Consider the following 461,373-nt stretch of genomic DNA (forward strand, 5'->3'; position numbering starts at 1 on the left):
CCGGCACCCATCATTGACAACCACGAGCCCGCACGACTGTGTTCTGTCGGGGACACTGGACGACAACAACGTTTGACGAGACGAGGAGTCCTAGGTGCCCCAGGGAACTGTCCGATGGTTCGACGCCGATCGAGGGTTCGGCTTCATCGACGTCGGGAACGAGGCCGAGGACCTGTTCGTGCATGCGTCCGAGATCGTCGGCGACGACGGAGCGAGACAGCTCCGCGAGGGGCAGGCCGTCGAGTTCGAGGTGGGAGAGGGCGACCGCGGTCCGCAGGCGCGCCGCGTCAGGGTCACGGGCGACCGCGCCGCCGACGCACCGCTGGGCGTGCTCGGCACCGTCACCTGGTATGAGCCGGCCAAGGGCTACGGCTTCGCCCAGCCCGACGACGGTGGCGCCGAGATCTTCGTCCACAGCTCGGCCATCGTGGGAGGCGGCGTCATCTCGCAGGGGCAGCGGTTGGCGTTCCTCGTAGTCGACGGCGCAAGGGGTCCCCAGGCAGACCATGTGCTGCCGCTCGGGGCTACGGTCGCGCGGCCGGTGTCCGACGGCGCGGACGGCACCGTGTCGTGGTACGACGACGTCAAAGGCTTCGGGTTCATCGCCCCCGACGCGGGCGGCGACGACGTCTTCGTCCACGTCAACGCGCTCGATCGAGGGCTGACCGAACTGTCCGACGGCGATCGAGTGACGTACGACGTCGTCGACGGAGACCGTGGCCCGAACGCCCGCAACGTACAGCTCGTCGGCAGCTCCGGAGGTACCCGCCCGGGCACGGATCGCGGCCGGTCCGGCCGTCCTGCGGCGTCCGGTGGGCCCGTGCGCGGAGGCGAAGGCACCGTCGCGCGCTATGACGCCGAGCGCGGGTTCGGCTTCATCACGCCCGATGCCGGGGGCGCAGACCTCTTCGTGCACGTGTCGGTCCTGCAGGGCGTCGAGGTCCTGGAACAGGGCGATCGGGTCCGGTTCAAGGTGAGGCAGAGTGACCGGGGACCACAGGCCGACAACGTCGAACTGGTGTGAGCGAGCGGGCGGCACCAGCGAGGGGATGAGCGGTCTTCGGTGATGCAGGCGCGAGGGCCACGGTGCAGCCGAGGTCCTCGCGTCGCGGGTACACCGAGCCGTACCGGCGCAACCACGACGCTCCACGCCTCTCGTGGACAGGGTGTTCGAACCGATCGATATGCGATGAACCTGCGCTGTTGACGGCGCCTGAAACTGGCCCGCGGCACCACGCCGTTGGCCCCCAGATGCCAGCTCTTGCGGTTCGTCGTCCGCATCCATGTCGGCGGCATCGCTCCGCCAGTGCCGGCTCGAGCAGGCATCTCCGGTCGAGCCGGCGCTGGCAGGGCTGATCGCGGCTACCCGGCGACCATGCCGCCGTCCACGGGGAGGTTCACCCCGGTCACGAACGACGAGTCGTCGGAGGCGAGGAACAGCGCGGCGGAGGCGATCTCCTCGGCCCTTCCGAACCGCCCCAGTGCCGAAGCGCCGGCATAGTCCGGCACCTTGCTGGACCCGTCGGCGGCAGCACCGGCTAGGCCGGTGAAGATCATGCCGGGGCAGATGGAGTTGACCCGGATGTTGTCCTCCGCCAGATCCAGCGCAGCGCCATAGGTGAGGGCGACGACGCCGCCCTTCATCGCCCCGTAGGCGGCCAGGCCCTTACGCCCCTTGAGCCCCATCGCGGAGGCGGTGTTGATGACGACGCCGCCTCCGTTCGCCCGGAGGTGTGGGATCACATACTTGATGCCGAGGTACACGCCGCGGAGGTTGACCCCGTACAGGGTGTCGAGGAAAGCGTCGTCAACGGCGTCCAGCGGCTGGTGGGGGCCGCTGAAGCCCGCGTTGTTGAACAGGATGTCGACCTTGCCGAACGTTGTGACGGCGGCGTCGAGCATCGCCTGAACGTCGTCGGCCTTCGAGACGTCGACGTGCACGGCGATCGCCGCGTCGCCGAACTCATCCGCCGCTGCCTTGGCGTTGTCGTCGTTGATGTCGGCGATGACGACCTTGGCGCCCTCGGCGACGAACAGTCGGGCGGTGGCCCGCCCCATGCCGCTGCCGGCGCCGGTAATGACGGCGACCTTGTCTTCGAGCCTTCTCACGGGCTGTCTCCTTCGCATCTGCGGGTCGTCAGTCAAAGACGACGGTGACCTTGTCGGCGGCGCCCGGGGTCTTCGCGAGATCGAGTGCTTCAAGCGCGCGGTCGAACGGGAGCCGGTCGCTGATGATCAGCGCGTACTTGTTCCAGTTGCCGACGATGTCGTCGGTGACCTGGAATATCTCGGTCGGGTAGCCCATCGACATGCGGATGGTGATCTCGGTGGTGAGGATCTGGCCGAGGTCGATCTCGACTGGGTGCTTGTGCACCGCGACGATCGTCAACCGCGCCTCGCGCTTGGCCGCCGCCAGCACTGTGTGGATGACGGCAGGCGCCCCAGCGGCGTCGTAGTAGACGTCGGTGTCCGGGCGGGCGCCGGGAGTGACGCTCGCCGGCGCCTGGCCGTGCAGCTCGACGAGCCGGGTGGCGACGTCCTCCTCGGCGGAGTTGATCACGGCGTCGGCGCCCACCCGCAGGGCCTTGTCCAGGCGGGTCGGCAGGATGTCCACGACGACGACGTGTGCGACGCCCTTGGACTTGAAGCCGAGCAGTGCGCCCAGGCCGATGGGACCAGCGCCGAAGATGACGACCTTGTCGCCCGGCTTGGGCTCGGACCGGTTGACTCCATGCATCGCGACCGCCATGGGCTCGTTGAGCGCGGCGACGTCCCACGGCACCTCGGGCGGGATGACCTTGAGCTGCTTGCCCGGCTGGAAGCCCTTCACGACAACGAGGGGCGCCATCGCACCCTGTGCTCCGCCGCTGCCGAGCAGCCCGTCAGCGAAGGCCATGGTGTCGACGACGACGTGGTCGCCGACCGCGATGCCGGTGACGTCGACGCCGACCTCGACGACCTCTGCGGCCGGCTCGTGGCCCAGGATCGTGGCGCCCTGATGCGGCGGGATGCCGCCCACGGCGGTGTACATCGCGTCCGACCCGCAGATTCCGCATGCCTTGATCGCCAGCAGCACGTCGCCCGGCCCGCAGGTCGGTTCGGGGACCTCGACCCACTCGGCCACGTCGGGCCCGGTGACCTGGACCGTCCTCACCCGTCCTCACCCCACACCGCGACCAGTCGCCCGGTGACCTTGCCGGCCGCGAGCCGCTCGAGGCCCGCGCCGATCTCCTCGAACCCGATCTGGGTCACGTACGGGGTCAGCTCGCCGCGGACCATGAGGTCGTACAGCTCCTCGATGTCCTGGACCGTCCCGCCCAGGGACCCGACCAGGTCGCGGCCGAGCAGCTGATGCACCGCGACGTCGAGCCTGCCCGTGCCCAGGCCCACCTGGACCACCTTGCCGGGCTCGCCGCGTCCGCCGAACTTCTGCTTGACCGCGGCGAGCGCCTTGTCGGTGGTGCCGTACCCGGCGAAGTCCACGACTAGGTCGAAGCCCTGCTTGGCCCACTCGGCGGCGTCCGCGACGACGCCGACGGCGCCCGCCTCGCGCGCCAGGTCCCAGACCTCGGTCTTGGGCTCGCACACGTGCACCTCGGCGCCGGCCAGCACCGCGGCGCGGGTGGCGATCTGCCCGAGCCCGCCGTACCCGATCACACCGACCTTCTTCCCGGCGGACGCCCCACCGCGCTTAATGATCGCGTGGTAGGACGTCATGCCCGCGTCGGTCGCCGCGGCGGCCAGCGCCCAGCTCAGCCCGTCCGGAACCCGGGCGAGGTCGGCTGCGGGGCACACGTGCTGGTCGGCGAACCCGCCGTGCCGGAACACCCCTGCCGGGGCCGCGACACCCGACGGGCACACCCCGACCCGGTCCCCCACGCTCCACCCAGTGACCCCGGGACCGATCTTCGCGATCACCCCGGCGATCTCGTGCCCCTCGGTCATCGGCAAGAACGGCATCGCCGCAGGGTTCTTCATGTACGTCAGGTCCGAGTGGCACAGACCCGACCCGCGCACGGCGACGACCACCTCCCCCTCACCCGGCTCCGGCTCGGGAACCTCGTTCAGCACCAGACCCTTCTCCAGGCCCTCGAACTGCCATGCCCTCATGCGCGCGCTCCTTCGGTGACTTCGCTGTGCATGCGACCCCGGTGACCGTAGTCACTATATCCATTTAGCGATAGAGTCCCAGGTCATGCCACGAGGCCGATACCGCGAGCGGGTCAAAACCCCACGCGTGACGATCAAGGACGTCGCGGCCGCGGCGGGCGTCTCGCCTGCCACCGTCAGCTTCGTGCTCAACCGCACCCCCGGCCAGACCATCCCCGCGCCGACCCAGGCTCGGGTCCGCGCGGCGGCACACGATCTGGGGTACACGCCGCACGCCGTGGCGCGCGCCCTGCGCGAGGGTCGTTCGCGGATCGTGCTGCTCCACGTCGGCGCGATCACCGGCGGCAACAGCCTCGAGTCCCTCGTCGACGGCATGCGAGCCGAGCTGACCGCACACGGGCACACGCTGCTCGTCCAGACCGGCGCCGGCGCCATCCCGCCCGAGGTGCTCGACGTCGTCGCACCCCGCGCGGTCATCGACCTGACCCGGCTGACCACCGACGACGGAGGAGACATCGTCGGCACCGCCGGTGGACTCGTTGCGGGTCTTGCCCTGCACACCCGCACCCAACTGCACTACCTCGCCCAGCGCGGCCACCAGCGGATCGCGATGGCCCTACCGCCCGGAGACGACCGGCTCATCGCCGCGAGGCTCGAGTACGCCATGACTGCAGCCGCCGAGCTCGGCCTGGACCCACCAGTCCCAGTGACCATCGACCTCGGCGAGCCGCCCGAGCCGCGACGCACGGCCGTCGCACGGCTCGTCTCCGAAAGCGCCGTGACCGCAGTCGCTGGCTACGACGACGTGGTCGCGGTCGCCGTCCTGGCGTCGCTGACGCACCTCGGACTCCGCGCGCCCGACGACCTTGCCGTGATCGGCTTCGACGAAGGCGCCCACGGACGCCTCTGGTCACCGTCGCTGACAACCGTGCGGATCGACGCCGCCGCCTATGGCCGGCGCGCCGCGCGCGTCGCGATCGGCGTCGACCCCGGACCCTGGGACCACACACCCTCACAGGTGATCGTGCGCGAGAGCGCCTGACCGGCGACAGAACACAGCGAGTCCAGCAGCACCCCGCCGCGGACAGCGGTGCACGCCGCAGCGTGGGTACCCGCGCGCCGGTTACTCACGGGCGTCGAGAACCTGGTCGACCTCGTCCTCACTGATCAGCCCGTCCTCGCACAGCTCTTCCAGGTCGGCCTGGGAGTCGCCGGGCAGGACGCCGTCGACCGGGTCGACCACGCACGGAACCCACGACTCGATCAAGGCCAGTCGGTCGAGCATCTGCGCGGTGCAGACCCTTCCGATCGGCGCTCAAGTTGGTCCCGTCGGTCGACCCCAAGGACTGGACTCCGCGCGAGTTGCGGCACTCGTTCGTCTCGCTCATGTCTGCTGGGGGCGCCGCCGTCGAACACATCGCCCACGTCGTCGGGCACTCCGACACGTCGACGACCGAGCGCATCTACCGTCACGAACTGCGGCCCCTCATCCGAGAAGGTGCGACGTTCATGAATCAGTTCGCCAGCGTCGAAGACGTCGGTCCCGACTGGCACATGGACCCACTCTTCAAACTCCCGGGTGACGGGAACCGTTCAGGGGATCCACCTCCGCCGGAGCGCGGCTGATCGCCGCACCAGCGACGAGCCCGGTCGTCCCGCACAGGATGGCCGGGCGATGTCGTGCTCGGCCGAGCACAGAGCCAGCAGCGGAGCCAGCAACACCGCCGGCCGCGCCGGCATGTCCGCTGCCGTGCGTCCAAGGCCGCGCACGGTCGTATCGGTAAGCCAGCAGTAGCGCCAGCAGAAGCGTCCTTGGGCCTCCTGAGGCAAAGCAAAAGGCCCTCCGCACTCAGCGTTTTCGCTGGTCAGAGGGCCTTTCGAGAGGGTGGGCGATACTGGGTTCGAACCAGTGACCTCTTCGGTGTGAACGAAGCGCGCTACCACTGCGCCAATCGCCCGATTGCGTGGATGACAGTAGCAAGGATCCCGCCGAGCCTCCAAACCCGCGTGCGCGCCGCGCAGGTCAGGGGTCGGTCCGCTCGCGCATCCGCCGCTCGAACAGCGCTCGCGCCGCCATCGTGAGCGGCCCCGCCTCGACGGCGACGCCGTCGAGCGATGTCACCGGCTGCACGTTGCGCCCGGACGACGTCAGCGCGAGGTGTGCGCGCCCGGCCGTGACGTCGTCGAGCACGGAGAACGGCAGCTCGCCGGGCTCGGCCTCGCGCACGGGCAGACCGTCCTCGGCGCCCCACTCGAGCAGCAGCTCGCGGGTGATGCCGGCCAGGCAGCCGGTCTCCAGCGCGGGCGTCAGCAGTTGGCCCGCACGCTCGACGACGACGTTCGATCCGGTCCCCTCGCACAGCGCCCCGACGGTGTTGGCCAGGAGCGCCTCGTCGCCGCCGCGCGCCACGGCGTCCGCGAGCGCCACGACGTTCTCGGCGTATGACGTCGTCTTGAGCCCCGCGACGGCTGACCGCTCGTTGCGCACCCACGGTGAGCGCACCGACCATGACTGCGGCCTCATGGTCGAGGCGGCGGCCGCGACGACGACGGTCTCGCGCGCCTGCCCCCGCCCCGAGCCGAGCGGCCCGATCCCGGAGGTCACGGTCAGGCGCAGGCGTCCGTCGATGTCGCCGGCGCGCGCGAGCACCGCCTCGATGCCCTGCCGCACGCGCGCCTCAAGGTCGGTCGCGGGTGTGAGGCCCAGACCGCGCAGCGACCGGTCGAGGCGGCGCAGGTGGCGTGTGAGGGCGAACACCGTGCCGCCCACGAGCGTGCACGTCTCGAAGGCGCCGTCGCCGACGGTGACCCCGTGGTCCACCGCGCTCAGCGCCCGCTGCGACTGTCCGACCAACTCGCCGTCGACCCACACCACCGTGCTCATGCCCGCAGTCTGCCCGACGCCGCGCGCCGTGTGCCGCCTCGCGCGCGTCCCGCGCCCCTCCGATGTTCCCCCGGCGTCGCGGGGCGCCCGATGGCGTCACGCGGGCCGGTCGGTGGGCGGCCGGCTCGCGAGCCCGACGAGCCGCTCGGCCTTGAGCTGGGTCTCGCGCCACTCGGCCTCGGGGTCGCTGCCCCACGTGATGCCCGCTCCGGTGCCGAACCGCAGCGTCCCGGTCCCCGCGGCGCCACGCTCCCACCAGAAGGTCCTGATCCCGACGGCGAGCTCGGCCCGTCCGGCGTCGCCGTCGACCCAACCGACAGCACCGCAGTAGGGCCCGCGCGGCGTCGGCTCGAGCTCCGCGATGAGCCGCAGCGCCGACGACTTGGGCGCCCCGGACACCGAGCCGGGCGGGAACGTCGCCGCGAGCACGCGCCACCACAGGTCGGGCGCGGCGGCGACGTCGTCGGTGAGCAAGCCGCGCACGCGGGAGACCAGGTGTGCGAGCCCTGGGTGGCGTTCGACGGCGAGCAGGTCGCTGACCTCGACGCTGCCCGCCCGGCACACGCGCTGCAGGTCGTTGCGGACCAGGTCGGTGATCATGACGTTCTCGGCGCGGTCCTTGTCGCTGAGCCCGCCGGGCGTACGCGCGGTGCCCTTGATCGGCCCCGAGACCAGCGTGTCGTGGTCGAGCGCCAGGTACAGCTCGGGCGAGGCGGAGACCACCCAGACCGGGTCGACGACGCCTCCCGCGGGCACGTGGATCGCCGCCGCATGCGGTGCGGGGTTGCCCGCCGCCAGCAACGCCGCGAGCGCGGCCGCGTCGGGCTCGGCGCCGTCGTCGGCGACGGGCAGCGGTGCGGCGAGCACGCGGCACACGTTGGCCTGATAGACGTCCCCCTCGCGCACCCGCTCGCGCACCCGGGCGACGGCCTCCTGGTAGGCGCCGCGACCGAGTGACGTCCGCCAGGCGTCCGACGGCGGCCCGACCCACCGTGCGCCGTCACCGCCCGCGCCGGTCCCGTCGCGGCGCGCGCCCTCGCGTGGCGCGGCGCCGCGCGCCGCGTCGTCGGCGACGTGCGCGAACCGCCAGGCGCGCGCCCGCCCGGGCCGCCCCGTGGTCCCGCCGCCCAGGTCGGCCTCGAAGTCGGCGACGACGAACCACAGCCCGGCGCGCAGCCGCTCGGGCGAGACGGCGAGGTCGACGCACTCGACGGCTCCCGTGGCGAGGCGGCCGGAGAAGCGGGCCCAGGATGAGGGCTCTGGCGCGAGGTCTGGCACGAGACGAACGGTACTGACCGCGAGGCGCTCACCGGCGATTGGACGTGCTCGCGATGAGTCAACTAGTGTTTGGGACGCGCCGGACGCCGGGGGTCACCCCTGAACGCACCGGCCGCGCGGATGTGGCTCAGTTGGTAGAGCATCACCTTGCCAAGGTGAGGGTCGCGGGTTCGAGTCCCGTCATCCGCTCGGAGGCCCACTCTCTGCACGCCAGGGAGAGCACGTCTCAAGGTGGGTTGGCCGAGAGGCGAGGCAGCGGCCTGCAAAGCCGTATACACGGGTTCGAATCCCGTACCCACCTCGCGTCCTGAGCGATCAGGCACGGGCGATTGGCGCAGCGGTAGCGCGCTTCCCTGACACGGAAGAGGTCACTGGTTCGATCCCAGTATCGCCCACCATCCCAGAAGCCCCGGTTCCTCGAACCGGGGCTTCTCCCGTGGTGGGGCGCCTTGGCTGCCGGGCGCTCAGGCCCGCAACCGCTCCCCCGCCGCGAACGCCTCCAACTCGCCGCCGGTGAGCCGGTAGGTCACCCACTCCTCCTGCGGCCGCCCGCCCACCGCCTGATAGAGCGCGATCGACGGCGCGTTCCACCGCAGCACCGACCACTCGAGCCGGCGGTACCCACGCTCGCGCGCCACGCCCACCAGCGTGCGCAGCAGCCCCAGTCCGTACCCCTTGCCGCGATGCTCGGGGACCACGAACAGGTCCTCAAGCCACACGCCGTGCCGCCCGGTCCAGGTCGAGAACGTGAGGAACCACACGGCGATCCCCACGATCTGCCCGTCGACCTCGACGACGTGCGCGAACGCCGCGGGTGCGGGGCCGAACAGCGCGCGGGTCAGGTCCTCGGGCGTGGTCTCGACGGCGTCGGGCGCGCGCTCGTAGACGGCGAGCGCCTGGACGCAGGCGAGGATGCCGGGCTCGTCTCCCGGCCGGGCGGGGCGCAGCACGGCGCCGTCGTCGAAGGTGGTCACCGCGTGATCGTAGAGCGGGCGGGCATGGGCCCGGTGATTGGACCTCGGGGCGTCCGGTCGTCTACAGTTCCGGAGGCGCTGAACGCGGAGGGAAACCTCAGACGTTCTGGCTATGCGGATGTGGCTCAGTTGGTAGAGCATCACCTTGCCAAGGTGAGGGTCGCGGGTTCGAGTCCCGTCATCCGCTCTCGGTTCGCCTTCGAATCGGTCCTCGGACCGTAGCCGGCAGGCCTCCGGGCGATTGGCGCAGCGGTAGCGCGCTTCCCTGACACGGAAGAGGTCACTGGTTCGATCCCAGTATCGCCCACCACGAAAACCCTCGGCTCACGCCGAGGGTTTTGTCGTCTCCCGGGCGCTGGGACCGGCGTAGCGTCGAGGGCATGTGCCGGAACATCACCACGCTGCGCGGCCTCGAGCCACCCGCGACCGACGCGGAGGTGCGGGCCGCCGCCGAGCAGTTCGTCCGCAAGGTCACGGGTGTGCAGGCCGGCGCGGCGGCCTCCACGCGCGAGCCGTGCGAGCGCGCCGCGGCGCAGATCGCCGCCGTCGTCGACGCGCTCCTGGCCGAGCTCCCGCCGCGCAAGGTCCCACCCCGGACGGTCCCGCCCCTGCGGCGAGCCGACGTCCAGGCGCGCGTCGCCGCCCGGATGCGCGAGCGCGAGGAGCATGAGCGCCTGCACGCGCTCGGCGTCGCGCACACCCACGGAGCGGGGCGTTAGGCTCGGCGACCGTGAGTCCCCACGAGCCGGCCGTCTCGGCGACCATGCACCGCGCCAAGGCGGCGGCCCGCGCGTCCCATGTGACCGTCGGCGACCTGCGTCGACGGCCCGACGGCGGTGTGGAGATCGACTGCTCGTGCGGCATGGTGCTGACCAACGGCCCCGAGTGGTCGCTCGACGAGCACATCCGCCTGCACCGCGCCGAAGCGCGCTACCTCGCCGTCAGCGAGGTGGCCCCGCCGGGAATGCCGCGCCTGATCCCGGTCGCCGCGGACCGGCGCCCGCGTTAGCGCGCCAAGGACAACGAACACCACGCGCGCCGGGACGGGCGCCGCGACTGTCCGTCGTGGTGTCACAGCTCGTCGGGGTCGTCCCAGGACTTCCCGCTGGAGTCGCCCTCGATCGGGTGCAGCTCGACGGCGGACAGGGACGTCGGCGCCTTGCTCGCGTCACCACCGGCCCGGGGGTCGGCGTCGGGCGCGGGCGCGGGCTGCTTGAGGGCGATGCGGCCGGCGGAGGCCAGCGACTCCTGCAGGAGGCGACGGGCGTGCGGCTGCGCCTCGTCGGCCGCGGGCGCGGGGGAAGGCTGGGTGCTCATGGCGCCATTGTGGTCTACCGCACGCCGCGCCCGCGCGTCCCTGGCGTGTCGCCGATCCCACCGCGCCACGCCCTCGGCGGTCTGTGAGGATCGTGGGCATGCAGACGTGGCCAGGACGCCCGTACCCGCTCGGCGCGACCTTCGACGGCACCGGGACCAACTTCGCGCTCTTCTCCTCGGTCGCCGAGCGCGTCGAACTGTGTTTGCTCGACGACGACGGCTCGCAGCGGCGCGTCGACCTGCACGAGGTCGACGCGCACGTCTTCCACGTGTTCCTGCCGGGCGTCGGCCCAGGCCAGCGGTACGGCTACCGCGTGCACGGGCCGTGGGACCCGGCCTCCGGGCACCGGTGCGACCCCACCAAACTGCTGCTGGACCCGTATGCGCGCGCGATCGACGGGCAGGCGGACGGCGACCAGTCGCTGTTCTCCTACCCGTTCGACGACGCGGACGTCGCCGTCACGGGCGCGGCGCCGTCGGGCACGGACTCGGCTCCGCACACGCTCACCTCCGTCGTCGTGAACCCGTTCTTCGACTGGGGCCACGACCGCCCGCCGCAGATCGACTACCACGACACGGTGCTGTACGAGGCGCACGTCAAGGGCATGTCGATGCGCCACCCCGACGTGCCGCCCGAGCTGCGCGGCACCTACGCGGGCATGGCGCACCCCGCCGTCGTCGAGCACCTCGCGCGCCTCGGCGTCACCGCCGTCGAGCTCATGCCGGTGCACCAGTTCGTGCAGGACTCGACGCTGCAGTCCAAGGGGCTCGCCAACTACTGGGGCTACAACACCATCGGGTTCTTCGCCCCGCACAATGGCTACGCCGCCTACGGCACGCGCGGCCAGCAGGTGCTCGAGTTCAAGACCATGGTCAAGGCGCTGCACGAGGCCGGCATCGAGGTGATCCTCGACGTCGTCTACAACCACACCGCCGAGGGCAACCACCTGGGCCCGACGCTGAGCTTCAAGGGCATCGACAACGCCGCCTACTACCGTCTGGTCGACGGCGACGAGGCGCACTACTTCGACACGACCGGCACCGGGAACTCGCTGCTCATGCGCTCACCCGCCGTGCTGCAGCTCATCATGGACTCGTTGCGCTACTGGACGACCGAGATGCACGTCGACGGGTTCCGCTTCGACCTGGCCGCGACGCTCGCCCGGCAGTTCCACGAGGTCGACCGGCTCAGCGCCTTCTTCGACATCGTGCACCAGGACCCGGTGATCTCTCAGGTCAAGCTCATCGCCGAACCGTGGGACCTGGGCGACGGCGGCTATCAGGTGGGCGGGTTCCCGCCCCTGTGGACCGAGTGGAACGGCCGTTACCGCGACACGGTGCGCGACTTCTGGCGCGGCGAGCCCGCCACCCTGCCCGAGTTCGCCAGCCGTCTGACCGGCAGCAGCGACCTGTACGAGCACAGCGGCCGCAAGCCGATCGCGAGCATCAACTTCGTCGTCGCGCATGACGGGTTCACCCTGACCGACCTGGTGTCGTACAACGAGAAGCACAACGACGCCAACGGCGAGGGCGGCCAGGACGGCGAGAGCCACAACCGGTCATGGAACTGCGGCGTCGAGGGGCCGACCGACGACCCGGCCATCCGCACGCTGCGCGCGCGTCAGCGCCGCAACCTCCTGGCGACCCTGCTGCTGAGCCAGGGCGTGCCGATGCTGGCGCACGGCGATGAACTGGGCCGCACGCAGGGCGGCAACAACAACGCCTACGCGCAGGACAACGAGACGGCGTGGATGGACTGGGACCTCGGCCCCGACGAGGCCGGCCTGCTGGAGTTCACACGCCGGCTCGTGCGGCTGCGCCGCGACCACCCTGTGCTGCACCGCCGCGCGTTCTTCGCGGGCGCGGGACTCGGCGCCACATCACCCGCGCTCGACGGATCGGGCGACCTGCCCGAGATCGACTGGCTCGACCTGACCGGGCAGCGCATGGACGGCACGGACTGGACCAATGGCTACGCCCGGTCGCTCATGGTGTTCCTCAACGGCGACGCCATGCGCGAGACCGACCGCCGCGGCTCTCCGCTCGTCGACGACGCGTTCCTCCTGCTGTTCAACGCGCACTCCGACCCGCTCGACTTCGTGCTGCCCCCCGCCGCCTACGGCGCGCGGTGGACGACCGTGCTCGACACCGACGGCGCGCTCTCCCGCCGCAAGTCGCACCCGGCGGGCACGGCGGTGACCGTCGAGAGCCGCACTGTGGTCGTCCTCACACGCCCTTCGGCGCGACGCACGACACGCACTCGCCTGCGGGCGGGCGATGGGCGCCTAGCCTGACCGCCGTGAGCACAGGGTCCCGTCCCCCGCAGCCGGGTCCGACGGTCTCATGGCCCGGCCCCCGGCCCATCGTCTGGGCGCCGCGCGCACGCACCGTCGACGTCGTCGTCCCGGGTCCCGATGGCGCCCAGGCGCACCCGCTACGGCTGGTCGGCGCGCACAAACCCGGCTATTGGGGCGCCGACCGCGAGCTCGACGCCGGGACCCGGTTCGGGTATTCCATCGACGGCCGTCCGGCGCTGGCCGACCCCACCGGAACCGCGTTCCCCGAGGGCGTCCACGGGCTCTCGCGCGTGCCGACGCCGCTGTCGGGGTGGAGCGACGACGCCTGGCGGCCGCCCGACATCACGGGGGGCGTCCTGCTCCACCTCGACGTGGCCACGGCCACGCGCGCCGGAACCCTCGACGCCGCCGCCTCGCTCCTGCCGGACATCGCGGCCCTGGGGATCCACGGCGTCGAGCTGGCGCCGCTCGCGGCCTACGACCCGGACGTCGGGCCGACCGGCGGCGTTCGCCTCTTCGCTGTGCACGAGCCGCTGGGCGGCGTCCTGGCCCTGGCCCGCTTCGTCGACGCCGCGCACGCCCACGGCCTGGCCGTCGTCCTGACGCCGCCGCACCGCTGGGCGGTCTGCGAGGGCTTGGGCCTTGAGACGTTCGGCCCCTATGCCGTGGACGGGCGGCTCAACCTCTCGGGCTCGGGGAGCCGCGGAGTGCGCGACTTCCTGCTGTCCGACGCCGAACGGTGGTTCGCCGACCTGCATGTGGACGGCCTGTCGCTCGACGTCGAGGCATTGGCCGACGGCTCGCCGGTGCCGTGGATCGCCGAGCTCGCCGAGGCGACCGTCACCGTCGCACAGGAGGTCGGCCGCGGGCTGACGCTGTTCGTCGACGGGCCGGGCCGCTCCGATCGGCTGACGGGGGCGCTCAGCCGCGTCCTGGAGCAGACCGCGCCGCCCAACCCGGCGACCCTCGACCAACTGCGCCGGTTGGCCAAGACGCTCACGCCCACCGCGCGGCTGCCGCTGCGCGCGGACCGCCTGGTGCGCCGCCGCCACCCCACCACGGCGCATGCGGCGTCCATCGTGGTCGGAGACCTCACCCGGCTACCCGGAGCACGCCGCACCATGCCGTGGGCGCCGCCCGGCGCCCCGCACGCGCCGGCAGACCCCGACACCCGTGCGACCACGCTCGCCTTCGCCATGCTCGCGGGCACGCCGCTCGTCCTGGACACCGACCACGCGCCCGTCGGCCAGGACTCGCCCGCGTCCGCGAGGCTGCTGGCGTGGTGCGCGCGCCTCGCCGCGCTGCGCGCCGACGCGGCCGGGGAGCTCGCGCTCGACGTCGACCTGCGCAGCGGCGCGACGACGCTCGCCGTCCGCCGCGGGCGCCTCGCCGTCGTCCTCGGCTGGGACGGCGAGACGATGCGCGCTCCCCTCGAGGAGGTGGCGCCGGGTCCCGCCGCGAGGTGGGAGCTGGCGGCGGCCTGGTCACCCGACTCGTCGCTCGACGAGCGTGGCCTGCTCGTGCCGCCCGGCGCCACCGTGGTCCTTCGCGCGCGAGCCTGACGACCTGGGGTTACGCTCGCGCACCAGGTGACACCGGCGCAGGAGGAGCGGCGAGTTCTCGATGAGCGGACGGCACAGCAAACAGGATCTGGAGCGCACCCCAGACGACGACATCTTGCGCAAGCTCGAAGGGCACTGGGACAAGTCCCCCACCCGGGCCTTGCGGTGGCGCAAGAAGGTGGACGTGCGCGAGCTCGACTGCAACGGCACGCCCGGCTGGGACGGCGACCGCGACGACGCCGAGCGGCTGGTCGCCGCGCACGCGTTCGAGTTGGCGCAGTTGCAGGAGCGGCTGTTCGCACACGGCCGCTCGGGCGGCTCGCGCTCGGTGCTGCTCGTGCTCCAGGGGCTCGACACGGCGGGCAAGGGCGGCATCGTCCGGCACGTGGTCGGCCTGGTCGACCCCCAGGGCGTGCAGCACCGCGCGTTCGGCGTGCCCACGGCCGAGGAGGCGTCGCACGGGTATCTGTGGCGCATCCGCAACGCGCTGCCGAGACCGGGGTACATCGGCGTGTTCGACCGCTCGCACTACGAGCAGGTCCTCGTGGTGCGCGTCGACGGCCTGGAGCCCGAGGAGACGTGGCGCGCGCACTACGAGGAGATCAACGCGTTCGAGGCCGAGGTGGCCGCCGCCGGGACGGTCATCGTCAAGGTCGCGCTCCTCGTCTCCCGCGACGAGCAGAAGGCTCGGCTGCGCGAGCGGCTCGACCGGCCCGAGAAGCACTGGAAGTACAACCCGGGCGACCTCGCCGCGCGCGCACGGTTCGGCGACTATCTCGACGCCTACCAGGAGATGCTTGAGCAGACCTCGACCGACGTCGCCGCCTGGCACGTGGTGCCGGCCGACCGGAAGTGGTTCGCCCGACTCGCGGTGACCGAACTGCTGCTCGACGCCCTGCGGTCACTCGACCTGGGCTGGCCGCCGGCGGACTTCGACGTCGCCGAGCAGCGGCGCCTGCTTGACGAGACCTGAGGCCCGCCATCCCGGTGGTTGAGCCTGTCGAAACCACCCGCTGGTTTTGACGGGCTCAACCACCCGAGGTCGCCAGCGCGCGCCCGTCCTCGGCGAGCGCGCCCAGGCGTGACAGCGCCCGGTAGTACTTCTTGCGATACCCCCCGCGCAGCATCTCCTCGGTGAACAGCCCGCGTGTGTCGACCGCTCCGTGCCCGGACAGCAGCACCGGCACGTCGCGGTCGTAGAGCCGGTCCACGAGCACCACCAGCCGCAGCGCGACGTCCTGCCGGGCCACCGGCCGTACGCCGGTCAGCGCGACCACTCCGACGCCGTCCAGCAACGCGCCGTACCGACTCGGGTGCACCGTGGCCAGGTGGTCGAGCAGATCGTCGAACTGGTCGAGGGTCGCGTCGGGGCGGGCGGCGGCGAACGACTCGGCGACCTCGGCGGGCAGCGGCTCGGCGTCCGTCACGACGGCGCGGTGGCGGTAGTCGTCGCCGTCGACGCGCAGCACCTCGAAGCGTGCGGCCAGCGCCTGGATCTCGCGCAGGAAGTCCTCGGCGGCGAACCGCCCCTCGCCCAGGGCCCCAGGCAGCGTGTTGCTGGTGGCGGCCAGGGCGACCCCGCGGTCGGTCAGCTCGCGCAGCAGCCGGCTCATGAGCGTGGTGTCCCCCGCGTCGTCGAGCTCGAACTCGTCGACGCACACGAGCCGCTTGGCCGCCAGGGCCTCGACCGTGGGCAGGAACCCGAGCGCGCCGACCAGGTTGGTGTACTCGACGAACGTCCCATACGCCGTGTGCTCGACCCCGACGGCGTGCGCGAGCGCGGCCAGCAGGTGCGTCTTGCCGACGCCGAAGCCGCCGTCGAGGTAGACGGCCGGCGCCGTGGCCCGGCGGCGGGCGGCGAACAGTCCGCGCGGGCGCGCGGGCGCCGTGATCTGCCGCGCCACGTCCTCAAGGCGGGCGACCGTGGCGGCCTGGCTGGGGAACGAGGGGTTCGCGCGGTAGGTCTCGAACCGCGCCCCGGCGAAGTGGCGGGGCGGCACGAGGTCCGCGAGCAGCCGTTGCCGGGAGGCCACGGGCCGCACCGAGGTGAGCGAGCCGACATGCGGCGCGTCGACGACGGGGCGGGGGGCATCGGTCGTGGCGCTCGTCACGGTGGTCAAGGTTACGCGTCGTCAGCACCGGCCTGGTGTGAGGTACGCCACGCCGCGCGAGTGCGAGACTGCCTGCATGGCCGGCCCCGCGCTCACCCTCCTGGCGCCCCAGACGCGCCCGCTGCCCGACGACGACGGCGAGGCCGCTCTCGCCGCGCTGTATCGCCACGAGCCCGCAGTGGTCCGCGCCAATATGGTCGCCTCGGTCGACGGCGCGGCATGGGGCGGCTCGCACCGTTCGGGCGACCTCAACGACGACGCCGACCTGCGCGTGTTCCGCGTGCTGCGCGCGCTGGCCGACGTCGTCGTCGTCGGCGCCGGCACCGCGCGCGAGGAGGGGTACGACCAGATCGAGCGGCCCGCGGACCTGGCGCACCTGGCCGAGGGCGCCGCCCCCCTGCGGCTCGCGCTGGTCTCGCGCAGCGGACTCGTGCCGCCGTCGACGCTGGCGGGTGACCGCCCACCGCTGGTGATCACCGGCGAGGCGGGCGCCACTGCCGCGCGCGGCGCCGTGGGCGGCGAGAACGTGCTGGTCCACGGCGCGCAGGAGCCCGATCTGCGCGCGGGGCTGGCCGACCTGGCCGCGCGCGGGCTCACGCGCGTGCTCACCGAGGGCGGCCCCCACCTCCTGGGGTCACTCCATGCGGCCGGGCTGGTCGACGAGCTGTGCCTGACGACGTCCGCCGTCGTGGAGGGGCCGGCCCCCGGCCGCATCCTCGCGGGAGCCCAGGCGCCGCGAGGGCGCGGACCGCGCCGTTCCCGGCTGGCCCACCTGCTGCACGATCCTGCGGCCGGAACCCTCCTGGCCCGGTGGCTGGTGCCATCGGACGCGCCCACCGCCGACGGCCTGGCAGGATTCGGTACATGACGACCGCACCTTCGCCCGACTCCTCGGACGTCGTCCTCGTGCTGACCGAGGCCGCGCTCACCGCCGCCGACGTCGAGCACCTGCTCGACCTGTACCGCGACCGCGACGGCGACGGCGTCCCCGACCCGTTGGCGTTCCGCGTGCTCGTGCCCGCGGACACCGAGCGCAACGTGCTGGTCGCGCTGCTCGCGCACCTCGGCTCAGGCGACCTGCGCCAGGCGTGGGACGACCTGCGCTCGGGCCCCTCGGGCGCCATCGAGGCCGAGGCGAAGGCCGCCGACGCCCTGCGGGCCTCGCTCGCGGCCATCACAGCGACCGGCGTCACCGCGACAGGCGCGATCACCGGCGACGACCCGCTGCCCGCGCTCACGACCGCGGTCGCCGACGGCGCCCGGGAGGTCGTCGTGGTCACCTACCCGCACGCGCTGGCCGACACCTTCCACGCGGACTGGGCCTCGCGGGCGCGCGAGCGGCTGACGGTGCCGGTGCTGCACCTGTACGCGGGCACGAGCGAGCTCGGCTGAGGATGCCCGCCCCCGGCGATCACCCCCCGCGCCACGCACGCCCGCACGGAGCCGACCCCCGCCCGGCGCGCCGCGTCGGCTACCCCCGCGACACCACCCCCGCACCACCGACCGAGCTGATCCCCGCCGTCGGCTCGCGGCCCACCCCACCGCCGCGCGTCCCGGTCGCCGACCGGACCGGCCGTCCGCAGCCCGCGGCCACGGCGACTGCGGCGGGCGCCACGGCCAGCCCGAGTGCGGCTGAGCGGACCGCCGGCCCGGCCGCCGGCTCCGACGCGACTACCGCGCGCGCAGCCGTACCCACGACGGCGAACCTCGGGCGCAACTCGCTGATCCTGACCATCGGGACGTTCGCCTCGCGCCTGTCCGGCCAGGTGCGCAACATCATGCTCATCTGGGCGATCGGCGCCACAGGGCTGGTCGCCAACGCGTTCGACATCGCCAACAACGTGCCGAACATGCTGTTCGCGCTGCTGACCGCAGGCGTGCTCCAGGCCGTGCTGATGCCGCAGATCATGCACGCCATCAAGTCCGACAACACCCAGGAGCGCCTCGACAAGCTCCTGACGGCCGCCACGAGCGCGCTCGTGGTCGGCACCGCGGCGCTGGTCGCGGCCTCTCCCCTGCTCGTGCGGCTGTTCACGCTCTCCGGCGAGTGGCCGCCGGCGGCGCGTGCGCTCGCCGTCTCGTTCGCGTTCTGGTGCATCCCGCAGGTGCTGTTCTACGGGCTGTTCTCGGTGCTGAGCGAGGTGCTCAACGCGCGCGGCCAGTTCGCCGCGACCGGGCTGGCGCCCATGGCCAACAACGTGGTCTCGGTCATCGGGTTCGGCGCGTTCATCGCGATCTGGGGACGCGCCGGCGGCGAGCTCAACGACCTCGCCGCGTGGACGACGGCGCAGACGGTTGTGCTCAGCGCGACCGCGACGCTCGGCATCGCGGCGCAGACGGCCGTGCTGCTGGTCGCACTGCGACGCGGCGGGTTCCACTGGCGCCTACGGTTCGGGGTGCGCGGCATCGGGCTGCGCTCGGCCGGCAAGGTCGTGGGGTGGACCATCGCGGCCGTCGGGCTGGAGCAGGCCGGGCTCGTGGTGCTCAAGAACATCACCTCGGCCGCCGGCGCCGCGGCCGCCCCGGGCGAGATCGTGGCGGGCAACGCCATGTTCACTCAGGCCCTGACCATCTACCTGCTGCCCCACTCCCTCGTGGTCGTCTCGATCATCACCGCACTGTTCCCACGCATGAGCCTCGCCGCGGCGGAGCGGGACCTCGACGGCGTGCGCTCGGCCATGTCGACGGGCCTGCGGACCGCGGGCATCTTCTCGGTGATCTCGACCGCGGTGATGATGACGGTGCCCGGGCCGTTGCTCAAGACGCTGCTGCCCACGATCGCCCCCTCCCAGGTGGCCGCCGGCGCCCCCGTGCTGCGCTGGCTCGCCGCGGGGCTCGTGGCGCTCGGGGCGACCGTGATGGTCAAGCGCATGTACTTCGCGTTCGAGGACGGGCGCAGCATCTTCGTCATCCAGATCTTCGCGACCGGCGCCATGGTCGTCACGCTGCTGATCGGCGCGCAGTCGCTCGACCCGCGGTACTGGACCGTGGCCGCCGCCGGGGCCTACGCGCTGTCGACCTGGGTGTCGGTGCTGCTGCGCGTCGCCGGGATGCGCCGCCTGCTGCACGGCGTCGACGGCGCCCGCGTGCTGCGCCTGTACGTGCGCGCGGGGCTCGCCGCGGGCGTGGCCGCCGCCGTCGGCTGGGCCACCGCCCGGGCGCTGGGCGGCGATGGCACGCTCACCTGGGCGCACGCCTTCGGCGTCACCGCGGCGGTGGGCACGCTCATGCTGCTGGTCTACGCCGCCGGGCTCAAGGCCCTGCGTGTGCGCGAGTTCGACGACGCCCTACGGCCGCTGAGGCGCCGCCTCGGCCGCTGAGGCACCGTCAGCGGCCGCGTAGGCGCCGCACCACCTTCTTGGCGGTCGGCAGACCCCGCTCCCACGCCGTGTGGAGCGCGGCGTTGAGCGGCACGTCCCAGGTGCCCGCGAGCTGGTCCTCGTGTTTGGCGAAGCTCCGCTTGAACTCACCGATGCCGTCGTTGAGCAGACCGTTGAGGTCGTAGGCGCCCACGCCCAGCTCGCGCGCGTCGGTGATCGACGCCCAGTACACGGGGGCGGTCGCGCGCAGGCGCCGCCCGGCGTCGTTCGCCCCTCCGTACAGCAGGAACGCGGTGCTGGACGACGTCGCGGCCCACGCGAAGCAGCACGGCTGGCCGTCCTCGTCGAACGCCGCCACCAGGCGTGAGGCCTCGCCCAGCTCACGGTGCACGGCGAGGTAGTACTCGTCGTCGTGCAGGGCGAACCCCGCGCGCCGGGCGGTCTCGTGGTAGACCCCGAGCACGGCGCGCACCTCGTCCTCACCGGTCACGCGACGCACCACCAGGCCCTCGCGCTGGGCCTTGCGGATCTCGTAGCGCGTCGACTTGCGCATGTCCGCGAGCAGCGCGTCGGGCTCACGTTCCAGGTCCAGGATGAGCGTCGAGGGGTACAGGATCGTGTTGCGCGCCCGGCGCGCGCCGGCCACCCCGAGGGCCACGCCCTCGGCCCACGCCGGCTCGAAGCTCACGCCGACACCGCCGAGGTGTGCGCGGCACCATTCCACGACCGCCTCGGCGACCTCGCGGCGCGCCACGTCCGCGCCCGTTCCGTCGGGCGCGACGACCGGCCCGCGCGGCACGTAGCTCAACGCTTTGAACGGCGCCGGCAGGCGCCGCACGAGCACCTGGGCCAGGCCGAGCGGCGCGCCGTCCTGCGAGGTCACGCGCAGGCGTCGCGGCGTCCACTCCCCCATGCCCTTGACCTCGCCCCAACCCCACAGTTGTAGCGGGTGGCCGCCCAGGGCGTTCACCTCGCCGTCCCAGGCGGCCCGGTCCAGGACCTCGTTCACCCTCGTCACGTCGTGCCTCTCAGTCCGTCTTGGCCGCGGGATAGTGCTGGGCGTACTTGCGGCGGTAGTTCTGCGTGATCGCCTCGACCACCACACGCCGCAGCGGGCGCGCGTCGGCGTCGTACTTGAGCGGGTTGGCCAGCCCCCCGCGCCGCACGACGCGCTCGAGACGCGCGCGCAGGTCAGGGTCGAGGATGTACCGCTTGAGCAGCCCGAACGGCACCACCGTGTACAGCACCTCGTCCACAGCACGTCGCGGCTGCGCCCGGTGGCCCAGCACGACGTCCTCGACGAGCGCCTCGGCGACGTTCGCCCCCGCGGCCGTCACGTAGTGGTTGTTGCGGCCGATGCGCGGGTTGACCTCGAAGAACACGTGACGCCCGTCGCGGCGGTCGCGCTTGAAGTCGAAGTTGGCGAACCCGACGTAGCCGACGTCGTCGAGGAACCGCCGGGCGGCGTCCATGGCGTCGTCATACGGCTCGACAAGGATCGCCGCCGGGATGCCGAGCGTGCCGGGCGTGTGCTCCTCGAGCAGCACGCGGCCGGTGGCCAGCAGCGTCACCTCGCCGTGGCTGTCGCGGTAGGCGGTCAGCGAGCGCTGCTGCGTCTCGTCCCCCGGGATGTACTCCTGGACCAGGAGCGTGCCGGGGTACCGGGCGTCCGCGAGGTGGCCGAGCAGCGCGACCAGGTCGGCGCGCGCGTCGAGCGTGTGCACCTTCTGCTTGCCGGGGAACGAGACGGCGAACCACTGCGAGGAGTCCGACGGCTTGGCGATGACCGGGTAGGTCAGCGCGTCGACCGCGTCGGCGGCCGCGGCGAGCGCGTCGGGACCTTGCGCGGTGAGCCGCGCGATGTCGACCGGAACGGTGCGCGGCGTCGGGATGCCCAGGCGCTCGCACACCTGCGCGAAGCCCTCCTTGGTCGCCACGCGTGCGAGCACGTCCTTGCTCGGGTACTGGACGAGGTACCCCGCCGCCTCGATCCGGGCCCGGTGCTCGACGATCGTGTGCACGTGCCAGTCCGAGTTGGTCAGGAGCACCAGGGTGCGCCCCGCCAGGCGCCGCGCCTGGTCCTCCAGCGCGGCCAGCAGCGTCTCGACGTCGCCCAAGCCCGGCACCACCACGTTCTCGACGAACGAGGAGCGTTGCAGTGCGCGGGTCGCGACGGTGGACAGGACGACAGCGGGCGCGCCGTACCGCTCGTGGAACGCGCGGCACAGCGCGTACATCCCGATGTCGCCGCCGATGCCGACGACCGTCAGATCGCGTGTGGGGTCGGCCATCCTCATGCGTTCGACTCGGTGCGGTCGCCGGACCAGTCGGTGTGGTAGGCGCCGTCTTTGTCGGTGCGGTGGTAGGTGTGGGCGCCGAAGTAGTCGCGTTGGGCTTGGATGAGCGCGGCGGGTAGGCGCGGTGCGCGCACGGCGTCGTAGTAGGCCAGGGCGGAGGAGAACGCGGGGGTGGGCACGCCGTGGGTGGCGGCGGCGGCGACCACGCGCCGCCAGGCGGCCAGGCCCGAGGCGACGGCGTCGGTGAAGTAGGGGTCGGCCAGCAGCAGCGGCAGGTCCGTGTCGCGCTCATAGGCCTGGGTGATGCGGTCCAGGAACCGGGCGCGGATGATGCACCCGCCGCGCCAGATGCGGGCCATCGCGCCGCGGTCGATGCCCCACCCGTGCTCGGCCGAGGCCGCGGCGATCTGGTCGAAGCCCTGGGAGTAGGCCACGACCTTCGAGGCGTACAGGGCCTGGCGCACGTCCTCGACGAACGCGTCGCGGTCGGCGACCTGCCATGCGGGGGCGTGGGCGGGCAGCGCGGCGCGCGCGGCCTGGCGCCCGGCCGTCGCGCCCGACAGGGCGCGGGCGAACGTGGCCTCGGCGATCGCGGTGATCGGCACCCCCAGGTCCAGGCCGCTGTGCACCGTCCAACGCCCGGTGCCCTTCTGCTCGGCCTGGTCGGCCACCACGTCGACGAACGCGGCCCCGGTCTCGGCGTCCACATGCGAGAGCACGTCGGCGGTGATCTCGATCAGGAACGACTCCAGGTCCCCGGTGTTCCACCGGGCGAAGACCTCCCCGATCTCGCCCGCGGAGGCGCCCAACCCCTGACGCAGCAGGTCATACGCCTCACCGATCAGCTGCATGTCGGCGTACTCGATGCCGTTGTGCACCATCTTGACGAAGTGCCCCGCCCCGTCCGGGCCCACATACGCGCAACACGGGACCCCGTCGACCTTCGCGGCGATGTCCTCCAAGATCGGGCCCAACACCTCATACGCCTCACATGTCCCACCGGGCATGATCGACGGGCCGTGCAACGCGCCCTCCTCACCGCCCGAGACCCCCGCCCCCACAAACCGCAGACCCAGCTCCCGCAGCGCCGCCTCCCGACGCACCGTGTCCGGGTAGTGGGCGTTGCCCGCGTCGACCACGATGTCGCCCTCCTCCAACAACGGCGTCAGCTCATCGATCACCGCGTCCGTGGGCGCCCCGGCCTTGACCATCACCACGACCTTGCGCGGACGCTCCAACGACGCCACAAACTGCGCCAACGACTCACACGGCACGAACACCCCCTCATCGCCCGCCTGCGCGACCAACGACCGCGTCCTGGCCACACTGCGGTTATGCACCGCCACCGTGTACCCATGCCGCGCCAAATTCCGCGCCAAATTCCGACCCATCACCGCAAGACCGGTCACACCGATCTGCGCTGTGCCGGCCTGGGCGCCAAGCCCGGTGGACTGCGTCATCGTGTCTCGCTCCTCGTGCGTCGTTGTGCGTCCCGCGCTGCGCCCTCGTCGGGGCGCGCGCAACCGGAGCAAGCCTAGTCGGGCGGCCGCAGCGGGCTGGGACGCAGGTCACGATCCGGGATCGACCAGGCGGCGCGTGCGGCGAGGCTGTCCCTCACGCGCCCCCACTCGGCCTACCGTGGGCACGTGACGCCCGATCAACGGGAGATTCCCTCCCGGTTCGCCGCCGCGCTGACGTCGCTGCGCCGACCTCGGCTGCGCCCCGAGGTGACCTTGCACGAGGTGCCCGGTCCCGGACGGATCGCGCCGTGGAGCGCGGCGCTCGAGGCCGAGGTCTCGGTCGGGGGCCTGGAGCTCGCCACCGGACGGTTCGTCGTCCTGCACGATCCTGCCGGGCAGGAGACCTGGCGCGGCGACTTCCGCGTCGTCACGTTGGTCCGGGCCTCGCTCGAGCCCGAGATGGTGGACGACCCGATGCTCGCCGAGGTCGCCTGGAGCTGGGTCACCGAGACCGTCGAACAGGCGGGCGTCGACGTGGTCGCGTTGGGCGGCACCGTCACGCGTGTGCTGTCGAACAGCTTCGGCGCGCTCGACGGCACGCCTGACGCCGTCGACCTCGAACTGCGCGCCTCCTGGACGCCGACCGACACGGCGCTCGGCACGCACCTGCACATGTGGGCCGACCTCATGGCCACTGCCGGGGGCCTTCCGCCCCTGCCGGAGGGCGTCACTGCGCTGGGACCGCGCAGGTCCGGATTACGGTAGGTGCGTGACACAGCCGCCTGAGCAGACCGCAGTCCCCGCCAGGCCGATCGTCCCGCTCACCGAGCCGGCCGACGGCGTCGGTGACGTCGTCGACACCGCGGCGGGCCTCGCCAGGGTCGTCGCGGCGTTCGCCGAGGGGTCGGGCCCGGTCGCCGCCGACGCCGAGCGCGCGTCGGGATACCGGTACGGGCAGTCGACCTTCCTCGTGCAACTGCGCCGCGCCGGCGCGGGGACCGCACTGCTCGACCCGGTCGCCCTGCCGGACCTGTCGGTGATCGCCGAGGCGGTCGACGGGACCGAGTGGGTGCTGCACGCGGCGTCGCAGGATCTTCCCGGGCTCGGCGAGCACGGGCTGCGCCCCGCGCGCGTCTTCGACACCGAGCTCGCCGCGCGCCTGCTCGGCATGGAGCGGGTCGGGTTGGCCGCCGTCGTCGCCGAGTTGCTCGGGTGGGGCCTGGCCAAGGAGCACTCGGCCGTCGACTGGTCCACGCGCCCGCTCCCGATGGACTGGCTGCGCTACGCAGCGCTCGACGTCGAGGTGCTCGTCGAGTTGCGCGACGCGCTCGCCGCACGCCTGGACGAGGCCGGCAAGGCGGAGTGGGCCGCGCAGGAGTTCGAGGCGGTGCGCACCGCTGCCCCGCCCGCGCCGCGCCCGGACCCCTGGCGGCGCGTGTCGGGCACGCACACGCTGCGCGACCGACGCAAGCTGGCGATCGTCCGCTCCCTGTGGCTCGCGCGCGACGCCTCGGCGCGCGTGCGAGACATCGCTCCGGGCCGCGTGCTGCCCGATCGCGCGATCGTGGCCGCGGCGCAGGCGATGCCGCGCACCGCGGGCCAGCTCGTCCAGATCGGCGAGTTCGCGGGCAAGGGCCAGCGTCGGCGCGCGGCCACGTGGCAGCGCGCCATCGACCAGGCGATGGCGCTGGCCGAGTCGGAGCTGCCCAGCCAGCGGGGCCCGAGCAGCGACGGCCCCCCGCAAGCGCGCCTGTGGCCCGAGCGCAACCCCGAGGCGACGCGGCGGCTGGCCGCCGCGCGCGACCTGGTCGCCCGCCTCTCGAACGAGTTGAGCGTGCCGGTCGAGAACCTGCTTCAGCCCGACGCGTTGCGCCGTCTGTGCTGGGCGCCGCCGCGCCCGGCGACGGGAGACTCGGTCGCCGACTTCCTGCGCGGCCGCGGCGCGCGCGAATGGCAGATCGGCCTGCTCGCGGACCGGTTGGCCCAGGCCTTCGCCGAGAACGGCTGAGCCGGCGCCGCACAGCCCCCACTGAGACTGCGTCTCAATGGGGGCTAGGTATTTCCTCATACTCGCGGTAGCGTGCACTCACGTGTCCCGGGTCACACCACGACGTCCCGGGTCGCCGCGGCGTCGCTGAGGACGCCGTCGTCCCGACCATCCCTCGCAGATGGAGCTGACATGACCACCACCGCCCGGCGTCCGCTGCTTCGCGACGTCGTCTTCGTCGACGGCGTGCGCACGCCGTTCGGCAAGGCCCGCCCCGACGGCCTCTACGCCGAGACCCGCGCCGACGACCTCATCGTCAAGGCCGTGCGCGAACTGCTGCGCCGCCACCCCGAACTGCCCGCCGACCGCGTCGACGAGGTCGCGATCGCCGCCACCACCCAACAGGGCGATCAGGGCATCACACTCGGCCGCACCGTCGCCGTCCTGGCGGGACTGCCGCGCTCCGTGCCCGGCTACGCCATCGACCGCATGTGCGCGGGCGGCATGACCGCCGTCACGACCACCGCCGCCGGCATCGCCGCGGGCCAACAGGACGTCGTGATCGCGGGCGGCGTCGAGCACATGGGCCACCACCCCATGGGCTTCGACGCCGACCCCAACCCGCGCTTCGTCGCCGAGCGCCTCGTCGACGCCGAGGCGCTCAACATGGGCGTCACGGCCGAGAACATCCACGACCGCATGCCACACCTGACCAAGGAGCGCGCCGACGCCTACGCGGTGGCGAGCCAGGCCAAGTACGCCAAGGCGCTGGCCAACGGCGACGTCGGCCCGGAGATCGTGCCCGTGGCGACACGCTCGGCCACGCTCGGCTGGGGCCTCGCGACCGCCGACGAGCTACCGCGCCCCGGCACCACCCTCGACGCCATCCGTGACCTGAAGACGCCATTCCGTCCCGGCGGACGGGTCACCGCGGGCAACGCCTCCCCGCTGACCGACGGCGCGACGGCGTCGCTGCTCGCCGCGGGCGACGTCGCCGACGAGCTCGGGCTGCCCGCGCGCATGCGCCTGGTCTCCTCCGCGTTCGCGGGGGTCGACCCCGCTGTGATGGGTCTGGGCCCGATCCCGTCGACCGAGCGGGCGCTGGCCCGCGCCGGCCTGACCATCGACGACATCGGCCTGTTCGAGATCAACGAGGCGTTCGCCGTCCAGGTGCTCGCCTTCCTCGACCACTTCGGCCTCGCCGACGACGACGAGCGCGTCAACCCCTACGGCGGCGCGATCGCCGTCGGCCATCCGCTCGCGTCGTCGGGCGTGCGGCTGATGACGCAGCTCGCGCGGCAGTTCGAGCAGAGCCCGCACGTGCGCTACGGCCTGACCACCATGTGCGTGGGACTGGGCCAAGGCGGCACCGTCATCTGGGAGAACCCGCACCACGCCGACTACAGCGGCCACACGATCACGCCTGAGGAGGCCTGACGATGTCGGACACCACCATCCCGGTGCGCGCCGAGCGCGTCACCCACGCGCTCGTGCGCGACGTCACCCTGCCCGGCGGCGCGGGCACGCTCGCGCTTGTCACGCTCGACAACGGCCTCGACCACACCAAGCCGAGCACGCTCGGGCCGCTCGCCATGGCCGAACTCGCCGAGCGCCTCGGCGAGCTGCGCGAACGGGCCGCGAGCGGCGAGATCGCCGCCATCGCCGTGACCGGCAAGCCGTACTTCCTCGCCGCCGGCGCCGACCTGCTCGGCATCGGCGCGGTCACCACGCGCGAGCAGGCGCTCGAGCTGGGCCGCATCGGCCACGCCGCCTACGAGCTGCTGCACGACGCCGGGGTCCCGACGTTCGCGTTCGTCAACGGCCTCGCCCTGGGCGGCGGCCTTGAGGTCGCGCTCAACTGTGACTACCGCACGGTCGCCTCCCAGGCGCCCGCGCTCGGACTGCCGGAGACCGGGCTCGGCCTCGTGCCCGGCTGGGGTGGCGCCTACCTGGTGCCGCGCCTGGTCGGCGTGGAGCGGGCCGTCGAGGTCATCCTCACGCGTCCAGCGCAGAACAAGCCGTTCAAGCCCGCCGAGGCGCTCGCCATCGGGCTCGTCGACGTCCAGTTCGACGCCGCCGACTTCCTCGAGCAGTCGATCGCGTGGGCCGCGCGCGTCGTGCGCGGCGAGGTCATCGTCGAGCGTCGGCCCCTGGACCCGCAGCCGGTGTGGGACGCCGTCGTCGCGGGCGCGCGAGCCCACCTCGACGCCGTCGTGCAGGGGTCGCGAGCGGCGCCCTACCGTGCGCTCGACCTCATCGCCGCGGCCCGCACGGCCACCCGCCAGGAGGCGTTCGCCGCCGAGGACCAGGCGCTGGCTGACCTGGTGATGAGCGACGAGATGCGCGCGAGCGTCTACGCGTTCTCGCTCGTCTCGGGCGGCAAGCGGCCGGCCGGCGCCCCGGACAAGGCGCTGGCCCGGCCTGTGACCCGGGTCGGCATCGTGGGCGCCGGCCTCATGGCCGCCCAGATCGCGCTCCTGGTCTCCCAACGCCTCGGCGTGCCCGTCGTCATGCGCGACCTGGACGCCGAGCGCGTCGCCAAGGGCCTCGGGTTCGTGCGCTCGACGGTCGACAAGCTCGTCGCGCGCGGGCGCATGGGCGCGGACGCCGCCGCGCGCGTCATCGCCTCGGTGCACGGGACGACCGACCTGCGGCAGTTCGCGGACTGCGACGTCGTCATCGAGGCGGTGACCGAGATCCTGTCGCTCAAGAAGCGCGTGTTCGCCGAGCTTGAGGACGTGGTCTCCCCCGAGACGGTCCTCGCGACCAACACCTCGGCGTTGTCGGTGACCGAGATGGCCGCCGACCTGCGCCACCCCGAGCGCGTCGTGGGGGTGCACTTCTTCAACCCGGTCGCCCAGATGCCGCTGGTCGAGGTGGTTCAGGCCGAGCGCACCTCGCCCGAGGCGCTGGCGACGGCCTTCGCCATCACGGCCGCGCTGCGCAAGACGGCGGTGCTGGTCAAGGACCGGCCAGGGTTCGTCGTCAACCGCCTGCTGGTGCTCGTCATGGGCAAGGTCGTCGAGGCGATCGAGAACGGCACCGCGGTCGAGGTCGCCGACACCGCGCTCGCCCCGCTCGGGCTCCCGATGCCGACGTTCGAGCTCTTCGACCTGGTCGGCCCCGCCGTCGGACTGCACGTGCTGACCTCGCTGCGCGAGGACCTGGGCGAGCGGTTCCCGGTCTCCCCCGGCCTGGAGAAGCTCGTCGCCGAGGGCACGCGCGTCGTGCTCGACGCCCCGCGACCCGGCCTGCACAAGCCCGTCGACCCCGCGATCCAGGCGACGTTCGGGCCGGCGCTGGAGCCCGGGGCGACCGGGCGCGCGGGGACCGCGGTGCTCGACGCCGGCGGCGTGCTCGACTCGGTCCTGACGGCGCTGAGTGTCGAGGTCGGCCACATGCTCGACGAGGGTGTGGTGGCCGGGCCACCGCAGATCGACCTGTGCATGATCCTCGGCGCGGGGTGGGGCTTCCACACGGGCGGCATCACGCCGTACCTCGACCGCACGGGCTACAGCGAGCGGGTGCTCGGGCGGCGGCTGCTGCCCGCCGGCGTGGCAAGCGTCCCGCAGCCCTGACCCCCGACCCCCTCCCGGTGGTTGAGCCTGTCGAAACCACCGGGCGGGCGCCAGGAGTTCAGCCGGGCTCACCGCGGTCACGGATGGCGCCCCGGGCAAGCACAGGACAGACTTCGACGATGGCGACGTTGCCCTGGCTGGCCCACCTCTCCCGCCGCGAGCTCGAACTGCTCGTCACCGAGCTGGCTCGCGACCTCGCGGAGCGCCCGCGGTCGATCCAGCGTTTTCGCGCCGAGGCCGACCTGGGCTGCTGGCGGGCGGTCGCCGAGGCGTACGGCAGCGTCGGCGAGCACGGCACGCATGACGACGGCGCGGCCGACGACTCCTAGAGTCGCCGGCCGCGCCGGTGGAAACGAGGCGGAGGAGCCTCAGAAGGTTGCGAGCCCCCGCGAGCGGAACTGCTCCCGCACGCGTTCGGTGAGCTCGACGCTCGGCGGCTGCGTGTCGCCGAGAGAGTAGTCCCGCCCCAGAGCGGTCCACTTGTCGCGGCCCATCTGGTGGAAGGGCAGCACCTCGACCCGGGAGACGGTTCCCGGGCGGATCTCGTTGAGCGAGGCGGTGTAGTCGGCCACCAGGTCGACGTTGCGCTCGTCGTCGGTCAGACCCGGCACCAGCACGAACCGCACCCACACCTCGACGGGGCGCGATGCGGTGGCACCGCCCGGCAGCCCGGACTGCGCAAGCCGGCGCCCGAAGTCGAGCGTGGGCGCGAGCGCCCGCTTGGTGACCTTGAGGTAGGTCTCGGGGTCGCCCGACTTGACGTCGAGCAGCACCAGGTCGGTGTCGGCGAGCATCTCGTCGCTCATCGCCGCGCCGAGGAACCCGGAGGTGTCGACGGCGGTGTGCACGCCCATCTCCTTGGCGCCGCGCAGAACGCGCGCCGCGAAGGCGGGCTGCTGCAGCACCTCGCCACCCGAGAGCGTGATGCCGCCCTTGGTGGCGCGGAACACGGGCACGTACCGCTTGACGCGTGCGAGCAGCTCACGGGCCGTGACCGGCTCCCCGTCGCGCATGTTGAGCGTGTCGGGGTTGTGGCAGTACAGGCAGCGCAGCGGGCAGCCGTTGAGGAAGACGGTCAGGCGGGTGCCCGGTCCGTCCACGGCGGTGACGAGCTCCCACGAGTGGACCGAGCCGAGCTCGCCCGTGCGCATCATCGCCAGCTTGGAAGTGCGGTCGAGGTCGTCGGCGATCGACAGCCCATCGAGCCCGGCGCCGGTCCGGCGCCGCGCCGCGGTGGGCGCGTCGAGGTCGGCGGGGATCGAGTCCCCGTAGAGCTCGGCCACGCCGAAGACCTCAGGCACTCCGATGACGGACGGGGCGCCGAGGAAGACGCCGCGGCCGGCGCCACCGCCGAGGGGTGGGGTGGCGGCGCCGGTCGCGGGGTTCATGGTGGTCATGACGACCAGGATCTCCCGATCCGCGTCACACCGCGCCGTGGAACGTCCGGCTCAGCACGTCGAGCTGCTGCTCGCGGGTGAGGCGGACGAAGTTCACGGCGTAGCCCGACACGCGGATCGTGAGCTGCGGGTAGTTCTCCGGGTGCTCCATGGCGTCCTCGAGGGTCTCGCGGACCAGCACGTTGACGTTCATGTGGTACCCGCTGGCGCCGACCGAGGCGTCGAGCAGGCCGGCCAGGTTGGCGATCTGCTCCTCCTTGGTGCGGCCCAGGCCCGTCGGCACGACGGTGTTGGTCAGCGAGATGCCGTCCTGCGCCTCGTCGTAGGGGAGCTTCGCGACTGACAGAGCGGAGGCGAGCATGCCGTGCGTGTCGCGGCCGTTCATCGGGTTGGCGCCCGGGGAGAACGGCTCGCCGGCGCGGCGCCCGTCGGGCGTGTTGCCCGTGGCCTTGCCGTACACGACGTTCGAGGTGATGGTCAGCACCGACTGGGTCGGCAGCGCGTCGCGGTACATCTTGTGCGAGCGGATCTTGGCCATGAAGGACTCGACCAGCTCGACGGCGATGTCGTCGGCGCGGTCGTCGTCGTTGCCGTAGGTCGGGAACTCACCCTCGGTCTGGTAGTCGACCACGATGCCGCGCTCGTCGAAGACGGGCATGACCTTCGCGTACTTGATGGCCGACAGCGAGTCGGCGGCCACGGCGAGGCCGGCGATGCCGCAGGCCATGGTCCGCAGCACCTCCTTGTCGTGCAGCGCCATCTCGATGCGCTCGTAGGCGTACTTGTCGTGCATGTAGTGGATGACGTTGAGCGCCTCGACGTAGGTGGCGGCCAGCCAGTCCATCGTCTTGTCGAAGCGGGCGCGCACGTCGTCGAAGTCGAGGGCGACGCCGGGCTCGACCGGCGCGAAGGCCGGGGAGACCTGCTTGCCCGAGACCTCGTCCTTGCCGCCGTTGATCGCGTACAGCAGCGTCTTGGCGAGGTTGACGCGGGCGCCGAAGAACTGCATCTGCTTGCCGACGGCCATCGGCGAGACGCAGCAGGCGATCGCGGCGTCGTCGCCCCAGTGCGAGCGGATGGTGTCGTCCGACTCGTACTGCACGGCCGAGGTGTCGATCGAGACCTTGGCGCAGAAGTCCTTGAAGCCCTGGGGCAGCGCGGCGCTCCACAGCACGGTCATGTTGGGCTCGGGGGCCGGGCCCAGGTTGTAGAGCGTCTGCAGCATGCGGAACGAGTTCTTGGTCACCAGCGGTCGCCCGTCCTGGCCCATGCCGGCGATCGACTCGGTGACCCACGTCGGGTCGCCCGAGAACAGCGCGTCGTACTCCGGGGTGCGCAGGAAGCGCACGATCCGCAGCTTGATCACGAAGTCGTCCATGACCTCCTGCGCCTGCTCCTCGGTGAGCACACCGGAGGCGAGGTCACGCTCGAAGTAGACGTCGAGGAAGGTCGACACGCGGCCCAGCGACATGGCCGCGCCGTTCTGCTCCTTGACCGCGGCGAGGTAGCCGAAGTACAGCCACTGCACGGCCTCCGTGGCCGTGGTGGCGGGGCGGGAGATGTCGTAGCCGTAGGAGGCGGCCATCTCCTTGAGCTCGCCCAGGGCGCGGATCTGCTCGGCGTGCTCCTCGCGCTCGCGCACGATCTTCTCGGAGAAGACCTCGGAGTCGAGCTCGAGCTTGTCGACCTTCTTGGCCTCGATGAGCTGGTCGACGCCGTACAGGGCGACGCGGCGGTAGTCGCCGATGATGCGGCCGCGGCCGTAGGCGTCCGGAAGGCCGGTGATGATGTGCGACGAGCGCGCTGCGCGCACGGCCGGCGAGTACCCGTCGAAGACGCCCTGGTTGTGGGTCTTGCGGTACTTGGTGAAGACCTCGTGCAGCGTGGGGTCGACGTCGTAGCCGTAGGTCTTGAGCGACGTCTCGACCATGCGCCAGCCACCGAACGGCATCATCGCGCGCTTGAGCGGGGCGTCGGTCTGCAGGCCGACGATGACCTCGTCGTCCTTGGAGATGTAGCCCGGCGCGTGGGCGGTGATCCCGGCGGGGATCTTGTTGTCGACGTCGTAGACGCCCTTCTCACGCTCGGCCGGGAACATGGCCGCGAGCGTCTCCCACACCTTCGTCGTGCGGGCGGTCGGGCCGGCGAGGAAGGTGTCGTCACCCTCGTACGGCGTGTAGTTCCTCTGGATGAAGTCGCGGACGTCGATCTTGTCCTGCCAGGGGCCGTTGGTGAAGCCGGCCCAGGCGGTCGTGATCGTGTCGGCGGCGGACGCTGTCGTCGTCATTGCTGACCTTCTCTCCTCCGGGAGGGATCGTCCTCCCCCTGTTTCCAAGGACGACGTTACGCCCGTGGACAGACCACAGCCACACCAAACGGCCCCGGAAGCCTGTCACCTTGCTCACACTGTGGTCTGACCACAGCGTCTGCGCAGGTCACCCCGTGTAACCGGGCGGGCTGCCGCGCCACACGACGGCGCGCGGCGCGCCGCGTTCACCCAGGTCGGAGCCCTGCCGGGCGGCGCCCGCGCCGTTCGCGGGCGCCTAGAGCAGCGCGAGCGCCGCGAGCGCGTCGCGCGTCGCGTCCTCGGGAGTCAGGCGCGACGCGGTCGTCACCTGGTCGATGCTCGCGTGGTCGAGGAACCGCAGCGGGATGCCCAGGTGCGCCTGCGGGGTGATGACCCCCTGCTCGGACGCGCGCTGGGCCAACGCCGACCCCACACCGCCGTCGACGACGCCGTCCTCGATCGTCACGACGAGGTCGTGCTCGCCCGCGAGCTTGACCAGGGCGGCCGGGACCGGCAGCACCCACGTTGGTGAGACGACGGTGACCTCGACGCCGTGCACCGCGAGCGCCTGACCGGTCTCCAGGGCGCATCCGGCCATCGAGCCGATGCCCACGAGCAGGACGCGGCGCGCGGCGGCCCCGCCTGCGGGCGCCGCCTCGTAGCGGGCGACGACGTCGACACCGTCGAGCTCCGAGACCGCCGGGATGGACTCGACGAGCGCGCTCTTGGGGTAGCGCACCACCGTGGGGGCGTCGTCGACGTCGACGGCGGCGCGCAGCGCGGCGCGCAGCGTGACCTCGTCGCGCGGCGCGGCCAGGCGCAGGCCGGGGACGGCGCGCAGCATCGCCATGTCCCACATGCCGTTGTGGCTCGCGCCGTCGTCACCCGTGATGCCGGCGCGGTCGAGCACGAACGTCACGCCCGCCTTGTGCAGCGCGATGTCCATGAGCACCTGGTCGAACGCGCGGTTCAGGAAGGTCGCGTACACCGCGACCACCGGGTGCAGGCCGGCGAAGGCCATGCCGGCGGCCGAGGTCGCCGCGTGCTGCTCGGCGATGCCGACGTCGAAGGTGCGCTCGGGGAACTCCTTGGCGAACGGCGCCAGGCCCACGGGGGCGAGCATCGCGGCCGTGATGGCCACCACGTCGGGGCGCCGACGCCCGATCTTGACGATCTCGTCGGCGAACACCGAGGTCCACCCGAAGCGCGAGGGCGCCACCGGCAGTCCGGTCTCGGGGTGGATCTGCCCGACGGCGTGGAACCGGTCGGCGACGTCCTGCTCGGCGGGCGTGTAGCCGCGCCCCTTCTCGGTGATGGCGTGCACAATCACGGGAGAGCCGTACCCCTGGGCGAGCGTGAGGGCGCGCTCCATCGCCGCCTCGTCGTGCCCGTCGATGGGCCCGATGTACTTGATGCCGAGGTCCTCGAACATCCCCTGCGGCGCCACGACGTCCTTGAGGCCCTTCTTCAGACCGTGCAGCCAGTCGTAGGCGAACCGTCCGGGTGGGCCTGAGCGGAACAGGGTGCGCTTGCCCCAGCCGAGGAACTGCTCGTAGCCGCGCGTGGTGCGCAGCGTGTCGAGGTGGTGGGCCAGGCCGCCGATGGTCGGCGAGTACGAGCGCCCGTTGTCGTTGACGACGATGACCACCCGCCGATCCTCCGACTCGGCGATGTTGTTGAGCGCCTCCCAGGCCATGCCTCCGGTCAGGGCGCCGTCGCCGATGACGGCCACCACGTGCCGGTCCTCGAGGCCGCGCACCTGGTTGGCCTTGGCGATGCCGTCGGCCCAGCTCAGCGCCGTCGACGCGTGGGAGTTCTCGACGACGTCGTGCTCCGACTCCGCGCGCGAGGGGTAGCCCGACATGCCGCCCTGCTTGCGCAGCGCCGAGAAGTCCTGACGGCCCGTCAAGAGCTTGTGCACGTAGGTCTGGTGGCCCGTGTCGAACACGATGGTGTCGCGCGGCGAGTCGAAGACGCGGTGCAGCGCGATGGTCAGCTCGACGACGCCGAGGTTGGGGCCCAGGTGGCCACCGGTCCGCGAGACGTTGTGGACCAGGAACCGCCGGATCTCCGCGGCGAGCGCAGGCAGCTGATCGGGCGACAGCCTCCGCAGGTCGGCGGGCGACGTGATGCCGGCCAACAAGCCCATGTGCACTTCCTTCCGAGCGACCAGCCGCGCCACCGGACGCGGACCGATCAAGCCTAGGCGCTCCGACAGACTGCGCAGGACGGGCTCGCGGCGCGCCTCAGGAGCGTGCACCCGATCTGCACGCCGCCCCCACGGCCCCATGGCCGCGCGTAGGCTCGACGACGCCGGCGCAACGCCTTCGCCGGAACGCGAGCGCGCCGCCCGTGCGCGCCCTGTTTGGAGGAGCCATGCGCTTTCTCGACGGGCAGCAGCCCACCACCGACCTGACCTACGGCGACGTGTTCTTGGTGCCGTCCCGCTCGGACGTCGCGAGCCGCTTCGACGTCGACCTGTCGACCGACGACGGCACGGGCACCACGATCCCGATCGTCGTCGCCAACATGACCGCCGTCGCCGGCCGGCGCATGGCCGAGACCGTGGCCCGCCGCGGCGGCCTCGCGATCATCCCGCAGGACATCCCGGTCGACGTGGTCGCGGACGTCGTCGCCGGCGTCAAGTCCAAGGACCCGGTGGTCGAGACGCCCGTGACGGTCGGCGCGCACGACACGGTCTCCACGGTGCTGACGCTGCTGGGCAAGCGCGCGCACGGCGCCGCGGTCGTCGTCGAGGACGGGCGACCCGTCGGCGTCGTCACCGAGGCCGAGTGCCTGGGCACCGACCGCTTCACGCAGGCGGGCCGCGTCATGTCGAGCGACGTCGCGCGGTTCGACGCCGACGAGCTCGCGGCGCTGGGGCTTGAGGCGGCGTTCGAGCGCCTGCACGCGGCCAAGACGGACCTGGCCGTCGTCGTGCGCCCCGACTCCGCAGGCCCGCAGGCCGGGGCGCTCGTGGGCGTGCTGACGCGCAAGGGCGCCGTGCGCTCGACGGTCTACTCCCCCGCGCTCGACGCCGCTGGGCGCCTGCGGGTCGGCGCCGCGGTCGGCATCAACGGCGACGTCGCCGCCAAGGCCAAGGAGCTGCTCGCCGCGGGCGTCGACGTGCTCGTCGTCGACACCGCGCACGGGCACCAGACGCGCATGCTCCAGGCGCTCGACGCCGTGCGCACGGTCGCGCCCGACGTGCCGGTCGTGGCGGGCAACGTCGTGACGGCCGCCGGTGTGCGCGACCTGGTCGCCGCCGGCGCCGACATCCTCAAGGTGGGCGTGGGTCCCGGCGCCATGTGCACGACGCGCATGATGACCGCCGTCGGGCGCCCGCAGTTCTCCGCGGTGCTCGAGTGCGCCGCCGCGGCGCGCGAGCTCGGCACGCAGGTGTGGGCCGACGGCGGGGTGCGGCACCCGCGCGACGTCGCGCTCGCGCTCGCGGCCGGCGCGTCCCAGGTCATGGTCGGCTCGTGGTTCGCGGGCACCTACGAGTCCCCGGGCGACCTGCACGACGACGGCGCCGGGCGTTTCTACAAGGACTCGTTCGGCATGGCCTCCGCGCGCGCGGTGGCCGCCCGCACGGCCGGCGAGGGCACGGCGTTCGCCCGCGCCCGCAAGGGCCTGTTCGAGGAGGGCATCTCGAGCGGCAAGATGTACCTCGACCCGGTCCGCGCGGGCGTCGAGGACCTGCTCGACGAGATCACCTCGGGCCTGCGCTCGGCGCTCACCTACGCGGGGGCGCGCACGCTCGCGCAGTTCGCCGAGCGCGCCGTGGTCGGCATCCAGTCGGCGGCCGGGTACCAGGAGGGCATGCCGGTCCCCACGTCGTGGTGACGGCGCACGCCGCGGTCGCGCATGGTGACGGCGGTAGCCTCGAGGCGTGACCGACACACCGCGCAGCGCGCGGGACCAGCTCGCCGCGCTCGCCGCCGACCCCGCCTTCCCGGGCCCGTGGCCGCACGCGCGCGGGGCCCTCGACGACCGCGCGGCCCGCGCCGCGGCCGTCCTGGTCCTGTTCGGGGTGCTCGACCAGCTGCCCGCGGACCACGAGGCGCAGCACGAGGCCGTCTCACACGACCTCGACGTGCTGCTGCTGCGCCGAGCCGCGACCCTGCGCTCGCACGCCGGGCAGGTCGCGTTCCCTGGCGGGCGGGTCGAGTCGGACGAGGACGTGGTCGCCGCGGCGCTGCGCGAGGCGCGCGAGGAGACCGGGCTCGACGTCGCGGGCGTCGACGTGCTCGGCACCCTGGCGACGCTGCCGATGCCCGTCAGCAACCACCTCGTGACGCCCGTGGTCGGCTGGTGGTCGACGCCGTCGCCCGTGGGCGTGGTCGACGCCGGTGAGTCGGCGTACGTCTTCCGCACGCCCGTCGCCGACCTGCTCGACCCCGCGCACCGCTACACCACGGTGCTGCGGCGGGGCAGGGCCACGTGGCGGGGCCCCGCGTGGCTCCTGTCCGTCGACGGCGTCGAGCACCTCGTGTGGGGCTTCACCGCCGGGGTGCTCGACGCGATGTTCACCCACCTCGGCTGGACCGAGGACTGGGACCGCGGGCGCGAGCTCGAACTGCCGTGACGGCGTGAGGGCCGAGCTCGACGTCACCGTGGCGCTCGCACGGGCGCTGCTGCGCGAACAGCACCCGGACCTCGCGGCCCTGCCGCTGCGCGTCGCGGCGAACGGGTGGGACAACGTCATGGTCCGGGCGGGCGAGCGCCTGGTGCTGCGGCTGCCGCGACGCGCGGCCGCCGCCCCGCTCGTCGAGCACGAGCGGGCCGCGCTGCCGCTGCTCGCGCCGACCCTGAGGCGTGCGGTCCCCGACGTCGTCGTGCCCGTGCCGCTCCGGGCGGGCGCTCCGAGCGCGGCGCTCGGCTACCCGTGGCCTTGGAGCGTGGCGCCGTGGGCCGACGGCGTCGCCGCGGCCGCCACGCCCGTGCCCGCCCGGCGCGCGTGGGCGCCCACGCTCGGCCGACTGCTCGCCGCGCTGCACCGCCCGCCCGGCGGCGGCGTCCTCGCCCCGCACAACCCGTTCCGCGGCGTGCCGCTGCGCCAGCGCGCGCGTCCCGCGCTGGCCGAGACGGAACCCGGCGCCCGGCTGTGGGACGCCGCGCTCGCCGCCGCCCCCTACGACGGGCCGCCCGTGTGGCTGCACGGCGACCCGCACCCCGCCAACCTCGTCGTGGCTCCCGCCTCCCACCACGGGGCGCGGGACCGCCTCGCCGCCGTCGTCGACTTCGGCGACGTGACGGCGGGCGACCCCGCGAGCGACCTGGGATCCTTGTGGCTGACCTTCGACGCCGCGGGGCGGGCCGCGTGCCGCGACGCGCTGACGACGGCGGGCGCCGGCCCGGGCGGAGCCGGCTGGGACGAGGCCACCTGGACGCGGGCACGCGGCTGGGCGCTGGTGTACGCCTCGGCGATGCTGGCCCATCCCGACCTGCACCCGGGCCTGGCGCCCATCGGCGAGCACGCCATCGGCGAGCTGTTCGCCGGGCGTTGAGGCTCAGCGCCGCGCGCGGCCGCGGCGCACCGCCCACACCGCCACGAGCGCGAACACCACGGCCCACACGACCACGTTGGCCACGCTCCACCACAGCGGGTCCTGCGAGGCGCCGCCGCCCACGTCGATGACCTGCCCGCGCAGCTGGGGGTAGCGCACGAGGCTCGCGTACCCGTACATCGGGGTGAATCTCGCGACCTGCAGGATCGTCCCCGACAGCGGCACGAACAGGTTGCCGAAGAACGCCAGCAGCACCAGACCCGCCGCGGCCACGCTCACCGCGCTCTCGGAGCGGAAGGTCTGCGCGATCGCGAGCCCGTAGAGCGCAAAGAGCGAGGCTCCCAGCCACGCGATGACGAACGTCGCCACCCAGATCCAGGCGGCGTCGGCGCGCGCCCCCGTGAGCGCGCCCACGACGAACACCGCCGTCACGCCCCCGGCGGCGATGATCAGCGCGACCGCCACCTTGGTCGCCACGTAGCCGGCCGGGCGCATGGGCGTCAGCCCGATCTGGCGGCCCCAGCCCTGCATGAGCTCGATGGCGGCCATGCCCGCCACTGCCGTCGTGGCGACCGACGCCCCATACACGGCCATCGACGCCATGACGTAGAACCGCACGGTGGCGTGCCCGGCGCTCTCGTCGCCCGCTCCGAAGGTCGTGCCGAAGATCAGGTACATCGCCACGGGCAGGCCGATGACGAACGCGATGTTGGCGACGTCGCGCAGTTGGCGCTGCAGGTCGATGCGCAGGTACGTGAGGTTCACCGATTGCTCCCCTGGGCCGCGGCGTCTTCGGTCAGGGCGAAGAACGCCGACTCGAGCGAGGGCGCGGTGACCTCCAGGTCGTGCCCACCGAGCGTCGTCAGGAGCGCCAGCGCGGCGGCGTCGGAGCCGGGGCCGACGGCGATCACGCGATCGCCCTCGGCGCGCGCCTCGCGCACGCCGTCCACCGCTCGCAACGCCGCGAGCGCGCCCTCGACCGTCGCCGACGGGACCGTCGCGGCGACCATGCGGTCGCCGACGAGGCTGCGCAGCTCGTCGGTGGGCCGGTCGGCCCGGATGCGGCCGTGGTCGATGAGCACGGTGCGCGGCGCGAAGGCCTGCGCCTCCTCCAGGTAGTGCGTCGCGAACACGACCGTGCGCCCCGCGTGGGTCTCGGCCCGCATCGTCTCCCAGAAGTCGCGCCGCGCGCCGGCGTCCATGCCCGCCGTGGGCTCGTCGAGCACCAGGATCTGCGGGTCGGGCAGCAACGCGAGCGCGAACCGGAGCCGCTGCTGCTCGCCGCCTGAGCACTGGCTCACCTTGCGGCGTGCGAGGTCGGCGATCCCGGCGCGCCGCATGACCTCGGGGACGCGGGCGTCGGCGCCGTGCAGCGCGGCGATCGACCGGACCGTCTCCTCCACGCGCAGGTCACGCAACAGCCCGCCGGTCTGCAGCACCGCGGACACCTTCCCCGCGGTGACGGCCTGGCGTGGGGCGAGGCCCAGCACCTCGACCGCGCCCGACGTCGGCGGGACCAGGCCCAGCACGATGTCGAGCGTCGTCGTCTTGCCCGCGCCGTTGGGGCCCAGGAACGCGACGATCTCCCCCGGCGCGACCTCGACGTCGATCCCGTCGACGGCGACGACCGGCCCGGCCCCGTCGCGGCTCGGGTACTCCTTGCGCAGGCCACGGACGCGCAATGCCGGTGCGGTCATGGCCCCATGCTCGCCCATGCGGGCGGCGCCGTCGAGGGCGCCGCGCACGCACGACGGCGCCCCGACCCTGCGTGGAGGGTCGGGGCGCCGTCGTCTCGGTCAGGCAACCAGCGAGCGCAGCACGTACTGCAGGATTCCGCCGTTGCGGTAGTAGTCGGCCTCTCCGGGGGTGTCGATGCGCACGACCGCGTCGAACGCGACGGCGGAGCCGTCCGCCTTGGTGGCCGTCACGGCGACCGTCGAGGGCGTCGTGCCCTCGTTGAGCGCGGTGACGCCGACGATGTCGAACGTCTCGGTCCCGTCGAGGCCGAGCGACGCGGCGCTCTCGCCGGCCGGGAACTGCAGCGGCAGCACACCCATGCCGATGAGGTTCGAGCGGTGGATGCGCTCGAACGACTCGGTGATGACGGCCTTGACGCCCAGCAGCGCGGTGCCCTTGGCGGCCCAGTCGCGTGACGAGCCCGAGCCGTACTCCTTGCCGCCGAGCACCACGAGGGGGATGCTGGCCGCGGCGTAGTCCTGCGCGGCGTCGTAGATCGTGTCCTGGGCGCCCTTGACGAAGTTGTGCGTGAAGCCGCCCTCGACGCCGTCCAGGAGCTGGTTCTTGAGGCGGATGTTCGCGAACGTGCCGCGGATCATGACCTCGTGGTTGCCGCGGCGCGAGCCGTAGCTGTTGAAGTCGCGGCGCTCGACGCCGTGCTCGGCCAGGTACCGGCCGGCCGGGCTGTCGGGCTTGATCGACCCGGCGGGCGAGATGTGGTCGGTGGTGACCGAGTCGCCGAGCTTGGCCAGCACGCGCGCGCCGGTGATGTCGGTGACGGGGGCCGGGGACGCCTGCATGCCGTCGAAGTACGGGGGCTTGCGCACGTAGGTCGAGGTGGGGTCCCACGCGAACGTCGCGCCCGTGGGCACCTCGAGGGCGCGCCAGCGCTCGTCGCCCTTAAAGACGTCGGCGTAGTCGGCCTCGAACATCTCCCGGTCGATGGACCCCGCGATCGTCCGCTCGACCTCGTCCGGCGTCGGCCAGATGTCGCGCAGGAACACCGGGATGCCCTCGTCGTCGACGCCCAGCGGCTGGGTGTCGAAGTCGAAGTCCATCGTTCCGGCCAGGGCGTAGGCGATGACCAGCGGCGGCGAGGCCAGGTAGTTCATCTTGACGTCGGGGTTGATGCGGCCCTCGAAGTTGCGGTTGCCGGACAGCACCGAGACGACCGACAGGTCGTGCTCGTTGACCACGGCCGAGACCTCCTCGGGCAGCGGGCCCGAGTTGCCGATGCAGGTCGCGCAGCCGTAGCCCACCAGGTGGAAGCCGAGCTTCTCGAGGTACGGCCACAGGCCGGCCTTCTCGTAGTAGCCCGTGACGACCTGCGATCCGGGCGCCATCGAGGTCTTGACCCAGGGCTTGGACGACAGGCCCTTCTCGACCGCCTTCTTGGCCAGCAGCGCGGCGGCGAGCATGACCGACGGGTTCGAGGTGTTGGTGCAGCTCGTGATCGACGCGATCACGACGTGCCCGTGGTCGAGCTCGGTCGCCGTGCCGTCCGCCAGCGTCACCGGGGTGACCTTGTGCGGGCGGTGCGCGACGTCGCCGTGGCCGGCGGCCACGGGCGCGTCGCTCGCGTCGGAATGGCCGAGAGCGACGGAGTCGGAGGCCGGGAACGACTCGGCCGAGGCCTCGTCGAGGCCCGTGAGCGAGTCGTCACGGAACGGCGCCGCCTCGCTCGCGTCGACGTAGTCGAGGATCGAGGAGGCGAAGGACTCCTTGGCGCCCGACAGCTCGATGCGGTCCTGCGGACGCTTGGGGCCGGCGATCGACGGCACGACCGTCGACAGGTCGAGCTCGAGGTACTCGGAGAACACCGGCTCGAGCGACGGGTCCAGCCACAGACCCTGCTCCTTGGCGTAGGCCTCCACGAGGGCGAGCTGCTCGTCGCTGCGGCCGGTCAGTCGCAAGTAGTCGATGGTGACGGAGTCGATCGGGAAGATCGCCGCCGTCGAGCCGAACTCCGGCGACATGTTGCCGATGGTCGCGCGGTTGGCGAGCGGCACCTGCGCGACGCCCTGGCCGTAGAACTCGACGAACTTGCCCACCACGCCGTGCGCGCGCAGCATCTGCGTGATCGTCAGCACGACGTCGGTCGCGGTCACGCCTGCGGGGATCGAGCCAGAGAGCTTGAAGCCCACCACGCGCGGGATGAGCATCGAGACGGGCTGGCCCAGCATGGCCGCCTCGGCCTCGATGCCGCCGACGCCCCAGCCCAGCACGCCCAGGCCGTTGACCATGGTGGTGTGCGAGTCGGTGCCCACGCACGTGTCGGGGTAGGCGCGCAGCACGCCGTCGACCTCGCGCGTCATGACGGTGCGGGCCAGGTACTCGATGTTGACCTGGTGCACGATGCCGGTGCCCGGCGGCACGACCTTGAAGTCGTCGAACGCCGTCTGGCCCCAGCGCAGGAACTGGTAGCGCTCGTGGTTGCGCTGGTACTCCAGCTCGACGTTGCGGGCGAACGCGTCGGCGCGCCCGGCCACGTCGATCTGCACCGAGTGGTCGATGACCATCTCGGCCGGGGCGAGCGGGTTGATGCGGTCGGGGTCGCCGCCGAGCGCGGCGACGGCCTCACGCATGGTCGCGAGGTCGACGACGCACGGCACACCGGTGAAGTCCTGCATGATCACGCGCGCGGGCGTGAACTGGATCTCGGTGTCAGGCTCGGCCTGCGGGTCCCACGCGGCCAGCGCGCGGACGTGGTCCGCGGTGATGTTCGCCCCGTCCTCGGTGCGAAGCAGGTTCTCGGCGAGGATCTTCAGCGCGTACGGCAGGCGCTCGACGCCCTCCACCGCGGACAGCCGGAAGATCTCGTAGGCCTTGCCTGCGACCTCCAGCGTCCCCTTCGATCCGAATGTGTCCACGCTGCTCACTACGGCTCCTCCACAGGGATTCCGCGCCACACGCGTGGGCGCGCGGCGCTGCGTTTCGCGGGCTTGGCCCGGCGTGCCGGACCCCGTCCCCAGCATAGCCCAGATATCTTGACGTCAAGATACTTAGCCTCGCCTCACCTCGGCGGCCTGATCAGCGCGTCAGCAGTGCGACCGCCTCGACGTGGTGCGTCATCGGGAACAGGTCGAAGGCCCGCAACCCGGTCAGCTCGTACCCCAGGTCCGCGAGGTAGGCCACGTCGCGGGCCAGCGCCGCCGGGTCGCACGCGACGTACACGACACGCGATGGGCCGCGCCGCGCGATCGACTCGACCACGGCCCGTCCTGCCCCGGCGCGCGGCGGGTCGAGCACGACGACGTCCGCTGCGCCCACGTCCGCTCCCCCGGCGTCGCCCTCGGCGAGCACCCGGTCGACCGCGCCGAGGCGCAGCTCGACCTGGGGCAGGTGATGGGCGTTGCGCCGCGCGTCCTTGACGGCGCGCGTGTCACCCTCGACGGCGATCACCCGACCGGCCTCGCCCACCACGGCGGCCAACGGCAGCGTGAACAGGCCCGCGCCCGAGTACAGGTCGAGCACGCGCGCGCCGGCGACGTCACCCGCGGAGTCGAGCACGGCCCCTGCCAGGACGGCGGGCGCCTCGCGGTGCACCTGCCAGAACCCGTCGGCGGCCACGCGGTAGCGGAACGCGGCGGGCTCACCCACGGGCGCGGCGGCGCGCAGCGGCGTGACGACCTCGGCCACGGCGCGGCGGGCGTTGGGCCGCCGGTCGACCCGGCCCCCGCGCCACAGCTCGCCGTCGACCAACAGCACCGGCTCCGACCCGTCGGCGGGCGCCACGAGCTCAAGGCGGGCGCCGGGCGTCCACCGCCGGGTGAACACCTCCTCGCGCTCGGCGAGCGCCGCAACGTGCCCCGTGGCGAGCGGCATGTCGTCGAGCGCGAGGACGTCGTGCGACCGGAACCGGCGCATGCCCGCACGCCCGGCGCCGTCGGCGACCAGGTCCACGCGCGTGCGGTACCCGAGCCCACCGCGCTCGTCGTCGCCGGGCGCCGGCTCGACCACGACGTCGCGCTCGATCCCCGCCAACCGCCGCAACTGCTCGACGACGACGGCGGCCTTCCACCGACGTTGCCCGTCGAGCGAGACGTGCGCGAGCTCACCGCCGCCGACGCCGCCGGGGCCCGCGGCGGGCCAGGCGGACGGGACGCGGTCCGGCGAGGCGTCGGCGAGCACCTCGACGGCGTCGGCACGCCAGAACTTGGGGCCGCCCTCGGTCACGACGGCGCGCACGCGCTCGCCGGGCAGCGCGTGCCGCACGAACACGACGCGGCCGTCGAGGCGGGCGACGGCGTGCCCGCCGTGCGCGACGGGGCCGACGACGAGCTCGACCTCGCGTCCGGCGTCGGTGTCGACCTCGGCCGGGCGGGGCCGCGGACGGCGGTGGGCGGGACGGGAGACGCGCGGGGAGTGGGGCACCTGGCCATTCTCCCAGCACGCGCGACCGGGGCGAACCTCAGAACCGCGGAACGCGGCCCTGCACGTAGGTGGTGTCCTCCAGACCCGTGTGCCCCTGCGAGGACGAGAGCTGCCACGGCACCGACGCGACCACCACGCCGGGGGTGAACAGCAGCCGGCCCTTGAGGCGCAGCGCCGACTGGTTGTGCAGCAGCTGCTCCCACCAGTGCCCGACGACGTACTCGGGGATGTAGACCACCACGAGGTCGCGCGGCGACTCGCGCCGGATCGAGCGCACGTACTTGAGGATCGGTCGGCTGATCTCGCGGAACGGCGAGTCGAGCACCCGCAGGGGCACCGGCAGGTCGAGCGACTCCCAGCGTGCGGTCAGCTCGGCGATGTCGTCCGCGTCGACGCCGACGGTGACGGCCTCGAGCACCGAGGGGCGCGAGGCGCGCGCGTAGGCCAGCGCCCGCATGGTCGGCTTGTGGATCTTGGAGACCAGCACCAGCGCGTGCACGCGGCTGGGCAGCGCGCGCGCCGCCGCGACGTCGTCGAGCTCGAGCTCGTCGCGCACGCGGCCGTAGTGCCGGTGGATCGCCAGCATGAGCACGTAGAGGGCCGCCATCGCCAGGATGGCGATGTACGCGCCGTGGGTGAATTTGGTCAGCAGCACGATGATGAGCACGAACCCCGTGCAGCCGAAGCCCACGACGTTGATGACCCGCGAGCGCAGCATGCGCTTGCGCTCGACCGGGTCGGGCTGACGGCGCAGCTCGCGCGTCCAGTGCCGGACCATGCCGAGCTGGGACAGGGTGAACGACACAAAGACGCCCACGATGTACAGCTGGATCAGGCGCGTGACCTGGGCGTCGAACGCGAGGATCAGCACGACCGCCGCGACCGCGAGGGTGAGGATGCCGTTCGAGAAGGCGAGCCGGTCGCCGCGCGTGTGCAGCTGCCGCGGCAGATAGCCGTCCTTGGCGAGGATCGAGCCGAGCACCGGGAACCCGTTGAACGCGGTGTTGGCGGCGAGCACCAGGATCAGGCCCGTGATGGCGGAGATCGCGTAGAACGCGGGCGAGAAACCCTGGAACACCGCGGCCGCGAGCTGGCCGATCGTCGGGTGCTGCGCGTACGTCTGCGGCGGCGGCGCGCCGTTGAGCGTGAGCTGTGTGGCCGGGTCCTCGACGTACTTGACGCCGGTCGCCTGCGCGAGCAGGAGGATCGCGACCACCATCGACGCCGAGATCGAGCCGAGCAGGGCGAGCGTCGTGGCCGCGTTGCGGGACTTGGGCTTGCGGAAGGCGGGGACGCCGTTCGAGATCGCCTCCACACCGGTCAGCGCGGCGCAGCCGGAGGCGAACGCGCGCGCGAACAGGAAGGCCCCCGCCAGGCCCATGAGGCCCTGGTCGAACCCGGCGCTCGGCGCCACCTCGAAGTCGTGGCTCTCGGCCATCGGCAGCTCGCCCGCGAAGTACCGGACCGCGCCCACCGCCGCCATGAGGCCGATGAGCGCCATGAAGCAGTAGGTCGGGATCGCGAACAAGGTGCCCGACTCGCGCACCCCGCGCAGGTTCACCAGCGCGAGGACGACGACGGCGACGACGGCGGCCGTGGCCTCGTGGCCGCGCAGCGCCGGGATCGCCGAGGCGGCGTACTGCGAGGCCGAGCTGATCGACACCGCCACGGTCAGCACGTAGTCGACCAGCAGCGCCGAGGCGACCGACAGGCCCGCGGGCGCGCCCAGGTTGGTGGTCGCGACCTCGTAGTCGCCACCGCCCGAGGGGTAGGCGTGCACGTTCTGTCGGTAGGACAGGACGACCACGATGAGCACGAAGACGACGCCCAGGCCCGCCCACAGCGACACCGTTGAGGCGGCGACCCCGGCGATCGCGAGGGTCAGCAGGATCTCGTCGGGGGCGTAGGCGACCGACGAGAGCGCGTCCGAGGCGAAGACGGGCAGCGCGATGCGCTTCGGCAGCAACGTGTTCCCCAGGTGCTCGCTGCGCATGGGGCGACCGAGCAGAATGCGTTTAGCGGCGTCCGCGATGTCCGACACGGCGCCCACTGTAGGCGCGCCGAGCACCGAGCGCGTGTGTCGGCCGCGCCGTGGCGCCGCGTGTAGCGTTCGTGACGTGCACTTCGTGATCATGGGCTGTGGCCGCGTCGGCGCCTCGCTCGCACAGGAGATCGAGTCGCGCGGCCACTCGGTCGCGGTGATCGACCAGAACCCCGACTCGTTCCGGCGGCTCGCAGGCGACTTCGGCGGTCAGAAGGTGACGGGCATCGGCTTCGACCGCGACACGCTCATCCAGGCCGGCATCGAGGACACCTACGCGTTCGCCGCCGTGTCCGACGGCGACAACTCCAACGTGCTCGCCGCGCGTGTCGCGCGCGAGACGTTCGGCGTCGCCAACGTCGTGGCCCGCATCTACGACCCCAAGCGCGCCGAGATCTACCAGCGGCTCGGCATCCCGACCGTCGCGACGGTGCGGTGGACCGCCGACCAGGTGCTGCGCCGCATGCTGCCCTTGGGCGCCACCGACGAGTACCGCGATCCGTCCGGCGAGGTCCGGCTCGTGCAGATCGACTACCACGCCGGATGGACGGGCCGGTCGGTGCGCCGCATCGAGGAGGCGACGGGTGCGCGCGTGGCGTTCCTGTCCCGCTACACCGACGGCGTCATGGTCACCGGCGACACGGTGCTGCAGGAGAACGACGTGCTGCACGTGCTGCTGCGGTCCGACGACGCGGACCTGGTCGAGCGGACGCTGACCCACGCCCCCGAGAAGGAGGACTGACCGATGCGCGTCGTCATCGCCGGGGCCGGCTCGGTCGGGCGCTCGATCGCCCGCGAGCTGCTCAGCCACGACCACGAGGTTGTGCTCATCGACAAGAGCCCGGCGGCCATGCGCGTGGCCCAGGTGCCCGACGCCGACTGGCTGCTGGCCGACGCGTGCGAGTTGCCGACCCTGGAGAACGCCCAGGTCGCGCAGGCCGACGTCGTCGTGGGCGCCACGGGCGACGACAAGGTCAACCTGGTCTTCTCGCTGCTGTGCAAGACGGAGTTCGGCGTCCCGCGCACGGTCGCGCGCGTCAACAACCCGCGCAACGAGTGGATGTTCGACCAGTCGTGGGGTGTGGACGTCGCGGTCTCGACGCCGCGCATCATGACGGCCATGGTCGAGGAGGCCGTCGCGGTGGGCGACGTGGTGAAGATCTTCACCTTCCACCAGTCGGGCGCCGACATCCTCGAGCTCACGCTGCCGCCGGACTCTCCGCTGGTCGGCACGCGCGTGGGCGCGATCGACTGGCCCGCCGACACGGTGCTGGCTGCCATCGTGCGCGGCCCGCTGCCGATCGCGCCGTCGGTCGACGACACGCTGGAGGCGGGCGACGAGCTGCTGCTGGTGACCGGTCGCGACGTCGACACCGACACGCTGCAGACCCTGCTGGTGGGCGGCTCCGCACAGTCGCACTCAGCGCGCTCGGACTCAGCCCAGGCGGACGCCGCGCAGATCTAGCGCGCCTCTGCCGGCTGCTCAGGGGCCAAGGCGTGCGGGTGGGCGCCGCGCACCACCGCCCATGTCAGCCACAGCACGAGCCCCCACAGCGGCACGCCGAGCACGAGCCGCGCGGTGCCGAGCCACCCGACGGAGTCGTCGAGGTAGAGCGGCACCTGGACGGCGAGCCGCAGCGCGAACATGCCCACCCACAGCCAGGTGGCGACCGTGTAGCGGCGCACCAGGGCGCGGTCTGCGCGCCACGCGGTCATGCCCGCGAACGGGTTGGCGCCCTCAGCGCTCTGCTCGCGCGCCCGCTCCGCGGTCAACCCGGCGCGCAGCGCCTCGACGACGAGCCCGACCGCGGGCCAGCGCGCGAGGATCGAGGCGAGCACGAGCACGAGGTAGGCGGCGTTGGTCCATAGCCCGATGGCGAAGAAGTTGCCCGCCTCGCCCGAACGCCACGCCCAGATCACGCCCACGGCGATGCCGGCGAGCCCGCCGAGCGCCTGCGTCACCGGGGTGCGCTGGGCCAGCCGGACTGCGACGGCGACGAGCCCCGACACGGCGGCGGCGGCCAGCGACCAGCCCAGGTCGCGTGACGCGACGTAGACGACGACGAACAGCGTCCCAGGCAGCACCGTCTCGACGACGCCGCGCACGCCGCCGACGGCGTCGGCGAACGAGAACGTCTCGCCCGTCACGGCCTGCAGGCCGCGGCGCGCCGGCGGCGTGGCCGGCTGCTCGCGGGCGCTCACTCGCCGGCCTTCGGACGCAGCTCGTAGCGCGGGTTGAACATGGTGCGCCGACCCTCGGCCTCACACACCATGCCCTCGACGCAGATGCGCCGGCCCGGCTCGACCCCGGCGATGGTCCGTCGGCCCAGCCACACCAGGTCGAGCGCCCCCGAGCCGTCAAACAGCTCGGCTTCGACCGACGGCACGCCGTCGCGCGGACGCAGCACGACCGAGCGCAGCACCCCGGCCGCCTTGCCGCGCTGGCGCGGGGTCAGCGTAGAGACGGCGACGCAGCCTTGGGTCTTGGCGGCCTCGGCCCGCTCTTCGCCCGCGGCGACGGAGTCTGCGGAGGCGAACACCTGCCGGACGGCGGTGCGCAGCGACATCGTGAGCCCCTGACCTCAGCGGATCTCGGTGATCTCCGGCCCGCGCGTGAGCGGGTCGAAGGCGGGCGTCTTGGCCTGGGGCTCTGCGGCCTCAGCGGGGGCCTGCGCGCCGCCGCTGTTGGGCAGCGTGAGCGTGAGCAGGTCGCGCGGCGGGCGCGGGCTGTCGTCGCGCACGACGACGACGTTGGCGAACACCGACTCCAGCGCGCGGGCCGCCTCGGGGTCGACCGCCGCGGCGCCCGTCAGCACGCCGCGCAGGAACCACCGGGGACCGTCCACGCCCACGAAGCGGGCCGGGCGCACGCCCTGGCGCCCGTCGGCGCCCTGCGCCGGGATGCGCGCGATGAGCTCGCGCCCGAACGGGCCGGGGACGTCGTCGACCGTGCCGCCCTGGGCGGTCACCGACGTGCTGATCTCCTCACGCACCTCGTCCCAGATGCCCCACGTGCGCGGCGCGGCGAAAGCCTGGACCTGCAGCCCCGAGCCCGCGAGCGTCGCCGAGACTCCGGTGACCTTCTTCGTGCGCTTGTCGATCTCCATGCGCAGCTCAAGGCCGGGCATGACGGGCAGCCAGATCGCGCCCAGGTCCACACGCGGTCCCATGGTCGCGACCTCGGCCGCGTCGAACGGGCCCTTGCGCGCGGGCTCTGCGGCGTCCGCGCCGTCCTGCTGCGCGGCCTCGACGACGTCGTGCGTCGCGGCCGCCTCGGGCTCGGCGGCCTCACTCTTCGACGCGTTGCGCCGGAACAGACCCACGCGGGGCTCCTTCACTCGATCGCAGGCGCGCCGCATCGCGGCCGCGCCGTTCTTTCGTCTCCACACTAGCCCGGTTGGGCCCCGCGGCCGTCACCTCGGCCACCGCGTCACCCCTGCGCCGACGCCCAGCCGCCGCTCGACCCGAAGCCGCCCTCGCCGCGGTGTGATCCGGGCAGCGTCTGCGCGCGCACGAACCGCGCCCTCTCGACGCGCTGGATCACCAGTTGCGCGACGCGGTCGCCGCGCCGCAGCCGGACCGTCTCGGCGGCGTCGGTGTTGAGCAGCGTGACGCGCAACTCGCCGCGGTACCCGGCGTCGACGGTGCCCGGCGCGTTCACGATGGTCAGGCCGTGCTTCGCCGCGAGGCCCGAGCGCGGGTGCACGAACGCCGCGTACCCGTCGGGCAGCGCGATCGCCACACCCGTCGGCACGGTCACGCGCCCCTGTGGCGCAATCTCGACGTCGACTGTCGTCACCAAGTCCGCGCCCGCGTCGCCCGGGTGGGCGTAGGAGGGCACGGGGACCGCGTCGTCGAGCAGACGGATGAGGACGTCGACGGTCGTGTCACGGGGCTGCGGGTGCTCGGTCACGGGCCGAAGCGTACGCGGCCACCGCCGCGCACGGGGCAGGATGGGGCCATGCGCAGCGTCTCCCCCACCCCCGACTACCGCGAGCGCCTGGTCCCCGGCCCGGGCTTGCTGGCCGCGGCGGCCTGCGCCGGGCTGCTGATCCTGGTCGTGCTGCTGCCCGTGGCGCCGGTCGCGGCGATCGTCGCGGGCGTGGTGGTCGCCGTCGCGGGCGTGGCCTGGATGGTGCTGGCCGCGCCGGTCGTCGAGGTGGTCGGCGCGCAGTGGCGCGCGGGGCGCGCGCACGTGCCGGTCTCGCTGCTGGGCGACCCGGTCGTGGTGGCGGACCGCGCGCATCGCGACCGCGAGCTGGGCGCGCGCCTCGACGCGCGCGCCCACGTGGTGCTGGTCTCCTCGATCGCGACCGGGGTGCGCGTCGCGCTCGACGACCCGCAGGACCCCACGCCGTACTGGCTGGTCTCGACTCGGCGTCCGCAGCAGCTCGCGGCAGCGCTGCGCGCCGCCGGGGCGCGTACGGATCAGGCCGGTCCGGACGAGCCAAGGGCCGTCACGCCCGAGGCGTGACGGCCCAGCACTCCCCGGCGCCCGGCGGGCGCGTCGGGTCTGCGGACGCGTGTCCGCGGCGTCGCGCGACGCTCAGGCCGCGCACTCCGAGCAGACCATCTGGCCGTTCCTCTCATACGCCAGCTGGCTGCGGTGGTGGACGAGGAAGCAGGACGTGCAGGTGAACTCGTCGGCCTGGCGGGGAAGCACGCGCACGGCGAGCTCCTCACCGGAGAGGTCGGCGCCCGGAAGCTCGAAGCCCTCCGCCGCCTCCGTCTCGTCCTCGTCGACAACACCCGACGTCTTGTCGGAACGGCGCGCCTGGAGCTCCTGGATCGAGTCCTGCTCCACGTCCTCGTCGTTCTTGCGGGGGGCGTCGTAGTCGGTTGCCATCGCTGTGGTCACGCTCCGTGATCTCGGTGTCGGTACGCGCAAGTAATGCTCGGGCTCCGGGATTTGTTCCCGATCAGCCACCGGATTGTGCCCTATGTGGACAGTCCCCGCGAGGCGATCCGCGCCACGCGTCGAAGAACCCCCCACGACCTGCACAAATGGCGGCGCGTGACGCACGTGGTCGCGACACCGGCAGCCGGCGCGCTGAGTCTCAGACGCCGTCGGGCGCGTCCGCCGCCGCGGCCTCGAGCAGGCCGACGAGCTGGTCCAGGCCGGCCCCGCGGCCCGCGACGGTCATGGTCGGCCCGGGCGCGCCGCCGCGCAGCCCGACGACGCGCGCGCCCGCCTCGGTCGCCACGAGCGCGCCGGCCGCCATGTCCCACGGGTTGAGTCCCCGCTCGTAGTACAGGTCGAGCGATCCCTGCGCCAGGAGGCACAGGTCGATGGCGGCGGACCCGAGGCGGCGGATGTCGCGCACCTGGGGCAGCACGTGAGCCAACACCTGCGCCTGGTGCGCGCGGCGTGAGGCCGCGTACCCGAAGCCGGTCCCGACCAGGCTCAGGCCGAGCGGGGCCGGCTCGACCGGGCGCAGCGGGACGCCGTCGAGCGTGGCGCCCTGGCCCAACCCCGCGCTCCAGGTGCGCGCGCCCACGACGTCGTGCACGCAGCCGGCCAGGATGGTCCAGGCGGACGGGTCGGGGGGCCCGGCGACCACGGCCACGGACACCGAGAACGCGCTGACGCCGTACAGGTAGTTGACCGTGCCGTCGATCGGGTCGACGACCCACGTCAGCCCGCTCGTGCCCGGCACGTCGTCGCCCTCCTCACCGAGGATCGCGTCGGTCGGCCGCTCGGTCGCCAGGCGCGCGACGAGGTGCTCCTCGACGGCCCGGTCCATCGCGGTCACGGGGTCGACGTCGGACGACTTGGTGGCGGCGACCGTCACGCGCTCGGGGCGACGGGCGCGCACGACGGCGCCGGCCTCGGTCGCGAGGGACTCGGCGAGCGCGCGCAGGGCGGGGACGGTGACGCCTTCGGGCAGGACGGGTGCTGTACTGGTCACCGGCCCATCCTGCCCCGGGTGCCCCACCTTCCGCTCCAGCCCGCTCCGGGGGCGGGCAAGACCCAGCCGCGCCGCAGCGAGACCAGACGGATGCCGCTGACGAGCAGCACCACGAGCGCCTGCGACCACAGCGCGAGCCACCCCTGCCACCACAGCAGCACGGTGACGATCGCGCCCAGGAACGCCGGAATCGCGTACAGCTGGCGGTCGGCGAGCACGAGGGGCACCTCGTCGACCAGGATGTCGCGCAGGATGCCGCCGCCGATGCCCGTCAGCACACCGACCATGATCGCCGCGAGCGGTCCGGCGCCCAGGGCCAGGCCCTTGGTGGTGCCGAGCAGGACGAAGAACGCAAGCGCCCACGCGTCGAGCACGATGACGGTGCGCCGCATGCGCTCGACGCTGGGGTGCAGGAAGAAGATCACGATCCCGGCGACCAGCGCGGTCGACACGAACCTCCAGTTCGCGATGCCGACGGGCGGCGTCGCGCCGATCAGCACGTCGCGGATCACACCGCCGCCCAATCCGGTCGCCCAGGCCAGCACCAGCACCCCGAAGGCGTCGAAGCTCTTGCGCACACCCGCCAGTCCGCCCGACAGCGCGGCGAAGAACACGCCGGCCAACTCCAGCGCCGTGTCGACGTGCAGCTCGGCGAGCCAGTCCAAGAACGCGGTCACGGGAGACATCCTGCCGTCAGTCGGCGTGCCCGGATCGGCGGCACACCGGCGCGGTTGCAGGCCGCACACGGCGCACGGTGGCACGCTCGATCCGTCAGTACGTCGGCGCGGGGGCGCGTCATGGCCCCGCCGAGGAGGAAGCATGGCCGAGCTCGAGCTCGTGAGGGTGCACACGGACGGTGGCCACCTCGTCCTGCGCTCTGCCGACGGCACGGAGCACTCCCTGCCCGTGACCGACGCGCTGCGCGCCGCGCTGCGTGACGCCGCGCGGTCGGGCGCCACGCCTGACGCCGGCCTGGCGCCCGCCGCCACGCGGGAGCAGTCCCCTGCCGCCGGCCTGCGCCCGCGCGAGCTGCAGGCGCGCCTGCGCGCCGGCGCCACGGCCGAGGAGCTCGCCGCCGAGTCGGGGCTGCCCGTCGAGCATGTCCGGCGCTACGAGTGGCCCGTCCTGACCGAGCGCGAGCACGTCATCGGCATGGTGCGCGGCCACCAGGTCGTCGGCGTCGCGGCCACCAGCGAGCTCGGCGAGATCGCCGACTCGCGCCTGGCGGCCCGCGGGGTGCGCGCCGCCGACGCCGTCTGGTCCGCGCGACGCGAGGGCGCCGCGCCCTGGGTCGTCGAGGTGAGGTTCGCCGCCGGTGACCGCGAGCGCAGCGCGCGCTGGACGTTCGACCTGCGCGGGCGCGTGGTCACACCGCTCGACGACGAGGCGCGTTGGCTCGGTCAGCCGGACGACCCGGTGACCCCCGAGGTGCGCGGCGTTCCCTCGCTCTCGGCGCGGCGCGGCCCACGAGGCGACGCCGCGCGCGGATCGGCGGACCGCGGCGCCTCGTGGGCCGTCGACGACGAGACCGACGTGCTGCTCGACGACCTCGCCGGACGGCGTGGACACCGGCCGCCCCCACGCGGGCGACGGCCGGGGACGACGTCGATCCCGGCGGTCCCCGCGGCCGCCCAGAACGACGGCCACGACGACGGCCACGACGACGGCGTCGACGCCCGCGTCGAGGGGCCTCGGCCCGACGCACCGGTGCGCGAGCGCGGGCCCGCGCCCACCCCGGAGCCCGTCGCCGAGGCGGGTGGAACCGGTGCGAGCGTCGTCGACCTCGGGCGCTGGAACCCGCGCCGCGGCCGCGATCGCTCGGTGTCGCCCGGCGCCGGACCGGGCGCGACACAGCCCGCGCTCCTGCCGTTGCCCGATTCGACCGCGCCGAACGGTGACGAGGCGAAGGGCGCGGGTTCGGCGCCCCAGGCCGAGCCGCAGTCGGCCGCCGATCGCGGCGGCGCCGGCGACCACAGCGGCGCGCACGGTGAGCCCGCCGGGCGCGAGCCGGGTCCCGGAGCCGATGACGCGCCCGACGCCGACCACGTCGCCACCGCCTCCACCCCGGCGGCCAGTGGCGCGCCCGCGACCCCCGGCCGCGGCGTCCCCGCTGCGCGGCGTTCGGGCCGCAAGGGCCGGGCCCAGGTCCCCAGCTGGGACGAGATCGTCTTCGGGGCCCGCCCCGACGCGTGAGCGACGCCTCAGCGGCCGCGGTGGGGCGTCACGGCAGATCGAGCCGCGACTCGTGCGCAGACGCGCGCTGCCGGGCCGAGGCCGCCGTCATCCGCCGCATGTGGTGGCGGCGGCACAGCACCTCATAGGCCACGATCGCCTCGGCGGTGGTGTCGCCGACCACGACCTGCTCGCCCTCGACCACCATGACGCCGCCCACGGTGCGCGCGTTGTGCGTGGCGCGCCGCCCACACCAGCACAGGGCCTGGACCTGCAGGATCTCGGTGCGGTCGGCGAGCTCGATGAGGCGGGCCGATCCGGGGAAGAGCCGGGTGCGGAAGTCCGAGGTGATGCCGAACGCGAACACGTCGATCTCGACCTCGTCGACCAGCCGCGCCAACTGCTCAACCTGCGCGGGTGAGTAGAACTGCGCCTCGTCGCACACGATGTAGTCGACCAGGCGCCCACGCTGGCGCTCCTGCTCGACCACCCACCAGAAGTCGGTCGAGTCGTCGACCTCGCGCGCCCCTGTCTCCAGTCCCAGGCGCGAGGAGATGCGGGCCGCCCCGGCCCGGTCGTGGCGGGTGAAGACCAGTCCGGTGCGTCCGCGCGCGGCGTAGTTGTAGTCGGTCTGCAGCGCGAGGGTCGACTTGCCGGAGTCCATGGTGCCGCTGAAGAAGACGAGCTCGGCCATGTGGGGATCCTCGCAGATCAGGCGGTCGCGGCCAGGAGCGGGACGGTCATCTCCTCGGGCGTGAGCGAGCCGTGCACGCCCGCCAGCCCGAGCGACGCCGGGGTCTGCGTGCGCGAGTCGACGATCGTCAGGCGCCCGCACGGCGCGACGACGACGTCGCCCACCCACGCCAGTACGTGCTCGGCCACCGGGCCGAACCACCCCGCCGCGACCGCGTCGGCGCGCTCGACCACCACGGCGCGCTCGGCCAACACCTCGCGCCACCGGCCGGCGACGCCCGCCGCCGCGGCCGGGTCGCCGCCCGTGTACAGGTGCACGGCGCGTGGCTCGCCGCCGACGAGGTCGACGCCCTGGGCCAGGGCGGGTGTGGTCGCGACGTCGAGGCGGTCATCAGGGTCGACCTCGATCTGACCGTGGTCGGCCGTCACGAGCACCAGCGTCCCGGCGGGCAGGGACCGCACGAGCCGCGCGAGCTCACGGTCGAACGCCTCCAGCTCGTCACCCCACTGCCATGACTGCCAGCCGTGGTGGTGGCCCGTCTTGTCGACGTCCCCCCAGTACAGGTAGGCGAGGCCGGGGGCGCGCAGCGCCCGCACGACGCCGTCGACCCGCTGGGCCAGCGACTCGGCGGCCACGTACTGCGCGCCGCGCAGCGCGGCCAGCGTCATGCCCGACCCGGCGAACCGCGACGGCCCGACCGAGGTCACCGCGACATCGGCCGCCACGAGGCGCTCGAACACCGTGGGCTCGCGCTGCAGCGTCGGGGCGGGCACCGGCAGCACCCCGGCGAGCGTCTGACCGCCCGGGCGCGAGACCCGCGAGGGGTCCGACTGCTCGGTCCACGACACCATGTTGGCCAGCCCGCCCGTGGCGGGATTGCGCTGCGTGTAGCCGAGCATGCCGGTCAGTCCGGGCGCGGCGCCCGTGCCGAACGCGCTGATCGCCGCGGCCGTGGTCGAGGGGAACGTGGTGCGCAGCGCGCGCGTCTCGGCCAGGCGCCCGCGCAGGAACGGCGCGTGTCCCGCCCGCTCGGCGAGGTTGAGCAGGCCCAGGCCGTCGCACAGCACGACGACGACGCGCTGCGCCGCAGGCAGCCCGAGCGCGGCCGCGCACGACGCCGAGCGCAGCCCGGTCGACGTCGTCACCTCGACGCCCAGCGCCCCGGCTGCGGCGGGCAGCACCGCCGCCAGCGAGTCCAGGCCGTAGGTGGGGGCGAGCATCCCGGCGGGCAGGACGGGGGCGGCCACCTCAGGCCCGCCGCGCGGTCGCCGCGGACAGCTGGCGCGCGAAGGCGACCGCGCGGCGCACCGCGTCGGGGCCCTCGGCCGCACTGGACACCCGCACGACCACGTCGTCAGGCATGAGCTGGCCGGTCAGGCCGTGGTCGGCCTCGCACTGCGGGTCACCGCACGTGGCGGGCTCAAGCTCCAACCGGGAGACCGCGCCCCAGCCGATCACGAGGCTCAGCTCCGAGGTGTGCGCGCCGCCACGCCCCGACCGGTAGGCGGCCGGCTCGGCGACCATGTGCGTGAGCGAGACCGACCGGATCTCACCCAGGGCCACGGTCTCCGTGGTCGCCGCGGCGGACGACGGGTGGGCGTGGTCGCCCTCGTGGTCGTCGACGTGCGCGGTCACCAGACGCGAGGCCGTCAGCACGAGCACCGTCAGGTGACGGCGCACCTCGGAGTCGAAGGTCGTCTCGGCCTGCACCAGGTGACCCATGACCGGCTCACCCGCGAGCGCCACGTCGAGCACGTCGACGACGAGCTGCGGGTAGTAGCCGGCGCGCACGATCTCGGCGTGCAGGTCCGCGGGCAGGGTCAGGTCGGTGGCAGAGCGCTCGGGGTGGGGCACCGGCCCATTGTTCCACCACGGCTGTGCGCGCCGTCGGCGGCGATCGCCTCGCCGTCGTCGCGACGGCGCGCGCGGATCGCCGACGGCGCGCCGCGGACCGCGCGGCTCAGGCGGCTCAGGCGGGCAGCGCGCGGCGCAAGGGGTCACGCCGCTCCTGTGCGTGGCGCACCCGCACGGCGGCGTGCAGGATCGAGGCGCCGTGCTCGCCCGCCACGACGGGGTACAGCTCCACCGAGGCGAGCTCGGGCAGGTCGTCGGCCATGACCGAGACGCGCGCGACGACGTCCTCGACCGCAGCGACGTCGGCGAGCGGGGCGCCCTGGTACCCGAACAGGCGCGGCGCGGCGCGCACGGCCCGCACGAGCTCACGCACGTCGACGTCGGTCAGCGGCGCGACGCCTGAGGCGACGTCGCCCAGCAGGTCGACCGCGTCGCCCGCGAGCCCGAACGAGACCACCGGGCCGAACAGCGGGTCCTCGACCGAGCGCACCACGACGGCGGCTCCGGCGGGCGCCATCGACTGCACCTCGAGCACCGGCTCGACGCCCGCGGCGCGCGCGACGGCGGTCATGCGCTCGACCGCGTCTCGCAGCTCGTCGCCGTCGCCGAGGTCGAGGCGCACGCCGCCAAGGTCGGTGCGGTGCCGCAGCGCGGGACTGGCCGTCTTGAGCGCGACGGGCCACCCGAGCGCCCCGGCTGCGGCGACCGCCTCCTCGGCCGAGCGCACCTGGGCCACACGCCAGGGGCGCAGGCCATAGCAGTCGAGCAGCTCGGCGGTGCGGGCGTCGTCGAGCAGGAGGCCGTCGTCGCACTCGTCGGGGTTCGGTCCCTCGCGCAGCGCCGCCTCGACCACGCGCCGGGCGCGCGGGCGGTCAACGCCCGGGGGCCGCACGGGCGCGCCGTGGTCCTGCTCGCGCCAGCGCGCGTAGGCGACCACCTTGCCGAGCGCGGCGACGGCGTCCTCGGGCGTCGAGTAGGCGGGAACGCGCACCGTGACGCCGTCGGGGGCCGTTGCGGCCAGCTCGTCCGGCATCCCGTGCAGGCCCACGACCGACACGACGGTGGTGCGCCCCGAGCGGGCGGCCGCCTCGGCGACCGTCCGGGCGACGACGTCGCCGCGGGGCATCACCACGGGCACGTCGACCACGACGACGGCGTCGCACGCGTCGTCGGCGTAGAGCGCCTCGACGCTGCGTCGCACGTCATCGGCCGAGCGCTCGGGCGCCAGGAAGTCGCTCGACGCCGCGACCACGAGTCCGTGCGCCGCGGCGGCCTCGGCGACCAGCGCGGCCAGCGCGGCCGAGCTGGCGAGGATGCCCACGCGGCCGCCGCGTGGCAGCGGCTGGTGGGCCAGCACCTGGGCGATGTCGATGAGCTGGTGGGTGTTCTCGGCACGGATCACCCCCGACTGCCGCAGCATCTCGTCGAGCATCGCGCGTGGGGTGTGCGTGGCCCGCACCGCGTGCCCGGGCGGGACCACCTGCCCGGAGCGGCCCGCGACCACGGCCACGACGGGCTTGTCGGCCGCCAGCCGCCGCGCCACGCGCGTGAACTTGCGCGGGTTGCCGATCGACTCCAGGTACAGGCACGCGACCTGTGTGGCGGGGTCGGTGAGCCAGTACTGCATGAGGTCGTTGCCCGAGACGTCGGCGCGGTGGCCCGCCGAGACGAGCGCCGAGACGCCGAGCCCGCGCCGCTCGAGCGTCGCGGTGAGCGTGACCGCCGCGGGCGCCGACTGGCAGAAGATCCCCACGACGCCGGGCGCGGGCGGGCGCTCGGCGAGGCTCGCGCGCAGCCGCGCGCCGGGCACGGTCGAGACGATGCCGTACGAGGCCGGCCCGACGACGCGCATACCCAGGCCGTGCGCGGCGCGCAGCAGCTCGCGCTGACGCTCAAGGCCCGCCGGCCCCGTCTCGGCGAATCCGGCCGAGAGCACGACGACGCCGCGCACCCCCTTGCCGGCCAGTCGTCGCACCGCGCCGAGCGCGCGCTCGGCGGGCAGCGACAGCAGCACGAGGTCGACCTCGGGCACCTCGTCCCACGACTCCAGCCCGCGCACGGACGGCGTCGGCGGGAGCGGTCCGGGAGCGTCGAGCGCCAACAGCTCGGTGTCACCGGGATCGGCCGCGACCGCGTCGAGCACGCGCTGGGCCAGCAGGGCGGCCGACTGCCAGCCGGGCACGGCGCCGTCGGGCCGCTCCGGCCCCGGGCCCACCAGCAGCACACGCCGGGCCGACAGCAGCGCCTGCATGCTGCGCGCCTCGGCGCGGTGCTCACGGTCGGCCATGACCTGCCGCGAGCGCTCGGTCGGGTCGAGGTCGACCGACACGGTCACCACACCGTCGTCGATCTGCTGGCGCAGCCCGTAGCCCGCGTCGCGGAACACGGCGAGCATGCTGCCGTTCTGCGGCAGCACGTCGGCCGTGAACCTCCGCAGCCCGCGCTCGCGCGCGGCCGCGGCCAGGTGCTCCAGGAGGACCGAGCCGACGCCGCGTCCCTGCAACGAGTCGGCCACGTTGAAGGCGACCTCGGCCAGCCCGGGCTCGACGACGTCGTAGCGCGCGACGCCGATGATGTCCTCGACGCTCGCGTCGTCGGCCCCCGGGCGCACCGCGACGAGCGCGACGCGGTCGGTGTGGTCGACGTGCGTGAACAGCTCAAGCTCGCGGTCGCTCAGGCTGCGCACCGGGGCGAAGAAGCGGAAGTAGGAGGAGCGCTCGGACTGGTGGGTCTGGAAGCGCTGGAGCGCGTCGGCGTCGTCAGGGCGGATGGGCCGCAGGTGCGTGGTGGTGCCGTCGCGCAGCACGACGTCGGCCTCCCACGCGACGGGGTACGGCGGCGCCTGGCTCATTCACCCAGGCTAGCGGGACGCGGCCGCGCGCATTGGTCATGACGTGTCTCCCCCGCCGCGGTTACGCTCCGGATGCCCACAGCGGCGCCGCCCGGGAGCCCGGGCCGACCGCCGGGCGAGGAGACCACATGACCAAGCGAGGGGCCGTGCTCTTCGGAGCGCTCGGACTCATCTGGGGCATCCCCTACCTGCTCATCCGGATCGCGGTCGCGGACCTGTCACCGGCCGTGATCGTGCTCGGCCGATGCGTCATCGGCGCGCTGGTGCTGGCGCCGTTCGCGGTGCGCTCGGGCGACCTGCGCGCCGTGCTGCGCCGCTGGCCCGCGGTGCTCGCCTACGCGAGCGTGGAGATCGCGACGGCGTGGTGGCTGCTGACCGACGCCGAGCGGCACATCACCTCGTCACTGGCCGGCCTGCTCGTGGCGGCCGTGCCGATCTTCGCCACCGCGCTCGCCCTCATGCTGCGCGTCGAGCGGCGCCTGTCGGCACTGCGCGTCGTCGGCCTGCTCGTCGGGCTCGCGGGCGTCGCCGCGCTCGCCGGCGTCGACGCCGCGCAGGGCGCGGCCCTGCGCCCCGTGCTGCAGGTGCTGGTGACCGCGCTGTGCTACGCCGTCGGGCCGATGATCGTGGCGCGGTCGCTCGGCGGGGTGTCCCCCGTGACGGTCAACGCCGTCGCGCTGACCTTCTGCGCGATCGTGTACACGCCGTTCGCGCTCGCCACCTGGCCGACGGCGGCGCCGTCGGGCGGCGCGCTCGCCTCGGTCGTCGCGCTCGGGCTGGTGCCGACAGCGCTCGCGTTCGTGCTGCTGTTCGAACTCATCGCCGAGGTGGGCCCCGCGCCCGCGACCGTCATCACCTACCTCAACCAGGCGGTCGCGCTCGTCGCCGGCGTGACATTCCTGGGAGAGCCGATCACCACGGGCATCCTCGTCGGCTTCCCGCTCGTGCTCGCGGGCGCGTTCCTCGCGACGTGGCGGCCACGCCGGGCACGGCTCGCGGGCGCCGTGGCCCACACCGGCTAGCATTCGCTCGAACGCCCGTCCGAACCGGTGGTCACGCACGCCCACCCCGACGCCCCGCAGGAGCCGCACCCCGATGGCGCGCAAGCCCGCCGCACCCCCCGTCGAGAGCTTCGACGAGAAGATCGTCGACATCGACGTCGCGTCGGAGATGGAGACGTCGTTCCTCGAGTACGCGTACTCGGTCATCTACGCCCGCGCGCTGCCCGACGCGCGCGACGGCCTCAAGCCCGTCCAGCGCCGCATCCTGTACATGATGGCCGACATGGGCCTGCGGCCCGACCGCCCACACGTGAAGTCCTCGCGCGTGGTCGGCGAGGTCATGGGCAAGCTCCACCCGCACGGCGACGCCGCGATCTACGACGCGTTGGTGCGCCTCGCGCAGGACTTCTCGCTGCGCCTGCCCTTGGTCGACGGGCACGGCAACTTCGGCTCGCTCGACGACGGCCCCGCGGCGGCGCGGTACACCGAGGCGCGCCTGGCGCCGCCGTCGACGTCCATGACCGCCGGACTCGACGAGGACGTCGTCGACTTCATCCCGAACTACGACAACAAGCTCACCCAGCCCGAGGTGCTGCCGAGCGCGATCCCCAACCTGCTGGTCAACGGGGCGAGCGGCATCGCCGTCGGCATGGCCACCAACATGGCCCCGCACAACCTCGTCGAGGTCGTCGCGGCCGGCCGTCACCTGCTCGCGCACCCGGACGCCACGCTTGAGGACGTCATGCGGTTCGTGCCCGGACCCGACCTGCCCACCGGCGGCAAGATCGTCGGCCTCGACGGCGTGCGCGACGCCTACCGCACCGGGCGCGGCACGTTCCGCACCCGCGCGACGGCCCGCGTCGAGAGCATCACCCCGCGCCGCCGCGGCATCGTCATCACCGAGCTGCCCTACCTGGTCGGCCCCGAGAAGGTCGTCGAGAAGATCGCCGACGGGGTCAAGTCCAAGAAGATCCAGGGTGTCGCCAACGTCCAAGACCTCACCGACCGCAACCACGGCCTGCGCCTCGTGGTCGAGGTCAAAACGGGCTTCGACCCCGACGCGGTGCTCGAGCAGCTCTACCGGACCACGCCGCTGGAGGACTCCTTCGGCATCAACAACGTCGCGCTGGTCGGCGGCCAGCCCCAGACGCTCGGCCTGCTCGACCTGCTGCGGGTGTGGGTCAACCACCGGCTCGACGTCGTGCGCCGCCGCACGGCCTACCGCCTGGCCCGACGCCAGGAGCGCCTGCACCTGGTCGAGGGCCTGCTGCTGGCCATCGTCGACATCGACGAGGTCATCCAGGTCATCCGATCCTCCGACGACGCGGCCATCGCGCGCGCGCGCCTCATGGACGTGTTCGACCTGTCGGAGCCGCAGGCGACCTACATCCTCGACCTACAACTGCGCCGTCTGACCAAGTTCAGCCGCATCGAACTCGAGAAGGAGCAGTCGGAGCTGCAGCGCGAGATCGCCTCGCTCGAGGAGATCCTCGGCTCGGACGAGGTGCTGCGCCGCGTCGTCTCGGGTGAGATGGCCGACGTCGCCACGGCCTACGGCACCCCGCGCCGCACGGTGCTGCTCGACTCGGCGGGCGCGACGGCGACGTCGTCCGCGGCGCCCGCCCCGGCCCGCGGACGCGGACGCGCTCCCGCGATCTCGCTCGAGATCGCCGACTCCCCCACACGCGTGCTGCTGTCCGCGACGGGTCTGCTGGCCCGCACGTCGGGCGAGTCCGCACACGCCCCCGTGACCCGCTCCGGGCGCCGGCACGCGCATGACGCCCTGCGGGGCGACGTGGCGACGACGACACGCTCCGACGTCGGGATCGTGACGTCGGCGGGCCGCGTGCTGCGCGTCTCGACGCTGGAGCTGCCGGCCATCCCGCCGACCGAGGGCGCGCCCTCGCTCTCGGGAGGCATCCCGGTGGGCGAGCTCGCCACCCTGGGCCCGGGCGAGGAGGCGCTCGCAGTGGTCTCACTCGCCGCCGACGCGCCCACGCTCGCGCTCGGCACCGCGGGCGGGATCGTCAAGCGGGTCGCGGCGGGCGACGTGCCGGGCAACAAGGACGAGTGGGAGGTCATCGCGCTCAGGGACGGCGACGCCGTCGTGGGCGCCGCCCCCACGGGCGACGACGACGAACTCGTGTTCGTCGCCTCGGACGCGAGCCTGCTGCACTTCGACGCCTCCGCGGTGCGGCCGCAGGGCCGCGCGGCCGGCGGCATGGCCGGCATCAAGCTCGCGCCGGGCCAGAGCGTCGTGTTCTTCGGCGTCGCACGCGCCGCGGTGCGTCCCGAGCTCGCGGTCGTGACGGTCGCCGGCTCGGGCGACGAGCTGCCCGGTGTGGGCGGCGGGTCCGTCAAGGTCACGCCGTACGAGCTCTACCCCGGCAAGGGGCGCGCGACCGGCGGCGTCCGCTCGCACCGCTTCCTCAAGGGCGAGGACCGACTCGTCCTGGCCTGGGTGGGCGAGAGCCCTGTGCGCGCGGTCGGCGGCGGCGGACAGCCCGTCGAGCTGCCGGCGCCGGACCACCGCCGCGACGGCTCGGGCACCCCGCTGCCGGGCCCGGTCGCCGCGTTGGGCTGAGTCCCCGCGGGCGGGTCGCCGTGACGCGCGCCGCGTGGCGCGGCGCCGCTCAGTCGCGGTCGACCGCCGCGAGGATGGCCGCGGCGAGCGGTGCGGGCTTGGTGAGCATGGGCCAGTGCCCCGTCGGCAGGTCGATGATCTCGTAGTCGTCCAGCGACCCGAGCTCGCGCACGTACGGGTGGTCCTGCGCGATCAGCGCGCGCAGTTGGTCGGCCGGGAACTCGCACGCGATCACGGTCGCCGGGATCGCCCGGCGCAGGGCCGGGTCGCCCGGGTGGTGGTGCCCCTCGCGCACGGTGTGCGCCGGCTGCGGGATGGCCCGCGAGCGCATCGCCGCCCGCAGGTCCTGCGTGAGGTCGACCAGGTCCTCGGGCTCGAACTGGTCCCAGGCGGGCAGGTCGTGGTCGATCACCGCGGGGTCCAGCCCGGAGTCGATCGCCTGCCCCTCGCCCATCGGCCCACTGTCGACGTAGACGACTCGGGCGACGCGATCGGCCCGACGACCGGCCGCGTTGTACGCGAGCCCACCGCCGGCGGAGTGTCCGACCAGGGCGACCTTGCGCTCGCCCGGCACGTCGTCGATGGCGTCGACCACCGCGCCGATGTGGTCCTCCAAGTGCACGCGTGAGCGGTCGGCGCCGGGCGCCAGCCCCGGCAGGGTCAACGGGTGGACGTCGTGGCCGGCCGCCACGAGCGGCGGCGCGACGTCGTCCCACGCCGAGGCGTCGAGCCAGAATCCGGGGATCAGCACGATGTCCATACCGCTGACCCTACGTGTGACCCCCGACACTTCGCCGCCGCACCCCGGCCGCGATGAGCGTCTGCGCCGCCAGGTAGGTGAGCATCACGGCGAACCCGAACACGCCGCGGGGCAGCGCGCCGATCACCTGCGGCGCCACCTGGCCGACACCGAGCAGCCCGTCCGAGACGAGGAACAGCGCGCCGCCGACGCCCGCGAGCCGGTCGACGCCCGTCGCGAGCACCGCCATCGTGACCAGCAGCGCGCCGTACACCGCGAGCCCAGCCACAAACGCCGCCGCGGCCCACGTCGGCGACGCGCCCCACCTCAACGTCGAGACGAGCCCTGCGACGACGACGGCCGCGTACACGGTCAGGTAGACCACGACGACCCCGCGCCGACGCCGCAGCACACTGGCCTCGCGGAACGGCGCGAACGCGCGCACATACACCGCCTGGGCGCACGCGAACAACCCCATGAGCACCAGGAACGACACCGCGTCGGGGGCGAACGCCGGCACCGTGTCGCCCGCCCACGAGCACAGCAGCGCGAGCACGCTCAGCACGGCCAGACGCGGGCGCGGCGCGGCGATCGCGCACCACAGGGACGCCGCGAGCAGCGGCACGAGCAGCCACTGTGTCACGCCCGCCACGCGCACAGGACCGACAAAGTGCGCGCCCAGGTGCACGACGACGAGCGCGGCGAACGCGCCGAACCACGCGCGGGCGGCGCGCGTCGGCAGCCACGGCTCAATCCGGCGGCGCAGCGGGTCGAAGAAGGTCGCGGGCAGCGCCCCACCGGGGTCGGGAACGGGCTCGGGGTCGAACCCCGGTCCGGTCGCGGCCGCGTCGTCGGAGCCGGTCGTGTGGACGTCATCGTGCACGGGCCACAGCGTAGGGCCGCAGCCCTCGCCGCAACACCCCCCACCGCCGCGCCGCAGGCGATGTGAGCCACCCGCCCGTGCGGGCGCCCGCGCGCCGTACGCTTCCCCCCGTGAGAAGCCTGGACGCCACCCCCACCGCACCCACGAGCGCCGACGCCCGCGCCGCAGCGCTGCTGGAGGCGGTGCGCACGCGCGTCGTCGTCGCGGACGGCGCCATGGGCACGATGATCCAGGCCGCGGACCCGACCCTCGACGACTTCGAGGGCCACGAGGGCTGCAACGAGGTGCTCAACGTCTCGCGCCCCGACATCATCGCGGGCGTCCACGACGCCTACCTCGCCGTCGGCGTCGACGCCATCGAGACCAACACGTTCGGCGCGAACTGGTCCAACCTCGGCGACTACGGCATCGACGACCGCATCCACGAGCTCGCCCGCGCCGGCGCCGCGATCGCCCGCGAGCGCGCCGACGCCGCGGCGACGCCGGACCGCCCGCGCTGGGTGCTCGGCGCGATGGGCCCCGGCACCAAGCTGCCGTCGCTGGGCCACACCACCTACGCGCACCTGCGCGAGACGTTCGCCCAGCAGGCGGCGGGGCTGCTGGAGGGCGGCGCCGACGCGCTGCTGATCGAGACCTCACAAGACCTGCTCCAGGCCAAGGCCGCGGTCACCGCCGCGCACGACGCGATGTCCGCCGTCGGGCGCGATGTGCCCGTGATGGTCTCGGTGACGGTCGAGACCACGGGCACGATGCTCATGGGCTCGGAGATCGGCGCGGCGCTGACCGCGCTGCAGTCGCTCGGCGTCGACACCATCGGCCTCAACTGCGCGACCGGGCCGGACAAGATGAGCGAGCACCTGCGCTACCTGTCGCAGCACAGCGAGCTGCCTGTCACCTGCATGCCCAACGCCGGCCTGCCCGAGCTCGGCCCGCACGGCGCCACCTACCCGCTCACGCCCGCCGAGCTCGCGGCCGCGCACACCCAGTTCGTCGGCGAGTTCGGCCTGGGCCTGGTGGGCGGGTGTTGCGGCACGACGCCGGAGCACCTGCGCCAGGTGGTCGAGGCCGTGCGCGGCCGGGCGCTGCCCGAGCGGACCGTGCGGCGCGAGAACGCCGTCGCCTCGCTGTACTCCCCCACCGACCTCACGCAGGAGCTCAGCTACCTGGCGATCGGCGAGCGCACCAACGCCAACGGCTCCAAGGCGTTCCGCGAGGCCATGCTGGAGGGCCGCTGGGACGACATCGTGGACCTGGCGCGCGCGCAGACGCGCGAGGGGGCGCACCTGCTCGACGTATGCGTCGACTACGTGGGGCGCGACGGCGTCGCCGACGTGCGCGAGGTGGTCTCCCGGCTGGCCAGCGCCAGCACGCTGCCGCTGGTGATCGACTCGACCGAGCCCGCGGTGCTGCGGGCCGGGCTTGAGCTCGTCGGCGGGCGCGCCGTCGTGAACTCGGTGAACTTCGAGGACGGCGAGGGCCCGGGCTCGCGGTTCGACCGCATCATGTGGCTGGTCAAGGAGCACGGCGCCGCCGTCGTCGCCCTGACCATCGACGAGCAGGGCCAGGCGCGCACCACGCAGACCAAGGTCGCGATCGCCTCGCGGCTCATCGACACGCTGGTCGGGCGGTGGGGCATGCGCGTCGACGACATCATCGTCGACGCCCTGACCTTCCCCATCGCGACGGGGCAGGAGGAGACGCGGCGCGACGCCATCGAGACCATCGAGGCGATCCGGCAGATCACCGCGAAGTACCCCGGCGTGCACACCACGCTCGGCGTGTCGAACGTGTCGTTCGGGCTCAACCCGGCCGCGCGCACAGTGCTCAACTCGGTGTTCCTGCACGAGGCCGTCGCGGCGGGCCTCGACTCCGCCATCGTGCACGCGGCCAAGATCCTGCCGCGCACCGCCATCCCCGACGAGCAGTGGGAGGCGGCGCTCGACCTGGTGTGGGACCGGCGGCGGTACGACGACGCGGGCGAGCTGGCGCACGACCCCCTGGCCCACCTGCTCTCGCTGTTCGAGGGCGTCGACGCCGCGGCGCTGCGCGACGCGCGCGCCGCCGAGCTCGCCGCGCTGCCCGTCGGCGAGCGGCTGGCCCGGCGCGTCGTCGACGGCAACAAGAAGGGCCTCGAGGACGACATCGACCTGGCCCTCGCCGACGGAATGCGGGCGCTCGACATCGTCAACGAGCACCTGCTCGGCGGCATGCAGGTGGTCGGCGAGCTGTTCGGCTCGGGGCAGATGCAATTGCCGTTCGTGCTCCAGAGCGCCGAGGTCATGAAGTCGGCGGTCGCGCTGCTCGAGCCGCACATGGAGCGGGTCGAGGGCGACTCGGGCTCCAAGGGCACCATCGTGCTGGCGACCGTGCGCGGCGACGTGCACGACATCGGCAAGAACCTCGTCGACATCATCCTGACGAACAACGGCTACACGGTCGTCAACATCGGCATCAAGCAGCCCGTCAGCGCCATGATCGAGGCCGCGCAGGAGCACGACGCCGACGTCATCGGCATGAGCGGCCTCCTGGTCAAGTCCACGGTGGTGATGAAGGAGAACCTGGCCGAGCTCGCCGCGCGCGGGCTCGCGGGGCGCTGGCCCGTGCTGCTCGGCGGCGCCGCGCTCACGCGCACCTTCGTCGAGGACGACCTCGCCTCGGCGTTCCCCGGCGTCGTCCGCTACGCTCGCGACGCCTTCGAGGGCCTGCGCCTCATGGAGCCGCTCGTGCGCGTCGCGCGCGGCGCCTCGCCCGACGACGTCGGCCTGCCCGCGCTGCGCAAGCGCCGCCACGCGGCGGTGTCGCTCGTCGAGACGGCGCCCCAGGACATGCCCGCACGCTCCGACGTCGCCACCGACAACCCGGTGCCCACGCCGCCGTTCTGGGGCACGCGCGTGGTCAAGGGCATGCCGCTCGCGGACTACGCCGCGTTCCTCGACGAGCGGGCCGTGTTCCTGGGCCAGTGGGGCCTCAAGCCCGGGCGCGGCGACGACGGCGCCTCCTACGAGGAGCTGCGCCAGCGCGAGGGCCTGCCCCGCCTGGCGATGTGGCTCGAGCGCATCCGCACCGAGCGGATCCTCGACCCGTCGGTCGTCTACGGCTACTTCCCCGCGTGGTCCGAGGGCGACGACGTCGTCATCGCACACCACGAGGGACCGGACGGCGGCTCGGGCGGCCCCGCGGGGACCGAGCGGCTCCGGTTCCGGTTCCCGCGGCAGCGGCGCGACCGGCACCTGTGCCTCGCGGACTTCATCCGGCCCCGCTCCTACGCCGAGGAGACCGGGCAGTTCGACGTGCTGCCCGTGCAACTGGTGACCGTCGGGTCGACCGTGGCCGACCACACCGCCGCGATGTTCGCGGCCAACGCCTACCGCGACTACATGGAGCTGCACGGATTGTCGGTGCAGCTCACCGAGGCGCTGGCCGAGTACTGGCACGCGCGCGTGCGCGCCGAGCTCGGCTTCGCCGACGAGGAGCCGCCCGACGTGGCCGGGCTGTTCAAGCTCGAGTACCGCGGGGCGCGCATGTCGCTCGGGTACCCGGCCTGCCCGAACATGGAGGACCGGCACAAGGTCGTGGAGCTGCTGCGCCCCGAGCGGGTGGGGGTCACGCTGTCCGAGGAGCTGCAGCTGCACCCCGAGGCGAGCACCGACGCGTTCGTGTTCCACCACCCGGACGCCAAGTACTTTTCTGTGTGAGGCGCAGGCACGCTGGTCGGCGCCGCTCAAGGTGAGCCCGATCTTGGCCGACGAGATGGTGAGCGGATCGCGCTCGAACCGATCCGATCCGCTACTCTCGCCGGTTTGATTGCTGGGTGACCCGTGCAGCGCAGAGGCTGTGACCGGAAAGATTGTGAGCGGACATGGCCTGGTTCAGGCGCAAGAGGAACGTGCGACCGTCAGATCCCGTCGTCGTGCAGGTCGAGTACCTACCTCGCGGCGCTGCGGTCCCCGACCATGCTGACGACCTGCCCGAGTGGGCCAAGCGGCTCGACCCCACCAGCGACCTGCGGGCCTACGCCTACGAGTGGCGTGTCGAGGGATTGCCCTCGATCGGAGACTTCGCCATCGACGACAACGGCCGAGTTGTGGTCGTCGTAGGCCGGGGACTTCACGGATTCGACGGCTCCCTCGCCCAGATCGTCGACCGCCTGCACCTCAACGCGATCGAACTGACGGCGCGCGGCGGCTACGCCTCCGACGACCCCACCCAGACGCCCGTAACACACATCGACCTGACGGACGAGTTCGAGTCCGCACTGGAGATCCTCCGGTCCGGCGGGTCGATGTTCCTCACCGGCAAGGCGGGCACGGGCAAGTCGACGCTCATCCGTCACTATATGGAGTCGACGAGGCGCAACGTCGTCGTCGCGGCGCCAACGGGCATCGCCGCGCTCAACGTGGACGGCTTGACGATCCACCGCCTGTTCTCCTTCCGGGCAAGCACGTCGCTCCACGACGTCGAGTCCGGCGGCTACCGGCCTGGCCGCTTCGCGCGTGAGATTCGGGGCATGGACACCCTGATCATCGACGAGGCGTCGATGGTGCGAGCCGACCTGCTCGACCAGATCGAGACCGCATTGCGCCGGTTCGGCCCCCGTCGCGGCGAGCCGTTCGGCGGCGTCCAGGTCGTCCTCGTCGGGGACCTGTTCCAACTGCCACCCGTCGTACCTGAGGCCGAGAGGGCGTGGCTGGAGTCGCGTTATGAGACGGAGTACTTCTTCTCCGCCCGTGCGTTCTCACGAGACCGTTTCCCGACGGTGGCGCTGACCAAGGTGTTCCGCCAACTCGGCGACGACCACCTGACCGGCGTCCTCAACGCAGTGCGCGAAGGCCTGCTCGCAGACGAGATGCGCGCCTCGCTCAACACCCGTGCCGACGCGGATTTCACCCCGCCACAGGACGAGTTCTGGCTGACCGTCGCGCCGACAAATCACATCGTGACGGCCCGCAACCGCACTGCCCTGGAACGGCTTGCGGGCGAGACGTTCCACCACACCGCCACGTCGTGGGGTGACCTGACGCACTTCGACAGCCCCGTCGAGCCGGTGGTGACGTACAAGGTCGGCGCGCAGGTCATGCTGCTCAACAACGACACGGCTGGCCGCTGGGTCAACGGGACCATCGGGCGTGTCGAGGCCGTCGACGGCGACACGGTCACCGTCCAACTGAACGGCGGCGGCGCCGTCGAGGTCGCACCCCACACGTGGGACGTGACCGAGCCACGCTTCGTCGACGGCACGATGTCGCGCGAGGTGGTCGGCGGGTACACACAACTGCCATTCAAACTCGCCTGGGCGGTGACGATCCACAAATGCCAGGGCCTCACGCTCGACCGCCTCGTAGTCGACCTGTCGGGCGGAACCTTCACGTTCGGGCAGGCGTATGTCGCGTTGAGCCGCTGCACGACGATGGACGGGTTGGTGCTCCACCGGCCCCTCGAGCCGCGCCACCTCCAGACTGACCGGCGTGTCGCCCGGTTCCTGGCGCAGAGCTCGGGTCCTGCCGAACGTGGCCCTGTGGCGATCGCGACGCTGAACGTTGGAGCGCATGACGTGCGCTCCAAACCGCGCCCGGTCGAGATCGCCTGCGTATTCGTCGACGGCACGGAGTTCTCCACGCTCGTCAACCCCGAGCGCGACCTCACCGGCGCGCGGGAGGGGTTCGGCATCGGCGTCGACGACATCACGCTGGCCCCGAACCTCGCCCAGGCGTGGACCGTGCTCGCACACGTCCTCGACGGGGCGACGCCAGTCGGTGTCGACCTTGACCAGACCCTCGGCTACCTCGACTGGGAGCTCAAGCGCCTGGGTGTCGTGCACCAACTCCCACCCGGCGTCGAGGTCGACCCCCGCCGCGCCAAGGGCGACGAGGAAGCGGAGCTCACCGCGCCGTCAGCGATCCGCCGCGCTCGGGCGGCACTCGCGATCCACCTGCGGGAGCCAGGCGCCTACGGGGCAGCGTTCGACACACCCGAGACGCGGGAGCAGCCGACCTACATCCTCACGCGCGACCGACTTCACGTGCCCGGAGCCGGCCCCGCGCTCAGGGCGCTTGTCCAGGCGAGCCAAGCCATCAGCGAGGCCGTGCTCCACGGTGTCGCGGCCGGGTCCGAGACGGCCATCGGCAGTGGGCCGTTGCGCGAGGTCGTCACCGCACGCCTCGCATCCGTGGCCGCGAAGTCGGCGGGCCTGTCACCGTCACTTGTGGACCGTCTGGCCTTGCTGACCCCGGTGCTCGGGACGGACCTCGCCGCGGATCTCGCGGCTCGCTTCGCGGCGGACACTGCCTCAACCGTCTTCCGCGGGGCACGGGTCTGCTTCACCGGCGACGCCACCGACCTCACCGGGGCGCCCATGGCCCGGGCGGACCTCAAGGCGCACGCCGAGCGGATGGGGCTCGTGCCTGTGGACAGCGTCACCAAGACTCGATGCGACCTCCTCGTCGTCGCGGAACTCGGCACGCAGTCCGGCAAGGCACGCAAGGCGGCGGAGTACGGAAAGCCCGTGATCTCCGTGGCAGAGTTCCTGGTCGCCGTCCCCAGCGAGCCGCCGACGGCGCCAGCTGCGCCCACTGCGCGCGCGAGCCGCCCTGCCACGGCGAAACGCCAGCGACCCGTCCCTGCTCAAGGGTGCGAGACCGGTGACCGGGTGACCAGGGACAGCGCCCAGCTCCCCCGCGTCGCCGAAGCAGCCGAGGCGCTCGCACTCCAGCGCGAGGGTAGAACCATGGACGAGGTCGCGGCCCTGCTCGGCAAGTCTCCGCACACGGTCAAAGACCTGCTCGCTGACGCACGGTTCTACGATGATCCCGAAGCGCAGCCAGAACGACTCGCACTGGCGCAGCGGGCCGCGGAACTCCTCCGGACGACCGAGATGAAGAAGACGGAGATCATCGCGACGCTCGGCCTGGGCTCCAAAGCCGCGGGACGCGTGTTCCGCGACGCCACATTCATGGAGACTCGGTAGAGCGGGACTCGGGCAGGCGTCCGACAGGATGGTCTCGTGGACCCTCTCTCCGCGCGAGCGTTGATCGGCGTCGTGACCTTGACGGCCCTGACCACCGGGGCGCTCGCACTTGTCCGGGCGCCCCGGCTCGCCGCGCCGGCGTGGGCGGTGCTGCGCGGCGGACTCCAGCTCGCGGCGATCAGCGCGATCCTGCGCGGGGTGATCTCGGATCCGGCGTGGGTGGCGGTCGCGATCGGGGTGATGTTCACAGTCGCCACGGTGACGGTCACCCGCAGGCTCGGGTTCACCCCCGCTCTGCTCGCCACGGTCGCGTCCGCGGTGGCCGCGGGCGTGGGAGCGGCGCTGGCCATCGTGTTCGGGACCGGCGCCCTGGACATGAGCACGCGCAACGCCTTGGCGGTCGGCGGCATCGTCATCGGGGGCGCCATGACCACGGCGACGCTCGCCGGCCGACGGCTCGTCGCGACGGTCCGCGACCGGTGGGACGAGGTCGAGGCATGGCTCGCGCTCGGCGCGACCCACAGGCAGTCGACGGCGGCGATGGCGCGGGACGCGGTGGCGGAGGCGCTCGTGCCCGCCACGGACCAGACCCGCACGACGGGTCTGGTCACCCTGCCTGGCGCGTTCGTCGGGGCGATCTTCGGCGGACTCTCGCCCCTGGACGCGGGCAGGTTCCAGATCGTCGTGCTGGCCGCCATCCTCGCGGCGGGCACGCTGACCGCCGCGCTCCTGGTGCGGGCCGTCGCACCCGTGTCGCACCGACCTGGGGCGCTGTAGGGCACGCCGCGTGGCACACGCGCAGCGCAGCCCTCAGCGCGTGACCCACGACGCCCCGTCCTCGACGAGCACCTGGATCTGGCGGTCGGTCACCACGGCGACGCTCAGGTGCGCCCCGCCGAGCGGAACGTCGGCCAGCGCGATCGCGAGGCCTGGGCGCGGCCCGTACCGGACGACGGCGGCCGGCTCGTGCGGCGCGCTGACCCGCACGTCGCTCAGCGGAACCGTCAGGCCAACCCCGGTCGCCTTGACCACCGCCTCCTTGCGGACCCAGGTGCGCAGCAGCCCGGCGTCGTCGGACGGCGGCTCGTGCGGGCCGAGCAGCACTCCGGCCACGGATCCCACACCGACCCGGCCGACGGGCTCGACGTCGACACCGACCGGCAGGTCGCACGCGGCGACGACGGCGAACCCGTCACCGTGGCTCACCGACAGCAGCGGGGCGCCGTCGACGAACGGGGCGCCGTGCGGGCCTCCACAGGCGGGACAGCGGCGGGTCACGGTCACCGACTCGGGGCGAGCGCCGAGCGCCTGTCCCGCGATCACGCGGACGAGGGCCGACGCCGTGGCGCTGAGCCTGCGGTCCTCGGGCCGCCGATGGGCGCGTGCCCGGACGCGTTCGGCCTCGCTGAGCACGCCCTCGGCGAGTCCGTCGGACAGGGCGCCCGCCCGCACCACCACCACGCGGACCTGGACGGGCCGCACGTCTGCGTGATCGGCGCGGGTCACAGGCCCGGCCTGGGCGACGCCGGGCGCCGCGTGCGATCGCCTCATGGTCGTCCCTCCGTCGCGCTTGTCGCCCTCACCGTAGGACGACGGGCCCGTGGGCCACGAGTGTTCGATTGCGTGACCAGGCCGTTCACTTGGCCGATCACGCCTTGACGGGCGACGCCACCCCGGCGACGGTCGTCATGCGCAGGCGATCACGCGTGCGCGACCCGCCCCGGCGGGCTCCCCGCAGACGCCCCCGGGCGTCCACCAGATGAGGAACCGATCGTGACGTCGCCGCAGCAGCCGCAGCCCCACTACGCCTCCGCCGCTCCTCCCAGCGCCGGACCTTCGGCTCCAGCCACCTCCGTGCCGGGGCGCGGCCTAGGCATCGCCGGGTTCGTCACGGCGTTCTTGGTCTCCCCGGTGGGGCTGGTCCTCTCGATCATCGCGCTGGTGCAGTCACGCAAGGCCGGGCACAAGAACGGCCTTGCCCTGGCCGGCGTGATCGTGAGCGTGCTCGTCACGATCGGCTGGGTCGTCGTCATCATCGTGACCGTCTCCTTGGCTGCGGAGCTCCTCGAGACCTGTCGCGACCTCGGTCCGGGCACGCACGTCGTCGGAGGCGCCACGTACACCTGCTCGTGATCGGCTCAGACCGAGGCGGCTCACCTGGCGGGTGAGGCGCCACCCGGACAGCGAGACGCCCCCGCGATGTGGAATTCGCGGGGGCGTCTCGATCCGCTGTCTCATTCGGATCCCGCCGACGCTCTCGCGCCGGAAGTCTGCCTCCATCCTACCGTCCGGCCCCGCGTCGCCCGACCCCCGCGTGCGGGCTCACCGATCGACGGCGTCCCGCACGGAGTCATAGCTGGCCCGCAGGATTTCGGCGGAGCGGGCGTACTGGGCGAGCTCGTCGTCGTCGAGGTAGAGGTGCACGAGCTCTCGCACGCCCGCGCGGCCGACCACCACGGGGACGCCGATGTACAGGTCGCGGATCTGGTAGGCGTCCTCGACGTGCGCGGACACCGGGAGGATGACGTTCTCGTCGCGCAGGATCGCGGTGGTGACGCGCGCCAGCCCGCCCGCGACCCCATAGCTCGTGTTGCCCTTGCCGCGGAAGATGTCGAACCCGATCTCGCGCACCCGGCGATCGAGCTCGTCGAACGGCGCGATGCCGTACGCGCCGGCGTTGTGGCGCATCCACTCGCGGATCGGCAGCGACCCGATCGACACGTTCGACCACGCGGTGAACGCCGACTCGCCATGCTCGCCGAGCACGTAGCCGTGCACGTTCGCGGGATGCAGGTCCAGGTAGTCGGCCAGGATCGTGCGCATCCGGCTCGTCTCGACGAGCGTGCCGGTGCCGATGACGCGCGACGGCGGCAGGCCCGACGCCGCGGCGACCACCCGGGTGAGCACGTCCACGGGGTTGGACACGACGAGGAAGATCCCGTCGAAGCCCGACTCCATGACCGAGCGCGTGATCGACGTCATGACCGAGACGTTCTTGCCCAGCAGCCGCAGGCGGTCGAAGTCGCCGTCGAGCACGGCGGCCGGCGCGTTCGCGGTGATCGCGACGATGTCGGCGTCGGCGCAGTCGGCGTAGTCGGCCGCGTAGATCTTCTTCGCGGCGACGGGCGCGTAGGGGACGGCGTGGCGCAGGTCGAGGGCGTCCGCGTGGGCCTTGGCCCGGTCCAGGTCGATGATGCCGATCTCGTCGGCGATGTCGAGCGTGATGAGCGAGTGCGCATACGCGGACCCGACAGCGCCGTCGCCGACGATCATGACCTTCTTGGTGCGTGAGGGGGCGGCGATCATGACGTCACGGTACCCACGCCGCCGCCCGCGCACCCGCGTCAAGGCCGACGCCAGGCCTCCGAGTCCTCGTCGTACTCCCACACGTGCGCCCGGTCGCCGCCCGCACCGGCCGACGCGCCCGACGCGCCCGACGCGCCCGTGAGCCAGAACGTGGCGTCCGGGTCCCATCCGGCCAGCACCGAGGCGACGCCGTCGGCGACCGGGACGGCGCGGCCCGCCGTCGTCAGGTAGCCGGCCACGCTCAGGTGCACGCCGTCGCACTCGCGGGCGAGCGCGGCCCAGTCCGGCTGAACCCACTCCCCCTGCCCGCGCCCGGTGGTGCGGTACCAGTCGTGGCGGCGCGAGGCGGTCACCTCCAAGGGGTGGCGGCGGCACAGGTCGGCCCACGCGGCCGGGCCGTCGACCTCGAGCACACGCGCACCCGGGTCGACCGCGACCGCGCGCACCTCGGCCCGTCGCCAGCCGGCTGAGTCCTCGACGAGCCACAGGCCCACCGGCCCGCGCGCGCCCAGGTCGCGCGTCGTGCGCGGGGTCAACCAGGGCGGTGTCGACCACCATGCGCCGGAGAGGTTCGCCGTCGGGTCCGTCGGGCGGTCGCGACGTGCCGCGGCCTCGCCCGCGACGACGTCGGCGCGCCAGGCGTCGAGCTCGGCGACGCCGCCGTCGCGCGCGCTGCGCGGGCCATCGGCGTCGTGCCAGACGACGGACCGCTGCGTCGACCGGTCGACCGGCTCCGACCACCAGGCGATGTGGGGCGAGGTGGCGATGAGCTCGGCGACCGGCGTGAGCGCGTCGCGGACGCGGGGCGTCGCGGCCAGCACATCCTCGCCGTCGGGCTCCTGCCAGTACCGGGCGCTCGCCATCGCGTGATCGAACGCGCCCATCAGGTCGGGCTCTCGCAACGCGGGCCAGCGCGCCGTCGCGAGCGCCGTGGCGACGTCGTCCGCCGACGCCGTCGGCGGGTCGCCGCCGCCAGGCGCGAGGGAGAACATCACGCGCGAGGCGCCCGCGCCGGGGTCGAGCGCGTAGGAGGCGTAGAACGCGGCCGCGCGCACGTCGGGGTTGAGCGCTGTGGCGACCTCCAGGCACAGGCGGCGCCCGCGCGGCCCGGCCAGGAGCGAGGTCGCGCCGAGGGCGCCGGCCGCGGTCATGGTCCGCAGGCTACCGCCAGGACTGGGCGGCCGAGGCCGAGACGCCACGGCTCATGGACGGCCCACGGGGTAGTCTGCGCGGTCGTGACCAGCACGTGGACCTTCGAGGAGATCGCCGACGACGACGTGGCGCAGGTCGTGGCCCTGTGGCACGCCTGCGACCTGACGCGTCCGTGGAACGACCCGCATCTCGATATCGCGGACGCGCGCGCGAATCCGGCCTCGACGGTCCTGGTCGCACGCGACGCGAGCGGCGTCGTCGCGTCCGTGATGGCCGCCTATGACGGGCACCGCGGTTGGCTGTACTACGTCGCCGTCTCCCCCGACCTGCGGGGCGCCGGGCTCGGCCGCGCCGCGGTCGAGGCCGGCGAGGCATGGCTGCGCGCGGCGGGGGCGCGCAAGACGCAGCTCATGGTCCGCACCACCAACGACCAGGCGGTCGGGTTCTACGAGCGTCTGGGCTACGCGGACCAGTCGACCACCGTGCTCGGCCGCTGGCTCTGACCGGGCGGCGCAAGGTCACGACGGGTCGGCCCGCGGGCCCGTCAGCAGTGGCAGCACGACCTCGTCGAGGATCTCCGCGATGGTCTCGTCGGGCACGGGCCTGAGGGTCAGGAGCGCCTCGCCGCGGAACAGGTCGAAAGCGGCCGACTTGACCCGAGGGGTCAGCCGCGCCGGGTCAACCTCGCCGCGCGCGACGGCCCTGCGGTAGATCTCCTCCGAGCGCGGCTCGCGACCTGCGATGAACGCCTCGCGCAGATCGCCCATGGCAGTCCCTGTCTCCGCGAAGTAGCCGACCAGCCGCGCGGCGATGATGACGCCAACGCGCACGCGGTTCTGGTTCGTCCAGCGCAGCAGCTCGACGAGGTCGCCGCGCAGCGTGCCCGTGTCGATCGGGTCGAAGGTCTCGCCGGCGCCGCCGTGGCGGACCGCCGCGCGGGTCAGCTCGGGCTTGGACGGCCAGCGGCGGTAGACGACGGCGCGGCTCGTGGCCGCGCGCTCGGCCACGCCCTCGTAGGTCATCGCGTCGTAGCCCTTGTCGACGAGCTCGCCCCAGGCGGCGTCGAGCAGCGCCCGCTCGAGCTCGGCGCCGCGTCGCCGGCGGGCGGGGGCGGCGTCGGGCGCCGTCGGCGACACCTCGTTAAGAGACATTGCGTTTCCTATCGGTCGAGGCTTACTCTCCGTAAGAGTCACACTGTATCCAACGGGAGTCACCAATGGTTGAGAACTCTGGCCCGCCGCCCGAGGTCAAGCGCATCACCTGGACCGTCCTGGTCGGCGGCATGGCGGTGCTGTTCGACTCGACGATCGTCGCCGTCGGCATCCACACGCTCGCGACCGACCTCGACGTCAGCCTCGCCACCATCCAGTGGGTCTCCACCGCCTACCTGCTCGCGCTCGGCGTCGCCGTGCCGCTGGTCGGCTGGGCCCAGCGCGCCCTCGGGTCCAAACGGCTCTGGATGGCCGCGCTCGCGCTGTTCCTGCTCGGCTCGGTGCTGTGCAGCCTGGCGTGGGACGCCACGAGCCTCATCGCGTTCCGCGCCGTCCAGGGTCTGGCCGGCGGGATGCTCATGCCGCTCATGACGACGATGGTCATGCAGGCCGCGCGCGGCCAGAACCTCGGCAAGCTCGCCGTGACGATCGGACTGCCCGTCGCGCTCGGCCCGATCGTCGGCCCCGTGCTCGGCGGCCTCATCCTGCAGTACCTGCACTGGTCGTGGATGTTCTGGGTCAACGTCCCGTTCTGCGTGGCCGGGCTGATCCTGGCCTGGCGCGTGCTGCCGCGCGACCCCGCGCCGACCCGCGCCCGGCTCGACGTCGTCGGCCTGGCCCTGCTCACCCCCGGGCTGGTGAGCCTCCTGTACGGCCTGAGCAACGTCTCGCACGACGGCGGGCTCGCGCGCGCCGACGCGTGGGCGCCGGCCGGCGCCGGCGTCGCGCTCGTCGCGGCGTTCTGCCTCTGGGCGGTCCCGCGCGGCCACCGCGCGCTGGTCGACGTCGCGCTCCTGCGGCACCGGCCGCTGTGGACCAGCTCGGCGCTGATGTTCCTGTCCGGGTTCGGGCTGTTCGGCGCGATGTTCCTGCTGCCGCTGTACTTCCAGACGGTGCGGGGCCACGACGTGCTCCAGGCGGGCCTGCTGCTCATCCCCCAGGGCGTCGGGGCGCTGCTCAGCCGCGTCGCGCTCGGCAAGGTCGTCGAGCGGGTCGGCCCGCGCTGGATCACGCTGACCGCGTTCCTCGTGACGGCGGTGGCGACCGTCCCGTTCGCGTTCGCCGGCGCGATGACCAACCAGTGGTGGCTCATGGGCGTGCTGCTGGTGCGCGGGCTGGGCCTGGGCTCGGCGCTCATCCCCCTCATGGCCCACGCCTTCACGGGCCTCGCGCACGACGACGTCCCCGACGCCTCGATCGTCTCGCGGCTGCTGCAACAGCTCGGCGGGTCGTTCGGCACCGCAGTGCTGGCCACCGTGCTGGCCGGACAGGCGGCGCACGCGCACGACCTCGTCGGCGCCGCGCACGCCTTCGACCACGCCTTCTGGTGGGCCGTCGCGTTCACCCTGGTCGCCGTCGCGCTGTCCTTCCTCCTCCCCGGGCAGCCTCCCGGGCGGGCGCCACGGGCGGAGCAGGACCGCCCCGGTCAGCCGGCGCGGACGGAGCGCGCGGTCGCGCGCGCCTGAGACGTTTTCGCTCAGAGCGAAACGGGTCGAACCGGCGGATGCGTGAGGGCCGTCACCGGGTTGTGACAGTCACGACCCCGAGGAAGGCGCTCCCGATGGCTGCGTGGAACCCCGACCTGACCCTCCCCCGCTGGCTGTCGTTCGTCCAGCCGGCCCTGCAGTGGTATCAGCTGCGCCGCGACCTCACCGCGCTCACCGCCGAGGTCGACGAGCAGCGCGAGGCCGCGAGCCCGGACGCCTGCCCGGCCTCCTGAGCCTCGCGGGGCGGGCGGGTCCCGCCCCACACAACGCACCACGGGCGAGAGCGGCGCGCGACGTATCGCGCGCCGCTCTCGCCCCTCCCTTCCTCTCGGGCGTCCCTCTCGGGCGTCCCCACGACCCATGAGGGGCCGGGCAACTCCCGGCGGAGAGGAACCAGGATGACGATCGTCATGCCACCACAGGCGCGCGCGGCGCTCACCGCGGCCTGCGCCGTGCACCTGCCCGGCGACCCGGGCTACGACGCGGCCCGGACCCCGTGGAATCTGACCGTCGACCAGCGCCCGGCCGCCGTGGCCGAGCCCGCCGACGCCGCCGAGGTCGCCGCCGTCGTGCGGGCCGCTCGCGCGGTCGGGCTGCGGGTGGCGCCCCAGAGCACCGGGCACAACGCGACGCCGCTGGCCGCGCGCGGCCTCGACGACGCCGTCCTGGTGCGCCTGGGGCGGCTACGCGGCGTCGAGGTCGACCCCGTGCGGCGGGTCGCGCGCGTGCTGGGCGGCACACCCGCCATCGACGTCGTCGAGGCGGCCGCCAGGCACGGCCTCGCCGTGCTGCACGGCTCGTCACCCGACGTCGGCTTCGCGGGCCTCGCCCTCGGCGGCGGCGCGTTCCTGTACTCGCGGGCGCTGGGCCTGACGGCCAACTCCCTCGCCGCCGTCGACCTGGTGACCCCCGACGGCGATCTGCGGCGCGTCAGCGCGACCGAGCACCCGGACCTGTTCTGGGCGGTGCGCGGCGGCGGCGGAAGCTTCGGCGTCGCCACCGCGGTCGAGGCGCGACTGTTCCCGCTTGCCGACGTGCACGCTGGGCTGATGGTCTGGGACGTCTCGCGCGCCCGCGAGGTGCTGCGCGCCTGGGCACGATGGGCGCCCGGCGCCCCCGACGAGGTCACCACCACCGTGCGCCTGCTGCGCGTCCCGCCCCTGCCCGACGTGCCCGAGATGCTGCGCGGGCGCCACGTCGTCGTCCTCGACGGGGCCGTCCTGGACACCGACGAGCGCGCGGGCGACCTGCTCGCGCCCCTGCGCGCGCTCGATCCCGAGGTCGACACGTTCGCGCGCGTGCCCGCGGCCGCGGTCGCGCGCCTGCACATGGACCCCGAGGGCCCGTCGCCGTCGGTGTCCGCGTCCGCGACGCTCTCCGCGCTGCCCGACGAGGCCGTCGACGCCCTGCTGGCGGCGGTGGACCGCACACCGGGGCTCATGATGGTCGAGTTGCGCCAGCTCGGCGGCGCGCTGAGCCGGGCGGCCGACGGCGCTGGCGCCCTGGCCACCCTGCCCGGCCAATTCCTGCTGTTCGCCGTCGCGATCGCCCCCACACCACAGGACGCGACACGTGGACGGGGCGAGGCGGCCTGCGTCGTGACGGCGCTCGCGCCCTGGGAGACGGGACGGCACTACCTCGCCTTCGCCGAGAGCGCCGTCGACCCGCGCACGGGCTTCGACGCGCACGCGTGGGAGCGGTTGCTGGCGGTCCGCGCCGCGGTGGACGCCGAGCGGCGGCTGGCGGCCAACCACCCGATCGCCTGAGCAGAGCCCGCGTGCCTCAGCGCCGCCGCGCCGTCGTCGCGATCACGGCGCGGTCGACCGCCCACGCCCCGACGAGTGTGACCCCGAGCCACGGGTGACCGTGCCCCCACAGCCACGCGCCGACGACGCCGAACAACAGCGCCTCGATCCCGAACCGCACCGGCTCGGCCGGCCGGCGCCGCGCGCGCGGTGAGAGCCACGCCGCCCACGCCACGCCGATCACGATCGGCGCCATGACCGTCGCGGGCCACCGCCACCAGGCGCCGTCGGCCGCCGTCCAGGCGCTCCACGCCGCGCCCACAAGCAGCGCCACCTCGAGCGCGAGCCGCACGAGCAACGCGAGCCCGCGCACCGCGGGGCCTTCGACCTCGGACGTCGCCGGCAGGTCGGGATCAGGCTGCCCCGTCGCAGACATGCGGCGACAGTACCGCGCGGCGTCCGCAGCCGTCAGGCCTCGCCGGCGCCGCCGTGTCGGGGCGGACCTGTACGTTCTCCCCTGGCCTGCTGCGCAGGCCACAGCGCATGTCGTCGAACGGGAGGGCCGAACGAGCATGATGGGTGGGCACCACGCGGCGTCCGGGGCGGCGGCCTGGGTCGCCGTCACCGCGACGACGCCGATCGCGTTCGGCTGGTATCCGGTCTCGGACATCGGGGTCATCACGGGGGCGCTCGTGTGCGCGGGGGCCGCGCTGCTGCCCGACGCCGACCACCACGCGGGCACCATCGCCCGCTCGTTGCCGCCCGTCTCGCAGGGTGTCGCGCGCGCCATCGCCGCGGTCTCGGGCGGGCACCGCGGCGGCACCCACTCGCTCCTGGGCGTCGCCGCGTTCACGGCGATCGCCTGGGCTGTGGGCCACCTGACCCTGCGCACCGAGGCGTTCGGGGACGTCCTGGTGGGCCCGGGGATCGTGGCCGTCCTGCTCATCGCGTTCGCGCTGCGCGCGCTGCGCCTGACCGGCGAGGGGCGCTGGTGGGCGTGGCTGGCGTCGGGGTCGCTCGCGGCGCTCGTGGCCGCATACGCGCCCGAGGAGTGGTTCTGGCTGCCGTTCTGCGTCGGCCTCGGCTGCCTCGTTCACCTGATCGGCGACCTGCTCACCACTCGGGGCGTGCCCCTGCTGTGGCCGATCCGCTTCCGCTCGCCGCGCTGGGTGCGCCGCCACCGCGCCCTGCCGTTCGACGACGTCTGGCGCGCGGGCGGCAACATCGCCCTGCCCCTGCTGGGCGACGCGGGCTCGTGGCGCGAATGGCTCGTGATGACCCCGGTCAGCGTCTATGCGGTGCTCGGTGTGGGGTGGGCGACGCTCGACCTGGCGGGCGTGGACACGGCCTCGGCCTGGGACGCCGCGGCGTCGTGGGTGACGACGACGGCGGGCGGGCTGCTGGGCGTCTGAGGCCGGCGGCCGCGGGCCGGGCGTGGACGACGGGAATTCCGTCGACACCGGCCCGTGGCGCGTGCCAGCATCAGCGCACACGCGCCGCACACACATCCTTGGAGGGAGGCCGCGATGACCGCACTCGTCTACGCCTGCCTCCCGCACGCTCAGCGCTAGCCGCCGACGCTGCCGGGAAGGTCGGGCCCCGTCGCCCCACCCCTTCCTCCCGAGGAGACCCACCCATGTCCGTTCCGGACACCTTCGACACGCCCGCGCCCGGCGCCCGCTGGTCCACCTGGACCACCGTCGCCAAGGGGCAGCGCGGCCCCCGACCGCACCCCGACTGGGTCGTCACGGCGGCCGCCGCCATCGACACCGAGCTCGGCGTCCTCAAGACGGGCAAGGAGGCCGACGTCCACCTGGTCGAACGCGCCGTGCCCGGCGACCCCGACCGATGGAGCCTGCTCGCCGCCAAGCGCTACCGTGCGCGCGAGCGCCGCCAGTTCGACAGAGACTCCTCCTACACCGAGGGCCGCAGGACGCGCCGCTCCCGCGACCAGCGCGCGGCCGAGGACCGCACGTCCGCGTGGGGACGCTCGGTGCGCGCCGGCCAGTGGGCCCTGGCCGAGTTCTCGGCGCTGTGCGCTCTGTGGGAGGCGGGGGCGCCCGTGCCCTACCCCGTGCAGCTCGACGGCGTCGAGGTGCTGCTGGAGTTCATCGGCTCCCAGGACGACGACGGGGCGTGGGTCGCCGCGCCGCGGCTCGCACAGGCGCGGCCCGCGCCCGACGTCGTCGCCGGGTACTTCGAGCAGTTGCGCGATGCGATGGGCGTGTTCGCCCGGCTCGGCTGGGCGCACGGCGACCTGTCGCCGTACAACGTGCTGGCGGACGGCGACCGCCTGGTGGTCATCGACGTGCCGCAGGTGGTGGACCTCGCGGCGAGCCCGTTCGCCGTCGAGTACCTGCATCGCGACTGCGTGAACATGTGCGCGTGGTTCGGCGCGCGGGGGCTCGACGCGGACCCTGACGAGCTGTTCGCGGACGTGTACGCCCAGGCGTGGTGACGGCGGCCGGGCGCGGGTCCGCTCAGTGGAAGTCGCGCGAGCGTGTGGGCACCGGCAGGCGCAGCGGCGCCAGGTGCTCCGCGACGAGGTTGGCGGCGCCGTCGGCCTTCTCCAGTCGGCCGCGCACCACCATGGCCGGGGCGCCGCGCGCCACGGCGCGGAACCTGTGCCACAGGCCCGGGGAGCACACGACGTTGAGCAGTCCCGTCTCGTCCTCGAGCGACAGGAACGTCACTCCGCCCGCGGTGCCCGGGCGCTGCCGGTGCGTGACCACACCTCCCGCGGCCAGGCGGCGGCCGTGCTCGGCGCCGATCACCTCGGCCACCGTGACCACACCGGCCCGGCGCAGATCCTCGCGCACCAGTTCGACGGGCGAGACTCCGGGCGTGACTCCCGTGGCCCACGCGTCGGCGACCACGGTCTCGACCATGGTCATGCCCGGAAGCGTGGGCGCGACCACCCCCACCGAGACGCCCTCCAGCGTGCCCGGCCCCTCCTGGCCGAGCGCGCCCGCGGCCCACAGCGCCTCGCGCCTGCTCACCCCCAGGCAGTCGGTGGCCCCCGCGGTGGCCAGGGCCTCCAGCTGCGCCGTCGTCAGGTCCACGCGGCGCACCAGGTCGCGCAGGTCGCGGAACGGGCCGCGCGCGTCGCGCTCGGCGACGATCGCCTCGGCCACGTCCTGACCGACGCCGCGCACCTGGGCCAGGCCTTGGCGGACGGCGAGCGAGAGGTCGGGGTCGGGGCCGAACTCGGGCGATGGGGAGCGCGGCAGCGGCGTCACGACGGTCTCGACAGGCTCGACCGGCGCGGCGGGCTCGACCGGCGCGGCGGACTCGACCGGCGCGGCGGGCAGGCGCTCGACGCCCGCGAGCGCCCGCGACGCGTTGAGGTCGGGGCGCAGCACCGCGATCCCGTGGCGGCTGGCGTCGGCCGCGAGCGTCTGCGGGGAGTAGAAGCCCATGGGCTGCGCGGCCAGCAGTCCCGCGTAGAACGCGGCCGGGTGGTGCACCTTGAGCCAGCTCGACGCGTAGACCAGATAGGCGAACGAGTAGGCGTGCGACTCGGGGAAGCCGAAGTCGGCGAACGCCTTGAGCTTGTCGTAGATCTGCTCCTGGACGTCGGGCGGGACGCCGTTGCGCGTCATCCCCTCCATCAGCCGCCCGCGCAGCGCCTCCATCCTCTCGACCGAGCGTTTGGAGCCCATCGCGCGCCGCAGCCGGTCGGACTCGGCGGGCGTGAACCCGGCGACGTCGATCGCCATCTGCATGAGCTGCTCCTGGAACAGGGGGACGCCGAGCGTGCGATGGAGCGACCTCTCCAGCAGCCGATGCGGGTAGGTGACCTTCTGGCGCCCGTTGCGACGCTCGATGAAGGGGTGGACGCTGCCGCCCTGGATCGGGCCGGGCCGGATGAGCGCGACCTCGACGACGATGTCGTAGAAGGTGCGCGGCCGCAGGCGCGGCAGCGTGGCCATCTGGGCGCGCGACTCGACCTGGAACACTCCGACGGTGTCGGCGGCGCACAGCAGCTCGTAGACCGCGGGGTCCTCGTCGGGCAGGTGGTGCAGGCTCAGGCTCGGCCCGCCGTCGTCCGCACCGCCGCCGTCCGCACCGCCGCCGCCCGCTCGCTGCGCCTCGACGCTCTCGAACGCGAATCTGATCGCGGTGAGCATGCCCAGGCCCAGCAGGTCGAACTTCACCAGCCCGGCGTCGGCGCAGTCCTCCTTGTCCCACTGCAGCACCGTGCGGCTCTCCATGCGGGCCCACTCGACCGGGCACACCTCGATGACGGGGCGGTCGCACATGACCATGCCGCCCGAGTGGATGCCCAGGTGCCGAGGCAGGCGCAGGAACCGCTCGGCGAGGTCGATGACGTGCTCGGGGATGTCGCCGGTCTCGGCCGACGACGGCGGCTGGTGGGCGGGCACGACGTCGTGGGCGTCGTCGGCGCGGCGGGTGTCGGCCGCGAGCGGGTCGCGCACGGCCCCGAGGCTCGGGGTCCACTCGCGCGGGCGCCACAGGGCGGCGCCCCGGGCCTCCTTGGCGGCGGCCCGCGTCTCGACCGTGGGGGCGACCTTCGGGCGGTCGCGCAGCGAGCCCCACCGCTCGATCGACTTGGACCACGCGTCCTGCTGCCCCACGTCGTACCCGAGCGCGCGGGCGGCGTCACGGACCGCCGAGCGCGGGCGGTAGGAGATGACGTTGGCGACCTGCGCGGCGTGCGTGCGCCCGAACCGGGCGTACACGTGCTGGATGACCTCCTCGCGGCGCACCGACTCGATGTCGACGTCGATGTCGGGCGGGCCGTCGCGCTCGGGCGCCAGGAACCGCTCGAACAGCAGCCCGTGCTTGACGGCGTCGACCGCGGTGATGCCCAGCGCGTAGCAGACCGCGGAGTTGGCGGCGCTCCCCCGGCCCTGCGCCAGGATCCCGTTGACGCGGCAGAACTCGACCAGGTCGTAGACCACGAGGAAGTAGCCCGGAAAGCGCAGGTCCTCGATGACCCGCAGCTCGTGGTCGATCTGGGCCCACGCGCCCGGCACGCGCTCGGCCTCGCGCGGGCCGTAGCGCTCGATCGCCCCGCGGCGCACGAGCTCGCGCAGCCAGGTGGCCTCGTCGTGGCCGTCCGGGACGGGGTACGGCGGCAGGCGGGGGGCCACGAGGCCCAGGTCGAACGCGCACTCGGCGCCGAGGTCCGCGGCCGTGGGCACCGCGCGGGGATGGCGGTGGTGCAGGCGCGCCATCTCCTCGGGCGAGCGCAGGTGGGCCGTGGGCGCGCCGGGCAGCCAGCCGTCCATCGCCTCCAGCGAGCGGGTGGCGCGCACGGCCGCGAGCGCCGCGGCCAGCGTCGCGTCGCGCGGACGCGCGTAGTGGGCGTTGGCGGTGGCGACCAGCGGCAGGCGGGCGTCGTGGGCGAGGTCGGCCAGGGCGTCGTGCAGGTCGGCGTCGCGGGGGTCGCCCGTGGCCGTGATCTCGACGGCGACGTTGTCGCGGCCGAAGACCGCGGTGAGGCGGTCGAGCTCGCGGCGGGCCGCCGCGGGTCCGGCCGCGGCGAGCGCACGGCGGACGGCGCCCTTGCGACAGCCGGTGAGCGCCAGCCACTCGCCATGGGCCTGCTCGCCCAGCCGCTCCAGGTGGTAGGCCGCCTTGCCCTTGACGCCCGCCTCCAGGTGCGCGGTGGCGATCGCGCTCGACAGCCGCCCGTAGCCGTCCGAGCCGCGCGCGAGCACCAGCAGGTGGTCGGCGCGCGGGTCGGGCGTCCCGGTGGGCGGGTCGAGCACGTGCCCGGTCGGCAGGCGCAGCTCGGCGCCGAACACGGTCGCGAGCCCCACACTGGCCGCGGCCTGCGAGTGCCGCACGACGCCGTACAGCCCGTCGTGGTCGGTGATCGCGAGCGCGCTCAACCCCAGACGCGCGGCCTCGGCGGCGAGCTCCTCGGGGTGCGAGGCGCCGTCGAGGAAGCTGAACGCCGAGTGCGCGTGCAGCTCGGCGTATCGGGGGGCTGGATCAGTCATAGACGGCCTCCACCGCCCACCCCTCGCCGCCGGTGGCGAGCAGCAGCCCGCGCCCGTCGCCGAGCGCCACCTGCAGCAGCACGCGCCGCGTGCCGCCGTCCGGCTCCCACCACCGCTCCATGAGCGGCCAGGGCCCGGCCCACCCCACCACCCGCTCCCCGCGGGCGGAAGGGCTCTGCGGCGCGCGGGCGCTGCCATCGCCCTCGCGGGGAGAGATCTCCACCTCCGCGGGCGGGGCGGACAGGCGCAGGCGGGGGGCGAGCCGCACCTCGTGGCCCTCGGCATCCAGGACGCGGGCGCGCGCCGGACGTTCGAGCACGGTGGCCGGCGCCGGAGGCGGGAGGGCGCCCGGCCACGGGAGCGCCGCGTCGCGGGGCGGCACCGCCTGCTCGCCGAACGGGGTCAGGTGCACGCGGTCGCGCGGGTCGCGGCCGCCCTGCACCGCGACCGTGAGCACCGCGTCACCGCCCAGCAGACCCTGCACGCGCCCCAGCGCGCGACGGGCGCGCACGTCGCCGCCGGCGTCGGCGCCCCACAGGCCCGGCTGGTGCGTCCCCGCCGGCACGACCTCCTCCGCCGCGAGCGCCAGGCGCACGATCGGCGCGGGCGGCGCGTCGCCCCCGCCCCGCGAGCGCCCGCCCCGAGCGGACGCGCGCGTCAGCCACCCCTCGAGCTGCCAGCGCACCCGGTCGGTGATGCGCGCGGCGCTCAGCCCGCCGGTCGCCGTGTCGTCCGTGCGCCACACCCGTTCCAGCTCGGCCTCCTCGGTGCGCGCCGTGATGCGCAGGCGCCCGCACGCCAGCCCACGCCGCGACAGCAGCTCGTACAGCTCCTCGGCCAGGCGCCGGGCGGCGAACGCCGCGACGTCGACGCGCAGCGCCGGCGGGTCCAGGTCCGCCCCGACGGCGAGGTCCTCCTCGGGCCGGCGGCGCGCGGGCGGGCGCAGGTCCTCGCCGCGCGCCAGCCGCTGCGCCCAGGCGCCCAGCGCTCCGAACCGTCCGCTCACGCTCGCCGGGGCCAGCGCCGCCAGGTCGCCCAGGGTGCGCACGCCGAGCCGCCACCACAGGTCGACGGCGTCGCGCACCGCCGTGATCCCCCCGGGGTCGGTCACGGCGTGCAGCAGGTCCGCGGTGGGTCGTGGCGCGAGGAACGCCCGCGACTGCCCCGGCGGCACGACGACGTCGCCGCGCGCCGCGAGCACCGCGGCGAGGACGCCGTCGCCCACCCCGACCTGCGCCTCGAACCCGGCCGCGCCCACCGCCTCGACCAACGCGCGCGCCAGCTCCCCCTCCGTGCCGTGGTAGCGCGCCGGGCCGTCGGAGGGCAGGAGCAGGAGTCCTGGCCGCGCCACCTCGACGCCCGCGACCACCGTCTCGGCCGCCACCGCGACCGGCTCGAACTCGCGCACGTCGCGCGCGTCGTCGGCGTCGAGCAGCACCAGCTCCGGGCAGCGCTCGCGCGCGACCCGGCGGCGCATCCCGCGACGCACCCCCGCCGAGCGCGCCACGGCCGACGTCGCCACGACGCCCTGGTGGGCGAGCACCGCGGCGGGCAGGTGCGCGTCGACGCCGGCGGCGCCCATCGCCGCGACGACGGGCCAGTCGGGGACCCACAGCGCGGCGGTGCGGACCGGGCCCGCCGCCGGGCGGCGGCCTCGCGGGGCCGGGGCGGGCGCCGGGGGCGGCTCGGCGGTCATGCGACCACCCGTAGCGTGCCCGCGGGCGGGAGCGCCGACGGCTCCCCGGGGCGCGGGGGCGTGGCGGGCTCTGCCGACTCGGGCGTCGAAGGCCCGGGGCTGGTGGCCTCGGCGGGCCTGGCCGACGGTCGAGGGTCGGCCCGCGGTGGCGGTGTCGCCCCCGTGACGGGAACCTCCACATCCAGGCCGACCGGGCGCGCCGCGGCCCCACGCCCGGTGCGCAGCACGCTCAGGGTCCGCCGCCGCAGCCAGCCCGCGCCGTCGTCGGCCCCCCACCACGCCCCGCCCCGCGCGTCGAGGGTCACGTGCGCGCCGGGCCACGGCGTCGTCGAGGCGAGCAGTGACCCGCGCTCCCGGGCGCGCGCGGCCAGGCGGCGCCTGTCGGCGTCGAGCAGCGTGACGCGCGGCCCCACCACCACGACGTCTACGCCGTCGAGCAGCGCCGCGACCACCGTGGGGGCGTCCGGGCCGGGATCGGGGACCAGGGCGACCCGTTCGAGCGCCAGCCCCGCGTCCGCCGCGGCGAGCATCCCCACCGCCGGCGCTCCGACGAACGCGACCCACGCGCCGTCGCGCGAGGCCGCCGCGAGCAGCCCGAGCAGCAGCGACGTCGACCCCTGGACGGCGAGCGCGCCGCCCGCGGGCAGCGTCCCACCCGGCAGGAGCGCGGCCAACGCTGGCTGCACTGGCCGACCCTTCAGGGTCGGCGCGGGCGAGGTCTTCCCGCGCCGCACAGCCGCGGACCGGGCAGCCGCAGACCGCGCAGCCGCGGACCGGGCCGCCACCGGGTCCACCGCCGATGCGCCCGCCACACGATCCGCACCCGCAGGCGAGACCACCGCAGGCGAGACCACCGCAGGCGAAGGCGCCAGCGGCGACGCCGGTGTCGCGGCGCGCCCGTGCGGCACATGCGACCGGCGCACCCCGGTGCGCTGCTCCGCCGCGGCGAGCGTGGCGAACGCGTGCGCCAGACGGCTCGCGCCGCCCGCGGCTTCCCCGGAGAGGTCATGACCATCGGTGACGACGACGCCCATGGAACCCTCCCCCGCGGGCGGCGCCGGCTCGTTCGAACCGGCCGAACACCCGTTCGAACACATGTTCTAGTCAACGCCTCGGGGGCCCTGCTGTCAACCGCCGCGTCACCGGACGCCGGTCGCCGGTCGCCCACACACACCCACACACCCGGGCCACGCCTTCGCCGTCCTCGCGGCGCGGCCGTCGCCCTCGGGGCGGTCAGCGTCGGCGCCGCGACCAGTCCCCCGCGGTCTTTGCGCCTACAGCACTCCGACCAGCAGGATCACGAGCGCCGGGATGACGACGTAGCACGCGGCGACGTACACGCCGATGACCCAGGTTCGCGCGGAGGCGACCCGCGCCAGCGCCTCGGCGCAGCGCAGGGGCACCGGACGCAGGAGCGGGATCACGTAGATCACGAGCAGCGACAGGAGGTTGAACAGCAGGTGCACGAAGGCCGCCTGCAGGCCGATCCGCGCGTCCTGGCCGATGACCGCGAACGCCGCGAGCACCGTGGTGAAGGTCGTGCCGATATTCGCCCCGACGGTGATCGGGTAGAGCTGCTTGGAGGTGAGGAAGCCGCCCGCGGCGAACGGGATGAGGATCGAGGTGGTGACCGTCGAGGACTGCGTCACAAAGGTCACCCCCGTGCCCGTCACCACGCCGACGGTCGAGTTGCGCCCCGCGGCGCGGGTGAGCAGGTCGCGCGCGCGGCCGACCATGAGCCGCTTGAGCAGCTTGCCGAGGAGCTTGACCGCCGCGAAGATCATGCTCGCGCCGATGACGATCGCCACCAGTGGGCCGAGGAGGGCGTCGAGGTTCGCCGTCGCGCCCGTGATCACGTTGACGACCGGCCGCGTGATGGTCCGCACCAGGTTGAAGCCCGCCGGATCGGGCATCAGCGACGTGCCGTACAGCACGTCGGCCAGCGCGCCGCTGAGCCGCTGCAGCGGCTGGAACGCGAGCTCGATCGGGAAGAACACCAGCAGCGCGAGCCAGTTGTAGAAGTCGTGGATCGAGGAGGCCTCCAGCGCCCTGCGGTACTCGCGGCGGTTGCCGATGTACCCGAGCGCGATCAGCGTGCTCGTCAGCGTGGTGCCGACGTTGGCGCCGAACAGGATGGGCACGGCCGAGGCCAGTGGCAGCGCGCCGGCGCCGACGGCCGTGACCGTGATCGCCGTCGTCGTCGTCGACGACTGGATCAGGACGGTGCTGAGCACGCCGACGAACAGCCCCACCCACGGGTTGGCGGCGAACGCGAACAGGCTCTGCGCGGCGTCGCCGCTCAGCCCCGAGAAGCCGCGTCCGATGACGCTGACGGCGGTGATCAGCAGGTAGATCAGCGCGATGACCCCGACCCAGCCGAGCGCGCGCACCCAGGGCGGGGTGTCCAGGGTCGCCAGACGGACCGCGCCGAGCGCGGCTTGATCCAGTCCGGGTTTGTCCTCGTCCGCAGGCTCGGCCAAGTCCGCGGCCCTCGCTGGCCCCCTGCCCGGCACGACGACGGCTGCCGCATCCACCATGGCTTGAACCTAAGGTTCGCCGTTGCGCGGCGCTGACGCGAGGCGGGCTCGATAGCCGTGCGCTGTCGCAAACGCATGCGCCGCGCGGGCCGGCGCGAGGCTGCGGGGGTGGCGGACGGCGTGCGCCGGGGGGCAGGATGACCGCATGTCACTTGAGCGCCCGTATCCCCCGGACCCGTACTCCCTCCTGCCTCAGGCGCCCACGTTCACTCTGACCAGCCCCGACATCACCGACGGGCAGCGTCTCGACGCGACGTTCTCAGCCGACGGCGAGAACGTCTCACCCGCGCTCGCGTGGTCGGGCTTCCCCGAGGGCACGCAGTCCTTTGTGGTCAACGTCTTCGACCCGGACGCCCCGACGCCGTCGGGCTACTGGCACTGGAGCGTGGTCGATCTGCCCGTGACGACGACGTCGCTGCCGCGCGGCGCCGGCGCCGTCGGCGGCGCGGGGCTGCCCGCCGGCGCCTTCCACGTGCGCAACGACGGCGGCGAGCACGGCTTCATCGGCGCCGCCCCGCCGCCCGGCGACCACGAGCACCGGTACTACTTCGCGGTGCACGCGGTCGACGTCCCCAAGCTCGGGGTGGGGCCAGACGCGTCGAACGCGACGGTCGCGTTCCACCTCGCGTTCCACACGCTGGCGCGCGCCGTCATCGTCGCCTCCTACCAGCGGTGACGCTGCCGAGGCTGGGCGACCTGGCCTGGGCGCCCGCGCTCGACCACCCCGACCTGCTCGCGCCGAACGCCCTGGCCGCACTGCGGTCGTGGGCGGCGCGCGAGGCGGGCGTGGCGGACCAGGTCGCCGTCGCCCCGATCGACCCCGACCACGCGGACACCACGACGCTCAACGACGTCCACGGCCTGCCGCCTGAGGCGAGCGCCAACTGCGTGCTGGTGGCGGGGCGGCGCGGCGACGTCGAGCGCGTTGCCGCGTGCGTCGTGCCCGCCACGACGTTCGCCGACGTCAACGCCCGGGTGCGCAAGTTGCTCGACGTGCGCAAGGCGTCGTTCATGGCGCGCGAGCGCGCGGTGGCCGAGTCGGGGCAGGAGTACGGCGGCATCGGGCCGCTGGGCCTGCCCGCGGGGTGGCGGGTGCTCATCGACGCGCGGTTCGCGCGCCCGGGCGCGCTCGCGTTGCAGGGCTCGGGCGTGCGGCGGTCCAAGGTGCTCATGACCGGCGCGCTGCTGTGCGCGCTGCCGGGCGTCGAGGTGGTCGAGGACCTCGGGATCGAGCGCTGAGGGCGGTCAGATCTCGGCTTTGCCGCGCCGCCAGTAGCCCATGAACGCGACGGCCTGACGGTCGACGCCGCGCTCGGCCACCAGGTGGCGGCGCAGCGCCTTGATGACGCCCGCCTCGCCCGCCAGCCACGCGTACAGGACGGCGTCCTGGGTCAGTGCGTGCCCGTCGTCGTCGATCGGCACCTCCCACAGCACGTCGCGGTCGACGTCGACGTCCTCGAGCGACGTCGACGGCTCCGCCGTCGCGACGGGCCCCGGCGCGCTCGACGGGCGCACCCCCATCGCAAGCAGTCGGTCGGCGGCGGCCTCGACGGCGGGGACCAGCAACCGCCCGTGCTCGGCGCCGTCGCGCCCGAGCCAGCGCACGCGCACCCCGGCGGGCGCCACGAGCGTCCAGCGGTCCTCGGGATGGGGCACCTCGAGGATCACCTCGCCGACGGCGTCGTCGGGCAGCGACTCGCAGATCGCCGCGATGGCGGGCACGGCCGTCTCGTCTCCGGCGATCAGCAGCGCGTGCGAGCGCTCGGGCGGGGCGAAGCCGACCCCGCCGTGCGGGCCGTCGTAGCGCGCGTCGGGGGCGATGATGACCAGCGGCGTGCCGGGACGGGCGCCGTGGGCCCAGCGTGAGGCCGGGCCGGTGTCGCCGTGCAGCACGACGTCGACGTCGACCTCGCCCCGGTCCTGGCGCACCGCGCGCACGGTGTAGGTGCGCAGCGGGTTGCGGCGCTCCTCGGGCAGTTGCCGCCACGAGGTGAACCAGTCGGGGCTCTGCCGGTCGAGGTACTCCCAGCCGCCGCACGGGGCGGGCAGCAACAGCTTGATGCGCTGGTCGCGCCCGTTGTCGGCGACCAGGTGCAGGTCGGGTCCGGTGAACGTGATGCGCACGAAGGAGGGGCACAGGCGCACCACCCGTACGACCTCGACGTCGAACATGCGCCACGGCCGCACCTGGGGCTCGACCACCGTGGGAGTGAGAGTCTCGGTCACGAAGGTCAGCCTAACCTCACCCAGAGGCATCCTCGGGTGTGACGTCCGCCTCGCGGACACCCGCAGCGTCGGTCGCCACCTCCCGCTGCGCGATGCGCCGCAGGGTCGCGAGCACGGGGTCGGTCAGCAGCGTGCCGACGACGACCTGCCGCACGGCGCCCTCCTCGTCGCCCGGCACCGAGGCGAGGTCGGCCAGCGCCACGTCGCGGCTCGCGCGCGCCCAGGCCGTCCACCCGTCCTCCAGGCCCGCGACGCCGGCGCGCTGAGCGTCGCGCAACTGCGCGGCGAGCCGCGCCGCCAACGTCGGGTCGCAGTCCCACCCCAGTTCGGCGAGGCCAGCCGCGACCCGCGCGGGCCACGGGTCCTCGCCGCCGGGGCCCGACGCCGTCGCCTCGGCGCCGAGCATGGCCTCCTGCGCCGCGCCGAGCAGCGCGAGCCGGTCGGCGGGCGGGTTGTCGAGCACGCCGAGCACCCGGCGCACGTCGGCGAGGGCGAGTCCGGCTGTCTGGGTCAGCGCGCGCACGAGTCGCACCCGTTCGACGTGTCCCGCGTCGTAGGCGGCCTGCGTCGCGGCGGTCGGACGCCCGGGTGGCACGAGCCCCTCGCGCAGGTAGTACTTGAGCGTGGCGACGGGCACACCCGTCCGCTCCGACAGGGCCGAGATCCGCACGGACCACCACTCTCCCTCCGACCTCTTGACATTGGAGAGTAGCACTCTCCAATAATGGGGAGCGTCACTATCCAAGATGTTCAGCAGCCTTCGGGGGACGACATGCCGGCACTCACCACACACCAGCACGACGGCGCGCTCGCCGTCTTCCTCATCGGGGCGCGCGTCAACAAGCTCTGGCGCCCCGACGCCTGGATCCCGGCGTTCGCCGCGATGGGTCCCATGCTCCGCGAGCTGTACCGCGACCCCGACTCGGGGTTCCTGGGCGCGCGCACCCTGATCGGCGGCCGCGGCGTCACCGTGGTGCAGTACTGGCGCAGCGTCGAGCACGTGTACCGCTACGCCAACGACGACGCGCGCCGGCACCGCCCCGCATGGCTTGCCTTCTACCGGCGGGCCAAGCGCGTGCCGGGCGCCGTCGGCGTCTGGCACGAGACCTTTCACGTGCCCGACGGCGGCCACGAGACGCTGTACGTCGACATGCCGCCGTTCGGGCTCGCGCGCGCCACGGGCGCCGTGCCCGCCGCACGCCGCGGCCGCACGGCGCGCGAGCGGCTCCAAGGCCGCGCGCGCTGACCGCGACCGCCAAGGCGGGCGGCGAGCCGCGGTCGGCGCCCTCAGACCCGCGTGGCCCAGAACGCGACCGCGGAGGCGGCCGCCACGTTGAGCGAGTCCACGCCCGGCGCCATCGGGATCGTGACGAGGACGTCGGCCGCCGCGATCGCCGCCTCGGTCATGCCGTGCCCCTCGGTGCCCAGCACGAGCGCGAGCCGCTCGGGCGGGTCGGCCGCCAGGGCGTCGAGCGGGACGGCGTCGTCGCTCAGGGCGAGCGCCGCGACGGTGAACCCTGCCTCCTGCAGCTCGCGCAGCCCGCCCGGCCACGTCTCGAACCGGGTCCACGGCACCTGGAACACCGTGCCCATCGACACGCGCACCGAGCGCCGGTACAGCGGGTCGGCGCAACGCGGGGTCACCAGGACGGCGTCGACGCCCAAGGCGGCGGCCGAGCGGAACGCCGCGCCCACGTTGGTGTGGTCGACGACGTCCTCGAGCACCGCCACCCGGCGCGCGCCGGCGCCGCCCCGAGCCGCGGCGAGCAAGTCGTGCACGCTCGCCAGCGCGGGCCGGCGCATCGCAGCGAGCGCGCCGCGGTGCAGGTGGAACCCCGTGATCCTCAGCAGCACGTCCTGGGCGGCGACGAACACGGGCACACCCGGCCAGTCGGCCAACACGTCGCCCATCGAGTCGAGCCACCGCTCGGCCATGAGGAACGAGCGCGGGCGGTGCCCGGCCGCGAGCGCCCGCCGGATCACGGTCGAGGACTCGGCCATGTAGAGCCCCTCGGCGGGCTCGCGCGCGGCGCGGAGCTTGACGTCCTTGAGGTCGGTGTAGTCGGTCAGGCGCGGGTCGGCGGGGTCGTCGATCCGGACGACGTCGGGGGTGCTCACCCGCCGATTCTCCCAGGCCCGCTCAGCGCCCCGGCCCGCTCAACACCGCAGTCCGCTCAACGCTGCGGCGTCAGCGTGACGTCGACCTGCCCGTGCGCGGCGTCGAGCGTGAGGGCGCCCGCGCCGCCTTGCGCGCTGACGCGGTACGCGCCCCGGAACCCGCCGACCTCCACGCGGCCGGCGGCGTCGGTGCGCAGCGTCGTCGGCGCCGTCCACCACTCACCCCTGATGAGCGAGCGCAGGCGCTCGTACGACGGCTTGGGCGCGCCGTCCTCGCGCAGCAGGCCGCCCGGGGCGCCGAGCCACATGCCGCGGTCGCCCAAGCCCCAGTAGGTGATGGCCTCGACCTGCGGGTGGGACACGAGCGTTCGGTACCACTCCTCAAGCTCGTCGGCCTGACGCTCCTCACCCTCGGGCGTGCTGGGCCACGCCGGGACCTGCCAGTCGTTGAGGTCGTCGATGTGCTTGGGCATGGGCTCGCCCGACAGCACCGTGGTCTCGGTCATGTGGATCGGGATGTTGTAGCGCGAGAACCGCTCCAGGATCCGCAGCGTCTTCTCCCGGCCCCAATAGCCCTGGTGCTGGTGCGACTGCAGGCCGAGCCGGTCGATGCGGATGCCCGCCTCGAGCACGGCCTCGATGAGGCACTCGTACGCCGTCGACATGTCGAAGTCGTTGAGCAGCAGGGTCGCGTTCGGGTTGACGGCGCGCGCCTCCTCAAAGGCCATGCGGATCATCTCGACGCGGCCCTTGACGCGGGCCAGCGGCGTGATGCCGTTGGCCTCCGCGTCGAAGACCGGCATGATGACGACCTCGTTGATGGCGTCCCACAGGTCGATGACGCCGGCGAAGTCGGCCGTGTCGCGGCGGATGCGCGCGCGCTGCAGCCGCTCGACCTCATCGACGCCCTTGCCGAGCAGCCACTCCGGCTGCACGGTGTGCCACACGAGCGGGTGGCCCTTGACGACGGCGCCGCGGTCGGCGAACCACCGCGCCGCCGTGAGCAGCTCCTGCGTGCGCGGCTGGCCCTCGACCGGCTCGAAGCGACCCCAGTAGAACGGCAGCGTCACCTGGTTGAACAGGCCGAACCAGTGCTCGGCGAAGGACTCGTCGTACGAGTCGGTGGCCTCACCCGCCGCGAGGCGGTTGGCGTGGTCGACCAGCTCGAAGCCGATGTTGCCGAACAGCAGCTCGTGGTCGGTCTGCTCGACGACGACGTCGGCGTCCGCGAGCGGCGCCCCGTCGGCGCCGCGCACGGTCACGGTGGCGGCCGCGCGGCGGTGGGCCAGGCCCGGGTCGACGGCGTAGCGGACGGGCGGCGTGAAGAGGGACGTCGTTGCGCTCACGAGACGCAGCCTGCCATGGACCGACGGGGCGCGCGAATCGATTCGACGCGATTCGCGCGCCCCGCGGGCTCAGACCCGTCGTGCGGCGGCCGCCGCCTCCTGCCCATCCACGTCAGGCGACGCGAACTGCGACTGGTACAGCCGCGCGTACGCCCCACCGGCCGCCAGCAGCGTCTCGTGGTCACCCGTCTCGACGATCCTGCCGTGCTCCATCACGACGATGACGTCGGCGTCGCGGATGGTCGAGAGCCGGTGGGCGATGACGAACGACGTGCGGCCACTGCGCAGCGCGTTCATCGCGTGCTGCACCAGCACCTCGGTGCGTGTGTCGACCGAGCTGGTCGCCTCGTCGAGCACGAGGATCTCCGGGTCGGCCAGGAACGCCCGCGCGATCGTCAGCAACTGCCGCTCGCCGGCCGAGAGCGACGAGCCCTCGTCGTCGAGCACCGTGGCGTACCCGTCGGGCAGCGTGCGCACGAACGGGTCGACGTGCGTGGCGCGCGTGGCGGCCAGGAACTCCTCCTCGCCCACCTCACGGCGCGTGCCGTAACGCAGGTTCTCCTCGATCGTGCCCTTGAACAGCCACGTGTCCTGCAGCACCATGCCGACGCTCGAGCGCAGCGCGTCACGCGTGAGCTCGCGGGTGTCGACGCCGTCGAGCGTGATGCGCCCGCCGTCCACCTCGTAGAACCGCATGAGGAGGTTGACCAGCGTGGTCTTGCCGGCGCCCGTGGGCCCGACGATCGCCACCGTCTGCCCCGGCTCGGCGACCAGGTTCAGGTGGGCGATGAGCGGCTCGCCGTCCTCGGGCACGGGCGCATAGGAGAACGAGACGTCCTCGAACGCGACGCGACCGCGCACCCGGTCGAGCACGATCGGCGCCGCCGGGTCCGCCGTCTGCTCGGGCGCGTCGAGCAGCTCGTAGACGCGCTCGGCCGACGCGACGCCCGACTGCAGCAGGTTCATCATCGAGGCGACCTGCGTCAGCGGCTGGGTGAACTGCCGCGAGTACTGTATGAACGCCTGCACGTCGCCCAGGCTCAGCGTGCCCGAGGCGACCCGCAGGCCGCCGACCACGGCGACCACGACGTAGTTCAGGTTCGCCAGGAACCCCATGGAAGGCATGATCGTGCCGCTGATCGCCTGCGCCTCGCGCGAGGCCCGGTACAGCGCCTCGTTCTCCGTGGCGAACCTCTGCGCGGACGCCTCCTGCTGGCCGTAGACCTTGACCAGCGAGTGCCCGGTGAACATCTCCTCGACGTGCGCGTTGAGCCGGCCGGTCGAGGCCCACTGGGCGATGAACCGCGGCTGGCTGCGCCGCGCGATCCGCGTCGTCACGATGACCGAGAGCGGCACCGTCACCAGCGCGACCAGCGCGAGCACCCACGAGATCGAGAACATCATCGCCAGCACGCCGAAGACGGTCAGCACCGAGGTGATGAGCTGGGCGAGCGTCTGCGTCGTCGTCTGGGCGACGTTGTCGATGTCGTTGGTGACGCGCGAGAGGATCTCGCCCTTCTGCTGCTGGTCGATGTGACTGAGCGGCACGCGGTGCAGCTTGGCCTCGACCTCGTCGCGCAGGCGCCGCATGGTGTTCTGGACCGCGATGGTCATGATGTACGTCTGCAGCCACCCGAACAGGAACGCGCCGACGTAGATCGCCAGGACCCCCAGGAGCACCTGGCCGAGCCGGTCGAAGTCGATGCCCTGGCCGGGCACGACGTTGGTCATCCCCGCGAGCATGTCGGCGAGGCGGCCCTCGCCCGACTGGCGCAGTGCGTCCACGGCCTGCGCCGTCGTGGCGCCCGCGGGCAGGCGCGCGCCGAGCATCATGCCGACGACACCCTCGAAGATGATGTTGGTCGCATGCCCCAGGATGCGCGGCCCGATGACGGACAGCGTGACCGAGGCCAGGCCGCTCAGCGTGAGCGCGACGACCTTGCCCCGCTCGGGCCGCATCGAGCGCGCGAAGCGCAGCAGCGACCCCTTGAAGTCCATCGCCTTCTCGCCCGGCATGCCCATGCCGCCCGGTCCGCCTGCGGGACCGAACCCGCGGCGCGGCGGGCGAGTGGGCTTGGTGTCCGCCGCGGTGGCTCCCTGCTCGCTCATGCTGCCTCCTCCAGAGACATCTGGGAGGTGACGATCTCCTGGTACGTGTCGTTGCCGGCGAGCAGCTCGGCGTGCGTGCCGCGCCCGACGATCCGCCCGTGCTCGAGCACGAGGATCTGGTCGGCGTCGCGGATGGTGGCCACGCGTTGGGCGACGATCAGCACGGTCGCGTCCTGCGTGCGTGGGGCCAGGGCGGCGCGCAGCCGCGCGTCGGTCGTGTAGTCGAGGGCCGAGAACGAGTCGTCGAAGAGGTACACCCGTGGGCGGCGGATCACCGCCCGGGCGATCGCCAGCCGCTGACGCTGTCCGCCAGAGAACGTGGCCCCGCCCTGCGCGACCGGCGCGTCGAGCCCCTCGGGCAGCTCGGCGACGAAGTCGCGCGCTTGCGCGACTTCGAGCGCCTCCCACATCTCCTCCTCGGTGGCGTCGGGCTTGCCGTAGCGCAGGTTGGAGGCGATCGTCCCGCTGAACAGGAACGCCTTCTGCGGCACCAGCCCGAGAAGCGAGCCCAGGTCCCCCGTCGCGAGCGAGCGCACATCGACCCCGTCGATCCGCACGGCGCCGCCCGTGGCGTCGAACAGGCGCGGGATCAGGTTGAGCAGGGTCGTCTTTCCGGCGCCGGTCGAGCCGATAACGGCGGTCACGGTGCCCGGCTCGGCGGTGAACGACAGGTGCGCCAACACCGGGTCCGCGGCGCCCGGGTAGCGGAACTCGACGTCGTCGAGCTCAACACGCCCGCGCGGGCCGCCTCCGCCTCCGAGGTCCGCGAGCGCGACCGGCGCCTGCGGCTCGACGACCGACGTCTCGGTGGCCAGCACGGCGCCGATGCGCTCGGCGGCCACCGCGGCGCGCGGCACCATCATGGCCATCATCGTCGACATCATCACGGCCATGAGGATGTACATGAGGTAGCTGAGGAACGCCGTCAGCGACCCCACCTGCATCGAGCCCGCGTCGATCTGCCCGGCGCCGAACCACAGCACCGCCACCGACGACAGGTTCATGATGAGCATGACCGCGGGGAACGCGATGGCCATGAGCTTGCCCGCCCCCAACGACGTCTCGTAGAGGGCCTGGTTGGCCTGGCCGAACCGCTCGACCTCACGCCCCTCACGCACGAACGCGCGCACCACGCGCAGGCCCGAGATCTGCTCACGCAGGACGCCGTTGATGACGTCGATCCGGCCCTGCATCGCCCGGAAGTACGGCACCATGCGCCACAGCAGCAAACCCATGACAATGCCCAGCACGGGCACGATGACCAGCAGCAGCCCCGACAGCGCGACGTCCTGCCGCAGCGCCATGATGACGCCGCCGATCGCCATGATCGGGGCCATGACCATGATCGTGAAGGTCATCAGCAGCACCATCTGGACCTGCTGGACGTCGTTGGTGGTCCGGGTGATGAGCGAGGGCGCCCCGAACTTGCCGACCTCGCGCGCGCTGAAGCCCTGGACCGAGTCGAACAGGTCGCGGCGCAGGTCGCGGCCGAACGCGGTGGCGGCGCGGGCGCCGAGGAACACCGCCGCGATGGCGCAGACCATCTGGCCGAGGCTGACGGCGAGCATCCAGCCTCCGGTGCGCCAGATGTAGCCCACGTCGCCCACCACGACGCCGTTGTCGATGATGTCGGCGTTGAGCGAGGGCAGATAGAGGTTCGCCAGCGTCTGCAGCAACTGCAGCGCGAGCAGGCCGCCGACGGCGGCGGCGTAGGGCCGCAGGTATCTGCGGGCCAAGGTCAGGAGCATGGGGGGTCCTTGGTGGTGGGTGTCTCGTTCGTGGGTTGCTCGTGGGACGGTCCGGGGCGCTCAGCCCGACGGGCCGACGAGGCCGTGCACGACGGCGTCGGCCAGGACGCGGGCAGGCAGGGGCCGCACGAGGCTCCCGGGGCCGGCGCGCCCGTGCAGCACTGACGCTTCGATGAGCGCGACCGCGACGTCGACGGGCACGCGCAGCCGCGCCCGGTCGGGGGCGAGCGCGGACCGCAGCCCGTCCGCGATGACGGCGCGGTGCGCATCGTGTTGGTCGACGAGGCGCTGGCGCAACTCACCTAGGCGTCGCCCGTCCTCCGGACTGCGCGGTGCGGCCTCCCCCACACGGGCGTGCAGCGCGCGCAGGATCAGCATCCAGCGCGTGGCCTCCCCCATGCGCTCGTGGCCGAGCTCGATGATGCGCGTGACGCGCTCCACGAGCGGCAGCTCGCGGTCGACCGTGTCGAGGTCGGCGCGCGTGACCGAGGGCTCGGTGGCGCGCAGCAGGCCGGTGACCGCCACCTCGCCCACCAGGGTGTTCTTGTCCGGGAAGGCGCGAAAGAGCGTGCCCTCGGCCACGCCAGCGGCGGCCGCGAGCTCCCTGGTCGTCACGTCGAGTCCCTGCTCGGCGACCAGCGGCAGCGCCGCCTCGACGATGGCCGCGCGGCGCTCGTCCGGCGCGAGCGGCGCGGCGCGGCGGCGTCCGGCCTCGCGCCCGTCCACCCGCGTCGTGTTCACCAGGCAACCGTAAGTGAGTGAGTGCTCACTCCGCAAGGAGGGGCCGAGGCTGGCGCGCGCAGCGCGCGCCGGCACGACAACGGGCCTGCGGCCCCGCTCCGGCGTTCGGGAGCGGGGCCGCAGGCCCGTCAGTGATGCGGACTCAGCCCGCCGGCGGAGCCGGGGGCACGGGCGGGATCGGGGGAAGCGTCGGCTCCCCCGGGTGCTGCCCGGCCTCGTGCGACGGGTCGAACGGCATGCCCGACCGCGTGCCGGACGCCGTGGCGTCCGCCGTCGCGGCCTCGGACTGGCGCTGCGCCTCACGCAGCGCCTCGGCCGGGTCGGCGAGCGCGCCGGTGCCCAGTGCCTCCATGCGCTCCTTGCGCAGCGCCCTGGCGGCCGCCGACTCCTCCTCGTTCGACGTCACGGGGGCGCCGTCCGCCGGCACGCCCGGGATGCCGGACCCGCCGAAGCCCTTGGAGATCGAGCCCAGCGCGGCCGTGAACTCGGTGGGCACGACCCACAGCTTCGAGGCTGTGCCGTTGGCGATCTGCGGCAGCATCTGCAGGTACTGATAGGCCAGCAGCTTGGGGTCGGCGTCGCCCGTGTGGATGGCGTCGAAGACCTGGAGGATCGCGCGCGCCTCACCCTCGGCCCGCAGCACGCGCGACTGCGCGTCACCCTCGGCCCGCAGGATCGCCGACTGCTTCTCACCCTCGGCCGTGAGGATCTGCGACTGCTTGACGCCCTCGGCCGTGAGGATCGCCGCACGGCGGTCACGCTCGGCGCGCATCTGCTGCTCCATCGAGCCCTGCACCGAGGCGGGCGGGTCGATCGAGCGCAGCTCGACGCGGTTGATGCGCACGCCCCAGCGACCGGTCGCCTCGTCCAGGACGCCGCGCAGCTGACCGTTGATCTGGTCACGGCTGGTCAGCGTCTGCTCCAGGTCCATGGACCCGACGACGTTACGCAGCGTGGTGACCGTGAGCTGCTCGATCGCGGTGATGTAGTTCGCGATCTCATAGACCGCGGACTTGGGGTTGGTCACCTGGAAGTAGATGACCGTGTCGATCGAGACGACGAGGTTGTCGGAGGTGATGACCGGTTGCGGTGGGAACGAGACGACCTGCTCACGCAGGTCGACGCCCGCGCGCACCTTGTCGATGAACGGCACCAGCAGGTGCAGGCCTGGCTCCAGGGTCTTGTGGTAGCGGCCGAGCCGCTCGACGATCAGCGAGACCGCCTGCGGGACGATCCGCACCGCCCGCACCAGCGCCGTGACGAAGAAGATCAGCACGACGAGCAGGACCAGATACAGCACGAGCGTGGCGGGGTTCAGACTTCCGTCTTCGAACAAAACGAGTCTCCTTCGCTGGAGGTGACTCCGCCGCGGCAACGGCGAAGGACGTGCTCAGGCCGTGCTGGTGGCGCCCACGGGCGCCACGACGGCGGTCGCGCCGTCGATCCGCACAACCTCGACCTCGGACCCGACTGCCAGCACCGGCGAGCCGGGCCGTCCGTCGTCCTCAAGCCGGGCTGTCCAGACCTCGCCGGTCAACTTGACCCGGCCGCCGGTCTCACTCACCTCGGCGACGACGATCGCGCGCCGCCCGACCTGCGCCGCGGCGTTGGTCTCGGTCAGCGGCACACGCCGCTTGAGTTGGCGCAACACCCAGGGTCGCAGCGTCACGACGAGCAGCGCGGAGGTCACGCACGCGACGACCACCTGCAGCCACACGGGGGCGCCCAGAGCGGCCGCGAGCGCACCAGCCAGCGCGCCGCCGATGAGCATCAGGACGACGACGTCCAAAACGATGATCTCCACGATGCCGAGCGCGAACGCCGCGCCGACCCACCACAGCCAGTCCATCGTGGTCCTTTCGACGAAACCCAGGCAACCTCGGTCTTTTACCTGGAATTTACCCTCGCAAGCGGCCGTGGGCTAGCCATTCGGCAGAGTCGATCGCTCCTGGTGTCGCTCCTGGTGCCGTCCCTGTGTCGCCGCGGGCGTGGCCGCGCGCGCGAGCCACCGCCCACCGCCGTGGGCCACGAGCAGGTCGAGCCCGAACGCGGCCGACAGGTTCTGCGACGTGAGCACCTCCTCGAGCGGTCCGGCGGCCTGCACCGCTCCGTGCGGGCCGAGCAGCAGCATGTGGGTGAAGCCGGGCGGGATCTCCTCGACGTGGTGCGTCACCAACAGCAGCACAGGCGAGTGCGGGTCGCGCGCGAGCTCGGCGAGCGCGCTCACCAGCTCCTCACGGCCCCCGAGGTCGAGGCCCGCGCCAGGCTCGTCGAGGATGAGCAGCTCGGGATCCGTCATCAGGGCACGCGCGATCTGCACGCGCTTGCGCTCGCCCTCCGAGAGGGTTCCGTAGGTGCGGTTCGCCAGCGCGTCCACATCGAACGCGCGCAGCAGCTCGGTGGCGCGCTCGGTGTCGAGCTCCTCGTACTGCTCGCGCCAGCGCCCGGTGACGCCGTAGGCGGCGGTGACGACGACGTCGCGCACGAGCTCGTCGCCCGGGATCTGCTCGGCGAGCGCCGCCGAGGCCAGGCCGATGCGCGGGCGCAGCTCGAACACGTCGACCCTGCCGAGGGTCTCACCGAGCAGCGTCGCCGTCCCCGAGGTCGGATGCATCCGCGCCGAGGCGATCTGCATGAGCGTGGTCTTGCCCGCGCCGTTGGGGCCGAGCACGATCCAGCGCTCGCCGTCGGCAACCTGCCAGTCCAGCGCGTCGAGGATCGTGGTGGCGCCGCGTCGGACGGTGACGCCGTGGAGGTCGAGAACCCAGCTCATCGCGCGGCCCGCACCGCAGCGGAGGCGACGTGAGCGATCGGGTGAGGTGCACTCATGGTGCCCGACCCTATCGGTAGTCTGACGCCGTGCCCGCGAACCCCACCGCGCTCCCCCGCAGCGTCGTGCTCGCACTGTGGCTGCAGGCCGCACAGGCCGCGCCCGGCGTCGTCGTGCGGTGCGTTCAGGGCGACGACGAGCCCCACACCGTGACAGGACTGCCCGGCGCCGAGGCGCGCGACGCGGGCCTCAAACAGCTCGTCGAAGCGTGGTCGACAGGCCCGCGCGAGGTCGTCGCGCTCCAGCCCTCCCCGGGCGACCCCGCCGGTGTGCCGGCCGCGGCGACCCAAGCCGCGACCGACGCCGGAGAGTGCCTCGCCGTCGCCACCCCGCACGGGTCATGGGTCGTCGTGCCCCAGGTGACGACGTTCGGCAGCGCCCTCGAACCGGGCCACCTGGTCCAGTGGCGCGTGCTCGACGTGCCGCCGTGGTCGACGGCGGTGGCCGGCGCGCTCGGGTCGCTCGCCGAGGCCGAGCGCGAGCTGCGCACCGCGCTCATCACGGCGACCGACGCGCTCGACCAGCTCGACGTCGCGCGCTGGCGTGACGACGCGGCCGACGCGATCGAGGCCGTGCGGCGCACGTCGACCGACGCATGGCCCGTCCCCCCGCTCGACGGACGGCGCGCGCGCGTGCTGCAGCTCGCGACGCGGCTGCTCGCGATCGTGACCGTCGCGACCGCTGACGACGGTGGCGCCGTCAACCTGTGGCAGGTCGACCAGCGCTCGACGGCGCTGCGCGAGGTCGAGCGCACGGCCCGCCACGCGCTGGCCGCGGCGACCTACGCCCGCGCCACCGCCTGAGCCCCGCCCCGGCGGTAGAGCGCCACCCGGCGGTCGAGCCTGTCGAGACCCCCGCACACCCGGCGGTCGAGCCTGTCGAGACCCCAGTGCGTCGGGATGGTTTCGACAGGCTCAACCATCGGGGGCGCGGTTTCGACAGGCTCAACCATCGGAGCGGGCGCGTCAGCCCTCCAGGACGGCGCGGTAGACCTGCATGGTCCGCTCGGCGATGGCCGTCCACGAGAAGTGCTCCTCGGCCCGGCGCCGCCCGGCGGCCCCCATGTCGGCGGCCGACTGCGGGTCGGCGAGCACGCGCAGCAGCGCGTCGCTCAGGTCGCGCACGTACGTCGGCGGGTCGAGCGGTGTGCCCGTGCCGTCGTCGACCTGCTCGATGGGCACCAGCACGCCCGTGACGCCGTCGTCGACCACCTCGGGGATGCCGCCGGTCGCGGACCCGACCACCGGCAGGCCGACGGCCATGGCCTCAAGGTTGACGATGCCCAGCGGCTCGTAGACCGACGGGCACACGAACACCGTGCCCGCGGCGAGCACCGCGATCAGATCGGGTCGCGGCAGCATCTCCTCGATCCAGATGACGCCGGCGTCCTCGCCCGGGCCCGCGCCGCGCCGCTCGCGCAGGTTGGCGACGAGCGACTTGACCTCGGCGAGGATCTCGGGGGTGTCCGGCGCGCCGGCGCACAGCACGAGCTGGACCTCGGGAGGCAGCGCCTCGGCCGCGCGCAGCAGGTACGGCAGGCCCTTCTGGCGGGTGATCCGCCCGACGAACACGACCGACTGGCGCAGGGGGTCGATGCCCAGGCGCCGCGCGGTCGCCTGCGCGGCCTCAGCCTCGGCGCCGGTGTCGGCGGGGCGCGTCCAGCCCGACAGGTCGATGCCGTTGTGCACCACGTGCACCTTGGCCGGGTCGAGCTCGGGGTAGCAGCGCAGGATGTCGGCGCGCATACCGCCCGAGACCGCGATGATGCCCGCGGCGCCGAGGTAGGCGGTGCGCTCGGCCCAGCTCGACACCGCGTAGCCGCCGCCGAGCTGCTCCGACTTCCACGGGCGCAGCGGCTCGAGCGAGTGCGCGGAGATCACATGCGGGATGCCGTGCAGGAGGCCGCCGAGGTGGCCGGCCATGTTGGCGTACCACGTGTGGGAGTGGACCAGGTCGGCGCCGGCGAGGTCGTTCGCCATCGCGAGGTCGACGCCGAGCGTCGCCAGCGCGGGGTTGGCGCTGGCGAGCGTGTCGGGTATCTCATACCCGAAGACGCCCTCCGCCTCGGCCTGCGGCCCGCGCGGACCGTCGAACGCGCGAACACGCACGTCAGCGTGGGGTCGCAGCACCTGCGACAGCTCGGCGACGTGGACGCCGGCGCCGCCGTAGACGTGCGGCGGGAACTCGCGCGTCAGGAGGTCGACCCTGAGGCGCGCGGATGAGGGGGCGAGGCCGGTCGGTGGAGTCACGCGCACACCGTAGCGAGCACAACGACGCCACGCTATGAACTCGACGCGTCCTGGCAGCGCGACGCGGCGCGCGCGGCAATAGGGTCAAGCCATGGCGTCCACCCCCCATGTGCTCGCGATCGTTCTCGCGGGCGGCGAAGGCAAGAGGCTGATGCCGCTGACCGCTCACCGCGCCAAGCCCGCGGTGCCGTTCGGCGGCATCTACCGTCTGATCGACTTCGCGCTCTCGAACATCATCAACTCCCACTACCTGCGGGTCGTCGTGCTGACGCAGTACAAGTCGCACTCGCTGGACCGGCACATCTCCAAGACGTGGCGCATGTCACCGCTCTTGGGCAACTTCGTCTCGTCGGTGCCGGCGCAGCAGCGCGTCGGCAAGCACTGGTATCTCGGCAGCGCGGACGCGATCTACCAGTGCCTCAACATCATCGAGGACGAGCGGCCCGACATCGTGGTCGTCGTGGGCGCCGACCACGTCTACCGCATGGACTTCTCGCAGATGGTCGCGGCGCACATCGAGTCGGGCGCCCGCGCCACCGTCGCGGCGATCCGCCAGCCCATCGCGCTCGCCGACCAGTTCGGCGTGATCGACGTCGACCCCGCCCAGCCGGACCGCATCCGCGAGTTCCTGGAGAAGCCGACCAACCCCGTGGGCCTGCCCGACGCGCCGCATGAGGTGCTCGCGTCGATGGGCAACTATGTGTTCGACGTCGACGCGCTGGTCGAGGCCGTCACCAAGGACGCGGCCGACCCGAGCTCGCGCCACGACATGGGCGGCGACATCATTCCGGCGTTCGTCGAGCAGGGCACCGCGGGCGTCTACGACTTCATCCGCAACGACGTGCCGGGATCGACCGACCGCGACCGCGACTACTGGCGCGACGTGGGCACCATGGACGCCTACTTCGAGGCCAACAAGGACCTCATCGCCGTCCAGCCGGTCTTCAACCTCTACAACGGCGAGTGGCCGCTGTACACCGGGTACATCGGCCTGCCGCCGGCCAAGTTCGTGCATGCGGGCCCCGGTCGCCTCGGCCACGCGGCGGACTCGATCGTCTCCCCGGGCGTGCTCGTCTCGGGCGCGACGGTCGCCGGCTCGATCCTGTCGCCCGGCGTGCACCTGCACTCGTGGGCCACGGTCACCAACGCCGTCCTCATGGACGACGTCCAGGTGCACCGCCATGCGCAGGTCCACCGCGCGGTCATCGACAAGAACGTCGTGGTGGGCGAGCGCGCCCGCATCGGCGTCGACCACGAGGAGGACCGCGCGCGCGGCTTCACCGTGACCGAGTCGGGCATCACGGTTGTCCCCAAGGGCACAATCGTCACGTGAACCATGCGCTGCCGCACGTGACGGCCCCGCGACGCCTCGTCGTGACCGACGTCGACTCCACCTTCATCCAGCAGGAGGTCATCGAGCTCCTCGCCGAGCACGCGGGCACGCGCGCCCAGGTCGCCGAGGTGACCGAGCGCGCGATGCGCGGCGAGCTCGATTTCGCCCAGTCGCTGCGTGAGCGTGTCGCGACCCTCGCGGGGGTGCGCGTCGAGGCGCTCGACGCCGTGCGGAAGGCCGTCGTGCTCTCCCCCGGCGCGGCCGAGCTGGTGGCCGAGTGCCACCGGCGCGGCTGGGCGTTCGGGCTCGTCTCAGGGGGCTTCGAGGAGGTCGTCGGTCCGCTCGCGGCGTCGCTCGGCGTGACACGTGTGCGGGCCAACCGGCTGGAGGTCGCCGACGGCGTGCTGACCGGCCGCACGCTCGGGACGGTCGTGGATCGAGCCGTCAAGGCGCAGACGCTGCGCGAGTGGGCGGGCGCGGAGGGCGTCGCGATGGCCGACACCGTCGCCGTCGGCGACGGCGCGAACGACCTCGACATGATCGCCGCGGCCGGCGTGGGCGTCGCCTACCGGGCCAAGCCCGTGGTGCGCGCCCAGGCGCCGCACGCCCTCGACGGTCGTCTGGACGAGGTCCTCGACCTGGTGGACGGGCTCGCGCGCGTCCCCTGAGGCCCACGCTGACGGGCCGCGCCGACGGCGTCCTCAGGGGCGGGCGACGGTCAGCAGGCGCGCGCGCGACCTGCCCCACACGGCCCAGTCGTCCTCGGACTCCAGGATCGAGTAGGTCGCCGTGGGCACGCCCACGCGCACCTGGGCGAGCGCGGCGTCGTCGGACCCGGGGCCGGCCAGGTGCGCGGCGGTCGCCGCGATGGTCGGCTCGTGCCCGACGACGAGCACGGTGGCGACGCCGCCCGCAGACCGCACCAGGTCGAGCACGTCGGCCACCGAGGCCTCATAGAGCTCGGGGCGCAGACGCACGTCGGTCGCGGCGCCGTCGAGCTGGCGCGAGAGCAGCTCCCAGGTCTGGCGCGTGCGCAGCGCCGTCGAGACCAGGGCGAGGTCGGGGGCGAGACCCGCGGCGGCGAACGCCTTGCCGACGCCGCCCGCCTGCTTGCGTCCGTTGGTCGCCAGGGGTCGCATCTCGTCGGGCACGCGGTCGCGGCCCGGCTCGGCCTTGGCGTGTCGCAGGAGCACCAGCCGTCGTACGGTCATCGTCTCTCTCAGGTCGTCGGGGGGCAGGCCTACTGCCCCATCGCGTGTACACCGCCGTCGACGTGAACGATCTCACCGGTCGTCGCCGGGAACCAATCAGACAGCAGGGCGACGACGGCGCGCGCGGCGGGCTCGGCCGTCGTCTGGTCCCAGCCGAGGGGCGCGCGGCTCGGCCACGCGTCCTCCATGGTCGCGAACCCGGGGATCGACTTCGCTGCGGTGGTGCGGATCGGCCCGGCCGAGACGAGGTTGGCGCGGATGCCGTCCGGGCCCAGGTCACGCGCCAGGTAGCGGTTGGCCGACTCGAGGCCGGCCTTGGCGACACCCATCCAGTCGTAGACGGGCCAGGCGAACTGCGCGTCGAACGTCAGGCCGACGACGGCGCCGCCCGCGGTCATCAGCGGCTTGGCCGCCACGGCGAGCGACTTGTACGAGAACGTCGACACGTGCAGCGCGGTGGCGACGTCCTCCCACGCACCGCTCAGGAAGTTGCCGCCCATCACGGACTGGGGTGCGAAGCCGATCGAGTGCACCACACCGTCGAGACGGTCGAGGCCTGCGGCGCGCACGGCGTCGGCGAGGCCGTCGAGGTCCTCTTGGCTCGTCACGTCGAGCGGCACCACGGGCGCCTCGACGGGCAGGCGGCGGGCGAACGCCTGCGTGAGCTTCATCTGGCGGCCGAACGAGGAGAGCACGACCTGCGCACCCTCCTCCTGCGCGAGGCGTGCGGCGTGAAACGCGATCGAGCTGTCGGTCAGCACCCCGGTGACGAGGAGCTTCTTGCCGTCGAGCAGACCCATGATGACCTTTCGGGAGCTGGTGCTGGGGGGAGACTAACGAAGCGGGCCGTCAGTGGCCCATGCCGAGGCCACCGTCGACCGGGATGACCGCTCCCGAGACGTAGGCCGCGGCGTCGGAGGCGAGGAACCGCACGACGCCCGCAACCTCGTCGACGGTGGCGAACCGGCCCGCGGGGATCGCCGACTTGTACTGCCGCTGGGTGTCCTCGGGCAGCACAGCGGTCATCGCCGTCTCGACGAAGCCCGGAGCGACGACGTTCGCGGTGATGCCGCGGCCGCCGAGCTCACGCGTGATCGACCGGGCCATGCCGACCAGCGCCGCCTTGGACGCGGCGTAGTTGACCTGGCCCGCGCCGCCGTACAGGCCCACGACCGAGCCGATCATGACGATCCGGCCGCGCCGCAGGCGGATCATGCCCTTCGAGGCGCGGCGCACCACGCGGAACGTGCCCGCGAGGTTGGTGTCCAGGACGGCGTCGAAGTCCTCGTCGCTCATGCGCAGGAGCAGTCCGTCACGCGTGACGCCGGCGTTGGCCACGAGCACCTCGACCGGGCCGAGGTCCGCCTCGATCGCGGTGAACGCCGCGTCGACCGCGGCGGAGTCGGTCACGTCGGCGACGTAGCCGTGGGCGCCGTCGGGCACGTCGCCGCCGCGATGCAGCGCGGCGACGGTGTCACCGGCGGCGACGAACGCCTCGGCGATGGCGCGGCCGATGCCGCGCGAGGCTCCGGTCACGACCACGACACGGGCGGGCGCGCTCATCGCGCTCATGGGAGGGTTCCTTTCGTCGGGAGGGGCCGAGTGTGAACGTACCGCGACGCCGCGCCTGACCACGCGCACGCCGCGGACCGCTTCACAGCCCGGACTTGCCGGATTCCTACAACGCCCCAGGTCCGCCCGCGGGCAGTCACGGACCCCTTGGGGGGTGTGCCCTGACGCGACCGACCGCTCGTAGACTGGCGGTGTGAGCACCACGCGGACCAGCGCGTCGGCCGCCGGGTCCGGCCGTCGGCAGGACGGAGCGGTGCCGTCGATCACCGACGCGCCCGAGTCCCTCACCGACGACCAGGCGCGCCGCCAGCGCCGGTACCTGCTGCAGATGGGGCTGCGCGTGGTGTGCTTCGTCGGCGCCTACTTCGCCGACGGCTGGCTGCGGTGGACGCTGATCGCCGGCGCCGTCGTCATCCCCTATCTCGCGGTGATCCTGGTCAACGCGGGCCGCGACCGGGTCCAGTACGCCACCTCGGCGCTCGAGCCCGCCGCGCCCCAGCAGTTGCCGCCGGCGCCCGAGGGGGCGACCGTCGTCGAGAACGATCCCGAGGAGAGCTGAATGGACCTGCTGGGCGCCGCGGACCCGGTCGCCGCGGGCGACCTCGTCTGCTCGGCCAAGGGCTGCCGGGCGCCCGCCGCCTGGGGTCTGCTGTGGAACAACCCCAAGCTGCACACGCCCGAGCGGCGCAAGGTGTGGCTCGCGTGCGACGACCATCGCCCGACGCTGGAGCAGTTCCTCGGCCGCCGCGAGTTCTGGAGGCGGACCGTGCCCGTCGCCGACCTCGAACGGCTCGACCCGGACCCGCGCTCGTGACGCTCGCCACGGCGCCGGCGCCTGCGGCCACAGCGTCGCGCACCCGTCGTCAGTGGGTGACGCTCGGCCTCGGGGCTGTGGTGGTCGCCGCGCTGTGTGTGCTCGCCGCCGTGTGGCAGTGGCACCGCTACACGGCGCGTGAGGCGCAGATCCACCTGATCGAGTCCAACTACGGCGCGGCGCCCGTCGCCGTCGGCGAACTGCTGCCCGCGCCCGGCGCGGCGCTGGCCGACGACGAGGTCTGGCGCCCCGTCACGCTGACCGGGCGCTACCGTCCCCAGGACACGGTGCTGCTGCGCAACCGGCCCGTCGACTCGACGGCGGGCTTCCACGTGCTCGTCCCGTTCGAGGCCGACGACGGGCTCGTGCTGGTGGTCGACCGCGGGTTCGTGCCGCTCGGTGAGGACTCCAGCAAGCCCGACGCGTTCCCCGCTCCCCCGGACGGCGAGGTCACGGCGACCGTGACGCTGCGCGCCGACGAGCCGGCGTCCTCGCGCGGCGCCCCCGGCGGGCAGGTGCAGGCGATATCGACGGCGCAGGTGCTGGGCGCGGGGCCGTCGGGCGCGTCATGGGCGCAAGGCCGGACCGTGGCGGCCTACGGGCAACTGCGCACCGAGCAGACCGCCTCCGACGCGGAGCCTGTGCCCACCGCGCTCATCCCGCTCCCCGCGCCCGACCTCGACCCGGGCTCACACCTGTCGTACACCTTCCAGTGGTGCGTCTTCGCGGCCGGCGCGCTCGGCGGGTACCTCGTGCTGTGGCGGCGCGAGACCCGCGGCGCCCAGCCGACGGCGGGCGATCTGCTGCTGGCCACAGGCGAGGCGAGCACGCGCGCCCCGCGGCCGCCGCGACGTCGTCGGCCGACGGACGAGGAGATCGAGGACGCGGCGCTCGGCGACGAGTGAGCGGTCGGCGCGACGAGTGACCGCGTGAGGTCACAGCCGCGCCGCGTGCAGCGCGTCGCACGTCTGGAGTGTTCCGCCGTTGTAGCCGGCCGTGAACCAGCGCACGCGCTGCTGCGAGGTGCCGTGCGTGAACGCCTCGGGGTTGACGCGGCCCGTGGCCTGCTGCTGGATGCGGTCGTCGCCGACGGCCGAGGCCGCCGACAGCGCGTCGCGCACATCGGCCTCGGTGAGCGGGTTCAGGAACGGGATTCCGGTGTCGGGGTCGAGGGTCGTGGCGGCGTGCGCGGCCCACATGCCGGCGAGGCAGTCGGCCATGAGCTCGATGCGCACCGAGTCGGAGGCCGCGCCCGTCCCACCCCGGTTCGCCTCGTCCATCGCGCCGATGAGGTTCTCGATGTGGTGTCCCATCTCGTGCGCGACGACGTACTTGCGCGCCAGCGGCCCGCCGGAGGACCCGAAGCGCGAGGTCAGCTCGTCGTAGAAGCTGACGTCGACGTAGATCGTCTGGTCGGGTGGGCAGTAGAAGGGCCCCGTGTCGGCGGTCGCCGGGCCGCACGCGGTGTCGACGGCCTGCGTGAAGCTGTACACCCCGGGCTGGGTGTACTGCACCCCGGCCTGCTCGGGCAGGACGTCCTGCCAGTACGCGTCGAGCGCCTGCGCCGTGGCCGACAGCTCGCAGTCCAGGTCGGTGTTGGCCTGCAGCGCGGTGCAGTCGGCAACGAACTGATCCTCGCCGGTGGCCTGCTGCTGGGCGCCGTCGGCGCCGGTGAGCGCGTCGGTGAGTCCGGCGATGTCGCCGCCGTTGCCGAAGAACATCGCCAGCAGCGCGACGATGACCGCGCCGAGGCCGCCGCCTGCGATAGCCCCGGTGCGGCGGGTGCCGCCGCCCTTGCGCACGCGCCCGCCCTCGAACTTGCCCCCCTCGCTGAACGTCATGTGCACACGGTAAGTCGCGCGCTCGCGGCGCGCGGCCCCAGTCGGGGCCGCGTCCCCTGCGCCGCCGCGGCGGCCTGGCGCCCCGGTAGACTCGGGTGGCCGCCGCCGCCGTCGGCGCCCCCGCACGGGCCTCTTGGGGCTGCGCGCGCCGGGGTTCCCGACCTTCCCGACAGACACCGAGGCACACCTGTGATCACCGCCCACGGCGTCGAGCTCCGCATCGGCGCCCGCGTCCTGCTGCACGAGGCGACCTTCCGCATCGCCTCAGGCGACCGCATCGGCCTCGTCGGCCGCAACGGCGCCGGCAAGACGACGCTCACCAAGACCCTCGCGGGCGAGACGCAGCCGACATCGGGCCAGATCGTGCGGTCGTCCGACGTCGGCTACCTGCCGCAGGACCCGCGCACCGGTGACCTCGACGTCATCGCGATGGACCGCGTGCTCTCGGCGCGGGGGCTCGACTACCTGGTCACGGCCATGCGTGAGACCGAGGCCCGCATGGCCTCGCCCGACCCCGACGTCATGGCCGCCGCGCTCGAGCGCTACCCCAAGCTCGAGACGCGGTTCCTGGCGGCGGGCGGGTACGCCGCCGAGTCCGAGGCGCACCGCATCACGCACAACCTCGGGCTCGACGACCGCATCCTGGGCCAGCCGCTGCGCACCCTGTCGGGCGGGCAGCGCCGTCGCGTCGAACTGGCCCGCATCCTGTTCTCGGGTGTCGGCACACTGCTGCTCGACGAGCCGACCAACCACCTCGACGCGGACTCGATCCTGTGGCTGCGCGACTACCTGCGCTCCTACCCGGGCGGGTTCATCGTCATCAGCCACGACGTCGACCTGTTGCGCGACACCGTCAACAAGGTGTTCCACCTCGACGCCAACCGGGGCGAGCTCGACCAGTACAACCTGGGCTGGGACAAGTATCTGGAGCAGCGCGAGCAGGACGAGAAGCGCCGCCGTCGTGAGCGCGCCAACGCCGAGAAGAAGGCCGGCGCGCTGCTGGCCCAGGCCGAGAAGATGCGCGCGAAGGCGACCAAGGCGGTGGCGGCGCAGAACATGATCCGCCGCGCCGAGACCATGCTGGGCGGGTTGGAGGGCGAGCGGCAGGCCGACAAGGTGGCGCGGCTGCGCTTCCCCAAGCCCGCGCCGTCGGGCCGCACGCCGCTCACGGCCAAGGACCTGTCGAAGTCCTACGGCTCGCTCGAGGTGTTCACCGGGGTGGACCTGGCGATCGACCGCGGGTCGCGCGTGGTCATCCTCGGACTCAACGGCGCGGGCAAGACGACGATGCTGCGCATCCTGGCCGGCGTCGAGAAGCCCGACACGGGCGAGGTCGTACCTGGGCACGGGCTCAAGCTGGGCTACTACGCGCAGGAGCACGACACGCTCGACATGGACGTGACGGTCGTGGAGAATCTGCGCCACGCGGCGCCCGACCTCACCGACACCGAGGTGCGCAGCGTGCTCGGCTCGTTCCTGTTCTCGGGCGACGACGCCGACAAGCCGACGCACGTGCTGTCGGGCGGCGAGAAGACGCGCCTGGCCCTGGCGACCCTCGTGGTCTCCAGCGCCAACGTGCTGCTGCTCGACGAGCCGACCAACAACCTCGACCCGGCCTCGCGCGCGGAGATCCTGGGCGCGCTCAAGACGTACGAGGGCGCCGTCGTCATGGTCACGCACGACGACGGAGCGGTCGACGCCCTGGAGCCCGAGCGCGTCCTGCTCCTGCCCGACGGCGACGAGGACCTCTGGAGCGACACCTACCGCGACCTCGTCTCCCTCGCCTAACCACCCCGCCGAGATACCGGTCCTCGGTCATTCCGGGTGTTCTCGGTGACCGGACTCCGGTATCTCGACGCGGGACCGGTATCTCGTGGGAGGGTGCGGGGGTGAGAGAGGGGTTGCTCGCGTACCGGGTCCGGGCGCAGATGGTCACTGCGGGGACGGCCCGGGGCGACGGGGCGTTCGTGGTCGGGCGGCTGGGCGGCGTGCAGGCGCAACTGCACGACATGTCGCTGTGGGCGCTGTCGCGGCGCAGCGGACGCACACGCGCGCAACTCGCCGCGGAGTTCGACGCCGGAGCCTTCGTGCGCACGCACGTGCTGCGCCCAACGTGGCACCACGTGCTGGCCGCCGACCTGCCCGACCTGCTCGCGCTGACCGCAGACCGTGTGCGCCGCACCCTGGACACCGCGGCGCGGACCGCCGGCCTGCCGCCCGCCACGCGCCACGCCGCCGCCGACGTCGTCGCCGAGGCCGTGCGCGCCCACGGCCCGCTGACCCGCGCCGAGGTCGCCGCACACCTGACCGCGGCCGGACTCGACGGGCCGGGCGGCCGGTGGGCGACGCAGCCGCTCGCGCATGTGCTCATCGAGGCGGAACTGCGCGGAGCGGTCGGGTCCGGTCCCATGCGCGGCAAGCAGCACACCTACCGCGCGCTCGACCTGCCGCCGTCGCGCCGCGCCGACGACGAGCGCCTCGCGTGGCTCGCGCGCCGCTACGTGTGCGGCCACGGCCCTGCGCGTCCCGAGGACCTCGCCTGGTGGGCGTCGCTGCCGGTCACGGCGGCGCGCCGCGCGTTCGCCCTCGCGGCCCTGCGCCCCGTCACGCTCGCGGGCGTCGAGCTGTTCGTCGACGACGACGCCGCACCGGATGCGTCGCCCGTGCCCGCGGCGATGCTGCTGTCCAACTACGACGAGCTCATCTCCTACCGTCGCGACCCGGGCGACTGGGGCCCGTACGCGACCGACGCGGTGCTGCGCGCGCAGGGGCTGGTGCTGGTCGACGGCGCGCTCGTCGGCCTGTGGACGCGCGCGGAGACGACGCGCGGCGTCGTCGTCACGGTCTCGACGCCCGTGAGCCTTTCCGCGCGAGCGCGCGCCGGCCTTGAGGCCGAGGCCGAGCGCTACGGCCGGTTCGCCGGCCTGCCCGCGACGCTCACCATCGCCTGAGCCGGGCCCGCCGCTCCCCCGCTCCCCCACTCACACGAACGCGAAGACGGGCGGGAACACGAGCACCACCACCGCCGCCCAGGCGGCGTACACCGGCAGGTAGCGCGTCTGCCAACGCTCGACGGCGCCGAACCCGCCCGCCCCGCGCAGGAACCGCCACACCAGCCACCCGGTCCCGACCAGGTGGACCAGCAGCACCAGGTTGAGGCCGAGCGCCGCCGTCTTGTTGGCCGTCCACCCAAACTCGGCGGTGCGCGAGACCATCGCCGACAGGGCGACGGCGTTGACCGCGACGGCGACCACGACGAGCACGAGCTGGAGCCCGTCGAACCAGGTGCGCGGCGCGAGCGGGTCGCGCGCCGAGATCGAGTAGAGCAGCAGCGCGAGCACCAGCACCAGCACGGCGTCCATGAGGATCAACAGCTCGCGGTCCACCGAAACGAGCGACCCGTGGGCGAGCAGCACCACGAGCGTCGCCGCCAGCATGACCACGGTCAGCGGGGTGAAGACGCGCGTGAGCACAGGCGCCATGTTCTCCACGACGCTCTTCTTCGCCTCGACGAGCCAGGCCGCGACGAAGAGCGCTCCTGGGCCGGCGAACGGCATGAGCCAGTCCTCGACGAAGGGCTCGAGGCTGACGTTGACGACGCCGAACATGGCCACGGTCAGGCCCAGCAGCATGCTGCCGCCGATCGCGATGAGCGTGAGGTAGATGAGCAGCTCACCCGTGAACCGGACGAAGTCCATCCGACGGGCGTGAGAACGCCAGCGGCCGGTGTAGGCGACGCCCAGCAGCAGCCAGAGCACGACCGGCAGATGGGTCGCGGCCAGCACGAATGTCATCCCGGGGCCGTCGTTCGCCGGGCTGGCGAACGGGTAGAGGTTGACCGCGAGCGCCGGCGCCGCGGCGAGCGCCACCAGTGCGACGACGACGCGCGCGGGCAGCCGCCGCGACCATGCGAAGTAGGCGGCGAGGAACGGCAGGACGGCGACGGCGGCGTTGGCGAGCAGCAGGGTGTCGTCACGGGCGCCGAGCAGCGCCTTGACGACGAGTCCGCAGGCCCCGGCCAGCGCGATCAGCACGCCGAGGTCGCGTAGGCGTGTCGTCGTCGCGGCGGGCTCGTCGGGCACCAGGACGAGCTGGCGCCACAGCCGCTCGGAGTGCTCGCGCGCGAACTCACGCGAGACGGCGTCGAGGCCGCCCATGCGCTTGACCGCGACGAGGAAGGCCTCGTCGTCGTCGAGGCCGCCGGCGCGCAGGTCGTCGACCCGGCCGCGCAGGTTGTCCTCCAACTCCTCGGCGTCGTCCGGGGTGATGGCATGGCGCCGCAGCACCCAGGAGCGCCACAGGTCGATCTGCTCCTCCAGCGTCCCGCGCTCGTCGAGACCGGCCGGGGTGGGAGCCTGACCCGGCTCGTCCGGCCCGCCGCTCACGCCCATGCCTCCGCGGTCGCGGGGCCGGCCTCACGCCGGTCCCACACCTGGCGCAGCGCGTCGGCGACGACACCCCACTGCGCCTGTCGCTCGCCCAGGGCTTGGCGTCCGGCGGGGGTCAGCGCGTAGTGCTTGCGCTTGCGCCCCGCCTCGGACACGCCCCACCGGGCGGTGACCCAGCCGTTGCGCTCAAGCCGGTGCAGCAGCGGGTAGAGCATGCCGTCGGTCCACTGCATGCGGCCCCCGGACAGCTCGCCGACGCGTTTGAGGATGGCGTACCCGTGCAGGTCGCCGCCCGCGAGGATGCCCAGGACGAGCGGTGTCGCGCTGGCCGCGACCAGGTCCTTGTCGATGTGCACGAGCACGCTCCTATACCTAGCGGTGCAAGGGATTGAACCCTAGCACCACAAGGTATCGGGGCGCAGGACGCGCCGACTCACCCGGCGCCGCCCGACGATCCGCGGGGCGCCGCTTGCCCGAGCCCGCGCGCCTGCGCCAAGATCGCCGCCATGCCGCGCATCGCCACCCACTCCCGCACCCTGGGGACCTGTCCCTAGGGCGGCGTCCGCGCGCCCCCACGATCCGCTCCGCGCGATCGTGTCAGGTGGATCCAGGCCGGCCGTCGCCCTCGCGCGCGGTCGGCCTTTCGTGTGCCCGGTCGCGCCCTCTTCCTCCGACCCGCCACCCGCCGAGGATCCTCCGTGACCCAGCTCGTCAAGACCCTCCCCCTCCGACTCCTCGCCGCCATCGCGCTCGGCGCCGTCGTCGGCCTGCTCGCGAACGAGACCGCCATCAGCGTCGTGCAGAGCGTGCGCCACCTGACCGGCCAGCTCGTCCTGTTCGCCGTCCCGCTGATCGTCCTGGGCTTCGTCGCCCCGTCGATCGCCCGTATGGGCGCGGGCGCCTCGCGCCTGCTGGGCGTCTCGCTCACCCTCGGCTACACCTCGGCCGTGCTCGCCTCGCTGCTCGCGGCCGCCGCCGGCTACCTGATCGTCCCCGCGCTCTCCATCCCCGCCGAGGTCGAGGGTCTGCGCCCGCTGCCCGACATGCTGTTCGAGCTCGACGTCCCACCCGTCATGCCGACCATGAGCGCGCTCGCCCTCGCCCTGCTGCTCGGCCTCGCGGTCGCGTGGACGCGCGCCGAACGCTGGGGCGGCGCGCTCGAGGAGTTGCACGCCATCGTGCTGCGCGTCGTGGCCAAGGTCGTCATCCCCGTCCTGCCCCTGTTCATCGCCTCGGTGTTCGCCCTGCTGGCCTATCAAGGCCGCCTCACCCGCCAGGCGCCCGTCTTCCTCCAGGCGCTCGGCGCCGTCGTCGCCGTGCACCTGGTGTGGGTCACGGTCCTGTACATCGCGGCGACGGCGTACTCGCGCCGCAACCCGTTCGAGGTCGTGCGCCACTACGGCGCCGCGTACCTCACGGCGATCGGCACGATGTCCTCGGCGGCCACGCTCGGCGTCGCGCTCAAGGGGGCCTCGGCCTCCTCGGTCCTCGACCGGCGGATGGTCGACTTCGGCGTGCCGCTGTTCACCCACGTCCACATGCCCGGCTCGGTCATGAGCATCACGTTCCTGGCCCTGACCACCTCGCAGGTGCTCTACGGCGAGCTTCCTGGCCTGCGCACGATCCTGCTGTTCGTGGTGCTGCTGGGCGTCTTCGCGGTCGCGGCGCCCGGCGTCCCTGGCGGCACGCTCATGGCCTCGCTCGGCCTGGTCACCTCGGTGCTGGGCTTCGACGAGGCGGGAGTCGGCCTCATGCTCGCGATCTTCGCGCTCCAGGACTCGTTCGGGACGTCCACCAACATCGTCAGCGACGGTCCGATGCTCATGGTCCTGTCCCGCTACGCGCAGCGGGGCCGCGCCGACGACGCCGACGACGCCGCCCCCACCCGCGAGCTGGTCGGCGCGGGCGCCGGCGGCGCCTGAGCCTGGGTCGCGGGGGCGAGCGGCTTCCTGGGGCGAGCGCGTCCGGGGCGGGATACCGTCGAAACGCGGGACCTGGCGGGAGACCGACGGCGGAGGCGCGGGTGGACGGACACGATGGGGGCGCACGCGACGCGGGCGCGCCGGTCGCCGCAGGCCGGGGCGCGCACAAGCGCGCGGGCTCGCCGCGCCTGACCTGGCGGCGCGCCGCGACGACGGCCGCGCTCGTGACCGCCGCCCTCCTGCTGGCCGCGTGCGCCGCAGGCGCCAACCCGCAGCTCGACACCCCCGCACCCGGCGGCGCCGACCCCGCAGGGCTCTGGCTCGGGCTGTGGCACGGGCTGATCCTGCCGATCACGTTCGTCGTGTCGTTGTTCACCGACACCGTCTCGGTCTACGAGGTCCACAACACGGGCAACTGGTACGACGTTGGGTTCGTGATCGGGATCGCGTGCTCGTTCGGCGGCGGCGTGTTCGGCACGCGGGGGCGCAAGGGCTGACCGGAGGGCGCTATGGGCATCATCCAGATCGAGCTGTTCGCAACCCTCGACCTCGTCGCGCAGGCGCCGGGCGGCCCGGACGAGGACCCCGACGACTTCGCCTACGGCGGCTGGCAGGCGCCTGTGCTCGACGACGTCGCCGGCGCGCAGGTCGCCGCGGCGTACGAGGGCGCGGACGCGCTGCTGCTCGGGCGGCGCACCTACGACATCTTCGCGGCGTACTGGCCGCGCTACGAGGGCGACGAGGACTTCGAGATCGCCCGGCTGTTCAACTCGATCCCCAAGTACGTCGCCTCACGCGGGCGACCGCGCCTCGACTGGGCGGGCTCGACGCTGCTCGGCCCGGATCTGGCCCGCGCGGTGCGCGAGGTCCGCGACCGCCACGAGCAGGTGCGCGTGGTCGGCAGCCTCAACCTGGTCCAGACCCTGCTGCGCGAGCGCCTGTTCGACCGGCTCGACCTGTGGGTGCACCCGATCGTGCTCGGCGGCGGCAAGAGGGTGTTCGCGGACGGGGCGGTCCCCGCGAGCCTCACGCTGTTGGAGCCTCCCGTCGCGGGCCCCTCAGGCACGGTGTTCCTGCGCTACGCGCTCGCCGATGGCGCGCCGGGCGTCGGGGACATGGGCGCGCCCGACCGCGGCCGGTGACGGAGGCCGCGCGCGGGGGCCTGGCAGGCGGTGTCACGGGTGATGTGACGCGCGCCGAATCCCGCCGAAACCCGCGCCGTGCGACGCCCCGCCCGCTAGGTTCAGGGGATGGAACTCGACGCGGAGTCACCTGTCGGCAGACACATCATGGCGGCGCTCGTCGGCAGCGCCGGATCAGGCATGACCACACTGGTCGAGGCCGTACTCCACCGAGCCGGAGCGATCGCCCGCCCGGGCACCATCGCCGCCGGGACGACGGTCGGTGACTACCAGCCGGAGGAGGTCGCGCGCGGCACCACGCTGACCACCGGCCTCACATTCCTGGAGTGGGACTCCGACGACGGCGAGCACTATGAGCTGACGTTGGCCGACACGCCCGGGCACCCCGACTTCGTCGGCGGCGTCGACGCCGCACTGTCGGCCTGCGACCTCGCGATCGTCGTCGTCTCGGCGGTCGCGGGCGTCACCGCGGGGACGCACGCGGCATGGGCCGCGGCCGACGCCGCGGGTGTGCCCCGCATCGTCATGGTCACGTGCGCGGACCGCCCACAGGCGGACTTCCACCGCGTGCTCGACGAGTTGCGTGAGGCGTTCGGCTCCCGGCTGTGGCCCATCGAGCTGCCCATCGGCACGGAGGAGGAGTTCCGGGCCGTGGTCGACGTGCTCGGCGAGCGCGCCCTCGTCCAGGGCCCGGCCGGCAAGCGGTCCGTGGAGCCGCTGCCCACCGACCTCGCCGCCGAGAGCCACTCGCTGCACGACGACGTCACCGAGGAGGTCGTCTCGCACGACGACACCCTGCTGGAGGCCTACCTCGACGGGAACGAGCCCTCGCTCGACGACCTGCAGCGCCGGTTCGCGCAGGAGATCGCCGCGGGCGAGGCCGTGCCCGTCGTCGTCGCCTCGGGCGTCACCGAGACGGGCGTCGACCGGTTCATCGACGTGCTGTGCCTGCTCGCGCCGGCGCTGGCCACCAGGGACGCGGCCATCGTCACGGACGACGGCACCGAGGTCGCGGTGGCCCGCGACCGGCACGGCGAGGCGCTGGTGCACGCCTTCGACGTCGTCGCCGACCAGTTCCTCGGCCAGATCACGATGCTGAGGGTGCTGTCGGGGACCATCCGCCCCGGCGACCGGCTGCACAACGCCACGACCGGCGCCGAGGAGCGGTTCGGCGGGCTGTTCCGCCTGCGCGGCGCGCAGCGCCTGCCCTGCGACGAGCTGCGCGCGGGCGACGTGGGCGGCGCCGCGAAGCTCGTGGGCACCCCCGCCGGGTCGCTGTTGTGGTCGCGTCCGTCGGGCCACGCGCGCCCGCGCCCGCTGCCGCACCACCCGCCGGTGTACTCGGTGGCGCTCGACCCGGTCACACAGTCCGACACCGAGAAGCTCTCGACGGCGCTGGCCCGGGCCGTCGCGGAGGACCACACGCTGTCGGTCGAGCACACCGGCGGGCGCACCATCGCCCGCGGCCTCGGCGAGACGCACATCGAGATCCTCGTCGACCGGCTCAAGCGCGTCTTCGGGGTCAACGTCACCACGGCTCCCGCGCCCGTCGCCTTCCGCGAGACCATCAAACGCGAGGCCAAGGCCGAGGGACGCCTCAAGAAGCAGTCGGGCGGCCATGGGCAGTTCGCCGTCGTCCAACTCATCGTCTCGCCCCTCGGCCCCGGCGGAGGCTTCGAGTTCGTGGACTCGGTGGTCGGCGGCGCCGTGCCACGGCAGTACATCCCGGCGGTCGAGAAGGGCGTGCGCGACGCGCTCGAACGCGGCGGCCCGAGCGGGCACCCGGTCGTGGACGTGCGCGTCGAGCTCGTCGACGGCAAGTCGCACTCCGTCGACTCGTCCGACATGGCGTTCCGCACCGCGGGGTCGATGGCGGTCCACGAGGCCCTGGCCGCGGCGGGAACCGTCGTGCTCGAGCCGGTCTCGGCGGTCACCGTCACGGTCCCGCAGGCCTACCAGGGCGCGGTCATGAACGACCTGTCGGGGCGGCGCGGCCGCGTGCACGACACCCGGATGACCGACTCCGGCGACGCCGTCGTGGTCGCGACAGCGCCCGAGGTCGAGCTCCAGCGCTACGCGCTCGACCTGCGCTCGCTCACCCAGGGCTACGGACAGGTGACGATCACACCGGACCATTACGAGGTCGCACCCACCCCCACGCACGCCTGAGGCCCAAAGGCACACGGGCGGTCGCCGGCGGCGGCCGCCCGTCGGCGCGTTCGCCTGCCGTTCGCATCGCGTTCACCCAGGTCAGGCAGGGTGACGCCACGTGAGACGACACCTGCTCACCGCGGCGCTCGCCGCGGTCGCCGCGATCCCCCTGTTCGCCGCCCCCGCCGCAGCGCACGGCTTCTCCTCGACCGTCTACGCCGACGTCACCACGCCGTCGGACGGCACGGTGCGCACGCAGCTCGGCCTGGAGTACGACCTGCTGGTCGTCTCGGTCGCCGAGCACGCGCAGGACCCGGCGCTGTTCGACGACGGCATGGCGGTGTGGCAGACGGGCGAGGAGCCCACCGCCCTCGCCGACCACGCCGCGTCCGTCCTGCGATACGTCGAGGCGCGCTACCGCGTGAGCGTCGACGGTGAGCGGTGCGTCGCGTCCCAGGTGGGGGCGTTCGGCGTCACCGAGCGTGACGGCGTCCCCTACGCCCTGCTGACGCTGGACCACACATGCGCCCCGTCCGACGGCGACGGCCCGCGGCACACCGAGATCACCAGCACCCTGTTCGGCGACGACGAGGGCTATGTGACCGGGACGACGACCATCCTCGACTACGACCTGGCTGGGGCGGCGGGCAGCGCCGCGCTCACGGGCCAGCACCCCACCTTCGAGTCCGGGCAGCCCTGGTACGACCGCATGGGCGAGTTCTTCGTCCTGGGGGCCGAGCACCTGCTGACGGGCATCGACCACATCCTGTTCCTGCTCGCGCTCATCGTCGGCTCGCGGCGCCTGCGCGACGTCGTCCTGGCCGCCACGAGCTTCACGCTCGCGCACTCCGTGACATTCCTGCTGGCCGCGCTGGGCCTGGTCGACGCCCCTGCCGCGCTGGTCGAGCCGGTCATCGCGGCGTCGATCGCCATCGTCGCGCTCTGGCACCTGTGGGCCCTGCGGCGGCGAGGCGACGCGCTCGGGCGCGGCGCCGTCCACCGCCCCACGAGCGCCTCGCTTGCGGCCCGGCTGGAGCTCGACCGTGCCGACTGGCTCCGACTCGCCGTGGTGTTCGCGTTCGGGCTCATCCACGGCCTGGGGTTCGCCGGGGCGCTCGGCATCGACGAGGCCTTCTCCTGGACGCTGCTGTGGTCGCTGCTGGTGTTCAACGTGGGCATCGAGGTGGTCCAGCTGTCGATCATCGCCGTGGTGTTCCCGCTGCTGACGCTGCTGCGGAGGCGGGCGCCGCGCACCGGCCGCTGGGTGGGCGCCGTCGTCGCCGCGGGCGTCGCAGTCATGGGCGTCATCTGGTTCGTCCAGCGCATCGGCGTCGGCTGACCAGACCCACCGAGCGTGCAAGCGCTGTTCAGCCCATGCTCATGCTTCTGTCAACGAACGTTCACCGAAGGCCGAGACGGTGGACGGTGGTGCCGTCCGGCACCACCATCCCTGGAGGATTGATGCACACGAACACTCACGCCCCGACGCCGCGCCGGCGTCGGGCCCGTGCGGCCGTCGCGGGCGCGGGCTTGATCAGCCTCGTCGCCGCCGGCCTCGCGTTCGCCGCGTCGTCGGCGAGCGCCGCCGACCTGCCGGCGAGCTTCCTCGGCACCGGCTCACAGTGGCGCTACTCGGACGACAACACCGACCCGGCGGCGGGCGGAGCCGACCGCCTGGTGTGGACCGGCGCCGGCTTCGACGACGCCGCGTGGAAGACGGGCGTCAGCCCGTTCGGCGCCAAGAACGGCAAGCCGACCGGGCTCGGCTCCGGCTTCCCCGTCACGACGCCGCTCAACCAGTACATCGACCCGACGGCGTCGCCCCAGGTCGACGTCCCCACGTTCCACCTGCGCTCGTCGTTCAACCTCACCGCCGCCCAGCTCGGCGAGCTGACGGGGCTGACGGGCACGGTCGTCTACGACGACGCCCTGCAGGTCTTCGTCAACGGCGTCAAGGTCGCAGGGCTCCTCGACGACCGGGTCGAGGCCGCCGCCGAGGCCCAGCGCAACCTCACCTACGCAGGCGTCTCCAACGGCGACCCCGTGACCTCGACCTTCACCATCCCGGCCGAGGTGCTGCAGGCGGGGACCAACACCATCGCCGTCGGGCTGTACAACGACCGCGAGAACAGCTCGGACGTGTACCTCGACCTCAAGTCACTGGTCCCGGTCGTCGAGGAGCCCGAGCCGGGCGCCGCCACGATCTCCGACCTGGTGCTCGGCGTCGGCGCGAGCGAGGCCGAGCGCAACCTCGCCTGGTACTCCGACCTCGACACCGAGCAGGTCGCGCAGATCGCGCCCGCCGGCGAGGTCGTGGACGGCCGGTTCCCGGCCGACGCCGTGTCGGTCGCGGCGACCGGTGGGGCGACGTCGAGCGGGGAGTACAACCGCTTCGCGACGCTCACGGGCCTGGAGCCCAACACCGCCTACTCCTACCGCGTGGGCGCCGAGGGCGCCTGGTCGGGCGTGTCCACGTTCCGCACGCAGTCCTTCGACGGCGGCTTCGACTTCCTGTTCTTCGGCGACCCGCAGTTGGGCTCCTCGGGCAACCTCGCCTCGGACACCCAGGGCTGGATCGACACGCTCGACGTCGCGACCACCGCCTACCCGAGCGCCGAGATGCTGTTCTCGGGCGGCGACCAGGTCGAGCACGCCAACAACGAGACCGAGTACGGCTCGTTCCTGTCGACCGACTACCTGCGCCAGATCCCGTTCGTGGCCACCAACGGCAACCACGACGTCGGCGACAAGGCCTACAACCAGCACTTCAACGTGCCGAACCTCGACGCCGCGGCCGGCCCCGGCACGTCGACGTCCTCAGGCGGCGACTACTGGTTCGTCTACAAGGACGTGCTGTTCCTCAACCTCAACTCCAACTCGCGCGACTACGCGTCGCACGAGCGGTTCGTGCGCGAGACCATCGCGGCGCACGGGGACGAGGCGAAGTGGAAGGTCGTGGCCTTCCACCACTCGATCTACTCGACCGGCCCGCACGCGACCGACGCCGACGTCATCGACCGCCGCAACACGTGGCCCACGCTCTTCAGCGAGCTCGGCGTGGACCTGGTGCTGCAGGGCCACGACCACAGCTACGCGCGCTCCTACCTCATCCGCAACGGTGAGAAGGCCGACCCGAACGAGCAGGCGGGCGCCGACATCCTGACCCCGGGCCCAGGCGGCGTGCTGTACGTGACGGCGAACTCCGCGTCGGGCTCGAAGTACTACGCGGCGTCCAACTCCTCGTCGTGGTGGCTGTCGGCCTCCAACCAGGAGAACGTGCGCAACTACACGGCCGTCGAGGTGAGCGACGACGCGATCAGCGTCAAGACCATCCGCTCGCAGGCCAAGGACGCCGCCCGTCCGGTGAACTCGGTCGTCGACCAGGTCACGATCGCCAAGCCGGTCGCGCCCGACACCCAGAAGCTCCAGGTCGTCGTGCCCGAGGGCGCGCCGGGCGAGCTCGTGTGGGCCATCGACGGCGCCAACCCCCTCGTGGACCTGGGCACCGCCACCCCGGCCGGCGACCACTTCGCCGCGACCGGCACGCTCAACCCGGTGCGCGTCACCGACACCCGCCGTGGCGGGCCGACGTGGTCCATCTCAGCGCAGGTCGGCGACTTCACCGGCAGCAAGGGCGCGTTCTCGGGCAAGTACCTCGGCTGGACGCCGCAGGTGCTGACCGCCGGCGGCGGCGCCACCGCGGGCGCCCCGGTCGCCTCCGGGTTCGGCGGCGGTGACGGCCTGGCCTCCTCCTCGGTGCTCGGCGCGGCCGGCGTCGGCCACCCGACCGGCTCGGCGACCCTGGGCGCCGGGCTCGACCTCAAGATCCCCGTCGACGTCACCGACGGGACCTACCGGGCCACGCTCACGCTGACCGCGCTGAGCTGAGTCTCCACCCCCGCGGCTCGGTGGGGGGCGGCATTCGCCTCCCCCCACCGAGCCTCCCCCACCTGAGCCGCAAGGACCCCTGATGCCTGTCACCCTCCGCACCGCGCGCGCCGCCCTGGCGTGCGTCCTGGCCGCGACCGGCCTGCTCCTGGCCGCGCCGGGCCCCGCCGTCGCCGACGACTCGACCACCTGGGGCGTGCGCACCGGATCAGGCGACCAGGGCGGTGACCGGGAGAACTTCTCCTACACCCTCGACCCCGGCGAACGCCTCGACGACGTGCTCGTCGTCGCCAACCACGGCGACGCGCCGCTCGACCTGGACGTGTACGCCGCCGACGGCTACACGACCGACGCCGGGCAGCTCGACGTGCGCACGCGCGACGAGGCCTCGGAGGAGGTCGGGGCATGGCTCACGCCCGGCGCCGCGAGCGTGCGCGTCGAGCCCGGCGCCTCGGCCGACGTCCCCTTCTCGATCACCGTCCCTGACAACGCGACGCCCGGCGACTATGCGGGCGCGATCGTCACCTCGCGCACGCAGGCCGAGCAGTCCGCCGACGTCGAGACCCGCCTCGGCGTGCGCGTGTTCGCGCGCGTGGCGGGCGACCTGGCGCCGAGCCTCACCGTCACCGGCGCTCACCTCGACTACCACGACTCGCCTAATCCGTTCGCGGCCGGTGACGCGACGCTCACCTACACCGTGCGCAACACCGGCAACGTGCGCTTGGCCGCAGGCCAGCAGGTCCACGTGGCCGGACCGTTCGGCTGGTTCGGCCACGATGCGCAGGCCGCCGACGTGCCTGAGCTGCTGCCCGGGGAGACGTGGCAGGTCAGCGTGCCCGTCGACGGCGTGGCGCCCGCCTTCCGCGCGGCCGCGCACGTGGTGCTCACCGCGCAGTTGCCCGCGGTCGCGGGTCAGACTCCCGGGGTGGCCCCCGTCGAGTCGAGCGCGACGGCGGTGGCCGTCCCGTGGGCGCTGCTCGCCCTGATCCTCGCGCTCGCCGCCGCCGTCTGGGTCGCCCTCGGACGCCGTCGGGCCCGCGCCCGTCGTGAGGCGGCGCGCGTCAGCGCGGCCGTGGCGCAGGCGCTGCGCGAGCGCGACGAGGCCACCGACGGCACGCGGGTGACCGCGTGAGGCGGCGCGCCCGCGCGACCGCCGTCGTCGCGACCGCCGTCACCGCCGTCCTCGCGCTCACCGGCTGCGACGGGACGACGCCGACCGGCGCCCCGAGCCCGTCGGCCTCCTCTACGGGCGCCCCGCTGACCGGGTTCGCCGCCGCGTTCCTCGGCGCCACGACGACGCCGGCGCCCGAGGCGACCGTGACCCCCACCCCGGGAACGTGGGACGACGTGACCCCACCCGCCGGATACACGATGGCGCTCATCACCGCCGGCGACGACCCGGCGAGCGCCACCCTGTCCGACGCGGTGCGCGGCTTCGCCGTCGAGCACGGCGTCGCGCTCACCGTCCTGCCCACCGCGGACGACGACCAGGTCGAGGCCGCGGTCAACCGGGCCGTCGGGGCCCACCCCGACCTCGTCGTCGGCGCCGGAGACGGCGTCGTCGACGTGTTCGCGCTGCTGACGGCACAGCACCTTGACACCCAGTTCCTGCTGGTCGGCTCGCAGCTTCCCGAGCCCACCGACAACGTCACCGCCGTCGTCTGGGAGGGCGCCGGATTCCGCGGCTCAGGCCTGGGCAGCGGCCACGCAAACCCGGCAGCCGTCACCCGGGCGCAGTCGCTCGAGGCGACGCGCGTCGGGGTGACCGCGGTGCTGTACGACCTGACGGGCATCGTGCTCGACCTGCGGTAGCGGCGGGCCGGACGCCCGGCGGGGCATATGTGGGACGATCCGGGCATGGCGCTCGCCGACCGAGTCTCCTTCGGCCTGTCGCTGCCGCACCGGATGGCCGAGGCGGAGCCCGCGGGGATCGTGGGGCGTGTCGCCCGACGGGCCGAGGCGCTCGGCTTCGACGACGTGTGGGTCAGCGACGGCGGTCTCGGCCTGTCCGGGACGCTCGAACCGTTCGCCGTCCTCAACCACGCCGCCGCGCTCACCACACGGGTGCGTCTGGGGGTCGCGGTGCTCGTGCTGCCCACCCACCACCCGGTGCGCGTGGCGCACGCCGTCACATCGCTCGACCGGCTCAGCGGCGGACGCGCGGTGCTCGGCGTCGGCCTTGGAGGCCGACGGCACGACGACGTCTACCAGGTGCCGCCCGAGCGTCGAGTCACGCGCTTCAGCGAGCAGATCCGCCTCGTGCGCGCGCTGCTCGCGGGTGGTCGGGTGAGCCTCGACAGCGACTTCTACTCCGGTGTGGTCGACGCCGCCGCACCCACCGCCCCGCAGGCGGTCCCTCCCTTGTGGATCGGTGGGACACATCCGGACGCCGTCCGACGGGCGGCGCGGCTTGCTGACGGGTGGATCGGCGCGGGCAGCTCGAGCAGCGCGACGTTCACGGCACTCGTGCCGCGGCTGCGTGACGCGCTTGAGGAGTGCGGTAAGGATCCCGCCGCGTTCCCCATCTCCAAGCGCGTGTACGTCTCGGTGTCCGATGACAGGCGGTCCGCGCGCGCCGAGGCCGACTCACTGCTCGGCCCGACCTACGGCGACCCGCAGATGGCCGAGCGTGTCGCCGTCTGCGGCACGTCCGACGACGTCGCCGAGCACCTTGAGTCCCTGGCCGACGCCGGCGCGACCCACCTCTTGCTGCACCCCACGGCGAGGCTCGAGGAGCACGCCGACACGCTCGCGCGGATCGTCGGGCTCGCCTGAGCCCGCGTTCAGCCTCCGCTCGGGTCCGCGTCCGTGACGTCGGCCACCTGGGCGCCGAGCGCGCCCAGCAACGCGTCGGCGTCGACAGTCGCGGCGACGCCATGGGCGCCTGCGCCGATCGACACGTCGCCCGCGCCCACCACGCGCGCGTCCGCGACCACGGGCCACGCGTGCAGCGAGCCGAAGGGCGTGATGGTTCCGCGCTCATACCCGGTCACGTCTCGGGCGACGTCCTTGTCGGGCAGCGACAGCCGTGAGACGCCCAGCACGCGGCGCAGCCGAGGCCAGGAGATCTGGCGGCCACCGGGCACCAGGACGAACAGGAAGTCGCCCTCGGCGCGACGCACCACGATCGTCTTGAGGATCTGCGCCGGGTCCAGGCCGCGCGCCGCCGCGGCCTCGGCGAGCGAGCCGACCGGGCCGTGCTCGGTGATCGTGTGCGTGAGGCCCGACGCCGCGAGCGCCCGCTGGGCGCGGCCGCGAGCGTCGTCGGACGGTTGAGGCATCTGCCCAGCGTAGGCGCGGGGCGTGGATCAGGCCCCGGAGCCGGGCCGCTTCAGGCTGAACCCGAAGATCGTCGTCTCCGGCACGGGCAGCTCGTCGTATCCCGCCGCCACCTCGGGGAAGCCGGCCGGCGGGCGCGGGCCGACCCAGACCCGCCAGAGGGCGCCGTCGGGGTAGACGTAGCCGTCGGCGCGGACCGTGGCCCTCCCCGCGGCCGCAATCTGCGCGGCGAGCGCGTCACGGTGCGCGGCGGGGACGAACCCGACATATCGGTTGCGCCACAGCACGGCGACGCGACCGCCCGCGCCCTCTTCGAGCGCCAACTCGGCGGGGATGGGCGACGGCTTGCCCTCCGCGGGCGCGAAGGCCTCACGGATCGGCACCTGGAGCGCCGGAGCCTCGGTCGCGACGAAGCCGTCACCCACCTCGGCGACGATCACGGGACGACGCGCACGCAGACTCACCCCGCGATCCTGGCACAGCCACGGCCCTCGGCGCCGCGTGGGCGCCCGCGCCGCTCCCGGACCCGGCGCGCGGCCGACGTGGGTCAGTCGAGCAGGTGGCGCAGGTATCGCCGCGGTGAGTCGAGGAACGACCGCCAATGCCCCACCAACTCCAGGTCCTCCCACGCGGTCTGCCGCAGGCCCCACGGGCCGACCTCCAGGATGGTCGCGCAGGTGCAGCGCCGCGGCGACCGCGCCGACCCGCAGGAGGGTCCGATCTCGGACGGCCACAGTGGCATTTCGGTTGGGTCTGTCGGTCTTCGGTGTATCTCCTGACCTGGAGGTACATGGAATGAGCACGCAGGTTGAGGCGGTCGCTGACGCGACCGCAGCAGAGGAACTGGACCCGATGACGACGACACCGGTGGCGCCGCAGCTGGACAAAACGATGATCGCCGCACTTGTCAGGGAAGCACAGGCCAACGGGATGGGCATCAACGGGGAGAACGGGCTGCTGGCGCAGCTGACGAAGCTGGTCCTGGAGTCCGCGCTCGAGGGTGAGATCACCGCTCACTTGGGGAACGAGACGCACGAGAAGGGCGCCTCGGCGGACGGCAACGCCCGCAACGGCATCCGTGCCAAGACGGTGCTGACCAAGGGCGGCCCGGTGCAGATCGAGGTCCCAAGAGACCGGGCGGGCACATTCGAGCCGGCGGTGGTCAAGAAGCTTCAGCGGCGGCTGGGCACAATCGAGGACATCGTGCTCTCACTATCCGCCCGAGGGATGACGCACGGAGACATCAGCGCGCACCTCGCCGACGTCTACGGCTCCGAGGTGTCGAAGACGACGATCTTCACGATCACGGACAAAATCCTCGACGGCATGGCCGAATGGCAGAACCGGCCCCTCGACCCGGGCGCCTGTGAAGAATGCTGGGCGACCGTGTTGACGCTCCTATAGTTGTCAACTCACCAAGGTTGCGGAAGCCGAGGGCGGAGCCGCGCAGGTGCTCGAGCCGGCCGTTGATCGCCTCTGTCGGGCCGTTGCTGGAGCCGGGGCGGTCGAAGTAGGCCAGCACGTCCGCTGCCCGCTTCTTCAGCGTTCGTCCGAGCGAGGTCAGCTCCTTCAGCCCGGCGGGCACGCTGCTGGAGACCGAGGCGATGACCGCGGCCATCTTGGCTTTTCCGGCGGCGCGGTCTTCGCACCGGTAGGCGGCGACCATGCGCTGGTAGATGCCCCAGGTGGCCTCGACGGGCACGTGCTCCTCGATCGCGAACAGTGCCTCGATCCGGGTCTTCTGCTTGTCGGTGAGCAGGTCGGCGCCGGAGTGCAGGGTGCGTCTGGCCTTGTAGAGCGGATCGTCGTTGCGGCCTCGGCGTCCGTGCAGCTCTTGCTGGACCCGGCGACGGACCTCGTCCAGCGCGTCCCCGGCCAGGCGCACCACGTGGACGGGGTCCATCACGGTGGCGACCTGTTCGCCCAGGGCCTCCTCGGCAGCGGTCTTGAACCCGGTGAAACCGTCCATCGCCACGATCTCGATCCCGTTCTTCCAGTCCTCGGGGCGAGCTTCGAGCCACGCCTTGAACACGGGCTTGGAGCGGCCTTCGACCATGTCGAGCAGCCGTGCCGGGCCGGTCCCGTCGCGCACCGGGGTCAGGTCGATGATCACCGTGACGTACTTGTCCCCGCGCCGGGTGTGCCGCCACACGTGCTCATCGACACCAATGACGGCGACGTCGTCGAAGCGGCGCGGGTCGTCGATCAGGACCCGGTGCCTCTCAGCCAGCACGGCGTCGTTCGCGGTCGTCCAGGACACCGCCAGCGACTCTGCGATGCGGGCGACGGTCAGGTGCTGGACCACCAGGCCTTCCAGTGCCCACCGCAGCCCGCCACGGGACACCTTGGCCCGCGGCTCGGCGGCCCGGCTGGTGTCCTGCCGCCACACCCGCTTGCACACGGCGCAGGCGTAGCGGCGGATGCGGACCAGCAGCGTGGTCGGGCGCCAGCCCACCGGCGGGTGCGCCAGCCGGCGCGTGACCGTGTCCCGTGCCGAGCCCTGGGCACCGCACCGGCGGCAGAACTCGTCACCCGCTGTGGGCTCGATGCGGCGCTTCAGCACCGCCCGGTCGGGCTCGAGGCGTTGCCCGGTCACCACGAGGCCGAGCTCGTCCAGGCAGCAGAACGTCGTCAGGTCAGGAGAGTAGAAGGTAGCGTCAGGCACGTCGGGGTCTTCCGGATGGACGGCGTAGGAACCTCCATCATCGGGGGACCTCGACCCCTACCCCGACACCGACGACGACGTCGGCGCTATGTGAAGTCTCAGGACATCGTGGACGGTTCTGTCTCATGACATCGTGCACAGTCGGTCTCAGGACATCGTGGGCACTTGGCCTGCGTGTTCGTCTCGGGCATGGACTTCAACCACGTGCCCGCAGACGTTCGGTGGGCGATCGCGAACTGGCCCGAGGACGCCGAGCGGGGAGCCGTGTCGCGCTTCTGCGAGCGGCACGAGATCAGCCGGTCGGTGTTCTACAAGATCCGGCGGTTGGCCCCTGAGGTAGGGCCGGTCGGGGCGACAGAGCCGGGCTCACGGCGACCGCACGCGAGCCCGTCCCGCACCGAGGAGTCGGTGATCGAGCACGCGATCGCGGTGCGCGCCTGGCTCGTCGAGCAGGGCCTGGACGCCGGCCCGTTGTCGGTCCACGCCCGGATGACCCGGCAGGGCCTGAACCCGCCGTCACGCGCCACGCTGGCTCGCGCGTTCGCTGCCGCCGGGCTCTCGAAGCCTGAGCCGCGCAAGCGGCCACGGGCAGCGAACCGCAGGTTCGTCTACCCGGCCCCGAACTGCTGCTGGCAGATCGACGCGTTCACCTGGTCCCTCGCCGACGGCACCACGGTCGCGATCCACCAGGTCATCGACGACCACTCCCGCATGGCTGTGGGAACCCTCGTCGCGGACGGGGAGACGGCGAAGGCCGCCGTGCAGGCCGTCGCGGCCGCGATCCGCCGCTGGGGCGTCCCGCAACGCCTACTCTCGGACAACGGGCTGGCGTTCAACCCCACCCGGCGCGGGTTCACCGGCAAGCTCGTCGACTACCTGATCGATCTCGGGGTCAAGCCGATCACCGGGAAGCCGGACAAGCCCACGACCCAGGGCAAGAACGAACGCTTCCACCAGACCCTGCAAAAGTGGCTCAACGCCCGCCCACCTGCCAAGACGATCGCCGACCTGCAAGCGTCAGTTGACCAGTTCGACCAGTACTACAACCACGAGCGCGTCCACCAAGCCCTCGACGGGAAGACTCCGGCCGAGGCGTGGGCCGCCACCGCCCCAGCACCAGAACCGACACCCGAGCCGCGCATGCCACAGATCCCGCCGTCCCTGCGAACCCTCACACCAGTAACCCCGGCCACGCCCGCGACCGGCGCGACCACCGCCACGGCCGCTGACGAGGCTGCGGCCCCGCCGGCCTCGAGGCGGACCAGGACGCCGCTCGCACTGCACGCCGCGACGGGCAACGTGACGTTGAACGTCAAGCAGAACGGACAGGTCAAGGTCCTCAGCTGCTTGTTCTACGTCGCGACCAGCAGGGCCGGACAGCCAGTCCACGCCATCTGGGACGAGAACAACGTGGAGATCTTCACCCACGACGGCGAGCACCTCGTCACCTACCCGCGCCCCGTGACCACCGGCATGTACTACCGCGCACCGCCCGCGGTGGCACCCCGATGAAGACGACCAGCCAGAACCCCTCAGCCGGAGTCACCGGAACGGCGCTGCGCACCGTCTCGAAAGGCGGCTACGTCGGCGTCCTCGGCAGCAAGTTCTACGCCGGCTACAAGCGTGCCGGTCAGCACGTCACGATCACCTGGGACGCCACGACGGTCACCATCACCGACCCGACCAGCACGCCGATCGCGAGCTACGACAAGCCGACCCGGCCGCGCGGCTGGCACGGCCCGACGGAGAACCGAATGACCACGAAGTCCTGAGACATGCCTGTGTCCACGAAGTCCTGAGACATTTCCGTGCACGATGTCCTGAGACATCACAACGACGTCGGCGCTACACCCTCAACCGCGAAGAGCCGCATCACCCCAGGTCACACGCCCGCCAACCACTCACGCCCCGCGCCTTGTCGTAAGTCGGGCCATCGAGACGGGCGCGATGCCGGCGAGTTTCCCGAGTGCGGCCTCGGACTTGATGCGCTCGGGGTTGTCGCGGGCCACGACGAGGATCTCGGCGGCGGTGTCTACGCCGACCCCGAACGACGCGAGCAGTTGGGGCGCGGCACAACGGACCACCTCACCGATCTGCATGGTCAGGTCCGAGGCCTCCGTGGTGAGGTGCTGCTGTCGCTTGGCCAGTTTGCACAGCACGTGCCGGCACCGCCATCACGCCGCACGGCAGACCGATGAAAGATCGAGGTTAGGACAGGCGCTTCTTCACTGCGCTGGCGAGGGCCTTCGTTACTTGGCCGCGGATGAGTTCAGCTGCGTACTCGTAGCCGATCGGGATCGTGCCGTCGTCGGTAAGCTGGATGAACTGCCGGAGGACATCGTCGTAGAGGGACCCGACGGCATCGACCGTGCGGTCATCCCATATGGGGGCCGCATCGAACCCCTCGCCGACGTGTGCGACTAGAGCGTTGCAGACACGTCGCTTGTTCGCCTCGTTGCTGAGGTCGAAGAGGGTCTGCTCGATAGCTTGCACCTTGAGGCGGAGCGTCTCATCGCCATCTGTGAGCGCGGCCACAGCCTCGCTGTAGCCACTCTCGGTGTAAGCCTTGATATCGCGCATTAGCTTGCCGCCACCCGAGGAGCCGGCTCGAGTGCGGCCGCTCGTCGCCACGACCTCGCGCTCCCGGCGACGGAACGTGGTGGCATGCGCCCTCTTGAGGGCCTCCTCGGCACGGGCGTCAGGGTTAGCGAGACCGGCTGCTCGTGCAACAGCGACGCTGAGTGTCCGCCAGGATGCCTTCGCCGCTGCAGTCATCTCATACACCTTGGAGAACTTGAGTTTCCGGAACTCGCGGTAGGCTTCCAGAACGGACTTCTTCTCGCTGACCGGAACCTTTGACCAGTCAAGGACGCGCCACTCGCCGAGGTTGTTCGTCGAGACCCAGCGAGCGCCTTCGCAGCCGACCTCGTTGCTGCGGTACAACGCGGCGAGATTGCCGTACACGCTCGCGAGGCTGGCCGCGACGAGCTCCTGATCAGTAGTTGCAACGCTGTTCGGGAGCGTGATCGCCTGGAAATTGTCAGTGGCGACAAACTCCTCGTCGCTCCACCAGACCTGGGGCTGGAAGTATGGGTGCGCGCCGACGGCGATCCGCGAGAGTTTCCAGTCGACCGACCACCAACTCACGCCCTTGGCCTTCACGCTTGGTTTGTCAGCGGCACCAGCGCGTTTCACTGCGCGGACGTATGACTCCAACCCACCGCCGCCCGGCAGCTTGGCAGGCGCGGCGAGGATCCACCAGTTGACATACGAGGGATCGAACTGCCCCGTAGCCTCGTCCTTCGGTGAACGGAAGAGCGGCTTGAGGTACTTCTTGTGGAAGGTGGCCTGGATGTCGAATCCAACGAGAGAGCGAAGCACCCCTGAGTTCTTGGGGTCCCGGTCTTTCAGTCGGAAGAATGCGTGACCGAGCTTGTTACCACGATAAATCGAGACTCCTGACACCGCGCCGAGGCGAATGACGTTTGGCGCCGCCTCAAACGCAGTTAATTCAGCAGGTCGCGTGCCCGCAATGAGGGCATCCTCGGACGGCTCAATCGCACTGAGATCGCGAGTATCGTGGGCCTCAACGGGTCGCGGGAAGCCGTTGAGGACCTCAATATCTCCGCTGACCGGAGCGAGCACGTTTACGAACTCGAACCGACCATACGAGCCATTCTGATCATCCCGCTCTTTGAGGAATAGCGCTATTGGCGCGACCCGTGCATCAGAGAACCACACGTCTGACTCGGTGTGCCAGACCGAGACGTCGAACTTTGAGCGCATCCAGCTCATGAGCGTCGCGTGCTTCTCGTTCTGAAGGATCGCGGCGGGGAGCACGAGGGCAATCCGGCCACCAGGCTTAAGCCACGCTGCCGCTAGAAGAACGAACCAGGCCGCGAGGTTGACATTGTCCGGCATGCCCTGCGGAAGCATGGCGAGGCCGCCGTTACCGGCGATCTGGGCGAGATCGTTTCGGTACACGCCGGGCCGGTCCGACTTCTCGTCGTAGGGCGGGTTGCCGAGCACAACCTCGAAACCATCGGGGTAATTGATCTGGTAAGGAGTGCCGACGAATGGTGTCACGTCGACTGCGGCGTCGCCGGGGCGGATCGCTAGACCGTCTTGGTTGGACACTGCGGGGAAGTTGTGACCCTTATAGACGTCACGCGTCGCGAGGTTGACCGTCGCGAGGTGCACGGCGAACGAGTCGAGGTCGTTCCCAAAGACTTGCTCGAGGACGGCCTCATGCGACTTCGACTCGCGCAACTTCGAGTAGGCCTCGACGAGGAAGGTGCCGCCGCCCGCACAGAAGTCCACAACCCGGTCGTCGGGCCCCTGCACCGCCCAAGCGGTCATCGCTCGGGCAAGACGGGATTGCGTGTAGTGCTGACCCATCTCTTGTCGCTGGTCGGACGAGATCAACCGCTCGAAGATGACGCCGATGATCTCCGAGTTGACCTCGTCGAACCGGACTCCGTCGAGTGCCGCGAACAACTCGAGCCACAGCCAGCGGAGCGTCTGACTCTCGATGCCAAGCAAGTACTGCGCGCCCGCGGAGAGCCCAAAGATCGTCTCGTAATCGCCCGTAACCCTCGTTGCCTCGGCGAGGTTCCTGAGCAGTACCTGGCGCATGTGATCGGACGTAGCCGGCGTCGTGCCGGATAGGATCGCTTTCAGCGAGAACGTAGGCCGAACCGTCTCGTAGAAGAGCCCCGAGGTGAGCACCTCGCCGATCGCCTGCGCGACGAAGTGGCGCACGACGTCGGACTTAGCCATGTCGAAGCCGCGTTGCCCTGCCGCCGCGGAGACTTCGGCAGGAAGTGTCAGCGTCGAGATCGCATTGAGAACCGACGGGAGCGCTTCCGCGAGCAACGCATCCGCCGAAGCCTTGAAGATTGCGAAATAGACCTCGTCCTTGCCCGCCTTCGGGACAGTCTTGTCTTGCAGGAGGAGCGCGCGCAACTGGCGGAAGAAGTCCTCGAGTCCGGGCCGCACGAGCGCCGTTCGACGCTCAGGGGTGAGCACCGACCACCAGTCGGCAACGCCTGTCTCCTTCTCTTCGATGACCTTAATTTCATCGCCGACCATTGCTTCGAGATAACTCGCGTCGGTGTTGTAGGCACGAGAGTCGAACATTGCGGCGGAAAGGAAGTTGGTTGTGAAGGCGTAGCGAACCCCAAGAGCCTTCGCCTTTGCAATCGCTCCCGTCACCTCTCCCGGGACGTAAGGATGGACGCCCTGCGGCGTCTCCGGACGTTTGGCCTCGCCGGAGATCAGCAGTTCTCGACTGCCCGTTGCGCGGCGTACCTCGACGTCGGGGCGCTTGCCGATTCTCTTGGCGGTCGTCTCGACAGCCCACTCGATGTCGAAACCTAGGATCTCGGCGCCAACCTTTTCGGCGATCTCTCGGATGTCGGAGAGCATGCCCACCTCGTTGCGGCCGGTGGAGAGACGCTTCGCCATTGACTGGAACCCCCTGCTGGAACTGACTTGGTTGCCGACCAACCTTAGGATACATGTCAGGGTGATCGCGGGACCGACACCTACGGTGGCGCGAGGTGCGCGCCTGGCTCGGTCAGGGGCGGTGGATCCGCGTTCGCCGGGTGGCGGCGCCAGATGATCCCAGGACTGGACTCGACGAGCCCAACCTGCCGTGTGCTATCCGCACGCTTCAGAACCCGTGGGACGGCCATCCGACCTGACTTGGGCCAATGTGGTGTCCCCTCAGCGGGCGGCCTGACTGATCTTGTCGAGGGCTTCGCGCAGGTCGTCGGGCAGGGGCTTCCTGATCGGCACGGTCTGGGTGCCAATCTTGGCCCAGGTGGTGCGGTAGCGGCGGGCAGTCGTCACGAACTTCTTGATCGACCACCCGGTCGTGGTCTCGATCCAGTGGGACACGGCCATCGCCGCGAATGCGATGGTCAGGTGAGCCTCGATCGACTCACGCAGTCGGTGATAGACGGGGCGCACGGCGAGGTCGGACTTCGCCATTCGGAACGTCTTCTCGATCTTGTAGAGCCGCTGGTAGGCGCCGATCACCTGCTCCGGGGTGGCGTCGGGGATGTTGCTCAGGTAGGCCTTGAACCCGGCCAGTGACCTGGCCTTGGCCTCCAGGTCCCGGTTGATCGACTTCGTCGCGCCGTCGAGCTTGATGAACCGGTTCCGCTTCACAGCGGCGTGCCCGTCGACCTGCACCTGCGCCTTGGCGACCTGCGCGTCGATCCCGCGCAACGTCCGCGCCGCCCGCCCGCGTTTGAACTGGTAGTAGGTGACGTGGTCGGCCAGGTTCTTCTTCCCCGTGCCCACCGGCTCCTTTGCGACCCACACCTGCCCGTCCTCGTACTCGGTGTCCGGGTGGTCGGCGCGCCACTTCTCGATGACGTAGGGCAGGTGCGGCATCTTCGCCCCGAGGACGAAGGAGAACCCCTCGGCCTCGATCGCCTTCCAGTTCGCCTCCGAGATCATGCCCGCGTCCGCGACGACCACCACGTCGTGCAGGCGGTGCGCGGCCAGGAACGCCTTGAGCGTCGGGATCATCGTCTTCGTCTCGGCGGTGTTGCCCTCCCACGCCGTGACCATCAGCGGCAGCCCGGACGCGTCAGCGAGCAGCCCGATCTGAATGAGTGGCTCCACCCGCCGCTCCTTGCTGAAGCCTGGGACCCGGAACTCGTCCTCTTGTCAACGACGGCCCAAGACTGACCCCTTATCGTCGTCTGAAAGTTGACCCCTCCGGTGGTGGTTGTGTCCTACTTGTCGGTTTTTGTGGTGAGTAGTTCGCGGCGCGCTCGGGTGCGGTAGGAGTCGCCGGTCAGGGTGACGACCTCGGCGTGGTGCACGAGGCGGTCGATCATCGCGGCGGCGACGACCTCGTCGCCGAAGACCTCACCCCAGCGCCCGAAGGGCAGGTTCGAGGTGATGATCAGCGAGCCTTGTTCGTAGCGTGCTGCGACGAGCTGGAAGAAGAGGTTCGCGGCGTCATGGTCGAACGGGATGTAGCCGACCTCGTCGATGATCAAGACCTTGTAGCGGCGCAGGCGTCGCAGCTCGGCGTCCAGGAGGCCGGCGGCGTGCGCTGTGGCGAGGCGGTCGAGCCATCCGGTCGCGGTGTTGAACAGGGCGAGGTTCCCGGCGTGGATCGTCTTGATGCCCAGCGCGATCGCTAGGTGGGTCTTGCCGGTCCCGGGCGGGCCGAGCAGGATCACGTTCTCGGCCTTCGGCACGAACGCGCACGAGGCCAGGTGCGCGAGTTGATCGCGGCGAAGCCCGGGCTGGTGGGTGGTGTTGAAGTCCTCGAGCGTCTTCAGCGCAGGGAGGTGCGCCTGGCCCATGCGGGTGACGATCCCGGCGGCTTCCCGGTCGGCGAGTTGGCGGTCCAGGACCGCGGCGAGGTACTCCTCGTGGGACCAGCCCTCGGCGCGGGCCCGATCGCCGAGCTCGGCGAACACCCGCCCGATCGTCGGCGTCTTGAGAGCCCGGGCCTGGTAGGCGATCCGGGACGTCGTCTGCTCGGCGTTCATCCGGCCACCCCCTGCCCGTCCTCGGCGGCCGCGTGGCCGATGGCGGGGTCGACGCCGAACAGGGTGTCGTAGTCAGACAAGGCGCGCAGCGGCACGATCGTGCCGTCCGCGTGCGTCCTGGCGCCGGCCAGTCGAGCCTGCTCGGCGCGGGCGTCGATGGTCTGCTGGTACTGCTTGCGCAGGACCGCCGCGGTGGCCACATGCGCGGGATCGGTGATCGTGGCGTGGTCGGCCCAGCAGCGGGCATGGGAGGCCACCTGCCGGTCCTCGCACGTGACCCATACCCTCGTCAGGTCCGCGTGCACCTCGACCATCCGCCCGATGACGGACGGGTCGACGGAGTAGTCGTTGGAGTCCAGGCGCACGTAGTAGTCCCGGCCCAGGCGCACCCGGTGATGCCAGCCCGTCGTCGGGGCCACCGGCGGCAGCGGCAGCATCAGGGGCCGTTCCCGATCGAAGACCTCCGCGGGCCGGGCGCCGAGCGCCCGCACGACGCGCTGGTTGGCGTCCTGCGCCAGCCACCCGCCGAGCTGGGTGTTGAAGTCGCCCGGTCCCGCGAACCGGCGCCCCGGCAAGAACGACGACTCCAGGTACCGGTTGTGGCGCTCGACGCCGCCCTTGAACTCCGGGTCCGCGGCCGGAGCGATCACCGCACGGGCGCCCAGCGAACCGACGAACGCGCGCATCGACTGCGTCGGCACCCCGCGCGTGGTGGCGATCGCTGACTCCCTGTCCCACCACAACCGGTGCGGGACCGCGTTCATCTGCCCCAGCAGCTGCCACATCGCCGCGGTCAGGTCCCCGCTGCGCCGCGAGGGCACCATGACCGCGCACATGTACCGCGAGTACGTCGCGACCATCACCAGGACCGGCAACATCATCGCCTGCCCATGCCCCACCGCGATCCGCGGCTCGGGGAACCACAGGTCGCACTGCACCGTGTCTCCGGGCTCGTGCACGACCCGGTCGGCCGGATCGATCCCGCGATACTCCGGACGGATGTCGCGGATCCTGTCCTTGAGGATCGTCAACGAGCGCGTCCACCCGATCCGCTTGGCGATCACCGTCGCCGGCATCGTCGGGTCCAGCCGCAACTGCTCACGCACCAGCGGCTCGACCTCGTCGACCAGCGAACCCTTCGCCGGCCGCGAGTACCGCGGCGGATCGCTCGCCGCCAACGCCGCCCGCACCGTGTTCCGCGCGACACCCAGCCTCCGCGCGATCGCCTTGATCGGCACGCCCTCAGACCTGTGCAACCGGCGGATCTCCGCCCAGTCCTCCATCGAGATCATCCCTCCAGACTCAGCCAAAGGGGTCAAGATTCATCCGTCGCCACAGGGTCAGTTTTCAGGCGTCGTCAACACCTCTTTGTCGGTTTCAAACCATAAGTTCGTCACGTCGAAAAGTAGTAAGCTCGCAGGTCCTAGCCTCGCGGCACGCGCGCACGCCGCGGAGAGGGAATCGCGGAACCCCTCAGCCGAGTACAGGCGAAGTCGGCGCTGCATCGTCCGATACGACGCGTGCGGCACCCCGACCTCGGGCAGCACCCGCTCGATCGCCGCCTGCTTCGACGTCGGCTCGACGATCCTGGCAAGGACGAGATCACGGAACACGTCATCGCCGGCCGCCTCGTCGAACCCCAGCGCCCGGAACCCGGCGTTGAGGGCGTCCCACAGGGCCGCCATCTGCGAGGCGACCTCCTCGAGCGGCTCGCCAGCGCGCCGAGGACCGTCAAGACCAAGCTCAAGGACACCCTGGCCTGCGTTGATGCGCTCACGAGCCTCGACAAGCAACAACTGGACGTCCTCGTCGGTGCGGCCCGAGCCGACGTACTCGACCTTCCGCTTCCCGCCGACCTTGCCCCACACGATCTGGACCTGACGCGTGCCATTCGCACGCTTCAGAACCCGCGCGGACGCCATCCCGTCAGCCTAGAGCGCCGCCGTGGTGTCCCCCTCGGGCGACCACGCTACGCATCACCCCAGGTCACGCGCCGTCAGCAGCTCGAAGCCCCGCCGCGTGTCGCAAGTCGGGTCCCAGGACTGGACTCGACGAGCCCAACCTGCCGTGTGCTATCCGCACGCTTCAGAACCCGTGGGACGGCCATCCGACCAGCCTAAGGCGCAGCCGTGGTGCCCCCTTCAGCGGCTCACACCCCGCATCACCCCAGGTCAGGAAGTCGCGGGTCGCTCAAGCTCGGCAATGTGGCCCGAGTCGGGTCGTACTTGATGCCCACTATCCCGGACCTCCGAGGGTCACGTCCTGACGAGGTTCATGAGGTCGTCGTAGCTCGTGACCACGTTGTACTCGACGTTGTCAGCGTTCTTGGGGTTGAGCGCCGCGAAGAACTTGCGGGCGCAGTCGATCTTGACCTCTTCAACGCCTCGGAGCTGAAGCGTTGAGAGCGAGCCCTTGGTCTCGGCGACGAAGTAGACGTGCTTGACCTTGCCGTCATGGAACGCGATGGCCCAATCGGGGTTGTAGTCGCCGACCGGGGTCGGGATGAAGAAGCCCCGCGGGAGCTTCGCGTAGACCTTGACCTCGCTGCTGACATCGAGCGACTCGACGAACGAGCGTTCGCCGCCCGAGTCGGTGACCACGTAGTCGTAGATGTGCTTGTCGAGCTTCTTGGCCTTGGCGAAGTCTTCCTTCGTCTGGTTGGCCGTGAAGATGCTCGAGTCGAAGCGGTCGTCCAGTGCGTCGTAGGTCAGGTGCTCGACGATCACCGTGGCCTTCTGCTCGTTGACTATCCGCGCTGTCTCGGTGATGAATCGCTCGGGGTTGAGGCGGAACTTTGCGAACGTCGCCGGCTGCACGGCGCTTAGGATCGCGGCGCAGGTGCGGCGCGTGAGCTGCGTCTTCTCTGCGATCTCGCCAAGTAGGTCGTAAGCCACTGTCGAGCCGGCCGTAACGGCTTCGCTGACCGTCTCGGTGCTCTTTGTCTCGAAGCTCTCGCCGTCAGTGAGTTCGTCGGCCTCGATCCGTTCGAGCTGCCGGCCGGCCGTGACGACGTACTGCATCGCTGCGACCTTGAGCTCCTTGTCAAGTGCCTTGATGCACTTGCCGATCAGCTCGTCCGAGTCGAACTCGACTTGGTAGACCGCCTTGTGGTTGATCTGACCCCACAGGTCCTGGAACGCCTTGAAGTTGGCGTCGTTAAGCGGGATCTTCTTCGGCTTTCGGCCGTCGGTGATCGGGACGTCGAGGTACAGCATGTCGACCAAGGGCCAGAGCCCATCAATCACCGGCGCCAAGAGCGGGTTCGTCGGCGTTACGAATGCCTCAGCCGTTTTGGCGTCTTGGTAGGTCTGCGTCACAGCCCCCGAGTCGTCGATGTAGTCGGCCTTGACGAGGTAGTTATAGAACGCGGTCGCAAGCTGCTCCGCGACGACGGTTTCAACACCGTCGGCATTGGTAAAGGTCTTGCCTGTAAAGAACTTGACCGACGCCTTCTTCGGGCGGGAGGCCAGGGTTGCCGCGATCTCCTTCTGGAGGCCGTCAACAAATGACGTGTAGGACTCGTCCGTGACGACGGTGAGCTCGTTGATCTCGTGGACCGTCGACGGGTGGTCCTGACGTTCACCGGTGCGATCGACGGAGAGACGCAAGCCGCGGCCGATCTCCTGGCGCCGCGAGACGGTGTTGTCTGAGCGCTTGAGCATGCCCATCACGAACACGTTGGGGCTGTCCCAGCCCTCGCGCAGCGCGGAGTGCGAGAACAGGAACCGCACCGGCTCCTCGGGCGAGAGCAAGCGCTCCTTGTCCTTAAGGATCAGGTCGTAGGCGTCGGTGTCCTTCGACTCGCCCTTCTCGTCGCCCGTCTTGTTGATCGCACCGTCGACCTCGCGCCCTGACCGCTTGTCGATTGAGAAGTAGCCAGCGTGGATGTCACCTACAGCGTCGCGGCGGAGGTACTCCTGGTAGCCGGGCTCCAGGTCCATCTCTGAGAGTGCCGCTTCGCGGGCGAGCGCGTACTCCTCTTCGAAGATGCGGGCATACTCGCCCTTGGTGTCCTCGCGGTCGTAGTCGCGGTACTTGGCGACCTCGTCGATGAAGAACAGCGACAGCACCTTTATGCCTCGCGCAAACAGTTCGCGCTCCTTGGACACGTGTGCGCCGATGACTTCGCGGATCTGGATGCGCCGCTTCGTCTCCTCTGAGACGTCCTGCGTGATCTGGCCCGCGAGGATCAGGTCGCCGTTCGAGAGTTCGACAACGTCGCGGGTGGCGTCGATGTCGATAACCACGAGGTCCTTGTACGCCTCGATGCCGTTCGACAGGGCGTGCAGGTTGGTGCCCTTGTCCACGCGCTTCGGTTGCCGCTTTATCCCACTTGCAGTCTCGACCTCAAGCTCTATCCGGGCGCGCGGGAGTGAGCCTTTCGCCACCTCGATGGAGTCGACGTACAGGTACGCCGTCGAGCCCGCGAGGCCCTTCACTGTGATGCCGCGCACCGCGATCCGCTTGACGAGCTTCTCGTTGAAGGCGTCGAGGGCGTCGAGGCGGTGCACCTTGTTGTGTTCCACCCGGTGCGTCGCCGAGTATCGCAGGACCATCAAGGGGTTGAACCGCGACAGCGACTCCTGTGACCTCGCCGCGCTGATGCGCTGTGGCTCGTCGATGATCAGGATGGGTCTGTTGGCCGCGATGACATCGATCGGCTTGCGCGAACCGAAGTCGTCGAGGCCAACCAACTCCTCGACGCCGCGAGCGTTCACCTTGCGCGTGCCGTAGATGCGACGGTTGTCCGCTCCAGTCGAGTTGAACGCCTGGATGTTGATGATCATCACCTGCACGCCCGCGTTGGACGAGAACGCCTCGAGCTCGTGGAGCTGCGACGAGTTATAGACGAACGAACGCGGCTTCGTGCCGTAGGTCTGCTGGAAGTGCTCGGCGGTGATGTCGAACGACTTCTTGACACCCTCACGGATAGCGACCGACGGCACGACGACGATGAACTTCGACCAGCCGTAGCGCCGGTTCAGCTCCATGATCGTCTTGATGTAGACGTAGGTCTTTCCCGTACCCGTCTCCATCTCGACGTCGAGGTTCGGCACACCCGCGGGCGCCGCGGGTGACGTGGCGAGGGACGTCGACAGCGGCAGACCCCGTGCCCGCTGAACGGACCGGATCTGCTCCAGGACTTGCTCCGGAGAAAGCGCGATCTCCCGATTTCGGAGTCCGGAGTCAACGCGCTCAGGCTCAGCGAGCTTGCTCTGGACACCACCCAGCACAAGTTCGCCCTGCCCGCCGGAAGCGATCGGTACGTACGAGGAGCCATCGGTCGTCGCACGAGGTGCCCCGCGTCGGCCAGGATCGATGGTGTACTTCTCGCCGGAGGCCTTTGGCTGGCCAGCGAAGACGTCGACAACTGCGTCGACGGCATCGGTCTGGTACTGCTGGACCTTGAACTGGAGCCGCATCACAGGGCCTTGAGTTCGGTCGCCGGGGACAGCTCGCGGAAGACCTGCTCAGCGTTGATCCGGTCCGCGTCTGACGCGAACGCGGAGTCGCGGAACACTGCGCGCAGCGGCGTACGTTCGGCTATGGCGCGGACCAGGTTGCCGTCGACGATCGTGTCGAAGCACGCGATGAGGGCACCCTCGTCGACAACGTGCACGGTGTGGTCGCCCCACCGTTCCTCGGACAGTTTCACGTCCAGCGGCAGGCCCCAATCGAGGAGCACCTGGAACAAGAGATCGTCACCTGTGCGATCGGCCTTGGTAGAGGAGGTCAAGCCGGCAAGTGCGCCCTGCTCGTACTTGTCCGGGGTCATCGCGACGTCCGCCATGCTCGTGGTGTCGACGCGCAGCAGGCGGTAGCCAACGTCAGGCGGGTTGATCTGGCCCGAGAGCTCCGCCCCGACGTTTTCAATGCGCTTGAGGCTCATCCCAAGGATGGAATCGAAGTCGGGCTCCGGCGCAGAGAGTGGCTCGTGGACCTGAACTGCGATGAACCGCCGGTTCCCGCCATCGAGCGCGTTTTGGGCCAGCACGGCGTGGGCGGTGGTTCCGCTGCCGCTGAAGAAGTCCAGCACGATGTGCTCATCGGTCGGGTTGGTGGCCAGTGTGAGGATCCGCTGGATCAGCTCGACGGGCTTTACGGAGTTCAGGACGTTCTCGGTGTGCCTGAACGGTACGTACTTCAGGAGCGTCTTCTTGGCGTCCTGCGTGTGCCCGACCTCGCTGTACGGCCAGAGTGTCTGCGGAGTCCTCCCGGCCGAAACTTCCGAAATGAACCGCTTTACCGCGGGAGCGTTGTCGCCATCCGCGCCCCACCAGATGCGGTTGTCGGCGTCCAACTCACGGAACCGGCTCTTCGAGATCCGCCAGTAAGTACCACGCGGCGGGCCGTCGATCACGCGTCCGCTTGGTGTGGTGATCGAATACAGACCCGCACTGTACGGGTTCCGTGCGGTCATGTTCTCCGCCTTCCACGGCCCCCGCGGATCACCGTCCGGGTTCTTGTATCGAGCCTCCTGCTCCGCCGTACGAGGAAGCGGGTTTGGTGTCCATGCTGGCTTATTTCGGGCGTAGATGAGAATGTAGTCGTGGTCTTCGGAGAACCACTGCGCCGAGTTTTTCGGCGCGTACACCTTCTGCCAGATAATCTGAGCGACGAAGTTCCGTGCGCCAAATACCTCGGTCGCGAGCTTGCGGAGGTTGTCCACCTCGTTGTCGTCGATCGAGATGAAGAGCACGCCGTCGTCGGTCAGGAGGTTCTTGGCGAGCCTGAGACGTGGGTACATCATGCTCAGCCAGTCCGAGTGGTAACGACCATCGGTCTCTGCGAGGGCGACGAGTCTTGAGCCCTCGGAGTCTGCCTGGCCCGACCGCTTCAGGTACTCGTCGCGCGTCGACGAGAAGTCGTCGTCGTAGATGAAGTCCCGGCCCGTGTTGTAAGGTGGGTCGATGTAGATGAGCTTGACCTTGCCGAGGTAGCTCTCCTGGAGGAGCTTGAGCGCTTCGAGGTTGTCGCCTTCGATGAAAAGGTTCTTCGTGCTCTCGAACTCGACGGAAGCATCCATGTCAGGGCGGAGTGTCTTTGCGATCGGAGCACTGGCGGCATACTCCGCCTCGCGCTTACCTGGCCAGTCGAGCTGATAGCGCTCTACCGGGCCCTCGACCACGTGGTTGCTGAGCTCCTGGCGAAGCGCGTCGAAGTCGATCGCACGGGTGGGGTTGCCGACGGCGTCGAGAGTCTCGGTCACGACGGACGGAAAGAGTTCTGCGACCTTGTCGATGTTGGCCCGGGTCAGGTCAGGCGAGGTCATGCGGAGCTTCTCCATCGATCCCTACTTCGTCGTGTTGAGTTCGTGCTGCTTGGCCAAGAGGGCGCGCCGGAGTTCGACCCTGCGGTTGAACTGCCGTTCGGTGCGGATCTTGCGTTCGAGCGCAGCGACCTCACGCTCGAGTCGGCGCACGTCGCTCAACCTATCGGCGACCTCTGACAGCGACTCGCCGGGACGCGCCGTGACCGGCATGAGCGGCTCGAGGAGCGCCGCGTACAGGGCGGCGAGCGTGATCGCCGTAGGCAACGGTGCGCGGCGGGAGTCAGCCGGCATCCATGCCGACGAGTAGTAGGAGGCGACCTTCGGGGCGCCCGAGCCAATGATCTTGTGGGCCGCAACCATGCGCGTCTCGTCGGTTCGGTTGATCTCAAAGATGATCGGTTGCGGGATCGCTGCGTCGATCGCTGTCAGGACGGAGTCGGTGACGTCGTCGGCGCGTGCGTCGAGGACTAGAACCTGGACCTCGGGCATGCCCGGATCGGCGGGCAGACGGAGCGTCGACTCGGCGAGCTTGTACGCCCAGGTGATCCGCTCGACGTCATCGACGAAACGCTGCTTCACCGCGGCGTGGACGGCCCCGTGGTTGTAGATCGCGTTCTTGGGGACGACACGGCCGAACGCTGCGGCGGTCGGCCACCGGAAGAGGATGCGGGCGTCAGGCATCGCGGTCGACCACGGCGATGAAGGCGATGAGTTCGAAGTCGTCGAGGCCGGCGATCTGCTGGGTGAGTGCGGTCGTCGGGCCGGCGGAGAAGAGAGAATCGATATCGCGTTCGTCGGTGACATCGATCATCGAACCGATTGCATCGGTCAGAAGACCGGAGTACTTGCCCATCTTCGCGCCGTCCTTCGTATCTGCGTTGAACCGCGCGACGACGTCGGCGACGGGCTCGTCGAAGGGGCGGCAGCCGGCACGCAGTAGATCGAGGAGTCGCTTGGCTTCGGTGTGGTCGGCGATCACCTCGCCGTCGTCAGACAGGTAGACGAGGTAGTGCGGGTGGAGCCGGTTGCCGCGGTTCATCGCTTCGTCGGCCTCGAGGTTGTGCAGGGCGAAGATGACGCCCGGGACCAGTCCCTTGTCGGGGTCGGCAGGGGCGACAGCGTGCAGGCCCTTAGGCAGAGCCACTGTGTTGCCGGCGTCGTCCATATAGCCGAGTAGGTCCATGCGGAAGTCGTTCAGCCCGAGATCAGTGATGGACACACCGGTGCGCACATCCTCAAGTTCTATGACCTCGTCCTGGAGACGGCGCAGTTGCTCCTTGCGGAACGGGGCGTCGCTGGACTCGTGGGTCAGGACGTTGTCGTCGGCCGTACCGGCGACGTCGGCGATGACCATGCGGTTCTCGACGCGTTCCTTGAGGTTGATGTAGGCGTCGAGGGTGATGTCGGGCCAGAAGTTGACGAGCTGGATCTCGGTGTTGATCGAGCCGATGCGGTCGATGCGGCCGAACCGCTGAATGATCCGCACGGGGTTCCAGTGGATGTCGTAGTTAACGAGATAGTCGCAGTCCTGGAGGTTCTGGCCCTCGGAGATGACGTCGGTGCCGACGAGGAGGTCCACCTCCCTGTCCTGCTTCTCGGCCTCAGGCATCGTCAGGTGGCGTTGTTTGGAGCGCGGCGAGAAGAGGGTCATGACCTCCTGGACATCATAGCCGCGACCCCTCGACCTCGCGGGGAGCGTCGTCTTCGCGCCGGCCGCGCCGCCTGTGACGAGGGCGGCTTCCGAGCCTAGCAACGCGGCCGCTGGAGCGAGGTGCTCATAGAGGTAGCGGGCGGTGTCGGCGAAGGCCGAGAAGATGAGGACCTTCTTGTTGCCCGGGTTGATCGGGTGGGCCACCTTGTCGCGGACGATCTGGAGCAGGCGCCGGAGCTTGAGGTCGTGCTCGGGCCGAATGGCGGTCATCAGGCGCAGCAGCTCGCGGAGCTCGGAGCGGTCCTGGCGTAGGTCTCGGCTGTAGGTCTCGATGTCGATGTCTCGGATGTCGATGGTGATCTTCGCGCCGATCGTCAACGCCTCGACGTTGGCGTCGTCCTCATCGTCGGCGTCGAAGTCCATGCCGGCGACGTCGTTCGCGACGTCGTGCGTGATCGAACCAGCCGCGAGGGTGTCCAGCATGCCAGTGACGGACTGCTCGATACGTGCGAGGGTGAGGCGGAACGCCTCGACCGAGCTCTCGAGACGCTTGAGGAGGTTCACAGTCATAAGCACCTTGAGGCCCTGCTCGCGGCCGGCCTGGCCAAGGTTCTCCCTGGCGGTCCCGCCCGCGACGTTGTACTTGTCCTCGTACTTGGGCAGCCGTGACGGGAACACGTATGCGAGCGGGGTGTAGACCGCGAGGTTCAGACGCTGGAGGGACTCGAGGATCTCGTCGAAGGTCGGGGCACCGTCAAGATCCGTGATCGGGGTTCGGTACGAAAGCGGCGTGCGGCGCTGCGGGAACGCGCCGATGGCCCTGGTGTCGTAGAACGTCTGGATGTGGCGGCGCGACCGCGCGATCGTGACCGCGTCCAGGAGCTCGAAGAAGTCGAAGTCGAGCATCTGGAGGATGCGGTCGGTCGTCCGGTCTGCTGGCTCAAGCTTCGACCACTCATTGAAGACGCGTTGGGCGTCTCGGAAGACGGCGTCGATCGTCGTCGTCAAGCCAAGGTCCTTCTCGAGGTTCTCGGACTCGCCCTCGTAGGCGAGCTGGAGCTGATTCTTCAGATCGTTGAACCGGTTGTTGACCGGCGTTGCGCTCAGCATCAGCACCTTGGTCTTCACGCCCTCGCGGATGACCTGCCGCATAAGCCGCTGGTAGCGCGACTCCTTCTCCTCGGCGTAGTCCGCGTTGCGGAAGTTGTGCGACTCGTCGATCACGACCAGGTCGTAATTGCCCCAGTTGATCCGGTCCAGCCGCAGGCCGAGGCTCTCGCCGCCCGTGCGCGAGAGGTCAGTGTGGGCGAGGACGTCGTAGTTGAACCGGTCCTTCGCAAAGATGTTGGTCGTCAGGTTCGCGTTGTAGTTGGTCCAGTTCTCCGCGAGCTTCTTCGGGCACAGGACCAGGACGGACTTGTTGCGCAGTTCGTAGTACTTGATGACCGCCAAGGCCGTGAACGTCTTTCCGAGGCCGACGCTGTCGGCAAGGATGCAGCCGTTGTAGTGCTCGAGCTTGTTGATGATGCCCGTCGCTGCGTCCTTCTGGAAGTCGTACAGCGCGTTCCATACCGCCGTCTCCTGGTAGCCCGTGCGGTCGTTCGGGAGAACGTCCTCGCTGATGTCGTCGAGGAACTCACTGAAGATGTTGTAGAGGATCAGGAAGTAGATCCGAGCAGGAGCGTTCTCGGCGTACACGCCGACGATCTGCTCGTGGACAGCGTCGGTGACGTCGCGGAGCTGGCCGGGGCTGTTCCAGACTTGGTCGAAGAGAGCAAGGTACGTGGTCGTCATCGCCGGCTCGTCGAACCGGTTGACGAGGTTGGACACGGCGTTGCCGCGTCCCAGGCCCAGGTCGGCAGTAGTGAAGCCCTGGAGCGGCATGTAGGTGACGTCGTCGTCGACCATCGCGAACTGCTGCATCGGGTTGCCTGTTGCGTTCGCCCTGAAGGTCACTTTCTTGCGGACCCACTCTGCGCACTCCCGCGCGATCGCGCGCTGGGTCATGCGGTTGCGCAACCGGATCTCGAACTGGGAGCCGTACAGGCTGCCCTCCGCGGCCGCACCCCCGTGGGGCGGCGCGATGAAGAACTGCCGGCGCTCCTTCGGTGACGACGCGCCCATCGCCGAAGGGGGCGGGAAGGCCGGCTGCGTGAAGACGAACTGGAGTTCCTCGATCTGCTCCAACTCCTGGCGCAGCGCCTCGAAGGCAAAGATCGAGAACGTCGAGGCGGCGATCCTGAGCTTCGACCCTGGCTTCAGCTCGCCCCTCAAATCGTCCCCAACGAGGTCGTTGACGTTGTCGATGAGTCGCACGGCTCCATCGTCGCCGACGGACCGGCAAGTGACCCAACCGACAGACGCAGCACAGCGATTGGAGTGTCGTGCGTAGCAGGCATCGACTCCTCCCGACATCGGGCAATACGTGACATATCACATATCACCGCCTACGATGACGCTCATGTCCGATGTGCTCTCCGGCCTCACGCTCGTCGACGGCCGTCAAGCCCGAAGCCGTTGATGCCGATGCGAACCGTCATGGTCTTCTCCTGTGTCGGGATGGGTCGGGGTTGGGTCGGGATGGGTCAGGCCGAGGTCGCCGCGCGCGCGGCCGCGCTGGCGGCGTCGAGCAGCGCGACGGCGCCGCGGATCGCCGCGTCCATGGGCTCCTGTGCGCCTTGGGCGCGCGCCAGGACGTAGCCGCCCTGGATGACGGCGGCGAGCGTGCGCGCGAGATCGTCCGGCACGGTGCTCGCGGGCAGCTCTCCCGCGGCGACGGCGTCCGCGATCGCGTCGCTCCAGCGCCCGAGCATGGTGTCGAAGGCGCCGGCCACGATGCCGAGCAGCTCCGCGTCGGCGACCACTTGGGGGTCCTGGGTCATGCGTCCGACGCGGCACCCGCGCGTGCCGGCGCGTGGCAGCGACAGGTACCGCTTGAGGCGGTCGAGCGGCGAGCCGTCGCCGTCGGCGAGCAGCGCCGAGGGGGCCAGGAGGTCTGCGACCACGCGTTCCATCGCCTCGACGGCCAGCCCGTGCTTGCCGTCGAAGTGGTGGTACATGGACCCCTGGCCCACGCCCGCGCGGGCCAGCACGTCGCGCGGGCTGGTCGCCGCGTACCCGCGCTCCCAGAGCAGCTCCGCCATGGCCGTCGTCAGGCGCTCTCGCGTCTCCATGGCTCGACTGTAACTACTAGTATGTACAGCGTCAAGAAGTCCCGGCCCGTCTCGGCCGCTCGCCCGGAGCGGCCCTGCGCCCCGACCGGGTGCGTCCAGATCGCGAGACGGCGCCCTGCTGCCGGCGCGGCGCGGCGCACGCGCGCGTAGCGTCACCGGCGCGTGCCGCAGCGCGCGAGATGTGCGCGCGAAACACCGGACGCCGTACCGAAGGGCTGAAGATGTCAGTGCTCAACGAAGTGCTCGCCGCCAATGCCGCCTACGCCGCGGACTTCGGCGAGAAGGGCGCGCTCGCCCTGCCCCCTGCGCGCGGGTTCGCGATCCTCACGTGCATGGACGCCCGGCTCGACCCGGCCAAGTACGCGGGGCTGGCCGAGGGCGACGCGCACGTCATCCGCAACGCCGGGGGACGTGCGTCCGACGACGCGATCCGCTCCCTGGTCATCTCCTACAAGCTGCTCGGAACGCGCGAGTGGTTCGTGGTCCACCACACCAACTGCGGCATGGAGTTCTTCACGGACGACGTCATGCGCGGTCTGCTGGCCAGCAGCTTCGAGACCGCCGAGCTGCGCCCGGACGGCTTCCACGACGTGGGCGCCGAGCCGGGATCCGCCGAGGCGCAGTACATCGACTGGCTGACCATCTCGGACCAGGCGCGCAGCGTCACCGACGATGTGCGGCGGATCAAGTCGCATCCCCTGGTGCCCGCGCGCATCCCCGTCTACGGCTACGTGTACGACGTCGCCACGGGTCGTCTCGTCGAGGTCCCGGAGGCGACCGCCGCCGGCGCGGCGGCCTGAGGTCCCCGTCGGCGCCGGCCGCGGCCGGCGCCGACGCGCCGGACGACCACCGCGCCGACGGGCAGCGTGCTCAGGAGGTCCGGCGGCGGTAGGCGAGCGTCGCGCAGGCGTACCCGACGATGAGGACTGCGCCGAGCCAGCCGAGGGCGATCCAGATCGCGGCGCCGACGGGCTCCCCCGCGAAGATCGCCCGAAGGGCGTCGACGATCGCGGTGACCGGCTGGTGCTGCGCGAACCAGCGCACCGGGCCGGGCATCGTGCCGGTCGGGACGAACGCCGAGCTGAGGAAGGGCAGGAAGATCAGGGGGTAGCTGAACGCGGTCGCCCCGTCGATCGACTTCGCGGTGAGGCCGGCGAGGACGGCGAGCCAGGTCAGCGCGAGCGTGAACACCACCATGACCCCGAACACCGCGAGCCACCCACCCACGCCGGCGCCGCTGCGAAAGCCCATGAGCGTCGCGACGGCGACCACGATCGCCAGGGACAGGACGTTGGCCACCAGCGAGGTGAGCACGTGCGCCCACAGCACGGCCGGTGGCGCGATGGGCATCGAGCGGAACCGCTCGACGATTCCGCCTTGCAGGTCCTGGAAGAGTCGGTAGCCGGTGTAGGAGACGCCCGAGGCGACCGTGATCACCAGGATCCCCGGCAACAGGTAGGTGACGTAGGGGACGGAGGCGCCCGTCTCGATCGCCCCGCCCAGCACGTACACGAACAGCAGCAGGAACGCGATCGGCATGAGCGCGGTCGTGATGATGGTGTCCGGGCTGCGCGCGATGTGCCGCAGCGATCGGCCGGTCAGCGTGGCGGCGTCGGTGGCGAAGTGCGTGCTCATGGTCGCTCCGTGGTCAGCGCGAGGAAGACCTCCTCGAGGGTCGGCTGTCTCTCGACGTACTCGACGGTGGCCTGGGGCAGCAGCGCCTTGAGCTCGTCGATCGTGCCGTGGACGAGGATCCGGCCCTCGTGCAGGATCGCTGCGCGATCGGCGAGCTCCTCGGCCTCGTTGAGGTACTGGGTGGTCAGCAGCACCGTCGTGCCCGCGGCGGCAAGCCGGCGCACGGCGTCCCAGACGTCGCGTCGCGCCTGCGGGTCGAGTCCGGTCGTCGGCTCGTCGAGGAACACGACGGGCGGGTCGCCGATCAGGCTCATCGCCAGGTCGAGCCGACGGCGCATGCCACCGGAGTAGGTCGCCACGCGGCGGTCGGCCGCGTCGGACAGCGCGAACCTGTCGAGCAGGTCGGCGGCGGTCGCGCGGGGGTCGGCGAGGTGGCGAAGCCGGGCGACGAGCACGAGGTTCTCGCGGCCGGTGAGGACCTCGTCGACGGCGGCGAACTGTCCGGCCATGCTGATCGACTCACGCACCTTCGCGCCCTGCGTCGCGACGTCGAAGCCGTTGACCGACGCCTCGCCGCCATCAGCGGGCAGCAGCGTCGACAGGATCCGCACGAGGGTGGTCTTGCCCGCGCCGTTCGACCCGAGCAGCGCGACGACGCTGCCGGACTCGACGTCGAGGTCGACGCCGCGCAGCACGCTCAGTTCTCCGTAGCGCTTCTCGACGCCGCGCACGGCGACCGCGGCGGTCATGCCCGTTCGCCCCGCTCGGCTCGGTCGATCGCCGCGACCAGGCGTTCGCGCTCCTTGTCGATCCACTGACGCCCGTCGTAGGCCCGGGCCAACGTCTCGGCGAACTCGACCGGGTCGTCGCCCACGATGTCGGCGATGGGCGTGCCGTCGGCGGCCGCGCGCTCCCAGAGGTCGGCGAGGTCGGCGGTCATGGCCACGAGCGTCTCGCCGTCGGTCACCCCGGCGTAGTACATGAGGTACCGGCTCACCGCGCCCGCCGCCGCGGCGTAGGGCCCGGGAAGCGCGTCGATGCGGGCCTTCGCCCGCTTGTACTGCCTTTTCTGCGCCAGGGAGCCGGTCACCGACTCGATCCACTTCGCAGCCATCGTCACTGCCCTCCCTCTCGGAGCCTCTCCAGCCGGTCGGCGAGGAAGCCCCAGGTGTTCCAGAACTCGTCGAGGCTGGCGCGCCCCTCCGCGTTGAGCGAGTAGACCTTGCGCGGCGGGCCCTTCTCGGAGGCGACCTTCTCGACGTCGACGAGCCTGCGCTGCTCGACGCGCACCAGCAGCGCGTAGACCGTGCCCTCGGCGATGTCGGCGAACCCCTGCTCGCGCAGCCACGCGGTGATCTCATAGCCGTAGGCGGGGCGCCGGGCGAGGACCGCGAGGACGACGCCCTCCAGGATGCCCTTGAGCATCTCGGTCATCTGCTTGCCCACATGCCCTCCCGCTACTCGGTGTCACTGACTACCGCTACACAGTAACACTGAGTACCGCAGTTCAACAGCGCGCCGTGACGTAGCAGAGTCTCCTCGCCGACCCGGGCCGGGTTGATCGTGAGGGCGAGCGGCGACGCTGTCTCAGGTCAGCGCTTGCGCATCGAGATCGCCTCGCGATACCCGGCGAGCCGCGGGAACCGTGCCCTCTTGCGCGCGAACTCCTGATAGCCCAGGTGGGCGTACAGCCGGTGAGCGCCGGCGTTGGCGTCGGTCACCTCGAGCACCAGCTCCTCGAACGGGAGCCCTTCGATGTGGCGCATGAGCGCCGTCGCCACCCCGCGGCCCCGGGCGCTCGGGGTGGTCGCGACACACTCGACGTATCCCGTCGTCTCCGGGTACGGCAGGGTCCGGTGGAATGTGCGACGCAGCACCAGGTGGGCGACGGCGCCGCGCAGCACGCCGAGGTGACGGCGCAGGGCGGCGCCGTCGAGCCGAATGGCGCGCCGCGCGCCGTGTGACGCGGCCGCGATGCCGAGGATCTTCCCGTCCTCGACCGCGACGTAGAAGACGTCCGGCGCGAAGCAGCCGTCGAGCGCGGACGCCCAGCGGTCCTGATCGGCGCACAGCGCCGCGAGGTCCTGCGCGTACGCCTCGACGAACACGCGCGCCACCTGCCCGTGGAGCCGCTCGTCAACCTCGGACATCCGCGCGACCGTGACACCCGTCATGAGGGCTCCTCTCGCCTCGGGCCGGACCGCCCACCCGGGACGAGCATCCCCGCTCCCCCGCCCTCGGACCAGTCAGACTCGTCGGTCACGCGCCCTGGGCGCGGACCAGCCCGTTCTCGTAGGCGGCGATGACGAGCTGGGCGCGGTCGTGCGCGTGGAGCTTGGTCATGACCCGGTTGACGTGGGTCTTGGCCGTGTGGGGCGAGATGACCAGGTCCGCCGCGATCTGCGCGTTGGACAGCCCGCGGCCGACGAGGGTGAGGATCTCGACCTCGCGCTCGGTCAGCGCGGCGAGCGCGGCGGGCGTCTCCCCCGGGGCCGTGTCGGTGGGCCGCACATACCGGTCGATGAGGGTTCGGGTCGCCGTCGGCGACAGCAGGGCGTCGCCCGCGCGCACCGCGCGCACGGCGGCCACGATCTGATCGGGGTCCGAGCCCTTGCCGAGGAACCCGCTCGCTCCGGCCCGCAGCGCCCCGACGATGTAGGCGTCGTCCTCGAACGTGGTCAGCACGAGCACGCGCACGTCCGCGAGCGCCGGGTCGTCGCAGATCTCCCGGGTGGCGGCGATGCCGTCCATTCCGGGCATGCGCACGTCCATGAGGACGACGTCGGGCCGTAGCCGGCGGGCGAGCTCGACGGCGCGCCGGCCGTCGCCGGCCTGGCCGACGACGTCGAGCCCGTCGGCGTGGCTGACGAGGTCGACGACCGCCGAGCGCACGAGCGCCTGGTCGTCCGCGACGAGGACCGAGATCACGGCTGGTCTCCCTGGGTGTCGGTGGGCAGGTCGACGACGACGCGCCACACGCCGGCGCCGTCGTCGCCCGAGGTCATGGAGCCGCGGACGGACTCGACCCGCTCGGTCATGCCGACGACGCCGAGCCCCGTGCCGACGCTCAACGCCGCGGCGTCGGCGCCGATCCGGTTGGTGACGGTGATGCGCAGGCTCGCCGGCAGGTACTCGACGAGCAGGTGGGCGCGGGCGTCGGCGCCGTGCTTGTGCGCGTTGGTCAGGGCCTCCTGGACGACGCGCAGCGCGGTCGCGTCGACGGCGCCCGGCAGGTCGCGCGGCTCGCCCTCGGTGCGGCGGCGCACCGCGAGCCCCAGGACCCCGAAGTCGCGCACCACGTCGTCGAGCCGGGCGAGCCCGGCGGGTCCGACGTCGGACGCGGCGGGGTCGCGCAGCGCGGCCATGAGGTCGCCGATCTCCGTGAGGACGTCGCGCGAGGACGTGCGGATGACGGCCAGGGAGCGCGCGGCGTCGTCGGGCCGTGCGGCGAGGGCGGCGGAGGCGACGCCCGCATGCAGGTTGATGACGGCGATCTGGTGGCCGACGACGTCATGCAGGTCACGGGCGATCGACAGGCGCGCCTCGGCGACGCGCCGCCGCGCGATGGCGTCGCGCGTGGCCTCGGCGCGCTCGGCGCGTTCGCGCGCCTCGGTGAGCTGCTCGCGCTGCGAGCGCGCGGCCTCGCCGAGCGCGGCGCCGAGCAGGACGACCAGGACGTGCTGGGTCTGCCACCGACCGCCCACGAAGGCGCACGCGGCCACCGTCAGCGCGACGCCGACGACGGCCACCGTGGAGACCCGGCGCGGGAGGTGCTGAACGGCCGTGAACACGGCGACCGCGACCGCGACGACCGTGCTGGCGTCGAACTCCCCGACGGCGGTGCCCGCGACCACCAGGGCGAGGGTCGCGGCCAGCGCGGCGCGCGGGAAGCGGCGCCGGACCAGGAGCACCAGGACTGCCGCGGCGGCGAAGCCCATCACGGGGCCGGACCAGCGCAGGCCGACGGCGTGGTGCGCCCGTCCCGGGTCGAAGTCCGTTGCGGCCGAGAGCAGCACGGCGAGGGTGGCCATGACATGCCCGAACCACGGCCAGGTCCAGGGCGGTCGCGTCGAGACAGGGGTCAGCGGCGTGACACCCCGCCCGCGGATCGCTTCCCTCATGGCGACCAGCATCACCCATGCTCCCGCGCCGGGCGTCGCACCGGCGCGGTACCACGCGTACCGCGGACGCGGTACGCGAGTGCCTGCGGCTGCGGGATTCCCCGGCGCCGCCCGTCGCGGACAGTGGTGCTCAGACCGCATGGCACAGGAATCACCACACGGAAGGGACTCCATGTCCGCACCACTGATCTCGGTGAGGGATCTGCACAAGACGTACGGGGCGGGGGCCAACGCGTTCCACGCGCTGCGCGGCGTCGACCTCGACATCCAGGCCGGGGAGTCGCTCGCGATCGTCGGCAAGTCCGGCTCGGGCAAGTCGACGCTCATGCACCTGCTCGCCCTGCTGGACCGCCCGACCGCGGGGTCGATCACGCTGCACGGCACCGAGACCTCGGGACTCGGCGAGCGGGAGCTCAACCGGACGCGGAACGCCGAGTTCGGGTTCGTCTTCCAGCAGTTCTTCCTCAACGCGCAGAACTCGGTGCTCGACAACGTGACGATGCCGCTGACCATCGCGGGCGTCCCTGCGCGCGAGCGCAAGGAGCGCGGGCTGGCGGCGCTGGCCCAGCTGGGCATCGAGGACAAGGCCGGGAACAAGGCCAACGACCTGTCGGGCGGTCAGAAGCAGCGCGTGGTCATCTCGCGCGCCCTCATCAACCGGCCGTCGGTGATCTTCGCCGACGAGCCGACGGGCAACCTCGACTCGAACACGGGCGCGACGGTCGAGTCGATCCTCTTCGACCTCAACCGCACGCAGGGCATCACGCTCGTCGTCGTCACCCACGACGAGGAGCTGGCCGCCCGCTGCGACCGCGCCGTGACCATCGCCGACGGGCTCATCGTGTCCGCGACCGACAAGCCTGCGACCGACCAGGAGGTGGCCGCGTGAAGGCCCTCGACGTCATCAAGCGCGCGAACGCCAACGCGTTCCGCTCCCGGCTGCGCACCACCCTGACGGCGCTGGCCATCGTCATCGGGGCGTTCGCCCTGACCCTGACCAACGCGCTCGGCGCGGGCGTGAACTCCTTCATGGCGGACACCGTCGCGACCATCGGCGTCAACGACGTGCTGACCGTCACGCCGCTCGACGATGACGCTCCCGCGAGCGACGGGCCCACGGTCTTCGACCCCGACCGCGCGACGATGTCCGGTGGCCCCATGGCCGGCGCCATGGGCCCGACGCTCGCGCTGACCGCCGCCGACCTCGACACGATCGCCGCCACCCCCGGCGTGCTCGACGTGTCCCCGCTGCGCATGGTCGCCCTCGACTTCGTCCAGGCCGACGGCTCCTCGCCGTATGAGATCTCGCTCGGGATGGCGCTGCCGGGCATGCACGTCGAGCTCGCCGCCGGATCGAACGTCGACCTCACGACCGACGAGCCGCAGGTCATCCTGCCGACGTCCTACGTCACGCCGCTCGGCTTCGACTCCCCCGCCGACGCCGTGGGCGCCATGGTCGACCTCGGGCTCACCGACGCCACCGGCACGATCGTCACGCAGCCCGTCACGGTCGTCGGCATCGCCGAGCCGGGACTCCTGGGCTCCGCGGGCGCCGTCCCCAACCCTGCGCTCACGGACGCCCTCGTCGACCTCGCGAGCGTCGGCCGCGACCCGGGCGCCCCGGTGCTGCACATGGCCGCGTTCGTCACCTACGACCCGGACGCCGGCCAGGACGCGACCGCCGACCTGCAGGCGGCCCTGGCCGCCGAGGGCTTCGAGTCGATGACGGTCGACGACCAGCTCGGGATGTTCACCTCCGTGATCGACACGGTCGTGTTCGTGCTGTCGTCGTTCGCCGTCATCGCCCTGATCGCGGCGTCGATCGGCATCATCAACACCCTGTTCATGGCGGTGCAGGAGCGCACCCGCGAGGTCGGCCTCATGAAGGCCATGGGTCTGTCGTCGGCCAAGGTGTTCGCCCTGTTCTCGGTCGAGGCCACCGTCATCGGCCTGCTCGGCTCCGCGGTCGGCGTGCTGGCCGCCATGGTCACCGGGCGCGTCATCTCGTCCGCGCTCTCGGGCGGCATCCTCGCCGACCTTCCCGGCCTCGACCTGTTCGTGTTCGAGCCGCTGACGGTTCTCGGCGTGATCGCCGGCGTCATGCTGGTGGCGTTCCTCGCCGGCACCCTGCCCGCCCTGCGGGCGGCCAAGGCAGACCCGATCTCCTCGCTGCGCTACGAGTGAGGTCGCGTCCCGGCCGCTGAACGTGGCATGGCTGCGACGGCCTGACCTCCACCGGTCGGGCCGTCACAGCCAGCCGCGCTCGCGCGCCACGCGCGCGGCCTCATGTCTGTTGGCGGCGCCGAGCTTGGCGACGGCGCTCGACAGGTAGTTGCGCACGGTCCCGGGCGCCAGCGCGGCTCGGCGGGCGATCTCCTCGACCGGGGCGCCGTCGGCCGCGAGCTCGAGGACGTCGGCCTCACGGCCGGTCAGCGGGGAGTCGCCGGCGGCGATGGCGTCGGCGGCCAGCTCCGGGTCGACGTACCGGCCGCCCGCGGCGACCTGACGGATCGCCGCCGCGAGCACGGCGGCCGAGGCCGTCTTGGGAAGGAACGCGCGGACGCCGACGGCGAGCGCCCGCTTGAGGTGGCCGGGCCGCCCGTGGCTGGTGACGACGACGACGGCGACGGCGGGCGCCGAGCGCGCGAGCTCCTCCGCGACCGCGATGCCGTCGAGGCCGGGCATCTGCAGGTCGACGACGGCGACGTCCGGCTGGTGTCTGTGCACGAGCGCGACCGCCTCGGTCCCGGACGCGGCGGCGCCGACGACGGTGAGGTCCGCCTCCAGGCCCAGCAGCGTGGCGACGGCGTCGCGCACGAGGCCCTCGTCGTCGGCCAGCACGATCCGGATCACGCCGCCACCTGCGCCCCTGGGCCACGCGGGGCGTGCGCCTCGAGGACGAACCGGGCGCCGTCGCGCCCCGCCGTCAGCGTGCCGCCGACGGCGGCGAGCCGCTCGCGCAGTCCGGCCAGGCCGGACCCGCCGGAGCCATCGGCGCCGCGGTCGGCGGCGACCCGGGCCAGTCCGTCGTTGACCACGCGCAGCCGCACCTGGTCGTCGTCGACCGCCACGTCGAGTGTGCAGGTGCGCGCCTCGGAGTGCCGCACCACGTTGGTGACGGCCTCGCGCACCACCCAGGCCAGCGCCTCCTGCACCGGGGCCGGCAGCCGGCCCACGTCTCCGACGATCCGGGTGGCGATCCCGGCGGACGCCAGCAGCGAGCGCGCCCCCGCGAGCTCGGCGTCCAGGTCGACGGCGCGGTATCCGGCCACGACACCGCGCGCCTCGCGCAGCGAGTCCTGGGCGAGCGATCGCACGGCGAGCATCTCGCCGACGGCGCGCGGGTCGTCGCGCCGGGCGAGCTCGGCGGCGAGCTCGCTCTTGACGGCGACGGCGGACAGGGCGCGCCCGACGACGTCGTGCAGGTCGCGCGAGAAGCGCAGCCGCTCCTCGGCGACGGCGAGACGCGCCTCGGCGGCCCGTGCGGAGTCGAGCGCGCGGACGACGTCGAGGATCCACACGGTCAGCCGGATCGAGCCGGCGTAGGCGAGCGTGACGGTGAACCCGATGCCGACCAGCGCGGCGGCCTCGCCGGCCGTGCGGTCGAGCAGCGCGCCCGCGCCCGCCAGCGCGCCCGTGCCGACGGCGCCGAGCAGCAGCCCGCGCAGGCGTGCCGTGACGGCCAGCGCCCCGCAGGAGAACTGCCCGACGGCGATGATCATCGCGGACCGCGGGTCCTGCGAGAAGTACGGCATCCCGCCGGTCGGGAGCAGCACGAGCGCGACCGCGACGCCCGCGCCGCCCGTCACCGCGAGCGCGCCCAGCGCCCGGCGCCGCCAGCGGCCGGTGCGCCGGGTCAGTCCCGCGCGCGTGGTGGCGAGGCAAGCGACCAGGTGCGCCAGCCCGACCGCGAGCACGACGAGCGCCAGGGGCCGCGCCGAGGTGGGCTCGGCCGGATCGGTCGCGAGCGCCCCCACCATCGCCAGCAGCATCAGCGGCTCGAGGAACGCGAAGCAGTACAGCGTCACCCGGGTGTACGCCTCGACCCCTGTCGCGCCGCCGCGCACGCGCAGCGTCGGCGCGCCTCCCCTGGCGCCGCCGGCCCCGCTGGTGATGGCCCCGCTCATGATGGCCAGGGTGTCACGCGCGCAGCCCGAACGTCGCCGCGCGCGCCCTCACCGCCGCGGCTGCCAGCGCATCCACCGGCGCGCGGCGAAGGCCGCGGCGACGAGCCATACGGCCAGCACGGCGGCGGGGAACCCCGCGGCCTGGAACGTCTCGGCGAAGGTCAGCGCCGCGCCGTCGTCGCCCGTGCCCGCGACGCCCAGGCGCATGAGCTCGAACACCGGCTGCAGCGGCGTCAACCTCCCGATGCGCTCCATGGCCTCAGGTGAGGCGCTCAGGGGCGCCACGGTGCCCGACAGGGCGAGCGCGCCCACGAGGATCGGCAGGGTGGTCAGCTGCGCCGACTCGACGGACTTCGTGAGGCCCGCGCTCGCCGCGGCCAGCAGCGCGAACAGCGCCATGCCTCCCGCGAGCGCGACGAGCGCCAGCAGCGGGTTGGTGAGCGGCGGCGTCCCGAACATGGCGACGACGGCGATCGCGCCGAGCGCGCCCTGGGCGAGCACGATCGCGACGGCTGGCGCCGCGGTCGCCGCGAGCACCTCGCCGGGCGAGGACTCGCCGGTCAGCAGCCTCTTGAGCACCAGGTCCTCACGGCGCGCGACCAGCGTCGTCGTCAGGTTGTAGTAGACGACGAACATCAGCGCGTACGCGAGCAGCATCGGAAGCAGCCGAGCGCCGAGCGCCGCGCGGGCGCCGGCGTCGGGATCGTTCGCCAGTGCGATCGAGCCGAAGATGACCACGGTCATCACCGGCAGCAGCAGGGCGTTGAACAGCGCCGTGCGGTTGCGCAGCAGCAGGAGCAGCTCGGCGCGCGCCAGGGACGTGACCCGGGCTCGCGCCGGGCGACGTGCGGGGCCCGCTGGGCGGGCCGTGGGCGGTGCGGTTGAGGCGCTCATGCGGCGGTCTCGCTTCCGAGGGTTTTGTCGGGGTGGGTGTGCTGGGCGCGATCAGCGCCCTCGACGCCGTCGCCCGACATCGCGGCGATGGCGAGGAAGGCCTGTTCGAGGGAGGCCGATCGCGCGTCGAGATCGCCCAGACGCAGCGCATGGGCGCTCGCCCAGCCGAGCAGCGTCCCCAGGTCGTCCTGCAGACGCTCGGTGCGGACGCTCACCCGGCCGCGGTCGATGGCGACGGCGCCGTGGAGCGTCGGTACGTCCACCGGGCGCAGGGGCACGACGGCGCCTGCGGCGTCGTGCGGCACGAAGGAGATGCGTGACGGCTCGGCCGCCACGATGTCGGCGACGGCGCCCTCGGTGACGATCCGCCCGGCGTGCATGATCGCGATTCGGTCGGCGAGCGCCTCAGCCTCCTCAAGGTAGTGCGTGGTCAGCAGCACCGTGACGCCCTCCTCAAGCAGGCCGCGCACAAGCCCCCAGGTCGCGCGGCGCGACTCCGGGTCCAGCCCGGTGGTGGGCTCGTCGAGGAACAGCACCTGCGGGCGTCCCATGACCGCCAACGCCAGGTCGAGGCGACGGCGCTCCCCGCCCGAGAGGGAGGCGACCCGCAGGTCGGCGCGGTGGGCCAGGCCGACGACGTCGAGCGCCTCGGCGACGGGACGCGGCGCCGAGAGCGTGCCCGCCCACATGCGGGCGGTCTCGGCGACCGTGAGGTCGGCGGAGAATCCCGCCTCCTGGAGCATGATGCCCATGCGCCCGACGACGTCGCGCCGACGACGTCGCGGATCCAGGCCCAGCACGCGAATCTCGCCCGCGCTGGGTGGGGCCAGGCCCTCGACGAGCTCGACCAGCGACGTCTTGCCGGCGCCGTTGGTGCCCAGGAGCGCGACGAGCTCGCCGCGCCGCACGGCGAGGTCCACCCCACGCACCGCCTCGAACGCCCCATAGCGTCGGCGGGCCCCGCTGACGGTGATCACTGCCTGTGAAGTCATGTCACAAGCCTCAGCGCCGATGGCGGCCGCCGGTAGTGCGGCCGCTCACCGATTCGGGTGCGAGACTCCCGGGTCGGGCATGACAGACGTCACGGACCGGGGCCGCACGGCGCCGCGTCGCTCAGTGCAGTGAGTCGTCGGGCGCGCCTGTCCGCCAGGCGTAGAACGGGACCTGCAGGCCGGCGCGCGTGGGAGCGCACAGGAACGGCCCCGCGCTGACGCCATCGCGGGCGTCGAAGGGAACGACGCGCACGAGCTGCCATCTCCGCTCCCCCTGGCGGGCGCGGATCGTCAGGGCGTCACCCGACCAGCTGACGCGGAACGTCACGCGGGCGTCGCCCCTTTCGGGGGCCGGCGACGCCGACCAGTCCGACCGACCGTCGGTCACGACGGCGCCGATCTGGGGGACGCCGTCGGCGAACTCGACGCCCGCCTTGACCCAGTGCTCGTGCGACGCGCGCACGAACACCCCGGCCTGGTCGAACTGCTGGGAGAACGGCGTGCCGAACTCGACCTCGACGCCGGAGTCGGGGGCGAACGGCGCGACGAGCGCGTGCTCGCTGTCGTGCACGAACCCGTACGAGGTGTGCCGCCACGCGTCGCTGCCCTCCACCGCAGTCGCGCGCAGGACTCCCTCAGGAGAGATGTGCGTCGCAGCCGGCTCATGGGTCCACCGGCCCTCGGACCAGTCGACGCGCCGCCCGGAGACCTGCGCGGTCACAGGGTCAGGCCGAGCGCCAGGGCGATGACGCCGAGCGCGGGGATCACGCCCTGCTTCAGCGCGGCCGCCGCCTTGTCGGGGCTCGACAGCAGCAGGACGAGGCTGGCGGCGACCATCGACCCGGCCCCGGTGAACACCATCGTCACCCCGGCCGTCTGGGCGCCCACGGCGTAGAGCACGATGCCGAGCGCCACGACGACGGCGAGGAACAGGTTGTAGAAGCCCTGGTTGAACGCGAGGTCCCGCTGCGCCTGCGCCTGTTCGACCGTGCCGGTGCCGAACGTCCTGCGGGCGCGCTCACCGGTCCACGCGATCGACTCCAGATAGAAGATGAACACGTGAGTCAACGCGGCGACGGCGGCCAGCACAAGCCCTGCGACGATCATGACCGGGGGTCCTCTCCTGGGAGCGCGCGCCACCTGGGCGAGCCGACCACCCCAAACTAGGCGGGACGGATCGGCGCGCAATCCGAGAGCGCACGCCGTCAGCGCACCTCGCGCAGAACCGTGGCGAGGTCCTTGGCGAACGCCGCTGAGCGTTCGCCGTCCAACGCCGCCACGGTGCACCGCAGCCCGAGGTGTTTGGCGCCGCTGGAGCTGAACACGCTGCCAGGCCGCACGATCCATCCGAGGGCCTGAAGGCCGGCGGCGATGGTCTCGGCGTCAGCGGGCACGGGGACCCAGACGTTCATCGAGTCGGTGGGTCCTGGCACCTCGACGCCCACGGCGGCGAGGTCTGCGACGAATTGCCTGCGCCGTTGCGCGTACGTGTCCCGCGCCGTCGCCAGGAAGCCGACCGGTGCGCCGTCAGCCCCGGCGCCCACCTCAAGAAGCCGCAGCACCGCGCGCTGCAGCAGGTGGCTCACCCACGCGTTGCTGGCGGCGAAGCGGGCGCCCAGGCGCTGGGCGGTGTCGGCGTCGGACAGGACGAGCGCCACGCGCAGGTCGGGGCCGAGAAACTTGGACACGGAGCGCACCAGGGCCCAGTTCGCGGCCTCCGGCGGGGTCGCGCGGTGATACGGCGCCACCGACAGCGCCGAGTAGTAGTCGTCCTCGATCACGAGCACGTGGGGGTGCCGCTCGAGCACCTCCTGAAGCGCTTGGGCGCGCGCGGCGGAGAGCGCCGCGCCCGTGGGGTTGTGGGCCCGCGGGGTCAGCAGCACCGCTCGCGCGCCGTCGCGCAGCGCCGACTCGAGCCCCTGCGGCGTCATGCCCTCGTCATCCACGGGGACCGGCGCGCTGCGGTATCCGGAGAGCTGGACGGCGCCGATGCTCGCGATGAAGCACGGGTCTTCGAGCGCGATCGCGTCGCCGCGGGCCAGATGCGCGGCGAGCAGGCGCTCGACGGCGTCCATCGCCCCGTGGGTGACGGTGACCTGGAACGGGGCCCCGATCTCGTCGGCCGCGTGCTCGCGCACCCACCGGCCGAGCGCGGGCTCCACCGGCGCGGAGCCGTACAGGGAGGGCTCGTAGTCAAGGTCGCGCAGCGCGGCCAGCACGTCGGGCAGAAGTCGCGGATCGGGGTTGCCGCTGCCGAGATCCCGCGACCGGTCGGGCTGGGAGAAGCCCTCGCGGACGATGTCGGGCGCCGAGGCGATGAAGGTTCCCCGGCGCCCCGCGGTCTGCGCGGCGCCGCTGGCCACGAGTTGCTGGTAGGCCGCGGCCACCGTGTTGCGGTTGACGCCCAACTCCGCGGCCAGCGCGCGGATCGTCGGGAGTTCGTCGCCTGGGCGCAGCACTGTCGCGGCGACCAGGTCGCGGACGCTCGCGACGATCGTCGCGGCGCTGTCCCCGCGGATGCGGATGTCGTCCCCCATGGGCTCCCCGGTGTACTCTCCGTTTGTCCTAGGACAACAATCTGTCCTAGGACAAGGGTATCGCGTGGCTCCGGCCCGCGCGGAGAGGGACAGTCATGCAGCTCGACCACACGGCCGTAACCCGGCTCAGTCCGACGGACGCCACACCCACCTTGCGCGCCCGGCGGCGTCCGGGACGGGCCGTGGTGCGGTGGATCACGTCGACCGACCACAAGACGATCGGGTACATGTACCTGGCCGCCTCACTCGTCTTCTTCTGCGTCGGCGGCATCATGGCGCTCGCCATCCGCGCGGAGCTGTTCGAGCCGGGCCTCCAGGTCGTGCAGAGCAAGGAGCAGTACAACCAGCTCTTCACGATGCACGGCACCATCATGCTGTTCCTCTTCGGCACCCCAGTTTTCGCGGGATTCGCCAATATCCTCACCCCGCTGCAGATCGGCGCCCCCGATGTCGCCTTCCCGCGGCTCAACATGTTCGCGTTCTGGCTCTTCCTCTTCGGCGGTCTCCTCACGTGTGGTGGCGTGCTCACCCCGCAGGGCGCCGCGTCCTTTGGGTGGTTCGCGTACGCGCCGCTGTCGAACACGACGTTCAGCCCTGGCCTGGGCGGAGACCTGTGGGTCTTCGGCCTCGCGCTCACCGGTTTTGGCACCATCCTCGGCGCGGTCAACTTCATCACCACGATCATCACGATGCGCGCGCCCGGCATGACGATGTTCCGCATGCCGATCTTCACCTGGAACACGCTCATCACGAGCATCCTGGTGCTGATGGCCTTCCCGCCGCTGGCTTCGGCGCTGTTCGCGCTCGGCGCCGACCGCCGCCTCGGCGCACAGGTGTTCAACCCGGACAACGGCGGCGCCATCCTGTGGCAGCACCTGTTCTGGTTCTTCGGCCACCCCGAGGTGTACATCTTGGCGCTGCCGTTCTTCGGCATCGTCTCGGAGATCCTGCCGGTCTTCTCCCGCAAGCCGATCTTCGGCTACAAGGGCCTGATCTACGCGACGATCTCGATCGCCGCCCTGTCGGTGACCGTCTGGGCCCACCACATGTACGTGACCGGCGCGATCACACTGCCGTTCTTCGCGTTCATGACGATGCTCATCTCCGTGCCGACGGGCGTGAAGTTCTTCAACTGGATCGGCACGATGTGGCGCGGGAAACTCACGTTCGAGACGCCGATGCTCTGGTCCATCGGGTTCCTCGTGACGTTCCTGTTCGGCGGTCTGACGGGCGTCATCCTGTCGAGTCCTGCCATGGACTTCCAGGTCACCGACACCTACTTCGTCGTGGCGCACTTCCACTACGTCGTCTTCGGCGCGACCGTGTTCGGGATGTTCGCCGGCTTCTACTTCTGGTGGCCGAAGTTCACGGGCCGCATGCTCAACGAGCGGCTCGGCAAGGTCCACTTCTGGATCATGTTCACCGGCTTCCAGGCCACCTTCCTGGTGCAGCACTGGCTGGGCGTCCGCGGCATGCCGCGCCGCTACGCGGACTACATGCCCACCGACGGGTTCACGTGGATGAACCAGGTCTCGACGGTCGGCGCGTTCCTCACCGCGATCTCGATGCTGCCGTTCTTCTGGAACGTGTACACCACGTGGCGCCACGCGCCACGGGTGACGGTCGACGACCCGTGGGGCTATGGGCGTTCGCTTGAGTGGGCGACGTCGTGCCCGCCGCCGCGGCACAACTTCGCCTCGTTGCCGCGCATCCGCAGCGAGTCCCCCGCGTTCGACCTGCACCACCCCGAGGTCGCCGCGATGGAGCAGGCCCCAGACCGCACCGCGCTGGCGCCGTCCGACCACCGAAGGAGAAGGCCATGACCACCGCACCCGTGCCGGCGAGAGAGCCGAGGGCAGCCGACAGCGAGCTCCTGGATCCGCCGCTGTACACGATGTGGTCGGCCTTCCAACACCAGCCGGGCGTTCTTCCCGGCAGGCGCGAACCGATCGCGAGCGAGGCGACGGCGTTCCTGGACGACGTCGCCGCCCACGACGTCGTCGTGCGCGGGGTCTACCGCCTATCGGGCATCCGCGCCGACGCCGACTGGCTCGTCTGGTGGCACGCCCCCACGCTGCCAGTGCTCCAGGACGCCTACGACCAGTTGCGCCGAACCCGCTGGGGCGCCGCGGCCAGACCGCAGTGGTCCGTCGTGGGCGCACACCGCCCGGCGGAGTTCAACGCGGACCACCAACCTGCCTACCTCCGCGGACAGGCGCCCGGCCGTTACCTGACGGTGTACCCCTTCGTCAGATCCCTGGAGTGGTACTTGCTCGACAGCGGCGTCAGGGCCCGCCTCCTGGCCGAACACGGCGCGGCCGCCCGTCCCTTCCCCGACGTCCTGTCGAGCACCGTCGCGTCCTTCGGGCTCAGCGACTACGAGTGGATCCTGGCCCTCGAAGCGGCCGAGCCGCACCGGATCATCGACCTCATGCGGGCCTTCCGCGCCACACGCGCGCGGCGTCATGTCCGGCTCGAGACGCCCTTCTATGCCGGCGAGCGGGTGACCGTCCCCGCCTTGATCGCCACCCTCCCCTGAGCGGTCGCGCGGCGAGCGGTTCTGCCAGCGCGCGACGCCGCAGGGGTGCGACGCTCCCGCGGCCCTTGACGCGCACACGTTATCTCAGTCACCATTGAGTCAATGTGAGATGACTGAACTGACGGAGGAGGCGCGATGAGCCTCGGGGGGCGTGTGGCCCGCTACGCGGCGCTGGCCGACCCGATCCGGCTGCGGATCGTCGACCTGCTCACGCTGGGCGACGTCGCCCCCGTCGAGCTGCGGCGCGAGCTCGGCGTCGCCTCGAACCTCCTCGCCCACCACATCGCGGTGTTGGAGCGCGCGGGCTTCGTGACGCGCACCCGCTCCGAGGCCGACCGGCGTCGCGCCTATCTCCACTTGGCCCCCGGAGCCCTCGACGGGCTGCTCCCGACTCCGTCGTTCGCCGCCCGCCGCGTCGTGTTCGTCTGCACCGGCAACTCGGCCCGCTCCCAGCTCGCCGAAGCCCTGTGGGCGCAGGCCTCTGCCGTGCCCGGCGCCTCGGCGGGCACGCACCCTGCGCAGCGGGTGGATCCCGGCGCCGTCGCCGCCGCCGAGCGCCATGGTTTGGCCCTGCGCGCCCACACCCCGCGCGCGTTACCCGACGTCGTCGAGGCGGACGACGTGATCGTCACCGTCTGCGACTCCGCGCATGAGGAGTTGGGCGCCAACGGCCACGTCCACTGGTCTGTCCCCGACCCGGTCGCCACCGGGACGCCGGCCGCGTTCGACACCGCCTATGACGACCTGGCGGCACGCGTGAGCGCGCTCGCCACGCGCGTCACCGCCACCTGATCGAAGCGACGGCGATGCCTGCTCAGGCTGCCCGCCGACCTCTTGCCCCACTGCCCGAACCACGAGCGGAACTGGACCTATGAACCCGTTGAAGATCGTCGTTGTCGGCTCCGTCGCGGCCGGCACGTCTGTGGCCGCCAAGGCGCGCCGGAACACCGAGACCGCGCAGATCACCGTCTACGAGCGCGGCGACGAGATCTCCTACTCCGGCTGCGGGCTGCCGTACTACGTGGGCGGCGACGTCGAGCAGATCAGAGCGCTGACGCCCCGTAGTCCGGCCTGGTTCAAGGCGCGCTACGACGTCGACATCCGCACCGGCCACGAGGTCGTCTCGGTCGACGCCCGCGCCCGTCGCGTGACCGTCAAGGACCTGGCCGGCGGCGAGACGTTCCAGGACACCTACGACGAACTGGTGCTCGCCACCGGCGTCGCCCCGGTCGTCCCGCCGATCCCGGGCGTGGGCCTGCCCGGGGTGTTCACGGTGCGCACACCGTCCGACGCCGCGGCGATCCGCGGTTGGATCGAGGAGCGCAAGGTCACCAGGGCCGTCGTCGTCGGGGCGGGGTACATCGGCCTGGAGATGGCCGAACAGCTCGCCCACCGCGGCCTGGCCGTCACGGTGGTCGAGGCGCTCGACCACGCCATGGCCCGCATGGACGCCGACATGTCCGCCCGCGTCGACGCCGAGCTGCGCAAGCACGACGTCGACCTGCGCCTGGCCACCCGAGTGACCGCCATCAACGGCGCGCCCCGCGCCGTCACCGGCGTCACCGTCGCGGGCCCGGACGGCGAGGCCTCGGTCGAGGCCGGACTCGTCATCGCCGCGGTCGGTGTGCGCCCGAACGTCGACCTGGCCCTCCAGGCGGGCGCGCGCGTCGGGCAGACCGGAGCGGTCGCCGTCGACCGCGTCGGGCGGACGTCTGTCGATCACGTGTGGGCGGTGGGCGACGTCGCCGAGTCGTTCCACCTCATCACCGGGCGGCCGACCTGGGTGCCGCTGGGCTCGACCGCGAACAAGACGGGCCGCGTCGCCGGCGACGCGATCACCGGCGGGCGCCTGGAGCACCGTGGCATCCTCGGCACCTCGATCGTGCGGGTCTTCGACCTCGCCGTCGCCCAGACCGGGCTCACCCAGACCCAGGCCGAGGCGGCCGGGTACGACGTCGAGGTGCTGCACAACATCAAGCCCGACCGCCCCGAGTACCTCGGTGGGAAGTCCATGGTCATCAAGGCCGTCGCCGACCGAGCCACCGGCCGACTGCTCGGCGCGCAGGCCATCGGCCCCTCCGGCGTCGACAAGCGCATCGACGTCCTGGCCACCGCGATCACCTTCGGCGCCGACGTCGCCGACCTGTTCCACCTCGACCTGGCCTACTCCCCCACCTACGCCACCACCAAGGACCCGGTCCACTACACCGGCATGGCCCTGGACGGCGCGATCCACGGCCACGCCCCCCTCATGACGCCCGCCGACCTGGCGGCCCGCCGCGCCGCCGGCGAGAGGATCCAGGTCGTCGACGTGCGCTCGGCCAAGGACCGCGCCAAGTCCCGCGTCGCCGACTCCGTCCACATCCCGCTCGACCAACTGCGCGAACGCTCCGGCGAACTCGACCCGGCCCTGGTCACGGTCACCTACTGCAACAAGGGCGTCACCGGCAACGCCGGACAGAACGTGCTGCGCAACCTCGGCTTTGAGCGCGTCTACAACCTGTCCGGCGGCAACCAGAACTGGCAGGCATACACCAACGCCTGAGGCGACCCGGCCTCGACGCGACGCTCGTCGACGCCGCATCGGGCCGCCCCGGGCTACACGCCCGCGGGCACGGCCTCGGGGACCGGCTCGTACGGCGCCTCGAGGTGGGCGCCACCACGGTAGCGAGCCCCGACGTGCTCGGCAGGCAGACGCGGATGGCCGAAGACCCGTTCGCGCAGCGTGCCGGGCTCGGCCCCGGCCTCCGGGAGGCGCCCGCGTCGGCGCAGTTCGGGCACCACCAGCTCGGCGAAATCCCGGGCAGTGCCGAACGAGTGATACTGGCGCAGGTTGATGCCGTCGATCCCGTCGACGTCAAGCCAGCGCTCGATCTCGTCCGCCACGACCCGAGGGGTGCCGACCACAAAGAACCGCTCCTGACGGCCGGTGCGAATCTGCTCGAGCACCTCGCCCACCGTGCGGTCGAGCGGCAGGCGGACCGCGTCCGGGCTCGTGCCGCTGCGCGCGAGCGCCTGCGCGACGGTGAGGTCACGCGGGAATGCCGTGAGATCGACCGGCAGGCCTTGGTGGGCAAGGATCCCGTCGAGGCTCGCGTGCTGCTGGTAGGTGCGCCACTTGTCCTCGGCCTCCTCCTGCGTGCGGCCCACGATCACTCCTGCCTGCACAACGAATCGGACCGCGTCCTGCCCGCGGCCTTGGGCGACGGCGGCGTCCAGGACCGAGCGCTTGACCGCCTGGAACTGCTCAGTCGTCCGGCCCCCGGTGAACAGCACCTCGGCGTGCCGACCCGCGAACGCTGAACCCGCAGGCGAGCCGGTGGCTTGGAAGAGCACCGGGGTCCGCTGCGGTGAGGGGTGCACCAGGTGCGGGCCGGCGACGCGGTGGGCCGGGCCCACATGGTTGACGTACCGCACCTTGGAAGGCTCCGTGGCGGCGCCGCTCGCCCGGTCGAGCACCACCGCGTCGTCGTCCCAGGATCCCTCCCACAGCTTGTAGAGCACGTGCAGGTACTCGTCAGCGAGCTGGTAGCGGCGGTCATGCGGGATCTGGTCGTCGAGCCCGAAGTTGCGGGCCGCGTTGGGTAGGTAGGACGTGACGATGTTCCAGCCGACGCGACCGCGGGTGAGGTGGTCGAGTGTCGACATGCGCCGGGCGAATGCGAACGGCGGCTCGTACGTGGTCGAGAAGGTCACGCCGAATCCGAGGCGCCGCGTGACCACCGCCATGGCCGAGCAGCACGGGGTCGAGGTTCGGGCTCTGCAGCCCCTCGCGCAGCGACGTCTCGGGCCCGCCGCGGAACACGTCGTAGTGGCCGACGACGTCCGCGAGGAGGACCGCGTCGAACCCGCCGTCCTCCAGGAGCTCCGCGAGATCGGTCCAGTACCCGATGTCCGCCCCGTCGAGTGACGCGCGTGCTGCGGCGTCAGACCGCGGGTGCCGTTCCACCTCCACCACCATGTGCGATACCGACGCCATGCTCGGCGACATTGTCGGCATGCAGCTTTTCGCAGCCTCGCGGCGCCGCCCATGACGCGCTCTCAACCTCGCCGGTGAGCGCGCCGGGTGGGCTGCTACAGCGGGCGCGGCTCGCGGGTTCCCACGACGGGCTGTCGTGCTACACGGGGCGCGTGCTCACGCGTCAGTCGCTCAAGCGCTGCGGGTGATGTGTGTGCGCCACCGGAGACTAGCCCGGGACCGGTGCGCGGACGATCAGCCAGGACAAGGAGTGCTCAACCACGCGACCCCCAATATCGGCCACGGCGCCAGCGACCTCTTCGACCTCGTCCCGGGTTCGGTCGCCGAGCGTGCTGAAGAGCCGGTGCATTGCTCCGCGTCCAGTTCGACACTCCAGCGGTACTCGCCAGTGCCCTCGACGGCGAACAGCCCCAGTGGCGGTCAGCCGCGCCGACGTCGGGCCAACGTCCTCCGGGTCTCCCACGCGAGGCGGCTGACTCCTTCGCGCGACGACCTGTGCGACTCGGTCGCGGAACGCGGTGGGCTCCTCCAAGGGCTCGCCGAAGACGTGCCGCCTGACGAGGAACCGCCCCGCGGGCACCAGAGCCCGGTTAAGCCGGGGCCGCAGCACGTCGAGGCTCATCCGGTGGACCGAGGCCGCCGCGACGGCCAGGTCGAATGCGGTGACCGGCCCGGTCGCAGGAGGCTCGTCACCCGGGTCCGACAGCACGCGGGATCAGCGCGCCACCCCATCCCACAAAGGGACCGAAGGGGACGCCGGTCCCCTTGAGGAGGAACCGGTGTGGAGCGACCGCGCACCCCGTCCCACACAGGTGGCAGGAAGACACCACTCCACTCGACCCGACATCTCTGGAGGACACCGCCGCCACCGCACATCCGTGTGACGGCGCATACGGAACGCGGCCGGTCACCGGTCCCCAGGTGATTCGAAGGAGGAACCCATGACAACAACGACCCCTGACCTTCTGCTAGACCTCACCACGTCCACCGCGACAGTCACGGTCACCGAGCCCGCACCCGAGCCGTTCGACGTCGTGTACGCGTTCACCGACTCGACCGAGCGGCCGCTCGCGTCGTGGGCGCACCTGCTCACCGTCCTCGCGCAGGTCGGTCAGGACCGCGCCCACGGCTACCTGTTCGTCCGCGAGCGGCGCGGACCGCGCAGCGCCCAGTGCATCGGCAGCGCCTGCGAGGACCGCCTCGTGGTCGAGGTCCGCACGGGTGGCGACGGCTACGACGCCGTCGTTCGTCCAGCCGAGACGAGTTCACCCCTGGTCACGGCCACCTGTGCCGTCGACAGCATCATCCGCCAGGAGGGGCGGTTCACGAGCCTGCGCTCCTACGTGCTCACCGCCCCGAGCACCTACCTGCTCACGGTGCTTGACGCCGCACGCGCCATCCAGTACTGGCTCGAGCGGGGCACCGCCCCGACGGGCCTGTCCATCACCCCCGACACGCTCCCCTGACCCGAAAGGCAACACCCATGGCCATCACCGTCCGCACCCCCGGGGTGCTCGTGCGTCACCTGTCCGCCGACGTCGTCGAGCTGGACCTCGACGCCCGCCGCTCCACGCACTCCTTCCACTCCGCGCTGAGTCGCATGCGGCAAAACCTCGACGACATCCCGGTCCGCATCTTCAACGAGGTGCCCACGTGGTGGGACGCACCGAGCGACCGCGACGACGTCGTCTGCCCCGAAGCGGGCGTCCGGCGGTGCATGCATCGCGTCATCATCGCCGCGGCCGACGCACCGCGGGCGGCCACTCTGCTGCACCACGCAGGCTACTCGGTGCTCACCTTGGACCTCCCCCAGCCTGCGCCCGTCGTGGCGTTCGACGACGGCGCCGCCGTGCCGCCCGGGCCGCAGGAGGCCGACGACGACGTTCCCGACTATCCGCCCGTCACCCTGCCGGAGGTCGACCTGCACGCGCGCTGTGCGGTCTGCGGGTTTCGCGCCTACGTCGCCACCGCCCACTCCGCAGACGGCATGACGCTCGAATGGTGCAACCACCACTTCAACCGCTGCGTTCGCGACACGGACCCGTTCATCGTCGCCGACTCCCGCCACCTGCTCACCGCCACCGCCTGACTCCGGATGGAGGCAATGCCCACGACGGCCTGCACCACCGCGCAATCGCTCGACGTTGACATGTCCGCCGATGTCGCGTGCGAGTGCATGCTCGTCGGCCTCGAGGTCGATGCCCACTCACCGGACGCGTGCCGGCGGCCGGCGCGGTGGGTCATCCGGTCGACCTGCTGCACCCAGACCATTCTGCTCTGCGACGACTGCCTGACCGCCGCGCGAAAGACGGTCGCGGACATCGTCTCCCGGCAGGCAACGAACGAGTACCGGTGCTGGACCTGCGATGGCCCATTCGCCGCCGGCACCGTCCGACGCCTGTGAACACCCAGGAGGAACACCTCACATGACCACCCCGCTCATACTCAACACCCTGCCGCCACTCAGTGCGGAGCCCGCACCCGACGTCGACCTCGACAAGCCCATCGCTTGCTGGTGCTGCGAGAACCACCCGTCATTCGGGCCCCGTGAGCACGATCTGTGGGACGACGAGACGCAGGCGTGGATCTACCACTGCGACTGCCCGCGCCATCATGTGGCGGTCAGCCATGACCCCGCCCGATGGGTAGCCAGACAGGAGGTCGGTCGCCTGGAGGACGGGAACGTCGTCGACCGGAGCACCCTGACCTGGCCGTTGTGCGACCTGTGCGCGCAGAACTGGAAGGACGAGACCTCCTTCGGCGGCGTCGACATCTTCCCGCTGTAGCCGACGCCGAAAGAGGTGCGGACCGAGGACCTCGGCGACGAAGTCACGCGTCGCTCGATGAGCACACCACGAGTCCCTTGAACGCCGCCGGTGATGAGAGGTGTGACCATGACCAGAGCTGACCACGCTTCAGCGGACACGGCTACGGCCGAGCACACTTCGCCAGCGATGCGGGCAGAAGACGGTGCGAGTGAGATGCTCAGCATGGCCAGAGACATCCTCGCTGCCAACGAGCTCGCGGCCACCGGCATGAGCCAGCGACAGTTCAGTCAGGCGCTCGGCCTCTCCGTCGCGACCGTGAACCGCTACCTGAACCGCGACGAGCGAGGCCTGTCGATCGCCAAGGCACGCAGCATCATCCTTGGTGCCAACCTCGACGGAACCGATCGCAGTCAGATGGTCAACGCGCTTGCCACGATGCGACACTGGACGCAGGTCAGCGACCGTGTCGGACGAGGCCGCTTTGACTGATCGCGGCCGCATCCTCGGAGGAGAGATGCGGCATGACGACGCCTCCTGACGAAATCCCGGCGCGCACCGCCGCCGCTGGGGACACTCGCAGGTGGCGACGAGTCGCCTCCTATGGCCGCCGGATCGTGATCGGCCCGGCAGTTGCGAGGTTGCTGCCCGCCGAGCTGTCAGCCGGTCGGTTCGTCGGCCTCAAGGGCGAGTGCCGCAAAGCGGGCCGTCATCGTCGGGTTGCCGCGGGTGAGCTTGCGAATCGTGACCTCGTCGAGCCCGCGGTCGGCGAGGTCGAGGTGCTGGCTCCACAGGCGCATCGCCTCCTTGATCTTCTCGAGGTCCTTGATGGCGTTGTCGATCGCCTTGATCGCTGACTCGTACTGGCTGCGCGCGTTGCCGACCCGCTTCTTGAACTGGTCCTGAAAGCTCTTGAGCGACTCCTCGAAGTTCGTGATGTCGACGTTCTGCTGCTGGATGCGCTCCAGTTCGGTGCGCACCTTGATGGAGTCCTGTGCCGCGTTGCGCAGGAGGGTGATCATCGGAATGAAGAACTGCGGGCGGATCACGTACATCTTCTCGTACTCGTGCGAGACGTCGACGATGCCGCGGTTGAACAGGTCGGACTCGGGCTCGAGCATCGACACGAGGACGGCATGCTCGCAACCCTTCTCGCGGCGATCCTTGTCGAGCTCGCGGTAGAAGTCAGCGTTGCGCTTCTTCGTGGCCGTCGTGTCGGCCTCGTTCTTCATCTCGAACATGATCGAGACGAACTCCACGCCGTCCGCGAAGTCGCGGAAGATGTAGTCGCCCTTCGACCCGGACGACGCGTCGTTGTCCTTGCCGAACGTCGCGGTCTGGAACGCGGTCGCGCGCAGCTCCTCGAACGACATCTCGCAGTGCTGCTCAAGAGTCTCGCCCAACATCTTCGTCGAGAGGCGAGCTTTGAAGTCCTTGTGCATCTGGATGGTCTCGTTGAGCAGCGCGACCTCCTTGGCATGAGCGTCGCGCGCAGCGGTCGCATGAAGGGCCGCTTCGGCGGCGGCGGCGTCCAGCTTCGCCTGCAGCGCGTCGCGTTCCCTCTCGGCAGCGGAGACGGCCTCGACGACGGCGAGGCTCTGCTTCGTGGCCGCCTCGTTGACGGCGGCGGTCAGCTCGGCGATGCGGGCGTCCTTCTGCGCGATCGTCTCTTGAACCGCGAGGCGCTTGCCCGTCTCGGCTGCGTCAAGCTCGGCCTTGAGCCGCGCGATCTGCGCGTCCTTGTCCGCCGTCTGGCTGCGCAGGGTCGCGGCAGCCTGCGCTTCGGCGGTCTCGAGCCGCTGCTTCTCGCGCACGGCTGCGGCGTCGAGCGCCGTCTTGAGCTCGGCGATGCGCGCCGCGCTGCCCGCCTCGGCCTGCTGCAAAGCGGCGGCGGCCTGCGCGGTCGCGACGGCGAGGGCGTTGTCCTTGTCGGCCGCGGCCGCGGACTCGGCCGCTGCGAGGCGCTCGTGGACTTCCGCCTGGAACTCGGCGCTCCGGACCTGCGCGACGATGCTGGCGTAACCGGCCTCGTCGACGGTGAAGGCCTTCTTGCAGTGCGGGCAGGTGATCTCATGCGTCATCGCAAGTCTTTCGCCGGCTGGACGTGGGGCTCCCACGAAACCACGTCGCACCACCGCCCCTGACGGCCCTGTCGCGTCGTGCCGGTCCTGGTGGTGCCGAATCCCGCGCGCCCCGACCCGCCACGCCCGGGAAGGGCGGTGGCCACGCCCGCTGACCGCACGAGTGCCTGACGGCACTGACAACCCGGCGGGTCTGGCGCCCATCGCGACACCGCCTGGCGGAACAAGACAGGGAGAGGCCGCAGTGCGGCTCAGGTCGCGCCCGAAGGGGACGCCGAGGAAGCTAACCAGCGAGGATCGGCCCCGTCAGCTGTCACAAGGAAGGGCCCATGAGCACCGGAGCTGAACAGCAACCCTCGGAATACGAGATGACCGAAGAAGGCGCCGACGAACTTGAGCAAAGGACGCAGCTCGCGGCGCGCATTGGCGTCATCACGACGCGGACCGTCGATCTCATGCCCGCGTCCGTACGCGACGAGCACGCAGACGCGACCGCGGAGTACACGGCCGCGGTCGAAGCCGCCACGGTGTCGCAGTTCGCCACAAAAGATGCGCTGCAAGCCCAGTTCGGCTCAATCGAGCAATCTGTCATCCACCTGGGGCACCTTGTCGCCCGCCGAGCAGAGCAGCTCGCGGGGATCACCGCCGAGCAGGCGCTGGCCGCATGGTGGACTCGCTTACGTGGTGCCCGCCGGACGGCTCGGATCGCCCGTGAGACACGCGAGGCCGTTCCGACCGAGGTTCAGCGGCAGCGCGACGCAGTTCGCACCGTGCTTCTCAAGGCAGGGAGACGTCACCGTCTCGGCATACTCGACTTTGTGTATCAGGCGGCGATCGACCAGACGAGAATCTGTGAGTGTGAGGGGCATCGCTCCTCTCGCGAGTCCGCCCGGCGCCGACTGATAGCGGCCAGGGTGGCATACGTCACGGACCCCGAGGTCATCGACGCAACGTCCCGCGTGCACGATGCCCCCCCACTCCCACCGGATGACCGGGCGCTCGCCGTTCAGCGTGCCGAGCGTCGGCTCGCTGCCGTCGAGGTCGGCGATGACGTCGAGACCCGAGCGGACCTCGCGCGGCTGGCTGCTGGTTATCTCGGCGCTCTTGTCGAGATCCGCCCCATGGGCGGTGACCACGTCTTCCACCCCGATTCGGAGCCGGACGCCATCGATGCCTACAGCGCCGCGACCGCGGTGTTCCCCGAAGCGTGGGTCGAGGCGTCCAACCGACTGTCCCGTGCACCATCGGCAGTGGATACAGAATCCAGCACGATCATCGAGACCAGCGAGCCTCTCCGAGTCTCGATCAGTGCCGATCGTGCTCGGTACTCGAGCGGGACTCCGATCGATCTCGAACGTGAGGTCCGCGGATCCGAAGTTCGCGCGGGGACGCACTGGGAGAAGGACCTCATCCCTGGGCAGAACCTGTCCACCCTGCGCGGTGACTACATCTGGATCCCCGAGGGCGACGCGATGCGCCTGTCGGAACAAGAGCCGACGGCGCCCGCGTGGGAGTACTGGCCACATGACGTCGCCACCACGGACGACGCGGGGCTGCGCCCCCTCGGATCGGGATGGACCCTGCACGGAGTGGCGAACGGACAGGCGATGTGGCGCCGCCCGCGCCACGGTCCCCGTCGGATCGAACGGACGAGGCAACCGTCCAGCCGCACGAACGCGCAAGACGACCGCATGCCCCTCCCCGCGTTCACCGCAACGGGAGGCGGTCCAGCCGGGGAGACCTTCGCGGTCTGCGTGCATGAGCTGGCGCACCGGTTCGAGGAGGCCGTCTACGGCGTCAGGGGACTTGAGGGGCTCTTCACAGCGAGGCGGGCAACCAAGGCGGACGGGGACGTCGCAGCGCTGACTCCGATCTACGCCGACGACGGCGAGGTCGCGCGCGACGGCGGCTACGTAGACCCCTACTTCGGCCGCGAGTACTCGCACGGCAACTTCGAGGTGCTCTCGTGCGGGATGCAGGCCCTGTTCGGCGGGGAGTCCGGTGGACTCGTGGGTGTCGGCGGCCTGAGGACTGACCTTGACCATCGGGCATTCGTGCTCGGAACTCTCGCTGGAACTGGACGCACCCGTGACCTCTCCTGACAACGTCATCTCTGTCATCAGCCGCTTGTTCGACCCCGGGAGCGTCGCGCTCGGCGGGCACCACGGCGCCGCCTGGCACGGCAACGACGGTTTTGACTACGACCGCGTGGCACGCACGCTGACACTGGGCCGAATGCACTGCCCGGCCTGCGACCGCTGGCTCTACCCCGGCTTCCGCCCCAAGACCGGCCGCTGCGGAGCGTGCGCCGGGACCGGCGTCGGTCCGAGTGGTGACCACTACTCGTGTTCGTTGTGCGACGGCCGAGGCCGCGAGCGGCGTGACGGCGTCGTCGTTTGCCGCGTGTGCGGTGGAGCCTCCGGCTTCACGGTCCCGGCCACCTGGGACGCGCCGGCGCCCGCTCGGGTGCTCACTGACCTGCCTGTGGGGATCACCCGTCTGCCCGAAGATGAAGCTGCCGAGCACTGCGCACGAAGCACCGTGCTCGCAGTTGTCGATGACGACCAGTGGTGGCTCTGCACCGATGAGGACGCTCTCGTCGCGGATGCCCGCCGCACGCTGGCGGATGGCATACCCGCACGCGACATCGTCCTGCTCGGCGGGCCAGCGGCAGAGAGCGCAACGCTCATCGCTGGCTTGCGTGTGGTTGTGACCAGCGCCGGCTACACGATCGTCGTCGACCGAGACCCTCGCGGCGAGGCGCCTCAGTCAGCGTCTGGCAAGCGTCCGAACGTCCCCGCGTCCCAATCGGCCTGACAGGCAGGACACAGCGCGCGCCACAAGGCGTTGGGCGTCATCTCCAATCTCCAGCTCACTCGCCCGCATCCTCCGCAGGCGCCAGTGGCGACAAGGCGCTGCAGCGCGCGGTCGACGAGCAAGAGATCGTCCTGGTCCAGTACGACAGGGGTCGGACCGTCGTCGTGGCTCATCGTCTCGCTGTTTCCCTCCGACAGGGTGGCGGGCACTTCCGCCCTGAGGCTAGTTCGGCACGCGGGGACGCGCGTGCTCGGCGGTCCACGCCGCCTTGTCATGTGGCACGGTGCGGCCCGGGTCCGATTCCTAGGGCTCACCCAGCGGGAGGTCGCCCTCGCACTCGGGCTAACCATCGCGCGCGTCCGGCAGCTCACGGCCGCGCCCACCGAGAAGCCGGAGCCGGACCGGGCAGGTATCGCCGCTCTGTGTCGGCGATGACCCGCGGTCGGAGCTGCTCCGCCCGTTCCACACCGTCAGCGACCCCTGGTCGCGGCGCGCCCTCAACGACGGGCAGACGATCTTGCACGTCACCGATCGCCGCGGAGCGGCGGGTGGCCAGTGGACTCGCACGGACCGTGTCGAGATCACATCATCGGCGGCCACCCGATCGGCGTCGCTCAACGGTCCGTCGCCTCTTCGACATCCATCTGCGCCGCGGCGTCCGCCACCTCCTCCGACGTGATGGTGTGATCGCTCGGCGGTCGAACACCGAGCATGTCGCGCGCCCAGGCGCGGTGATCCTCGTTGACGCCCGCTTCCGGGACCATCTCGTCCACGGCCCCCCGGCACTCCGCCCAGTCAATGTCCCCGTTCCGGGTCAGCCAGTCGCGCAGGGCGTCGTCGTCACAGTCCACGACGATCCGGACGAAGCGTCGATTGCCAACGTGGTTGGGCGCGTGGCGCAGGTGGCTGTTCCAGTCGAACGCGTACTCGCGGGCGGCTGAGACCAGGTCGCTCATCGCCTCATCGCGTGTGCCGCCCGTGCCGACGACCGAGGGAATGGCCTTGACGACAGCGGTCCACTCGCCCTCGCAGAACACCGCGACACCGGGGTCGTACTCGTCGCGGTCGCAGCCGGTCATCTGTGCCGCCATCTCCGGGTCATCGTCTCCGTGCATGGCCTCGCACACGTCGTCCTCATCGACCCCGCCAGGCGGACCGGGGTGGACGACGCGCCCCGACTGTCGCGTCGAGTCATCAGTGACTGCCTGCGCGATGCCCTCGTCCATCTGCTCGACGGTCAGCGGTTCGTTGTCGTATGACACCGCCCCGAACAGCGCCTCGACCGGCAGTCCTTCGATGATCGCCCTCACGGCTGGCGGGATCGGACCGACCGGCTCGGCACGGTAGTAGAGGTGGGCGATGTGCCCGTCCGTGTCGTACTGGTCCTGCTGCCGCTCGACCCATACGTACCTGACCATGACGATGTCACCGGTCTGCGTCAGGCACGGGAGCGTCATGCCGACGTCGACGTCTGCGGTCGACGGTGAGGACAGCAGGTGCGCGCCTCCGGGCTGAAGGCCAGGCGCGCCGTACTCGGGCCCCGCGACCCATGGGCCGGTGATCTGCGCGAGATAGAGGCCGTCGTCACCCCACCCGGTCTGGTCGAACTGGTCGGCGGCGTGCCGGTCGCACAGGTCCGCGTCGAACGGCGCCCAACGCTGACCAGGACGCCCGCACACCTCGCAGTAGGGGTCGGTACCGATGGTGCAATCGTCCACCATCCCATCCTCCCCGAAGCCTCGACACAGCGCCTGCATCACCAGGCAACGGTCCGGCCGAAAACGCGCTTCGCCGGCCGATGTCGGACGCCCGTGGGGGGCTCCACGGATGCATGCAGATCTGCCGCCCGATCCCGCGCCCGTGACGTCGCTCGATCCGGTCACCGAGCCGGGACGGTGGCTCGTGACCACCGCGTCCGGTTCCCGTCATCTGCTCGACACCAGCGCCCCCGACGACGCGCCGCAGGTGTGCAGGCTCGCCGCCGCCCAGTCGGAGCCGGGCAGCAGGTTTCTCGCGGGCGGCCCGTGGTTCGACGAGATGACCGGTGAGCGTCACTCGGGCCTGAGGGTCGGGAAGGACGCGATCCTGACGCTGAACCTTCGCGGCGACGGCGCGGCGACCATACGGCGAACGACACCCGTCGTCCTGATCGAGCCGATCGAGCAGGGGCGGCTGGCCGAACTCGGGCAGGAGTCGTAGGAACGCCGGTGGCCGTCGCGTGTCGGAACGGCGCGAGCCCGTGGTCGCGCCACGTGACCGCCCGCCGGGCGGGTGAGTCAGCCACGGACGGCGTCATCGCAGGCGACCCGCGTCGACCGGGCCGGCCGAGAGCCGAGACAGGTGCGCCGGCATGCTGATACCTCATCGCCCGGTCCTGGCCCTCGACGTCGATGGCGTGGTCCGCGTGTCGGGCCCGGCGAAGGTGCGCGACTACCTGCGGGAGAACGTGATCGCCGACGGTCCGGTCCGCGTGTTGACGCCTCGCGAAAACTGACCCCTTGAGGGGCTGGGAAGTCTGACCCCCTGGTTGATGCTTCGGGGGTGATCAGCGTGGAGAACTGGGCGGAGATCCGCCGGTTGCACAGGTCGGAGGGCGTGGCGATCAAGGAGATCGCGCGCCGGCTCGGGATCGCACGCAACACGGTGCGCGCGGCGTTGGCCTCTGATCGTCCGCCGCAGTACGAGCGGGCCAAGACCGGGTCGGTCGTCGACGCGTACGAGCCGGCGATCCGGTCGCTGCTGCTGAATGCGCCGCGGATGAGTGCACCGGAGATCGCGTCGCGGATCAACTGGCCGCACTCGATGTCTCCGCTCAAGAAGCGGTTGACGACGTTGCGGCCGCAGTACGTCGGGTTGGATCCGTCGGACCGCACCGAGTACGAGGCCGGGGACATCGCCCAGTGCGACCTGTGGTTCCCGGACTACAAGATCCCCGTCGGCCCCGGCCAGGAGGAGATCCTGCCCGTGCTCGCGATGACGCTCGGGTTCTCGAAGATGACCGCCGCCGTGATGATCCCGACCCGCAAGGGCGGAGACATCCTGGCCGGGATGTGGAACCTGATCAGGGGGTGGGGCAAGGCTCCCCGGCAGCTGGTCTGGGACCGGGAGGCCGCGATCGGCGGGCGCGGCAAGCCGACCGTGGAGGCGGCCTCGTTCGCCGGGACCCTCGGGGTGAGCATCACGCTGGCCCCGGCGGTGGATCCGGAGTTCAAGGGCGGGATCGAGCGGCGCAACAAGTACTTCGAGACCTCGTTCCTGCCGGGGCGCACGTTCACCAGCCCGCAGGACTTCAACACCCAGTTCGCCCACTGGCTTGAGACCACAGCGAACGTGCGCCGCATGCGCGTGATCCGCGCCCGCCCCATCGACCTGTTCCAGCAGGACCTCGCCGCCATGGTCGACCTGCCGCCGATCGCGCCGATGATCGGGCTCACGCACCGGGTTCGGCTCGGGCGGGACTACTACGTGCGGATCGACTCCAACGACTACTCCGTGGACCCGCGCGCGATCGGCAGGTTCGTCGACATCCGCGCCACCGCCGACCAGGTGATCGTCACGTGTGACGGGCAGGTCGTGGCCGACCACACCCGCTCCTGGGCGCGCGAGCTGACGATCACCGACCCGGAGCACCGGGAGATCGCCAAGGCGCTGCGCCACGACCTCGCCGAACGCCGTAAGGCGTCCCGGGCGACCCGCACCCACGCCGACGGGCACGTCGTGGCGATCCGGGCGCTGCCCGAGTACGACGCCCTGTTCGGCGTGGACTTCGACCCCCGCCCCGACTCCGGGGCGGGTTCTACCGCTGAAGGGACGAGATGACCACCACCACGACCACGAGACCTGACGGGCTGGCCTCGAAGCTGGCCTACCTGACGAGGGTCCTGAAGACGCCCACGATCTCACGCACCTGGGAAACGCTGGCTGACCAGGCACGGGAGGCGAACTGGTCCCACGAGGAGTACCTCGCCGCGGTCCTCGAACGGCAAGTCGCCGACCGGGAAGCCTCCGGGGCGACCATGCGGATCCGCACCGCGCACTTCCCGGCGATCAAGACACTCGAGGACTTCAACCTCGACCACCTGCCGTCCTTGCGCAAGGACGTCCTCGCGCACCTGGCCACCGCGACGTTCGTGCCCAAGGCGGGGAACGTGATCCTGCTCGGCCCGCCCGGCATCGGGAAGACGCACCTCGCGGTGGGCCTGGGCATCAAGGCCGCCCAGTCTGGCTACTCGGTCCTGTTCGATACCGCGACGAACTGGATCGACCGCCTCGCCCGTGCCCACCACGCCGGGCACCTGGAGGCCGAGCTGAAGAAGATCCGCCGCTACAAGCTGATCATCGTCGACGAGGTCGGCTACATCCCGTTCGATACCGACGCGGCGAACCTGTTCTTCCAGCTCGTCGCCTCCCGCTACGAACAGGGCTCGATCATGGTCACCTCGAACCTGCCGTTCGGCCGGTGGGGCGAGGTCTTCGGCGACGAAGTCGTCGCCGCCGCCATGATCGATCGCCTCGTTCACCACGCCGAGGTCCTCACCCTCGCCGGCGAGTCCTACCGCACCCGAGCCCGCCGCGAACTCCTCGCCAAGGACCGCGAGAAATGAGCGGAAGCTTTCTCAGCGCTCAGGTGAGCTCCCAGCCGCATCCATGGCGCGCTGGATCGCGGTTCGATAGCCCCACACGAGATGCCGAGTTCCGACCGGTGCGTCCTGGTCGTAGCGCGGTGCTGAGTCGCCTTCGACCGGCGCCCAGCCCGTCACAGCCAGGCCCGCCTTGCGGAACAGGTCAATGTGGGTCAGTCCGTGTTCGGTGGGCACCACCCCGGCGACCGTGGCCTCGACCGGCGGTGACTGGCCGCGCCACGGCAACGGCGTGACGACGAACGACGACGCAGACCCCGGTCCTGAAGGCAGAAGCACGGTGACCTGAAGACACGCCCAGGAGCCGTCTTCCAGGGGAACCCCGATCAGGTCACCAACCCGGAGGCTGCGCGACGATCGAGGCGAGAACGGGAACACACGCTCGACCTCAGCCACGCACCAAGCCTGCCCGAGTCGCAGCCGAGAGGGGTCAGTTTTCGGGAACCCGGAGGGGGTCAGTTTTCAGAGACCGTTGACACCGCGAGGCGGCGTCACTGCTGGACGCGCAGGAGCCGGACATCGCACGGTTCGAGGTCCGGTTCGCGCGGGCGGCGTGGCCCACGCGGTTTCACACCCCCGTGGTCGCGGGCGTTCGAGCGCGACGGCGTGCAACGCGACGAGGTGCGCGAGGACACGTTCTTGCTGACGCCGGTCGGCGCGTGGGTGCGCGGCCTGCTCGACGCGGGCGTGGAGGCGGTGTGGGCGACCACCTGGCAGGAGCACGCCAACCGCTACTTCGCGCCGCTGCTGGGGATTCCCAACCTGCCGGTCGCCGCCGAAGGCATCGCGGAGAGCTGGGACGAGGACTCGGTCCGGTGGAAATGGCGCGCCCTGGCCATGCGGTACCACGACCGACCCGTGTTCTTCGTCGACGACAACGCGTGGGGCGGGCAGCCGACGGCCGCCCCATACAACAGATGGCGCCCAACGCGATCGTCGGGATCACCGCCGCCCAGCGAGATCAGGTCTCTGCGTGGCTGGCCGACCCGCCCGAGCACTTCTCGCCGGTCCACGGCGACCTGGGCGACGACATCGACCTGGACTTCTGATGACCGACGACACCCTCCTCCACCGCGCGCGCCTTCTGGCGCAGTGCGTGCGCGGCGAAGGACGCTGATGGCGCGTGGGTGCCAGATCGGCGCGGCGACGCGGAGCACGCGTGGCGACGCGTCGGACTCCAACGATGCACGCGAGAACATCCTCCGCCGGACCCGGGACGTCGCCGTCGACGTCCGTGCCGCACACCCCTGCCTTGGCGTCCCTCTTCGATCGCCTTCTCCTGCCCGCCAGACTGGACGCCGTCGGCTATGAAGCAGAGCGACCCGTGACCCGCACGGGACATGAGCGCCGAGGTGAGATGGAGGCGGCGGGCAGTGCACAGCGCAGAACCGCCGCATCCACCCGTGTTATGGCCACCATGTGGCACACGTGGGCGCGGGGGCCGGCACCGCCGGGGCGATAGACCGCGAGGGACCCAGGCTCAGTCGCCGATCCGGGCCGCCCGTAGCCCGTCGCGGATGGCCGCCTGCGCGGCGACGTCTGACTGGTTGTACCTGTGCAGCCAAGCCCGGCCCGCGGCGGCCTCCGCCGGATCAGCGCTGCGCGCCCGCTCGATCTCGACCTGCGACTGCAGCCCCCCGGCGTCGTCGACCGACCAGCGAAACCCGAAGAGCGGCGCGACGACCTTGATCGACGTGCCTCGCCTAGTGAGGAACGCTTTGCGGAACCACGCCTCGAGGTCGAACGTGCGACCCTCGAGCGCCTTGTGGACCTCGGGGTACTTCGACGTCCGGCTTCGCTCCGGGTTGGTCCAGTGGTAGATCTGCAGCGACTTGCCGGCCGACTCCGCGTCCGTCGCGATCCTGTCGATCACCGCTGCGAACTCACGCGCAAGCTCCACCGCGCCGTCGTCGTCGAGCGGGACGTACGAGACGACTGGGGCGAAGACCGCAGTGGCGTCGTCCTGGCCGTCACGAACGCGAAGACCCCACATATAGATGCGCCCGTCAAGGTCCCACTCGATGTCGAAGTCGACCTCCACGTCCGCGGACGGGATCTGTGGCCAGGCGCCGAGCGGCTCGAAGTCGACGCCGGCCATCGTCATGCGCGCCCGGCGCACGAGCGTCTCAAGCTTGCCGACGGCGCGGGCGCCTGGCTGGGTGTCGCGCGAACCCCACTCCACGCACACACCAGGCTCCAGCGCGGCCAGGTCGGCCAGCGTCGTAATCCCGTGCTTGTCATACAGGTGCCGCCACTGCTGCGCGGTCGGCAGCCCCTTCTCGATTGCGAACGACGCGTCCTCGGGCCCCGCGACCTCGCGGCAGCAGGAGGCCCACACGCAGGCACCGCACTCATCGACCCGGAACGGGCGCACCAACTCCCGCCCATCAGCAGCCTCGCGAGCGACCTTGAGCCGGAACGCGAACTCGTGGTCGTACCGCTCGAGCAGCGACCGCTTCGCGCGACCCGTCGACGCGGACGCCGAGTAGGTGTCCTTGACCGGATCGGTCAGGCCGTACCAACGGATCAGCCAAGGGTCGCCGCCCTCGGGCGTGAAGTCCGAGTTCCCGATGATCCCGCCGACCAGGTGATCGTCTCCCGCGTGCAGTCCGAGGTCCTGAAGCATGCGCGTGTAGTGCGCCAACTGGATGCCGTCGCTCTCGCGATGCGTGCCCGCGTCCGACAGACCACCCACCTGCCGCAGCGCCGCGGGGGCGTCCAGCGTCGACGCCGTCGCCGAACGCGTCTTGGCCTCGCTGCGCGTGCCGTGGTTCTTCACATCGACGGGCACGTACCCGATCCCGATGCGCACAAGGACGTCAGGAGCCCCCGTGCGCGGTCCGACGTCAGGAAGGCGCCCATTGACGATGACAGCGGCACCGGCGCGCATCGCAGCCAGCGTCGCCGAACGGTTGGCGTCCCACCCGTCGACGTCGGTGAGGACCATCGCGCCGGGCGCCTGCGCGAGCCTCGCGTTCACATGGCCTTCAAAGGCGATCCCCTCGTCGAAAAGACGCTGCGTAGCCTCGTCCACAGGCGGCCGCGGTGGGGACGACGGGGAGAAGTCGTTGTGCACCGCCCGGGCGCACATCTTCGCCGGGTACCCACCCAAGACGATCTCGCCAGTCGCCATCGACACACACTCCCCCGCAGACATCGTCCCCATCCTTCCCGACCGGTACGGCAATCGCCCGCTGACGGCCGACGACGAACGAGCGCCCCGCTCCACCGCGGTCCGGCGCGGAGCTCGCGCGTCGTCCTGAGAACGGCGTCGACGGCACGGCCAGACGCCACGATGCCGTCGCCGGGCGCGACGCCCCACGCACGGCAGTCTGATGCCCCTGAGCGGAGAGGACCCACGATGGCGAGGGCATCCCGAGGTAGTCCGGCTGGAGCGGGAGCGGCTCGACCAGGAGCAGTTTCAGGCCGAGTTGCGCACTCGGCAGGCGGCGGAGCGGGCGGGCCGGGGCGCTCACACGTTGCGTTGACCTGCTGGTCGAGTCGTTCGCGGAGATGGTCCCCGACGACGTCGCACGCACGCTCGCCGGCCGCGCGGTCGAGCGGTCGAGCGGCTGTTCACCTGGACCGACCGCGATGGTGACACGTGCCTTTGCCGTGCCATCCGCGTCTGCCCGACGCTCTGCACGACTACGGGTTCGCCTGCGCGTGCCACCGCGACCCCGTCCGGCGCGCCGGCGGCCTGTCTGCGTTCTGGTCGGGACTGGGCACCGACGCAGCGAGCCCGGAGGGGATCGCCGCGCGGGCCGCGCGACAGGCGCAAGAGCGCGAGTTGGCCGAGTGGCTCACGACGCAGCCAGGTGACCGTCACCTCCCACCGCGGGTGTGCGCCCGAGCAGTGGACAGGCGACATCAACGGGCGTCGCTTCCACTTCCGGGAGCGGTGGGGCGAGTGGACCCTCGACCTCGACATCGTCCGCGTCCCGGCCCTGCGGCTGGCCGGAGTCGACGATGACGGCGTCGGTGTCTACGACGACACCGCGACCGACACCCAGGGTCAACTGGACGACGGTGGCCGCCTGTCCACTCGACGTTCCGCCTGGCTCGCCCGGGCCGCCCTGGAGGACATCCTGCTGAGCCTGGTCCTCGCAAGGGGCGTCGATCCCGGACGGTCCGCGAGCGCCAGCGCAACGCTCACCTGCATTGAGTCGCTCTACTGCAAGGTAGATCCCGGTCTGGCCGCCTCTGCCCAGTACGCATGGCACCGCCTCAGCGAGGCCTGCCACCAGCATGCCTACGAGTTGGAGCCAGCGCATGGAGAAATCGCGCACCTCATCGATCACGTCGATCGGCTGGCCGCACGCCTCGCCGCGGTCTGAGGATCGATCCTCAGCCCTCCACTCAGACGTTGAACCCCAGCATCCGCAGCTGCTCGCGCCCCTCGTCGGTGATCTTCTCGGGCCCCCACGGCGGCATCCACACCCAGTTGACGCGGAAGTCCGCCACGAGCCCCTCGAGCGCGGTCGCCGACTGGTCCTCGATCACGTCGGTGAGCGGGCACGCCGCCGAGGTGAGGGTCATGTCGATCGTCGCGTGGTTGTTGGGGTCGACATGGATGCCGTACACGAGCCCCAGGTCGACGACATTGATCCCCAGCTCGGGGTCGATGACGTCGCGGAGAGCCTCCTCGACGTCGGCCACGGTGGTCACACCGGCCGACACCACCTCGTCGGTCATGGATGTTCTCCTCTTACTGGGCCAGCGCGCCGCTGCGCGCCAGCGAGTCTTTGAGCGCGGCCCAGCCGAGCAGCGCGCACTTGATGCGGGCGGGGAACTGCGAGGTCCCGGTGAACGCGGTCGCGTCGCCGAGCAGATCCTCATCCTCCGCCGAGTCGAGCCCCTTGCCGCGCGAGGCCATGAGCCGGTGGAAGACGGCGTCGACCTCGGCGACCTCCTCCAGTGTGAGCCCCGTGACGAGCTCGGTCATCACCGAGACCGACGCCTGGGAGATCGAGCACCCCTGGCCCTCCCACGACACGCCGTCGACCACCTGGCCGCCGTCCCCCGCCGCGACGGCGACGCGCAGGGTGACCTCGTCGCCGCACGTCGGGTTGACCTGGTGGGACTCCCCCACCCGGTCGCCCGCCGGCGCGTCCACGAGGCCGCGGCCGTGCGGGTGCTTGGCGTGGTCCAGGATCACCTGCTGGTACATCTGATCGAGCGCGCTCATGCCTCTCCGTTCACTCCGCTCCGAAGAACGCGCGGACCCCGGCCAACGCTTCCCGGAAGGCCACGACCTCGTCGATCGTCGTGTAGACCGACGCCGAGGCGCGCGCGGTCGCCGCGACGCCGAACCGCCGGTGCAGCGGCTGCGCGCAGTGGTGTCCCACGCGCACGGCGACGCCGTGGTCGTCGAGCACCTGTCCGACGTCGTGCGCGTGCACGCCGTCGACGACGAAGCTCACGACGGCGAGCCGGTCGGCCGCCTCGAGTGGTCCGATCACGCGCACGCCGGGGATCTCGGCGATGCGCAGCAGCTCGGCGGCCAGCGCCTGCTCGTGCGCCACGACGGCGGGCATGCCGAGCTCGTCGAGCCACTGCGCCGCCACGCCCATGCCCACGGCCTGCGCGACCATCTGCGTGCCGGCCTCGAAGCGCTGCGGCGGCGGGGCGTACGTCGTCGTCTCCATGGTGACGACCTCGACCATCGACCCGCCGGTGAGGAACGGCGGCATGGCCTCGAGCAGCTCGCGGCGCCCGTAGAGCGCGCCGACGCCCGTGGGCCCGAGCATCTTGTGCCCGCTGAACGCCGCGAAGTCGACGCCCAGCGCGCGCAGGTCGACGGGCAGGTGGGGCACGGACTGGCACGCGTCCATCACGGTGTAGGCGCCGACGGCGCGCGCGGCCGCGACCAACGCGGCCACGGGCGCGATGGCTCCGGTCACGTTCGACGCGTGCCCGAACGCCACGATGCGCGTGCGCTCCCCGACGACGGAGGCCGCGTCGGACAGGTCGACGCGCCCGTCGTCCCCGACGCCGAACCACCGCAGCACCGCCCCGGTCCGGGCGCACAGCTCCTGCCACGGCACGAGGTTGGCGTGGTGCTCCGCCTCGGTGACGACGATCTCGTCGCCCGGACGCAGCGCGAACCGCTCGGCGGCCGCTCCCCCGCGCCCGAGCGAGGCGTTGGAGAACGCGTAGGCGACGAGGTTGATCGCCGCGGTCGCCCCCGAGGTCCACACGATCTCGTCCTCGCCTGCGCCCACGAACCGGGCGACGGCGGCGCGCGCGGACTCGAACGCGTCGGTCGCCTCCTCAGCGAGCTGGTGCGCGCCGCGGTGCACGGCGGCGTTGCGCTGCTCGTAGAAGTCGACCTCGGCCTCGAGCACCACGTTCGGCTTCTGCGAGGTGGCCGCCGAGTCGAGGTAGACGAGCGGACGACCGCCCCGCACCGTGCGCCCGAGCAGGGGGAAGTCCGAGCGGACGGCCGCCCAGTCGACGGGCGCGACGGCGCCCGGGAGCACGGTGTCGGTCACGGTCATCTCAGGTCTCCTCGCGTCAGGACATCGTGGCGCCGGCGCCCACGAACCGGTCGTAGCCCTCGTTCTCGAGGCGCTCGGCCAGCTCGGGGCCGCCCTCCTCGGCGATGCGTCCGTCGACGAACACGTGCACGAAGTCGGGCTTGATGTAGCGCAGGATGCGCGTGTAGTGCGTGATGAGCAGCACGCCGACGTCGGTCGACGCGAGCGCCCGGTTCACGCCCTCGGACACGATGCGCAGCGCGTCGACGTCGAGGCCCGAGTCGGTCTCGTCGAGGATCGCGAAGCGCGGCTTGAGCAGCTCGAGCTGCAGGATCTCGTGGCGCTTCTTCTCGCCGCCCGAGAAGCCCTCGTTGAGCGAGCGCTCGGAGAAGGCCGGGTCGATGCGCAGGTTCTCCATCGCGCCCTTGACCTCCTTGCCCCACGTGCGCAGCTTGGGGGCCTCGCCCGCGATGGCGGTCTTGGCGGTGCGCAGGAAGTTCGCGACCGACACGCCCGGCACCTCGACGGGGTACTGCATCGCCAGGAACAGGCCGGCGCGGGCGCGCTCGTCGACGCTCATCGCCAGGACGTCCTCGCCGTCGAGCGTGACGGAGCCCTGCGTGACGGCGTACTTCGGGTGGCCCGCGAGCGCCGAGGCGAGCGTGGACTTGCCCGAGCCGTTGGGGCCCATGATGGCGTGGGTCTCGCCGCTGGCGATGGTCAGGTCGACGCCGCGCAGGATCGGCTTGGCGCCCTCCTTGGTCTCGACGGAGACGTGGAGGTCGCGGATCTCCAAGGTGGCCATTTCTACTCCATGTTCTTCGAAAGTCAGAGGGCGACGGGCGTGTCGACGTCGATCAGGACGCTCTCGCCGTCGATGCTCACGGGGTACAGGGGGACGGGCTTGATCGCGGGCAGCTGGACGGGCTTGCCGGTGCGCACGTCGAACTGCGAGCCGTGCAGCCAGCACTCGACGAGGCAGCCGCTCACCTCGCCGTCGGACAGCGAGACCTGGCCGTGCGAGCAGATGTCGCTCAGGGCGTGGTACTCGCCGTCGCCGTCGCGCACGACGGCGACGGGCACGGTGGCGCCGTCGGCGCCGTCGAGCTCGACCAGCATGGCCTCCTCGGGGGCGAGGTCGGCGACCGCGCAGGCGTACTGGAATGTCACGCGGTCACTCCGCGGAGTCGGCCGGGGCGACACCCGTGATGACGCTCATGGACTTCTCCAGCTCGGCCTCGATCGAGGCGAGCAGGCGGTCCTGCACGGTGGGCACGCCGATCTGCTCGATGAGCTCGGCGAAGAAGCCGCGCACGACCAGGCGCCGGGCGTCGGCCTCGTGGATGCCACGCGACTGCAGGTAGAAGAGCTGCTCGTCGTCGAACCGGCCGGTCGCCGAGGCGTGCCCGGCGCCCTCGATCTCGCCCGTCTCGATCTCGAGGTTGGGCACCGAGTCGGCGCGGGCGCCGTCGGTCAGCACGAGGTTGCGGTTGAGCTCGTAGGTGTCGGTGCCCTCGGCGTGGTGCTGGATGAGGACGTCGCCGACCCACACGGCGTGCGCGCCGACGCCCTGCAGGGCGCCCTTGTAGGTGACGCGCGACTTGCAGCGCGGCTGCCCGTGGTCGACGAACAGGCGGTGCTCCTGGTGCTGGTCGGTGTCGGCGAAGTACAGGCCGACCATCTCGACCTCGGCGCCCTCACCGGCGAACGCGGCGTCGGGGGTGATGCGCACGACGTCGCCGCCGAAGGTGACCACGACGTGCTTGAGGCGCGCGTCGCGGCCGATGAGCGCGCGGTGCGAGGACGCGTGGACGGCGCCGTCGGCCCAGTCCTGCACCGCCACGACCGTCAGGTGCGCGCCCTCGTCGACGACGATCTCGACCGTCTCGTTGAGCAGCGCGTTGCCGCGGTGGTCGACGACGACGACGGCCTCGCTGAACCGCTCGGCGTGGATGAGCACGTGCGTGGCGGTCGCGTCGGTCGACGTCCCCTCGATGCGCACGGCCGTGACCTCGGACGCGACGGCCTCGGCCGGGATCGTGACCACCGTGGACTGCGCGAACGCGTTCCACGCGGTGACGGCGGTGCGGTCGCCGGGCTTGCCGGCGGCCCCGAGGCGCTCGTCGTCGCGGCCGACGGTCTCGACCTTGACCTCGGGGGCCGCGGTGACGGCCACGGCGACGCCCGAGGCGCCGAGCTCGGCCGCGAACAGCGGCTGCAGGCGCGCGACGGGGCTGAAGCGCCACTCCTCCTCGCGGCCCGTGGGCACGGGGATGTCGGCGAGGTCGAACGACGTGAGCCGCTCGGCGCGCGACCCGGCCGGGACGACGCCCTGCCCGAAGGCGTGGGTGTGGGCGCCGTCGGCCTTGGCCCGCGAGTGGTCGGTGGTGATCTCGGTGGTGCTGGTCATATCAGCCGACGGACCCTTCCATCTGCAGCTCGATGAGGCGGTTGAGCTCGAGGGCGTACTCCATGGGCAGCTCGCGCGCGATGGGCTCGACGAACCCGCGCACGATCATGGCCATGGCCTCGGTCTCGGGCATGCCTCGGGACATCAGGTAGAACAGCTGGTCCTCGCTCACGCGGGACACGGTGGCCTCGTGGCCCATCGACACGTCGTCCTCGCGGACGTCGACGTACGGGTAGGTGTCGGACCGCGAGATCTGGTCGACCAGCAGCGCGTCGCACAGCACGTTCGAGGCCGAGTGCGCGGCGCCCTCGAGCACCTGCACGAGGCCGCGGTAGGACGTGCGCCCGCCGCCGCGCGCGACCGACTTCGACACGATGGACGACGACGTGCGCGGGGCCGCGTGCACCATCTTCGCGCCGGCGTCCTGGTGCTGGCCCTCGCCTGCGAACGCGATCGAGAGCGTCTCGCCGCGCGCGTGCTCGCCCAGCAGGTAGATCGCCGGGTACTTCATGGTCACCTTGGAGCCGATGTTGCCGTCGACCCACTCCATGGTCGCGCCCTCGGCGGCCGTGGCGCGCTTGGTCACCAGGTTGTACACGTTGTTCGACCAGTTCTGGATGGTCGTGTAGCGCACGCGGGCGTTCTTCTTGACGATGATCTCCACGACCGCCGAGTGCAGCGAGTCGCTCGAGTAGATCGGGGCGGTGCAGCCCTCGACGTAGTGCACGTAGGAGCCCTCGTCCGCGATGATCAGCGTCCGCTCGAACTGGCCCATGTTCTCGGTGTTGATCCGGAAGTAGGCCTGCAGCGGGATCTCGACGTGCACGCCCGGGGGCACGTAGACGAACGAGCCGCCCGACCACACCGCCGAGTTGAGCGCGGCGAACTTGTTGTCGCCTGAGGGGATGACGGTGCCGAAGTACTCCTGGAAGATCTCGGGGTAGTCGCGCAGGCCCGTGTCGGTGTCGACGAAGATGACGCCCTGCGCCTCCAGGTCCTCACGGATCTGGTGGTAGACGACCTCGGACTCGTACTGCGCGGCGACGCCCGCCACGAGGCGCTGCTTCTCGGCCTCGGGGATGCCGAGCCGGTCGTAGGTCTCGCGGATGTCCGCAGGCAGCTCCTCCCAGCTCTGCGCCTGCTTCTCCGTGGAGCGCACGAAGTATTTGATGTTGTCGAAGTCGATGCCTGTCAGGTCGGCGCCCCAGTTCGGCATGGGCTTCTTGGCGAACAGCCGCAGGGCCTTGAGCCGCTGGTTGAGCATCCACTCGGGCTCCTTCTTGAGGGCCGAGATGTTGCGCACGACATCCTCAGAGAGCCCACGTCGGGCCACGGCGCCGGCCGCGTCGGAGTCGTGCCAGCCGTACTCGTACGAGCCGATCGACGCGATGATCTCGTCGTCGGTGCGCTGCTCCGTAGGTGCAGTCATCGTGTTCCTTCCACAGGTGCGTGCTGGGCGGCGCCCAGGGTGGCGTTCTGGGCGGTCCCCAGGGGGAGGTTCGTGACGCAGGCGTGCGCTCCGCCCGCGATGGTGGCGAGCCGCTGCACATGCGTGCCGAGCAGCTCGGAGAAGGCGCGGGCCTCAGCCTCGCACAGCTCGGGGAACTCCTCGGCGACGTGCTGCACCGGGCAGTGGCCCTGGCACAGCTGCGCGATCGGCACCAGTGTGGCCGCCGCGACCGGCCGCAGCGAGGCGGCGTAGCCCTCGCCGGAGAGCGCGTCGGCCAGTTGCGCCGCGCGCTTGGCGGGGTCCGACGCCGTCAGCCGGGGCCCGACGTGCGCGATGAGGTCCTCATAGCGCTGGGCCGCGAACGCGGCGACCGCGGCCTGCCCTCCCGCGGCCCGCAGGTGCCGCAGCGCCTCGACGGCCAACTCGGCGTAGGCGTCGTGCAACTCGGCCTGGCCGCCCGAGGTGACCACATAGGCGCGGGCCGGGCGTCCGCGCCGCACCGGCGCCACGCCGGGCGCCGCGTGCACGGTGATCGTGCCGTCCTCCTCGAGCTGGGCGAGGTGGCGGCGGATCCCCGCCGAGGTCAGGCCCAGGCGCGCGGCCAGGTCGGCGGCCGTGACGGGGCCGTCGCTCGCGACGAGCTCGAGCACCCGCCGACGCGTGGACTCGGCGGACTCCTCGCCCGGTTGCGGGCCAGGCTCCGCGCCCTGCTGCGGGGCCCGCGGTGCGGCGGTGACGCCGTCAGGCGTAGTCACAGGCGTCTCCCTCCAGGGTCGGTGCGCATGGGTCGCGGTCGGGGGGCCGCAGACGATATAGCGAACATACCTGTTGCGTAATCCACGGTGTCAAGCAAGGTCTACCTCACTTCCCTGCCTCACCCGCGGTCGCACGCCGTACGATCCCGAGGTGCCCTCCCCCACCGCGCGACCCACGCGCACGCCGTCTGGCGCCGCCCTCGTCGTGGACGGGCTGGTCAAACGTTACGGCGGCCGCGCCGTCGTCGACGGCCTGGCGCTGAGCGCCCGCGCGGGCCAGGTCACCGCAGTCCTCGGCCCCAACGGCGCCGGCAAGACCACCACCATCGAGTGCTGCGAGGGCCTGCGCGCGCCCGACGGCGGCACGGTGCGTGTCCTGGGCCTTGACCCGCACGCCGACGCCGCGGCCCTGCGCCCACGCGTCGGCGTCATGCTGCAGGACGGCGGCCTGCCGAGCGGCGCCCGCGCCCTTGAGGTCCTGCGGCATGTGGCCGCGATGTACGCGCGCCCCCGCAACGTCGGCGAGCTGGTCGAGCGCCTCGGGCTCGGCTCCTTCGCGCGCACGCCGGTGCGGCGCCTGTCGGGCGGGCAGCGGCAGCGGCTCGCCCTCGCGTGCGCCGTCGTGGGGCGTCCTGAGCTCGTGTTCCTCGACGAGCCCAGCGCTGGCATGGACCCCCAGTCGCGGCACGCCGTGTGGGACCTGGTGCGCGAACTGCGCGCCGACGGCGTCGCCGTCGTGCTCACCACCCACCTGCTCGACGAGGCCGAGGCACTCGCCGACCTCGTGCACGTCGTCGACCACGGCAAGGTCATCGCCTCGGGCGCCGTGCCCGACCTGCTCGCGCGCAGCGCCGACGCCGGCGCCGAGGTGACCGTCCGGTTCACCGCGCCGCCCGGGTTCGACGTCGCCCACGTCGGCGCGTGGCTCGCCGAGCGCGGGGTGAGCGACCCCGCGGTGACGGTCGGCCGCCGCACGCTCGAGGACGTGTTCCTCGACCTGACCGGAAGGCACCTGCGATGACCGCGACGACCGCCCACCGCAGCGCCGCGGCGCCCGCATGGCGGCGCGTCGCCGCCCAGGCGGCGTTCGAGACGCGGACCATCCTGCGCAACGGCGAACAGCTCCTCGTGACCCTCGCGCTGCCGCTGTTCCTGCTCGTCGGGCTGGTGCGCACCTCGATCTTCGAGCTCGACACCGCGGGTGCGACGCGCGTCGACTTCGCCACCCCGGGCGTGCTCGCCGTGGCCGTCATGTCCACCGCGTTCACGTCTCAGGCGATCGCCACGGCCTTCGACCGGCGCAACGGCGTGCTGCGGCTTTTGGCCACCACGCCGCTGGGCCGCGGCGGCCTGCTCGCCGGCAAGGTGCTCGGCGTGCTCGCGGTCGAGGTGGTGCAGGCGGTCGTGATCTCGGGCGTCGCACTCGGCCTCGGCTGGCGCCCGCACGTCGAGGGTGTCGCCGCGGCCGTCGGAGCCGGACTGCTGGGCACCGCGGCGTTCACCTCGCTCGCCCTGCTCATCGCGGGGGCGCTGCGCGCCGAGGGTGTGCTGGCGGTGGCGAACCTCATGCTCGTCCTGCTGATCGCCGGCGGCGGCGTGCTCGTGCCGCCCGACCGCCTGCCCGGCCCGCTCGCGCCCCTCGCGGCGCTGCTGCCCTCGGGCGCACTGGGCGAGGCGATGCGCGGCGCGCTGCTCGGCGGCGGTGTGCCCCTGGCCGCCATCGGCGTGCTGATCGCCTGGACCGCGGCCTTCGGCTGGAGCGCCGCGCGGCTGTTCCGCTGGCAATGACGCGCCCGGCGGCAATGACACCCCGGCGGGCGCCACTCGCGCGGCGTATCTCACACCCGCGGGGCCCGCTCGCGGCGGGGAGCGCCGTCGTCGGACGCTAGCGTGGGCCTGTGGCCGAGACCCTCGTGAACGACACGGCACGCCGCGACCGGCTGGCCCCGTGGCGCCGACACACGCGCGCCGTGCTCATCGCCAACGTGATCGGGCAGATCGCGATCATCGTGACCGGCGGCGCCGTGCGGCTGACCGCCTCGGGCCTGGGCTGCTCCGAGTGGCCGATGTGCACGCCGGGCAGCTTCACCCCGCGGTACCACCCCGAGTCGAGCTTCCACCCGTTCGTGGAGTTCGGGAACCGGACGATCACCGGCGTGCTGGTCGCCGTCGGCGTCCTCGTGCTGTTGCTGGTGTGGACCGACCGCTCGCGCTCTCGCGCCTACCGCGCCCTCGGCCTCGTGCCCCTGGCCGGCGTGCTCGCGCAGGCGGTCATCGGCGGCGTCGTCGTGCTGCTCGAGCTCGACCCACGCTGGGTGTCGCTGCACATGGCGGTCTCGACGGCGCTGGTGTGGCTCTCGGCCTACCTGCTGCACCGCCACGGCGAGGGCGACGGCACACCCGTGCCGCTGGCCGGGCCGCGGGTGCGCGCGGCCGGATGGGCGCTCGGGATCCTGCTGATCCCGGTCATCACGCTGGGCGTGCTCGTGACCGGCTCGGGCCCGCACTCGGGTGACGACACCGTCGGCTACCGCTTCGCGTTCGACCCGATGGCCATCACCCGGGCGCACTCGGGCGCGGTGTGGCTGTTCGTGATCGCGCTCGCCGCGCTGGTCCTGCTGCTGTCGCGCACGACGACGTCGCCACGGGTCGCCGCGGCCCGCCGCGCCGCGTGGCTGGCCGTCGCCGCGACCCTCGCGCAGGGCGCGATCGGCTACACGCAGTACTTCACCGGCCTGCCGGCCTGGCTGGTGGGGGTGCACATGCTGGGCGCCGGCCTGCTCATCTGGGCGACCGCCCACGCCGTGCTGACCCTACGCACCCGCCCCTGACACCCCAGCACCACCCGCGCACCCCTCGCCGCGCCCGCACAGCCCGGCCCGGCCCGGCCCGCGCGTTCGAGCATGCGCGGAGAGTTCGAGCATCCGGTGGGAGTTCGAGCGCCCGAGGGCTCGAAGACGCCCCTGATTGCTCGAACTCTCCGCGAATGCTCGAACTCCACTCCCCCGCCGACGCGCGAGCATCCGACGGCGCAGCGGGCAGGCGAGCAGGCAGCGGGCGCGGCGGCTGCGGCCCGGCGGGCTCGTGGGTGGGGTGTGCGAGCGGGCGGCGGGGGTGTGACAGGGGCGTGACAGGGTGGTGACAGCGCGTCGGCGCACGCTCAGTGCCATGAACAACCCCGCGATCGAGGCCACGGGCCTCGTCAAGGTCTTCGGCGACAACCGCGCCGTCGACGGCGTGGACCTGACGGTGGCGACCGGCTCGGTCTACGGCGTCCTGGGCCCCAACGGCGCCGGCAAGACCACCACCATCCGCATGCTCGCCACGCTGCTGCGGCCCGACGGCGGCCACGCCCGCGTCTTCGGGCACGACGTCCTGCGCGACCCGCAAACCGTGCGCTCCCTCATCGGCGTCACCGGCCAGTACGCCTCAGTCGACGAGAACCTGTCGGCCACCGAGAACCTCGTGATCTTCGGCCGGCTCCTGGGCCTGTCGAGCCGCGCCGCGAGGGCCAAGTCGGTCGAGCTGCTCGAGGAGTTCGCGCTGACCGAGGCGGCGCGCAAGCCGCTCAAGGCATTCAGCGGTGGCATGCGCCGCCGCCTCGACCTCGCCGCGAGCCTCATCGCGCAGCCTCCGCTCATCTTCCTCGACGAGCCCACCACGGGCCTCGACCCGCGCACCCGCAACCAGATGTGGGACACCATCCGGCGCCTGGTCGCGCAAGGCTCGACCGTGCTGCTCACCACCCAGTACCTCGACGAGGCCGACCAGCTCGCCGACCGCATCGCCGTCATCGACCGCGGCCGCGTCGTGGCCGAGGGCACGGCCGACGACCTCAAGCGCTCCGTCGGCCAGCAGTCGCTGCAGGTGACCATCGCCCGCCGCGACGCCGACCGCGCGCGGGGCGTGCTGCTCACCGTCGTCGGGCAGGAGCCCTCGTCGGCGCCGCTCGCCGACGGCCTGCGGGTCTCGGCGCCGGTCGACGACTCGACGGTCGTCACCGAGGTGCTGCTGCGCCTGCGCGAGGCCGGTGTCGAGGTGTTGGAGCTGGCCCTCGCCAAGCCCTCGCTCGACGAGGTGTTCCTCACGCTCACCGGGCACGCCGCGACCAGCGATGACGCCGCCCACGCCGCAGAGAAGGTGCTCGCATGACCACCCTGACCGCTCCCACCGCTCCCCTGGCGCGCGCCCAGGCGGCGCACCCCGTCACTCTCGCCACGACCGTCTCGCAGTCGCTGACCATGGCGTGGCGCGGGCTGGTGAAGATCCGCCGCACGCCCGAGCAGCTCTTCGACGTGACGCTGCAGCCGATCATCTTCACGCTCATGTTCACCTACATCTTCGGCGGCGCCATCGCCGGCAGCGTCACCGACTATCTGCCGACGATCATCCCCGGCATCCTCGTGCAGACCGTCATCACGACGTCGGTCGTCACGGGCACCCAGTTGCGTGAGGACATGGACAAGGGCGTGTTCGACCGGTTCCGGTCGCTGCCGATCGCCCGCATCGCCCCGCTGGCCGGAGCCCTGCTCGCGGACACAGTCCGCTACCTCATCGCCACGACGCTGACCATCGTCATGGGCCTGATCATGGGCTGGCGCCCGGCGGGCGGCGCGCTCCGGCTGATCGGGGCGGCGCTCCTGGTCATGCTCGTCGCGTGGGCGGTGAGCTGGATCTGGGCGTTCTTCGGCATGATCGCCCGCACCGCGTCCTCGGTGCAGGGCATCTCGATGATGATCATGTTCCCTCTGACGTTCCTGTCCAACGCCTTCGTCCCGGCGGACACGCTGCCGGGCTGGCTGCGGGGGTTCGTCAACGTCAACCCCATCTCGCACCTGGTCACGGCGGTGCGTGAGCTGGCGGCTGGCGGCTCGGGCGGAAGCGACGTGCTCCTGGCCCTGGCGGGCGCCGCCGTCGTCGTGGTGGTCTTCGCCCCGCTCGCCGTGCGCGCGTACATGCGCAAGGCGTGATCCATCCGTAGGTCCGGTCGGCCCTCGGCGGCTTCGCTGCCGGGGGCCGACGGCGTGAACCTCAGGCGGGGCCTGCGAACGACTCCAGCAAGGCCAGCGCGCGCGCCGGCTGAGTCTCCCGGTCGAGCGCCGCGACACGCGCGGCGGCCGCGTCCAGGGCGGCGCCGTGCCGGGCGGCGAGGGAGGCGCGCAGCGGCGCGCGCCGCAGCGCCTCCAAGTCCTGCCGCGCGCCGAGCGCCTCCCCGAGACTCCACAGCTCGAGGCCCAGCGCCACGTCGGCGGCGCTCGCCTCCGCGTCCTGGGCCAGTGCGACGGCGGCGCCGACGCACGTCGTGCCCAGCACGGGGCGGTCCACGCCGCGCGCCGCCCACATCACCATGAACGCCGCCGCGCGCCGGCTTGCGTCGCGCGCCGCGTCGAGCGCCTCGGCCCGGCGCCCCGCCTGGGCGAGCCGCACCGCCGACGCCGCGCCCATCATGATCGCCCACGGCGCCGCGGGTCCCTCCTCGCCCGCGAGCGCGGCACGCGCCTGCCGGTAGGCCTCCAGCGCACCGTCGACGTCGCCGCGCGCGTACGCCACCTCGGCGCGTCCCGCGTGGACGACGGCGCTCTGCTCCACTCCGCCGGCCCCGCGACCCTCACCGTCGGCGGTGTCGAGCGAGTCGCACAGCCGCTCCGCCTCCTCGACGTCGCCTCGATCCAGCGCAGCGGCCAGGTCGATCCAGTCGAGCATGCGGGTGGCGTCCCCCGTGCCGAGCCGCCCCAATCCGGCCCGGGCGCGAGACGACCACTCGATCGCCGCGGCCGAGTCGCCGTCCTCGCTCAGCCCGGAGGCGGCGAGCATGGCCGCGAACGCGCGCGACGCGACGTCGCCGACAGGCTGCGCCGCCTCGTATGCCTTGATCGCCATCTCCACCGAGTCCGCGAGGCGTCCGTCGTTCTCCGCCTCCTGTGCGAGGGCCGCGTAGGCCATGAAGACGAGGAACGGGTCGTCGTCGTGGCGCAGCGCGCCCATGAGTCGCACGACCTCGTCGAGGTCGCGGCCGAGCGCGGCCAGGAGCGTGCGGGCGACCAGGCGCGTGCGACGCCCGATGGCGGGTCCGGCCGGGTCCGCGTCGTCCACCCGCAGCAGGCGCACCAGACGGGCGATCATCCGGGCGGCGCCCGGGCCGCCCTCCATGCCCCGCGACACCCCGGCGAACCCGAACGCGAGCGCCGCCCGGTCGCGGTCGGCGCGAGGCACGTCCCACCAGGTCGCCGCCTCGACGACGGCGGAGGCGAGTCCGGCGGCCCGCTCGGGGGCGCCCTGCAGCACCCACACCCCGGTGAGCGCGACAAAGACGTGGACGACGACGTCGGGCCGCAGCGCCGCGGACGCCCCGGGTCGTGGCGGCGCTGTGGCGGGGGCGGCGGCGGCGCGCAGTGCGAAGAGCAGGTTCTCGTGCTCGCGCGCGATCTCGTCGAGCGCGTCGAGCTGGCCGGGCCCGAGCAGCTCGCCCGAGCAGCGGTCGGCGACCTCGGTCGCCCACGCCCACATCGCGGCGTGCACGGCGGGGGCCTCGCCCGCCTCGTCGAGCCGCACGAGGCCCAGCTCGCGGACCGTCTCGAGCATGCGGTAGCGCGTCCCGCCCGGCACGTCGGTGGCGGCCGCGATCGACTGGGTGACGAGCGCGTCGAGGTCGTCGAGCGCGTCCAGCGGCCGCGCGCCTGGGTCAAGCCGCCCGAGCACCGCCGCGGCGCGCGCGGAGAAGCCGTCGGGCAGCACGGCCATGCGCCGCCACAACTCCTGCTGCGCGGGCTCGAGCAGGTTCCAGCTCCACGCGATGACGGCCTCCAGGGTGCGGTGCCGCTCGGGGGCCGTGCGATCGCCGCCGCGCAGCAGCGCGAACCGCTCGTCGAGGTGCGCCTCGATCTCCTCGACGCTCATCGTGCGCACCCGGGCCGCGGCGAGCTCGATCGCGAGCGGCAGCCCGTCGAGTCGCTCGACGAGCCGCACCACGACGTCGTCGGGCAGGTGCGCGCCCGGGCGCGCCGCTGTGGCGCGACGGCGAAAGAGCTCGGCGCCCGCCCCGCGCGCGTCGAGCGGCGCGGGCGCGTAGACCTGCTCGGCGGCGAGCTGGAGCGGTGCGCGCGACGTCGTCAGCACGCGCAGTCCAGGGGCCGAGGCGAGCAGCTCGTCCGTCCACTCCGCGGCCCCTGCCACGACGTGCTCGCAGTTGTCGAGCACGAGCAGCGTCGGCGTCGACCGCACCCGCTCCACGAGTTGGTCGCGCACGTCGCCCACGAGCATGCGGTCGCGGATGCGCGCCGAGGTGGTCGCGGGGATGCCGAGCGCGTCCGCGAGCGCCAGCGGCACGTCGTCGTCGGTGCGCACGCCGGCGAGCTCGGCGACGGCGACCTGCGGCGGCTCGGCGGATGCGCCGTCACGCGCGCGGCCGGCGACCTCGAGCGCGAGACGCGTCTTGCCCAGCCCGCCGGGGCCGAGGATGGTGACCAGGCGGTGGGTGTCGAGAGCGGCGAGCACCGCGCCGACGTCGGCGTCGCGGCCGAGCAGCGGCTGCGCCGCGGCGCGCAGCGTGCGGGCCGCGACGCGCGCGGGCGCCGGGGTCTGTGGCGCCGGCCCGAGCCCGCTCACCAACGCCGCCAGGTCGGGTGACGGGTCAGCGCCCAGCTCGGTGACGAGCGCGTGGCGCAGGTGCGCGAACACCCGCGCGGCCTCGTCTCGGCGTCCGAGCGCGCCGAGCGAGGTGAGCAGGTCGCGCGCGGCGACCTCGTCGGTGGGGTCGGCGTCGAACGCGGGGGTCGCGAGGGCGACGACCGTCTCGTGGTCGCCCATCGTGACGGCGGCCTGGCGGTGGACGGCGACGAGGTCGTCGTGCAGCCGGGCCGCCGTGGCGCCCAGCACCCCCGCCAGCGCCTCGAAGGACGGGCCGAGCCCGTCGCCCGGCGTGCCGCGCCAGCGGGCCAGGGCCCTGCGTGCGGCCTCGGCCGCGTCGGCGGGCGCCCCGTGCGCGAGCGCGCGGCGCGCGGCGTCCAGCTCCGCGCCGGCGGCGTCGAGGTCGCTGGGCGCATTGAGCGCGTACCCCCCGGTCCGGGCGACGACGACGGCGCCGCCCGCGGTCGCCCGCAGCCGGGACACGAGCGACTGCAGGGCGGCGCGCGGGTCGGCGGGCACGCCGTCGGTCCACAGGTCCTCGACCAGGCAGGCGGCGGGTACGGCACGGCCGCCCGCGAGCGCGAGCGCGACGACGAGCGCCGCGGCGCGTTCGCCGCGGGGCGGGCGCGGACCGCCGTCGGGACCCGCGACGGTCACGGGTCCAAGGACGCCGACGCAGGGCTCGGTGGGGTGGAGCACTCGGCAACCCTAACCGGCCCAACCTGCACGGACGCGCCGCGGGGCGCCAGCGCGACGGCACGCGCCGCACCACAGGCCGGCCGCGTGATCGCGGCTCGGCCGACTCAGCGCGGCAACACCCCTCGGCGGTAGGGCCAGGGCGCGTCCGCGGGCCGCAGGGCCGCCCAGCCGCTCGCGCGCGCGGCGGCCGCGGCGAGCGCGCCCACGACCGTCGACGGGTTGTGCAGCGACCCGTCGAGCACACAGGCCACGACCTCGTCGAGCGGCGCCCAACGCACCTGCATGGCCGCCTCTTCGTCAGTGCGCACGTGGCGCTCGGCCTGCGGCACCGGCGTGAGGTCGCGCGCGAGGAAGACGCGCAGCGCCTCGTTGCTGCTCCCCGGCGAGGTGAGGAAGTCGGTCAGCACGTCCCACCGGGCGGCCCGCAGGTCCGCCTCCTCAGCCAGCTCACGCGCGGCCGCGACCTGCGCGTCCTCGCCCTCGACGTCGAGCAGCCCGGCGGGAATCTCCCACAGCACCGAGCGCACGGGGTGGCGATACTGGTCGATCAGCGCGACGTTGCCGTCGTCGTCGAGCGCGACGACCGCGACCGCACCAGGGTGGTCGACGTACTCGCGCAGCACCGTCCCGGCCTCGCCGAGGTCGACGTCGTCGCGCACGACGTCGAAGATGCGACCGCGAAACGCGTCGTCGCGCCGTGACCAGGGTCGCGGCGCGACGACGTCGTGCAGCACGCCGCTCACGCGCCCTGGCGCTCGAGGGCGGCGGCGATGAGCCCCGAGAACAACGGGTGCGAGCGCGTCGGGCGCGACTTGAACTCGGGGTGCGCCTGCGTCGAGACGTAGTACGGGTGCGTCTCGGCCGGCAGTTCGACGAACTCGACGAGCGTCGAGTCCGGCGACGTGCCCGAGATGCGCAGGCCCGCCGCCTCAAGCTGCTCGCGGTAGGCGTTGTTGACCTCGTAGCGGTGCCGGTGCCGCTCGGAGACCTGCTCGGCGCCGTAGGCCTTGGCGACCTGCGAGCCGGGCGTCAGCGTCGCCTCGTACCCGCCCAGGCGCATGGTGCCACCCAGGTCGCCCTTGCCGTCGACGATGGCGAGCTGCTCGGCCATCGTGGCGATGACGGGGTGGGGGGTGGCCGGGTCGAACTCGGTCGACGACGCCTCGGCGTGGCCCAGCACGTTGCGGGCGTACTCGATGACCATCGACTGCAGGCCCAGGCAGATGCCGAGCGTGGGCACCAGGTTCTCGCGCGCCCAGCGCAGCGCGCCGATCTTGCCGTCGATGCCGCGCACACCGAACCCACCAGGCACCAGCACCGCGTCGACGCCCTCGAGCGACGCCTGCGCGCCCTCAGGCGTCTGGCAGTCGTCCGCGGCGACCCAGCGGACCGAGACCTTGGTGTCGTTGGCGAAGCCGCCCGCCCGCAACGCCTCGGTGACCGACAGGTAGGCGTCGGGCAGGTCGATGTACTTGCCCACGAGGGCGACCTCGACGTTGTGCTCGGGCTCGTGCACGCGCTCAAGCAGCGTGTGCCACCCGTCCCAGTCGACGTCGTGGAACGGCAGGTCGAGGCGGCGCACCACGTAGGCGTCCAGGCCCTCGGCGTGGATCACGCGCGGGATGTCGTAGATGCTCGGCGCGTCGGCGCAGTTGACCACGGCCTCGGTGTCGACGTCGCACATGAGCGCGATCTTGTTCTTGATGCCCTGCGGCACGGGGCGGTCCGAGCGCAGCACGATCGCGTCGGGCTGGATGCCGATGCTGCGCAGCGCGGCGACCGAGTGCTGGGTGGGCTTGGTCTTGAGCTCGCCCGACGGCCCGATGTACGGCACGAGCGAGACGTGCAGGAAGAAGCAGTCATCGCGCCCCAGCTCGTGGCGCACCTGACGCGCGGCCTCCAGGAACGGCAGCGACTCGATGTCGCCGACGGTGCCGCCGATCTCGGTGATGATGACGTCGACGCCGTCACCCGCCTGGTCGCGCATGCGCGACTTGATCTCGTCGGTGATGTGCGGGATGACCTGGACGGTGTCGCCCAGGTACTCGCCGCGGCGCTCCTTGGCGATGACGCGCGAGTAGATCTGGCCGGTGGTGACGTTGGACGACGCGGGCAGCTCGATGTCGAGGAACCGCTCGTAGTGGCCGATGTCGAGGTCGGTCTCGGCGCCGTCCTCCGTGACGAACACCTCGCCGTGCTGGAACGGGTTCATGGTGCCCGGGTCCACGTTGAGGTACGGGTCGAGCTTCTGCATGGTCACGCGCAGGCCGCGCGAGCGCAGGAGGCGTCCGAGCGACGAAGCGGTCAGGCCCTTGCCGAGCGAGGAGACCACACCGCCCGTCACGAAGATGTGGCGCGTCGTGTGCGAGGCACCCGAGCGGCCGGAGGAGCGGGTCTGCTGTCGAGTGAGGTGGTCTGCCACGGAACTCCATCCTATCCGACACCCCGTCACCCGCCCGGCCACCGACGCTGTGGGTCACAGCACGCCCCCCGCTCACACCTCACCCCCACCCCGCGTGACCCCCCACCCCGCGCAACCACCCCGCGCAGCCGCCCCGCGCAGCCGCCCCACACGCGTGAAGTTCGAGCATTCGTCGAGTTGTTCGAGCGCCCGAGTGCTCGAACAACCCGACGAATGCTCGAACTCGCCGCGAATGCTCGAACTCCCGCGCGGAGGCGTGCGGTGGCGGCGGCTCGGTCTCGGCTTCGGGTCTCAGTGTCCGGGCAGGCGGGTCGCGGCCTTCTTGGCGAAGCCGAGCACGCGGGCGCGGAGCCCCGCGTCGGCCAGGGCGGCGACGCCGAGCGCCACCACCGCGATCGCCACCGCCGCGGCCCCGAGGCCGAGGTTGGCCGCGAGCGCCGCGCCGTCGAACCGCACCTCGCCGTGCACGGGAGCGGTGACCGCTGTCGGCACGAGGCGCCCGAGGACCGCGCCGACCGTGACGCCGACCGCCAGCACGAGCACGGTGAGCGGCACACCGGTCAACGCCCCGGCGCCCAGGTTTCGGCGCACGGCCGCCATGAGCCCGACCCCGGCGACGAGCATGCCGAGCGTCGTCGCGCCGCCGAGGAAGGCGAGCACCTCCGACGGCGTGGCGCCCGCGCCGAGCGCCGTGGGCGCCAGCGCGACGCCTGCGGCGACGACCAGCCAGCCAGCGGCGGTCGCGACGACGGCCGCGCGGCCGCGGTCCACCGTGTACAGGACGCGTGACAGGTGCAGGATGAGCGCGAATCCCACCAGGCCGGGCGCCATCCAGGTCAGACCCGCGGCCATGCCGGGCGCGTCGCCCTGCACCATGAGGTCGAACACCGCCTCGACCTGCGGGGCCGCGGCCAGCAGCGCCGCGACGCCCACGGCGACGGCCGCAAGCAGGGCGCGGGTGGTCGAGGACACGAGAGCGCGCAACTCGTCCATGCGTCGGTGCGTGGCGTGCTCGGTGAGCCGCGGGAACGCGCTCGTCGCGATGGGGAACGCGAGCACGGCGTACGGCAGGAGGTACACCTGCTGCGTGTAGAGGTAGACCGAGAACGTCGTGTCGCCGAAGCCCTGCGCCGTGCGCACGACCAGCAGCGCCGACAACTGCTGGGCGAGCAGCGCTCCGACGCCCGCGAACGCGAGCCGGGCGGCGCGGGCGCCTTGTCCGGCGGGGAACCGCAGTGTGGGGCGCAGACGCAGCCCGGTGCGCCACACGGGCACGACCAGCGGCAGCACGAGGAACGCGACGCCGACGGTGGCGCCCCACGCAAGCCAGCCCAGCGCGCGCGCCGACAGGTCCGCGACGGCGCGCGGGTCCTCCCCGATCACGCTGAACCCGGCGTACACCCCGATGACGACGAGGCTGGAGACCAGTGGCGCGAAGGCGGGCCAGAAGAACCGTTTGTGCGCCTGGAGCACGCCACCGAGCACCACCGCGACGCCGTAGAGCGGCACCTGGATCGCGAACACGCGCAGGAACCCCGTTGCGACGTCGGCCACGACGGGGTCCTGGACGTCAAGCAGGTGGACGGTGATGGGCCGCGCCAGGAGCGCGACCACCGCCCCGAGCGGGACGAGCACCGCGAGCGTCCAACCGAGCAGCGCCGAGGCGTTGCGTGAGGCGATCGCACGGGACTCGGCGCCGCCCTCGCCCGTCAGCGCGGCGCGGCTCAGGGGGCCGGCGACGAGCGGCACTATCGCCCCCGCGAGCGCGCCGCCCGCGGCGACCTCGAACAGGATGTTGGGCAGCGTGTTGGCGGTGTTGAACGGCTGCCCCACGCCCCCCGATCCGAGCCACCAGCCCTGGGCGAGCCAGCGCCCGAACCCGACGAACCGACTCGCGAGCGTGACCGCGGTGATGAGCAGCGCGGCGCCCGCGAGCGTCTGCGCGCGGCTGGCCCCGGCCGAGCGTTGGGGCGCGGAGGGCTCCTGGGTCACCGCCGCCCCAGGTCGTCGACCGCCTTGAGCCAGGGAGTCTGGGCGATGACGGCCGAGAAGCTCACCCTCTCGCTCGCCAGGTTGAGCCCCACGACGCCCGCGAGCGCGGCGAGCCGCAGCGGGCGCGGCAGGCCCAGCGCCAGGCGCGCGCCGACCAGGGCTCCGAGGGCGTTGGCGCCACTGTCACCGAGCATGTCGCGCTCGCCTAGGTCCCCGGGCCAGGCCGCCGCCCCGGCGCCCAGCACCGCGCCGGTCCCCGCAGCCGCGAGCGGCCCGCCGACGGGCACGACGGCGAGCGCCGAGGCAGCCTTGAGCGCGCGCCCAGGGCGCAGGTCGAGCAGGTTCGCCAGGTTGGCGGCGCCCGCGATGAGCGCGCCGTTGACGACGACGTCGCCGCACCACTGCGCGGCTGAGCCGGTCTTGCGGGTCCCGGCCGCGGCCGCCACGATCGACGTCGCGCCGATGCCGAGGACTTTCAGACCACCGGTCGTCAAGCGCCCCTGCGCAAGCGCGCCGAGGTGCCCGCGCAGGCCTTTCGTGCGCGTTGACGTGTCCTCGGCCAGGTCGTCGACGAGCCCGAACGCGCCGGCGCCGACGGCCGCCGTGACCCCGGCGATGCGGCCACGGCCCCGTCCGGCGACCAGTGCGCCCGCGGCGAGTCCCGCGGCGACCGCCGGACCCTCAAGAAGGCTGATGGGCTCGCCGCGGTGGTTGACGCGCGTCCAGCGCGCTTCCCCCCCGGGCGGCCTCCGGTCGAAGGCCACCCGCGCTGCCGCAGTGACCCCCGCGGCCACCGCGCCGCCGAGCGCCAGTCGACGCGCGCCCATCAGCCGTTGCCGCCTTCCGAACCCGCGCCGCCACCAGGCTGCGTGACATCGCCCGTGTCGTCGTCGGTCTGTCCGTCGGCGCCCGCGCTGTCACTCCCGGCGTCCGCGCCCAACCCGGTGTCGGCCCGGGGGCGCACGACGCGCGGCAGCGGCGTCGTGCCGTCCTCGAACCCGTAGTGACCGGTCGTGCCCGCGAGCTGCGCGGCGACGGCCAGGGGGGCCGCGATCTGACCGACGGGCTTGTCGACTCCGCTCACGGTCGACACGCGCTCTGCGACGTCACTGTCACCACGCACCGTGGAGACGACGTCGCCCGACGTCGTGGTCGGACCAGCGACGACGGTCGGCGCGACCGCCTGGACCGCGCCCGCGAGGGTGGCCATCGAGACGGCGGTGGCCTCGGACGGCGCCGGCGTCGCGCTCTGCGGCGCCCCGGAGCCGGCCGTGCCTGACACCAGCAGGACGGCGTCGGCCGCCGCAGTCAGATCGCCGTCGACGACGATCAGATCCGCCTGGACGAGTTGCTGCTGGAGGGCCTGCGCGTCGTCGCTGCGCGTCCCGGGCTCCGACTCGTGCGCCAGCGCCAGCGCGAGAGCGGTCCCGAGCAGCTCCTCGGTCGAGGCGTCCTCGGACAATCCCTCCTCGATCGACCGCAGGCGCGGGCGCATGCCCGCCGCGACGGTCTCGCGGAAGCCCTCGTGGTCGTCGTCGGCCCACGCCTCGGTGAGCGCGAGCCTCGCCGAGACTGACCCGCCCGCCGCCTCGATCCCCGCAGTGACGTCCTCCATGATGTCGTCGGACACCCCGTCGAGGTCCACCACGGCGACACTCCGGCCCACGAGCGTGCCCTCGAGCAGGGAGGGCCCGGCGGCCTCGATGAACTCGAGCCGTTCGTCGGCGTCGGCCTGCGACCGGGCGAGCGAGTCGCGCAAGTCGTTGCGCTCGGTGCGCAGCGAGTCGACCTGGTCGGTCAGCTGGTCGCCGATCGTGCCCTGGAGCGGGCCTGCGCCCAGGATGATGCCCACGGCGAGCGCGAGGAACACAGAGATCAGTGAGACGAGGTGGTAGCGGAAGTCGATCACGGTGTGCGGGCGCTCCTTGGGCGGGCAGGGCGGTCTGTGGTCGAGGGGGCGGAGGCGGGCTCAGCCTCCGAAGAGGCGGCCGATCCCCGAGACGAGGTCGTCGAACCGGGCCGCGACGAGGCCGAAGAAGGTCTGGCCGACGTTGGTCGACCACAGCGCCGCGACGACGGCGGCCACGCCGGCGAGCGACAGCAGCGCGAGCTGCGTGTTCGAGATGCGCGTGCGGTACAGCCGGGAGACGCCCTTGGCGTCGACGAGCTTGCCGCCGACGCGCAGCCGGGTGAGGAAGGTCGAGGCCATGCCCGCGCGGCCCTTGTCGAGGAACTCGACCAGGGTGGCGTGCGTGCCCACCGCGACGATGAGCTCGGCGCCCTTGTCGTCGGCCAGCAGCATCGCGATGTCCTCGCTCGTGCCGGTCGCCGGGAACACCACGGGCTCGACGCCGAGCGCGCGCACGCGCTCCAGCCCGGGCGCGTTGCCGTCGCGGTAGGCGTGCACCACGATCTCGGCGCCCGACGCCAGCGCCTGGTCGGACACCGAGTCCATGTCGCCCACGATCATGTCGAGCTTGTATCCGGCGTCGAGGATCGCGTCGGCGCCGCCGTCGACGCCGATCAGCACCGGGCGGTTGTCGAGGATGTACGGGCGCAGGATCGCGAGGTCCTCGCGGTAGTGGTAGCCGCGCACCACGATGAGTACGTGCCTGCCCTCGAACACGGTGCGGACGTTGGGCACGCCCACGCCGTCGAGCAGCAGGTCCCGCTCGCGGCGCAGGTACGACATCGTGTTCTCGGCGAACCGTTCGATCTCGGTCGACAGGCCCTCGCGCGCGGCGGCGAGGCTCGCCTCGACCGTCGCCTCGGTCTGACGCACCCCCTCGGCCACCGTCTGGCCGTCGACGACGACGCGGCCCCCGTCGATCGTGACCGCCGCCCCCTCGCGCAGGTCCATGACCGCAGGGCCGAGGTCGTCGACCAGGATGACCCCGGCCTCCAGCAGGATGCTCGGGCCGGCGTTGGGGTAACGGCCCGACGTCGAGCGCGCCGCGTTGAGGACGGCGACGGGCCGCGCGGCCACGAGCGCGTCGGCGGCGACGCGGTCGATGTCGATGTGGTCGATCACCGCGACGTCGCCGACCGCGAGACGCTTGGTGAGGTCCTTGGTGCGGCGCCCGACGCGCGCCGGGCCGCGCGTCGAGGCGGCGTCTGACGCGTCCTTGGCGTGCGCGGTCGAGCCGCCTGACCTGCGGGGAATGAGCTTCATCGGTCTCATCGTCCCACGGTCGAGCTCTCCAGAAGCTCTCGCGCGTGCCTGCGGGCGTTCTCACTGTCGTCCTGGCCCGAGAGCATGCGCGCGAGCTCACGCACCCGTGCGTCGTCGGTCACCTCGTGGACGCCGGTGACCGTGCCGCTGTCGCCGGCCGACTTGGTGACCACCAGGTGCGTGTCTGCGAAGGCCGCCACCTGGGCGAGGTGCGTGACGACGATCACCTGCGTGCTGTGGGCCAGCAGAGCCAGTCGACGCCCGACCTCGACCGCAGCGCGGCCGCCTACTCCGGCGTCGACCTCGTCGAACACGAAGGTGGGCAGCGTCGGCTCGGCGCCGACCGCCCCCTGCACCGCGGCCGTCGCCAGCGCGACCTCGAGCGCGAGCATGACGCGGGAGAGCTCGCCGCCCGACGCACCCTTGCCGAGCGGGCGCGCGGACGCCCCGGGGTGCGGGAGCAGGGAGAACGTCACCTGGTCGGCACCCCATGGTCCGGGCTCCGCCGGCGCGACGTTCACCTCAAGGCGCGCGCCGCCCATCGCGAGCCCTGCGAGCTCGGCGGTGACCGCCGTCGAGAGCCGTTGGCCCGCGGACGTCCGACCCACGGTGAGGTCGCCGCTCAGCCGCGCGAGGTCGTCGTCGAGCTCGGCGGTGCGCTGCGCCATGCCGCGCAGCCGCTCGCCGCCGTCGTCGAGGTCGAGCAACCGCAGCCCCGCGTCGGACGCCCAGCGCAGCACGTCGTCGACCGTCTCGCCGTAGGAGCGCGTGAGCGCGGTGAGCTGCGCGAGCCGGGCGTGCGCGGTCTCCAAGCCCGCCGGGTCCGCCTGGAGGTCGTCGACGTAGGCCGACAGCTCGGTCGCGGCGTCGGCGACGAGGTAGCCCGCCTCGGCGATCCGCCCCGCCAGTTCTGCCAGGCCCGGGTCGTCGTGCGCCGCGGCCTCCAGCGCGCGCCGCGCGCGCGTGAGCTGCTCGACGGCCGAGGCGACCTCGTCGGACTCGCCGGCCAGCGCGTCGTGCGCCTCGGCCGCGGCGACGCGCAGCGCCTCGACGTTGCCCAGGCGGGCCACGAGCGCCTGCAGCTCGGCGTCCTCCCCCGGGCGCGGGTCGACCCGCTCGATCTCCGCGAGCCCCAGGCGCAGCAGCTCGGCCTCACGCGCGCGCTCGACGGCGCGCGCCGTCAGGTCGTCGATCTCGGCCTGCAGGGCCGCTCGCTCCGCCCAGGCCGCGCGGTAGGCGTCCAGCGTGGCGAGGTGCCCCGGTCCTGCGAACGCGTCGAGCGCCTCGCGCTGCTTCGACGGCGTGCGCAGCCGCAGTTGGTCGGCCTGCCCGTGCACGGTCGCCAGCTCGTCGGCGATCTCGGCGAGCACCCCCTGGGGCACGCCCCGCCCGCCCAGGTGGGCGCGTGAGCGCCCCTCGGCGGCGACGGTGCGCAGCACGACGACGGTGCCGTCGTCGTCGACCGTCCCGCCCGCGTCCTCGACCCGCTCGACGACGCCGTTGCGGCCCACGACGTGCCAGCGCCCCTCGACGACGGCGCCCCGCGCGCCCGGTCGCACGGCGCCCGGGTCCGCCTTGCCGCCCATGAGCAGGCCGAGGCCCGTGAGCACCATCGTCTTGCCGGCGCCGGTCTCCCCCGTGATGACCGTCAGGCCGCGCGCGAGCGAGACACGCGCCGACCGGATGACGCCGAGGTTCTCGATCGCGATCTCCTCAAGCACGTCACACCGCCTTGGCGTCGTGGGGCGACTGCCCCCGCGGGTGGGGCGCCTCGGGGGCAGCGCCGTCATCGGTCGCCGCGTCGGTGAGCGCGGTCAGCCGGGCGCGCGCGGCCGCGGCGTCGTCGGCGGCCTCTCGCCAGCCGACGACCGGCAGGGAGAACTTGGACACGAGTCGGTCCGTGAACGGCGCAGGCGACAGGCGCGCGAACCGCAGCGGCTGCTCACCGCGCCGCACCTCGACGGTCGAGCCGACGGGAAGGTCGATGCTGCGCCGTCCGTCGCACGTGAGCACCGCGGGCACCGGTGACCGCTCCAGCACCGTGATGCGGTAGGCCGAGCGTGGGCCGATCACCAGCGGCCGCGCGAACAGCGCGTGGGCTGACAGCGGCACCAGCAGCACACCGTCGACGTCGGGCCACATGACCGGCCCGCCCGCCGAGAACGCGTGCGCCGTCGAGCCCGTCGCCGTCGACAGGATGACGCCGTCGCAACCGAAGCTCGACAGCGGCCGGCGGTCGACCTCGATGCCGACCTCAAGCATCCGCTGCCGCTCGGCCTTCTCGATGGTGGCCTCGTTGAGCGCCCAGCCGGTCAGCGGCTCGTCCTCGCCCGGGCGGTGCACCTGGACGGCGGCGACGGTGCGCTCCTCGACGACGTAGTCGTGCTCGGCGAGCCGTTGCACGGCGGCGCGCAGGTCCTCGCGCTCGGACTCGGCGAGGAAGCCCACGTGGCCCAGGTTGACGCCGAGCAGCGGCACCTGCGTGCCGTGCGTGAGCTCGGCCGCGCGCAGGATCGTGCCGTCGCCGCCGAGCACCATGACGACCTCGGACTCGGCGACGCCCTCGCGCAGACGGGTGGTGGCCATATGGTCGCCGAACGTCTCGGCGAGGTCGTCGTCGTGCAGCGCGACCTCGAATCCTGATGCCTCCAGTTCGCGCACGGCCTCGCTCAGCGCCGCGACGGCTCGGGGGCGGCCGCCGTGCGTGACGACGAGCACTCTGCGGGTCACGATGCACCTCCGGGGCGATTGGGCGGGAGCGCCGGCGTCAGCGGCACGACGGGCGGCGGCAAGGTCGGGTTGCCGTCGGGCCGCCAGTCGGCCGCGGCGCGGACCGCCGCCTCGACAGATCTGTCTGGCGGGCCGGAGCCCAGTTCGGCGGGCGGCGTGGCCCGCTCGAACACCACAAAGTACTCGCGGTTGCCGCTCGGCCCGGGCAGCGGGCTCGGCACGACGGCCCGCGCGCACAGCCCGGCGCGAGCGCCCGATTCGATGACGTCGACGACCGCGGTGACGTGCAGCGCGGGGTCCCGTACGACGCCGCCCGCGCCCAGCCGCTGCCTGCCGACCTCGAACTGGGGCTTGACCAGCAGCAGCGCCCACGACCCGGGCGCGAGCACCCCTTCGACGGCGGGCAGCACGAGCGTCAGGGAGATGAACGACAGATCGCCGACCACAAGGTCGGGCTCGCGGGCGAGGTCCTCGCGGACCAGGCCGCGCACGTTGTACCCCTCGACCACGGTGACGCGCGGGTCGGCGCGCAGCCTCGGCACGAGCTGGTCATGGCCCACGTCGAGCGCGACGACGTGCGCCGCGCCCCGCCGCAGGAGCACGTCGGTGAACCCGCCCGTCGAGGCGCCCAGGTCCAGGCACCAGCCGCCGTCGACCGCGGCCGCCACGCCGCGCCCGGTGGCGTGGGAGCCCAGCGCGTCGAGCGCCCCCGCGAGCTTGAGGGCGGCGCGTGAGGCGTACCCGGCGTCGTCGGGGTCGGGTTCGACGACGAGCTCAGCGTCCTGCGGCACACAGATGGACGGCTTGGTGACCGTGCGCCCGGCCGTGCTGACGCGGCCCGCTCGGACCAGGTCGGCGGCCTGGGCGCGTGAGCGCGCCAACTGTCGCCGCACGAGTTCGGCGTCGACGCGGACCGCCGTCACGCGGCGCCGCCGTCGGCAGGCTCGCCCGCGAGGCGGGCGCGCAGCGTGTCGTGCACCGCCTCGAATCGCGCCACGTGCTCACTGACGGGCAGGTCGTCGAGGTCGGCGAGCAGGTCCGCGGGCGCGACGGCGTCGGGTCCGCCCGCCTCTACGCGTGTCCCGCTTCCGTCCTGCGACATCGCTCTCCCCCGGTCAGTCATGCGGCCGGTCCGACCGCTGGTGGCGTGGGCCGAACGGCCCGTCACCACGCTACCGGCTGCCACCGACGCTGACCGCCAGGCGCCGCGCGCAGACGGCGTCTCCACAGCCGGGCGGCTCGTCGCGTCGGCAGTCTGCTCAGGCGGTCAGCTCGGGCACATCCGCCGCGGCCACGGGCTCCCCGGCGTCGGCCGCCGCCCACACGGCCGCGCACGCCGCGCGCACGACGTCGATGCCCGCCGTCCCCTGCCGGTCGACCTCAAGCCGTCCGTCGGCCACGCGGGCCGCGCGACCGGCGCACTCCCACCAGCCGTCCGCGCCGAGCGCCGGGAGCGGGTGGGGCTCCAGCAGCGCGCGCAGGTCCGCGCCGACGTAGTGCGGGCGTAGCCCCGGCTCCGCCAGCACGTCGTCGCGCGCGCTGGACACACCCGTCAGGACGTGCAGACCCGGATACCCGCCCGAGCGCGCCCCGGCCAAGTCGGTGTCGAGGCGATCGCCGACCACCAGCGCCCGCGCTCCACCGGCCCGCTCGACGGCGAGCCGGTACATGGTCGGCGACGGCTTACCCGCGCTTGACGGCTCAACGCCCGTCGCGGCCATGACCGCGCCGACCAACGCCCCGTTGCCGGGCGCGTAGCCGCGCGCGGTCGGCAGCGACAGGTCACGGTTGCTCGCCACATGCCAGGCGCCGGCCGCGACGGCGTACGCGGCCTCGGCGAGGTCGGCCCACGCCAAGTCCGGCGCGAAGCCCTGCGCGACCGCCACAGGTGCGTCGTCTGCCGATGACACGACCTCGAAGCCCGCCGCGCGCACGGCGGTGAGCAGCCCCGCGCCACCGACGACCAGGACGCGCGCGCCCGGCTCGAGGCGGGTGCGAAGCAGCGCCCCACAGGCCTGTGCGGCCGTCATCACCTCGTCGGGCGCGGTCGGGATGTCGAGCCCCGTGAGCTGGCCGGCGACCTCCTCAGGCTCGCGCGACGCGTTGTTGGTGACGAACACCAGCCGCAGCCCGCGGCCGCGCGCGGCGACGAGGCTGTCGGACGCGTGCTCGATCGGCAGGTGGCCGCGGTAGGCGACCCCGTCAAGGTCGACGAGTGCGAGGTCGTACGCCTCGGCGAGCGGGACGTCGCTGCCGAGCAGTCCTGCGGTGGTCACGAACGAGCCTCCTCGTCGGTCACGTCCTCTTGCTCCTCGTCTACGCCCTCACCGGCCTCGTCGATCGGCTCATCGTCGGGCTCCGCGTCCACGTCGTCCGACTCATCGTCCGCGTCCGACTCATCGTCCGACTCATCGTCCGCGTCCACGTCGTCCGACTCAGCGTCCGCGTCAGCCTCGTCCGACTCATCGTCCGCGTCAGCCTCGTCGTCGTAGACGTCGTAGACGACGACGTCGTCCTCGGGCTCGGCGTTACCCGTCGCGCGCTCGAGGTCGTCGGGGTCGACGTCCGCAAGCAGCGCCGCAGCCTCCTCGTCGCGTCCGGCGGCCTCCAGCGCGGCGGCGCGGGCCGCGAGCACGCGCAGCGCGCGATCGCCCGACTGCGGCGGGATCTTGTCAAGCACGACCAGTGCGGCGTCATGCTCTCCCAGATCTGACCGCGCGCCGCTGACGACGAGCGCGAGCTCGACCTTGCCGACCGCGTCGAGCGTGTCGGCCTCCGGCGAGGCAGCAAGAGCGATCGCGCGCTCGGGCCGCCCGAGGCCGCGCTCAGCGTCCGCCATGATCGGCAGGTGCTCGGACGAGCCATTGAGCCGACGCACCGTGCGCAGCTCGCGCAGCGCCTCCGCGAAACGTCCCGTGCGGTACGCGGCGATCCCTGCCGCCTCCCGCACGACGTCGATGCGGCCGCCGCGGCGAACCGCCGCCTGCGCGTGCTCGTAGGCCAGCTCGGGGTCGATGTCGAGTAGCCGCCCGGCCATCACCAGGTGCGCGCCGACGCGCTCGGCGTTCTCCTTGGACAGGGCGCGCAGTCGCTCGCGGGCGTCCTTCGCGAGCTCCCGGAAGGTGACGTCCTCGGGCACCTCGGGCTCGGGGACACGCAGGCGCTCCGGACGCTGGTCCTGGGCCGGGCGGTCGTCCCGACCCGGTCGGCCACGGTCGGACGGTCGACCGCCGCGCTCGCGCATACCCTGGCCGCCACGCCGCTCGTCACGGTCGCCGCGCTCGCGCATACCCTGGCCGCCACGCCGCTCGTCACGGTCGCCGCGCTGGCGTTCATCCCGGCGGAAACCGGCCTCACGACGCTCGGATCCTCGGCGCTCGTCCCCACGATCGTCACGGCGAAAGCCGCCGCGGCGACTCTCGTCAGGACGTCCGCCCGCACCACGGTCCTCACGACGGAACCCGCCATCTCCGCGGTCATCACGGCGGAACCCGCGCTCACCGCGCGCTTCAGGTCCGTCCTCGCGGCGGAAGCCGCTCGGCCGGTCCTCACGACGGAACCCGCGGTCGCTCCGCTCGCCGGAGCGGAACCCTCCATTCCGCTCACCGCCGCGGCGATCGCCACCGCGAGAGGGAACGTCCCCTCGGTCCTCGCGGCGAGGACCGTCGCTGCGGTCATCGCGGCGGTAGCCCTCGCGGCGGAACCCACCGTCAGCGCGATCATCGCGACGGAAGCCGCCCTCGCGCCGCTCGCCCCCGCGAGCGTTCCGCTCACCACGGTCTGGGCCCTGGAATCCACGCCGCGCGCCCTCACCGCGGTCGCGATAGCCACCGTCGCCGCGGTCATCGCGGCGGAAACTCCCCTGCTCGCGACGCGCCGAGTCGCGCCGATCGGACCGCTCGCCGCCACCGTAGCCAGGATCGCGCCGCTCGCCACCGCGGAAGCCGCCGTCCCGCCGCTCACCGCCGCGGAAGCCACCCTCGCGGAAGCCACCCTCGCGGTTACCTCCCTCGCGCCGATCGCCACCACGGAAACCGCCATCCCGATAGCTGCCCTCACGCCGCTCGCCGCCGCGGAAGCCGCCGTCGCCTCGGGCGTCGCTGCGGAAACCACCCTCGCGGTAGCCACCCTCACGCCGCTCCCCGCCACGGAACCCACCGTCACGGCGCTCGCCGCCACGAGAGTCCCGGCCGTCACGACCGAACCCTCCGTCGCGATCGTCGCGCGCGGGGCCCTCGCGTCGCGGTCCGCCTCGCAAACCCTCCGGCCGCTGGTCCCGACGAGGTCCACCGCCACGCTTGTCGTCACGCGACCACGGCTGACCCCCTGTGCGCCCGCCCGAACGCGGGCCGTCGCCCGAGCCCTGCCGGTCGCCTGCGGGTCTGCCTGCGGAACGGGGCCCTCGACGGTCGTCGAAGCGGCGCGGGCGACGGTTGTCGCCGCGCTCCTCACCCTGCTCACGGGCGGAATCGTTCACGGTGGTCCTCTCGGTTTGTGCGTCAATCGATTCTCCCACGCGACCGTGGGCCGGCACGTTCGCGCGGCCCGGCCGGACTTGTGAGATCGGCGTCTGCGGAGGTGTCTGGGTATGCGAAAGACCCCGCACCTGGGGTGCGGGGTCTTTCGTGAAGGGTGTCCGGCGGCGTCCTACTCTCCCACCCCGTCTCCAGGGCAGTACCATCGGCGCTATAGGGCTGAGCTTCCGGGTTCGGAATGGGACCGGGCGTTTCCCCTATGCTATGACCGCCGTAACAGTGTCGAGTTGTTCGGGGTGCCCCCTCGTGTCCCTCACGTGTGTGGGGGTGGGGGGTGGTTGCCCGTGACTCGGGAACCGCACAGTGGACGCGTCGCATGTAAGTGTGTGTGTGTGTTGAAGTTGTCGGCTGATTAGTACCGGTCAGCTGCGGCAGTCGTTGGTCCTGCCTTCCACATCCGGCCTATCTACCCAGTGGTCTCGCTGGGTGCCTTCAGACCCGAGGGTCTTGGAAACCTCATCTTGAAGCAGGCTTCCCGCTTAGATGCTTTCAGCGGTTATCCTTCCCGAACGTAGCTAACCAGCGGTGCACTTGGCAGTACAACTGGCACACCAGAGGTTCGTCCGTCCCGGTCCTCTCGTACTAGGGACAGCCCTTCTCAAGTTTCCTGCGCGCGCAGCGGATAGGGACCGAACTGTCTCACGACGTTCTAAACCCAGCTCGCGTACCGCTTTAATGGGCGAACAGCCCAACCCTTGGGACCTACTCCAGCCCCAGGATGCGACGAGCCGACATCGAGGTGCCAAACCATGCCGTCGATATGGACTCTTGGGCAAGATCAGCCTGTTATCCCCGGGGTACCTTTTATCCGTTGAGCGACGGCGCTTCCACAAGCCACCGCCGGATCACTAGTCCCGACTTTCGTCCCTGCTCGACCTGTCGGTCTCACAGTCAAGCTCCCTTGTGCACTTGCACTCGACACCTGATTGCCAACCAGGCTGAGGGAACCTTTGGGCGCCTCCGTTACATTTTGGGAGGCAACCGCCCCAGTTAAACTACCCACCAGGCACTGTCCCTGGTCCGGATCACGGACCGAGGTTAGATGTCCGAAGCAGTCAGAGTGGTATTTCAACGTTGACTCCACCCGAGCTGGCGCCCGGGTCTCATAGTCTCCCACCTATCCTACACAAACTGCGCCGAACACCAATACCAAGCTATAGTAAAGGTCCCGGGGTCTTTCCGTCCTGCTGCGCGTAACGAGCATCTTTACTCGTAGTGCAATTTCGCCGAGCTCGCGGTTGAGACAGCGGAGAAGTCGTTACGCCATTCGTGCAGGTCGGAACTTACCCGACAAGGAATTTCGCTACCTTAGGATGGTTATAGTTACCACCGCCGTTTACTGGGGCTTAAATTCTGAGCTTCGCTTGCGCTGACTCGTCCTCTTAACCTTCCAGCACCGGGCAGGCGTCAGTCCGTATACATCGTCTTGCGACTTCGCACGGACCTGTGTTTTTAGTAAACAGTCGCTTCTCCCTGGTCTCTGCGGCCCTCCCCGCTTCCCCCAGCTAGTGGGTTGACGGTTCGGGCCCCCCTTCTCCCGAAGTTACGGGGGCATTTTGCCGAGTTCCTTAACCACGATTCGCTCGATCGCCTTGGTATTCTCTACCTGACCACCTGAGTCGGTTTGGGGTACGGGCGGCTAGGACCTCGCGTCGAGGCTTTTCTTGGCAGCTGAGGATCACCCGTTTCCCGCATACGCGGTCACTGTCAGCTCTCACCCGTGGTGGTGTGCGGATTTGCCTACACACCGGGCTACGGCCTTGGACGTGGTCTACCATCGCCACGCCGGGCTACCTTCCTGCGTCACCCCTGTTAACACGCTTACCTACTGCCCGATCGGGTCACGCGCCGCCCGCGCCGGTGCCGGCCGAAGCCGGCGGTGGCGCGCTTGGGGCGTTTAGCATCTCGAGGTTCGGTATGGGCGGTCCTTCGCCGGTAGGAGAATATCAACTCCTTGTCCATCGACTACGCCTGTCGGCCTCGCCTTAGGTCCCGACTTACCCAGGGCGGATTAACCTGGCCCTGGAACCCTTGGTCATTCGGCGGACGGGTTTCTCACCCGTCATTCGCTACTCATGCCTGCATTCTCACTCGTGTGGTCTCCACCGCTGGGTCACCCCGCGGCTTCACCGCCCACACGACGCTCCCCTACCCAGCACAGCCCCTGAACCAACGACCACAAGGGTCGCGGCTTGGGTGTCGCTGCGCTGCCACGGCTTCGGCGGTGTGCTTGAGCCCCGCTACATTGTCGGCGCGGAATCACTTGACCAGTGAGCTATTACGCACTCTTTCAAGGGTGGCTGCTTCTAAGCCAACCTCCTGGTTGTCTGTGCAACTCCACATCCTTTCCCACTGAGCACACGCTTAGGGGCCTTAGCCGGTGATCTGGGCTGTTTCCCTCTCGACTACGGAGCTTATCCCCCGCAGTCTCACTGCCCCGCTTAAACTTACCGGCATTCGGAGTTTGGCTGACGTCAGTAACCTGGTGAGGCCCATCGGCCATCCAGTAGCTCTACCTCCGGCAAGAAACACGAGACGCTGCACCTAAATGCATTTCGGGGAGAACCAGCTATCACGAAGTTTGATTGGCCTTTCACCCCTAACCACAGGTCATCCCCCAGGTTTTCAACCCTGGTGGGTTCGGCCCTCCACGACGTCTTACCGTCGCTTCAGCCTGCCCATGGCTAGATCACTTCGCTTCGGGTCTAGACCCGGCGACTATGGGCGCCCTGTTCGGACTCGCTTTCGCTACGGCTTCCCCACACGGGTTAACCTCGCCACCGAGCACTAACTCGCAGGCTCATTCTTCAAAAGGCACGCCGTCACCCCTGCAAAGGAGGCTCCGACGGATTGTAGGCACACGGTTTCAGGTACTATTTCACTCCCCTCCCGGGGTACTTTTCACCTTTCCCTCACGGTACTAGTCCGCTATCGGTCACCAGGTAGTATTTAGGCTTAGCGAGTGGTCTCGCCAGATTCACACGAGATTTCACGGGCCCCGTGCTACTTGGGATCCCGTCCACCAGGCCGCACCATTTCGTCTACGGGACTGCCACCCTCTACGGTCCGGTATTCAACCCGGTTCGACTATGACACGGCTTTCTGACTGGCTGGAGAGGTGTCAGCCCCTCCCAGACGGTCCCACAACCCCGTGACGGCAACGCCTGACAGCTTTCACACCGCCACGGTTTGGCCTCATCCGCTTTCGCTCGCCACTACTCACGGAATATCTCTTCCTGCCGGTACTGAGATGTTTCACTTCCCGGCGTTCCCCCCACACACCCTATATATTCAGGTGTGGGTACCCGCACATGACTGCGGGTGGGTTCCCCCATTCGGACATCCTCGGATCACAGCTCGTTTGCCAACTCCCCGAGGCTTATCGCAGGCTACGACGTCCTTCTTCGGCTCCTGGTGCCAAGGCATCCACCCTGTGCCCTTAAAAACTTCAACAAAAATACGATCACACTACAGAGACATTCAGGGACGGCCACCCCAAGGGCGACCGCCGTATGAACATCTTGGATGCTCGCGTCCACTGTGCAGTTCTCAAGCTACGGACGACCCGCCAGACCCAGCGCGCCCACCCCCACAAACCTGGGAGGCGGTACGACACCACCAGCGACCCGCTACAGAGCACAACCCCCACCAACGAACCACCCACCCCCACCAGACCCCACACCCCCCAACCCCGCCCCACCCACCCCACCAGGGGAGGACGAGCACGAAACCAGGAGGCCCAGAGCCCACCAGGGGAGCCAGGCGGCCCCGCGGCGATTGCCTCAGGACCCAACAGTGCGCTCACGAGCCAACCCAGATCACCGACCAGCGTTCCCACCCCACCACCACCACCACACCCCACAGGACAAGCCCACAGGACACGACGACGGCGACCAGGCGTACTGGACAGGCCAACGACCCGAACCGACTCAACAGTCAACGTTCCACCCAGAGCACCACCACCAGCACACTCGGCCGGCGCGTGGTCCACCATGGACGCCCCCCACCCAGACCCGAAGGCCCCAGACGGCGGACGCCGGTGAGCTCCTTAGAAAGGAGGTGATCCAGCCGCACCTTCCGGTACGGCTACCTTGTTACGACTTAGTCCCAATCGCCAGTCCCACCTTCGACCACTCCCCCCACACAAGGTGGTTGGGCCATGGGCTTCGGGTGTTACCAACTTTCGTGACTTGACGGGCGGTGTGTACAAGGCCCGGGAACGTATTCACCGCAGCGTTGCTGATCTGCGATTACTAGCGACTCCGACTTCATGGGGTCGAGTTGCAGACCCCAATCCGAACTGAGACCGGCTTTTTGGGATTCGCTCCGCCTTACGGCATCGCAGCCCTCTGTACCGGCCATTGTAGCATGCGTGAAGCCCAAGACATAAGGGGCATGATGATTTGACGTCATCCCCACCTTCCTCCGAGTTGACCCCGGCAGTCTCCCATGAGTCCCCGGCATAACCCGCTGGCAACATGGGACGAGGGTTGCGCTCGTTGCGGGACTTAACCCAACATCTCACGACACGAGCTGACGACAACCATGCACCACCTGTGCGCCGACCTTGCGGAGACGCCATCTCTGACGCTGTCCGGCGCATGTCAAGCCTTGGTAAGGTTCTTCGCGTTGCATCGAATTAATCCGCATGCTCCGCCGCTTGTGCGGGCCCCCGTCAATTCCTTTGAGTTTTAGCCTTGCGGCCGTACTCCCCAGGCGGGGCACTTAATGCGTTAGCTGCGGCACGGGAACCGTGGAATGGCCCCCACACCTAGTGCCCAACGTTTACGGCATGGACTACCAGGGTATCTAATCCTGTTCGCTCCCCATGCTTTCGCTCCTCAGCGTCAGTGACTGCCCAGAGACCTGCCTTCGCCATCGGTGTTCCTCCTGATATCTGCGCATTCCACCGCTACACCAGGAATTCCAGTCTCCCCTACAGCACTCTAGTCCGCCCGTACCCGATGCAAGCCCGAGGTTGAGCCTCGGGATTTCACACCAGACGCGACAGACCGCCTACGAGCTCTTTACGCCCAATAATTCCGGACAACGCTTGCGCCCTACGTATTACCGCGGCTGCTGGCACGTAGTTAGCCGGCGCTTCTTCTGCAGGTACCGTCACTTGCGCTTCTTCCCTGCTGAAAGAGGTTTACAACCCGAAGGCCGTCATCCCTCACGCGGCGTCGCTGCATCAGGCTTTCGCCCATTGTGCAATATTCCCCACTGCTGCCTCCCGTAGGAGTCTGGGCCGTGTCTCAGTCCCAGTGTGGCCGGTCGCCCTCTCAGGCCGGCTACCCGTCGAAGCCTTGGTAGGCCATCACCCCACCAACAAGCTGATAGGCCGCGAGCCCATCCCCCACCGAAAAACTTTCCAACGCCCACCATGCGGCAGACGCTCATACCCGGTATTAGACCCCGTTTCCAAGGCTTATCCCGAAGTGGAGGGCAGGTTGCTCACGTGTTACTCACCCGTTCGCCACTGATCCACCCCGAAGGGCTTCACCGTTCGACTTGCATGTGTTAAGCACGCCGCCAGCGTTCGTCCTGAGCCAGGATCAAACTCTCCGTAAAAGAAAACATCAACCCCCACCACCCCAAAAGGCGGCCAGAGCCAACAACCATACGGTTCGTCCAACACTGACAGAACCAAGCTGAACTGCTTGATCATGTCCAAAGGAATCCTCACGAGCCAACCCACAAGGGCCAACCCGACAAGGGATAAAAATTTGGCATTGACTATCAAACGCACTGTTGAGTTCTCAAACAACCGACGCACACCATCAAGACCAGCCCATTCCGACCGGCCCCATCCGGGGCAACCCTTCAACCTTACCTGGTCTCTCTCGGCCTGTCCAATCGGCCCTTGCGAGCCAGTGAACTTTCCGGTGAGACGCCAGGCCCACTCCCCGGCGGCGAGCCGCTCGTGTGAAGGTGAGTGGTGTGGCTGCCCGGTCGGTCCGGCCACCTCGCGGTGTCCGTTCCCCGTTCCGGGCGACGTCCGAGAACATTACACGCGGTTCCCGGTGGCGCCAAATCGAGCGGCGCCGCCGCGCCACCGGGAGCGTTTGCGCAGGTCAGCGCACTACTGCGTCGCGGCGACCGCGAGCGTGCGCTTGCCGCGGCGCAGCACGGCGTAGCGGCCGTGCAGCAGGTCCCCCGGTTCGAGCGCCTGCTCGGCCGACGTCACCTTCGCGTTGTTGACGTACGCCCCGCCCTCACCGATCGCTCGACGCGCGGCCGCCTTGGAGTCCACGAGCCCGCTGCCGACGAACGCGTCGACCACCAGGTCTCCCGGCTTCGCCGTCGTGCGCGGCAGCTCCGCGACGGCGCCGCGCAGCGTCGCCTCGTCCAGGTCGCGCAGGTCGCCACGGCCGAACAGCGCCTGGCTCGCGAACACGACGGCGTCCGTGGCCGCCTGGCCATGGATCAGCGTCGTCAGGTCGCCGGCCAGCGCGCGCTGCGCCTCGCGGGCGAACGGGCGCTGCTCGACCTCCTGGGCGAGCGCCTCGATCTGCTCGCGCGTGCGGAAGGTGAACACCTTGAGGTAGTGCACGACGTCGTCGTCGGCGGTGTTGAGCCAGTACTGGTAGAAGGCGTACGGGCTCGTCAGCTCGGGGTCGAGCCACACCGCGCCGCCCTCGGACTTGCCCATCTTGGACCCGTCCGACTTGGTGATGAGCGTCGTGGCGAGCGCGTGCACCGCAGCCTGCTCGGTCTTGCGGATCAGCTCGACGCCCGACAGCAGGTTGCCCCACTGGTCGTTGCCGCCCATCTGCAGCGTGCAGCCGTGACGGCGGAAGAGCTCCGCGTAGTCCATGCCTTGCAGGATCTGGTAGCTGAACTCGGTGAAGCTGATGCCCTCGTCCGAGGCGAGCCGCCGCGCCACGATGTCCTTCGAGAGCATCGTGCCGAGGCGGAAGTGCTTGCCGACGTCGCGCAGGAAGTCGATCGCGCTCATCGGCGCGGTCCAGTCGAGGTTGTTGACCATGACGGCCGCGTTCGGCCCCTCGAAGTCGAGGAACGGCTCGATCTGGCGCCGGATGTTCTCGACCCAGCCCGCCACGACCTCGCGCGAGTTCATCGCGCGCTCGGTCGTCGGGCGCGGGTCGCCGATGAGCCCCGTCGCCCCGCCCACGAGCGCGAGCGGCCGGTGGCCGGCTTGCTGCAGGCGGCGCATGTTGAGCAACTGCACCATGTGGCCCACGTGCAGGCTCTGCGCTGTCGGGTCGAAGCCCACGTAGTAGGTGATCGGTCCCTCGGCCAGCGCGGAGCGCAGCGCGGCCTCGTCGGTGGTCTGCGCCACCAGGCCGCGCCACTGCAGCTCGTCGAGAATGTCGGTCACCGTGGTACTCCTCGCAATGGTCCTGCGGCCCGGTCCGGCCGCCCGCCCTAGTCTGCCCGACGACGACGCCCCGCCCCAGCGCGTTTCACATCGCGACGCTCACCGGCGGCGCGGCGAGACAGGGCGGTAGGCCGATACGGTCGGCTCCCCCACCAGCCACGACCGCCACGGGTACAGGTCGGCTCGTCCCCCCTCGCCGCCCACGCCGACGCGCGGGCCCGTGGCGACGGCGCCGCGCTCGCGGTCGACCGGGAGCGTCATGACGAGGGGCGCGCGCGGGTCGGTGAGGTCGGCGCCGTCGTCGGACAGGTCGAGCGCCAGCGCGACGGTCAGCCGGGCGGGCCCGCGCGCGAGCTGTCGGTCGGAGTCGCAGACGCCGACGGCGACCCGCCGGGCGCGCGCCAGGTCCGCGCCCGCGACGACCTCGCCCGCGCGCAGCAGCACCGCGGCGGCGCGGCCGACCGGCCCGCAGACCACGTTGACGCAGTGGTGCAGGCCCAGGTGCCGGTAGACGTAGAGGCGGCCCGGCTCGCCGAACATCGTCGCGTTGCGTCGGGTGCGGCCGCGGTAGGCGTGCGAGCCCGGGTCGTCGGCGCCGTCGTACGCCTCGACCTCGGTCAGGCGGAGCGCCACCACGCCCGCCTCGGTGCGGCGCACCAGGCACGCGCCCAACAGGTCGCGTGCGACGTCGCGCACGTCGCGCGCGTACCAGGCGCGCCCAGGCACGTCCCATGGGCTGACGTCCGTCGTGGTCACGGCTGGACGTTACGTCGCCGGGACCCGGCTCGGCCACGTCAGCACCCGGCCGACGCCGTCGAGCCGGACGTCGGCCCGCTCACGGGTGCGCTCACGCCCGTAGTGCGTGGCCTCCTCAACCATCCACGCGACCCAGTGCGCGCGCTCGGCGCGCCCGTCGCGTGCCAGGCCGCGCCGCAGGCGCTCGGCGTCGTCGGCCTCGACCCACAGCAGCAGGCGCGCGTGCGCGTCGACGCCGCGCGCCCCGGCGCCGCACCCCTCGACCACGACGAACGGAGCGCGGGGAACCTCATGCTCCTCGGCGTACGCCCCCGCGGCCCAGTCGTAGCGGCGGTAGCGGCCGGGCCGACCCGCCGCGAACGGTGTGAGCACCCACTGCGCCAAGCGCGCCGCGCCGCCGTCGGGGCCCGCCTCCCAGCCCTCGTACAGGTCGTCCAGGTGGACGGCCGGGGCCGGGCCGCCCGTCCCGTCGCCCAGGCGCGCGGTGAGCTGGGCGGCCAGCGTCGTCTTGCCCGAGCCGGCCGGGCCGTCCACGACGACGAGCAGCGGCACGTCGCGCGGCACGGCGGCGCGGGCGGCGCGCGCGAGCGCCGTCAGGGCGGCGAGGACCGGGGCGCTGACCGTCATGCCGGGACCGCGCTCACCCCTGCGCCCAGAAGCGGTACTCGGTGGCGCGCTCCTTCGCGGACTCCAGCTGCTCGGCCACGCGCGCCGGGGCCGTGCCGCCGACAGCGTCGCGCGAGGCGACCGATCCCGCGACGCTGAGCACCGCGCGCACCTGCGGCGTCAGGTGCTCGCTGATCGCGGCGAGGTCGGCGTCGGACAGGTCCCACAGCTCGACGCCGCGCTCCTCGCACGCCTTGACGCAGGCGCCGGCGACCTCGTGGGCGACGCGGAACGGGACGCCCTCGCGCACCAGCCACTCGGCGATGTCGGTCGCGAGCGAGAAGCCCTGCGGGGCGAGCTCGGCCATACGGGCCGTGTCGAACGAGAGCGTGCGGACCATGCCCGCGAAGGCCGGCAGCAGCACGGTGAGGGTGTCGACCTGGTCGAAGACCGGCTCCTTGTCCTCCTGCAGGTCGCGGTTGTAGGCCAGCGGCAGGCCCTTGAGCGTGGCGAGCAGGCCCGTGAGGTCGCCGATGACGCGGCCGGCCTTGCCGCGCGCGAGCTCGGCGATGTCGGGGTTCTTCTTCTGCGGCATGATGCTCGACCCCGTGGAGTAGGAGTCGTCGAGGCGGACAAACCCGAACTCCTTGGTGTTCCAGAGGATGACCTCCTCGGCGAACCGGGACAGGTCGACGCCGAGCATCGCCGCGACGAACGCGAACTCGGCCACGACGTCGCGCGCCGCCGTGCCGTCGATCGAGTTCTCGACCGGGCCGTCGAAGCCCAGGTCGGCGGCGACGGCGGCCGGGTCGAGGCCGAGCGACGATCCCGCGAGCGCCCCCGAGCCGTAGGGGCTGCGCGCGGCGCGCACATCCCAGTCGATGAGCCGGTCGACGTCGCGCAGCAGCGGCCACGCGTGCGCGAGCAGGTGGTGGGCCAGCAGGACCGGCTGCGCGTGCTGCAGGTGTGTGCGCCCGGGCATGACGGCGTCGCCCGCCGCCTGGGCCTGGGCGATGAGCTCGTCGACGACGGTGAGCGCCTGCCCCGCGATGGTGCGCGCCTGCTCGCGCAGGTACAGGCGCACCAGCGTGGCGATCTGGTCGTTCCGCGAGCGCCCCGCCCGGAGCTTGCCGCCCAGCTCGGCGCCCGCACGCTCGATGAGGCCGCGTTCGAGCGCGGTGTGCACGTCCTCGTCATCGGGGGCGGGACCGAAGGCGCCCGCCGCGACGTCGGCGGCGAGTTGGTCGAGGGCCGCGCTCATGGCGTCGAGCTCGGCGTCGGACAGCAGGCCGGCGCGGTGCAGCACCTTGGCGTGGGCCTGCGAGCCGCGGATGTCGTAGGGCGCGAGCCGCCAGTCGAAGTGCGTGGAGCGCGACAGCGCGACGAGCTCGGGCGACGGGCCTCCCGCGAAGCGGCCGCCCCACAGCGCGACGGCGGGCTGCGCGGCGGGCTGGGTGCCAGACCCGGCGTCGGGGGCGGTCTCGGGGGTGTCGTTCTCGGACATGGTGGCCTTCCGGGTGCGGATCGGGCGGTGCGCGTGGGTGGGCGTCAGGACGGGGTCGCGAGCGACAGGAACCGCTGGGCGAGCTCCTCGCCGCCGTCGGGGTCGCGGGAGATCACGAGGATGGTGTCGTCGCCGGCGATGCACCCCAGCACCCCGGGGAACAGCGAGTGGTCGATGGCCGAGCCGAGGAAGTTGGCGGCGCCCGGCGGGGTGCGCAGCACGACGAGGTTGGCCGACGCCTCGGCCGAGACCAGCAGGTCGGCGAGCAGGCGGCCCAGGCGCGCGGCGAGGTACTCCCCGTCCTGGTCGGCCTGGACGCTGCGGTCGCCGCCCTCCCCCGGCACGGCGTAGACCAGGCCGCCGGCCGCCGTGCGGACCTTCTCGGCCCGCAGTTCGATGAGGTCGCGCGAGAGCGTCGCCTGGGTGACGGACAGGCCCTCCTCGGCCAGCAGGCGGGCCAGCTCGGACTGCGAGTGCACGGCGCCGCGGCGCACCAGGTCGACGATGCGCGCCTGGCGCGCCGCCTTGGTCAGCGGGGCGACCGCGCCGTCGCTCATCGTCGCACCCCCGCTCGCGCGGGGCTCATCGCTGCTCCAGCAGCCAGGCCAGCAGCGCCTTTTGAGCGTGCAGGCGGTTCTCCGCCTCGTCGAACACGACGGACTGTGGCCCGTCGATGACGTCGCCGGTGATCTCCTTGCCGCGGTAGGCGGGCAGGCAGTGCAGCACGACGGCGTCAGGTTTGGCGTGGGCCAGCAGCGCGGCGTCGAGCCGGAACGGCACGAACGGCCGCGACCTCTCCTCCGCCTGCGCCTCGGCGCCCATCGACACCCACGTGTCGGTCGCGACGGCGTCGGCGCCCGCGACCGCCTCGACCGGGTCGGTGGTCACCGTGACCGATCCGCCGGTCTGCGCCGCGATCTCACGCGCCCGGGCGACGATGGCGCCGTCGGGCAGGTAGCCCTCGGGGCCGCCGACGCGCACGTGCAGGCCCGCGGTCGCCCCGCCCAACAGGTAGCTGTTGGCCATATTGTTCGCGGCGTCGCCCACGTAGGCGAAGACCTGGCCGGGCAGCGCGCCGACGCCGCCGCGATGCTGGGCGACCGTGAGCAGGTCGGCGAGGATCTGGCACGGGTGGAAGCCGTCGGTCAGCGCGTTGACCACCGGCACGCGCGACACCGCGGCCATCTCCTGGATGCGGTCGTCGCCGAAGGTGCGCCACACGATGGCCGAGACCATGCGCTCAAGCACATGCGTCGTGTCGGCGATCGACTCGCGCACGCCGATCTGGGCCAGATTGCCGTCCACGACCAACGGAAAGCCGCCGAGCTCGGCGATGCCCGCGGCGAACGACACCTGGGTGCGCAGCGTCGGCTTGTCGGTGATGAACGCGACCGCGAGCGGGCCGGACAGCGGCTGGCGCACGAACCGGTCGTCGCGGAACGCCATCGCCAGGTCGAGCACCTGCCGCTGCTCGGCGGGCGAGAGGTCGTCGTCGCGCAGGAGGTGGCGCACGGTCATCGTTGCTCCTTGGGGGTCTCGACAGGCTCGACCGGCGCGGTCGGCTCGACCGGCGCGGTCGGCTCGGCCAGCGTGGTCGGCTCGACCGGCGTGGTCAGGGTGGCGAAGAACCGCGCGGCCTCGCGCGCCTGGTCGGGCGAGAGGATGAGCGGCGGGGCGAGGCGGATCGCGTCGGGCGCGACGGGGTTGACGATCAGCCCCGCCTCGAGCGCGGCGGCCGCGACCTGCGCCGCGACCGGCTCGTGCAGCGCCACGGCCAGCAGCAGCCCGCGACCGCGGACCTCGCGCACCAGCGGCGAGGCGCACATCTCGATCTCCTCGCGCAGCAGCGCTCCGACCTCGCGGACGTTCGCGAGCAGGCCGTCGCGCTCGATGACGCCGATCGTCGCGAGCGCCGCGGCCGCCGCGACCGGGTTGCCGCCGAACGTGGACCCGTGCTGCCCGCGGCCCAGCAGCGTCGCGGCGCGCTCGCCGTAGGCGATGACCGCGCCGACGGGGAACCCGCCGCCGAGCCCCTTGGCCAGGGTGACGACGTCGGGCACGACGCCGCCGCCGACCTCGGGGTGCTGGTAGGCGAACCAGGCGCCGGTGCGGCCCATGCCGGTCTGCACCTCGTCGAGCACCAGCAGCGCGCCGGCGTCGGACGTGAGGCGGCGGGCGTGCGCGAGGTAGCCGGGCGGCAGCGGGCGCACGCCCCGCTCGCCCTGCAGCGGCTCGACGACGAGCGCGGCGACAGGCCCGCGCTCGGCGACTGCGGCGGTTGAGAACGCCTCGTCGAGCGCGGCGGTGTCGCCGAACGGGATGTGCTCGACGCCGCCGGGCAACGGCTCGAACGGCTCCTTGTAGGCGGCCTTGGCGGTGAGCGCGAGCGCGCCCATCGAGCGGCCGTGGAACGCGCCCTCGAGCGCGAGCACGCGGCCCACCTGACCGTCCGGGCGCACGCGACGGGTCATCTTGAACGCGGCTTCGAGCGCCTCGGTGCCCGAGTTGGTGAGGAACACGCGCGAACCGGCGGGCGCGTGGGCCAGCCGCAGCAGCGTCTCGGCGAGGGCGATCTGAGTGGGCGTGCCGAAGAAGTTCGAGACATGTCCGAGCGTGCCCCACTGCGCGCTGATGGCGGCGGTGAGCGTGGGGTGCGCGTGACCGAGCGCGTTGACGGCGATGCCCGCGAGCAGGTCGAGGTAGCGCCTGCCGTCGGCGTCCCACACGTAGCAGCCCTCGCCGCGCACCAGCACGCGCTGCGGCGGGCCGAAGGTGTCCATGACGGCGTGGGAGTAGCGGTCGGTCCAGGCCGCGGACGAGACGGCCTCGACGGGGGCGCCCTCGGTGACGAGGGCGAGCAGGTCGCTCATGCGGGGTCCTTCGCGGGAGTGTGGGGCGGGTCCGGCACGACCATCGTGCCGTTGCCGCGCGTGGTGAAGACCTCGAGCAGCACCGAGTGCGGCTGGCGGCCGTCGATCACCGTCGCCGCCGGCACCCCGCCGTCGACGGCCCGCAGGCACGCCTCCATCTTGGGGACCATGCCCGACTCGAGCGACGGCAGCAGGGCGGCGAGCTCGCTCGCCGTGATGCGCTCGACCAGCGAGGACCGGTCGGGCCATGAGGTGTAGAGCCCCTCGACGTCGGTGAGCACGATGAGCTTCTTGGCGCCGAGCGCGACCGCGAGCGCCGAGGCCGCCGTGTCGGCGTTGACGTTGAGCACCTGCGTGGGGTCGGCGACGTCGGGCGCGACCGTGGAGACCACCGGGATGCGTCCCGCCGCGAGGATGTCCTGGACCGCCGAGGGGTCGACGCCGGTGACGTCGCCGACCAGGCCGACGTCGACCGGCTCGCCGTCGACGACGGCGACGCGGCGCGTGGCCTGGAACAGGCCGCCGTCCTCCCCCGAGAGCCCCACGGCGAGCGGGCCGTGGGCGTTGACCAGGCCCACGAGCTCGCGCCCGACCTGGCCTGTGAGGACCATCCGGACGACCTCCATGGCGGCGGGCGTGGTGACGCGCAGGCCGCCGCGGAACTCGCTGGGGATGTTCAGGCGCGCGAGCATCGCGTTGATCTGGGGGCCGCCGCCGTGCACGACGACGGGGCGCAGGCCCACCTGGCGCAGGAACACCATGTCCTGCGCGAAGGCGGCCTTGAGCGACTCGTCGACCATGGCGTTGCCGCCGTACTTGACCACGACCAGGGCGCCGGAGAACTCCTGGAGCCACGGCAGGGCCTCGAGCAGCACCTCGGCCTTCTGCTCGGGGCGCAGGTCGGTGCGGGTGTCGAACACGAAGTCGCTCATGACGAGTACGCGCTGTTCTCGTGCACGTAGTCGTGCGTGAGGTCGTTGGTCCACAGCGTGACCTCGGCGTCCCCGGCGTGCAGGTCGACCTCGACGGTGACCTCGCGCGCCGCGGCCAGGTCGACGAGCTCGCGCGGCTCGCCCACGCCGCCCGCGCGGCAGACCTGGACGCCGTTGACCGCCACGTCGAGCGCGAGGGCGTCGAAGGGCGCGACCTGCGGCGGGACCGTGCCGACCGCCGAGAGCACGCGTCCCCAGTTGGGGTCGTTGCCGAAGATGGCCGCCTTGAACAGGTTGGAGCGCGCGACCACCCGGGCGACGGCGAGCGCGGCGTCCTGGGTGGAGGCGTTGCGCACCGTGATGGCGATGTCGTGGCTGGCGCCCTCGGCGTCGGCGACGAGCTGACGCGCGAGGTCGGCGCAGGCCGTGGTGACGGCCCCAGCGAGCTCGTCTGGCGTCGGCGTGCGGCCGCTCGCCCCGCTGGCCAGGAGGATGACGGTGTCGTTGGTCGACATGCAGCCATCGGAGTCGACGCGTTCGAACGTGGCGGCGGTCGCCGCCCGCAGCGCGGCGTCGGCCGTCGCGGCGTCGACGTCGGCGTCGGTGGTCAGCACGCACAGCATGGTCGCCAGACCCGGGGCGAGCATGCCCGCGCCCTTGGCCATGCCGCCGACGCTCCAGCCCGCCTCCTGGACGAGGGTCTGCTTGGCGACCGTGTCGGTGGTCATGATCGCGTGCGCCGCGGCGTCCCCGCCGTCGTCGGCGAGCGCGCCCACCGCGGCGTCGACGCCGGGCAGCAGCCGGTCCATGGGCAGGCGGACGCCGATGAGGCCCGTGCTGCACACGAGCACGTCGCCCGCGCCCACGCCGTCGGCGCCACCGACGCCCGCGGCGCCGAGCGCGGCAGCCGTGTGCTCGGCCGTGCGGTGAGTGTCCGCGAAGCCCTCGGGGCCGGTGCACGCGTTGGCGCCGCCCGAGTTGAGCACGACGGCGCGCGCGGCGCCGTCCGCGACGGCCTGGCGCGTCCAGACCACGGGGGCGGCCTGCACACGGTTGGAGGTGAGCACCGCGGCCGCGACGCGTCGGGGGCCGGTGTTGACGACGAGCGCGACGTCGGGCTTACCCGACACCTTGAGGCCGGCGGTGACGCCGGACGCCCGAAATCCCGCGGGGGCGGTGATGGTCACGGTGCGACTCCTTCGGTGATCAGGCCGGCCGTCTCGGGCAGGCCGAGCGCGAGGTTGAGCGACTGGACGGCCCCGCCCGCGGTGCCCTTGACGAGGTTGTCGATGGCGGTGACCGTCACGACGCGCCCGGCGGCGGCGTCGACCGCGACCTGGATGAGCGCGGTGTTGGCGCCCAGCGTCATCGCGGTGGTGGGCCACTGGCCCTCGGGCAGCAGGTGGACGAACGGCTCGTCGGCGTAGGCCCGCTCCCAGACGTCCCGGACGGCGTCGGCAGCGGTGGCGGGGTCGAGGCCGGGCGCCAGGCGCGCGGTCGCGGTCGCGAGGATGCCGCGCGCCATGGGCACGAGCGTGGGGGTGAAGCTCAAGGTGACGTCCTCGGCGCCGGCGACGGCGAGGTTCTGCCGGATCTCGGGGATGTGCCGGTGCGTGCCGCCGACGGCGTAGGGGGCCGCGGAGCCGAGCGCCTCGGAGGCCAGCAGGTGCGTCTTGAGCGCCTTACCCGCGCCCGAGTACCCGTTGGCGAGCACGGCCACGAGGTCGCGCGCCTCGACGATCCCGGCCGCGACGCCTGGCTGCAGGCCCAGCGTGACGGCCGTGACGTTGCACCCCGGCACGGCCACCCGCGTCGCCCCGTGCAGCACGTCGCGCTGGCGGCCGGTCACCGCGCCGCCGCTCGCGTGCAGCAGCTCGGGCAGGCCGTAGGGCCAGGAGCCCGCGTGCGGGCTCCCGTAGAACTGCTCCCACGCGGCGGGTGAGGTGAGGCGGTGGTCGGCTCCGAGGTCGAGCACGAGGACGTCGTCGGGAAGCTGCGCGGCGATCGCCCCCGAGGCGCCGTGCGGCAGCGCGAGCACGACGACGTCGTGCCCCGCGAGCGCCTCGACGCTCGTCGGCGCGAGCACGCGGTCGGCGAGGGATCGCAGGTGCGGGTGGAGGCTGCCGAGGCTCGCGCCCGCGTTGGAGTGCGCGGTCAGGGCGCCGACGGCAAGATGGGGGTGGTTCGCGGCGAGGCGGAGGAACTCTCCTCCCGCGTAACCCGACGCGCCGGCGACGGCGACCCGGGCACGCTGCGTGCTGGTCATATGCATGACTATACATACCCATGCATAGAAACGACGTGCGCTGGCGCGGGCGTCTCACACCGCGAACCGCCGCTCTCGCGCGGCGCCGGTGGGCGTAGGCGCGAGTGGGCCGCGTCAGTAGGCTCGGCCCATGCGCGCAGTTGCGGCCCGCGAGGCGGGCGGTCCCGAGGTCCTCACATCCGTCGAGCTGCCCGAGCCGGAGCCCGGGCCCGGCCAACTCCTGGTGCGCGTGGCGGCCGCGGGCGTCAACTTCATCGACACCTACCGGCGCTCGGGCCTCTACCCGATGCCGTACCCGCATGTCGTCGGGGTCGAGGGCGCCGGCGTCGTCACGGCTCTCGGCGAGCACGTCACCGGATTCGCGGTGGGTGACGAGGTCGCCTGGTGCGAGGCGCCCGGCAGCTACGCCGAGCTCGCGCTCGTGCCCGCGGCGGGCGCCGTCCGCGTCCCGACGGGGCTCGATCTGACGCTCGCCGCCGCGCTGCCGCTCCAGGGCGTCACCGCGCACTACCTGGTCGCCTCGACGTTCGCGGTGGGGCTGGGCCACGACGTCCTGCTGACCGCGGGCGCCGGCGGCGTGGGCCTGCTGGCGACCCAGCTCGCCGTCGCGCGCGGCGGGCGCGTCATCACCACGGTGTCCTCGGCCGAGAAGGCGGCCTTGTCGGCCGAGGCGGGCGCCGCCCACACCATCGACTACGCGGCAATGGCCGACATCACCGCCGAGCTGCCCACCGCCGTCCGGGCGCTGACGGGAGGCGAGGGCGTGCACGTGGTCTACGACGGCGTCGGGCGCTCGACCTTCGACGCCTCACTCGCATCGCTGCGCCGGCGCGGCACCCTCGTGCTGTTCGGCGCCGCCTCGGGGCCGGTCCCGCCCCTCGACCCGCAGCGGCTCAACCGCGCCGGGTCGCTGTACCTGACGCGGCCGACCATCGGCGACTACCTCGCCACCCGGGCCGAGGTCGAGTGGCGGTTCGGGGAGGTTCTCGGCGCGGCCGCGGCGGGCGACCTCGACGTGCGCGTGGGCGCGACCTTCCCGCTCGCCGAGGCCGGCCAGGCGCACCGCGCGCTCGAAGGGCGCCGCACCACCGGCAAGGTGCTGCTGATCCCCTGACGCGGGGCGTCGGGCGGCGCAGCGGGGCAGCGCCGGTCGCTCACGCCACCAGCGAAGCGAGGCGAGGGCGGCGAGGCCCGCGCCGACGGCGTTGAGCAGCACGTCGTCGACCGAGGAGACCCGGTCCAGGCGCAGGACGTATTGGGCGACCTCGATCATGACGGAGCAGCCCGCGCCCAGCGCCAGGATCCGGCCCACCGAGGCCCAGCGCGCGAACCGGATCGGCGCGAAGAACCCGAGCGCGGCGAAGACCAGAAGGTTGCCGACGATCTGGCCCACGTCCATCGACAGCAGGTCGAGCAGCGGGACGAGGCTCACGCGACCGTCGACCTGACCCGCGCGGCTGCCCGGCATCAACGTCAGCCAGACCCACGGCAGCGTGCCGTACACGATGCCGACCTCAGCCACGGCGGTGCGCCACGCCCACCGCGCGTCGACACCCCGCCGCCGCCTCCACCGCGCCACCGCCACCACGGTCATGGCGGCCAACGGGAGTCCGAGCACGGTCAGATACGCGACGCCGTTGATCGTGAGCAGCCAATCCGCCCAGCCGTGCATGCGCATCAGGCGCATCCCGATCATCGCTGCGCCCTCGGGTCCTGGGAGGCGTCGGCGTACATGGCGGGGCACCCGTCGTCGGCCGCCTGCGGACGCAGCTCGTAGTGCCAGGACTCGTTGGCGTAGATCTGGCACAGGCCGTATGCGGCGCCGTGCTCCGACAGCCATGCGGCCGCCGCGGCCCCGACGTCGACCGCCTCACCCGTGACGTGCGCGGACGCCGTCGGGCTCGCCACCCAGCGGGCGGCCTCCTCGGGTGAGCCGTAGGTGGCGACAGCGTCCGCCAGCAGACGCTCCTGCTCCTGAGCGCTGCGCCAGCCGCTGTTGACGACGAACTCGACCCCGGCGCCCGCCGCCGCGTCCGCCGCCTGGCGCAGGGCGGACAGCAGCGCCGGGTCGAGGTTGGCGAGGGCGGGCCTGTCGTCGTCGAGGGCTAAGGACGCGTGTGCGGGCGGCGCCGGCGACGCCGGGGGCGCCTGCGTCTCGGCGGTCGAGGCGAGCGCCGAGGGCCCCCACGCCGACAGATGCTGGAGTCCGACGACGCCGCACAGCGCCGCCGTGATCAGCGCCGCGGCGGACAGGAGCACTCGGCGTCGCCGGGTGGGCAAGGCCCGAGCCCGGGCGTGAGCGGTAGGGGTGATCATGCCACCAGCCCAGCCGCGCGCCCGTTGCCAGGGCGTATGCGGTTCTCGATACGCCGACGATATGTCCGGGCTCGTAGCATCGATGGTGCTATGCGTGTACTGATCGTGGAGGACGAGCCCTACCTGGCCCAGGCAGTCCGTGATGGGCTGCGCCTGGAGGCGATCGCGGCCGATATCGCCGGCGACGGCGAGACGGCCCTGGAGCTGCTGGCCGTCAACTCCTACGACGTCGCCGTCCTCGACCGCGACATCCCGGGGCCCTCGGGCGACGAGGTGGCCCGCAGCATCGTCGCCTCCGACAGCGGCACATCGATCCTCATGCTCACCGCGGCCGACCGGATCGACGACAAGGCCTCCGGGTTCGAGCTCGGCGCCGACGACTACCTCACCAAGCCCTTCGAGCTGCGTGAGCTCGTGCTCCGGCTGCGCGCCCTCGACCGGCGTCGCGGGCGCCGGCGCCCACCCGTCGTCGAGGTCGCCGGGCTGCGCCTCGACCCGTTCCGCCGGGAGGTCTACCGCGACGGACGCTATGTCGCACTCACCCGCAAGCAGTTCGCGGTGCTGGAGGTCCTCATGGCCGCCGACGGCGGCGTGGTCAGCGCCGAAGAGCTGCTCGAACGCGCGTGGGACGAGAACGCCGACCCCTTCACCAACGCGGTGCGGATCACGGTCTCCGCGCTGCGCAAGCGCCTCGGCGAGCCGTGGGTCATCGCCACCGTGCCCGGCGTCGGATACCGCGTCGAGGCCGCGGGGCTCGATCCGGCGAGCGGGACGGCGTGAGGATGGGCGCGCCCAGGCGACCCGGGGCGAGCGTGCGCGTGAAGCTCACGCTCTCCTACGCGGGGTTCCTGATGGTCGCCGGCGTGCTGCTCATCGCGGTGGTCTGGGTGTTTCTGCTGCGATACGTGCCGGATGCGGCGGTGCGCCTGCCGCAAGATTCGGCGCCGGGACGCCGTCCACTGCCCGACCTGTTCATCCCCGGCCGCTACGACCTGTGGCGGGCCTTCGCGCCACGCGCCGCGCTCGCCCTCGGGCTCCTGCTGGTTCTGGGGCTCGTCGGGGGCTGGCTGCTGGCGGGCCGGATGCTCTCGCCACTGCGCCGCGTGGCCGCGGTCGCGCGCGCCACCGCGCAAGGCTCGCTCAGCGAACGGGTCGCCCTGCCGGGTCGTCGCGACGAGCTGCGTGAGCTCGCCGACGCGTTCGACGCCATGCTCGACCGCGTCGAGGCCCATGTCGCCGAGCAGCGCAGGTTCGCGTCCAACGCCTCGCACGAGTTGCGCACCCCGCTCGCGGTCACCAAGACCCTGCTGGAGGTGGCCCGTGACGACCCGGACCGAGACGTCGACGACCTCCTGCGGCGTCTGGCCACGGTCAACACCCGGGCGATCGACCTCACCGAGGCGCTGCTGGTGCTCAGCCGCGCCGACCAACGCACGTTCACGCCCGAGCCCGTCGACCTGTCGCTCCTCGCCGAGCAGGCGGCCGAGACCCTCCTGCCGCTGGCCGAGCGGCGCGGCCTGGCCATCGTCGTCGACGGCGCGCCGGCCGAGGCGTTCGGCTCCCCCACGCTCCTCCTGCAGCTCGTCACGAACCTCGTGCACAACGCGATCGTCCACAACGAGCCCGAGCAGGGTCGCGTCTGGATCAGAGTCCGCCCCGCCGCGGGCCACGTGGACCTCGAGGTCGAGAACACCGGCGCGCCCGTGAGCCCGGATCAGGTCGCCACGCTGACCGAGCGGTTCAGGCGCGGCGCCGGACGGACCCACACGGACCACCCCGGCGTCGGCCTCGGCCTGGCGATCGTCAAGAGCATCACGCAGGCGCACGACGGGAGGCTCACCCTCGCGCCGCGGGACGGCGGTGGCCTGCGCGTGACGGTGCGACTGCCCGCCGCGCCGCCGACGTAGGCCGAGCGCGGACGACCGGTCCCACTGGCGGCGAGCGGCGGTCCTGCGCGAGAGTGAGGGGCGACACGCCCCATCCCCGATCGGCCGGCCGAGAGGCTCCCATGATCCTGACGGCGATCCTCGCGTGCGAGGTCGGCTTCTGGGTGGCGATCGTGGCCGGCCTGACCGCGCGCTACGTGCTGCGCCGTCCGCGCCTCGGCGCGGGCCTGCTCATCAGCGCCCCGGCGCTCGACGTCGTGCTGCTCGCGCTGGTCGCCGTCGACCTGGCGCGCGGCGGGGCGGCGTCCTGGCAGCACGGCCTCGCGGCGATCTATATCGGCGTGTCGGGGGCCTACGGCCGCCCGATGGTCGCCTGGGTCGACGTCCGGTTCGCGCACCGCTTCGCCGGCGGGCCACCGCCGCAGCGCCTGAGCGGCGCGCGCCACACCGCCAAGTGCTGGCGCGACGTGGGACGCACCATCGTCATGGGCGCCATCGCCTCGGCCATCTCGGGCGGCCTCATCTGGTGGGTCGACGACGCCTCACGCACCGCAGAGCTCACCGTCAACTTCCGGATCGTGGGGCTGATCCTGGCGATCGACACGCTGTGGGCGCTGAGCTACACCATCTGGCCCAAGCAGACGCCTCAGCAGGAGGCGGCCGAGGCGGCCTCGGGCGGCTGAGCCGCCCGAGGTCAGCGGCCCGTGAGCGTCTCGGCCAGCGGGTCCTCGGCGCCGGCGGGCAGCACGCGCAGGCGCCGCGCGGGGGGCCGCGCGCCGGCCGCGAGCTCGCGCAGCGAGGCCACCGTGTCGTGGGTGACGCGCAGGAACCAGCCCGAGCAGGCGTCGAGCTCGCCGCGCGCGACGGCCACCACGAGCTCGACCGTCCGCTCGACCGGCGTCCACTGCGTGCGACCGGCGTGCATGGGCATCGAGGCGGTCATGTCGGTCGCGACCACTCCCGGCGCGACCTCGAAGACGCGCAGCCCGCGCGCGAACCCGGCCTCGTGCAGATGGGCGCCGAGCCGCACGAGCGCCGTCTTGCCCACGTTGTAGGCGCTCGATCCGGCCATCTCGTGGCTGGAGGCGCCCGAGGCGAGGTGGACGAGACGCCCGCCCCCGCGGGCGAGCATGCGCGGCGCCAGCGTGTGCGCGAGCAGGAACGGCCCACGCACGTCGACCTCCACGGTGCGCCACCACTCCTCTGGGTCCGCCTCCCACGCGGGGACCTCGGCGTCGATCACCCCGGCGGCGTCGACCAGCAGGTCGACGCCCCCGAGCGTGTCCTCACCTCGGGCGACGGCGTCGCGCACCTGCGCGACGTCGGTCACGTCGGCGGGCAGCACGACGGCGCGGCGGCCGCTCGCGCGCACGCTCGCGGCGACATCGTCGAGCCTGGCGACGTCGCGCGCGAGGAGCGCGATGTCGAGGCCCGCTGCGGCCAGGCCCTGCGCGACGGCGCGGCCGATGCCGCGCGACGCGCCCGTGACCAGCGCGGTCCGGGCCGGCGGCGGCGTGGCCGCGACGGCCGACGACGACTGCCAGGTCGGCGCCGTCTCAGCCACGCAGCGTCGCCCCCACGCCGTCCGCGGCCGCGACGACGCCCTCGCGCACGGCGCGCACCTCGTCGGCCGAGAGCGTGCGGTCACCCGCCCGCAGGCGCACCGAGTACGCCAGCGACTTCTTGCCGGCGCCGAGCTGCTCGCCCGTGAACACGTCGAACAGCGTGACGTCCTCGAGCAGATCGCCGGCGCCGGCCACCACCGCCGCGCGCACGGTCTCGGCGGGCACATCGGCGTCGACGACGAACGCGAAGTCCTCCTTCGCGGCCGGGAACGCCGGGACGGGCGCGGCCGTGACGGGCTCGTCGCCCGCGGCCGCGACAAGCGCCGACAGGTCGAGCTCGAAGGCGACCGAGCGCGCCGGCAGCCCCGTGCGCTCGACGACCTTGGGATGCAGCTCCCCCGCGTGGCCCACGACGACGCCGCCCGCCACGAGCCGCGCACAGCGGCCGGGGTGCCAGGGCATCGTCTCGGTGTCGGGCTCGACGCTCACCCCGACGCCCACGCGCTGCGCCACGAGCCGCGCGGCGTCCAGGGCGTCGGCCCAGTCCGCGGCCCGCCCCTCGCCCCACCAGCCGGCCGGGGCGCGTCGGCCCGTGAGCACGCCCGCCACGTGACGCGGCTGCGCCGGGACGGCGGCCGCGAGCGCCGCGAGCTCGTCCTGGGACGGGCGCACGCCGACGGGCAGCGACGGCGCGGCGGGAGCGTCGGCGCCCGGCAGGGTCACCAGCCCCACCTCGAAGACCGCGACGTCGGGCAGGCCGCGCGCGACATTGCGACGCGCGGTCTCCACGAGCGTGGCCAGCAGCGACGTGCGCAACAGTGGACGGTCCTCGGCGAGCGGGTTGGCCAGGCGCACCGCGGTGCGGCGCGCGTCGCCCTGGGGCAGGCCCAGCGCGTCGAGCTCGCCGGGTCCGATGAACGGGTAGGACAGCGTCTCGACGAGCCCGGCCTCGGCGAGGGCGCGGGCGACCGAGCGGCGCGCGCGCTGCTCGACGGTCAGGCCGCGGCCGCCAGGGGCGGCGGGCAGCACCGACGGCACCTGGTCGTAGCCGGCGATGCGGACGATCTCCTCGACCAGCGCGACGCGCTCGGTCAGGTCGGGCCGCCAGGTCGGCGGGGTCACCACGACCGAGTCGTCGGCGCCGGGCGCCACGACGCAGCCGATCTGCTCCAGGATGCCGACGACCTGCTCGCGGGTGTACTCGACGCCCGCGACGCGCGTGGCGAGCCCGACCGGCAGCGTGATCGGGGCCGGGGCGGCCGTCGCGTCGAGGTCGCTCACGGCCGGGTCGGCGACACCGCCGCCGTGCTCGACCAACAGGTCGACGACGCGCTGCGCCGCGACCGCGGACAGGCGCGGGTCCACGCCGCGCTCGAAGCGCTTGGCCGCCTCCGAGGGCAGCTTGTGGCGCCGGGCGCTGCGCGCGACCGAGATCGGGTCGAAGTGCGCGGCCTCGACCAGCACCGCCGTCGTCGTCGCGGAGACCTCGGACGAGGCGCCGCCCATGACGCCCGCGATGCCGAGCACGCGGCTCGCGCGCTCACCCGCCGGCGAGTCGGTGATGAGCAGGTCCTCGGGGTCGAGCGCGCGGTCGACGTCGTCGAGCGTCGTCAGGCGCTCGCCCGCTGCGGCGCGGCGGACCACGATGGGTGCGGCGACCTTGTCGAGGTCGTAGGCGTGCAGCGGCTGGCCCAGGTCGAGCATGACGTAGTTCGTCACGTCGACCGCCAGCGAGATCGAGCGCATGCCCGAGCCCTCCAGGCGCCGGCGCATCCACGCGGGCGTCGGCGCGGCCGGGTCGATGCCGCGCACGACGCGCGTGACGAACCGGTCGCAGCCGACCGCGCCGTTCAGCGGCGCGGCGTCGTCGACCTCGACCGCGAACCCGTCCGGCGTCGCGGCCGGCGGGGCCGCCGTCAGGCTCTCGGGCAGGCCGCGGTCGGTGAAGCGGGCGCCGGTCGAGTGCGCGTACTCGCGCGCGACACCGCGGTAGCTGAACGCGTACCCGCGGTCCGGGGTCACGTTGATCTCCAGCACCTCGTCGCCCAGGCCCAGCAGGGCGATCGCGTCCTGGCCCGGGGTCAGCGCCGACTCGTCGAAGCCGAGGCGCGGCAGGACGATGATGCCGTCGTGGTCCTCGCCCAGGCCCAGCTCGCGCTGCGAGCAGATCATGCCGTCGGAGACATGCCCGTAAGTCTTGCGGGCCGCGATGGGGAACGGTCCAGGCAGCACCGTGCCGGGCAGCGCGACGACGACGAGGTCGCCGACGCCGAAGTTGTGCGCGCCGCAGATGATGCCGCGGGCGCCGCCGGGCGGGATGTCGGCGTCGTCGACGCCCTTGATCTGCGCGGCGTTGTGCTCCGGGCCGACGTCGACCAGGCACCAGTTGATGGTCTTGCCGTTCTTCTGCGGCTCGGGCGTCTGGGCGAGCACCCGTCCGACGACCAGCGGCCCGCTCACCTTGGCGGCGTGGACCGCCTCCTCCTCAAGGCCGACGCGCACCAGGTCGGCGGCGAGCTGCTCGGCCGTAAGGCCGTGGGGAAGCTCGACGTGCTCGGCGAGCCACTCCGTGACGACGAGGGGCATCAGATCTCCGTCCCGAACTGGGTGGAGAAGCGGACGTCGCCCTCCACGATGTCGTGCATATCTGCGATCGAGTGACGCAGCATGAGCGTGCGCTCGATGCCCATCCCGAACGCGAAGCCCTGGTACTCCTCGGGGTCGACGTCGGCGGCGCGCAGCACATTGGGGTGCACCATGCCGCAGCCGCCCCACTCGATCCAGCCCGGACCGCCCTTCTTCTGCGGGAACCACAGGTCCATCTCGGCCGAGGGCTCGGTGAAGGGGAAGAAGGAGGGGCGCAGGCGCGTCTTGGCCTCGGGGCCGAACATGGCGCGCGCGAACGCGTCGAGCGTGCCCACGAGGTTCGCCATGGTCAGTCCCTTGTCGATGGCCAAGCCCTCGACCTGGTGGAACACGGGCGTGTGGGTCGCGTCGAGCGCGTCGGTGCGAAACACCTTGCCCGGGCACGCGATGTACAGGGGCACGCCGCGCGCGATGAGGCTGCGGGCCTGGACCGGGCTCGTGTGCGTGCGCAGCACGAGGTTCTTGCCGCCGTCGACGTAGAACGTGTCCTGCATCTGGCGCGCCGGGTGGTCCGGTCCGAAGTTCAGGGCGTCGAAGTTAAACCACTCGGCCTCGACCTCGGGGCCGTCGGCGATCTCCCAACCCATGCCGACGAAGAAGTCGGCGACGCGCTCCTGGATCGACTCGATCGGGTGCCGCGCGCCCACCGGGCGGCGACCGGTCGGCAGCGTGACGTCGACCGCCTCCTCCAGCAGCACCCGCTCGTCGCGCTCGGCCTCCAGCTCGGCCTGCCGCGCGGCGATCGCCTGGGCGACCTGGCCGCGGCGCGGGCCCACGTTCTTGCCCGCGGCCGCCTTGTCCGGCCCGGGCAGCGCGCCGATCGCACGGTTGGCCAGGGCGAGCGCGCTGCGGTCGCCGGTGTGCGCCGTGCGCACGGCCTTGAGCGCGTCGAGATCGCGCGCCCCCGCGACGTCGGCGAGCGCCGTGGCGAGCGCCGCGTCGAGCGCGGCGACGTCGAGCGGGCTCGGGCCCTCGGGCTGGGGCTCGGCAAGTGCAGACATGGCACCTTCCACTGATCGAGGCGGGTTCACGGCCGCGCGGCGCTCTCGCGCGACGGCGCAGGCCGGGGATCAGTCTAGGCGGCTGGGCGTGGACCGGGCGGCGTGGGACGCCGTCGCGCCCGCTCACCCGGCCCGGGCGTCATCCACGGCCGAGCGCGAGCACCGCCACATCGCGGTGCAGCGGGCCGCCCGAACGTCCGGCGCCCAGCTCGGAGGCGACGACGTGGACGGACGTGACGCGCCAGGCCGGGCCACGGTAGACCGCGAGCGCATGCGCCCAGGCGGCGAGCGGCGCGCCCTCCTCGACCCGGCCGCGCGGGCGGCGCGAGCCACCGCGGTCCGTCATCCCACGGCTCGTCATGCCGCGCTGCGCGACGCGTGACGCCGACGCTCTGGCCAGCGTCAGGTGCGGGCGTCCCCCGGCGCGGTCGTCCGCGCGCAGGCCCGCCTCGGCCGCGGCCTCGCCGACGGCGGCCGCCAGTTCACGCAGTCCCGGGAGGCCCTCCCCGACCCCCACCCACAGCGTGCGTCCGCCGAACGAGCCACCGCCCGCCAGCGCGACCTCGAACGGCTCGACCAGGGCGAGCGCCGCGGCGAGCGACGTCGCGTAGCCCGGCACGGCGCCGTCGGGCGCCTCGCCGTGGAAGGCCAGGGTCACGTGCCGCTGCTCCTTGGGCGTCCAGCGCAGCCCGGCGCCCGGGTCGGCGACGGCGGCGCCGCCGATGGAGCCCAGCGCGAGGTCGAGGTGCGCGGACGCCTCCGCGGAAGGGTAGACGGCGGTGAACAGGCGCATAGGTCGATCGTCGCAGGTGCGTGGGCGGGGTCTCGACAGGCTCGACCGGCGGGACGGTGCGGGCGGGGGTCTCGACAGGCTCGACCGGCGGGACGGTGCGGGCGGGGTCTCGACGGGCTCGACCGGCGGGGAGGCGGGGAGGTGGAGGCGCGGGCTCGGCGGGTGTCAGCGGTGGGCGCGGCTTGAGGCGTAGAGGCAGACGGTGGCGGCTGTCGCGAGGTTGAGGGACTCGGCCCTGCCGCGGATCGGCACACGCACGACGGCGTCGGCGAGCGCGCGGTCGGGCTCGGCCAGGCCCCATGCCTCGTTGCCGAACACCCAGGCGGTGGGCGCGGCGAGGTCGGGCGCGCCCGCGGCGCGTTCACCCGCCGCACCGGCGACGTCGAGCAGGTCGTCGAGGTCGAGGTCGCCCGCGCCGTCGGCGGCGAGCACAGTGAGCCCGGCGGCGCGCACGGCGTCGACGACGTCGGCGAGCGGGACACCCGCGACGACGGGCACGTGGAACAGCGAGCCCGCCGTCGAGCGCACGACCTTCGGGTTGTGCACGTCGACGCTCTCGCCCGCGAGCACGACCAGGTCGGCGCCGGCGGCGTCGGCGGCGCGGATGACGGCGCCGGCGTTGCCGGGGTCGCGCACGGTGGCCAGCACCGCCACGAGCGGCGGGCGGCGCCCGCCCGCATCGCCCGCGCGCGCGCCGTCGAGCCCCGCGAGCGCGTCAGCCAGGGCGAGTGGCCGGCTGTCGACGACGGCGAGCACGCCCTGGGCGTCGGGGCTCATGGCCTCCAGGACCTCGCGCGTGCCGAGGTGCACGTAGAGCCCCGCGGCGCGCGCCTGCGTGAGGATCTCGTCGTAGCGCTCGGCGGTCGCGGGGGTCAGATAGACGTCGCGCACGGACTCGGGGGCGAATCGCACGGCCTCGCGCACGCCCTGCGGCCCCTCGACCAGGAACCGTCCGTGCCGCTGACGCGCAGAACGCCCGGACAGCGCCCGCACCTGCTTGACGCGGTCGGCTCGCGGGTTCGCGAGCGACACGTCGAGGGTCGGGCCCGTCCGGGCGTCCGGTGCGCTCAACTCAGGCAGCGGCCTTGGGCGCGTTGACGTCCGCGGGCAGCGCCTTCTTGGCGACCTCGACGAGCGCGTTGAACGCGGCCACGTCGTTGACCGCCAGCTCGGCGAGCATGCGGCGGTCGACCTCGACACCCGCCAGGCCGAGGCCCTGGATGAAGCGGTTGTAGGTGATCCCCTGGGCGCGGGCCGCAGCGTTGATGCGCTGGATCCACAGCTTGCGGAAGTCGCCCTTCTTGACCTTGCGGTCGCGGTAGGCGTAGACGAGGGAGTGGGTGACCTGCTCCTTCGCCTTGCGGTAAAGGCGCGAGCGCTGGCCGCGGTAACCGCTGGCGCGCTCGAGGGTCGTACGGCGCTTCTTCTGGGCGTTGACCGCCCGCTTCACGCGTGCCACGTGATGCTCCTTGTGATTCGGGGCCCGAAGTGCTCCGCGCGGTCATGCTGACCGCGCCGGGAGGTCACTTGCCGAGCAGCTTCTTGATCTTCTTGACGTCGGCGGGCGCGACGACCTGGTCCTGGGCCAGACGCCGCGTGCGAGTGCTCGGCTTGTGCTCGAACAGGTGGCGGGCGTTCGCCTGCTCGCGCATGACCTTGCCGCTCCCGGTGATCCGGAAGCGCTTCTTGGCGCCGGAGTGCGTCTTGTTCTTCGGCATGACTGCCGTCTCTCCTCGTGTCGGTCACCCACCCCGAAGGGCGGGGACGTGGTGCGGGCGACGGGTTGCCGTCGCCCGGATTCATCGGTTGCTGGTCAGCCGCCTCAGCGTGGGCTGCGCGGGCTGGGCTTGGGCGCGATCGGCTTGGGCGCGACCGGCTTGGGCGCCGCCGGCTTCGCCGCGACGGGCTTGGCCACCGTCGGCTTCGGCGCGGGGCGCGCAGGAGCCGGCTTCACCGCAGCAGGAACCGGGCGCGGGGCCGGCGGACGCGGGGCCGTCGGAGCCTTCGCGGGCGCCGCAGCCCGGGGGGCGGCGGGCGCCTGCGGCTCCGGCACGACCGGGGCCGGGGCCGGGGCCGCGTCAGCCTGGGCGGTCGCGGCCGCGACGACGTCCGCGAACGGGACCGCAGCCTCCTGCGGCTCCTCCTGCGCCCGGGCGGGCTCCGGAGCCGACTCGAACTCCACCTCGTCCTCGTCACCGCCCGCCGCGGCGCGACGCGCCTCGGACTTGGTGATGCGCTGGGCGTTGACCGCCGAGGCGCGCTTGCGCTGCTCGGCCTTGGCGTCCGCCTTCTTCTTCATCGGGCCGAGCACCATGGTCATGTTGCGCCCGTCCTGCTTGGGCATCGACTCCACGTTGCCGAGGTCGGCGACCTCCTCCGCGAGACGCGTCAGCAGGCGCACGCCCATCTCGGGGCGCGACTGCTCGCGACCGCGGAACATGATCATGACCTTGACCTTGTCGCCGCCCTCAAGGAAGCGGACGACGTGGCCCTTCTTGGTCTCGTAGTCGTGCGGGTCGATCTTGAGGCGGAAGCGGATCTCCTTGAGAACCGTGTTGGCCTGGTTACGCCGCGCCTCACGCGCCTTCATGTCGGACTCGTACTTGAACTTGCCGAAGTCCATGAGCTTGGCGACCGGCGGACGAGCGTCCGGGGCGACCTCGACCAGGTCGAGGTCGGCGTCCTGGGCGAGCTTCAGGGCGACTGCCGTGGCGACAACGCCGACCTGCTCTCCGCCAGGACCGATGAGCCGGACCTCGGGGACGCGGATCCGGTCGTTGATGCGAGGCTCGCTGATGGTGATGCTCCTAGGAATCGTCGGTGGACCGCCGGGAACGAGGAAAGGCCCCCGCCCTGAGCATCAGGATGGAGGCCTTCGGTATGCCCGGCCACGGAGCGGCGACGCCGCGCCCGCGAGCGGGTGGACGGCGACCACCCCGTCCGGGGTCGTTCCGTCCGACCGGACCCGGACCCTGTCGGCCTGCGCCAGTCGGAACTCGGGTGGGAGGTGATCCACTTGATGCACCCGGCTGGGCTCACGAGCTCTCGGTGAGGGCTTGCGGATCCTGCCGGGTCGGTCAGCGGTCTAGATTAGCACGGGACGGACGGCTTCCCGAAGCCCACCGGGAGCGCGTGGGCGACATCACCCTCCGCCGAGTTCATCGGCTCGATGGCCGCGGACACCTATGATCCCCCCATGAGCACCACCGCCAGCGCCGCCGAGCAGGCCGCACGCGACATCGCCGACGTCCCCGCCGTCGAAGTCATCACCTCCGCGGCCGTACATCTGATGAGCGCGGCGGCGGTCAAGTGCGGACTCGCCGAGGACGCCGAGGAGCAGGGCCACCTCGACCTCGACGAGGCCCGCAAGCTCATCACCGCGCTCGCCGCGCTCGTGACCGCCTCGGCGCCCGACGTCGGCACCATGCACGCACGCTCGCTGCGCGACGGCCTGCGCACGCTCCAACTCGCCTTCCGCGAGGCGTCGGTCATCCCCGACGCGCCCGGCGAGGGCCCCGGTGAGAAGTACACCGGCAGCGTCGTCTGAGGCGCTGAGAGGAGGAGCCCCGTGAGCGACGAGCGCCCCGACTGGTTCGACGCCGCTGCGCAAGGGCAACACCCCGGTGAGCCGGCGGCGTGGTCGCAGCCCGCCGTCGTCCCCGCCCGCGCGCGCACCCGTCGCGGCGTCGCCGCCGTCGTCGTGCTGAGCGTGCTGCTGGTCGGCGCGCTCGCCCTCGGCGGCTACCTCTGGCTCGCCGCCGACCGCTGGCGCGCCGACTCGGGCGCGTGGCAGGCCCAGGCCCACGCGCAAGCGCAGCGCGTCGCAGAGCTGGAGGCCGACCTGGAGGCGTCGAGCCAGGAGTTGACCTCGGCCCGCGACCAGCTCGCGACGGCCACGGCCCGCATCACGACGCTGGCCGACGAGAAGGCCCAGTTGGGCGACACGAACGCGGCCACGCAGCAGTACCTCGACTACCAGCGCCGTGTCAGCGAGGCGGCGGGCGTCGTCGCCGACGCCCTCGGCCGCTGCACCGCCGGGCAGTCGCAGCTCATCACCTACCTGCGCGCCCCCGAGCAATACGACGCCGACGACCTCGACCGGTTCGCCGGCGAGGTGGACGCGCTGTGCCAGCAGGCGACCGACGCGAACACGCAACTTCAGCAGGAGCTGGCCCAGTGACACGTCGGTCCCGCCCGCTGCGCGCGGCAGCCGGGCTCGCCGCGGCGTGCGCGCTCGCGGCATGCGGCGCCGTGCCCCCGTTCCCGACACTGCCCACCGCGGCGCCGTCCGACATCGTCGCGAGCGACCTGGCGCCGACGGCGTCCGCGCCCGCGGCGCCGTCGATCGCGCCGTCCGACGCCGCCGCACTGTCACCCGACGGGTTCGACGCCGTGCAGCGCATGGCGGTGCGCATCCGCAACGTCGGATGCGGGCGCATCTCGACCGGCTCGGGCTTTGCGATCGACCAGAACACGCTCATCACCAACCGCCACGTGGTCGCCGACGCCGCCTCGCTCCAGGTCAGCACGTACGACGGGCGCGACGTGCAGGTCGCGACGGCGAGCACCGCGGCGCTGGCCGACCTGGCCGTCGTGCGCACGGCGGACCCGCTGCCCTCGGCGCCGCAGCTCAGCGACACCGATCCGGTGGCGGGCGACCCCGTGACCGTCGTCGGCTACCCCGAGGGTGGCGCGCTGACCGTGACGCACGGCACCGTGCTCGGGCCCACCAACGACCCACTCCACGAGAACCTGGGCGAGGTGCTGGTCACCGACGCGCCCGTCGAGCCAGGCTCGTCGGGGTCGGCGGCGCTCGACGAGGCGGGGCGCGTGGTCGGCGTCGTCTACGCCAAGACCGACGACAACCGCTCTTTGCTGGTGCCGGTCTCGACGCTGCGCGCGCTGCTGGCCGACGCGGCGGCGTTCGCGCCCGTGACGCCCTGCTCGTAGGAGCGCGGGGGGGTCTCGACAGGCTCGACCGCCGGTGGGCTCGACCGCCGGTGGGCTCGACCGCCGTAGCGGCTCGACCGCCGGTGGGCGCGACCGGTGGCGCCGTCAGTGGGCGGCGCCGACCCGCAGTTCGAGGGAGTCGACGCGGTCGGCGATGACGCTCGACGCGCCCAGGCGCGCGTTGACCTGACTCAGCACGGCCTGTAGCCCCGCACGGTCGAGCCCGGCGTCGAGCGTCAGCACGACGGCGACCTCGGCGGTGCGGCCCGGCTGCGCGTCGACCCGGACCACGTGCTGGACCGGCTCCGCCGCCAGGCGCACGGCGGCGAGCACCTCGCCGTCGACGACGATTCCGTCGGCTGTGGGCACGAGCGCGGGCTCCCACGCGCGCCCCTGCGCCAGCGCCCACACGGCCGGCCGCGGCACGGTCACCGGGACCGGACCCGCGGGGTCGACCACGAGCAGCGACCAGTCCTCGCCCACCGCCGACAGGGCCGCGCGCGCGGCCTCGACCGGCACGGGCCGGGCGCTCGCGCGCCACGCCCGCATCGACTCGACGCTCGTGAAGACCGGCAGGGCGCGCCGCCCGTCGGGCGCCTCCAGCGCGACGACGCCCGAGGACGCCTCCTTGTCGACGTGCAGCTCCTGTCCCTCGGCCCCGGACGGATGCGCGACGGCGTCGGCGACCTCGAGCTCCGCGAGCACCGGCACGAGCACCCGCGCGGCGGCGAGCCGGGCGACCACGTCGCGCAGCGGTGTGATGCCCTTGGCGTAGCCGGCGAGCAGCGCCGCGAGCTGCGGATCGGCCGATCCGTCGTCACCCGCGAACTGCGAGGTCGGCTGGAGCGAGCGCAGGTGGCCCGGCAGAGCCGTGCCGTCGCCCGCGTCGCCGTGCGCGGGCTCGCTCACGGCTGGCCCGCGACGTCGAGCGCCTCGGGCAGTGTGAACGCGCCCGCGTACAGCGCCTTGCCGACGACGGCGCCCTCGACGCCGCCCGGCACGAGCTCGCGCAGGACGCGCAGGTCGTCGAGCGAGGAGATGCCACCCGAGGCGACCACCTTGGCGGGTGTGCGCGCGGCGACCTCACGCAGCAGGTCGACATTGGGGCCGCGCAGCGTGCCGTCCTTGGTCACGTCCGTGACGACGTAGCGTGAGCACCCGGCCTCGTCGAGGCGCGCCAGGACCTCCCACAGGTCGCCGCCCTCCTGGGTCCAGCCGCGCGCCGCGAGCGTCGTGCCGCGCACGTCGAGCCCCACCGCGACCTGGTCGCCGTACCGGTCGATGACCCGCGCGGTCCACTCGGGGTCCTCCAGCGCCGCGGTGCCGATGTTGACGCGACGGGCGCCCGTCGCCAGGGCGCGCTCGAGCGAGGCGTCGTCGCGGATGCCGCCCGAGAGCTCGACCCGCACGTCGAGGCGCGCGACGACGTCGGCGAGCAGGTCGGCGTTCGAGCCACGGCCGAAAGCCGCGTCGAGGTCCACGAGGTGGACCCATTCGGCGCCGCCCGACTGCCAGTCGAGCGCGGCGGCCAGCGGGTCGCCATAGGACGTCTCGGAGCCGGCCTCGCCCTGGACGAGGCGCACGGCCTGGCCGTCCGCGACGTCGACGGCGGGCAGGAGCACGAGGCGTTCGGTCATCAGATCTCCGTTCTTGGCGGCCGGAGCGGGTCGCCGTCGGGGCGGGTGGTTTCGACGGGCTCAACCACCGGGGTCGGGCGGGTGGTGCTAGAGGGACTGGACCCAGTTCTCCAGGAGCGTCGCTCCCGCGTCGCCCGACTTCTCGGGGTGGAACTGGGTCGCGGCGAGCGGACCGTCCTCGACCGCCGCGACGAAGCGCGCGCCGTGCTCGGGCGTGCCGTGGTGCGCCCACGTCACCAGCGGGGGCGTGAAGCGCGGGTCGGCGGCGTCGTCGTGCCCCTGCGTGAAGGTCTGCGCGGCGTAGGAGTGCACGAAGTAGAACCGCTCGTGCTCGACGCCCGCGAACAGGCGCGTGCCCTCGGGCGCCTCGACGGGCGCCCAGCCCATGTGCGGCACGACGGGCGCGTCGAGGCGCTCGACGACGCCGCGCCACTCCCCCAGGCCCTCGGACTCGACCCCGTGCTCGACGCCGCGGTCGAACATGACCTGCATGCCCACGCAGATGCCCAGCACGGGGCGTCCGCCGGCGAGCCGGCGGTCGACCACCTGGCCGCCGCGCACGGCGCGCAGCCCGGCCATGCACGCGGCGAACGCGCCGACACCGGGCACCACCAGGCCGTCCGCGGTCAGCGCGGCGTCATGGTCGGCGGTGAGCTCGACGTCGGCGCCGACGCGCTCGAGGGCGCGCACGGCCGAGCGCACGTTGCCGAAGCCGTAGTCGAGCACGACGACGCGCGGGCGGCCGCCACGGCCGCGGTCCGGCGCGGGCTGGGCGTTGAGCTCGGCGGACGCGCCGCCGTCGGGCAGGAGTGACGGCGCGGCGGGCTGCGCGCTCACTTGTTCTTCCTGGCCTTGCGCGCGATGCCGGTCAGCATGCGCATCGCCTTGAGACGGCCGATGCCCGAGGACGAGACGCCGCCCGGAAGGTCGGCCACCGTGATCTGGCCCGTGAGCAGGTCCTCGAGCGCGTCGGGCGCCCCGGAGAGCACGAGGCCGGGCGGCAGCTCGGCCTCGGCCTTGCCGTCCAGGTAGCGCACCGCGGTGAGCTGACCCTCGGCGCGCGTCATCAGCACCAGCGGCACCTTGGCCACGAGCTGCGAGACGCCCTCGGCGGCGCGCTCGGGCGCCTCGCCCGTCAGGTCGCGCAGGACGGCGAGCGCGCCCACCGGCGTCGGCGCGGCGTCGACCTCAACTCCCGCGAGCGCACAGGCGGCCGCGAGCGCCTCGGCGTCGGCCACCTGGGTCAGCAGCACCGCGAGCTCACGGTCGCTCGGCGCGGTCAGCGCGGAGATGTCGTCGGGAACCTCGAAGTCGTCGGGCAGGTCGTCGGGCAGGTCCTGGCTCACAGCGCTCCCTTGGTCGACGGGATGCCCTCGACGCGCGGGTCGAGGGCCACGGCGGCGCGCAGCGCGCGCGCGAGGGCCTTGAACTGGGCCTCGACGATGTGGTGCGGGTCGCGCCCGGCGAGCACGCGCACGTGCAGGCAGATGCCCGCGTGGTGCGCGATCGACTCGAGCACGTGACGGGTCAGCGAGCCCGTGAAGTGCCCGCCGATGAGGTGGTACTCCTGGCCCGCGGGCTCGCCCTCGTGCACCAGGTAGGGGCGGCCCGACACGTCGACGACGGCGAGTGCGAGCGCCTCGTCGAGCGGCACGGTCGCGTCGCCGAAGCGCGCGATGCCCTGCTTGTCGCCGAGCGCCTGGCGCAGCGCCTGGCCGAGCACGATCGCGGTGTCCTCGACCGTGTGGTGGGCGTCGATGTGGGTGTCGCCCGTGGCCTTGACGGTCAGGTCGATGAGCGAGTGCTTGCCGAGCGCCGTGAGCATGTGGTCGTAGAACGGCACCGACGTCGAGATGTCGGTGCGGCCCGTGCCGTCGAGGTCGAGCTCGACGACGACGCTGGACTCGCTGGTGGACCGCTCGATGCGGGCGGTACGGGTGCCCATCAGGCCTCCTGCTCGGTGATGACGCCGGCGATGACGTCGGTGAGTGCGTCCTTGAAGCGCGCGGTCTCCTCGGGTGTGCCGACCGAGACGCGCAGCCATCCGGCCGGTCCGACCTCGCGGATGAGCACCCCGCGGTCGAGCAGGCCCCGCCAGACGGCGTGGCGGTCGGCGAACGTGCCGAAGAGCACGAAGTTGGCGTCGGTCTCGGCGACGGCGAGCGGCTCGCCCGTGGGGCCGCGCTGCGCGCGCAGCCAGTCCACGAGCCCGTCGCGCTCGGCGCGCAGCGCGTCGACCTGTGCGAGCAGCGCCGTGGTGTGCTTGAGCGCGGCGCGCGCGGCCGCCTGCGTGATGGCCGACAGGTGGTAGGGCAGGCGCACGACGCGCAGCGCGTCGACGAGCGCGGGGCTCGCGGCGAGGTACCCCAGGCGCAGGCCCGCGGCCGCGAACGCCTTGGACATGGTGCGCGCCACCGCGAGGTTCGGGTGGTCGGCGAGCAGTTCGAGGGCCGACGGCGTCCCCGCGCGGCGGAACTCGGCGTAGGCCTCGTCGACGACGACGACGGCGCCGGCGCCGTCGGGCGCGTCAGGCACGCGCACGCGCGCGGCGGCGTCGAGCACCGCCTCGACCACCGCGAGCGGCAGCGCGGTGCCGGTGGGGTTGTTGGGGCTGGTCAGCAGGATGACGGCCGGCTGCTCGCGCTCGACGACCTCGACGGCGTGCGCGGCGTCGAGCGTGAAGTCCTCGTTGCGGCGGCCGGCGACCCAGCGGGTGTGCGTGTCGCGCGCGTACTCGGGGTACATGGAGTAGGTGGGCGCGAACGAGACGACGCTGCGGCCCGGCCCGCCGAAGGCCTGAAGCACGTGCAGCATGACCTCGTTCGAGCCGTTGGCGGCCCAGACCTGCTCGGCGCTCAGGGTCACGCCCGACTCGCGGCCCAGGTAGGCGGCCAGGTCGCCGCGCAGGCCCAGGAAGTCACGGTCCGGGTAGCGGTTGAGCCCGCGGGCGGCCGCGGCGACGTCGGCCGCGATGGTCGCGACGACCTCCTCCGAGGGCGCGTACGGGTTCTCGTTGACGTTGAGCAGCACCGGGACGTCGAGCTGCGGGGCGCCGTAGGGCGCCTCGTCGGCGAGCTCGGGCCGCAGCGGGAGCGCGCTGGCGCGCGGGGAGGCCGAGGCGGTGGGGGTCGTCACCGGGTCAGTCTACGGAAGCGCCCGCGGCCGCAGGGACGGCGTTTCGCGACGTGAGCCCCCGCGCCGGCGGTCCGCTCAGCCGGCCAGGACGACGTCGGCGCCCTGGATCGTCACCGGGACCTCGGCGAGCGGGGACCCCGCCGGTCCGCCGAGCACGGCGCCGTCGGCCAGCGCGAACCGCGAGCCGTGGCACGGACAGTCGAGCTCGCCGCCCGCCGGGGCGACCTTGCAGCCCGCGTGCGGGCAGATGGAGCTGAACAGGTGGACCTCGCGCTCGGCCGGCCGCGTCAGCAGCAGCGCGTGCCCGTCGAGGTCGACCGCGAGCGCCGCGCCGACCGCGACATCCGTGAGCGCCGCGACGCGCGTGCCCTTGCCGCGCGCCGCGACCGCTGAGGCGTCGTCCTGCGGGGTGGCGCGCGGCTCGACGCACCCGGACAGCAGGCACGCGCCCGCGACGGCGGCGCCGGCCGCGCCGAGGACCTGACGGCGGGAGAGGTCGGTCATGTCGCCATCCTGGCGACCTGGCGGCCCGCGATCCAGTCGGCGAGCCACGCGGCGCGCCGTGACGCGCGCCCTCGGCCGCCGTCCACAGGGCGCCGCGCCCGCGCGCCGGGCGCGTGGGTGGGCGCGCCTACGATCACGGGGTGACCGACACCAGCCCTCACGACGGCCCGGCCGACGGCGGACCCGCGCCCGAAGGCCCCGCGCTCGATGGCCCCGCCGGCCCCGCCCTCGACCCCGGCAAGCGCGCGACCCTCGCGATGCTGCGCGGACTCATCGACAACGTCGGCGCGGACGGCGAGCACGGCGTCAGCACACTGCGCGACCAGGCCGAGCGGTCGCTGCGCGCGCTGGTGGGCCGCGACGACGCGGCGCTGCGCGAGGACCAGTGGCGCGCGATCGAGGCGCTGGTCGCGTTCCGCCGTCGGGCGCTGGTCGTGCAGCGCACCGGGTGGGGCAAGTCGGCCGTGTACTTCGTGGCGACGGCGCTGCTGCGCTCGCGCGGCGCGGGACCGACCGTGATCGTCTCGCCGCTGCTGGCGCTCATGCGCGACCAGATCGCCGCGGCGGCGCGGGCCGGGATCCGGGCGGTGACGATCAACTCGGCCAACGTGACCGAGTGGGACGAGGTCCACGCGGCCATCGCGCGCGGCGAGGTGGACGTGCTGCTGTGCTCGCCCGAGCGGCTCAACAACCCGGGCTTCCGCGACGAGGTGCTGCCACGCCTGGCCGCCGACGCCGGGCTCGTCGTCATCGACGAGGCGCACTGCGTCTCCGACTGGGGCCACGACTTCCGGCCCGACTACCGCCGCATCCGCACGCTGCTGGCCGACCTGCCCGTGGGCATCCCGGTGCTCGCCACGACCGCGACCGCCAACGAGCGCGTGACGCGTGACGTCGCCGAGCAGCTCGCCGTGCGCGGGCCTGCGGACGCCGGCCCCGGCGCCGAGGTGCTGGTGCTGCGCGGCGGCCTCGACCGCACCTCGCTGCACCTGGCGGTGCTTGAGCTGCCCGACCAGCCCACGCGCGTGGCCTGGCTGGCCGAGACGCTCCAGGACGTCGACGGCTCGGGCATCGTCTATTGCCTCACGGTCTCGGCCGCCGAGCAGGTCGCCGAGCAGTTGCGCGCAGCCGGGCTCGCCGTCGCCGCCTACACCGGGCGCACCGACCCGACCCAGCGCGAGGCGCTCGAGGCCGACCTCAAGGACAACCGGGTCAAGGCGCTCGTGGCCACGAGCGCGCTGGGCATGGGGTTCGACAAGCCCGACCTCGCGTTCGTCGTGCACCTCGGGGCGCCGGCGTCGCCCATCGCCTACTACCAGCAGGTCGGCCGCGCGGGGCGCGGTGTCGACTCCGCGGTCGTCGTGCTGCTGCCCGGCCAGGAGGACCGTGCGATCTGGGACTGGTTCGGGTCGCAGGCGTTCCCCGCCGAGGGGCAGGTGCGCGCGACGCTCGCGGCCCTCGCGGGCGCGCAGGGGCCGCTGTCGACGGCGGCCCTTGAGCCACTCGTGGACCTCAAGCGCTCGCGCCTGGAGACCATGCTCAAGGTGCTCGACGTCGACGGCGCCGTACGCCGCGTGCCGGGCGGCTGGACCGCGACGGGTCAGGCGTGGGAGTACGACGCGCAGCGCTACGCGCGGGTGAGCGAGACGCGCGAGACCGAGCAGCAGGCGATGGTGGGCTACGTGCGCACCCCCGGCTGCCGCATGGCGTACCTGCGCCGCCAGCTCGACGACCCCGAGCTGGTCGGCCCCGAGGCCGCGGCCTGGCGCTGTGGGCGATGCGACCGGTGCGGTGGCGTCGCGCTGCCCGCCGTGCCCGACGCCGAGGCGGTGGCCGCGGCGCGGCACGAGATGGACCGTCCGGGCGCGCAGGTCGAGCCGCGCCGGATGTGGCCGTCGGGGCTGTCCGCGCTCGGGCTGGACCTGCGCGGACGGCTGGGCGCCGACGAGCTCGCCGAGACCGGGCGCGCCGTCGCGCGGCTCGACGGGCTCGGCTGGTCAGGGCCGCTGCGCGATCTGTTCGGGCAGTCCACACCCGACGGCGAACTGCCGGTGCCGCTGCGCCGGGCCGCGGCGCGGGTGCTCGACGACTGGACGGCGCTGCGCGGCGAGTCCCCCGCCGCCCCCGCGGGCGCTGCCGAACCGCTCGCCGTCGCCGGGCCGCCGTCCGACGTCGAGGGGTTCACCGACCCGGGCGAGGCGATCGCAGGCCCAGTCGAGGCCGCCGCGGGCCCGGTCGAGGCGGTCGCAGGCCCTGTCAGCGGCGAGCCTGGGCGGCGCCCGCTCGTGGTCGAGGGCGTCGTCGCCGTCCGGTCGGTCACGCGGCCGCGGCTCACCTACCACCTCGCCGACGGGCTGGCCCGCTACCTCGGCGTCCCGCTCATCGGCGCGGTCGGCCCCGTCGCCGGGCACGAGGCGCCCGACCGGCACGACGTGAACTCGGCGATGCGGCTCGCCGGGGTCGTGCGGCGCCTGGAGCTCCAGCTCTCCGAGCCCGCGCTGCGCGGCCTGCCGGGCCGCGCGGTGCTCCTGGTCGACGACTGGACCGAGTCGGGCTGGACGCTCACGGTCGCCGCGCGCCTGCTGCGCCAGGCCGGGGCGCGCCAGGTCTTCCCGTTCGTGCTGGGGATCCGGTGAGCCGGCCGGGCCGGCGCGCGGTGCGCCGCGCACTCGTGACCGTCGCGGTGGTGCTCGCCCTCGCTCTCGGGTTGCCGTTCGGCGCGCGCGCCCTGCAGCACACGCTCGCCTATCACCCTTCGCGCACGCCCCTGCCGGCCGCCGCGGACGTGCTGCCCGGCGCCGAAGACGTCACGCTGACCACACGTGACGGGCTCGAGCTGCGCTCGTGGTTCGTCCCGCCGAGCCCTGGGGCTCCGCAGCGCGACCAGGCGGTGCTGTTCGCGCACGGCAACGGCGGCGCCTTGTCGGGGCGGGCACGGCTGGGCGCCGAGCTCGCCGACCGCGGCTTCGCGGTGCTGATGCTCGGCTACCGGGGCTTCACGGGCAACCCGGGGACGCCGTCGGAGCAGGGCCTGGTGCTCGACGCGCTCGCCGGACAGCGGGAGCTCGCGGCGCGCGGGTTCGCTCCCGAGTCGACCCTCTATCTCGGCGAGTCGATCGGGACCGGCGTCGTGGCCGGCCTGGCGGCGCAGGTCCCGCCCGCGGGGCTCGTGCTGCGCTCACCCTTCACGGCCTTCGAGGACGTCGCAGGCGACCTCGTGCCGCTCCCGGGGCGGATCGTGCGGTTCATCATGGACCGCAATGTGTACCCGGTCGCCGCGCAGGTGGCCGCAAGCGACGTCCCGGTGACGGTCATCCAGGGCTCGGCCGACGAGCTGGTCCCGCCCGCGCAGAGCGACGCCGTCGCGGCCGCGGCGCGCCATCTGGTCGAGCACCTCGTGGTCGAGGGCGCGCGGCACAACGACGGGGTGTGGCTCGGGCCGACGGTGGCCGACGCGGTCGCGCGGATCGGGGACTACGTCAAGCAGTGACGCCGTCGGCGGCCTCGTGCGTTTCGACCGGGTGGCTTCAACCGGGTGGTTTCGACAGGCTCAACCATCAGCGGCCGAGACCACGCCTGCGGCAATCCGCTCCACATCCGTGACGACGTCGGCGAGCGGCCGATCGCTCGACACCACGTGGGTGGCCCCACGCCGCAGCAGCGGCTCGACGGCGTCGATGTCGTGCTCGATCTGCGCACGCCCGGCCGCGTCCTTCCCATACGGGTTGTCCGTGCGCGCCGCGACGCGCGCGAGCAGCACCTCGCGCGGCGCGGTCAGGAGCACGACGGCGTCGAGCCGGTCGTAGACCTCGCTCTGGTTGGGCGCCGTCCCGGCCAGGAAGAGCACGCCCGCCCCGTGCGCGTCGATCCGAGCGCGCACCCGGACCAGGTCCCAGACCTGCTCCCACCCGACGGGCTGGCCGGGGGCGCGCACGAGCACCGAGTGCCCGTCGTAGTCGAGGTCAGCCACCGCGTGACCGCGGGCGGCGAGCCCGCGCAGCGCCGCCGTCTTGCCCGCGCCGGACATTCCGGTCAGCAGCACGACCGCGCGCCCCGCCGGGCGGTCGGGGGCGGTCACACCGCCCCTGCGCGCGGCGTGGCGCGGGTGTGCGCCCATCGCTACGCGAACCGGCCGCGCACCGCCTCGCCGTGGGCGGGCAGGTCCTCGTCGTCGGCGACGGCGACGATCCGGTCCGCGAGCTCGGCGAGCGCCTCGCGCGTGTACTCGATGACCTGGACCGACTTGAGGAACGACAGCACGCTCAGCGCGCTCGCGTACCTGGCGGTGCCGCCCGTGGGCAGCACGTGGTTGGAGCCCGCCATGTAGTCGCCCAGTGAGACGGGCGCCCACGGCCCGACGAAGATCGCGCCCGCGCTGCGGATGCGGTCGGCGAGCGCCGCGGCGTCGGCGGTCTGCAGCTCCAGGTGCTCGGCGCCGTAGGCGTCCACCACCTGCACGCCCTGCTCGATGTCGTCGACCAGCACGATCGCCGACTGTGGCCCACCGAGCGCGACGGCGACGCGGCCCGCGTGCTTGGTCGCGGCGGCTAGCTCCTCCAGCCGCTCCTCGACGGCCTCGGCGAGCACGGTCGACGGCGTGACCAGCACCGACGCGGCCATCGGGTCGTGCTCGGCCTGGCTGATGAGGTCGAGGGCGACGTGCCCGGCGTCTGCCGTGTCGTCAGCGAGCACCGCGATCTCGGTCGGGCCGGCCTCGGCGTCGATGCCGACCGCGCCGCGCACCAGCCGCTTGGCCGCGGCGACGTAGACGTTGCCGGGCCCGGTGACCACGTCGACGGGCTCGCACAGCACCTCGCCGTCCTGTGGCTCGGTGCCCACGGCGCCGTAGGCGAACATCGCCACCGCCTGCGCCCCGCCGACGGCGTAGACCTCGTCCACCCCGAGCAGCGCGCACGCGGCCAGGATGGTCGGGTGCGGCAGACCGCCGTGGTCCTTCTGCGGCGGTGAGGCGAGCGCGATGCCCTCGACGCCCGCGGCCTGCGCGGCCACGACGTTCATGATGACGCTCGACGGGTACACGGCCAGGCCGCCGGGGGCGTAGAGCCCGACACGCTCGACCGGGATATAGCGCTGGCGCACCACCGCGCCGTCGGCGAGCTGTGTCGTGTGCTCGGGGGGAACCTGCGCGGTGTGCACCGCGCGCACCCGCACGATCGCCTCCTCCAGGCCCGCGCGCACGGGCTCGGGAAGGTGGGCGAGCGCGTCGTCGAGCGCGGCGGCCGGCACGCGCAGGTCGGCGGGCCGCACGCCGTCAAAGCGCTCGGCGATGTCGCGCAGCGCGGCGGCGCCACGGGCGCGGACGTCGGCGACGAGCGGGGCGACGGCGTCGAGGGCCTCGTCGACCCCGACCTCGGCGCGTGGGAGGACGGCGAGCAGGTCGCGGCGCGTGAGCGTGCGGCCGCGAAGATCGATGCGCTGGATCACGTCGGCCAGTCTAGGCGCCCGGCACGGCGTCAGGCTTGGACAATGTCCTGTATGGCCCCTCACGACACGCCCACGGCTGACACCTCCCCGACCCCGGAGGCGGTGCCGATCCGAGACGAGATGATCCGGCTCGGCCAGTTCCTCAAGCTCGCCGGGCTGGCCGACTCGGGCAACGAGGCGCGTGACCTGATCGCCGACGGTGAGGTGAGCGTCAACGGCGAGGTGGAGACGCGCCGCGGGCGTCAGCTCGCCAAGGGCGACGTGGTCACCGCGGCCGACCCGCAGGGCGCGCGGTCGGCCGTCGTCGCCTGACAGGCGCGCGCCCCAACTCCGCAGGGCGGCGCCGCGTGACGTCGGCGCCATCGCCTCACGCCATGTAGTCGCTCGCCAGCACCCGGTCGGCCGTCAGCCGCAGCACGACACGACCCTCGTCCGGCTCCAAGTCGTGATAGCGGCGCGCGTGGCGCGCCACGGCGTCGGCGAGCGCCGCGGCGTCGTCGACCACCTCGATCACTCCCTCGATCGTGAGCCAGCGCCCGCCGTCGACCTGGCACAGCGCCGCGCGCGGCGCGCCGCCCGCGCGGCCGCGGCGGCGCGCGTTGACCGCCTTGGCCGACCCGCGCTCGGTCGTCATGACGGCGGCGCCCGTCGCGGCGTCCCACATGAACGCGATCGGGGTCACGTGCGGTGAGCCGTCGGCGCGCAGCGTCGTGAGCGTGGCCAGGTGGCGCTCGGTGACGAACACGAGCTGCTCGGGGTTGAGCCGCAGCATCAGAACCCCTGGACCAGCAGGCGCGGAATCTCGCCGCCCGCGGCGATCGCGCGCAGGACGCGCAGCTCGTGCGGCACGACGGGCTCAGGCAGCGCGTCGAGCGCGAACCAGCGCAGGTCGGCGGCTTTGGCGGTCTCGGCGCGGCGCGGCCGGCCCCTCCAGCGGTCGGCCTCGAAGAACACGTCGACACGCTGTTCGAGCGCCGGCCCGCCGGGCTGGCCGCGGTGCATCACGGTGACGGGGCGCAGGTCGTCCGGATCGAGCACGACGCCGAGCTCCTCGCGCGCCTCCCGCACGGCGGCGGCGACGACCGACTCGTCCGCCTCGACGTGGCCTGCCGCCCCCGCGGCCCAGTGGCCGTCCATGAAGCCGGTGCCCTCGCGCAGTTGGAGCAGGACCTCGGGCGCGCCGCTCTGCCCGGTGCGGCGCAGCAGGACGTAGGCGGCGGGGACGACGCGGAAGCGGTGGTCGGCCGAGCCGTCGTCGGTCCACGGGGTCTCGACAGGCTCGACCGCCGGGGGCGGCGCGGGCGGCGATGGCGGCACGGGCGGGCGCTCGCTCATCCGAGGCAGGAGGGGCCGAGCAGCGCCTTGAGGTCGCCGAACAGCGCGGGCGACTTCTCGACGCGCAGGCTGTCGGCGGCCCGCACCACTGTGCGCTTGCCGGGCTCGGCGACGGTGACGTGCACCTGAGCGGAGCCGGGGTGCGAGGCGAGCACCTCGCGCAGGCGCACCATGACGGGCTCGACGCATCGGGTGTGCGGCACCGCGACGTGCACGGGCGCGTCCGCGACCGCCGAGGTGTCGGGCAGCGCGACCTCCATGGCCTGCAGCGAGAGCTGGTCGTCGCGGCGGCGCACACGCCCGCGCACCGAGACGACCTGGTCCTCGGCGAGCGCCGTCGAGTAGGCCAGGTACGTCTCACCGAAGAACATGACCTCGACCGAGCCCTCCAGGTCCTCGACCGTGACGGCGGCCCACGGGTTGCCGTTCTTGCTCATCTTGCGCTGCAGGCTGGTGATGAGCCCCGCGATGGTGACGGTCGAGTTCTCGGGCCGTCCCTCGTCGCCCATGAGCGCGGCGATCGACGTGTCGGCGGCCCGGGTGAGCACGTGCTCCAGTCCCGACAGGGGGTGGTCGGAGACGTACAGGCCGAGCATCTCGCGCTCGAAGGCGAGCTTCTGCTTCTTGTCCCAGTCGGCCAGGTCGGGCACGTCGACCGCGAAGGTCATTCCGGCCTCGGCCTCCTCGCCGCCGAGCCCGGCGAACAGGTCGAACTGGCCCTCGGCCTCCTTGCGCTTGACCGCGATGACCGAGTCGACGGCCTGCTCGTGCACGACGAGCAGCGCGCGGCGCGAGCGCTCGAGCGAGTCGAACGCCCCCGCTTTGATGAGCGACTCGATGGTCCGCTTGTTGCACACCACGGCCGGGACCTTGTCGAGGAAGTCGGTGAACGAGGTGAAGCGCCCGTGCGTCTGGCGCGCCTCGACGATCGCGTCGACCACGTTGGCGCCGACGTTGCGCACCGCCGTCAGGCCGAAGCGGATGTCGGCGCCGACCGCCGTGAACTTGGCCGCCGAGTCGTTCACATCGGGCGGCAGCACCGTGATGCGCATGCGACGGCACTCGTTGAGGTAGAGCGCCATCTTGTCCTTGTCGTCCTTGACGGACTGCAGGAGCGCGGCCATGTACTCAGACGGGTAGTTCGCCTTGAGGTAGGCCGTCCAGTACGTCACGACGCCGTACGCGGCCGAGTGGGACTTGTTGAACGCGTAGTCGGCGAAGGGAACGAGAATGTCCCACAGCGTCTTGACCGCGTCCTTCGAGTAGCCGCGCTCCAGCATGCCGGCCTGGAAGCCGTCGAACTGCTTGTCGAGCTCGGCCTTCTTCTTCTTGCCCATGACGCGGCGCATATTGTCTGCGGCGCCGAGCGAGTATCCGGCGAGCACCTGCGCGATCGCCATGACCTGCTCCTGATAGACGATCAGGCCGTAGGTCTCCCCCAGCACCGGCTCCAGCGCCTCGGCGAGCTCGGGGTGGATCGGCTCGATCGGCTGGCGGCCGTTCTTACGGTGCGCGTACTTGTTGTGCGAGTCCGCGCCCATGGGCCCGGGGCGGTAGAGCGCCGAGACGGCGGTGATGTCGGCGAACACGTCGGGCTGCATCGAGCGCAGCAGCGCGCGCATACCGCTGCCATCGAGCTGGAACACGCCCAGTGTCTCGCCGCGGCCCATGAGTGAGTAGGTCGCCCGGTCGTCGAACGGGACGTCCTCCAGGACGAGGTCCTCGCCGCGGTTGGCGCGGATGTTCTCGAGCGCGTCCTCGAGCGTGTGGAGGTTGGACAGGCCGAGGAAGTCCATCTTGACCAGGCCCAGCGCCTCGGCCATGGGGTACTCGAACTGGGTGATGACCTGGCCGTCACCCTTGGGGTCCATGATCGGGACGACGTCGATGATCGGCTCGCTGGACATGATCACGCCCGCGGCGTGCACACCGGTCTGGCGGATCTGCCCCTCAAGGCCGATGGCGGTGTCGTAGATCTTGCGGACGTTCGGGTCGGAGTCGACCAGCGCCCGAAACTCCGCGGCCTCCGCGTAGCGGGCGTCCTTCTCGTCGAAGACGGCCTTGAGCTTGATCGACTTGCCCATGACGTCGGGCGGCAGCGCCTTGGTGATCCGGTCGCCCGTCGCGAAGTCGTAGTCGAGGATGCGCGCGGCGTCCTTGATGGCGGCCTTGGCCTTGATCCGGCCGAACGTCGCGATCTGTGCGACTCGCTCGGCGCCGTACTTCTCAGTGACGTACGCGATGACCTCGCCGCGGCGGTGGTCGTCGAAGTCGATGTCGAAGTCGGGCATCGACGGGCGCTCGGGGTTGAGGAAGCGCTCGAAGAAGAGCCCGTGCTCCAGAGGGTCGAGGTCGGTGATGCGCAGCGCGTACGCGGCGATCGAGCCGGCGCCCGAGCCACGGCCCGGTCCGACGCGGATGCCGTTGTCCTTCGACCACTGGATGAAGTCGGCGACCACGAGGTAGTAGCCGCAGTAGCCCTTCTGCGCGATGACGCCGAGCTCCATCTCGACGCGGTCGCGCACGTCCTGGGTCAGCCGGTCGCCGGGGTACCGGTTCTCGATGCCGCGCCAGACCTCCTTGCGGAACCAGCTCTCCTCGGTCTCCCCCGCGGGGATGTCGGCGCGCGCCATGTAGCCGCCGGTCGACTCCACGAACTCGACGTCGCAGCGCTCGGCGACCTCCAGGGTGTTGTCGCAGGCCTCCATGAGGTCCTGCGATCCCCACAGGTCGCGCATCTCCCGGGCGGACTTGATGTAGTAGCCGCTGCCCTCGAACGCGAACCGCTTGCCACCCTGGGAGTAGGTCGGCTCCGACAGCCGGCTGCCCGAGTTGACGCACAGCAGCGCCTCCTGCGCCGAGGCGTCCTCGGGGTTGTTGTAGTGCGAGTCGTTGGTGGCCAGCGGCCGCATGCCCAGCTCGCGACCGAGCCGCAGCAGGTCGTCACGCACGCGCTTCTCGATCGCGATGCCGTGGTCCATGAGCTCGAGGTAGACGTTCTCGCGCCCGAAGATGTCCTGCAGCTCGCCCGCCTCGCGCACCGCCTCGTCCCACTGGCCGAGCCGCAGCCGCGTCTGGACGGCGCCGCTGGGGCAGCCGGTCGAGACGATGAGGCCCTTGGCGTAGGTCTGCAGCAGCTCCTTGTCCATGCGGGGCTTGTAGAAGTACCCCTCAAGGCTGGCGAGCGAGGACAGCCGGAACAGGTTGTGCATGCCCTCGGTGGTCTGCGACCACATCGTCAGGTGGGTGTACGCGCCGCCGCCCGAGACGTCGTCGCCGCCCTCCTCGGCCGTCTCGCCCTTGCCCCACCGCACGCGCGTGCGATCGCCGCGCGCGGTGCCGGGCGTCAGGTACGCCTCGATGCCGATGATGGGCTTGACGCCGTATTTCTTGGCCTTCGAGTAGAAGTCGTACGCCCCGTGCAGGTTGCCGTGGTCCGTCATCGCGACGGCGGGCATCCCCTGCGCGGACACCCGCTCGAAGAGTCCGTCGAGCAGCGAAGCGCCGTCGAGCATCGAGTACTCGGTGTGGACGTGGAGGTGGACGAAGTTGTCGGACGCTGGCACCGTCCGAGTCTCCCACGCCCCCACCCACACTCCTGGCGTCAGGCCCTCGCGATCACCTTCGACGCGTCCCGATGGTCGATGCCGGCGTCGAGGTAGACCTCACCCGTGACGGTGTAGCCCAGCCGCTCGTAGAAGCCGATGGCCTGGACCTGCGCGCTGAGCAGCACGGTGACCGCGCCGTCCGCGCCCGCGTGCTCGGCGAGCGCGATGCGTTCGAGCGCGCCCATGAGCGCGGAGCCGACGCCTGCGCCCCGCGCCGCGGCCGCCACGGCGACGCGCCCGATGTGCGCCTGGCCCGGGCGCTCGACGTCGGTGAGCAGCCGCGCGGTCCCGATCGCGGCCCCGCCGCGCGCGGGACGCGCGAGCACATGCGTCGTCGTGGGCGCATGGTCGGCCTCGTCGAGCTCAAGCTCGGGCGGCACGCGCTGCTCGCCGACGAAGACCTCGACGCGCACCGCGAACGCCTCGTCGAGCTGCGCGGGCGTGCGCACCCGCTCGACGACGACGTCAGCCACCGTAGGCGCCCCGGACCGTCGCGAGGGCGTGCTCCAGGTCGTCGGGGTAGGAGGAGGTCACCTCGACCCAGGCGCCGGTCAGCGGGTGCTCGAACCCCAGGCGGACGGCGTGCAGCCACTGGCGCGTCAGTCCCACGCTGGAGGCCAGCACGGGGTCGGCGCCGTAGGTCAGGTCGCCCACCAGCGGGTGGCGCACCGCCGAGAAGTGCACGCGGATCTGGTGCGTGCGCCCCGTCTCCAGGTGCACCTCGACCAGCGAGGCGGCGGGCAGCATCTCCAGCACCTCGTAGTGGGTCACCGACGGCTTGCCGTCGGCGACGACGGCGAACCGCCAGTCGTTGCTCGGGTGCCGGCCGATGGGCGCGTCGATCGTGCCGACCGTCGGCTCGGGGTGCCCCTGGGCGAGCGCGTGGTAGACCTTCTCGACCGTCCGCTCTTTGAAGGCGCGCTTGAGCGCGGTGTAGGCGGCCTCGCTCTTGGCCACGACCATGAGCCCCGAGGTGCCGACGTCGAGCCGGTGCACGATGCCCTGCCGCTCGGCGGAGCCCGACGTCGAGACGCGGTATCCCGCGGCGGCCAGCGCGCCGACCACGGTCGGCCCGGTCCATCCCGGCGACGGGTGTGCCGCGACGCCGACGGGCTTGTCGACCACGACGACGTCGTCGTCCTCGTAGGCGACGCCCATGCCGGGAACCGGCTCCGGGGCGGCCTCGGGCGCCGCCGCGGGGTCGGGGACGTCGACCTCAAGCCACCCGCCCGCGGGCAGCCGGTCGGACTTGCCGACGGGGCGACCGTCGAGCCGCACCGCGCCCGCGGCCGCGAGCTCGGCCGCCTGGGTGCGTGAGAAGCCGAGCATGCGCGCGAGCGCCGCGTCGACGCGCTCGCCCGCGAGCCCGTCCGGGACCGGGAGGGTCCGCGAGGCCATCAGGCCTCGCGCTCCGCCTCAGGACGCTGACCGTCGTCGGGCGCCGTCACGGGGGCGTCGGCGTGACGGCCCTCGCGGCGTCCGTCGAGCCCGATCCCCAGCAGCGAGAGCAGCGCGAGCAGCACCGCCGCCACCACGATCGCGATGTCGGCGACGTTGCCCGTGAACCAGTTCGCGTAGCCGATGAAGTCGACGACGTGGCCCTGCGCGAACCCGGGCTCGCGGAAGAGCCGGTCGGCGAGGTTGCCGACCGCGCCGCCCAGCAGCAGCCCGAGGGTCACCGCCCAGGCGCGCGAGCGGATCCGTCGGATCACACGCACGATCACGGCCACGACGGCGACGACCACGATGGTCAGCACCCAGGTGTAGCCGGACCCCTTGCCGAACGCGGCGCCCGGGTTGAACACCAGCCGGAACGTGAGCAGATCGCCGATCACCTGACGTTGCGGCGCGCCGAGCTCCAGCTCGGTCAGCGCCCACCACTTGGTGAGCTGGTCGACGGCGAGCACCGCCGCCGCGAGCGCGAAGGTGGCGGCCACCAGGCGGCGCGACGACGTCGGCGCAGGTTCAGGGACGACGGGCGAGGCGTCGGGTTCGGTAGACATCTCGCGCAAGTGTAGGGCGCGTGGGTGGGGCCGCAGGCCCGTCAGCGCCTCTCCTCGCGCGCCTTGGCCTCCACCGAGAGCGTCGCACGCGGGAAGGCCTGCAGGCGGGCCTTGCCGATCGGCAGGCCGGTGACCTCGCAGGTGCCGTAGGCGCCGGTCTTGATGCGCTCGATCGCACGCTTGGTCTGGGCGAGCAGGTCGCGCATGTTGTTCACCAGCGTGAGCTCCTGCTCACGCTCCAGTGCGCTCGACCCGTAGTCCGCCTGGTCGTCGCCGGCGCCGTCGCCGGAGTTGCGCAACAGGTCGCTCAGGTCGCGGTCAGCCGCGGCGAGCTCGGCCTCAAGCCGCTCGCGGTCGGCCAGTAGTCCGGCGGCCAGCTCGTGGATCTCGGCGAGCGTCCACGGCTCCTCGCCCTCGCGCACCGGAAAGGACGTCACGTCCCGAGCGAGGTCGGGAAACGTCTGGTCGATGATGTGTGCCACCGTTGGCTCGGCTGCGGGAGTTGCCTTGCTCATCGCATCCCCTTTGGTCGAAGTCACCGCAGCGTAGAGGCGCGAACCGGCCCGCACAACCTACGCCACGCCGAACGGGGCGAGGATGTGCGGGCCGGTCGAGACCAGGACGTTGGGGCGCCCGAGCTCAGAGCTGCGGGGTGGAGCCCTGGTTGCTGCGGGCCGGCAGAGCCGAGCCGCGGGCGTCGAGCTCGCCCAGGAGGTTCTGCAGGAAGCTCTTCAGGCGCGTGCGGTAGTCGCGCTCGAACAGGCGCAGCTCGTCGATCTTGCGCTCCAGGAGCGAGCGCTCCTGCTCCAGCTGGGAGAGCGTGCGGTGGCTGGTCTCCTCGGCCTCGCGCACGATGCGTGAGCCCTCCGACTTGGCCTCGGCGATCAGGCGGTCGCCCTCCTCCTGGCCCGAGCGCACGTAGTCGTCGTGCAGCTTCTGGGCGAGCTGGAGCATGCCGGTCGCGGACTCGGGCTCGGCGGCCTTGGGCGCCTGGGCTGGGGCGGGAGCGGGTGCGGCGACGGGGGCCGCGACCGCGGCGGCCGCCGCGTCGGAGCGTGAGAGCTCGGCGACACGTCGCTCCGCGGCGGTGAGCTTGGACCGCAGCTCCTCGTTCTCCTCCTGCACCGCGGAGAGGGTCCGCACCACCTCGTCGAGGAAGTCGTCGACTTCCTCCACGTCGTAGCCCTCGCGGAACTTCGTCGCAGCGAACTTCTTGTTGAGGATGTCTTCTGCGGTCAGCAGCGCCATCGTTTCACCTCACGCTTCGGTTTCGTCCGGTCGAACGACCACGGTAGCCGACGTGCCCAGCGCCAGCATCGCGACGTCGCCGCCCGCACACGGATCCTGCACGGATTCCCTCTTCATTCGCCCGACTTGCTCCGCGGTGTCATGCGTTCGTCAGGATCTGCGAGGCGATGAGCACCACGAAGAAGACCAGCATGAACCCGATGTCGAGCCCGACGTTGCCGATCCGCAGGGGCGGGATCAGCCTGCGGACCGCGCGCAGCGGCGGGTCCGTGACGGTGTACACGACCTCGGCCAGCACCAGGACGACGCCGGTCGGCCGCCAGTCGCGCGCGAAGAACTGCACCCAGTCGAGCACCATGCGCACGACGAGGCACAGCAGATACAGCCACAGGACCAGGCCGAGGACGTGCAGCACGGTGGTCATCGCGGTCCTCTCCCGGGTCCGTCGAAGCGGCGCGTGTGGGTATGAGACGAGTTCACGCGGCCACCCTAAGGTCTGCGGCGAGGATGACGACGGGTCCGCCAGGCCGGGTCACCTGGCGGACGCCTGATGGCCGGCGTCAGCTCTGGTTGTAGAAGTGGCCCGGACCCTTGGCGGGCGGCGGCTCGACCTCGTCCTCGCCCATGATCTCGACGTGCTCGGGCGAGAGCAGGAACACCTTGTTGGTCACACGCTCGATCGCGCCGTGCAGGCCGAAGATCAGACCGGCCGAGAAGTCGACCAGACGCTTGGCGTCGGCGTCGTCCATGTCGGACAGGTTCATGATCACGGGCGTGCCGCCGCGGAACGCCTCGCCGATGAGGCGGGCGTCGTTGTACGAGCGCGGGTGGATGGTGGTGATCCGCCGCAGGTCCGACGACGGCGCGACCTCCTTGAGGGCGGGCCGACGCAACGGCGTCACCTCGGCGGGATAGTCGTCGCGCTCACGCACGGGTGCCTCCAACTCTTCCCCGAAGTCGTCGCCGTACTCGTCGGCGTAGTTCTCGCCCTGCCCCTGGTCGTCTGCAAGACCCAGGTACAGCATCGTCTTGCGAAGCGCTCCGGCCATCGCTCCCACTCCGTTTCGTCGCCCCTGCGGTCGGTGCCTTGACGTTAACCACGCGGGCACGCTAGAGAGCCCGCGACACGCCGGTGTGTCGGCGCGCCTGCGTCACGTCAGCACGACGAGGCCGGCCTGCCGTCCCGTGGTGGTCCCGGCCGCCGTCGCGCGCCGGTGCGAGAACAGCTCAGGGTCCTCCAGCGTGCAGCGGTCGACGTGGACGCACGAGCGCACGCCGCTGGCCGCGAGCTGCGCCCGCACGGCCGCGGGCAGGTCGAGCGCGGGGGTTCCCTCGCGTGTCGTCGCGTGCGCCTGCGGCACGATCGCGGCGACCTCGTCGCGCATCTCGGCGGGCACCTCGTAGCACCGACCGCACACCGCGGGTCCGACGGCGGCCCGCAGTCCCGCCGTCGTCGCCCCGGCCGCGAGCATGGCGTCGACGGCGCGGTGCACGACGCCGAGCCGCACGCCCGCGCGCCCGGCGTGCACGACGCCGACGACGCGGGCGACGGGGTCGGCCAGCAGCACGGGCACGCAGTCGGCCACGAGCACACCCAAGCCCAGACCGCTGGCGGCGGTCACCACGGCGTCCGCCTGACCGGCGGCCAGCGGTGGCGCCGACGACGCCCACTCCGCACGCTCGGCCGCGTCGAGCACCAACACCCGGTCGCCGTGGACCTGGGCCACGAATGCGACGGGCGCGCCGAGCCAGGCGCCCACGCGGGCGCGGTTCTCACGCACGCGCAGCGCGTCGTCGCCGGTGTTGGCGCCCAGGTCGAGCGACGCCCACGGCGCCGGCGAGACGCCGCCGCGCCGCGTCGTGAAGCCCGCGACGACGCCCTCGCCGAGGTCGACGCGCAGCAGGCCGGCGCCGACGTCGTCGGGCAGCAGCGCGTCCTGTGACCAGGCCGGCGGCATGTCGCGCAGACAGGGCGCGGTCACAGTCCGCCCACCGGGGCGGGCGCCGTGGCGCTCACTTGAGGAAGTCGGGAACGTCGAGCTCCTCCTTGGGAGGAGCGGCGTCCCAGATGCGCGGCACCTCGACCGGGCGCTCGACCGTCACTCCCTCGACCTCCTCGACGACCGCGACGCTCGGGCGCGCGGCCTGTGCGACAGGCTGCAGGCTCGTCGGCACGTCGTCGGGGTCCGCCGGGATCGGACGGGGCAGCGTGTGCGCGCCGTTGACGGGGGGCTGGGGCACCGGCACGGTCGCCGGGCCCGCCGTGGAGACCGCGGACTGGCCACCTGTCGCCGTGGCCGCCACGGGACGGGCCGTCTGGCCGGCGATCTGCCCCAGGCCGCGGCCGTCCTTGCGCGCCTGCGGCACGCCGCCGTCGAACCCGGCCGCGATCACGGTGACGCGCACCTCGTCACCGAGGGCGTCGTCGATGACGGTGCCGAAGATGATGTTGGCCTCGGGGTGGGCGGCCTCCTGCACCAGGCGGGCGGCCTCGTGGACCTCGAGCAGGCCGAGGTCGCTGCCGCCCTGGATCGACAGCAGCACGCCGTGCGCGCCGTCGATGCTCGCCTCAAGCAGCGGCGAGGAGATCGCCAGCTCGGCGGCCTGGACGGCGCGGTCCTCGCCGCGCGCCGAGCCGATGCCCATGAGCGCCGAGCCGGCGCCCTGCATGACGGACTTGACGTCGGCGAAGTCGAGGTTGATGAGGCCCGGGGTGGTGATGAGGTCGGTGATGCCCTGGACACCCGAGTGCAGCACCTGGTCGGCCGAGTGGAACGCCGCGATCGCCGAGACGTTGCGGTCCGACATCTGCAGCAGGCGGTCGTTGGGGATGACGATGAGGGTGTCGACCTCCTCGCGGAGCGTCTCGATCCCCTGCTCGGCCTGGACCGAGCGACGACGTCCCTCGAACGTGAACGGACGGGTCACGACCCCGACCGTGAGCGCGCCGAGCGAGCGCGCGATGCGCGCGACCACGGGGGCGCCGCCTGTGCCGGTGCCACCGCCCTCGCCCGCGGTCACGAAGACCATGTCGGCCCCGCGCAGGACCTCCTCGATCTCCTCCTCGTGGTCCTCGGCGGCCTTGCGGCCGACCTCGGGGTCGGCGCCGGCGCCCAGGCCGCGCGTGAGGTCGCGTCCGACGTCGAGCTTGACGTCAGCGTCCGACATCAGCAGTGCCTGGGCGTCGGTGTTGACGGCGATGAACTCGACGCCCTTGAGCCCGACCTCGATCATGCGGTTGACAGCGTTCACGCCACCACCGCCGACGCCCACCACCTTGATGACTGCCAGGTAGTTCTGCGGAGTTGCCACGTCGATGCCTCTCGGGTCGATCCTTGTCCCCGACGCCCGCAACCCTGAACCCTAAGGTTCGACTTGAGGGTCAGAGTTATGTCAGGTTGCTGCTGCCCCTGACGGTATGCGGCGTGGCGCGGCCGTCATGGGAACGTGCGTCGGCGTGTCGCCGCCGCGTTCTCAGCGCGTCACGGGGAGGTCGGGCGAACTGACGTCGAACACCTGCGCGTCAGGCGCCGCCTGACGCAGCGCCTGGACCACGGCGAGCTTGAGCGCGACACGGTCGTCGCTGCCCCACTTGATGACCTGACCCGACGACAGGGTGGTGCGCACGTCGTCGCGCGTCGCCGCGCTCACCTGCGTGACCTGGTCGGCCAGCTCCGCCGGCAGACCCGCCAGCACACGCAGCGCCGCCACGAGCGCGGGCGCCTGGTCGTCGTCCAGGCTCGCCTCGACCACGGGCAGACCCTCGGGGGGCTCGGGCGTGGTCCCGACGCGCACGCCGTCGGCGTCGACGAGCGCGAACCCGTCATCGACCGGCGCGGCGGCGACCGGCTCGCGCGAGGTCAGCGTCACCGCGAGCCCGTGCGGCCAGTCGCGCAGGATGCTCGCGTCGCGCACGCCGTTGAGCTCCAGCAGGCGCTGACGCAGCGCGACGGTGTCGATGCGCGGCAGCGGCACACCGACCTCCTCGCCGATGACCGCCTGGACCTGCGCCACGTCGATCGTGCTCCCCTGCCCCGTGACGCTCACCTCGCGCATATCGAGCGCGAGCAGCGGCGAGACGAACGCGGCCCAGGCCAGGACGAGGACTGCGGCCACGGCCGCGGCCCACACCCCCAGCCGGCGCACCACGAGGTGTCGGCGCATCGAACGCCGCTCCGCGAGCCGGCGCGCCATCGCGGTCGAGACCGTGGCGCGCCCCCGAGGGCGCTCACGCGTCGCCTGGCCCGCCGCGCGAGGGATGGCCTGTGTGCGCGCGGACGCCGAAGGCGCGGTCCGCGGTGCCGGCGCCGAGCGCGCCGGGGCGGGCGCCGGGCGCGGGGCGGCCGTCCGGGCGCCTGTGCGCGCAGCGCCCGCCGCAGCGCCCGACGCGCTCTTCGCGACGGGCTTGGGCGGCACGCGGGGTTTGGCGGGAGGACGCACGTCGCCATCCTGCCGCGTCCGTGCGCCGATCCGCGGCAGGCGTCGCCGGGCGGCGGCGTGACGCGCACAACCCAGCGGCCCACGTCAGTCCGCGAGGTCCCCCAGGATCAGCGGCGCCAACTGCGTCACGTCGCCGGCGCCGACCGTGAGCACCAGGTCGCCGGGACGCGCGAGCGCCGCGACGGCGTGCGCCGCCTCGACGCGATCCTCGACGGCCCGCACCGTGCCGCCCGACGCCGTCGCGGGCAGCAGGTCGGTGATCGTGCGCGCCGACACGGTGGGGTCCACGTCCTCACGCGCCCGGTAGACCCCGGTCACGACGACCTCGTCGGCGAGCGCGAGAGCGGCCGCGAAACGCTCGGCGAAGATGCGGGTGCGCGAGTACAGGTGCGGCTGGAAGAGCACGAGCACGCGTCCAGCGCCCGCGATCGGCCGCGCGGCGCGCAACAGCGCCTCGATCTCGGTGGGGTGGTGGGCGTAGTCGTCGACGACGCGCACCCCGCCCGCCTCGCCGCGCGGCTCGAAGCGGCGCCCCGTGCCCACGAACGCCGCGGCGCCCGCGACCGCGTCGGTGGGCGCCGCGCCGAGCAACACCGCGGTCACCACCGCCGCGGTCGCGTTGAGCACGTTGTGCGTCCCCGTCACGGCGATGCGCAGGTCGAGCGGCGCGTCGCCGAGCGGCCCGCCGCGCACCGTCGCACTCACGCCCTGCGCCGTCGAGACGATGTCGCTCACGACGACGTCGGCGCCCTCAGCGGCGCCATAGGTGACCACCGTGCCGCCGCGCGCGCGGTGGGCCGCCGCGAGCGCGGCCGCCCCGGCGTCGTCGGCGCACGCGATGAGCACGCCGCCGGGCCGCACGCGCCCGGCGAAGGCGACGAACGCGGCGTCGAACGCCTCGCGCGTGCCGTAGTGGTCGAGGTGGTCGGGCTCGACGTTGGTGACCACGGCGAGGGTCGGGGCGTAGTTGAGGAACGAGCCGTCGGACTCGTCGGCCTCGGCGACCAGCACGTCGCCGGCGCCCAGGTGTCCACCCGGGACCGCGGACACCGAGCCGTCGGCGTCGCGCACGCGCACCGAGCCTCCGATCGCGAACGACGGGTCGGCGCCCGTGGCGCGCAGCACCGAGACGACCATGGCGGACGTCGTCGTCTTGCCGTGCGCCCCGGCCACCGCCACCGCGCGCTGGCCGAGCATGAGCGAGGCGAGCGCCTGCGAGCGGTGCAGCACTCGGACGCCCGCCGCGCGCGCGGCGGCGAGCTCGGGGTTGTCCTCACGCACCGCGCTGGAGACCACGACGGTGTCGACCAGCGGCCGTCCGTCGGGCGCGACCACATGCGCGGCGTCGTGGCCCACCCACACCCGCACGCCGTCAGCCCGCAGAGCGTCGAGCGTCGCGCTCTGCGCGGCGTCGGAGCCCTGGACCGGAACACGACGCGCGGCGAGCAGGCGTGCGACCACGCTGACCCCGGCGCCGCCCACGGCGATCAGATGCACCCGGCCGAGCTGGTCGACCGGCACCGTCTCGTCGCTCACGCCGCACCCGCCCGGGTGGCGACGGCCTGCTCGACGAGGTCGGCGACCCGGGCCGCGCCGTCGCGCACGCCCGTGCGCCGCGCGGCCTCGGCCATCGCCGCCAGGCGTCCGGTGTCCGCGACGAGCGCCGGGACATGCTCGGCGACCCACGAGGAGGTGAGGTCGGCGTCGTCGACGAGCAGCCCTCCCCCGGCCCGCACGAGCGGCGCGGCGTTGAGGCGCTGCTCGCCGTTGCCGATGGGCAGCGGCACGTAGACGGCGGGCAGCCCGAGGGCCGCGAGCTCGCACACCGTGCCGGCTCCCGAGCGCGCGACGACCAGGTCGGCGACCGCGAGCGCGAGGTGCATCTCGGACAGATACTCGCGCACCTGGTAGCGCCGCGACTCGACCGACGAGCCCAGACGCGCGACGGCGTCGCGCACCGGGCCGTCCTTGCCCTTGCCCGTCAGGTGCAGCACCTGGGCGCCCGAGGCCAGCAGCGCGTCGGCCGCGCCGGCGACCGCGGTGTTGAGGCTCAGCGCCCCCGAGGATCCGCCCGTGACCAGGACGGTCGGGCGCGCCGGGTCGAGGCCCAGGGCGTCGGCGGCCGCGACGCGTGTGCCGGCGGCGTCGGACTCACGCGCGCTGACCAGCTCGGCGATCTCGCGGCGCAGCGGCAGACCCGTCACGACGCCCCCGCGCAGCGGCGTGCCCTCGAAGGTCAGGCCCACGCGCGCGGCCCAGCGCGCGCCGAGCTTGTTGGCCAGGCCGGGGCGCGCGTTCTGCTCGTGGATCACCACGGGCACGCCGCGGCGGCGGGCGGCCAGGTAGGCGGGCGTCGACACGTAGCCGCCGAAGCCGACGACCACCTGCGCGTCGATCTCCTCGATCGCGGCCTGTGCCGCGTGCACTGCGGCGCTGAGCTTGCCGGGCAGCGTCAGCAGGTCGACCGAGGGGCGGCGCGGCAGCGGAACCCGCGGCACCGGCGCCAGGCGATAGCCGCGGGCTGGCACGAGCTCGGCCTCGAGGCCGGTCGCGGTGCCCAGCACCAGCACCTTCGCCTCGGGATCGCGCGCGCGCAGCTCGTCGGCGACCGCGAGCAGGGGGTTGACGTGACCGGCGGTGCCGCCGCCGGCGAGCACGACGGAGTGGACCTTGTGACTCACAGACGCGACCCTACCCGGGCGCGCCGCACGTCAGCGCCGCCCGGCCCGCCGCCATCGCCGCGTGACCCGCCCCGCGCCCTGGTCGCCGCGGCGTCCGGGACGCCCGGCGACGGCACGCTGGACGCCGAGCACCGCGAGCGAGCGGCGCACCACACTGCCGCGGGCCGCGAGCGCCTGGGCCGCGCCGGGCTCCGAGCGCGCGAACGAGATGACCATGCCGAGCGCCGCCATCGTCGTCACGAGCGCCGACCCTCCCGCGGAGACCAAGGGCAGCGGGACGCCGATGACCGGGATGACGCGGATGACGACGCCGATGTTGACGAACGCCTGGCCCACGATCCAGCACGCGACTCCCGCGGTGGTGACCTTGACGAACGGGTCGGGATGGCGGCGGATCACCCGGCTCATGGCGATGCCGAGCGCGACGAACAGGCCCAGCACCATGAGCGTGCCGAGCAGGCCGAGCTCCTCACCGATGACGGCGTAGATGAAGTCGTTGTGCGCCTCGGGCAGGTAGCGCCATTTCTCACGGCTCGCGCCGAGGCCCAGGCCCAGCACACCGCCGCTGCCGAGCGCGTACAGGCCGTGGATCGACTGGTAGCACTCGTTCTGCACGTCCTGGCACGTGCCGTAGGTGGCGAAGATGCGCCCCATGCGGTCGCTGCTGCCGTAGACGAACACGTAGCCGATGATCACGGCGGCGAGCCCGCCGCCCAGCCCAAGCAGCCGGGCCGGAGCGCCCGAGACCCAGAACGCGCCGAGCGCCAGGGCGATGAGGATGAGGCCTGTGCCCAGGTCGTGCCCGGCGAGCACCAGGCCGAGCACGAGCACGACTCCGGGCACGGCGGGCCAGATCACGTGACGCCACCGGCCCAGAAGCCGCTGTTTGCGGCCCAGCACCGCGCCGAGCCACACCGTGAGCGCGAGCTTGGCGACCTCGGACGGCTGGAAGCGCACGGGTCCCAGGCGCAGCCAGTTGCGGTTGCCGCCCACGAGGTCGCCCATGAACATGACGGCCACCAGCAGCACGACGGCGACGCCGAGCGCCGGCCACGCCAGCCGCTTGTACCAGCGCACCGGGATCCGCGCGGCCACCAGCAGCGTCGGCAGGCCGATGATCGCGAACTTCGCCTGGTCGAGGAACGCCGAGTACGGGGAGGCGCCGTCGGCGATCGACGTCACGGTCGAGCTCGACAGCACCATGACCAGGCCGAGCACGAGCAGCAGGCTCGATGTCCCCACCAGGGTGTAGTACGAGGTGACCGCCGAGTTCCACTGGCCGAGCCAGGGCCGTTCGTCGGTGGTTGCTACCGCCATGCCGCGCCTTCCGGGTGAGCCGCCCTAGGCGTCGCGGGTGATCGCCTCCACCGCTGCGGCGAAGGCCTCGCCCCGCTGTGCGTAGGAGCGGAACTGGTCCTGCGAGGCGCCGGCCGGGGCCAGCAGCACGGTGTCGCCCGGCTGGGCGAGCGACCGTGCCGCGTCGACGGCGCGGCGCATCACGGTGTCAGTCTCGCCGGGGTCGACCACGACGACGGGGATCTCGGGGGCGTGTCGGGCCAATGCCGTCGTGAACGGCTCGGGATCGACGCCGATCACGACCGCCGCGCGGAGTCTGTCGGCGCGCGCCGCGACCAGATCGTCGAAGCGGGCGCCCTTGGCCAGGCCACCGGCGACCCACACGACCGACCCGGCGGCGAAGCCCGCGAGCGAGGCCGACGCGGCGTGCGCATTGGTCGCCTTGGAGTCGTCGACGAACGCGACCCCGTCGCGGGCCCCGACCTGCTGGATGCGGTGTCCGCCCGGCCGGAACGCGCGCAGCCCGTCGCGCACCGCCGCGGCGGGCACGCCGTGCGCGCGCGCGAGCGCCGCGGCCGCGAGCGCGTTGGCGACGACGTGGGGCGGCGCCGGCGTGTCCGCGCCGGGCGCGAGGTGGGCGAGGTCGTCCAGCGTGCCGAGCTCGGCCGCATACGTCAGGCGGTCGACGGCGTCGGCCGGGGCGTGGAACGCGCGGTCGACGAGCACGTCCTCGACCAGGCCCAGCGTGCCCGGACCGGGCGCGCCGAGCGTGAAGCCCACCGCGCGGGCGCCCTCGGCGACGTCGGCCTCGCGCACCAGCTTCTCGGTGCGCGCGTCGGCCACGTTGTAGACGCACGCGACCTGCGCGCGCTCGAAGATCCGGCCCTTGTCGGCGGCGTACGCCTGAGCCGACCCATGCCAGTCGAGGTGGTCGTCGGCGATGTTGAGGACCGCCGCCGCCCGCAGCGCGGTGGTGTGCGCGAAGTGGAGCTGGAAGCTCGACAGCTCGACCGCCAGCACGTCGAGGTCCGGGTCGAGCGCGGCCTCGATGAGCGGGGTGCCGACGTTGCCGACCGCGCGCGTGCGCAGCCCGGCGGCCGTCAGGATCGAGGCGAGCATCTCGACCGTCGTCGTCTTGCCGTTGGTGCCCGTGACGGCCAGCCACGGCGCGGGCCCGTCGCCCGCGGCGCGGTCGACGCGCAGGCGCCAGGCCAGCTCGACCTCGCTCCACACCGGCACACCGGCCGCGCGCGCGGCGACCAGCAGCGGGTCGACCGGTTTGACCCCAGGCGAGGTGACCACGACGTCCGCCTGCGCGAGCACCGCGGCGCGGTCGGCGTCGCTGGACGGCGTGCGCACGTCGGCGTCGTCGGAGGGGGCGAGGGTGACGACCGACCTGACGAGCGCGCCTCTCCCGTCGGGCCCACGCAGCGCGCCCGCCACGGCGCGGCCCGTCACGCCGAGCCCCACCACCAGCACGCGCGCGTCGGCCAGGGCGACCCGGGGCTCGACCGGACCGTGGCCCTCGAACGCCACTACGACACCACCCATTCGGCGTAGAAGATGCCCATGCCGAGGGCAGCGAACAGCCCCGCGATGAGCCAGAATCGGATGACGATCGTGACCTCTCCCCACCCCGACAACTCGAAGTGGTGGTGCAGCGGCGCCATCTTGAACACGCGTCTGCGCGTCATCTTGAAGAACCCGATCTGGATGACGTCGCTCATCACGATGATGACGAACATGCCGCCGATGATGGCCGCGAGGATCTGCGTGCGCGACAGGATCGACAGCGCCGCGAGCGCTCCCCCGAGCGCGAGCGAGCCCGTGTCGCCCATGAAGATCTTGGCGGGGCTCGCGTTCCACCACAGGAACCCGAAGCACGCGCCCACGATGGCCGCCGCGACGATCGCGATGTCCTGCGGATCGCGCACCTCGTAACACCGTGGACCCGCGACGGCGAGCCGCTGGCACGACTGGTTGAGCTGCCAGATGCCCACCAGCACATACCCCACGAACACCACGAGCGAGACGCCGGTGGCCAGGCCGTCGAGGCCGTCGGTGAGGTTGACGGCGTTGGACCACGCCGTGATGAGGAAGTTCGCCCAGATCACGAACAGGATCAGGCCCACCGTCGCGCCCGCGAACGCGAGGTCGAGGTTGGTGTCGCGCAGGAACGAGATGCGTGTCGAGGCGGGCGTGCGCCAGTTGGAGTTGGGGAACTGCAGCGCGAGCACCGCGAAGGTGACGCCGACGAACCCCTGGCCGATGATCTTGGCGCGCGGCGTCAGACCGAGCGAGCGCTGCTTGCGGATCTTGGTGAAGTCGTCGGCAAAACCGACCACACCCAGGCCCGCCATGAGGTAGAGGGTCAGCAGCGCCGTCGCGCTCGGCCACCGCTCCGCGACCGCCATCGACGCGCCGACGCCGACCAGCGTGGCCCCGATGATGACGACGCCACCCATGGTCGGCGTGCCGCGCTTGGTGAAGTGGGCCGTCGGGCCGTCCTGCCGGACGAACTGACCGTAGTTGCGCCGCACCAGGAACCGAATGAACAGGGGCGTGCCGAACAGGGCCACGAGCAGGGAGACGCCCGAGGCGACGAGGATCGCGATCACCGCGCGGCCCCGGGCTCCGGCTCGTGCGCGGCGCCCGCCGCGACCCGAGCGCCGACCGCGCCCGCGGCGAGCTCGTCGCCGAGTCGCCACAGGCCGGTGCTGTTGGAGGCCTTGACCAGGACGACGTCGCCCGGCTCCAGGCGCTCGTCGAGCACGGCGCGCGCGGCGTCGAGGTCGGGGACGAACACGCTCTCCTCCCCCCAAGAGCCCTCCTGCAGGGCGCCCTCGTGGATGTGGTACGCGCCCTCGCCGACCACGACGAGGAGTTTGACGTTCAACCGGACCACGAGCAGGCCGATGTCATGGTGCGCGACGCGCGCCCGGTCGCCGAGCTCGCGCATCTCCCCCAGCACGGCCACCGAGCGCCGCTCACGCCCGGCCATGACGGCCAGCGAGCGCAGCGCGGCCCGCATCGACTCCGGGTTCGCGTTGTACGCGTCGTCGATCACGGTGACGCCGTCCGGCCGCTCGGTCACCGCCATGCGGTGCGGGCTGCCCGGCTCGGCGACGGCGAGACGCTCGGCCACGACCGCCGGGGACTGCCCGATGAGGATCGCGGCGGTCGCCGCGCCCAGCGCGTTGGACACGTGGTGCTCGCCCACGAGCCGCAGCCGCACGGGCACGCGCACGTCGTCGGCGACCTCGACCGCGTCGGTGATGCGGCCGCGCACACGCAGCACGAACGAGGCGCGCCCCCTGGCGTCGATCGTGACGTCCTCGGCGCGCACGTCCGCGCTCGGCACGCGGCCGAACGTCACGACGCGATGGCCCAGCCCGGTCGCCCGGGGGGCGAGCCCGAGCACGCGCTCGTCGTCGGCGTTGAGCACCGCGACGCCCCCGGGGCGCAGGCCCGTGATGACCTCGGCCTTGGTGTCGGCGATCGCCTCCACGCTGCCGAAGTTGGCGATGTGCGCGGTGCCCACAGCCAGCGTGATGGAGATCTGCGGCGGCGCCACCGAGGCCAGGTAGGCGATGTCGCCGGGCTTGTCGGCGCCCATCTCCAGCACGAAGTTGCGCGTGCGCTCACTCGCGCCGAGCACGGTGAGCGGCAGGCCCACCTCGCTGTTGTACGAGCCGCGCGGTGCGATGGTGTCGGCGGGGTCCTCGCCCCGCACCAGCAGGCCGAGCAGGTCCTTGGTCGTGGTCTTGCCGACCGACCCGGTGATGCCGAAGACATGCACCGCGGGGTTGGCCTCACGCAGCCGCGCGAGCACGTAGCGGGCGAGATCGCCCAACGCGATGCGCACGTCGTCGACCACGACGAGGGGCAGCGGGTCGCCCTCGCCCGCCGGGTCGCGCTCGGCGAGCACCAGGACGGCGCCGGCGGCCACGGCGCCGCGCGCGAAGTCGGCGCCGTCGACGCGCTCGCCCGGCAGGGCCACGAACAGCGACCCGGGACCCACGTGCCGCGAGTCCGCGACCACCTGCCCGGTCACCCGGATCTCGGGGTCGGCGGCGAGCCGGCCCCCTGTCGCGTGCGCGACCTCGGACGCGGTCAGCTCGATCATGCGGTCGTGGTCCCTTCGGTCGTGATGCCGGGCCGGGCCGCGAGCGCAGCCCTCGCCTCGACCCTGTCGTCGAGCTGGACGTCGACCCCCGCGACGTCTTGAACGGTCTCGTGCCCGCGGCCGGCCACGAGCACGGTGTCCTGTGCGCCGGCGTGGGCGACCACGGTGCGGATCGCGTCGGCGCGCGGCGCCACCTCGCGCACCTCGACGACACGCGCCTGCCCTCCAGCGTGCGCGGCCGCGGCCGCGGCCGCACGCGCTCCGGCGAGCACCTGCGCGCGCACCGCGGCGGGGTCCTCGCCGTGCGGGTCGTCGTCGGTGACGACGACGACATCGGCGCCGGCCACGGCGGCCGCGCCCATCGCGGGGCGCTTGCCCGTGTCACGGTCGCCCGTGGCGCCGAACACCACGGTCAGGCGCCCGGGCGTCGTGGCGCGCAGCGCGCCGAGCGCGAGCTCAAGCGCCTCGGTGTTGTGCGCGAAGTCGACGACCACACGCGGGCGACCGTCTCCCCCGGCGCTGACGACCTCCATGCGGCCCGGCACGACCGCCGCGAGCCCGCCCGCCGCGTCCAACGCGTCGGCGACGTCCTCCAGGTGGGCGCCGCCCTCCAGGACCATGACGAGCGCGAGCGCCGCGTTGGCGACGTTGAAGCCGCCCGGCAGCGTCGTCGAGGTGCGCAGCGTGCGCCCGTCGGTGTGGGTCACGGTGAAGGCCGACCCGGTGCCGTGCGGCGCGACGTCGGTCACGACCCAGTCGGCCGCCGGGCCGCCGTCGCGCGTCGGGGTGGTGCGCAGCGTCGCCACGGGGATGGTCGCGACCTCGGCCATGCGCTCACCCCACGCGTCGTCGACCACGACGACGCCGCGGCGCGCGTGCTCGGGCGTGAACAGCAGCGCCTTGGCGGCGAAGTAGGACTGGAGGTCGCCGTGGAAGTCGAGGTGGTCCTGGCTCAGGTTGGTGAACCCGGCCACGCCGTAGCGCACCCCGTCGACCCGGTGCAGGGCGAGCGCGTGCGAGCTGACCTCCATGGCGAGCGTGCGCACACCGTCCTCACGCATCGCGGCGAGCAGGGCCTGCAGGTCGGCGGCCTCGGGTGTGGTCAGGCGCGAGGGCAGCACCCGGTCGCCCGAGCGCATCTCGACCGTGCCGACGAGCCCCGAGGTGAAGCCCAGCGCCCGCAGCAGATGGTCGATCTGGTAGGCCGTGGTGGTCTTGCCGTTGGTGCCCGTGACGGCGAACGTCGTCAGGTGCTCGGCCGGGGACCCGTACACCCAGGCGGCCACGTGGCCGATGATCAGGCGTGGGTCGGCGGCCACGAGGACCGGCACGCCCAGGCCCCCGACCAGGTCGGCGCCCGCGGCGTCGGTGAGCACGGCGCGCGCGCCCCGAGCCACGGCGTCGGCGGCGAACGCGGCCCCGTGGGCGCGGGCCCCGGGCAGGGCGACGAACAGGTCGCCGTCCTCCACGACGCGGTTGTCCGACGCGACCGAGGTGACCGTCGGCCCCTCGCCGTCGGGCGCGGGGCCTGCGGCGATCCGAAGGTCGAACGTGTGGGCGAGATCCCGTACCCGGCGCGGCGCGTTGTCCGCTGGCCGGATCCGTTCGAGCGGCGATGTCACGGGTAGACCCTAACTGGTGGGGTGGGGGGTATCGGGTCGCACGGGCGTACGCCGCCGCTGTTCAGCGCGCATTGACGCCAGGCGCCGGGCGCCGCGGTCCGCGCGCCCCGGCGCGGGCGCTCACCAGGTCAGCGGCAGCGGCTCGGGGGCCGGCGCGCTCGGCGGCACGGCCTCCTTCTGGAGCACGAAGCTCATGACGTCGCGGAACACCGGGGCGGCGACCACGCCGCCGTAGATCGAGCTGTGCGGGCTCTTGAGGAACACCGAGACGGTGTAGCGCGGGTCGTCGGCCGGGGCGACGCCGATGAACGACGCCATGTAGGTGTAGCCGCCGCTCGGCAGGAAGATCTGCGCCGTGCCCGTCTTGCCGGCCACGCGGTAGCCCGGGATCTGGGCCTGCTGCGCCGTGCCGTCCTCGCCGGTGACCTCCTCCATCATGTGCAGGAGTGTGGTGGCCGTCGCCTCGGAGATGACCCGCGTGCCCGGCTTCTGCTCGGCCGCGACCAGGTCGCCGTCGGGCGAGCGTGTGCCCTCGACCAAGGTCGGCGGGACGCTCACCCCGAGGTTGCCGACGGTCGAGAACACGCCGGTCGCCTGCATCGCGTTGACCGAGACGCCTTGGCCGAACGCCACGGCGTACCGCGTGCGCCCGTCCCACTGGTCGGCCGGGTGCAGGATGCCGCGCGACTCGGCGGGCAGACCCAGCCCGGTCATCTCCCCGAACCCGAACTTGTGCATGAAGTCGTACTGGACCTGCGGGGGGATCTTCTCGGCGATCTGCACCGTGCCCGAGTTCGACGACTGTGCGAGCACGCCGGCCAGGGTGAGGTTGAGCACCGGGTGGTCGTGCGAGTCGCTGAACGTCTGGCCGTTGGGCGTGGTGAAGCGGTACGGGACCGTGAACTGGCTCTCGGGCGTCCACACGCCCGTCTCGAGCGCGGCGGCCATCGTGACGACCTTGCCCGTCGAGCCCGGCTCGAACGTCTCCTGGACCGCGCGCGACCCCTTGGCGACACTCGCCGTCGACCGGTCGTTGGGGTCGACCGCGCCCGAGTCGGCGATGGCGAGCATCTCGCCCGTGTGGATGTCCTGGACCAGCACGATGCCGAAGGCCGCACCCGACTTGCGCACCATGTCGTTGATGGCGTCCTCGGCCTTCCACTGGATGTCGCTGTCGATGGTCAGCACGACGTCGCCGCCCGCGACGGCGGGCGTCGAGGCCTGCTCACCGCCGGGGATGCGCACACCGTCGAGCGAGCGCTCGTAGCTGACCTGCCCCGCGGTGCCCGCCAGCACGTCGTCGTACGCCCTCTCCAGCCCGCCTTGGCCCTTCTGCTCGTCATCGACGAACCCGACGAGCGTGCCGGCGACCGAGCCGGCCGGGTAGACCCGCTTGGACACGAGCTCGGTGCGGATGTAGGCCTGCAGGCCGAGCGCGCGGATCTCGCGCTGCTTGTCGGGCTCCACGTCGCGCCCGAGCACCACATAGCGGCCGTCGCCGTTGAGCCTCGCCGCGAGCTCGGCCTTGTTGGCGCCGAGCACGGGCGCCAGGAGCTGGGCGACGCCGAGCGCGCCGTCGGCGACCGGATTGCCGTCCGCGTCCTGGCGACCGTAGGCGCGATACCCCTGGATCGCCCACGGGTCTGCGGAGATGGTGTAGCGGTCGACCGACGTCGCGAGCACGACGCCGTTGCGGTCCGTGATGTCCCCGCGGTGGGCGGGCTCGGAGATGGTCACCATGCGCGTCGCGCGCGCCTTGGCCGCCAGGCTCGGCGCCTGGAACACCTGAACCTGCACGAGCCGGCCCACGAACACCATGACGACGAGCGCCGCGACGACCATGAGCCAGCGCTGGCGCCGCTCGGGCGAGGCGGGCTTCGGGGCGCCGCGCGGCGGCGCGGGCGGGCGGCGATCGATGGCGCCCGGCGCTCGCGAGACGGCCCCCGCGCGTGGAGGGGCGCCCGCGCCGCGGGCGGTTTCGCCGACCGAGGCGCGGGCGCCCGCCCGGGCCGCCGGGCGCGGCGTCGGCGCGGCCAGGCGCGCCGACGTCCGAGCGGCCGGACGCGGCGTCGTGCGCGCGGCGGAGCCCGCCGACCGCGGGCGCGCGCCCGAGGCGGCGGTCGAGCGCGAGGCGCCCGCCTTCGCCGGGGGCGCCTCGCGCCGGGTCATCGCCCGGCCTCCGCCGTCGGCGCGGCCGATCCCGCCGATCCGGTGATGTCGAGGAACGACGCGCTGTCGCTCGGCACCATCCCCAGTCCCGTCGCACGGTCCTTGAGCGTCCGCTCCGCGGTGCGCAGGCTCTCCTGCTTGGTCTGGACGTCCTGCGAGGTGCGGACCAACTGCCCCTGCAGCCCCGCCATCTCGTACGACCCCCGGGCCATCGTGGTGTTGAGCACCAGCACCGCGAGCAGCGCGGCCGCGAGCACGGCCCCGCACAACGCCAGGAACGGCACGCCCGAGCGCGCCTGGAGCGGCGCGCGCACGGCGGCGAACCGGCGGCGGGACTCCACGCGACCGCCGGGCAACGCCGTCAGGCGAGTGCCGCGCGACGGCGCGGCGGGGCGGCTCGGGACAGTGGCCGGGGCTCGCAGGGCGCTCATCGACGGTCCTCCTTGCGGGTGGTGCTGGTGGTTCTCAGATGTGCGGGGGTGGGCCGCACGCGGCGCGCCGCGCGCAGCCGGACGGAGGCCGAGCGGGGGTTGCGCGCGAGCTCGTCGGCGTCGGCCTCCTCGGCGCCCCGGGTGAGCGCCTCGAGGTAGGGCCGGTGCGTCTCCGGCTCGACCGGCAGACCGGGCGGCGCCGACGACGTCGTGCCGCGCGCGATGGCGCGCTTGACGATGCGGTCCTCAAGCGACTGGTAGGACTCGACGACGAGGCGTCCGCCGACGGCGAGCGCCTCGATCGCCGCGGGCACGGCCCGCTCAAGCGTCTCCAGCTCGCCGTTGACCTCGATGCGCAGAGCCTGGAACGTGCGCTTGGACGGGTTGCCGCCCGTCTTGCGCGTCGCGGCGGGAATGCACGCGCGCACCAGGTCGACCAGCTCGTGGGTGCGCGCCCACGGGCGCTCGGCGCGGCGGCGCACGACGGACCGGGCGATCTTGGCCGCGAACCGCTCCTCGCCGTACTCGCGCAGGATCCGCGTCAGCTCACGCTCGTCATAGGTGTTGAGCACCTCGGCTGCGGTGATGCCCGTGGTCTGGTCCATGCGCATGTCGAGCGGGGCGTCGTGGGCGTACGCGAACCCGCGCTCGGCCTCGTCGAGCTGCAGCGAGCTCACGCCGAGGTCCATCAGGACGCCCTGGACGCCGGCCCGCAGCCCGAGGTCCGCCAGGACGTCGCCGATCTCGTCGTAGACCGCGTGCACCGGGGTGAAGCGGTCGCCGAACCGCGCGAGGCGTTCGCCCGCCAGTCGCAGGGCCTGGGGGTCGCGGTCGACGCCCACCACGCGAGCGGTGGGCACCTGGTCGAGCACTGCTTCGGTGTGGCCGCCCATGCCGAGCGTGCAGTCGACCAGCACGCTGCCGGGCTCGGCGAGCGCCGGGGCGAGCAGGTCCACGCAGCGCTGGAGGAGCACCGGCAGGTGACGCGCGGCGGTGTCGCGCTCGTCGTCGTCCATGGGGCCCTCCTTCGTCTGATCGGCCGGGGTGCGTGGCGACCCCGGGGCGCGGGGGACCCCGTCCTGCCAGGTCTCCCTCCGCGTCTTTCTGGCGCCGGGGAAGTGACGTCAGACCCTCGCGGGAGGAGGCCTCGCGGGGCGGGGCCCCGGTGCTCGCGTGTGCAGTTGTCGGTCAGAAGGCCAGGTCGGGGAAGATCTGCTCGCCGGTGTCGGAGTACGCCGACTCCTTGGCGGCGAGGTAGGCCTCCCACGCCGCGCGGTCCCAGACCTCGACGCGGGTTCCGGCGCCGATGACGGCGACCTCCCGGTCGAGCCCTGCGTACTCGCGCAGCATGAGCGGGATCGAGACCCTGCCCTGCTTGTCCGGCACCTCGTCGCTCGCCCCCGAGAGGAAGACGCGGAGGTAGTCGCGCACCTCTCGGGAGGTCACGGGAGCCTGCCGGACCTGTTCGTACATGCGGCCGAACTCGTCCATCGGCAGAAGGAAGAGGCAGCGCTCTTGCCCTCGCGTCATGACCAGCCCGGGAGCGAGTCGGGCCCGGAACTTCGCGGGGAGGATCAGCCGGCCCTTCTCGTCGAGCTTCGGGTTGTACGTGCCCAGCAGCAGGCCTGCGCCGACGAACGACTCCATCCCTGCCACGGCCCGCACCTCCCTCAGCGCTCCCGCACGCTCCACGTTACTCCACAACCCTCCACTCAACCGGATGAAACGTCCCTGTGCGCTCCACTTGGGCGATGTGACGGTCCTGACGCCCAGGTCACGGCGCCGCGGCGGGCCTGGAGCGCGGTGGAGGGCCGCGCGCACGCTCTGGCGTGTCCGCGCCGCGCGCCGGATCGAGCGCTGCGGAGCGGATCGAGCACTGCGTGAAGCCGGTCACAGTAAGGTCACAGGTCGACTAGGCTCGGAAGTGCCCCCGCAGCGGGGATCAGCCCTCGAAGCGGAGGTCCTTGTGCAGCGAGAGCCCGTCACCCCCACCCTGCCCACACCCGTGTCCGCCGGCTCCGACAACGGCGACGGGACCGGGCAGGCGGCGTTGAGGGCCGCACTAAGCGAACTGGTCGAGGTGACCACGCGTGTGCGGTCGGCGATCGAGTCGGTCGTCACGGGCCGGCCGGGTCTGGCCTGGCTCACGGTGACGGTGTTGCTCGCCGACGGACACCTCTTGGTCGAGGACGTGCCGGGCGTCGGCAAGACGACGCTGGCCAAGGCGCTCGCGCGCTCGATCGACTGCCACGTGGGGCGCATCCAGTTCACCCCGGACCTGCTGCCGAGCGACCTGACGGGCGTCAACATCTTCCGCTCGCAGACCCACGAGTTCGAGTTCCGTCCGGGACCGGTCTTCAGCAACATCGTCATCGGCGATGAGATCAACCGCGCCTCGCCCAAGACGCAGTCGGCGCTGCTGGAGTGCATGGAGGAGGGCCAGGCCACCGTCGACGGCACGACGCACCGCCTGCCCCGTCCGTTCCTCGTCGTGGCGACCCAGAACCCCGTCGAGATGGAGGGCACCTACCCGCTGCCCGAGGCCCAACGCGACCGCTTCATGGCGCGCCTGACCGTGGGCTACCCCGACGCGGACGCCGAGATGCTCATGCTCGACCGCCAGGAGTCGTCCTCCCCGCTGGCCCACCTGTCTCCCGTCACCACGGGCGCCACGATGCTCCGGCTCGCCGAACTGGTGCGGCACGTGCACGCCTCCCCCGCCGTCAAGCGGTACGTGCTCGACCTCGTCGGCGCCACGCGCGACCACCCCGCGCTGCGCCTGGGGGCGTCGCCGCGCGCCTCGCTCCAACTCCTCAAAGCGGCCAAGGCGAGCGCCGCGATGGCCGGCCGGGAGTACGTCCTGCCCGACGACGTCCAGGAGCTCGCGGTCGCCGTGATCGCCCACCGCCTGATCCTGACGACCGACACACGCCTGGCGGGCTCGACCGCGCAGGACGTCGTGTCCCAGATCGTCGCGCGGACGCCGGTGCCGCCGTCACCCGTCGGCCGGCGCTGATGCGCGATGCCCTCCACCGCCTCGCGCGTGTTCGGCCCACCCGTCGCGGTGTCGCGCTCGCGGTCGTGGGGGTCGCGCTGGCCGCGCTCGGCCGGGCGCTCGGCCTGCCCGACGTCGTCGGGCTCGGCGCCGCGGGACTCGCCGCGCTCGTCGTCGCCTGGCTCACGCAGGGACTCCAGCGGCTCGACGCCGGGCGTGGCGCGCTGGCGGTCACCCGCCGCGTGACGCCGGACCCTGTGGTCCGCGGCCAGGAGGCCACCACGCACCTGCTGGTCACCCCCGCGCGGGCGTCGGCAGCGGCCTATGAGCGGCTGGCGCGCATCCGGCTCTCGGAGCACGCGGCGCACGAGCTCGCCGGCTCGGGCGTGCGCCCGCGTGTGGCGGCCCGGCCGGACGAGATCGAGGTGCGTTACGCGATCCACCCGACGCGGCGCGGGCGCTGGCCGCTCGGTCCGCTGTTGACCACACGCACCGACGCGTTCGGCCTCGTGCGCACGACGGCGCCACTGGGCGAGCCGACCGTTGTCTCGGTGTGGCCGCGCACGAGCGAGCTGTCGGTGCGCACGGGCCTGCTGGGCGACCTGGAGAACGCGGGCACGGGAGCGCGGCGCACCGCTCCCGACGACGCGGTGCTGCGCGAGTACGTCGCCGGCGACGACCCGCGCCGCGTGCATTGGCCCACGGCGGCGCGCCAGGGCCGACTCATGGTGCGCACCGACGAGGCCGCCGGGGTGCGCCCCATCTCGGTCGTGCTCGACCGCGCTCTGCTTCCCGCGCCGGGTGAGCTGCGGTCCGTCGCCGGCACGTCGCGCGCCGACGGCGAGTGGGCGGTCGAGCTGGTCGCCTCGCTCGCCTGCTCGTTCCTCGACGCCGGCCATCCCGCGCGCCTGGTCCCGACGTCGCGCCGGCCGCTCGGCGTGGCGGAGCGGTTCGTCACGGGCGCCCGCACCGGACGGCACGCGCTGCTCGACGCGACGATCGACCTGCACGGGCCGCGCTCGGGGGCCGACGCCGACGCCGCCACCACCGCGACGGCCGAGGAGCTGCGTATGGAGGCTGCGCCGGGCGAGGTGACGGTCGCCGTGCTGCGCCCCCAGTCGTCCGGTCCGTTGCGGGCGCTCGCCGCGCTGGCGAGCGAGTCCGCCTCGTGTCTGGCGCTCGTGGTGTGCCCCCACGAGGAGGACGCCGAGCCCACGGTGGCCGCCCTGGGCGCCGCGGGCTGGCGTGTGGCCACCACGCGTCCCGGGATCACCCACGGCCAGGCGTGGGCCGCCCTCGCGGAGCGTGCCGAATGATCCCGGCGCGCACGACCCCGACCGCACGGCTCGCCGTCTCGACCGCGCTGGTCACGGCCGCGGTGCTGGCCTCGATGCTCGGCCTGCGGACCATCGTCCTGCCGCCGTGGCCCGCCACAGGCGTCACCGGTGTCCTGCTGGTCGCCGCGGCCGTGATCATCACCCGTGCCCTGATCGGCGGGCGCCGCGCCCGGGTCGCGGCCGCCGCTCGCGCGGGCGTGGCCGTGCGCCGCGTCCCGACCGACGACGGCGGCGCCTCCTCGGTGCTTCCGACGCTCGCCGGGATCATCGTCGCGGCGTGGTTCCTGCTCGCCCGGTTCGGCGGCGTGGGCGGTCGCACGCAGTGGCTCGTCGGGCCCGAGTCGGCCTCACGGCTCGTCGACCAGCTCGGCGCGGCGGGCGACATCGTGCGCGAGGAGGTCGCGCCCGTCATCGGCACGACGCCGACGGCGTTGCTGTGCGTGGGTGGCGCGCTCGTCGTGCTGATCGCGGCCGACGCGCTCGCCTCGGGCCTGCGCCAGCCCATGCTCGCGGCGGGCAGCGTGCTCGTGCTGTGGCTCCCGCCCCTCGTGCTGACCTCGCGGGTGCCGACCACCACGTTCGTCGTGTCGGTCGCCGCGTTCCTGCTCGGGCTCACACTCGACGCCGGCGCGGCCCGTCGCGCGGTGCGTGACGCGCGCGTGGGCGCCCAGGTGCGCACGGCCGAGCGGCGTCGGGCCGTGCGCACCACTGCGACCGCCGCCGCGGTCACCGCGCTCGCGCTGGTGGTGACCGCCGGGGCGACCGGTCCCGGCCTCGGGCGCGGGTGGACGTCGTTGTTCACCACCACGGCGCGCACCGTCCGCCTCGCCGACGACCTCGACATGTACCGCTCGCTCACCGCGCGGTCCACCGCCGTCGTGCTCACCTACACGTCGTCGACGGGCGAGTCCGCGGGACCGCTGCGCCTCCTGACACTCTCGTCGTTCGACGGGCGCCACTGGAGCGGCGGCCCCGCGGCGGACGGCGTCGAGTTCTCCGAGGACCAGATCCTCTTCCCGCAGGCCGCCGACTCGTCCGAGGCGGCGGTGCGCCTGGACATCACGGTCGGCTCCATGCGCGAGAACCGGCTCCCGGTGACGGTCGAACCACGCACGGTCACCGCCGACGGCGGCTGGCGTTACGACGCGGGCCGCGACGAGGTGGTGGGCGGCGCCACGACGCAGGACGGCGACACGTTCACGCTCGTGTCCCACCCGCGGGACCTGAGCCCGCAGGCGCTGCGCGCCGCGCCTGCGGGCGCCCGTGAGGTCGACTCCGCCTACCTGTCCGTCCCCGCCACACGCCACGTCACTGACATCGAGGCTGCCGCGCGCCAGATCGTCGGCGACGCCGCGACCGACTTCGACCGCGCCGTCGCGCTGCAGAACTACCTGCGTGACACCACGCGCTTCACCTACGACGTCGATGTCCCCCGCGGCCAGACCGGCGACGCGGTGTGGGACTTCCTGCAGCAGCGCCGGGGGTACTGCGTCCAGTTCGCGACGACCATGGTGACGCTGGCCCGCACGCTCGGGGTGCCCGCCCGACTCGCGGTCGGATACCTGCCCGGCGCCAACGTCGACCGCGGCGCGCGGTGGGAGGTCACGGGGCAGGACTCGCACGCCTGGCCAGAGCTGTACTTCCCGGGCAGCGGTTGGGTGCGGTTCGAGCCGACCCCGGCCATTCAGACCGGGGCCGCGCCGGCCTACACGAACACCGCCGTCGGCCAGGCGGCGCCGACCGCGGACCCGACGTTCGACGAGCGCGCCGGGGCGACGTCCGGCCCCAACCCCGGCGCCACCGCGCCGTCGGTCACCGCCACCGCGCCGGCGCCGCGCGCGAACGGCGAGCAGACCTCACCCCGGACGGGCTGGCTCGTCGGCGTCGGCGCCGCGCTGCTGGCCGGCGGGGGGTTGCTCCTGACGCTCTGGCTGCGTCGCCGCGCGACGCGTCCGCCGCTCGACGCCGAGGACGCCTGGGCGCGTGTGGCCGCGGCGCTCGGGGACGCGGGCGTCACGCTCCGCGCGTCGACCACGCCCCGGCAGGCGCCCCGCGAGGCAGCCCAGTCCTGGGCGGCGCGCACCGGGCAGCCGATGCCCGCTGACGTGCGCGACGCGCTGACCACCCTCGCCGACGCGCTGGAGACGGAGCGCTACGCCGTCGGCGGCGAACCGCTCGAGGCCGCCCGTCTCGCCGAGCTCACGCGCGAGGTGACGGCGGGAGTCTCCGCGGCCGGGCGCGCCAAAGCGGGCGCCACGCGGTAGGCGTCTGGTCACGCGGTAGGCGTCTGGTGAGGCGTCTGCGCGCCGGTCGGTCAGCGGCCCTGCTCGCGCCGACGGTCCCAGCGCGCCTCAAGGCGAGCCATGAGACCGGGCTTGTTCAGACCCGGCTTACCGCCCCGGCCCTTGGCCGCCGGTCGGGCGCCAACGCTGCCGTCGGCTCGGACCACTCCCTCGGGTCCCTTGGACCGCGGCGCGAACGCGAACGCCCATCCGACCGCGGCGAACATGACCGCGAAGCCGATGACGCCGAGGATCGGCTTGGAGTTGGCCGCCCCCAGCACGAGGACGAGCAGACCGGCGACGAGACCGATCGCCGCGACGACGTAGCGGATGACGGGTCGACGCCCGGATGACTGGAGAGTGTTGGCCAGGCGGGGATCGTCGCTCGTCAGCGCGCGCTCCATCTGCTCCAGCACGCGCTGCTCGTACTCGGACAGAGGCATCGCGACCCCCTTGTCTGGTGGAGTTCTTCTTTGCACCAGAATAGGCCCGCGCAACCGCGATGGGGTAATCAGACGGCCTGTGAAAGGTATACCGGGGGGCGCACGGACGTGCCGGACGCGGCTCTTCACCCTTCCCTCACCCGGCCTGCGCGTGCCGGGAGTCCCGCAGCCGCTCGCCGTCCTCGGCGGCGCGACCGCTCGTCGTCGCCAGTCCGCCCGCCCCGAGTCCGATCGAGCGGCTGCCGAACCGCTGCCGGACCGCGTCGAGCGCCACCTCGGCCTCACGCCGCGTGGAGGGCCGCTCGGCGCTCGCCTCGTCGAGCGTGAGCTGCTCGGGCAGCCCCGCGCGCGGCTGAAGGTTCTCGGCGCGCACCCCCACCAGCCGCACCGGCAGCCCGCGCAGGTCGACCGCGGCGAGCAGCTCGCGCCCCACCTGATACAGGTCGCGCGCGAGGTCGGTCGGCCCGTCGAGCGTGCGCGAGCGGGTCAGGGTCCGAAAGTCGCTCGTCCGCACCTTGAGCGCGACGGTTCGCGTGACGACGCCCTGCTCACGCAGGCGGCCGGCGACCTTGTCGCACAACTCGAGCACGCGGACCTCGACGGCACGCGGGTCGTGCTGATCCGCTCCGAAGGTCGTCTCGTTGCCGATCGAGCGCTCGTGGCTTGTGGGGACCACGGGACGCGGATCGCGCCCCCACGCGAGGTCGTGCAGGTGCGCCCCGTGCACCCGGCCGACGGCCGCCTGAAGTGTCGCGACGTCGGTGTCGGCGAGCTGTGCGACGGTCGTGATGCCCCACCGCGCGAGCATCGCCTCGGTCTTCTCCCCCACCCCCCACAGGGCGCCGACAGGCAGCGTGCGCAGGAACGGGACCGACGCCTGGGCGGGGACAAGCAGCATCCCGTCGGGCTTGGCGTGGGTCGAGGCGAGCTTGGCCAGGAACTTGTTCTTGGCGATGCCCACCGAGCACGTCACCCCGTGCGCGGCCTGCACGTGGGCGCGCAGGCGCGCGCCGATCACCGTCGGCGGGCCGAGCCGCCGCCGCGCGCCCGACACGTCGAGGAACGCCTCGTCGATGCTGACCTGCTCGACGATGGGGGTGATCTCCTCCATCGTCGCCATGATCGAGCGCGACACGTCGGAGTATCGGCGGTGGTCGGGGGGCACGACGACCGCCTGCGGACACAGCCGCATCGCCGAGGCCATCGGCATCGCGGAGCGGACTCCGAACGCCCTCGCCTCGTATGTCGCCGCGAGCACCACGCCGCGGTCGCGCCCACCGACGATCACCGCAAGACCGCGCAACTCCGGGCGCCGCGCGAGCTCGCACAGCGCGAAGAACGCGTCCATGTCGACGTGCATGACCGAGGTCTGCGACTCGTCCGAGCCCCAGTCGCGGTTGGCCGTCGCTGACCTCGGCGCCTTGCTCATGACGCCGCCGTCGCCGCCCAGCGCAACGGTCGCGAGAAGCCCGAGTGCGGGTCGACGACCATCGCGACCTCGTCACGGAAGTCCTCGGCGCAGGCCATCAGCTCGTCCGCGCGCGGCGCGCCGACCTCCTCGCCGTGCCCGGCGTCGACGGCGGCGCGCAACCGCGCCCCCGACGCGAAGTACACCGACCACGCGGCGAGCGCCGGTTCGACCTTGGCGAGCATCTCCCACACCGTCCGCGCTCCCGAGCGCGGGCCGGGACGCCCACGCAGCTCGACGAGCGCGGCCGCGCTGCGCAGCGCGGCGAGGTGGGCGTGCACGAACCGGTCGGCGGGGTCATCCGCCCGCGCCGCCTCGACGAGCTCGGCGTCGGCCAGGCCGAGCAGCCGCGAGACCGCCGCCGAGACGGCCACCGGCTCCGGGGACCGCGCAGGCTCTGGGGCGTGGCCCACCGTGCGACGGCGCGCCGTGTGCTTGAGGGTCATCCCGCACCTCCCGTCCGCGGGTCTCCCCGCTCCACCAGTGTCGAACACCTGTTCGAACCTTGTCAACCGTCTCGTCGTTCGTCGTCACTCGTCGTCACTCGTCGTCGCCGCGGGGACCGCCCTGGGAGACTGGTGTCCATGGCCCGTCGCCGCGCGCGCTCCGCCAAGCGCTCCCTATCGTCCGCCGAGCCACCGACACCCGCGGGCACGCCACCCGTCGGCCCGGTGCCGATCGACACCGGGACAGTCGAGGTGGTGCCCGACCCCGACCACTCCCGGCGCGTGACGCTGCAGGTCAACGGTGTGCCGAGCTCCTATCTCGACCTTGACGATCCCGGCTTCCTCGCGTTCGAGTACATGCAGCAGATGGACGCCGTCGTCGCGGCGACCACCACGGGCCCGTTGCGGGCGCTGCACCTGGGCGCTGCGGGATGCGCGCTCGCCCGAAGCTGGGACGCGCAACGGCCGGGGTCGCGCCAACTCGCGGTCGACGTCGACGCGCGCCTGGTCACGCTCGTGCGCGAGTGGTTCGGCCTGCCTCGCGCCCCGCGCCTGCGGCTGCGCGCCGACGACGCGGCACGCGCCGTCGCGACCGCCGCGCCCGCCTCCTACGACGTCGTCGTGCGCGACGTCTTCGCCGGCGACACGACGCCGACGCACCTGATCACGGGCCAAGCGGCCGCGCACGCGGCCGCGGCGCTGCGACCCGGCGGGCTCTACCTCGTCAACTGCGCCGACCGCCCGCCGCTCGAGCACGCGCGTCGCGAGCTCGCGACGCTGGCCGCGGCGTTCGGCCCCGACGTCGCCGGGAGCGGGCGGCTCGCGCTGATCGCCGAGCCCGGCATCCTCAAGGGCCGGCGCTACGGCAACCTGGTGCTCGCCGCGGTTCGCGCCGTCACCGACGAGGCGGACCGGGACGACTCCACGAGACCGCCCTCCCCGGCTGCGGGTGAGCCGCCCCGCGGGGACGGACCGCAGGCCCCGGACCTGCGCTCTGCCGCGCTCGCGCGCGCCCTGCGCGCGCTGCCCGTCCCGGCCCAACCAGTCACGGGCGCAGAGTTGACGCGGTTCATCGGCACAGCCCGGCCGTACTGACGAGCGTGGGCGCGGTCCCGCGTCCCGAGTTGACTCGGGACGGGACCGCGCCCACGTCCGGCCTCGGCGAAGCCGTCAGAGCGGGACGACCTGCTCCGCCTGGGGGCCCTTGGGGCCCTGGGTGATCTCGAACTCAACCCGCTGCGCCTCTTCAAGCGTGCGGTAGCCGTTCGTCTGGATGGCGGAGTAGTGGACGAAGACGTCGGCGCCGCCCCCGTCCTGGGCGATGAACCCAAAACCCTTCTCCGCGTTGAACCACTTCACAGAACCCTGAGCCATGCTGGTGTCGAACCTTCCCTGCAACCTCGGCGGGCCTCTTGGCCGACCGTCGCGCTAGTGTCGCACGTCACAACCCGCACGTCACGGGTTTCCACAAGCCAATCCCACGCCGGCGCCACAGTCGACGACGGCCGCTCAGTCGTCGCCCTGCTGGGCCAGGAACCGCTCGAACTCCGCCGCCAACTCGTCCGCGGTCGGGATGGGCGCGGCCTCCGCGAGCAGGCTCGGGCGCCCCAGGCTCCGCGCGAACCGGTCGTACTGCTCCTCCAGGGCGGTCACCACGGCCTGCACCTCGCCCGACTCGCGCAACTGCCTCTCGACCTCGATCGTCGCGTCCGCGGCCGCTGTCGCCAGGCGCCCCGTCACGAGGTTGAGGCCGGTCGCGCGCTCGACATGCTGCAGCGCGACGACGGCCGCTGGGGTGTACTGCGACGAGGCCAGATAGTGGGGCACGTGCACCACGAACCCGAGCGCGTCATGCCCGGCCTCGCCGAGGCGGTACTCGAGCAGCGCGGCCATCGAGCTGGGCACCTTGACCGTGCCGAAGAACGAGGTGTAGTCCTCGGTGAGCCCCGTGCGGGTGCCGTGCGCGGTGAGCGTCAGGGGACGGGTGTGCGGCACGCCCATGGGCACACCGTGGAAGCCGACCGTCAGCGACACGCCGAGCCGCTCCACGAGGCTGCGCACGGCGGCGATCACCCGCTCCCACTGCAGGTCCGGCTCGACGCCGTGCAGCAGGAGGAACCCCGCGCCGTCGCCGTCACGCACGTGGTCGAGCGCGAGGAACGGCTCCTCGTACGCCGCCCACCGATCGGCGTCGAACGTCATGAACGAGCGCTTCGAGCGGTAGTCGAGCAGTTGGTCGACGTCGAACGTCGCCAGCCGGGTGGTGTCGAGCTCGGAGACCAGGTGCTCGGCGGCGATCGCGCCCGCGCTGCCGGCGTCGACGAACCCGCGCAACGAGTAGAGCATGACCGGACCGGAGCGCGTTCCCCCCGCCACGGCGCCCAGCGCCGCGGCGACGGCCGCGTCGTCGATGGTCACGATGCCCTCGGGGTCGAGCACGGTCACTCCCTCCTCGCGATGGCGCCTGTCACCATCCTCACGCAACAACCCGTGCGACACGCCGTTGCTTCCCGGTGTTCGCCCAGCGCGGACCCGGCGGGATCGCTCGGCCCGACGCCCGGCTCACCGCGCCCATTCGGCCGAGTCCGCAAGCGTCGAGGAGCGCTCGCCGGGCACGTCCGCCGATCCGGTCCACCCGACCACCAGCAGCGCGGCGTCGTCGGCCAACGGGCCGCCGTGCAGGTCGCGCACACGCCGCAGGACGCGCTCGACAAGCCCACAGAAGTCGCCGCTGACCTCGGCGGCGAGCACCCCGCGCAGGCCAGGGACGCCGAGGCGCGGCGCGGCGCGCGGCAAGGGCTTGCCCGCGCCGTCGCCCGCGGCCGCAGGCCCGACCTGCGCCTCGACGAGCCCGTCGGTGTACAGAGCGACCGAGAACGGTCCGGTGAGCTCGACCCGCTGGGCGCGCCACCCACCCTCGACCGGCACGCCGAGCGCCCGCCCGCGCAGCGCGCCGTCGAGCACCCGGACCTCGACCGCGCCGACCGGGCCGGTGATCAGCAGCGGCGGGACGTGTCCGGCGAGATAGACCTCGACGGCGTCGCGTCCGGGCATGACCACGACCTGGCAGAGCGTGACGAACACCTCGGCGCTGGCGCGTTCGCTGATCAGCACGCGTTCGAGCAGCGGCAGCGTCCGGTCGGCCGGGGTGTCGCTCAGCACGAGCGTGCGCCAGGCGGTGCGCAGCCTCGCCCCGAGCGCCGCCTCGTCGGGGCCGTGCCCCGCCACGTCGCCGATGACGCACATCACGGCGGCGTCGGCGCGCTCGATCGCGTCGAAGAAGTCGCCGCCCAGCAGGCCGTCGCGGCCCGGCAGGTAGCCGACCATGACCGACACGTCCCTGTCGGCGACCAGCGGCGTCGGCACGAGCGCGCGCTCGAGTCGCTCCGCCTCGGCGGCGCGGACCTCGCCGCGCGACAGCGCGCGCTCTTGCGCGGCGGTGCGCCGGCCTTGCAGCGCGTAGCGCAGCGACCGCCCCAGCGCGACAGGGTCGGCCTCGTCCTTCGACAGATGGTCGTCGGCGCCCGCGGCGACGGCGCTGGCGCCCTGGTCGGCGATGTCCGTCAGCACGACGAGCGCGGGCGGGTCGAGCAGGCCGGCGCAGGCCGCGCGCAGCCGCCCGACCGCGTCAGCCCCGATCGCCTCGGGCTCGGCGGCGTCGGGCTCGGTGGCGTCAGGCTCCTCGACCTCGGACTCGGCGGCTCCGGGCGCGCCCAGGCCGACCAGGAGGCAGTCGACGCCGCCGCGCGCGAGCGCGGACTCGGCCTCCCGCACGCTGCGGACCCGCCGCAACTCGACGTCGAGGCCCGCGTCCCCGAGCGACTCGGCCACCAGCAGCGCGTCGTGGTCGTCGCCCTCGACGAGGAGGACGACCTGTCCGACGGCGCCCGCCCACGCCGCGTCCGGCCCGCGCACGCCGCCGTCAGCCATGTCAGGGATGCTAGACCGCCGCGGCGGCTCACAGCACCGCCCGATCATCACCGCGGGTCGACCCCTCGAGCCGTGGGGCGCGGGCCTGGTCAGCGACTGCCTGGCGCCCACGGGCCGCGACGCCGACGCGTCGGGCCACGCGCGTCGGCAATAATGGTCGGCCGACCCGTCGCGACGGGTCGCGGACACACGCGGGACGACTGGAGGACCGGTGGCAGGCAGGCAGGACGAGCTGGCTCACGAGCAGGAAGTCGTCGACGAGCTCTACGCCCGCTTGGACGTGCTGCGCGAACGCGCGCGCGGGCGACTGCGCGACGTCCGGCGCGAGGGGCCCTCAGGCTCGCCGCAGAACCGCTCCGAGCGCGACGCCTTCGCGACGCTGTACGAGGACCGCGCCGCGCAACTCGACGCGGTCGAGGACCGACTCGCGTTCGGCCGCCTCGACCTGGACCCCGAGCCCAACGCCGACTCGGGCGGCGAGGCGGGCGAGGCGGCAGTGCGCTACGTGGGCCGCATCGGCCTGACCGATGACGACCAGCGCTCGATGCTCACCGACTGGCGCGCCCCCGCCGCCGAGGCCTTCTACCGGGCGACGTCGCTACAGCCGGCGGGCGTGCGCCGCCGCCGCCACCTGGTGACCTCGGGCCGCCGCGTGACGGGCCTGGAGGACGAGTTGCTCGACCTCGACCACGCCGACGACGAGGGCACGCTCGCGGCGTCGTCGCTCTCGGGCGAGGGCGCGCTGCTCGCGGCGCTGGCCACGCGCCGCACCGGCCGCATGTCTGACATCGTCGCCACGATCCAGGCGGAGCAGGACCGCGTGATCCGCTCGGACCTTGCCGGCGCCCTCGTGGTCCAGGGCGGCCCGGGCACGGGAAAGACGGCCGTCGCGCTGCACCGCGCCGCGTACCTGCTCTACGCCCACCGCCGCCTGCTGGACCGCTCGGGCGTGCTGCTGGTCGGCCCGTCGCGCTCCTTCCTGCGCTATATCGACCAGGTGCTGCCCTCGCTCGGCGAGACCGGCGTCGTGTCCACGACGCTCGGCGAACTGCTCCCGGGCCTCACCGCGACCGCCATCGAGGACGGCGAGGCGACCGAGATCAAGGGGCGCCTGCTGTGGGCCGACGTGATCCGCCGCGCGGTGCGCGCCCGCGAGCGTGTGCCCGAGCGCGACCTGCGCGTGCGCCTCGACGGCCACGACCTGGTCATCCGCCGCCGCGACGTGCGCGACGCGATCGCCCGCGCCCGACGCACCCACAAGCCGCACAACGAGGCCCGTGGTGGGTTCGTGCGCGACATGCTCGCGCGGCTCGCCGAGCAGTACCAGACCGCCGAGGGCCGCGACCTGACCCCCGAGGACCGCGCGGTCGTGCTCGAGGATCTGCGCGGCCTGCGCGACGTGCGCGTCGCGCTCAACCTCGCGTGGTTCCCCATCTCGCCCAAGAAGCTCGTCGACGACCTGCTCTCGCGCCCGCACCGCCTCGCCGAGGCCGCGCCCGAGCTGACCGACGCCGAGCGCGCCGCGGTGCTGCGCGCGCCCTGGGCCCCGTGGACCGAGTCGGATGTGCCGCTGCTCGACGAGGCCGCCGAACTGCTGGGCGACGACGACGCCGTGGCCCGCGCCGAGGAGCGCGCGCTGGCCGCCGAGCGCGCCGAGGCGCTCGCGCACGCCCGCTCGGTGCTCGCCTCGGGCGCCGCGGCCGGGTCGATGATCCAGATCGACGCTGAGACGCTCGCGGAGCGGTTCGCCTCCAGCGGCCCACGCCTGACGACGGCCGAGCGCGCGGCCTCGGACCGCGCGTGGGCGTACGGACACGTCGTGGTCGACGAGGCGCAGGAGCTGTCGCCGATGGCATGGCGCATGCTCGCGCGCCGCGTCCCGACCCGGTCGATGACCATCGTCGGCGACGTCGCCCAGACGTCGTCGCACGCGGGCGCGCGGTCATGGTCGGCCGCACTCACGCCAGTGCTGCGCGACGGCTGGCGCCTTGAGGAGCTCACGGTCTCCTACCGCACACCCGCGGCGGTGGCCGACGCGGCCCAGCGCGTGGCGAAGGCCGCGAGCCTGCCCGCCTCACCCCTCACGGCCGCCCGCGAGGTGCCGGGCGCGATCGTCGACGCCCGCGTGCCGGACGGTGGCACGCGGGCTGCGGTCGCCGACGCCGTCGGCTCACTCGCGCGCGAGTTCGTCGGCGCCGACGGCGCGGGCCGGGTCGCCGTCATCGCCGCCGCGGACGCCGTCGCCGGCCTGCGCACGGCCGTCGAGGCCGCGCTGCCCGACGCGCTCGGCGCCGGCGAGGCCGCGCGCCTGGCGGCGCAGCGGCCTGAGGACCAGCAGGTGACCGTGCTCGCGCCACGCGAGGTCAAGGGCCTGGAGTACGACGCGGTGGTCCTGGTCGAGCCCGCTGACGTCGCTGCGGGAGCGGGCGGATGGTCCGACCTGTACGTGGCCATGACACGTCCGACGCAGCGCCTGGTCGTCGTGCACGAACGCGCGCTGCCGCCCGGCTTCGAGGGCTGAGCGCTTGCGCCCCGACCGCGGCGGGGACCGGCGACATCGGGCGACAGGCGCCGCCGCGGGCGTGAGACGGGTTTGGACGACGCTGACCTCAGGGCGCACCATGGGGGCGTGCTGAAGGCCCTGCTCCTGGAGAACGTCCATCCCGTCGCCGCCGAGATCCTGCGTTCCGCGGGGTACGAGGTCGAGACGCGCTCCGGCGCGCTCGACGAGGCCGAGCTCATCGAGGCGCTCGAGGGCGTGCACATGCTCGGCATCCGCTCGAAGACGACCGTGACGCGCAAGGTGCTCGAGTCCTCGCCCGGGCTCGAGGCCGTGGGCACGTTCTCGATCGGCACCAACCAGATCGACCTGGTCGCGGCCGCGTCGCACGGCGTCGCCGTCTTCAACGCGCCGTACTCCAACACACGTTCGGTCGTCGAGCTCGCGCTCGCCGAGATCATCTCGCTGACCCGTCGGCTCTCGGTGCGCGACAAGGCGCTGCACGACGGCGTGTGGGACAAGACCGCCGACGGCGCGCACGAGGTGCGCGGGCGCACGCTCGGCATCATCGGCTACGGCAACATCGGCTCGCAGCTGTCGGTGCTGGCCGAGAACCTGGGCATGCGCGTGGTCTTCTTCGACGTCCAGGAGAAGCTCGCGCTCGGCAACGCCCGGCGTATGCGCTCCATCGAGGAGTTGCTCGAGATCTCGGACGCCGTGACCATCCACGTCGACGGGCGGCCGGGCAACGCGGGCTTCTTCGGCGGCGACCTGTTCGAGCGCATGAAGCCGGGGGCGATCTTCCTCAACCTCTCGCGCGGCTTCGTGGTCGACGTCGACGCTCTGCGAACGGCGATCGAGTCCGGCCACCTCAGCGGCGCCGCGGTCGACGTGTTCCCCACCGAGCCGAAGAAGCGCGGCGACCAGTTCGACTCTCCGCTGCGCGGACTGGCGAACGTCATCCTCACCCCGCACGTGGGCGGATCGACCGAGGAGGCACAGGAGGCGATCGGCGAGTTCGTGGCCGCCAAGTTGCGCGACTACCTCGCCACCGGCTCGACGATGCTCTCCGTCAACCTGCCCAACCTCCAGCTCGCCCCGACGGGCGTGGGCCGCATCATGGTGCTGCACCGCAACGTCCCCGGCGTGCTCGCGGCGGTCAACCAGGTGTTCGCCGAGCACGGCGCCAACATCGAGGGCCAGATGCTCGCCACGCGTGGCGAGATCGGCTACGTGGTCACCGACATCTCCGACGTCGCCCAGCGCGGCGCCTCGGCCAAGCTGCAGGAGATGGGGACCACGGTGCGCCTGCGCATCCGCGACTCGTTCGAGCGCCCCGAGTTCCCGCCGGGGCCTTCCGCCGGCCTGTGAGCGCCGTGCGAGCCCGCGATCGCTTGACCCCGCCTCTCGGAGGCCTCGCGCGCTACGCGTCCGCCGCAGGCTCGTCCTGCGCGGCCGACGCCCGCTCGGCGTGCTCGGCGCGCAGCGACGTGATCGCGCTCTCGAAGTCCTCGAGCGAGTCGAAAGCCTGGTAGACGCTCGCGAACCGCAGGTAGGCGACCTCGTCGAGGTCGCGCAGCGGGCCGAGGATCGCCAGTCCGATCTCGTACGCGTCGATCTCGGCGCTGCCCTGCTGGCGCAGCGTCTCCTCAACCTTCTGGGCGAGAAGCGCCAGGTCGTCCTCACTCACCGGGCGGCCCTGGCACGCCTTGCGCACCCCGAGGACGATCTTGTCCCGACTGAACGGCTCCGTGGCCCCCGAGCGCTTGACGACCGAAAGGCTCGCTGTCTCCAGCGTCGTGAACCGGCGCCCGCAGTTCGGGCACTGGCGCCGGCGGCGGATCGAGGATCCGTCGTCGGCGGTGCGCGAGTCCACCACGCGCGAGTCGGGGTGACGGCAGAACGGGCAGTGCATGCCGGTGAGACTACCGGCCACGGGCCAGGCCAGGGGCTCCGGCGTCCGCCGCCACGCGGTCAGTCCCGGGGAAGCAGCACGCTCTGGCCGACCGTGAGCGCCACCGACTCCAACTCGTTGAGGTCGCGCAGGTCGGCGACGACGTCGCGCACGTCCTGCCCCGGCTCGGCGACGTGCCGCGCGAGCTGCCACAGGGTCTCGCCCGGCGCCACGGTGTGGACCGTGACCTCGACGGGGCGTCCGGGGTCGCTCGCCATCGCGCGGCCGCCGACGCCGGCCAGCGGAAGCGAGACCATGAGCGCCAGGGCGAACACCACCACGCGCCCCCGGCGCGTCAGACGCAACCCGCCCAGTCCGAGGGCGCCGTGCGCCTCGCTCGGGGCGGCCTGCGCCGAGGCGACTCGCGCTGGGACCACGGCCGTGCGGCGCGCCGGGACGTCGAGGGTGGGGCAAGCGATCGTGGCGGCCATGAGGTCCTCCGTGAGTAGAACAGCAGTTCGTTCGAACACCCGTTCGTTCGAACACCTGTAGCATGCCACGCGCCACCGACATTGTCGAGACACGCGTCGAACACGTGTTTGATCCCGCGCCGCTGGTGGCCTAGGGTGGTGCTACGACCAGCGGGAACGGACGGTCGCCACGGGCAGGCCGGCGCCACGCGCACGACGACGGACGGAGAGGTCATGACGGGTCGCACGACGAGCACGGGCGCCGACGCCCCCGGGCTCGCGACGGTGAGCGCCCTCCCGGAGGCCGGGCCGCAGCCCGGCCTGACGCCGCGTCAGCGACGCGTGCTCGACACCATCCGGGAGTCGGTCGAGACGCGCGGATACCCGCCCACCATGCGCGAGATCGGTGAGGCCGTGGGGTTGGCGAGCCCGTCGTCGGTCAAGCACCAGCTCACGACGCTCGAGCGCAAGGGCTATCTGCGGCGCGACCCGAACCGTCCCCGCGCGATGGAGGTCGTCGACCCCACCGGCGCCGGTGCCGCGACGCACGAGGGCTCGCACGAGGCCGCGAGCGGCGCGGGCAAGCGCGCCGGCGCGGCCACGCCCGCCGCTCTCGACCTCGATGACGAGCGGCTCGCGGCGCCGTCGTACGTGCCGGTCGTGGGCCGCATCGCGGCGGGCGGACCGATCCTCGCTGAGCAGCTCGTCGAGGATGTGTTCCCGCTCCCCCGCCAGCTCGTCGGCGACGGCGAGCTGTTCCTGCTCAAGGTGCAGGGCGACTCGATGGTTGACGCCGCGATCTGCGACGGCGACTGGGTGGTGGTGCGCCGCCAGCCGGTGGCCGAGAACGGCGAGGTCGTCGCCGCGATGATTGACGGCGAGGCCACGGTCAAGACGCTCAAGCATGACCACGGGCATGTGTGGCTCCTGCCGCAGAACCCGGCCTACGCGCCGATTCCTGGCGATGAGGCCCAGATCCTCGGTCGCGTCGTGGCGGTGCTGCGCGCCCTGTGAGGCGCCCTGTGAGGCGCCCTGGACCAAGCCCGGCCCGCCACTGACCGGACCTCCATGAGGCTGTCGGCAGCATCCTTCTCGGATGTCCCTATGCCCCCGTTGTTGGCCTGACGTCGCCACGCATCTGCGCAGAATCCCGGACTCAGGACACCAGTGCAGCCTGCGCGGGTGTGGCCGATCGTGCCCCGGCGACGGGAGATCAACCGGGCGCAGGGCATCAACGTCGCCAGCCTGGCCGGCCAGATAATTCACTCGCCGCGTCTGCGGGAGTACCGATTTGATCCTGTCATGCGTATGACCTCAGAGACCGTCGTTGACGGCATCCGCGAACAGCTCTTCACTATCGGGGACATCCCCGGGGTGCTCTGGACGCCCGCCGAGGGCTCCGGTCCCCGTCCGCTGGTCCTGATCGGGCACGGCGGCGGCCAACACAAGAAGGGATGGGAGGTCGTCTCCCGAGCCTTCCCCTACGTCACCTCCTGCGGCTTCGCGGTCGCGGCGATCGACGCGCCCGGTACCGGCGACCGGCCGGAGCACCCGGAGATCCGGCGGCTGGTCGAAATCATCGACGAACGAAAGGCGGCAGGCGAGCCCGCCGGCCCAGAATGGCCCGCCCTCTTCGAAGTCGTAGCGTCGCAGCTCATACCCGACTGGCAGACCACCCTCGATGCACTCCAGAAACTGGACTGCGTCGGCGACAGCCAGCGCGTCGGGTATTACGGCCTGTCCGCTGCCGGTGAGACGGGCATCCGCCTCGTCGCGGCCGAACCTCGGATCAAGGCTGCGGTCCTCGGCCTCATCGCATGCGACTGGCTCACCGACACCGCGGCACGGATCACCGTCCCGGTCGAGTACGTGCAGCAGTGGGACGATGAGGGGAACCCGCGGGACTCCGTCATGAAGCTGTTCGACGCACTCGGCTCCGCCGAGAAGACCCTTCACGCCAATCCCGGCGGCCACTTTGCAATCCCGTCCTTCGAAATCGACAGCTCGCTCCGGTTCTTCGCCCGGCACCTGGGCAGCCCTGGCACCGCGAGCAGCTCCTGACACCACCGGCGCGACGCCGACGTGCGGTCTGCCGCCAGTGGCTTCGTTGACTTCACGAAAGCCAACCGTCAGAAGGCTTCAGAAGCGAGCCACTAGATGAACGCCGTGTCGCGCCCGTCTCGCAGGCGGGATCGTGCTGTGGCGACGGCGAGTACGCCGAGCAGGAGCCACGGGAGGATCGCGAGGGGCTCGCGGGCGAGGGCGGCGTTGCCGGTCCGCATCGCTTGAACCGTCCAGGTCATCGGGAGCCACTCGCAGATCGGGCGCAGCCAGCGGGGATAGTCCTCCAGAGGAGCCACGACGCCGGCCGTGAGCGCCAGGATGCCGCCGAGAACGTTCGCCACGAGATAGGGGTCGGTGACCAGCAACGAGATGACGCAGACCGCGAGTCCGACCAGCGCCCCGCTCACGAGCGCGACCGGCAGGGCCGTCAGGGCACGGGTCGCGGCCCCGCCGTCGTGCGCGCCGTCGAGGAGGTCGATGGCGCCGATCGCCAGGAGCGCGACGATCGCGGCGGATGCGAGCGGGGCGACCGTCCGGGCGCACCAGGACGCCGGGGTGCCGAATCGCGGAACGAGGGAGGCGGGAACGATCCCCGTGATCCGTTCATAGGCGAGGGTGGCGTTGACCGAGGCCATGACCGAGACGAACGCGCTGACGAGGACGCCGGCGTATGCGGTCATCGCCACCTCGGCGCCGCCGACCGAGGCCGCGACAGCAACGATCATGAGGGTCGAGATGATCGGCGTCAGGACGAGCGAGATGAGCGCGGTGCGCCAGCTCGCGAACCGGGGCGAGGACGCCACGGCGATCGTGAGCGCGACGCGCAGGGTCTGCAGTCTCATGGTGTCATCACGTGATGTCGAGGGTTGCGTGGTCGACGGCGCGGCGCAGTGCCGCCTTCGCCACGAAGGCTGACGCGACGAGCCACAGGACGCTGACGACGACGGCGAGGAAGGTGTCAAGCCAGAACACGGCTGGACCACCGCCGTCGGACAAGGCCTGGACCGCGGACCGCAAAGGCAGGATCCGCAGTACCGGCTCGACGGGCGCCAGCGCGCCGGGGAGCCCGAACATGCCGGAGAGCAGCACGATCGGCGCAGCGACCGTGGACTCGTAGACGAGCGCGTTCGGTGAGTGGGCGAAGGCCGCCGCGACCAGCAGAGCGGTCGACAACGAAGCGAACCAGAAGACGACCAGACCGACGATCATGGTCCCGGTGATCGCCAGCGGGATCCCGAGGATCGCCCCGCCGGCGGCGGCGAGCGGGAATGCCAGGAGCCCAAAGGTCGCGGCCGAACCGACGACCGGGACCAGCGCCGGGCGGGCGCCGATCCGTGCCGCGACCTGGTGCACCAAGGTCCCCTGGAACCGCTGGAACCCGATCAGGCCGGTCGAGACGGCGCACGTCGTCCATGTTCCGGTCATCCCGGCCCGCAGCCAGGCCTGCGACGTCACGACGGACCCGGCCCCGAACGAAGCGACGTACTGCAGTAGGAGAATCGACACGGTGCTCGTGACGAGCAACTGGGTGAAGTAGGAGTTCCGAGCGAACAGGCGGACCTGAAAGGCGAGCATCCGCACGCTGCGTGCGATCACGACGTCACACCCGGTTGCTCTGCGACCAGTGCGAGGTAGTTCTCCTCGAGGGTCGGCGGGCGCTCGGTGTAGTCGAGCGCCCGCGCCCTCGCCTCCTCGAGCGTCGCCAGGGACTCGGGGCTTGGGGCCACGGTGCGCCACTGCAGCCTGACATGGTCTTTGCCGTGGAAGGTCTGAACATCGACGACGGCGTCGACGCCGGCCCGCTGTGCGGCCGTCGCCGCCAGCGGATCGCCGGGCGGCAGGGCGAACGTCGTCACGTGGCTGAGCCCTCCGGCCCGGGCAAGGTCGGCGACGTGACCTTCCGCGCGGACCCGCCCAGCGCGCAGCACGATCAGCCGGTCGGAAAGTTCCTCGGCCTCGGTCAGGTAGTGGGTCGTCAGCAGGATCCCGACGCCGCGGCGCGACAGGCTGCGCACGAGTCGGCGGACCATCTGCGCGTGCTCCGGGTCGAGTCCGTTGGTCGGCTCGTCGAGCAGGAGGAGACGAGGTCGGGCCAGCAGACCGCGGGCGATGTGGAGTCGCTGCACCATGCCGCGCGAGAGCTCGTTGACCTTTGATCCGGCCCGGTCCGTCAGCCCGACGTCGGCGAGCACCTCCCGGGCACGGTCGTGCCGCTCGCGCGCCGGCACGCCCGCAAGGTCGGCGAAGTAGAGCAAGTTCGCCGTCGCCGTGGCCCTCTTGTAGAAGCCGCCGTCACCGCCGAGGACCAGTCCGATGTCGGCCATGGCGCGCGCCGACCGACGGTACGGGTCCCTCCCGCTCACCCGCACCGAACCGGCCGTGGGCATGAGCAGGCCGGAGCACATCTTCACCGTCGTCGTCTTGCCTGCCCCGTTCGGGCCGAGCAAGGTGACGATCTCTCCCGCCTCGATCGTGAGGTCGACACCCGAGACCGCGAGGGCGTCGCTCCTGCGGTAGCGGCGGACCAGCCCCGATGCGACGAGCGGAGGCTCAGCACCGATCTGGTTGCGCGCGGCAACTGGCGTAGTCATCGGCCGGACTCTAGGCCGAGTCCTCCACCTGGCGCAAAACGCGCCTCCAACCTCGTGGCGGGTTCGTGGTCCAACCGTGCCGCTGGGTCGTTGAGCGCACGAACGAGACGCTCTAGAGCCTGTCGAACAACTATCCGTGTCGGTCGGGGCGGCGCAGCAGCAGGCGGATCTGGGACAGGATCGCGAGCGCTTCGTGAGCGGTGAGGGTGGCTTCGTACTGCCGCACGAGACGTCGATGTCGGTTGATCCACCCGTTGGTTCGCTCGACGACCCACCGGCGTGGTTGGACGACGAACCCGCCGACGGGCTTGGGACCGGAGACGATCTCCAGTTCGATCCCGGCCGCTGCCGCGGCGGTGGCTGGGGCTTGGCCGGTGTAGCCCTTGTCGGCCCAGACGTGCGTCACGGACGGGCACGGGTTCTTCGTCAGCAGGTCGGCGAACGCGGCCCGGTCCTGGACGTTCGCCGCGGTCACGTGGGCGGCCAGGAGCCGTCCGGCGGTGTCGACGAGGATGTGGCGTTTGATCCCGTCGACCTTCTTCGCGCCGTCGAACCCGCGCTCCCCGGGCGCCGGGGTGGACTTGACGGACGAGGAGTCGACGACGGCTGCGGTCGGTTCCTGGTCGCGGCCGTCGTGGACGCGGTCTTCGGCGCGCAGGATCGTCAGCATCTGCCCCCACAGTTGCTTCTTCGTCCACCTGCTGAAGTGCTTGTGCGTCGCGGACCAGGTCACGGCGAAGTCGTGCGGGAGCGAGCGCCACGGGATACCGGTCGCGACGATGAGGAGCAGCGCGTTGACGTACTCGCGCCACCGGTGCTCGCAGCATGGCCGCCCGCCACGGGTGGGGGTGGGGACCACGAGCGCGGCGATGCGCGCCCAGGCCGTGTCGGTCAGGTCGGAGGGGTACGGGCGGCGCGGGATGAGTTCACACGGGACAGATCCTCTTGACCAGCACCGACATGCCGGACCGTGTCGGCGCCCGTCGGTAGCGTGCGCGTCGTGGCCCGGCATACGACGTTCCAGTGGGTGGCTGACCCCACCGCGGAGCAGGCGCGTGCGCTGGCCCGACACGAGGGCGCAGCACGGTTCGCGTTCAACCAGGGACTTCGCCTGCACCTGAACGCCCGCCATGCGGCCAAGGACGCCGTCGGCGACGACGTCGTGCGGGTGCCGTGGACGGGGTTCGACCTGATCAACGCGTTCAACGCGTGGAAGAAGACCGAGGACGCCGGCCGCCGCTTCGTCGTTGACGGCTCCGGCAACGTTGAGCTGGAAGTCACTGGCCTGGCCTGGCGGGCCGAGGTCAGCGCCCAGGTGTTCGAGGAGGCTGTCGTCGACCTTGGCAAGGCGCTGGGGGCGTGGACGGCCTCTCGGCGGGGCAAGCGCGCCGGACGGCCGGTCGGGCACCCTCGGCTCAAGAAGAAGAACCCGGAGCGCGGCTCGTTCCGCATGCGGAACAAGACCTCCCAGACGAAGACCGGTCAGCGGTCAACGATCCGGGTTGGTGAGAACGGTCCTCGTTCGGTGACCCTGCCGGGCATCGGCGCCATCAAGGTCCACGACGACACCCGCCGGTTGCGTCGCATGCTCGACACGGGCCGGGCACGGATCCTGTTCGCGACCGTCTCCCGGCGTGGCGGGCGGTGGCGCATCAGCTTGAACATCGAAGCCGCCGACCTCCACCCCGCCGCCCAGCATCCCGCCCGTGACGACGCGGACCACAGCGGGTGGGTCGGCGTGGACCGCGGGCTGCGCGCACCCGTCGCCGCCGCCACCGCCGACGGCACCGAGGTGCTCCGCATCGACGAGGCGCCCAAGGCGCTCCGGACCGCGCGACCGGTCACACGCCGGTTGCAGAAGTCGGTCTCCCGGAAGGTCAAGGGCTCCGCGGGCCGGCGGGCCGCCGTCAAACGCCTCTCACGTCACCACGAGCGGGTCCGTGCCCGCCGTCACCACTTCCTGCACGAAGTCTCGAACCTGCTGGTCAAGACCCACGACCGGCTCGTTATCGAGAACCTCAACATCACCGGCATGCTCGCTAACCACCGGCTCGCCGCAGCCATCTCTGACGCGGCCTGGGGTGAGCTCGCCCACCAGATCACCTACAAGCAGACCTGGCGCGGCGGGCAACTCCTCACAGCGGACCGGTGGTTCCCGTCGTCGAAGACCTGCTCAGGGTGCGGTGACGTCAAGGCGACGCTCACCCTCGCGGACCGCGTCTTCACCTGCGGCACATGCGGGCTGACCATCGACCGCGACCGCAACGCCGCGATCAACCTCGCCGCCTGGGGCGAACAGCGACACTCCCAGGTCCTGGACCCCGAAGCACGAGGCCAGGCCAACAACGCCCACCGACCGGACGGCTCTGGCCGACGCCCTCGCGTCGACGAAACCAGCCGGGATGACGTGGGAACCCTCACCGCCACCGCGGCATAGGGACGTCCGAGAAGGACGCTGCCGAGCACCCCACCAAGGTTGTTCGACAGGCTTTAGAGGCCGAAACGCTTCTGGACTGCCCGCATGCTCGCGGCCGAGGCGGTCAACCCGGCGATCTCGGCGTCGGACAACGGCACGCGCAGCACCTCCGGGACCCCGCGGCGGTCGACGACCGAGGGGACCGAGAGGCACACGTCGTCGATGCCGTAGTAGTCGTCCAGGCGCGAGGACACCGTGAGCACGCGGTGCTCGTTCTTGAGGACCGCCTCGATGATGCGTGTCGAGGCCAGGCCCACGGCGTAGTTGGTGGCGCCCTTGCCCGCGATGATGCGGTAGGCGGAGTCGACGACCTCGTGCGCGATGGCGGCGCGCTCGGCCTCCCCGAGCTCGCCGTACTCGGGCAGCGCCTGCCACTCCAACAACGGGACACCGCCGATCGTCGCCGAGCTCCACAGCACGATCTCCGAGTCGCCGTGCTCCCCGGCGATGTACGCGTGGACGTTGCCCACAGCGACGCCGCAGTGCAGCGCCAGCGCCGCGCGCAGCCGAGACGAGTCGAGCACCGTGCCCGACCCGAACACGCGCTCGCGCGGCAGCCCCGAGATCTTCTGCGCGGCGTAGGTGACGATGTCGACGGGGTTGGTGACCATGATGTAGATCGCGTCGGGCGCGACCTCCAGCAGCCCCGGCAGGATCTTGCGGGTCAGGCCGATGGTGGCCTCCGCCAGGTCGAGGCGCGTCTGGCCGGGCTGCTGCTTGGCGCCGGCCGTGATGACCACGACGTCGGCGCCGCGGCACACCTCGACGTCGTCGGACCCCACGATCTCCGCGGGCGGGATGAACATCATGCCGTGCTGAAGGTCGAGCACCTCAGCCTCGACCTTCTGGGTGTTGACGTCGAGCAGCGCGACGGTGCGCGCTGTCCCCCGGGTGAGCGCGGCGTAGGCGAGCGTCGACCCCACAGCACCCGCGCCCACAATGGCGAGCTTGTTGGTGGTGCTGCGCAGGGCGGGGATGGTCACGAGATCCTCCGTGTGGTGACTGGGACGGGTCGCCCGCTCGTGGGCGGTGACGTCGCCAAGGTTAGGTGTCGAGGCGACGCAGCGCAGCGCGCACGACGCCGGGGTCCGCCGTCGGCCAGAAGTCGGGCATCGACCTGGTCAGGAAGGCGCCGTACCTCGCGGTCGCGAGCCGCGGGTCGAGGACGGCGACGACGCCGCGGTCCTGTGCGGTGCGGATCAGCCTGCCCGCGCCCTGGGCGAGCAGCAGCGCGGCGTGCGTCGCGGAGACCTGCATGAACCCGTTGCCGCCGGCCCGCTCGACCGCGCGCGTCCTGGCCGAGCGCACCGGGTCGTCCGGCCTCGGGAAGGGGATCCGGTCGATGAGCACGAGGCGGCAGGAGGGCCCGGGCACGTCGACGCCCTGCCACAGCGAGAGTGTGCCGAACAGACACGTCGCCGGGTCGTGCGCGAACTGGCGTACGAGCGTCGGCAGCTGGTCGTCACCCTGGGCGAGCACCGGGACGTCGAGTCGCTCACGCATCGCCTCGGCCGCGGCGCCCGCGGCGCGCCGCGAGGAGAACAGTCCAAGCGTGCGCCCGCCCGCAGCCTCGATCAGCCCGGCGATCTCGTCGAGTTGCGCGTCGGTGGTGGGCTCGCGCCCCGGGGCGGGCAGATGCCGCGCGACGTAGAGGATTCCTTGGCGGGGGTAGTCGAACGGGCTGCCCACGTCGACCCCGGTCCAGTCGCCGCCATCGTCGCCGTCTCGGCCCAGGCCCAGCGACCCGGCCACGGCGTCGAAGCGCCCGCCGAGCGTCAGCGTCGCGGACGTGAACACTCCGGTCGCCTCGGCCAGCAGGCCCGCGCGGATCAAGCCCGCCACGTGCAGCGGGGCCGCGTGCAGGCGCGAGACGCCGTCGCCCCACCCGCTGCCTGGCCCGTCACCCGGCCGCGCGCACCACAGCACGTCGGACGAGGTGTCCTCGGCCGCCATGCGCTCCGCGACCTCAAACAGCTGCAGCACGGCGGACTGCGCCATCTTCGCGCCCGCGTCGAGCGGCGCTCCGCCGTCCTTGGGCGTGGCGTCGGGCTTGACGCGCGTCAACAGCTCGCGCGCGGCGTCACGCACGGCGCCCACCGCCGTGCGCAACTCCTCGGGCAGCCCCAGCGGGAAGGCGCTGGCCGCGGCCTGTGCGATGAGGGACCCGAACGCCTGCGCCGCGGCGTCGAGCTGCGTCGTCTCGGCCCCGGCGTGCCGGCGCGCGAGCCGCGCGGCGTGCTCGACGCTCGTCAGCGAGAGGTCCACCGTCGCGGCCGAGGTGACGCGGTCGGCGAGCTCGTGCGCCTCATCGACCACCACGACGCCGTGCTCAGGCAGCACGTGCGGGCTGCCCGAGACGGCGATGCCCAGCATGGCGTGGTTGGTGACGACGACGTCAGCCTCGCGCGCCGCCGCGCGCGCTCGCTCGGGGAAGCACTCAGCCAACAGCGGGCACCGCTGCCCAAGGCATTCGAGCGAGGTGACCGACACCTGGCGCCACGCGCGGTCGGGCACGCCCGGAACGAGGTCGTCGCGATCGCCCGTCTCGGTCTCCTGCGCCCACGTGTGCAGCAGCCGCACCTGGTCGGCGAGCGAGGCGGCGCCGTCCTCGCGGCGCCCTCGCCGCCCCTCGGCGGGGTGGTCCGCGGCGCTCTCGCCCGGCGCGAGGCCGGACAGGTCGAACAGCGTCGCGTCGTCGGCCGGGAAACCACCACCGACCTTGTGCAGGCACAGGTAGTTGTGCCACCCCTTGAGCAGTGCGACCTTGGGCGGGCGCGGGAGCAAGGGCGCGACCGCGTCGGCGACAAGCGGCAGGTCCCGCGTGACGACCTGCCGCTGCAGCGCGAGCGTCGCCGTCGAGACGATGACCCGCTCGTCGGCGAGAACGGCGTGGCGCACCGCGGGCACGAGATAGCCGAGCGACTTGCCGGTGCCGGTCCCCGCCTGAACGAGCAGGTGCCGCCCGCTGTCGATCGCCGAGTCAACCTCGACCGCCATGCGGTGCTGCCCGTCGCGCCGCCCGCCGCCCAGGCGCGCGACGGCCAGGTCGAGCAGCGCCTCGACCGAGGCGACCTCGGCGTCGGCGTGCTCGGCGGCGTCGGGGGCGGTGGTCACCGAACGATCCTAGGGGCGGCAGCCGTCGGCGACGAGCACAACCGCCCGCTCCATGCCGCCGAATTCATGCCGCCGAATTCCACCCTGGTGAAAGCGGCCCCTGACGCTGCCCGAGCGCATGTCGGCGTTCTACGCTCGCCAGCGAACGGCCGCTCCCGGGCAGGTCGATGCAAGGGCTCCAGGCGACGTGCCCACGAGAGACGGAGGGCTGCGGTGACCCACACCCGAGAGAAGGGCATGGACACCCGGGGCGACGTGCGCCCCGCACCCGAGCCCACGAACGGCGGGTACCTGCCACAGCTCGACGGCCTCCGCACCGTCGCCGTCCTCGCGGTCTTCCTGTTCCACACCGAGGCGCGGTGGTTCCCGGGCGGCTACGTCGGGGTCGACGTCTTCTTCGTGCTCTCCGGCTTCCTGATCACCGGTGTGCTCCTGCGCGAGCACGCACGCACGGGCTCGGTGTCGCTGCTCGGCTTCTATCTGCGCCGGGCGCGGCGCCTGCTGCCCGCGCTGCTCCTGCTCGCGGTCGTCCTGAGCGTCGCGTATCTCGTGCTCTTCCAGGGAACGCTGCGAACACAGAGCCTCCTGGGCGTCCTGGCGGCGGTCGGGTACGCGACCTCGCCGATCGCCGCCTCGGGCGTCCACCTGGAGTCGATGCTCCACGCGTGGTCGCTCTCGGTCGAGGAGTACTTCTACGCACTCTGGCCGCTCGTCGTCGTCGTGGTGCTCCGGAGGGTGGGCCGGACTCGGCTGCTCGCCGTCACCGCGGCGATCACCACGGCCGCGGTGCTCTACCGCGTCGGTGTCGCGCTCGCCGGGTGGCCCCGCGACCGGATCTACTACGCGGCCGACACCCGCGCCGAGCAACTGCTGCTGGGCTGCCTGCTCGCGCTCGTCCTGGCCCGGCGCCAGCTGCGCGTGCCCGACTGGCTCGCCGCCGCGTGCGCCATGCTCCTGGGGGCCTTCGTCCTGGTCCCGGACGCCCTCACGGCGCCGTTCTACCTGTACGGCGGCTCGAGCCTCATCGGCGTCGCCGCGGCGACCATCATCGCCGCCCTGACCGCGGCGCGGGCGACGGCGCTGTCCCGCGTCATGTCACTGCGGCCTCTTGTATGGGTCGGGCAGCGCTCCTACGGCGTCTACCTGTGGCACGCGCCCATCGCGGGCATCATCGGGACGCTGGTTCCCGCAGCAGCGGTGAGCCTGCAGCTCGACGCGACGGCCACGGCGCTCAAGCTGGCGCTCACGCTCGTCGTCGCCGCACTGTCGTACCGGTTCGTCGAGAGGCGCGTGATGCGGATGCGCCCGCACAGGGCGAGGTTGTCGGCGCGGCCCGTGTGAGGCTGTGGCGCGACGCGTCAGCCCGTCGTCGCCGCGACCCGGGCGCGCTCCAGCTCGGCCGCGAGCGCCTCGTCGACGCGTCCGCGCAGCAGCGTGCCCGTCGCCAGGTGCTCCTCGTGGTCGATCTCGCCCGACTGGTGCACGCGGTTGACCAGGTCGCCGCGCGAGTACGGCACGACGACGTCGATGGCGACGTCGGGCCGCGGCAACTCGGCGGCGATGAGCGCGCGCAGTTCGGCGACGCCCTCGCCCGTGTGCGCGGAGACGACGACGGTGCGCCGCTCGCGCCGCTGGACACGCCCGACGACGGCCGGGTCCGCCACGTCCGCCTTGTTGAGCACCACGACCTCAGGCACCTCGTCGATGCCGGGGATCTCCGCGAGCACCTCACGCACCGCGGCGATCTGGCCCTCGGGATCAGGGTGCGAGGCGTCGACCACGTGCAGCAGGAGCGCGGCGTCGCCCACCTCCTCCAGCGTCGAGCGGAACGCCTCGACGAGCTGGTGGGGCAGCTGCCGTACGAATCCGACGGTGTCGGCGAGCGTGTACACGCGCCCGTCGTCGGTGCGGGCGCGGCGCACGGTGGGGTCGAGGGTGGCGAACAGCGCGTTCTCGACGAGCACGCCGGCGTCGGTCAGCGCGTTGAGCAGCGAAGACTTGCCCGCGTTGGTGTAGCCCGCGATGGCGACGTTCGGGATCGCGTGCCGCTTGCGCTCAAGCCGCTTGGTCGCGCGCGACGGCGCCATGTCCTTGATCTCGCGGCGCAGCTTGGCCATGCGGTTGCGGATGCGGCGGCGGTCGAGCTCGATCTTGGTCTCACCGGGGCCGCGCGAGCCCATGCCGGCGCCCCCAGAGCCCACCTGGCCGCCCGCCTGGCGGGACATCGAGTCGCCCCAGCCGCGCAGGCGCGGCAGCAGGTACTCGAGCTGGGCGAGCTCAACCTGGGCCTTGCCCTCCCGTGACTTGGCGTGCTGGGCGAAGATGTCGAGGATCAACGCGGTGCGGTCGACGACCTTGACCTTGACGATGTCCTCGAGCGCGCGACGCTGCGAGGGCGCGAGCTCGGTGTCGGCGACGACGGTGTCGGCCCCGACGTCGCGCACGAGCGCGGCGAGCTCGGCCGCCTTGCCCGAGCCGAGGTAGGTGCCGGGGTCGGGCTTCTGACGCCGCTGCAGCAGGCCGTCGAGCACCTGCGAGCCCGCGGTCTCGGCGAGCGCGGCGAGCTCGCGCAGTGAGACCTCGGCCTCGGCCGCGGCGGCCTCGCCACCCGAGTACATGCCGATCAGCACGACCTTCTCCAGGCGCAGCTGGCGGTACTCGACCTCGGTGACGTCCTCAAGCTCGGTCGACAGTCCGGCGACCCGCCGCAGCGCGGTGCGCTCCTCCAGGTCGATCTGCTCGCCGTCGTGCGCCACGTGCACCGTGCCGCCCTCGGCGCGGGCCGTGCCCGCCCTGGCCAGGACCCGGGCCACGACGTCGTTCGCGATGGCCTGCGCGTCGCGCGGGGCCGCGCTCGCGTCGTGATCGTGCTCCGCGGCGGGGACCGTCGGGTCCTGCGGGGTGTGGGTCAAGATGTGCCTCTCGTGCGGGGTGCGCCATTTCCGGGCGCGTGGAACACGTCATTCTCCCACGCAACGCCGTCCCGGTCCCGGGGATTTCCGCCCCCGACATCGCGGCGCGTCAGCGGTGCGCGGGCAGGACGCCAGGCGGCCCGCGGCCCGCGGCTCGCGGCGCCCGCCGCATAAGATCACGCCGTGACCGACGCCGAGCTGCCCGACGTTCCCGAGCACTACTTCACGGGTGGGCCCGCCACGGCCGCCGAGCGGCGCACCGTGACCGTGCGCCTCGCGGGGCGCGACGTCGAGGTCGAGGTGGCCTCGGGCGTCTTCTCCCCCGGCCGCGTCGACCTGGGCACGCAGGTGCTGCTGCGCGCGGCGCCCACTCCCCCCTCGACCGGGCGCCTGCTCGACCTCGGCTGCGGGTGGGGCCCGCTCGCGCTCACCCTCGCGACCGAGTCCCCGGAGGCGACCGTGTGGGCCGTCGACGTGAGCGAGCGCGCCCTGGACCTCACGCGACGCAACGCGCAGCGCCTCGGGCTCGCGAACCTACGCACCGCGCGGCCTGGGCCGGGCGGGGTGCCCGACGACGTCACGTTCACCGCCATCTGGTCCAACCCGCCGATCCGCGTCGGCAAGGACGTGCTGCACGACATGCTGCGCACGTGGCTCGCACGGCTCGCGCCGTCGTCGGGCGACGCCGACGGGGCGTGGCTTGTGGTGCAGCGCAACCTCGGCGCGGACTCGCTCGCGCGGTGGATCGAGGCCGAGCTCGGCGAGAGCCTCGGCGTGCGCGTCGAGCGCGCCGCGAGCGCCAAGGGCTACCGCGTGCTGCGCGTGACGCGCTGAGCGGCCGGGGCGCGCACCGGGCCCCGCGCGCCGGGCTCGCTACGGGCGCGTCTCGCCCGTGAAGACCAGCTGCGCGGGCCCCGCGAGCTCGGCGCGGCCGCCCGGCAGGGCGCGCACGCGCAGCAGCCCGCCGGGCACCTCGACGAACCAGGTGTCGACCGGCTCGCGCCCACCCGCGGCGGCCCAGGTGCGCACCGCGAGAGCGGCCGCGACCGCTCCCGTCCCGCACGACTGTGTCTCGCCGACGCCGCGCTCGTGCACACGCATGCGCACGCGCCCGACCACCGCGCCATCCTCGGCGGCGCTCTCGCCGAGCGGCACCACCAGTTCGACGTTGGTGCCGTGCGGCGGCGCCGGCGCGACCTGCGGGGCGACGGTCAGGTCGAGCCCCGCGAGCTCGTCGACAGACGCCAGGGCCACCACGGTGTGCGGGTTGCCGAGGTCGACCGACAGCGCGGGGCGCGGCGCGCTCCAGCCGCGCACGGCGACCGCGGAGTCGGCGCCGGCGGCCTCGGCCTCCGGGCCGCCCGGCAGCAGCCACGCGCCCATGTCGACCGCGTACCACGGCGTGCCGTCGGGCCCCTGCTCCTTGCGCACACGCCGGACCCCGGCCCGGGTGCCGAGCGCGAGCTCACCGCCGTCGTCCAGGCGGGCCAGGCCGAGCGACTCGGCGAACGCCGTGAACACGCGCACGCCGTTGCCGCACATCTCCGCGACGGACCCGTCGGCGTTGCGGTAGTCCATGAACCAGATCGCTCCCGGCTCCTGGGCGAGGACCTCGTCAGCGATGGACTCGCCGGCCCGCGCGATGGCGGCCGTGGGCGCCAAACGGATCACGCCGTCCCCGCCGACACCGCCGCGGCGGTCGGTCAACCGCCGCACCTGCTCGGGGGTCAGATCGAGGTCGCCGCGCGTGTCGGCGACCAGGACGAAGTCGTTGTGGGTGCCGTGGCCCTTGGTGAACCTCAGCGTGCGGGGCTGCGCGGGCGGCGTCGTCGGCTCGGCGTCGGCCTGGGTCGTCATGACCCCAGACTACGGCGGACGGGCGCCGCGCCCGGCTCGGGCAGCGTGCCGGCGTCAGCGGCCGTGACGACGTCGAGCGCCCGGGCGAGCAGGTCGGGGTCGGCCGCGTCGAGCCAGCGCACCCGCGGATCGCGGCCGAACCAGCCCATCTGTTTTCGGGCCAGGCGCCGCGTGTTCGCCGTGACCGCGGCGCGCGCCTCGTCCCGGCTCGTGCGGCCCGCGAGCGCCTCAAGCACCTCGGCGTACCCGACGGCGCGCGCCGCCGTCGTCCCCAGCCCGTGCCCGCACCCGCCCTGCGCGGGGCTCGCCAGGCCGCGCACCTCCTCGACCAGGCCGAGGTCCCACATGCGCTCGACGCGCGAGGCGACGCGCGCGTCGAGCGTGACGCGGTCACAGTCGAGGCCGATCTGCACGGCGGGGCGCACGTACTCCTGCCGCGGCAGGTTGGCGGTGTAGGGCTGACCGGTGATCGCGATGACCTCGAGCGCGCGCACGATGCGCCGCGTGTTGTGCGGCCCGATGCTCGCGGCGGCGTCGGGGTCGTGGCGGGCGAGCTCGGCGTGCAGGGCGAGGCGCCCCTCGCTCTCGGCGCGCTGTTCGAGCTCGGCGCGCACGCGTGGGTCGGTGCCCGGGAAGTCCATGTGGTCCAGCAGCGCGCGCACGTACAGCCCGGACCCGCCGACGACGACGGCGCGAGCGCCGCGCGCGGCGATGGCGGCGAGGTCGGCACGGGCCTCGGCCTGGTACCGCGCGACCGAGGCGTCCTCAAGCGGGTCGAGCACGTCGAGCTGGTGGTGGACGACGCCGCGCCGCTGCGCGGGCGGCACCTTGGCGGTGCCGACGTCCATGCCCCGGTACAGCTGGTAGGCGTCCGCGTTGACGATCTCGGCGGGCGCCCCCGGCAGGCTCAAGGCCTGCGCGAGGTCGAGCGCGAGGTCTGACTTCCCGGTGGCGGTGGGGCCGACGACGGCGACGATCACGCGCCCACCGTACGACGCCGCACGGCGCCGCCAGCGCGCAGCGGCGTCGTCGAACCCGTCCGGTTGGGCCCGCCGCTCATGTCACCAGGCGGCGCACGGTCACGCGGTAGGAGCCCGGCAGGTGCTCGTGCCGGGCCGGCGCGTCGCGCGCCTCGTGCGACCAGCGTCCGTGTGCGGTCACCTGCGCCAGCACCGCGTCCACCCCCGGCGACGGTTGGTCCGCGACCACGATCAGGCCTGGCATGGCGCGTGCCGCGGCCGACGGCGATCCCCGCAGCGCGGCGAGCAGACGGTCGGCGGCGGCGCGCACGGTCGCGGCGGGCGCCTGCGCGGGCGTCTCGACCACGTCGACCGCGCGCGCTGCGAGGGCGAGGCCCGCGTCAGCCAGCGCGAACAGGGCGATCGACGCCCCGGTCGACGCCCACCCGTCCCACGCGGCGTCGGCGCACCCCGCGAGCGATCGCGCGAGCGGCACGTGCGCGTCCGCGATCCCGGCCCCGGCCAGCGTCGGGCGCAGCCGCCCGGACCGCGCCACGGGGCCGTGAGCGAGCACGGCGACGGCGCACGCCTGGGCGACCTCGCGGGCCAGGACGGAGCGGACGGCGTCGCGCAGGCCGGGCACGGCGTCCCCCTCGCCTGACGCACCGCACACCAGCAGGGGCGTGGCGGGGACGACGACGAGGCTCGGCACGCGCCGACACTACCGCCGGTGGGTGGTTCGGCGTGGTCGCCCGGCGTCGCCTCCCACCGCCGCGACCGTGCCCGGTAGGGTTGTTGGGGTGAGGTTCTTCGGGTCACGCCGGGACGGCGGCTCCGCCGACCGTCCGACAGGAAGGGACGAGGGCAGGACGCCAGTCCGCCGCCACGACGACGCTGATGAGGCGAGCGACCTCGACGAACAGGAGCTGCGCGAACGCGTCGAGAGCGTGCTGCTTCGCGTCGCGGCCGGCGCCCGCGGCACGTCTGGCCCTGCGCGTGGCGACCGGGGCCCCGTGCCCACGGCGCTGTCGCACGACCGCGTCGTCGCGTGGCTGGAGCGCTCCGGGTTCTCCTACTTCGCCGACTCCGACGGCGACCTCGGCGGGCTGTGGCACGGCCGGCTCTTCTACTTCCTGGTGCTCGGGGAGCGCGACGAGGTGCTTCAGGTGCGCGGTCAGTGGCACCGCCAGGCGACGATCGAGCGCCTGGAGGAGCTGCTGGAGGTGTGCAACGCGTGGAACGCCGACCACATCTGTCCCAAGACGTACACGCGCGTGCGCGACGACGGCGGCGTCGTCGTGTGCGCCGAGACGACGGTGGACGTCGAGCACGGTGTGACTGACGACCAGCTCGAGCAACTGCTGCAGTGCGGGCTGATGACCGGATCGATGTTCTTCGACAGCCTCGACGCCGAGTACCCCGACCCGCTGCAGGAGGCGCCATGAGCCGCCGCAGCACCTGGCTCGACCGGGTCCGGGGACTGGCGCCGCGCGCGGGGCGCTCCCCGGGGGCGTCGCGACCCGCCGACCCGGTCACCGACCAACGGCCCGAGCCGCTGACGTCACAGCGGGTGGGCGACGACCTGACCCGGCGCGGCTACCGGTTCCGGATCGACTCCGACGGCGACGTCACGGGCACCTGGGACGGCAACCGGTTCTGGTTCCTGCTGCTGGGCGACCACGAGGAGATCCTGCAGATCCGCGGGCGGTGGTCCGGCGCCGCGCCCCGGCCCACACGGCTCGCTGTGCTCCAGGCGGTCAACGACTGGAACCGCGAGCGCATCTGGCCCAAGGTCTACGCGCGCGAGGAGGGCGACGGCCTCGCGCTGTACGCCGAGGTGTCGGTCGACTTCGAGCACGGTGCGACCGACGACCAGCTCGCCGCGACGATCACGTGCGGGCTGGCGACGGCGTCGCAGTTCTTCGGGTCGCTCGCGGCGCTGGCGCCGCCCGACGCGGCATGACGAGGGTCAGCGGCTCAGGAGCGTCGGCATGCCGAGGGAGACCGGGCCCGACGGCGCGGGAGCGCCATGGCTGTGGCCCTCCTCCGGGGCGCCCAGACGCGTGCGCTCGCGCTGCGCCCACGTGTCACCCGAGCGGGTGCGGCGCACCGCGTACGCGCCGCCCGCCAGCGCCGAGTCGGCGATCAGGTGGTGCGGCGCGGCGTGCGTGACCGCCGCGGTCACCATGTCCCCCGGGCGCGGCAGGCGCGGGTCGAGGTCGGCCGTGGGCGCCAGCCTCGGGTCGGCGAGCGAGGTCGGCGCGCCCGGCGCGGTGACGCCGTCGGGCAGGGCGACGTGCACCAGGCGGTTGTCGGGCGCGCGCCCGGACAGTCGCGCGGTCGCGCCGTCCTTCTTGCCCGAGCCCTCGACCACCAGCACCTCAAGAGTGCGGCCCACCTGCGCCGCGGCCTCCTGGGCGCTGATGCGCTCCTGCAGCGCGAGCAGCCGTTCGAACCGCTCCTGCACGACCTCTTTGGGGACCTGCGCGTCCATGGTCGCGGCGGGCGTGCCGGGGCGCGGGGAGTACTGGAAGGTGAACGCCGAGGCGAACCGCGACGCCTCGACCACGCGCAGCGTCTGCGCGAAGTCCTCCTCGGTCTCGCCCGGGAACCCGACGATCAGGTCGGTCGTGATGGCCGCGTCGGGCATGACTGCGCGCACACGGTCGAGGATGCCGAGGAACCTCTCGGAGCGGTACGAGCGGCGCATGGCCCGCAGGATCCGGTCCGAGCCCGATTGGAGCGGCATGTGCAGCGACGGCATGACGTTGGGGGTCTGCGCCATCGCGTCGATGACGTCGTCGGTGAACGCGGCGGGGTGCGGGCTGGTGAAGCGCACGCGCTCCAGGCCCTCGATCTGCCCGCACGCGCGCAGCAGCTTGGCGAACGCGCCGCGGTCGCCGAACTCGACGCCGTAGGAGTTGACGTTCTGGCCCAGCAGCGTGACCTCCACGGCGCCGGCGTCGACGAGCGCCTGGACCTCGGCGAGGATCTCGCCGGGGCGCCGGTCGCGCTCCTTGCCGCGCAGGTGCGGCACGATGCAGAAGGTGCAGGTGTTGTTGCAGCCCACCGAGATGGAGACCCAGCCCGCGTAGACCGACTCACGGCGCGTGGGCAGCGTGGACGGGAACACCTGCAGCGACTCGGCGATCTCCACCTGTGCGGCCGCGTTGTGCCGCGCACGCTCGAGCAGCACGGGCAGGGCGTCCAGGTTGTGCGTGCCGAAGACGACGTCGACGTACGGCGCCTTGGCGACGATCTCACCGCGGTCCTTCTGGGCGAGGCAGCCGCCCACGGCGATCTGCATGCCGGGCCGCTGCGCCTTGATGCCGGCCAGGTGCCCGAGGTTGCCGTACAGGCGCGTCGCGGCGTTCTCGCGCACGGCGCAGGTGTTGATGACGACGACGTCGGCGAGGTTCGCCGCGTCGTCCTGCGCGGACGCGCGGACATAGCCGGCCTGCTCGAGCATGCCGGCCATGTGCTCGGAGTCGTGGACGTTCATCTGGCACCCGAGGGTGCGCACGACATAGGTGCGCGCCGCGGGCACGCCGGACAGGGAAAGGGTGGCGGAGGACATCGCCACTAGGGTACGGTCCCGACTCCACGTCGGGAAAACCCGACGTCGGCGCAGGTCATGAACCGACGAATCGGAATATTGTGATCAAGTTGTAGCCGCAGAGGGAAGTCCGGGGCTGTTGCTCGACCCCGGCGACCGCGATGCTGGACGAACACACGAACGGGGGCGGAACACGATGGACATTGATGCACCCGCACTGGTGGAGCTCACAGGCGTCAACAAGCACTTCGGCGACCTGCACGTACTGCGCGATATCAATCTCACGGTGCGCAAGGGTGAAGTTCTGGTCGTGGTCGGCCCCTCCGGGTCGGGCAAGTCCACACTGTGCCGAGCGATCAACCGCCTGGAGACCATCGACGAGGGCGCGATCCGCGTGGACGGCAAACCGTTGCCGGCCGAGGGCAGGGGGCTGGCCCGGCTGCGCGCCGACGTGGGCATGGTGTTCCAGTCGTTCAACCTGTTCGCACACAAGACGGTGCTCGACAACGTGACCCTCGGTCCGCGGAAGGTGCGCCGTTCCTCGCGCAAGGCCGCCGACGACGAGGCGCTCGCGTTGTTGCGACGCGTCGGCGTCGAGGACCAGGCGCGCAAGATGCCGGCGCAGCTCTCGGGCGGCCAGCAACAACGTGTGGCCATCGCCCGGGCGCTGGCCATGCATCCCAAGGTCATGCTCTTCGACGAGCCCACGAGCGCGCTTGACCCCGAGATGGTCAACGAGGTGCTCGACGCGATGGTCGCGCTCGCCAAAGAGGGCATGACGATGATCGTCGTGACCCATGAGATGGGCTTTGCCCGCAAAGCGGCGGACAGAGTCGTCTTCATGGCCGACGGACAGATCGTCGAAGAGGCAGACCCGGACACGTTCTTCACCGCCCCAACGTCGGAGCGGGCGAAGGACTTCCTCTCGAAGATCCTCATCCACTGACACGGGCGGGCCACCACACGGCCCGACCGGACGCACCACACGAAGGGGACACCATGCGCAAGCGCACTACCGGGCTGCTGGCCCTCGCGGCCTCCGCCGCCCTGACCCTGGCCGCGTGTTCGAGCGCCGAGCCCGGCGGAGAGGCCAACGAGCCGACCGGCGACGGCACCGGAACAGGCACGATCAAGATCGGGGTCAAGTTCGACCAGCCGGGCCTCGGCTACCAGGACGGCGCCGACCACACCGGCTTCGACGTCGACGTCGCGACCTACGTCGCCGGCAAGCTCGGCTACTCGCCCGACCAGATCCAGTGGGTCGAGTCCCCGTCGGCGCAGCGTGAGCAGATGCTGCAGACCGGGCAGGTCGACATGATCTTCGCGACGTACTCGATCACCGAGGAGCGCCAGAAGGTCGTCGACTTCGCCGGACCGTACTTCGTCGCCGGCCAGGATCTGCTCGTGGGCACCGACAACACCGACATCACGGGCCCCGACGCGCTCGAGGGCAAGAACCTGTGCTCGGTCACCGGCTCGACGTCGGCGCAGAAGATCAAGGACTCCTACTCGGCCGGGGTCAACCTGCTGGAGCGCCCGGGCTACGCCGAGTGCGTGACCGCGCTCGTGGCCGGCCAGGTCGACGCCGTCACGACCGACGACATCATCCTCGCGGGCCTGGCCGCGACCGACGCCAACAAGGGCAAGGTCAAGGTGGTCGGCGCGCCGTTCACGACCGAGCGCTACGGCATCGGCCTGCCCAAGGGCTCGACCGACACCTGCGAGAAGGTCAACGCGGCGGTCCAGGAGATGTTCGACGACGGCTCCTGGGAGCAGTTCATCGAGAAGAACACCGAGGGCACCGGCTACACGCCCAACGCCGACGAGAACCCGCCGACGCTGGACGCCTGCGCCTGATCGGACCTCGCTCGACCCTCGTCTCGGCGGACCCGACCGCGATCGCGCTGGTCGGGTCCGCCGTGACCACTCCGTGAAGGGAGCCGCATGTCGCCATTCCTCGACGTGCTCTCGCAGTACGACGTGCTCGGCGCGTTCTGGGTCAACATCCAATTGACCTTCTGGGGCGCCCTGGTCGCGCTCGGCATCGGCACGGTGCTGGCGATCATGCGGATCTCACCCCTGCTCTCGTTGCAGTGGGCCGGCAAGGCGTATGTCAACATCATCCGCAACACGCCGCTGACGGTCATCATGACGTTCCTGGTCCTGGCGATCTGGACACAGTTGAGCATCACGCTCTCGCGCGACTTCACCACGAACTTCTTCCTGTTCGCCGTCATCGGGCTCGGGGTCTACCACGCCGCGTTCGTCTGCGAGGCGATCCGCTCAGGCGTCAACACCGTGCCCGTCGGGCAGGCCGAGGCCGCGCGCGCGATCGGGCTGCCCTTTCTCGCCGCCGCCCGGATCATCGTGCTGCCCCAGGCGTTCCGCGGCGCGATCGCCCCGCTCGGCAACACCCTGATCGCCCTGCTCAAGAACTCGACGGTCGCGGCCGCCGCCTCCGTCTCGACCGAGACGTCGAGCGTCATGAAGACCATGATCGAGTTCCACGCCGACTACCGCTGGCAGGTCTTCCTGACCTTCGCGATCGGGTTCGTCATCCTGGTCATCCCCATCGGCCTGGCCACCACGTGGCTGTCGAGCCGATTGGCGGTCAGGCGATGACCGCGCCCCGCCCCGTCACCATCCGCGACCTCACGGGGAGCACACGATGAGCGCCTCCGTCCTGTTCGACGCCCCCGGCCCGCGCGGCCGCCGCGCGATGGCGATCGGCAACCTCGTGGGCGCCGTCGTCGTGCTCGGCCTGCTCGCCTGGGTCCTGGTCGTCCTGTCGGGCAAGGGTCAGTTGGCCGCCGGGCTCTGGCGCACCGCCACCGATCCGCGGGCCTGGGAGTTCTACTACCTGCCCGGCCTGCAGAACACGCTGCGCGCTGCCGCCTTCGCGACCGTCGGAGCGGTCGTCTTCGGCGTGCTGTTCGGCGTCGGCCGGCTCTCGGCCCTGCGGCCCGTGCGCTGGGTGTGCTCGATCATCGTCGAGTTCCTGCGCGCGGTGCCCGTGCTGCTGATGATGGTGTTCCTCAACGCGCTGTTCGGGATCGGCCTCAAGGCCGTGATCAGCGACTCGGCCTTCACCGCCGTCGTCGTCGCGCTGGTCCTCTACAACGGCTCGGTCATCGCGGAGCTGGTGCGCGCCGGAGTCGGGAACCTGCCGCGCGGACAGGCCGAGGCCGGACTCTCGCTCGGTCTCACCCGCGGACAGACCTTGCGCTCAGTCCAGCTCCCCCAAGCGCTCATCGCCATGTTGCCCGCCGTCATCTCCCAGCTCGTGGTCGTCCTGAAGGACTCCGCCCTCGGCCAGCTCATCGGCTACAAGGAGCTCCTACGCTCGGCGCAGATCCTCGCCTCGGGAGGCGGCAACCCGCTCCAGGCGCTGTTCGTGATCGCCGTGCTGTTCATCCTGCTCAACGTCGTGCTGTCCTTCGTCGCCGGGCGCCTCGCCCGGCGTCTGTCCAGCCGCACCTCGGCCAAGCCTCAGGCGGGGCAGGGTGTCGGGCCGGGGATCGTCGTGACTCGCGCCGGCGCCGTCGACGAGCCGTAGACCTCAGCCCGGCGGCACCCCGGTCGCAGGAGCCCCAGCCCCCAGGTCGAACGGTCGACGGCCTACGGCGTGTCCGGCAGGTCGTCGGTCTCCTCGCCCTCCGCGGCGAGCGCGTCCTTGACGACCGCGAAGGCCAGGCCGGGGCCATAGCCCTTGCGGGCCAGCGCCGAGACGGCCCGGCGCACGCGCGCGTCCCGAGCGGCCCCACGCGAGCGGGCCACGAGCCGGCCCGCGAGCGCCCGCGCCTGCGCCTGCTCGTCGTCGTCCCCGACCTGGGACAGCGCGTCGGCCGCCGTGTCCTCGTCGATCCCCCGCCGGCGCAGTTCCGCGGCGATGGCGCGCCGCGCCAGGCCGCGCTCGGCGTGCCGAGTGCGCACGACCATCTGCGCGTACCCGGTGTCGTCGACCAACCCGACCTCGTCGAACCGGTCGAGCACGGGCGCCACGACGTGCTCGGGGTAGCCCTTGCGGGCCAGCGACTGCTCCAGCTCACGGCGGCTCTTGGGCGCGGCCGTGAGGATGCGCAGCACAGTCTCACGCGCGAGCTCGGCCGCCTCGTCAGCGCTGACCTCGCCCATCTCAAGCCGTTCGGCCACGGTTTTACGTGGGGCGCGCTCGCGCGCGCCAGCCCGACCACCCGGGTCACCCCCGGACCCGTCCCGCGGCCAGGACCGGCGGCCCGTGCGGCCGCGGCGCTTCCCCACGCCGCGACCGCCGTCGCCCACGCCGTGCGCGTCATCCCGCTCGGCTCCCGGGCCGTCCGCGGGCGCCGGGGAGCGACCGCCCCACGGGTCCGGGACCAACGCCCCGGACTCCCGCGAGGCGTCGACCATCAGAAGGGCGCCTTCTTGCCCTTGGCGCCGCTGGCGGGCGCGGCCGCGGCGGCCGGGGCCGCGGCCTTGCCTGCGGCGGTCGGGGCGGCCGCCTTGCCCGCCGCGGCGTCGTCGGCGGGGGCGTCGACCTTCGCGCCCACGCCGAGCTTCTCCTTGATCCGCTTCTCGATCTCGTTGGCGAGGTCGGGGTTGTCGCGCAGGAACCCGCGCGCGTTCTCCTTGCCCTGGCCGAGTTGGTCGCCCTCGTAGGTGAACCACGAGCCCGACTTGCGGACCAGCCCGTGCTCCACGCCCATGTCGATCAGGCCGCCCTCACGCGAGATGCCCACGCCGTAGAGGATGTCGAACTCGGCCTGCTTGAACGGTGGCGCCATCTTGTTCTTGACGACCTTGACGCGCGTGCGGTTGCCGACGGGCTCGGTGCCCTCCTTGAGCGTCTCGATCCGCCGGATGTCCATCCGCACGGAGGCGTAGAACTTGAGCGCCTTGCCACCTGTCGTGGTCTCCGGGCTGTTGTGCACCATCACACCGTCGACGAGGTAGTTGTGGTTCCCCTCGACCTCGATGTCATAGCGGTGCGTCGCGCGCGTCTGGGGCTTGACATGGACGTCCAGCACCTTGGCGGGCATCGGAACCATCCGGGGCTCGACGAACTGGGGGCTCACGTCGAACGCGCCCTGGAATCGCGGCAGCACCTTGTACTGCATCGACGGGTGGATGTACGGCGCCACGATCTCCTGCAGTCGCGCCGTACCCGCCGTCGTGAGCTGAATGACCCACTGCTGCTCGGCGCCGCGCTGGCGCAACGCGCAGTCGACGCCGTGCGTGTCGCGCAGGTAGCCGACCAGGCGCTCGCGTGAGCCGGGGCTCATCGCGTCCACGCACACCTCGGCGCGTCCTGAGCCGTCCGCGGTGCGCTGCTGTAGGCCCTTCGAGCGCACCTGGAACGAGAAGTCGTCCATGTACCAGACTGCGAGGGCGAGCGGGGTGAGCGCCTTGAGGTAGTCGTCGGTGATGTGCTTCTTGCCGTCACCGAAGTAGACGACCTCGCGCAGCTCCGCGAGCTCGGGCAGGGGCGTGAGGTCGATGTGGACAGAGCCGTCCGCTCGCACGCTCCGCGACTGCCCGACATTGCCGAACATCGAGGCCTTCCAGTCGAGGTAGGCCACCTGCTTCGGACCATGGCCCATGCGGAACCTGACCCCGCGGCGACCACGCGTGTTGGGCGCGATGTGCGCGTCGCCCAGCAGACCGCCCAGCACCATCTGCCACTGCTGGTCGGATAGCAGCACGTCCTGCGCGACCATCACGCGGTCGCCCGCGATGATCTCGCCCGCCTCGCGCCAGCCCCCGGGGGTCCTGATGAGGTGGTTCTCGGTGGCCGCGAACTGCGCCCGCCCGTTCTTGCCCGACTTCTCGACGGTGAACTGCAGGAACCGCTCGGTCGGACCGTTGTCGAACCAGTTGACGACTCGGCGGGGTACGACCTGACCCGTCTCGGGGTCGTAGGACAGCACGTCGACCGGCATCCTCTGGTTGACGATCTTGCCGATCTTCTCGGTCGTGCCGTCAGCCAGGACCACGCGCGTCGAGTAGTGGAAGCACCCGAAGAACACGCCGATCTTCTCGCGCAGCTGGTTGATGAAGATGGCGGTCGTGCCCGAGGAGTTGAGCGCGCCGGTGATCTTGCGCAGCGCCTGGGACATCAGGCGGGCCTGGAGGCCCACGTGGCTGTCGCCCATCTCGCCCTCGATCTCGGCCTTGGGCACCAGCGCCGCGACCGAGTCGATGACGATGACGTCGAGCGCGCCCGAGCGGATCAGCATGTCCGCGATCTCGAGCGCCTGCTCCCCCGTGTCGGGCTGGGAGACCAGCAGCGCGTCGGTGTCGACGCCGAGCTTCTTGGCGTACTCCGGGTCCAGGGCGTGCTCGGCGTCGATGAACGCCGCGATGCCGCCCGCGCGCTGCGCGCTGGCGACCGCGTGCAGCGCCACCGTCGTCTTGCCCGAGGACTCCGGGCCGTAGATCTCGACGACGCGGCCACGTGGCAGGCCCCCGATGCCGAGTGCGACGTCGAGTGCGATCGAGCCGGTGGGGATCACCTCGACGGGGGCGCGGGACTCGTCGCCGAGCCGCATGACCGAGCCCTTGCCGAAGCTGCGGTCGATCTGGGCGAGCGCGGCCTCAAGGGCCTTGTCACGGTCTGCCGGTGCGGGCATGTCGGTCACCTTCGTGTTCGGGGCGCGGCGTGTGCGCGCCGGCTTACGTGTCTGCATGCTCATCGGTGCCAGACCGTAGGCGCAGCCACCGACACGGACGCCTTCTCCGGCCCTCACCTGTCGACAAGGTTCCGGAATCCGTGCCTGTGGACCGACTCTAGCCGAACATCTGTTCGATGGTGGCGACACGCCGGTGTGTCGTCCACGCGGGGTCACGCCGCGAGGTCACCGGCTGCGCGGCGGCGCCTGTCGTCCGGGGTGCTTGCCCCAGCGCTCGGCGTCGGGCACGTCGAGCGCGTCGCACAGCGCGTGCCAGACGTCGCGCGGCTGCAGGCCGGCGTCGAGCGCCTCCACGGGCGTCCGGCCCCCGAGGTCGACCAGCACCTGCTCGCGCGCGAGCGCGCGCCCGTAGGCGGGTCCGAAGACCTCGTCGACCAACTGCCAGAACTCACGCAGGCGCACGGGACTAGCGTGCCATCCCGCAGGGTCTCCACGGGCGGGGCGGGCGACGGGTGGTTTCGACAGGCTCAACCACCCGGGAGGTCGGGGCGGGCGGGCGGCGGGGGTGGTTTCGACAGGCTCAACCAGCCGGGGGGTCGGGGCGGGCGGGGGGCGGGGGGTTTCGACAGGCTCAACCACCGGGGGTGTGTCGGCGGGGCGGGACACAATGGTCGGGTGGCCACTCCCCTCGACGGCTTCGGACCCGCGACCCGCGCGTGGTTCTCGGGCGCGTTCGAGGGCCCGACGGCGGCGCAGGCGGGCGCCTGGGACGCCATCGGCCAGGGCCGGCACACCCTCGTCGTCGCGCCGACGGGCTCGGGCAAGACGCTCGCGGCGTTCCTCTGGGCGATCGACCGTCTGCACCATGAGCCGGTCCCCGAGCGGGCCCGACGCTGCCGCGTGCTGTACGTCTCGCCGCTCAAGGCGCTGGCGGCCGATGTGCAGCGCAACCTGCGCTCCCCCCTCACCGGCATCCGCCAGGCCGCCGCCCGGGCGGGCGCCGAGACGCCCGAGGTCGTCGTCGGCATGCGCACGGGCGACACTCCCACCTCCGAGCGCCGGGCTTTCGCGACCCGCCCGCCCGACGTGCTGGTCACGACGCCCGAGTCGCTGTTCCTCGTGCTCACCTCCCAGGCGCGCGCGGGGCTCCTGGGTGTCGAGACGGTGATCCTCGACGAGATCCACGCGGTGGCGGGCGCCAAGCGCGGCGCGCACCTCGCGCTGAGCCTCGAACGGCTCGACGCGCTCCTGGTCGGCGCGGGCGCCGCGCCCGCGCAGCGCGTGGGCCTGTCGGCGACCGTCCGGCCGGTCGAGGAGGTCGCCGGGTTCCTCGCCGGCCACCGCTCGCCCGACGACGGCGGCCGCCAGGTCGTCGTCGTGCAGCCGCCCGCGGCCAAGGAGTGGGACATCGACGTCGTCGTTCCGGTGCCCGACCTCGCCGACCTCGACGCCGTCGCCGACGCCGCAGGCGCCGCGCGAGACGCCACCCAAGCGGGGGCGGGCGCCGCGCTCGGCGCGCTGGGCGCCGCCGCGCCCCCGGCGCCCGACCTGTCGGGCGAGGCGACCTCTCCCCCGCGGCGGGCGTCGGTGTGGCCGCACGTCGAGGAGCGCGTCGTCGACCTGGTGGCCGCCCACCGCTCGACGCTGGTCTTCACCAACTCCCGGCGCGGCGCCGAGCGCCTGACCAGCCGCATGAACGAGCTGTGGGCCCAGCGGCGGGGCGAGTTGATCGGCGACCCGGCCGCCACCTGGCCCGCGCAGGCGCCGGGCCAGTCCGGGACGGCGGCCGCGCTGCCCGCCGGCGGCGATGTGCTCGCGCGCGCCCACCACGGCTCGATGAGCCGCGTCGAGCGCACCCGCACCGAGTCGGAGCTCAAGGAGGGCCGGCTGCCCGCCGTCGTCGCGACGAGCTCGCTCGAGCTCGGCATCGACATGGGCGCCGTGGACCTCGTGGTGCAGGTCGGCGCGCCGCCGTCGGTCGCGAGCGGCCTGCAGCGCATCGGCCGGGCGGGCCACCAGGTCGGGGCCGTGTCGCACGGCGTCGTCTTCCCGACGCACCGCGGCGACCTGGTGCCGGCCGCGGTCGTCGCCCAGCGCATGCGCGACGGCGAGATCGAGCCGTTGCGCGTGCCCTCGACACCGCTCGACGTGCTCGCCCAGCAGGTGGTCGCCGCCCTCGCGACCGACGACTGGGACGCCGACGAGCTGCTCGCGACCTTCCGGCGCGCCCATCCCTACGCCCACCTGGGCGCCGCGACGTGGCACGCGGTGCTGGACATGCTCGCGGGCCGCTACCCCAGCGAGGACTTCGCGGAGCTGCGCGCCCGCATCGTGTGGGATCGCGCGACGGGCCGCCTGTCGGCGCGCCCGGGCGCGCTGCGCCTGGCCGCCACGAGCGGCGGCACCATCCCCGACCGCGGGCTGTACGGCGTCTTCCTCGCCTCGGGCGACGCCGCCGACGGCGCGGCCGGACCCGGCGGCGCGCAGCGCGGCGGCAAGCGCGTCGGGGAGCTCGACGAGGAGATGGTCTACGAGTCTCGCGTGGGCGACACCTTCACGCTCGGCTCCTCGACGTGGCGCATCGAGGACATCACACCCGACCGCGTGCTCGTGACCCCCGCGCCGGGCCTGCCGGGCCGCCTGCCGTTCTGGAAGGGCGACTCCCAGGGCCGCCCGGTCGAGCTCGGGCGCGCCATGGGCGCGTTCGTGCGCACCACCGCCGCGCTGCTCTCCGACGACGGCGCCACGGGCCGCGCGCGCCTGCGCGAGGCGGGGCTCGACGCGTGGGCCGCCGACAACCTCGCCGCCTACCTCACCGAACAGCGCGCCGCGACGGGCGCCGTCGCCGACGACCGCACCATCGTCGTCGAGCGATTCCGCGACGAGCTCGGCGACTGGCGTGTGGTGGTCCACTCCCCCTTCGGGGCGCGCGTGCACGCGCCGTGGTCGCTGATCCTGGCCGGGCGGCTGCGCGAGCGCTACGGACTCGACGTGGCCGCGATGCACTCCGACGACGGCATCGTGCTGCGCCTGCCCGATGCCGACGCCGGGTGGGACGGCGGCTGGGACCGCGCCATCGAGCAGGGCGGACCAGGGGTCGGCGACGCGCCGCTCGTGTCCGCGCAGGACCTGCTCGTCGACCCCGACGACGTCGTGCGCGCGGTGCGCGACGAGCTCGGCTCGTCGGTGCTGTTCGCGGCCCGGTTCCGCGAGGCCGCCGCGCGCGCGCTGCTGCTGCCCCGTCGCCGCCCCGACCGGCGCCAGCCGCTGTGGCAGCAGCGCCAGCGCGCCGCCCAGCTGCTCCAGGTCGCCGCGCAGTTCCCCGACTTCCCGATCACGCTCGAGGCGGCGCGCGAGTGCCTGCAGGACGACTTCGACGTCGCGGCGCTCAGCGCGCTGATGGGCGACATCGCGGCGGGGCGGGTGCGCATGGTCGAGGTGGCGACCCAGAGCCCGTCGCCCTTCGCGCAGTCGCTGCTGTTCGGCTACACCGCGCAGTTCCTGTACGACGGCGACGCGCCGCTCGCCGAGCGCCGCGCGGCCGCGCTCTCGCTCGACCCCGACCTGCTGGCCGAGCTCCTGGGAGACCAGGGCGCGACGGCGATCGCCGACCTGCTCGACCCCGCGGCCGTCGAGCGCACCGAGGCCGAGTTGCAGGGCCTTGCGCCTGACCGGCAGGCGCGCGACGCCGAGGGGCTGTGGGATGTGCTGCGCCGCACGGGCCCCCACCCGCTTCCGGCGCTCGAGGCGCGCACACGCGCGCAGGCGCGCGGGCAGGTCGCCGACTGGCTCTCCGGGCTGGAAGGTGACCGGCGCGTCATCCGGGTGCGGTTCGCGGGCGCCGACCAGTGGGCCGTCGCGCAGGACGCGGGGCGCCTGCGAGACGCGCTGGGCGTCGCGCTACCGGTCGGCGTGCCCGAGGCCTACACCGAGCTGGTCCCCGACCCGCTGGGTGACCTGGTGCGCCGCCATGTGCGCACGCACGGCCCGGTGGCCGCGGCCGACGTCGCCGCTCGCTTCGGACTCGGCGTCGCCGTGGTGCTGCACGCCCTCGCCCGGCTGGAGGCGGCGGGCACGGTGGTGCGCGGCGCACTGCGACCGTCGTCGCTGGGCGGCACGGGCGACGAGTGGTGCGACCCCGACGTGCTGCGCACGCTGCGTCGCCGCTCGCTCGCGGCGCTGCGGGCCGAGGTCGAGCCCGTCGAGCCGCAGGCGCTGGGCGTGTTCCTGCCGCGCTGGCAGCAGGTCGGGTCCCGGGCGGCGGCGCGCGGGGCCGACGGCGTGCTGCGCGCCGTCGAGCAGCTCGCCGGCGCCGCCGTGCCCGCGAGCGCCCTGGAGACCCTCGTGCTGCCCACTCGGGTGCCCGACTACTCGCCCTCGCTGCTCGACGACCTCACGACGGCGGGCGAGGTGTTGTGGTGCGGCCACGCGCGGCTGCCCGGCTCGGGCGGCGGCGACGGCATGGTGTCGCTGCATCTCGCCGACGGCGCCCCGCTCACGCTGCGGCCACCCGACCCGGTCGAGGAGGGTGGCCCGCTCGACACCGACCTGCACCGCGCGGTGCTCGACCTGCTCACGGGCTCGGGCGGGTACTTCCTGCCGCGCCTGGCCGACCTCGCGGGCGCGTCGACCGGCGCGACGCTCGAGGCGCTGTGGGACCTGGTGTGGGCCGGGTGGGTCACCAACGACGGCCTCGGACCGCTGCGTGAGGCCGTCGGGGTGGGCGGGGGCGGCGCGCACCGGGCGCCGCGCGCCCCGGCCAGGGCCCGCCCGGTGCGCCACTCGCGCTTCGGCGCGCTCGGCCGCCCGGCCTCGGCGCTCTCGGCGGCCGCGACGGTGCGCTCGGGTGGAGGCCGGTGGGCGGCGCTGCCGACCGTCGAGCGCGACCCCACGCTGCGCGCGCACGCCCTGACGCAGGTGCTGCTGGAGCGTCACGGCGTGCTGACGCGCGCGGTCGCGCCGTCGGAGGGGGCCACGCGCGCGTTCCGGGACGTGTACCGGGTGCTGCGCGAGTTGGAGGAGCGCGGCGCGGTGCGGCGCGGGTACTTCGTCGAGGGGCTCGGCGGGTCGCAGTTCGCGTTGCCCGGGGCGGTCGACCAACTGCGTGTGGACGCCGCGGATCGGGTGCGCGCCCGGGAGGCCGACGACGAGGCGCCCGCCCGGCCCGGGCCGACGCCGCACAGCGCGCTCCTGCTCGCCGCGACCGATCCCGCCAACCCGTACGGCGCGGCGCTCGCGTGGCCGCCGGGCCCCGCGCCGCTCGACGGCGCGGGGGCGCACCGGCCCGGACGCAAGGCGGGCGCCGTGGTCGTGCTCGTCGACGGCGATCTCGTCCTGTACGTCGAGCGGGGCGGACGCACGGTGCTGTCGTTCGCGCTGGACGGGCGCGCCGCGGCAGACCAGCCGGCGATCGCCGACGCCGCCGCGCGCGAGCTTGCCCGCGCGGCGCGGGCGGGATCGCTGGGCCGCCTCCTCGTCCAGCGGGTCGACGGCGTCGCGGCCCTCGCCGCCGCCCGCGAGCGCACTGCGGTGGCGGCCGCGCTGCTCGACGCGGGCTTCGCGGTGACGCCGCGCGGCCTGCGCGTCGCGGGCGGGTGACCGGTGCCTGAGGGAGACGTGCTGCGGCTGACGGCCGAGCGGCTCGGCGCGGCGCTGGCCGGATCGCCGCTGGTGCGCGCCGAGCTGCGCTGGCCGTCGCTCGCCGGCGCCGACCTCGTCGGCGCCACGCTGCGCGAGGCGGTCGCGTACGGCAAGCACCTGCTCCTCCGCTTCGACGACGCTCCTGCGCCCGCCGCGACCGACCCCGCCGTCGCTGACCCCACCGTCGCCGACCCCGCCGTCGCCGACCCCGCCGTCGCCGACCCCGCCGTCGCCGACCCCGCTGTCACCGCCCGTCCGCGCGCAGCGCCCCTCCCCGACGCCGAGCCGCCATCGGGCCTGACTCTGCACGCACACCTGCGCATGGACGGCTCCTGGGACGTGCGCCGCACGGGCAGCCGAGAGGCGGCGGGACGCTCGGCCGCGGTGCGGGCCGTGCTCGCCACCGACACCTGGACGTGTCTCGGCTGGCGTCTGGGCATGCTCGATCTGGTGCGCACCCGCGACGAGGGCGCGCTCGTGGGCCACCTCGGCCCCGACGTGCTCTCCCCCGGCTTCGCGACCGGGGACGGCGTCGTCATCGGCGCCCGGGGCCTGGCCGTCGAGCCGGGACGTGCCGTGTGCGCGGCGTTGCTCGACCAGCGCGCAGTCGCCGGGCTCGGGACGATCTGGATGGCCGAGACGCTGTTCGCCGAGCGTCTGTGGCCGTGGACCCGGGTGGGCGACCTCGACGAGGCGGGCCGGGTGCGGTTGCTGCGCACCGCCGCGCGCCTGATCGGCGGCAGCGTGACCGTCGGGCGCAGGTCGGGGTTGGGGGCCGTCGAGCGGCGCGTCCACGGTCGCCATCATCGGCCGTGCGCGCGCTGCGGCACGCCGATCGCACTGGGCTCGACGACGGGTCCCGAGGTCCGGCCGGACCAGGGGGCGTTCGAGCGCGTCGTGTACTGGTGCCCGTCCTGTCAGCGGCCGCGCTGACGGGCGCGTTGAGCCGTCGCGGGCGCGGACGGCGTGGTTTCGACGGGCTCAACCAGCGGTGGGGCCCGGACAGCACGACGGGCGGCCCCCGGTGGAAGGGGCCGCCCGCGTGTGGTGTGTGTCTGTGGTGGTCAGCCGACCGGAGTCAGCTCGACGTCGGCACCACGGCGCCAGTCCCCGCCGCGGGCCAGCAGGCCCGCCACGAAGTCCGCCGGGATGGTGTCGGGAACGGCCACGCCCTCGGCGATCGCGATGCGGTCGCTGACCTCGCGCAGCACGAGCGACATCGGCAGGTCGAGCGCCTCGCAGATCGAGGCCAGCAACTCCGACGACGCCTCCTTCTGACCCCGTTCGACCTCGCTCAAGTAGCCGAGCGAGACGCGGGCCGCGGACGACACCTCCCGTAGGGTGCGCCCCTGACGCTGCCGCGCGTCGCGCAGCACGTCACCGATCTCTCGTCGAAGTACGACCATCTCGCGCCCCCTCTCGTCACCCGCCCGGTCCCCGTGACCGGAAGTCGCATTACCGTACCGTGTGCGTCCCGAGGTGGGCCTCGACTGGCGCATCCCGGGTCGACCTGTTGGCCTGGTACTGATCACGCCCTCTCCAACGCCGTCCCCCCGGCCCTTGTTCCCTGTCGCCCGGCCGCGAGACGCCCGTCACAGCGGGTATAGGTCGAACCTCCCACGCACGCTCGCACTGCGCCAGCCCGGGGCGAGAATCGTGACACGGAGTTCACCCGCCCATCACAGCGCCTCGATCGCGAGGGTCAGCACCCCGTCGGCCGCGCCGGCGCGGACGGCGGCCCTGTCTCCCGGCAGGTCAAGGCGGCGCACGAGCGAGCGCACCGGGGTCGCCACGGCGACGAAGGCGAGGCCGGGCGCCTTGCCGTCCTGGGGGTCGGGCCCGGCGACACCCGTGGTCGCAAGGCCGACGTCGGCCCGTGCCACGCGGCGCACGCCGTCGGCCATCGCCGCGGCCACGTCGGGGTCGACGGCGCCGCGCTCGGCCAGCAGTCCTGCGTCGACCCCGAGCAGTGACGCCTTGAGGTCGGTCGCGTAGGCGACGACGCCGCCGCGCAGCACGGCCGACGCGCCCGGGACGTCGACCAGACGCGCGACGACCAGTCCCCCGGTCAGGGACTCCGCGACGGCGAGCGTCCAACCCCGTGCGGCGACCCGCGCGAGCACGTCGGCCGCGTCTGGGACCTGCGGCCTCACACCACGCTCACGGCGTCGGCGCCGTGGTCTTGGAGGTCGGGTCGCGGCGGGCGTCGCGCCGCACACGCCAGCCGGCCACGGCGTAGTCCACACCGGTCACGACGGTCACGGCGATCGCGGCGGCGAGCACGACCCACGCGACCACACGCACGAAGCCAGGCAGGTGCTCCAGCGGCAGCAGGAAGAGGGTGATGGCGGCGACCTGCAACGCCGTCTTGAGCTTGCCGCCGCGCGAGGCGGGGATCACCACGTACCGCAGCAGGGACATGCGCATCGCGGTGATGCCCAGCTCGCGCACGAGGACGACGACGGGCACCCACCAGGGCAGCTCGCCCAACGGGACCCACAGGAGGATCAGCGCCACACCCACGAGCGCCTTGTCGGCGATGGGGTCGAGCAGCTTGCCCAGGTCGGTGATCAGGTTCCGGCTGCGCGCCAGGTAGCCGTCGACGCGGTCGCTCGCGGCGGCGATCACGAAGATTCCGGTCGCCACCAGGCGCCACACGACGCTCTGGCCGTCCTGCGCGAGCAGCGCCCAGGCGAAGACCGGCACGAGCACGATGCGTGCCATCGTCACCAGATTGGCGGCGTTCCACGGGGAGGGGACTGCGTCGACCACTCGCTCAGCGTAGTTGCTGCGCCGGCCCCCTCTGCACCCGCAGCGCCGTCGGGCGTGATCTGACCGGGCGAGATGGCCTAGCGTTCAACGATGCACCTCACGGCTTCGACGTCAGGCGGACCCCTGTGACACGGACGCGACGCGGCGCCCGGCGCCCGCGCTACGGACTGGCCGCAGGCCTGGTCGCGGGCGGTCTCGCGGCGGGCGCGCTCACCGGGGCGGTGACCGGCCACCTTCAGGCCGACCGCTCCGCCGACGCCGCGGGCGGCGCCCCAGGCGCCGCCGCGCCCACGGCTCCGGCCGCGCAGGAGCCGACGACGCCGCCCCCGCCGTCGCCCGAGCCGGCCGTCTTCACTCTGCTGGCTGGCGGCGACGTGCTGCTGCACGCGCCCGTGACCCGGTCGGCCACCCACGACGGCGTCCTGGACTACTCGGCCGTCCTGTCGGGGCTCGACGCGTGGGTGCAGGGCGCGGACCTGGCGCTGTGCCACTTCGAGACGCCCGTGGCGCCGCCCGGCCAGCAGGTGACCACCTACCCCGTCTTCGGCGTGCCCGCGCAGATCGTCACGGATCTGGCCGAGCAGGGCTGGGACGGCTGCTCGACGGCGTCGAACCACTCGGTCGACCGCGCCCTGCCCGGGCTCGTCGCGACGCTCGACGCGTTCGACGCCGCCGGGCTCGGCCACGCCGGCACGGCGCGCACCCAGGCCGAGGCCGACGCGCCGCAGCTGTACACGCTGGAGCGCGAGGGGCGCGCGCTGACGGTCGCGCACCTGTCGATCACCTACGGCCTCAATGGGCTGCCGATGCCCGCCGACGCCCCGTGGGCCGTCCACCTCATCGACGTCGAGGCCACGCTCGCCCAGGCGGCCGCGGCGCGCGGCGCGGGCGCCGACCTGGTCGTCGTCAGCCTGCATGACGGTGTCGAGTACCGCGCCGAGCCCACGCAGGATCAGATCGCGGTGTCTTCGGCCCTGGCCGACTCGGGCCTGATCGACCTCGTCATCGGGCATCACGCGCACGTGCCCCAACCGATCGTGCGGCTCGACGGCGGGCCGGGCGGGGTGGGCATGTGGGTCGCCTACGGCCTCGGCAACATGGTGTCGAACCAGAGCGTCGACTGCTGCACCGCGGCGTCGTCGAACGGGGTGCTGATGACGGCCACGGTCGTCGCGCAGCCCGACGGACCGGCGCGTGTGACCGGCGTCGAGTGGACCGCGACGACCGTCGACCGCGCGGCCGGGCACCGCGTGCGCGTACTGGCCGAGGCCTTGGCGGACCCGGCCTCGGGCACGCTCTCCCCCGCCGAGCTCGCGGCACGGGACCAGCGCGTGCGCGACGTCGTCGGCGGCCAAGCGCCCGAGCGAACCACGCCGCCGGCGCCGACCGGGCCTGCGCCGGTGGTCGTGCGCCGCGCCGAGCAGCCGGCCCCGCCCGCCTGAGTCGAACGCCTGAGCCGAACGCCGCCCGGCGTCAGCGCCAGCCGGTCTCCGGGTCGGTGTCGGCGTCGTCGTGGTAGTCGGTCGCGGCCGCGGGCCGGTGGCCGTCGACGCCGTCGGCGTACCGGTCGGCGCCGCTCGGCTCCTCGTCCTGGTCGAAGACCTGCTGCGGCTCGCCGCGCAGCAGCGCGAGCGCCGCGGGCAGGTCGTCGGGCTGGACCAGCACCTCGCGCGCCTTGGACCCCTCGGACGGGCCGACGATCTCACGCGACTCGAGCAGGTCCATGAGGCGACCGGCCTTGGCGAAGCCGACGCGCAGCTTGCGCTGGAGCATCGACGTCGAGCCGAACTGGGTCGTGACCACGAGCTCGGCGGCCTGCAGCAGCACGTCGAGGTCGTCGCCGATGTCGTCGTCGACTTGCTTCTTGGCGCTGGCGGGCGCGACCACGTCGACCCGGTAGACGGGCTTGAGCTGCGCCTTGACGTGCTCGACGATGGCGTGCACCTCGGACTCGCTGACCCAGGCGCCCTGCACGCGCATGGGCTTGGCGGCGCCCATGGGCAGGAACAGGGCGTCGCCCTGGCCGATGAGCTTCTCGGCGCCCGGCTGGTCCAGCACGACGCGCGAGTCGGCGAGCGACGACGTCGCGAACGCCAGACGCGAGGGCACGTTGGCCTTGATCAGGCCCGTGACGACGTCGACCGACGGGCGCTGCGTGGCCAGGACCAGGTGGATGCCCGCGGCGCGCGCGAGCTGGGTGATGCGCTGGATCGACGCCTCGACGTCGCGCGGGGCGACCATCATGAGGTCGGCGAGCTCGTCGACCACCACGAGCAGGTACGGGTAGGTCGCGATCTTGCGCTCCGAGCCGGGCAGCGGCTTGACCTTGCCGGCGCGCACCGCGGCGTTGAAGTCGTCGATGTGCTTGTAGCCGAACGCGGCGAGGTCGTCGTAGCGCGCGTCCATCTCCCGCACCACCCACTCCAGCGCCTCCGCGGCCTTCTTGGGGCTGGTGATGATGGGGGTGATCAGGTGCGGGATGCCCTCGTAGATCGTCAGCTCGACGCGCTTGGGGTCCACGAGCACCAGGCGGACCTGCTCGGGCGTCGAGCGCATCATGATCGAGACGATCATCGAGTTGATGAAGCTCGACTTGCCCGCGCCCGTGGCGCCCGCGACGAGGATGTGCGGCATCTTCGCGAGGTTCGCGACGACGAACCCGCCCTCGACGTCCTTGCCGATGCCGACGACCATGGGGTGCTCGGTGCGCCGCGCGGCGCCCGAGCGCAGCACGTCGCCCAGCACGACGATCTCGCGGTCGGTGTTGGGGATCTCGATGCCGATCGCCGACTTGCCGGGGATGGGCGCGAGGATGCGCACGTCGGCCGAGGCGACGGCGTAGGCGATGTTGTTGGACAGCGACGTGATGCGCTCGACCTTGACCTTGGGCCCGACCTCGACCTCGTAGCGCGTGACCGTGGGGCCACGTGTGAAGCCCGTGACCGCGGCGTCGACCTCGAACTGCTCGAACACCCCGGTCAGCGCCTCGACGACGCGGTCGTTGGCGGCCGAGCGCGTCTTGTGCGGAGCGCCCTTGACCAGCAGCTCCTCGTCGGGCATGAGGTAGACCGTGTCGCCGCCCAGCATGGGCTGCACCGGGCGGCCCACGGGCGCGGGCGGCGGGGGTGGGGGCGTGACCTCGCGGCCCGCGGCCTCGTCGTGGTGGACCGCGGTGATGATCTCGGTGGCAGGGTTGGCCGTGGGGTTCGCCGCGGGCTTGGCGCCGCGGGTCGGCTTGCCCGCGCCGGGGCCCTTCTCCAGCAGCGCGGCCTTCTCGAACGCCTCGTCGCCGGCGAACCCGCCGTCGGGCTTGCCCACCTCGCGCCTCTCGGCGGCGCGCTCGGCGCGCGTCTTGCGGCGTCGTTTGGCGGGCGGGGCGTCGTCGCCGTCGTGCGCCGAGACACCGTCGGCGAGCTCCAGGCCGTCGCCGTCGGCGGGCTCCTCGCGGTGGTTGCCCGTGAGCCGGTCGTAGACGCCGCGCAGCCGGTCGGGGATGCGGTGCACGGGCGTCGCGGTGATGACCAGGAGCGCGAAGAAGCCCAGCAGCAGGAAGATCGGCACCGCGACGGGCGCGGTGACACCGGCGACCACGGGCGTCGCCACGAGGTAGCCGACAATCCCGCCAGCGCCGCGCAACCCGGCGAACCCGTCGCTCGGGCTCGGCCCCCCGGCCGAGATCGCCACGAGCGCGCACACGCTCACGACCATCAGCGAGACCCCGATCGCGACGCGCGAGTTCGACTGCGCCCGCTCGGGGTGGCGCATGACGCGCACGCCGAGCCACAGCAGCAGCACGGGCACAGCGACGCCCGCGGCGCCGAACGTGCCCGCCACGACGGCGTGCACCGCGTCGCCGAACACTCCGGGAATGCCCCACCACTCGCGCGCGGCCACCACGATGGCCAGCGCGAGCAGGAGGAAGGCGACGCCGTCACGGCGGTGCTCGGGTTCCAGGTCTCTCGCTCCTCGGAAGATCGTGCGGACGGCGCCCCCGACGCCGTGGGCGACGCCGAGCCACACGGCGCGCACCGCGCGCACGGGCCAGGACCGGCGCGCTGGCGCCGGCGGCCGCTTGGACGCGGGCCTCTTGGCCGGCGGACGGCTGGCGGACTGCCGCGTCGCGGCGCCGCGCGCCTTGGTCGCCGCGCCCGGCGACCGCACGACGGCGGTGCGCGCCGAAGCGCCCGGCTGTCGGGACGTCGCGGCGCGCGACGTCCCCGCCGAGCCCTTCGCCGTCCGCGTGGGGGGTGTCCGGGTCGCCATAGTGCCCCCACGGTATCGAGCGCGGGTGACGGCAGGCGGCATCGACACGGCTCGGAGGGCCACCGGGCGGACCGCGGGGCGGACGCCGGGCGAGCGGCCGGCGAGCGGCCGGGCGGGCCGACGCCGCCCCTCGGCTCGCGACAGGAGGCGCTCACGGGTCATCCACCAGAGTTGTCGGCGCTGACGGCCATGGCACGATGCGACCATCGCCGCGCACCGGCACGGGGCACGAGACGAAGGGGCGCGATGCGCGAGTTGAGGCAGGTCGCCACCGGGGTCTGGGTCGCGACCGCGCAGGTCTGGACGTCGAACACCGTCGTCGTGGTCGACGACGACGGCGCCGCGCTCGTCGTCGACCCGGGCATCACTCGCGCGGAGGTCGACGGGCTCGTCGCGGCGGTCGAGGCCCACGGGTGGCGCGTGGTCGCCGGCCTGTCGACGCACCCGCACTGGGACCACGTGCTGTGGTCACCGGCCTGGGGCGCCGCGCCGCGGTTCGCGGCGCCACGCGCGATCGCAGCGCTGGCGGGCGATGTCGAGCGCGGATGGGCCGAGGCGTCCGCGACCGCGCCTGGGCACGACCGCGCGCTGTTCGGCGCGCTGACCCCGCTTCCGACGGCGGACGGCGCCCCGCTCGGCTCCCCGGTCCCGCTCGGCTCCCCGGTCCCGCTCGGCCCGCCGGCGCCGCGCGGCTGCCGGGTCGTGACGCACGACGCGCACGCGCCCGGGCACCTGGCGCTCGTGACGCGTGGCGTGCTCGTGGCGGGCGACATGCTCTCGGACGTCGAGGTGCCGCTGCTCGACGTCGGGCCGGGCGGGGACGGCGCACGCGCACCGCGGGACCCGGTCGCCGACTACCGCGCGGCGCTCGACGCGCTGGAGCGCGCTGTCGAGGAGTGCGAGGTGGACGTGCTCGTCCCCGGGCACGGGGCGGTGGCCGTCGGGCGCGAGGCGATCGCGCGGCGGTTCGCCGACGACCGCGCGTACCTGCGCGACCCCGACGGGTCGAGGGACCCGCGGCTGGCCGACGCGTGGGTCGCGGGCGAGCACGCCGCCCAGGTCGCCTTCCTGCGCTCGCGCGCCACGGGGTGACGGGCCGCGGGGTGAGGGCCCGCGAGGTGAGGGACCGCCGCACGGAGACGCACGCCGCAGGGCGCGGGATCGTTCAGCGGGCGGCCGAGGGCCACGCCGCCTGACGGGCGGCGACGGCGCGGACCACGCGCGCCCAGAGCGCGAAGGCGGCGAGGGTCGCGGCGGTGGCGCCGAGGTCGGCCGCCACGTCGAGGCGCGACGCGGTCTGAGCGCCGAACGCCTCGACGTTGCCCAGCAGCATCGCAGCGAGCCAGCAGCCCCACCAGAGCCCGAGCGTGGCCCGAGGGCGCACACCCGTCCCGGCGGCGACGTCGCGCACGACCTGGTAGGGGAACCAGAGGTTGACGATCGGGACCACCCACCCCAGCCAGACCCAGACGCCGCCGCGCACGTGACCGACCTCAGATGCGGCCTGCGCGAACGCCCGGGCGGCCGACAGCCACCCACATGTGACGACAAAGGCCCCGACCTGGGCGAGGACCACCAGGAGTCCCGTGACGTCGACGGCGGTCGTGCCGGCCGCAGGGCCGCCGCCCGCGCGTCCGCTCGCCGCCGAAGCGGCCGCGTGGAGCGTCGCGAGCAGGAGCGCGACCTGCGCCAGCGTGACCGCCGCCGCGATCGCGACCGTCGCTGTGGCGAGCCGGGTCGGCGCCTGCGGCAGCACCGGGGTCCGGCGCGGCTGGTAGCCCCGGAAGGCGGGCACATCGCGTGCGTCCGGGCCCGCGCGCAGCGCCGGCCCGGGCGACGGCGACGGCGGTGTCAGATGCGGGACGCGCGGTTGCTCGGTCATCAGGGCCCTTCAGGTCGGCGAACGCGCGCCACGCTACGGCGGGCGAGGCCGTGCCCGAGGGCAAACGATCAGCGCCGGCCGGTGAGCGATCACCGGCCGGCGCCAGGCTCGCTAAGGCTCAGGCCTCGACGACGACCGGGACGATCATCGGGCGGCGCCGCAGCCGGCGGTTGACCCATTGGCCGATCACGCGGCGCATGATCTGCTGGAGCTGGTAGGTGTCGGTCGCGCCCGCCGTGATGGCGTCCTCCAACGCCTTGACCACCTCGGGGCGGATCTCGTCGAACACCGCGGCGTCCTCCGCCATGCCGCGCACCAGGATCTGGGGGCCCGCCAGCACCTTGCCGGTCGCGGAGTCGACCACGGCGAAGACCGAGACGAAGCCCTCCTCGCCGAGGATGCGACGGTCCTTGAGCTCGGCCTCGGTGATCTCGCCGACGCTCGACCCGTCGACGTACACGTACCCGCACGGCACCGCGCCGACGACCGACGCCTTGCCGTCCACGAGGTCGACGACGACGCCGTCCTCGGCGAGGACGACGCGCTCGGCGGGCACGCCGGTGCGCACCGCGAGCGCCCCGTTGGCCACCAGGTGGCGGACCTCACCGTGCACCGGCATGACGTTCTTGGGCCGCAGCACGTTGTAGCAGTACAGGAGCTCGCCCGCGGACGCGTGCCCGGAGACGTGCACCTTGGCGTTGCCCGAATGGACCACGCGCGCGCCGAGCCGGGTCAGCCCGTTGATGACGCGGAACACCGAGTTCTCGTTCCCGGGGATGAGCGACGAGGCGAGGATGACGGTGTCGCCGTGGCCGACCCGCACCTGGTGGTCGCCGTTGGCCATGCGGCTGAGCGCGGCCATCGGCTCGCCCTGCGACCCGGTCGACATGTAGACGATCTGGTCGTCGGGCAGGTCGGCGGCCTTCTTGAGGTCGATCAGCACCCCGTCGGGCACCCGGAGGTATCCCAGGTCGGCGGCGATGGCCATATTGCGCACCATCGAGCGTCCGACGAGCGCGACTCGCCGCCCGTGGTTCTGGGCCGCGTTGAGCACCTGCTGCACGCGGTGCACGTGCGAGGCGAACGAGGCCACGATGATGCGCTTGTCGGCCTGCGCGAACACCGAGTCGAGCACGGGTCCGATCTCGACCTCGGGCGTGACGAAGCCGGGCACCTCGGCGTTGGTCGAGTCGACCATGAACAGGTCGACGCCCTGCTCCCCCAGCCGCGCGAACGCGCGCAGGTCGGTGATGCGCCCGTCGAGCGGGAGCTGGTCCATCTTGAAGTCGCCCGTGTGCAGCACGGTGCCGGCGTCGGTCGTGACCGCCACGGCGAGCGCGTCCGGGATCGAGTGGTTGACGGCGACGAACTCGCACGAGAACACGCCGAACCGCTCGGTCTGCCCCTCCTTGACCGCGAGCGTGATGGGCGAGATCCGGTGCTCCTTGAGCTTCGCCTCAACGAAGGCGAGCGTGAGCTGCGATCCGACCAGCGGGATGTCGCGCTTGAGCCGCAGCAGGTAGGGCACGGCGCCGATGTGGTCCTCGTGCCCGTGCGTGAGCACGATCGCCTCGACGTCGTCCAGGCGGTCCTTGATGTAGTCGAAGTCCGGCAGGATCAGGTCGACGCCGGGCTGGTTGTCCTCGGGGAACAGCACGCCGCAGTCGATGATCAGCAGGCGGCCGGCGTATTCGAGCACGGCCATGTTGCGGCCGACCTCGCCGAGGCCGCCGAGCGCGACGATCCGCAGGCCTCCCGCGCGCAGGGGCGGCGGCAGGGTCAGCTCAGGGTGTGGGTGGCTCACGGGGAACTCCATCAAGACGTCGGGGTGTGAAGGGGTGGCCGGGGTCTGCCCGGCCGAGAGTCGTGGCGCGCTCAGGAGGTCGCGGCGAGCGCGCCCGCGTCGACCAGGCTCGCGCGCACCGCGGCGGCCTCGTCGTCGGACGCCGCCACGAGCGGCAGGCGGACCGTGCGGCCGGTCACGACGCCGAGCGCCTCGACCGCCGCCTTGGCCATGACGGCCTGGAAACCGGCGCCGTTGAGCGCGGTGATCGCGGGCAGCGCGGCGCGGAACGCCGCGAGCGCGCCGGCGGTGTCTCCGGCGTCCCAGGCCGCGACGGCCTGGGCGAAGGCGCCGGGCACGGCGTGCGCGGCGACCGAGACGACGCCGGCGCCGCCGTGGGCGAGGAAGGGCAGGAGCAGCGCGTCGTCGCCTGAGTACCAGGCCAGGCCGGTGCTCGCGGACAGGCCAGCCACGGCCGCCACGTCACCCGAAGCGTCCTTGGTCGCGACGATCAGCGGGTGGCGCGCGACGCGCTCGTACGCCTGCGCGCTCACGCGTACGCCGGTGCGTCCGGGGACGTCGTAGAGCATGACGGGCTTGCCGCCCGCGTCGGCGACGGTCTCGAAGTGCCGGGCCAGGCCCTCCTGCGACGGGCGCGAGTAGTAGGGCGAGACGACCAGGAGGCCGTCGGCCCCCGCCTGCGCGGCCTGCTGGGCCATGCGGGCCGCGTGCGCGGTGTCGTTCGACCCCGCTCCCGCGAGGACTGTGGCGCGGTCGCCGACCGCGTCGACGACGGCGGCGACGAGGTCCGCCTTCTCGGGCGCGTGCGTCGTCGGCGCCTCGCCCGTGGTGCCGTTCAGGACGATGCCGTCACAGCCGTGGTCCACCAGCCAGACCGCCAATCTGCGCGCGGCCTCCAGGTCCACTGTCCCGTCGGCCGCCATCGGGGTCACCATCGCGGTGAGAACGGCCCCGAAGGGGCGCGCGGGGTTTGACGTCAGAGCCATGGGAACACCGTACCGGCCGAGACACGTGGGCTCCCGCCACGCGGCGACGTGAGCCGCGACGCGGCATGCTCGGAGCATGGTCACCGCGCTGTCCCCCGCTCTCGTCTCCCACCTGCCCACAGGTCTGCTGGTCGACGGGCACTGGGGCCCGGCGACCGGCGGCCGCACGTTCGAGGTCGCCGACCCCGCAACCGGGGATGTGCTGTTCGACGTCGCCGACGCCGCCCCCGAGGACGCCCGCCGCGCCCTGGCCGCCGCGCACGACGCCGCGCCGGCCTGGCGCGCCACCCCGCCGCGCGAGCGCGGCGAGCTGCTGCGCGCCGTCTACGAACGCCTGGTCGCGCGCGCCGACGACGTCGCCGCGCTCATCACCGCCGAGTCCGGCAAGACCCGCGCCGAGGCGCGGGCCGAGGCGCTCTACGGCGCCGACTTCCTGCGCTGGTACGCCGAGGAGGCCGTGCGCCTGCCCGGGCTCGCGCGCACCGCGCCCGGCGGCGCCAACCGCCAGCTCGTCCACCGCCGTCCGATCGGGCCGGCGCTGCTGATCACCCCGTGGAACTTCCCGCTGGCCATGGCGACCCGCAAGATCGGCCCGGCGCTCGCCGCCGGGTGCTGCGTCGTCGTCAAGCCGGCCCACCTGGCCCCGCTGACGACGATGCTCGTGGCCGAGGTGCTGCGCTCCGAGCTGGAGGAGCGCGGGCTGCCGGCCGGCGTCGTCAACGTCGTGCCGACGTCGCGCTCCGCCGCGGCGACCTCGCCGCTGCTGGCCGACCCGCGTCTGCGCAAGCTCTCGTTCACCGGCTCGACCGCCGTGGGCCGCTCGCTGCTCGAACAGGCCGCCGCCCAGGTGCTCGGGGTGTCGATGGAGCTCGGCGGCAACGCGCCGTTCATCGTCATGCCCGACGCCGACCTCGACGCCGCGATCGAGGGCGCCATGGTGGCCAAGCTGCGCAACGCCGGGCAGTCGTGCGTCGCGGCCAACCGGTTCCTCGTGCACGACTCGCTCGCGCGCCAGTTCGCGCGGCGCCTCGCCGAGCGGTTCGACGCGCTGCGGCTGGGTCCCGGCGCCGACGATGGCGTCGACCTCGGCCCGCTCATCGACCCCGCCGCGGTGGAGAAGGTCGACGCGCTGGTCGCCGATGCGACCGCGCGCGGCGCGCAGGTGCTCGCCGGGGGCGAGCGGCTGGCGCGTCCGGGCTCGTTCTACCGGCCGACGGTGCTGACGGGCGTGGGACCCGACGCGCGCGTGGCGCGTGAGGAGGTCTTCGGCCCGGTGGCGCCCGTCATCGCGTTCGCCGACGACGACGAGGCGATCGCGCTGGCCAACGACACCGAGTACGGGCTCGCGGCCTACGCGTACACGACGTCATTGGCGCGCGCGGCGCGGCTGGGCGACGAGCTCGAGGCCGGGATGATCGGCCTCAACCGCGGCATGGTCTCCGACGCGAGCGCGCCGTTCGGCGGGCTCAAGCAGTCGGGCCTCGGACGCGAGGGCGGCGAGGCGGGCGTCGAGGAGTACCTCGAGACGGTCTACGTGGCCCTCTGACGCCCACCGCGGCGCGGACCACGCGCTGCGCGACGAGACGGCGTTGTCCCCTCGGCGCGGGGCGTGGTTGGGTGTGCCGGTGGCACGCATCCCACCGAGTCCCGCCGTGCGCGCGGCGACGCGCCAGGGGCTGTCGGTCGCGATCGCGACGGGGCTGTACGGCGTCTCGTTCGGGGCGCTCTCGGTGGCCGCCGGGATCGGTGTGCTGCCCACCATGGCGCTGAGCCTGCTGCTGTTCTCGGGCGGCTCCCAGTTCGCGCTCGTCGGCGTCGTCGGGGCGGGCGGGTCGCCCGTGGCGGCCGTCGCGACCGCGGCCCTGTTGGGCGCCCGCAACACCCTCTACGGCGCGGTGGTCACGCCGCTGCTCGGCGTGCGCGGGCCGCGGCGCGCGCTCGCGGCGCAGCTCACCATCGACGAGTCGACCGCGGTCGCCGCCGCCCAGGCCGACCGGCGCGCCGCGCGCGCCGGGTTCTGGGTCACCGGAGTGGGCGTGTTCGCGCTGTGGAACGCGTTCACTCTGCTCGGCGCCCTGGCGGGGCACGCGATGGGCGACCCGCGCGCGTGGGGCCTCGACGCGGCGGCGGCTGCGGCCTTCCTGGCGCTGGTGTGGCCGCGGCTCGCCTCGCGCGCGACCCAGGTCGTGGCGGGCGTCGCCGTCCTCGTGTCGGTCGCGCTCATCCCCGTGGCGCCGTCGGGCATCCCGGTGCTCGCCGCGGCGGCGTCGGCGATCGTCGTCGGCTGGGTGGCCGGGCCGCGCGCCACGGCGCCCGCGAGCGAGCGGGCGGGCGCATGAGCGCCGCAGCGCTGTGGGCCACGGTTCTGGCGGCCTCACTCGCGTGCTTCGCGCTCAAGCTCGCCGGGCACCTGGTGCCCGAGCACTGGCTGGCCGACCCGCGCGTCGCGCGCCTGACCTCGCTGGTGACCGTCGCGCTGCTCACCTCGCTCGTCGTGGTCCAGACGCTGGGCGCGGGCCGCGGCGTGACGCTCGACGCCCGCCTGCCCGCCCTCGCCGTGGCCGCGATCGCGCTCGTCCTGCGCGCGCCGTTCATCGTGGTCGTGGTGCTCGCGGCGGCGACCGCCGCCGGCCTGCGGTGGCTCGGGTGGGGCTGAGGCGCGGTCGTCCCCACGCGTGACGGTACGGTCGAGCCCATGGCTCTGTTCACCTCCGCCGACGGCGTGAGCGCCGACGTCTCGGTCCGGCCCGCCGTGCCCGGTGACGAGGACGCCGTGACCCGCGTCCAGACCGCGGCGTGGCGCGTGGCGCCCGCGCTGGGCGACGCCGTCGTCGACCTTGTGGACGCCGACGCCGTCCGCGCGCGGTGGGCGCAGGCGGTGACCGCTCCGCCAGGCCCGGGATTCGCGGTGCTGGTCGCGCTGGCGGGGCCGGCCGTCGTCGGCTTCACCGCGGTGGCGCCGGGCCAACTGCTCGCCCTGGAGGTCGACCCGGCCCACCGCCGGCGCGGGCACGGCTCACGGCTCCTGTCGGCCGCCGTCGACCGGCTGCGCGCCGACGGCGCCGACGCCGTGGTCACCTGGGTGCTCGACGGCGACGAGGCGCGCGAGCGCTTCCTCGGGCAGTCCGGGCTCGGCCCCGACGGCCCCGAGCGCGCGTTGGCCGTCGGGCTTGAGGCCGACGGGGTGCGCAGCGTCGTCGAGCACCGCTGGTCCGCGCTGCTGTGAGCTGATCCGGGCCGCGCGCCGCGTGCAACCGCGCGCGCCAGCGACGCGCGCGCCGACGCGCGGCGGCCTCCGCGCGGGCGTCAGGGCTGTTTGACTTGGCCGATGGTCACCTCCGGCGACTCGCTGTGGCGCACCCTTGTGGGCCTGCGAGGCAACCCCCGCGCCTGCGTCTGGACCGAGCCCCTGTGGGGCCTGTCGATGGCGCTCGTGCTCCCGTACCTCTCGGTGTTCATGCTGTCCCTGGGCCTGCATGACAGCCAGATCGGCATGCTGGCGACCATCGGCATGGTGTCGCAGGTGGGCTTCGGCCTGGCCGGCGGCATCATCACCGACCGGATGGGCAGACGCGCGACGACCGCGTGGTTCGACGTGGCGGCCTGGGTCATCCCGTGTGTGCTGTGGGCGTTCGCCCAGAACTTCTGGTTCTTCCTCGCCGCCTCGCTCGTCAACGGCGCGCTGCAGGTGACCCAGAACTCGTGGGACTGCCTCATGGTCGAGGATGCCGAGCGCGGCAAGATCACGCGGATCTACTCGCTCGTCAAGGTCGCGGCCGACTGCTCGGCGCTGTTCGCGCCGATCGCGGCCGTGCTGGTCGCCCAGCTCGGGCTGGAGCCCGCGGTGCGCATCCTGTTCGTCAACGCGGCGCTGGTCATGACCGTCAAGATCGTGTGGCTGTACCGGTGGTCGTCGGAGACCCGCCAGGGCAAGGTCCGCATGGAGCAGACGCGCGGGCAGAGCGTGTGGCGGCTCCTGGCCGGATACCGCGGCGCCCTGGGCCTGCTGCTGCGCTCGCGCGGCTCGCTGCTCGCCCTCGTGGTCGCGGCGCTGACCGCGGCGGTCACGCTCGTCAACGGCACGTTCTGGCAGGTCGTGGTCAGCCAGCACCTGCACGTGCCGGACGCGCTGCTGCCGTTCTTCCCCATGGTCCGCTCGATGCTGTCGGCGCTCTTCTTCTTCACGCTCATCCCACGGCTGACCACCTCCGTGGACCTCAAACGGCCCACGCTGTGGGGGTTCGGGGTGTACCTCGCGGGGCAGCTCGCCCTGGTGGCGATCCCGGCCGCCGACGGCGCGGCGACGGCGGGCACCTTCGCGTTCCTCGCGCTGTGCCTGCTGCTCGACAGCTTTGGCGCGGGCATGCTCTTCATGCTCTCGGAGTCGCTGGTGGCGCTGCACGTCGACGAGGCCGAGCGCTCGCGCGTCATGGCGATCCAGCGCACGTGCGTCATGCTCGCCGCGGCGCCGTTCGGGTGGGTCGCGGGGTGGCTGTCGGGGATGGACCGCACCTACCCGTTCCTGCTCACCGCGGGGCTGCTCGCCGTCGGACTCGTGGTCACCTGGGCACGCTGGGTGCCGACCCACGCCGACCTGGACGCCGCGCTCGCCGCGCAAGAGCCCGCGACGTGACGGCCCCCTCGTCACGCAGCCGTGACACAACGGTGACACGCCGCTAGCACGCCGTTGGCACGCTGGCCACGTGACCCGGATCGTGACGAACTACTTCGCAGCCGCATCCGACGACGTCGCGGCAATGGCTCTGCTGGACCCCGAGGGACCGTCTGCGCTGGCGCAGGGCTCGGGCGAACCGCTCTTCGACACGGTGGAGCTGCCGTCGATCGAGCCGTTCGTGATGCTGGGCACGCTCTACGAGCTGCTCTCAGGTCGGCCCTACCGCGAGTGCACCGCGGAGGATCGGCACGGGCAGGTGGTGGGCGGCTCGGATGAGGGCCCGTGGGTCGTCACGCTGTCGGACGGCCTCGTGAGCGCGCTCGCGCAGACGCATCGGGCGCGCCTGGCCGAGGTCGCCGAGCGGTGGGCCCGCACTCCTGAGCTGCGCACGCTCAACCCGCAGCGCCAGCCGGTGCGGCTCGGCGGCGCGGTGGCCTCACTCGCCGCGTTGGCTCACCGCGCGGTCGAGGTGCGCCACTCGCTGTACTGCTGGACGTGCCTGCCCGAGTGACGCGGTGTGGTCAGTACAGGGCCGACGCCTGGCGAAGCGCGGCCCTGGCCCGCTTGCGGTCACCCGCGGCGTCGTAGGCGAAGGCCAGGCGGTACCACGCGCGCCAACTGTCCGGCGCGGCCTCGACCGCCTCGCGGTAGGGGCCGAACGCCGCGTCGGCGGCGGCTTTGTCGATCCGCCCGCCCGGTGAGCGCGGCAGGTCGTCGACCGGCAGACCGCCACTGGCCGCGAGCTCGTCGGCCATGCGCTGCACGCGCGTGGCCAGGCGGAACTCGACGGCGATGAGCCCCACCACGAGCAGCGGGATGATCAGCGCGGCGGCGCCGATGGCCACGACCAGCGGCTCGCCTGTGCGGATCATCGATATCCCGCGGCCCGCGACCGCCCACACGTACAGCGCGAGCAGCATCGTGACGACGACGGCGCCCACCAGGCCGCGCGCAGGACGCCGCGCGCCGTGCGCCATCACAGCTCCAGCAGGTGCTCGAGCCCGACGGTCAGGCCGGGCCGCGATCCGACCTGACGCACCGCGAGCAGCACACCCGGCATGAACGACACCCGGTCGAACGAGTCCTGACGGATGAGCAGCTGCTCGCCCGGGTTGCCGAGCAGCACCTCCTCGTGGGCGACGAGGCCACGCAGCCGCACCGCGTGCACGCGCACGCCGTCGACGTCGGCGCCGCGCGCCTCCCAGCCGGTCTCGGTCGCGTCGGGCATCGGCCCCAGGCCCGCCCCGCGGCGCGCCGCCGCGATCGCCTCGGCGGTGTGCCGCGCCGTGCCGGAGGGGGCGTCGACCTTGTTCGGGTGATGCAGCTCGATCACCTCGGCGGACTCGAAGAACCGCGCGGCCTGGGCCGCGAACCGCATCGCGAGCACCGCGGACAGCGCGAAGTTCGGCGCGATGACGACGCCCAGGCCCCGCTCCCGCTCGGCGTTGACCCGCGCGGCGTGCTCGGCGACGCGGGCGCGCGACTCGTCGGTCCAGCCGGTCGCCCCGACCACGGCGTGCACGCCCGCGTCGAGCAGCGCGTGCACGTTCGCCTCGGTGGCGCCGGGCACGGTGAAGTCCACCGCCACCTGGGCGCCGGCGCCGCGCACCGCTGCGGCGACGTCCTGGCCGGCCTCGACGCGCGCGACGAGCTCCATGTCGGCGGCTGCCTCGACCGCGGCGCACGTCGTGGCGCCCATGCGCCCGGCGGCGCCCAGCACGGCGACGCGGATCTGCTGGGTCATCGTGGTCCTTCCAGTTCCGGATTCGGGTGGTTGAGCAGGGGCGCGGGTCAGTCTCCGAAGGGTCCCACACGCACCACCGAGCGCGGACGCGCGGCCAGGTCGACCGCCAGGTCGCGCACGTCGTCCACGGTCACGGCGCGGATGCGCTCCAGTGACTCCTCGAGGCTGAGGATCTCACCGAACACCAGCTCGGCCTTGCCCAGCCGGCTCATGCGCGAGCCCGTGTCCTCCAGCCCGAGCACGAGTCCGCCCGACAGCTGCCCGATCGAGCGCTCGAGCTCGGCGGCCGTGATGCCGTCGCAGGCGAGCCGGTCGAGCTCCTCGTGCAGCAGCCGCTCGACGACCTCGGCCTTCGACGGCGCACAGCCCGCGTACAGGCCGAACGTGCCGAGCCCGCCGTGGCCGGCCGCGAACGAGTAGGTCGAGTAGGCCAGTCCGCGCCGCTCGCGGATCTCCTGGAACAGGCGCGAGCTCATGCCGCCGCCGAGCACCGCGTTGAGCACGCTGAGCGCGAAGCGCCGCTCGTCGGTCGCGGTGAGCCCGGTCGAGCCCACGATGACATTGGCCTGCTCGACGGCGCGGTGCACCGACAGCTCGACGCCCTCGGTGGGCACGCCCTCGGTCTGCGGCGCGTCGGAGCGCCGCTCGCGCGGGGCGACGGCCTCCTCGAGCGCCCATCCACCGTGCGTCAACGCCTCGGTGACCTGACCCACGACGGTGTCGTGGTCGACGCCGCCCGCGGCCGCGACCACGAGCGTGTCCGGGCGGTAGTGCCAGCGGTAGTGCTCCCAGACGGCGTCGCGCGGCACGGCGCGGATGGTGTCGGGTGTGCCCCCGATGGGCCGCCCGAGCGGGTGCGCGCCGAGCACGGCCTGCGCGAACTCCTCGTGCACGACGTCGCTCGGGTCGTCGTCGTTCATGGCGAGCTCTTCGAGGATGACGCCGCGCTCGGTCTCCAGCTCGCCCTCGTCGAGGCGCGCGGAGGTGACCATGTCGGCGATGACGTCGATCGCCATCGGCAGGTCGGAGTCGAGCACCCGCGCGTAGTAGCAGGTGTGCTCCTTGCCGGTCGCCGCGTTGGCCTCGCCGCCGACGGCGTCGAACGCCTCGGCGATGTCCATGGCGCTGCGCTGCGTGGTGCCCTTGAACAGCAGGTGCTCAAGGAAGTGCGTCGAGCCGTGGTGCCCGTCGGTCTCGTCCCGCGAGCCGACGCCGACCCACGCGCCCACGGTCGCCGAGCGCTGGCCCGGCATGTGCTCGGTGAGCACCCGGACGCCGCCGGGCAGGACGGAGCGACGGATCGTCGCCCCGTCCTGCCCGGCGGTCAACTCGGCACCCGGCTCGCCCGCCGCGATGAGCGGGAGGTGCCAGGTCATACTCAGGCCTCGGCGGGCTCAGCGCCCTCGGCCGGGGCCTCGGACTGTGCGTCGTCCTCGTCGGTCACGGCCACGAGCGACAGCTTGCCGCGCGGGTCGATCTCGCCGATCTCGACCTGGACCTTCTGGCCCACCGACAGCACGTCGTCGACGTTCTCGACGCGCTTGCCGCCCACGAGCTTGCGGATCTGCGAGATGTGCAGCAGCCCGTCCTTGCCCGGGGACAGCGAGATGAACGCGCCGAACGACGTCGTCTTGACGACGGTGCCGACGAAGCGCTCGCCCACCTCGGGCACGTGCGGGTTCGCGATCGCGTTGATCGCCGCACGCGCGGCCTCCGCCGACGGGCCGTCGGTGGCGCCGATGTAGACCGTGCCGTCGTCCTCGATCGAGATGTCGGCGCCGGTCTCCTCCTGGATCTGGTTGATCATCTTGCCCTTGGGGCCGATGACCTCGCCGATCTTGTCGACCGGCACCTTGACCGAGATGACGCGCGGGGCGTTCGGGGACATCTCGTCCGGGACGTCGATGGCCTCGTTGATGACGTCGAGGATCGTCACGCGGGCCTCGTGGGCCTGGGTCAGCGCGCCGGCGAGCACCGAGGCGGGGATGCCGTCGAGCTTGGTGTCGAGCTGGATGGCGGTGACGAACTCGCGCGTGCCGGCGACCTTGAAGTCCATGTCGCCCAGCGCGTCCTCGGCGCCGAGGATGTCGGTCAGCGCGACGTAGCGCGTCTGGCCGTCGACCTCGTCGGAGATGAGGCCCATCGCGATGCCCGCGACAGGGGCGCGCAGCGGCACACCGGCGTTGAGCATCGACAGCGTCGAGGCGCACACCGAGCCCATGGACGTCGAGCCGTTCGAGCCCAGCGCCTCGGAGACCTGGCGGATCGCGTAGGGGAACTCCTCACGCGAGGGCAGCACCGGCACGAGGGCGCGCTCGGCGAGCGCGCCGTGGCCGATCTCGCGGCGCTTGGGCGAGCCCACGCGGCCGGTCTCACCCGTCGAGAACGGCGGGAAGTTGTAGTTGTGCATGTAGCGCTTGCGCGTGACCGGCCCGAGCGAGTCGATCTGCTGCTCCATGCGCAGCATGTTGAGCGTGGTCACACCCAGGATCTGGGTCTCGCCGCGCTCGAAGATGGCCGAGCCGTGCACGCGCGGGATGACCTCGACCTCGGCCGAGAGCGTGCGGATGTCGCGCGGACCGCGACCGTCGATGCGGATCTGCTCGGTGAGCACGCGGTGGCGCATGAGCTTCTTCTGCACCGAGCGGAAGGCGGCCGAGACCTCCTTCTCGCGACCCTCGAACTGCTCGCCCAGCTCGGCCAGCAGCTCGGCCTTGATCTCGTCGAGGCGGGCCTCACGGGTCTGCTTGTCGGCGATCGTCAGGGCCTGCGACGCGCGCTCGGTGGCGGCGGCCTCGACGGCGGCGTACGCGTCGTCCTGGTAGTCCGGGAACAGCGGGAACTCCTGGACCTCCTTGGCGGCCTGGGCGGCGAGCTGGGCCTGGGCCTCGCACAGCGCGCGCAGGAACGGCTTGGCGGCCTCGATGCCCTCGGCCACGACGGCCTCGGTCGGCGCCTGGACGCCCTCCTGGATGAGCCTCCAGGCGTCGTCGGTCGCCTCGGCCTCGATCATCGCGATGGCGACGTCGACGTCACCCGCGGCGTCGGTGACGACGCGGCCGGCGACGACCATCTCGAAGACGGCGCGCTCCTTGTCCGAGTACTTCGGGAAGGCGACCCACTGGCCGTCGATGAGCGCGATGCGCACACCCGCGACCGGACCCGAGAAGGGCAGGCCGGAGATCTGGGTCGACAGCGACGCGGCGTTGATCGCGAGCACGTCGTAGGCGTCGTCGGGGTGGATGGCCAGGACCGTCACGACGACCTGGACCTCGTTGCGCAGGCCCTTGACGAACAGGGGGCGCAGCGGGCGGTCGATCAGACGGCAGGCGAGGATCGCCTCGGTCGAGGGACGGCCCTCTCGGCGGAAGAACGAGCCGGGGATGCGCCCCGCGGCGTACATGCGCTCTTCGACGTCGACCGTCAGCGGGAAGAAGTCGAACTGCTCCTTGGGGTGCTTGCCGGCCGTCGTGGCCGACAGGAGCATCGTCTCGCCGTCGAGGTAGGCGGCGACTGAGCCGGCCGCCTGGCGGGCCAGACGGCCCGTCTCGAAGCGGACGGTGCGGGTGCCGAAGCGGCCGTTGTCGATGACGGCCTCGGCGAACTGGATCTCGGGACCCTCCACGGGTGCCCTCCCATCTGCGAGGGCGCCGGTTCCGGCGGTCTTCGATCGAGGCCCACCGACAGCCTCCGCGTGGAGCGGGGCGACGTTCGGGAGGCCACTACCGAGGACCGGACGGGAGCCCGGCGCGACATGGTTCTGCTACGTGACTACGGGTACATCTCACCAGAACGGCCCGGCCCCAGCGAGAGGGACCGGGCCGGTCTGGCGTCAGATGTCAACGGCGTGTGGCGTCCCGTGGGAGCGGGCCGCCGCCATCGCCGCCTACGGCTCGGCCGAGGAGCGTCAGCGACGCAGGCCGAGGCGCTCGATCAGCGAGCGGTAACGCTGGATGTCGATCTTCTGGAGGTAGCCCAGGAGGCGACGGCGCTGGCCGACGAGCAGGAGCAGGCCACGACGCGAGTGGTGGTCGTGCTTGTGCTCCTTGAGGTGCTCGGTCAGGTCCTTGATGCGCTGCGTCAGGAGCGCGATCTGCACCTCGGGCGAGCCCGTGTCACCCTCGTGGGTCGCGTACTCGGTGATGATCGCCTTCTTGGTGGCGTTGTCGAGCGGCATGTGGCTCTCCTCGGTGTCGTTGCGCGGTGCACCGGGGCTCTTCCACCGGGCGCTCTGGATCCGCGGCCGTTCGTACGGCCTGGTCATCCTACCAGCGCGGCCCTGCCCGTCCGGTCGCAGGGCGCGTGCGGCCCGTCACCCCAGCAGGTCGCGCGCCCGGTCGACGTCGGCGCGCATCTGCACGACCAAGTCGTCCACGCTGTCGAACCGCAGCGTCGGGCGCAGCCGCTCGACGAACTCGACGACGACCTCCTCGTCGTACAGGTCGAGGTCGTCGCGGTCCAGCACGTAGGCCTCCACGCGCCGGTCCACGCCGTCGAACGTCGGGTTGGTGCCCACCGACACCGCCGCCGGAAGCACGCGGTCGGCGTGATCGGCGTGGTCCGGGCCCGCCGCGGCGAGCCCGGGACGGCGCAGCCATCCGGCGTAGACGCCGTCGGCCGGCACCATGCCCTGGATGGCGCCGAGGTTGGCGGTGGGGAAGCCGAGCAGGCGTCCGCGCGCGTCGCCGTGCACGACGAGGCCGCGCACCCGATGCGCGCGCCCGAGCACGTCGGCGGCGCCGGCGACGTCGCCCTCGGCGAGCAGGGCCCGCGCCGCCGAGCTCGACCAGCGGGGGCTGCCGCCCGCGGTCTGCGGACGGCACACACCGATGTCGTCGACCGCGACGACCTCGAACCCGTGCGCTCCGCCGAGCTCGACCATGGTGGCCAGCGAGCCGGAGTTGCCCTTGCCGAACCGCACGTCGTGGCCGACGACGACGGTGCGCGCCGCCAGCGCCTCGACGAGGTAGCGGGTGACGAACTCCTCGGGCGTCAGGCCCGCCAGGTCGAGCGTGTAGCGCAGGACGAGGACGGCGTCGAGCCCGGTCTGGGCCATCAGGTCGAGCCGGTCGTCGAGCCCGGTCAGCAGCTCGGGCGCGTCGTCGGGGCGGTGCACCTGCGCCGGGTGCGGGTCGAACGTCACGGCGACGGCGGCGCGGCCGTCGGCGCGCGCGAGGCCGACCACGCGGCCGAGCACCGCGCGGTGTCCGCGGTGCACACCGTCGAAGTTCCCGATCGTCACCACGCAGGAGGAGTGACCGCCCTGCCCCACACCGGCCGTGAGGGCCTTGGCGGCCTCGGCCAGGTCATGCCACACCTGCACGCGCTTCGCTCCTCGTCGTCCGCTCGTCCTCGGCCCGGAGCCCGACCCGAACCGCACGAAGGCCAAGCGTAGAGCGTGATCACACGCGCCTGGGCGCGCGAGGCGGCGCAGACGCGACGGGGCGCGCGCGGCGATGCCGCGCGCGCCCCGTCACCTGACGTCCTCAGCGTGCGTCGTCGTACCCGGCGAACCCCGCCTCGTCATCGAGCTTCTCCAGCACCACGCGGGGCTTGATGAGCTTGCTCGGCTCCAGGTCGTCGTACCCGGCGAAGCCAGCGGCGTCGTCGTACTGGTTCGCGGGCTGCGTGTCGTTCGTGCGGTCCTGCATGTCGTCGTCGACCTCCTCGTGCGGCGTGCGATGCCTCCATCCTGGCCCCCGGGGGGTGGCCCCACACCTCCGGTCGGCGTGGCGTGCCTCACGATTCGGCGCGCCTCGACGTCAGCCCGCCGTCGACGACGACGTCCGTCCCGTTGACCCAGGAGGCCTCGCGCGACAGCAGGAACGCCACGACGGCCGCGATCTCCTCGGGCTGCGCGTGGCGGCCCGTGTGCGCCGCGGCCCGCTGGACCGCGCCGCCCATCGAGGTCTCGAAGTCGCCGAGGATCGGCGTCTCGACGGGCCCCGGGCTCACGGTGCAGCTGCGCACGCCGCGGGGCGCCAGCCGCGCGCACAGGCGCCGGGAGTAGGCGAGCACGGCCTTCTTCGACACGTCGTAGGCCTGCGCGCCGCTGATCCCGCTGGACCCGGCCCACTCGAGCGCCGCGTCGTCGTCGGCCGCCAGCAGCCATGCGATCCGGTCCTCGAAGCCGGGGTGGTATCCGGCGAGCGAGGCGACGGCGACGATCGCGCCGCCGACCGCGATCCTGTCGGCCAGCGCCTCGGTCAGGCGTCGCGTGCCGAGCAGGTTGACCCCGATCACCGTCCGCGGGGGCGCGGTGCCGGGCACGCCCGCGACGTTCGCGAGCCCGTCGATGCGGTCGGGCAGCGCGCCGAGCGCCTCGCGGACACTGTCGGCGTCGGCCAGGTCGCACTCGACGAACTCGATCGCGTCGTCCGGCGCGGCCTTGCGGTCGAGTCCGATCACCTCGCAGTCCTGGGCCAACCGGCGCGCGAGCGCGGCGCCGATTCCGGACGCCGCCCCGGTCACGACGACGCGCCTCATGTCCCCTCGATCCGCGGCGGCCGCGCCACGCGCCCCTCGGCGTCCCGCGCGCCCGGTACCCCGCGGGGGCGGTAGGCGATCGGCTCGACGCCGGGCTGCAGCACGTAGAGCCCGCCGGGCTCGTGGGCCGCGAGCGCCAGCCGCGCGACCGTCGCGGCGGACAGGAGCGGGAACTGGCCCGTGCGGTACTGGGCGGGGATGAGGCCGGTGTTCACGAAGCCGGGACAGATCGCCGAGAGCGTGACGCCCCGGCGCTCCAGGGCGGGCGCCAGCGCCCGCACGAGTCCGACGGCCGCGTGTTTGGTCGCGGTGTAGAGCGGGTCGTCAGGCCAGGTCGCCACGCCGGCGAGCGACGCGGTCACCACGATCCGGCCCGGGCCGTCGGCGTCGCAGGCGGCGCGCAGCGCGGGCGCCGCGGCCCGCACCCCGTTCCACACACCGCGCACGTTGGTCTGCCACAGCAGGTCGAACGTCGCGTCATCGACCGCGAGCGCGTCGGGGCCCGGCCGCGCCACACCCGCGCCGAGGTTGACGTAGGCGAGTCGGCCCAGCCCGGACGCGGCCTCGACGGCGCGCTCCATGTCGTCGGGCGCGCGGACGTCGGTGGCCACGAACCGCCCGCCGACCGCGGTGGCGAGCCTGTCCCCGGCGTCCTCGTCGACGTCCGCGACGACGACCCTCACACCGCGGTCGGCGAGCAGTTCGACGATCGCCCGGCCGACGCCGCTGGCGCCCCCGGTGACCAGGGCGGACTCAGGGCGCTGTGCGCGCATGACGACCTCCCGCGCACGCCGGCGCGGTCACGCGCTGTCGACGGCCATGCCGCCGTCGAAGCGCAGGTAACCGCCTGTCATGTACGACGACTCGTCGCTGGCGAGGAACGCCGCGGCGCTCGCGACCTCCTCGGGGCTCCCGTAGCGGCCGAGCTGGGTCAGTGCGGTGTAGGCGGCCTTGGCCTGCTCGGGGGCGCCGGGTGCGGCGCCGTTCTCGATGTCGCGCATCATGGGCGACTCGATGACGCCCGGCGCCAGCGCGTTGACACGCACGCCCGACCCGGCGAGCTCGGCCGCGGCGGCCTTGGTGAGGCCGATGATCGCGTGCTTGGAGGCGCAGTAGGCGGCGATGAGAGGCACGCCGCGCAGCCCGGCCACCGACGCCACGTTGACGATCACGCCGCCGCCGCGCGCCGCCATCCGAGGCCCCGCGTACTTGAGGCCGAGGAACACGCTGCGCACGTTGACGCGCATGATGGTGTCGAACGAGTCCTCCTCCAGATCGGTCAGCGGCATGATGCCGGCCTGAACGCCGGCGTTGCTGACCAGCACGTCGACGCCGCCGAGCTGGTCGGCGGCGTCGAGGTAGGCCGTGACGCCCTCCGGCGTGGCGACGTCGCCCTCCACCGCCTCCACCTTCGCTCCCTCGGCCTCCACGGCTACGCGCACCGCGTCGAGCGGACTGCGGCCGCTGCCGACGACGACGAGATTCGCCCCCTCAGCGGCCAGGCGCACGGCGATGGCGCCGCCGAGCGCGCCCGCCGCTCCGGTGACGACGGCTGTCTTGCCTGCGAGTCGGTTCCCCATGCCAATCACTTCCCTGTCTCCTCGTTGAGATGCGGATGTGGCTGCGAAGGCTCGCCTGCCTCATCGCAGGATGGACTTGACCTCCACGAACTCGTCGATCCCGAACTCGCCGAGCTCGCGCCCGACGCCCGAGTGCCCATACCCGCCGAACGGGGCGTCGAAGCGGTCGCGCGTGCGCACCCCGTTGACCTTGACCTGGCCCGTGCGCATCTGACCGGCGACGCGCGCCGCCCGGTCAGGGTCGGCGGACCAGACGCCCCCGGACAGGCCGTAGCGCGACGCGTTGGCGATCGCGACGGCCTCGCTCTCGCCGGTGTAGGGCAGAACGACCAGCACCGGGCCGAAGACCTCGTCCTGGGCGAGCGGGGAGTCGGGCGCCACGCGCGAGAACACCGAGGGCCGCAGGAAGTGGCCGCGGTCCAGGCCCTCGGGGGCCCGCGGTCCCCCGGTCAGGAGCCGTGCGCCCGACGCCAGCGCCCCGGCGATGTGTGAGCGGACCGAATCGCGCTGGGCGGCGCTGATCAGCGGGCCGAGGTCGGTGCCGTCGGCGAACGGGTCGCCGACGCGCAGCTCCTCGACCGCGGCGACCAGCCGCTCCTCCACCTCGGCGACCCGGTCGCGGGGCGCCACGACGCGCGACAGCGCGTTGCACGCCTGCCCGCTGTTGGCCAGCCCCTGCCACACGGCGCTCGGGATCGCGACGTCGAGGTCGGCGTCGTCGAGCAGGACGTTGGCGGACTTGCCGCCCAGCTCCAGACAGCACCGCTTGACGCCCGCCGCGGCGAGCTGTCCTACGCGCGCGCCGGAGGCCACCGAGCCCGTCAGCGAGACGACGGCGACGTCGGGATGTGTCACGAGCGCCTCGCCGACCTCACGCCCGGGGCCGGTGACCAGGTTGAACACGCCGGGCGGCAGACCGGCCGCCGCCACGCACTCGGCGAAGGCGAACGCGTTGAGGGGGGCGAGTCCGCTGGGCTTGAGGACCACCGCGCACCCGGCCAGCAGCGCGGGCCCCACCTTGGCCGCGATCTGGTGCAACGGGTAGTTCCACGGCGTGATGGCCGCCACCACCCCCGCCGGCTCACGCACCACGGTGCTGCCCGCGAGGCTCTGCCGCCACGGGTGGCGCTGTGCGACGCGGACGCTCGCGCGCAGCACCTCGACGGGCATGCCCGCCTGAGCCGCGATCGCCTGCCGCAGCGGCGTGCCGATCTCGGTCGCCGTCACGACGCCGAGCTCGCCTCCGCGTGCGGCGAGCTCGTCGGCGAGCCGCGAGACGAGCCGCGCGCGCTCCTCGACCGGGCGCCGCCCCCACGCGGGCCACGCCGTCCGCGCCGCGCCGACCGCGCGCTCGACGTCGGCGCCGTCGCCGGCGACGACGCTCGCCACGATCCGCTCGGTCGCCGGGTTCTCGACCTCGATCACCGACCGCGACTGGGAGCGGACCCACTCGCCGCCCACATAGAGCTCGTCGCGGTCGCGGAGCAGGCGCGTGCGGACCCCCGCCAAGCCGGTCATGCTCCGCCCCGCACGACGCGCACCGGCAGCCTCTTGACGCCGCGGAACCAGTTGGACAGCAGCCAGTCGGGCTCGCCGGTCACCTCGAAGCGGACGCCGCGCTGGAGCGCCGCCTCGAAGAAGAGCCGCGCCTCCAGGCGGGCCAGATGCGCGCCCAGGCAGAAGTGCGGTCCGGCCCCGAACGCGAGGTGCGCGTTCGTGCGCCCGCCCAGGACGAACGTGTCCGGGTCGGGAAAGACGCGCTCGTCACGGTTGGCCGAGGCGAACCACAGGACGACCTTCTGCCCCGCCGCGACACGCGTGCCGTGCAGGGTCACGTCCTCGCTCGCCGTCCGCCGCATGTTGATCACGGGCGACACCCAGCGGAGCATCTCCTCGATGGCCGCGGGCAACACCTCGGGGCGTCGCTCCAGCTCGGGCCACAGGCCGGCTCGGCTCAGGACGCGCACACCGCCCGACAGCAGGTTCCGGGTGGTCTCGTTGCCGGCCACCGTGAGCAGGAGGAAGAACGGGTCCAGCTCGTCGGGCCGCAGCCGCTCGCCCTCGACCTCGGCGTGCGTCAGCACGCTGACGAGGTCCTCGCGCGGCTCGGCGAGGCGCGCGTCGGCCAGCGCGTGGAAGTAGTCGAACAGCTCGGCGCGAGCCGTCGCCAACGCGTCGGGCATGGGCGCGTGGTCCGGGTCCTGGCTCGCGATCATGTTCGTCCACCGCAGCAGGAGCGGCGCGTCCTGGCTGGGCACGCCCAGCATCGTCGCGAACACCAACAGCGGCAGCCGTTCGGACACCGTCGCGACGAAGTCGAGCTCACCGCGCTCCACGGCCTCGTCCAGCAGTCCGGTGACGACGTCGACGATCCGGCCCTGCCACCCCAGCACCCGCCGCGGGGTGAAGTGGGGCACCATGACCTTGCGCAGCAGCAGGTGCCGCGGGGCGTCCATATTGTGGATCGAATGGCTCTCGCCCTCGGCCCTGCGGCTCTGGATCTGGGTGCCGTCGGCTGAGGAGAACGTCGCCGCGTCCTTCGCCACCGCGTCGACGTCCGCATGCCGCGTCACCGACCAGAACCCGGGACCGTCCGGCTCGTCGTTCCAGAAGACGGGCGCGTGGTCGCGCAGCAGGCGGAAGGCCTCGCCGTCGCGCCCCTGCGCGAACATGCGCGCGTCGGTGAGGTCGATGGACTCCAGGGTCAGCCCCGAGGTGGTCATTGACGCTCCTTCCCCGCGTCCGCGGGCTCACTGGATGACGGTGACCGTGCCCGTGGCGCCGTCGACCGACACCCACTGGCCGTCCTGGAGCGAGCGGCTGCCGACGCCGACCGACACGACGCACGGAATGCCCAGCTCGCGGCTGACGATCACGGCATGGCTGACGGTCGCCCCCTGGTCCACGACGACGGCCCCGGCCGGGATGAACAGCGGCGTCCACGACGAGTCGGTGATCGCGGCGACCAGCACGTCGCCGGGCTCCAACCCGCGCGGGTCCGACGGGTCGGTGATGACGCGCACACGGCCGGTCGCGGTCCCCGGGCAGCCGGGCACGCCCTGGAGCACGTCGCCGGGCGCCGCGGGGGCGACGTCGACCGCCCGGCGCCGCCACGTGTCGAGCGGGGGCACCTGTCCGTCGACGATGAACGGAGCCTCGAGCGCCGCGAGCCGGGCCATCTGCTCCTTGCGCGGGGGCACGATCTGCGCGACCTGGGAGGCGTCGGAGATGACTGACGTCCACTCGGCGTCGGTGAGCATGCCGAAGTCCTCGACCTCGGCGAAGACTCCCCGCTCGACCATGCGACGGCCCAGCTCGCGCATCGCCATGCGCGCCTCGTGCACCAGGGTGATCACGTTGGTCTTGCTGCGCTCGCGTCCCGCCAGGAACGTGCGGGCCGCCTGCGCGCCCGCCAGGAACTGCGCCTGGGTCGGCGGGTCACCCGCCAGCGCGGCCGCGGCCTGGGCGAGCGCCGCCTCGCGCTCGGAGCCGAGTCGCCGCTGCGCGTCGCGGGGGTCCGCCGAGTTGGGGGCGTGACGGATCCGGTCGATGGCCGACCACGCGATCTCGGGGTGCGTCTCGAACGTGCGTGACCGCATCTCCCACTCGTTGAAGCCCCGGGCGCCGTGGGCGCGGATGAACATGTCGAACGCCGCCAGGAACCCGGTGGCGTCGGGGTGGCTCGAGGCCTCGAGGCGTGCGCGCAGCCCGTCGACGCCCGTGTCGAAGGCCTGCGTGAGGTGCGCGGAGGCGGTCACCGTCCGCGACAGGTCCCACAGCGCGTGGGCGGGCAGCGCGCTGTCGACCTCTCCCAGGCCGCTGATCAGCCGGGTCACCAGGGTCGGGTCGTCCAGCGCGGCGGCGACGGCGCCCAGGATCGCCGGGGGGACCAGCGCGCAGTGCGTCAGGAAGATGTGCTCGACCCACAGGCGCTGCCAATGGGTGTTGATGAGGTCGCGCGCCCGCTCCAGGAGCTGCGCGTCGGTCAGCGCACCCAGGTCGGGGCGCTGGTCCCGCAGGGCGCGCACCGTGTCGCGCGACGCCTCCTGCTCGGGAAGCCGGGTGGCCGTCAGGATCCACTCGAGGGTCTTCGCGCTGCGCTCGGCGTGCGTCGGGCTCTCGTCGTGCGGGCCCGCCATGTACGGCGGCGCGGTCGCCGCCTCGGCGCCGAAGAAGGTCTGGTCGACGGCCTCGGGCGACATCCCCGGCACGCGGGCGCCGAAGACGCGCGTGATGCTCACGTTGAGGTACGCGTACCCGCCGAACACCCCCAGCGTCTCCATCACGCCCGGCGTGAACTCGTCGTCGTCGAACGCGCCGAACCGCACGAGTGCCTCGGCCCAGCCCGGCTCGGCGTGCGGGATCCCCCACAGCGTCCAGGAGAAGGGGGCGACCGGGTCGGGGAAGACCTCCCCCACGTTGCCACGGGTGTAGATCGGGAACTTCTCACTCGGGTCGTTGTCGACCACCCATCGCTCCGGCATGTGACTCACTCCTTTGTGATCGGTTCCGGTGGGGACGGGCCGCGCCTCGACGGTCCGCTCGCGGCCTCAGGGAGACCGCGAGCCGTACACCGCCTGGTACCACAGCTCGCCGACGACGCGGCCGAGCTGCTGCAGCTCCTCGACGCGGGGTGCGCGGGCGGGCAGCCCGATGTGCGTGTAGGCGAGTTGGTCGGTCATGGCGCCCAGCGCGTCCGCGACCAGGTCCGTGGCGCGGTCGGCGTCGATGCGACCTTCGCGCTCGAGCCGGCGCAGCCATCGCGCCGTCCGCTCGGTGAACTCGGCGCGGATGCGCAGCCAGCTCTCGGCGAACCCGCTGCCGTCCTGGGCCGAGGATGCCTCGCGGGTCACGCGCATGAGGTGGCGGTGCTGGGCGTAGGTCGTGAAGTACGCGACCGTGGAGCGCACCAGCGCCTCCCGGTCGTCCAGCCCGGTCGCGTTCAGGCGGCGCGTCGAGCACAGCAGGTCACGCACGCACGGCTCGATCACGGCGAGCAACGCCTCGCCCTTGTTGGCGAAGTGTCGGTAGAAGCTGCCCTGCGAGACGCCCGCGTTGCCCACGATGTCGCTGATCCGCGTGCGTGTGTAGCCGTACTCGGCGAAGCAGGTGGCGGCGGCCGCGACCAGCCGCTCGCGGGTGCGCGCGCCGCGGGCGGTGCTCGCCCCGCTGCCGAAGAGCCCGCTCGTGGAGGCGTCGGGCGCCTGCGGTTCAAGGCTCGACGCGATGCGACTGTCAGTCGCTATTGCTGACGCTCGCGTCGCGTCGCCTGCCGCCGTCGATGCCATGCAGGGAGTTAGCCATAGCGCGTCCACCCATGTCAAGGGGCTGTTTCCGGGGCTATGCGCCGGGGTCTTGTGCGATAACGGTCGCCAGCCGTACAGTCCCGAACCTGACGAATGTGATCGCTAGTCACTATCGAGGAGATAAGGATCGATCGCATGTACCCGGGTGACCACGCGCTGCGCGCACCGGAGCGGCCGGCGCTGATCATGGCGAACGAGGGCCGCGTCGTGACCTACCGCGAGCTCGACGAGCGCAGCCGCCTCGTGGCCGGCGCGCTGCGCGAGCACGGCGCGGGGCGGGGCGACGTCGTCCTGGTCGCATGGGAGAACGACGTGCGCTGGGGTGAGGTCGTCTGGGCGTGCCTGCGCGCGGGCCTTGTCGTCGCGCCGGTCAACACCCACCTGGGCCCCGATGAGCTCGCCCCGCTCATCACGCAGGCGGCACCCACCGTCGTGGTCACCTCCGCCCGGCTCGCCGCGACCGTCGGCGCCGCGCTCGACCGTGCGCAGTGGCGTGCGGGCTGCCTCGTCGCCGACGCGCCTCGGCCCGAGTCGCGCGGATGGGCCGACTACGAGCGGGCCGTCTCCCGTGCGACGCCGCTGCCGGCCGCGGACGAGGCCGCGGGCGCACGGCTGCTGTTCAGCTCGGGCACCACGGGCCGACCGAAGGCGTTGCGCCAACCGGTCCCCGACGCGCACCCGCGCGACCTGCCGCTGCGACTGGGCCCGTTGCTCTCGCGCCTGGGGTTCGACACACCCGACCCCGTCTACCTGTCGACGGGGCCGGCGTATCACGCCGCGCCATTCGCGTTCCTGCAGACGGTGCACCAGCTCGGCGGCGCCGTCGTGCTCATGGAGCGGTTCGACCCCGCCGCGGCGCTGCGCGCCATCGAGCGCCACCGCGTGACCCACAGCCAGTGGGTGCCGACGATGTTCGTCCGCCTGCTGCGCCTGCCCCAGGCCGAGCGCGACCGACACGACCTGTCGTCGCACCGGGTCGCCGTCCACTCCGGCGCGCCCTGCTCCCCCGACGTCAAGGAGGCCATGCTCGAGTGGTGGGGGCCGATCCTCCACGAGTACTACGGCGCGTCGGAGGGCTACGGGCACACCGCCATCGGCCCCGCCGAGTGGCGCGCGCACCGCGGCTCGGTCGGCACCGCCGTGCGCGGGCGCCTGCACATCCTCGACGACGACGGCGCCGAGCTGCCGGTGGGCTCCGTCGGCGCCGTGTGGTTCGAGCCACCCCCGACGCCGCAGGGCCCGGCCCCCCGCTCGGCCTGGGGCGCCGTCGGCGACCTCGGCCGGCTCGACGACGACGGCTACCTGTACCTGACCGGCCGGGCGGGGCAGACCATCATCTCGGGCGGGGTCAACATCTACCCGCGCGAGGTGGAGGACGTCCTGATCACGCACCCCGACGTCGCCGACGTCGCCGTGATCGGCGTGCCGGACACCGAGTTCGGCGAGAGCGTTCGGGCGATCGTCCAGCCCGAGCCGGGCCGCGCGGGCGACGACGCGCTCGCCGAGGACCTGATCACCCTCGCCCGGGCGCGCCTCGCCCACTTCAAGTGCCCCCGCGCCGTCGACTTCGTCGACCGACTCCCCCGCACCGCGACCGGCAAGCTGCTGCTCGCGCCGCTCCGGGCCGCCTACTGGCCCGAGCAGACACCGTAGAGGACAGCCATGGAACTGCTGCTCATCAGGCACGCTCGACCGGAGCCGGCGACCGCGCACGAACCCGCGGACCCGCACCTGAGCCCGGAGGGCCACCGCCAGGCCGGTCTCCTGGCTCAGTTCCTCGCGGGGTCCGGAGCCCGGGTCGACGCGCTCTACCGCAGCCCGATGCGACGGGCCGGACAGACGGCCGCTCCGCTCGCCGCGGCGACCGGGCTGACCGCCCACGTCGATGACGGCCTGGCCGAGTTCGACACGGGCGCCTCGCTCTACATCCCCACCGAGGAGCGCACCGACGACCTGGCCGCGCTCTGGGAGGGCCTGCGGGCGGGCCGCTGGGACGGCGTGACGATCGACCTCGACGCCTTCCAGCGCCGGGTGGTGACCTGCGTCGAGCGGATCGTCACCCGCCACCCCTCCCAGGTCGTCGCCCTGGTCTGCCACTTCGGCGTCATCAACGCCTACGTGGCGGACGTGCTCGGCCTGCGCGACCCCTTCTTCTTCGAGCCTGGCTACACGTCGATCACGCGCGTGATGGCCGACCAGGAGGGCCGTCGCAGCCTGCGCAGCGCCAACGAGACCTCCCATCTGCTGCCCCACGGGCCGAACCCACCACAGGAGGAGACCATGGCCGACCAGCGGACGACGTCGACGCCGACCTCGACGCGGCTTCTCGTCACCCATGCCCTGCGGGTCCTGGGCATGGCGACGCCGCAATACGTCTCGCGGCTGACCGGGCTGCCCGAGGGCGAGATCGCCGACGCGCTGGCCTCGGCGCAGCGCGATGACCTCGTGCGCGCCCGCACCGGGCGGCTCGCCGGGTGGTCGCTCACCGCGGCCGGGCGAGTCTGGCATGCCCGCGCGCTCGCCGAGGAGCTGGAGCGCAGCGGTGTGCGTGGCGAGGTGGAGCGCGCGCACGAGGCGTTCGTCGCGCTCAACCAGCCGTTCAAGCGCATCTGCACGAGCTGGCAGGTCAAGGACGCCGTTCCCAACGACCACGCCGACGCCGCGTACGACCGTGCGGTCCTCGAACGGCTTGAGGCCCTGCACCGCGAGGCCATGGGCCTGACCGGCGGGCTCGCGCACGCGCTGCCACGGTTCGGCTGGTACTCCTCGGCCCTCACCGACGCGCGCGACCGGTTGCTCGGCGGCGACCTCGGTGCGCTGTCGGCGCCCCTGTCCGGCAGCTACCACGACCTGTGGATGGCGCTGCACCAAGACCTGCTCTCGACGCTGGGCCGCGAGCGCTCTGCGAAGGACGGACACTGATCATGCTCCGCACCCGTGCCACCCGCCCGCTGCCCGTCGACCAGGCGCCCGGGGACGCCGTCTTCCCGTTCGACCACGCCCACGCCTCGCCGCCGCGCGAGCTGACGGACCTGCTGGGCGGCAAGGGCGCCGGACTGGCCGAGATGACCTCGGCGCTGGGCCTGCCCGTGCCGCCCGGGTTCACCCTCGCGGTGCCGCTGTGCCGCCGGTACCGCGCCGCGGGCTGGCCTGCGGGCCTCGACGCCGCGCTGCGGTCGGCGGTCGCGAGGCTGAGCGAGACGATGGGCCGGTCGTTCGGCGACCCGGCGGACCCGCTGCTTCTGGCGGTGCGCAGCGGGGCTCCGCGATCCATGCCGGGCATGCTCGACACGGTGCTCAACATCGGGCTCAACGACGAGACCGCCCACGCCCTGGCCGAACGATCCGGTGACCCGTCGTTCGCGTGGGACACCTACCAAAGGTTCCTGCACCTGTACGCCACCACCGTCATGGGCGTGCCCGACGGGCGGCTGCCGCCGCGCGCGGACGCCCGGGCGCAGGATCCGCGGCAGCGGGTCGCCGCCCTCAAGGCGGCCGTCGAGGCCGCGGCGGGCCAGGGCGTCCCGACCGACCCCGACGTCCAGCTCCGCCAGGCCGTCGAAGCCGTCTTCCGGTCGTGGGACTCCCCGCGCGCCCGCGCGTCTCGGGCCACGGAGGGAGTCGACGACGACCTGGGCACCGCCGTCAACGTGCAGGCCATGGTGTTCGGCAACGACGGCGCCGACTCGGGCACCGGCGTCGTGTTCACACGCGACCCCACGACGGGCCACGACGTGCTCTACGGCGACTACCTGCCCCACGCGCAGGGCGAGGACGTGGTGGCGGGCAAGGCCATGACGCTGCCGATCGCGCGCATGGCCGAGCACGTGCCGGACGCCCACCGCGACCTGTGCGCCGCGCTGCGGCGCCTGGAGGCCCACTACCGCGACATCTGCGACGTCGAGTTCACGGTCGAGAGGGGCAGGCTGTGGCTGCTGCAGACGCGCGTCGCGCGGCGCGGAGCGGTCGCCGCGGTGCGCGCGGCCGTGCGCATGACGCACGACGGCGCCATCGCCCTGACCCCCGCGGAGGCCGTCGCGCGTGTGCCCGCCGACCTGCGGGCCAGAGCCCGGCACGAGGTGCTCGACCAGGAGGGCTGCGCGGTCGAGTCGACGGCGCCCTCGCTGGGCTCGGGGATCGGCGTCTCCCCCGGGCGCGCGTCCGGCCGGGTCGTGCTGTCGAGCGAGGAGGCCGCCGAGACGGAGGGCGACTACATCCTCGTGCGCCCCGAGACGAGCCCCGACGACATCGCCGGGATGTCGGCCGCGGCGGGTGTCCTCACGACGACCGGCGGCCTGGTCAGCCACGCGGCGGTGGTGGCCCGCGGCTGGGGTGTGCCGACCGTCGTCGGCGCGCATCACCTGACGGTCGGCGCCGAGGGCGTCCTCGACGGCGGGCGTGTCGTCGCCCGCGCCGGTGACGTGATCACGATCGACGGCGCCACCGGGCAGATCTGGCGCGGGGCCGCGGCCGAGCACGCCGAGGCGGCCGACCCCGAGCGGATCCTCGCGAACCGGCTGCCCGAGCTGGCGGTGCTGGAGCGATGGGCGGGCGCCGACGACCACCGAGACGAGGAGCGAGCCCGATGAGGATCTGTGTGGACCGCGACCGGTGCACCACCCTCGGCGTGTGCGAGGCGGCGGCGCCCGACGTGTTCGAGATCGACGACGAGGGGACGCTGGTGCTCAAGGTGACGGTCGTCGACGAGGGCAACCGCGAGGCCGTCGAGGCCGCCGTCGACGCCTGCCCGACCGAGGCGCTGCGCATCGAGGAGTGCTGAGCAGCGGTGGAGCGCGTCGTGATCGTCGGCGCCGGCCTGGCCGGGATGCGCGCGGCCCAAGCCGCCCGCAAGGCGGGGTTCGCGGGACGGCTCACGCTCATCGGGGCCGAGCCGCACGCGCCCTACGACCGGCCCACGCTGTCCAAGGCCTTCCTCGCGGACGCCGGGCCGCTGGACACACCGCTCCTGACCGGGGCCGACCGGATCGCGGACGACCTCGACGCCGAGGTGCTGCTCGGCGCCGGGGCCAGCGGACTCGACACGCAGGAGCGCGTGGTGAGCGTCGACGGCCGCGAGACGCCCTATGACGCGCTCCTCATCGCCACCGGCGCCCAGGCCCGCACCCTGCCGGGGACGGCGGGCCTGGCCGGCGTGCACACCCTGCGCACGGTCGACGACGCCCGCGCCGTGCGCGCACACCTCGACGCCGGAGCGCGCACGGTGGTGGTCGGCGCGGGGTTCATCGGCGCCGAGGTGGCCTCTGCGGCGCGCAGACGAGGGCTCGACGTGACCATCCTGGAGTCGCTGCCCACCCCGCTGACCCGCTCGGTCGGCGCCACCGCGGGGGCGGCACTGGCCGCCCTGCATTCGCGCCATGGCGCCGCGCTGCGCTGCGGCGTCATGGTGGCGGGTTTGGAGGGCGAGGGGCGCGTCAGGGGGGTGCGCCTCATGGACGGGTCCCTCGTGCGCGCGGACCTCGTGGTCGTCGGGATCGGAGCGACGCCGGACATTACGTGGCTGGCCGAGTCGGGGCTGCGGCTCGACGGCGGTGTGGTGTGCGACGCGACGCTCGCCACCGGCGCGCCCGGCGTCTACGCCGCCGGGGACGTCGCCCGCTGGGCCCACCCTCAATTCGGCGTCTCGATGCGCCTGGAGCACTGGACCAACGCCTCCGAGCAGGGCGCCCACGCGATGCGCAACGCGCTCGACCCGCGGGCCGCGACCCCGTTTGCGCACGTGCCGTTCTTCTGGTCCGACTGGTACGAGGACCGGATCCAGTTCGTCGGCGTCCCCGACGGCGAGCCCTCCGTCGTCGCGGGCGGGTGGGACGAGCCCGCCTTCGTCGCGCTGTACCGCACGGGCGACCGCCTCGTCGGCGCCCTGGCCCTCAACCGGCGTGGCGACATCATGAAGTACCGCGCGCTCATCGCCCGAGGGGCGTCGTGGGCGGACGGACTCGCACTGGCGGCGAGCCGCGTGCGCCCCGCCTGACGTGCGCCGCCTCACGTGCGCCCCGCCGGGCCGCCCCCGCGCCGTCGCCCGGGCGGCGTCAGGCCGCGGCGAGCACCAGCACCGGCCGAGCGAGGTCCTCGCCGCGGCGCCGGGAGTCCTCCAACAGCGCGACCAGGGCGCCGTCAGGCCCGATCGCGGCCACGGTCTCCGCTCGCCCCGTCGGCGTGATCGGGCGGCCATACCCCAGATCGCGGGCCTCGTCCGCCGAGAGCGGGCGCACGGGGAAGGTGGCCCGCGCGGCGTCGGCGAGCGGGATCGTGGCGAGCACGCCGTCGGCGTCGGCCTGGGCCTCCATGGCCTCCAGCGTGCGCGCGTCGGCGAGGGTGTGGCCGCCGACCCGGGTGCGCCGCAACGCGGTCAGGTGGCCGGCGGAGCCGAGTGCCGCGCCGAGGTCGCGAGCGAGCGCGCGCACGTAGGTGCCCGAGGAGACCGTGACGGTGACGTCGACGTCGAGCACCGGGATCGCGGGGGTCTCGACAGGCTCGACCGGCGTGGGGGTCTCGACCGGCGCGGGGGTCTTGACGGGCGCGGGAGGGGTCTCGACAGGCTCGACCGGGGGTGGCGCCACGGCCGTCGTCGCGCGCGCGGTGTGGACGGTGAACTCGCTCACGGTGACGGGACGGGCCTTGAGGTCGACCTGCTCGCCCGCGCGGGCGAGGGCGTAGGCGCGCTTGCCGTCGACCTTGATCGCCGAGACCGTCGTGGGCACCTGGAGGATGTCGCCCGTCAGGTCCGCGACCGCGGCGCGCAGCGCGGCGTCGTCGGCCGACCCGGTGTAGCCGGGCGTCGCCGCGACCTCGCCCTCGGCGTCGTCGGTCGTGGTGCCGACGCCGAGCCGGATGGTGGCGTCGTACGCCTTGTCGGCGCCGACGACGTACGTCAGCAGCTTGGTCGCCTTGCCGACGCCGACCACGAGCACGCCCGTGGCCATGGGGTCGAGCGTGCCGGCGTGGCCGACCTTGCGCGTGCCGGCCAGCCGGCGGACCCGCCCGACGACGTCGTGGCTGGTCCACCCGGCCGGCTTGTCGACGACGACGAACCCGTCGGGCGCCGTGGGGCGGCGCGGCGGGCGCGCAGCGTCGGGCACCTCAGGCCTCGTCGTCGAGGGCGTCGTCCTCGTCGTCGTGCGGCTTGCGGTACGGGTCCTCGTCGCCCGCGAACGCCTTGCCCGCGCGCAGCGCGGCGAGCTCCTCGTCGCGGCGGCGGGCCTCGGCGAGCGCGGCCGTCAGGTGCGCCGCCGTCTCGGGGACGGCGTCGAGGTGGAAGTCGATGGTCGGGGTCAGGCGGACGCCCGTCTGCTTGCCGACCTCGGAGCGGATGAGGCCCTTGGCGCTCTCGAGCGCCGCGGCCGTGCCGGCGCGCTCCTCGTCGGAGCCGTAGACGGTGTAGAAGACCGAGGCGCCCTGCAGGTCACCGGTGACGCGCACGTCGGTGACGGTGACGAACCCGAGGCGCGGGTCCTTGATCCGGGTGTCGAGCATCTGGGCGACGATGACCTTGATGCGGTCGGCGAGCCGCTTGGCGCGCGGGTTCTCGTTCATGGGGGTCCTTTCAGGGCCGGCGACGCGAACGGTGGTTGAGCCCGGGGCCACCCCCGCCAGGATTGGCGGGGGTGGTCGGGCTCAACCACCGGGGTCGGGTCAGGAGCGCGGCTTCTCGCGCATCTCGAAGGTCTCGATGACGTCGCCCTCGGTGATGTCGTTGAACGACCCGAGGCCGATGCCGCACTCGAAGCCCTCGCGGACCTCGGTGACATCGTCCTTCTCGCGACGCAGCGACTCGATCGTGAGGTTGTCCCCGACGACCTTGCCGCCGCGCAGCACGCGCGCCTTCGAGTTCCGTCGGATGGTGCCCGAGCGGATGATCGAACCGGCGATGTTGCCGAACTTCGAGGAGCGGAAGACCTGGCGGATCTCCGCGGTCCCGAGCTGGACCTCCTCGAACTCGGGCTTGAGCATGCCCTTGAGGGCCGCCTCGACGTCGTCGATCGCCTGGTAGATGACCGAGTAGAACTTGACCTCGACGCCCTCGCGGTCCGCCAGCTCCTCGACGCGCTCGCCGAACTTGACGTTGAAGCCGATGATCACGGCGTTGTCGACCGTGGCCAGGTTCACGTCGTTCTGCGTGATGGCGCCGACGCCGCGGTGGATGACGCGCAGCTCGACCTCCTCGCCCACGTCGATCTTGAGCAGCGCGTCCTCCAACGCCTCGACGGCGCCGGACACGTCACCCTTGATGACGAGGTTGAGGGTTTCGACCTTGCCGAGCTCAAGGGCCTTGGTGAAGTCCTCGAGGCTGATGCGCTTGCGGCGCTTGGCCAGGAGGGCGGCACGCTCGGCGGCCTCACGCTTCTCGGCGATCTGACGGGCGGTGCGCTCGTCAGGGGCGACGAGGAACGTGTCGCCCGCGCTGGGCACCGAGCTCAGGCCCAGCACCTGCACCGGACGCGCCGGCTCCGCGGCGTCGACCGCCTCGCCGTGCTCGTCGAACATCGCACGGACGCGGCCGTGGGCCGTGCCCGCGACGATCGCGTCGCCGACGTGGAGCGTGCCGGACTGCACCAGGACGGTGGCCACGGCGCCGCGCCCGCGGTCGAGGTTGGCCTCGATCGCGACACCGCGCGCGTCCTTGTCCGGGTTGGCGCGCAGGTCGAGCGCGGCGTCCGCGGTCAGCAGGACGGCCTCCAGGAGGCTGTCGATGCCCATGCGGTTCTTCGCCGAGACGTCGACGAACATGGTGTCGCCGCCGTACTCCTCCGCGACCAGGTTGTACTCGGTGAGCTGCTGGCGGATCTTGGCGGGGTTGGCCGCCTCCTTGTCCACCTTGTTCACCGCGACCACGATCGGCACACCGGCGGCCTGGGCGTGGTTGAGCGCCTCGACCGTCTGCGGCATCACGCCGTCGTCGGCCGCGACCACGAGGATCGCGATGTCGGTGACCTGGGCGCCACGGGCACGCATGGCGGTGAACGCCTCGTGACCCGGGGTGTCGATGAACGTGATCGCGCGCTCGAGGCCCTCGTGCTCGGTGCGCACCTGGTAGGCGCCGATGTGCTGGGTGATGCCGCCGGCCTCGCCCGCGACAACGTCCGTCGAGCGGATCGCGTCGAGGAGCTTGGTCTTGCCGTGGTCGACGTGACCCATGACGGTGACGACGGGCGGACGCGGGGCGAGGTCCTCGTCGGACTCCGCCTCGAGCTCGGCGTCCAGGTCGATGTCGAACGACCCGAGCAGCTCGCGGTCCTCCTCCTCGGCCGAGACCATCTCGATCTTGTAGCCGAGCTCCTCACCGAGGACGCCGAACGTCGCCTCGTCGAGCGACTGCGTCGCGGTGGCCATCTCACCGAGGTGGAACAGCACGGTCACCAGCGACGCGGGGTTCGCGTCGATCTTGTCGGCGAAGTCATTGAGCGAGGCGCCCTGACGCAGGCGGACGATCGTCTCGCCGTTGCCGCGCGGGACGGACACGCCGCCCAGCGACGGCGCCTGCATCGCCTCGAACTCCTGCCGCTTCGCGCGCTTCGACTTGCGCCCGCGGACCGGACGACCGCCTGCGCGGCCGAACGCGCCCTGCGTGGAGCCACGACCGGCGCCACCACGGCCACCGCCACCGGGACGACCGGCGAAGCCGCCGCCACCACCGGGAGCGCCACCGCCACCAGGACGGCCGCCGAAGCCGCCGCCACCACCGGGGCGACCACGGCCGCCGCCAGCGCCGGCGCCAGCCGGGCGCTCGCCCGGACGGGGCATGGAGGTGCGGCCCGGCATCATGCCGGGGTTCGGGCGCGGACCACCGGGGCGGGGCGCCGCGGGGCGCGGGCCACCCGGACGGGGACCGCCGGGACGGGGACCGCCCGGACGCTCGCCGGCCGAGGCCGCGGGAGCGTTCTCGTTGCGCGCGCCGTCACGCTCGCCGCGCTGCCCCGGACGGGGCATGCCCTGCGACGAGGCGAACGGGTTGTTGCCCGGGCGCGGCGCGCCGGGACGACCGCCCTGGCGCGGCATGCCCTGCGACGAGGCGAACGGGTTGTTGCCCGGGCGCGGGGCGCCGGGGCGGCCACCACGCTCGCCGCCCTGGGCGGGGCGGGGCGCGCCGGGGCGCGGCGCGTTGCCCGCCGGACGCGGGGTGGCCGGGCGCGCAGGGGTCGCCTGCGGGCCGGGAGCCGGAGCGGCCGCACGCGCGGCCGGAGCGGGCCGCGGCGCGGCGGTCGGCGCCGCGGCTGCGGGAGCAGCCGGAGCCGGCGCGGCCGGAGCCGGAGCCGGCGCGGCGGGGGCTTGCGCAGCCGGGGCCGAAGCGGCCGGAGCCGCGGGCGCCGGGGTGGGCGCCGAGGGCGTCGTCGCGGGAGCGGCCTTCGCCGCGGGGGCGGCCTTGGCTGCGGGAGCGGCCGCCGGGGAGGCGCTCTTGTGCTTCTCACGCATCATGCGCTCGACCGGCGCCTCAAGCGTCGAGGACGCTGACCGGACGAACTCGCCTGCGGCCTTCAGATCGTCCAGCAGGGCCTTACTAGTCACGCCGAGCTCCTTGGCGAGCTCGTGCACGCGGACCTTCGCCACATCTCTCCTGTCTCGGCCCTCCCCGGGACAGGGTGGACCGTCGTTAGTACCGAGTACTCATCGCTGGGGACTCATCGGGTGCCCATCGGCTTCTGACCCGCTTCCTTGTCGACGTACGCGTGGTGCGGCCGGGGCGTGGGCCCCGGTCGGGTTCCGTCCGCCGTGGGGCGGACGTGCGGTGACCGTGGTCAACGCTCGGCGGACTCCAGGTGCTCCCGGACGCCCGCCAGGTCGAGCGGGGCGGTCACGCGCAGTGCGCGCGGCACGGCCCGCCGTCGAACGGCGAGGTCCAGGCACGCGGCGACGGGATGGATCCAGGCGCCGCGTCCCGGCAGGGCCTTGCGCTCGTCGACCACGACACGGGGCGCTGCCCCGTCCGTGGCGTCCGGCACGAGGACCAGCCTCCAAAGTGCCGACCGCAGGTCGCGCTCCCGGCATCCGACGCACGTGCGCACCGGTCCGGCGGAGCCCGTGGAACGGGCCACCGGTGAGGCGGTGCGTGAGCGTGCTGGACCCTGGGCGCGCGGCCCGGTCGCCGACAGTCTAGCGCGCGGGTCGTGCTGCGAGGGAACCGGCGCCTGCGGCGCGGGCGCCGGGCTCACGACGGGTCGCGGTCCCTCTGCGCCGCGGGAGCGCCCGGATCGGCCGCCTCGTCGGAGCGGATGTCGATCCGCCAGCCGGTGAGCTTCGCGGCCAGGCGCGCGTTCTGCCCCTCCTTGCCGATCGCGAGCGAGAGCTGGTAGTCGGGCACGACGGCGCGCGCCGCCCGGGCGTCCGCGTCCACGACGGTGACGGACGTCACGCGCGCCGGGGACAGCGCGTTGGCCACGAAGCGGGCCGGGTCGTCGGAGTGGTCGACGATGTCGATCTTCTCGCCGTGCAGTTCGGCCATGACCGCGCGCACACGCGCGCCCATCGGGCCGATGCAGGCGCCCTTGGCGTTGAGGCCCTGCACCTTGGAGCGCACGGCGACCTTCGAGCGGTGGCCGGCCTCGCGCGCGATCGCGGTGATCTCGACCGACCCGTCGGCGACCTCGGGCACCTCGAGCTCGAACAGCTTGCGCACCAGCGCGGGGTGCGTGCGGCTGAGCGTGACCTGGGCGCCCTTGGGGCCGCGGGCGACCTCGACGACGTAGGCGCGCAGCCGCTCGCCGTGCGTGTACTCCTCGGTGGGCACCTGCTCGTGCGGCGGCAGCACCGCCTCGGTGCCGCCGATGTCGACCAGGACGACACGCGGGTCGCGGCCCTGCTGGATGACGCCCGCGATCACCTCGCCCTCCTTGCCGCGGAACATGCCCAGCACCTGGTCGTCCTCGGCGTCACGCAGACGCTGGACGATGACCTGGCGCGCGGTGGCGGTCGCGATGCGGCCGAAGTCGTGCGGCGTGTGGTCGAACTCGGGGCCGAGGTCGACCACCGGCCGACCCTCGGGGTCCTCGTCGTCCGGAGTGCGGATCTCCTCGCGGGCCCACACCGTGACGTGGCCCGAGCGACGGTCCACCTCGACGCGGGCGCGGTGGTAGGCGTCCGGGGTCCGGTGATAGGCAGACAGCAGGGCCTGCTCGATCGCCTCGACGAGCACGTCCAGGCTGATGTCCCGCTCGCGCTCGAGCAGTCGCAGCGTGGTCATGTCGATGTCCATCTCAGCCCTCCACGGCGCCGCTGGCGCCCAGGTTCTCGGTGCGGTTCGTGCCCGCGTCGTCAGCGTGGTCGTCAGGGTCGTCGGTGTCGTCCGCGAGGTCCGCGTCCGCCTCGTCGTCGAGCCGCTTGAGCTCGACCTCCACGCGGCCGCGGCGGACCGCCTCGAGGGGCACGCGCGCGCCGTCGTCGAGCACCAGGACCGGGCCGCCGTCCGCCTCGACGACGTCCTCGAGCCGCCCGACAACCTCACCGCCGTCGGTCAGCGTGAGCGTGACCAGCCGGGTCCGCGCGCGGCGGAAGTGGCGCAGCTCGGTCAGCGGACGCGAGGTTCCCGGCGTCGAGACCTCCAGCACGTACACGCCGGGCACGACGTCGTCGGCGTCGAGCGCCGCCGAGATCGCGCGAGAGACGTCACCCAGCGCGTCGGAGCCGAGGCTGCCGATCTCGTCCTGCGGCAGGTCGACGGTCACTCGCACGACCGAGCGCGACCCGGCCCGCGTCGTCGTGACAGCCTCGAGCCACAGTCCTTGCGCGTCGACCGCGGGGGCCACGACGCGCCGCACCGCGTCCGCGGTCGCCGACCCGCCGGACGTGCGCTCATTCCTCGGCCCTGCCATCGCCTGCCTCCCGTCGGCCATCCGGTGGTCCACTCCAGGTCGGGCACGACCGGTGTGTTGTTGTGCGTCGTCAAGCGTAACGGCCCCGCCGCCCGCCACGACCCGAAACCGCACGTCGCGGGGCGCGCCAGGGCGCGACGTCGCACACACTCGTCCCGGCCCGTCGAGTGGCAGGATCGGAGTCGATGAGACCCTCTACGGCCACCGCGCCCCACCCGGACCGCCGCGTCGCCCGTCGCGCCGCCCGCCTCGTCGGCGTTCTGACGGCCCTCGCGCTCGTCGTCGTGCTGCCGGCCTGCGGTGTGCGCTTGGAGACCGCTCCGCCCGCCGAGCCGGTGCCCGACGCCGCCGAACTGGTGCGCCGCACCGCCGCGAACGACGCCCTCGGCGTCGCCGAGCTCGCCCAGTCGGCGCAATCGGCGCAGGGGTTGCCCGCGGACGTGGACGCCGAGCTCGCCCAGGTCGCCGCGGCGGCCCATGCGCACGCGGACGCGCTCGGCGGCCCCTACGACTCGGGGCTCGACACCGACGAGCCCAGCCTCGCCCCCGAGGGCGGGGCCCAGGAGAGCGCCGAGCCCGCCACACCGGCCGAGGTCGTCGGCGCGCTCGTCGACGCCGCGGGCCGCAACCGCACCGCGGCGACCACCGCCGCGGACGGCCCGATCGCTCGGCTGCTCGGGTCGATCGGCGCCTCGCAGTCCGTCGGGGCGACCCGGCTGGCGGCGCTGGTCGGCGTGCCTGGGCCCGAGCACACGACGCCGGTGGTCCCCGAGCCCGCCTCCGCCGACGAGTCCCCGTCGCCGAGCCCGTCGCCGAGCGAGCCGGGCGACGTCGCGACGACGGCGCCGGGCGCCGAGGACACCGTGCCCCCCGAGGGCCTGACCGCGGCCGACTACCGCGGCCTCATCCTCGCCGAGGACGGCGCGCGCTACGCGCTGGAGGTGCGCGCGGCCCTCGCCTCCGACGAGGCGCGCGAACGCCTGCTCGCGCGCTCGCGAGCGCACGGTGAGCGCGCGCAGGCATGGGCGGTGCTCGCGTCCGTCTCCGGCACCGACCAGGACCCGCGCCGGGTCGCGTACTCGATCCCGCGCGCCGACGACGACGCCACCCTGGTGCGCACGATCGAGCAGGGCCTGGCGACGAACTACGCGAGCGTCATCGGGACGACGGCCCCGAGCACGCGCGGCGTGCTCGTGGACCTGCTGGTCGAGTCGGCGCTCACGCTCGACGCGTGGGGCGCGGCCCCCGTCCCCTTCCCCGGCATGCCCGAACTCGCGTAACGCCAGCTCGCGCACCACCAGCTCGCGCACCACCAGCTCGCGCACCACCGACTCGCGTCACCCCGTCGGCCTTCGGGCGCCGCCACGCTCCCGGGCCGGCCGGGTCCCCCGGCCGGCCCCACGTCGTCAGGCGAGCAGCGCCTCGACCTGCTCGGTCACGGCGGCGACGGCGTCGGCGACCGGCACCTGTCGCGCCTGGCCGGCGCGCGGGCGCACCTCGACCACGCCGTCGGCCAGACCGCGCCCGACCACGACGAGCAGCGGCACGCCGAGCAGCTCGGCGTCGGCGAACTTGACGCCCGGGGAGACCTTGGGCCGGTCGTCGTAGACGACCTCGACGCCGCGCGCCGCCAGTGCCTGCGCGAGCGCGTCGGCGGCCTCGAACACCTCGGCGCCCTTGCCCGTGGCCACGACGTGCACGTGCGCGGGGGCGACGTGCGCGGGCCAGGCCAGGCCGCGCTCGTCGTGGTGCGCCTCGGCGAGCGCCGCGAGCGCGCGCGTGACGCCGACGCCGTAGGAGCCCATGGTCACCACGACCTGCTTGCCGTTCTCGTCGAGCACCGTCAGGCCCAGCGCCTGGGCGTACTTGCGCCCGAGCTGGAAGATGTGCCCCATCTCGATGCCGCGCGCGAGCTCCAGCGGGCCGCTGCCGTCGGGCGCGGGGTCACCCGCGCGCACCTCGGCCGCCTCGATCGTGCCGTCGGCGGTGAAGTCACGGCCCGCGACCAGGTCGAAGACGTGGCGTCCGGACGCGTTGGCGCCGGTGATCCAGCGGGTGCCGGGCACGATGCGCGGGTCGAGCAGGTAGGTGATCGCGCTCGACGTCGTCCCGTCCGCCGCGGTCACCTGGGCGCCCTGCGGTCCCAGCACGGCCGGGCCGATGTAGCCCTTGACGAGCTCAGGATGCCGGGCGAAGTCGGCGTCGCCGGCCGCCTCGGCCTCGGCGGGCGCAAGCGCGGCCTCGACGCGCTTCATGTCGACCTCACGGTCGCCCGGGACGCCGATGACCAGCAGCTCGCGCGTGCCGTCGGGCTGCGTGAGGGCGAGCACGACGTTCTTGAGCGTGTCGGCGGCGGTCCACTCGCGGTCGGGGCGCGGGTGCTTCGCGTTGGCCAGCGCCACGAGCGTGTCGATGGTCGGGGTGTCGGGCGTGTTCTCGACGTGCGCCGCGGGGGCGTCGTCGTACGCGATCGGCTCGGGGACCGGCGTGACGACCGCCTCGACGTTGGCCGCGTAGCCGCCCGCCGAGCGCACGAACGTGTCCTCGCCGATGGGCGACGGTGACAGGAACTCCTCGGAGCGCGAGCCGCCCATGGCGCCCGACATGGCCGAGACGATGACGTACTCCAGGCCCAGGCGCTGGAAGATCCGCTCGTAGGCGTCGCGGTGGCGCTGGTAGGCCGCGTCGAGCCCGGCGTCGGTGGTGTCGAACGAGTACGAGTCCTTCATGACGAACTCGCGGCCGCGGATCAGTCCGGCGCGGGGGCGGGCCTCATCGCGGTACTTGGTCTGGATCTGGTACAGCGTCAGCGGCAGGTCCTTGTACGAGGAGTACAGGTCCTTGACCAGGAGGGTGAACATCTCCTCGTGCGTGGGCGCGAGCAGGTAGTCGGCGCGCTTGCGGTCCTGGAGGCGGAACAGGTTGGGCCCGTACTCCGCCCAGCGGCCCGTGGCCTCGTACGGCTCGCGGGGCAGCAGCGCCGGGAAGTGCACCTCCTGGCCGCCGATGGCGTCCATCTCCTCGCGCACGATCGCCTCGACCTTGGCCAGCACGCGCAGGCCGAGCGGCAGCCAGGTGTAGATGCCGGGCGCGGCGCGGCGGATGTATCCGGCGCGCACGAGCAGCCTGTGGGAGTCGACCTCGGCGTCGGCGGGGTCCTCGCGCAGCGTGCGGACGAACAAGGTGGACAGGCGCAGCAGATCACCGCGACGGGCGAGAACAGACATGGGCCACAGATTACCGGCGCGGCGCCGGGGGAACCGACCTGATTCGGCCCGGTCGCCCGCGGCGCGCACGGGGCGCACGGGGCACACGGGGCGACGATCGTGATCGCGTCCGGCGCTCCGGCGCGCGAGACTGGCCCCGTGCCTGAGCTGCCTGAGGTCGAGGGGCTCGTGCGGTTCCTCAGCGAGCGGACGCGCGGGCGGAGCGTCGCGGCCGCCGACGTGGGGAGCGTCGCCGCGCTCAAGACGGTCGACCCGCCGCTGTCCGCCCTGGTGGGCACGACCGTGCGCGGGTGGTCGCGGCACGGCAAGTGGCTCGACCTGGCGACGTTCACCTTCGACGACGCGCAGGACGCGCAGGACCCGCACCTGCTGTTCCACCTCGCGCGCGGCGGCTGGCTGCGCTGGTACGACCAGGTCCCCACGACGACGGTGCGTCCGCGGCTGGGCGGCTCGGCGCGCGGGGCGGTCATCGCGTTGCGGGTGCGGTTCGACGACGGCTCGGGCTTCGACCTCACCGAGGCCGGCACGCGCAAGCGGCTCGCGATCCACGTGGTGCGCGAGCCCGACGACGTCGCGCAGGTCGCGAGCCTCGGGCCTGAGCCGCTCGACCCGGCGTTCACCGCGCAGACCCTCGCGGGCCTCTTGCCGGCCCGGAGCCAGCAGGTCAAGGGGCTGCTGCGCGACCAGTCGGCGATCGCCGGCATCGGCAACGCCTACTCCGACGAGATCCTGCACGTCGCGCGCATGTCGCCGTACCGGCTCACGCGGAGCCTGACGGACGACGACGTCGCCGCGCTGCACGCGGCGATCGTGGTCACGCTCACCAACGCTGTGGCGGCCGCGTCAGGCAAGCCCGCCAAGGAGCTCAAGGACGCCAAGCGCGCGGGCATGCGCGTGCACGGGCGCACGGGCGAGCCGTGCCCGGTGTGCGGCGACACGGTCCGCGAGGTGTCGTTCGCGGACCGGTCGCTGCAGTACTGCGCGACGTGTCAGACAGACGGGAGGCCGCTGGCGGACCGGCGGCGCTCCCGTCTGCTGCGGTGAGCCTCAGCCCAGGTCGAGCGGGGTGAGGGTGAGGTAGTCGTCGAGCGTGCCGTCGTTCAGGCAGGTCTCGATGATGCGCCGGCCGAGCGGGTGCAGCTCGGGAGACAGGAACTGGCGCAGCTCGTCCTTGAAGAACTCGGTGATGATCGCGGCGCCGATGTCGTAGGCCTCGACCCCCACCTTGGACTGCAGTTCGGGGCGCAGCAGCGACGGACGCACCTGCTGGCCGTCGATCTTCATCTCCCACATCGCGTAGCCGAACAGCGGGCAGCGCGCCGGGACGAGCGAGTCACGCCGGATGTGGCCCTGACCGCGGCGGGCCAGGTACTCACGCGTGAGCCATTCGGCGGCGAAGTCGACCCGGTAGGCGCCGATGTGCTGGTTGGGCGTGAGCACCAGACGCGTCTTGGGCGCTGCGAGGATCTGCTCGAGCAGCAGGTTGGCCGCGCCGACCTTGGTGTTGGTCGAGAACGGCCAGAACGAGCCGACGCCCTCGGCGACCATGCCGCCGTGCGCGATGACCGCAGCCTCGGCCGCGGTCGCCCCGATCGACGGGTTCTTGTCGCCGCGCGGTGTGACCAGGCGCCACAGCCACGCGAGCGACGGCGGGATGACGTGCATGAGGCCCATGACCCCGTAGGTCGGCTGATCCGCGGTGCACGCCGGCATGCGCACGCCGAACGTGCGCACGTCGACCTGCTGCGGCTCGTCGACGATGCCCTTGATCTGGCGGCGCGGGATGACCACACGCGGGTTCGAGCAGGGCTTGCCGCTCGCGTCGCGCACGTGCTCCCACGGCAGGCAGGTCGCGCCGGGCGTGCCCTCGATGTTGAGGAAGATGAGCGGCTCGGCCGGGTGGATGATGGCGCGCTCGAGCTGCGGGTCCTCGCCGTAGCAGGTGAGGTTGTCGACGCGCACGAACCAGCCGTCCTCGGCGTCGGCGACCGTCATCTTGCCGCTCGCCGGCCGCTGCAGGGCCGGGTGGCACAGCGTCATGTCGTCAGTGACGGGCTCGAGGCGCGAGGTCTCCGAGAGCGTGATCGCGTACGGCTCGTCGGTCACCACGTTGGTGCCGAGCAGCACGCGTCCGTCCTCCTCACGCCGCAGCTCCTGGCACATCTCGGACTTGCCGCCACCCGAGGCGCCCTCGTGCATGATGACGGTCTCGTTCTCGTACGGCGTCGTCACGCGCACCGAGGAGGCGTGGGCGGTCAGCCAGCCCTCGTAGGCGCCGACGTCGAGCAGCGCGGAGAACACGCCCTTCTTGGCGCTCGGGCCGGGGTAGAGGTTGTAGGCGAAGATCTCGTGCAGCGTCTGCGTGCGGTCGTGAACCACGACCTGCTTGCCCGCGAAGTGGGTGTGCCGGAACGGCGGGGCCAGGTAGAGGATCGAGCGGGGCGCGAAGGGGCCGAGCTCGTCGAAGGTGCAAAAGCCCTGCAGGTCCACCAGCGCGCAGGCGAAGAACGCGGTGCTCTTCGGCACGACGGCCAGCGACGGGCTGCCCAGGTGCGGTCCACCGGCCTTGAAGGGCACGACGATGAGGTCCTGGCCAGCCAGCCAGTCGAGCGTCTCCTGCTTCACGGGCGCGAAGGGGCCGTAGTCGTCGGCGAACCGCGGCTTGTCGGAGGGCAGGTCGTCGCCGATGCGCATGCAGTCGGGGTCGCGCCGGCGGATGTAGTCCTCGGGGTAGTTGACGGCGATGCCGTTGCGGCACCGCACCACGTCGGCCTCCTTGACCGAGCCGTCGCCGGGGACGTCGAAGACGACGTCGAACGTGTCGGCCCCGTCAGGGCCGAGGGAGAGCTCAAAGAGCTCTGAGCGGCTGGTCGGGATCGTGATGCTGCGCGCAGCCTCAAGACACTCGGCCAGGTATGGGGGAAGCGTGAGCTTCCGGAGCACGTCGTCCATCCCCCCATCGCACCCCTGCTGTCGGCTCAGGTGCGGTGAGTTGTCGCGTTCCGATCGGTCGGAGGCCCGACTGACGCGGTCCGCGCACGACGCCGACGGTGCGCTGGACGCCGTCGAGGCGGCGTCCGCGAAACCCAGATCTGAGGTCATACCTCACGACATCACGGTTGCCTCAGAAAAGCACAGTGGCGAAGGTCCCGACTTGCTCGAAGCCCACCCGGCGGTAGGCCCGCAGCGCCCGCTGGTTGTAGCCGTTGACGTAGAGCGAGACGACGGGCGCCACACGCCGACGGGCGTCGACGACGACGGCGGCCATGCCCTGCTCGGACAGCCCCCGGCCGCGCACGGCCGGATGCACCCACACGCCCTGGACCTGCGCGACACCTTGCGCGACCGCGCCCAACTCGGCCTTGAACTCGACGCGCGCCACGTCCTCGGGCGCCTCGGGCGCATCCGGCGCCGCGAGCCGCACATACGACCGACCCGCCGAGATGAGCGAGCGCACCCGCTCGCGGTAGGCCGCCGCCCCGCCCGCGACAGGCGAGTAGCCCACCTCCTCGGTGAACATCGCCACACACGCGGGCAACAGCACGTCGAGCTCGTCGCCGCGCGTCAGCCGCACGCGCGGGTCGGGCTCGACGTCGGGGTCGCGCGCGATCGCGAGCGACGGCTGGTGCGCGCGCACCTCGCGCGCGGCGGGCCACACCTCCTCCAGGCGCGCCCACAGGGCCAGGGCGGCGCCGGACTCCCCCACGATCGACGACGAGCGCCGGCCGTAGAAGCGCGCTGTGCGCGCGAACGCCGCGACGGCCGCGACGGTGTCGGCCCCGACGCCGGGCGGGACGACCGGCACGAGGTTGGCCCCTGCCCAGCAGATCGCCCGCAGCGCGCCGCGTGTCGGCCACCCCCACACCTGGCCGCCCGCGGCAGCCAGGCCCCCACGCGCGGCGATCTCCAGCCGCGAGGACGCCAGCACGGCCGCGACGGGGTCGCGGGCGCAGACGGCGAGCGCCTCGGGCACGTCCGCGGGGCCGAGGACCCGCGCCGCGTCGCGCCCCAGCCCTGCGGCGACCTGCCCCCGAACGCCCACGGCCGCGCCGAGTCTCAGCCGACCGTCACGACCGGACCGGACCCCGCGTCCGCCGTGTCGTCCTGGGACATCGACTCGGCGATGCGCAACGCCTCCTCGATGAGCGTCTCGACGATCTCGGACTCCGGCACGGTCTTGATGACCTCGCCCTTGACGAAGATCTGGCCCTTGCCGTTGCCCGACGCGACGCCGAGGTCCGCCTCGCGCGCCTCGCCCGGGCCGTTGACGACACAGCCCATGACCGCGACGCGCAGCGGCACCTCAAGGCCCTCCAGGCCCGCGGTGACCCGGTCGGCGAGCGAGTAGACGTCGACCTGCGCGCGCCCGCACGAGGGGCACGAGACGATCTCCAGCTTGCGCTCCTTGAGGTTGAGCGCCTGGAGGATCTGGATGCCGACCTTGACCTCCTCGACGGGAGGCGCCGACAACGACACCCGGATGGTGTCGCCGATGCCCTTGCTCAGCAGCGCGCCGAACGCGGTGGCGGACTTGATGGTGCCCTGGAACGCGGGCCCCGCCTCGGTGACGCCGAGGTGCAGCGGCCAGTCGCCGCGCTCCGAGAGCAACTCGTAAGCGCGCACCATGACCACGGGGTCGTTGTGCTTGACGGAGATCGCGAAGTCGTGGAAGTCGTGCTCCTCGAAGAGCGACGCCTCCCAGACGGCCGACTCGACCATGGCCTCCGGGGTGGCCTTGCCGTACTTGGCCAGCAGCCGCGGGTCGAGCGATCCGGCGTTGACCCCGATGCGCAGCGCCGTGCCGTGGTCCTTGGCGGCCTGGGCGATGTCCCTGATCTGGTCGTCGAACTTGCGGATGTTGCCCGGGTTGACGCGCACCGCGGCGCACCCGGCCTCGATCGCGGCGAAGACGTAGCGGGGCTGGAAGTGGATGTCGGCGACGACCGGGATCTGCGACTTCTTGGCGATCGCCGGCAGCGCGGCGGCGTCGTCGGCGCTCGGGACCGCGACGCGCACGATGTCGCAGCCGGCGGCCGTCAGCTCGGCGATCTGCTGCAGCGTGGCGTTGATGTCGGTCGTCGGCGTTGTGGTCATGGACTGGACGCTGATCGGAGCGCCACCGCCCACCTCGACCTTGCCGACCTTGATCTTGCGGGTCGGGCGACGGGGCGCCAGCACGGGGACAGCCCCCGGGATCGCGGCGCTGGGGGTTCCGAGATTGACGATGCTCACCGGCCCAGTATCCCCCGGTTCTCGGCCCGCGCCTGCGTCCTCGCGGACCACGCACGCACCCGTCAGAAGATCTGCACGGGGTCGACGACATCGGCCACGACGAGCAGCAGTGTCGCGCCGATCAGGACCACGAACATGACGTAGGCGACGGGCATCATGCGCGCGACGTCGGCGGGCCCGGGCAGCGGGCGCAGCCCGCGCACACGCGCGACCGTGCGCTTGGCGCCCTCGTACAGCGCGTTGACCACGTGCCCCCCGTCGAGCGGGAGCAGCGGGATGAGGTTGAACACGAACAACGCCATATTGAGCGAGGCCAGAAGGCTGAGCATGATCGCAACCCGGTCCAGCACGGTCGCGTCGAGGCCCGCGACGTCGGCCGCCGCGCGCCCCACGCCCACGACGGACATGACGCTGTCGGCCGAGCGCGGGGTGTCGGTGAAGGTCTGCGCCGCCGCCTCGTACACGCGCACCGGGAACGTGAACACGGCGCGCGCGGTGCCCGTGAACATGCGCCCGACCTCGCTCGGCACCTGGCTCAGGGGAATCGACTGCCGCGCCAAGGTCGGGGCGAACCCGACGAACGCCCCACTGACCGTCGCCACATCGCCGTCCGGGTCGCGCACGACGACGCCGTCCGCGTCGAGCACCGCGCGCTCGGCGTCGACGGGCGTCACGGTGAGCGTCACCTGCTGCCCGTCGCGCTCGACGACCAGCGGGACCGGTTGGCCGGCGGTGCCGGAGATGGCGTCCAGCAGCTCGCGCCACGTGCCCGTCGCGACGCCGTCGTAGGACACGATGCGGTCCCCGGCGCGCAGGCCGGCGGCGACGGCCGGCGCCGGGGCGGCCGCGGGGTCGCAGGGGGCGCCGGTCGCCGTCGGCACGCACTCGCTGACCGACGCGACAGTCGTGGTCTGCTGCGTGAAGCCGATCGCCATGAACGAGGCCGTCAGCACGACGGCGAGCAGCAGGTTCATGGTCGGCCCGCCGAGCATGACCACGAGCTTCTTGGGTGTGGACAGGTGGTAGAACGCGCGGTGCTCCTCGCCCGGGCGGATCTCCTCGACGCTCTGGTCGCGCGCGTCGGCGACGACCTGGGCGAAGAACCCGCGCCCGCGCCGCGCGCCGTCGGGCGCGGCCGGCATCATGCCGACCATGCGCACGTAGCCGCCGAGCGGGATCGCCTTGATCCCGTACTCCGTCTCGCCCCGGGTGCGCGACCAGATGGTAGGGCCGAATCCCACCATGTATTGGCTCACGCGCACGCCGAACCGCTTGGCGGGCGCCATGTGGCCCACCTCGTGCAGGGCGATGGACACGGCGATGCCCACGACGATGACGAGGATGCCGACCACGATGCTCACCGGCCCAGCCTAGGCGAGCGCCCTGGGGGCCTCCTGGGCGCCGATCGTGGTGGCGCGGTGAGCGTCTGGCGCACGTCGCGACCCGCTCCACCGGTCCAGCGGGGCGACGGCGAGCGTGAGCGCGGCGGCCACGACGAGCGCGACGACGACGGCCGACCAGCCGTTGTCGTCGCTCACGCCGAGCGCGGCCTGGGCCCGCCCCCACGCCGTGCCCCAGGCGGGCCACAGCTGCACGAAGGTGGGCGTGACGAGCTCGAACGCGACGAAGCCGGCGGCCCACGGCACGAACAGCCAGGGCCGGGGGCGCGCGCTGGCGGTCAGGTCGTAGCGACCGCGGCGCACGGCCCAGTGGTCGACCACGAGCACGGCGCCGAGCGGTGTGAACACGGCGCCGATGAGCAGCAGGAACCCCTCGTAGGCGTAGCCGTCGCCGACCATGACGCCCAGCGCCGTCGCGACCGCGCCGACGCCGACGGCCAGCGCACGCCGGTCGGCGCGCGGGGCGAGGTTCTGCACGCTCAGCGCCGTCGAGTAGACGTTGGCGAACGCCTGGTCGACCTCGTCGGCGGCGAGGATCGCCAGGGCCAACGCCCCGGCGGGCACCGCGAGCAGCGCGCCCACCAGGTCGCCGTCGGACGGCCGATAGGCCAGCAGCCCCAGCACGCCCACGCAGAAGAACGCGGCCGAGGCGAGCCCGTAGCCCACGCCGACCGCGACGCCGGCGCGGCCCGCGGTGCGCGGGCGCGCATGGCGCGTGTAGTCGGCCACGAGCGGGATCCACGAGACCGACATCGACGCGACGAGGTCGACGTTGGTCCACAACCCCCACCACCCGCCCGCGGTGACCTGGCCCAGCGGGCGGCGGGCGGCGTCGAGCAAGAAATAGGCCGAGCACGCCACCACCACGAGGATCGCGGCGCGTCGCAGCAGCGCCGCCGAGCCGAGCGGACGCAGCGCCATGGCCGTGGCGATCACACCCGCGACGACGGCGAACACCCAGTGCGGCACGGACGGCCACACCCCGCTGGCGGCGCGCGCGATGATCCACACCTCGAACGCGGCCCAGCCCACGCACTGGACGATGTTGAGCGCCGTGGGCGCCCACGACCCACGCGCCCCGAACAGGCCGCGGAACACGACCATCGACGAGGCGCCCGTGCGGGCGCCGATCGCGGCGACCGCGCCGAGCAGGCCCGCGCCGAGCGCCGTGCCGATGGCGATCGCGGCGAGCGTCGCCGGGAGCGAGGTGGGCACGAAGTAGACCGCGACGACGGGCACCAGCAGGCTGACGCCGAGGCTCGCCCACAGTCCGAGGTGGTCGCGGGGGCGGTGGACGCGCACAGGGGGCGCGTCGAGAGTGACGGGGGCTTCGACGGTCTGCGGGCCGAGAACGGCAGGGCTCATCAGGGTCCTCCCTACGCCGGTGTGAGCCGGACAGGTTCGATCGGTCGGCGGCTCCCGGCCGCCCTCTCAGCCCGGCGGCCGCCTCTGCGGATCCCGGACTCCCGTTGGACGCGCACCTTGGGTGCGCAGGCACACCCTACGCGGCTAGGGTGGTCGGCGGCGCGGGGCGCCGGGACCCTCCCCGAGGGTCCGGCTGAGATGCACCCGTGGAACCTGCTCTAGGTAGTGCTAGCGAAGGGAACGCCCATGAGCTCCGCTGTGTCCTGTCCTGTCACCCCCCAGACCGTCGCGGACGTCGTGACCGCCGTGCGGGCGACAAGCCCCCTGGTCCACTGTGTGACCAACGCCGTGGTCACCAACGTCACCGCGAACGTGCTGCTGGCCGCCGGCGCCGCGCCCGCCATGGTCGCCGCGCCCGCCGAGGCCGGTGACTTCGCGCGGGTCGCCGACGCGCTGCTGACCAACCTCGGCACGGTCGAGGGCGAGCAGCCGAACGCCATGCGGGTGGCCGCGCACGCCGCCGTCGACGCGGGCGTGCCCTGGGTGCTCGACCCGGTCGCGATCGGCTCAATGCGTGTGCGCACCGCGCTCGCGGCCGAGCTGCTCGCCGTCGGGCCCACCATCGTGCGTGGCAACGCCTCTGAGGTCGCGGCGCTCGCGGGCGGGCTCGGCGGCCGGGGCGTCGACTCGCTCGACACGCCCGACGACGTGCGCGACGTCGCGCTGCGGCTGGCCCGCGAGTCCGGCGCCGTCGTCGCGGTCAGCGGCGCGGTCGACCTGATCACCGACGGCGTCCGGATCGCGCGCGTGCGGGCCGGGACACCGCTGCTGACGCGTGTGACCGGCGTGGGCTGCTCGCTCGGCGCGCTCGTGGCGGCGTGCGCGGCCGTCACACCCGACCGGCTGCTCGCGGCCACGGCCGCGACCGCGTGGGTCTGCGTCGCGGGTGACCTCGCAGCCGAGGCCGCCACGACCACGGGCTCGTTCGCGGTCGCGCTGATCGACCGGATCGACGACGTCGACGCGTCCGCGGTGGGTGAGCGCTCCGGGCTCATGGCCGAGGCCGCGCAGGTGACGGCGTGAGCGCGCCGTTCGGGCCGGCCACGCTCGCCGGCGAGCGCCCGGGGACCCCCGCTCCCACGTCGCGTCCTGTCGACCGGGCGGCGTTCGACCCCTCGGTCTACCTCGTCACCGACACCGCGTTGTGCGGCGGCCGCGACGGCGTGCTCGCCACCGTGCGCCAGGCCGTCGTCGGCGGCGTCACGGCCGTGCAGTTGCGCGATCCCGGCGCCGCGACGCGCGACCTGGCCGCGCTCGGCGCCGCGCTGCTCGCCCTGCTGCGCCCTGCGGGCGTGCCGCTCGTCGTCGACGACCGTGTGGACGTGGCTCTGGCGATCGACGCCGACGGCGCCCACGTGGGCCAGCGCGACCTCGACCCGCTGGCGGCGCGGCGGCTGCTCGGCCCGGGACGCCACCTCGGGCTGAGCGTCTCGACGCCCGCCGAGGCGCGCGCGGCCGCGGCACTGGCGCCGGGGACCGTCGACCTGCTGGGGGTCGGCCCTGTGCGCCCCACGAGCTCCAAGGCCGACGCGCGGGCGGCCATCGGCCTCGACGGGCTCGCAGCCGTGGCGGCCGCGTCACGCGCGGCGGGCGGGCCGCCGTGCGTCGCGATCGGCGGACTGAGCGCACCCGACATCCCGGCCCTGCGCGAGGCCGGGGCGGTCGGGGCGGCGGTCATCTCGGCCGTGTGCGGCACGCGTGACCCGCGGGCCGCCACGCGCGCGCTGCGTGACGCGTGGGACGCGCGATGAGCGCCGCCCGCCCCGCGGGCCACCCCGTCGTGGCCCTGACGATCGCCGGCTCAGACCCCTCGGGCGGCGCGGGGATCCAGGCCGACCTCAAGACGTTCGCGGCGTTGGGCGGCTACGGGTGCGCCGCGCTCACCGGCCTCACCGCGCAGTCGACCCTCGGCGTCACGCGCGTGCTGCCGGTCCCTGCGGACATGGTCACGGCCCAGCTCACGACGCTGTTCGCCGACGTCGCCGTCGACGCGGTGAAGATCGGCATGACGAGCGACGCCCAGGTCGCCGGGGCCGTCGCGGACGCGCTCGCCGAGGTGCGCGCGGCCGCCGCGCGCACCGGGACGGCGGCGCCCGTCGTGGTGCTCGATCCCGTCATGGTCGCAACCTCGGGCGACCGCCTGCTGGCCCCCGACGCCGAGCGGGTGCTGCGCGAGCGGCTGCTGCCGCTGGCCGACCTGGTCACGCCCAACCTCGCCGAGGCCGCCGTGCTGCTGGGCGCCCGGGTCGCGCGCGACGGCGCCGAGGCCGCCGACCAGGCGCGCGCGCTGGTCGCGCTCGCCGCCGCGCACGGCGTCCCCGCTCCCCCAGGTGGGCGCTGGGCGCTCGTCAAGGGCGGGCACCTCGACGGCGCCGCCGCGGTCGACCATCTCGCCGGGCCGGCGTCGGCGGGCGCGGTGGGCGCGGTGGGCGTGACGGCGCTCGCGTCGCCACGCGTGGACACACGCAACACGCACGGCACCGGCTGCACGCTCAGCGCGGCGTGCGCCGTCCTGCGCCCGGCGCTCGACGACTGGCCGACGACGGTCCGCGCCGCCAAGGACTACCTGACCCAGGCGCTCGAGGCGGGCCGGCGGCTGCGGGTCGGAGGGACGGGCGTGCTCGGGCCCCGAGAGCCGTGGACGGGGCACGGGCCCGTCGACCACGGGTGGGCCCTGCGGCGACCTGTTGGCCCCAGGGTCGAGGCGGCGCGGGGCGCGGCGGTGGCGTCGACGGTGGTTTCGACAGGCTCAACCACCAGGGGCAGCCTCGGCGGCTGACTCGGCGGTGGTTTCGACAGGCTCAACCACCAGGGGCGGCTGAAGCACCAGGGGCGGCTGACCGCCGTCAGCGGCGCCCGAGCAGCTCGTCGGCGCGGGCGCGCGCCCACGCCTCGGCGCCCTCGACGTCGTCGAGCGTGACGGCCGCGGGCGCGACGCCGTCGTGCTCACCGAGCACACGCTCGACGGTGTCGACGATGTCGAGGAACCCGATCCGCCCGCGCAGGAACGCCGCGACGCCCTGCTCGTTGGCCGCGTTGTAGACCGCCGGGTGCGTCGCCGAGGCTGCTGCGGCCTCGCGCGCCAGGCGCACGGCCGGGAACGTGCCCTCGTCGAGCGGCTCGAACGTCCACGCGGTCGCCTGCGTCCAGTCGCACGGCGCCGCGACCGGGTCGAGCCGGTCCGGCCACGACAGGCCGAGCGCGATCGGCAGGCGCATGTCGGGCGGTGAGGCCTGCGCGATGGTCGAGCCGTCGACGAACTCGACCATCGAGTGCACGACCGACTGCGGGTGCACGACGACCGTGATGTCGTCGACCGGCACGTCGAACAGCAGGTGCGCCTCGATGAGCTCCAGGCCCTTGTTCATGAGCGACGCCGAGTTGATGGTCACGACGGGTCCCATGCGCCACGTCGGGTGCGCGAGCGCCTGGTCGGGCTGGACGGCCTTGATCTCCTCGCGCGCGCGCCCGCGGAACGGGCCGCCGCTCGCGGTCAGGATCAGGCGCCGCACCTCACTGTGCCGGCTCGTGTGCGCGCCCGAGCGCAGGCACTGCGCGATCGCGGAGTGCTCCGAGTCGACCGGCACGATCTGGTCCGGGCGGCGCACCGCTGCCTTGACGAGCGACCCGCCCACCACGAGCGACTCCTTGTTCGCGAGCGCGAGGGTCGAGCCCGCGGCGAGCGCCGCGAGCGTGGGGCGCAGTCCGACGCTCCCGGTCACGCCGTTGAGCACGACGTCGCTGCCCCGCCCGGCCAGCTCGGTCGCGGCGTCGGGCCCGGCGAGGACTTCGACGCTGCGCGCGCCGGCGTCCGCGAGGGCGGCGCGCAGGTCCGCCGCACGGGCCGCGTCGGCCACGGCGACGGCGTCGACGCCCAGCTCCGCCGCCTGCCCCGCCAGCAGCCCGACGTCGGCCCCGCCCGCGCTGATTGCCTCGACACGGAACCGGCCCGGGTGGCGCCGGACGACGTCGATCGCCTGGGTTCCGATCGAGCCGGTCGAGCCGAGGATGGTCACGGAGCGGGGGGCGGCGAGGGACCGAGAGGCGTGCATGGGGATCATCCTCGCAGGCGCGCGCGGCGCGCGCCGATAACGCCCCAGGTCGCAGCGTTGTGTGACCTGGCTTACTTTCGCGTCATGCTCACGGAGACCAAGCGGCCCTCACGCGGGCCCCGGCGCCGACGAGGACTCGCTGTCCTCAGCGGAGCCGTCACGCTGCTCACGGCGGGCACCATCACGTTCGCCATCCCCGCCGCGGCCGATCAGTCCGACGGCGGCACCTACCGCGTCTACGCCACGCGCGAGGGCCTGGTCGGCGCCACGACCGCGAACGGCCACGTCATCACGCCGAACGACCACTTCGTCGCCCTGCCCTCCCGCCGCGCGCTGTCAGCCGACGGATCGGGCGCGTACTCGGTGCGCGTGTGCGCGCCGTCGACCGGGCGTTGCGAGTACGCGCCCGTGTGGGACGTCGGGCCGTGGAACACGCAGGACGACTACTGGAGCGCGACCCGCCACTACGCGCAGGACCTACCGCAGGGCACACCGGCGGCACAGGCCGCGTACACCAGCGGCTACAACGGCGGCCTCGACGCGTGGGGGCGCACGGTGCTCAACCCCGCGGGCGTCGACCTGGCCGACGGCACGTTCGGCGACGGGCTGGGCCTGGCCGACAACGCGACCGTCGACGTCACCTTCCTGTGGCAGGGCGACGCGCGCACCGGCGTCGTCGCCTCGCCCACCCGGCCGCTCAACGTCCGCTCGGGACCGAGCACGGGCTACCGCGCCGTGGGCCTGGCGGCCAACACCGCCCAGGTGCCACTGCTGTGCCACGCGCGCGGGCAGACCGTCTCCGGCACCCGCGGCACGACGAACCTCTGGTACCGGATCGGCGACGGCCACTGGGTCTCGGACGCGTACCTCATCACCGGCACGGGCCTGCCCGTGGCGCCGCCCTGCTGATCGCCGGCGCCTCGGGCTTGCGACCGCAGGCTCAGGGCGCGGTCCACTCCAACGTGTAGCGGAACCACAGCCGCCGTCGTACGCGCGCCCCCGGCAGCACCGCGCGGGCGGTGCTCGCCACCTCGGCGAAGGTCTCCTCGGGGTCGCGGAGCCCGCGCTCATCCCGCGAGCGCAGGGCCGCGAGCAGGCCGCCGCCTGCGCAGCCGACGTCCAGAACGCCGACGGCTGGGTCGTGCGCCGCCGCGAGGCGACGCACGACCCAGCCGTGGAAGTGGTCGTTGTGGCTCCACCACGCGCGCGCGTTGAGCGCGTCGAACACGCGGGTGTGTCGGATCACCAGGTGGTGGAGTCGACGACTCAGGCCGCGGAGCGAGCCTCCTTGACCCACTTGGTGACGGTGGCGCCGGTCGAGCCCAGGCTCGCGGCGACCTGCTTGGCCGCCACACCGGCGTCGACAGCCTCCAGGGCCGCGTGCACGGTCGCGGCGCGCAGCGCCTCGGTGAGCTCGCTCATCGCCTCCAGGCGGCGCAGGTGCTCTTCGTGCTCGCAGATCGGACCAGACGACCAGTCCTGGTGGAGCCCGGCGAGGGCCTCGGTGAGCCCCAAGCCGGGGGTCTCCTGACGGGCGGCCCAAGCGGCGACGGCGGGGGTCAGCTTCGGGGCGGCGGGTGTGGGCATCGAACCTCCTGTGAGAGTGACGTCGGGGTCGAACCTAGTGGCAGCCGACCCGCGCGCGCACCAGGGGGCCGCAGGTGTTCATCGACCGTTCGCTGAGCGATTCACCCGGCTCCGATCCGCACGAGCGATCCCCACCTCACTCGACGCCGAGCAGCACCTCGATCGCGCGCGCGATGAACGCGTCCACGGGCCCCTCCGCGTAGGCGCCGGCGCCCCGCACCGAGCGGAACGTCGCGGCGCGCAGCTCCGCCGACGTCAGCGGCTCCTGGCGGTCGAAGTAGCCGACCAGGCGGTCGCACAGCTCGTCGACCTCGTCGGCGTCATAGCCGTGCTGGCCGCGCTCGGGCGGCGCGAACTTCTCACCGGCGGGGCGGCCCAGTCGGCCGTACAGCGTGCGGGCGCGCTCGGCGAGCGCCCCCATCCACGCCTCCTGGCCCTGGCTGCCCACGAACTCGGCGCGCTGACGCGCGACGAACGCGGCCTCCAGGCGGTCCAGCGCGGCGTCGACCTCGTGCGTGTCATATCCGCGGCGCACCAGCTCGAACGTGGTGGCCTGAATGTCCGCAGCGCTCAACGGCTCGGCCGTGCGGCCCTCGTACGCCTGGCGCGCGTGGTCGAAGAACTCGTCGACCTCGTCCTTGTCATAGCCGGTCCTCAGCACCGACACGGTGCCGAACAGCGCGGTGCTGCTCACTCGTCCTCCTCCTCGGCCGCCAACTGCCCGCAGGCGCCGTCGATGTCCGACCCGCGGGTGTCACGGATCGTCGTCGGTATTCCGTGCCCCCGCAGCCTAGCGACGAACTCGTCCTCGACGGCGCGCTCCGACGCGGTCCAGATCGACCCGGGTGTCGGATTGAGCGGGATCGGGTTGACGTGCACCCAACCCTTGCCCCGCGCGTTGAGCTTCTTGGCGAGCAGGTCGGCGCGCCACGCGTGGTCGTTCATGTCCTTGATGAGCGCGTACTCGATCGAGACGCGTCGGCCCGTCGCGTCGAAGTAGGCGCGCGCCGCGTCGAGCGCCTGTGCGACCGAGAACCTGGTGTTGATCGGCACCAGCTCGTTGCGCAGGTCGTCGTCCGGGGCGTGCAGCGAGAGCGCGAGCGTCAGCGGCAGGCCCTCAGCCGCGAGCTTCGTGATCCCGGGGACGAGGCCCACGGTGGAGACCGTGATGTTCCGCGCGCTCATGCCAAAGCCCTCGGGGGCGTCGGCCACCAGCGTGCGCACGCACGTCATGATCGCCCGGTAGTTGATCAGGCCTTCGCCCATCCCCATGAACACCAGGTTGTTCAGCCGCGTCGCCCCACCCGGGATCTCCCCCGAGGCGAGCGAGCGCATGGCGTGGCGCACCTGCTCCAGCATCTCCGCGGCCGACAGGTTGCGGGTGAAGCCCATCTGCCCGGTCGCGCAGAACGGACACGCCATGCCGCATCCGACCTGGCTCGAGACGCACAGCGTGGCGCGGCGCGGGTAGCGCATGAGCACCGACTCCATGCGCGTGCCGTCATGCAGACCCCACAACGTCTTGACCGTCGTGCCCTTGTCGGCCTTCAGCGTCTTGCGCGCGGTCAGCAGCGTCGGGAAGAGCTCGGCCGCGAACGCCTCGCGCGCGGCCGCGGGGATGTCCGTCCAGTCGGCGGGGTCCGCGGTGAAATGCGCGAAGTAGTGGGTCGCGAGCTGCTTGGCCCGGAAGGGCTGGTGGCCCAGCGCCTCGACCGCGGCCACGCGCTCGGCCTGCGAGAGGTCGGCGAAGTGCCGCGGCGGCTTGACCACGCGCCGCGGCGCCATCTGCAGCGCGATCGGCTTGGTCTCGTGCGACGGGCGCACCTCGGGGGCAGGCTTGGTGTCGGCCATGCGGCACTTCCTTACGCAGCGGGTCCCGACGCCGCCACCGACAGAACGAGGTAGACGAACGGCGCAGTGACCAGGAGGGAGTCGACGCGGTCCAGCACACCCCCGTGGCCGGGGAGCAGCGAACCCATGTCCTTCAAGTCTAGGTCCCGCTTGAGCAGGGACTCGGCGAGGTCGCCCACGGTCGCGGTGACCGCCGTCATGAGGCCCAGCACCAGGCCGAGCGTGAGCGCCGACCCGAGCACCCCGGCGCCGCCTTGCGGCATGAACGCCAGGTTGAGCACCCACAGCGCGCCCACGACGCCGACCAGCGTCGTCAGCACCACCGACCCGGCCAGTCCCTCCCAGCTCTTCTTGGGGCTGACCGTGGGCGCCAAGGGGTGACGGCCGAACAGGACGCCCGCGATGTAGCCGCCCGTGTCGTTCGCCACACCGAGCAAGATGAACCACGCCACCCGCCAGGGGCCGTCCTCCTGCCCGAGCAGGAGGACGACGAATCCGGCGAGAAAGGGCACGTAGGTCGCCGCGAAGACACCGGCGGCGGCGTTGCGCAGCGCCTGCGCCCCGGGCCCGTCGAGGACCTGCCACAGGACGACGGCGGCCAGCGTGAGCACGTAGGCGATCAGCAGCGCCTCGGGCCCGCCCACATGGGCGGACACCACCATGCCGACGCCGCCCACCAGGAGCGGCCACGTCGGCGCGGCGATATCGCGGCGCGCGAACGCCGAGCCCAGCTCCCACAGGCCGGCGCACACCGCCACCACGACGACCGCGACGAACGGCTCGGGCCGGAACCACAGTGAAGCGCCGACGACAACGAGGAGGCCGAGGCCGACGCCGATCGCCGCCGGCAGGTTGCGCCCGGCCCGCGAGGCGCGCGGGGCGGGTTCGGGTGCGACCGTCATCAGACCTCGAGCAGCTCGCTCTCCTTGCCTGCGAGCAGGTGGTCAACCTGGTCGACGTGCTTCTTCGTCAGGACCTCAAGCTCCTTCTCGGCGCGCGCGACCTCGTCCTCGCCCGCCTCGCCGTCCTTGGCCAGCTTGTCGAGCGTGTCCTTGGCCTTGCGGCGGATGTTGCGCACCGTGATGCGGGCGTCCTCCGCCTTCGACTTGGCGAGCTTGACGTAGTCGCGGCGCCGCTCCTCGGTCAGGGCGGGCAGCACGATCCGGATCGCGTTGCCGTCACTGGACGGGTTGACGCCCAGATCGGAGTCGCGCAGCGCCTTCTCGATGGTCGACATCGAGCCCTTGTCGAACGGCGAGATGAGCACCGTGCGCGCCTCAGGGATGTTGAACGAGGCGAGCTGCTGCAACGGGGTCGGCGCGCCGTAGTAGTCCACGACGATCTTGCTGAACATGCCGGCGTTGGCACGGCCGGTGCGGATGCCCGCGAAGTCCTCCTTGGCGACCTCGATCGCCTTGTCCATCTTCTCTTCAGCCTCGAAGAGGGTCTCGTCGATCACTGGTGCTCCTCACATGTCGTCGAAAGGCCTGGCGAGCGGTCGCGAGGCTGCCTACCGTGCCTTCATCAGTGTGCCGATCTTCTCGCCCAGCAGCGCCCGGGTCACGTTACCCGCGCCCTCCAGGCCGAAGACGCGCATCGTCACGGCGTTGTCGCGGCACATCGCGATCGCGGTGTTGTCCATGACCTGCAGGTTGTCGCGCAGCGCGACGTCGTAGGTCAGCATGTCGTAGCGCTGCGCCGACGGGTTCTTGCGGGGGTCGGAGTCGTAGACGCCGTCGACCCCGTTCTTGCCCATGAGCACCTCGTCGCAGTGCGTCTCCAGCGCACGCTGGACCGAGACGGTGTCGGTCGAGAAGTACGGCATGCCCGCCCCGGCGCCGAAGATCACGACGCGGCCCTTCTCCATGTGACGGATCGCGCGCAGAGGGATGTACGACTCGGCGACCTGGCCCATCGTGATCGCGGTCTGCACGCGCGTCGTGGTGCCGTCCTGCTCCAGGAAGTCCTGCAGGGCGAGGCAGTTCATGACCGTGCCGAGCATGCCCATGTAGTCGGCGCGGGCGCGGTCCATGCCGGCCTGCGAGAGCTCGGCGCCGCGGAAGAAGTTCCCACCTCCGACGACGACGGCGACCTGGACCCCCTCACGCACGGCCGCGCCGATCTCCTCGGCGATGCGGCGCACGACGTCGGCGGCCAGGCCCACGGCGCCGCCGCCGAAGGCCTCGCCCGAGAGCTTGAGCAGGACGCGGCGCGGTGCTCCCGTCGGGTTCGAGTGCTGGGTCATCGGCCACCGTCCTGTTCGTCGTGCGTCGTGCTGGGGCTGCGCGGCCGGATAGGGGCCGCGCGCGGGGTGCGCGCCCGGGCCGCCCGGACCCGGGTGCGCGAGCGGCCCGGCTCTACCGTCCAGTAGTGCCGGGCCGCTCGGGTGCGTCAGTTGCCGACGCGGAAGCGGACGAAGCCGGTGAGCGTGGCGCCCGCGGCCTCGACGTGCTTGGCCACCGTCGTCTTGGTGTCCTTGGCCAGCGGCTGCTCCAGGAGCACGTTCTCCTTGAAGAAGCCGTTGAGGCGGCCCTCGACGATCTTCGGCAGCGCAGCCTCGGGCTTACCCTCGGCGATCGACACCTCGCGGGCGATCTCGCGCTCCTTGTCGACGACCTCGGCCGGGACGTCCGCGCGGGCGAGGAACTTCGGCGCCATGGCCGCGATGTGCTGCGCGACGTCCTTTGCAGCAGCGGCGGCGGACTCGCCCTCACCCTCGGTGACGACGACGACGCCGATGCTCGGCGGCAGGTCCTTGGCGGTGCGGTGCAGGTACGTGGTGACCGTCGGGCCCTCGACGCGGGCGACGCGCGCCAGGACGATCTTCTCGCCCAGCGTGCCGGCGGCGGAGGCGATGAGGTCGGCGACGGTCTCACCGGCGGCGGGCGCGGCGAGCGCGGCCTCGGTGTCGGCGGCCCCGGCCGCCGCGACGGCCTCGAGGATCTGGTCGGCGAGCGAGACGAACTTCTCGTTCTTGACGACGAAGTCGGTCTCGGCGTTGAGCTCGATGAGCGTCGCGACCTGACCGGCCGCGGCGTCCTCGACCTTGACGGCCACGAGGCCCTCGGAGGTCGCGTTGCCCTCGCGCTTGGCGGCCTTGGCCAGGCCGCGCTTGCGGATGAGCTCGACGGCCTTCTGCTGGTCGCCGTCGGCCTCGTCGAGAGCCTTCTTGACGTCCGTCATTCCGGCGCCGGTGAGCGCGCGCAGGTCCTTGATGTCCTGGATGGTGTAGTTCGCCATGGTGGGCTGTCCTTCGTGTCTGAAGTGCTGGCGCGTGCGGAAAGCTCGGGGTCGAGCAGGGGTGCGGGCCGAGGTCCGAAGACCCCGGCCCGCCTCACCTCACTCGGACTTCGTGTCGGCCTCGGCGTCGGCCGACGCCTCGGCGGGAGCCTCCGCGACGGCGGGGGTCTCGACGGCCGGAGCCTCGGCGGGGGCCTCAGCAGCGGGAGCCTCAACAGCGGCCTCGGCGACGGGAGCCTCAACAGCGGCCTCGGCGACGGGAGCCTCAGCAGCGGCCTCGGCGACGGGCGCCTCGGTGGCGGCCTCCGCGGCCGGAGCCTGCGCGGCGGCCTCGGCGCCAGCCAGGAGCTCGCGCTCCCACTCGGCCAGCGGCTCGGCCTCGCCCGTGGCGGCGGCCGTCTTGCCGGAGTGGCGCTGCAGCAGGCCCTCGGCGACGGCGTCGGCGACGACGCGCGTGAGCAGCGTGACGGAGCGGATCGCGTCGTCGTTGCCCGGGATGGCGTAGTCGACCATGTCGGGGTCGCAGTTGGTGTCGAGGATCGCGACGACCGGGATGTTGAGCTTGCGGGCCTCGTCGACGGCGAGGTGCTCCTTGTTGGTGTCGACGATCCACACGGCCGAGGGGACCTTGGCCATGTCGCGGATGCCGCCGAGGGTGCGCGCGAGCTTGTCCTTCTCGCGGCGCAGCACCAGGAGCTCCTTCTTCGTCAGACCGGAGCCGGCGACGTCGTCGAAGTTGATCTCCTCAAGCTCCTTGAGGCGCTGGAGACGCTTGTGCACCGTCGTGAAGTTGGTGAGCATGCCGCCGAGCCAGCGGTGGTTCACGTAGGGCATGCCGACGCGCGAGGCCTGATCGGCCACGGGCTCCTGAGCCTGCTTCTTGGTGCCGACGAACAGGATCGAGCCGCCGTGGGCGACGGTCTCCTTGACGAAGTCGTACGCACGGTCGATGTACGACAGCGACTGCTGCAGGTCGACGATGTAGATGCCGTTGCGCTCGGTGAAGATGAAGCGCTTCATCTTCGGGTTCCAACGGCGGGTCTGGTGTCCGAAGTGGACACCGCTCTCAAGGAGCTGACGCATGGTCACAACGGCCATGACTGGTCCTTTCGTCGCGCGGGCCCGGATCCTCCGGGGCGACGCGCGCATCAGGCGGGGCCTTGCGGCGCCCGCGGTACTCGGTTGTCGGTGCGCGCCGGTCGGCGGCACCCCTGACGCCACGCCGGTCCGGCGCCGCCCGTACCTCCCAGGAGAGGACGTGCGGACCACAGCCGAGCCGGCCGCACCCGCGGCCCGGGGGCTGATGCGGGATGCGTTCGTGACGCGCGAAGTCGACCGGGCCGCGCGCACCTGTCCCCCGCTGGACGGCAGGCCGCAGGGCCGCCGAAGGTCGGGGTGGGGTCGCGAGCGTTCCGATCGCTCCCGGAAGTCTACCCGACGCGGTCCGCGCCCGAGCCGCCGAGCGGTGTGTGGCGCGTGCGTCGGTCGTCACGTGCCGCACAAAGCCGCCCCGCCGGTCCCCAGGCGTCCATCGTTGGTGCCTGCGCACAGATTCATGTCGCACGCCCGCAGCGCCGCGCTCGCGCGCAAGAGCCTTCCGGCATGAGACGCCTCGTCGCCGCCGTCCTGCCCGCACTCCTCCTCGCGCCCACGCCGAGCCCGCTGGGGTATGCGGGCGAGGCGCCCCCACAGGTGCTCGCCGCAGCCACGCGGCCTGCGGTCGCGACGTTGAGCGCGTCGGCGCGCTGGGGGCGGGTCGCCTCAGCCCCGCACTCGGGACGCGGCTACGCGCCACCGGTGCCCGGCGCGCTCGCGCGCGGGTTCGATCCGCCCGCGGTCCCGTGGGAGGCCGGCCATCGCGGCGTCGACCTGTGGTCCCCGCCCGGGGCCATCGTCGTCGCGCCGGGCGCTGGGCAGGTCACGTTCGCAGGCTCGGTGGCGGGTAAGCCCGTGGTCGTGGTGACGCACGTCGACGGCCTGCGCTCGTCGCTCGAGCCCGTAGCCGCGACGCTCGCGGCCGGCACGACGGTCGCGGTGGGCGAGGCAGTGGGCGTGGCGGCCTGGGCCCCCGCAGACCGCGCCAACCCCGACCACTGCGCGGGCCTGCGACCGGTCGACGGGGCGGAGGCGTGCGTGCACTGGGGCGTCCGGCGCGGTGACCGCTACCTCGACCCCCTGACTCTGCTGGGCATGGCGCCGCCCATCGTCCTGCTGCCGCCCCGTTGACCGTGCCGCCTGCGACCTCGCCGCCCGTTGCGCCCGCCGCCTGTTGACCTCGCCGTTGGCCGCGCTGTCGACCTCACCGGCGCCCGGAAGGCCCCGAACGCGAGGCGTCAGGCGCGCGGGAACGCCTGGCCGTACACCGCGCGCAGGCGCTCGGCGTCGACGTGGGTGTAGCGCTGCGTCGTGGCGAGGTTGGCGTGCCCGAGCACCTCCTGCACGCTGCGCAGGTCGGAGCCGCCCTGCAGCAGATGCGTCGCTGCCGAGTGCCGCAGGGCGTGGGGGGCGACGTCGTCGACCCCGGCCCGCGCCGCCAGCCGGTGGATGGCCTCGCGCGCCTGACGCTGGCCCCAGCGCCCGCCCCGGTCGCCCACGAGCAGGGCGGGGCCCGATGCCGCTGACGCGATCGCGGGCCTCCCCTCGTCGAGCCAGGCGGTGACGGCGCGCGCGGCCGGAACGCCGAAGGGCACCACGCGCTCCTTGCCGCCCTTGCCCAGCACGCGCACCAGCCGCTCGCCCACGTCGACGTCGTGGACGTCGACCGCGACCAGCTCTCCCACGCGCACACCCGAGCCGTACAGCAGCTCCGCGGCGGCCCACGCGCGCAGCACCGCCGGACGGTCGTCGCCCGTGGCCGCGAGCGCGTCGTCGCGCGCGGTGTCGAGCATCCTTCCGGCCGCCTCGGTGGTCAGCACCGTGGGAAGAACCCGTGGCACCTTGGGGCTGGCGAGCCGGACCGAGGCGTCGCTCGCCGTGAGCCCGACATGGTGCGCCCACCGCAGGAACGCCCTGGCCGCCGCACCCCGGCGGGCCAGCGTCGCGCGCGCGAGCCCGCGCGCCGCCTGCTCGCCGAGCCAGCCTCGCAGCACCACGAGCTGCACATCGTCGAGCCGTCGTGCGCCGTGCCGCACGGCGTAGCGCAGCAGGCCCGTGACGTCGGCGAGGTAGGCGCGGCGCGTGTGCGCCGAGTGGCCGCGTTGCGCGTCCAGGTGCTTGCCGAAGCGCACGACGGCGTCGGCCAGGTCCGCCGGCAGGGGCGGCAGTTCGGCGGCGAGCGCCGCGCGCGCGGAGTGCGACGCGCCGCCCTGTGGTGTCGGGGCCATCTCGTCAGTGTGCCCGGGCGGTGTGCCCAGACCGCCGAGCGCCCCCGCGTGTCGCCTTTCCCGGCTCTCGCCCCACACGTGGGTCTCCCGACGCTCGCCTCACGTGCCGGGCGCCGAGCCGTCACCCGCGCACGCGGCGTCCGAGCCTCGCACTCAGCGCCGGCGCGCGGCCGGGCGCCGCCAACGGGCGCCGTCGGCCTCGACCAGCCCGCGGACCTCGAGCACACCGAGCGCGCCGAGCACCTGCGACAGCGACCGCCCGGCGACCCTCATGAGCGAGGCGGCGTCGGCGCTCGCGCGGGCGGGCAGCGCGTCGAGCACGGCCCGCGCCGCCTCGTCCAGCCCGTCCACCTCGGCCTGCGCGCCGACGGGCGCCGGCGCGGCGTCGTCGCCCACGGACCCGGCCAGCTCCGCGGCCTCAGCGGCGTCGGTCACGCACGTCGCCACACCGTCGCGCAGGAGCTGGTGACACCCGCCGGACGCCATCGAGGTCACCGGGCCAGGCACCGCGCCGACGGGCCGCAGCAGGTCGGCCGCGCGGCGCGCAGTCGACAGCGCGCCCGAGCGCCAGGCGGCCTCGACCACGACCGTCGCGCCCGTCATCGCCGCGATCAGGCGGTTGCGCGCCAAGAACCGCTGCTTGAACGGCGAGGAGCCGGGCGGCACCTCGGCGATCACAGCGCCCACCTGGGCGACCCGGCGCAGCAGGTCGTGATTGCCCTGCGGGTAGAAGCGGTCGACGCCGCCCGCCATCACGGCGATCGTCCGCCCGGACGCGAGCAACGCGCCGCGGTGGGCGACCGCGTCGATGCCGTAGGCGCCGCCCGAGACCACGGCGAAGCCACGGTCGGCAAGGCCCGAGGCGAGCTGCGCCGCCACGTGCTCGCCGTACGAGGTCGAGGCTCGCGCCCCGACGACGGCCACCGACCGGCGGCACGCGCCCGCGAGGTCGGCGTCGCCGCGCACCCACAGCGCGAACGGCGCGGCGGCGGCGAGGTCGTCGAGCCCGCGAGGCCAGCGCTCGTCGTCGGCCAGGAGCAGCGTGCCCCCAGCGCGCTCGAGCACACGCAGCTCGCGGCGCGGGTCGAGGCCCTCCAGCCGCGGCGCCCAGCGTGCGACGCCCGCCGCGAGCGCCCGAGCGGCGCCCACCTGCGGGGCCGTCCCGCCTGGCTGGTCGAGCAGCCAGGCCAGGGCGCCGGCGGCGCCGAGGTGGGCGACGAGCGTCCCGGCGGTCTCGTCGCCGGGCTCGGCCAGACGGCTCCACGCGGCCGCCGCGAGCACCGGATCGTCCGCGTCAAAGGCGAGCGCGCTCATGCGGCCCTCCCGGTGCGCAGCGCGAGCGCCTGGCCGACGTCGCCGGCGGTCGGCTCGTCACGCCCGGCGAGGTCGGCGACCGTGTAGGCCAGCCGCAGCACGCGGTCGGCGCCGCGCAGCGAGAGTGCGCCGGCGTCGAGCGCCCGGTCGACATCGCGCATGACCGACCACCGCGGCCGCAACCGCTCACGCAGCCACGGGCCCGGCGCCTCGGCGTTGACGGTCCAGGGCGTGCCCGCCAATCGCGCCCGGGCCGCCGCCCGGGCGGCCGCGACGCGCGCCGCGACCGCGGCGCTCGACTCTCCGCGCTCACCACGCATCCCGGCCCGGCCCACCGCCTCGACCTCGACCTGCAGGTCGACGCGGTCGAGCAGGGGCCCGGACAGCCGGCTCAGGTACCGTCGCTTGGCCATCGGGGTGCACACGCACTCAAGCCCCTTGCCGGAACCCATCCCGCACGGGCACGGGTTGGCCGCGATGACGAGTTGGAAGCGCGCCGGGAACCGCGCGGTCCCGCCGCTGCGGTGGATGACGAGCTCGCCGTGCTCGAGCGGCTGGCGCAGCGTCTCCAGGACCCGGGCCGAGAACTCGGGCGCCTCGTCGAGGAACAGAACGCCCCGATGCGCGCGTGACGCCGCCCCGGGCCGCGGCAGGCCCGAGCCGCCGCCCACCACGGCTGCGGGCGTCGCGGTGTGGTGCGGGTCCTCATATGGCGGCCGCGTGACCAGTCCGCCGCCGGGGTCGAAGGTGCCCGCGACCGAGTGCACCGCGGTCACCTCGACGGCCTCGGCCTCGGTCAGGTCCGGAAGGATGCCGGGCAGCCGCGAGGCGAGCATGGTCTTGCCCGCGCCGGGAGGCCCGGTGAACAGCAGGTGGTGCCCGCCCGCCGCGGCGATCTCCAGTGCCAGCCGGGGCAGGTCCTGGCCCAGCACGTCGGCCAGGTCGCCGGGCGCGCGCCGCGTCCCGGTCACGCGCGCCCGCCGCGCCGGCTCCACATCCGGCGCGGCGCACGCCGGTCCGCCGTGCATCGTGACGACGTCCGCGAGCGTCGTCGCGCCCCGCACGCGCGCGCCCGGGACGAGTGAGGCCTCGGGAACGTCCGCCGTCGGGACCACGACATCGCGGTAGCCGGCCGCGACGGCCGCGGCGACCATGGGCAGCACCCCGCGCACGGGCTGCAGGCGGCCGTCGAGGCCGAGCTCGCCGAGGTGCACCACACGGTCGAGCCCGGGCGCGGTCGCCACACCGGCGCCCGCGAGCACCGCGACGGCGATCGCGAGGTCGAACGCGGAGCCGTGTTTGGGCAGCGACGCCGGCGACAGGTTGACGGTGATCTTGCGGTTCGGCCAGGCGAGTCCGGTCGAGAGCACCGCGGCGCGCACACGGTCACGCGACTCGCTCAGCGCGGTGTCGGGCAGTCCCACCAGCGTGAACCCGGGCACCGAGTAGGCGAGCTGGGCCTGCACCTCGACCACGTGCCCCGCCAGGCCCACGAGCGCGACGGCCGCCGTCGTCCCGAGCGACATCAGGACACCCCCCGCAGGACCTCGACGCACGCGGCGTCCTGGCGCGGCAGCGTCACCGCGACGACGTCGATCCGCACCTCGTGCGGACGCGGGCGCACCTCGTGCCCGTGCGCGGTGAGCCACTGCCCGGTCAGGCGCCGCAGCCGGGCGAGCTTGCGCGGGGTCACGGCCTCGGCGGGGTGCCCGAACCGCGTGCTCGTGCGGGTCTTGACCTCGACGGCCACCAGCGTCGTGCCGTCGAGCGCGACCAGGTCCAGCTCGCCGCCCTGCCCGCGCCAATTGCGCGCGAGCACCGTGTACCCCTCGCGGGCCAGCATCTCGGCGGCGATCCGCTCGCCCCGCCGCCCCACGTCGTCCTTCGCCGCCATGCGCGACCACCTCCGCGGGCCAGCGTCGCGGTCGCGCGGGCGCCGCACGAGGGGGCGCGGGCCATCTGTGGACGACGGCGCGGCGTCCCCAGACCCGCGACCGCCACGCGCCGCGCGAGCCCGCCGGGCGACCGGGCGTCTCGCTCAGAGCGCGAGGTCGGCCTTGGCCAGCTCCTCGACGTTGACGTCCTTGAACGTCACCACGCGCACCGACTTCACGAACCGCGCGGAGCGGTACACGTCCCACACCCAGGCGTCGCCGAGCCGCAGCTCGAAGTACACCTCACCGGCCGCGGACCGCACCTGCAGGTCCACCTGGTTGGCGAGGTAGAACCGGCGCTCGGTCTCCACCACGTAGGAGAACAGGCCCACCACGTCGCGATACTCGCGGTAGAGGGCGAGCTCCATCTCCGTCTCGTAGTTCTCGAGGTCTTCGGCGCTCACCGAGTCATCCTCCCAGGTCCGTCGTCGCTGGCACGCCGACACGGACGTCGAGGCTCTCCGTGACGGCGTCGGCGAAGCGTTCAGCCACACGGTCGGGCGCGACCGCGTCTCCCGCCAGGGCGCGCAGGTTCCACGACCGGCGGTGTTGCGGCGTCGTGCCGTGCACGCGCAGGGCCTGGATGTGCGCGGGCGCCGAGTAGCCCTTGTTCTGGTCCCACGCGTAGGCGGGGTACTGCCGCGCGAGGTTGGTCAGCAGCAGGTCGCGTTCGACCTTGGCCAGCACGCTCGCCGCCGCGACCGACGCGCACTGCAGGTCGGCCTTGACCATGGTGCGCACCGCGGGCTCGACCTCGGGCGCCGTGGCGGCGTCGAGTCCGGCAGCCTCGAACAGGTCGGCCTGCCCGCGCGAGAGCCAGTCGTGCGAGCCGTCGAGCAGCACGGCGTCGACGTCGCCGCACACGCGGCGCACCTGCGCGAGCGCGCGCCACCCGGCCAGCCGAAGCGCCGCGATGATGCCGTGCGCGTCGATCTCGGCGGGGCCGGCGTGCCCCACCGCCCATGCGACGGGCCAGCGCCGCAGATGCGGCACGAGCGCCTCGCGGGCGGCCGGGGTCAGCAGCTTGGAGTCGGCCACGCCCTTGGGCGCCGTCCGGGTGGCGGCGTCCACGACGACGACGCCGACGCTCACCGGCCCGGCGAGCGCGCCGCGCCCGACCTCGTCCATACCCGCCACGAGGCGCGCGCCCCCGGCGACCAGCGCCCGCTCGAAGCGCAGCGTGGGCGTCTTGCGCGCGCTCGGCTCACGGCGGCGCGGGGGCGTCGGGCGGCGCTGCGCGCGCGGCGCGCTCGAAGCCTCGCCCGACACCGCCGACGCCTCGGCGGGCGGCGCCGAGGCGGACGCCGTCGCGACGTCGGGGTTCACGGCGGTCACGGTGCGGGCACCTGCTCGAACACCGACCCGGGGTTGCGGTGCCAGGTCGCCCGGTCGAACGGCCAGACGGTCGCGAACGCGGTGCCGACAACGTTGTCGATGGGCACGAACCCGCCGCCCGGCTTGCCGGTGTTGTAGCGCGAGTCGGCCGAGTCCTGCCGGTTGTCGCCCATCACGAAGAGCATGCCCTCGGGCACGGTGACGTTGAACGGGTCCTGGCTGGGGATCGAGCCAGGCTTGATATACATCGTCTCGGTGATCGCGACGCCGTTGACCACGACCCTGCCGTCGGCGTCACAGCAGGTCACCTGGTCACCGGGCATGCCGATGACGCGCTTGATGAGGTGCTCGCCCGTGTCCTGCGGCAGCAGGCCCACGACCGTCAGGCCCCGGGAGATCGCATTGCCGATCGGCCCGTGGTCCGGGGCGACGTACGGCTCGAGCCAGCCACCCGGGTCTTTGAAGACGACGACGTCGCCGCGGTGGATGTCGAGCACGCGCGGCACCAGGCGCGAGACCATGACGCGGTCGCCGACCTCCAGCGTGTCCTGCATCGACGCGCTCGGGATGTAGAAGGCCTGGACCAGCAGCGTCTTGATGAGCCATGACAGCACGAGCGCGCTGACCACGATGATCGCGGTCTCGCGCAGCAGCCCCAGCCCGGTGGTGCGCGCGCGGTGGCGGGGAGCGCCGGTGGCCGCGGCCGGCGTCGGCGTCTGTTCGGGGTCTGACGGCGGCTCGGTCACGGGGACGGATTCTGTCACGGATTCCACTCTTCCATCCCCGTGGGGCTGCTCCGACCAGGCCAAGCCCTGCGCGGGCCACGCGGCCGGAGCCACCCGGCACGCAGACGCCGACGGGCGGCCCCTCGTTCGAGGGACCGCCCGTCGGTCGTGGAGGCCGGCGGCCGTCGGCTCACTTGCCCGACGTCTCGCGCTTCTCCTTGATCTTCGCCTTCTTGCCGCGCAGCGCGCGCAGGTAGTAGAGCTTGGCGCGGCGCACGTCACCGCGCGTCACGAGCTCCAGCGAGTCGATCGTCGGGGCGTGCAGCGGGAACGTGCGCTCCACGCCGACGCCGAAGCTGATCTTGCGGACGGTGAACGTCTCGCGGACGCCGCCACCCGAGCGGCCGATGCAGACGCCCTGGAACGCCTGGATGCGCGAGCGGTTGCCCTCGACGACCTTGACGTTGACCTTGACGGTGTCACCGGCGCGGAAGTCCGGGACGTCGGTGCGCAGCGATGCCGCGTCGACGATGTCGAGCTTGTGCATGTTCGTTCTCCCCGCCTGCCACAGGTCAGGCGCATCTCAGGTCCGCGCGGGCGCGCCGACCGGTGCTGATGGTTCATCGGATGCGCGCCGAACTCGTCTCGAGTCTCCTCTCGAGTCTCCCCTGTGGCAGAGGCCGGATCCCGGCTGCGGGCGCACCGCCGACCTATTCTGCCACAGTGTCCGCGGCGCGCCGCAGCCCGCCGTCGGCGACGCGCCAGCCCAGGCGCTCCAGCAGCGCGCGGTCGTGCTTGTCGAGTGCGGCGGCGTCCAGCGCGGCGATCATGTCGGGCCGCCGCTGCGCGGTGCGCTCGAGGGCGCGGTCGCGCCGCCAGCGGTCGATCCTCGCGTGGTGCCCCGACGCCAGCACGTCGGGGATCTCGAGCCCGTCCCACACCGGGGGCTTGGTGTACACGGGGTACTCGAGCAGCCCGGCCGCGCCGTGCGACTCCTCGACGAGCGAGTCCGGGTTGCCGACGACGCCGGGCAGCAGCCGCCCGACCGCCTCGACCAGGACGAGCGCGGCGACCTCGCCGCCGTTGAGCACGTAGTCGCCGATCGACAGCTCGCTGACCTCTCGCCCGGCCGCGCGGTAGTGCTCGGCGACGCGCGCGTCGATGCCCTCGTAGCGCCCGCACGCGATGACCAGGTGGGACTCAGCGGCCAGCGCCTCGGCATGGCGTTGGGTGAAGACCTCGCCCGACGGCGTCGGGATCACCAGGCGCCCGTCCGCGCCCAGCACGTCGTCGAGCGCCTGCCCCCACACGTCGGGGCGCATGACCATGCCCGCTCCCCCGCCGAACGGGGTGTCGTCGACTGTGCGGTGCCGGTCGGTGGTCCACTCGCGCAGGTCGTGCACGCGCAGGTCGAGCAGGCCGGCCTGGCGGGCCTTGCCGATGAGCGACAGGTCGAGCGCGGCGAGGTAGTCGGGAAAGACGGTGACGACGTCGATGCGCACGTCAGTCCTCCGGGGTGTCGACGACGAGGCGCGCGGCGTCGCCGGCGAGCAGCCCTCCGGGCGGGTCGAGGACGACGCGTCCACCCGCGACGTCGACGACCGGCACGATTGCTGTGACGAAGGGCACGAGTGTGCGCTCGCCGCCGGTCTCCTTGATCACCAGCACGTCGTGCGCGGGCAGGTGCTCCAGCGCGACCACCTCGCCGACGACGGCGCCGTCGGTCAGCTCGGCGCGCAGCCCCCGTAGCTCGTGCGGGTACCACGCGTCCTGCTCGTCGGAGGCCTCGGCCTCGACCACGAGGTCGACGCCGCGCAGCGCCTCGGCGGCCGTGCGGTCAGCGGTCTCGGCGAACCGGACGAGCCAGCGGCCCTGGTGCACGCGGGTCGTGACCACGGTCAGCGGACCCGCGGACGCGGGCTCGGTCGCGAGCCGCTGCCCGACGGCCAGGCGGGTGTCGGGGTCGTCGGTGCGCAGGTCGAGCGCGACCTCGCCGCGCAGCCCGTGGGCGCGCCCGACACGGGCGACGACTAGCTGCATGTCTCCTCCTGAGAGCCTGTCGAAACCACGACGGGGCCCGATCCTCGTGGATCGGGCCCCGTCGTGTGTCGCTCAGCGGCGGTCGACGTCGACGACGTCGATCCGTACCGGACCGTCGCTCGCGAGAGCGCCGACGACGGTGCGCAGCGCCTTGGCGGTGCGCCCGCCCCGGCCGATCACGCGGCCGAGGTCGTCCGGGTGCACACGGACCTCGAGCAGGTCACCCCGGCGCAGCGGCTTGGTGGTCACCCGGACGTCGTCTGGGTTGTCCACGATGCCGCGCACCAGGTGCTCGAGGGCCTCGGCGAGCATCAGGCCTCGGCCTCGGCGTCGCCCGCCGCGGCCTCGGTCTCAGCGGGCGCGGCGGCCTTGGCCTCGGCGGCCTTGGCCTTGGCCTTCTCGGCCTCGGCGGCCACGGCCTCGATCGCCGTGGCGGCGTCGGCCTTGCCGGCCTTGGTCCGCAGGGTGCCCTCGGCGCCCTCGAGACCCTTGAACTTCTGCCAGTCACCCGTCACCTTGAGCAGGGCGAGCACCTGCTCGGTCGGCTGAGCGCCGACGCCGAGCCAGTACTGCGCACGCTCCGAGGTGATCTCGATGAACGAGGGCTCCTCGGTCGGGTGGTACTTGCCGATCTCCTCGATGACGCGGCCATCGCGCTTGGTGCGCGAGTCCGCGACGACGACGCGGTAGTACGGAGCCCGGATCTTGCCGAGGCGCTTGAGGCGAATCTTGACGGCCACTGTTGTGGTCACTCCTGGTTCTTGGATGGGCGGCCCTGACACACGTGCTCGTGGGGTCGAGCGGTGAGCGGGGCCTAGACGCGGCGTCGCGCAGGAGAGAGGGGCCTGGGCACGCCGAGTACTCGGACATTGTGCCAGACGCCGCGCCCCTCGCCCAACCGCACGGGCGCCGTCGGCGACACCGCTCGGCTAGTCGGCCAGGGCGCCGGCCACGATCTGCCCGCGCAGCACGACGGCGGTGGGGTGGGCGAGCACCGCGATGTCCTCGCGCGGGTCGGCCGGGTAGACCACCAGATCGGCGCTGGCGCCGTCGGCGACGGCGCCGAAGCCGAGGAACCGCCGGGCGCGCCACGTCGCCGCCGCCACGACGTCGGCGGCGGGCACGCCCGCCTCGACCAGGAGCGCGCACTCCTCGGCGATGCGCCCGTGGCCGATGACGCCGCCCGCGTCGGTGCCGACGAGCAGCGGCACCCCGGCCTCGTGCAGCATCCGCACCTGCTCGTAGCGTCGCGCGTGCATGGCCCGCATGCGGCGCGCGTAGACGGGGTACTTGTCCTGCGCCTGGTCGGCGATCTGCGCGAACCGCTCGACCTGCAACAGCGTGGGCGTCACGGGCACGCCGCGCTGGGCGAGCTCGGCGGCCTGGTCGGGGGTGACGCCCGTGCCGTGCTCGACGCAGTCGACGCCGGCGGCCAGCAGGTCGTCGACCGTCTCGGTCGCGAAGGTGTGCACCGTGACGCGCGCCGCCTCGGCGCGTGCGGCGGCCACGCCCGCGGCGAGCACGTCGGCGGGCCACAGCGGGGTCAGGTCCGCGTCCGCGCCCAGACCCCGGTCGATCCAGTCCCCCACGACCTTGACCCAGCCGTCGCTCGCGCGCGCCTGGTCGCGCATGGCGTCGGGCAGCGCGGCGACGTCGTCGAGCTCACACGCGAATCCGCGCAGGTAGCGCCGGGGCCGGGCCAGGTGGCGCGCCGCGCGCACCAGGCGCGGCAGGTCGGCCCGCTCTTGCAGCGGGCGGGTGTCCAGGGCCGAGCCCGCGTCGCGCACCAGGAGCACCCCGGCGTCGCGGTCGGCGATCGCCTGCGCGGCGGCGGTGTCCAGGTCGACGGCCCCCTGAGCGCCGAGCCCGATGTGGCAGTGGACGTCGACCAGGCCGGGCAGCACCCACCCGTCGATCCGTCGGCCCTCGCCGGGCTGGTCCGCCTCCCGCGTCAGGTGCGCGGCCCCGTCGCGCACGAACACCTCACCGGTCTCGTGCTCGTCGTCGAGCAGCACGTGACCCGTCAGGTGCAAGGGAGCATGCGGGACGGCCATGGCCGGGAGCGTAGTGGCCACCCGCAGCCGCGCCCGGGCGCGCTCGCCGCCCGTCGCCCCCGGCTCGCGCAGCGGGCGCGCGGAGCGTCACCACCCCGCAGGACGCGCCGCGAGGACGAGCGCTCAGCGCCCGCCGAGCAGCTTGTCGAACCCGTCGGGCAGTTGGAGCTTCGACAGGTCCACGTCGTCGTCCTGGCCGCCCTTGCCGAGGCCGAATGACGATCCGGACGGCGCCGCCGGCGCCGCCGGGCCACCGCCCAACGCCCGCTGGAGAGCCTCGCGCTCCTGCTGCGCGCGCTTGGCCGGGTTGCCCGACTTGCCCTTGACCTTCTTCTGCGGCGCCTGCCGGGCGCCCGCGCGCTTGCCGACCCCGGGCATCCCGGGCATCGGCGGCATGCCGGGCACCCCGCCGCCGCGCGACATCTGGCGCATCATCTTCTGCGCGCCCGCGAACCGGTCGAGCAGCTGGTTGACGGCGGTCGTCGTGGTGCCCGAGCCCCGTGCGATGCGGGCCCGGCGTGAGCCGTTGATGATCTTCGGGTTCTCGCGCTCGCCGGGGGTCATCGAGCGGATGATCGCCTCGATGCGGTCGACCTCGCGCTCGTCGAAGCTGTCGATCGCCTCGCGCATCTGGCCCATGCCCGGCAGCATGCCGAGCATCTTCTTCATCGAGCCCATCTTCCGCATCTGCTGCATCTGCACCAGGAAGTCGGCGAGCGTGAAGTCCTTGCCCTCGGCGACCTTGGCCGCCATGCGCTCGGCCTGATCGGCGTCGAACGCGCGCTCGGCCTGCTCGATGAGCGTCAGCACGTCGCCCATGTCGAGGATGCGTCCGGCCATGCGGTCGGGGTGGAAGACCTCGAAGTCCGTGAGCTTCTCGCCCGTGGAGGCGAACATGATCGGGCGGCCGGTCACCTTGGCGACCGACAGCGCGGCGCCGCCGCGCGCGTCGCCGTCGAGCTTGGACAGCACGACGCCCGTGAAGTCGACGCCCTCGAGGAACGCCGTCGCGGTGTTGACGGCGTCCTGGCCGATCATCGCGTCGATGACGAACAGCACCTCGTCGGGGCTGATGGCCGCGCGGATGTCGGCGGCCTGCCGCATGAGCGCCTCGTCGACGCCGAGGCGACCGGCGGTGTCGACGATGACGACGTCGTGCTGCTTGTCGCGCGCGTAGGCGACGCCGTCGCGGGCCACCCCGACCGGGTCGCCGATCACGATGTCGACGTCGACCGCGCCCTGGTTGCCGGGGTGCGGCGCGAACACGGGCACGCCGGCGCGCTCGGCCACGACCGACAGCTGGGTCACCGCGTTGGGGCGCTGCAGGTCGGCGGCGACCAGCAGCGGCGTGTGCCCCTGCCCCTTGAGCGCGTGCGCGAGCTTGCCCGCGAGCGTCGTCTTTCCGGCGCCCTGGAGGCCCGCGAGCATGATGACGGTCGGGGGCACCTTGGCCAGGCGCAGCGTGCGGGTGGCCCCGCCGAGGATCTCGACGAGCTCCTCGTTGACGATCTTGACGACCTGCTGCGCCGGATTGAGCGCGCCCGAGACCTCGACGCCGAGCGCGCGCTCGCGCACCGCGGCGGCGAACTCGCGCACCACGGGCACGGCGACGTCGGCGTCCAGCAGAGCTCGACGAATCTCGCGCACGGTCGCGTCGATGTCCGCCTCGGACAGACGCCCCCGGCCGCGGAGGTTCTTGAAGGTCGCGGTGAGCCGGTCCGACAGGGAGTTGAACACCAGTGCGGTCCTTCGGGGTTCTTCGACAGCAGTCGAGCGGGTGGGACGGTGCCCCAGACTACCGGGCGGTCCGCGCCCACGGTCGAGCCTGTCGACCGACGCGGTGACCGGCCGTCCACCAGCGGACGACGGGCCGCTCAGCCTCCCTCGGCCGCGAGCGCCGCGAGCGCACGCGCCATGAGTCCGTCGACCAGTCGGGCGCGCCACGGCGTCCAGCCGTTCTTCGACCCGAGGCTCGATGCGTCGGCCTCGGTCAGCGCGCGCAGCTCGACCAGCAGGTCGCGGCGGTGGCCGACGGCGTCCAGCAGTCGGTGGAGCGTGACCGGGTCGTCGGGGTCGTGCGACGTGGCGAGCTCGGCCAGCAGCAGGTGGTGGCGCACCAAGACGGTGACGTCGGCGGCGACGGCGCCGTCGACGCCGATGCGCGCGAGGATGTCGGGGACGATCCGCGCGCCCTCCACGCTGTGGTCCGGGTCGAGCGCGGCGCGTCTCTTGCCGATGTCGTGCAGGACCGCGGCCAGCAGCAGGACCTCGGAGCGCACCTGGGCCGGGTCCGGCTGCGCGCGCCGCACGCCCGAGGCGCGCGCGACCGTCTCGACCAGGTGGCGGTCGACGGTGTGGCGGTGGATCGGCGAGCGTTGCGGGCGGTTGCGCACCCCGGCCCACTCGGGGATCCACTGCGTGACGATCCCCGCGAGGTCGAGCGCCTCCCACACGGGCTCCTGGGCGGGCCCGGCGGCGAGGAGCTGGAGGAAGGCGTGCCGGGCCGCGCGCGGCCACGGCTCGGGCAGCGCGGCGCCCTGCGCGAGCGAGCCGACCGTCACGGGCGAGAGCGCGAGGCCCGTGCGCGCCGCCGTCGCCGCGGCGCGCAGTGGCAGCACGGGGTCCGCCGCGGGGTTGGCGTCGATGGCGAGCACGAGCTCGCCATCGTGCTCCACGAGCCCGTCACCCGCCGAGCGCAGGCGCGGCGCCGTGCGCCGGCCGCGCACCACGAGCGTGCGCCGGATCGCCGACGGCGGCTGCAGCGCCTGGCGGGCGCGGCGAACGGTCGAGTCGAGCGCGTAGGCGATGGTGCGTCCGGCCTCGGCGAGCGAGGCGAGCAGCTCGTCGGGGTCGTCGTGGCCGGTGAGCGCGGCGACCTCGTCGAGGTCGGCGAGCAGCAGCCGTGTGGTGCGCCGTCGCGTGACCACCTGCAGCGTGTCGCGCACGTCGAGCACGTGCGCGTAGGCCCGGTCGACGGCGCCGTGCGGGCGGTCGGTGAGCCAGGTCGCGGCGAGCGCCGCGAGCAGGACGGCGTCGCGGATGCCGCCGCGCGACTCCTTGAGGTCCGGCTCGACGAGGTAGGCGAGCTCGCCCGAGCGCTGCGCGCGCTCCTTGACCGAGGCGAGCAGCTCGGGCAGGCGGCGACGGGACGCGGCCCGCCAGTCCGTGAGGATGGTCGAGGCCGTGCGGTGCACCACGACGGCGTCACCGGCCAGGGGCCGCACGTCGAGCCAGCTCGCAGCGGCCGCCAGGTCCGACGACGCCACCTGCCGCGTCTGGTGGAGCGAGCGCACGGCGTGGTCGAGGTCCACGCCCGAGTCCCACAGCGGGTACCAGAGCCGCTCGGCGACCCTCGCGAGCTCGGGCGCGGGGTGGGTGCGCCCGTCGTGCACCAGGACGAGGTCGACGTCGGACAGCGGGCCGAGGTCGCCGCGGGCGAGGCTGCCGACGGCGGCGAGCGCCAGGCCGGAGGGGTCGACGTCGGCGGTGGCCTCGGCGTACAGGGCGCCGACGCGGTCGGTGACCGCCTGGACGAGCGCCGAGCGGCGCGCGACGCCTGAGCGGCCGGGGCCGGTCAGGTCGGTGGCCAGGGCCAGCAGGTCGGTGCGCAGCCCCGCGACGGGGCTGGCGCCCACGCCAGCGCCCGCTCCCCCGGTCGCGCCGGCGCCCCCGGTCGCGCTGGCGCCGCCGCCCCCGCTCACGCCACCGCCGGCGCCCCCGCTCATGCCACCGCCGGTGGTCGAGCCTGTCGAGACCATGGTTCCCCTTTCGTCAAGGAGTGGTCTGACCAGGCTCGACCACCGGCGGACGGGCCAAGCGCGGTGGTCTCGACGGGCTCGACCACCGGCCGGTGAGTCAGAGCGCGGCGTCGCCGCGCTCGCCGGTGCGGACCCGGGCGACGTCGTCGACCGGGACGACCCACACCTTGCCGTCGCCGATCTTGCCGGTCTGGGCGGCGCCCACCACCACGTCGACGATGGACGGGGCGTCCTCGTCGGCGACGAGGATCTCGACCCGGACCTTCGGCACGAGGTCGACGGTGTACTCGGCGCCGCGGTAGACCTCGGTGTGGCCCTTCTGCCGGCCGTAGCCGCTGGCCTCCGAGACCGTCATGCCGCGGATCCCGGCGGCCTCCAGGGCCGACTTCACGTCGTCGAGACGGTGGGGCTGGATGATGCCCGTGACGAGCTTGCTCATGCGCGAACCTCCTTGATGATCGAACCCGCCGAGATCGTCTCGTACGCCGACTCGCCGTGCTCGGCGAGGTCGATGCCGCCCACCTCGACCTCCTCGGTGATGCGCCAGCCCATGGTGGCCTTGAGGATCGAGCCGATGATGAGGGTCAGCACGCCCGAGAAGATGATCGCCGCGAGTGCGATGACGAGCTGGATCACGAACTGCTTGCCGCCGCCGCCGAGGAACAGGCCGACGTTGTCGCCCAGCAGGCCGATGCCGATGGTGCCCCAGAAGCCCGAGACCAGGTGGACGCCGACGACGTCGAGCGAGTCGTCGTAGCCGAACCGGTACTTCAGGCCCACGGCGAGCGCCGAGAGCACACCAGCCACGGCGCCCAGGACCAGCGAGGTCACGGGGTTCATGGCGCCGGCGGCCGGGGTGATCGCGACCAGGCCGGCGACGACGCCCGACGCGGCGCCGAGCGAGGTGGCGTGGCCGTCACGGATGCGCTCGGTCGCCAGCCAGCCGAGCATCGCGGCGCACGTCGCGGCGGTCGTGTTGACCCAGGCCAGGCCCGCGGTCGCGTCAGCGGCGAAGGCCGAGCCCGCGTTGAACCCGAACCAGCCGAACCACAGCAGGGCGGCGCCCAGCATCACGAAGGGCAGGTTGTGCGGGCGCATGGGCTCCTTGCCGAAGCCCTTGCGCTTGCCGATGATCAGCGCCAGCACGAGCGCCGCGACACCGGCGTTGATGTGCACCACGGTGCCGCCCGCGAAGTCGATCGGGGCCACGGTCGCCGCGCCGTCGGTGACGCCGAAGATCTTGGCGGCCAGGCCGTTCTCGGCGCCCGAGAGCAGGCCACCGCCCCAGACCATGTGCGCCATCGGGAAGTAGACCAGCGTGGCCCACGCTCCGGCGAACACCAGCCAGGTGCCGAACCGCGTGCGGTCGGCCAGGGCGCCCGAGATCAGCGCGACCGTGATGATCGCGAACGTGACCTGGAAGGCGACGTCGATCGCCTGCGGGTAGTTGCCCAGCCCCGGCACGGGCGCCCCGTCGACGCTCAGCGTGCCCGACAGGCCGAACTGGTCGAACGGGTTGCCGAAGACGCCGCCGACGTCCGCGCCGTAGGACATCGACCAGCCCCACAGCACGTAGATCACGCCGACGACACCGATGGCCCCGAAGGACATCATCATCATGTTCAGCACGGACTTGCCACGAACCATGCCGCCGTAGAAGAACGCCAGTCCCGGCGTCATCAGGAGCACGAGGGATGCTGACATCAGCATCCACGCGGCATTCCCGGTGTCCCAATCCATCTTGATCCTCCCCTTGCCAGCCGCGGCGGCCGGTCGAGTACAACCGTCGGGGCAGAGCGTTTCGGGGCGGGTCTCGGCGAGTTACAGCGATGTCACAGTGGGGTCGGCGCGGGTAAACGTTACGTTTCCCTCACCCGCTGGCGCGGGCGCGCGTCAGCCGAGGATGCCGTCGACGAACTGCTCCGCGTCGAACGGCGCGAGGTCGTCGGGGCCCTCGCCCAGCCCGACGAGCTTGACGGGCACGCCCAGCGCGCGCTGGACGGCGACGACGATCCCACCCTTGGCTGTCCCGTCGAGCTTGGTCAGCACGATGCCGGTCACGCCCGCGACCTCGCCGAACACACGCGCCTGCTGCATGCCGTTCTGGCCGGTGGTGGCGTCGAGCACGAGCAGCACCTCGGTCAGCGGCGCCTCGCGCGTCACGACGCGCGTGATCTTGCCGAGCTCGTCCATGAGCCCGGCCTTGTTCTGCAGCCGCCCGGCGGTGTCCACCAGCACGACGTCGGCGCCGGTGGCCTTGCCGTGCTTGACGGCGTCGAAGGCGACGGCGGCGGGGTCGGCGCCGTCCCGGTCGGCGCGCACGGTGTGCACGCCCACGCGCGAGCCCCACGTCTGGAGCTGGTCGGCGGCCGCGGCGCGGAAGGTGTCGGCCGCGCCGAGCACCACCGACTTGTCCTCGGCGACCAGCACGCGCGCGAGCTTGCCGACGGTCGTCGTCTTGCCGGTGCCGTTGACCCCGACGACGAGCACGACGCCCGGCGTGCCCGGCTCGGCGCCGTCGGTGCGCACCTCGCGGTCCATGGTGGGGTCGACGAGCGCGATCAGCTCCTCGCGCAGCAGGGCGCGCACTGCGGCCGGGTCGCTCACGCCCTGCACGCGCACGCGCGTGCGCAGCGCGTCGATGAGCTCGCCTGCGGGGCCGGCGCCGACGTCGGCGAGCAGCAGGGTCTCCTCAAGCTCGTCCCAGTCGTCCTCGGTGAGGTGGTCGCGCGAGAGCACCGCCAGCAGGCGGGCGCCGAGCGGCGAGCCCGACCGCGCGAGTCGGTCGCGCAGGCGCACGAACCGGCCGGCGACGGGCTCGGGCCGCTCGACGACGACGGCGGGCGCGCCGTCGCCCTCGTCGCTCGAGCGTGTCGAGACCTCGCCCGCACCCTCGTCGCCGGCACCCTCGTCGGTCGAGCCTGTCGAGACCACGGTGGGCCGCTCGACCCCCTCGACCGGCGGCGGGGGTGGGGTCCCGCGGCGCATCCGCGGTACGAGGAGGGCCGCGACGGCCCCGAGGACCACGACGACGAGCAGGGGGATGAGCCAGGGAAGGACGTCGGTCACGGGCCCCATTCTCCCAGAACCGCCCGGCGTGTCACTGCGTCAGGCGCCCCGCGTCGACGTGTCGCTGGCGCGTGGCCTGCTGACGGGCTCGGGCCAGGACGTCGGTGATCTCCTCGGCGTCCAGATACCCGGGGCCCTCCTGCGCGCCGTCGGCGAAAAAGGCCGCCAGGTCGGTGTCGACAGGCTTGCCGGAGGCGCGGCGAGCGGGATGGCGCAGCCCGGCGCGGAAGCTGCGCCAGAAGCCGCCGAGGCCGCCGTCGGTCGGCGGCTCACCCGGCAGGCGCTCGCCGCGCTCCATGACGCTGGCGAGCAGGAAGACCGCTGTCACGAGTGCCACGGCGACGACCAACCAGACCAGGATCGAGAGCATGCCCCTAGTCTCCCGCACCCCGGCTCCCCGACACCCATGACAAGCCGCGAGAAACCGCCGGATCCTGTGGAGGAATCGCGGTCAGGCCACATCGCCGCCAGGGCCGGCGACACGCGTCAGATCACGTTCGTCCTGGCCCGGCTCGCGCAGCCGCTGCGAGATCACCGTGGTCACGCCGTCGCCGCGCATCGTCACGCCGTACAGCGCGTCGGCGACCTCCATGGTGCGCTTCTGGTGCGTGATGACGATGAGCTGCGAGTGGGTCTGCAACTCGCGGAAGATATCGAGCAGTCGGCCCAGGTTGACGTCGTCGAGCGCGGCCTCGACCTCGTCCATGATGAGGAACGGGCTCGGGCGCGCCTTGAAGATCGAGACGAGGAACGCGACGGCCGTCAGCGACCGCTCCCCTCCCGACAGCAGCGACAGCCGCTTGACCTTCTTGCCGGCCGGCCGGGCCTCGACGTCGATGCCCGTGGTCAGCAGGTCGGACGGGTCGGTCAGGACGAGCCGTCCCTCCCCGCCCGGGAAGAGCGTCGGGAAGACCTGCTCGAACATCGCGGCCGTGTCCCGGTAGGCCTCGGCGAACACCTGCTCGACGCGCTCGTCGATGTCCTCGACGATCTGCAGCAGGTCCTGGCGCGACTTCTTCAGGTCCGCGAGCTGCTCGGTCAGGAACCGGTGCCGCTCCTCGAGCGCGGCGAACTCCTCCAGGGCGAGCGGATTGACGGCGCCGATGCGCGCGAGCGCCCGCTCGGCCTGCTTGAGGCGGCGCTCCTGCTCCTCGCGGACGTAGGGGCGCGCGGCGGCGGAGGTCTCGACAGGCTCGACCGCCGGGGACGGCGCGACCGCCGGGGACGGCGCGACCGCCGGGGAAGGGGCGACCGCCGGGGACGGGGCGACCGCCGGGGACGGGGCGCCTTCGGGCGGCGGGTCGAGGACCGGGACCATGCGGTGCGGCCCGTACTCCTCGACCAGTTGCTGGGGGTCGACCCCGAGCTCGTCGGTCGCGCGCTCCTCCAGCTGCGCCAGGCGGGCGAGCTGCTGGGCGCGCGCCACCTCGTCGCGGTGGGCGACGTCGGTCAGGTCACGCAGCTCGCCGGCCAGCCGGTCGACGTCGGCCCGCACGCCCTCGAGCCGGCTCGCGTGGGCCGTCAGCTCCTCCTGTGCGGCCTCACGCTCCTGCGCGGCCCGCTCGACGGACCTGGCGAGCGCCGCGAGGGCGACCGCCGCGTCGTCGCGCACCTGTGCGGCGACGCGCGAGCGCGCGGCCCGCTCACGGGCGCGGACGGCGGCCTGCTCGCGCGCCGCGCGCTCGGTCGCCGCGGCCCGCGCCAGCCCCTGTGCCCGCCCGGCCACGGCCCGCGCGCGCTCCTCGCTGGTCCGCAGCGCCAGGCGCGCCTCGGTCTCGCCCGTGCGCGCGGCGCTGGCCTCGGCCTGCGCGTGGGCGCGCGCGGCGTCCGCCGCCCCGATCGCCGCCTCGGACTGCGCCGGCTCGGCCTCAGCGAGCTCCAGGCGACGCGCGAGGTCGGCCAACTCTCCCTCGTCGGCCACCCGGCGTGCGGTGGCCTGCGCGAGGGTCGCCCGGTGCCGCTCGGCCTCGGCGCGCGCCGCGCGCTGGGCCGCGCCCAGCGTGCCGAGCTGCTCGGCGACGGCGGCCAGCGCCGCGTCCGACTCGTGCAGCCGCTCGAGCGTCTCGTCGTAGCGTCGTCTGGCCGCGGTGGCCGCCTCGCGCGCGGCCACCAGCGCGAACCGCGCGCGCTCGCCCCGCGCCGTGGCGTCGTCGGCCCGGGCGCGCGCCTCGTCGAGGGCGGCCTGTAGGTGCAGCACGCTCGGCGCGGCCGCCGAGCCGCCCACGGCGCGCACGCCGCCGAGCAGGTCGCCGGCTCGTGTCACGGCGGTCAGCTGCGGGTCGGCGGCGACGAGGGCGCGCGCCTGGGCCAGGTCCTCGACGACGACGACGTCCGCCAGCAGCGCCCGCAGCGCCCCGCCCGCGGGGGCCGCCGCATCGACGACGTCGATCGCCCACCGCCCGCCGAGCGGCGCCGCCGCGGTGGTCGACGGGGGCGCAGGCCTGGACCCCACGACGAGCGCGGCACGGCCGGCGTCGTCGTCGCGCAGCAGGCGCAGCGCGTCGACCGCGGCGTCCAGGTCGGCGACGGCGACGGCGTCGGCGAGCGGGCCGAGCGCGGCGGCCACGGCGTCCTCGTACCCCGCCTCGACGCCCAGGAGCGCGGCGACCGACCCGAGCACTCCGGGGGCGTCGGTGGCCAGCAGCGCGCCGGCGCCGTCCTTGCGGTCGAGGCTCAACGCCAGCGCCTCGACGCGCGCCGACCACGTCGCGCGGTCCTTGTCGGCCTCGGCCGCCTCGGCGTCCAGGTCGGCGAGGGCGGCCTGTGCCCGCTCGACCGCCTCGGCGGCCGCCTCGTGCTCGGCGTCCAGGCCCTCCTCGCCCGCTTCGACGCCCACGACCTGCGTCTCCAGCGCCGCGAACCGGCGGGTGGCCTCCCGCTCACGGCGCTCGGCCTCCTCCAGTGCTCCCCGCACGCGCTCCAGTTCGGCGTCGGCGGCCTCGACGCGGCTGCGGCGCGCGGCGACCTGCCCCGCCAATCGCGCCAGGCCCTCGCGCCGGTCGGCCGCGCCACGGTGCAGGGCGGCCAGCTCCCTCTCGGCCGCGGCTGCGGCGTCCTCGGCGCCGGACCGCCGCTCGACGGCGGCCGCGAGCGCCGTCCGCGCCAGCTCGACCTCGTGGGCGAGCTCCGCCTCGGACGCGCGGGCGCGCTCGGCCTGCGCGTCGAGCTCGCTCGGGTCCTGGCCGCGCGGCTCGGGCTCGGCCACACCCAGCAGCCGCACGCGCTCGTCGGCGAGCGTCTGTGTGCCGCGCAGGCGCTCGCGCAGCGCGACGAGCGCGTGGTAGGTGTCACCGGCGCGCGCGGCCGACGCCGTCGCGCCCGCCGCGGCGACCTCCAGGCGGGCGAGCTCGGCGCGCGCCTGGTCCAGGGCGGCCTCGGTCGCGGCCTGGCGCTCGCGCACGGCCGCCTCGTCGGCGCGCTCTGCCTCCAGTTGCGCGACCAGTTGCGCGAGGTCGTCGGCGAGCAGGCGCGCCTTGGCGTCGCGCAGGTCGGCCTGGACGGTGCGGGCTTTGCGGGCGGCCTCGGCCTGCCGCCCGAGCGGGCCGAGCTGGCGGCGCAACTCGGCCGTCAGGTCGCCCAGGCGCGCGAGGTTCCCGGCCATCTGGTCGAGTTTGCGCAGCGCCTTCTCCTTGCGCTTGCGGTGTTTGAGGACGCCCGCGGCCTCCTCGACGAACCCGCGCCGCTCTTCGGGCGACGCACGCAGCACGGCGTCGAGCTGCCCCTGGCCGACCACGACGTGCATCTCGCGGCCGATGCCGGAGTCCGACAACAGCTCTTGGATGTCGAGCAGGCGGCAGCCGGCGCCGTTGATCGCGTACTCCGAGCCGCCGCTGCGAAACAGCGTGCGCGAGATCGTGACCTCGGTGTAGTCGATCGGCAGCGCGCCGTCGGTGTTGTCGATCGTGAGCGAGACCTCGGCGCGGCCCAGCGGCGGACGCCCCGCTGTGCCGGCGAAGATGACGTCGTCCATCTTGCCGCCGCGCAGCGACTTGGCGCCCTGCTCCCCCATGACCCAGGCCAGGGCGTCGACGACGTTCGACTTGCCCGACCCGTTGGGCCCGACGACGCACGTGATGCCAGGCTCGAAGCTCAAGGTCGTCGCGGACGCGAACGACTTGAACCCCCGCAGCGTGAGCGTCTTGAGGTGCACCGCACCACCGTAACGGGGCGGGCGGCCGATCCCGGGGACGATCCGCAGGGACGTCCCAGATCGGCCGCCCGCGCGGGCACCGCAGGTCAGCGGATGTAGGTGCGCTTGACCTTGGCCATCGTCAGCTCGAGCGCGAAGGCGAAGACGAACACCAGGAGGATCGCCACACCCGCGACGCCGAACTGGCGCCCGCGCACCGCCTCGTTGATCACGCCGCCGACGCCGCCGGCGCCGACCATGCCGAGGATCGCCGAGCCCATGAAGTTCATCTCGAACCGCATGCCGATCCACGCGACCATGTGGCTGCGCGAGGCGGGCAGCATCGCGCTGAGGAACACCTGGACGCGGCCCGCGCCGGTGGCCTGCAGCGCCTCGATGGTCTCATCGGGGACGTCCTCGTAGCCCTGGACGAACACGCGCACGAAGAACGCCGTCGAGCTCAGGGTCAGTCCGATGATGCCGGGCGTGACGCCCAGGCCGAACGGCGCGATCGCCATCATGACCAGCACGGGGTTGGGGATGGTGCGGATCAGCGTCGCGACCGACGTGATGAGCGCGGGGCCGACGGGGTTGCGCACGAGGTTGCGGGTCGCGAACGGCGCGATGAGCAGCGCGAGGATCGCCGAGTAGACGGTCGAGAGCACCGCGATGCCCATCGTGTCGAGGAACGACGTCCAGGTGCGGTCCCAGGCGCTGAAGTCGAGTGAGGCCAGTTCGAACAGCGTGCGGCTCAGGTGCGGGAAGTCGGTGAGCAGACGCCCCCAGGACGCGTCGCGGATCGGCCAGAACGCGGCCAGCGACAGCGCGAGCGCGCACAGCAGGAACAGGTTGACCTCGCGGTCGCGTCCCCGCTGGGTGACGGCGATGCGCCCGCGGCGCACCACCAGGGCGCTCTCGCTCCGGTCGGCCGCCGACCGCGCCGCCGACGGGTTGAGCAGCTTGGTGCGCAGGTAGGAGGTGAGCAGGTCGACGGCGATGACGAGCACCGCGAGGATGAGGATCGTGCCCATCGCGCGCGGGCGCCACCGGGCCAGGCCCAGCTCGCCGTTGAGGAGCATCCCGACGCCGCCGCCGCCGAGCATGCCGACGATCGTCGCGCCGCGGATGGAGACCTCGATGCAGTACAGGAACCAGGCGATGAAGTCCTTGGTGAACGAGGGGACGATCGACTGCATGACGCGCTGCGGGAAGCTCGCCCCGACGGCGGCGAGCGTCTCGGTCGTGTCGGCCGACACCTCGTCCATCGACTCGATGAAGGCGCGCGTGAGGAACCCGAAGGTGCCCAGCGTCAGGGCGGCGAACCCGACGTGGAACCCGAAGCCCATGGCCGTGAACAGGATGACGGCCCACACCAGGTCGGGGATGTTGCGCACAAGCGTCGCGAAGCCGCGCACGATGGGCGCCGCCCACGGGAGCGGCGACACGGCGCGGCAGCCGATCAGCGCCGCCAGGAAGGCGAGCGCCGAGGCGACGAGGGTCGAGGTCAGCGCGAGCGCGACCGTCTCGACCAGCGCCCGCGCCAGCAGGCCCCCGTTGTTGACGGTCGGCGGGAGGTAGTCGGCGGCGACGAACCCGAGCGCGCTGGGCATGCCCGCGAGCGCCGCCAAGGGGTTGAAGCCGGTGATCCAGGTCGTCAGCGCCGTCGCGCCGACGATGACGGCGAGGGCGGCCGTGAAGAACCGGCGCTCCTGCCCCGAGACGAGGGGGATGCGGGCCGCGGGCGCCTGCGGCCGGGCGAGGGTGTCAGCGCTCACCGCGAAGCTCCTCGCCGATCATCAGCTCGCCGACCGGGGTGTCGTAGATGCGCTCGATGGTCTCGGCGGTGAGGTCCGCGGGCGGGCCGTCGAACACGATCTCGCCCTTGTGCATGCCGATGATGCGCGTCGCGTAGCGCAGCGCGACGTCGATCTGGTGCAGGTTGACGATCGCGGTGATGTTCCGCGAGGTGGCCATCTGGAAGATCATGTCCATGATGACCTTGGACACCGAGGGGTCGAGCGACGCGATCGGCTCGTCGCACAGCAGGACCGAGGGGTCCTGGATGATGGCGCGGGCGATGCCGACGCGCTGCTTCTGACCGCCGGAGAGCTCAGCGGCGCGGTTGTACATGTGCTCGCCGAGCTCGATCTCGCGCAGCAGGTCGACGGCGGTCTGCTTGTCGGCCTCGGTGTAGCGGCCGAACATGCCGGCGAGGGTTCCCATGTGGCCGAGGCGACCGTGCAGCACGTTCTGGAGCACCGTCAGGCGCCCGACGAGGTTCGCGTGCTGGAACACCATGGCCACACGGCGGCGCACGGCCCGCAGCCGCGCCCCGCCCGCCTTGGTCAGGCTCTCGCCGTCGACCAGGACGGCGCCCGAGGTGACGTCGACGAGCCGGTTGAGCGAGCGCATGAGCGTCGACTTCCCGGAGCCCGAGGGGCCGATGACGACGACGAACTCGCCGCGCCGCACGTCGAAGGAGACGTCGCGCAGCGCCTTGGTGCCGTTCGTATAGGTCTTCGAGACGCCCTGCACGGACAGGACCACCTCGGCGCCCGGGGGCGTGGTCGTCTCGAGGGGCTTCGGGCTCACGATCGTGTCGGCCATGGCCAGTCTTCCTTGGGGTGGGAGGGTCCGGGTGCGCCGGGGGCGCGCAGGTCAGCCGTGGCGGCGGGGCCCGGCGTCAGGCCCCGCCGCTCGCGTGCGGGAAGGTCAGCCGAGCATCTCGTCGATGACGAACAGGTCGGCGAACTCGCCGATCTCGGTGTCGAAGAACCGCGCCGAGCGGTTGCCCCACATGCCGTAGAAGTAGTCCTCGTTGTCGAAGCCCACGAGGAAGTCGCGCAGCACCTCGATGAGGTCGGCGTCCAGCGAGGACGAGGCGACCATGGTCGCGCCCATGACGGGCTCGGAGCGGTGGATCACGCGCAGGTAGTCCTCCGACAGGCCCAGGCGCTCGAGCTCGACGGCGGTCTGGCGGTGGGCGATGCCACCGGCGACCGCGTCACCCTGGATGACGGCCTGCGCGACGTTCGGGTGGCCGCCGGCGAAGACGACGGTCGAGAAGACGTCGCCGTGCAGGATGTCGTCGAAGTCGAGGTCCCGCTCGGGGAAGGCCTCCATGATCCCGATCGCGGGCAGCAGCGTGCCCGTGGTCGAGATGTGGTCGACGAAGGCGATCGACGGCGCGTCGAGGGCCATGAGGTCGGCGATGGTGTGGATGCCGGAGTCGGCGCGCACGATGATGTCGGAGTGCAGCGGGCCCTCCTCCTGCTGCATGGCGACGAGCGGGAAGGAGTCGGCGACCTGGTAGGCCTGGACGACGCCCATCGCGCCCACGATCGCCATGTCGACGTGGCCGTGGCGCATGGCCTCGACCAGGGCGGACATGTCGGCGACGTGGTACTCGGAGACCTCCAGGCCGGTGGCTGCGGCGAGGTCGGTGGCCAGGCCCTGCCGGGCCGCGGCGAAGTGCGGCGTCTCGTCCTGGGGCAGGTAGCCGATGCGGAGCGACTGGGCGCCGGACGGGGTGTCGGCTGCGGTCGCGCCGCCGGTGCAGCCGGCGAGCATGGCGACGGCTGCGGTCGCGGCGGTGGCCGCGACGGCGGCACGGGCGAGGCGAGTGAGCTTCACAGTGTCTCTGCTTTCTGCGGGGCGCGCGGGTGCGCGCGTCGACCGGGAGGTGGCGCAGGGTGGGCGCCACCCAGGTGGATGCGGGGGTGGATGCGGGGGTGGATACGGGGATGGGCGCCGGGTGGACGCGGGCGAGCGGCGGGCGCGACGGCCCGGCGGGCGCGGTGCGGTCTCGGCCCCGGGCTCAGTGCAGCAGCGCGGCGCGCAGCGCCTCGCGCTTGGCGTCGTCGAGGCCCAGCGCCGTGCGCAGGTAGCCGTCGACGGATCCGAACCGGGCGCGCATCTCGTCGAACGCGGCGTCGAGGTAGGAGCGCTTGGCGACCCAGAACGAGCGCATCACGGCGGCCTCGGTGGGGTCGGCGATCTCGCCGACGATCCGCTCGACGTGCTCGGCGAGGTGCTCGTTGGTCTCGAGGTAGTCCTCGTAGATGGTGTGCTCGTCGACGCCGAGCGCGACCAGCAGGATGACCGCGGCCATGCCGGTGCGGTCCTTGCCGGCCGTGCAGTGCCACAGCACCGCCTTGTCCTCGGGCGCGCCCAGGACGTGGTCGATGAGCTCGACGTAGGTGCGGGTCGCGAGCTCGCTCGTGACGAACTCGCGGTTCACCTCGAGCATCGGCGGCTCGTCGAGCGTGCCCTGCGCCGCCGCGCGCACGGCCTTGGTGATGTTGTTGTCGTGCCCACCCTGCTCGAAGACCGGCAGGTGCACGTTGCGCACGCCTTCGATGGGCGGCGTCGGGCGCTCGGCGCGCTCGTGCGAGGTGCGCAGGTCGGCGATGACATGGACGCGGTCGGCCAGGTAGGCGCGGTCCGCGGGGGTGACGTCGGTGAGCTCGGCGGCCCGCACGAGGCGGCCGAACTTGATGCGGCGACCGTCCTGGGTGGCGTAGCCACCCAGGTCACGGACGTTGCGGGCGCCCCTGATCGGGAGGGTGCGCGATGGCGTGGTCATGGGGTGTGTTCCTCTTGGCCAGCGTCGCCGGGGTCGGCGACCGAGGGTCGCCGCGGGCGCGACGACCTTCGCCACCGTGTTGCGGTGACGGCGCCAAGGTAGGCGGCTTTGGTGAACGAGAGGCAAACAACGTTCAAGCCGCGCCTAAGAACGGTATAGACCTCGCCATGTCCTGGGCGTTCAGAGACCCGGGAACCAGAGCCCGATCTCACGCGCGGCCGACTCCGGCGAGTCCGAGCCGTGCACGATGTTCTGCATGACGGCGCCGTCCCACGCGCGGCCCAGATCACCGCGGATGGTGCCCGGCGCCGCCGTCGTCGGGTCCGTGGCGCCCGCGAGCGAGCGGAAGCCCTCGATCACGCGGACGCCCTCGGCGACCACCGCGAGCGTGGGACCCGAGAGCATGAACTCCACGAGCGAGCCGAAGAACGGCTTGCCCGCGTGCTCGGCGTAGTGCTGGGTGAGCAGCTCGGGGGTGGCGTGGACGAGCTGGACCGCGGCGAGCCGGTAGCCCTTGGCCTCGATGCGGCGCAGCACCTCTCCGGACAGCCCGCGGCGTACGCCGTCGGGCTTGACCAGAACAAGCGTGCGCTCAGCGGTGGGGGCGGCGGTGTGCGGCGTCGTCGGCGTCGTCTGCGTCATGCCCGAAGGGTAGCGGGACGCCGGCGCGCGCCGGGAGCGCCAAAAGTCCCTTCCGCCCAGACCGACGCCGAGGCGACGCGCGACGGCGTCACACGTTCGGCGCCGTCTCCGGATGCTCGGCGTCGTACGCGCGCCGCTCACGGTCCACGCGGGCGCCGATCCGCAGCGAGGCGGCCCACATGACCACGAACACCGCGGCCACCAGGAACATCATGGGCAGCACGAGTCCGGTCGCGATGACCGGAACCTGCGCGATCGTGCCACCCGCGAGGCCGACCGGCCGCGAGGTGAGCCGCGAGAGCACCAGCAGCAGGACGAACAGGGACCCACCCACGGCCCAGATCGCCGCAGGCTCCGACACGGCGAGCGGGCCCTTCTCGTAGAGGCTGTCGCGCAGGCCGTAGAGGGCGACCGCGGCGAACGCGACGCAGAACGCCTCCAACTGCAGCGTCAGCGCCGTGAACTGCACGAGTGCCGACTTCTTGGGCGCGATGCGGTCGCCGGGGGCGGGCCTGTCCTTGCTGCTCACCCCACCAGGGTATCGGCCGCCCGCCCGGCTCCCGGCCGCCTCACACCTCGCCGAAGCCGCCCTCGATGAGCGCGACGACGGCGTCGAGCGCCGCGCCGGCCCCCGGGCCCCGGGCGACGACGTCGAGCTCGGCGCCGCCCGTCGCGCCGAGCGCGAGGAGCGCGAGCACGCTCGCGCCGTCCGCTCCCCCGACGGTCACGGGCACGCCGAGGTCGGCCACCACCCGTGCGAGCTGGGCGGCGGGGCGGGCGTGCAGCCCGAGCGGGTTGCGCACGGTGACGCGGGCCGAGACGGTCTCGACGGGCTCGACCGGCGGGGTGGGCGGGATCGGCGGGGTGGGCGGGATCGGCGGGGTCGGCGGCTCGGGAGGCGAGGCGAACATCGCCGCCGCCCGGCGTGCGGCGACCTCGACGGCGTCGGCGTCGCCACCCTGCTGCGCCGCGACCGCGGCCGCCACGGCGCCCTCGACGAACGGGGCGTCGGCGAGCCGCACGCGCCCCGACCACTCGTCGCGCAGGTCGAGCGCCGACTCGACGGTCAGCACCGCGGACCCCAGGTCGGCGAGCACCACGACGCCGTCGGCCTGCGCGAGCCCCTGGTCCACGGCGTGCTCGACGACGTCGATCGACGTGCCCAGGCCGCCGTCGACCATGCCGGCGCCGACCAGCAGCGGCACATCCGGCGCCATCTGCGCCGCGAGCTCGACGACCCCGTGCGCGAGCCGCACGGAGTGGGAGACCAGCACCAGGGCGACGCTCACGCGCGACTCACGCTCCGTCGTCAGCGTCGGCCGCGCTCACCGCGGCGCGCAGCAGCAGCGCGGTCGACCGGGCGCCCGGATCCTCGTGACCCGCCGAGCGCTCACCGAGGTAGGAGGCGCGGCCCTTGGTCGCGACCAGCGGGATGGTCGCGGTGGAGCCGGCGTCGGCCGCGTCGGCCGCGGCGCGCAGCACCGCGACGGGGTCGTCGCCGCCCGTCGCCGCGGCGGCCTCGACCGCGGGCTGCCACGCGTCGACCATGGTCTTCTCGCCGGGCGTGGCGTGACCGCGCGCCTCGATGCCCTCCAGGGCCGCCTCGAGCAGCGCGACGACCGAGGACACGTCGAGCGCCTCGCGCGAGGCGGCCTTGGAGGCCCGCAGGAACGCCGTCCCATACAGCGGGCCGGAGGCGCCCCCGACCGTCGACATGAGGGTCGTCGCCACGAGCTTGAGCACGGCGCCGACCTGCTCGGCCTCGCCGTCCGGGGCCGGCGTCGCCTCCAGCTTCGCGACGACGGCGCGAAACCCCCGGTCGAGGTTGGCCCCGTGGTCCCCGTCCCCGATCTGTCGATCCAGCTCGGTCAGGTCGTCCCTGGCCGCGGCGATCGCCGCCGCCGACTCCGCGACCCACCGTCTCGCCCACCCGGCGTCGAGCGCCATCACTGTGCTCCTGTCTCCGTCGGATCCGCGCGCCGTCACCAGTGGAGCGCGGGCGTACGCACTGGGGCGTCCCAGAGGCGTTCGAGCTCGTCGTCCAACCGCAGCACGGTGACCGACGCGCCCTGCATCTCCAGCGAGGTGACGTAGTCGCCCACGAGCGAGCGGGCCACGGTCACGCCGCGCTGCTCCAGGAGCGACCGCGCCCGACCATAGACCACATACAGCTCGGACAGCGGGGTTCCGCCCATACCGTTGACGAACAGCAACACTCGCTCGCCGGCCTGGAGGCCCAGATCGTCGGCGACGGGTTCGAGCAGCAGGCGCGTGACCTCGCTCGCGGTCGCCGCGGGGACCCGATGGCGGCCGGGCTCGCCGTGGATGCCGATGCCGACCTCGATCTCGTCGTCGCCCAGGTCGAAGGAGGGCTTGCCGACATGCGGGACCGTGCACGCGGCGAGCGCGACGCCCATGGTGCGCACGTTGTCGATGACCCGCTGCGCCACCGCGGTGACGGCGGCCAGGTCGTCGCCCCGCGCCGCCGCGGCCCCGGCGATCTTCTCGACCGCGACCGTGCCCGCGACGCCGCGGCGCCCAGCCGTGTAGAGCGAGTCCTCGACGGCGACGTCGTCGTTGACGACGACGGTCGCGACCTCGACGTCCTCAGCCTCGGCGAGCTCGACGGCCGTCTCGAAGTTGAGGACGTCTCCGGTGTAGTTCTTCACGATGGCGAGCACACCCCGGCCGGTGTCGGCCGCCTGGAGCGCGGGGGCGATCTGGTCGGGCGTCGGAGAGGTGAACACCGCGCCGGGGACCGCGGCGTCGAGCATGCCGTCGCCCACGAACCCGGCGTGCAGCGGCTCGTGGCCCGAGCCGCCGCCCGAGACCAGGCCGACCTTGCCCGGTACGGCTCCTGCGGCGCGGGTCACGAAGAGGGGTTGCGCGCCGTCGAGCCCGCGCACCTCGACCAGGTCGGCGTGCGCCGCGGCGAAGCCCGCGAGCGAGTCGGCGACCGCGTTCTCTGGATCGTCCAGCAACTTCTTCATCGGTTCGCACCCTCCGTCCGGGGCCCCAGCGCCGGAGCCCACCTGGTCATTCCACACCCGTGGCCTCTCGCCCGCATGATCCACGCGCGGTGGGCGCACAGGCCGCCTGCTCAGGTGTAGTAGAGCGCCACGCGCCTCCCGTCGGTCTCATGGACGGTCACATCGACGTCGTAGACCGCCCGCAGCACCTCGCGTGTGATGACCTGCTCGGGGCTGCCGTGGGCCACCACACGCCCGTCGCGCATCGCCACGACGACGTCCGACCAGCACGAGGCGAAGTTGACGTCGTGCAGCACCGTCACGACCGTCTTGCCCAGGTCGGCGGCGGCTTGGCGCGCCAGGCGCATCATGGCGCGCGCGTGCTTGAGGTCGAGGTTGTTGAGCGGCTCGTCAAGCAGCACGTAGTCGGTGTCCTGCGCGAGCACCATCGCCACGAACGCGCGCTGACGCTGCCCGCCCGACAACTCGTCGAGGAAGCGCCCGGCCAGGTCCTCCAGGTCCAGGTAGGCCAGCGCGGCCTCGACGTGGCGCACGTCCTGCGGCGTGGTGCGGCCCTTGGTGTGCGGGTAGCGGCCGAAGGTCACCAGGTCGCGCACCGTCAGGCGCACCGCGAGGTGGTTGTCCTGCCGCAGGATGCCCAGGCGCCGGGCGAGCACGTCGCCCTTGGTCGTGGCGACGTCGTCGCCGTCGACCAGCACGCGCCCGGCCTGCGCGGGCAGCAGGCGCGCGACCATGCCCAGCAGCGTCGACTTGCCGGCCCCGTTGGGGCCGATGATCGACACCACTCCCCCGGCCGGCAGGTCGATGGTCACGTCGTCGACCACGACCGACGTGCCGTACCGCTTGGTCAGGGACTCGATGGCGATGCTCATCGCCGCCTCCCGCTGGCCACCAGCATGCCGATGAACACGATGCCTCCCAGAAACTCGATGACGACGGACAGCACGGTGGCGGCGCCCAGGAGGTGCTCGAGCACCGCCTGCCCGCCCACCAGGGTCACGACCGCGAGCAGCGCCGCCGTCGGGAGCGTGACCGCGTGCCGGTGGGTCCCGGCCAGGGCGTAGGCCAGGTTGGCCACCAGCAGGCCGAAGAACGTGATGGGCCCGACCAACGCCGTCGACGTCGAGACCAGGACCGTCACCAGGGTGAGCACGAGCATGGTGGTGCGGCGGTGGTCCACGCCCAGCGAGACCGCCATCTGTCGGCCGAGGGCCAGCACGTCGAGGCGCCGGCGGATCGACCACAACGCCGCGCAGCACCCGCTCACGACGACGGCGGCGAGGGCCAACAGCGTCTCGTCGACCGCCGTGAAGCTCGCGAACAGCCGCGAGACCAGCACCTGGAACTCGCTCGGCTCCATGAGCCGCTGCAGCAGCGCGGTCACCGACCGCAGCCCGGTGCCGAGCACGACGCCGATCAGCAGCACCAGGTGCACCGACCGTCGTCCGCTGGAGAAAAGCGACCCGAACAGCGCGAGCGAGGCGCCCACCATGAGCGCCGCCGACAGGCCGAACTCGGCGATCTGCCCGATCCGCACGACGGCGATCGAGCCGAGCCCGAAGATCAGCGCGGTCTGCAGCGCCTGGTACAGGGCGTCGAAGCCCATGATCGACGGGGTCAGGATCCGGTTGGCCGTCAGGGTCTGGAACGCCACGGTGCTGGTCGCGATCGCGACGCCGACCAGGACCATGGCCGCGACGCGGCGGCCGCGGAAGGGCAGCACGAACGCCCACCCGGCGCGGACGTTGACCACCAGGTACACGGCGATCACGGCGATGGCGAGCACACCGAGCGCGAGCAGCACGAGGCGCTCGCGGCGGCGCTGGGTCGCGGCGGGCGGTGGCGGCGCGAGCGGCGCCGGCGACGTCGGGCGCGCGCGCACGAGGTCAGCCGACATCGGGCGCCCGCCTCAGCAGCAGCCACAGGAAGACCGCCGCGCCGACGACACCCATGACCACGCCGATGGGGATCTCGAACGGGTGGCGGATGACGCGCCCGAGCACGTCGCACACGAGCACCAGCGCGGCCCCGCCGAGCGCGACCCACGGCAGCGAGCGGCGCAGGTTGTCGCCCACGAGCATGCTCACGACGTTGGGCACGACCAGGCCGAGGAACGGCAGCGCGCCGACCACCACGACGACCACCGCGCTCGTCACGGACACGACGGCGAGCCCCAGCGCGAGCACGCCGCGATAGCCCAGGCCCAGCGACGTGGCGGTGTCCTTGCCCAGGCCCACGACCGTGAACCGGTCGGCCACGAGGTAGACGACGATGGTCAGCGCGCCGACGAGCCACAACAGCTCAAAGCGCCCGGCCATGACGCCCGAGAAGTCGCCGGTCAGCCACGATGAGAGCGTCTGCATGAGGTCATACCTGAAGGCCAGGTACGCCGTGCCCGCGCCGATGACGCCGCCGAGCATGATGCCGACGAGCGGGACCGTGACGACCGAGCGCAGCGGGACGGCGCGCAGCACCGCCAGGAACAACGCCGTGCCCGCCAGCGCGAAGCCCGAGGCGACGGCGATCTTGCCGGGCAGCGCCATCGCCGGCGCCCAGATGGTCACGACCAGCAGGCCGAGTCCGGCCGACTCGGCCGTGCCGACGGTCGACGGCTCGACGAACCGGTTGCGCACCAGCAGCTGCATGACGACGCCCGCCACCGCCGTGGACGCGCCCGCGAGCAGGATCGCCACGGTGCGGGGCAGGCGCGAGAGGGTCAGCAGGTCGCGCGCGTGCCCGTCGCCACGCCACAGCGTCGCGGGGGTCACGTCGCTGACGCCGATGAACACGCTCGCCAACGCGAGGGCCGCCAGCAGCGCGAGCGCGCTGCTGACGGCCAGCCGGTGTGTCACCGGGCGTCGAGCACGGCGCCGACCTCGTCGGCGATCGACTGCAGGGCCACGACGCCGCCGCCCATGATGTACCACGTCGTCGGGTCGACGTAGACGATCTGGTTGTTCGCGGCGGCCTTGGTCTTGGCGATGATCTCGTTGTCGAGCACCTGCTCGGCGGTCTTGGCGCCCTGGCCGGTGGCCGAGTCCCGGTCGATCACGAACAGCCAGTCGGGGTCGGTCTCGAGGATGAACTCGAAGCTGATCGCCTGGCCGTGCTGGGCCTCCTCGGAGATGTCAGCGGCGGGCGCGAACCCGAGCGAGTCGTGCAGGAACCCGAAGCGGCCGCCCGCGCCGTAGGCGGTGACCTCGCCGCCCGAGGTGAGCACGATGAGCGCGGTGCCCGCGTCGGCGGCCTTGGCCTTGACGTCGGCGATCGACGCGTCGAGCGTGTCGACGAGCTTCTGGGCCTCGGCCTCCTTGCCGAAGATGCGCCCGATGGTCAGGGCGTTGGCCTTGGAGGACTCGACGTTGTCGGTCCAGTCGTTCGACAGGTCGACCGTTGGCGCGATCTTCTTCAGCTCGGGCAGCGTGGCCGACGAGCGCCCGCCCACGATGACCAGGTCCGGCGCCTGCGCGGCGATCGTCTCGTAGTCGGGCTCGAACAGCGTGCCGACGTCGATGACCGAGTCGGAGGAGGCGAGGTCGGCGAACAGGGTGGGGGCGTTCTGCTTGGGCACACCCTGGACCTCGACGCCGAGCGCGTCGATGACCGACGTGGCGCCCCAGTCGAAGGAGAACACGGTGGCGGGGACGCCCTCGAGCTCGGTCGTGCCCTGCGCGTGCTCGACGGTGATCGGGCCGGCGGAGGCCGCGGGCGCCGCGGCGGCGTCGTCGCCCGCGTCGTCGGCGGCTCCGGACGGCGCGCAGGCGGCCAGCGCGAGCGCGAGCGCGGCGGCGGGGACGGTGAAGCGTGCGGCTCGCAGGCTGGTGCGGGCAGTACTCACAACAAGACTCCTCGTCGGTGGCGTGGATGCGCCATCAACTTAGGTCAGGCTTACCTCACTTGTCCACCCCGTCTCAGGGTCTGCCCAGCAACACCCGAGCGTCCGCCACGGTCACGACCGACCCCGTCACCAGCACTCCCGTGCCGACGCCCACCCCCACCGCGTCGTCCCGCTCGGCCAGGTCCGCCGCGATCTGGATCGCCGCGTCCAGCCGCTCGACCACGTGAACCCGGTCCTCGCCGAAGATCTCGTTGGCGATCTCGGCCAACGCGAGCGGGTCCGCCGAGCGGTCGGAGCTGTTGCGTGTGAGCACCACCTCGGCGAGCACAGGCTCGAGGATCGCCAGCAGGGACTCGGCGTCCTTGTCGCCCATGATGCCGACGACGCCGACGAGCCGCGTGAAGTCGAACGCCTCGTCGAGCGTCGCGACCAGCGCCTCGGCGCCGTGCGGGTTGTGCGCGGCGTCGACCAGCACCGTCGGCGACGTGCGAACCACCTCAAGCCGGCCGGGCGACGTGACGGCGCCGAACGCCGCCTCGACCACGCCTGCGGACAGCGCCCCGCCCCCCGACAGCAGCGCCTCGACCGCGGCGAGCGCCAGCAGCGCGTTGTGGGCCTGGTGCTCGCCGTGCAGCGGCAGGAGGATCCCGGTGTACAGCCCCGCCGGCGTGCGCAGGTCGACGACCTGCCCGCCCACCGCGACCTGCCGCGAGGCGACCTCGAGGTCGAAGCCCTCGCGCAGCAGGTGGGCGCCGACGGCGGCGGCGCGCGAGCGCATCACCTCGGCGACGACGTCGCGCTGGGCGGCGAGCACCACCGTCGCCCCGGGCTTGATGATGCCCGACTTGGTCACCGCGATCTTCTCGATCGTGTCGCCCAGCCAGCGCTGATGGTCCATCCCGACCGGCGTCACGACGGCGACGTCCCCGTCGGCCACGTTGGTCGAGTCCCACTCCCCGCCCATGCCCACCTCGACGACCGCGACGTCGACGGGCGCGTCGGCGAACGCCGCGAACGCCATGACGGTCAGCACCTCGAAGAACGACAGGCGCGGGCCGCCGTCGGCCTGGGACTCGCGGTCGACGACGCCGATGTACGGCGCGGCGTCCTCCCACACCTCCACGAAGCGCGCGGCACTGATCGGGGCGCCGTCGACCTGGATGCGCTCGGTGACGCTCGTCAGGTGCGGCGAGGTGAACAGGCCGGTGCGCAGGCCGTGCTCGCGCACCAGCGACTCGACCATGCGGGCCGTGGACGTCTTGCCGTTGGTGCCGGTCAGGTGCACCACACGGTAGGCGCGCTGCGGGTCGCCCAGCAGCTCCAGCACGCGCCGCACCCGGTCGAGGGTCGGGTCGATGTCGTGCTCGGGGGCCCGCGACATGATCTCGCGGTAGATCTCGCGCAGGGAGGCCTGGGCGACCGCCTCCTCGGCGGCGGCCTGCGCGGCCTTCCGGTCGGCGCCGCGGGCGTTGCTGCTGTTCTTGGTGCTCACGCCCCCAGGGTAGGTGGCGCGGGCCGCCGCGACGGCCGGGGTGCGCGTGCCGGGGGTTGAGCCCGTCGAGACCCCCTGACCCGTCAGGCCTTGGCGACCCGCACCGTCCGGTCGCCGTCGGCGGGCGTGACGGCGAGCGACACCGACAGCGTCTCGGCCATCACCAGATCTCGGTGCGCCTCGACCGCCGCGACACGGTCGGCCGGAACCGTCAGCGCCAACGTGATGCGGTCGGCGACCTCCAGGCCGGCGGCCTTGCGCGCGTCCTGCACGTCGCGCACGACGTCGCGGGCGTAGCCCTCGGCCTCGAGCTCGGCCGTCAGGGCCAGGTCGAGCACCGCGAACCCGCCGCCCGGCAGCACGGCCGCCGCCAGCTGCGCCGCCTCGCCGCCCGCGGTCGCGACCGGCTCGACGACCGTCTGCAGCGTGTACTCGCTCTCCAGCAGCGCCACCTCGCCGTCGTCGGTCGTGACCACCACGGCGCCGGCGTCACGCGTCCAGGCGCCCGCCTTGGACGCCTTGATGACCGCCTGCACGCCGCGGCCCAGGCGCGGGCCCGCCGCGCGCGCGTTGACCGCGAGCCGCTCGACGATGCCGAAGCGCTCGGCGGTGCCCGCGTCGAGCGTCAGCAGTTCGACGTCCTTGACGTTGAGCTCGGTGCGCAGCAGCGGCGCGTAGTCGGCGAGCGCCTGCGGGTCCTCGACTGCGACCGTCAGGCGCGCCAGCGGTTGGCGCACGCGCAGCTTGTTCGCCTTGCGCAGGCCGAGCGACGTCGAGACGACGGCGCGGACCTCGTCCATCGCGGCGACGAGCGCGTCGTCCCGAGTGGTTTCGACAGGCTCAACCACCGAGGTCGGCTCAACCACCGAGGTCGGCTCAACCACCGAGGTCGGCTCAACCACCGAGGTCGGCGCGACCACCGAGGTGGGCCAGTCGGCCAGGTGCACCGAGCGTCCGCCCGTCAGTCCGCGCCAGATCTCCTCGGTCAGCAACGGCGCGAGCGGCGCCATGACCCGGCACAGCACCTCGAGCACCGTGTAGAGGGTGTCGAACGCGTCGGCGTCCTCCGACCAGAACCGGTCGCGCTGGGTGCGCACGTACCAGTTGGTCAGCACGTCGAGGTAGACGCGCACCGACTCGCAGGCGCCGGCGATGTCGTAGGCGTCGAGCTGCCCCGTCGTCTGCGCGACCAGGTCGCGCGTCTTGGCGAGGATGTAGCGGTCGATCGCGGGCAGGTCCGCCACGCGCTCGGCGCCCACGGGCGTGGCCCGGTAGCCCTCGCCGCCGCCCAGCGCCTTGGCGTTGTTGGCGTACAGCGTGAAGAAGTAGTACGTGCTCCACAGCGGCAGCAGCACCTGGCGGACGGCGTCGCGGATGCCCTCCTCGGTGACCACGAGGTTGCCGCCGCGCACCACGGGTGAGGCCATGAGGAACCAGCGCATGGCGTCCGAGCCGTCACGGTCGAAGACCTCGTTGACGTCGGGGTAGTTGCGCAGCGACTTGGACATCTTGCGCCCGTCCGAGCCCAGCACGATGCCGTGCGAGACCGCCGACTTGAACGCGGGGCGGTCCATGATCGCGGTGGCGAGCACGTGCAGGGTGTAGAACCAGCCGCGCGTCTGGCCGATGTACTCGACGATGAAGTCGCCCGGGTAGTGGTGCTCGAACCACTCGGCGTTCTCGAACGGGTAGTGCACCTGCGCGTACGGCATCGAGCCCGAGTCGACCCAGACGTCCATGACGTCCTCGACGCGGCGCATGGTCGACTGCCCCGACGGGTCATCGGGGTTGGGGCGCGTGAGCCGGTCGATGTACGGGCGGTGCAGGTCGGTGACCTCGACGCCGAAGTCGGCCTGCAGCTCGGCGAGCGAGCCGTAGACGTCGACACGAGGGAAGCGCGCGTCGTCCGACTTCCACACCGGCACGGGCGAGCCCCAGAACCGGTTGCGGGTGATCGACCAGTCACGGGCGTTCTCGAGCCACTTGCCGAAGATGCCCTGCTGGATGTGGTCGGGGGTCCAGGCGATCTCCTCGTTGAGCGCGAGCATGCGCTCCTTGATCTTGGTCACCTCGACGAACCACGAGCTGACGCCCATGTAGATGAGCGGCTGGCGGCAGCGCCAGCAGTGCGGGTAGGAGTGCGCGTGCTGCTCACGCCGCAGCAGCACCGTGCCGGGCGTGGTCGCTCCGATCGCGTCGCCGCCCGCGGTCTCGACGGACTCGACCGCCAGGGGCGTGCGGGTGCGCGCCTTGAGGTGGTCGATGATCAGCGCGTTGGCGTCGAAGACCTGCAGGCCCTCGTAGTCGATGACCGGGAACGTGAACCGGCCGTCGGCGCCCACGGGGATGACGGGCTCGATGCCCTCGCGGTCGGCGACGACCTTGTCGTCCTCACCGAAGGCCGAGGCGTTGTGGACCAGGCCCGTGCCGTCGGTGGTCGTGACGAAGTCGGCCTCGACGACGCGGTGGGCGTTGCGGTGTCCGGTGTAGTAGGAGAACGGCGGCTGGTAGGCGGTCCCGGCGAGCTGCGCGCCGGTCAGCCGCCCGACGACGGTGGGCGCCTCCTGGCCCTCGTCGGTCAGCTCGCGCGCGTAGGCGGCGACGCGCTCGGCGGCCAGCACATACCGCTGCGGCGTGCCGGTGAACGAGGACTCGACCACGACGTACTCGACGTCGGGTCCGACCATGATCAGCAGGTTCGACGGCAGCGTCCACGGCGTCGTCGTCCAGATGACGAGCAGGTCGCCCTCGCGCACGGCCTCCTGCCCCGGGGCGGGCGCCGTGACGCGGAAGCCCACGGTGACCGACGGGTCCTGACGGACCTGGTAGACGTCGTCGTCCATGCGCAGCTCGTGGTTGGACAGCGGCGTCTGGTCGTTCCAGCAGTAGGGCAGCACGCGGAAGCCCTCGTACACCAGGCCCTTGTCCCACAGCTGCTTGAAGCCCCAGATCACGGACTCCATGTACGTGAGGTTGAGGGTCTTGTAGTCGTGGTCGAAGTCGACCCAGCGCGCCTGGCGGGTGACGTAGTCGCGCCACTCGCCCGTGTACTTGAGCACGCTCTCGCGGCACGCGGCGTTGAACTTCTCGACGCCGAGCTCGAGGATCTCGTCCTTGGTCTTGATGCCGAGCTGGCTCATGGCCTCCAGCTCGGCGGGCAGCCCGTGGGTGTCCCAGCCGAAGCGGCGCTCGACGCGCTTGCCGCGCATCGTCTGGTAGCGCGGCACCACGTCCTTGACGTAGCCGGTCAGCAGGTGGCCGTAGTGCGGCAGGCCGTTGGCGAAGGGGGGTCCGTCGTAGAAGACGAACTCGTTGCCGCCCTGCTCACCGGCGGGGTTCTTCTCGACCGAGGCCCGGAACGTGTCATCAGCCGCCCAGTAGTCGAGCACCTCGCGCTCGAGCGCGGGCAGGTCCGGGGAGGCGGGGAGGCCGAACGCGGCGCCGGGCGCCGCGCCCTGCGCGGCGGTCGAGCCTGTCGAGACCCCGGGCGCCCGGTGCAACGGATAGACCATGGAACGTGCTCCTCGAACGATCTGGGGTGGCGGGACATGCCGGCGCCGGGAGGCGTCGGCACTGCGAGGACGACGCCCGCCCACCTGGTCGGCGGGAGCGCGCCGCGGTACCACCCCGCTTGCCGTCCCGGACCCGGCACACCACCAGGGTGCGCTCGGCGCCGGGGCGACCGCTCGTTCGAGGCTGTGACGGGCCCACCCGTCCGGTTCTAGTGAGCGCCGCTCAGGAGCGGCGCCGTTCTTCCGGAGGCTCCCCGGTGATGGCCGGATCGACGCCTGTGGCGGTCATCGTACCGGCCGAGGCGCCGAGCACGCGCGCGGCGTCTTCGCGACACGCCCGATCGGTCACACCCCGGTCTTGACCGTCTTCCAGTTGTTGGCCTGCGCGCGCGGGCGGATGACCAGCTCGTCGACGCTCACGTACGCGGGCCGCGACAGCGTCCAGGCGATCGCGTCGGCGATGTCGTCGGCGACCAGCGGCTGGTAGCCCTCGTACACCGCGGCCGCGCGCGCTGCGTCCCCGTCGAACCGCACGAGCGAGAACTCCTCGGTGGCCACGGCGCCGGGAGCGATCTGGACCACGCGCAGCGGCTCGCCGGCCAGCTCCCAGCGCAGCGTGGTGGCGAACACGCGCTCGGCGTGCTTGGCGGCGGTGTACCCGGCGCCGCCCTCGTAGGTGGCGTACGCGGCGGTCGAGGTCACCACGACGACGTCGGAGCCGCCCGTGACGGCGGCCGACGCGCGCAGCAGCGGCAGCACGGCGCGCGTGACGCGCAGGGCGCCCAGCACGTTGACGTCGTACATGTGCCGCCACTGGTCCAGGTCGGCGTCCTCGACGCGGTCGAGCCCGAGGGCGCCGCCCGCGTTGTTGACGACGGCGTCGAGCCCACCCGTCGCCTCCAGGTGCGCGGCCAGCGCGGCGACGGCGTCGTCATCGGTGACGTCGAGCGCGTACGCCTCGACGCCCTCACCGAGCGCCGCGAGCCGGTCGGCGCGCCGCGCGGCGGCGACGACCGACCAGCCGTCGGCAGCCAGCCGCTGCGCCGTCGCGGCGCCGATCCCGGAGGAGGCCCCGGTCACCAGGACGCGGCGGGCGGCGGGGGCGGCGGACTCAGGCGCGGTGGAGCTCATGAGCGCATGCTAACGACGCGCCTACAGGTCGGGCAGCGTCGTCTTGCGCAGCGTGCCGACCATGAACGTGCCGACGCCGAGCAGACGGGTCGCGGCCGCGGCCTTGACGCCCACGCGCGCGGCCTCGTCCGCGTCGACCACGTGCGGCTCGGCGACCGAGTACGTGACGCCCTTGCGCGTCAGGTCGAAGCGGCCCGCGGCCAGCACGTTCTGCGCCCAGTCGGTGTCCTGGCCCCACGGCATCGGGATCGCGACGAGGATGTCACGCGTGCCCTTGGTCTCGACCGGCAGGCCGGGCGCCGCGGTCACCGACAGGTCGAGGGGCTCGCGCGCGGCGAACGCGACCACCGGCGTGGTGAACGTGCGCTGGGAGACTCGACCGACATGCGTGATCGTGGCCCACGGGGGCACCCGCTTCGCGAACTTCACCATCTGCGGGTTCACGAGCTTGATCAGCGGGGCGATGCGGGGGTTGACGGCCATGCCCCCACTCTGCCCGCACCCACCCACGCACGCACGCCGACAAGTCGCTGATCAGCGCGTGCGCGTCGCGTGCGGGCTTATCCCAGGGCGGCGTGCGCGGCGTCGAAGAGCGTCCCGGCGCCGTCGGCCGACGGGTCCCACTGCTCGCCGTCGATCACGATCCACGGCACGTGCCGCACTTGGAGCTGCGAGGCGGCGTTGGAGAAGGCGAGCACCTGGGCACGCAGGTCGGAGTCGGTGATCGCGGCGACGGCGTCGGTCTCGACGCCCACCGAGGCGGCGACGTCGGCCAGCTCGGCGTCGGTCAGGCGCGGCCCGTCGGCCTGCACCTGCATGATCGCCTCCAGCGCGTCCCAGAAGTGCTCAGGGCTCTCCTGCGCGACGTGCAGCAGCAGCGCGGCCGACCGAGTCGAGAACTCGGTCCCGGCGGAGTGCCGGTCCAGCCACGCGACGGGGCGCCAGCGCACGTCGAACCGGTCGTCGCCCGCGAGGTCGAGCAGCGCCTGGGAGTTCTCGGCCTCGAACTCCTTGCAGAAAGGGCACAGGAAGTCGGAGAAGACCTCGACGACGACCTGCGCGTCGTCGGACGGCGCCACGGCGGCGCCGTCGCCGTCGACCGTGATGCCGATGGCCGGGTCGAGGGCAGCGTGGGTCGCGGACGTCCCCGCGGGGTCCTGGGGCTCCCCGTCGTCGGCGGAGCATGCGGACAGGGCGAGCACGGCTGTCAGTCCGACGAACGCGGCGAGCCTCTTGACGATCGGGCGCACAGTACCTCCTGGTCTCGGTCCCCCTCGGCGAGGATCCACATCTACCGTGCGTGACGCGCCGCCGCACGTCACGGCCTGTGACGGCCCAGGCACCCCGGACAGGCGCGCTTCGCCGCCCGGCGCCCGCGCGGCGGGGCCACAATGGCGAGATGACCGCGCTCTGGCTCACCGGTGACGCCGCGACCGACCGGCTCCTGACCGACGACCCGTTCGCGCTCCTGGTCGGGATGCTGCTGGACCAGCAGTACCCGATGGAGCACGCGTTCGCGGGGCCGCGCAAGATCCTCGACCGCCTCGGCACGCTCGACCCGCACGCCGTCGCGGACGCCGACCCGGACGCGTTCGTCGCGCTCGCCACCACCGCCCCGGCCATCCACCGCTACGGCCGCTCGATGGCGAGGCGGGTGCAGGCCCTCGCCCGCGCCGTCGTCGACGCCTACGACGGTGATGTGACGCGCCTGTGGACCGACCCAGGCGCCAGCGGTGAGGCGCCCACGGGCGCCGAGGTGGTCGCGCGCCTGCACGCGCTGCCCGGGTTCGGCGACCAGAAGGCGCGCATCTTCCTCGCGCTGCTGGGCAAGCAGCGCGGCGTGCGCCCCGCGGGCTGGCGTGAGGCCGCGGGGCACTACGGCGACGAGGGCTCGTTCCGCTCGATCGCCGACGTCACGAGCGCCGAGTCGCTGGCCCAGGTGCGCGCGTTCAAACGGGCGGCGAAGGCCGCCGCCAAAGCGGCGCGCTGACGCCGCGTCTACGCTCGGGCCCGTGAGCAGCCCGGAGCAGACCGCCCGCCCTGAACCAGCCAGCGCCGCCGAACGGCCCGAGCACGCCGCCGCGGGGACCTACAGCGTCCCGGGTCAGGAGTTCGTGCGCGACTCGCGCTACCTCACCACCCGCATCACCCGCGGCGGCGGGGCGCCCGACGGCGGGCACGACCCGGCGTCCGACACCTACCCCGTCGAGCCGGGCCGCTACCGCCTGATCGCCGCGCGGGCGTGCCCCTGGGCCAACCGCGCGATCATCGTGCGGCGGCTGCTGGGCCTTGAGGACGTCATCAGCCTGGGCCTGCCGGGGCCGACGCACGACGCGCGCAGCTGGACGTTCGACCTCGACCCGGGCGGCAGGGACCCGGTGCTCGGAGTCGAGCGCCTCCAGGAGGCCTACTTCCGCCGCCAGCCCGGCTACCCGCGCGGCATCACGGTGCCCGCGATCGTCGACACGCGCGACGGCGCGGTCGCGACCAACGACTTCGCGCAGATCACGCTCGACCTGTCGACCCAGTGGACCGAGCACCACCGCGCGGGCGCCCCTCGCCTCCTGCCCGACGACGCCGCCGCGCGCGCCGAGCTCGACGACCTCATGCGGTGGGTCTACACCGAGGTCAACAACGGCGTGTACCGCGCGGGCTTCGCGGGCTCTCAGGACGCCTACGCGGCCGCCTACCGGCGCCTGTTCGACGCGCTCGACCGGTTGGAGGAGCGTCTGGCCACGCGCCGGTTCCTCCTGGGCGAGCGGATCACCGAGGCCGACGTGCGGCTGTTCACCACACTCGTGCGGTTCGACCCCGTCTACCACGGGCACTTCAAGTGCAACCGCGCCAAGCTCGTCGAGATGCCGCACCTGTGGGCGTACGCGCGCGACCTGTTCCAGACCCCCGGCTTCGGCGACACCGTCGACTTCGAGCAGATCAAGCGGCACTACTACGTGGTGCACCGCGACATCAACCCCTCGGGCGTCGTGCCGCTCGGACCGGAGCTCGACGGCTGGCTGGAGCCGCACGGCCGCGAACCCCTGGGCGACGATCCGTGGGGCGGCGGGACGCCTCCCGGTCCCCCGCCCGCCGCCGAGCGTGTGGCCGCCGGGCACAACCCGCTGGCGCGCGCCGATGTCAGCGGGGCGTGAGCCGGAACACCGGCTTGCGCCCGACCAGCGCCGCGAGCTCGGCGTCCGAGGACGTCGCCGAGACTCCCGGTGGGAAGAACGCGCCGACCTCCCACGCCCAGCGGCGCAGGTAGTGGCGCAGCACGGGCACGGCCTGGGCCGGATCGGTCACCTCGGTCGCAGCCCACTCCTGGCGACGGCGGCCCAGGCGGGTGGCCACGGAGCCGTCGGGCAGCGCCCGCACGTTGCGCACCCACTGCGTCACGCCGCGCGGCGCGACGAGGAACGTGGCGCCGTCGAGCCGCATGAGGTTGACGACGGTCTCGCGTGGGCGGCCCGAGACGCGTCCGCGCACCTCCAACACACGGCTGCCGAGCAGACTCACGCCGTGCCGGGTCAGCCCCAGGGCGACCCGGTTGAACCCCGCGGCGAACCGTGTCGGCGCGACCACCTCGGGCTGATCGTCCATGCTCATGGCCCCATCCCCTCACGGCGGCGCCCGCAGTGCAATGGACCTGCCCACGTGGGCCGCAGGACCGCGTGGCAAGGGGCCTGCGACCAGGTGTGGCGGCGCGCGCGATCGTTGTCAAGAACTGATTCACGGCGCCGCCGAATGCCAGCAATCGATACACCTCGCCGTACGCGCCGACCGCGTCGTTACCGTGCCCGCCATGAGACCAGAACGCTTCGACCCCACCCTGGCGCGGCAGTTCGAGGCGCTCGTGGGCTACCGCCTGGTCCTCGGGTGCTCGTTCGCCGCGCACTCTGACCGTCCGTGCGAGGGTGAGGTGTCCGTGCGCGCGGTGACGTCCTGCTGCGGACGCACCGTGTTCGGCTGCCCCGGCCACCACCGGCAGGCGCTCGCGCGCCAGGCCGCCGGTCGGGATGTCGACCCCGTGTGCGGGCGCGGCAACAACGCCCCGGCCTGGTTCCCGGTCTGACGCGGCGGCCCGGGCGCGCTCGGCGCCATGGCTGGCGCTGCGCTGGGCGCCATGGCTGGCGCTGGCGGCGCCTTGTCGGACCGAAGCCCGCCGCTCGGCGGGCCTGATCCCCTCAGCGGCCCGAAGATGGCCGTATGGTCCGTCTCGCCGTCCACGGCTCCGCCACGCGCAGCGTCGCGCCAGAGCGCGGAGCCGTCCACCTGTCCGTCAACGTCGTCGGTGACTCCCGCGCCACCGTCATGCAGGCCGCCCAGCGCGCGCACGCCGCCGTCGTCGCGCTCGCCCGTCGTCATGTCGACGACGGCGCCGCCACCGGGTGGACCGCGCCCGACGTGCAGGCGTGGGCGTTCACCGACTGGGCGCCGCTGCCCGCCGACCGCGGCGGCGCGCCGGGCCAGCAGGAGCAGATCACGCGCTACCGCGCGGGCGGCGACCTCCATGTCACCTTCACGCGACTCGACGCGCTCAGCGACCTCGTGGCCCACGCCGCCCTGCTCGACGACGTCGACGTGCAGCGCGTCGACTGGACGCTGACCGACGCCACGCGCGAGGCGCTGGTGCGCGAGGTGCGCGTCGAGGCCGCGCGCGACGCGGTCGCCCGGGGCGCCGACTACGCGGGCGCCCTCGACCTGGGGGCGGTCAGCCTCGTCGCGCTCTACGAGGCCGGGCTGCACCCCGGGCTCGGCGTCCAGGACGTCGGCCCCTCCCCACGCATCCTCGCCAAGGCCGCCGCGCTGGAGGTGGGCGGATTCGACCTGCGCCCGCACGACATCGACGTCACGGTCGACCTCACGGCCGAGCTCGACACCGTCCGGTAGCCCGCCTCGGCAGGGTCAGGGGCTCAGGGGCGCGGGGTCAGGCCCGCGACGCCGTCGGCGTGCCCGCGCGCGTACGCCTCGGCCACGCCCTCGCGGAACAGGTCGTCGGGGCCGCCGCGCACCAGGCGGCGCGCGCCGCCGTCATTCGACCACCCGCTCGGCACGTGGCGTCCGAGGCCGCGCACCACCGCGACGGGGCGGCCTGCGGCCTTCCCGCGCACCAGCTCCGAGGCGGCCGCGATCTCGTCGACGACGGCGGTGACCGTCACGCTCAGCGGCCGCCCGTGCGCGTCGACGCCGCCGCGCAGGTCGTCGACGACGGCGACGCCCGCGGCGCCGATGGCGATGTCGACGAGCCCGTCACGCCAGGCGCGCCCGGCCGTGTCGGTCACGACGACGCCGAGCCGGTCGATCCCGAACCGTGCGCGCAGCGCCTCGCGCAGCGCGCGGGCCGACGCGTCGGGGTCGACCGGGAGCAGCAGCACCGTCCCCGCCGGGGTGTTCGACGCGTCCACGCCGGCCGCCGCCATGACCAGGCCCAGCCGGTTCTCGACGATGCGCAGCGGCGCGGCTCCCGGGCGCGCCCGGGTGGCGACGACGCGCACCGTCTCGTCGGTGATGGCCTGCTCGCGGTCGTCCGCGGCGACCACCCGCCCCTCGGCCTTGGAGACCACCTTGGACGTCACGACGACGACGTCGGCCTCGGTGAGCCCCTCGGCGTCGAGCAGGTCCCCGACGAGCGTCGCGAGGTCGTCGCCGGGGCGGACCTCGCCCATGCCGTCGGGCGCCCAGACGGTCAGGCGCGCGCTCACCGGTGCAGCTTCGGCAGCACGTCGCGGCCGAAGACCTCGATCCACTCGCGCTGGTTGCGTCCCACGTTGTGCAGGTACACCCGGTCGAAGCCGAGGTCGAGGTACCTCTGGATGGCCGCGCGGTGTGCGTCGGGGTCGGCGCTGATGACCATGCGGCCCTCGAAGTCCTCCGGGCGCACCAGCTTGGCCATCTGCGCGAAGTCGTGCGGCGAGCGGATGTCGGCCTTGGGGAACTTCATCCCACCGTTGGGCCACTCGGTCATCGCGTTCGCCAGCGCCTCCTCGTCGGTCGGCGCCCACGACATGTGCACCTGCAGCACCTTGGGCATCGTCTCGGGGTCGCGGCCCGCCTCGCGGGCGCCCTCGGCGAACTTGCCGAACAGCATCTCGATCTTCTCCAGCGGGGCGCCCACGGTGATGATGCCGTCGGCGTGCCGGCCGGTGCGCTTGGCGGTGACGGGCCCCGCGGTCGCCACGAGGATCTCGGGCGCGACCGGCGGCATGGTCCACAGCCGCGTCGACTCAAGCGTGAAGTACTTCCCGGCGTGCTTGACGTCCTTGCCCTCGACGCCCGAGCGGAAGAGCTTGGTGATGATCTCGATGGCCTCGAACATGCGGTTGATCCGCTCGGGCGCCTCGGGCCAGTACCCGCCCACGACGTGCTCGTTGAGCGCCTCGCCCGAGCCGAGACCGAGCCAGTGCCGGCCCGGGTACATCGCCGCGAGGGTCGCGCTGGCCTGGGCGACCATGGCCGGGTGCCAGCGGAAGGTGGGGGCGGTCACGCCGGGGCCGAGGTCGCCGCGCGTGCGCTCGCCCAGCGCGGTCAGCACGTTCCAGACGAACGCGGCCTGCCCCTGTTGCGGCACCCACGGCTGGTAGTGGTCGGCGGCCATGACGCCCGAGAATCCGTGCTGCTCGGCGTAGGCCGACAGTTCGACGACCTCGGAGGGATGGAACTGCTCGAGCATGGCGGCATACCCGATGGTGAGATCAGAACCCATACCCGCCACCCTAGGACGTCCCGAACACTCCTCCACGCAGGGGCAGGAGTCAGTCCAGGGGGTTGAGGATGCGGCGCAGGAACTGGCGGGTGCGCTCCTGGCGCGGGTTGCCGAACAACTCGTGCGGGGCGCCGCGTTCGAGCACGACGCCGCCGTCGAGGAACAGCACCTCGTCGGCCACGGCGCGGGCGAACGAGAGCTCGTGGGTCACCACGACCATCGTCCAGCCCTCCTCGGCGAGCTCCTTCATGACCCCCAGGACCTCGCCCACCAGCTCGGGGTCGAGGGCCGAGGTGGGCTCGTCGAACAGCAGCAGGTCGGGGCCGAGCGCCAGCGCGCGCACGATGCCGACGCGCTGCTGCTGCCCGCCCGACAGCTGGCGCGGGTAGGCGTCGCGCTTGTCGGCCAGCCCGACGCGGTCGAGCAGCGCGAGCGCGCGCTCGCGGGCCTGCGCGCGCGGCACGCGGCGCACCTGCACGGGCCCCTCGACCACGTTCTGCAGCACGGTCATGTGCGGGAACAGGTTGTGGTGCTGGAACACCATCGCCGAGCGGTCCCGCAGCGCGAGCCGCTGCGCCTTGGGCACGGGGCGCGCGAAGTCGATCCTCGGCCCGCCGTCGAGCTCGAGCGTTCCGGCCGACGGCGTCTCCAGCCCGTTGAGGGAGCGCAGCAGCGTCGTCTTGCCGGAGCCGGAGGGGCCGATGAGCGCGACGACCTGCCCGCGGCGCACCTCCAGGTCGACGCCGCGCAGCACCTCGTGGTCGCCGAACGCCTTGCGCACGCCGCGGGCGCGCAGCAGCGGACCGCCGGACGGGGATGCCTCAGACATAGCGCTCCAACCTCCTCTCCAACCGGTCCTGCCCGATCGACAGCGCGGTGCACATCAGCCAGTAGACGATGGCCGCCTCGACGTACAGCAGCATGAACTCGCTGGAGAACGCCGCGATGTTCTGCGCCTGGCGGAACGCCTCGGTGACCAGGATGAGCGAGGCCAGCGAGGTGTCCTTGACGAGCGAGATGAACGTGTTGGACAGCGGCGGGACCGACACGCGGGCCGCCTGGGGCAGCACCACGCGGCGCAGCGTCGTCGCGCGAGGCATGCCGATCGTGTACGCGGCCTCCCACTGACCCACGGGCACCGACAGGATCGCCGCGCGGATCACCTCGGCCGCGTACCCGCCCACGTTGAGCGAGAACGCGATCACGGCGCTGGGCCACGGGTCGATGACGATGCCGACCGACGGCATGCCGTAGAAGATCACGAAGAGTTGCACGAGCAGCGGCGTGCCGCGGATGACCGACACGTACGCCCGCCCGAGCCACGACAGCGCGCGGTGGGTCGACAGCCGCAGCAGGGCGACACCGAGCGCGATCACGAGCCCGATGGCGAACGAGACGAGCGCCAGCGGGATGGTGCCGCGCAGGCCCTCGCGCAGGATCGGCCAGAACGAGGTGGAGAACAGGTCCCAGTCCATCGCCTACCGCCCGTCGGCGACGCGGCGAGGGGTCACTTCGACACATCCTCACCGAAGTACCTCTGGCTCAGCTCGGCCAGGGTTCCGTCGGCGGCGAGCTTCGCGAGCGCGTCGTCGACCGCCGCGGCGAGCGCGTCGTGGCGCTGGGTGAAGACCAGGGCGCTGCGCGAGGTGTCCTCGGTGTGGGCGGCGACCGCGAGGCCCGAGGGTCCGTGCTCGTTGACGTAGTCGAGGTAGGTCAGCGAGTCGTTGATGGTCGCGTCCACTCGGCCCTGCTCCAGCAGCGCCACGGCCTGCGCCCAGCCCTCGACGGGCTGCACCTGCGCGCCCGAGTCCTGGGCGAGCTGGTACCAGTTGCTCGTCAGCGACTGCGCGGTGGTCTTGCCCGCGAGGTCGTCGAAGCTGTGGATCGAGCTGTCGCCGTCCTTGACGACGACGACGCCGGTCGAGACCGTGTACGGCGCGCTGAACAGGTACTTGGCCTGGCGGTCGGGCGTGATCGAGACCTGGTTGGCGATGGTGTCGAAGCGGCCCGCGTCCAGGCCCGCGAAGATCGCGTCCCACTGCGTCTCCTGGAACCGCACGTCGAGGCCGAGCTCGTCCGCGACGGCGCGGGCGACGTCGACGTCGTAGCCGACCAGCTCGCCCGAGCCGTCCTCGTGGTAGCTGAACGGACGGTAGGTGCCCTCGGTGGCCACCGTCAGCGTGCCGCCGGTGACCAGGCCGAGGTCGGCGCCGGCGCCGTCGGCCGCGCCGTCGTCGGACGCGCCGCACGCTCCGAGCGCCAGAGCGAGGGTGACGGCGGCGAGGGCGGGCAGGGCGCGGGTGCGGCGCATGGGTGACGCTCCTGGGAGTTCGACGAGAGGCCCGGTTCGGGCCGACGCCTACTGTGCGCCCGAATCAATCGCCTTGGCAAATGTGACCCATCGATGCTCTCTATCGATCGAGCGAGGACGCCTGAAGTGCGCCGCAGGGAGCGGCGGCGGACGCGGGACGTGGGACGTGGGACGTCTGCGCGTCTGGGACAATGACGGACCATGAGTGACTTCCCGACCACCGCCCCCGCCACGACCCCAGCAGCCGCCGCCGGCGCGCAGGGCGACGTCGTCCGCGCGGTGGTACGGGAGGTACCCGACAAGGTCTCGCTCGACGGCCTGGAGACCAAGTTCGACGCCCGCTGGAGCGCCGAAGGCACCTACGCGTTCGACCGCGGCGCCACGCGCGAGCAGGTCTACTCGATCGACACTCCCCCGCCCACCGCCTCCGGCTCACTGCACGTGGGCCACGTGTTCAGCTACACGCACACCGACGTCGTCGCGCGCTACCAGCGCATGCGCGGGCGCGAGGTGTTCTACCCCATGGGCTGGGACGACAACGGCCTGCCGACCGAGCGCCGCGTGCAGAACTACTACGGCGTGCGCGTCGACCTCTCGCTGCCCTACGACCCCGACTTCACCCCGCCGCACGAGGGCACCGAGGGCAAGGCCGTCAAGGCCGCCGACCAGGTGCCCGTCTCGCGCCGCAACTTCATCGAGCTGTGCGAGCGCCTCACCGCGCAGGACGAGAAGCAGTTCGAGGACCTGTGGCGCTACCTCGGCCTGTCGGTCGACTGGGCGCAGACGTACCAGACCATCGACCCTGTCTCGCGCGGCGCCGCTCAGCGGGCGTTCCTGCGCAACCTCGCGCGCGGCGAGGCATACCAGGCCGAGGCGCCTGGCCTGTGGGACGTGACCTTCCAGACGGCGGTCGCCCAGGCGGAGCTCGAAGCGCGCGACTACCCCGGCCACTTCCACAAGGTCGCCTTCCACCGCCCCGACGGCGAGCGGGTCCTGATCGAGACCACGCGCCCCGAGCTCATCCCCGCGGTGGTCGCGCTCATCGCCCACCCCGACGACGAGCGGTACCAGGCGCTGTTCGGAACGACAGTGACCTCGCCGCTGTTCGGCGTCGAGGTGCCCGTGTTGGCCCACCCGGCCGCCGAGCCCGACAAGGGCGCCGGCATCGCCATGTGCTGCACCTTCGGCGACCTGACCGACGTGCAGTGGTGGCGTGAGCTGCAACTGCCCACGCGCTCGGTCATCCAGCGCGACGGGCGCCTGGCCCGCGAGACGCCCGAGTGGCTCACAGGCGGCCCGGGCGCCGCGCTGTACGCCGAGGGCCTGGCGGGCAAGACGACGTTCTCGGCGCGCACCGCCGTCGTCGACGCGCTGCGCGAAAGCGGCGACCTGGAGGGCGAGCCGACCGCCACGCAGCGCAAGACCAACTTCTTCGAGAAGGGCGACAAGCCGCTCGAGATCGTCACGAGCCGCCAGTGGTACATCCGCAACGGCGGGCGCGACTTCACGCGCGAGGGCGGCGGCGGCGACCTCAAGACCGAGCTGCTCGGGCGCGGCAAGGAGCTCGACTTCCACCCCGACTTCATGCGCGTGCGCTACGAGAACTGGGTCAACGGCCTCAACGGCGACTGGCTCATCAGCCGCCAGCGCTTCTTCGGCGTGGCGATCCCACTGTGGTACCCCGTGCTCGCCTCGGGCGACGTGGACTACGAGCACCCGATCGTCCCCGACGAGGCCGCGCTGCCCGTCGACCCGACGTCGCAGGCCCCGGCCGGCTACCGCGAGGAGCAGCGCGGCTTGCCGGGCGGGTTCGTCGGCGACGCCGACGTCATGGACACGTGGGCGACGTCGTCGCTCACGCCGCTCATCGTCTCCGGCTGGGAGCGCGACGCCGACCTGTTCGCGCGCGTCTACCCGATGGACCTGCGCCCGCAGGGCCAGGACATCATCCGCACCTGGCTGTTCTCCACCGTGGTGCGCTCCCACCTGGAGCAGGGCGGACTGCCGTGGGCCAACGCGGCCATCAGCGGCTGGATCCTCGACCCCGACCGCAAGAAGATGTCCAAGTCCAAGGGCAACGTGGTCACGCCCATGGGGCTGCTGCAGCAGCACGGCTCGGACGCCGTGCGCTACTGGGCCGCCTCGGCGCGGCTGGGCACCGACGCGGCGTTCGACGAGGGCCAGATGAAGATCGGCCGCCGCCTGGCCATCAAGGTGCTCAACGCCTCGAAGTTCGCGCTGTCGTTCGGCGGCTCGCAGGTGGTGCTCGACCCGTCACTCGTGACCGTCGAACTCGACCGGGCGATGCTCGCGGGCCTCGCGGCCGTGGTCGAGACGGCAACCGAGGCGCTCGACGCGTACGACCACACGCGCGCGCTGGAGACCACCGAGACGTTCTTCTGGACCTTCTGCGACGACTACCTCGAACTGGTCAAGGACCGCGCCTACGGAGCGGGCGCCGCCGCCGCGGACGTCTCGGCCGAAACGACGTCGGCGCGCACCGCCCTGGCGATCGCGCTCGACACCATGCTGCGCCTGCTCGCGCCCGTGCTGCCGTTCGCGACCGAGGAGGTCTGGTCGTGGTGGCGTGAGGGCTCGGTGCACCGCGCCCCGTGGCCCGTCGCCGACGGGCTGCGCGCCGCCGCGGGCGACGCCGACCCGGCGCAGCTCGCGGCCGCGGGCAACGCGCTGGCCGCGCTGCGCAAGGTCAAGTCCGAGGCCAAGGTCTCGATGCGCACCCCGCTCCTGGCGGCGACGCTCGCGGTCCCGGCCGCCGCGCTGCCGGGCGTCGAGTCCGCCCGAGTCGATGTGCGCGGCGCCGGACGCGTCGAGGGCGTGCTGGAGCTTGTCGCCGCAGGCGAGGGGCAGGGCGACCCCGACGTGCAGGGCGGCATCGTGGTGCTCGCCAGCGAGCTGGGCGAGCCGCCGGCCAAGACGCCGCGCGCCTGAGCGGGGGTTTCGACGGGCTCAACCACCGCAGCGGGCGGTTGAGCCCGTCGAACCCACCCACCCGGTGGTTGAGCCCGTCGAAACCAGCCGCGCTCAGCGCAACAGACCTGAGTCCCGGCTCATGGTCGCGGCGACCTCGTGCGGCGTCGCGCCGTCGTGCCAGCGCAGCGTGGCGCCGACGCCGTCGATGAGGTCGACCGCGCCCTCGGGCGCGATCGTGAGCACGGCGTCCTGCCCCACGGCCGCCCGCACCAGCGCGATGGCCGCCGGCAACTCCTCGACGCCGTCGGTGTACCCCGCGTCGGCGAGCGTCGCCTTCGAGGAGGCGACCGCCATCGCGTCGGGCCCGATCCACAGCGTGCGGCCGCTCAAGGGCCCGCGCGCGCCGTCGGCTCCGGCGATGAGCGCGCCGTCATACCCGACGTCCTCGCTCAGCACCAGGGCCTTGACCTGACCGCGGGAGAGCACGGCGACGACGTCGTCGAGACCCGTCACGGCGCCCTGCTCGCGGCCCTGGCCCTCGCGCAGCTCAGAGAGCACCTGCTCGCGGCGCCGCTCACGGAACGAGTCCAGGGCGTCCTCCAGGTTCTCGAGGAACGCGCCCTCACGCACCCCGGCTCCGCGCCCGCCCCCAGCGACCTCGACGGTCAACTGTGCGACCGGACGCGTGAGCGCCGCCCGGACCGCGCGCACGGTGCGCGCGTCACCGAACAGCAGCACGATCTCAGGCCGCTCCTCGTGCACCGTTCGGTCCACCTCGCGCGCGATGGCCTCGGCGTTGCGCGCCAAGGAGTCCTCCGCACGCGCCTCGGCCGCCGACGAGCCGCCGCGGTCTCCCCCGCCGGCGCCCCCGCCGCCCGTGCCCCCACCACGCGACGAACCGCCGGGCGCAGCCTTGGAGACGTCGTCGTGCGGGGCCTCGAAGGTGCGCGCGGCGTCCCAGCAGCGGGCGCCCACGAGCCGCAGGTCCGCGCCCGTCCGGTCCACGGCGACCTTGAGCGCGACGACCTCCTCATCGGCCGCGAAGGCGGCCTGCAGCAGCGCCGGGACGGCGTGCCAGACCCCCGTGGCCACGGTCGGGGCCGTGCGCAGCGCCTTGTCGACCAGCACACCCCCGGCGTCGGCGATGATCACGCGCCCGTGCGCACCCGGCTTGCGGGTGGGCCGCAACGCCGCGTCCTCGACGGCGTCGAGCACGCTCGGCGGCGCACCTTGCTGTGCGAGCGTGCGGCGCACGCCCTTCCACCGTCCCACGACGTCTTTGTCCCCGGCCTCGGCCGAGCGCGTCGCGTCGAGATACACCGTCGCGAACGGCCCAGGGCGGCCGATGAGGGGCTTGATCCAGTCGGTCTTCATAGCAGCGTTCGCGCCTCCTGGTCTCGGCTGTCCCCCTAGGGTGCGACGCCCGGCGGCAGACCGCCACCGCCAGGGCGCGCGACGCGCCCGAACGGAGCGAGGCTGCCTAGCCCCTTCAAGCGAACGTGTCCAGCGGCGGCACTTCGCCCTGACGCTGACCGGCGGCGTACTCGGCCGCGATGAGCTCGTGGTGACGGATCACCTCAGCGACCACGAACGCGCGGAACGCCTCGGCGAACGCGGGGTCGAGGCCCGCCTGCGTCGCGATGTCGGTCAGCCGCGCGATCTGCTGCTGATCCCGCGAGGGGTCGGCCGGCGGCAGACCGCCCACGGCCTTGAGCTCACCGACACGCTGCGTCATCTTGAACCTCTCGGCTAGCAGATGCACCAGGGCTGCGTCAATGTTGTCGATACTGCGCCTGAGGCCCAGGATCTCTTCGGGCATCGCCGGTTCCGTCACAGGAGCGATCCTAAACGGGCATCGGTCAGCGGCAGGACCGCGATGGGCGTGTAGCGTCACAACGCCCCCCGGCAACCCGCCGGGACCCAGACAGAGGAGACCAAGAACCGTGAACCTCGCGACGACCCCGGCCCTCGTGGACATCCCGGAGTCGACCAGCATCAACACGCTGCTCGCCGACCGTGTGGCACGCTCGGGCGACCGCACGCTGCTCGAGCGTCGCGAGACGCCGTCGGCGCCCTGGGTGCCCGTGAGCGCCAACCAGTTCGACGCCGAGGTGCTCGCCGTCGCCCGTGGCCTGGTCGCGCATGGCGTCGAGGTCGGTGACCGCGTCGCGATCATGTCGCGCACGCGCTACGAGTGGACGCTGCTCGACTTCGCGATCTGGGCCGTCGGCGGCGTGCCGGTTCCGGTCTACGAGACCTCGGCGCCTGACCAGGTCGAGTGGATCCTGTCCGACGCGGGCGTGCGCTTCGCGTTCGTCGAGACGGTCGCGCACGCGGGCATCGTCGACGTCGTCCGCGACCGCCTGCCCGTGCTGGAGAAGGTCTCGATCATCGACGCGGACGCCATCGAGACGCTGCGCACGGCGGGCGCCGAGGTCCCGCTCGAGACGGTCACCGCCCGACGCGACGCCGTCGTCGCCTCCGACCTGGCGACCATCATCTACACCTCGGGCTCGACCGGACGCCCCAAGGGCGCCGAGCTCACGCACGCCAACTTCGCGCACGTCTCGCGCAACGCCGCCGAGGCGCTGCCCGAGGTCATCGACTGGGACGGCGCCCGCACGCTGCTGTTCCTTCCGCTCGCGCACGTGTTCGCCCGCCTGATCCAAGTGGCGGTCCTGTCCGCGGACACCGTGCTGGGCCACGCGCCCGACGTCAAGAACCTCGTCGCCGACCTCGGCTCGTTCAAGCCCACGTTCCTGCTCGCCGTCCCGCGCGTCTTCGAGAAGGTCTACAACTCGGCCGAGCAGAAGGCGTCGGCCTCCAAGCTCAAGCGCCAGATCTTCTACTGGGCCGTGCGCACGGCCATCGCGACCTCGCGCGCCCAGGACTCCGGCCGCGTCCCGGCGGCGCTGCGCGCCCAGCACCAGCTCGCCGACCGCCTCGTGCTCGGCAAGCTGCGTGACGCGATGGGCGGGAACGTCGTCCACGCCGTCTCGGGCGGCGCCCCGCTCGGTGAGCGCCTGGGGCACTTCTTCCGCGGCGTCGGGGTGACCGTGCTCGAGGGCTACGGCCTGACCGAGACGACGGCGCCCGCCGCGGTCAACCTGCCGCGCTCGGTCGCCATCGGCACCGTCGGCCCGGCGCTGCCCGGCCTGAGCGTCAAGATCGACGACGACGGCGAGATCCTGCTCAAGGGCGCGTCCATCTTCCGCGGCTATCACAACCAGCCCGAGTTGACGGCCGAGGCGCTGCGGGACGGCTGGTTCCACACCGGCGACCTCGGCACGCTCGACAGCGAGGGCCGCCTGCGCATCACAGGCCGCAAGAAGGAGATCATCGTCACCGCGGGCGGCAAGAACGTGGCCCCCGCGCTGCTCGAGGACCGGCTGCGCTCGCACCCGCTGGTCTCGCAGGTCGTCGTCGTCGGCGACCAGCGCCCGTTCATCGGCGCGCTCGTGACGCTCGACGCCGAGATGCTGCCCGGCTGGCTCGCGACCCACGGCCTGGAGAACATGCCCCTGTCCCAGGCGCGCACACACCCCGACGTGCTGGCCGCACTCGACCGGGCGGTGCACCGCGCCAACGAGGCGGTCTCGCGCGCCGAGTCGATCCGCAAGATCCATGTCCTGGAGCACGACTTCACCGAGGCCAACGGCTACCTGACCCCGTCGCTCAAGGTCAAGCGCGCACTGGTCCTCAAGGACTTCGAGTCCACGATCGACGCCCTGTACAACTGACCACCCGCGACCGCAGGTGAGGCGGCCCTCCGGCATCCGGGCGGCCGCCTCGCGGCGGCGTCATGCCCTCGCGGCGGCGGTCATGCCGCCGTCGCGCTCAAGCCGCTATCGCGCTCAGGCCGACTTCTCGCGGGGGGTGCGCGTGCGCACCGGCGTCGCGCGCGGCACCAGCGTCGGGTTGACGTTCTCCAGCACGACCTCGCGTGTGATGACCACGCGCTCGACGTCGTCCCGGCTGGGGACGTCGAACATGACCTGCTGGAGCACCTCCTCCATGATCGCGCGCAGGCCGCGGGCGCCCGTGCCACGCAGCAACGCCTGCTCGGCCACGGCCTCGATCGCCTCGTCGTCGAACTCCAGCTCGACGCCGTCGATCTGGAACATGCGCTGGTACTGCTTGACCAGGGCGTTGCGCGGCTCGGTGAGGATGCGCACCAGGGCGCCGCGATCGAGCGGCGAGACCGACGCGATCACCGGCAGGCGTCCGATGAACTCGGGGATGAGGCCGTACTTCTGCAGGTCCTCGGGCCGCACCTCGGCGAACAGGTCCTCGTCCGCGTTGGACTCCATCGGGGCGCCGAACCCGATGCCACGCTTGCGCGCGCGGGCCGCGACGATGTCGTCAAGCCCCGCGAAGGCGCCGGCCACGATGAACAACACGTTGGTGGTGTCGATCTGGATGAACTCCTGGTGCGGATGCTTGCGCCCACCCTGGGGCGGCACCGACGCCGTCGTGCCCTCGATGATCTTCAGCAGCGCCTGCTGGACGCCCTCGCCCGAGACGTCGCGCGTGATCGACGGGTTGTCGGCCTTGCGCGCGACCTTGTCGACCTCGTCGATGTAGATGATGCCCGTCTCGGCCTTCTTGACGTCATAGTCAGCGGCCTGGATGAGCTTGAGGAGGATGTTCTCGACGTCCTCGCCCACGTAGCCCGCCTCGGTCAGGGCCGTGGCGTCCGCGATC

414 protein-coding genes, 6 tRNA genes, 3 rRNA genes, 7 pseudogenes and 1 riboswitch (1 of these 431 cut by a window edge) are annotated in these 461,373 nt (G+C 73.0%); of the genes and pseudogenes, 145 read left to right on the forward strand and 285 right to left on the reverse strand.

Features of this window, described 5'->3' with window-relative positions:
* Positions 1-94: 94 nt before the first annotated feature.
* A complete protein-coding gene (locus EV386_RS06585; RefSeq protein WP_130413446.1) occupies positions 95-1,024 on the forward strand; it encodes a cold-shock protein in 930 nt (309 codons plus the stop codon).
* A gap of 338 nt (positions 1,025-1,362) precedes the next feature.
* Here the strand turns inward: EV386_RS06585 and EV386_RS06590 are convergent, their stop codons facing one another.
* From EV386_RS06590 to EV386_RS06600, 3 genes are read right to left on the reverse strand one after another with little or no spacing between them, the layout of a single operon-like run.
* On the reverse strand, positions 1,363-2,145 hold the full coding sequence (locus tag EV386_RS06590; RefSeq protein WP_242607854.1) for an SDR family NAD(P)-dependent oxidoreductase: 783 nt from the start codon (positions 2,143-2,145) through the stop codon (positions 1,363-1,365).
* Entirely contained in the window at positions 2,138-3,154 is a 1,017-nt protein-coding gene (locus EV386_RS06595) for a zinc-dependent alcohol dehydrogenase (protein ID WP_130413448.1), read from the reverse strand. Before EV386_RS06595 ends, EV386_RS06590 begins: the two co-directional genes overlap by 8 nt.
* Positions 3,151-4,110, reverse strand: a complete 960-nt coding sequence (locus tag EV386_RS06600; RefSeq protein WP_130413450.1) for a zinc-binding dehydrogenase — start codon at positions 4,108-4,110, stop codon at positions 3,151-3,153. Before EV386_RS06600 ends, EV386_RS06595 begins: the two co-directional genes overlap by 4 nt.
* 85 nt (positions 4,111-4,195) lie before the next feature.
* Between EV386_RS06600 and EV386_RS06605 the strand changes: the two genes are divergently transcribed.
* Positions 4,196-5,152, forward strand: a complete 957-nt coding sequence (locus tag EV386_RS06605; protein WP_130413452.1) for a LacI family DNA-binding transcriptional regulator — start codon at positions 4,196-4,198, stop codon at positions 5,150-5,152.
* An 81-nt stretch (positions 5,153-5,233) separates the two neighbouring features.
* On the opposite strand, the gene EV386_RS18260 is transcribed toward EV386_RS06605, so the two are convergent.
* The gene (locus EV386_RS18260) at positions 5,234-5,395 is read right to left on the reverse strand and encodes a DUF1974 domain-containing protein (protein WP_165399864.1); all 162 of its coding nucleotides are present in this window, start codon (positions 5,393-5,395) and stop codon (positions 5,234-5,236) included.
* Positions 5,396-5,430: 35 nt separating this feature from the next.
* Between EV386_RS18260 and EV386_RS18965 the strand changes: the two genes are divergently transcribed.
* Positions 5,431-5,736, forward strand: a complete 306-nt coding sequence (locus EV386_RS18965) for a tyrosine-type recombinase/integrase (RefSeq protein ID WP_130413454.1) — start codon at positions 5,431-5,433, stop codon at positions 5,734-5,736.
* A 260-nt stretch (positions 5,737-5,996) separates the two neighbouring features.
* Here EV386_RS18965 and EV386_RS06615 read toward each other — a convergent pair.
* From EV386_RS06615 to EV386_RS06625, 3 genes are all read right to left on the reverse strand, one after another.
* Positions 5,997-6,068: transfer RNA gene (locus EV386_RS06615), tRNA-Val, on the reverse strand.
* A gap of 65 nt (positions 6,069-6,133) precedes the next feature.
* On the reverse strand, positions 6,134-6,994 hold the full coding sequence (locus EV386_RS06620) for an aminotransferase class IV (protein WP_130413456.1): 861 nt from the start codon (positions 6,992-6,994) through the stop codon (positions 6,134-6,136).
* A 96-nt stretch (positions 6,995-7,090) separates the two neighbouring features.
* On the reverse strand, positions 7,091-8,272 hold the full coding sequence (locus EV386_RS06625; RefSeq protein ID WP_130413458.1) for a chorismate-binding protein: 1,182 nt from the start codon (positions 8,270-8,272) through the stop codon (positions 7,091-7,093).
* Between the two features lie 116 nt (positions 8,273-8,388).
* Between EV386_RS06625 and EV386_RS06630 the strand changes: the two genes are divergently transcribed.
* The 3 genes from EV386_RS06630 (at position 8,389) to EV386_RS06640 (ending at position 8,670) form a co-directional block, all read left to right on the forward strand.
* Positions 8,389-8,461, forward strand: a tRNA-Gly gene (locus tag EV386_RS06630).
* A gap of 41 nt (positions 8,462-8,502) precedes the next feature.
* A tRNA-Cys gene (locus EV386_RS06635) sits at positions 8,503-8,573 on the forward strand.
* 22 nt (positions 8,574-8,595) lie between these two features.
* A tRNA-Val gene (locus tag EV386_RS06640) sits at positions 8,596-8,670 on the forward strand.
* Between the two features lie 66 nt (positions 8,671-8,736).
* Here EV386_RS06640 and EV386_RS06645 read toward each other — a convergent pair.
* A complete protein-coding gene (locus EV386_RS06645; RefSeq protein WP_165399865.1) occupies positions 8,737-9,246 on the reverse strand; it encodes a GNAT family N-acetyltransferase in 510 nt (169 codons plus the stop codon).
* A 114-nt stretch (positions 9,247-9,360) separates the two neighbouring features.
* Here EV386_RS06645 and EV386_RS06650 point away from each other — a divergent pair.
* From EV386_RS06650 to EV386_RS06665, 4 genes are all read left to right on the forward strand, one after another.
* Positions 9,361-9,433, forward strand: a tRNA-Gly gene (locus EV386_RS06650).
* 48 nt (positions 9,434-9,481) lie between these two features.
* Positions 9,482-9,556 (forward strand) — tRNA-Val (locus tag EV386_RS06655).
* Between the two features lie 70 nt (positions 9,557-9,626).
* Entirely contained in the window at positions 9,627-9,965 is a 339-nt protein-coding gene (locus EV386_RS06660; RefSeq protein ID WP_130413462.1) for a DUF2277 domain-containing protein, read from the forward strand.
* A gap of 11 nt (positions 9,966-9,976) precedes the next feature.
* Complete coding sequence (locus EV386_RS06665) at positions 9,977-10,255, forward strand: hypothetical protein (RefSeq protein ID WP_130413464.1); 279 nt, start codon at positions 9,977-9,979, stop codon at positions 10,253-10,255.
* Between the two features lie 62 nt (positions 10,256-10,317).
* On the opposite strand, the gene EV386_RS06670 is transcribed toward EV386_RS06665, so the two are convergent.
* Entirely contained in the window at positions 10,318-10,563 is a 246-nt protein-coding gene (locus tag EV386_RS06670) for a hypothetical protein (RefSeq protein ID WP_130413466.1), read from the reverse strand.
* Between the two features lie 98 nt (positions 10,564-10,661).
* Here EV386_RS06670 and glgX point away from each other — a divergent pair, with 98 nt between their 5' ends.
* From glgX to EV386_RS06685, 3 genes are all read left to right on the forward strand, one after another.
* Complete coding sequence (glgX, locus tag EV386_RS06675) at positions 10,662-12,857, forward strand: glycogen debranching protein GlgX (RefSeq protein ID WP_130413468.1); 2,196 nt, start codon at positions 10,662-10,664, stop codon at positions 12,855-12,857.
* 5 nt (positions 12,858-12,862) lie between these two features.
* The gene (locus EV386_RS06680) at positions 12,863-14,422 is read left to right on the forward strand and encodes a hypothetical protein (RefSeq protein ID WP_130413470.1); all 1,560 of its coding nucleotides are present in this window, start codon (positions 12,863-12,865) and stop codon (positions 14,420-14,422) included.
* Between the two features lie 61 nt (positions 14,423-14,483).
* Positions 14,484-15,395 (forward strand): PPK2 family polyphosphate kinase, encoded by a 912-nt coding sequence (locus EV386_RS06685; RefSeq protein ID WP_130413472.1) that lies wholly within the window; start codon positions 14,484-14,486, stop codon positions 15,393-15,395.
* A gap of 55 nt (positions 15,396-15,450) precedes the next feature.
* Here EV386_RS06685 and zapE read toward each other — a convergent pair whose 3' ends face one another.
* Entirely contained in the window at positions 15,451-16,533 is a 1,083-nt protein-coding gene (gene zapE, locus EV386_RS06690) for a cell division protein ZapE (RefSeq protein ID WP_130413474.1), read from the reverse strand.
* A 76-nt stretch (positions 16,534-16,609) separates the two neighbouring features.
* Here zapE and EV386_RS06695 point away from each other — a divergent pair, with 76 nt between their 5' ends.
* From EV386_RS06695 to murJ (EV386_RS06705), 3 genes are read left to right on the forward strand one after another with little or no spacing between them, the layout of a single operon-like run.
* A complete protein-coding gene (locus tag EV386_RS06695) occupies positions 16,610-17,401 on the forward strand; it encodes a dihydrofolate reductase family protein (protein ID WP_130413476.1) in 792 nt (263 codons plus the stop codon).
* The gene (locus EV386_RS06700) at positions 17,398-17,925 is read left to right on the forward strand and encodes a hypothetical protein (RefSeq protein ID WP_130413478.1); all 528 of its coding nucleotides are present in this window, start codon (positions 17,398-17,400) and stop codon (positions 17,923-17,925) included. The genes EV386_RS06695 and EV386_RS06700 overlap by 4 nt, the downstream gene beginning before the upstream one ends.
* A gap of 2 nt (positions 17,926-17,927) precedes the next feature.
* Positions 17,928-19,853: a murein biosynthesis integral membrane protein MurJ gene (gene murJ, locus EV386_RS06705; RefSeq protein WP_130413480.1), complete on the forward strand. Its 1,926-nt coding sequence runs from the start codon at positions 17,928-17,930 to the stop codon at positions 19,851-19,853.
* 7 nt (positions 19,854-19,860) lie between these two features.
* Here murJ (EV386_RS06705) and EV386_RS06710 read toward each other — a convergent pair whose 3' ends face one another.
* From EV386_RS06710 to gndA, 3 genes are read right to left on the reverse strand one after another with little or no spacing between them, the layout of a single operon-like run.
* On the reverse strand, positions 19,861-20,862 hold the full coding sequence (locus EV386_RS06710) for a lipid II:glycine glycyltransferase FemX (protein ID WP_242607855.1): 1,002 nt from the start codon (positions 20,860-20,862) through the stop codon (positions 19,861-19,863).
* 19 nt (positions 20,863-20,881) lie between these two features.
* The gene (locus EV386_RS06715) at positions 20,882-22,150 is read right to left on the reverse strand and encodes a carboxylate--amine ligase (protein ID WP_242607856.1); all 1,269 of its coding nucleotides are present in this window, start codon (positions 22,148-22,150) and stop codon (positions 20,882-20,884) included.
* On the reverse strand, positions 22,147-23,610 hold the full coding sequence (gene gndA / locus EV386_RS06720; protein WP_130413484.1) for an NADP-dependent phosphogluconate dehydrogenase: 1,464 nt from the start codon (positions 23,608-23,610) through the stop codon (positions 22,147-22,149). Before gndA ends, EV386_RS06715 begins: the two co-directional genes overlap by 4 nt.
* A gap of 186 nt (positions 23,611-23,796) precedes the next feature.
* On the opposite strand from gndA, the gene EV386_RS06725 reads away from it, so the two are divergent.
* The 5 genes from EV386_RS06725 to EV386_RS06745 all read left to right on the forward strand — a co-directional run bounded on the left by EV386_RS06725 (position 23,797) and on the right by EV386_RS06745 (position 29,504).
* Positions 23,797-24,375, forward strand: coding sequence for a DUF3000 domain-containing protein (locus EV386_RS06725; RefSeq protein WP_130413486.1), 579 nt, complete (start codon positions 23,797-23,799; stop codon positions 24,373-24,375).
* Positions 24,376-24,379: 4 nt separating this feature from the next.
* Positions 24,380-25,618, forward strand: a complete 1,239-nt coding sequence (locus EV386_RS06730) for an HRDC domain-containing protein (protein WP_130413488.1) — start codon at positions 24,380-24,382, stop codon at positions 25,616-25,618.
* Positions 25,619-25,789: 171 nt separating this feature from the next.
* Positions 25,790-27,034 (forward strand): thiolase family protein, encoded by a 1,245-nt coding sequence (locus tag EV386_RS06735; RefSeq protein WP_130413490.1) that lies wholly within the window; start codon positions 25,790-25,792, stop codon positions 27,032-27,034.
* A 2-nt stretch (positions 27,035-27,036) separates the two neighbouring features.
* Positions 27,037-29,175 carry a 3-hydroxyacyl-CoA dehydrogenase NAD-binding domain-containing protein gene (locus EV386_RS06740; protein ID WP_130413492.1) on the forward strand — a complete coding sequence of 713 codons (2,139 nt, stop codon included), beginning with the start codon at positions 27,037-27,039 and terminating at the stop codon, positions 29,173-29,175.
* Between the two features lie 119 nt (positions 29,176-29,294).
* Positions 29,295-29,504 carry a hypothetical protein gene (locus EV386_RS06745; protein WP_130413494.1) on the forward strand — a complete coding sequence of 70 codons (210 nt, stop codon included), beginning with the start codon at positions 29,295-29,297 and terminating at the stop codon, positions 29,502-29,504.
* Positions 29,505-29,543: 39 nt separating this feature from the next.
* On the opposite strand, the gene pflA is transcribed toward EV386_RS06745, so the two are convergent.
* The 3 genes from pflA to dxs all read right to left on the reverse strand — a co-directional run bounded on the left by pflA (position 29,544) and on the right by dxs (position 35,008).
* Positions 29,544-30,572 carry a pyruvate formate-lyase-activating protein gene (gene pflA / locus EV386_RS06750; RefSeq protein ID WP_130413496.1) on the reverse strand — a complete coding sequence of 343 codons (1,029 nt, stop codon included), beginning with the start codon at positions 30,570-30,572 and terminating at the stop codon, positions 29,544-29,546.
* Positions 30,573-30,597: 25 nt separating this feature from the next.
* Positions 30,598-32,859, reverse strand: a complete 2,262-nt coding sequence (pflB, locus tag EV386_RS06755; RefSeq protein ID WP_130413498.1) for a formate C-acetyltransferase — start codon at positions 32,857-32,859, stop codon at positions 30,598-30,600.
* Positions 32,860-33,115: 256 nt separating this feature from the next.
* Positions 33,116-35,008, reverse strand: coding sequence for a 1-deoxy-D-xylulose-5-phosphate synthase (dxs, locus tag EV386_RS06760; RefSeq protein WP_130413500.1), 1,893 nt, complete (start codon positions 35,006-35,008; stop codon positions 33,116-33,118).
* 227 nt (positions 35,009-35,235) lie between these two features.
* On the opposite strand from dxs, the gene guaB1 reads away from it, so the two are divergent.
* From guaB1 to EV386_RS06775, 3 genes are read left to right on the forward strand one after another with little or no spacing between them, the layout of a single operon-like run.
* Positions 35,236-36,705, forward strand: a complete 1,470-nt coding sequence (guaB1, locus tag EV386_RS06765; RefSeq protein WP_130413502.1) for a GMP reductase — start codon at positions 35,236-35,238, stop codon at positions 36,703-36,705.
* Between the two features lie 46 nt (positions 36,706-36,751).
* Positions 36,752-37,447, forward strand: coding sequence for an NUDIX hydrolase (locus EV386_RS06770; RefSeq protein ID WP_130413504.1), 696 nt, complete (start codon positions 36,752-36,754; stop codon positions 37,445-37,447).
* Between the two features lie 4 nt (positions 37,448-37,451).
* Positions 37,452-38,369 (forward strand): phosphotransferase, encoded by a 918-nt coding sequence (locus EV386_RS06775; protein ID WP_130413506.1) that lies wholly within the window; start codon positions 37,452-37,454, stop codon positions 38,367-38,369.
* Between the two features lie 3 nt (positions 38,370-38,372).
* Here EV386_RS06775 and EV386_RS06780 read toward each other — a convergent pair whose 3' ends face one another.
* The 5 genes from EV386_RS06780 to EV386_RS06800 form a co-directional block, all read right to left on the reverse strand.
* Entirely contained in the window at positions 38,373-39,134 is a 762-nt protein-coding gene (locus EV386_RS06780) for an ABC transporter permease (protein ID WP_130413508.1), read from the reverse strand.
* Entirely contained in the window at positions 39,131-40,066 is a 936-nt protein-coding gene (locus EV386_RS06785) for an ABC transporter ATP-binding protein (protein WP_130413510.1), read from the reverse strand. The genes EV386_RS06780 and EV386_RS06785 overlap by 4 nt, the downstream gene beginning before the upstream one ends.
* A 99-nt stretch (positions 40,067-40,165) precedes the next feature.
* Positions 40,166-42,985: an aconitate hydratase gene (locus EV386_RS06790; protein WP_130413512.1), complete on the reverse strand. Its 2,820-nt coding sequence runs from the start codon at positions 42,983-42,985 to the stop codon at positions 40,166-40,168.
* Positions 42,986-43,136: 151 nt separating this feature from the next.
* On the reverse strand, positions 43,137-44,480 hold the full coding sequence (locus EV386_RS06795; RefSeq protein WP_130413514.1) for a class I SAM-dependent RNA methyltransferase: 1,344 nt from the start codon (positions 44,478-44,480) through the stop codon (positions 43,137-43,139).
* Between the two features lie 37 nt (positions 44,481-44,517).
* The gene (locus tag EV386_RS06800; RefSeq protein WP_130413516.1) at positions 44,518-46,521 is read right to left on the reverse strand and encodes an APC family permease; all 2,004 of its coding nucleotides are present in this window, start codon (positions 46,519-46,521) and stop codon (positions 44,518-44,520) included.
* A gap of 91 nt (positions 46,522-46,612) precedes the next feature.
* Between EV386_RS06800 and EV386_RS06805 the strand changes: the two genes are divergently transcribed.
* Both EV386_RS06805 and EV386_RS06810 read left to right on the forward strand, forming a co-directional pair.
* Positions 46,613-47,263 carry a potassium channel family protein gene (locus tag EV386_RS06805; RefSeq protein WP_130416807.1) on the forward strand — a complete coding sequence of 217 codons (651 nt, stop codon included), beginning with the start codon at positions 46,613-46,615 and terminating at the stop codon, positions 47,261-47,263.
* 3 nt (positions 47,264-47,266) lie between these two features.
* Positions 47,267-47,986 carry a potassium channel family protein gene (locus EV386_RS06810; RefSeq protein ID WP_130413518.1) on the forward strand — a complete coding sequence of 240 codons (720 nt, stop codon included), beginning with the start codon at positions 47,267-47,269 and terminating at the stop codon, positions 47,984-47,986.
* Here the strand turns inward: EV386_RS06810 and EV386_RS06815 are convergent.
* The 4 genes from EV386_RS06815 to dut all read right to left on the reverse strand — a co-directional run bounded on the left by EV386_RS06815 (position 47,983) and on the right by dut (position 50,434).
* Positions 47,983-48,723, reverse strand: coding sequence for a DUF3159 domain-containing protein (locus tag EV386_RS06815; RefSeq protein WP_242607857.1), 741 nt, complete (start codon positions 48,721-48,723; stop codon positions 47,983-47,985). The two genes, EV386_RS06810 and EV386_RS06815, sit on opposite strands and share 4 nt — an antisense overlap.
* On the reverse strand, positions 48,720-49,088 hold the full coding sequence (locus tag EV386_RS06820; RefSeq protein ID WP_130413520.1) for an OB-fold nucleic acid binding domain-containing protein: 369 nt from the start codon (positions 49,086-49,088) through the stop codon (positions 48,720-48,722). The genes EV386_RS06815 and EV386_RS06820 overlap by 4 nt, the downstream gene beginning before the upstream one ends.
* Positions 49,089-49,103: 15 nt before the next feature.
* On the reverse strand, positions 49,104-49,844 hold the full coding sequence (locus EV386_RS06825; protein WP_242607858.1) for a DUF3710 domain-containing protein: 741 nt from the start codon (positions 49,842-49,844) through the stop codon (positions 49,104-49,106).
* 107 nt (positions 49,845-49,951) lie between these two features.
* Positions 49,952-50,434: a dUTP diphosphatase gene (dut, locus tag EV386_RS06830; RefSeq protein ID WP_130413524.1), complete on the reverse strand. Its 483-nt coding sequence runs from the start codon at positions 50,432-50,434 to the stop codon at positions 49,952-49,954.
* A gap of 48 nt (positions 50,435-50,482) precedes the next feature.
* On the opposite strand from dut, the gene EV386_RS06835 reads away from it, so the two are divergent.
* Positions 50,483-50,995 carry a DUF3093 family protein gene (locus EV386_RS06835; RefSeq protein ID WP_130413526.1) on the forward strand — a complete coding sequence of 171 codons (513 nt, stop codon included), beginning with the start codon at positions 50,483-50,485 and terminating at the stop codon, positions 50,993-50,995.
* 72 nt (positions 50,996-51,067) lie between these two features.
* On the opposite strand, the gene EV386_RS06840 is transcribed toward EV386_RS06835, so the two are convergent.
* The 3 genes from EV386_RS06840 to EV386_RS06850 all read right to left on the reverse strand — a co-directional run bounded on the left by EV386_RS06840 (position 51,068) and on the right by EV386_RS06850 (position 53,107).
* Positions 51,068-51,367 carry a DUF4193 domain-containing protein gene (locus EV386_RS06840; RefSeq protein WP_130413528.1) on the reverse strand — a complete coding sequence of 100 codons (300 nt, stop codon included), beginning with the start codon at positions 51,365-51,367 and terminating at the stop codon, positions 51,068-51,070.
* Positions 51,368-51,578: 211 nt separating this feature from the next.
* Positions 51,579-52,430, reverse strand: a complete 852-nt coding sequence (locus tag EV386_RS06845) for an inositol monophosphatase family protein (protein WP_130413530.1) — start codon at positions 52,428-52,430, stop codon at positions 51,579-51,581.
* Complete coding sequence (locus EV386_RS06850) at positions 52,427-53,107, reverse strand: trimeric intracellular cation channel family protein (RefSeq protein ID WP_242607859.1); 681 nt, start codon at positions 53,105-53,107, stop codon at positions 52,427-52,429. The genes EV386_RS06845 and EV386_RS06850 overlap by 4 nt, the downstream gene beginning before the upstream one ends.
* 142 nt (positions 53,108-53,249) lie before the next feature.
* Here EV386_RS06850 and sepH point away from each other — a divergent pair, with 142 nt between their 5' ends.
* Positions 53,250-54,623, forward strand: coding sequence for a septation protein SepH (gene sepH, locus EV386_RS06855; protein WP_130413535.1), 1,374 nt, complete (start codon positions 53,250-53,252; stop codon positions 54,621-54,623).
* A 28-nt stretch (positions 54,624-54,651) separates the two neighbouring features.
* On the opposite strand, the gene EV386_RS06860 is transcribed toward sepH, so the two are convergent.
* From EV386_RS06860 to EV386_RS06875, 4 genes are all read right to left on the reverse strand, one after another.
* Positions 54,652-55,296 carry a thymidine kinase gene (locus EV386_RS06860; protein ID WP_130413537.1) on the reverse strand — a complete coding sequence of 215 codons (645 nt, stop codon included), beginning with the start codon at positions 55,294-55,296 and terminating at the stop codon, positions 54,652-54,654.
* Between the two features lie 17 nt (positions 55,297-55,313).
* Entirely contained in the window at positions 55,314-56,543 is a 1,230-nt protein-coding gene (locus EV386_RS06865; RefSeq protein ID WP_242607860.1) for an alkaline phosphatase family protein, read from the reverse strand.
* A 1-nt stretch (position 56,544) separates the two neighbouring features.
* On the reverse strand, positions 56,545-57,150 hold the full coding sequence (locus EV386_RS06870; protein ID WP_130413539.1) for a DUF5998 family protein: 606 nt from the start codon (positions 57,148-57,150) through the stop codon (positions 56,545-56,547).
* Positions 57,151-57,265: 115 nt separating this feature from the next.
* The gene (locus EV386_RS06875; RefSeq protein ID WP_130413541.1) at positions 57,266-60,001 is read right to left on the reverse strand and encodes a bifunctional acetate--CoA ligase family protein/GNAT family N-acetyltransferase; all 2,736 of its coding nucleotides are present in this window, start codon (positions 59,999-60,001) and stop codon (positions 57,266-57,268) included.
* 128 nt (positions 60,002-60,129) lie between these two features.
* On the opposite strand from EV386_RS06875, the gene EV386_RS06880 reads away from it, so the two are divergent.
* Complete coding sequence (locus EV386_RS06880) at positions 60,130-61,023, forward strand: DMT family transporter (protein ID WP_130413543.1); 894 nt, start codon at positions 60,130-60,132, stop codon at positions 61,021-61,023.
* Positions 61,024-61,096: 73 nt separating this feature from the next.
* Entirely contained in the window at positions 61,097-63,586 is a 2,490-nt protein-coding gene (locus tag EV386_RS06885; protein ID WP_130413545.1) for a DNA gyrase/topoisomerase IV subunit A, read from the forward strand.
* 49 nt (positions 63,587-63,635) lie between these two features.
* Here EV386_RS06885 and EV386_RS06890 read toward each other — a convergent pair whose 3' ends face one another.
* A complete protein-coding gene (locus tag EV386_RS06890; protein WP_130413547.1) occupies positions 63,636-64,346 on the reverse strand; it encodes an alpha/beta hydrolase in 711 nt (236 codons plus the stop codon).
* Positions 64,347-64,356: 10 nt separating this feature from the next.
* Positions 64,357-65,208, reverse strand: coding sequence for a lysoplasmalogenase family protein (locus EV386_RS06895; protein WP_165399866.1), 852 nt, complete (start codon positions 65,206-65,208; stop codon positions 64,357-64,359).
* Positions 65,209-65,327: 119 nt separating this feature from the next.
* On the opposite strand from EV386_RS06895, the gene metH reads away from it, so the two are divergent.
* The 3 genes from metH (at position 65,328) to EV386_RS06910 (ending at position 72,949) form a co-directional block, all read left to right on the forward strand.
* Positions 65,328-68,903 carry a methionine synthase gene (gene metH, locus EV386_RS06900; RefSeq protein ID WP_207216596.1) on the forward strand — a complete coding sequence of 1,192 codons (3,576 nt, stop codon included), beginning with the start codon at positions 65,328-65,330 and terminating at the stop codon, positions 68,901-68,903.
* Between the two features lie 164 nt (positions 68,904-69,067).
* A complete protein-coding gene (locus tag EV386_RS06905; RefSeq protein WP_130413553.1) occupies positions 69,068-72,172 on the forward strand; it encodes an AAA family ATPase in 3,105 nt (1,034 codons plus the stop codon).
* Positions 72,173-72,208: 36 nt separating this feature from the next.
* Entirely contained in the window at positions 72,209-72,949 is a 741-nt protein-coding gene (locus tag EV386_RS06910; protein ID WP_130413555.1) for an ABC transporter permease, read from the forward strand.
* A 33-nt stretch (positions 72,950-72,982) separates the two neighbouring features.
* On the opposite strand, the gene EV386_RS06915 is transcribed toward EV386_RS06910, so the two are convergent.
* Complete coding sequence (locus tag EV386_RS06915) at positions 72,983-73,723, reverse strand: 4'-phosphopantetheinyl transferase family protein (RefSeq protein ID WP_130413557.1); 741 nt, start codon at positions 73,721-73,723, stop codon at positions 72,983-72,985.
* A 222-nt stretch (positions 73,724-73,945) separates the two neighbouring features.
* On the opposite strand from EV386_RS06915, the gene EV386_RS06920 reads away from it, so the two are divergent.
* Positions 73,946-74,305: a DUF4190 domain-containing protein gene (locus tag EV386_RS06920; RefSeq protein ID WP_130413559.1), complete on the forward strand. Its 360-nt coding sequence runs from the start codon at positions 73,946-73,948 to the stop codon at positions 74,303-74,305.
* A 189-nt stretch (positions 74,306-74,494) separates the two neighbouring features.
* On the opposite strand, the gene EV386_RS06925 is transcribed toward EV386_RS06920, so the two are convergent.
* Both EV386_RS06925 and EV386_RS06930 read right to left on the reverse strand, forming a co-directional pair.
* The gene (locus tag EV386_RS06925) at positions 74,495-75,478 is read right to left on the reverse strand and encodes an L-lactate dehydrogenase (protein WP_130413561.1); all 984 of its coding nucleotides are present in this window, start codon (positions 75,476-75,478) and stop codon (positions 74,495-74,497) included.
* Between the two features lie 38 nt (positions 75,479-75,516).
* Entirely contained in the window at positions 75,517-76,629 is a 1,113-nt protein-coding gene (locus EV386_RS06930; RefSeq protein ID WP_130413563.1) for a hypothetical protein, read from the reverse strand.
* 84 nt (positions 76,630-76,713) lie between these two features.
* On the opposite strand from EV386_RS06930, the gene EV386_RS06935 reads away from it, so the two are divergent.
* The gene (locus EV386_RS06935; protein WP_130413565.1) at positions 76,714-77,133 is read left to right on the forward strand and encodes a GNAT family acetyltransferase; all 420 of its coding nucleotides are present in this window, start codon (positions 76,714-76,716) and stop codon (positions 77,131-77,133) included.
* 15 nt (positions 77,134-77,148) lie between these two features.
* Here the strand turns inward: EV386_RS06935 and EV386_RS06940 are convergent, their stop codons facing one another.
* A complete protein-coding gene (locus EV386_RS06940; RefSeq protein WP_130413567.1) occupies positions 77,149-77,781 on the reverse strand; it encodes a TetR/AcrR family transcriptional regulator in 633 nt (210 codons plus the stop codon).
* 65 nt (positions 77,782-77,846) lie between these two features.
* Between EV386_RS06940 and EV386_RS06945 the strand changes: the two genes are divergently transcribed.
* From EV386_RS06945 to EV386_RS06950, 3 genes are all read left to right on the forward strand, one after another.
* The gene (locus EV386_RS06945; RefSeq protein ID WP_130413569.1) at positions 77,847-79,307 is read left to right on the forward strand and encodes an MDR family MFS transporter; all 1,461 of its coding nucleotides are present in this window, start codon (positions 77,847-77,849) and stop codon (positions 79,305-79,307) included.
* A 95-nt stretch (positions 79,308-79,402) separates the two neighbouring features.
* A complete protein-coding gene (locus EV386_RS18265; RefSeq protein WP_165399867.1) occupies positions 79,403-79,561 on the forward strand; it encodes a hypothetical protein in 159 nt (52 codons plus the stop codon).
* Between the two features lie 165 nt (positions 79,562-79,726).
* The gene (locus tag EV386_RS06950; protein ID WP_130413571.1) at positions 79,727-81,094 is read left to right on the forward strand and encodes an FAD-binding oxidoreductase; all 1,368 of its coding nucleotides are present in this window, start codon (positions 79,727-79,729) and stop codon (positions 81,092-81,094) included.
* A gap of 16 nt (positions 81,095-81,110) precedes the next feature.
* Here the strand turns inward: EV386_RS06950 and EV386_RS18270 are convergent, their stop codons facing one another.
* The gene (locus EV386_RS18270) at positions 81,111-81,509 is read right to left on the reverse strand and encodes a YrdB family protein (RefSeq protein WP_165399868.1); all 399 of its coding nucleotides are present in this window, start codon (positions 81,507-81,509) and stop codon (positions 81,111-81,113) included.
* A 139-nt stretch (positions 81,510-81,648) separates the two neighbouring features.
* On the opposite strand from EV386_RS18270, the gene EV386_RS06960 reads away from it, so the two are divergent.
* The gene (locus EV386_RS06960) at positions 81,649-82,485 is read left to right on the forward strand and encodes a metal-dependent hydrolase (RefSeq protein WP_242607861.1); all 837 of its coding nucleotides are present in this window, start codon (positions 81,649-81,651) and stop codon (positions 82,483-82,485) included.
* Between the two features lie 224 nt (positions 82,486-82,709).
* Positions 82,710-83,531, forward strand: coding sequence for a serine protein kinase RIO (locus EV386_RS06965; protein ID WP_130413577.1), 822 nt, complete (start codon positions 82,710-82,712; stop codon positions 83,529-83,531).
* 22 nt (positions 83,532-83,553) lie between these two features.
* Here the strand turns inward: EV386_RS06965 and EV386_RS06970 are convergent, their stop codons facing one another.
* The 4 genes from EV386_RS06970 to EV386_RS06985 all read right to left on the reverse strand — a co-directional run bounded on the left by EV386_RS06970 (position 83,554) and on the right by EV386_RS06985 (position 91,278).
* Positions 83,554-87,045 carry an error-prone DNA polymerase gene (locus EV386_RS06970; RefSeq protein ID WP_130413579.1) on the reverse strand — a complete coding sequence of 1,164 codons (3,492 nt, stop codon included), beginning with the start codon at positions 87,043-87,045 and terminating at the stop codon, positions 83,554-83,556.
* Entirely contained in the window at positions 87,038-88,741 is a 1,704-nt protein-coding gene (locus EV386_RS06975; protein WP_130413581.1) for a DNA polymerase Y family protein, read from the reverse strand. Before EV386_RS06975 ends, EV386_RS06970 begins: the two co-directional genes overlap by 8 nt.
* Positions 88,738-89,427, reverse strand: coding sequence for a hypothetical protein (locus tag EV386_RS06980; protein ID WP_242607862.1), 690 nt, complete (start codon positions 89,425-89,427; stop codon positions 88,738-88,740). Before EV386_RS06980 ends, EV386_RS06975 begins: the two co-directional genes overlap by 4 nt.
* A gap of 588 nt (positions 89,428-90,015) precedes the next feature.
* Complete coding sequence (locus tag EV386_RS06985) at positions 90,016-91,278, reverse strand: Na/Pi symporter (protein ID WP_130413583.1); 1,263 nt, start codon at positions 91,276-91,278, stop codon at positions 90,016-90,018.
* 145 nt (positions 91,279-91,423) lie between these two features.
* Here EV386_RS06985 and EV386_RS06990 point away from each other — a divergent pair, with 145 nt between their 5' ends.
* Positions 91,424-91,954 carry a YbhB/YbcL family Raf kinase inhibitor-like protein gene (locus EV386_RS06990; RefSeq protein ID WP_130413585.1) on the forward strand — a complete coding sequence of 177 codons (531 nt, stop codon included), beginning with the start codon at positions 91,424-91,426 and terminating at the stop codon, positions 91,952-91,954.
* Positions 91,951-92,517, forward strand: a complete 567-nt coding sequence (locus EV386_RS06995; protein WP_130413587.1) for a YbaK/EbsC family protein — start codon at positions 91,951-91,953, stop codon at positions 92,515-92,517. The genes EV386_RS06990 and EV386_RS06995 overlap by 4 nt, the downstream gene beginning before the upstream one ends.
* 6 nt (positions 92,518-92,523) lie before the next feature.
* Here EV386_RS06995 and EV386_RS07000 read toward each other — a convergent pair whose 3' ends face one another.
* Both EV386_RS07000 and EV386_RS07005 read right to left on the reverse strand, forming a co-directional pair.
* A complete protein-coding gene (locus EV386_RS07000) occupies positions 92,524-93,504 on the reverse strand; it encodes a siderophore-interacting protein (RefSeq protein WP_423218962.1) in 981 nt (326 codons plus the stop codon).
* Positions 93,505-93,520: 16 nt separating this feature from the next.
* Positions 93,521-94,219: a MerR family transcriptional regulator gene (locus EV386_RS07005; protein WP_242607863.1), complete on the reverse strand. Its 699-nt coding sequence runs from the start codon at positions 94,217-94,219 to the stop codon at positions 93,521-93,523.
* Positions 94,220-94,276: 57 nt separating this feature from the next.
* Here EV386_RS07005 and EV386_RS07010 point away from each other — a divergent pair, with 57 nt between their 5' ends.
* Positions 94,277-94,750: a DUF4188 domain-containing protein gene (locus EV386_RS07010; protein ID WP_130413591.1), complete on the forward strand. Its 474-nt coding sequence runs from the start codon at positions 94,277-94,279 to the stop codon at positions 94,748-94,750.
* A gap of 41 nt (positions 94,751-94,791) precedes the next feature.
* Here the strand turns inward: EV386_RS07010 and EV386_RS07015 are convergent, their stop codons facing one another.
* The 8 genes from EV386_RS07015 to EV386_RS07050 form a co-directional block, all read right to left on the reverse strand.
* Positions 94,792-95,622: a TrmH family RNA methyltransferase gene (locus tag EV386_RS07015; RefSeq protein ID WP_130413593.1), complete on the reverse strand. Its 831-nt coding sequence runs from the start codon at positions 95,620-95,622 to the stop codon at positions 94,792-94,794.
* Positions 95,623-95,678: 56 nt separating this feature from the next.
* Positions 95,679-96,968 (reverse strand): endo-1,4-beta-xylanase, encoded by a 1,290-nt coding sequence (locus EV386_RS07020; protein ID WP_130413595.1) that lies wholly within the window; start codon positions 96,966-96,968, stop codon positions 95,679-95,681.
* Positions 96,969-97,037: 69 nt separating this feature from the next.
* Complete coding sequence (locus tag EV386_RS07025) at positions 97,038-99,077, reverse strand: ABC transporter ATP-binding protein (protein WP_130413597.1); 2,040 nt, start codon at positions 99,075-99,077, stop codon at positions 97,038-97,040.
* A complete protein-coding gene (locus EV386_RS07030; protein WP_130413599.1) occupies positions 99,074-100,825 on the reverse strand; it encodes an ABC transporter ATP-binding protein in 1,752 nt (583 codons plus the stop codon). Before EV386_RS07030 ends, EV386_RS07025 begins: the two co-directional genes overlap by 4 nt.
* A gap of 60 nt (positions 100,826-100,885) precedes the next feature.
* Positions 100,886-101,566, reverse strand: a complete 681-nt coding sequence (locus EV386_RS07035) for a TetR/AcrR family transcriptional regulator (protein ID WP_242607864.1) — start codon at positions 101,564-101,566, stop codon at positions 100,886-100,888.
* Positions 101,567-101,708: 142 nt separating this feature from the next.
* Positions 101,709-102,902 carry an SPFH domain-containing protein gene (locus EV386_RS07040; RefSeq protein WP_242607865.1) on the reverse strand — a complete coding sequence of 398 codons (1,194 nt, stop codon included), beginning with the start codon at positions 102,900-102,902 and terminating at the stop codon, positions 101,709-101,711.
* Positions 102,903-102,956: 54 nt separating this feature from the next.
* The gene (locus EV386_RS07045) at positions 102,957-103,415 is read right to left on the reverse strand and encodes an NfeD family protein (protein WP_130413600.1); all 459 of its coding nucleotides are present in this window, start codon (positions 103,413-103,415) and stop codon (positions 102,957-102,959) included.
* 72 nt (positions 103,416-103,487) lie between these two features.
* The gene (locus tag EV386_RS07050; protein WP_130413602.1) at positions 103,488-104,339 is read right to left on the reverse strand and encodes an ABC transporter ATP-binding protein; all 852 of its coding nucleotides are present in this window, start codon (positions 104,337-104,339) and stop codon (positions 103,488-103,490) included.
* Between the two features lie 86 nt (positions 104,340-104,425).
* Between EV386_RS07050 and EV386_RS07055 the strand changes: the two genes are divergently transcribed.
* A complete protein-coding gene (locus EV386_RS07055; RefSeq protein ID WP_130413604.1) occupies positions 104,426-105,199 on the forward strand; it encodes a hypothetical protein in 774 nt (257 codons plus the stop codon).
* A gap of 162 nt (positions 105,200-105,361) precedes the next feature.
* Here EV386_RS07055 and glgA read toward each other — a convergent pair whose 3' ends face one another.
* Positions 105,362-106,645 (reverse strand): glycogen synthase, encoded by a 1,284-nt coding sequence (gene glgA, locus EV386_RS07060; RefSeq protein WP_207216486.1) that lies wholly within the window; start codon positions 106,643-106,645, stop codon positions 105,362-105,364.
* A 91-nt stretch (positions 106,646-106,736) separates the two neighbouring features.
* Here glgA and glgC point away from each other — a divergent pair, with 91 nt between their 5' ends.
* Both glgC and serB read left to right on the forward strand, forming a co-directional pair.
* Positions 106,737-107,978, forward strand: a complete 1,242-nt coding sequence (gene glgC / locus EV386_RS07065; protein WP_130413606.1) for a glucose-1-phosphate adenylyltransferase — start codon at positions 106,737-106,739, stop codon at positions 107,976-107,978.
* The gene (serB, locus tag EV386_RS07070) at positions 107,975-108,646 is read left to right on the forward strand and encodes a phosphoserine phosphatase SerB (protein WP_130413608.1); all 672 of its coding nucleotides are present in this window, start codon (positions 107,975-107,977) and stop codon (positions 108,644-108,646) included. The genes glgC and serB overlap by 4 nt, the downstream gene beginning before the upstream one ends.
* Before the next feature lie 33 nt (positions 108,647-108,679).
* Here the strand turns inward: serB and EV386_RS07075 are convergent, their stop codons facing one another.
* Genes EV386_RS07075 through fabG form a run of 3 tightly spaced genes read right to left on the reverse strand, consistent with a single transcriptional unit; the run spans position 108,680 to position 110,761 of the window.
* Positions 108,680-109,189: a SixA phosphatase family protein gene (locus EV386_RS07075; protein ID WP_130413610.1), complete on the reverse strand. Its 510-nt coding sequence runs from the start codon at positions 109,187-109,189 to the stop codon at positions 108,680-108,682.
* Positions 109,190-109,218: 29 nt separating this feature from the next.
* On the reverse strand, positions 109,219-109,989 hold the full coding sequence (gene fabI, locus EV386_RS07080) for an enoyl-ACP reductase FabI (RefSeq protein ID WP_130413612.1): 771 nt from the start codon (positions 109,987-109,989) through the stop codon (positions 109,219-109,221).
* Positions 109,990-110,038: 49 nt separating this feature from the next.
* Positions 110,039-110,761, reverse strand: coding sequence for a 3-oxoacyl-ACP reductase FabG (gene fabG, locus EV386_RS07085; protein ID WP_130413614.1), 723 nt, complete (start codon positions 110,759-110,761; stop codon positions 110,039-110,041).
* Between the two features lie 193 nt (positions 110,762-110,954).
* On the opposite strand from fabG, the gene EV386_RS07090 reads away from it, so the two are divergent.
* From EV386_RS07090 to EV386_RS07100, 3 genes are read left to right on the forward strand one after another with little or no spacing between them, the layout of a single operon-like run.
* Positions 110,955-111,320, forward strand: coding sequence for a DUF3099 domain-containing protein (locus tag EV386_RS07090; protein ID WP_242607866.1), 366 nt, complete (start codon positions 110,955-110,957; stop codon positions 111,318-111,320).
* On the forward strand, positions 111,321-111,575 hold the full coding sequence (locus tag EV386_RS07095; protein WP_130413616.1) for a hypothetical protein: 255 nt from the start codon (positions 111,321-111,323) through the stop codon (positions 111,573-111,575).
* Entirely contained in the window at positions 111,572-112,480 is a 909-nt protein-coding gene (locus EV386_RS07100; protein WP_130413618.1) for an SURF1 family cytochrome oxidase biogenesis protein, read from the forward strand. Before EV386_RS07095 ends, EV386_RS07100 begins: the two co-directional genes overlap by 4 nt.
* A gap of 30 nt (positions 112,481-112,510) precedes the next feature.
* Here the strand turns inward: EV386_RS07100 and ypfJ are convergent, their stop codons facing one another.
* Positions 112,511-113,416, reverse strand: a complete 906-nt coding sequence (gene ypfJ, locus EV386_RS07105; RefSeq protein ID WP_130413620.1) for a KPN_02809 family neutral zinc metallopeptidase — start codon at positions 113,414-113,416, stop codon at positions 112,511-112,513.
* A 189-nt stretch (positions 113,417-113,605) separates the two neighbouring features.
* Here ypfJ and EV386_RS07110 point away from each other — a divergent pair, with 189 nt between their 5' ends.
* Both EV386_RS07110 and EV386_RS07115 read left to right on the forward strand, forming a co-directional pair.
* On the forward strand, positions 113,606-115,204 hold the full coding sequence (locus EV386_RS07110; protein ID WP_130413622.1) for an ABC-F family ATP-binding cassette domain-containing protein: 1,599 nt from the start codon (positions 113,606-113,608) through the stop codon (positions 115,202-115,204).
* A 101-nt stretch (positions 115,205-115,305) separates the two neighbouring features.
* Positions 115,306-116,367 (forward strand): winged helix DNA-binding domain-containing protein, encoded by a 1,062-nt coding sequence (locus EV386_RS07115; protein WP_130413624.1) that lies wholly within the window; start codon positions 115,306-115,308, stop codon positions 116,365-116,367.
* A gap of 30 nt (positions 116,368-116,397) precedes the next feature.
* Here the strand turns inward: EV386_RS07115 and EV386_RS07120 are convergent, their stop codons facing one another.
* Complete coding sequence (locus tag EV386_RS07120; RefSeq protein ID WP_242607867.1) at positions 116,398-117,801, reverse strand: permease prefix domain 1-containing protein; 1,404 nt, start codon at positions 117,799-117,801, stop codon at positions 116,398-116,400.
* Positions 117,798-118,160 (reverse strand): PadR family transcriptional regulator, encoded by a 363-nt coding sequence (locus EV386_RS07125; protein WP_130416815.1) that lies wholly within the window; start codon positions 118,158-118,160, stop codon positions 117,798-117,800. The genes EV386_RS07120 and EV386_RS07125 overlap by 4 nt, the downstream gene beginning before the upstream one ends.
* A gap of 342 nt (positions 118,161-118,502) precedes the next feature.
* On the opposite strand from EV386_RS07125, the gene EV386_RS07130 reads away from it, so the two are divergent.
* The 9 genes from EV386_RS07130 (at position 118,503) to EV386_RS07170 (ending at position 129,682) form a co-directional block, all read left to right on the forward strand.
* Complete coding sequence (locus EV386_RS07130) at positions 118,503-119,726, forward strand: cation:dicarboxylate symporter family transporter (protein ID WP_130413628.1); 1,224 nt, start codon at positions 118,503-118,505, stop codon at positions 119,724-119,726.
* Positions 119,727-119,827: 101 nt separating this feature from the next.
* Entirely contained in the window at positions 119,828-120,223 is a 396-nt protein-coding gene (locus EV386_RS07135; protein ID WP_242607868.1) for a hypothetical protein, read from the forward strand.
* 12 nt (positions 120,224-120,235) lie between these two features.
* A complete protein-coding gene (locus tag EV386_RS07140) occupies positions 120,236-120,868 on the forward strand; it encodes a dihydrofolate reductase family protein (protein ID WP_130413630.1) in 633 nt (210 codons plus the stop codon).
* 108 nt (positions 120,869-120,976) lie between these two features.
* Complete coding sequence (locus tag EV386_RS07145; protein WP_130413631.1) at positions 120,977-123,037, forward strand: elongation factor G; 2,061 nt, start codon at positions 120,977-120,979, stop codon at positions 123,035-123,037.
* 100 nt (positions 123,038-123,137) lie between these two features.
* The gene (locus EV386_RS07150; protein ID WP_130413633.1) at positions 123,138-124,358 is read left to right on the forward strand and encodes a HupE/UreJ family protein; all 1,221 of its coding nucleotides are present in this window, start codon (positions 123,138-123,140) and stop codon (positions 124,356-124,358) included.
* A gap of 122 nt (positions 124,359-124,480) precedes the next feature.
* Positions 124,481-126,907 (forward strand): purple acid phosphatase family protein, encoded by a 2,427-nt coding sequence (locus tag EV386_RS07155; protein ID WP_207216487.1) that lies wholly within the window; start codon positions 124,481-124,483, stop codon positions 126,905-126,907.
* A gap of 82 nt (positions 126,908-126,989) precedes the next feature.
* Positions 126,990-128,039 (forward strand): WxL protein peptidoglycan domain-containing protein, encoded by a 1,050-nt coding sequence (locus tag EV386_RS07160; RefSeq protein WP_165399869.1) that lies wholly within the window; start codon positions 126,990-126,992, stop codon positions 128,037-128,039.
* The gene (locus EV386_RS07165; protein WP_130413637.1) at positions 128,036-128,719 is read left to right on the forward strand and encodes a BMP family ABC transporter substrate-binding protein; all 684 of its coding nucleotides are present in this window, start codon (positions 128,036-128,038) and stop codon (positions 128,717-128,719) included. Before EV386_RS07160 ends, EV386_RS07165 begins: the two co-directional genes overlap by 4 nt.
* Positions 128,720-128,764: 45 nt before the next feature.
* Positions 128,765-129,682: an LLM class flavin-dependent oxidoreductase gene (locus tag EV386_RS07170; RefSeq protein ID WP_165399870.1), complete on the forward strand. Its 918-nt coding sequence runs from the start codon at positions 128,765-128,767 to the stop codon at positions 129,680-129,682.
* Positions 129,683-129,690: 8 nt separating this feature from the next.
* Here the strand turns inward: EV386_RS07170 and EV386_RS07175 are convergent, their stop codons facing one another.
* From EV386_RS07175 to EV386_RS18970, 3 genes are all read right to left on the reverse strand, one after another.
* Positions 129,691-130,188: an aminoacyl-tRNA deacylase gene (locus EV386_RS07175; RefSeq protein ID WP_130413641.1), complete on the reverse strand. Its 498-nt coding sequence runs from the start codon at positions 130,186-130,188 to the stop codon at positions 129,691-129,693.
* Positions 130,189-130,215: 27 nt separating this feature from the next.
* On the reverse strand, positions 130,216-130,650 hold the full coding sequence (locus tag EV386_RS07180) for a hypothetical protein (protein WP_242607869.1): 435 nt from the start codon (positions 130,648-130,650) through the stop codon (positions 130,216-130,218).
* Positions 130,651-130,733: 83 nt separating this feature from the next.
* Complete coding sequence (locus EV386_RS18970) at positions 130,734-130,928, reverse strand: hypothetical protein (RefSeq protein ID WP_423218963.1); 195 nt, start codon at positions 130,926-130,928, stop codon at positions 130,734-130,736.
* A 53-nt stretch (positions 130,929-130,981) separates the two neighbouring features.
* On the opposite strand from EV386_RS18970, the pseudogene EV386_RS07190 reads away from it, so the two are divergent.
* A pseudogene (locus EV386_RS07190) lies at positions 130,982-131,545 on the forward strand (transposase); the annotation flags it as partial.
* Here the strand turns inward: EV386_RS07190 and EV386_RS07195 are convergent.
* The gene (locus EV386_RS07195; protein WP_242607870.1) at positions 131,490-132,851 is read right to left on the reverse strand and encodes an ISL3 family transposase; all 1,362 of its coding nucleotides are present in this window, start codon (positions 132,849-132,851) and stop codon (positions 131,490-131,492) included. The pseudogene EV386_RS07190 and the gene EV386_RS07195 sit on opposite strands and share 56 nt — an antisense overlap.
* Positions 132,852-133,025: 174 nt before the next feature.
* Between EV386_RS07195 and EV386_RS07200 the strand changes: the two genes are divergently transcribed.
* Together EV386_RS07200 and EV386_RS07205 are read left to right on the forward strand one after the other, a co-directional pair.
* Positions 133,026-134,363, forward strand: coding sequence for an integrase core domain-containing protein (locus EV386_RS07200; protein WP_242608068.1), 1,338 nt, complete (start codon positions 133,026-133,028; stop codon positions 134,361-134,363).
* Positions 134,360-134,623 (forward strand): hypothetical protein, encoded by a 264-nt coding sequence (locus tag EV386_RS07205; protein ID WP_130413647.1) that lies wholly within the window; start codon positions 134,360-134,362, stop codon positions 134,621-134,623. The genes EV386_RS07200 and EV386_RS07205 overlap by 4 nt, the downstream gene beginning before the upstream one ends.
* A 129-nt stretch (positions 134,624-134,752) precedes the next feature.
* On the opposite strand, the gene EV386_RS07210 is transcribed toward EV386_RS07205, so the two are convergent.
* The 11 genes and pseudogenes from EV386_RS07210 to EV386_RS07260 form a co-directional block, all read right to left on the reverse strand.
* Positions 134,753-135,010: a transposase gene (locus tag EV386_RS07210; RefSeq protein WP_130413649.1), complete on the reverse strand. Its 258-nt coding sequence runs from the start codon at positions 135,008-135,010 to the stop codon at positions 134,753-134,755.
* A 49-nt stretch (positions 135,011-135,059) separates the two neighbouring features.
* A complete protein-coding gene (locus EV386_RS07215) occupies positions 135,060-138,278 on the reverse strand; it encodes an HsdM family class I SAM-dependent methyltransferase (protein ID WP_165399871.1) in 3,219 nt (1,072 codons plus the stop codon).
* Positions 138,279-138,578: 300 nt separating this feature from the next.
* Positions 138,579-139,526, reverse strand: a pseudogene (locus EV386_RS07220) (IS1634 family transposase); the annotation flags it as partial.
* A 74-nt stretch (positions 139,527-139,600) separates the two neighbouring features.
* Positions 139,601-140,371 carry an IS21-like element helper ATPase IstB gene (gene istB / locus EV386_RS07225; protein WP_130411616.1) on the reverse strand — a complete coding sequence of 257 codons (771 nt, stop codon included), beginning with the start codon at positions 140,369-140,371 and terminating at the stop codon, positions 139,601-139,603.
* Positions 140,368-141,663: an IS21 family transposase gene (istA, locus tag EV386_RS07230; RefSeq protein ID WP_130412865.1), complete on the reverse strand. Its 1,296-nt coding sequence runs from the start codon at positions 141,661-141,663 to the stop codon at positions 140,368-140,370. The genes istB (EV386_RS07225) and istA (EV386_RS07230) overlap by 4 nt, the downstream gene beginning before the upstream one ends.
* Before the next feature lie 48 nt (positions 141,664-141,711).
* Complete coding sequence (locus EV386_RS07235) at positions 141,712-142,293, reverse strand: hypothetical protein (protein ID WP_130413655.1); 582 nt, start codon at positions 142,291-142,293, stop codon at positions 141,712-141,714.
* A gap of 333 nt (positions 142,294-142,626) precedes the next feature.
* A complete protein-coding gene (locus tag EV386_RS07240; protein ID WP_130413657.1) occupies positions 142,627-145,794 on the reverse strand; it encodes a type III restriction-modification system endonuclease in 3,168 nt (1,055 codons plus the stop codon).
* A complete protein-coding gene (locus EV386_RS07245) occupies positions 145,794-147,659 on the reverse strand; it encodes a site-specific DNA-methyltransferase (protein ID WP_130413659.1) in 1,866 nt (621 codons plus the stop codon). Before EV386_RS07245 ends, EV386_RS07240 begins: the two co-directional genes overlap by 1 nt.
* 6 nt (positions 147,660-147,665) lie before the next feature.
* Entirely contained in the window at positions 147,666-148,325 is a 660-nt protein-coding gene (locus EV386_RS07250; RefSeq protein ID WP_130413661.1) for a DUF4391 domain-containing protein, read from the reverse strand.
* Positions 148,318-151,611 (reverse strand): SNF2-related protein, encoded by a 3,294-nt coding sequence (locus tag EV386_RS07255; RefSeq protein WP_130413663.1) that lies wholly within the window; start codon positions 151,609-151,611, stop codon positions 148,318-148,320. Before EV386_RS07255 ends, EV386_RS07250 begins: the two co-directional genes overlap by 8 nt.
* 269 nt (positions 151,612-151,880) lie before the next feature.
* Positions 151,881-152,468: a TetR/AcrR family transcriptional regulator gene (locus tag EV386_RS07260; protein ID WP_130413665.1), complete on the reverse strand. Its 588-nt coding sequence runs from the start codon at positions 152,466-152,468 to the stop codon at positions 151,881-151,883.
* Between the two features lie 221 nt (positions 152,469-152,689).
* Between EV386_RS07260 and EV386_RS07265 the strand changes: the two genes are divergently transcribed.
* Entirely contained in the window at positions 152,690-153,268 is a 579-nt protein-coding gene (locus EV386_RS07265; RefSeq protein WP_130413667.1) for a beta-class carbonic anhydrase, read from the forward strand.
* Positions 153,269-153,338: 70 nt separating this feature from the next.
* Here EV386_RS07265 and EV386_RS07270 read toward each other — a convergent pair whose 3' ends face one another.
* The 7 genes from EV386_RS07270 to EV386_RS07300 form a co-directional block, all read right to left on the reverse strand.
* Positions 153,339-154,103, reverse strand: a complete 765-nt coding sequence (locus EV386_RS07270; RefSeq protein ID WP_130413669.1) for an ABC transporter permease — start codon at positions 154,101-154,103, stop codon at positions 153,339-153,341.
* Complete coding sequence (locus EV386_RS07275; protein WP_130413671.1) at positions 154,100-154,852, reverse strand: ABC transporter ATP-binding protein; 753 nt, start codon at positions 154,850-154,852, stop codon at positions 154,100-154,102. The genes EV386_RS07270 and EV386_RS07275 overlap by 4 nt, the downstream gene beginning before the upstream one ends.
* Positions 154,849-155,217, reverse strand: a complete 369-nt coding sequence (locus EV386_RS07280; RefSeq protein ID WP_130413673.1) for a DUF1048 domain-containing protein — start codon at positions 155,215-155,217, stop codon at positions 154,849-154,851. The genes EV386_RS07275 and EV386_RS07280 overlap by 4 nt, the downstream gene beginning before the upstream one ends.
* Positions 155,218-155,219: 2 nt before the next feature.
* On the reverse strand, positions 155,220-155,549 hold the full coding sequence (locus EV386_RS07285) for a PadR family transcriptional regulator (RefSeq protein WP_130413674.1): 330 nt from the start codon (positions 155,547-155,549) through the stop codon (positions 155,220-155,222).
* Between the two features lie 146 nt (positions 155,550-155,695).
* A complete protein-coding gene (locus EV386_RS07290) occupies positions 155,696-156,277 on the reverse strand; it encodes a GNAT family N-acetyltransferase (RefSeq protein ID WP_130413676.1) in 582 nt (193 codons plus the stop codon).
* An 85-nt stretch (positions 156,278-156,362) separates the two neighbouring features.
* A complete protein-coding gene (locus tag EV386_RS07295; RefSeq protein WP_130413678.1) occupies positions 156,363-157,031 on the reverse strand; it encodes a response regulator in 669 nt (222 codons plus the stop codon).
* Positions 157,028-158,224 carry a sensor histidine kinase gene (locus EV386_RS07300; RefSeq protein ID WP_130413680.1) on the reverse strand — a complete coding sequence of 399 codons (1,197 nt, stop codon included), beginning with the start codon at positions 158,222-158,224 and terminating at the stop codon, positions 157,028-157,030. The genes EV386_RS07295 and EV386_RS07300 overlap by 4 nt, the downstream gene beginning before the upstream one ends.
* 172 nt (positions 158,225-158,396) lie before the next feature.
* On the opposite strand from EV386_RS07300, the gene EV386_RS07305 reads away from it, so the two are divergent.
* Positions 158,397-159,113, forward strand: coding sequence for an ABC transporter ATP-binding protein (locus EV386_RS07305; protein ID WP_130413682.1), 717 nt, complete (start codon positions 158,397-158,399; stop codon positions 159,111-159,113).
* Positions 159,110-160,408, forward strand: coding sequence for an ABC transporter permease (locus EV386_RS07310; protein ID WP_130413684.1), 1,299 nt, complete (start codon positions 159,110-159,112; stop codon positions 160,406-160,408). Before EV386_RS07305 ends, EV386_RS07310 begins: the two co-directional genes overlap by 4 nt.
* 63 nt (positions 160,409-160,471) lie before the next feature.
* Here EV386_RS07310 and EV386_RS07315 read toward each other — a convergent pair whose 3' ends face one another.
* The 7 genes from EV386_RS07315 to EV386_RS07345 all read right to left on the reverse strand — a co-directional run bounded on the left by EV386_RS07315 (position 160,472) and on the right by EV386_RS07345 (position 166,774).
* On the reverse strand, positions 160,472-161,077 hold the full coding sequence (locus EV386_RS07315) for a response regulator transcription factor (RefSeq protein ID WP_130413686.1): 606 nt from the start codon (positions 161,075-161,077) through the stop codon (positions 160,472-160,474).
* Positions 161,074-162,351 (reverse strand): sensor histidine kinase, encoded by a 1,278-nt coding sequence (locus EV386_RS07320; protein ID WP_130413687.1) that lies wholly within the window; start codon positions 162,349-162,351, stop codon positions 161,074-161,076. The genes EV386_RS07315 and EV386_RS07320 overlap by 4 nt, the downstream gene beginning before the upstream one ends.
* Positions 162,352-162,399: 48 nt before the next feature.
* Positions 162,400-163,245: an ABC transporter permease gene (locus tag EV386_RS07325; protein WP_130413688.1), complete on the reverse strand. Its 846-nt coding sequence runs from the start codon at positions 163,243-163,245 to the stop codon at positions 162,400-162,402.
* On the reverse strand, positions 163,242-164,237 hold the full coding sequence (locus tag EV386_RS07330) for an ABC transporter ATP-binding protein (RefSeq protein ID WP_130413690.1): 996 nt from the start codon (positions 164,235-164,237) through the stop codon (positions 163,242-163,244). Before EV386_RS07330 ends, EV386_RS07325 begins: the two co-directional genes overlap by 4 nt.
* A gap of 121 nt (positions 164,238-164,358) precedes the next feature.
* Positions 164,359-164,958 carry a DUF1349 domain-containing protein gene (locus EV386_RS07335; protein ID WP_130413692.1) on the reverse strand — a complete coding sequence of 200 codons (600 nt, stop codon included), beginning with the start codon at positions 164,956-164,958 and terminating at the stop codon, positions 164,359-164,361.
* Positions 164,955-165,344, reverse strand: coding sequence for a DUF1304 domain-containing protein (locus EV386_RS07340; protein WP_130413694.1), 390 nt, complete (start codon positions 165,342-165,344; stop codon positions 164,955-164,957). The genes EV386_RS07335 and EV386_RS07340 overlap by 4 nt, the downstream gene beginning before the upstream one ends.
* Positions 165,345-165,442: 98 nt before the next feature.
* On the reverse strand, positions 165,443-166,774 hold the full coding sequence (locus EV386_RS07345; protein WP_130413696.1) for an aminotransferase class I/II-fold pyridoxal phosphate-dependent enzyme: 1,332 nt from the start codon (positions 166,772-166,774) through the stop codon (positions 165,443-165,445).
* Positions 166,775-166,869: 95 nt separating this feature from the next.
* Between EV386_RS07345 and ctaD the strand changes: the two genes are divergently transcribed.
* The 4 genes from ctaD (at position 166,870) to EV386_RS07365 (ending at position 171,858) form a co-directional block, all read left to right on the forward strand.
* The gene (ctaD, locus tag EV386_RS07350) at positions 166,870-168,597 is read left to right on the forward strand and encodes an aa3-type cytochrome oxidase subunit I (RefSeq protein ID WP_130413698.1); all 1,728 of its coding nucleotides are present in this window, start codon (positions 166,870-166,872) and stop codon (positions 168,595-168,597) included.
* On the forward strand, positions 168,594-169,313 hold the full coding sequence (gene hemQ, locus EV386_RS07355) for a hydrogen peroxide-dependent heme synthase (protein WP_130413700.1): 720 nt from the start codon (positions 168,594-168,596) through the stop codon (positions 169,311-169,313). Before ctaD ends, hemQ begins: the two co-directional genes overlap by 4 nt.
* A 135-nt stretch (positions 169,314-169,448) precedes the next feature.
* A complete protein-coding gene (locus EV386_RS07360) occupies positions 169,449-170,105 on the forward strand; it encodes an arsenate reductase/protein-tyrosine-phosphatase family protein (RefSeq protein ID WP_130413702.1) in 657 nt (218 codons plus the stop codon).
* Positions 170,106-170,184: 79 nt separating this feature from the next.
* Positions 170,185-171,858 carry an FAD-dependent oxidoreductase gene (locus tag EV386_RS07365; RefSeq protein WP_207216488.1) on the forward strand — a complete coding sequence of 558 codons (1,674 nt, stop codon included), beginning with the start codon at positions 170,185-170,187 and terminating at the stop codon, positions 171,856-171,858.
* 53 nt (positions 171,859-171,911) lie between these two features.
* Here the strand turns inward: EV386_RS07365 and EV386_RS07370 are convergent, their stop codons facing one another.
* Positions 171,912-173,009 carry an NtaA/DmoA family FMN-dependent monooxygenase gene (locus EV386_RS07370; protein ID WP_341272810.1) on the reverse strand — a complete coding sequence of 366 codons (1,098 nt, stop codon included), beginning with the start codon at positions 173,007-173,009 and terminating at the stop codon, positions 171,912-171,914.
* Positions 173,010-173,028: 19 nt separating this feature from the next.
* Here EV386_RS07370 and EV386_RS18675 point away from each other — a divergent pair, with 19 nt between their 5' ends.
* The 6 genes from EV386_RS18675 to EV386_RS07395 all read left to right on the forward strand — a co-directional run bounded on the left by EV386_RS18675 (position 173,029) and on the right by EV386_RS07395 (position 176,549).
* Positions 173,029-173,223, forward strand: coding sequence for a hypothetical protein (locus EV386_RS18675; protein ID WP_242607873.1), 195 nt, complete (start codon positions 173,029-173,031; stop codon positions 173,221-173,223).
* A gap of 1,010 nt (positions 173,224-174,233) precedes the next feature.
* A complete protein-coding gene (locus EV386_RS07375) occupies positions 174,234-174,758 on the forward strand; it encodes a hypothetical protein (RefSeq protein ID WP_130413704.1) in 525 nt (174 codons plus the stop codon).
* Between the two features lie 17 nt (positions 174,759-174,775).
* The gene (locus tag EV386_RS07380) at positions 174,776-175,381 is read left to right on the forward strand and encodes a hypothetical protein (RefSeq protein WP_130413706.1); all 606 of its coding nucleotides are present in this window, start codon (positions 174,776-174,778) and stop codon (positions 175,379-175,381) included.
* A gap of 15 nt (positions 175,382-175,396) precedes the next feature.
* Entirely contained in the window at positions 175,397-175,696 is a 300-nt protein-coding gene (locus EV386_RS07385) for a hypothetical protein (RefSeq protein ID WP_130413708.1), read from the forward strand.
* 22 nt (positions 175,697-175,718) lie between these two features.
* On the forward strand, positions 175,719-176,078 hold the full coding sequence (locus tag EV386_RS07390) for a hypothetical protein (protein ID WP_130413710.1): 360 nt from the start codon (positions 175,719-175,721) through the stop codon (positions 176,076-176,078).
* Positions 176,079-176,282: 204 nt separating this feature from the next.
* Positions 176,283-176,549, forward strand: coding sequence for a helix-turn-helix domain-containing protein (locus EV386_RS07395; RefSeq protein ID WP_165399872.1), 267 nt, complete (start codon positions 176,283-176,285; stop codon positions 176,547-176,549).
* A 167-nt stretch (positions 176,550-176,716) separates the two neighbouring features.
* On the opposite strand, the gene EV386_RS07400 is transcribed toward EV386_RS07395, so the two are convergent.
* The gene (locus EV386_RS07400; RefSeq protein ID WP_130413714.1) at positions 176,717-178,138 is read right to left on the reverse strand and encodes a DUF2130 domain-containing protein; all 1,422 of its coding nucleotides are present in this window, start codon (positions 178,136-178,138) and stop codon (positions 176,717-176,719) included.
* Positions 178,139-178,467: 329 nt separating this feature from the next.
* Here EV386_RS07400 and EV386_RS07405 point away from each other — a divergent pair, with 329 nt between their 5' ends.
* Both EV386_RS07405 and EV386_RS07410 read left to right on the forward strand, forming a co-directional pair.
* On the forward strand, positions 178,468-180,240 hold the full coding sequence (locus EV386_RS07405) for a hypothetical protein (protein WP_130413716.1): 1,773 nt from the start codon (positions 178,468-178,470) through the stop codon (positions 180,238-180,240).
* The gene (locus EV386_RS07410; RefSeq protein ID WP_130413718.1) at positions 180,176-180,955 is read left to right on the forward strand and encodes a DnaJ-like cysteine-rich domain-containing protein; all 780 of its coding nucleotides are present in this window, start codon (positions 180,176-180,178) and stop codon (positions 180,953-180,955) included. The genes EV386_RS07405 and EV386_RS07410 overlap by 65 nt, the downstream gene beginning before the upstream one ends.
* Before the next feature lie 614 nt (positions 180,956-181,569).
* Here the strand turns inward: EV386_RS07410 and EV386_RS07420 are convergent.
* Entirely contained in the window at positions 181,570-182,673 is a 1,104-nt protein-coding gene (locus EV386_RS07420; RefSeq protein ID WP_130413722.1) for a hypothetical protein, read from the reverse strand.
* 184 nt (positions 182,674-182,857) lie between these two features.
* Between EV386_RS07420 and EV386_RS07425 the strand changes: the two genes are divergently transcribed.
* The 4 genes from EV386_RS07425 to istB (EV386_RS07435) all read left to right on the forward strand — a co-directional run bounded on the left by EV386_RS07425 (position 182,858) and on the right by istB (EV386_RS07435) (position 185,559).
* Positions 182,858-183,154, forward strand: a complete 297-nt coding sequence (locus EV386_RS07425; protein WP_130413724.1) for a hypothetical protein — start codon at positions 182,858-182,860, stop codon at positions 183,152-183,154.
* A gap of 151 nt (positions 183,155-183,305) precedes the next feature.
* Positions 183,306-183,449: a hypothetical protein gene (locus EV386_RS18275; protein ID WP_165399873.1), complete on the forward strand. Its 144-nt coding sequence runs from the start codon at positions 183,306-183,308 to the stop codon at positions 183,447-183,449.
* 47 nt (positions 183,450-183,496) lie between these two features.
* The gene (istA, locus tag EV386_RS07430; protein ID WP_130413726.1) at positions 183,497-184,774 is read left to right on the forward strand and encodes an IS21 family transposase; all 1,278 of its coding nucleotides are present in this window, start codon (positions 183,497-183,499) and stop codon (positions 184,772-184,774) included.
* Positions 184,771-185,559, forward strand: a complete 789-nt coding sequence (istB, locus tag EV386_RS07435) for an IS21-like element helper ATPase IstB (protein WP_130413728.1) — start codon at positions 184,771-184,773, stop codon at positions 185,557-185,559. The genes istA (EV386_RS07430) and istB (EV386_RS07435) overlap by 4 nt, the downstream gene beginning before the upstream one ends.
* Positions 185,560-185,571: 12 nt before the next feature.
* On the opposite strand, the gene EV386_RS07440 is transcribed toward istB (EV386_RS07435), so the two are convergent.
* Positions 185,572-185,991, reverse strand: a complete 420-nt coding sequence (locus tag EV386_RS07440) for a hypothetical protein (RefSeq protein ID WP_130413730.1) — start codon at positions 185,989-185,991, stop codon at positions 185,572-185,574.
* Positions 185,992-186,512: 521 nt separating this feature from the next.
* Between EV386_RS07440 and EV386_RS18820 the strand changes: the two genes are divergently transcribed.
* On the forward strand, positions 186,513-186,644 hold the full coding sequence (locus EV386_RS18820; protein WP_278025426.1) for a hypothetical protein: 132 nt from the start codon (positions 186,513-186,515) through the stop codon (positions 186,642-186,644).
* Between the two features lie 431 nt (positions 186,645-187,075).
* Here the strand turns inward: EV386_RS18820 and EV386_RS07445 are convergent, their stop codons facing one another.
* Complete coding sequence (locus tag EV386_RS07445) at positions 187,076-188,575, reverse strand: recombinase RecB (protein ID WP_242607874.1); 1,500 nt, start codon at positions 188,573-188,575, stop codon at positions 187,076-187,078.
* Between the two features lie 838 nt (positions 188,576-189,413).
* Here EV386_RS07445 and EV386_RS18485 point away from each other — a divergent pair.
* Positions 189,414-189,932, forward strand: a complete 519-nt coding sequence (locus EV386_RS18485; RefSeq protein ID WP_207216489.1) for a hypothetical protein — start codon at positions 189,414-189,416, stop codon at positions 189,930-189,932.
* A gap of 22 nt (positions 189,933-189,954) precedes the next feature.
* Here the strand turns inward: EV386_RS18485 and EV386_RS07455 are convergent, their stop codons facing one another.
* Genes EV386_RS07455 through EV386_RS07490 form a run of 8 tightly spaced genes read right to left on the reverse strand, consistent with a single transcriptional unit; the run spans position 189,955 to position 196,689 of the window.
* Positions 189,955-190,290 carry a metal-sulfur cluster assembly factor gene (locus tag EV386_RS07455; protein ID WP_130413734.1) on the reverse strand — a complete coding sequence of 112 codons (336 nt, stop codon included), beginning with the start codon at positions 190,288-190,290 and terminating at the stop codon, positions 189,955-189,957.
* A 13-nt stretch (positions 190,291-190,303) separates the two neighbouring features.
* Positions 190,304-190,783, reverse strand: a complete 480-nt coding sequence (gene sufU / locus EV386_RS07460; RefSeq protein ID WP_130413736.1) for a Fe-S cluster assembly sulfur transfer protein SufU — start codon at positions 190,781-190,783, stop codon at positions 190,304-190,306.
* Positions 190,784-190,793: 10 nt separating this feature from the next.
* Entirely contained in the window at positions 190,794-192,095 is a 1,302-nt protein-coding gene (locus EV386_RS07465; RefSeq protein WP_130413738.1) for a SufS family cysteine desulfurase, read from the reverse strand.
* A 16-nt stretch (positions 192,096-192,111) separates the two neighbouring features.
* Entirely contained in the window at positions 192,112-192,879 is a 768-nt protein-coding gene (sufC, locus tag EV386_RS07470; RefSeq protein ID WP_130413740.1) for a Fe-S cluster assembly ATPase SufC, read from the reverse strand.
* A gap of 23 nt (positions 192,880-192,902) precedes the next feature.
* The gene (locus EV386_RS07475; protein WP_130413742.1) at positions 192,903-193,244 is read right to left on the reverse strand and encodes a non-heme iron oxygenase ferredoxin subunit; all 342 of its coding nucleotides are present in this window, start codon (positions 193,242-193,244) and stop codon (positions 192,903-192,905) included.
* A 4-nt stretch (positions 193,245-193,248) separates the two neighbouring features.
* Positions 193,249-194,484, reverse strand: a complete 1,236-nt coding sequence (gene sufD, locus EV386_RS07480) for a Fe-S cluster assembly protein SufD (protein WP_130413744.1) — start codon at positions 194,482-194,484, stop codon at positions 193,249-193,251.
* A gap of 1 nt (position 194,485) precedes the next feature.
* Positions 194,486-195,913 (reverse strand): Fe-S cluster assembly protein SufB, encoded by a 1,428-nt coding sequence (sufB, locus tag EV386_RS07485; RefSeq protein ID WP_130413746.1) that lies wholly within the window; start codon positions 195,911-195,913, stop codon positions 194,486-194,488.
* A complete protein-coding gene (locus EV386_RS07490; RefSeq protein ID WP_130413748.1) occupies positions 195,910-196,689 on the reverse strand; it encodes a helix-turn-helix transcriptional regulator in 780 nt (259 codons plus the stop codon). The genes sufB and EV386_RS07490 overlap by 4 nt, the downstream gene beginning before the upstream one ends.
* Positions 196,690-196,840: 151 nt before the next feature.
* Between EV386_RS07490 and EV386_RS07495 the strand changes: the two genes are divergently transcribed.
* The 5 genes from EV386_RS07495 to EV386_RS07515 all read left to right on the forward strand — a co-directional run bounded on the left by EV386_RS07495 (position 196,841) and on the right by EV386_RS07515 (position 201,659).
* Positions 196,841-197,710 (forward strand): ABC transporter ATP-binding protein, encoded by an 870-nt coding sequence (locus tag EV386_RS07495; RefSeq protein ID WP_130413750.1) that lies wholly within the window; start codon positions 196,841-196,843, stop codon positions 197,708-197,710.
* Positions 197,707-198,477, forward strand: coding sequence for an ABC transporter permease (locus tag EV386_RS07500; protein ID WP_130413752.1), 771 nt, complete (start codon positions 197,707-197,709; stop codon positions 198,475-198,477). The genes EV386_RS07495 and EV386_RS07500 overlap by 4 nt, the downstream gene beginning before the upstream one ends.
* A gap of 110 nt (positions 198,478-198,587) precedes the next feature.
* Complete coding sequence (locus EV386_RS07505) at positions 198,588-199,520, forward strand: COX15/CtaA family protein (protein WP_130413754.1); 933 nt, start codon at positions 198,588-198,590, stop codon at positions 199,518-199,520.
* Between the two features lie 337 nt (positions 199,521-199,857).
* On the forward strand, positions 199,858-200,841 hold the full coding sequence (locus EV386_RS07510; protein WP_130413756.1) for an ATP-binding cassette domain-containing protein: 984 nt from the start codon (positions 199,858-199,860) through the stop codon (positions 200,839-200,841).
* The gene (locus tag EV386_RS07515) at positions 200,838-201,659 is read left to right on the forward strand and encodes an ABC transporter permease (RefSeq protein ID WP_130413758.1); all 822 of its coding nucleotides are present in this window, start codon (positions 200,838-200,840) and stop codon (positions 201,657-201,659) included. The genes EV386_RS07510 and EV386_RS07515 overlap by 4 nt, the downstream gene beginning before the upstream one ends.
* A 61-nt stretch (positions 201,660-201,720) precedes the next feature.
* Here EV386_RS07515 and EV386_RS07520 read toward each other — a convergent pair whose 3' ends face one another.
* From EV386_RS07520 to EV386_RS18490, 13 genes are all read right to left on the reverse strand, one after another.
* Entirely contained in the window at positions 201,721-205,014 is a 3,294-nt protein-coding gene (locus tag EV386_RS07520; protein ID WP_130413761.1) for an ATP-binding protein, read from the reverse strand.
* Between the two features lie 104 nt (positions 205,015-205,118).
* A complete protein-coding gene (locus tag EV386_RS07525) occupies positions 205,119-205,757 on the reverse strand; it encodes an NUDIX domain-containing protein (RefSeq protein WP_130413763.1) in 639 nt (212 codons plus the stop codon).
* Positions 205,754-207,436 (reverse strand): CTP synthase, encoded by a 1,683-nt coding sequence (locus EV386_RS07530; RefSeq protein ID WP_130413765.1) that lies wholly within the window; start codon positions 207,434-207,436, stop codon positions 205,754-205,756. The genes EV386_RS07525 and EV386_RS07530 overlap by 4 nt, the downstream gene beginning before the upstream one ends.
* 291 nt (positions 207,437-207,727) lie before the next feature.
* Positions 207,728-209,428: a murein biosynthesis integral membrane protein MurJ gene (gene murJ, locus EV386_RS07535; protein ID WP_130413767.1), complete on the reverse strand. Its 1,701-nt coding sequence runs from the start codon at positions 209,426-209,428 to the stop codon at positions 207,728-207,730.
* Positions 209,425-210,255 (reverse strand): hypothetical protein, encoded by an 831-nt coding sequence (locus EV386_RS07540; RefSeq protein ID WP_130413769.1) that lies wholly within the window; start codon positions 210,253-210,255, stop codon positions 209,425-209,427. Before EV386_RS07540 ends, murJ (EV386_RS07535) begins: the two co-directional genes overlap by 4 nt.
* Positions 210,255-211,337 carry a copper transporter gene (locus EV386_RS07545; RefSeq protein WP_130413771.1) on the reverse strand — a complete coding sequence of 361 codons (1,083 nt, stop codon included), beginning with the start codon at positions 211,335-211,337 and terminating at the stop codon, positions 210,255-210,257. The genes EV386_RS07540 and EV386_RS07545 overlap by 1 nt, the downstream gene beginning before the upstream one ends.
* Positions 211,338-211,397: 60 nt before the next feature.
* Positions 211,398-212,600, reverse strand: coding sequence for a putative cytokinetic ring protein SteA (gene steA / locus EV386_RS07550; RefSeq protein ID WP_242607875.1), 1,203 nt, complete (start codon positions 212,598-212,600; stop codon positions 211,398-211,400).
* Positions 212,601-212,605: 5 nt separating this feature from the next.
* The gene (recN, locus tag EV386_RS07555) at positions 212,606-214,321 is read right to left on the reverse strand and encodes a DNA repair protein RecN (protein WP_130413775.1); all 1,716 of its coding nucleotides are present in this window, start codon (positions 214,319-214,321) and stop codon (positions 212,606-212,608) included.
* A 1-nt stretch (position 214,322) separates the two neighbouring features.
* Positions 214,323-215,330, reverse strand: a complete 1,008-nt coding sequence (locus EV386_RS07560) for an NAD kinase (RefSeq protein WP_130413777.1) — start codon at positions 215,328-215,330, stop codon at positions 214,323-214,325.
* Complete coding sequence (locus EV386_RS07565) at positions 215,327-216,253, reverse strand: TlyA family RNA methyltransferase (protein ID WP_130413779.1); 927 nt, start codon at positions 216,251-216,253, stop codon at positions 215,327-215,329. The genes EV386_RS07560 and EV386_RS07565 overlap by 4 nt, the downstream gene beginning before the upstream one ends.
* Positions 216,250-216,432 carry a hypothetical protein gene (locus EV386_RS07570; RefSeq protein ID WP_130413781.1) on the reverse strand — a complete coding sequence of 61 codons (183 nt, stop codon included), beginning with the start codon at positions 216,430-216,432 and terminating at the stop codon, positions 216,250-216,252. Before EV386_RS07570 ends, EV386_RS07565 begins: the two co-directional genes overlap by 4 nt.
* 157 nt (positions 216,433-216,589) lie before the next feature.
* Entirely contained in the window at positions 216,590-217,606 is a 1,017-nt protein-coding gene (locus EV386_RS07575; protein WP_130413783.1) for an HAD-IIA family hydrolase, read from the reverse strand.
* Positions 217,603-218,469 (reverse strand): tetratricopeptide repeat protein, encoded by an 867-nt coding sequence (locus EV386_RS18490; RefSeq protein ID WP_242607876.1) that lies wholly within the window; start codon positions 218,467-218,469, stop codon positions 217,603-217,605. Before EV386_RS18490 ends, EV386_RS07575 begins: the two co-directional genes overlap by 4 nt.
* Here EV386_RS18490 and EV386_RS18495 point away from each other — a divergent pair.
* A complete protein-coding gene (locus tag EV386_RS18495) occupies positions 218,374-219,891 on the forward strand; it encodes a hypothetical protein (RefSeq protein WP_207216490.1) in 1,518 nt (505 codons plus the stop codon). The two genes, EV386_RS18490 and EV386_RS18495, sit on opposite strands and share 96 nt — an antisense overlap.
* Before the next feature lie 73 nt (positions 219,892-219,964).
* Here EV386_RS18495 and rrf read toward each other — a convergent pair.
* The 13 genes from rrf to argC all read right to left on the reverse strand — a co-directional run bounded on the left by rrf (position 219,965) and on the right by argC (position 236,147).
* Positions 219,965-220,081, reverse strand: a 5S ribosomal RNA gene (gene rrf / locus EV386_RS07585).
* Positions 220,082-220,197: 116 nt separating this feature from the next.
* A 23S ribosomal RNA gene (locus EV386_RS07590) occupies positions 220,198-223,318 on the reverse strand.
* Positions 223,319-223,917: 599 nt separating this feature from the next.
* Positions 223,918-225,436 (reverse strand): 16S ribosomal RNA (locus EV386_RS07595).
* Together the 16S, 23S and 5S rRNA genes form the textbook arrangement of a ribosomal RNA operon.
* A 511-nt stretch (positions 225,437-225,947) precedes the next feature.
* Complete coding sequence (gene tyrS, locus EV386_RS07600; RefSeq protein WP_130413785.1) at positions 225,948-227,207, reverse strand: tyrosine--tRNA ligase; 1,260 nt, start codon at positions 227,205-227,207, stop codon at positions 225,948-225,950.
* A 99-nt stretch (positions 227,208-227,306) separates the two neighbouring features.
* Positions 227,307-227,963: a DNA-3-methyladenine glycosylase gene (locus tag EV386_RS07605; RefSeq protein ID WP_130413787.1), complete on the reverse strand. Its 657-nt coding sequence runs from the start codon at positions 227,961-227,963 to the stop codon at positions 227,307-227,309.
* Positions 227,964-227,972: 9 nt separating this feature from the next.
* Positions 227,973-228,590: a uridine kinase family protein gene (locus EV386_RS07610; RefSeq protein ID WP_130413789.1), complete on the reverse strand. Its 618-nt coding sequence runs from the start codon at positions 228,588-228,590 to the stop codon at positions 227,973-227,975.
* A 13-nt stretch (positions 228,591-228,603) separates the two neighbouring features.
* On the reverse strand, positions 228,604-230,073 hold the full coding sequence (gene argH / locus EV386_RS07615; RefSeq protein ID WP_242607877.1) for an argininosuccinate lyase: 1,470 nt from the start codon (positions 230,071-230,073) through the stop codon (positions 228,604-228,606).
* Positions 230,074-230,117: 44 nt separating this feature from the next.
* On the reverse strand, positions 230,118-230,630 hold the full coding sequence (locus tag EV386_RS07620) for an arginine repressor (RefSeq protein ID WP_130413791.1): 513 nt from the start codon (positions 230,628-230,630) through the stop codon (positions 230,118-230,120).
* A gap of 25 nt (positions 230,631-230,655) precedes the next feature.
* A complete protein-coding gene (argF, locus tag EV386_RS07625; protein WP_130413793.1) occupies positions 230,656-231,591 on the reverse strand; it encodes an ornithine carbamoyltransferase in 936 nt (311 codons plus the stop codon).
* A complete protein-coding gene (locus tag EV386_RS07630) occupies positions 231,588-232,943 on the reverse strand; it encodes an acetylornithine transaminase (protein WP_130413795.1) in 1,356 nt (451 codons plus the stop codon). Before EV386_RS07630 ends, argF begins: the two co-directional genes overlap by 4 nt.
* The gene (gene argB / locus EV386_RS07635; RefSeq protein ID WP_130413797.1) at positions 232,940-233,875 is read right to left on the reverse strand and encodes an acetylglutamate kinase; all 936 of its coding nucleotides are present in this window, start codon (positions 233,873-233,875) and stop codon (positions 232,940-232,942) included. Before argB ends, EV386_RS07630 begins: the two co-directional genes overlap by 4 nt.
* On the reverse strand, positions 233,872-235,062 hold the full coding sequence (gene argJ, locus EV386_RS07640) for a bifunctional glutamate N-acetyltransferase/amino-acid acetyltransferase ArgJ (RefSeq protein ID WP_130413799.1): 1,191 nt from the start codon (positions 235,060-235,062) through the stop codon (positions 233,872-233,874). Before argJ ends, argB begins: the two co-directional genes overlap by 4 nt.
* Entirely contained in the window at positions 235,059-236,147 is a 1,089-nt protein-coding gene (gene argC / locus EV386_RS07645; RefSeq protein ID WP_130413801.1) for an N-acetyl-gamma-glutamyl-phosphate reductase, read from the reverse strand. The genes argJ and argC overlap by 4 nt, the downstream gene beginning before the upstream one ends.
* 124 nt (positions 236,148-236,271) lie before the next feature.
* On the opposite strand from argC, the gene EV386_RS07650 reads away from it, so the two are divergent.
* Entirely contained in the window at positions 236,272-237,255 is a 984-nt protein-coding gene (locus tag EV386_RS07650) for a quinone oxidoreductase family protein (RefSeq protein WP_130413803.1), read from the forward strand.
* Between the two features lie 72 nt (positions 237,256-237,327).
* Here the strand turns inward: EV386_RS07650 and EV386_RS18975 are convergent.
* Positions 237,328-237,837: pseudogene (locus tag EV386_RS18975) on the reverse strand (VanZ family protein); the annotation flags it as partial.
* Positions 237,834-238,421: a M15 family metallopeptidase gene (locus tag EV386_RS07660; RefSeq protein ID WP_242607878.1), complete on the reverse strand. Its 588-nt coding sequence runs from the start codon at positions 238,419-238,421 to the stop codon at positions 237,834-237,836. The gene EV386_RS07660 and the pseudogene EV386_RS18975, both read right to left, overlap by 4 nt.
* Positions 238,422-238,547: 126 nt before the next feature.
* Between EV386_RS07660 and EV386_RS07665 the strand changes: the two genes are divergently transcribed.
* From EV386_RS07665 to EV386_RS07675, 3 genes are all read left to right on the forward strand, one after another.
* Positions 238,548-239,237, forward strand: a complete 690-nt coding sequence (locus EV386_RS07665) for a response regulator transcription factor (protein ID WP_130413807.1) — start codon at positions 238,548-238,550, stop codon at positions 239,235-239,237.
* Between the two features lie 2 nt (positions 239,238-239,239).
* On the forward strand, positions 239,240-240,364 hold the full coding sequence (locus tag EV386_RS07670) for a sensor histidine kinase (protein WP_130413809.1): 1,125 nt from the start codon (positions 239,240-239,242) through the stop codon (positions 240,362-240,364).
* A gap of 101 nt (positions 240,365-240,465) precedes the next feature.
* Positions 240,466-241,026 carry a hypothetical protein gene (locus tag EV386_RS07675; RefSeq protein ID WP_130413811.1) on the forward strand — a complete coding sequence of 187 codons (561 nt, stop codon included), beginning with the start codon at positions 240,466-240,468 and terminating at the stop codon, positions 241,024-241,026.
* Between the two features lie 11 nt (positions 241,027-241,037).
* Here EV386_RS07675 and EV386_RS07680 read toward each other — a convergent pair whose 3' ends face one another.
* The 8 genes and pseudogenes from EV386_RS07680 to infC all read right to left on the reverse strand — a co-directional run.
* A complete protein-coding gene (locus EV386_RS07680) occupies positions 241,038-241,907 on the reverse strand; it encodes an SDR family NAD(P)-dependent oxidoreductase (RefSeq protein ID WP_130413813.1) in 870 nt (289 codons plus the stop codon).
* Positions 241,900-244,494, reverse strand: a complete 2,595-nt coding sequence (pheT, locus tag EV386_RS07685) for a phenylalanine--tRNA ligase subunit beta (RefSeq protein ID WP_130413815.1) — start codon at positions 244,492-244,494, stop codon at positions 241,900-241,902. Before pheT ends, EV386_RS07680 begins: the two co-directional genes overlap by 8 nt.
* Positions 244,494-245,555 (reverse strand): phenylalanine--tRNA ligase subunit alpha, encoded by a 1,062-nt coding sequence (pheS, locus tag EV386_RS07690; RefSeq protein ID WP_130413817.1) that lies wholly within the window; start codon positions 245,553-245,555, stop codon positions 244,494-244,496. Before pheS ends, pheT begins: the two co-directional genes overlap by 1 nt.
* Positions 245,556-245,694: 139 nt before the next feature.
* On the reverse strand, positions 245,695-246,348 hold the full coding sequence (gene thpR, locus EV386_RS07695) for an RNA 2',3'-cyclic phosphodiesterase (RefSeq protein WP_130413819.1): 654 nt from the start codon (positions 246,346-246,348) through the stop codon (positions 245,695-245,697).
* A 165-nt stretch (positions 246,349-246,513) separates the two neighbouring features.
* Positions 246,514-247,419 (reverse strand): TrmH family RNA methyltransferase, encoded by a 906-nt coding sequence (locus tag EV386_RS07700; protein ID WP_130413821.1) that lies wholly within the window; start codon positions 247,417-247,419, stop codon positions 246,514-246,516.
* A gap of 1 nt (position 247,420) precedes the next feature.
* Positions 247,421-247,807, reverse strand: coding sequence for a 50S ribosomal protein L20 (gene rplT / locus EV386_RS07705; RefSeq protein ID WP_130413823.1), 387 nt, complete (start codon positions 247,805-247,807; stop codon positions 247,421-247,423).
* Positions 247,808-247,871: 64 nt separating this feature from the next.
* Positions 247,872-248,066 carry a 50S ribosomal protein L35 gene (gene rpmI / locus EV386_RS07710; RefSeq protein WP_111249828.1) on the reverse strand — a complete coding sequence of 65 codons (195 nt, stop codon included), beginning with the start codon at positions 248,064-248,066 and terminating at the stop codon, positions 247,872-247,874.
* Between the two features lie 485 nt (positions 248,067-248,551).
* Positions 248,552-249,145, reverse strand: a pseudogene (infC, locus tag EV386_RS18980) (translation initiation factor IF-3); the annotation flags it as partial.
* 399 nt (positions 249,146-249,544) lie between these two features.
* Here infC and EV386_RS07720 point away from each other — a divergent pair.
* From EV386_RS07720 to EV386_RS07730, 3 genes are read left to right on the forward strand one after another with little or no spacing between them, the layout of a single operon-like run.
* On the forward strand, positions 249,545-249,895 hold the full coding sequence (locus tag EV386_RS07720; protein ID WP_130413826.1) for a DUF1844 domain-containing protein: 351 nt from the start codon (positions 249,545-249,547) through the stop codon (positions 249,893-249,895).
* Between the two features lie 21 nt (positions 249,896-249,916).
* Positions 249,917-250,528, forward strand: coding sequence for a hypothetical protein (locus EV386_RS07725; RefSeq protein WP_242607879.1), 612 nt, complete (start codon positions 249,917-249,919; stop codon positions 250,526-250,528).
* Positions 250,525-251,298: a S1C family serine protease gene (locus EV386_RS07730; RefSeq protein ID WP_242607880.1), complete on the forward strand. Its 774-nt coding sequence runs from the start codon at positions 250,525-250,527 to the stop codon at positions 251,296-251,298. The genes EV386_RS07725 and EV386_RS07730 overlap by 4 nt, the downstream gene beginning before the upstream one ends.
* Before the next feature lie 105 nt (positions 251,299-251,403).
* Here EV386_RS07730 and EV386_RS07735 read toward each other — a convergent pair whose 3' ends face one another.
* The 7 genes from EV386_RS07735 to EV386_RS07765 all read right to left on the reverse strand — a co-directional run bounded on the left by EV386_RS07735 (position 251,404) and on the right by EV386_RS07765 (position 256,574).
* A complete protein-coding gene (locus EV386_RS07735; RefSeq protein ID WP_242607881.1) occupies positions 251,404-252,207 on the reverse strand; it encodes an SseB family protein in 804 nt (267 codons plus the stop codon).
* Positions 252,204-252,935, reverse strand: coding sequence for a bifunctional 1-(5-phosphoribosyl)-5-((5-phosphoribosylamino)methylideneamino)imidazole-4-carboxamide isomerase/phosphoribosylanthranilate isomerase PriA (gene priA / locus EV386_RS07740; RefSeq protein WP_130413827.1), 732 nt, complete (start codon positions 252,933-252,935; stop codon positions 252,204-252,206). Before priA ends, EV386_RS07735 begins: the two co-directional genes overlap by 4 nt.
* Before the next feature lie 87 nt (positions 252,936-253,022).
* Complete coding sequence (gene hisH, locus EV386_RS07745; protein ID WP_130413828.1) at positions 253,023-253,772, reverse strand: imidazole glycerol phosphate synthase subunit HisH; 750 nt, start codon at positions 253,770-253,772, stop codon at positions 253,023-253,025.
* Entirely contained in the window at positions 253,769-254,281 is a 513-nt protein-coding gene (locus EV386_RS07750; protein ID WP_242607882.1) for a hypothetical protein, read from the reverse strand. Before EV386_RS07750 ends, hisH begins: the two co-directional genes overlap by 4 nt.
* Positions 254,278-254,880, reverse strand: coding sequence for an imidazoleglycerol-phosphate dehydratase HisB (hisB, locus tag EV386_RS07755; RefSeq protein WP_130413829.1), 603 nt, complete (start codon positions 254,878-254,880; stop codon positions 254,278-254,280). The genes EV386_RS07750 and hisB overlap by 4 nt, the downstream gene beginning before the upstream one ends.
* Entirely contained in the window at positions 254,880-256,070 is a 1,191-nt protein-coding gene (locus tag EV386_RS07760; RefSeq protein ID WP_130413830.1) for a histidinol-phosphate transaminase, read from the reverse strand. Before EV386_RS07760 ends, hisB begins: the two co-directional genes overlap by 1 nt.
* A 75-nt stretch (positions 256,071-256,145) precedes the next feature.
* Positions 256,146-256,574: a Rieske (2Fe-2S) protein gene (locus EV386_RS07765; protein ID WP_130413831.1), complete on the reverse strand. Its 429-nt coding sequence runs from the start codon at positions 256,572-256,574 to the stop codon at positions 256,146-256,148.
* Positions 256,575-256,831: 257 nt separating this feature from the next.
* Between EV386_RS07765 and EV386_RS07770 the strand changes: the two genes are divergently transcribed.
* The gene (locus EV386_RS07770) at positions 256,832-259,210 is read left to right on the forward strand and encodes a RecQ family ATP-dependent DNA helicase (RefSeq protein ID WP_130416826.1); all 2,379 of its coding nucleotides are present in this window, start codon (positions 256,832-256,834) and stop codon (positions 259,208-259,210) included.
* On the forward strand, positions 259,207-260,064 hold the full coding sequence (locus EV386_RS07775; RefSeq protein WP_242607883.1) for an alpha/beta hydrolase: 858 nt from the start codon (positions 259,207-259,209) through the stop codon (positions 260,062-260,064). Before EV386_RS07770 ends, EV386_RS07775 begins: the two co-directional genes overlap by 4 nt.
* A 60-nt stretch (positions 260,065-260,124) precedes the next feature.
* On the opposite strand, the gene EV386_RS07780 is transcribed toward EV386_RS07775, so the two are convergent.
* Both EV386_RS07780 and hisD read right to left on the reverse strand, forming a co-directional pair.
* A complete protein-coding gene (locus EV386_RS07780; protein WP_207216491.1) occupies positions 260,125-260,652 on the reverse strand; it encodes an AAA family ATPase in 528 nt (175 codons plus the stop codon).
* A gap of 41 nt (positions 260,653-260,693) precedes the next feature.
* Complete coding sequence (gene hisD, locus EV386_RS07785; RefSeq protein WP_130413834.1) at positions 260,694-262,019, reverse strand: histidinol dehydrogenase; 1,326 nt, start codon at positions 262,017-262,019, stop codon at positions 260,694-260,696.
* A 51-nt stretch (positions 262,020-262,070) separates the two neighbouring features.
* On the opposite strand from hisD, the gene EV386_RS07790 reads away from it, so the two are divergent.
* Positions 262,071-262,331: an RNA-binding S4 domain-containing protein gene (locus EV386_RS07790; protein ID WP_130413836.1), complete on the forward strand. Its 261-nt coding sequence runs from the start codon at positions 262,071-262,073 to the stop codon at positions 262,329-262,331.
* Positions 262,332-262,386: 55 nt separating this feature from the next.
* On the opposite strand, the gene EV386_RS07795 is transcribed toward EV386_RS07790, so the two are convergent.
* The 24 genes from EV386_RS07795 to mraZ form a co-directional block, all read right to left on the reverse strand.
* The gene (locus tag EV386_RS07795) at positions 262,387-262,791 is read right to left on the reverse strand and encodes a TIGR03618 family F420-dependent PPOX class oxidoreductase (protein WP_130413838.1); all 405 of its coding nucleotides are present in this window, start codon (positions 262,789-262,791) and stop codon (positions 262,387-262,389) included.
* Entirely contained in the window at positions 262,791-263,354 is a 564-nt protein-coding gene (locus EV386_RS07800) for an NUDIX hydrolase (protein WP_130413840.1), read from the reverse strand. Before EV386_RS07800 ends, EV386_RS07795 begins: the two co-directional genes overlap by 1 nt.
* Positions 263,351-266,920, reverse strand: coding sequence for a DNA polymerase III subunit alpha (gene dnaE / locus EV386_RS07805; RefSeq protein WP_130413842.1), 3,570 nt, complete (start codon positions 266,918-266,920; stop codon positions 263,351-263,353). Before dnaE ends, EV386_RS07800 begins: the two co-directional genes overlap by 4 nt.
* 38 nt (positions 266,921-266,958) lie before the next feature.
* Positions 266,959-267,435, reverse strand: a complete 477-nt coding sequence (locus EV386_RS07810) for a GNAT family N-acetyltransferase (protein WP_130413844.1) — start codon at positions 267,433-267,435, stop codon at positions 266,959-266,961.
* Positions 267,428-268,360 (reverse strand): RluA family pseudouridine synthase, encoded by a 933-nt coding sequence (locus tag EV386_RS07815; RefSeq protein ID WP_130413846.1) that lies wholly within the window; start codon positions 268,358-268,360, stop codon positions 267,428-267,430. The genes EV386_RS07810 and EV386_RS07815 overlap by 8 nt, the downstream gene beginning before the upstream one ends.
* Positions 268,360-268,965: a signal peptidase II gene (gene lspA / locus EV386_RS07820; RefSeq protein WP_130413848.1), complete on the reverse strand. Its 606-nt coding sequence runs from the start codon at positions 268,963-268,965 to the stop codon at positions 268,360-268,362. Before lspA ends, EV386_RS07815 begins: the two co-directional genes overlap by 1 nt.
* Before the next feature lie 41 nt (positions 268,966-269,006).
* Positions 269,007-269,480, reverse strand: coding sequence for a TraR/DksA family transcriptional regulator (locus tag EV386_RS07825; protein ID WP_130413850.1), 474 nt, complete (start codon positions 269,478-269,480; stop codon positions 269,007-269,009).
* A gap of 124 nt (positions 269,481-269,604) precedes the next feature.
* Positions 269,605-270,213: a DivIVA domain-containing protein gene (locus EV386_RS07830; RefSeq protein ID WP_130413852.1), complete on the reverse strand. Its 609-nt coding sequence runs from the start codon at positions 270,211-270,213 to the stop codon at positions 269,605-269,607.
* Between the two features lie 139 nt (positions 270,214-270,352).
* Positions 270,353-270,637, reverse strand: coding sequence for a YggT family protein (locus EV386_RS07835; RefSeq protein ID WP_207216492.1), 285 nt, complete (start codon positions 270,635-270,637; stop codon positions 270,353-270,355).
* 136 nt (positions 270,638-270,773) lie between these two features.
* A complete protein-coding gene (locus EV386_RS07840) occupies positions 270,774-271,262 on the reverse strand; it encodes a cell division protein SepF (protein WP_130413854.1) in 489 nt (162 codons plus the stop codon).
* A gap of 102 nt (positions 271,263-271,364) precedes the next feature.
* Complete coding sequence (gene pgeF, locus EV386_RS07845; RefSeq protein ID WP_341272811.1) at positions 271,365-272,195, reverse strand: peptidoglycan editing factor PgeF; 831 nt, start codon at positions 272,193-272,195, stop codon at positions 271,365-271,367.
* A gap of 31 nt (positions 272,196-272,226) precedes the next feature.
* The gene (gene ftsZ / locus EV386_RS07850) at positions 272,227-273,525 is read right to left on the reverse strand and encodes a cell division protein FtsZ (protein WP_130413856.1); all 1,299 of its coding nucleotides are present in this window, start codon (positions 273,523-273,525) and stop codon (positions 272,227-272,229) included.
* A 162-nt stretch (positions 273,526-273,687) separates the two neighbouring features.
* Positions 273,688-274,377 carry a cell division protein FtsQ/DivIB gene (locus EV386_RS07855; protein ID WP_242607884.1) on the reverse strand — a complete coding sequence of 230 codons (690 nt, stop codon included), beginning with the start codon at positions 274,375-274,377 and terminating at the stop codon, positions 273,688-273,690.
* Positions 274,378-274,737: 360 nt separating this feature from the next.
* Positions 274,738-276,189: a UDP-N-acetylmuramate--L-alanine ligase gene (gene murC, locus EV386_RS07860; protein WP_130413860.1), complete on the reverse strand. Its 1,452-nt coding sequence runs from the start codon at positions 276,187-276,189 to the stop codon at positions 274,738-274,740.
* Positions 276,186-277,334: an undecaprenyldiphospho-muramoylpentapeptide beta-N-acetylglucosaminyltransferase gene (gene murG, locus EV386_RS07865; protein WP_130413862.1), complete on the reverse strand. Its 1,149-nt coding sequence runs from the start codon at positions 277,332-277,334 to the stop codon at positions 276,186-276,188. Before murG ends, murC begins: the two co-directional genes overlap by 4 nt.
* A gap of 30 nt (positions 277,335-277,364) precedes the next feature.
* Positions 277,365-278,651, reverse strand: a complete 1,287-nt coding sequence (gene ftsW / locus EV386_RS07870) for a putative lipid II flippase FtsW (protein ID WP_130413864.1) — start codon at positions 278,649-278,651, stop codon at positions 277,365-277,367.
* Between the two features lie 24 nt (positions 278,652-278,675).
* Positions 278,676-280,181 carry a UDP-N-acetylmuramoyl-L-alanine--D-glutamate ligase gene (murD, locus tag EV386_RS07875; RefSeq protein ID WP_130413866.1) on the reverse strand — a complete coding sequence of 502 codons (1,506 nt, stop codon included), beginning with the start codon at positions 280,179-280,181 and terminating at the stop codon, positions 278,676-278,678.
* A complete protein-coding gene (gene mraY, locus EV386_RS07880; protein ID WP_130413868.1) occupies positions 280,166-281,248 on the reverse strand; it encodes a phospho-N-acetylmuramoyl-pentapeptide-transferase in 1,083 nt (360 codons plus the stop codon). Before mraY ends, murD begins: the two co-directional genes overlap by 16 nt.
* Positions 281,245-282,756, reverse strand: coding sequence for a UDP-N-acetylmuramoyl-tripeptide--D-alanyl-D-alanine ligase (locus EV386_RS07885; RefSeq protein WP_130413870.1), 1,512 nt, complete (start codon positions 282,754-282,756; stop codon positions 281,245-281,247). The genes mraY and EV386_RS07885 overlap by 4 nt, the downstream gene beginning before the upstream one ends.
* Positions 282,753-284,378, reverse strand: coding sequence for a UDP-N-acetylmuramoyl-L-alanyl-D-glutamate--2,6-diaminopimelate ligase (locus tag EV386_RS07890; RefSeq protein WP_130413872.1), 1,626 nt, complete (start codon positions 284,376-284,378; stop codon positions 282,753-282,755). Before EV386_RS07890 ends, EV386_RS07885 begins: the two co-directional genes overlap by 4 nt.
* Before the next feature lie 120 nt (positions 284,379-284,498).
* Complete coding sequence (locus EV386_RS07895; protein WP_130413874.1) at positions 284,499-286,547, reverse strand: peptidoglycan D,D-transpeptidase FtsI family protein; 2,049 nt, start codon at positions 286,545-286,547, stop codon at positions 284,499-284,501.
* A complete protein-coding gene (gene ftsL, locus EV386_RS07900) occupies positions 286,544-286,978 on the reverse strand; it encodes a cell division protein FtsL (protein WP_130413876.1) in 435 nt (144 codons plus the stop codon). The genes EV386_RS07895 and ftsL overlap by 4 nt, the downstream gene beginning before the upstream one ends.
* Complete coding sequence (gene rsmH / locus EV386_RS07905; protein WP_130413878.1) at positions 286,975-287,994, reverse strand: 16S rRNA (cytosine(1402)-N(4))-methyltransferase RsmH; 1,020 nt, start codon at positions 287,992-287,994, stop codon at positions 286,975-286,977. The genes ftsL and rsmH overlap by 4 nt, the downstream gene beginning before the upstream one ends.
* Positions 287,995-288,166: 172 nt before the next feature.
* Positions 288,167-288,601 (reverse strand): division/cell wall cluster transcriptional repressor MraZ, encoded by a 435-nt coding sequence (mraZ, locus tag EV386_RS07910; RefSeq protein WP_207216601.1) that lies wholly within the window; start codon positions 288,599-288,601, stop codon positions 288,167-288,169.
* A gap of 382 nt (positions 288,602-288,983) precedes the next feature.
* Between mraZ and EV386_RS07915 the strand changes: the two genes are divergently transcribed.
* The 3 genes from EV386_RS07915 to EV386_RS07925 are packed head-to-tail and all read left to right on the forward strand — an operon-like array spanning position 288,984 to position 293,574.
* The gene (locus tag EV386_RS07915; protein ID WP_207216602.1) at positions 288,984-289,994 is read left to right on the forward strand and encodes an AAA family ATPase; all 1,011 of its coding nucleotides are present in this window, start codon (positions 288,984-288,986) and stop codon (positions 289,992-289,994) included.
* Positions 289,994-291,289 carry a DUF58 domain-containing protein gene (locus EV386_RS07920; protein WP_130413880.1) on the forward strand — a complete coding sequence of 432 codons (1,296 nt, stop codon included), beginning with the start codon at positions 289,994-289,996 and terminating at the stop codon, positions 291,287-291,289. Before EV386_RS07915 ends, EV386_RS07920 begins: the two co-directional genes overlap by 1 nt.
* Positions 291,286-293,574 (forward strand): transglutaminase TgpA family protein, encoded by a 2,289-nt coding sequence (locus tag EV386_RS07925; protein WP_130413882.1) that lies wholly within the window; start codon positions 291,286-291,288, stop codon positions 293,572-293,574. The genes EV386_RS07920 and EV386_RS07925 overlap by 4 nt, the downstream gene beginning before the upstream one ends.
* Positions 293,575-293,624: 50 nt before the next feature.
* Here the strand turns inward: EV386_RS07925 and EV386_RS07930 are convergent, their stop codons facing one another.
* The 3 genes from EV386_RS07930 to EV386_RS07940 form a co-directional block, all read right to left on the reverse strand.
* On the reverse strand, positions 293,625-294,035 hold the full coding sequence (locus tag EV386_RS07930; protein ID WP_130413884.1) for a DUF3040 domain-containing protein: 411 nt from the start codon (positions 294,033-294,035) through the stop codon (positions 293,625-293,627).
* A 136-nt stretch (positions 294,036-294,171) separates the two neighbouring features.
* The gene (locus EV386_RS07935; protein ID WP_130413886.1) at positions 294,172-295,464 is read right to left on the reverse strand and encodes a DNA polymerase IV; all 1,293 of its coding nucleotides are present in this window, start codon (positions 295,462-295,464) and stop codon (positions 294,172-294,174) included.
* Positions 295,461-295,949, reverse strand: coding sequence for an SAV_6107 family HEPN domain-containing protein (locus EV386_RS07940; RefSeq protein ID WP_130413888.1), 489 nt, complete (start codon positions 295,947-295,949; stop codon positions 295,461-295,463). The genes EV386_RS07935 and EV386_RS07940 overlap by 4 nt, the downstream gene beginning before the upstream one ends.
* A 138-nt stretch (positions 295,950-296,087) precedes the next feature.
* Here EV386_RS07940 and EV386_RS07945 point away from each other — a divergent pair, with 138 nt between their 5' ends.
* Entirely contained in the window at positions 296,088-297,044 is a 957-nt protein-coding gene (locus EV386_RS07945; RefSeq protein WP_130413890.1) for a spermidine synthase, read from the forward strand.
* 75 nt (positions 297,045-297,119) lie between these two features.
* Here EV386_RS07945 and EV386_RS07950 read toward each other — a convergent pair whose 3' ends face one another.
* The 3 genes from EV386_RS07950 to EV386_RS07960 all read right to left on the reverse strand — a co-directional run bounded on the left by EV386_RS07950 (position 297,120) and on the right by EV386_RS07960 (position 299,879).
* Complete coding sequence (locus EV386_RS07950) at positions 297,120-297,323, reverse strand: cold-shock protein (protein ID WP_130413892.1); 204 nt, start codon at positions 297,321-297,323, stop codon at positions 297,120-297,122.
* A 135-nt stretch (positions 297,324-297,458) separates the two neighbouring features.
* Complete coding sequence (locus tag EV386_RS07955; protein WP_130413894.1) at positions 297,459-298,388, reverse strand: PAC2 family protein; 930 nt, start codon at positions 298,386-298,388, stop codon at positions 297,459-297,461.
* Between the two features lie 123 nt (positions 298,389-298,511).
* On the reverse strand, positions 298,512-299,879 hold the full coding sequence (locus tag EV386_RS07960; RefSeq protein WP_130413896.1) for a PP2C family protein-serine/threonine phosphatase: 1,368 nt from the start codon (positions 299,877-299,879) through the stop codon (positions 298,512-298,514).
* Between the two features lie 211 nt (positions 299,880-300,090).
* Here EV386_RS07960 and EV386_RS07965 point away from each other — a divergent pair, with 211 nt between their 5' ends.
* Positions 300,091-302,400, forward strand: a complete 2,310-nt coding sequence (locus tag EV386_RS07965) for a HelD family protein (RefSeq protein WP_130413898.1) — start codon at positions 300,091-300,093, stop codon at positions 302,398-302,400.
* A gap of 108 nt (positions 302,401-302,508) precedes the next feature.
* Complete coding sequence (serA, locus tag EV386_RS07970) at positions 302,509-303,750, forward strand: phosphoglycerate dehydrogenase (RefSeq protein ID WP_130413900.1); 1,242 nt, start codon at positions 302,509-302,511, stop codon at positions 303,748-303,750.
* Between the two features lie 52 nt (positions 303,751-303,802).
* Here the strand turns inward: serA and nrdR are convergent, their stop codons facing one another.
* Both nrdR and EV386_RS07980 read right to left on the reverse strand, forming a co-directional pair.
* Positions 303,803-304,294 (reverse strand): transcriptional regulator NrdR, encoded by a 492-nt coding sequence (gene nrdR / locus EV386_RS07975; protein WP_130413902.1) that lies wholly within the window; start codon positions 304,292-304,294, stop codon positions 303,803-303,805.
* A 59-nt stretch (positions 304,295-304,353) separates the two neighbouring features.
* A complete protein-coding gene (locus tag EV386_RS07980; protein WP_130413904.1) occupies positions 304,354-304,764 on the reverse strand; it encodes a LysM peptidoglycan-binding domain-containing protein in 411 nt (136 codons plus the stop codon).
* 213 nt (positions 304,765-304,977) lie between these two features.
* On the opposite strand from EV386_RS07980, the gene lexA reads away from it, so the two are divergent.
* Positions 304,978-305,757, forward strand: a complete 780-nt coding sequence (lexA, locus tag EV386_RS07985) for a transcriptional repressor LexA (RefSeq protein WP_130413906.1) — start codon at positions 304,978-304,980, stop codon at positions 305,755-305,757.
* Between the two features lie 168 nt (positions 305,758-305,925).
* On the forward strand, positions 305,926-306,804 hold the full coding sequence (locus EV386_RS07990) for a dienelactone hydrolase family protein (RefSeq protein WP_207216493.1): 879 nt from the start codon (positions 305,926-305,928) through the stop codon (positions 306,802-306,804).
* Between the two features lie 224 nt (positions 306,805-307,028).
* On the opposite strand, the pseudogene EV386_RS07995 reads toward EV386_RS07990, so the two are convergent.
* The 4 genes and pseudogenes from EV386_RS07995 to EV386_RS08010 form a co-directional block, all read right to left on the reverse strand.
* A pseudogene (locus EV386_RS07995) lies at positions 307,029-307,649 on the reverse strand (ABC transporter permease); the annotation flags it as partial.
* Positions 307,650-307,656: 7 nt separating this feature from the next.
* Positions 307,657-308,403, reverse strand: coding sequence for an ABC transporter permease (locus EV386_RS08000; RefSeq protein ID WP_130413910.1), 747 nt, complete (start codon positions 308,401-308,403; stop codon positions 307,657-307,659).
* Positions 308,400-309,398, reverse strand: coding sequence for an ABC transporter ATP-binding protein (locus EV386_RS08005; protein ID WP_130413912.1), 999 nt, complete (start codon positions 309,396-309,398; stop codon positions 308,400-308,402). The genes EV386_RS08000 and EV386_RS08005 overlap by 4 nt, the downstream gene beginning before the upstream one ends.
* Before the next feature lie 130 nt (positions 309,399-309,528).
* Positions 309,529-310,410 (reverse strand): IS5 family transposase, encoded by an 882-nt coding sequence (locus EV386_RS08010; RefSeq protein ID WP_165399874.1) that lies wholly within the window; start codon positions 310,408-310,410, stop codon positions 309,529-309,531.
* Between EV386_RS08010 and EV386_RS08015 the strand changes: the two genes are divergently transcribed.
* Complete coding sequence (locus EV386_RS08015) at positions 310,399-311,835, forward strand: RNA-guided endonuclease TnpB family protein (protein ID WP_165399875.1); 1,437 nt, start codon at positions 310,399-310,401, stop codon at positions 311,833-311,835. The genes EV386_RS08010 and EV386_RS08015 overlap by 12 nt on opposite strands.
* A 53-nt stretch (positions 311,836-311,888) precedes the next feature.
* On the opposite strand, the gene EV386_RS08020 is transcribed toward EV386_RS08015, so the two are convergent.
* Both EV386_RS08020 and EV386_RS08025 read right to left on the reverse strand, forming a co-directional pair.
* The gene (locus EV386_RS08020; protein ID WP_130413918.1) at positions 311,889-312,857 is read right to left on the reverse strand and encodes an L-lactate dehydrogenase; all 969 of its coding nucleotides are present in this window, start codon (positions 312,855-312,857) and stop codon (positions 311,889-311,891) included.
* 61 nt (positions 312,858-312,918) lie between these two features.
* Positions 312,919-314,988 carry an ATP-dependent DNA helicase gene (locus EV386_RS08025; protein ID WP_130413920.1) on the reverse strand — a complete coding sequence of 690 codons (2,070 nt, stop codon included), beginning with the start codon at positions 314,986-314,988 and terminating at the stop codon, positions 312,919-312,921.
* A gap of 213 nt (positions 314,989-315,201) precedes the next feature.
* Between EV386_RS08025 and EV386_RS08030 the strand changes: the two genes are divergently transcribed.
* Positions 315,202-316,329 (forward strand): acyltransferase family protein, encoded by a 1,128-nt coding sequence (locus EV386_RS08030; protein ID WP_165399876.1) that lies wholly within the window; start codon positions 315,202-315,204, stop codon positions 316,327-316,329.
* Between the two features lie 17 nt (positions 316,330-316,346).
* Here EV386_RS08030 and hflX read toward each other — a convergent pair whose 3' ends face one another.
* The gene (gene hflX, locus EV386_RS08035) at positions 316,347-317,900 is read right to left on the reverse strand and encodes a GTPase HflX (protein ID WP_130413924.1); all 1,554 of its coding nucleotides are present in this window, start codon (positions 317,898-317,900) and stop codon (positions 316,347-316,349) included.
* A 183-nt stretch (positions 317,901-318,083) separates the two neighbouring features.
* On the opposite strand from hflX, the gene EV386_RS08040 reads away from it, so the two are divergent.
* Positions 318,084-318,734 (forward strand): class I SAM-dependent methyltransferase, encoded by a 651-nt coding sequence (locus EV386_RS08040; protein WP_242607886.1) that lies wholly within the window; start codon positions 318,084-318,086, stop codon positions 318,732-318,734.
* A 39-nt stretch (positions 318,735-318,773) separates the two neighbouring features.
* Here the strand turns inward: EV386_RS08040 and dapF are convergent, their stop codons facing one another.
* From dapF to EV386_RS08055, 3 genes are all read right to left on the reverse strand, one after another.
* Complete coding sequence (dapF, locus tag EV386_RS08045) at positions 318,774-319,757, reverse strand: diaminopimelate epimerase (protein WP_130413926.1); 984 nt, start codon at positions 319,755-319,757, stop codon at positions 318,774-318,776.
* The gene (gene miaA, locus EV386_RS08050; RefSeq protein ID WP_130413928.1) at positions 319,754-320,737 is read right to left on the reverse strand and encodes a tRNA (adenosine(37)-N6)-dimethylallyltransferase MiaA; all 984 of its coding nucleotides are present in this window, start codon (positions 320,735-320,737) and stop codon (positions 319,754-319,756) included. The genes dapF and miaA overlap by 4 nt, the downstream gene beginning before the upstream one ends.
* 76 nt (positions 320,738-320,813) lie before the next feature.
* Positions 320,814-321,428 carry a hypothetical protein gene (locus EV386_RS08055; protein WP_130413930.1) on the reverse strand — a complete coding sequence of 205 codons (615 nt, stop codon included), beginning with the start codon at positions 321,426-321,428 and terminating at the stop codon, positions 320,814-320,816.
* 88 nt (positions 321,429-321,516) lie between these two features.
* On the opposite strand from EV386_RS08055, the gene EV386_RS08060 reads away from it, so the two are divergent.
* Together EV386_RS08060 and EV386_RS08065 are read left to right on the forward strand one after the other, a co-directional pair.
* Complete coding sequence (locus EV386_RS08060) at positions 321,517-322,161, forward strand: YbjN domain-containing protein (protein ID WP_242607887.1); 645 nt, start codon at positions 321,517-321,519, stop codon at positions 322,159-322,161.
* On the forward strand, positions 322,158-322,679 hold the full coding sequence (locus EV386_RS08065) for a type III secretion system chaperone family protein (RefSeq protein ID WP_130413932.1): 522 nt from the start codon (positions 322,158-322,160) through the stop codon (positions 322,677-322,679). Before EV386_RS08060 ends, EV386_RS08065 begins: the two co-directional genes overlap by 4 nt.
* A gap of 6 nt (positions 322,680-322,685) precedes the next feature.
* Here EV386_RS08065 and miaB read toward each other — a convergent pair whose 3' ends face one another.
* A complete protein-coding gene (miaB, locus tag EV386_RS08070) occupies positions 322,686-324,293 on the reverse strand; it encodes a tRNA (N6-isopentenyl adenosine(37)-C2)-methylthiotransferase MiaB (protein ID WP_130413934.1) in 1,608 nt (535 codons plus the stop codon).
* 196 nt (positions 324,294-324,489) lie between these two features.
* On the opposite strand from miaB, the gene EV386_RS08075 reads away from it, so the two are divergent.
* The 4 genes from EV386_RS08075 to EV386_RS08090 all read left to right on the forward strand — a co-directional run bounded on the left by EV386_RS08075 (position 324,490) and on the right by EV386_RS08090 (position 327,828).
* Positions 324,490-325,218, forward strand: a complete 729-nt coding sequence (locus tag EV386_RS08075) for an amino acid ABC transporter ATP-binding protein (RefSeq protein WP_207216603.1) — start codon at positions 324,490-324,492, stop codon at positions 325,216-325,218.
* Positions 325,219-325,271: 53 nt separating this feature from the next.
* Positions 325,272-326,129, forward strand: coding sequence for a glutamate ABC transporter substrate-binding protein (locus EV386_RS08080; protein WP_130413936.1), 858 nt, complete (start codon positions 325,272-325,274; stop codon positions 326,127-326,129).
* 87 nt (positions 326,130-326,216) lie between these two features.
* Positions 326,217-326,894: an amino acid ABC transporter permease gene (locus EV386_RS08085; protein WP_130413938.1), complete on the forward strand. Its 678-nt coding sequence runs from the start codon at positions 326,217-326,219 to the stop codon at positions 326,892-326,894.
* A 46-nt stretch (positions 326,895-326,940) separates the two neighbouring features.
* Positions 326,941-327,828: an amino acid ABC transporter permease gene (locus EV386_RS08090; RefSeq protein WP_130413940.1), complete on the forward strand. Its 888-nt coding sequence runs from the start codon at positions 326,941-326,943 to the stop codon at positions 327,826-327,828.
* Positions 327,829-327,890: 62 nt separating this feature from the next.
* Here the strand turns inward: EV386_RS08090 and EV386_RS08095 are convergent, their stop codons facing one another.
* The 5 genes and pseudogenes from EV386_RS08095 to EV386_RS08105 all read right to left on the reverse strand — a co-directional run bounded on the left by EV386_RS08095 (position 327,891) and on the right by EV386_RS08105 (position 331,342).
* Entirely contained in the window at positions 327,891-328,424 is a 534-nt protein-coding gene (locus EV386_RS08095) for a regulatory protein RecX (protein ID WP_242607888.1), read from the reverse strand.
* A 236-nt stretch (positions 328,425-328,660) separates the two neighbouring features.
* Positions 328,661-329,368 (reverse strand): hypothetical protein, encoded by a 708-nt coding sequence (locus EV386_RS18825; protein WP_341272832.1) that lies wholly within the window; start codon positions 329,366-329,368, stop codon positions 328,661-328,663.
* Positions 329,369-329,416: 48 nt separating this feature from the next.
* Positions 329,417-329,968, reverse strand: a pseudogene (locus EV386_RS18985) (LAGLIDADG endonuclease); the annotation flags it as partial.
* Between the two features lie 60 nt (positions 329,969-330,028).
* Positions 330,029-330,880, reverse strand: a pseudogene (gene recA, locus EV386_RS18835) (recombinase RecA); the annotation flags it as partial.
* A gap of 225 nt (positions 330,881-331,105) precedes the next feature.
* Positions 331,106-331,342, reverse strand: a complete 237-nt coding sequence (locus EV386_RS08105) for a DUF3046 domain-containing protein (protein WP_130413946.1) — start codon at positions 331,340-331,342, stop codon at positions 331,106-331,108.
* A 213-nt stretch (positions 331,343-331,555) separates the two neighbouring features.
* Here EV386_RS08105 and EV386_RS08110 point away from each other — a divergent pair, with 213 nt between their 5' ends.
* A complete protein-coding gene (locus EV386_RS08110) occupies positions 331,556-336,478 on the forward strand; it encodes an Lhr family helicase (protein WP_130413948.1) in 4,923 nt (1,640 codons plus the stop codon).
* A gap of 3 nt (positions 336,479-336,481) precedes the next feature.
* Entirely contained in the window at positions 336,482-337,453 is a 972-nt protein-coding gene (locus tag EV386_RS18685) for an Fpg/Nei family DNA glycosylase (protein WP_242607889.1), read from the forward strand.
* Between the two features lie 131 nt (positions 337,454-337,584).
* On the opposite strand, the gene EV386_RS08130 is transcribed toward EV386_RS18685, so the two are convergent.
* The 3 genes from EV386_RS08130 to pgsA all read right to left on the reverse strand — a co-directional run bounded on the left by EV386_RS08130 (position 337,585) and on the right by pgsA (position 339,292).
* Positions 337,585-337,926 carry a helix-turn-helix domain-containing protein gene (locus EV386_RS08130; protein ID WP_130413950.1) on the reverse strand — a complete coding sequence of 114 codons (342 nt, stop codon included), beginning with the start codon at positions 337,924-337,926 and terminating at the stop codon, positions 337,585-337,587.
* Positions 337,927-338,199: 273 nt separating this feature from the next.
* Positions 338,200-338,673, reverse strand: coding sequence for a CinA family protein (locus EV386_RS08135; protein WP_130413952.1), 474 nt, complete (start codon positions 338,671-338,673; stop codon positions 338,200-338,202).
* Positions 338,674-338,680: 7 nt separating this feature from the next.
* Positions 338,681-339,292 (reverse strand): CDP-diacylglycerol--glycerol-3-phosphate 3-phosphatidyltransferase, encoded by a 612-nt coding sequence (gene pgsA / locus EV386_RS08140; RefSeq protein WP_130413954.1) that lies wholly within the window; start codon positions 339,290-339,292, stop codon positions 338,681-338,683.
* Positions 339,293-339,417: 125 nt separating this feature from the next.
* Between pgsA and EV386_RS08145 the strand changes: the two genes are divergently transcribed.
* Positions 339,418-340,734 (forward strand): CapA family protein, encoded by a 1,317-nt coding sequence (locus tag EV386_RS08145; protein WP_242607890.1) that lies wholly within the window; start codon positions 339,418-339,420, stop codon positions 340,732-340,734.
* Between the two features lie 31 nt (positions 340,735-340,765).
* On the opposite strand, the gene EV386_RS08150 is transcribed toward EV386_RS08145, so the two are convergent.
* Positions 340,766-343,555 carry an FtsK/SpoIIIE family DNA translocase gene (locus EV386_RS08150; protein WP_130413956.1) on the reverse strand — a complete coding sequence of 930 codons (2,790 nt, stop codon included), beginning with the start codon at positions 343,553-343,555 and terminating at the stop codon, positions 340,766-340,768.
* 246 nt (positions 343,556-343,801) lie between these two features.
* On the opposite strand from EV386_RS08150, the gene EV386_RS08155 reads away from it, so the two are divergent.
* Positions 343,802-344,647, forward strand: a complete 846-nt coding sequence (locus EV386_RS08155) for an MBL fold metallo-hydrolase (protein WP_207216494.1) — start codon at positions 343,802-343,804, stop codon at positions 344,645-344,647.
* Positions 344,648-344,720: 73 nt separating this feature from the next.
* Here EV386_RS08155 and EV386_RS08160 read toward each other — a convergent pair whose 3' ends face one another.
* From EV386_RS08160 to dapA, 3 genes are all read right to left on the reverse strand, one after another.
* On the reverse strand, positions 344,721-345,437 hold the full coding sequence (locus tag EV386_RS08160) for a DUF4328 domain-containing protein (protein ID WP_130413958.1): 717 nt from the start codon (positions 345,435-345,437) through the stop codon (positions 344,721-344,723).
* 118 nt (positions 345,438-345,555) lie between these two features.
* Positions 345,556-347,241 (reverse strand): ribonuclease J, encoded by a 1,686-nt coding sequence (locus tag EV386_RS08165; protein WP_130413960.1) that lies wholly within the window; start codon positions 347,239-347,241, stop codon positions 345,556-345,558.
* A 71-nt stretch (positions 347,242-347,312) separates the two neighbouring features.
* Complete coding sequence (gene dapA / locus EV386_RS08170) at positions 347,313-348,227, reverse strand: 4-hydroxy-tetrahydrodipicolinate synthase (protein WP_130413962.1); 915 nt, start codon at positions 348,225-348,227, stop codon at positions 347,313-347,315.
* A gap of 76 nt (positions 348,228-348,303) precedes the next feature.
* Here dapA and EV386_RS08175 point away from each other — a divergent pair, with 76 nt between their 5' ends.
* From EV386_RS08175 to EV386_RS08200, 6 genes are all read left to right on the forward strand, one after another.
* Positions 348,304-349,773 carry an NAD-dependent succinate-semialdehyde dehydrogenase gene (locus EV386_RS08175; protein WP_130413964.1) on the forward strand — a complete coding sequence of 490 codons (1,470 nt, stop codon included), beginning with the start codon at positions 348,304-348,306 and terminating at the stop codon, positions 349,771-349,773.
* Positions 349,774-349,852: 79 nt separating this feature from the next.
* Complete coding sequence (locus EV386_RS08180) at positions 349,853-350,566, forward strand: AzlC family ABC transporter permease (RefSeq protein WP_165399877.1); 714 nt, start codon at positions 349,853-349,855, stop codon at positions 350,564-350,566.
* A complete protein-coding gene (locus tag EV386_RS18500) occupies positions 350,563-350,883 on the forward strand; it encodes an AzlD domain-containing protein (protein WP_130413966.1) in 321 nt (106 codons plus the stop codon). The genes EV386_RS08180 and EV386_RS18500 overlap by 4 nt, the downstream gene beginning before the upstream one ends.
* Positions 350,884-350,922: 39 nt before the next feature.
* A complete protein-coding gene (locus EV386_RS08190) occupies positions 350,923-351,453 on the forward strand; it encodes a GNAT family N-acetyltransferase (protein WP_130413968.1) in 531 nt (176 codons plus the stop codon).
* A 102-nt stretch (positions 351,454-351,555) separates the two neighbouring features.
* Positions 351,556-352,860, forward strand: coding sequence for an MFS transporter (locus EV386_RS08195; protein ID WP_130413970.1), 1,305 nt, complete (start codon positions 351,556-351,558; stop codon positions 352,858-352,860).
* Positions 352,861-352,930: 70 nt separating this feature from the next.
* Positions 352,931-353,413 carry a hypothetical protein gene (locus tag EV386_RS08200; protein WP_130413972.1) on the forward strand — a complete coding sequence of 161 codons (483 nt, stop codon included), beginning with the start codon at positions 352,931-352,933 and terminating at the stop codon, positions 353,411-353,413.
* 10 nt (positions 353,414-353,423) lie between these two features.
* On the opposite strand, the gene EV386_RS08205 is transcribed toward EV386_RS08200, so the two are convergent.
* The 14 genes from EV386_RS08205 to EV386_RS08265 all read right to left on the reverse strand — a co-directional run bounded on the left by EV386_RS08205 (position 353,424) and on the right by EV386_RS08265 (position 368,000).
* Positions 353,424-353,879, reverse strand: coding sequence for a tetratricopeptide repeat protein (locus EV386_RS08205; protein WP_130413974.1), 456 nt, complete (start codon positions 353,877-353,879; stop codon positions 353,424-353,426).
* Positions 353,879-354,646, reverse strand: coding sequence for a 4-hydroxy-tetrahydrodipicolinate reductase (gene dapB / locus EV386_RS08210; RefSeq protein ID WP_130413976.1), 768 nt, complete (start codon positions 354,644-354,646; stop codon positions 353,879-353,881). The genes EV386_RS08205 and dapB overlap by 1 nt, the downstream gene beginning before the upstream one ends.
* 47 nt (positions 354,647-354,693) lie before the next feature.
* Complete coding sequence (locus EV386_RS08215; protein ID WP_130413978.1) at positions 354,694-356,022, reverse strand: M16 family metallopeptidase; 1,329 nt, start codon at positions 356,020-356,022, stop codon at positions 354,694-354,696.
* Positions 356,023-356,024: 2 nt separating this feature from the next.
* Entirely contained in the window at positions 356,025-358,271 is a 2,247-nt protein-coding gene (locus EV386_RS08220; protein WP_130413980.1) for a polyribonucleotide nucleotidyltransferase, read from the reverse strand.
* 282 nt (positions 358,272-358,553) lie between these two features.
* A complete protein-coding gene (gene rpsO, locus EV386_RS08225) occupies positions 358,554-358,823 on the reverse strand; it encodes a 30S ribosomal protein S15 (protein ID WP_130413982.1) in 270 nt (89 codons plus the stop codon).
* Positions 358,824-358,958: 135 nt separating this feature from the next.
* The gene (locus EV386_RS08230) at positions 358,959-359,969 is read right to left on the reverse strand and encodes a bifunctional riboflavin kinase/FAD synthetase (protein ID WP_130413984.1); all 1,011 of its coding nucleotides are present in this window, start codon (positions 359,967-359,969) and stop codon (positions 358,959-358,961) included.
* A 163-nt stretch (positions 359,970-360,132) separates the two neighbouring features.
* Positions 360,133-360,297, reverse strand: coding sequence for a hypothetical protein (locus EV386_RS18285; protein WP_165399879.1), 165 nt, complete (start codon positions 360,295-360,297; stop codon positions 360,133-360,135).
* Positions 360,298-360,385: 88 nt separating this feature from the next.
* On the reverse strand, positions 360,386-361,132 hold the full coding sequence (locus EV386_RS08235) for a coniferyl-alcohol dehydrogenase (RefSeq protein WP_130413986.1): 747 nt from the start codon (positions 361,130-361,132) through the stop codon (positions 360,386-360,388).
* A complete protein-coding gene (locus tag EV386_RS08240; RefSeq protein WP_130413988.1) occupies positions 361,129-361,905 on the reverse strand; it encodes an SDR family oxidoreductase in 777 nt (258 codons plus the stop codon). Before EV386_RS08240 ends, EV386_RS08235 begins: the two co-directional genes overlap by 4 nt.
* A 27-nt stretch (positions 361,906-361,932) precedes the next feature.
* Complete coding sequence (locus EV386_RS08245) at positions 361,933-362,712, reverse strand: SDR family NAD(P)-dependent oxidoreductase (RefSeq protein WP_130413990.1); 780 nt, start codon at positions 362,710-362,712, stop codon at positions 361,933-361,935.
* A gap of 60 nt (positions 362,713-362,772) precedes the next feature.
* Positions 362,773-364,230, reverse strand: coding sequence for an aldehyde dehydrogenase family protein (locus EV386_RS08250; protein WP_130413992.1), 1,458 nt, complete (start codon positions 364,228-364,230; stop codon positions 362,773-362,775).
* Positions 364,227-365,435: a cytochrome P450 gene (locus EV386_RS08255; RefSeq protein ID WP_207216496.1), complete on the reverse strand. Its 1,209-nt coding sequence runs from the start codon at positions 365,433-365,435 to the stop codon at positions 364,227-364,229. The genes EV386_RS08250 and EV386_RS08255 overlap by 4 nt, the downstream gene beginning before the upstream one ends.
* Before the next feature lie 27 nt (positions 365,436-365,462).
* Complete coding sequence (locus tag EV386_RS08260; RefSeq protein WP_130413994.1) at positions 365,463-367,196, reverse strand: PEP-utilizing enzyme; 1,734 nt, start codon at positions 367,194-367,196, stop codon at positions 365,463-365,465.
* Positions 367,197-367,262: 66 nt separating this feature from the next.
* Positions 367,263-368,000 carry a TetR/AcrR family transcriptional regulator gene (locus tag EV386_RS08265; RefSeq protein ID WP_130413996.1) on the reverse strand — a complete coding sequence of 246 codons (738 nt, stop codon included), beginning with the start codon at positions 367,998-368,000 and terminating at the stop codon, positions 367,263-367,265.
* Between the two features lie 153 nt (positions 368,001-368,153).
* On the opposite strand from EV386_RS08265, the gene EV386_RS08270 reads away from it, so the two are divergent.
* The 5 genes from EV386_RS08270 to EV386_RS08290 are packed head-to-tail and all read left to right on the forward strand — an operon-like array spanning position 368,154 to position 374,010.
* Positions 368,154-369,671 (forward strand): AMP-binding protein, encoded by a 1,518-nt coding sequence (locus EV386_RS08270; protein WP_130413998.1) that lies wholly within the window; start codon positions 368,154-368,156, stop codon positions 369,669-369,671.
* A gap of 9 nt (positions 369,672-369,680) precedes the next feature.
* Complete coding sequence (locus EV386_RS08275; RefSeq protein WP_130414000.1) at positions 369,681-370,940, forward strand: histidine phosphatase family protein; 1,260 nt, start codon at positions 369,681-369,683, stop codon at positions 370,938-370,940.
* Positions 370,941-370,942: 2 nt separating this feature from the next.
* A complete protein-coding gene (locus EV386_RS08280) occupies positions 370,943-372,607 on the forward strand; it encodes a pyruvate, phosphate dikinase (RefSeq protein ID WP_130414002.1) in 1,665 nt (554 codons plus the stop codon).
* Positions 372,604-372,798: a ferredoxin gene (locus EV386_RS08285; protein ID WP_130414004.1), complete on the forward strand. Its 195-nt coding sequence runs from the start codon at positions 372,604-372,606 to the stop codon at positions 372,796-372,798. The genes EV386_RS08280 and EV386_RS08285 overlap by 4 nt, the downstream gene beginning before the upstream one ends.
* 6 nt (positions 372,799-372,804) lie before the next feature.
* A complete protein-coding gene (locus tag EV386_RS08290) occupies positions 372,805-374,010 on the forward strand; it encodes an NAD(P)/FAD-dependent oxidoreductase (protein ID WP_242607891.1) in 1,206 nt (401 codons plus the stop codon).
* Between the two features lie 58 nt (positions 374,011-374,068).
* On the opposite strand, the gene truB is transcribed toward EV386_RS08290, so the two are convergent.
* The 6 genes from truB to EV386_RS08320 form a co-directional block, all read right to left on the reverse strand.
* Positions 374,069-375,118 (reverse strand): tRNA pseudouridine(55) synthase TruB, encoded by a 1,050-nt coding sequence (truB, locus tag EV386_RS08295; protein ID WP_130414006.1) that lies wholly within the window; start codon positions 375,116-375,118, stop codon positions 374,069-374,071.
* A gap of 1 nt (position 375,119) precedes the next feature.
* Positions 375,120-375,572, reverse strand: coding sequence for a 30S ribosome-binding factor RbfA (gene rbfA, locus EV386_RS08300; protein WP_130414008.1), 453 nt, complete (start codon positions 375,570-375,572; stop codon positions 375,120-375,122).
* Between the two features lie 99 nt (positions 375,573-375,671).
* Positions 375,672-378,584 (reverse strand): translation initiation factor IF-2, encoded by a 2,913-nt coding sequence (gene infB / locus EV386_RS08305; protein WP_130414009.1) that lies wholly within the window; start codon positions 378,582-378,584, stop codon positions 375,672-375,674.
* Positions 378,585-378,772: 188 nt separating this feature from the next.
* Entirely contained in the window at positions 378,773-378,976 is a 204-nt protein-coding gene (locus tag EV386_RS18990) for a YlxR family protein (protein WP_242607892.1), read from the reverse strand.
* Positions 378,977-379,182: 206 nt separating this feature from the next.
* Positions 379,183-380,226: a transcription termination factor NusA gene (gene nusA / locus EV386_RS08315; protein WP_130414013.1), complete on the reverse strand. Its 1,044-nt coding sequence runs from the start codon at positions 380,224-380,226 to the stop codon at positions 379,183-379,185.
* Position 380,227: 1 nt separating this feature from the next.
* Positions 380,228-380,842, reverse strand: a complete 615-nt coding sequence (locus tag EV386_RS08320; protein ID WP_130414015.1) for a ribosome maturation factor RimP — start codon at positions 380,840-380,842, stop codon at positions 380,228-380,230.
* A gap of 185 nt (positions 380,843-381,027) precedes the next feature.
* On the opposite strand from EV386_RS08320, the gene EV386_RS08325 reads away from it, so the two are divergent.
* Positions 381,028-382,122: a DUF4439 domain-containing protein gene (locus tag EV386_RS08325; RefSeq protein ID WP_130414017.1), complete on the forward strand. Its 1,095-nt coding sequence runs from the start codon at positions 381,028-381,030 to the stop codon at positions 382,120-382,122.
* A gap of 126 nt (positions 382,123-382,248) precedes the next feature.
* On the opposite strand, the gene EV386_RS08330 is transcribed toward EV386_RS08325, so the two are convergent.
* Entirely contained in the window at positions 382,249-384,069 is a 1,821-nt protein-coding gene (locus tag EV386_RS08330) for a proline--tRNA ligase (protein WP_130414019.1), read from the reverse strand.
* Positions 384,070-384,207: 138 nt separating this feature from the next.
* Here EV386_RS08330 and EV386_RS08335 point away from each other — a divergent pair, with 138 nt between their 5' ends.
* Positions 384,208-385,113: an Fpg/Nei family DNA glycosylase gene (locus EV386_RS08335; RefSeq protein WP_130414021.1), complete on the forward strand. Its 906-nt coding sequence runs from the start codon at positions 384,208-384,210 to the stop codon at positions 385,111-385,113.
* A gap of 3 nt (positions 385,114-385,116) precedes the next feature.
* On the opposite strand, the gene EV386_RS08340 is transcribed toward EV386_RS08335, so the two are convergent.
* The 5 genes from EV386_RS08340 to EV386_RS08360 form a co-directional block, all read right to left on the reverse strand.
* Entirely contained in the window at positions 385,117-387,021 is a 1,905-nt protein-coding gene (locus EV386_RS08340) for a DUF4914 family protein (RefSeq protein WP_130414023.1), read from the reverse strand.
* A gap of 172 nt (positions 387,022-387,193) precedes the next feature.
* Complete coding sequence (locus EV386_RS08345; RefSeq protein ID WP_242607893.1) at positions 387,194-388,111, reverse strand: GNAT family N-acetyltransferase; 918 nt, start codon at positions 388,109-388,111, stop codon at positions 387,194-387,196.
* A 14-nt stretch (positions 388,112-388,125) separates the two neighbouring features.
* The gene (gene ispG / locus EV386_RS08350) at positions 388,126-389,301 is read right to left on the reverse strand and encodes a flavodoxin-dependent (E)-4-hydroxy-3-methylbut-2-enyl-diphosphate synthase (protein WP_130414025.1); all 1,176 of its coding nucleotides are present in this window, start codon (positions 389,299-389,301) and stop codon (positions 388,126-388,128) included.
* 62 nt (positions 389,302-389,363) lie between these two features.
* A complete protein-coding gene (locus tag EV386_RS08355; RefSeq protein ID WP_130414027.1) occupies positions 389,364-390,662 on the reverse strand; it encodes a M50 family metallopeptidase in 1,299 nt (432 codons plus the stop codon).
* Between the two features lie 9 nt (positions 390,663-390,671).
* The gene (locus EV386_RS08360) at positions 390,672-392,066 is read right to left on the reverse strand and encodes a purine-cytosine permease family protein (protein WP_130414029.1); all 1,395 of its coding nucleotides are present in this window, start codon (positions 392,064-392,066) and stop codon (positions 390,672-390,674) included.
* 152 nt (positions 392,067-392,218) lie between these two features.
* Positions 392,219-392,324, forward strand: a riboswitch (TPP riboswitch).
* On the opposite strand from EV386_RS08360, the gene thiM reads away from it, so the two are divergent.
* The 3 genes from thiM to thiD all read left to right on the forward strand — a co-directional run bounded on the left by thiM (position 392,313) and on the right by thiD (position 394,905).
* Positions 392,313-393,149: a hydroxyethylthiazole kinase gene (thiM, locus tag EV386_RS08365; protein WP_130414031.1), complete on the forward strand. Its 837-nt coding sequence runs from the start codon at positions 392,313-392,315 to the stop codon at positions 393,147-393,149. (Overlaps the previous riboswitch by 12 nt.)
* Entirely contained in the window at positions 393,146-393,877 is a 732-nt protein-coding gene (gene thiE / locus EV386_RS08370; RefSeq protein WP_130414033.1) for a thiamine phosphate synthase, read from the forward strand. The genes thiM and thiE overlap by 4 nt, the downstream gene beginning before the upstream one ends.
* Entirely contained in the window at positions 393,874-394,905 is a 1,032-nt protein-coding gene (gene thiD / locus EV386_RS08375) for a bifunctional hydroxymethylpyrimidine kinase/phosphomethylpyrimidine kinase (protein WP_130414035.1), read from the forward strand. Before thiE ends, thiD begins: the two co-directional genes overlap by 4 nt.
* A 67-nt stretch (positions 394,906-394,972) precedes the next feature.
* Here the strand turns inward: thiD and dxr are convergent, their stop codons facing one another.
* On the reverse strand, positions 394,973-396,178 hold the full coding sequence (dxr, locus tag EV386_RS08380) for a 1-deoxy-D-xylulose-5-phosphate reductoisomerase (protein ID WP_130414037.1): 1,206 nt from the start codon (positions 396,176-396,178) through the stop codon (positions 394,973-394,975).
* Between the two features lie 84 nt (positions 396,179-396,262).
* On the opposite strand from dxr, the gene EV386_RS08385 reads away from it, so the two are divergent.
* Positions 396,263-397,087, forward strand: coding sequence for an SH3 domain-containing protein (locus tag EV386_RS08385; RefSeq protein ID WP_130414039.1), 825 nt, complete (start codon positions 396,263-396,265; stop codon positions 397,085-397,087).
* A 31-nt stretch (positions 397,088-397,118) separates the two neighbouring features.
* Here the strand turns inward: EV386_RS08385 and EV386_RS08390 are convergent, their stop codons facing one another.
* The 9 genes from EV386_RS08390 to rpsB form a co-directional block, all read right to left on the reverse strand.
* Entirely contained in the window at positions 397,119-397,424 is a 306-nt protein-coding gene (locus tag EV386_RS08390; RefSeq protein ID WP_130414041.1) for a hypothetical protein, read from the reverse strand.
* A gap of 20 nt (positions 397,425-397,444) precedes the next feature.
* Positions 397,445-397,765 carry a hypothetical protein gene (locus EV386_RS08395; RefSeq protein ID WP_130414043.1) on the reverse strand — a complete coding sequence of 107 codons (321 nt, stop codon included), beginning with the start codon at positions 397,763-397,765 and terminating at the stop codon, positions 397,445-397,447.
* Positions 397,766-397,901: 136 nt separating this feature from the next.
* Complete coding sequence (locus EV386_RS08400; RefSeq protein ID WP_242607894.1) at positions 397,902-398,459, reverse strand: DivIVA domain-containing protein; 558 nt, start codon at positions 398,457-398,459, stop codon at positions 397,902-397,904.
* On the reverse strand, positions 398,456-399,616 hold the full coding sequence (gene rlmN, locus EV386_RS08405; RefSeq protein WP_130414045.1) for a 23S rRNA (adenine(2503)-C(2))-methyltransferase RlmN: 1,161 nt from the start codon (positions 399,614-399,616) through the stop codon (positions 398,456-398,458). The genes EV386_RS08400 and rlmN overlap by 4 nt, the downstream gene beginning before the upstream one ends.
* A gap of 11 nt (positions 399,617-399,627) precedes the next feature.
* Positions 399,628-400,518 carry a phosphatidate cytidylyltransferase gene (locus tag EV386_RS08410; RefSeq protein WP_130414047.1) on the reverse strand — a complete coding sequence of 297 codons (891 nt, stop codon included), beginning with the start codon at positions 400,516-400,518 and terminating at the stop codon, positions 399,628-399,630.
* A complete protein-coding gene (frr, locus tag EV386_RS08415; RefSeq protein WP_130414049.1) occupies positions 400,518-401,075 on the reverse strand; it encodes a ribosome recycling factor in 558 nt (185 codons plus the stop codon). Before frr ends, EV386_RS08410 begins: the two co-directional genes overlap by 1 nt.
* A 51-nt stretch (positions 401,076-401,126) precedes the next feature.
* A complete protein-coding gene (pyrH, locus tag EV386_RS08420) occupies positions 401,127-401,861 on the reverse strand; it encodes a UMP kinase (RefSeq protein WP_130414051.1) in 735 nt (244 codons plus the stop codon).
* 146 nt (positions 401,862-402,007) lie between these two features.
* Complete coding sequence (gene tsf / locus EV386_RS08425; RefSeq protein ID WP_130414053.1) at positions 402,008-402,856, reverse strand: translation elongation factor Ts; 849 nt, start codon at positions 402,854-402,856, stop codon at positions 402,008-402,010.
* Between the two features lie 99 nt (positions 402,857-402,955).
* On the reverse strand, positions 402,956-403,954 hold the full coding sequence (gene rpsB, locus EV386_RS08430; RefSeq protein ID WP_130414055.1) for a 30S ribosomal protein S2: 999 nt from the start codon (positions 403,952-403,954) through the stop codon (positions 402,956-402,958).
* 504 nt (positions 403,955-404,458) lie between these two features.
* Here rpsB and EV386_RS08435 point away from each other — a divergent pair.
* Positions 404,459-405,082, forward strand: coding sequence for a M23 family metallopeptidase (locus EV386_RS08435; protein WP_130414057.1), 624 nt, complete (start codon positions 404,459-404,461; stop codon positions 405,080-405,082).
* Positions 405,083-405,189: 107 nt separating this feature from the next.
* On the opposite strand, the gene EV386_RS08440 is transcribed toward EV386_RS08435, so the two are convergent.
* From EV386_RS08440 to EV386_RS08625, 38 genes are all read right to left on the reverse strand, one after another.
* Positions 405,190-406,179: a tyrosine-type recombinase/integrase gene (locus EV386_RS08440; RefSeq protein ID WP_130414059.1), complete on the reverse strand. Its 990-nt coding sequence runs from the start codon at positions 406,177-406,179 to the stop codon at positions 405,190-405,192.
* Between the two features lie 153 nt (positions 406,180-406,332).
* On the reverse strand, positions 406,333-407,493 hold the full coding sequence (gene dprA / locus EV386_RS08445; RefSeq protein WP_130414061.1) for a DNA-processing protein DprA: 1,161 nt from the start codon (positions 407,491-407,493) through the stop codon (positions 406,333-406,335).
* The gene (locus EV386_RS08450) at positions 407,490-409,019 is read right to left on the reverse strand and encodes a YifB family Mg chelatase-like AAA ATPase (RefSeq protein ID WP_130414064.1); all 1,530 of its coding nucleotides are present in this window, start codon (positions 409,017-409,019) and stop codon (positions 407,490-407,492) included. The genes dprA and EV386_RS08450 overlap by 4 nt, the downstream gene beginning before the upstream one ends.
* Positions 409,019-409,387, reverse strand: coding sequence for a YraN family protein (locus tag EV386_RS08455; RefSeq protein WP_130414066.1), 369 nt, complete (start codon positions 409,385-409,387; stop codon positions 409,019-409,021). The genes EV386_RS08450 and EV386_RS08455 overlap by 1 nt, the downstream gene beginning before the upstream one ends.
* A 144-nt stretch (positions 409,388-409,531) precedes the next feature.
* Positions 409,532-409,831 carry a DUF2469 domain-containing protein gene (locus EV386_RS08460; RefSeq protein WP_111249730.1) on the reverse strand — a complete coding sequence of 100 codons (300 nt, stop codon included), beginning with the start codon at positions 409,829-409,831 and terminating at the stop codon, positions 409,532-409,534.
* Positions 409,832-409,835: 4 nt separating this feature from the next.
* Positions 409,836-410,696: a ribonuclease HII gene (locus EV386_RS08465; protein WP_130416843.1), complete on the reverse strand. Its 861-nt coding sequence runs from the start codon at positions 410,694-410,696 to the stop codon at positions 409,836-409,838.
* A 62-nt stretch (positions 410,697-410,758) separates the two neighbouring features.
* A complete protein-coding gene (lepB, locus tag EV386_RS08470) occupies positions 410,759-411,526 on the reverse strand; it encodes a signal peptidase I (protein WP_130414068.1) in 768 nt (255 codons plus the stop codon).
* 151 nt (positions 411,527-411,677) lie between these two features.
* Positions 411,678-412,034, reverse strand: coding sequence for a 50S ribosomal protein L19 (gene rplS / locus EV386_RS08475; protein ID WP_130414070.1), 357 nt, complete (start codon positions 412,032-412,034; stop codon positions 411,678-411,680).
* A gap of 163 nt (positions 412,035-412,197) precedes the next feature.
* The gene (trmD, locus tag EV386_RS08480; RefSeq protein WP_130414072.1) at positions 412,198-412,989 is read right to left on the reverse strand and encodes a tRNA (guanosine(37)-N1)-methyltransferase TrmD; all 792 of its coding nucleotides are present in this window, start codon (positions 412,987-412,989) and stop codon (positions 412,198-412,200) included.
* 1 nt (position 412,990) lies between these two features.
* The gene (rimM, locus tag EV386_RS08485; protein WP_130414074.1) at positions 412,991-413,527 is read right to left on the reverse strand and encodes a ribosome maturation factor RimM; all 537 of its coding nucleotides are present in this window, start codon (positions 413,525-413,527) and stop codon (positions 412,991-412,993) included.
* 72 nt (positions 413,528-413,599) lie between these two features.
* On the reverse strand, positions 413,600-413,839 hold the full coding sequence (locus EV386_RS08490; protein ID WP_130414076.1) for an RNA-binding protein: 240 nt from the start codon (positions 413,837-413,839) through the stop codon (positions 413,600-413,602).
* Positions 413,839-414,267 (reverse strand): 30S ribosomal protein S16, encoded by a 429-nt coding sequence (rpsP, locus tag EV386_RS08495; RefSeq protein ID WP_130416844.1) that lies wholly within the window; start codon positions 414,265-414,267, stop codon positions 413,839-413,841. Before rpsP ends, EV386_RS08490 begins: the two co-directional genes overlap by 1 nt.
* Before the next feature lie 189 nt (positions 414,268-414,456).
* Positions 414,457-415,581, reverse strand: coding sequence for an amidohydrolase family protein (locus tag EV386_RS08500; protein ID WP_130414078.1), 1,125 nt, complete (start codon positions 415,579-415,581; stop codon positions 414,457-414,459).
* 123 nt (positions 415,582-415,704) lie between these two features.
* Positions 415,705-417,318 (reverse strand): signal recognition particle protein, encoded by a 1,614-nt coding sequence (ffh, locus tag EV386_RS08505; protein ID WP_130414080.1) that lies wholly within the window; start codon positions 417,316-417,318, stop codon positions 415,705-415,707.
* A 137-nt stretch (positions 417,319-417,455) separates the two neighbouring features.
* On the reverse strand, positions 417,456-419,306 hold the full coding sequence (locus EV386_RS08510) for a [protein-PII] uridylyltransferase family protein (RefSeq protein WP_130416845.1): 1,851 nt from the start codon (positions 419,304-419,306) through the stop codon (positions 417,456-417,458).
* Between the two features lie 130 nt (positions 419,307-419,436).
* Positions 419,437-419,778, reverse strand: coding sequence for a P-II family nitrogen regulator (locus EV386_RS08515; protein WP_130414082.1), 342 nt, complete (start codon positions 419,776-419,778; stop codon positions 419,437-419,439).
* The gene (locus EV386_RS08520; RefSeq protein WP_130414084.1) at positions 419,775-421,079 is read right to left on the reverse strand and encodes an ammonium transporter; all 1,305 of its coding nucleotides are present in this window, start codon (positions 421,077-421,079) and stop codon (positions 419,775-419,777) included. Before EV386_RS08520 ends, EV386_RS08515 begins: the two co-directional genes overlap by 4 nt.
* Before the next feature lie 153 nt (positions 421,080-421,232).
* Positions 421,233-422,408, reverse strand: a complete 1,176-nt coding sequence (gene ftsY, locus EV386_RS08525; protein ID WP_130414086.1) for a signal recognition particle-docking protein FtsY — start codon at positions 422,406-422,408, stop codon at positions 421,233-421,235.
* 31 nt (positions 422,409-422,439) lie between these two features.
* Positions 422,440-422,778: a hypothetical protein gene (locus EV386_RS08530; RefSeq protein ID WP_130414088.1), complete on the reverse strand. Its 339-nt coding sequence runs from the start codon at positions 422,776-422,778 to the stop codon at positions 422,440-422,442.
* An 81-nt stretch (positions 422,779-422,859) separates the two neighbouring features.
* Positions 422,860-426,558 (reverse strand): chromosome segregation protein SMC, encoded by a 3,699-nt coding sequence (smc, locus tag EV386_RS08535; protein WP_130414090.1) that lies wholly within the window; start codon positions 426,556-426,558, stop codon positions 422,860-422,862.
* Between the two features lie 86 nt (positions 426,559-426,644).
* Entirely contained in the window at positions 426,645-428,312 is a 1,668-nt protein-coding gene (locus tag EV386_RS08540) for a PhnE/PtxC family ABC transporter permease (RefSeq protein WP_130414092.1), read from the reverse strand.
* Complete coding sequence (gene phnC, locus EV386_RS08545; RefSeq protein WP_130414094.1) at positions 428,302-429,144, reverse strand: phosphonate ABC transporter ATP-binding protein; 843 nt, start codon at positions 429,142-429,144, stop codon at positions 428,302-428,304. Before phnC ends, EV386_RS08540 begins: the two co-directional genes overlap by 11 nt.
* A gap of 105 nt (positions 429,145-429,249) precedes the next feature.
* Positions 429,250-430,170 (reverse strand): phosphate/phosphite/phosphonate ABC transporter substrate-binding protein, encoded by a 921-nt coding sequence (phnD, locus tag EV386_RS08550; protein ID WP_130414096.1) that lies wholly within the window; start codon positions 430,168-430,170, stop codon positions 429,250-429,252.
* 184 nt (positions 430,171-430,354) lie between these two features.
* The gene (locus tag EV386_RS08555) at positions 430,355-431,122 is read right to left on the reverse strand and encodes a tyrosine-protein phosphatase (protein ID WP_130414098.1); all 768 of its coding nucleotides are present in this window, start codon (positions 431,120-431,122) and stop codon (positions 430,355-430,357) included.
* Between the two features lie 180 nt (positions 431,123-431,302).
* Positions 431,303-431,764, reverse strand: a complete 462-nt coding sequence (gene ndk, locus EV386_RS08560; protein ID WP_130414100.1) for a nucleoside-diphosphate kinase — start codon at positions 431,762-431,764, stop codon at positions 431,303-431,305.
* An 88-nt stretch (positions 431,765-431,852) separates the two neighbouring features.
* Positions 431,853-432,293 carry a DUF4233 domain-containing protein gene (locus EV386_RS08565; RefSeq protein WP_130414102.1) on the reverse strand — a complete coding sequence of 147 codons (441 nt, stop codon included), beginning with the start codon at positions 432,291-432,293 and terminating at the stop codon, positions 431,853-431,855.
* 40 nt (positions 432,294-432,333) lie between these two features.
* Positions 432,334-433,053, reverse strand: coding sequence for a dihydroxyacetone kinase phosphoryl donor subunit DhaM (gene dhaM, locus EV386_RS08570; protein WP_130414104.1), 720 nt, complete (start codon positions 433,051-433,053; stop codon positions 432,334-432,336).
* A 7-nt stretch (positions 433,054-433,060) separates the two neighbouring features.
* A complete protein-coding gene (dhaL, locus tag EV386_RS08575) occupies positions 433,061-433,711 on the reverse strand; it encodes a dihydroxyacetone kinase subunit DhaL (protein ID WP_130414106.1) in 651 nt (216 codons plus the stop codon).
* A gap of 35 nt (positions 433,712-433,746) precedes the next feature.
* Positions 433,747-434,754 carry a dihydroxyacetone kinase subunit DhaK gene (dhaK, locus tag EV386_RS08580; protein ID WP_130414108.1) on the reverse strand — a complete coding sequence of 336 codons (1,008 nt, stop codon included), beginning with the start codon at positions 434,752-434,754 and terminating at the stop codon, positions 433,747-433,749.
* Between the two features lie 110 nt (positions 434,755-434,864).
* Positions 434,865-435,626, reverse strand: a complete 762-nt coding sequence (locus tag EV386_RS08585; RefSeq protein ID WP_130414110.1) for an iron ABC transporter ATP-binding protein — start codon at positions 435,624-435,626, stop codon at positions 434,865-434,867.
* Positions 435,623-436,651 carry an iron chelate uptake ABC transporter family permease subunit gene (locus tag EV386_RS08590; RefSeq protein WP_130414112.1) on the reverse strand — a complete coding sequence of 343 codons (1,029 nt, stop codon included), beginning with the start codon at positions 436,649-436,651 and terminating at the stop codon, positions 435,623-435,625. Before EV386_RS08590 ends, EV386_RS08585 begins: the two co-directional genes overlap by 4 nt.
* Positions 436,641-437,606, reverse strand: a complete 966-nt coding sequence (locus tag EV386_RS08595; protein WP_130414114.1) for an ABC transporter permease — start codon at positions 437,604-437,606, stop codon at positions 436,641-436,643. Before EV386_RS08595 ends, EV386_RS08590 begins: the two co-directional genes overlap by 11 nt.
* On the reverse strand, positions 437,603-438,592 hold the full coding sequence (locus EV386_RS08600; RefSeq protein ID WP_130414116.1) for a siderophore ABC transporter substrate-binding protein: 990 nt from the start codon (positions 438,590-438,592) through the stop codon (positions 437,603-437,605). Before EV386_RS08600 ends, EV386_RS08595 begins: the two co-directional genes overlap by 4 nt.
* A 73-nt stretch (positions 438,593-438,665) precedes the next feature.
* A complete protein-coding gene (locus EV386_RS08605; RefSeq protein ID WP_423218964.1) occupies positions 438,666-440,084 on the reverse strand; it encodes a bifunctional folylpolyglutamate synthase/dihydrofolate synthase in 1,419 nt (472 codons plus the stop codon).
* 83 nt (positions 440,085-440,167) lie between these two features.
* The gene (gene ileS / locus EV386_RS08610; protein WP_130414120.1) at positions 440,168-443,596 is read right to left on the reverse strand and encodes an isoleucine--tRNA ligase; all 3,429 of its coding nucleotides are present in this window, start codon (positions 443,594-443,596) and stop codon (positions 440,168-440,170) included.
* Positions 443,597-443,941: 345 nt separating this feature from the next.
* The gene (locus tag EV386_RS08615; RefSeq protein WP_130414122.1) at positions 443,942-444,727 is read right to left on the reverse strand and encodes an SDR family oxidoreductase; all 786 of its coding nucleotides are present in this window, start codon (positions 444,725-444,727) and stop codon (positions 443,942-443,944) included.
* Positions 444,728-444,748: 21 nt separating this feature from the next.
* A complete protein-coding gene (locus tag EV386_RS08620) occupies positions 444,749-445,210 on the reverse strand; it encodes a PNPOx family protein (RefSeq protein ID WP_130414124.1) in 462 nt (153 codons plus the stop codon).
* A gap of 77 nt (positions 445,211-445,287) precedes the next feature.
* Positions 445,288-445,977, reverse strand: a complete 690-nt coding sequence (locus EV386_RS08625; protein WP_165399880.1) for a DsbA family protein — start codon at positions 445,975-445,977, stop codon at positions 445,288-445,290.
* Positions 445,978-446,126: 149 nt separating this feature from the next.
* Between EV386_RS08625 and EV386_RS08630 the strand changes: the two genes are divergently transcribed.
* Complete coding sequence (locus tag EV386_RS08630) at positions 446,127-446,717, forward strand: HhH-GPD-type base excision DNA repair protein (RefSeq protein WP_130414128.1); 591 nt, start codon at positions 446,127-446,129, stop codon at positions 446,715-446,717.
* A gap of 22 nt (positions 446,718-446,739) precedes the next feature.
* Entirely contained in the window at positions 446,740-447,876 is a 1,137-nt protein-coding gene (locus tag EV386_RS08635; protein WP_130414130.1) for a glutathione S-transferase family protein, read from the forward strand.
* Here EV386_RS08635 and EV386_RS08640 read toward each other — a convergent pair.
* Positions 447,863-448,330, reverse strand: coding sequence for a nitroreductase/quinone reductase family protein (locus EV386_RS08640; RefSeq protein ID WP_130414132.1), 468 nt, complete (start codon positions 448,328-448,330; stop codon positions 447,863-447,865). The genes EV386_RS08635 and EV386_RS08640 overlap by 14 nt on opposite strands.
* A gap of 196 nt (positions 448,331-448,526) precedes the next feature.
* Between EV386_RS08640 and EV386_RS08645 the strand changes: the two genes are divergently transcribed.
* Both EV386_RS08645 and EV386_RS08650 read left to right on the forward strand, forming a co-directional pair.
* Complete coding sequence (locus tag EV386_RS08645) at positions 448,527-448,796, forward strand: hypothetical protein (protein ID WP_130414134.1); 270 nt, start codon at positions 448,527-448,529, stop codon at positions 448,794-448,796.
* Between the two features lie 134 nt (positions 448,797-448,930).
* Entirely contained in the window at positions 448,931-449,614 is a 684-nt protein-coding gene (locus tag EV386_RS08650) for an SIMPL domain-containing protein (RefSeq protein ID WP_130414136.1), read from the forward strand.
* Between the two features lie 23 nt (positions 449,615-449,637).
* On the opposite strand, the gene cofE is transcribed toward EV386_RS08650, so the two are convergent.
* From cofE to EV386_RS08675, 5 genes are read right to left on the reverse strand one after another with little or no spacing between them, the layout of a single operon-like run.
* Positions 449,638-450,426, reverse strand: a complete 789-nt coding sequence (gene cofE / locus EV386_RS08655) for a coenzyme F420-0:L-glutamate ligase (protein ID WP_130414138.1) — start codon at positions 450,424-450,426, stop codon at positions 449,638-449,640.
* Complete coding sequence (locus EV386_RS08660; RefSeq protein WP_130414140.1) at positions 450,423-451,427, reverse strand: TIGR03557 family F420-dependent LLM class oxidoreductase; 1,005 nt, start codon at positions 451,425-451,427, stop codon at positions 450,423-450,425. Before EV386_RS08660 ends, cofE begins: the two co-directional genes overlap by 4 nt.
* 49 nt (positions 451,428-451,476) lie before the next feature.
* Positions 451,477-452,256, reverse strand: a complete 780-nt coding sequence (locus EV386_RS08665) for an amino acid ABC transporter ATP-binding protein (RefSeq protein WP_130414142.1) — start codon at positions 452,254-452,256, stop codon at positions 451,477-451,479.
* Positions 452,249-452,902 (reverse strand): amino acid ABC transporter permease, encoded by a 654-nt coding sequence (locus EV386_RS08670; protein ID WP_130414144.1) that lies wholly within the window; start codon positions 452,900-452,902, stop codon positions 452,249-452,251. Before EV386_RS08670 ends, EV386_RS08665 begins: the two co-directional genes overlap by 8 nt.
* 32 nt (positions 452,903-452,934) lie before the next feature.
* On the reverse strand, positions 452,935-453,738 hold the full coding sequence (locus tag EV386_RS08675; protein ID WP_130414146.1) for an amino acid ABC transporter substrate-binding protein: 804 nt from the start codon (positions 453,736-453,738) through the stop codon (positions 452,935-452,937).
* 201 nt (positions 453,739-453,939) lie between these two features.
* Between EV386_RS08675 and valS the strand changes: the two genes are divergently transcribed.
* The gene (gene valS / locus EV386_RS08680) at positions 453,940-456,687 is read left to right on the forward strand and encodes a valine--tRNA ligase (protein WP_130414148.1); all 2,748 of its coding nucleotides are present in this window, start codon (positions 453,940-453,942) and stop codon (positions 456,685-456,687) included.
* A gap of 93 nt (positions 456,688-456,780) precedes the next feature.
* On the opposite strand, the gene EV386_RS08685 is transcribed toward valS, so the two are convergent.
* Together EV386_RS08685 and EV386_RS08690 are read right to left on the reverse strand one after the other, a co-directional pair.
* Complete coding sequence (locus EV386_RS08685) at positions 456,781-458,043, reverse strand: baeRF2 domain-containing protein (RefSeq protein WP_130414150.1); 1,263 nt, start codon at positions 458,041-458,043, stop codon at positions 456,781-456,783.
* A 115-nt stretch (positions 458,044-458,158) separates the two neighbouring features.
* On the reverse strand, positions 458,159-458,488 hold the full coding sequence (locus tag EV386_RS08690) for a chorismate mutase (protein ID WP_130416846.1): 330 nt from the start codon (positions 458,486-458,488) through the stop codon (positions 458,159-458,161).
* Between the two features lie 124 nt (positions 458,489-458,612).
* Here EV386_RS08690 and EV386_RS08695 point away from each other — a divergent pair, with 124 nt between their 5' ends.
* A complete protein-coding gene (locus EV386_RS08695; RefSeq protein ID WP_130414152.1) occupies positions 458,613-460,409 on the forward strand; it encodes an AMP-dependent synthetase/ligase in 1,797 nt (598 codons plus the stop codon).
* A 114-nt stretch (positions 460,410-460,523) separates the two neighbouring features.
* On the opposite strand, the gene clpX is transcribed toward EV386_RS08695, so the two are convergent.
* A protein-coding gene (clpX, locus tag EV386_RS08700; RefSeq protein ID WP_130414154.1) for an ATP-dependent Clp protease ATP-binding subunit ClpX crosses the window boundary here: on the reverse strand, positions 460,524-461,373 show its 3' portion. It continues 431 nt past the right edge of the window; only the last 850 of its 1,281 coding nucleotides appear in the window; its start codon lies off the right edge, out of view; it ends in the stop codon at positions 460,524-460,526.

It is taken from the genome of Xylanimonas ulmi, assembly GCF_004216535.1.
Lineage (GTDB): Bacteria > Actinomycetota > Actinomycetes > Actinomycetales > Cellulomonadaceae > Xylanimonas > Xylanimonas ulmi.

Excerpts from the sequence above, each read along its gene's own strand:
- EV386_RS07345 (WP_130413696.1), bottom strand. The coding sequence starts at position 166,774 with ATGGGGGACGACATCCGCATCCGCGGGGACAGCGCCGCGACGATCGTC.
- EV386_RS08130 (WP_130413950.1), bottom strand. The coding sequence starts at position 337,926 with ATGGTCGTACTTCGACGAGAGATCGGTGACGTGCTGCGCGACGCGCGG.
- EV386_RS18260 (WP_165399864.1), bottom strand. The coding sequence starts at position 5,395 with ATGCTCGACCGACTGGCCTTGATCGAGTCGTGGGTTCCGTGCGTGGTC.
- EV386_RS06685 (WP_130413472.1), top strand. The coding sequence starts at position 14,484 with ATGAGCGGACGGCACAGCAAACAGGATCTGGAGCGCACCCCAGACGAC.
- EV386_RS08660 (WP_130414140.1), bottom strand. The coding sequence starts at position 451,427 with ATGGGTTCTGATCTCACCATCGGGTATGCCGCCATGCTCGAGCAGTTC.
- EV386_RS07160 (WP_165399869.1), top strand. The coding sequence starts at position 126,990 with ATGCCTGTCACCCTCCGCACCGCGCGCGCCGCCCTGGCGTGCGTCCTG.
- EV386_RS08330 (WP_130414019.1), bottom strand. The coding sequence starts at position 384,069 with ATGTCTGTTCTCGCCCGTCGCGGTGATCTGCTGCGCCTGTCCACCTTG.
- rpsO (WP_130413982.1), bottom strand. The coding sequence starts at position 358,823 with ATGCCGCTCGACAACGCCACCAAGAAGGCGATCATCACCGAGTACGCG.
- EV386_RS08275 (WP_130414000.1), top strand. The coding sequence starts at position 369,681 with ATGGAACTGCTGCTCATCAGGCACGCTCGACCGGAGCCGGCGACCGCG.
- EV386_RS06950 (WP_130413571.1), top strand. The coding sequence starts at position 79,727 with ATGACGATCGTCATGCCACCACAGGCGCGCGCGGCGCTCACCGCGGCC.
- EV386_RS07465 (WP_130413738.1), bottom strand. The coding sequence starts at position 192,095 with ATGACCGTGACCGACACCGTGCTCCCGGGCGCCGTCGCGCCCGTCGAC.
- ftsL (WP_130413876.1), bottom strand. The coding sequence starts at position 286,978 with ATGAGCGCCCTGCGAGCCCCGGCCACTGTCCCGAGCCGCCCCGCCGCG.
- EV386_RS08325 (WP_130414017.1), top strand. The coding sequence starts at position 381,028 with ATGAGACCCTCTACGGCCACCGCGCCCCACCCGGACCGCCGCGTCGCC.
- EV386_RS08615 (WP_130414122.1), bottom strand. The coding sequence starts at position 444,727 with ATGAGCTCCACCGCGCCTGAGTCCGCCGCCCCCGCCGCCCGCCGCGTC.
- EV386_RS06835 (WP_130413526.1), top strand. The coding sequence starts at position 50,483 with ATGCGCAGCGTCTCCCCCACCCCCGACTACCGCGAGCGCCTGGTCCCC.
- EV386_RS08555 (WP_130414098.1), bottom strand. The coding sequence starts at position 431,122 with ATGACCACGCCATCGCGCACCCTCCCGATCAGGGGCGCCCGCAACGTC.
- EV386_RS07265 (WP_130413667.1), top strand. The coding sequence starts at position 152,690 with ATGTCAGTGCTCAACGAAGTGCTCGCCGCCAATGCCGCCTACGCCGCG.
- EV386_RS08670 (WP_130414144.1), bottom strand. The coding sequence starts at position 452,902 with ATGGACTGGGACCTGTTCTCCACCTCGTTCTGGCCGATCCTGCGCGAG.
- EV386_RS07515 (WP_130413758.1), top strand. The coding sequence starts at position 200,838 with ATGACCACCCTGACCGCTCCCACCGCTCCCCTGGCGCGCGCCCAGGCG.
- ndk (WP_130414100.1), bottom strand. The coding sequence starts at position 431,764 with ATGACGCAGACGACGCCGACGACGCCGCACACCGCCGCCCCCACCGCT.
- lspA (WP_130413848.1), bottom strand. The coding sequence starts at position 268,965 with ATGTCTACCGAACCCGACGCCTCGCCCGTCGTCCCTGAACCTGCGCCG.
- EV386_RS07050 (WP_130413602.1), bottom strand. The coding sequence starts at position 104,339 with ATGAGCTGGGTTCTCGACCTCCACGGCGTCACCGTCCGACGCGGCGCC.
- EV386_RS06715 (WP_242607856.1), bottom strand. The coding sequence starts at position 22,150 with ATGAGGATGGCCGACCCCACACGCGATCTGACGGTCGTCGGCATCGGC.
- EV386_RS06965 (WP_130413577.1), top strand. The coding sequence starts at position 82,710 with ATGTCCGTTCCGGACACCTTCGACACGCCCGCGCCCGGCGCCCGCTGG.
- pflA (WP_130413496.1), bottom strand. The coding sequence starts at position 30,572 with ATGACCACCATGAACCCCGCGACCGGCGCCGCCACCCCACCCCTCGGC.
- EV386_RS08385 (WP_130414039.1), top strand. The coding sequence starts at position 396,263 with ATGCTCACGGAGACCAAGCGGCCCTCACGCGGGCCCCGGCGCCGACGA.
- EV386_RS07075 (WP_130413610.1), bottom strand. The coding sequence starts at position 109,189 with ATGACCGTACGACGGCTGGTGCTCCTGCGACACGCCAAGGCCGAGCCG.
- glgC (WP_130413606.1), top strand. The coding sequence starts at position 106,737 with ATGGCGTCCACCCCCCATGTGCTCGCGATCGTTCTCGCGGGCGGCGAA.
- dapA (WP_130413962.1), bottom strand. The coding sequence starts at position 348,227 with ATGGCTCTGACGTCAAACCCCGCGCGCCCCTTCGGGGCCGTTCTCACC.
- sufC (WP_130413740.1), bottom strand. The coding sequence starts at position 192,879 with ATGGCCACCTTGGAGATCCGCGACCTCCACGTCTCCGTCGAGACCAAG.
- EV386_RS18825 (WP_341272832.1), bottom strand. The coding sequence starts at position 329,368 with ATGCAGTACAAGGTGCTGCCGCGATTCCAGGGCGCGTTCGACGTGAGC.
- EV386_RS07610 (WP_130413789.1), bottom strand. The coding sequence starts at position 228,590 with ATGACGGTCAGCGCCCCGGTCCTCGCCGCCCTGACGGCGCTCGCGCGC.
- EV386_RS07325 (WP_130413688.1), bottom strand. The coding sequence starts at position 163,245 with ATGAGCGCCTCAACCGCACCGCCCACGGCCCGCCCAGCGGGCCCCGCA.
- EV386_RS07045 (WP_130413600.1), bottom strand. The coding sequence starts at position 103,415 with ATGGACTGGCTGTGGTGGGTCGGCGCGGCGTTCGCGCTCGGCATCGTG.
- dapF (WP_130413926.1), bottom strand. The coding sequence starts at position 319,757 with ATGACGACCCAGGCCGACGCCGAGCCGACGACGCCGCCCGCGCAGCCC.
- EV386_RS07280 (WP_130413673.1), bottom strand. The coding sequence starts at position 155,217 with ATGGCTGCGAAGTGGATCGAGTCGGTGACCGGCTCCCTGGCGCAGAAA.
- EV386_RS07770 (WP_130416826.1), top strand. The coding sequence starts at position 256,832 with ATGCTGCGCGGACTCATCGACAACGTCGGCGCGGACGGCGAGCACGGC.
- EV386_RS06805 (WP_130416807.1), top strand. The coding sequence starts at position 46,613 with ATGGGCTGTGGCCGCGTCGGCGCCTCGCTCGCACAGGAGATCGAGTCG.
- fabI (WP_130413612.1), bottom strand. The coding sequence starts at position 109,989 with ATGGGTCTGCTCGACGGCAAGAAGCTCCTCGTCACCGGGGTGCTGACC.
- fabG (WP_130413614.1), bottom strand. The coding sequence starts at position 110,761 with ATGAGCGCGATGAGCGCGCCCGCCCGTGTCGTGGTCGTGACCGGAGCC.
- EV386_RS07095 (WP_130413616.1), top strand. The coding sequence starts at position 111,321 with ATGGACCTGCTGGGCGCCGCGGACCCGGTCGCCGCGGGCGACCTCGTC.
- EV386_RS08260 (WP_130413994.1), bottom strand. The coding sequence starts at position 367,196 with ATGCCGGAGCGATGGGTGGTCGACAACGACCCGAGTGAGAAGTTCCCG.
- EV386_RS07360 (WP_130413702.1), top strand. The coding sequence starts at position 169,449 with ATGAGCCTCGGGGGGCGTGTGGCCCGCTACGCGGCGCTGGCCGACCCG.
- hisB (WP_130413829.1), bottom strand. The coding sequence starts at position 254,880 with ATGGGCACCCGTACCGCCCGCATCGAGCGGTCCACCAGCGAGTCCAGC.
- EV386_RS07930 (WP_130413884.1), bottom strand. The coding sequence starts at position 294,035 with ATGCCTCTGTCCGAGTACGAGCAGCGCGTGCTGGAGCAGATGGAGCGC.
- EV386_RS08450 (WP_130414064.1), bottom strand. The coding sequence starts at position 409,019 with ATGTCGCTCGGGACGACGGCGGCCGTCGCGCTCGTGGGCCTGGCGGGG.
- EV386_RS08500 (WP_130414078.1), bottom strand. The coding sequence starts at position 415,581 with ATGGCCGTCCCGCATGCTCCCTTGCACCTGACGGGTCACGTGCTGCTC.
- EV386_RS08690 (WP_130416846.1), bottom strand. The coding sequence starts at position 458,488 with ATGCCCGAAGAGATCCTGGGCCTCAGGCGCAGTATCGACAACATTGAC.
- EV386_RS08455 (WP_130414066.1), bottom strand. The coding sequence starts at position 409,387 with ATGGCGGCGAAGGACGACGTGGGGCGGCGGGGCGAGCGGATCGCCGCC.
- EV386_RS07815 (WP_130413846.1), bottom strand. The coding sequence starts at position 268,360 with ATGGCCTCGCGGACCCTCCCGGTCCCGGACGGGCTCGCGGGCGAGCGC.
- EV386_RS06660 (WP_130413462.1), top strand. The coding sequence starts at position 9,627 with ATGTGCCGGAACATCACCACGCTGCGCGGCCTCGAGCCACCCGCGACC.
- EV386_RS07340 (WP_130413694.1), bottom strand. The coding sequence starts at position 165,344 with ATGATCGTCGCAGGGCTTGTGCTGGCCGCCGTCGCCGCGTTGACTCAC.
- EV386_RS08155 (WP_207216494.1), top strand. The coding sequence starts at position 343,802 with ATGCGCGAGTTGAGGCAGGTCGCCACCGGGGTCTGGGTCGCGACCGCG.
- EV386_RS07395 (WP_165399872.1), top strand. The coding sequence starts at position 176,283 with ATGGCCAGAGACATCCTCGCTGCCAACGAGCTCGCGGCCACCGGCATG.
- EV386_RS08640 (WP_130414132.1), bottom strand. The coding sequence starts at position 448,330 with ATGAGCATGGACGATCAGCCCGAGGTGGTCGCGCCGACACGGTTCGCC.
- EV386_RS08175 (WP_130413964.1), top strand. The coding sequence starts at position 348,304 with ATGGTCACCGCGCTGTCCCCCGCTCTCGTCTCCCACCTGCCCACAGGT.
- EV386_RS07365 (WP_207216488.1), top strand. The coding sequence starts at position 170,185 with ATGAACCCGTTGAAGATCGTCGTTGTCGGCTCCGTCGCGGCCGGCACG.
- EV386_RS06700 (WP_130413478.1), top strand. The coding sequence starts at position 17,398 with ATGACGACCGCACCTTCGCCCGACTCCTCGGACGTCGTCCTCGTGCTG.
- EV386_RS18275 (WP_165399873.1), top strand. The coding sequence starts at position 183,306 with ATGCTGATACCTCATCGCCCGGTCCTGGCCCTCGACGTCGATGGCGTG.
- EV386_RS08010 (WP_165399874.1), bottom strand. The coding sequence starts at position 310,410 with ATGCCGGGCCACGACGCGCACGCTACCGACGGGCGCCGACACGGTCCG.
- EV386_RS08240 (WP_130413988.1), bottom strand. The coding sequence starts at position 361,905 with ATGCGCGCACAGCGCCCTGAGTCCGCCCTGGTCACCGGGGGCGCCAGC.
- hemQ (WP_130413700.1), top strand. The coding sequence starts at position 168,594 with ATGACCACCGCACCCGTGCCGGCGAGAGAGCCGAGGGCAGCCGACAGC.
- istB (WP_130411616.1), bottom strand. The coding sequence starts at position 140,371 with ATGAACGCCGAGCAGACGACGTCCCGGATCGCCTACCAGGCCCGGGCT.
- EV386_RS06890 (WP_130413547.1), bottom strand. The coding sequence starts at position 64,346 with ATGGACATCGTGCTGATCCCCGGATTCTGGCTCGACGCCTCGGCGTGG.
- ypfJ (WP_130413620.1), bottom strand. The coding sequence starts at position 113,416 with ATGACGTTCAGCGAGGGGGGCAAGTTCGAGGGCGGGCGCGTGCGCAAG.
- EV386_RS07765 (WP_130413831.1), bottom strand. The coding sequence starts at position 256,574 with ATGACCGACCTCTCCCGCCGTCAGGTCCTCGGCGCGGCCGGCGCCGCC.
- EV386_RS18970 (WP_423218963.1), bottom strand. The coding sequence starts at position 130,928 with ATGCCACTGTGGCCGTCCGAGATCGGACCCTCCTGCGGGTCGGCGCGG.
- EV386_RS18285 (WP_165399879.1), bottom strand. The coding sequence starts at position 360,297 with ATGCAGGACCGCACGAACGACACGCAGCCCGCGAACCAGTACGACGAC.
- EV386_RS07250 (WP_130413661.1), bottom strand. The coding sequence starts at position 148,325 with ATGCCTGACGCCCGCATCCTCTTCCGGTGGCCGACCGCCGCAGCGTTC.
- thiM (WP_130414031.1), top strand. The coding sequence starts at position 392,313 with ATGAGCTCCGCTGTGTCCTGTCCTGTCACCCCCCAGACCGTCGCGGAC.
- EV386_RS06820 (WP_130413520.1), bottom strand. The coding sequence starts at position 49,088 with ATGTCGCTGCGCACCGCCGTCCGGCAGGTGTTCGCCTCCGCAGACTCC.
- EV386_RS08270 (WP_130413998.1), top strand. The coding sequence starts at position 368,154 with ATGTACCCGGGTGACCACGCGCTGCGCGCACCGGAGCGGCCGGCGCTG.
- EV386_RS18265 (WP_165399867.1), top strand. The coding sequence starts at position 79,403 with ATGGCTGCGTGGAACCCCGACCTGACCCTCCCCCGCTGGCTGTCGTTC.
- EV386_RS07825 (WP_130413850.1), bottom strand. The coding sequence starts at position 269,480 with ATGAGCAAGGCAACTCCCGCAGCCGAGCCAACGGTGGCACACATCATC.
- rimM (WP_130414074.1), bottom strand. The coding sequence starts at position 413,527 with ATGCAGCTAGTCGTCGCCCGTGTCGGGCGCGCCCACGGGCTGCGCGGC.
- istB (WP_130413728.1), top strand. The coding sequence starts at position 184,771 with ATGACCACCACCACGACCACGAGACCTGACGGGCTGGCCTCGAAGCTG.
- EV386_RS07030 (WP_130413599.1), bottom strand. The coding sequence starts at position 100,825 with ATGCTCCTGACCTTGGCCCGCAGATACCTGCGGCCCTACGCCGCCGCC.
- EV386_RS07025 (WP_130413597.1), bottom strand. The coding sequence starts at position 99,077 with ATGAGCGAGCAGGGAGCCACCGCGGCGGACACCAAGCCCACTCGCCCG.
- EV386_RS07140 (WP_130413630.1), top strand. The coding sequence starts at position 120,236 with ATGGGCATCATCCAGATCGAGCTGTTCGCAACCCTCGACCTCGTCGCG.
- EV386_RS07215 (WP_165399871.1), bottom strand. The coding sequence starts at position 138,278 with ATGCTCTCCGACATCCGAGAGATCGCCGAAAAGGTTGGCGCCGAGATC.
- EV386_RS08490 (WP_130414076.1), bottom strand. The coding sequence starts at position 413,839 with ATGCTCGCCGAGGCCCTCGAGCACCTGGTGCGCGGCATCGTGGACAAC.
- EV386_RS07895 (WP_130413874.1), bottom strand. The coding sequence starts at position 286,547 with ATGACCCGGCGCGAGGCGCCCCCGGCGAAGGCGGGCGCCTCGCGCTCG.
- EV386_RS07380 (WP_130413706.1), top strand. The coding sequence starts at position 174,776 with ATGGCCATCACCGTCCGCACCCCCGGGGTGCTCGTGCGTCACCTGTCC.
- EV386_RS08235 (WP_130413986.1), bottom strand. The coding sequence starts at position 361,132 with ATGAGGCGCGTCGTCGTGACCGGGGCGGCGTCCGGAATCGGCGCCGCG.
- EV386_RS06605 (WP_130413452.1), top strand. The coding sequence starts at position 4,196 with ATGCCACGAGGCCGATACCGCGAGCGGGTCAAAACCCCACGCGTGACG.
- EV386_RS07670 (WP_130413809.1), top strand. The coding sequence starts at position 239,240 with ATGGGCGCGCCCAGGCGACCCGGGGCGAGCGTGCGCGTGAAGCTCACG.
- murJ (WP_130413480.1), top strand. The coding sequence starts at position 17,928 with ATGCCCGCCCCCGGCGATCACCCCCCGCGCCACGCACGCCCGCACGGA.
- dxs (WP_130413500.1), bottom strand. The coding sequence starts at position 35,008 with ATGGGCTTGTTGGCCGGCATCACGTCGCCCGCCGACCTGCGGAGGCTG.
- nusA (WP_130414013.1), bottom strand. The coding sequence starts at position 380,226 with ATGGACATCGACATGACCACGCTGCGACTGCTCGAGCGCGAGCGGGAC.
- EV386_RS08205 (WP_130413974.1), bottom strand. The coding sequence starts at position 353,879 with ATGGCGCACGGCGCGCGGCGTCCTGCGCGCGGCCTGGTGGGCGCCGTC.
- glgX (WP_130413468.1), top strand. The coding sequence starts at position 10,662 with ATGCAGACGTGGCCAGGACGCCCGTACCCGCTCGGCGCGACCTTCGAC.
- EV386_RS08255 (WP_207216496.1), bottom strand. The coding sequence starts at position 365,435 with ATGACCACCTCGGGGCTGACCCTGGAGTCCATCGACCTCACCGACGCG.
- EV386_RS06600 (WP_130413450.1), bottom strand. The coding sequence starts at position 4,110 with ATGAGGGCATGGCAGTTCGAGGGCCTGGAGAAGGGTCTGGTGCTGAAC.
- EV386_RS08250 (WP_130413992.1), bottom strand. The coding sequence starts at position 364,230 with ATGACCGGCTTGGCGGGGGTCCGCACGCGCCTGCTCCGCGACCGCGAC.
- EV386_RS07665 (WP_130413807.1), top strand. The coding sequence starts at position 238,548 with ATGCGTGTACTGATCGTGGAGGACGAGCCCTACCTGGCCCAGGCAGTC.
- EV386_RS07205 (WP_130413647.1), top strand. The coding sequence starts at position 134,360 with ATGAAGACGACCAGCCAGAACCCCTCAGCCGGAGTCACCGGAACGGCG.
- guaB1 (WP_130413502.1), top strand. The coding sequence starts at position 35,236 with ATGCGCTTTCTCGACGGGCAGCAGCCCACCACCGACCTGACCTACGGC.
- EV386_RS08090 (WP_130413940.1), top strand. The coding sequence starts at position 326,941 with ATGAGCGCCTCCGTCCTGTTCGACGCCCCCGGCCCGCGCGGCCGCCGC.
- EV386_RS06695 (WP_130413476.1), top strand. The coding sequence starts at position 16,610 with ATGGCCGGCCCCGCGCTCACCCTCCTGGCGCCCCAGACGCGCCCGCTG.
- EV386_RS07800 (WP_130413840.1), bottom strand. The coding sequence starts at position 263,354 with ATGAGCGAGCGCCCGCCCGTGCCGCCATCGCCGCCCGCGCCGCCCCCG.
- sufB (WP_130413746.1), bottom strand. The coding sequence starts at position 195,913 with ATGACTGCACCTACGGAGCAGCGCACCGACGACGAGATCATCGCGTCG.
- EV386_RS07940 (WP_130413888.1), bottom strand. The coding sequence starts at position 295,949 with ATGACCCTCAAGCACACGGCGCGCCGTCGCACGGTGGGCCACGCCCCA.
- EV386_RS08650 (WP_130414136.1), top strand. The coding sequence starts at position 448,931 with ATGGTCCGTCTCGCCGTCCACGGCTCCGCCACGCGCAGCGTCGCGCCA.
- valS (WP_130414148.1), top strand. The coding sequence starts at position 453,940 with ATGAGTGACTTCCCGACCACCGCCCCCGCCACGACCCCAGCAGCCGCC.
- EV386_RS08340 (WP_130414023.1), bottom strand. The coding sequence starts at position 387,021 with ATGGACGACGTGCTCCGGAAGCTCACGCTTCCCCCATACCTGGCCGAG.
- lexA (WP_130413906.1), top strand. The coding sequence starts at position 304,978 with ATGACGGGTCGCACGACGAGCACGGGCGCCGACGCCCCCGGGCTCGCG.
- EV386_RS06970 (WP_130413579.1), bottom strand. The coding sequence starts at position 87,045 with ATGACTGATCCAGCCCCCCGATACGCCGAGCTGCACGCGCACTCGGCG.
- EV386_RS06875 (WP_130413541.1), bottom strand. The coding sequence starts at position 60,001 with ATGAGCCAGGCGCCGCCGTACCCCGTCGCGTGGGAGGCCGACGTCGTG.
- EV386_RS08195 (WP_130413970.1), top strand. The coding sequence starts at position 351,556 with ATGGTCACCTCCGGCGACTCGCTGTGGCGCACCCTTGTGGGCCTGCGA.
- EV386_RS07240 (WP_130413657.1), bottom strand. The coding sequence starts at position 145,794 with ATGCGGCTCCAGTTCAAGGTCCAGCAGTACCAGACCGATGCCGTCGAC.
- EV386_RS08585 (WP_130414110.1), bottom strand. The coding sequence starts at position 435,626 with ATGAGCATCGCCATCGAGTCCCTGACCAAGCGGTACGGCACGTCGGTC.
- dxr (WP_130414037.1), bottom strand. The coding sequence starts at position 396,178 with ATGCACGCCTCTCGGTCCCTCGCCGCCCCCCGCTCCGTGACCATCCTC.
- EV386_RS08005 (WP_130413912.1), bottom strand. The coding sequence starts at position 309,398 with ATGACTACGCCAGTTGCCGCGCGCAACCAGATCGGTGCTGAGCCTCCG.
- EV386_RS07245 (WP_130413659.1), bottom strand. The coding sequence starts at position 147,659 with ATGGAGAAGCTCCGCATGACCTCGCCTGACCTGACCCGGGCCAACATC.
- EV386_RS08265 (WP_130413996.1), bottom strand. The coding sequence starts at position 368,000 with ATGGCATCGACGGCGGCAGGCGACGCGACGCGAGCGTCAGCAATAGCG.
- EV386_RS06860 (WP_130413537.1), bottom strand. The coding sequence starts at position 55,296 with ATGGCCGAGCTCGTCTTCTTCAGCGGCACCATGGACTCCGGCAAGTCG.
- gndA (WP_130413484.1), bottom strand. The coding sequence starts at position 23,610 with ATGACGCAGTCCACCGGGCTTGGCGCCCAGGCCGGCACAGCGCAGATC.
- EV386_RS08515 (WP_130414082.1), bottom strand. The coding sequence starts at position 419,778 with ATGAGCAAGCTCGTCACGGGCATCATCCAGCCCCACCGTCTCGACGAC.
- thpR (WP_130413819.1), bottom strand. The coding sequence starts at position 246,348 with ATGCGCCTGTTCACCGCCGTCTACCCTTCCGCGGAGGCGTCCGCGCAC.
- steA (WP_242607875.1), bottom strand. The coding sequence starts at position 212,600 with ATGAAGCTCATTCCCCGCAGGTCAGGCGGCTCGACCGCGCACGCCAAG.
- EV386_RS07620 (WP_130413791.1), bottom strand. The coding sequence starts at position 230,630 with ATGAGCGACGGCGCGGTCGCCCCGCTGACCAAGGCGGCGCGCCAGGCG.
- EV386_RS07720 (WP_130413826.1), top strand. The coding sequence starts at position 249,545 with ATGAGCACCACCGCCAGCGCCGCCGAGCAGGCCGCACGCGACATCGCC.
- sufU (WP_130413736.1), bottom strand. The coding sequence starts at position 190,783 with ATGAGCGCGCTCGATCAGATGTACCAGCAGGTGATCCTGGACCACGCC.
- tsf (WP_130414053.1), bottom strand. The coding sequence starts at position 402,856 with ATGGCGAACTACACCATCCAGGACATCAAGGACCTGCGCGCGCTCACC.
- miaB (WP_130413934.1), bottom strand. The coding sequence starts at position 324,293 with ATGTCCTCCGCCACCCTTTCCCTGTCCGGCGTGCCCGCGGCGCGCACC.
- EV386_RS08630 (WP_130414128.1), top strand. The coding sequence starts at position 446,127 with ATGACCGCGCTCTGGCTCACCGGTGACGCCGCGACCGACCGGCTCCTG.
- EV386_RS07980 (WP_130413904.1), bottom strand. The coding sequence starts at position 304,764 with ATGGCCGCCACGATCGCTTGCCCCACCCTCGACGTCCCGGCGCGCCGC.
- EV386_RS07170 (WP_165399870.1), top strand. The coding sequence starts at position 128,765 with ATGGCGCTCGCCGACCGAGTCTCCTTCGGCCTGTCGCTGCCGCACCGG.
- EV386_RS07630 (WP_130413795.1), bottom strand. The coding sequence starts at position 232,943 with ATGAGCGACCTGCTCGCCCTCGTCACCGAGGGCGCCCCCGTCGAGGCC.
- EV386_RS06990 (WP_130413585.1), top strand. The coding sequence starts at position 91,424 with ATGTCACTTGAGCGCCCGTATCCCCCGGACCCGTACTCCCTCCTGCCT.
- EV386_RS06885 (WP_130413545.1), top strand. The coding sequence starts at position 61,097 with ATGGCGCGCAAGCCCGCCGCACCCCCCGTCGAGAGCTTCGACGAGAAG.
- ftsW (WP_130413864.1), bottom strand. The coding sequence starts at position 278,651 with ATGGCGGTAGCAACCACCGACGAACGGCCCTGGCTCGGCCAGTGGAAC.
- EV386_RS18820 (WP_278025426.1), top strand. The coding sequence starts at position 186,513 with ATGGCGCCCAACGCGATCGTCGGGATCACCGCCGCCCAGCGAGATCAG.
- EV386_RS06925 (WP_130413561.1), bottom strand. The coding sequence starts at position 75,478 with ATGATCGCCGCCCCCTCACGCACCAAGAAGGTCATGATCGTCGGCGAC.
- EV386_RS08085 (WP_130413938.1), top strand. The coding sequence starts at position 326,217 with ATGTCGCCATTCCTCGACGTGCTCTCGCAGTACGACGTGCTCGGCGCG.
- EV386_RS07835 (WP_207216492.1), bottom strand. The coding sequence starts at position 270,637 with ATGACCACCGTGCTGCACGTCCTCGGCCTGGTCCTGTGGCTGTATCTG.
- istA (WP_130412865.1), bottom strand. The coding sequence starts at position 141,663 with ATGATCTCGATGGAGGACTGGGCGGAGATCCGCCGGTTGCACAGGTCT.
- EV386_RS07390 (WP_130413710.1), top strand. The coding sequence starts at position 175,719 with ATGACCACCCCGCTCATACTCAACACCCTGCCGCCACTCAGTGCGGAG.
- EV386_RS06915 (WP_130413557.1), bottom strand. The coding sequence starts at position 73,723 with ATGAGGCGATCGCACGCGGCGCCCGGCGTCGCCCAGGCCGGGCCTGTG.
- dapB (WP_130413976.1), bottom strand. The coding sequence starts at position 354,646 with ATGACCCAGCAGATCCGCGTCGCCGTGCTGGGCGCCGCCGGGCGCATG.
- EV386_RS07855 (WP_242607884.1), bottom strand. The coding sequence starts at position 274,377 with ATGCGCCGACACCTCGTGGTGCGCCGGCTGGGGGTGTGGGCCGCGGCC.
- ileS (WP_130414120.1), bottom strand. The coding sequence starts at position 443,596 with ATGGTCTATCCGTTGCACCGGGCGCCCGGGGTCTCGACAGGCTCGACC.
- EV386_RS07790 (WP_130413836.1), top strand. The coding sequence starts at position 262,071 with ATGGCCCCTCACGACACGCCCACGGCTGACACCTCCCCGACCCCGGAG.
- pheT (WP_130413815.1), bottom strand. The coding sequence starts at position 244,494 with ATGCCCCTCGTCGTCACGGAGTGGCTCGCCGAGCACGTCGAGCTTCCC.
- murD (WP_130413866.1), bottom strand. The coding sequence starts at position 280,181 with ATGGGTGGTGTCGTAGTGGCGTTCGAGGGCCACGGTCCGGTCGAGCCC.
- EV386_RS07840 (WP_130413854.1), bottom strand. The coding sequence starts at position 271,262 with ATGGCCGGAGCGCTTCGCAAGACGATGCTGTACCTGGGTCTTGCAGAC.
- dhaK (WP_130414108.1), bottom strand. The coding sequence starts at position 434,754 with ATGAAGAAGTTGCTGGACGATCCAGAGAACGCGGTCGCCGACTCGCTC.
- EV386_RS06840 (WP_130413528.1), bottom strand. The coding sequence starts at position 51,367 with ATGGCAACCGACTACGACGCCCCCCGCAAGAACGACGAGGACGTGGAG.
- EV386_RS08440 (WP_130414059.1), bottom strand. The coding sequence starts at position 406,179 with ATGGCCCCGACACCACAGGGCGGCGCGTCGCACTCCGCGCGCGCGGCG.
- EV386_RS07455 (WP_130413734.1), bottom strand. The coding sequence starts at position 190,290 with ATGACCGACGAGGTGGTGTCGGCCGGTGTGACCACCGTGGCCGACGTC.
- EV386_RS08685 (WP_130414150.1), bottom strand. The coding sequence starts at position 458,043 with ATGAAGACCGACTGGATCAAGCCCCTCATCGGCCGCCCTGGGCCGTTC.
- pheS (WP_130413817.1), bottom strand. The coding sequence starts at position 245,555 with ATGTCTGCACTTGCCGAGCCCCAGCCCGAGGGCCCGAGCCCGCTCGAC.
- rbfA (WP_130414008.1), bottom strand. The coding sequence starts at position 375,572 with ATGAACGAGAACCCGCGCGCCAAGCGGCTCGCCGACCGCATCAAGGTC.
- EV386_RS08645 (WP_130414134.1), top strand. The coding sequence starts at position 448,527 with ATGAGACCAGAACGCTTCGACCCCACCCTGGCGCGGCAGTTCGAGGCG.
- EV386_RS18270 (WP_165399868.1), bottom strand. The coding sequence starts at position 81,509 with ATGTCTGCGACGGGGCAGCCTGATCCCGACCTGCCGGCGACGTCCGAG.
- EV386_RS07010 (WP_130413591.1), top strand. The coding sequence starts at position 94,277 with ATGCCGGCACTCACCACACACCAGCACGACGGCGCGCTCGCCGTCTTC.
- EV386_RS08530 (WP_130414088.1), bottom strand. The coding sequence starts at position 422,778 with ATGCTCTCGATCCTGGTCTGGTTGGTCGTCGCCGTGGCACTCGTGACA.
- EV386_RS07650 (WP_130413803.1), top strand. The coding sequence starts at position 236,272 with ATGCGCGCAGTTGCGGCCCGCGAGGCGGGCGGTCCCGAGGTCCTCACA.
- EV386_RS07945 (WP_130413890.1), top strand. The coding sequence starts at position 296,088 with ATGGCCCGTCGCCGCGCGCGCTCCGCCAAGCGCTCCCTATCGTCCGCC.
- EV386_RS08150 (WP_130413956.1), bottom strand. The coding sequence starts at position 343,555 with ATGGCGACCCGGACACCCCCCACGCGGACGGCGAAGGGCTCGGCGGGG.
- sepH (WP_130413535.1), top strand. The coding sequence starts at position 53,250 with ATGGCCGAGCTCGAGCTCGTGAGGGTGCACACGGACGGTGGCCACCTC.
- EV386_RS07375 (WP_130413704.1), top strand. The coding sequence starts at position 174,234 with ATGACAACAACGACCCCTGACCTTCTGCTAGACCTCACCACGTCCACC.
- dhaL (WP_130414106.1), bottom strand. The coding sequence starts at position 433,711 with ATGGCGCTCGACGCCGGGTGGGCGAGACGGTGGGTCGCGGAGTCGGCG.
- argB (WP_130413797.1), bottom strand. The coding sequence starts at position 233,875 with ATGAGCGACTTCGTGTTCGACACCCGCACCGACCTGCGCCCCGAGCAG.
- EV386_RS07795 (WP_130413838.1), bottom strand. The coding sequence starts at position 262,791 with ATGCTGCGGCTCAACCCCGAGCAGCTCGTGTTCGTCACCGAGCGCCAC.
- EV386_RS08245 (WP_130413990.1), bottom strand. The coding sequence starts at position 362,712 with ATGGGGAACCGACTCGCAGGCAAGACAGCCGTCGTCACCGGAGCGGCG.
- EV386_RS07935 (WP_130413886.1), bottom strand. The coding sequence starts at position 295,464 with ATGAGCAAGGCGCCGAGGTCAGCGACGGCCAACCGCGACTGGGGCTCG.
- EV386_RS07400 (WP_130413714.1), bottom strand. The coding sequence starts at position 178,138 with ATGACGCATGAGATCACCTGCCCGCACTGCAAGAAGGCCTTCACCGTC.
- EV386_RS06880 (WP_130413543.1), top strand. The coding sequence starts at position 60,130 with ATGACCAAGCGAGGGGCCGTGCTCTTCGGAGCGCTCGGACTCATCTGG.
- rlmN (WP_130414045.1), bottom strand. The coding sequence starts at position 399,616 with ATGGCCGACACCAAGCCTGCCCCCGAGGTGCGCCCGTCGCACGAGACC.
- EV386_RS07330 (WP_130413690.1), bottom strand. The coding sequence starts at position 164,237 with ATGACTTCACAGGCAGTGATCACCGTCAGCGGGGCCCGCCGACGCTAT.
- pflB (WP_130413498.1), bottom strand. The coding sequence starts at position 32,859 with ATGACGACGACAGCGTCCGCCGCCGACACGATCACGACCGCCTGGGCC.
- nrdR (WP_130413902.1), bottom strand. The coding sequence starts at position 304,294 with ATGCACTGCCCGTTCTGCCGTCACCCCGACTCGCGCGTGGTGGACTCG.
- EV386_RS06810 (WP_130413518.1), top strand. The coding sequence starts at position 47,267 with ATGCGCGTCGTCATCGCCGGGGCCGGCTCGGTCGGGCGCTCGATCGCC.
- EV386_RS07960 (WP_130413896.1), bottom strand. The coding sequence starts at position 299,879 with ATGGCTGACGGCGGCGTGCGCGGGCCGGACGCGGCGTGGGCGGGCGCC.
- EV386_RS06985 (WP_130413583.1), bottom strand. The coding sequence starts at position 91,278 with ATGGTGGATGCGGCAGCCGTCGTCGTGCCGGGCAGGGGGCCAGCGAGG.
- EV386_RS06785 (WP_130413510.1), bottom strand. The coding sequence starts at position 40,066 with ATGACCGCACCGGCATTGCGCGTCCGTGGCCTGCGCAAGGAGTACCCG.
- EV386_RS06735 (WP_130413490.1), top strand. The coding sequence starts at position 25,790 with ATGACCACCACCGCCCGGCGTCCGCTGCTTCGCGACGTCGTCTTCGTC.
- EV386_RS06975 (WP_130413581.1), bottom strand. The coding sequence starts at position 88,741 with ATGACCGCCGAGCCGCCCCCGGCGCCCGCCCCGGCCCCGCGAGGCCGC.
- EV386_RS07260 (WP_130413665.1), bottom strand. The coding sequence starts at position 152,468 with ATGGAGACGCGAGAGCGCCTGACGACGGCCATGGCGGAGCTGCTCTGG.
- EV386_RS07270 (WP_130413669.1), bottom strand. The coding sequence starts at position 154,103 with ATGAGCACGCACTTCGCCACCGACGCCGCCACGCTGACCGGCCGATCG.
- EV386_RS06940 (WP_130413567.1), bottom strand. The coding sequence starts at position 77,781 with ATGTCTCTTAACGAGGTGTCGCCGACGGCGCCCGACGCCGCCCCCGCC.
- EV386_RS08190 (WP_130413968.1), top strand. The coding sequence starts at position 350,923 with ATGGCTCTGTTCACCTCCGCCGACGGCGTGAGCGCCGACGTCTCGGTC.
- rpsB (WP_130414055.1), bottom strand. The coding sequence starts at position 403,954 with ATGGCCGTTGTGACCATGCGTCAGCTCCTTGAGAGCGGTGTCCACTTC.
- EV386_RS07950 (WP_130413892.1), bottom strand. The coding sequence starts at position 297,323 with ATGGCTCAGGGTTCTGTGAAGTGGTTCAACGCGGAGAAGGGTTTTGGG.
- EV386_RS07540 (WP_130413769.1), bottom strand. The coding sequence starts at position 210,255 with ATGGGCGCGCGTCGACTGGCGCTCGGCGGCGCGGTGGCCGCGGGGGTC.
- EV386_RS06740 (WP_130413492.1), top strand. The coding sequence starts at position 27,037 with ATGTCGGACACCACCATCCCGGTGCGCGCCGAGCGCGTCACCCACGCG.
- EV386_RS07155 (WP_207216487.1), top strand. The coding sequence starts at position 124,481 with ATGCACACGAACACTCACGCCCCGACGCCGCGCCGGCGTCGGGCCCGT.
- pyrH (WP_130414051.1), bottom strand. The coding sequence starts at position 401,861 with ATGACCCAGCACTCGAACCCGACGGGAGCACCGCGCCGCGTCCTGCTC.
- EV386_RS08320 (WP_130414015.1), bottom strand. The coding sequence starts at position 380,842 with ATGGCAGGGCCGAGGAATGAGCGCACGTCCGGCGGGTCGGCGACCGCG.
- EV386_RS08520 (WP_130414084.1), bottom strand. The coding sequence starts at position 421,079 with ATGGATTGGGACACCGGGAATGCCGCGTGGATGCTGATGTCAGCATCC.
- thiD (WP_130414035.1), top strand. The coding sequence starts at position 393,874 with ATGAGCGCCGCCCGCCCCGCGGGCCACCCCGTCGTGGCCCTGACGATC.
- EV386_RS07925 (WP_130413882.1), top strand. The coding sequence starts at position 291,286 with ATGATCCCGGCGCGCACGACCCCGACCGCACGGCTCGCCGTCTCGACC.
- EV386_RS08215 (WP_130413978.1), bottom strand. The coding sequence starts at position 356,022 with ATGACCTGGCACCTCCCGCTCATCGCGGCGGGCGAGCCGGGTGCCGAG.
- EV386_RS06620 (WP_130413456.1), bottom strand. The coding sequence starts at position 6,994 with ATGAGCACGGTGGTGTGGGTCGACGGCGAGTTGGTCGGACAGTCGCAG.
- sufD (WP_130413744.1), bottom strand. The coding sequence starts at position 194,484 with ATGACCAGCACCACCGAGATCACCACCGACCACTCGCGGGCCAAGGCC.
- EV386_RS07570 (WP_130413781.1), bottom strand. The coding sequence starts at position 216,432 with ATGTCGCAGGACGGAAGCGGGACACGCGTAGAGGCGGGCGGACCCGAC.
- EV386_RS08280 (WP_130414002.1), top strand. The coding sequence starts at position 370,943 with ATGCTCCGCACCCGTGCCACCCGCCCGCTGCCCGTCGACCAGGCGCCC.
- EV386_RS06670 (WP_130413466.1), bottom strand. The coding sequence starts at position 10,563 with ATGAGCACCCAGCCTTCCCCCGCGCCCGCGGCCGACGAGGCGCAGCCG.
- EV386_RS08510 (WP_130416845.1), bottom strand. The coding sequence starts at position 419,306 with ATGAGCGGGGGCGCCGGCGGTGGCGTGAGCGGGGGCGGCGGCGCCAGC.
- phnC (WP_130414094.1), bottom strand. The coding sequence starts at position 429,144 with ATGGCCGACACGATCGTGAGCCCGAAGCCCCTCGAGACGACCACGCCC.
- EV386_RS07235 (WP_130413655.1), bottom strand. The coding sequence starts at position 142,293 with ATGGCGTCCGCGCGGGTTCTGAAGCGTGCGAATGGCACGCGTCAGGTC.
- EV386_RS07290 (WP_130413676.1), bottom strand. The coding sequence starts at position 156,277 with ATGACGGGTGTCACGGTCGCGCGGATGTCCGAGGTTGACGAGCGGCTC.
- EV386_RS07145 (WP_130413631.1), top strand. The coding sequence starts at position 120,977 with ATGGAACTCGACGCGGAGTCACCTGTCGGCAGACACATCATGGCGGCG.
- EV386_RS08435 (WP_130414057.1), top strand. The coding sequence starts at position 404,459 with ATGAGACGCCTCGTCGCCGCCGTCCTGCCCGCACTCCTCCTCGCGCCC.
- EV386_RS07175 (WP_130413641.1), bottom strand. The coding sequence starts at position 130,188 with ATGCCTCAACCGTCCGACGACGCTCGCGGCCGCGCCCAGCGGGCGCTC.
- EV386_RS08285 (WP_130414004.1), top strand. The coding sequence starts at position 372,604 with ATGAGGATCTGTGTGGACCGCGACCGGTGCACCACCCTCGGCGTGTGC.
- rsmH (WP_130413878.1), bottom strand. The coding sequence starts at position 287,994 with ATGGACGACGACGAGCGCGACACCGCCGCGCGTCACCTGCCGGTGCTC.
- EV386_RS07385 (WP_130413708.1), top strand. The coding sequence starts at position 175,397 with ATGCCCACGACGGCCTGCACCACCGCGCAATCGCTCGACGTTGACATG.
- EV386_RS07300 (WP_130413680.1), bottom strand. The coding sequence starts at position 158,224 with ATGAGGGAAGCGATCCGCGGGCGGGGTGTCACGCCGCTGACCCCTGTC.
- EV386_RS08590 (WP_130414112.1), bottom strand. The coding sequence starts at position 436,651 with ATGTCGGCTGACCTCGTGCGCGCGCGCCCGACGTCGCCGGCGCCGCTC.
- EV386_RS08360 (WP_130414029.1), bottom strand. The coding sequence starts at position 392,066 with ATGAGCCCTGCCGTTCTCGGCCCGCAGACCGTCGAAGCCCCCGTCACT.
- argF (WP_130413793.1), bottom strand. The coding sequence starts at position 231,591 with ATGACCGTGCGCCACCTCCTGCGCGACGACGACCTCTCGCCCGCCGAG.
- EV386_RS07320 (WP_130413687.1), bottom strand. The coding sequence starts at position 162,351 with ATGAGCGGGGCCATCACCAGCGGGGCCGGCGGCGCCAGGGGAGGCGCG.
- EV386_RS06905 (WP_130413553.1), top strand. The coding sequence starts at position 69,068 with ATGGCCTGGTTCAGGCGCAAGAGGAACGTGCGACCGTCAGATCCCGTC.
- EV386_RS08080 (WP_130413936.1), top strand. The coding sequence starts at position 325,272 with ATGCGCAAGCGCACTACCGGGCTGCTGGCCCTCGCGGCCTCCGCCGCC.
- priA (WP_130413827.1), bottom strand. The coding sequence starts at position 252,935 with ATGACCGAACGCCTCGTGCTCCTGCCCGCCGTCGACGTCGCGGACGGC.
- EV386_RS07305 (WP_130413682.1), top strand. The coding sequence starts at position 158,397 with ATGTCCGCACCACTGATCTCGGTGAGGGATCTGCACAAGACGTACGGG.
- argC (WP_130413801.1), bottom strand. The coding sequence starts at position 236,147 with ATGCATATGACCAGCACGCAGCGTGCCCGGGTCGCCGTCGCCGGCGCG.
- ctaD (WP_130413698.1), top strand. The coding sequence starts at position 166,870 with ATGCAGCTCGACCACACGGCCGTAACCCGGCTCAGTCCGACGGACGCC.
- EV386_RS06745 (WP_130413494.1), top strand. The coding sequence starts at position 29,295 with ATGGCGACGTTGCCCTGGCTGGCCCACCTCTCCCGCCGCGAGCTCGAA.
- EV386_RS08160 (WP_130413958.1), bottom strand. The coding sequence starts at position 345,437 with ATGACCGAGCAACCGCGCGTCCCGCATCTGACACCGCCGTCGCCGTCG.
- EV386_RS07830 (WP_130413852.1), bottom strand. The coding sequence starts at position 270,213 with ATGGCGCTGCTGACCGCAGAAGACATCCTCAACAAGAAGTTCGCTGCG.
- EV386_RS07405 (WP_130413716.1), top strand. The coding sequence starts at position 178,468 with ATGAGCACCGGAGCTGAACAGCAACCCTCGGAATACGAGATGACCGAA.
- EV386_RS18500 (WP_130413966.1), top strand. The coding sequence starts at position 350,563 with ATGAGCGCCGCAGCGCTGTGGGCCACGGTTCTGGCGGCCTCACTCGCG.
- EV386_RS08410 (WP_130414047.1), bottom strand. The coding sequence starts at position 400,518 with ATGACGGTCGCACCCGAACCCGCCCCGCGCGCCTCGCGGGCCGGGCGC.
- EV386_RS06960 (WP_242607861.1), top strand. The coding sequence starts at position 81,649 with ATGGGTGGGCACCACGCGGCGTCCGGGGCGGCGGCCTGGGTCGCCGTC.
- EV386_RS07675 (WP_130413811.1), top strand. The coding sequence starts at position 240,466 with ATGATCCTGACGGCGATCCTCGCGTGCGAGGTCGGCTTCTGGGTGGCG.
- EV386_RS08675 (WP_130414146.1), bottom strand. The coding sequence starts at position 453,738 with ATGCGCCGCACCCGCGCCCTGCCCGCCCTCGCCGCCGTCACCCTCGCT.
- EV386_RS08620 (WP_130414124.1), bottom strand. The coding sequence starts at position 445,210 with ATGGCCGTCAACCCCCGCATCGCCCCGCTGATCAAGCTCGTGAACCCG.
- EV386_RS07510 (WP_130413756.1), top strand. The coding sequence starts at position 199,858 with ATGAACAACCCCGCGATCGAGGCCACGGGCCTCGTCAAGGTCTTCGGC.
- EV386_RS06945 (WP_130413569.1), top strand. The coding sequence starts at position 77,847 with ATGGTTGAGAACTCTGGCCCGCCGCCCGAGGTCAAGCGCATCACCTGG.
- EV386_RS08065 (WP_130413932.1), top strand. The coding sequence starts at position 322,158 with ATGAGCCGCCGCAGCACCTGGCTCGACCGGGTCCGGGGACTGGCGCCG.
- EV386_RS07920 (WP_130413880.1), top strand. The coding sequence starts at position 289,994 with ATGCGCGATGCCCTCCACCGCCTCGCGCGTGTTCGGCCCACCCGTCGC.
- EV386_RS08395 (WP_130414043.1), bottom strand. The coding sequence starts at position 397,765 with ATGCCCACACCCGCCGCCCCGAAGCTGACCCCCGCCGTCGCCGCTTGG.
- EV386_RS07885 (WP_130413870.1), bottom strand. The coding sequence starts at position 282,756 with ATGATCGAGCTGACCGCGTCCGAGGTCGCGCACGCGACAGGGGGCCGG.
- rplS (WP_130414070.1), bottom strand. The coding sequence starts at position 412,034 with ATGCACAAGCTCGACATCGTCGACGCGGCATCGCTGCGCACCGACGTC.
- argH (WP_242607877.1), bottom strand. The coding sequence starts at position 230,073 with ATGTCCGAGAACGACACCCCCGAGACCGCCCCCGACGCCGGGTCTGGC.
- EV386_RS06930 (WP_130413563.1), bottom strand. The coding sequence starts at position 76,629 with ATGACCGCGGCCGGCGCCCTCGGCGCGACCTCGCTCCTGGCCGGGCCG.
- EV386_RS07275 (WP_130413671.1), bottom strand. The coding sequence starts at position 154,852 with ATGACCGCCGCGGTCGCCGTGCGCGGCGTCGAGAAGCGCTACGGAGAA.
- EV386_RS08665 (WP_130414142.1), bottom strand. The coding sequence starts at position 452,256 with ATGTCTGAGGCATCCCCGTCCGGCGGTCCGCTGCTGCGCGCCCGCGGC.
- EV386_RS07500 (WP_130413752.1), top strand. The coding sequence starts at position 197,707 with ATGACCGCGACGACCGCCCACCGCAGCGCCGCGGCGCCCGCATGGCGG.
- dprA (WP_130414061.1), bottom strand. The coding sequence starts at position 407,493 with ATGAGCGCGCTCGCCTTTGACGCGGACGATCCGGTGCTCGCGGCGGCC.
- rpmI (WP_111249828.1), bottom strand. The coding sequence starts at position 248,066 with ATGCCGAAGAACAAGACGCACTCCGGCGCCAAGAAGCGCTTCCGGATC.